Origin of the sequence: Vescimonas coprocola (assembly GCF_018408575.1) — a bacterium.
GTDB lineage: Bacteria > Bacillota > Clostridia > Oscillospirales > Oscillospiraceae > Vescimonas > Vescimonas coprocola.
Genome location: NZ_AP023418.1, coordinates 1,654,927 through 2,113,531, shown reverse-complemented (window position 1 = coordinate 2,113,531; position 458,605 = coordinate 1,654,927). Strand labels below are relative to the sequence as shown.

At 57.5% G+C, this 458,605-nt stretch carries 439 protein-coding genes, 7 tRNA genes, 5 pseudogenes and 1 riboswitch (1 of these 452 cut by a window edge); of the genes and pseudogenes, 255 read left to right on the top strand and 196 right to left on the bottom strand.

The window, feature by feature from the left end:
• Together KJS28_RS10435 and KJS28_RS10430 are read left to right on the top strand one after the other, a co-directional pair.
• Window positions 1-180, top strand: partial view of a gluzincin family metallopeptidase gene (locus KJS28_RS10435; RefSeq protein ID WP_213540825.1) — the 3' portion only. The gene continues 1,320 nt to the left of window position 1, outside the view; 180 of the gene's 1,500 nt are visible here — the last part of the coding sequence; the start codon falls outside the window, past its left edge; its stop codon occupies window positions 178-180.
• 372 nt (window positions 181-552) lie between these two features.
• Window positions 553-2,382, top strand: a complete 1,830-nt coding sequence (locus KJS28_RS10430; protein WP_213540823.1) for a right-handed parallel beta-helix repeat-containing protein — start codon at window positions 553-555, stop codon at window positions 2,380-2,382.
• Window positions 2,383-2,490: 108 nt separating this feature from the next.
• Here the strand turns inward: KJS28_RS10430 and KJS28_RS10425 are convergent, their stop codons facing one another.
• Complete coding sequence (locus tag KJS28_RS10425) at window positions 2,491-2,796, bottom strand: helix-turn-helix domain-containing protein (RefSeq protein WP_213540821.1); 306 nt, start codon at window positions 2,794-2,796, stop codon at window positions 2,491-2,493.
• 140 nt (window positions 2,797-2,936) lie between these two features.
• On the opposite strand from KJS28_RS10425, the gene KJS28_RS10420 reads away from it, so the two are divergent.
• Window positions 2,937-3,470: a hypothetical protein gene (locus KJS28_RS10420; RefSeq protein WP_213540819.1), complete on the top strand. Its 534-nt coding sequence runs from the start codon at window positions 2,937-2,939 to the stop codon at window positions 3,468-3,470.
• A 22-nt stretch (window positions 3,471-3,492) separates the two neighbouring features.
• Window positions 3,493-3,678, top strand: coding sequence for a hypothetical protein (locus tag KJS28_RS10415; protein ID WP_213540817.1), 186 nt, complete (start codon window positions 3,493-3,495; stop codon window positions 3,676-3,678).
• Between the two features lie 51 nt (window positions 3,679-3,729).
• On the opposite strand, the gene KJS28_RS10410 is transcribed toward KJS28_RS10415, so the two are convergent.
• A complete protein-coding gene (locus tag KJS28_RS10410) occupies window positions 3,730-5,388 on the bottom strand; it encodes a ribonuclease J (protein ID WP_213540815.1) in 1,659 nt (552 codons plus the stop codon).
• A gap of 491 nt (window positions 5,389-5,879) precedes the next feature.
• Here KJS28_RS10410 and KJS28_RS10405 point away from each other — a divergent pair, with 491 nt between their 5' ends.
• The 8 genes from KJS28_RS10405 (at window position 5,880) to KJS28_RS10370 (ending at window position 15,741) form a co-directional block, all read left to right on the top strand.
• Window positions 5,880-7,859 carry a DHH family phosphoesterase gene (locus KJS28_RS10405; RefSeq protein WP_213540813.1) on the top strand — a complete coding sequence of 660 codons (1,980 nt, stop codon included), beginning with the start codon at window positions 5,880-5,882 and terminating at the stop codon, window positions 7,857-7,859.
• Between the two features lie 14 nt (window positions 7,860-7,873).
• Window positions 7,874-8,323 (top strand): 50S ribosomal protein L9, encoded by a 450-nt coding sequence (gene rplI / locus KJS28_RS10400; RefSeq protein WP_021857851.1) that lies wholly within the window; start codon window positions 7,874-7,876, stop codon window positions 8,321-8,323.
• 591 nt (window positions 8,324-8,914) lie between these two features.
• Window positions 8,915-10,258, top strand: a complete 1,344-nt coding sequence (gene dnaB / locus KJS28_RS10395) for a replicative DNA helicase (RefSeq protein ID WP_213540811.1) — start codon at window positions 8,915-8,917, stop codon at window positions 10,256-10,258.
• Window positions 10,259-10,264: 6 nt separating this feature from the next.
• The gene (gene tilS / locus KJS28_RS10390; protein WP_213540810.1) at window positions 10,265-11,818 is read left to right on the top strand and encodes a tRNA lysidine(34) synthetase TilS; all 1,554 of its coding nucleotides are present in this window, start codon (window positions 10,265-10,267) and stop codon (window positions 11,816-11,818) included.
• Window positions 11,811-12,365 carry a hypoxanthine phosphoribosyltransferase gene (gene hpt, locus KJS28_RS10385; protein WP_228298382.1) on the top strand — a complete coding sequence of 185 codons (555 nt, stop codon included), beginning with the start codon at window positions 11,811-11,813 and terminating at the stop codon, window positions 12,363-12,365. The genes tilS and hpt overlap by 8 nt, the downstream gene beginning before the upstream one ends.
• A gap of 62 nt (window positions 12,366-12,427) precedes the next feature.
• Entirely contained in the window at window positions 12,428-13,477 is a 1,050-nt protein-coding gene (lepB, locus tag KJS28_RS10380; RefSeq protein ID WP_213540808.1) for a signal peptidase I, read from the top strand.
• Window positions 13,478-13,530: 53 nt separating this feature from the next.
• Window positions 13,531-15,309: an ATP-dependent zinc metalloprotease FtsH gene (gene ftsH / locus KJS28_RS10375; RefSeq protein WP_213542254.1), complete on the top strand. Its 1,779-nt coding sequence runs from the start codon at window positions 13,531-13,533 to the stop codon at window positions 15,307-15,309.
• A gap of 355 nt (window positions 15,310-15,664) precedes the next feature.
• Window positions 15,665-15,741, top strand: a tRNA-Arg gene (locus KJS28_RS10370).
• 186 nt (window positions 15,742-15,927) lie between these two features.
• Here the strand turns inward: KJS28_RS10370 and KJS28_RS10365 are convergent.
• The 4 genes from KJS28_RS10365 to KJS28_RS10350 all read right to left on the bottom strand — a co-directional run bounded on the left by KJS28_RS10365 (window position 15,928) and on the right by KJS28_RS10350 (window position 18,721).
• Window positions 15,928-17,322 (bottom strand): site-specific integrase, encoded by a 1,395-nt coding sequence (locus KJS28_RS10365; RefSeq protein WP_212818655.1) that lies wholly within the window; start codon window positions 17,320-17,322, stop codon window positions 15,928-15,930.
• A gap of 20 nt (window positions 17,323-17,342) precedes the next feature.
• Window positions 17,343-17,549 (bottom strand): helix-turn-helix domain-containing protein, encoded by a 207-nt coding sequence (locus KJS28_RS10360; protein ID WP_005541444.1) that lies wholly within the window; start codon window positions 17,547-17,549, stop codon window positions 17,343-17,345.
• Window positions 17,550-18,060: 511 nt separating this feature from the next.
• Entirely contained in the window at window positions 18,061-18,303 is a 243-nt protein-coding gene (locus KJS28_RS10355; RefSeq protein ID WP_008817058.1) for a helix-turn-helix domain-containing protein, read from the bottom strand.
• Complete coding sequence (locus KJS28_RS10350) at window positions 18,296-18,721, bottom strand: sigma-70 family RNA polymerase sigma factor (protein WP_228298381.1); 426 nt, start codon at window positions 18,719-18,721, stop codon at window positions 18,296-18,298. Before KJS28_RS10350 ends, KJS28_RS10355 begins: the two co-directional genes overlap by 8 nt.
• A gap of 489 nt (window positions 18,722-19,210) precedes the next feature.
• Between KJS28_RS10350 and KJS28_RS10345 the strand changes: the two genes are divergently transcribed.
• The gene (locus KJS28_RS10345; RefSeq protein ID WP_021661500.1) at window positions 19,211-19,540 is read left to right on the top strand and encodes a helix-turn-helix domain-containing protein; all 330 of its coding nucleotides are present in this window, start codon (window positions 19,211-19,213) and stop codon (window positions 19,538-19,540) included.
• Window positions 19,541-19,601: 61 nt separating this feature from the next.
• On the opposite strand, the gene KJS28_RS10340 is transcribed toward KJS28_RS10345, so the two are convergent.
• From KJS28_RS10340 to KJS28_RS10315, 6 genes are read right to left on the bottom strand one after another with little or no spacing between them, the layout of a single operon-like run.
• A complete protein-coding gene (locus KJS28_RS10340; protein ID WP_173827649.1) occupies window positions 19,602-19,973 on the bottom strand; it encodes a metal-dependent transcriptional regulator in 372 nt (123 codons plus the stop codon).
• An 11-nt stretch (window positions 19,974-19,984) separates the two neighbouring features.
• The gene (locus KJS28_RS10335; protein ID WP_212818651.1) at window positions 19,985-21,721 is read right to left on the bottom strand and encodes an ABC transporter ATP-binding protein; all 1,737 of its coding nucleotides are present in this window, start codon (window positions 21,719-21,721) and stop codon (window positions 19,985-19,987) included.
• A 14-nt stretch (window positions 21,722-21,735) separates the two neighbouring features.
• The gene (locus tag KJS28_RS10330; protein ID WP_212818649.1) at window positions 21,736-23,481 is read right to left on the bottom strand and encodes an ABC transporter ATP-binding protein; all 1,746 of its coding nucleotides are present in this window, start codon (window positions 23,479-23,481) and stop codon (window positions 21,736-21,738) included.
• Window positions 23,478-24,992 (bottom strand): ABC transporter ATP-binding protein, encoded by a 1,515-nt coding sequence (locus KJS28_RS10325; RefSeq protein ID WP_212818647.1) that lies wholly within the window; start codon window positions 24,990-24,992, stop codon window positions 23,478-23,480. Before KJS28_RS10325 ends, KJS28_RS10330 begins: the two co-directional genes overlap by 4 nt.
• 5 nt (window positions 24,993-24,997) lie before the next feature.
• Window positions 24,998-25,735, bottom strand: coding sequence for an energy-coupling factor transporter transmembrane component T (locus KJS28_RS10320; protein WP_212818645.1), 738 nt, complete (start codon window positions 25,733-25,735; stop codon window positions 24,998-25,000).
• Entirely contained in the window at window positions 25,735-26,316 is a 582-nt protein-coding gene (locus KJS28_RS10315; RefSeq protein WP_148430715.1) for an MptD family putative ECF transporter S component, read from the bottom strand. The genes KJS28_RS10320 and KJS28_RS10315 overlap by 1 nt, the downstream gene beginning before the upstream one ends.
• Before the next feature lie 225 nt (window positions 26,317-26,541).
• Here KJS28_RS10315 and KJS28_RS10310 point away from each other — a divergent pair, with 225 nt between their 5' ends.
• The 5 genes from KJS28_RS10310 (at window position 26,542) to KJS28_RS10290 (ending at window position 30,919) form a co-directional block, all read left to right on the top strand.
• A complete protein-coding gene (locus KJS28_RS10310; RefSeq protein ID WP_213540806.1) occupies window positions 26,542-27,507 on the top strand; it encodes a helix-turn-helix domain-containing protein in 966 nt (321 codons plus the stop codon).
• Window positions 27,508-27,759: 252 nt separating this feature from the next.
• Window positions 27,760-28,089: a plasmid mobilization protein gene (locus tag KJS28_RS10305; protein WP_118601453.1), complete on the top strand. Its 330-nt coding sequence runs from the start codon at window positions 27,760-27,762 to the stop codon at window positions 28,087-28,089.
• On the top strand, window positions 28,050-29,393 hold the full coding sequence (locus tag KJS28_RS10300) for a relaxase/mobilization nuclease domain-containing protein (RefSeq protein ID WP_118601452.1): 1,344 nt from the start codon (window positions 28,050-28,052) through the stop codon (window positions 29,391-29,393). The genes KJS28_RS10305 and KJS28_RS10300 overlap by 40 nt, the downstream gene beginning before the upstream one ends.
• 71 nt (window positions 29,394-29,464) lie before the next feature.
• Window positions 29,465-29,797, top strand: a complete 333-nt coding sequence (locus tag KJS28_RS10295) for a DUF6050 family protein (RefSeq protein ID WP_212818642.1) — start codon at window positions 29,465-29,467, stop codon at window positions 29,795-29,797.
• 234 nt (window positions 29,798-30,031) lie between these two features.
• Window positions 30,032-30,919, top strand: a complete 888-nt coding sequence (locus tag KJS28_RS10290; RefSeq protein ID WP_456243469.1) for a BRO-N domain-containing protein — start codon at window positions 30,032-30,034, stop codon at window positions 30,917-30,919.
• 160 nt (window positions 30,920-31,079) lie between these two features.
• On the opposite strand, the gene KJS28_RS10285 is transcribed toward KJS28_RS10290, so the two are convergent.
• The 18 genes from KJS28_RS10285 to KJS28_RS10200 all read right to left on the bottom strand — a co-directional run bounded on the left by KJS28_RS10285 (window position 31,080) and on the right by KJS28_RS10200 (window position 48,249).
• Window positions 31,080-31,277, bottom strand: coding sequence for a hypothetical protein (locus KJS28_RS10285; protein ID WP_117513596.1), 198 nt, complete (start codon window positions 31,275-31,277; stop codon window positions 31,080-31,082).
• Window positions 31,274-33,100: an antirestriction protein ArdA gene (locus KJS28_RS10280; protein WP_212818638.1), complete on the bottom strand. Its 1,827-nt coding sequence runs from the start codon at window positions 33,098-33,100 to the stop codon at window positions 31,274-31,276. The genes KJS28_RS10285 and KJS28_RS10280 overlap by 4 nt, the downstream gene beginning before the upstream one ends.
• 12 nt (window positions 33,101-33,112) lie before the next feature.
• Window positions 33,113-33,592, bottom strand: coding sequence for a hypothetical protein (locus tag KJS28_RS10275; protein WP_212818636.1), 480 nt, complete (start codon window positions 33,590-33,592; stop codon window positions 33,113-33,115).
• Window positions 33,579-35,678 (bottom strand): type IA DNA topoisomerase, encoded by a 2,100-nt coding sequence (locus KJS28_RS10270; RefSeq protein WP_213540804.1) that lies wholly within the window; start codon window positions 35,676-35,678, stop codon window positions 33,579-33,581. Before KJS28_RS10270 ends, KJS28_RS10275 begins: the two co-directional genes overlap by 14 nt.
• Window positions 35,671-36,747, bottom strand: coding sequence for a CD1107 family mobile element protein (locus KJS28_RS12935; protein WP_213540802.1), 1,077 nt, complete (start codon window positions 36,745-36,747; stop codon window positions 35,671-35,673). Before KJS28_RS12935 ends, KJS28_RS10270 begins: the two co-directional genes overlap by 8 nt.
• The gene (locus tag KJS28_RS10260) at window positions 36,737-37,009 is read right to left on the bottom strand and encodes a DUF4315 family protein (RefSeq protein WP_005541834.1); all 273 of its coding nucleotides are present in this window, start codon (window positions 37,007-37,009) and stop codon (window positions 36,737-36,739) included. The genes KJS28_RS12935 and KJS28_RS10260 overlap by 11 nt, the downstream gene beginning before the upstream one ends.
• 26 nt (window positions 37,010-37,035) lie before the next feature.
• Window positions 37,036-39,015: a C40 family peptidase gene (locus KJS28_RS10255; RefSeq protein ID WP_213540801.1), complete on the bottom strand. Its 1,980-nt coding sequence runs from the start codon at window positions 39,013-39,015 to the stop codon at window positions 37,036-37,038.
• On the bottom strand, window positions 39,012-40,034 hold the full coding sequence (locus tag KJS28_RS10250; RefSeq protein ID WP_213540800.1) for a DNA cytosine methyltransferase: 1,023 nt from the start codon (window positions 40,032-40,034) through the stop codon (window positions 39,012-39,014). The genes KJS28_RS10255 and KJS28_RS10250 overlap by 4 nt, the downstream gene beginning before the upstream one ends.
• Window positions 40,027-40,200 (bottom strand): hypothetical protein, encoded by a 174-nt coding sequence (locus KJS28_RS10245; RefSeq protein ID WP_213540799.1) that lies wholly within the window; start codon window positions 40,198-40,200, stop codon window positions 40,027-40,029. The genes KJS28_RS10250 and KJS28_RS10245 overlap by 8 nt, the downstream gene beginning before the upstream one ends.
• Window positions 40,193-42,622, bottom strand: coding sequence for a VirB4-like conjugal transfer ATPase, CD1110 family (locus KJS28_RS10240; RefSeq protein WP_213540798.1), 2,430 nt, complete (start codon window positions 42,620-42,622; stop codon window positions 40,193-40,195). Before KJS28_RS10240 ends, KJS28_RS10245 begins: the two co-directional genes overlap by 8 nt.
• Window positions 42,540-42,974 carry a PrgI family protein gene (locus KJS28_RS10235; RefSeq protein ID WP_213540797.1) on the bottom strand — a complete coding sequence of 145 codons (435 nt, stop codon included), beginning with the start codon at window positions 42,972-42,974 and terminating at the stop codon, window positions 42,540-42,542. The genes KJS28_RS10240 and KJS28_RS10235 overlap by 83 nt, the downstream gene beginning before the upstream one ends.
• Window positions 42,975-42,988: 14 nt before the next feature.
• Window positions 42,989-43,858 (bottom strand): VirB6/TrbL-like conjugal transfer protein, CD1112 family, encoded by an 870-nt coding sequence (locus KJS28_RS10230; protein WP_213540789.1) that lies wholly within the window; start codon window positions 43,856-43,858, stop codon window positions 42,989-42,991.
• A gap of 20 nt (window positions 43,859-43,878) precedes the next feature.
• Window positions 43,879-44,094 (bottom strand): Maff2 family mobile element protein, encoded by a 216-nt coding sequence (locus KJS28_RS10225; RefSeq protein ID WP_005541840.1) that lies wholly within the window; start codon window positions 44,092-44,094, stop codon window positions 43,879-43,881.
• 36 nt (window positions 44,095-44,130) lie between these two features.
• Window positions 44,131-45,888, bottom strand: coding sequence for a VirD4-like conjugal transfer protein, CD1115 family (locus tag KJS28_RS10220; protein WP_213540787.1), 1,758 nt, complete (start codon window positions 45,886-45,888; stop codon window positions 44,131-44,133).
• Window positions 45,885-46,376: a PcfB family protein gene (locus tag KJS28_RS10215; RefSeq protein WP_213540785.1), complete on the bottom strand. Its 492-nt coding sequence runs from the start codon at window positions 46,374-46,376 to the stop codon at window positions 45,885-45,887. Before KJS28_RS10215 ends, KJS28_RS10220 begins: the two co-directional genes overlap by 4 nt.
• On the bottom strand, window positions 46,377-47,288 hold the full coding sequence (locus KJS28_RS10210) for a DUF6017 domain-containing protein (protein ID WP_213540783.1): 912 nt from the start codon (window positions 47,286-47,288) through the stop codon (window positions 46,377-46,379).
• Between the two features lie 169 nt (window positions 47,289-47,457).
• Window positions 47,458-47,772: a DUF5720 family protein gene (locus KJS28_RS12930; RefSeq protein WP_456341204.1), complete on the bottom strand. Its 315-nt coding sequence runs from the start codon at window positions 47,770-47,772 to the stop codon at window positions 47,458-47,460.
• Window positions 47,773-48,051: 279 nt separating this feature from the next.
• A complete protein-coding gene (locus tag KJS28_RS10200) occupies window positions 48,052-48,249 on the bottom strand; it encodes a helix-turn-helix domain-containing protein (RefSeq protein ID WP_114000934.1) in 198 nt (65 codons plus the stop codon).
• A gap of 852 nt (window positions 48,250-49,101) precedes the next feature.
• Between KJS28_RS10200 and KJS28_RS10195 the strand changes: the two genes are divergently transcribed.
• From KJS28_RS10195 to KJS28_RS10145, 12 genes and pseudogenes are all read left to right on the top strand, one after another.
• On the top strand, window positions 49,102-49,305 hold the full coding sequence (locus KJS28_RS10195) for a hypothetical protein (RefSeq protein WP_223385014.1): 204 nt from the start codon (window positions 49,102-49,104) through the stop codon (window positions 49,303-49,305).
• On the top strand, window positions 49,302-50,231 hold the full coding sequence (locus KJS28_RS10190; RefSeq protein WP_002304312.1) for a DUF6017 domain-containing protein: 930 nt from the start codon (window positions 49,302-49,304) through the stop codon (window positions 50,229-50,231). The genes KJS28_RS10195 and KJS28_RS10190 overlap by 4 nt, the downstream gene beginning before the upstream one ends.
• Before the next feature lie 6 nt (window positions 50,232-50,237).
• Window positions 50,238-51,065 carry a ParA family protein gene (locus KJS28_RS10185; RefSeq protein ID WP_002304313.1) on the top strand — a complete coding sequence of 276 codons (828 nt, stop codon included), beginning with the start codon at window positions 50,238-50,240 and terminating at the stop codon, window positions 51,063-51,065.
• Entirely contained in the window at window positions 51,022-51,948 is a 927-nt protein-coding gene (locus tag KJS28_RS10180; RefSeq protein WP_002304314.1) for a ParB/RepB/Spo0J family partition protein, read from the top strand. The genes KJS28_RS10185 and KJS28_RS10180 overlap by 44 nt, the downstream gene beginning before the upstream one ends.
• Window positions 51,949-51,956: 8 nt before the next feature.
• Window positions 51,957-52,484 carry a hypothetical protein gene (locus KJS28_RS10175; protein ID WP_002304315.1) on the top strand — a complete coding sequence of 176 codons (528 nt, stop codon included), beginning with the start codon at window positions 51,957-51,959 and terminating at the stop codon, window positions 52,482-52,484.
• A 54-nt stretch (window positions 52,485-52,538) separates the two neighbouring features.
• Window positions 52,539-53,180 carry a DUF3846 domain-containing protein gene (locus KJS28_RS10170; protein ID WP_002588969.1) on the top strand — a complete coding sequence of 214 codons (642 nt, stop codon included), beginning with the start codon at window positions 52,539-52,541 and terminating at the stop codon, window positions 53,178-53,180.
• A 10-nt stretch (window positions 53,181-53,190) separates the two neighbouring features.
• Entirely contained in the window at window positions 53,191-53,502 is a 312-nt protein-coding gene (locus KJS28_RS10165; RefSeq protein ID WP_002304317.1) for a DUF5720 family protein, read from the top strand.
• A gap of 36 nt (window positions 53,503-53,538) precedes the next feature.
• Window positions 53,539-54,021, top strand: coding sequence for a PcfB family protein (locus tag KJS28_RS10160; protein ID WP_002304320.1), 483 nt, complete (start codon window positions 53,539-53,541; stop codon window positions 54,019-54,021).
• Window positions 54,021-55,001, top strand: a pseudogene (locus KJS28_RS12845) (type IV secretory system conjugative DNA transfer family protein); the annotation flags it as partial. The gene KJS28_RS10160 and the pseudogene KJS28_RS12845, both read left to right, overlap by 1 nt.
• Window positions 55,002-55,061: 60 nt before the next feature.
• Window positions 55,062-56,939 carry a DUF4368 domain-containing protein gene (locus KJS28_RS12840; protein ID WP_407701763.1) on the top strand — a complete coding sequence of 626 codons (1,878 nt, stop codon included), beginning with the start codon at window positions 55,062-55,064 and terminating at the stop codon, window positions 56,937-56,939.
• 4 nt (window positions 56,940-56,943) lie between these two features.
• On the top strand, window positions 56,944-57,321 hold the full coding sequence (locus KJS28_RS10150) for a TnpV protein (protein ID WP_021630767.1): 378 nt from the start codon (window positions 56,944-56,946) through the stop codon (window positions 57,319-57,321).
• Window positions 57,322-57,334: 13 nt separating this feature from the next.
• On the top strand, window positions 57,335-57,616 hold the full coding sequence (locus KJS28_RS10145; protein WP_213540778.1) for a DUF6809 family protein: 282 nt from the start codon (window positions 57,335-57,337) through the stop codon (window positions 57,614-57,616).
• A gap of 66 nt (window positions 57,617-57,682) precedes the next feature.
• Here KJS28_RS10145 and KJS28_RS12545 read toward each other — a convergent pair whose 3' ends face one another.
• The gene (locus KJS28_RS12545; RefSeq protein WP_228298380.1) at window positions 57,683-57,952 is read right to left on the bottom strand and encodes a hypothetical protein; all 270 of its coding nucleotides are present in this window, start codon (window positions 57,950-57,952) and stop codon (window positions 57,683-57,685) included.
• Between KJS28_RS12545 and KJS28_RS12540 the strand changes: the two genes are divergently transcribed.
• The 41 genes and pseudogenes from KJS28_RS12540 to KJS28_RS09950 all read left to right on the top strand — a co-directional run bounded on the left by KJS28_RS12540 (window position 57,930) and on the right by KJS28_RS09950 (window position 99,125).
• Complete coding sequence (locus tag KJS28_RS12540) at window positions 57,930-58,589, top strand: hypothetical protein (RefSeq protein WP_228298379.1); 660 nt, start codon at window positions 57,930-57,932, stop codon at window positions 58,587-58,589. The genes KJS28_RS12545 and KJS28_RS12540 overlap by 23 nt on opposite strands.
• The gene (locus tag KJS28_RS12535; RefSeq protein ID WP_228298378.1) at window positions 58,538-59,008 is read left to right on the top strand and encodes a hypothetical protein; all 471 of its coding nucleotides are present in this window, start codon (window positions 58,538-58,540) and stop codon (window positions 59,006-59,008) included. The genes KJS28_RS12540 and KJS28_RS12535 overlap by 52 nt, the downstream gene beginning before the upstream one ends.
• A gap of 4 nt (window positions 59,009-59,012) precedes the next feature.
• Window positions 59,013-59,294: a sodium ion-translocating decarboxylase subunit beta gene (locus KJS28_RS12530; protein ID WP_228298377.1), complete on the top strand. Its 282-nt coding sequence runs from the start codon at window positions 59,013-59,015 to the stop codon at window positions 59,292-59,294.
• A gap of 266 nt (window positions 59,295-59,560) precedes the next feature.
• Window positions 59,561-60,085 carry a hypothetical protein gene (locus KJS28_RS10135; protein ID WP_213540777.1) on the top strand — a complete coding sequence of 175 codons (525 nt, stop codon included), beginning with the start codon at window positions 59,561-59,563 and terminating at the stop codon, window positions 60,083-60,085.
• A 127-nt stretch (window positions 60,086-60,212) separates the two neighbouring features.
• Window positions 60,213-60,572, top strand: a complete 360-nt coding sequence (locus KJS28_RS10130; RefSeq protein ID WP_213540775.1) for a DUF3847 domain-containing protein — start codon at window positions 60,213-60,215, stop codon at window positions 60,570-60,572.
• Window positions 60,538-62,034, top strand: a complete 1,497-nt coding sequence (gene mobQ, locus KJS28_RS10125) for a MobQ family relaxase (RefSeq protein WP_213540773.1) — start codon at window positions 60,538-60,540, stop codon at window positions 62,032-62,034. Before KJS28_RS10130 ends, mobQ begins: the two co-directional genes overlap by 35 nt.
• Complete coding sequence (locus KJS28_RS10120; RefSeq protein ID WP_213540771.1) at window positions 62,031-62,333, top strand: hypothetical protein; 303 nt, start codon at window positions 62,031-62,033, stop codon at window positions 62,331-62,333. Before mobQ ends, KJS28_RS10120 begins: the two co-directional genes overlap by 4 nt.
• A gap of 11 nt (window positions 62,334-62,344) precedes the next feature.
• Complete coding sequence (locus KJS28_RS10115; protein WP_213540770.1) at window positions 62,345-64,216, top strand: AAA family ATPase; 1,872 nt, start codon at window positions 62,345-62,347, stop codon at window positions 64,214-64,216.
• Between the two features lie 142 nt (window positions 64,217-64,358).
• Complete coding sequence (locus tag KJS28_RS10110) at window positions 64,359-64,517, top strand: transposon-encoded TnpW family protein (protein ID WP_006428300.1); 159 nt, start codon at window positions 64,359-64,361, stop codon at window positions 64,515-64,517.
• 41 nt (window positions 64,518-64,558) lie between these two features.
• Window positions 64,559-65,362 (top strand): annotated as a pseudogene (locus KJS28_RS10105) (VirD4-like conjugal transfer protein, CD1115 family); the annotation flags it as partial.
• 12 nt (window positions 65,363-65,374) lie between these two features.
• On the top strand, window positions 65,375-65,695 hold the full coding sequence (locus KJS28_RS10100) for a hypothetical protein (RefSeq protein ID WP_002304332.1): 321 nt from the start codon (window positions 65,375-65,377) through the stop codon (window positions 65,693-65,695).
• Window positions 65,696-65,700: 5 nt separating this feature from the next.
• Entirely contained in the window at window positions 65,701-66,093 is a 393-nt protein-coding gene (locus KJS28_RS10095) for a helix-turn-helix domain-containing protein (RefSeq protein ID WP_002304334.1), read from the top strand.
• Between the two features lie 83 nt (window positions 66,094-66,176).
• Window positions 66,177-66,392 carry a Maff2 family mobile element protein gene (locus tag KJS28_RS10090; protein ID WP_002576404.1) on the top strand — a complete coding sequence of 72 codons (216 nt, stop codon included), beginning with the start codon at window positions 66,177-66,179 and terminating at the stop codon, window positions 66,390-66,392.
• 25 nt (window positions 66,393-66,417) lie between these two features.
• A complete protein-coding gene (locus KJS28_RS10085; RefSeq protein WP_002304374.1) occupies window positions 66,418-67,284 on the top strand; it encodes a VirB6/TrbL-like conjugal transfer protein, CD1112 family in 867 nt (288 codons plus the stop codon).
• A 17-nt stretch (window positions 67,285-67,301) separates the two neighbouring features.
• Window positions 67,302-67,736, top strand: coding sequence for a PrgI family protein (locus KJS28_RS10080; RefSeq protein ID WP_002304375.1), 435 nt, complete (start codon window positions 67,302-67,304; stop codon window positions 67,734-67,736).
• On the top strand, window positions 67,696-70,083 hold the full coding sequence (locus KJS28_RS10075) for a VirB4-like conjugal transfer ATPase, CD1110 family (RefSeq protein ID WP_002588967.1): 2,388 nt from the start codon (window positions 67,696-67,698) through the stop codon (window positions 70,081-70,083). Before KJS28_RS10080 ends, KJS28_RS10075 begins: the two co-directional genes overlap by 41 nt.
• A gap of 3 nt (window positions 70,084-70,086) precedes the next feature.
• Complete coding sequence (locus KJS28_RS10070) at window positions 70,087-71,823, top strand: C40 family peptidase (RefSeq protein ID WP_002304377.1); 1,737 nt, start codon at window positions 70,087-70,089, stop codon at window positions 71,821-71,823.
• A 14-nt stretch (window positions 71,824-71,837) separates the two neighbouring features.
• The gene (locus KJS28_RS10065) at window positions 71,838-72,095 is read left to right on the top strand and encodes a DUF4315 family protein (protein WP_002304378.1); all 258 of its coding nucleotides are present in this window, start codon (window positions 71,838-71,840) and stop codon (window positions 72,093-72,095) included.
• Window positions 72,085-72,768 carry a DUF4366 domain-containing protein gene (locus KJS28_RS10060; protein ID WP_002578950.1) on the top strand — a complete coding sequence of 228 codons (684 nt, stop codon included), beginning with the start codon at window positions 72,085-72,087 and terminating at the stop codon, window positions 72,766-72,768. Before KJS28_RS10065 ends, KJS28_RS10060 begins: the two co-directional genes overlap by 11 nt.
• A gap of 151 nt (window positions 72,769-72,919) precedes the next feature.
• Window positions 72,920-74,152, top strand: a complete 1,233-nt coding sequence (locus KJS28_RS10055) for an ATP-binding protein (RefSeq protein ID WP_002304383.1) — start codon at window positions 72,920-72,922, stop codon at window positions 74,150-74,152.
• A gap of 177 nt (window positions 74,153-74,329) precedes the next feature.
• Complete coding sequence (locus tag KJS28_RS10050) at window positions 74,330-75,781, top strand: DNA topoisomerase (RefSeq protein ID WP_107000944.1); 1,452 nt, start codon at window positions 74,330-74,332, stop codon at window positions 75,779-75,781.
• Entirely contained in the window at window positions 75,778-77,700 is a 1,923-nt protein-coding gene (locus tag KJS28_RS10045) for a recombinase family protein (protein ID WP_173738886.1), read from the top strand. The genes KJS28_RS10050 and KJS28_RS10045 overlap by 4 nt, the downstream gene beginning before the upstream one ends.
• Window positions 77,697-78,080, top strand: a complete 384-nt coding sequence (locus KJS28_RS10040) for a TnpV protein (RefSeq protein ID WP_008371551.1) — start codon at window positions 77,697-77,699, stop codon at window positions 78,078-78,080. Before KJS28_RS10045 ends, KJS28_RS10040 begins: the two co-directional genes overlap by 4 nt.
• Before the next feature lie 109 nt (window positions 78,081-78,189).
• Window positions 78,190-78,438, top strand: a complete 249-nt coding sequence (locus KJS28_RS10035; protein WP_005930789.1) for a hypothetical protein — start codon at window positions 78,190-78,192, stop codon at window positions 78,436-78,438.
• Window positions 78,416-78,724: a molecular chaperone gene (locus KJS28_RS10030; RefSeq protein ID WP_117992063.1), complete on the top strand. Its 309-nt coding sequence runs from the start codon at window positions 78,416-78,418 to the stop codon at window positions 78,722-78,724. Before KJS28_RS10035 ends, KJS28_RS10030 begins: the two co-directional genes overlap by 23 nt.
• A 166-nt stretch (window positions 78,725-78,890) precedes the next feature.
• Window positions 78,891-79,540 (top strand): annotated as a pseudogene (locus KJS28_RS12835) (DUF6560 family protein).
• Window positions 79,541-79,827: 287 nt separating this feature from the next.
• Window positions 79,828-80,577, top strand: coding sequence for a hypothetical protein (locus KJS28_RS10020; protein WP_213540769.1), 750 nt, complete (start codon window positions 79,828-79,830; stop codon window positions 80,575-80,577).
• Window positions 80,578-80,962: 385 nt separating this feature from the next.
• Window positions 80,963-82,195, top strand: coding sequence for a plasmid recombination protein (locus KJS28_RS10015; RefSeq protein ID WP_009255108.1), 1,233 nt, complete (start codon window positions 80,963-80,965; stop codon window positions 82,193-82,195).
• A gap of 167 nt (window positions 82,196-82,362) precedes the next feature.
• The gene (locus tag KJS28_RS10010) at window positions 82,363-82,872 is read left to right on the top strand and encodes a DUF5104 domain-containing protein (protein WP_213540768.1); all 510 of its coding nucleotides are present in this window, start codon (window positions 82,363-82,365) and stop codon (window positions 82,870-82,872) included.
• Between the two features lie 273 nt (window positions 82,873-83,145).
• On the top strand, window positions 83,146-83,616 hold the full coding sequence (locus KJS28_RS10005; protein ID WP_003864560.1) for a hypothetical protein: 471 nt from the start codon (window positions 83,146-83,148) through the stop codon (window positions 83,614-83,616).
• A 197-nt stretch (window positions 83,617-83,813) separates the two neighbouring features.
• Window positions 83,814-84,452 (top strand): CHC2 zinc finger domain-containing protein, encoded by a 639-nt coding sequence (locus KJS28_RS10000; RefSeq protein ID WP_008371567.1) that lies wholly within the window; start codon window positions 83,814-83,816, stop codon window positions 84,450-84,452.
• Window positions 84,376-85,740, top strand: coding sequence for a virulence-associated E family protein (locus tag KJS28_RS09995; RefSeq protein WP_456341203.1), 1,365 nt, complete (start codon window positions 84,376-84,378; stop codon window positions 85,738-85,740). The genes KJS28_RS10000 and KJS28_RS09995 overlap by 77 nt, the downstream gene beginning before the upstream one ends.
• 247 nt (window positions 85,741-85,987) lie before the next feature.
• Window positions 85,988-86,185, top strand: coding sequence for a TnpW family protein (locus KJS28_RS09990; protein ID WP_005335835.1), 198 nt, complete (start codon window positions 85,988-85,990; stop codon window positions 86,183-86,185).
• A gap of 47 nt (window positions 86,186-86,232) precedes the next feature.
• A pseudogene (locus KJS28_RS09985) lies at window positions 86,233-86,913 on the top strand (DNA topoisomerase); the annotation flags it as partial.
• Entirely contained in the window at window positions 86,910-87,755 is an 846-nt protein-coding gene (locus KJS28_RS09980; RefSeq protein ID WP_002304387.1) for an LPD16 domain-containing protein, read from the top strand. The pseudogene KJS28_RS09985 and the gene KJS28_RS09980, both read left to right, overlap by 4 nt.
• Before the next feature lie 13 nt (window positions 87,756-87,768).
• Window positions 87,769-88,365: a YodL domain-containing protein gene (locus tag KJS28_RS09975; protein ID WP_002304389.1), complete on the top strand. Its 597-nt coding sequence runs from the start codon at window positions 87,769-87,771 to the stop codon at window positions 88,363-88,365.
• Window positions 88,362-88,568, top strand: a complete 207-nt coding sequence (locus tag KJS28_RS09970; protein WP_002578948.1) for a transposon-transfer assisting family protein — start codon at window positions 88,362-88,364, stop codon at window positions 88,566-88,568. The genes KJS28_RS09975 and KJS28_RS09970 overlap by 4 nt, the downstream gene beginning before the upstream one ends.
• Before the next feature lie 18 nt (window positions 88,569-88,586).
• Window positions 88,587-96,917: a helicase-like domain-containing protein gene (locus tag KJS28_RS09965; RefSeq protein WP_002304391.1), complete on the top strand. Its 8,331-nt coding sequence runs from the start codon at window positions 88,587-88,589 to the stop codon at window positions 96,915-96,917.
• Window positions 96,917-97,249 (top strand): plasmid mobilization protein, encoded by a 333-nt coding sequence (locus KJS28_RS09960; protein ID WP_002578947.1) that lies wholly within the window; start codon window positions 96,917-96,919, stop codon window positions 97,247-97,249. The genes KJS28_RS09965 and KJS28_RS09960 overlap by 1 nt, the downstream gene beginning before the upstream one ends.
• Window positions 97,250-97,365: 116 nt before the next feature.
• Window positions 97,366-97,650 carry a hypothetical protein gene (locus KJS28_RS09955; RefSeq protein WP_002578946.1) on the top strand — a complete coding sequence of 95 codons (285 nt, stop codon included), beginning with the start codon at window positions 97,366-97,368 and terminating at the stop codon, window positions 97,648-97,650.
• Between the two features lie 62 nt (window positions 97,651-97,712).
• Window positions 97,713-99,125 carry a relaxase/mobilization nuclease domain-containing protein gene (locus KJS28_RS09950; RefSeq protein WP_002578945.1) on the top strand — a complete coding sequence of 471 codons (1,413 nt, stop codon included), beginning with the start codon at window positions 97,713-97,715 and terminating at the stop codon, window positions 99,123-99,125.
• 278 nt (window positions 99,126-99,403) lie between these two features.
• Here the strand turns inward: KJS28_RS09950 and KJS28_RS09945 are convergent, their stop codons facing one another.
• From KJS28_RS09945 to KJS28_RS09895, 12 genes are all read right to left on the bottom strand, one after another.
• On the bottom strand, window positions 99,404-100,273 hold the full coding sequence (locus tag KJS28_RS09945; protein ID WP_002588966.1) for a zinc metalloprotease HtpX: 870 nt from the start codon (window positions 100,271-100,273) through the stop codon (window positions 99,404-99,406).
• 49 nt (window positions 100,274-100,322) lie between these two features.
• On the bottom strand, window positions 100,323-100,586 hold the full coding sequence (locus tag KJS28_RS09940; protein ID WP_002304397.1) for a DUF1292 domain-containing protein: 264 nt from the start codon (window positions 100,584-100,586) through the stop codon (window positions 100,323-100,325).
• Window positions 100,587-100,602: 16 nt separating this feature from the next.
• Window positions 100,603-100,857 (bottom strand): hypothetical protein, encoded by a 255-nt coding sequence (locus KJS28_RS09935; protein ID WP_002588965.1) that lies wholly within the window; start codon window positions 100,855-100,857, stop codon window positions 100,603-100,605.
• A 9-nt stretch (window positions 100,858-100,866) separates the two neighbouring features.
• Complete coding sequence (locus KJS28_RS09930; protein ID WP_002304399.1) at window positions 100,867-101,907, bottom strand: hypothetical protein; 1,041 nt, start codon at window positions 101,905-101,907, stop codon at window positions 100,867-100,869.
• 19 nt (window positions 101,908-101,926) lie between these two features.
• Window positions 101,927-102,592 carry a hypothetical protein gene (locus KJS28_RS09925; RefSeq protein ID WP_228298376.1) on the bottom strand — a complete coding sequence of 222 codons (666 nt, stop codon included), beginning with the start codon at window positions 102,590-102,592 and terminating at the stop codon, window positions 101,927-101,929.
• A gap of 38 nt (window positions 102,593-102,630) precedes the next feature.
• The gene (locus tag KJS28_RS12515) at window positions 102,631-102,795 is read right to left on the bottom strand and encodes a hypothetical protein (protein ID WP_228298375.1); all 165 of its coding nucleotides are present in this window, start codon (window positions 102,793-102,795) and stop codon (window positions 102,631-102,633) included.
• 1,093 nt (window positions 102,796-103,888) lie between these two features.
• Window positions 103,889-104,434: a P-loop nucleotide/nucleoside kinase family protein gene (locus KJS28_RS09920; RefSeq protein WP_002304402.1), complete on the bottom strand. Its 546-nt coding sequence runs from the start codon at window positions 104,432-104,434 to the stop codon at window positions 103,889-103,891.
• 47 nt (window positions 104,435-104,481) lie between these two features.
• The gene (locus KJS28_RS12825) at window positions 104,482-104,643 is read right to left on the bottom strand and encodes a hypothetical protein (protein ID WP_002304403.1); all 162 of its coding nucleotides are present in this window, start codon (window positions 104,641-104,643) and stop codon (window positions 104,482-104,484) included.
• Between the two features lies 1 nt (window position 104,644).
• Window positions 104,645-104,830, bottom strand: a complete 186-nt coding sequence (locus KJS28_RS09910) for an epsilon antitoxin (RefSeq protein ID WP_002293774.1) — start codon at window positions 104,828-104,830, stop codon at window positions 104,645-104,647.
• Between the two features lie 12 nt (window positions 104,831-104,842).
• Window positions 104,843-105,610: a 23S rRNA (adenine(2058)-N(6))-methyltransferase Erm(B) gene (gene erm(B) / locus KJS28_RS09905; RefSeq protein ID WP_255420040.1), complete on the bottom strand. Its 768-nt coding sequence runs from the start codon at window positions 105,608-105,610 to the stop codon at window positions 104,843-104,845.
• Between the two features lie 4 nt (window positions 105,611-105,614).
• Window positions 105,615-105,959, bottom strand: a complete 345-nt coding sequence (locus tag KJS28_RS09900) for a helix-turn-helix domain-containing protein (RefSeq protein WP_228298374.1) — start codon at window positions 105,957-105,959, stop codon at window positions 105,615-105,617.
• Window positions 105,960-106,059: 100 nt separating this feature from the next.
• The gene (locus KJS28_RS09895; RefSeq protein ID WP_002304408.1) at window positions 106,060-107,196 is read right to left on the bottom strand and encodes a tyrosine-type recombinase/integrase; all 1,137 of its coding nucleotides are present in this window, start codon (window positions 107,194-107,196) and stop codon (window positions 106,060-106,062) included.
• A gap of 382 nt (window positions 107,197-107,578) precedes the next feature.
• Here KJS28_RS09895 and KJS28_RS09890 point away from each other — a divergent pair, with 382 nt between their 5' ends.
• Entirely contained in the window at window positions 107,579-107,956 is a 378-nt protein-coding gene (locus tag KJS28_RS09890; RefSeq protein WP_002578940.1) for a helix-turn-helix domain-containing protein, read from the top strand.
• Between the two features lie 162 nt (window positions 107,957-108,118).
• Here KJS28_RS09890 and KJS28_RS09885 read toward each other — a convergent pair whose 3' ends face one another.
• Both KJS28_RS09885 and KJS28_RS09880 read right to left on the bottom strand, forming a co-directional pair.
• Window positions 108,119-108,673 carry an ImmA/IrrE family metallo-endopeptidase gene (locus tag KJS28_RS09885; protein WP_002304410.1) on the bottom strand — a complete coding sequence of 185 codons (555 nt, stop codon included), beginning with the start codon at window positions 108,671-108,673 and terminating at the stop codon, window positions 108,119-108,121.
• 51 nt (window positions 108,674-108,724) lie between these two features.
• Window positions 108,725-109,174: a helix-turn-helix domain-containing protein gene (locus KJS28_RS09880; protein WP_002304411.1), complete on the bottom strand. Its 450-nt coding sequence runs from the start codon at window positions 109,172-109,174 to the stop codon at window positions 108,725-108,727.
• A 286-nt stretch (window positions 109,175-109,460) separates the two neighbouring features.
• Here KJS28_RS09880 and KJS28_RS09875 point away from each other — a divergent pair, with 286 nt between their 5' ends.
• The 9 genes from KJS28_RS09875 (at window position 109,461) to KJS28_RS09835 (ending at window position 122,737) form a co-directional block, all read left to right on the top strand.
• Complete coding sequence (locus tag KJS28_RS09875; protein ID WP_002304412.1) at window positions 109,461-110,024, top strand: hypothetical protein; 564 nt, start codon at window positions 109,461-109,463, stop codon at window positions 110,022-110,024.
• Between the two features lie 262 nt (window positions 110,025-110,286).
• Window positions 110,287-110,592: a helix-turn-helix transcriptional regulator gene (locus KJS28_RS09870; protein WP_002304413.1), complete on the top strand. Its 306-nt coding sequence runs from the start codon at window positions 110,287-110,289 to the stop codon at window positions 110,590-110,592.
• Window positions 110,593-111,109: 517 nt separating this feature from the next.
• Window positions 111,110-111,514 (top strand): type II toxin-antitoxin system PemK/MazF family toxin, encoded by a 405-nt coding sequence (locus tag KJS28_RS09865; RefSeq protein ID WP_002304415.1) that lies wholly within the window; start codon window positions 111,110-111,112, stop codon window positions 111,512-111,514.
• Window positions 111,515-111,520: 6 nt separating this feature from the next.
• On the top strand, window positions 111,521-111,757 hold the full coding sequence (locus tag KJS28_RS09860) for a helix-turn-helix domain-containing protein (RefSeq protein ID WP_002304418.1): 237 nt from the start codon (window positions 111,521-111,523) through the stop codon (window positions 111,755-111,757).
• 117 nt (window positions 111,758-111,874) lie between these two features.
• A complete protein-coding gene (locus KJS28_RS09855; RefSeq protein ID WP_002304420.1) occupies window positions 111,875-112,498 on the top strand; it encodes a helix-turn-helix domain-containing protein in 624 nt (207 codons plus the stop codon).
• A gap of 4 nt (window positions 112,499-112,502) precedes the next feature.
• Window positions 112,503-113,876, top strand: a complete 1,374-nt coding sequence (locus KJS28_RS09850) for a site-specific integrase (protein WP_002304423.1) — start codon at window positions 112,503-112,505, stop codon at window positions 113,874-113,876.
• 85 nt (window positions 113,877-113,961) lie between these two features.
• Window positions 113,962-114,267 (top strand): hypothetical protein, encoded by a 306-nt coding sequence (locus KJS28_RS09845; protein ID WP_002304425.1) that lies wholly within the window; start codon window positions 113,962-113,964, stop codon window positions 114,265-114,267.
• A 692-nt stretch (window positions 114,268-114,959) separates the two neighbouring features.
• Window positions 114,960-116,897 (top strand): TasA family protein, encoded by a 1,938-nt coding sequence (locus tag KJS28_RS09840; protein ID WP_213540765.1) that lies wholly within the window; start codon window positions 114,960-114,962, stop codon window positions 116,895-116,897.
• Window positions 116,898-117,394: 497 nt separating this feature from the next.
• A complete protein-coding gene (locus KJS28_RS09835; RefSeq protein WP_213540764.1) occupies window positions 117,395-122,737 on the top strand; it encodes an InlB B-repeat-containing protein in 5,343 nt (1,780 codons plus the stop codon).
• A 311-nt stretch (window positions 122,738-123,048) separates the two neighbouring features.
• Here KJS28_RS09835 and KJS28_RS09830 read toward each other — a convergent pair whose 3' ends face one another.
• On the bottom strand, window positions 123,049-123,429 hold the full coding sequence (locus tag KJS28_RS09830) for a RidA family protein (RefSeq protein WP_213540763.1): 381 nt from the start codon (window positions 123,427-123,429) through the stop codon (window positions 123,049-123,051).
• A gap of 145 nt (window positions 123,430-123,574) precedes the next feature.
• Here KJS28_RS09830 and KJS28_RS09825 point away from each other — a divergent pair, with 145 nt between their 5' ends.
• Both KJS28_RS09825 and KJS28_RS09820 read left to right on the top strand, forming a co-directional pair.
• Entirely contained in the window at window positions 123,575-125,110 is a 1,536-nt protein-coding gene (locus KJS28_RS09825; RefSeq protein ID WP_213540762.1) for a histidine kinase, read from the top strand.
• 230 nt (window positions 125,111-125,340) lie between these two features.
• On the top strand, window positions 125,341-125,604 hold the full coding sequence (locus KJS28_RS09820) for a helix-turn-helix domain-containing protein (protein WP_213540761.1): 264 nt from the start codon (window positions 125,341-125,343) through the stop codon (window positions 125,602-125,604).
• Window positions 125,605-125,815: 211 nt separating this feature from the next.
• Here the strand turns inward: KJS28_RS09820 and KJS28_RS09815 are convergent, their stop codons facing one another.
• From KJS28_RS09815 to KJS28_RS09795, 5 genes are all read right to left on the bottom strand, one after another.
• The gene (locus KJS28_RS09815) at window positions 125,816-127,501 is read right to left on the bottom strand and encodes a Na+/H+ antiporter NhaC family protein (protein WP_213540760.1); all 1,686 of its coding nucleotides are present in this window, start codon (window positions 127,499-127,501) and stop codon (window positions 125,816-125,818) included.
• 538 nt (window positions 127,502-128,039) lie between these two features.
• Window positions 128,040-129,725 (bottom strand): Na+/H+ antiporter NhaC family protein, encoded by a 1,686-nt coding sequence (locus KJS28_RS09810; protein WP_213540759.1) that lies wholly within the window; start codon window positions 129,723-129,725, stop codon window positions 128,040-128,042.
• A gap of 376 nt (window positions 129,726-130,101) precedes the next feature.
• A complete protein-coding gene (locus KJS28_RS09805; RefSeq protein WP_213540758.1) occupies window positions 130,102-130,428 on the bottom strand; it encodes a hypothetical protein in 327 nt (108 codons plus the stop codon).
• 114 nt (window positions 130,429-130,542) lie between these two features.
• Window positions 130,543-131,250 carry a response regulator transcription factor gene (locus KJS28_RS09800; RefSeq protein WP_021858294.1) on the bottom strand — a complete coding sequence of 236 codons (708 nt, stop codon included), beginning with the start codon at window positions 131,248-131,250 and terminating at the stop codon, window positions 130,543-130,545.
• On the bottom strand, window positions 131,234-132,379 hold the full coding sequence (locus KJS28_RS09795; RefSeq protein WP_228298373.1) for a sensor histidine kinase: 1,146 nt from the start codon (window positions 132,377-132,379) through the stop codon (window positions 131,234-131,236). Before KJS28_RS09795 ends, KJS28_RS09800 begins: the two co-directional genes overlap by 17 nt.
• A 268-nt stretch (window positions 132,380-132,647) precedes the next feature.
• Between KJS28_RS09795 and KJS28_RS09790 the strand changes: the two genes are divergently transcribed.
• From KJS28_RS09790 to KJS28_RS09720, 15 genes are all read left to right on the top strand, one after another.
• A complete protein-coding gene (locus KJS28_RS09790) occupies window positions 132,648-134,087 on the top strand; it encodes an NAD(P)/FAD-dependent oxidoreductase (RefSeq protein WP_213540757.1) in 1,440 nt (479 codons plus the stop codon).
• The gene (locus KJS28_RS09785; RefSeq protein WP_213540756.1) at window positions 134,084-135,346 is read left to right on the top strand and encodes an NAD(P)/FAD-dependent oxidoreductase; all 1,263 of its coding nucleotides are present in this window, start codon (window positions 134,084-134,086) and stop codon (window positions 135,344-135,346) included. Before KJS28_RS09790 ends, KJS28_RS09785 begins: the two co-directional genes overlap by 4 nt.
• Complete coding sequence (locus tag KJS28_RS09780) at window positions 135,343-135,702, top strand: DUF1667 domain-containing protein (RefSeq protein ID WP_021858298.1); 360 nt, start codon at window positions 135,343-135,345, stop codon at window positions 135,700-135,702. The genes KJS28_RS09785 and KJS28_RS09780 overlap by 4 nt, the downstream gene beginning before the upstream one ends.
• A 125-nt stretch (window positions 135,703-135,827) precedes the next feature.
• Window positions 135,828-136,391, top strand: a complete 564-nt coding sequence (locus KJS28_RS09775) for a glycerol-3-phosphate responsive antiterminator (RefSeq protein ID WP_228298372.1) — start codon at window positions 135,828-135,830, stop codon at window positions 136,389-136,391.
• Window positions 136,388-136,576 carry a hypothetical protein gene (locus KJS28_RS09770; RefSeq protein ID WP_213540755.1) on the top strand — a complete coding sequence of 63 codons (189 nt, stop codon included), beginning with the start codon at window positions 136,388-136,390 and terminating at the stop codon, window positions 136,574-136,576. The genes KJS28_RS09775 and KJS28_RS09770 overlap by 4 nt, the downstream gene beginning before the upstream one ends.
• Complete coding sequence (locus KJS28_RS09765; RefSeq protein WP_213540754.1) at window positions 136,573-137,247, top strand: lysoplasmalogenase family protein; 675 nt, start codon at window positions 136,573-136,575, stop codon at window positions 137,245-137,247. Before KJS28_RS09770 ends, KJS28_RS09765 begins: the two co-directional genes overlap by 4 nt.
• A complete protein-coding gene (locus tag KJS28_RS09760; protein ID WP_213540753.1) occupies window positions 137,244-137,933 on the top strand; it encodes a TIGR01906 family membrane protein in 690 nt (229 codons plus the stop codon). Before KJS28_RS09765 ends, KJS28_RS09760 begins: the two co-directional genes overlap by 4 nt.
• A gap of 845 nt (window positions 137,934-138,778) precedes the next feature.
• Window positions 138,779-139,621: a metallophosphoesterase gene (locus KJS28_RS09755; protein ID WP_213540752.1), complete on the top strand. Its 843-nt coding sequence runs from the start codon at window positions 138,779-138,781 to the stop codon at window positions 139,619-139,621.
• Window positions 139,622-139,630: 9 nt separating this feature from the next.
• Window positions 139,631-141,520, top strand: a complete 1,890-nt coding sequence (mnmG, locus tag KJS28_RS09750) for a tRNA uridine-5-carboxymethylaminomethyl(34) synthesis enzyme MnmG (protein ID WP_213540751.1) — start codon at window positions 139,631-139,633, stop codon at window positions 141,518-141,520.
• Complete coding sequence (locus tag KJS28_RS09745) at window positions 141,517-142,164, top strand: cyclase family protein (protein WP_213540750.1); 648 nt, start codon at window positions 141,517-141,519, stop codon at window positions 142,162-142,164. The genes mnmG and KJS28_RS09745 overlap by 4 nt, the downstream gene beginning before the upstream one ends.
• Window positions 142,164-143,567, top strand: a complete 1,404-nt coding sequence (locus KJS28_RS09740) for a Mur ligase family protein (RefSeq protein WP_213540749.1) — start codon at window positions 142,164-142,166, stop codon at window positions 143,565-143,567. Before KJS28_RS09745 ends, KJS28_RS09740 begins: the two co-directional genes overlap by 1 nt.
• A complete protein-coding gene (locus KJS28_RS09735) occupies window positions 143,564-144,280 on the top strand; it encodes a hypothetical protein (protein WP_213540748.1) in 717 nt (238 codons plus the stop codon). The genes KJS28_RS09740 and KJS28_RS09735 overlap by 4 nt, the downstream gene beginning before the upstream one ends.
• Window positions 144,281-144,367: 87 nt before the next feature.
• The gene (locus tag KJS28_RS09730) at window positions 144,368-145,375 is read left to right on the top strand and encodes a sugar-transfer associated ATP-grasp domain-containing protein (protein WP_213540747.1); all 1,008 of its coding nucleotides are present in this window, start codon (window positions 144,368-144,370) and stop codon (window positions 145,373-145,375) included.
• Between the two features lie 759 nt (window positions 145,376-146,134).
• The gene (locus tag KJS28_RS09725; protein ID WP_213540746.1) at window positions 146,135-146,632 is read left to right on the top strand and encodes a protease inhibitor I9 family protein; all 498 of its coding nucleotides are present in this window, start codon (window positions 146,135-146,137) and stop codon (window positions 146,630-146,632) included.
• Between the two features lie 19 nt (window positions 146,633-146,651).
• The gene (locus tag KJS28_RS09720) at window positions 146,652-153,125 is read left to right on the top strand and encodes a S8 family serine peptidase (RefSeq protein WP_213540745.1); all 6,474 of its coding nucleotides are present in this window, start codon (window positions 146,652-146,654) and stop codon (window positions 153,123-153,125) included.
• A 148-nt stretch (window positions 153,126-153,273) separates the two neighbouring features.
• Here KJS28_RS09720 and KJS28_RS09715 read toward each other — a convergent pair whose 3' ends face one another.
• The 4 genes from KJS28_RS09715 to KJS28_RS09700 form a co-directional block, all read right to left on the bottom strand.
• On the bottom strand, window positions 153,274-153,696 hold the full coding sequence (locus KJS28_RS09715; protein WP_213540744.1) for a PaaI family thioesterase: 423 nt from the start codon (window positions 153,694-153,696) through the stop codon (window positions 153,274-153,276).
• Window positions 153,697-153,769: 73 nt separating this feature from the next.
• Window positions 153,770-154,180: an ATP-binding protein gene (locus tag KJS28_RS09710; protein ID WP_021858788.1), complete on the bottom strand. Its 411-nt coding sequence runs from the start codon at window positions 154,178-154,180 to the stop codon at window positions 153,770-153,772.
• Between the two features lie 125 nt (window positions 154,181-154,305).
• Complete coding sequence (locus KJS28_RS09705) at window positions 154,306-155,646, bottom strand: glucose-6-phosphate isomerase (RefSeq protein WP_213540743.1); 1,341 nt, start codon at window positions 155,644-155,646, stop codon at window positions 154,306-154,308.
• A gap of 84 nt (window positions 155,647-155,730) precedes the next feature.
• Window positions 155,731-156,876 carry a D-alanyl-D-alanine carboxypeptidase family protein gene (locus tag KJS28_RS09700; RefSeq protein WP_213540742.1) on the bottom strand — a complete coding sequence of 382 codons (1,146 nt, stop codon included), beginning with the start codon at window positions 156,874-156,876 and terminating at the stop codon, window positions 155,731-155,733.
• Window positions 156,877-156,999: 123 nt separating this feature from the next.
• Here KJS28_RS09700 and KJS28_RS09695 point away from each other — a divergent pair.
• The 4 genes from KJS28_RS09695 to KJS28_RS09680 all read left to right on the top strand — a co-directional run bounded on the left by KJS28_RS09695 (window position 157,000) and on the right by KJS28_RS09680 (window position 158,126).
• Window positions 157,000-157,073 (top strand) — tRNA-Gly (locus KJS28_RS09695).
• Window positions 157,074-157,294: 221 nt separating this feature from the next.
• Window positions 157,295-157,510 (top strand): phage minor head protein, encoded by a 216-nt coding sequence (locus KJS28_RS12820; RefSeq protein ID WP_213540741.1) that lies wholly within the window; start codon window positions 157,295-157,297, stop codon window positions 157,508-157,510.
• Window positions 157,426-157,800 carry a ribonuclease domain-containing protein gene (locus KJS28_RS12815; protein ID WP_213540740.1) on the top strand — a complete coding sequence of 125 codons (375 nt, stop codon included), beginning with the start codon at window positions 157,426-157,428 and terminating at the stop codon, window positions 157,798-157,800. The genes KJS28_RS12820 and KJS28_RS12815 overlap by 85 nt, the downstream gene beginning before the upstream one ends.
• Before the next feature lie 17 nt (window positions 157,801-157,817).
• Entirely contained in the window at window positions 157,818-158,126 is a 309-nt protein-coding gene (locus tag KJS28_RS09680; RefSeq protein WP_021858782.1) for a barstar family protein, read from the top strand.
• Window positions 158,127-158,242: 116 nt separating this feature from the next.
• Here KJS28_RS09680 and KJS28_RS09675 read toward each other — a convergent pair whose 3' ends face one another.
• Window positions 158,243-159,616 (bottom strand): sigma-54 interaction domain-containing protein, encoded by a 1,374-nt coding sequence (locus KJS28_RS09675; RefSeq protein WP_213540739.1) that lies wholly within the window; start codon window positions 159,614-159,616, stop codon window positions 158,243-158,245.
• A 258-nt stretch (window positions 159,617-159,874) separates the two neighbouring features.
• On the opposite strand from KJS28_RS09675, the gene KJS28_RS09670 reads away from it, so the two are divergent.
• From KJS28_RS09670 to rpoN, 3 genes are all read left to right on the top strand, one after another.
• Window positions 159,875-161,275: a glycerate kinase gene (locus KJS28_RS09670; protein ID WP_213540738.1), complete on the top strand. Its 1,401-nt coding sequence runs from the start codon at window positions 159,875-159,877 to the stop codon at window positions 161,273-161,275.
• Window positions 161,276-161,287: 12 nt separating this feature from the next.
• Window positions 161,288-162,559 carry a phosphopyruvate hydratase gene (eno, locus tag KJS28_RS09665; protein ID WP_213540737.1) on the top strand — a complete coding sequence of 424 codons (1,272 nt, stop codon included), beginning with the start codon at window positions 161,288-161,290 and terminating at the stop codon, window positions 162,557-162,559.
• Window positions 162,560-162,829: 270 nt separating this feature from the next.
• Window positions 162,830-164,182, top strand: coding sequence for an RNA polymerase factor sigma-54 (gene rpoN, locus KJS28_RS09660; RefSeq protein ID WP_213540736.1), 1,353 nt, complete (start codon window positions 162,830-162,832; stop codon window positions 164,180-164,182).
• Window positions 164,183-164,265: 83 nt separating this feature from the next.
• Here rpoN and KJS28_RS09655 read toward each other — a convergent pair whose 3' ends face one another.
• Both KJS28_RS09655 and KJS28_RS09650 read right to left on the bottom strand, forming a co-directional pair.
• Window positions 164,266-165,405, bottom strand: a complete 1,140-nt coding sequence (locus tag KJS28_RS09655) for a mandelate racemase/muconate lactonizing enzyme family protein (protein WP_213540735.1) — start codon at window positions 165,403-165,405, stop codon at window positions 164,266-164,268.
• A 39-nt stretch (window positions 165,406-165,444) separates the two neighbouring features.
• Window positions 165,445-167,007 (bottom strand): Na+/H+ antiporter NhaC family protein, encoded by a 1,563-nt coding sequence (locus tag KJS28_RS09650; protein ID WP_213540734.1) that lies wholly within the window; start codon window positions 167,005-167,007, stop codon window positions 165,445-165,447.
• A 798-nt stretch (window positions 167,008-167,805) separates the two neighbouring features.
• Here KJS28_RS09650 and KJS28_RS09645 point away from each other — a divergent pair.
• From KJS28_RS09645 to KJS28_RS09635, 3 genes are all read left to right on the top strand, one after another.
• Window positions 167,806-168,678: a DUF2156 domain-containing protein gene (locus KJS28_RS09645; protein ID WP_213540733.1), complete on the top strand. Its 873-nt coding sequence runs from the start codon at window positions 167,806-167,808 to the stop codon at window positions 168,676-168,678.
• Window positions 168,679-168,773: 95 nt separating this feature from the next.
• Window positions 168,774-169,550 carry a uridine phosphorylase gene (gene udp / locus KJS28_RS09640; RefSeq protein ID WP_213540732.1) on the top strand — a complete coding sequence of 259 codons (777 nt, stop codon included), beginning with the start codon at window positions 168,774-168,776 and terminating at the stop codon, window positions 169,548-169,550.
• A 55-nt stretch (window positions 169,551-169,605) separates the two neighbouring features.
• Window positions 169,606-170,625, top strand: coding sequence for a DUF3592 domain-containing protein (locus KJS28_RS09635; RefSeq protein WP_213540731.1), 1,020 nt, complete (start codon window positions 169,606-169,608; stop codon window positions 170,623-170,625).
• A 161-nt stretch (window positions 170,626-170,786) separates the two neighbouring features.
• Here KJS28_RS09635 and KJS28_RS09630 read toward each other — a convergent pair whose 3' ends face one another.
• The 12 genes from KJS28_RS09630 to KJS28_RS09580 all read right to left on the bottom strand — a co-directional run bounded on the left by KJS28_RS09630 (window position 170,787) and on the right by KJS28_RS09580 (window position 183,396).
• Window positions 170,787-171,671: an HAD family hydrolase gene (locus KJS28_RS09630; protein ID WP_213540730.1), complete on the bottom strand. Its 885-nt coding sequence runs from the start codon at window positions 171,669-171,671 to the stop codon at window positions 170,787-170,789.
• 72 nt (window positions 171,672-171,743) lie between these two features.
• Window positions 171,744-172,445, bottom strand: coding sequence for a DivIVA domain-containing protein (locus tag KJS28_RS09625; protein WP_213540729.1), 702 nt, complete (start codon window positions 172,443-172,445; stop codon window positions 171,744-171,746).
• Window positions 172,446-172,480: 35 nt separating this feature from the next.
• Window positions 172,481-172,945 carry a cell division protein SepF gene (locus KJS28_RS09620; protein ID WP_213540728.1) on the bottom strand — a complete coding sequence of 155 codons (465 nt, stop codon included), beginning with the start codon at window positions 172,943-172,945 and terminating at the stop codon, window positions 172,481-172,483.
• A 20-nt stretch (window positions 172,946-172,965) separates the two neighbouring features.
• Entirely contained in the window at window positions 172,966-173,661 is a 696-nt protein-coding gene (locus KJS28_RS09615; protein WP_213540727.1) for a YggS family pyridoxal phosphate-dependent enzyme, read from the bottom strand.
• A 75-nt stretch (window positions 173,662-173,736) separates the two neighbouring features.
• Complete coding sequence (locus tag KJS28_RS09610; RefSeq protein ID WP_213540726.1) at window positions 173,737-174,948, bottom strand: biotin/lipoyl attachment domain-containing protein; 1,212 nt, start codon at window positions 174,946-174,948, stop codon at window positions 173,737-173,739.
• A 30-nt stretch (window positions 174,949-174,978) separates the two neighbouring features.
• The gene (hfq, locus tag KJS28_RS09605) at window positions 174,979-175,224 is read right to left on the bottom strand and encodes an RNA chaperone Hfq (RefSeq protein ID WP_213540725.1); all 246 of its coding nucleotides are present in this window, start codon (window positions 175,222-175,224) and stop codon (window positions 174,979-174,981) included.
• 52 nt (window positions 175,225-175,276) lie between these two features.
• The gene (gene miaA / locus KJS28_RS09600; RefSeq protein ID WP_213540724.1) at window positions 175,277-176,221 is read right to left on the bottom strand and encodes a tRNA (adenosine(37)-N6)-dimethylallyltransferase MiaA; all 945 of its coding nucleotides are present in this window, start codon (window positions 176,219-176,221) and stop codon (window positions 175,277-175,279) included.
• Window positions 176,222-176,317: 96 nt separating this feature from the next.
• The gene (gene mutL / locus KJS28_RS09595) at window positions 176,318-177,733 is read right to left on the bottom strand and encodes a DNA mismatch repair endonuclease MutL (RefSeq protein ID WP_267873540.1); all 1,416 of its coding nucleotides are present in this window, start codon (window positions 177,731-177,733) and stop codon (window positions 176,318-176,320) included.
• A complete protein-coding gene (mutL, locus tag KJS28_RS12660) occupies window positions 177,715-178,254 on the bottom strand; it encodes a DNA mismatch repair endonuclease MutL (RefSeq protein WP_267873539.1) in 540 nt (179 codons plus the stop codon). Before mutL (KJS28_RS12660) ends, mutL (KJS28_RS09595) begins: the two co-directional genes overlap by 19 nt.
• A 44-nt stretch (window positions 178,255-178,298) precedes the next feature.
• Window positions 178,299-180,902: a DNA mismatch repair protein MutS gene (gene mutS / locus KJS28_RS09590; RefSeq protein ID WP_213540723.1), complete on the bottom strand. Its 2,604-nt coding sequence runs from the start codon at window positions 180,900-180,902 to the stop codon at window positions 178,299-178,301.
• Between the two features lie 129 nt (window positions 180,903-181,031).
• Window positions 181,032-182,444, bottom strand: coding sequence for a tRNA (N6-isopentenyl adenosine(37)-C2)-methylthiotransferase MiaB (gene miaB, locus KJS28_RS09585; RefSeq protein WP_213540722.1), 1,413 nt, complete (start codon window positions 182,442-182,444; stop codon window positions 181,032-181,034).
• Between the two features lie 277 nt (window positions 182,445-182,721).
• Window positions 182,722-183,396 (bottom strand): hypothetical protein, encoded by a 675-nt coding sequence (locus tag KJS28_RS09580; RefSeq protein ID WP_213540721.1) that lies wholly within the window; start codon window positions 183,394-183,396, stop codon window positions 182,722-182,724.
• Window positions 183,397-183,608: 212 nt separating this feature from the next.
• Here KJS28_RS09580 and lspA point away from each other — a divergent pair, with 212 nt between their 5' ends.
• Both lspA and KJS28_RS09570 read left to right on the top strand, forming a co-directional pair.
• A complete protein-coding gene (lspA, locus tag KJS28_RS09575; RefSeq protein ID WP_267873538.1) occupies window positions 183,609-184,124 on the top strand; it encodes a signal peptidase II in 516 nt (171 codons plus the stop codon).
• Complete coding sequence (locus KJS28_RS09570) at window positions 184,096-185,013, top strand: RluA family pseudouridine synthase (RefSeq protein ID WP_213540719.1); 918 nt, start codon at window positions 184,096-184,098, stop codon at window positions 185,011-185,013. Before lspA ends, KJS28_RS09570 begins: the two co-directional genes overlap by 29 nt.
• Window positions 185,014-185,210: 197 nt before the next feature.
• On the opposite strand, the gene KJS28_RS09565 is transcribed toward KJS28_RS09570, so the two are convergent.
• Genes KJS28_RS09565 through KJS28_RS09555 form a run of 3 tightly spaced genes read right to left on the bottom strand, consistent with a single transcriptional unit; the run spans window position 185,211 to window position 187,949 of the window.
• Complete coding sequence (locus KJS28_RS09565) at window positions 185,211-186,005, bottom strand: ABC transporter ATP-binding protein (protein WP_213540718.1); 795 nt, start codon at window positions 186,003-186,005, stop codon at window positions 185,211-185,213.
• A complete protein-coding gene (locus KJS28_RS09560) occupies window positions 185,998-186,900 on the bottom strand; it encodes an ABC transporter permease (protein WP_407701748.1) in 903 nt (300 codons plus the stop codon). The genes KJS28_RS09565 and KJS28_RS09560 overlap by 8 nt, the downstream gene beginning before the upstream one ends.
• Before the next feature lie 47 nt (window positions 186,901-186,947).
• Window positions 186,948-187,949 carry an ABC transporter substrate-binding protein gene (locus KJS28_RS09555; RefSeq protein WP_213540717.1) on the bottom strand — a complete coding sequence of 334 codons (1,002 nt, stop codon included), beginning with the start codon at window positions 187,947-187,949 and terminating at the stop codon, window positions 186,948-186,950.
• A gap of 485 nt (window positions 187,950-188,434) precedes the next feature.
• Between KJS28_RS09555 and pyk the strand changes: the two genes are divergently transcribed.
• Window positions 188,435-190,174, top strand: coding sequence for a pyruvate kinase (gene pyk / locus KJS28_RS09550; protein ID WP_213540716.1), 1,740 nt, complete (start codon window positions 188,435-188,437; stop codon window positions 190,172-190,174).
• A gap of 168 nt (window positions 190,175-190,342) precedes the next feature.
• Here pyk and KJS28_RS09545 read toward each other — a convergent pair whose 3' ends face one another.
• The 3 genes from KJS28_RS09545 to KJS28_RS09535 are packed head-to-tail and all read right to left on the bottom strand — an operon-like array spanning window position 190,343 to window position 193,793.
• On the bottom strand, window positions 190,343-192,799 hold the full coding sequence (locus KJS28_RS09545; RefSeq protein ID WP_213540715.1) for an ATP-dependent Clp protease ATP-binding subunit: 2,457 nt from the start codon (window positions 192,797-192,799) through the stop codon (window positions 190,343-190,345).
• Between the two features lie 56 nt (window positions 192,800-192,855).
• Entirely contained in the window at window positions 192,856-193,290 is a 435-nt protein-coding gene (locus KJS28_RS09540) for a UvrB/UvrC motif-containing protein (protein WP_021858938.1), read from the bottom strand.
• Window positions 193,291-193,343: 53 nt separating this feature from the next.
• Window positions 193,344-193,793, bottom strand: a complete 450-nt coding sequence (locus tag KJS28_RS09535) for a CtsR family transcriptional regulator (RefSeq protein WP_213540714.1) — start codon at window positions 193,791-193,793, stop codon at window positions 193,344-193,346.
• 246 nt (window positions 193,794-194,039) lie between these two features.
• On the opposite strand from KJS28_RS09535, the gene KJS28_RS09530 reads away from it, so the two are divergent.
• Together KJS28_RS09530 and lepA are read left to right on the top strand one after the other, a co-directional pair.
• A complete protein-coding gene (locus KJS28_RS09530; RefSeq protein ID WP_213540713.1) occupies window positions 194,040-194,699 on the top strand; it encodes a helix-turn-helix domain-containing protein in 660 nt (219 codons plus the stop codon).
• 31 nt (window positions 194,700-194,730) lie between these two features.
• On the top strand, window positions 194,731-196,539 hold the full coding sequence (gene lepA, locus KJS28_RS09525; protein WP_213540712.1) for a translation elongation factor 4: 1,809 nt from the start codon (window positions 194,731-194,733) through the stop codon (window positions 196,537-196,539).
• Here the strand turns inward: lepA and KJS28_RS09520 are convergent.
• Together KJS28_RS09520 and KJS28_RS09515 are read right to left on the bottom strand one after the other, a co-directional pair.
• Window positions 196,520-196,948, bottom strand: a complete 429-nt coding sequence (locus KJS28_RS09520; protein WP_213540711.1) for a hypothetical protein — start codon at window positions 196,946-196,948, stop codon at window positions 196,520-196,522. The two genes, lepA and KJS28_RS09520, sit on opposite strands and share 20 nt — an antisense overlap.
• Window positions 196,949-196,956: 8 nt before the next feature.
• Entirely contained in the window at window positions 196,957-197,385 is a 429-nt protein-coding gene (locus KJS28_RS09515; RefSeq protein ID WP_213540711.1) for a hypothetical protein, read from the bottom strand.
• 99 nt (window positions 197,386-197,484) lie between these two features.
• Between KJS28_RS09515 and KJS28_RS09510 the strand changes: the two genes are divergently transcribed.
• Window positions 197,485-198,315 carry a magnesium transporter CorA family protein gene (locus KJS28_RS09510; RefSeq protein WP_213540710.1) on the top strand — a complete coding sequence of 277 codons (831 nt, stop codon included), beginning with the start codon at window positions 197,485-197,487 and terminating at the stop codon, window positions 198,313-198,315.
• Window positions 198,316-198,327: 12 nt separating this feature from the next.
• A complete protein-coding gene (gene recG / locus KJS28_RS09505) occupies window positions 198,328-200,379 on the top strand; it encodes an ATP-dependent DNA helicase RecG (RefSeq protein ID WP_213540709.1) in 2,052 nt (683 codons plus the stop codon).
• Window positions 200,380-200,554: 175 nt separating this feature from the next.
• On the opposite strand, the gene KJS28_RS09500 is transcribed toward recG, so the two are convergent.
• From KJS28_RS09500 to KJS28_RS09480, 5 genes are all read right to left on the bottom strand, one after another.
• Window positions 200,555-200,812 carry a cytoplasmic protein gene (locus tag KJS28_RS09500; protein ID WP_213540708.1) on the bottom strand — a complete coding sequence of 86 codons (258 nt, stop codon included), beginning with the start codon at window positions 200,810-200,812 and terminating at the stop codon, window positions 200,555-200,557.
• Between the two features lie 33 nt (window positions 200,813-200,845).
• Window positions 200,846-201,676 carry a 16S rRNA (cytidine(1402)-2'-O)-methyltransferase gene (gene rsmI / locus KJS28_RS09495; protein WP_213540707.1) on the bottom strand — a complete coding sequence of 277 codons (831 nt, stop codon included), beginning with the start codon at window positions 201,674-201,676 and terminating at the stop codon, window positions 200,846-200,848.
• The gene (locus KJS28_RS09490; protein ID WP_213540706.1) at window positions 201,673-202,404 is read right to left on the bottom strand and encodes a tRNA1(Val) (adenine(37)-N6)-methyltransferase; all 732 of its coding nucleotides are present in this window, start codon (window positions 202,402-202,404) and stop codon (window positions 201,673-201,675) included. The genes rsmI and KJS28_RS09490 overlap by 4 nt, the downstream gene beginning before the upstream one ends.
• A 179-nt stretch (window positions 202,405-202,583) precedes the next feature.
• On the bottom strand, window positions 202,584-202,757 hold the full coding sequence (locus KJS28_RS09485) for a 4Fe-4S ferredoxin (RefSeq protein ID WP_021858743.1): 174 nt from the start codon (window positions 202,755-202,757) through the stop codon (window positions 202,584-202,586).
• Between the two features lie 447 nt (window positions 202,758-203,204).
• Window positions 203,205-203,459, bottom strand: a complete 255-nt coding sequence (locus tag KJS28_RS09480; protein ID WP_213540705.1) for a hypothetical protein — start codon at window positions 203,457-203,459, stop codon at window positions 203,205-203,207.
• 1,306 nt (window positions 203,460-204,765) lie between these two features.
• Between KJS28_RS09480 and KJS28_RS09475 the strand changes: the two genes are divergently transcribed.
• The 37 genes from KJS28_RS09475 (at window position 204,766) to KJS28_RS09295 (ending at window position 227,283) form a co-directional block, all read left to right on the top strand.
• Complete coding sequence (locus KJS28_RS09475) at window positions 204,766-205,650, top strand: LysR family transcriptional regulator (protein WP_213540704.1); 885 nt, start codon at window positions 204,766-204,768, stop codon at window positions 205,648-205,650.
• A gap of 133 nt (window positions 205,651-205,783) precedes the next feature.
• Entirely contained in the window at window positions 205,784-207,361 is a 1,578-nt protein-coding gene (locus tag KJS28_RS09470) for an ATP-binding cassette domain-containing protein (protein ID WP_213540703.1), read from the top strand.
• Window positions 207,362-207,512: 151 nt separating this feature from the next.
• The gene (gene proS, locus KJS28_RS09465) at window positions 207,513-208,952 is read left to right on the top strand and encodes a proline--tRNA ligase (protein WP_213540702.1); all 1,440 of its coding nucleotides are present in this window, start codon (window positions 207,513-207,515) and stop codon (window positions 208,950-208,952) included.
• Between the two features lie 428 nt (window positions 208,953-209,380).
• The gene (gene rpsJ, locus KJS28_RS09460; protein ID WP_213540701.1) at window positions 209,381-209,689 is read left to right on the top strand and encodes a 30S ribosomal protein S10; all 309 of its coding nucleotides are present in this window, start codon (window positions 209,381-209,383) and stop codon (window positions 209,687-209,689) included.
• Between the two features lie 197 nt (window positions 209,690-209,886).
• Window positions 209,887-210,606, top strand: a complete 720-nt coding sequence (gene rplC, locus KJS28_RS09455; protein WP_021858733.1) for a 50S ribosomal protein L3 — start codon at window positions 209,887-209,889, stop codon at window positions 210,604-210,606.
• A 17-nt stretch (window positions 210,607-210,623) separates the two neighbouring features.
• Window positions 210,624-211,247 (top strand): 50S ribosomal protein L4, encoded by a 624-nt coding sequence (rplD, locus tag KJS28_RS09450; protein ID WP_213540700.1) that lies wholly within the window; start codon window positions 210,624-210,626, stop codon window positions 211,245-211,247.
• Window positions 211,247-211,543, top strand: coding sequence for a 50S ribosomal protein L23 (gene rplW / locus KJS28_RS09445; RefSeq protein WP_213540699.1), 297 nt, complete (start codon window positions 211,247-211,249; stop codon window positions 211,541-211,543). The genes rplD and rplW overlap by 1 nt, the downstream gene beginning before the upstream one ends.
• A gap of 20 nt (window positions 211,544-211,563) precedes the next feature.
• Complete coding sequence (gene rplB, locus KJS28_RS09440) at window positions 211,564-212,400, top strand: 50S ribosomal protein L2 (RefSeq protein WP_213540698.1); 837 nt, start codon at window positions 211,564-211,566, stop codon at window positions 212,398-212,400.
• Between the two features lie 16 nt (window positions 212,401-212,416).
• On the top strand, window positions 212,417-212,680 hold the full coding sequence (gene rpsS, locus KJS28_RS09435) for a 30S ribosomal protein S19 (RefSeq protein ID WP_021858729.1): 264 nt from the start codon (window positions 212,417-212,419) through the stop codon (window positions 212,678-212,680).
• 17 nt (window positions 212,681-212,697) lie between these two features.
• On the top strand, window positions 212,698-213,033 hold the full coding sequence (gene rplV / locus KJS28_RS09430) for a 50S ribosomal protein L22 (RefSeq protein ID WP_021858728.1): 336 nt from the start codon (window positions 212,698-212,700) through the stop codon (window positions 213,031-213,033).
• Window positions 213,034-213,050: 17 nt separating this feature from the next.
• Window positions 213,051-213,896, top strand: coding sequence for a 30S ribosomal protein S3 (gene rpsC / locus KJS28_RS09425; protein ID WP_021858727.1), 846 nt, complete (start codon window positions 213,051-213,053; stop codon window positions 213,894-213,896).
• Window positions 213,896-214,330 carry a 50S ribosomal protein L16 gene (gene rplP / locus KJS28_RS09420; protein ID WP_213540697.1) on the top strand — a complete coding sequence of 145 codons (435 nt, stop codon included), beginning with the start codon at window positions 213,896-213,898 and terminating at the stop codon, window positions 214,328-214,330. The genes rpsC and rplP overlap by 1 nt, the downstream gene beginning before the upstream one ends.
• A 1-nt stretch (window position 214,331) precedes the next feature.
• Window positions 214,332-214,523, top strand: a complete 192-nt coding sequence (rpmC, locus tag KJS28_RS09415) for a 50S ribosomal protein L29 (protein WP_021858725.1) — start codon at window positions 214,332-214,334, stop codon at window positions 214,521-214,523.
• A 1-nt stretch (window position 214,524) separates the two neighbouring features.
• On the top strand, window positions 214,525-214,788 hold the full coding sequence (rpsQ, locus tag KJS28_RS09410) for a 30S ribosomal protein S17 (RefSeq protein WP_021858724.1): 264 nt from the start codon (window positions 214,525-214,527) through the stop codon (window positions 214,786-214,788).
• Window positions 214,789-214,802: 14 nt separating this feature from the next.
• Window positions 214,803-215,171, top strand: a complete 369-nt coding sequence (rplN, locus tag KJS28_RS09405) for a 50S ribosomal protein L14 (protein WP_021858723.1) — start codon at window positions 214,803-214,805, stop codon at window positions 215,169-215,171.
• 15 nt (window positions 215,172-215,186) lie between these two features.
• Complete coding sequence (gene rplX / locus KJS28_RS09400; RefSeq protein WP_021858722.1) at window positions 215,187-215,501, top strand: 50S ribosomal protein L24; 315 nt, start codon at window positions 215,187-215,189, stop codon at window positions 215,499-215,501.
• Between the two features lie 18 nt (window positions 215,502-215,519).
• The gene (rplE, locus tag KJS28_RS09395) at window positions 215,520-216,059 is read left to right on the top strand and encodes a 50S ribosomal protein L5 (protein ID WP_021858721.1); all 540 of its coding nucleotides are present in this window, start codon (window positions 215,520-215,522) and stop codon (window positions 216,057-216,059) included.
• A gap of 17 nt (window positions 216,060-216,076) precedes the next feature.
• Complete coding sequence (locus KJS28_RS09390) at window positions 216,077-216,262, top strand: type Z 30S ribosomal protein S14 (RefSeq protein WP_021858720.1); 186 nt, start codon at window positions 216,077-216,079, stop codon at window positions 216,260-216,262.
• 421 nt (window positions 216,263-216,683) lie between these two features.
• The gene (rpsH, locus tag KJS28_RS09385; protein ID WP_021858719.1) at window positions 216,684-217,082 is read left to right on the top strand and encodes a 30S ribosomal protein S8; all 399 of its coding nucleotides are present in this window, start codon (window positions 216,684-216,686) and stop codon (window positions 217,080-217,082) included.
• 15 nt (window positions 217,083-217,097) lie between these two features.
• A complete protein-coding gene (rplF, locus tag KJS28_RS09380; RefSeq protein ID WP_021858718.1) occupies window positions 217,098-217,643 on the top strand; it encodes a 50S ribosomal protein L6 in 546 nt (181 codons plus the stop codon).
• Between the two features lie 14 nt (window positions 217,644-217,657).
• Window positions 217,658-218,017, top strand: a complete 360-nt coding sequence (gene rplR / locus KJS28_RS09375; protein ID WP_021858717.1) for a 50S ribosomal protein L18 — start codon at window positions 217,658-217,660, stop codon at window positions 218,015-218,017.
• Window positions 218,018-218,036: 19 nt separating this feature from the next.
• Window positions 218,037-218,537: a 30S ribosomal protein S5 gene (gene rpsE / locus KJS28_RS09370; protein WP_213540696.1), complete on the top strand. Its 501-nt coding sequence runs from the start codon at window positions 218,037-218,039 to the stop codon at window positions 218,535-218,537.
• 13 nt (window positions 218,538-218,550) lie between these two features.
• On the top strand, window positions 218,551-218,733 hold the full coding sequence (gene rpmD, locus KJS28_RS09365; protein WP_021858715.1) for a 50S ribosomal protein L30: 183 nt from the start codon (window positions 218,551-218,553) through the stop codon (window positions 218,731-218,733).
• 14 nt (window positions 218,734-218,747) lie between these two features.
• Entirely contained in the window at window positions 218,748-219,188 is a 441-nt protein-coding gene (gene rplO, locus KJS28_RS09360; protein WP_213540695.1) for a 50S ribosomal protein L15, read from the top strand.
• Window positions 219,189-220,472 (top strand): preprotein translocase subunit SecY, encoded by a 1,284-nt coding sequence (gene secY / locus KJS28_RS09355; protein ID WP_213540694.1) that lies wholly within the window; start codon window positions 219,189-219,191, stop codon window positions 220,470-220,472.
• A 12-nt stretch (window positions 220,473-220,484) separates the two neighbouring features.
• Window positions 220,485-221,123 (top strand): adenylate kinase, encoded by a 639-nt coding sequence (locus KJS28_RS09350; protein ID WP_021858712.1) that lies wholly within the window; start codon window positions 220,485-220,487, stop codon window positions 221,121-221,123.
• Complete coding sequence (gene map / locus KJS28_RS09345; protein WP_021858711.1) at window positions 221,120-221,881, top strand: type I methionyl aminopeptidase; 762 nt, start codon at window positions 221,120-221,122, stop codon at window positions 221,879-221,881. Before KJS28_RS09350 ends, map begins: the two co-directional genes overlap by 4 nt.
• Window positions 221,882-221,886: 5 nt before the next feature.
• Window positions 221,887-222,168, top strand: coding sequence for a KOW domain-containing RNA-binding protein (locus KJS28_RS09340; protein WP_213540693.1), 282 nt, complete (start codon window positions 221,887-221,889; stop codon window positions 222,166-222,168).
• Window positions 222,169-222,172: 4 nt separating this feature from the next.
• A complete protein-coding gene (gene infA, locus KJS28_RS09335) occupies window positions 222,173-222,391 on the top strand; it encodes a translation initiation factor IF-1 (protein ID WP_021858709.1) in 219 nt (72 codons plus the stop codon).
• 14 nt (window positions 222,392-222,405) lie between these two features.
• The gene (gene rpmJ, locus KJS28_RS09330; RefSeq protein WP_021858708.1) at window positions 222,406-222,519 is read left to right on the top strand and encodes a 50S ribosomal protein L36; all 114 of its coding nucleotides are present in this window, start codon (window positions 222,406-222,408) and stop codon (window positions 222,517-222,519) included.
• 26 nt (window positions 222,520-222,545) lie between these two features.
• The gene (rpsM, locus tag KJS28_RS09325) at window positions 222,546-222,914 is read left to right on the top strand and encodes a 30S ribosomal protein S13 (protein ID WP_213540692.1); all 369 of its coding nucleotides are present in this window, start codon (window positions 222,546-222,548) and stop codon (window positions 222,912-222,914) included.
• A 16-nt stretch (window positions 222,915-222,930) separates the two neighbouring features.
• Complete coding sequence (gene rpsK, locus KJS28_RS09320; protein ID WP_212821492.1) at window positions 222,931-223,332, top strand: 30S ribosomal protein S11; 402 nt, start codon at window positions 222,931-222,933, stop codon at window positions 223,330-223,332.
• 25 nt (window positions 223,333-223,357) lie between these two features.
• A complete protein-coding gene (gene rpsD, locus KJS28_RS09315; protein ID WP_213540691.1) occupies window positions 223,358-223,960 on the top strand; it encodes a 30S ribosomal protein S4 in 603 nt (200 codons plus the stop codon).
• An 84-nt stretch (window positions 223,961-224,044) separates the two neighbouring features.
• Window positions 224,045-224,998, top strand: a complete 954-nt coding sequence (locus KJS28_RS09310; RefSeq protein ID WP_213540690.1) for a DNA-directed RNA polymerase subunit alpha — start codon at window positions 224,045-224,047, stop codon at window positions 224,996-224,998.
• A gap of 41 nt (window positions 224,999-225,039) precedes the next feature.
• Window positions 225,040-225,384, top strand: a complete 345-nt coding sequence (gene rplQ / locus KJS28_RS09305; RefSeq protein WP_021858391.1) for a 50S ribosomal protein L17 — start codon at window positions 225,040-225,042, stop codon at window positions 225,382-225,384.
• Window positions 225,385-225,559: 175 nt separating this feature from the next.
• Complete coding sequence (locus tag KJS28_RS09300) at window positions 225,560-226,354, top strand: hypothetical protein (RefSeq protein ID WP_213540689.1); 795 nt, start codon at window positions 225,560-225,562, stop codon at window positions 226,352-226,354.
• A 251-nt stretch (window positions 226,355-226,605) separates the two neighbouring features.
• Window positions 226,606-227,283 carry a polysaccharide deacetylase family protein gene (locus KJS28_RS09295; protein WP_213540688.1) on the top strand — a complete coding sequence of 226 codons (678 nt, stop codon included), beginning with the start codon at window positions 226,606-226,608 and terminating at the stop codon, window positions 227,281-227,283.
• 64 nt (window positions 227,284-227,347) lie between these two features.
• Here KJS28_RS09295 and secG read toward each other — a convergent pair whose 3' ends face one another.
• Window positions 227,348-227,590, bottom strand: a complete 243-nt coding sequence (gene secG / locus KJS28_RS09290; protein WP_021858563.1) for a preprotein translocase subunit SecG — start codon at window positions 227,588-227,590, stop codon at window positions 227,348-227,350.
• Window positions 227,591-227,793: 203 nt separating this feature from the next.
• Between secG and lexA the strand changes: the two genes are divergently transcribed.
• Window positions 227,794-228,384: a transcriptional repressor LexA gene (gene lexA / locus KJS28_RS09285; protein ID WP_213540687.1), complete on the top strand. Its 591-nt coding sequence runs from the start codon at window positions 227,794-227,796 to the stop codon at window positions 228,382-228,384.
• Between the two features lie 100 nt (window positions 228,385-228,484).
• Here lexA and KJS28_RS09280 read toward each other — a convergent pair whose 3' ends face one another.
• The 4 genes from KJS28_RS09280 to KJS28_RS09265 all read right to left on the bottom strand — a co-directional run bounded on the left by KJS28_RS09280 (window position 228,485) and on the right by KJS28_RS09265 (window position 234,198).
• Window positions 228,485-230,035, bottom strand: a complete 1,551-nt coding sequence (locus tag KJS28_RS09280; RefSeq protein WP_213540686.1) for an ABC transporter substrate-binding protein — start codon at window positions 230,033-230,035, stop codon at window positions 228,485-228,487.
• Between the two features lie 13 nt (window positions 230,036-230,048).
• Window positions 230,049-230,849 (bottom strand): peptidoglycan editing factor PgeF, encoded by an 801-nt coding sequence (gene pgeF / locus KJS28_RS09275; RefSeq protein ID WP_213540685.1) that lies wholly within the window; start codon window positions 230,847-230,849, stop codon window positions 230,049-230,051.
• 24 nt (window positions 230,850-230,873) lie between these two features.
• Entirely contained in the window at window positions 230,874-233,612 is a 2,739-nt protein-coding gene (secA, locus tag KJS28_RS09270) for a preprotein translocase subunit SecA (RefSeq protein ID WP_213540684.1), read from the bottom strand.
• 139 nt (window positions 233,613-233,751) lie between these two features.
• Complete coding sequence (locus tag KJS28_RS09265; RefSeq protein WP_213540683.1) at window positions 233,752-234,198, bottom strand: hypothetical protein; 447 nt, start codon at window positions 234,196-234,198, stop codon at window positions 233,752-233,754.
• 216 nt (window positions 234,199-234,414) lie between these two features.
• Here KJS28_RS09265 and KJS28_RS09260 point away from each other — a divergent pair, with 216 nt between their 5' ends.
• From KJS28_RS09260 to KJS28_RS09245, 4 genes are all read left to right on the top strand, one after another.
• Complete coding sequence (locus KJS28_RS09260; protein ID WP_213540682.1) at window positions 234,415-234,675, top strand: hypothetical protein; 261 nt, start codon at window positions 234,415-234,417, stop codon at window positions 234,673-234,675.
• A 256-nt stretch (window positions 234,676-234,931) separates the two neighbouring features.
• Complete coding sequence (locus KJS28_RS09255; RefSeq protein WP_213540681.1) at window positions 234,932-235,543, top strand: TetR/AcrR family transcriptional regulator; 612 nt, start codon at window positions 234,932-234,934, stop codon at window positions 235,541-235,543.
• Window positions 235,544-235,687: 144 nt separating this feature from the next.
• Window positions 235,688-235,975: an imidazolonepropionase gene (locus tag KJS28_RS09250; RefSeq protein ID WP_213540339.1), complete on the top strand. Its 288-nt coding sequence runs from the start codon at window positions 235,688-235,690 to the stop codon at window positions 235,973-235,975.
• Window positions 235,976-236,062: 87 nt separating this feature from the next.
• A complete protein-coding gene (locus tag KJS28_RS09245) occupies window positions 236,063-236,824 on the top strand; it encodes an IS3 family transposase (protein ID WP_213540680.1) in 762 nt (253 codons plus the stop codon).
• Between the two features lie 124 nt (window positions 236,825-236,948).
• Here KJS28_RS09245 and KJS28_RS09240 read toward each other — a convergent pair whose 3' ends face one another.
• The 12 genes from KJS28_RS09240 to KJS28_RS09185 all read right to left on the bottom strand — a co-directional run bounded on the left by KJS28_RS09240 (window position 236,949) and on the right by KJS28_RS09185 (window position 253,176).
• Entirely contained in the window at window positions 236,949-237,449 is a 501-nt protein-coding gene (locus KJS28_RS09240; RefSeq protein ID WP_213540679.1) for a hypothetical protein, read from the bottom strand.
• Window positions 237,446-237,730, bottom strand: a complete 285-nt coding sequence (locus KJS28_RS09235) for a type II secretion system protein (RefSeq protein WP_213540678.1) — start codon at window positions 237,728-237,730, stop codon at window positions 237,446-237,448. The genes KJS28_RS09240 and KJS28_RS09235 overlap by 4 nt, the downstream gene beginning before the upstream one ends.
• The gene (locus KJS28_RS09230; RefSeq protein WP_213540677.1) at window positions 237,727-238,341 is read right to left on the bottom strand and encodes a hypothetical protein; all 615 of its coding nucleotides are present in this window, start codon (window positions 238,339-238,341) and stop codon (window positions 237,727-237,729) included. Before KJS28_RS09230 ends, KJS28_RS09235 begins: the two co-directional genes overlap by 4 nt.
• A 27-nt stretch (window positions 238,342-238,368) precedes the next feature.
• On the bottom strand, window positions 238,369-245,295 hold the full coding sequence (locus tag KJS28_RS09225) for a prepilin-type N-terminal cleavage/methylation domain-containing protein (RefSeq protein ID WP_213540676.1): 6,927 nt from the start codon (window positions 245,293-245,295) through the stop codon (window positions 238,369-238,371).
• A 28-nt stretch (window positions 245,296-245,323) separates the two neighbouring features.
• Window positions 245,324-245,866, bottom strand: coding sequence for a hypothetical protein (locus KJS28_RS09220; protein WP_213540675.1), 543 nt, complete (start codon window positions 245,864-245,866; stop codon window positions 245,324-245,326).
• Complete coding sequence (locus KJS28_RS09215; RefSeq protein ID WP_213540674.1) at window positions 245,863-246,480, bottom strand: PilN family protein; 618 nt, start codon at window positions 246,478-246,480, stop codon at window positions 245,863-245,865. Before KJS28_RS09215 ends, KJS28_RS09220 begins: the two co-directional genes overlap by 4 nt.
• Window positions 246,480-247,493 (bottom strand): pilus assembly protein PilM, encoded by a 1,014-nt coding sequence (gene pilM, locus KJS28_RS09210; protein ID WP_213540673.1) that lies wholly within the window; start codon window positions 247,491-247,493, stop codon window positions 246,480-246,482. Before pilM ends, KJS28_RS09215 begins: the two co-directional genes overlap by 1 nt.
• A gap of 24 nt (window positions 247,494-247,517) precedes the next feature.
• Window positions 247,518-248,303 (bottom strand): prepilin peptidase, encoded by a 786-nt coding sequence (locus KJS28_RS09205; protein ID WP_213540672.1) that lies wholly within the window; start codon window positions 248,301-248,303, stop codon window positions 247,518-247,520.
• A 151-nt stretch (window positions 248,304-248,454) separates the two neighbouring features.
• Window positions 248,455-248,844, bottom strand: a complete 390-nt coding sequence (locus KJS28_RS09200; RefSeq protein ID WP_213540671.1) for a type II secretion system protein — start codon at window positions 248,842-248,844, stop codon at window positions 248,455-248,457.
• Window positions 248,845-248,937: 93 nt separating this feature from the next.
• Window positions 248,938-250,146 carry a type II secretion system F family protein gene (locus KJS28_RS09195; protein WP_213540670.1) on the bottom strand — a complete coding sequence of 403 codons (1,209 nt, stop codon included), beginning with the start codon at window positions 250,144-250,146 and terminating at the stop codon, window positions 248,938-248,940.
• Window positions 250,147-250,184: 38 nt separating this feature from the next.
• Window positions 250,185-251,879: a GspE/PulE family protein gene (locus KJS28_RS09190; RefSeq protein ID WP_213540669.1), complete on the bottom strand. Its 1,695-nt coding sequence runs from the start codon at window positions 251,877-251,879 to the stop codon at window positions 250,185-250,187.
• 355 nt (window positions 251,880-252,234) lie between these two features.
• Complete coding sequence (locus KJS28_RS09185) at window positions 252,235-253,176, bottom strand: alpha/beta hydrolase (RefSeq protein WP_213540668.1); 942 nt, start codon at window positions 253,174-253,176, stop codon at window positions 252,235-252,237.
• 87 nt (window positions 253,177-253,263) lie between these two features.
• On the opposite strand from KJS28_RS09185, the gene glpK reads away from it, so the two are divergent.
• Entirely contained in the window at window positions 253,264-254,754 is a 1,491-nt protein-coding gene (gene glpK / locus KJS28_RS09180) for a glycerol kinase GlpK (RefSeq protein ID WP_213540667.1), read from the top strand.
• Between the two features lie 109 nt (window positions 254,755-254,863).
• Here glpK and KJS28_RS09175 read toward each other — a convergent pair whose 3' ends face one another.
• From KJS28_RS09175 to KJS28_RS09160, 4 genes are all read right to left on the bottom strand, one after another.
• Complete coding sequence (locus tag KJS28_RS09175) at window positions 254,864-256,762, bottom strand: ABC transporter ATP-binding protein (RefSeq protein WP_213540666.1); 1,899 nt, start codon at window positions 256,760-256,762, stop codon at window positions 254,864-254,866.
• Entirely contained in the window at window positions 256,755-258,530 is a 1,776-nt protein-coding gene (locus tag KJS28_RS09170; RefSeq protein ID WP_213540665.1) for an ABC transporter ATP-binding protein, read from the bottom strand. Before KJS28_RS09170 ends, KJS28_RS09175 begins: the two co-directional genes overlap by 8 nt.
• Window positions 258,527-258,982: a MarR family winged helix-turn-helix transcriptional regulator gene (locus KJS28_RS09165; protein ID WP_213540664.1), complete on the bottom strand. Its 456-nt coding sequence runs from the start codon at window positions 258,980-258,982 to the stop codon at window positions 258,527-258,529. The genes KJS28_RS09170 and KJS28_RS09165 overlap by 4 nt, the downstream gene beginning before the upstream one ends.
• A 125-nt stretch (window positions 258,983-259,107) precedes the next feature.
• Window positions 259,108-259,647, bottom strand: coding sequence for a putative ABC transporter permease (locus tag KJS28_RS09160; protein WP_213540663.1), 540 nt, complete (start codon window positions 259,645-259,647; stop codon window positions 259,108-259,110).
• Window positions 259,648-259,806: 159 nt separating this feature from the next.
• Between KJS28_RS09160 and KJS28_RS09155 the strand changes: the two genes are divergently transcribed.
• From KJS28_RS09155 to KJS28_RS09145, 3 genes are all read left to right on the top strand, one after another.
• On the top strand, window positions 259,807-260,385 hold the full coding sequence (locus tag KJS28_RS09155) for a uracil-DNA glycosylase (RefSeq protein ID WP_213540662.1): 579 nt from the start codon (window positions 259,807-259,809) through the stop codon (window positions 260,383-260,385).
• Between the two features lie 53 nt (window positions 260,386-260,438).
• On the top strand, window positions 260,439-260,762 hold the full coding sequence (locus KJS28_RS09150) for a cupin domain-containing protein (RefSeq protein ID WP_213540661.1): 324 nt from the start codon (window positions 260,439-260,441) through the stop codon (window positions 260,760-260,762).
• Window positions 260,763-261,137: 375 nt separating this feature from the next.
• Complete coding sequence (locus KJS28_RS09145) at window positions 261,138-262,541, top strand: MATE family efflux transporter (protein WP_213540660.1); 1,404 nt, start codon at window positions 261,138-261,140, stop codon at window positions 262,539-262,541.
• Between the two features lie 73 nt (window positions 262,542-262,614).
• Here KJS28_RS09145 and KJS28_RS09140 read toward each other — a convergent pair whose 3' ends face one another.
• Together KJS28_RS09140 and KJS28_RS09135 are read right to left on the bottom strand one after the other, a co-directional pair.
• Window positions 262,615-263,997, bottom strand: coding sequence for a uracil-xanthine permease family protein (locus KJS28_RS09140; protein ID WP_213540659.1), 1,383 nt, complete (start codon window positions 263,995-263,997; stop codon window positions 262,615-262,617).
• 257 nt (window positions 263,998-264,254) lie between these two features.
• Window positions 264,255-264,794: a biotin transporter BioY gene (locus KJS28_RS09135; RefSeq protein ID WP_213540658.1), complete on the bottom strand. Its 540-nt coding sequence runs from the start codon at window positions 264,792-264,794 to the stop codon at window positions 264,255-264,257.
• Between the two features lie 125 nt (window positions 264,795-264,919).
• Between KJS28_RS09135 and KJS28_RS09130 the strand changes: the two genes are divergently transcribed.
• From KJS28_RS09130 to KJS28_RS09120, 3 genes are read left to right on the top strand one after another with little or no spacing between them, the layout of a single operon-like run.
• On the top strand, window positions 264,920-265,675 hold the full coding sequence (locus KJS28_RS09130) for a biotin--[acetyl-CoA-carboxylase] ligase (protein ID WP_213540657.1): 756 nt from the start codon (window positions 264,920-264,922) through the stop codon (window positions 265,673-265,675).
• Window positions 265,676-265,679: 4 nt separating this feature from the next.
• The gene (locus KJS28_RS09125; RefSeq protein WP_213540656.1) at window positions 265,680-266,222 is read left to right on the top strand and encodes a chromate transporter; all 543 of its coding nucleotides are present in this window, start codon (window positions 265,680-265,682) and stop codon (window positions 266,220-266,222) included.
• Window positions 266,219-266,782 (top strand): chromate transporter, encoded by a 564-nt coding sequence (locus tag KJS28_RS09120; protein ID WP_213540655.1) that lies wholly within the window; start codon window positions 266,219-266,221, stop codon window positions 266,780-266,782. Before KJS28_RS09125 ends, KJS28_RS09120 begins: the two co-directional genes overlap by 4 nt.
• Before the next feature lie 373 nt (window positions 266,783-267,155).
• On the opposite strand, the gene KJS28_RS09115 is transcribed toward KJS28_RS09120, so the two are convergent.
• Window positions 267,156-267,911, bottom strand: coding sequence for a YdcF family protein (locus KJS28_RS09115; RefSeq protein ID WP_213540654.1), 756 nt, complete (start codon window positions 267,909-267,911; stop codon window positions 267,156-267,158).
• A 1-nt stretch (window position 267,912) separates the two neighbouring features.
• Window positions 267,913-268,527 carry a uridine kinase gene (gene udk, locus KJS28_RS09110; RefSeq protein WP_213540653.1) on the bottom strand — a complete coding sequence of 205 codons (615 nt, stop codon included), beginning with the start codon at window positions 268,525-268,527 and terminating at the stop codon, window positions 267,913-267,915.
• A 204-nt stretch (window positions 268,528-268,731) separates the two neighbouring features.
• On the opposite strand from udk, the gene KJS28_RS09105 reads away from it, so the two are divergent.
• The 8 genes from KJS28_RS09105 to KJS28_RS09070 all read left to right on the top strand — a co-directional run bounded on the left by KJS28_RS09105 (window position 268,732) and on the right by KJS28_RS09070 (window position 275,165).
• Window positions 268,732-269,508, top strand: a complete 777-nt coding sequence (locus tag KJS28_RS09105) for an Ig-like domain-containing protein (protein WP_213540652.1) — start codon at window positions 268,732-268,734, stop codon at window positions 269,506-269,508.
• Window positions 269,509-269,898: 390 nt separating this feature from the next.
• Entirely contained in the window at window positions 269,899-270,930 is a 1,032-nt protein-coding gene (gene aroB / locus KJS28_RS09100; RefSeq protein WP_213540651.1) for a 3-dehydroquinate synthase, read from the top strand.
• A complete protein-coding gene (locus KJS28_RS09095; protein WP_213540650.1) occupies window positions 270,921-272,039 on the top strand; it encodes a 3-phosphoshikimate 1-carboxyvinyltransferase in 1,119 nt (372 codons plus the stop codon). Before aroB ends, KJS28_RS09095 begins: the two co-directional genes overlap by 10 nt.
• The gene (locus KJS28_RS09090; RefSeq protein WP_213540649.1) at window positions 272,036-273,244 is read left to right on the top strand and encodes a chorismate synthase; all 1,209 of its coding nucleotides are present in this window, start codon (window positions 272,036-272,038) and stop codon (window positions 273,242-273,244) included. Before KJS28_RS09095 ends, KJS28_RS09090 begins: the two co-directional genes overlap by 4 nt.
• On the top strand, window positions 273,241-273,732 hold the full coding sequence (locus KJS28_RS09085; RefSeq protein ID WP_213540648.1) for a shikimate kinase: 492 nt from the start codon (window positions 273,241-273,243) through the stop codon (window positions 273,730-273,732). The genes KJS28_RS09090 and KJS28_RS09085 overlap by 4 nt, the downstream gene beginning before the upstream one ends.
• On the top strand, window positions 273,729-274,157 hold the full coding sequence (gene aroQ / locus KJS28_RS09080; RefSeq protein ID WP_213540647.1) for a type II 3-dehydroquinate dehydratase: 429 nt from the start codon (window positions 273,729-273,731) through the stop codon (window positions 274,155-274,157). Before KJS28_RS09085 ends, aroQ begins: the two co-directional genes overlap by 4 nt.
• Window positions 274,157-274,972 carry a shikimate dehydrogenase gene (aroE, locus tag KJS28_RS09075; protein ID WP_213540646.1) on the top strand — a complete coding sequence of 272 codons (816 nt, stop codon included), beginning with the start codon at window positions 274,157-274,159 and terminating at the stop codon, window positions 274,970-274,972. Before aroQ ends, aroE begins: the two co-directional genes overlap by 1 nt.
• Window positions 274,973-275,088: 116 nt before the next feature.
• Window positions 275,089-275,165 (top strand) — tRNA-Pro (locus KJS28_RS09070).
• Between the two features lie 521 nt (window positions 275,166-275,686).
• On the opposite strand, the gene KJS28_RS09065 is transcribed toward KJS28_RS09070, so the two are convergent.
• From KJS28_RS09065 to KJS28_RS09045, 5 genes are all read right to left on the bottom strand, one after another.
• Window positions 275,687-276,199 carry a flavodoxin gene (locus tag KJS28_RS09065; RefSeq protein ID WP_213540645.1) on the bottom strand — a complete coding sequence of 171 codons (513 nt, stop codon included), beginning with the start codon at window positions 276,197-276,199 and terminating at the stop codon, window positions 275,687-275,689.
• A 33-nt stretch (window positions 276,200-276,232) separates the two neighbouring features.
• Window positions 276,233-276,622 carry a hypothetical protein gene (locus tag KJS28_RS09060; protein ID WP_213540644.1) on the bottom strand — a complete coding sequence of 130 codons (390 nt, stop codon included), beginning with the start codon at window positions 276,620-276,622 and terminating at the stop codon, window positions 276,233-276,235.
• 61 nt (window positions 276,623-276,683) lie between these two features.
• A complete protein-coding gene (locus KJS28_RS09055; protein WP_213540643.1) occupies window positions 276,684-278,042 on the bottom strand; it encodes a S1C family serine protease in 1,359 nt (452 codons plus the stop codon).
• Window positions 278,043-278,055: 13 nt separating this feature from the next.
• Complete coding sequence (locus KJS28_RS09050) at window positions 278,056-279,504, bottom strand: sensor histidine kinase (RefSeq protein WP_213540642.1); 1,449 nt, start codon at window positions 279,502-279,504, stop codon at window positions 278,056-278,058.
• Window positions 279,504-280,184: a response regulator transcription factor gene (locus tag KJS28_RS09045; RefSeq protein WP_021858757.1), complete on the bottom strand. Its 681-nt coding sequence runs from the start codon at window positions 280,182-280,184 to the stop codon at window positions 279,504-279,506. The genes KJS28_RS09050 and KJS28_RS09045 overlap by 1 nt, the downstream gene beginning before the upstream one ends.
• Window positions 280,185-280,558: 374 nt before the next feature.
• On the opposite strand from KJS28_RS09045, the gene KJS28_RS09040 reads away from it, so the two are divergent.
• Window positions 280,559-281,002: an Hsp20/alpha crystallin family protein gene (locus tag KJS28_RS09040; RefSeq protein ID WP_213540641.1), complete on the top strand. Its 444-nt coding sequence runs from the start codon at window positions 280,559-280,561 to the stop codon at window positions 281,000-281,002.
• Window positions 281,003-281,078: 76 nt separating this feature from the next.
• On the opposite strand, the gene KJS28_RS09035 is transcribed toward KJS28_RS09040, so the two are convergent.
• From KJS28_RS09035 to KJS28_RS09025, 3 genes are all read right to left on the bottom strand, one after another.
• On the bottom strand, window positions 281,079-281,297 hold the full coding sequence (locus KJS28_RS09035) for a PF20097 family protein (protein WP_213540640.1): 219 nt from the start codon (window positions 281,295-281,297) through the stop codon (window positions 281,079-281,081).
• A gap of 183 nt (window positions 281,298-281,480) precedes the next feature.
• Window positions 281,481-281,572: transfer RNA gene (locus KJS28_RS09030), tRNA-Ser, on the bottom strand.
• 127 nt (window positions 281,573-281,699) lie between these two features.
• Entirely contained in the window at window positions 281,700-281,879 is a 180-nt protein-coding gene (locus tag KJS28_RS09025; RefSeq protein ID WP_021858577.1) for a hypothetical protein, read from the bottom strand.
• Between the two features lie 147 nt (window positions 281,880-282,026).
• On the opposite strand from KJS28_RS09025, the gene KJS28_RS09020 reads away from it, so the two are divergent.
• Genes KJS28_RS09020 through KJS28_RS09010 form a run of 3 tightly spaced genes read left to right on the top strand, consistent with a single transcriptional unit; the run spans window position 282,027 to window position 285,915 of the window.
• Complete coding sequence (locus KJS28_RS09020) at window positions 282,027-282,788, top strand: beta/alpha barrel domain-containing protein (protein ID WP_213540639.1); 762 nt, start codon at window positions 282,027-282,029, stop codon at window positions 282,786-282,788.
• A gap of 25 nt (window positions 282,789-282,813) precedes the next feature.
• Entirely contained in the window at window positions 282,814-283,860 is a 1,047-nt protein-coding gene (locus tag KJS28_RS09015; RefSeq protein WP_213540638.1) for a bifunctional histidine phosphatase family protein/GNAT family N-acetyltransferase, read from the top strand.
• Between the two features lie 24 nt (window positions 283,861-283,884).
• Complete coding sequence (locus KJS28_RS09010; protein WP_213540637.1) at window positions 283,885-285,915, top strand: YgiQ family radical SAM protein; 2,031 nt, start codon at window positions 283,885-283,887, stop codon at window positions 285,913-285,915.
• A gap of 49 nt (window positions 285,916-285,964) precedes the next feature.
• On the opposite strand, the gene KJS28_RS09005 is transcribed toward KJS28_RS09010, so the two are convergent.
• The 4 genes from KJS28_RS09005 to KJS28_RS08990 are packed head-to-tail and all read right to left on the bottom strand — an operon-like array spanning window position 285,965 to window position 288,521.
• Complete coding sequence (locus tag KJS28_RS09005; RefSeq protein ID WP_213540636.1) at window positions 285,965-286,618, bottom strand: Pr6Pr family membrane protein; 654 nt, start codon at window positions 286,616-286,618, stop codon at window positions 285,965-285,967.
• Window positions 286,618-287,454 (bottom strand): deoxyribonuclease IV, encoded by an 837-nt coding sequence (locus tag KJS28_RS09000; RefSeq protein WP_213540635.1) that lies wholly within the window; start codon window positions 287,452-287,454, stop codon window positions 286,618-286,620. The genes KJS28_RS09005 and KJS28_RS09000 overlap by 1 nt, the downstream gene beginning before the upstream one ends.
• A gap of 5 nt (window positions 287,455-287,459) precedes the next feature.
• A complete protein-coding gene (locus tag KJS28_RS08995) occupies window positions 287,460-287,936 on the bottom strand; it encodes a YfcE family phosphodiesterase (protein WP_213540634.1) in 477 nt (158 codons plus the stop codon).
• A 15-nt stretch (window positions 287,937-287,951) separates the two neighbouring features.
• On the bottom strand, window positions 287,952-288,521 hold the full coding sequence (locus tag KJS28_RS08990) for a VanZ family protein (RefSeq protein WP_213540633.1): 570 nt from the start codon (window positions 288,519-288,521) through the stop codon (window positions 287,952-287,954).
• 151 nt (window positions 288,522-288,672) lie between these two features.
• Here KJS28_RS08990 and KJS28_RS08985 point away from each other — a divergent pair, with 151 nt between their 5' ends.
• The 10 genes from KJS28_RS08985 (at window position 288,673) to KJS28_RS12810 (ending at window position 296,663) form a co-directional block, all read left to right on the top strand.
• Window positions 288,673-288,915 (top strand): Smr/MutS family protein, encoded by a 243-nt coding sequence (locus tag KJS28_RS08985; RefSeq protein WP_021858569.1) that lies wholly within the window; start codon window positions 288,673-288,675, stop codon window positions 288,913-288,915.
• Between the two features lie 15 nt (window positions 288,916-288,930).
• Window positions 288,931-289,755, top strand: a complete 825-nt coding sequence (locus KJS28_RS08980) for a carbon-nitrogen hydrolase family protein (protein ID WP_228298371.1) — start codon at window positions 288,931-288,933, stop codon at window positions 289,753-289,755.
• Between the two features lie 31 nt (window positions 289,756-289,786).
• Entirely contained in the window at window positions 289,787-291,058 is a 1,272-nt protein-coding gene (locus KJS28_RS08975; RefSeq protein ID WP_213540632.1) for an aspartate aminotransferase type Ic, read from the top strand.
• A 312-nt stretch (window positions 291,059-291,370) separates the two neighbouring features.
• A complete protein-coding gene (locus tag KJS28_RS08970; RefSeq protein WP_213540631.1) occupies window positions 291,371-292,531 on the top strand; it encodes an ABC transporter ATP-binding protein in 1,161 nt (386 codons plus the stop codon).
• A gap of 142 nt (window positions 292,532-292,673) precedes the next feature.
• Window positions 292,674-292,761, top strand: a tRNA-Ser gene (locus KJS28_RS08965).
• 16 nt (window positions 292,762-292,777) lie between these two features.
• A tRNA-Ser gene (locus KJS28_RS08960) sits at window positions 292,778-292,869 on the top strand.
• A gap of 135 nt (window positions 292,870-293,004) precedes the next feature.
• Window positions 293,005-293,226, top strand: a complete 222-nt coding sequence (locus KJS28_RS08955) for a hypothetical protein (RefSeq protein WP_213540630.1) — start codon at window positions 293,005-293,007, stop codon at window positions 293,224-293,226.
• A 126-nt stretch (window positions 293,227-293,352) separates the two neighbouring features.
• The gene (ftsH, locus tag KJS28_RS08950) at window positions 293,353-295,167 is read left to right on the top strand and encodes an ATP-dependent zinc metalloprotease FtsH (RefSeq protein WP_213540629.1); all 1,815 of its coding nucleotides are present in this window, start codon (window positions 293,353-293,355) and stop codon (window positions 295,165-295,167) included.
• Between the two features lie 467 nt (window positions 295,168-295,634).
• A complete protein-coding gene (gene spoIID / locus KJS28_RS08945) occupies window positions 295,635-296,396 on the top strand; it encodes a stage II sporulation protein D (RefSeq protein WP_213540628.1) in 762 nt (253 codons plus the stop codon).
• A gap of 57 nt (window positions 296,397-296,453) precedes the next feature.
• Window positions 296,454-296,663: a toll/interleukin-1 receptor domain-containing protein gene (locus tag KJS28_RS12810; protein ID WP_213540627.1), complete on the top strand. Its 210-nt coding sequence runs from the start codon at window positions 296,454-296,456 to the stop codon at window positions 296,661-296,663.
• Window positions 296,664-297,165: 502 nt separating this feature from the next.
• On the opposite strand, the gene KJS28_RS08935 is transcribed toward KJS28_RS12810, so the two are convergent.
• Both KJS28_RS08935 and KJS28_RS08930 read right to left on the bottom strand, forming a co-directional pair.
• A complete protein-coding gene (locus KJS28_RS08935; RefSeq protein ID WP_213540626.1) occupies window positions 297,166-298,281 on the bottom strand; it encodes an aldo/keto reductase in 1,116 nt (371 codons plus the stop codon).
• Window positions 298,282-298,375: 94 nt separating this feature from the next.
• Window positions 298,376-299,065, bottom strand: a complete 690-nt coding sequence (locus KJS28_RS08930) for a response regulator transcription factor (protein ID WP_213540625.1) — start codon at window positions 299,063-299,065, stop codon at window positions 298,376-298,378.
• Between the two features lie 456 nt (window positions 299,066-299,521).
• Between KJS28_RS08930 and KJS28_RS08925 the strand changes: the two genes are divergently transcribed.
• Window positions 299,522-301,258 carry a Na+/H+ antiporter NhaC family protein gene (locus KJS28_RS08925; protein ID WP_213540624.1) on the top strand — a complete coding sequence of 579 codons (1,737 nt, stop codon included), beginning with the start codon at window positions 299,522-299,524 and terminating at the stop codon, window positions 301,256-301,258.
• Window positions 301,259-301,335: 77 nt separating this feature from the next.
• On the opposite strand, the gene yedF is transcribed toward KJS28_RS08925, so the two are convergent.
• The 17 genes from yedF to KJS28_RS08840 all read right to left on the bottom strand — a co-directional run bounded on the left by yedF (window position 301,336) and on the right by KJS28_RS08840 (window position 317,189).
• Window positions 301,336-301,953: a sulfurtransferase-like selenium metabolism protein YedF gene (yedF, locus tag KJS28_RS08920; RefSeq protein ID WP_213540623.1), complete on the bottom strand. Its 618-nt coding sequence runs from the start codon at window positions 301,951-301,953 to the stop codon at window positions 301,336-301,338.
• A 142-nt stretch (window positions 301,954-302,095) separates the two neighbouring features.
• Window positions 302,096-303,055 carry an ABC transporter ATP-binding protein gene (locus KJS28_RS08915; protein ID WP_213540622.1) on the bottom strand — a complete coding sequence of 320 codons (960 nt, stop codon included), beginning with the start codon at window positions 303,053-303,055 and terminating at the stop codon, window positions 302,096-302,098.
• Window positions 303,052-304,035 (bottom strand): ABC transporter ATP-binding protein, encoded by a 984-nt coding sequence (locus tag KJS28_RS08910; RefSeq protein WP_213540621.1) that lies wholly within the window; start codon window positions 304,033-304,035, stop codon window positions 303,052-303,054. Before KJS28_RS08910 ends, KJS28_RS08915 begins: the two co-directional genes overlap by 4 nt.
• Window positions 304,036-304,038: 3 nt before the next feature.
• On the bottom strand, window positions 304,039-304,857 hold the full coding sequence (locus KJS28_RS08905; RefSeq protein ID WP_213540620.1) for an ABC transporter permease: 819 nt from the start codon (window positions 304,855-304,857) through the stop codon (window positions 304,039-304,041).
• Window positions 304,854-305,816 carry an ABC transporter permease gene (locus KJS28_RS08900; RefSeq protein WP_213540619.1) on the bottom strand — a complete coding sequence of 321 codons (963 nt, stop codon included), beginning with the start codon at window positions 305,814-305,816 and terminating at the stop codon, window positions 304,854-304,856. The genes KJS28_RS08905 and KJS28_RS08900 overlap by 4 nt, the downstream gene beginning before the upstream one ends.
• 76 nt (window positions 305,817-305,892) lie before the next feature.
• Window positions 305,893-307,467, bottom strand: a complete 1,575-nt coding sequence (locus KJS28_RS08895; RefSeq protein WP_213540618.1) for an ABC transporter substrate-binding protein — start codon at window positions 307,465-307,467, stop codon at window positions 305,893-305,895.
• Window positions 307,468-307,530: 63 nt separating this feature from the next.
• Window positions 307,531-308,730, bottom strand: coding sequence for a MalY/PatB family protein (locus tag KJS28_RS08890; RefSeq protein ID WP_213540617.1), 1,200 nt, complete (start codon window positions 308,728-308,730; stop codon window positions 307,531-307,533).
• Between the two features lie 13 nt (window positions 308,731-308,743).
• Window positions 308,744-309,895 carry a double-cubane-cluster-containing anaerobic reductase gene (locus KJS28_RS08885; protein WP_213540616.1) on the bottom strand — a complete coding sequence of 384 codons (1,152 nt, stop codon included), beginning with the start codon at window positions 309,893-309,895 and terminating at the stop codon, window positions 308,744-308,746.
• 57 nt (window positions 309,896-309,952) lie between these two features.
• The gene (locus KJS28_RS08880; protein WP_407701762.1) at window positions 309,953-310,708 is read right to left on the bottom strand and encodes an acyl-CoA dehydratase activase; all 756 of its coding nucleotides are present in this window, start codon (window positions 310,706-310,708) and stop codon (window positions 309,953-309,955) included.
• A 327-nt stretch (window positions 310,709-311,035) separates the two neighbouring features.
• A complete protein-coding gene (locus KJS28_RS08875; RefSeq protein ID WP_407701761.1) occupies window positions 311,036-311,458 on the bottom strand; it encodes an aspartate carbamoyltransferase regulatory subunit in 423 nt (140 codons plus the stop codon).
• A 13-nt stretch (window positions 311,459-311,471) separates the two neighbouring features.
• On the bottom strand, window positions 311,472-312,386 hold the full coding sequence (gene pyrB, locus KJS28_RS08870) for an aspartate carbamoyltransferase (protein ID WP_213540613.1): 915 nt from the start codon (window positions 312,384-312,386) through the stop codon (window positions 311,472-311,474).
• A gap of 5 nt (window positions 312,387-312,391) precedes the next feature.
• On the bottom strand, window positions 312,392-313,039 hold the full coding sequence (gene pyrE / locus KJS28_RS08865; protein ID WP_021858822.1) for an orotate phosphoribosyltransferase: 648 nt from the start codon (window positions 313,037-313,039) through the stop codon (window positions 312,392-312,394).
• 9 nt (window positions 313,040-313,048) lie between these two features.
• Window positions 313,049-313,696, bottom strand: a complete 648-nt coding sequence (locus KJS28_RS08860) for an HAD hydrolase-like protein (RefSeq protein WP_228298369.1) — start codon at window positions 313,694-313,696, stop codon at window positions 313,049-313,051.
• On the bottom strand, window positions 313,696-314,394 hold the full coding sequence (pyrF, locus tag KJS28_RS08855; RefSeq protein WP_213540612.1) for an orotidine-5'-phosphate decarboxylase: 699 nt from the start codon (window positions 314,392-314,394) through the stop codon (window positions 313,696-313,698). The genes KJS28_RS08860 and pyrF overlap by 1 nt, the downstream gene beginning before the upstream one ends.
• Window positions 314,387-315,304 (bottom strand): dihydroorotate dehydrogenase, encoded by a 918-nt coding sequence (locus KJS28_RS08850; protein WP_213540611.1) that lies wholly within the window; start codon window positions 315,302-315,304, stop codon window positions 314,387-314,389. Before KJS28_RS08850 ends, pyrF begins: the two co-directional genes overlap by 8 nt.
• A complete protein-coding gene (locus KJS28_RS08845; RefSeq protein WP_213540610.1) occupies window positions 315,298-316,029 on the bottom strand; it encodes a dihydroorotate dehydrogenase electron transfer subunit in 732 nt (243 codons plus the stop codon). Before KJS28_RS08845 ends, KJS28_RS08850 begins: the two co-directional genes overlap by 7 nt.
• Window positions 316,026-317,189 (bottom strand): dihydroorotase, encoded by a 1,164-nt coding sequence (locus KJS28_RS08840; protein ID WP_267873560.1) that lies wholly within the window; start codon window positions 317,187-317,189, stop codon window positions 316,026-316,028. Before KJS28_RS08840 ends, KJS28_RS08845 begins: the two co-directional genes overlap by 4 nt.
• Between KJS28_RS08840 and KJS28_RS12925 the strand changes: the two genes are divergently transcribed.
• Together KJS28_RS12925 and KJS28_RS08835 are read left to right on the top strand one after the other, a co-directional pair.
• Window positions 317,190-317,333 carry a hypothetical protein gene (locus KJS28_RS12925; RefSeq protein WP_228298492.1) on the top strand — a complete coding sequence of 48 codons (144 nt, stop codon included), beginning with the start codon at window positions 317,190-317,192 and terminating at the stop codon, window positions 317,331-317,333.
• 136 nt (window positions 317,334-317,469) lie between these two features.
• Entirely contained in the window at window positions 317,470-318,327 is an 858-nt protein-coding gene (locus tag KJS28_RS08835; protein WP_213540608.1) for a DUF2238 domain-containing protein, read from the top strand.
• Window positions 318,328-318,375: 48 nt separating this feature from the next.
• On the opposite strand, the gene KJS28_RS08830 is transcribed toward KJS28_RS08835, so the two are convergent.
• From KJS28_RS08830 to KJS28_RS08820, 3 genes are all read right to left on the bottom strand, one after another.
• Window positions 318,376-319,608, bottom strand: coding sequence for a PepSY domain-containing protein (locus KJS28_RS08830; protein WP_213540607.1), 1,233 nt, complete (start codon window positions 319,606-319,608; stop codon window positions 318,376-318,378).
• Window positions 319,598-320,173, bottom strand: a complete 576-nt coding sequence (locus KJS28_RS08825) for an RNA polymerase sigma factor (RefSeq protein ID WP_021858813.1) — start codon at window positions 320,171-320,173, stop codon at window positions 319,598-319,600. Before KJS28_RS08825 ends, KJS28_RS08830 begins: the two co-directional genes overlap by 11 nt.
• A gap of 113 nt (window positions 320,174-320,286) precedes the next feature.
• Window positions 320,287-320,964: a TIGR00266 family protein gene (locus KJS28_RS08820; protein ID WP_021858812.1), complete on the bottom strand. Its 678-nt coding sequence runs from the start codon at window positions 320,962-320,964 to the stop codon at window positions 320,287-320,289.
• 312 nt (window positions 320,965-321,276) lie between these two features.
• Between KJS28_RS08820 and KJS28_RS12715 the strand changes: the two genes are divergently transcribed.
• The 7 genes from KJS28_RS12715 to KJS28_RS08785 all read left to right on the top strand — a co-directional run bounded on the left by KJS28_RS12715 (window position 321,277) and on the right by KJS28_RS08785 (window position 328,737).
• A complete protein-coding gene (locus KJS28_RS12715; protein ID WP_324614714.1) occupies window positions 321,277-321,741 on the top strand; it encodes an ATP-binding cassette domain-containing protein in 465 nt (154 codons plus the stop codon).
• Window positions 321,742-322,096: 355 nt separating this feature from the next.
• Window positions 322,097-323,485, top strand: coding sequence for a magnesium transporter (mgtE, locus tag KJS28_RS08810; protein ID WP_213540606.1), 1,389 nt, complete (start codon window positions 322,097-322,099; stop codon window positions 323,483-323,485).
• 1,246 nt (window positions 323,486-324,731) lie between these two features.
• The gene (locus tag KJS28_RS08805; RefSeq protein ID WP_228298368.1) at window positions 324,732-325,271 is read left to right on the top strand and encodes a nitroreductase; all 540 of its coding nucleotides are present in this window, start codon (window positions 324,732-324,734) and stop codon (window positions 325,269-325,271) included.
• Between the two features lie 59 nt (window positions 325,272-325,330).
• Complete coding sequence (locus tag KJS28_RS08800; RefSeq protein ID WP_213540605.1) at window positions 325,331-326,692, top strand: MATE family efflux transporter; 1,362 nt, start codon at window positions 325,331-325,333, stop codon at window positions 326,690-326,692.
• 22 nt (window positions 326,693-326,714) lie between these two features.
• Entirely contained in the window at window positions 326,715-327,134 is a 420-nt protein-coding gene (locus tag KJS28_RS08795) for a GNAT family N-acetyltransferase (protein ID WP_117496007.1), read from the top strand.
• Complete coding sequence (locus tag KJS28_RS08790) at window positions 327,127-328,482, top strand: MATE family efflux transporter (RefSeq protein ID WP_213540604.1); 1,356 nt, start codon at window positions 327,127-327,129, stop codon at window positions 328,480-328,482. The genes KJS28_RS08795 and KJS28_RS08790 overlap by 8 nt, the downstream gene beginning before the upstream one ends.
• 114 nt (window positions 328,483-328,596) lie before the next feature.
• Window positions 328,597-328,737 (top strand): hypothetical protein, encoded by a 141-nt coding sequence (locus KJS28_RS08785; protein WP_228298367.1) that lies wholly within the window; start codon window positions 328,597-328,599, stop codon window positions 328,735-328,737.
• Here KJS28_RS08785 and KJS28_RS08780 read toward each other — a convergent pair.
• The 5 genes and pseudogenes from KJS28_RS08780 to KJS28_RS08760 all read right to left on the bottom strand — a co-directional run bounded on the left by KJS28_RS08780 (window position 328,734) and on the right by KJS28_RS08760 (window position 332,765).
• Window positions 328,734-329,732, bottom strand: coding sequence for a uroporphyrinogen decarboxylase/cobalamine-independent methonine synthase family protein (locus KJS28_RS08780; RefSeq protein ID WP_228298366.1), 999 nt, complete (start codon window positions 329,730-329,732; stop codon window positions 328,734-328,736). The genes KJS28_RS08785 and KJS28_RS08780 overlap by 4 nt on opposite strands.
• A 377-nt stretch (window positions 329,733-330,109) precedes the next feature.
• Window positions 330,110-330,259, bottom strand: a pseudogene (locus KJS28_RS08775) (helix-turn-helix domain-containing protein); the annotation flags it as partial.
• Window positions 330,260-330,272: 13 nt separating this feature from the next.
• The gene (locus tag KJS28_RS08770; RefSeq protein WP_228298365.1) at window positions 330,273-330,569 is read right to left on the bottom strand and encodes a hypothetical protein; all 297 of its coding nucleotides are present in this window, start codon (window positions 330,567-330,569) and stop codon (window positions 330,273-330,275) included.
• 110 nt (window positions 330,570-330,679) lie between these two features.
• Window positions 330,680-331,639, bottom strand: a complete 960-nt coding sequence (locus KJS28_RS08765) for a sigma factor (RefSeq protein ID WP_213540603.1) — start codon at window positions 331,637-331,639, stop codon at window positions 330,680-330,682.
• A gap of 16 nt (window positions 331,640-331,655) precedes the next feature.
• Complete coding sequence (locus tag KJS28_RS08760) at window positions 331,656-332,765, bottom strand: DUF6076 domain-containing protein (protein WP_213540602.1); 1,110 nt, start codon at window positions 332,763-332,765, stop codon at window positions 331,656-331,658.
• A gap of 146 nt (window positions 332,766-332,911) precedes the next feature.
• Here KJS28_RS08760 and KJS28_RS08755 point away from each other — a divergent pair, with 146 nt between their 5' ends.
• The 5 genes from KJS28_RS08755 (at window position 332,912) to KJS28_RS08735 (ending at window position 338,434) form a co-directional block, all read left to right on the top strand.
• On the top strand, window positions 332,912-333,967 hold the full coding sequence (locus tag KJS28_RS08755) for an AAA family ATPase (RefSeq protein WP_213540601.1): 1,056 nt from the start codon (window positions 332,912-332,914) through the stop codon (window positions 333,965-333,967).
• Window positions 333,968-334,198: 231 nt separating this feature from the next.
• Window positions 334,199-334,504 carry a MobC family plasmid mobilization relaxosome protein gene (locus KJS28_RS08750; protein ID WP_213540600.1) on the top strand — a complete coding sequence of 102 codons (306 nt, stop codon included), beginning with the start codon at window positions 334,199-334,201 and terminating at the stop codon, window positions 334,502-334,504.
• Window positions 334,505-334,509: 5 nt separating this feature from the next.
• Window positions 334,510-335,922, top strand: a complete 1,413-nt coding sequence (locus KJS28_RS08745; protein ID WP_228298364.1) for a relaxase/mobilization nuclease domain-containing protein — start codon at window positions 334,510-334,512, stop codon at window positions 335,920-335,922.
• A 2-nt stretch (window positions 335,923-335,924) separates the two neighbouring features.
• Window positions 335,925-337,133: a tyrosine-type recombinase/integrase gene (locus KJS28_RS08740; RefSeq protein ID WP_213540598.1), complete on the top strand. Its 1,209-nt coding sequence runs from the start codon at window positions 335,925-335,927 to the stop codon at window positions 337,131-337,133.
• A gap of 128 nt (window positions 337,134-337,261) precedes the next feature.
• A complete protein-coding gene (locus tag KJS28_RS08735) occupies window positions 337,262-338,434 on the top strand; it encodes a tyrosine-type recombinase/integrase (protein WP_213540597.1) in 1,173 nt (390 codons plus the stop codon).
• A gap of 25 nt (window positions 338,435-338,459) precedes the next feature.
• Here the strand turns inward: KJS28_RS08735 and KJS28_RS08730 are convergent, their stop codons facing one another.
• The 4 genes from KJS28_RS08730 to KJS28_RS08715 form a co-directional block, all read right to left on the bottom strand.
• Window positions 338,460-341,090 carry a TnsA endonuclease N-terminal domain-containing protein gene (locus KJS28_RS08730; protein WP_213540596.1) on the bottom strand — a complete coding sequence of 877 codons (2,631 nt, stop codon included), beginning with the start codon at window positions 341,088-341,090 and terminating at the stop codon, window positions 338,460-338,462.
• Window positions 341,091-342,830, bottom strand: coding sequence for a site-specific DNA-methyltransferase (locus tag KJS28_RS08725; RefSeq protein WP_213540595.1), 1,740 nt, complete (start codon window positions 342,828-342,830; stop codon window positions 341,091-341,093). It lies immediately after the preceding gene.
• A gap of 21 nt (window positions 342,831-342,851) precedes the next feature.
• Window positions 342,852-345,737, bottom strand: a complete 2,886-nt coding sequence (locus KJS28_RS08720) for an ATP-dependent helicase (RefSeq protein ID WP_213540594.1) — start codon at window positions 345,735-345,737, stop codon at window positions 342,852-342,854.
• Between the two features lie 227 nt (window positions 345,738-345,964).
• A tRNA-Arg gene (locus KJS28_RS08715) sits at window positions 345,965-346,041 on the bottom strand.
• A 555-nt stretch (window positions 346,042-346,596) separates the two neighbouring features.
• Here KJS28_RS08715 and KJS28_RS08710 point away from each other — a divergent pair.
• Both KJS28_RS08710 and KJS28_RS08705 read left to right on the top strand, forming a co-directional pair.
• Entirely contained in the window at window positions 346,597-347,238 is a 642-nt protein-coding gene (locus KJS28_RS08710; protein WP_021858566.1) for a redox-sensing transcriptional repressor Rex, read from the top strand.
• A 62-nt stretch (window positions 347,239-347,300) separates the two neighbouring features.
• Window positions 347,301-347,441 (top strand): hypothetical protein, encoded by a 141-nt coding sequence (locus tag KJS28_RS08705; protein ID WP_213540593.1) that lies wholly within the window; start codon window positions 347,301-347,303, stop codon window positions 347,439-347,441.
• Between the two features lie 221 nt (window positions 347,442-347,662).
• On the opposite strand, the gene KJS28_RS08700 is transcribed toward KJS28_RS08705, so the two are convergent.
• The 9 genes from KJS28_RS08700 to KJS28_RS08660 form a co-directional block, all read right to left on the bottom strand.
• Window positions 347,663-347,926: an HPr family phosphocarrier protein gene (locus tag KJS28_RS08700; RefSeq protein ID WP_213540592.1), complete on the bottom strand. Its 264-nt coding sequence runs from the start codon at window positions 347,924-347,926 to the stop codon at window positions 347,663-347,665.
• Between the two features lie 153 nt (window positions 347,927-348,079).
• The gene (locus KJS28_RS08695) at window positions 348,080-350,461 is read right to left on the bottom strand and encodes an endonuclease MutS2 (protein WP_213540591.1); all 2,382 of its coding nucleotides are present in this window, start codon (window positions 350,459-350,461) and stop codon (window positions 348,080-348,082) included.
• Entirely contained in the window at window positions 350,454-351,224 is a 771-nt protein-coding gene (gene recO / locus KJS28_RS08690; RefSeq protein WP_213540590.1) for a DNA repair protein RecO, read from the bottom strand. The genes KJS28_RS08695 and recO overlap by 8 nt, the downstream gene beginning before the upstream one ends.
• 163 nt (window positions 351,225-351,387) lie before the next feature.
• The gene (gene era, locus KJS28_RS08685; protein WP_213540589.1) at window positions 351,388-352,302 is read right to left on the bottom strand and encodes a GTPase Era; all 915 of its coding nucleotides are present in this window, start codon (window positions 352,300-352,302) and stop codon (window positions 351,388-351,390) included.
• A gap of 33 nt (window positions 352,303-352,335) precedes the next feature.
• Window positions 352,336-352,728: a GNAT family N-acetyltransferase gene (locus tag KJS28_RS08680; protein ID WP_267873536.1), complete on the bottom strand. Its 393-nt coding sequence runs from the start codon at window positions 352,726-352,728 to the stop codon at window positions 352,336-352,338.
• Window positions 352,729-353,133: 405 nt separating this feature from the next.
• Entirely contained in the window at window positions 353,134-353,628 is a 495-nt protein-coding gene (ybeY, locus tag KJS28_RS08675) for an rRNA maturation RNase YbeY (protein WP_021858701.1), read from the bottom strand.
• A complete protein-coding gene (locus tag KJS28_RS08670) occupies window positions 353,625-354,581 on the bottom strand; it encodes a PhoH family protein (RefSeq protein WP_021858702.1) in 957 nt (318 codons plus the stop codon). Before KJS28_RS08670 ends, ybeY begins: the two co-directional genes overlap by 4 nt.
• 15 nt (window positions 354,582-354,596) lie before the next feature.
• Window positions 354,597-355,799 carry a sporulation protein YqfD gene (locus KJS28_RS08665; RefSeq protein WP_213540587.1) on the bottom strand — a complete coding sequence of 401 codons (1,203 nt, stop codon included), beginning with the start codon at window positions 355,797-355,799 and terminating at the stop codon, window positions 354,597-354,599.
• 8 nt (window positions 355,800-355,807) lie between these two features.
• Complete coding sequence (locus tag KJS28_RS08660) at window positions 355,808-356,092, bottom strand: YabP/YqfC family sporulation protein (RefSeq protein WP_228298363.1); 285 nt, start codon at window positions 356,090-356,092, stop codon at window positions 355,808-355,810.
• A gap of 114 nt (window positions 356,093-356,206) precedes the next feature.
• On the opposite strand from KJS28_RS08660, the gene KJS28_RS08655 reads away from it, so the two are divergent.
• The gene (locus tag KJS28_RS08655) at window positions 356,207-357,091 is read left to right on the top strand and encodes a nucleoside recognition domain-containing protein (RefSeq protein ID WP_213540586.1); all 885 of its coding nucleotides are present in this window, start codon (window positions 356,207-356,209) and stop codon (window positions 357,089-357,091) included.
• A gap of 122 nt (window positions 357,092-357,213) precedes the next feature.
• Here KJS28_RS08655 and KJS28_RS08650 read toward each other — a convergent pair whose 3' ends face one another.
• On the bottom strand, window positions 357,214-357,549 hold the full coding sequence (locus KJS28_RS08650) for a DUF4368 domain-containing protein (RefSeq protein ID WP_213540585.1): 336 nt from the start codon (window positions 357,547-357,549) through the stop codon (window positions 357,214-357,216).
• 130 nt (window positions 357,550-357,679) lie between these two features.
• Between KJS28_RS08650 and KJS28_RS08645 the strand changes: the two genes are divergently transcribed.
• The 3 genes from KJS28_RS08645 (at window position 357,680) to KJS28_RS08635 (ending at window position 364,766) form a co-directional block, all read left to right on the top strand.
• Window positions 357,680-358,405 carry a TetR/AcrR family transcriptional regulator gene (locus KJS28_RS08645; protein WP_213540584.1) on the top strand — a complete coding sequence of 242 codons (726 nt, stop codon included), beginning with the start codon at window positions 357,680-357,682 and terminating at the stop codon, window positions 358,403-358,405.
• Window positions 358,402-362,940: a hypothetical protein gene (locus KJS28_RS12495; protein ID WP_228298362.1), complete on the top strand. Its 4,539-nt coding sequence runs from the start codon at window positions 358,402-358,404 to the stop codon at window positions 362,938-362,940. Before KJS28_RS08645 ends, KJS28_RS12495 begins: the two co-directional genes overlap by 4 nt.
• A gap of 485 nt (window positions 362,941-363,425) precedes the next feature.
• The gene (locus KJS28_RS08635; protein ID WP_213540583.1) at window positions 363,426-364,766 is read left to right on the top strand and encodes a hypothetical protein; all 1,341 of its coding nucleotides are present in this window, start codon (window positions 363,426-363,428) and stop codon (window positions 364,764-364,766) included.
• 9 nt (window positions 364,767-364,775) lie between these two features.
• Here the strand turns inward: KJS28_RS08635 and KJS28_RS08630 are convergent, their stop codons facing one another.
• From KJS28_RS08630 to KJS28_RS08615, 4 genes are all read right to left on the bottom strand, one after another.
• The gene (locus tag KJS28_RS08630) at window positions 364,776-364,943 is read right to left on the bottom strand and encodes a hypothetical protein (RefSeq protein WP_213540582.1); all 168 of its coding nucleotides are present in this window, start codon (window positions 364,941-364,943) and stop codon (window positions 364,776-364,778) included.
• A 238-nt stretch (window positions 364,944-365,181) separates the two neighbouring features.
• Window positions 365,182-366,213: an ABC transporter permease gene (locus KJS28_RS08625; RefSeq protein ID WP_213540581.1), complete on the bottom strand. Its 1,032-nt coding sequence runs from the start codon at window positions 366,211-366,213 to the stop codon at window positions 365,182-365,184.
• On the bottom strand, window positions 366,210-367,514 hold the full coding sequence (locus tag KJS28_RS08620; protein WP_213540580.1) for an ABC transporter permease: 1,305 nt from the start codon (window positions 367,512-367,514) through the stop codon (window positions 366,210-366,212). The genes KJS28_RS08625 and KJS28_RS08620 overlap by 4 nt, the downstream gene beginning before the upstream one ends.
• The gene (locus KJS28_RS08615) at window positions 367,511-369,058 is read right to left on the bottom strand and encodes an ABC transporter ATP-binding protein (RefSeq protein ID WP_213540579.1); all 1,548 of its coding nucleotides are present in this window, start codon (window positions 369,056-369,058) and stop codon (window positions 367,511-367,513) included. Before KJS28_RS08615 ends, KJS28_RS08620 begins: the two co-directional genes overlap by 4 nt.
• 184 nt (window positions 369,059-369,242) lie before the next feature.
• Window positions 369,243-369,404: riboswitch (M-box (ykoK) riboswitch) on the top strand.
• Window positions 369,405-369,488: 84 nt separating this feature from the next.
• Here KJS28_RS08615 and mgtE (KJS28_RS08610) point away from each other — a divergent pair.
• The 4 genes from mgtE (KJS28_RS08610) to KJS28_RS08595 all read left to right on the top strand — a co-directional run bounded on the left by mgtE (KJS28_RS08610) (window position 369,489) and on the right by KJS28_RS08595 (window position 371,911).
• The gene (gene mgtE, locus KJS28_RS08610; protein ID WP_021858135.1) at window positions 369,489-370,874 is read left to right on the top strand and encodes a magnesium transporter; all 1,386 of its coding nucleotides are present in this window, start codon (window positions 369,489-369,491) and stop codon (window positions 370,872-370,874) included.
• Between the two features lie 76 nt (window positions 370,875-370,950).
• Complete coding sequence (locus KJS28_RS08605; protein WP_213540578.1) at window positions 370,951-371,142, top strand: DUF1540 domain-containing protein; 192 nt, start codon at window positions 370,951-370,953, stop codon at window positions 371,140-371,142.
• Between the two features lie 50 nt (window positions 371,143-371,192).
• Window positions 371,193-371,546 (top strand): sulfite exporter TauE/SafE family protein, encoded by a 354-nt coding sequence (locus KJS28_RS08600; RefSeq protein ID WP_213540577.1) that lies wholly within the window; start codon window positions 371,193-371,195, stop codon window positions 371,544-371,546.
• Window positions 371,543-371,911, top strand: coding sequence for a TSUP family transporter (locus KJS28_RS08595; protein WP_213540576.1), 369 nt, complete (start codon window positions 371,543-371,545; stop codon window positions 371,909-371,911). Before KJS28_RS08600 ends, KJS28_RS08595 begins: the two co-directional genes overlap by 4 nt.
• Before the next feature lie 79 nt (window positions 371,912-371,990).
• Here the strand turns inward: KJS28_RS08595 and KJS28_RS08590 are convergent, their stop codons facing one another.
• On the bottom strand, window positions 371,991-373,085 hold the full coding sequence (locus tag KJS28_RS08590; protein ID WP_213540575.1) for a PucR family transcriptional regulator: 1,095 nt from the start codon (window positions 373,083-373,085) through the stop codon (window positions 371,991-371,993).
• 138 nt (window positions 373,086-373,223) lie between these two features.
• The gene (locus KJS28_RS08585) at window positions 373,224-373,949 is read right to left on the bottom strand and encodes a pseudouridine synthase (RefSeq protein ID WP_213540574.1); all 726 of its coding nucleotides are present in this window, start codon (window positions 373,947-373,949) and stop codon (window positions 373,224-373,226) included.
• 104 nt (window positions 373,950-374,053) lie between these two features.
• On the opposite strand from KJS28_RS08585, the gene KJS28_RS08580 reads away from it, so the two are divergent.
• Window positions 374,054-374,467, top strand: coding sequence for a DUF4830 domain-containing protein (locus KJS28_RS08580; protein ID WP_213540573.1), 414 nt, complete (start codon window positions 374,054-374,056; stop codon window positions 374,465-374,467).
• Window positions 374,468-374,507: 40 nt separating this feature from the next.
• On the opposite strand, the gene KJS28_RS08575 is transcribed toward KJS28_RS08580, so the two are convergent.
• From KJS28_RS08575 to KJS28_RS08560, 4 genes are all read right to left on the bottom strand, one after another.
• Window positions 374,508-375,851: a peptidoglycan-binding protein gene (locus KJS28_RS08575; protein ID WP_213540572.1), complete on the bottom strand. Its 1,344-nt coding sequence runs from the start codon at window positions 375,849-375,851 to the stop codon at window positions 374,508-374,510.
• Window positions 375,852-375,867: 16 nt separating this feature from the next.
• Window positions 375,868-376,245, bottom strand: coding sequence for a hypothetical protein (locus KJS28_RS08570; RefSeq protein WP_021858127.1), 378 nt, complete (start codon window positions 376,243-376,245; stop codon window positions 375,868-375,870).
• A gap of 101 nt (window positions 376,246-376,346) precedes the next feature.
• Entirely contained in the window at window positions 376,347-377,813 is a 1,467-nt protein-coding gene (locus KJS28_RS08565) for an O-antigen ligase family protein (protein ID WP_213540571.1), read from the bottom strand.
• A gap of 413 nt (window positions 377,814-378,226) precedes the next feature.
• Window positions 378,227-379,105, bottom strand: a complete 879-nt coding sequence (locus KJS28_RS08560; protein WP_213540570.1) for a LysR family transcriptional regulator — start codon at window positions 379,103-379,105, stop codon at window positions 378,227-378,229.
• Window positions 379,106-379,254: 149 nt separating this feature from the next.
• Here KJS28_RS08560 and KJS28_RS08555 point away from each other — a divergent pair, with 149 nt between their 5' ends.
• The 9 genes from KJS28_RS08555 (at window position 379,255) to KJS28_RS08515 (ending at window position 387,433) form a co-directional block, all read left to right on the top strand.
• On the top strand, window positions 379,255-380,160 hold the full coding sequence (locus KJS28_RS08555) for a DMT family transporter (protein WP_213540569.1): 906 nt from the start codon (window positions 379,255-379,257) through the stop codon (window positions 380,158-380,160).
• Window positions 380,161-380,384: 224 nt separating this feature from the next.
• Entirely contained in the window at window positions 380,385-381,254 is an 870-nt protein-coding gene (locus KJS28_RS08550; RefSeq protein WP_213540568.1) for a phosphate ABC transporter substrate-binding protein, read from the top strand.
• A gap of 72 nt (window positions 381,255-381,326) precedes the next feature.
• Window positions 381,327-382,229 carry a phosphate ABC transporter permease subunit PstC gene (gene pstC, locus KJS28_RS08545; RefSeq protein ID WP_213540567.1) on the top strand — a complete coding sequence of 301 codons (903 nt, stop codon included), beginning with the start codon at window positions 381,327-381,329 and terminating at the stop codon, window positions 382,227-382,229.
• Window positions 382,230-382,232: 3 nt separating this feature from the next.
• A complete protein-coding gene (pstA, locus tag KJS28_RS08540) occupies window positions 382,233-383,084 on the top strand; it encodes a phosphate ABC transporter permease PstA (RefSeq protein WP_213540566.1) in 852 nt (283 codons plus the stop codon).
• 6 nt (window positions 383,085-383,090) lie between these two features.
• Window positions 383,091-383,846 (top strand): phosphate ABC transporter ATP-binding protein PstB, encoded by a 756-nt coding sequence (gene pstB, locus KJS28_RS08535; protein ID WP_213540565.1) that lies wholly within the window; start codon window positions 383,091-383,093, stop codon window positions 383,844-383,846.
• A complete protein-coding gene (gene phoU, locus KJS28_RS08530; protein ID WP_213540564.1) occupies window positions 383,846-384,478 on the top strand; it encodes a phosphate signaling complex protein PhoU in 633 nt (210 codons plus the stop codon). Before pstB ends, phoU begins: the two co-directional genes overlap by 1 nt.
• Window position 384,479: 1 nt before the next feature.
• Window positions 384,480-385,154, top strand: coding sequence for a response regulator transcription factor (locus tag KJS28_RS08525; protein WP_213540563.1), 675 nt, complete (start codon window positions 384,480-384,482; stop codon window positions 385,152-385,154).
• Window positions 385,151-386,815 (top strand): PAS domain-containing sensor histidine kinase, encoded by a 1,665-nt coding sequence (locus tag KJS28_RS08520; protein ID WP_213540562.1) that lies wholly within the window; start codon window positions 385,151-385,153, stop codon window positions 386,813-386,815. The genes KJS28_RS08525 and KJS28_RS08520 overlap by 4 nt, the downstream gene beginning before the upstream one ends.
• Window positions 386,816-386,893: 78 nt before the next feature.
• Window positions 386,894-387,433 carry an ECF transporter S component gene (locus KJS28_RS08515; RefSeq protein WP_213540561.1) on the top strand — a complete coding sequence of 180 codons (540 nt, stop codon included), beginning with the start codon at window positions 386,894-386,896 and terminating at the stop codon, window positions 387,431-387,433.
• 83 nt (window positions 387,434-387,516) lie between these two features.
• On the opposite strand, the gene KJS28_RS08510 is transcribed toward KJS28_RS08515, so the two are convergent.
• Both KJS28_RS08510 and KJS28_RS08505 read right to left on the bottom strand, forming a co-directional pair.
• Window positions 387,517-388,029, bottom strand: coding sequence for a spore maturation protein (locus KJS28_RS08510; protein ID WP_213540560.1), 513 nt, complete (start codon window positions 388,027-388,029; stop codon window positions 387,517-387,519).
• Entirely contained in the window at window positions 388,026-388,610 is a 585-nt protein-coding gene (locus KJS28_RS08505; RefSeq protein ID WP_213540559.1) for a spore maturation protein A, read from the bottom strand. Before KJS28_RS08505 ends, KJS28_RS08510 begins: the two co-directional genes overlap by 4 nt.
• Before the next feature lie 159 nt (window positions 388,611-388,769).
• On the opposite strand from KJS28_RS08505, the gene KJS28_RS08500 reads away from it, so the two are divergent.
• The 3 genes from KJS28_RS08500 to KJS28_RS08490 all read left to right on the top strand — a co-directional run bounded on the left by KJS28_RS08500 (window position 388,770) and on the right by KJS28_RS08490 (window position 392,622).
• Window positions 388,770-389,018 (top strand): AbrB/MazE/SpoVT family DNA-binding domain-containing protein, encoded by a 249-nt coding sequence (locus tag KJS28_RS08500; RefSeq protein WP_021858113.1) that lies wholly within the window; start codon window positions 388,770-388,772, stop codon window positions 389,016-389,018.
• A gap of 201 nt (window positions 389,019-389,219) precedes the next feature.
• Window positions 389,220-390,047 (top strand): undecaprenyl-diphosphate phosphatase, encoded by an 828-nt coding sequence (locus KJS28_RS08495; protein ID WP_213540558.1) that lies wholly within the window; start codon window positions 389,220-389,222, stop codon window positions 390,045-390,047.
• A gap of 31 nt (window positions 390,048-390,078) precedes the next feature.
• Entirely contained in the window at window positions 390,079-392,622 is a 2,544-nt protein-coding gene (locus KJS28_RS08490; RefSeq protein WP_213540557.1) for a DNA translocase FtsK, read from the top strand.
• A gap of 68 nt (window positions 392,623-392,690) precedes the next feature.
• Here KJS28_RS08490 and KJS28_RS08485 read toward each other — a convergent pair whose 3' ends face one another.
• Window positions 392,691-392,855, bottom strand: coding sequence for a hypothetical protein (locus KJS28_RS08485; RefSeq protein WP_213540556.1), 165 nt, complete (start codon window positions 392,853-392,855; stop codon window positions 392,691-392,693).
• Between the two features lie 102 nt (window positions 392,856-392,957).
• Here KJS28_RS08485 and KJS28_RS08480 point away from each other — a divergent pair, with 102 nt between their 5' ends.
• Together KJS28_RS08480 and obgE are read left to right on the top strand one after the other, a co-directional pair.
• On the top strand, window positions 392,958-393,161 hold the full coding sequence (locus KJS28_RS08480; RefSeq protein ID WP_021858110.1) for a helix-turn-helix domain-containing protein: 204 nt from the start codon (window positions 392,958-392,960) through the stop codon (window positions 393,159-393,161).
• Between the two features lie 180 nt (window positions 393,162-393,341).
• Window positions 393,342-394,622: a GTPase ObgE gene (gene obgE / locus KJS28_RS08475; RefSeq protein ID WP_213540555.1), complete on the top strand. Its 1,281-nt coding sequence runs from the start codon at window positions 393,342-393,344 to the stop codon at window positions 394,620-394,622.
• Window positions 394,623-395,001: 379 nt separating this feature from the next.
• On the opposite strand, the gene KJS28_RS08470 is transcribed toward obgE, so the two are convergent.
• The gene (locus tag KJS28_RS08470) at window positions 395,002-396,225 is read right to left on the bottom strand and encodes an aminopeptidase (RefSeq protein ID WP_213540554.1); all 1,224 of its coding nucleotides are present in this window, start codon (window positions 396,223-396,225) and stop codon (window positions 395,002-395,004) included.
• 138 nt (window positions 396,226-396,363) lie between these two features.
• On the opposite strand from KJS28_RS08470, the gene KJS28_RS08465 reads away from it, so the two are divergent.
• Window positions 396,364-397,005: an RluA family pseudouridine synthase gene (locus KJS28_RS08465; RefSeq protein ID WP_213540553.1), complete on the top strand. Its 642-nt coding sequence runs from the start codon at window positions 396,364-396,366 to the stop codon at window positions 397,003-397,005.
• A 280-nt stretch (window positions 397,006-397,285) separates the two neighbouring features.
• On the opposite strand, the gene KJS28_RS08460 is transcribed toward KJS28_RS08465, so the two are convergent.
• From KJS28_RS08460 to KJS28_RS08425, 8 genes are all read right to left on the bottom strand, one after another.
• Window positions 397,286-397,912 carry a hypothetical protein gene (locus tag KJS28_RS08460; protein ID WP_213540552.1) on the bottom strand — a complete coding sequence of 209 codons (627 nt, stop codon included), beginning with the start codon at window positions 397,910-397,912 and terminating at the stop codon, window positions 397,286-397,288.
• Between the two features lie 12 nt (window positions 397,913-397,924).
• Window positions 397,925-398,479 carry a hypothetical protein gene (locus KJS28_RS08455; RefSeq protein WP_213540551.1) on the bottom strand — a complete coding sequence of 185 codons (555 nt, stop codon included), beginning with the start codon at window positions 398,477-398,479 and terminating at the stop codon, window positions 397,925-397,927.
• 17 nt (window positions 398,480-398,496) lie between these two features.
• Window positions 398,497-401,682 (bottom strand): VWA domain-containing protein, encoded by a 3,186-nt coding sequence (locus KJS28_RS08450; RefSeq protein ID WP_213540550.1) that lies wholly within the window; start codon window positions 401,680-401,682, stop codon window positions 398,497-398,499.
• 13 nt (window positions 401,683-401,695) lie between these two features.
• Entirely contained in the window at window positions 401,696-402,253 is a 558-nt protein-coding gene (locus KJS28_RS08445) for a TasA family protein (RefSeq protein ID WP_213540549.1), read from the bottom strand.
• A gap of 324 nt (window positions 402,254-402,577) precedes the next feature.
• The gene (locus tag KJS28_RS08440; protein WP_213540548.1) at window positions 402,578-403,375 is read right to left on the bottom strand and encodes a SipW-dependent-type signal peptide-containing protein; all 798 of its coding nucleotides are present in this window, start codon (window positions 403,373-403,375) and stop codon (window positions 402,578-402,580) included.
• 60 nt (window positions 403,376-403,435) lie between these two features.
• Window positions 403,436-403,963, bottom strand: a complete 528-nt coding sequence (locus KJS28_RS08435) for a SipW-dependent-type signal peptide-containing protein (protein ID WP_213540547.1) — start codon at window positions 403,961-403,963, stop codon at window positions 403,436-403,438.
• Between the two features lie 87 nt (window positions 403,964-404,050).
• Complete coding sequence (locus KJS28_RS08430) at window positions 404,051-404,791, bottom strand: SipW-dependent-type signal peptide-containing protein (RefSeq protein WP_213540546.1); 741 nt, start codon at window positions 404,789-404,791, stop codon at window positions 404,051-404,053.
• 67 nt (window positions 404,792-404,858) lie between these two features.
• Window positions 404,859-405,404, bottom strand: a complete 546-nt coding sequence (locus KJS28_RS08425; RefSeq protein ID WP_213540545.1) for a signal peptidase I — start codon at window positions 405,402-405,404, stop codon at window positions 404,859-404,861.
• A 309-nt stretch (window positions 405,405-405,713) separates the two neighbouring features.
• On the opposite strand from KJS28_RS08425, the gene KJS28_RS08420 reads away from it, so the two are divergent.
• The 11 genes from KJS28_RS08420 to KJS28_RS08370 all read left to right on the top strand — a co-directional run bounded on the left by KJS28_RS08420 (window position 405,714) and on the right by KJS28_RS08370 (window position 419,588).
• Window positions 405,714-405,935: a helix-turn-helix domain-containing protein gene (locus tag KJS28_RS08420; RefSeq protein WP_021858098.1), complete on the top strand. Its 222-nt coding sequence runs from the start codon at window positions 405,714-405,716 to the stop codon at window positions 405,933-405,935.
• Window positions 405,936-406,118: 183 nt separating this feature from the next.
• Window positions 406,119-406,607 (top strand): sensor histidine kinase, encoded by a 489-nt coding sequence (locus tag KJS28_RS08415; protein ID WP_213540544.1) that lies wholly within the window; start codon window positions 406,119-406,121, stop codon window positions 406,605-406,607.
• 337 nt (window positions 406,608-406,944) lie between these two features.
• Window positions 406,945-408,699: a TasA family protein gene (locus KJS28_RS08410; protein WP_213540543.1), complete on the top strand. Its 1,755-nt coding sequence runs from the start codon at window positions 406,945-406,947 to the stop codon at window positions 408,697-408,699.
• A 370-nt stretch (window positions 408,700-409,069) separates the two neighbouring features.
• A complete protein-coding gene (locus tag KJS28_RS08405; protein WP_213540542.1) occupies window positions 409,070-410,275 on the top strand; it encodes a TasA family protein in 1,206 nt (401 codons plus the stop codon).
• A gap of 297 nt (window positions 410,276-410,572) precedes the next feature.
• On the top strand, window positions 410,573-410,824 hold the full coding sequence (locus tag KJS28_RS08400) for a hypothetical protein (protein ID WP_213540541.1): 252 nt from the start codon (window positions 410,573-410,575) through the stop codon (window positions 410,822-410,824).
• Window positions 410,825-410,948: 124 nt separating this feature from the next.
• A complete protein-coding gene (locus KJS28_RS08395; protein WP_213540540.1) occupies window positions 410,949-412,109 on the top strand; it encodes an ABC transporter substrate-binding protein in 1,161 nt (386 codons plus the stop codon).
• Between the two features lie 157 nt (window positions 412,110-412,266).
• Window positions 412,267-413,145, top strand: coding sequence for a branched-chain amino acid ABC transporter permease (locus KJS28_RS08390; RefSeq protein WP_213540539.1), 879 nt, complete (start codon window positions 412,267-412,269; stop codon window positions 413,143-413,145).
• 3 nt (window positions 413,146-413,148) lie between these two features.
• A complete protein-coding gene (locus KJS28_RS08385; RefSeq protein WP_228298360.1) occupies window positions 413,149-414,177 on the top strand; it encodes a branched-chain amino acid ABC transporter permease in 1,029 nt (342 codons plus the stop codon).
• Between the two features lie 68 nt (window positions 414,178-414,245).
• Window positions 414,246-415,055, top strand: a complete 810-nt coding sequence (locus KJS28_RS08380) for an ABC transporter ATP-binding protein (RefSeq protein WP_407701760.1) — start codon at window positions 414,246-414,248, stop codon at window positions 415,053-415,055.
• The gene (locus tag KJS28_RS08375; RefSeq protein WP_213540537.1) at window positions 415,042-415,740 is read left to right on the top strand and encodes an ABC transporter ATP-binding protein; all 699 of its coding nucleotides are present in this window, start codon (window positions 415,042-415,044) and stop codon (window positions 415,738-415,740) included. The genes KJS28_RS08380 and KJS28_RS08375 overlap by 14 nt, the downstream gene beginning before the upstream one ends.
• 425 nt (window positions 415,741-416,165) lie before the next feature.
• On the top strand, window positions 416,166-419,588 hold the full coding sequence (locus KJS28_RS08370; RefSeq protein ID WP_213540536.1) for a pyruvate carboxylase: 3,423 nt from the start codon (window positions 416,166-416,168) through the stop codon (window positions 419,586-419,588).
• 48 nt (window positions 419,589-419,636) lie between these two features.
• Here KJS28_RS08370 and KJS28_RS12490 read toward each other — a convergent pair whose 3' ends face one another.
• The gene (locus KJS28_RS12490) at window positions 419,637-420,929 is read right to left on the bottom strand and encodes a threonine/serine exporter family protein (protein WP_228298359.1); all 1,293 of its coding nucleotides are present in this window, start codon (window positions 420,927-420,929) and stop codon (window positions 419,637-419,639) included.
• Window positions 420,930-420,964: 35 nt separating this feature from the next.
• A complete protein-coding gene (locus KJS28_RS08360) occupies window positions 420,965-422,395 on the bottom strand; it encodes an NCS2 family permease (protein ID WP_213540535.1) in 1,431 nt (476 codons plus the stop codon).
• A 309-nt stretch (window positions 422,396-422,704) separates the two neighbouring features.
• Between KJS28_RS08360 and KJS28_RS08355 the strand changes: the two genes are divergently transcribed.
• On the top strand, window positions 422,705-424,450 hold the full coding sequence (locus tag KJS28_RS08355) for a Na/Pi cotransporter family protein (RefSeq protein WP_213540534.1): 1,746 nt from the start codon (window positions 422,705-422,707) through the stop codon (window positions 424,448-424,450).
• A gap of 267 nt (window positions 424,451-424,717) precedes the next feature.
• Here the strand turns inward: KJS28_RS08355 and KJS28_RS08350 are convergent, their stop codons facing one another.
• Entirely contained in the window at window positions 424,718-425,938 is a 1,221-nt protein-coding gene (locus KJS28_RS08350; RefSeq protein WP_213540533.1) for an NADP-dependent isocitrate dehydrogenase, read from the bottom strand.
• A gap of 5 nt (window positions 425,939-425,943) precedes the next feature.
• Window positions 425,944-428,190, bottom strand: coding sequence for a hydratase (locus KJS28_RS08345; protein WP_213540532.1), 2,247 nt, complete (start codon window positions 428,188-428,190; stop codon window positions 425,944-425,946).
• 262 nt (window positions 428,191-428,452) lie between these two features.
• On the opposite strand from KJS28_RS08345, the gene KJS28_RS08340 reads away from it, so the two are divergent.
• Window positions 428,453-429,832 carry a citrate synthase gene (locus KJS28_RS08340; protein WP_213540531.1) on the top strand — a complete coding sequence of 460 codons (1,380 nt, stop codon included), beginning with the start codon at window positions 428,453-428,455 and terminating at the stop codon, window positions 429,830-429,832.
• 93 nt (window positions 429,833-429,925) lie between these two features.
• On the opposite strand, the gene KJS28_RS08335 is transcribed toward KJS28_RS08340, so the two are convergent.
• Complete coding sequence (locus KJS28_RS08335; RefSeq protein WP_407701759.1) at window positions 429,926-430,852, bottom strand: SufB/SufD family protein; 927 nt, start codon at window positions 430,850-430,852, stop codon at window positions 429,926-429,928.
• Entirely contained in the window at window positions 430,852-431,592 is a 741-nt protein-coding gene (locus tag KJS28_RS08330) for an ABC transporter ATP-binding protein (protein WP_213540529.1), read from the bottom strand. The genes KJS28_RS08335 and KJS28_RS08330 overlap by 1 nt, the downstream gene beginning before the upstream one ends.
• Before the next feature lie 169 nt (window positions 431,593-431,761).
• Here KJS28_RS08330 and KJS28_RS08325 point away from each other — a divergent pair, with 169 nt between their 5' ends.
• A complete protein-coding gene (locus KJS28_RS08325) occupies window positions 431,762-432,394 on the top strand; it encodes a ferritin-like domain-containing protein (RefSeq protein ID WP_213540528.1) in 633 nt (210 codons plus the stop codon).
• 54 nt (window positions 432,395-432,448) lie between these two features.
• Entirely contained in the window at window positions 432,449-433,033 is a 585-nt protein-coding gene (locus KJS28_RS08320; protein WP_213540527.1) for a hydrolase, read from the top strand.
• A gap of 45 nt (window positions 433,034-433,078) precedes the next feature.
• On the opposite strand, the gene trxA is transcribed toward KJS28_RS08320, so the two are convergent.
• The 5 genes from trxA to asnS form a co-directional block, all read right to left on the bottom strand.
• Complete coding sequence (trxA, locus tag KJS28_RS08315) at window positions 433,079-433,387, bottom strand: thioredoxin (protein WP_213540526.1); 309 nt, start codon at window positions 433,385-433,387, stop codon at window positions 433,079-433,081.
• Between the two features lie 170 nt (window positions 433,388-433,557).
• Window positions 433,558-434,229 (bottom strand): helix-turn-helix transcriptional regulator, encoded by a 672-nt coding sequence (locus KJS28_RS08310; RefSeq protein ID WP_021858403.1) that lies wholly within the window; start codon window positions 434,227-434,229, stop codon window positions 433,558-433,560.
• 33 nt (window positions 434,230-434,262) lie between these two features.
• The gene (locus KJS28_RS08305) at window positions 434,263-436,188 is read right to left on the bottom strand and encodes an AMP-binding protein (protein ID WP_213540525.1); all 1,926 of its coding nucleotides are present in this window, start codon (window positions 436,186-436,188) and stop codon (window positions 434,263-434,265) included.
• Window positions 436,181-437,056 carry a 2-oxo acid dehydrogenase subunit E2 gene (locus KJS28_RS08300; protein ID WP_213540524.1) on the bottom strand — a complete coding sequence of 292 codons (876 nt, stop codon included), beginning with the start codon at window positions 437,054-437,056 and terminating at the stop codon, window positions 436,181-436,183. The genes KJS28_RS08305 and KJS28_RS08300 overlap by 8 nt, the downstream gene beginning before the upstream one ends.
• 977 nt (window positions 437,057-438,033) lie before the next feature.
• Entirely contained in the window at window positions 438,034-439,428 is a 1,395-nt protein-coding gene (asnS, locus tag KJS28_RS08295; protein ID WP_213540523.1) for an asparagine--tRNA ligase, read from the bottom strand.
• A gap of 190 nt (window positions 439,429-439,618) precedes the next feature.
• Here asnS and KJS28_RS08290 point away from each other — a divergent pair, with 190 nt between their 5' ends.
• The 3 genes from KJS28_RS08290 (at window position 439,619) to KJS28_RS08280 (ending at window position 441,979) form a co-directional block, all read left to right on the top strand.
• Window positions 439,619-440,698, top strand: a complete 1,080-nt coding sequence (locus KJS28_RS08290; RefSeq protein ID WP_213540522.1) for a PfkB family carbohydrate kinase — start codon at window positions 439,619-439,621, stop codon at window positions 440,696-440,698.
• Window positions 440,699-440,768: 70 nt separating this feature from the next.
• Complete coding sequence (locus KJS28_RS08285) at window positions 440,769-441,692, top strand: pseudouridine-5'-phosphate glycosidase (protein WP_213540521.1); 924 nt, start codon at window positions 440,769-440,771, stop codon at window positions 441,690-441,692.
• The gene (locus tag KJS28_RS08280) at window positions 441,692-441,979 is read left to right on the top strand and encodes a DUF1294 domain-containing protein (protein ID WP_213540520.1); all 288 of its coding nucleotides are present in this window, start codon (window positions 441,692-441,694) and stop codon (window positions 441,977-441,979) included. Before KJS28_RS08285 ends, KJS28_RS08280 begins: the two co-directional genes overlap by 1 nt.
• Before the next feature lie 103 nt (window positions 441,980-442,082).
• Here KJS28_RS08280 and KJS28_RS08275 read toward each other — a convergent pair whose 3' ends face one another.
• A complete protein-coding gene (locus tag KJS28_RS08275; protein ID WP_213540519.1) occupies window positions 442,083-443,234 on the bottom strand; it encodes an amidohydrolase in 1,152 nt (383 codons plus the stop codon).
• A gap of 277 nt (window positions 443,235-443,511) precedes the next feature.
• Between KJS28_RS08275 and KJS28_RS08270 the strand changes: the two genes are divergently transcribed.
• The 8 genes from KJS28_RS08270 (at window position 443,512) to KJS28_RS08235 (ending at window position 452,083) form a co-directional block, all read left to right on the top strand.
• The gene (locus KJS28_RS08270) at window positions 443,512-443,757 is read left to right on the top strand and encodes a ribosomal L7Ae/L30e/S12e/Gadd45 family protein (protein ID WP_021858395.1); all 246 of its coding nucleotides are present in this window, start codon (window positions 443,512-443,514) and stop codon (window positions 443,755-443,757) included.
• 84 nt (window positions 443,758-443,841) lie between these two features.
• Window positions 443,842-444,258: a 30S ribosomal protein S12 gene (gene rpsL, locus KJS28_RS08265; RefSeq protein WP_213540518.1), complete on the top strand. Its 417-nt coding sequence runs from the start codon at window positions 443,842-443,844 to the stop codon at window positions 444,256-444,258.
• Window positions 444,259-444,382: 124 nt separating this feature from the next.
• Window positions 444,383-444,853 (top strand): 30S ribosomal protein S7, encoded by a 471-nt coding sequence (gene rpsG / locus KJS28_RS08260; RefSeq protein WP_213540517.1) that lies wholly within the window; start codon window positions 444,383-444,385, stop codon window positions 444,851-444,853.
• A 30-nt stretch (window positions 444,854-444,883) separates the two neighbouring features.
• On the top strand, window positions 444,884-446,989 hold the full coding sequence (fusA, locus tag KJS28_RS08255) for an elongation factor G (protein ID WP_213540516.1): 2,106 nt from the start codon (window positions 444,884-444,886) through the stop codon (window positions 446,987-446,989).
• A 108-nt stretch (window positions 446,990-447,097) separates the two neighbouring features.
• Entirely contained in the window at window positions 447,098-448,303 is a 1,206-nt protein-coding gene (gene tuf, locus KJS28_RS08250; protein WP_213540515.1) for an elongation factor Tu, read from the top strand.
• Between the two features lie 677 nt (window positions 448,304-448,980).
• Complete coding sequence (locus tag KJS28_RS08245; RefSeq protein WP_213540514.1) at window positions 448,981-450,399, top strand: GntP family permease; 1,419 nt, start codon at window positions 448,981-448,983, stop codon at window positions 450,397-450,399.
• Between the two features lie 113 nt (window positions 450,400-450,512).
• On the top strand, window positions 450,513-451,307 hold the full coding sequence (locus KJS28_RS08240; RefSeq protein WP_213540513.1) for an SDR family NAD(P)-dependent oxidoreductase: 795 nt from the start codon (window positions 450,513-450,515) through the stop codon (window positions 451,305-451,307).
• 23 nt (window positions 451,308-451,330) lie between these two features.
• Window positions 451,331-452,083 carry an SDR family NAD(P)-dependent oxidoreductase gene (locus KJS28_RS08235; protein ID WP_213540512.1) on the top strand — a complete coding sequence of 251 codons (753 nt, stop codon included), beginning with the start codon at window positions 451,331-451,333 and terminating at the stop codon, window positions 452,081-452,083.
• Window positions 452,084-452,228: 145 nt separating this feature from the next.
• Here the strand turns inward: KJS28_RS08235 and KJS28_RS08230 are convergent, their stop codons facing one another.
• The gene (locus KJS28_RS08230; RefSeq protein WP_213540511.1) at window positions 452,229-453,014 is read right to left on the bottom strand and encodes an IclR family transcriptional regulator; all 786 of its coding nucleotides are present in this window, start codon (window positions 453,012-453,014) and stop codon (window positions 452,229-452,231) included.
• Between the two features lie 276 nt (window positions 453,015-453,290).
• Here KJS28_RS08230 and ilvD point away from each other — a divergent pair, with 276 nt between their 5' ends.
• Together ilvD and nifJ are read left to right on the top strand one after the other, a co-directional pair.
• Window positions 453,291-454,973: a dihydroxy-acid dehydratase gene (gene ilvD, locus KJS28_RS08225; RefSeq protein ID WP_021859042.1), complete on the top strand. Its 1,683-nt coding sequence runs from the start codon at window positions 453,291-453,293 to the stop codon at window positions 454,971-454,973.
• Between the two features lie 72 nt (window positions 454,974-455,045).
• Entirely contained in the window at window positions 455,046-458,570 is a 3,525-nt protein-coding gene (gene nifJ / locus KJS28_RS08220; RefSeq protein ID WP_213540510.1) for a pyruvate:ferredoxin (flavodoxin) oxidoreductase, read from the top strand.
• Window positions 458,571-458,605 lie beyond the last annotated feature (35 nt).

Genomic DNA, 458,605 nt, shown 5'->3' with positions numbered 1-458,605 from the left:
GAGGCCGCCGTCCGCTCCGGCAAGCTCACCGCCATCAACCGCTGGCTGGAGGAGAAGATCTGGAAGTACGGCTGCATGAAGGACCCTGTGGCCCTCTTCGAGTCCGTCTGCGGCCCCTTCCGTCCGGAGGAGTACGTGGCGTATCTGGAAAAGAAGTTCACGGAGATATACGAATTGTAATTTCTCGTAACGATAATACAAGATATTATCGCCCCGGAGTGTTCCACGGAACCCTTCGGGGCGATTTCTGTCCGTCCACCCGCCGAAGAATAGAAACCCTCTCCTGTCTATTCTCCACGGACAACGGGTGAAAGGTCTGTAAAAAATGACGAAATAGGACAAATACCCCTTGCACTCTGTCGATCATGGTGCTATGATACAACTATCAAGTGTGCGGCGAAAAGCCCATGGGCTTTTATCGTTTCTTAGAAACGATAAGGAGAGGTCAAAGAGGTTGCCATTCTGAGGAGGGGCGCAGCCCCGACGTGAGAGTCCGCATTCTCCTTGCAGCGCCCCATCGCCCCACACACAAAAAAATAGGAGGAAGATACTATGACAAACCGCAAGAGTACCAAACGGGCCTTGCTGGGCAGCGTTATGGCCATGGTCCTGTGCCTGGCTATGCTGGTAGGCGCTACCTTCGCATGGTTCACCGACACCGCATCCACCGGCGTCAACAAGATCCAGGCCGGCAAACTGGATGTTGCTCTGGAGATGAAGGATGCCAGCGGCAACTGGGTCTCCGCCGAGGGCAAGACGCTGGACTTCGTCAAGGCTGCTGATGCCAAGGGCGAAGCCATCCTGTGGGAGCCGGGCTGCACCTATACCCTGCCGGAGCTGCGTGTCGTCAACAACGGCAATCTGGCTCTGAAGTACATGATCAAGATCACCGGCATCAAGGGGGATGCCAAGCTGAACGAGGCTATCGAGTGGACCATCGGGGATGTGGCGATGGGTGCCGAACAGCACCTGAAGGCCGGTGAGAGCAACGAGTTCACCATCAAGGGCCACATGAAGGAGTCTGCCGGCAACGATTACATGGATCTGACCATCAGCGGCATTTCCATCACCGTCTACGCCACGCAGGACACCGTGGAGAGCGACAGCTTCAACAACCAGTATGACAAGAACGCTGCCTATAAGGGTACGCAGGAATTCACCGAAGGTACCCACACCCTCAGCAACGGTGTCGTGGCTCTGAACCCCAATGACATCGCCGTAAAGGCCAGCGGGCAGGACACCAGTGTCACCATCACCGGCGGCTATTATGACGGCGGCAATGGCGGCAATAACATCTGCGTCTATGCCATGAACGGTGCCACCGTGACCATTCAGGGCGGCACCTTCACCGTGGGCAGCGATGCCAACGGCGAGGGCAACTCCGTCGTGGAGAGCAACGGCGGCAACATCGTCATCGAGGGCGGCTTCTTCTATACCAACTACAACTGGAGCGGCTTCTACTATGTGCTGAACCAGAAGAACAACAACCCCGGCACCATCACCGTCAAGGGCGGCACCTTTGTGAACTACGATCCCTCCAAGGGTGACGACAATCTGGGCGGCAGCTTCGTAGCTGACGGCTATTCCGTGGTCTCCGAGAAGCACGGCGATGACACCTGGTACACCGTGGTCAAGGGTACCGGCGTGATCCCCGGCACGCAGGAAGACCTGAACAACGCCATCACCGATTCTACAAACAAGGACATCACGGTCGTCATGCCCGCCGACCAGACCCTGACGCTGGACAACGGCATCGCCAACGAGGGTGCCAAGGCCCGCAACATCACCTTCGTGGGTGACGGCACTCAGACCGTGGACGTCATCACGAATGCCACCGGTGCCGAGGGCGGTCAGCTGAACTATCAGCGCGGCTCCACCTTCACCTTTGAGAATGTGACCGTTCAGGCCGGTGAGGGCAGCTTCGACGGCATCGTCTGCGACGAGCTGGTCTATCGCAACTGCACCATCAAGGGCAAGCTGACTCTGTACGGCAAGGCCACCTTCATCAACTGCACCTTCGATAACACGATGGCCAACCAGTACTCCATCTGGACCTGGGGCGGCACGGACGTGACCTTCGAGGGCTGCACTTTCAACACCAACGGCAAGGCCATCCTCCTCTACGGTCAGGCCACCGCCGAGAAGCCCACCGATCTGGTGGTGAACAACTGCACCTTCAACGACCGCAAGAGCGGCGCTGCCGGTAAGGCTGCCATCGAGGTGGGCAACGACTACAATGCCACCTACACCCTGACCGTCAACAACGCCACGGTCAACGGCTTCGCAGCCGGCAAGAATACGGGCTCCACCCTGTGGGCCAACAAGAACAGCATGGACGCCGCTCACCTCACCGTCACCATCGACGGCACCAAGGTGCAGTAAGCGCAGAGAGCTGATAACGAGCAAGGCCACCCTGCTAAAGGGTGGCCTTGTCCGCTTACAGCAATATCCGAGACAGAATAAATCGCCCTCCCCCTTGAGGAGAGCGATTTATTTCATTTCCTGTACCAGCTGCTCCAACAATTCCAACTGGCGGCTGCTGAGCCGCCGCAGGGATTTGCTCAGCGACAACAGACGTACCGGGTCTGCGAGTTCTGCTGCAAAAAATTCCTCCGGCGTCACGCCCAGATACTCACAGATGTAGAAGAACGTGGACATGGACGGCAGATTCACGCCGTTTTCGATGTTGTTGATGTACCCGGCGCTCTGTCCCAGCGAAAGACTCATATCACGAGCCGATACGCCCTTGGCCTGCCGCAGCTGTGACATCCGTCGGGCAAACTGCTTCTTCTCCATGACCCACCTCCACGCTTTTTGATAATTGTACTATATAGTCTGCTGAATCTTATCCGGTTATTTAGGATATTTTCTTGACATAACTATTTTAAATAGATATAATGAGAAAAAATACTGTGGAAAGTAGATGGTGATGAAGAGTGGAAGCGCTGATTGGAATCGTTGGTGTGGCAGTGCTGTGTTTCCTACTTTCGGCTCTGTGGGATTTTACAAAAAAGACGGAAAAGGAACAACAGTGGCAGGCCGTGCAAATGCAGGATCGCAAGCGAAAACAGCAGGCGGAAGAAGAAGCGGAGCGATACCGAACGTCTCTGGTAAAGCGGTATAAAAATAGCCCGTTGACAAGGGAAATCCTAAAGACCATTTGCGACGGGACGGAGCGCAATCCGGAGGAGATCGTCATCGACAAAAGCGGTGCCTCCGGACGTACAGACGGGATGGTGCGCAGCTATGATTTTTTAGCGCATCGTGTCCCTGAACTCACCGATAGTAAAGCGTTTTCCTATGAATATCATCCGATTCAGAATCTTGGCGTTACCGATTGTGTGTTTGTTCGTCAACAAGCCGCACTGGCGGAAGCCATTAGGGAAATTCTGGGAGAGGATTATTCTGTTGAATATAAGGATGACGGTCGAATCGTCGTCATGCGGCTGAAGCCAACCAAACACTTTTAATTTTAACAAGGAGGAACACATCATGGCTCGCTGTTATTATCTGGACTACATCAGCAAGGGCTGCCTCAGTAGCTACGACAATGACGAGTATGTCTGCAAGCTCTGCGGCAAGCGCTTTGCCACCAATGACCCGCAGGTGAAGTACACCGGCAACCCCGATTACGGCGAAGAGTATCAGAGATGTCCGGTTTATCGGGACCGCCGCTGACATTAAAAAACCGCTGGCCGTAACGGCCAGCGGTTTTCCTATATTCCCTTCTTACAGCTTTGTGACCATGGGGATGATCATGGGGCTGCGCTTGGTGTGCTTATAGAGGTAGCTGCTCACCGCCGAGCGCACGGCACGGCACACCTCGTTGTCGTCCTTGCGCCGCCGGGCGGCCATTCCGTCCACTGTGGACATGGCCAGCTCCCGCAGCTCCTGCAAAAGCTCCTCGGATTCCTTCACATACACGAAGCCGCGGGTGACGATCTCCGGCTCACACAGCAGCCGGTGGTCGTGGGAGGACATACTCAGTACCACCACCACCATGCCGTCCTCGGCCAGCAGCTTCCGGTCATTGAGTACCACAGCACCCACTTCACCCACGCCGGAGCCGTCCACAAAGACCTCCCCGGCGGGTACGGAGGCCTCGCACTTCATGTGCTTGGTGGTCAGCTCGATGACGGAGCCGTTTTCGGCCACGCAGATGTTCCGGGGGTCCATGCCCATGGCTTCCGCCACCCGCTTGTGGATCTGCAGCATCCGCTGCTCACCATGCAGGGGAATGAAGAACTTGGGCTTGGTCAAAGCGTGGATGATCTTCAGCTCCTCCTGACAGGCGTGGCCCGACACGTGCAGCATATCCGCCTTGTCGTACACCACGTCGGCGCCCTTGCGGAACAGCTCATTGATGACCCGGCCCACCGTTACCTCGTTGCCGGGGATGGCGGAGGCGGAGATAATGACCTTGTCCTGCGGCCCGATGTCGATCTGCTTGTGGGTGGAAAACGCCATCCGGTACAGGGCGCTCATCTCCTCGCCCTGGGAGCCGGTGGTGATGATGACCTGCTGCTGGGGCGGCAGGCCCTTGATGCGGTTGATGTCCATCAGCACCCCCTTGGGGATCTTCATATACCCCAGCTCCGTGGAGACCTTCATGATGTTCTCCATGCTGCGGCCGGTAACGGCCACCTTCCGCCCGCAGGCGGCGGCAGCGTCAATGATCTGCTGGATGCGGTGGACGTTGCTGGCGAAGGTGGTAACGATGATGCGCTGCTTGCAGCCGGTGAACTGCCGCTGGAAGGTCTTGCCCACCATCCGCTCGCTCATGGTGTAGCCGGGGCGCTCCACGTTGGTGGAGTCCGCCAGCAGCGCCAGCACCCCCTCCTTGCCCAGAGCCCCGAACCGGGCCAGATCGATGACCTCCCCGTCAATGGGGGTGGAGTCGATCTTGAAGTCGCCGGTGTGGACCACCACGCCCATGCGGGTGTGGATGGCGAAGGCCACGGAGTCGGCAATGGAGTGGTTCACATGGATGAATTCCACCTGAAACTTCCCCGCCTTCACCGTCTGCCCGGCCTCCACCGTCACCAGCTTGGTGCTGTCCAGCAGCCGGTGCTCCTGCAGCTTCAGCTTGATGAGTCCGGCGGTAAAGCGGGTGCAGTAGATGGGCATATTTACCTGCTTGAGGACGTAGGGGATGGCCCCGATATGGTCCTCATGGCCATGGGTGATGAACAGGCCCCGCAGCCGGGATCTGTTCTTGATGAGATAGGTGACGTCGGGGATGACGCAGTCGATGCCGTACATATCATCGCCGGGGAATGCCATGCCGCAGTCCACCACAATGATCTCCCCGCCGTACTCATAGGCGGTCATGTTCTTGCCGATCTCGTTGAGACCGCCCAGAGGAATGATCTTCAATTTTTCTGCCATATGTGTTGAATATTCTCCTTTACAAGATAAGTAGCGCACAGACAGACTGCCCGTCGGCGGACGCAGCTGCTCCGCAAACGGACACGGCAAAATAGAGGCGGCTCCCGACGTTTCTCTGCGGCGCTGTATCGCCGGAGAAGTCCGGCGGCCCGCCCGACTGTCCTGTGCAAAAGTGGTGAGGGGAATCCCCTCGTTTATTTGATCACGAAGGCCCGCCGCCTCCGCAAAAAATACAAAAAAGGCCATCGCTTTTCAACGATTTACACAAAGTATATCATATTTCTCCGCATTTGTACAGCCTTTCTTTCCCCCTTTTTTCGCCGCCCCTCGCAAAACCCGCATTTCTCCGATCCCTCCGCCGAAAAAGTACCCCGGAAAAGACTTTTTCAAACCGATAAGAAAGACGTTGTAGCAGAGGAAAAACTATGCTATAATAATGTAATTCAAAATGGCGGAACAGCGCAGTCCGCCAAAACAGGGAGGGATGCGCCTTGAATAAACGGATCGCCCGACTCCTCCGGACGAATATCACGATCTTCTCGCTGTGCCTGGTGCTGTTTGCCCTGGCAGCGATCCCCTTTGACGTGCGCCTCGCCATTGGCGAGGGCGTGGCCGCCGTGGCCTTCTTCCTGCTGGGCCGCCGCCGCAGCAAGGCTACCCAGCAGAGTCTGCGCCAGTATATCCAGCGGTTTTACGGCGGCATGGACTCCGCCCGCTCCAGCAATATGCTCTTCACCCCCCTGCCCATGATGGTCTTTGATCTGGCCACGGAGGATATCCTCTGGAGCAGCGAGAGCTTCCTCCAGCTGACGGAGCAGCGGGAGGGCATCTTCGATGCCCATCTGGAGACGGTGTTCCCCAATATCTCCTTCCACTGGCTGCTGGAGGGCAAGACCGAGGCCCCGGAGACCGTGGTGTGGAACCACCGCACCTATCGGGTGTTCGGCGGCGTCAGCCACCCGGAGGGCGGCCAGAGCGCACTGGCCACCACCTACTGGATGGACGTTACCGACACCGAGGAGATGCGCCGGACGCTGGAGCTGACCCGGCCGGTGGTGGCCATCCTCATGGTGGATAACTACGAGGACCTGATGAAGGCCACCCCGGAGGGCAAGCGCTCTGCGGTGCGGGCCATGCTGGAGGAAAAGCTGAGCCAGTGGTCTGCCGGCGCCGAGGGGATGATGCTGAAATATGACCGGGACCGCTACCTCTTTGTGTTCGAGGAGAAGAGCTTCTCCGACTTTGCCGCCAAGCGCTTCGACGTGCTGGATGCCGTCCGTGAGGTGGTGGCCGGAGAGGGCGTGGCAGCCACCCTGTCCATCGGCGTGGGCCGGGATGCCGACAGCTTCGAGGCCCTGTTCAAAAATGCCTCCGTGGCGCTGGAAATGGCCCTGAGCCGTGGCGGCGATCAGGCAGTGGTGAAGGACAAGCTGAATTTCGAGTTCTACGGCGGCCGCTCCAAGGCTACGGAGAAGCGCACCAAGGTGAAGTCACGGGTCATGGCCAATGCGCTGGCGGAGCTCATCGACGAGGCCAAGCAGGTCTACGTCATGGGCCACAGCTATGCGGATATGGACGCACTGGGCGCCGCCGCAGGCGTGTGCGCCATCGTCCGCAAGCGTGGCAAGAAGTGCCGCATCGTCATCGATACGGAGAATAACGCCGCCCATCCGGTGCTGCGCCGCCTGCAGGCCCTGCCGGAGTATCAGGGGGCCTTCCTCAGCGGCGATGATGCCTTCCTGCGGGTCCAGCCGGAGACGCTGCTGGTGGTGGTGGATACCAACCGCCCCGGCAGCGTGGAGTCCGAACCTCTGCTGGATGCCTGCAACCGGGTGGCGGTCATCGACCACCACCGCCGGGGCAGCGGCTACATCGACAAGATGGCCCTGAACTACCACGAACCCTACGCCTCCTCAGCGTCGGAGCTGGTGACGGAGCTGCTCCAGTACCTCATCGAGCCGGGCGACCTGTTGAAGGCGGAGTCCGAGGCGCTGCTGGCCGGCATCGTGCTGGACACCAAGAATTTCACCAACCGCACCGGCGGCCGCACCTTCGAGGCGGCAGCGTACCTGCGCCGGGCCGGGGCGGATACGGCGGACGTACAGCGGATGTTCCAGAGCGACCTCCAGTCCATGATCTCCCGCTACGATATCATCCGCCGGGCAGAGCTGTACCACGGCGACATCGCCATTGCGGCGCTGGATCAGGAGTGCGACCGGGTCATTGCCGCCAAGGCCGCCGATGAGATGCTGACCCTGCAGGGGGTCCGTGCTTCCTTCGTGCTGTACCGCAAGGACGACGGCATTTACATCTCCGCCCGCTCTCTGGGCGAGATCAACGTACAGGTGCTGGTAGAGACGCTGGGGGGCGGAGGCAACTCCACCACCGCCGGCGGCCAGTGCTCCGGCATGACGGTGGCGGAGGCGAAGGCCACGCTGCTGCGTGCCATTGATAAGTATTTTGAAGAATAAGGAGGAATAATTCCATGAAAGTGATTTTGCAGCAGGATGTCCGGGGTAAGGGCAAGAAGGGCCAGATGATCGAGGTGGCCGAGGGCTACGCCCGCAACTTCCTGCTTCCTAAAAATCTGGCGGTGCTGGCTACCGCCGATGCCATGAACACCATGAAGCTGCAGGCCAAGGCCAAGGCAAAGGCCGACGCGGAGGCCAAGGCCGCCGCACAGGAGCTTGCCGGGAAGCTGAAGGGCTGTCAGGTGAAGATCGCCGCCAAGGGCGGCGCCGGCGGCAAGCTCTTCGGTGCCGTCACCGCCAAGGAGATCTCCGAGCAGCTGAAGGCCCAGCACGATATGGAGCTGGACAGCAAGAAGCTGGTGCTGGCGGAGCCCATCAAGACCTTCGGCAGCTTTGAGGTCAAGGCCAAGCTGGGCTTCGAGATCACCGGAACCGTCTATGTGCTGGTCTGCGAGGAGAAGTAGGGCTTCTTGGAGCCTTGCGAGTACGAAGCAGAGACTAAGACGAGTTTCCTTTTGCCCCGGCAGGTAACTTTTCCCGGCAGTAGCTCTTCCATGCCTCTGACGGCCCACTGTTCCCAGTAGTAACTCCTTTTTTATGCCTCCGGCGGGTAACTTTCTGCCAATAGCAGCAGAAAGTTACCAAAGAATGCCACTTGAAACCTAAGGTTTCAAGACTTCCTCTTTTGGCGTGCAAGAGTTGCGGCATAGACCCCGCCGAAGCAGGGAATTGACTTTCGTCTACTATCGCTGCCGCTGCATTGGACAGTTGAAGGGGATTGCTGTTCTACCGTGGAGAACGGATTGCAAGAACATTTATCAATAGTAAGACCTGTCATTCCGGAAAAACCGCCGAAGTGCCGCCGGTGGCGGATGCAGCGAGGCGGTTTCGAGGAAGTGCCCCGGTTTCCACGCCACAATGTGGCTGGAAACCGGCTGACACGACGGTGTGTGCTTTTGCCCACTTTTCCAGCTGCTGGGAAAAGTGAACCGCCGGAGGCAAAAAGAAAAGCACACCCCACCCCCTTCAGAAAAATCCCCGAAAGGAGTTCCCCCATGGATGAATTGCTTCTGCGGCAAATGCCGCACTCCACAGAGGCAGAGCAGGCCGTGCTGGGTTCCATGCTCATTGACGCCGCCTGCGTCAAGGACGTGATGGACCAGCTTCAGCCGGACGATTTCTACCTCCGCCAGAACCGGGAAATTTTCGAAACCATCTACACCATGTTCGTCTACTCCCGCCCCATCGACGGCCTCACCGTGGCCGGGGAGCTGGAGAAGGCGGGCCTCGCCAACGATGGCACACGGGCGTATCTGGCCCAGCTGATGGAGGTGACGCCCACCTCTGCCAACGTGCTGGAGTATGTACGTCTGGTGCGGGAGAAGGCCCTGCTGCGGTCGGTGGCCGCAGCGGCGGCGGAGATCACCGCCATGGTGCAGGAGGGGACCGGCGCCCCCGGCGACGTGCTGGAGGCGGCGGAGCAGAAGATCTACGCCATCCGCCGGGGCCGCAGCGCCCAGAGCATGGCCACCATTCAGGTGGTGCTGCAGGAGGTCATGGAGCATCTGGCGGAGCTCAGCGCTCAGGGGGGCAAGACCCTGCCGGGTCTGTCCACCGGCTTTTCGGCGGTGGACGGTAAGATCAACGGCTTGAACAAGTCGGATCTTCTGTTGCTGGCCGCCCGTCCCGGCATGGGCAAGACCAGTATGGCTCTGAACGTGGCCCTGAACGCCGCCAAGGAGTCCGGCCAGACGGTGGCCGTCTTCTCGCTGGAGATGTCCCGTGACCAGCTGGTGACCCGCCTGCTGGCCAGCGAGGGCCTCATCGAAAATACCCGCCTCATCAGCGGCGACCTCCGGGAGAGCGACTGGGTGAAGATCGCCGAGGGCGCCTCCTCCCTGAGCCGTCTGGATATCCGCATCGACGATAATCCCCTGCTGACGGTGGCGGACATGAACGCCAAGTGCCGCCGCATCGAGAATCTGGGTCTGGTGGTCATTGACTACCTCCAGCTGATGACCTCCGCCGGCGGAAAGGGGTATAGCGGCGAGAACCGCCAACAGGCGGTGTCGGATATCAGCCGTATGCTGAAGATCATGGCCAAGGAGCTGCAGGTGCCGGTGCTGTGCCTGTCCCAGCTGTCCCGTGCCAACGAAAAGCGTGAGGACAAGCGCCCCATGCTGTCGGACCTGCGTGAGTCCGGCGCCATTGAGCAGGATGCCGATATCGTCATGTTCCTGTATCGTGACGATTACTATAAAGAGGATTCGGAAAAGCGCAACATCGCCGAGTGCATCGTGGCCAAGAACCGCCACGGCGAGACCGGCAAGGTGGAGCTGCGCTGGATGCCGGAGTATACCATCTTCGGCACCTTGGAAAACCGCTACGACGAGGAGTAACGAGTCATGGATCTGATGCCGTGGATGCAGCAGCAGGGGATGCTGCCCGCCGCCGGGGAGACGGTGCTGTGCGCCGTGTCCGGGGGCCGGGACTCCGTGTGCCTGCTGCACTATCTGGCGTCGCTGGGCCGCCGCCGGGGCTTTGCCGTGGCCGCCGCCCACTATAACCATCTGATGCGCCCCACGGCGGGACGGGACGAGGCTTTCGTGGCCGGGCTCTGCCGGGAGCTGAGCGTGCCGCTCTATGTGGAGCGGGGCGACGTCCGGGCCATCGCCCGGCAGGAGGGCTGGGGCGTGGAGGAGGCAGGCCGCCGCCTGCGCTACGACTTTCTGGAGCGCACGGCCGACGCCATCGGAGCCTCCCGCATCGCCACCGCCCACCACCTGTCGGATCAGGCGGAGACGGTGGTGCTGAACCTGCTGCGCGGCACCGGCCCGGAGGGGCTGGCGGGCATTCCCCCGGTGCGGGGACGGCTGATCCGCCCTCTGCTCCAGACCCCTCGGCAGGAGATCGAGGCATATCTCACGGCCCACGGCCTGGGCCATGTGGAGGACGAGACTAACGACAGCATGGATTTCACCCGCAACCGCTTGCGGCAGGAGGCGTGGCCCCTGCTGGCACAGCTCCACCCCGCTCCGGAACGGAGCATAGCACGGGCCGCCGCTATCCTACGGCGGGAAAACGATTTCATGGATCGGCTGGCCCGCTCCTATCTGGAGACAGCCGTATCCGATTGCCCGTCAGCCGGTGAGCCCAATGCCCCGGAGATCTTTGGCCGCCGGGCCCCCGCTGCACCCAGCCCTGCACCGCTTCCCGGCACGTTGCCGGAGGAGTCGTCAAAGTCGGATAAGCCCTCAGAATGTACACGCACGGGCGATATTTCGCCTGATTTCACATCGGCACCCACCGCCGTATCGGTGTCCGAAGCCGTGCTGCGATCGGCACCGGAGGAGCTGCGGCCCCGGATGCTCCGGCTGCTGCTGGAGCGGCTCCCCGTCGGGAAGAAGGATGTATCCGCCGCCCACATAGAGGCCCTGCTGTCCCTTCGGGAGGGCGGGATGCTGGATCTGCCGGAGGGTGTCACGGCATGGCGGGAGAAGGATGTGCTGCATCTGGAGATGACGCCGCCCCTGCCCCTACCCCTGACTCTGTCAGAGGGGGAGCAGGTCTGGGGAGACTATCTCGTCCGGGTGTGGAGAAGCGAAAAAAATACCCCGCCCCCTGACGGAGAAGGGCTGTCCAAAACGGGCCGGTTTTCGGACCATATCCTGACGCTTTCGGACGGTGGGAAAATGTCCGAATGGACACTCCGCTGTCCGCAAAGGGGAGACGGTCTGACCCTGCCGGGGGCCAGAGGCCGCCGCAGCATCAAACGACTGCTGACGGAGCGGGGGATGCCGCCCCGGCGACGGCGAACCACCCCGGTGGTGTGTATAAACGGAGAACCCGCCGCCGTATACGGCGTGGGAACGGATCAGAGATTTTTGCCGGGAAAAGACGGCAGCAATATAAATATTTTAATGATTGAGAAAGATCAGGAGGAAGAAAGTAATGGCTAAGAGCAATATGGATCAGGACATCCTGAAGGTCCTGTTCAGTGAGCAGGAGATCCATGACCGCATTCAGGAGATGGGCAATCAGCTCTACGATGAGTTCCACGACAGGAACCCGCTGTTTGTGGGCGTTTTGAATGGGTGCTTCCTGTTTATGGCGGATCTGGTGCGGGCCACCCAGTGCAAGAGCGAGGTGGAGTTCATCGGCCTGTCCTCCTATCAGAACGCCACCAAGTCCTCCGGCGTGGTGCAGATCACCCGTGATCTGCAGCGGGATATCTCCGGCCGGGATATCATTGTGGTGGAGGATATTCTGGACTCCGGCAATACCCTGTACTTTTTGAAGGACTATATGCTGGCCAAGGGAGCCAATAGCATCACCATCGTCACCCTGCTGGACAAGCCCTCCCGCCGGGAAAAGCCCATTTACCCCGATCTGGCGGGCTTTGAGGTGCCGGACGAGTTCGTGGTGGGCTTCGGGCTGGACTACTGCCAGCAGTATCGCAATATGCCCTACATCGGCGTGCTGAAGCCGGAGGTATACAGTAAGTAAGCGGCGTATCGGGTGCCGCATCGGCGGACAGCGCCCGCCGACAGTGGGAAGGAGGAAAACCTGTGGAGGAACGTAAGCGGGGTTATCAGGGCCGGAGGTTGGCCGGTGCGACCCCTAAGCAGGAGCGGGAGCGCAAACCCCAGCGGACGGAGAACGGTTCCCGGCGGGCGGTGGATAAGGCCCGCCGGGAGCGGGACCCGTGGGAGATGACCCCGGAGGAGAAGGTATCTCCGGTAGAGGCCACGTCGGTAGAGGAGGCTCAGGCAGAGCCGCAGGAGCAGTCTGTCCGGCAGGCGGAGGATAAGGCCTGCCGGGAGCGGGACCCGTGGGAGATGACCTCGGAGGAGACTGCTCCGGTAACGCCGGGAGACGGCGAGTCCGTCTCGGCCGGCCGGAGAGCCGCTTCGGTGGCCGGAGGTAAAGCGGCACCGGCGGCGGACTTTGACAGCATGAGCGGTTCTGCCGATGGGACGAGCGCCGACTATGCAGCCGGTGCGGCGGGTCCCGATGATGCAGCCGGGCCCGGTGAGGGAAGCGGCTCCGGCGGGACGGCGGTCAAGAAGAAAAAGAGCGGCTTTGCCGCCTTCTGGTCGGATTTCGGCTATCTCATCGTCACGGCGGTGGTGGTGGTGCTGGTGTTCCGGGTACTTTTACAGCTGAGTTGGGTACCCTCCGGCTCCATGGAGACCACCATCCCCAAAAAGACGCTGCTGATCTCGTGGCAGCTGCCCTATGTGATGGGCGACCCGGTGCCGGAGCGGGGGAACATCGTCACTTTCTGGAGCGACGAGCTGGATAAGCTGCTGGTGAAGCGGGTCATCGGCCTGCCGGGAGACACGGTGTCCTTCTCCGGCGGCTATGTCTACATCAACGGCCAGCGGCTGGAGGAGGACTACCTGGACCAGCAGGGCGGGACGATCAGCCCCAACCAGACCTCCTTTACCGTGCCGGAGGGGTGCCTGTTTTTCTTAGGTGATAATCGCTCCGGCTCGAATGATGCCCGGTACTGGGAGGAAAGCTATATCCCGGTGGGCAATGTGAAGGCCCGTGTGCTGCTGGCTATTTCCCTGACCGGGGGCAGCAGCTGGCAGGGCGTGCGGGCCATCGGCTGAGAGGAGGAAAGCATTTGGCAGAACGAAGAAAGATCGGTTTCGGCACCATTTTGATGGTGATTTTGGCGGTATGCGTGGTGGCCTATGTGGTGTCCACCATGCGGACCGCCGGGGACATCCCCTACTCTGAGCTGCGGCAATACTTTTTAGAGGAGAAGGTGCAGGAGTTCTCCATCAGCGACACCCGGATCACGGCCAAGCTGAAGGGGGGCAGCACCGTTACCTCCGACCTGTACGACTTCGACCTGTTCTATCAGGATCTCAATGATCTGGTGCAGAAGCAGTATGACAGTGGCATTATCACCGCCTATAACTATCACGCAGACCACTCCACCAACTGGCTGCAGCTGCTGCTGCCGTATGTGCTGGCGTTTTTGGGCTTCATTTTGCTGATGAATCTCATGAACCGCATGGCCGGCGGCGGAGCCGGGGCGCAGGACAAGCTGTCCCGGTTTGGAGAGGCCAAGGTCAGTACGCCGGGAGAGAAAAAGGTCACGTTTCAGGATGTGGCCGGGGCCGACGAGGAGAAGGAGGAGCTGCGGGAGATCGTGGAGTTTCTCCGGGAGCCCCAGAAGTATCTGGATCTGGGGGCGCATATCCCCAAGGGCGTGCTGCTGGTAGGCCCTCCGGGTACCGGTAAGACACTGCTGGCCAAGGCGGTGGCCGGAGAGGCGGGAGTACAGTTTCTGTCCATCTCCGGCTCGGACTTTGTGGAGATGTATGTGGGCGTAGGCGCCTCCCGTGTGCGGGATCTGTTCCAGCAGGCCAAGAAGAGCGCCCCGGCCATCATCTTCATCGACGAGATCGACGCCGTGGGCCGCCAGCGCGGCAGCGGTCTGGGCGGCGGACACGACGAGCGGGAGCAGACCCTGAACCAGCTGCTGGTGGAGATGGACGGCTTCGGCTCCAACGAGGGCGTGGTGGTGCTGGCCGCCACCAACCGTGTGGATATTCTGGATCCGGCGCTGCTGCGTCCGGGACGGTTCGACCGGCAGGTCTATGTGGGGCTGCCGGACATCAAGGGCCGGGAGGAGATCTTGCAGGTACACGCCAAGAACAAGCCGCTGGCGGAGGACGTGGATCTGAGACAGATCGCCCGTGGTACCGCAGGCTTTACCGGCGCCGATCTGGAGAACCTCCTCAATGAGGCGGCCCTGCTGGCGGGACGGCGCAGCGAGTCCTTCATCACCATGAAGGATCTGCAGGAGTCCATCATCAAGGTCATCGCCGGGCCGGAGAAGCACAGCCGGGTCATCCCGGAGAAGGAGCGGCGGCTGACGGCCTATCACGAGGCGGGACACGCCGTGGTGATGCACGCACTGCCGGATCTGGACCCGGTGCATCAGATCACCATCGTTCCCAGAGGCGAGGCGGGCGGCATGACCATCTATCTGCCGGACGAGGACCGGTCGTACCTCTCCCGCAGCTATATGCTGGACCGCATCGCCGGGCTGCTGGGCGGCCGGGCGGCGGAGCAGCTGGTGCTGGGGGATATCTCCACCGGGGCCTCCAACGACATCAGCCGTGCCACGCAGCTGGCCCGGAAGATGGTGGGCACCTACGGAATGTCGGAGCAGCTGGGCAACGTGGCCTTCGACGCCGGACACGACGAGGTGTTCATCGGCAAGTCCATGGCCCAGACCCGGCCCTACTCCGAGAAAACGGCGGCGGAGATGGACGGCGAGATCCGCCGCATCATGGACGACGCCTACGCCCGCTGCACCGCCATTCTGGAGCAGTACCGGCCCCAGCTGGTGGAGGTGGCGGAGTATCTGCTGGCCAACGAGACTATGACGGCAGAGGAGTTCGAGAAGGTATTCCGGACGGAGTGAGGCATTGACAGCGCCTTGCTTATGGGGTAAAATAACGGGGTATCCGCCTCCGTAGCTCAGCTGTATAGAGCGACCGCCTCCTAAGGTTGCGTTACAACGGCCACCTCAAAAAAACTAAATAAGGGATTGCAGTTCGACTTTGATCGGGCTATAATCATATATCAGACACGTCCATATAGCTCAGCTGGATAGAGCACACGCCTCCTAAGCGGCAGATTGTTCGATTCCTTCGAGCCTTGAAAATTGCATAAAACTTATAAATGTCTCAGTAGCTCAGTTGGATAGAGCACACGCCTCCTAAGCGGCAGATGGTTCGATTCCTTCGAGCCTTGAAAATTGCATAAAACTTATAAATGTCTCAGTAGCTCAGTTGGATAGAGCACACGCCTCCTAAGCGTGAGGTCGGAGGTTCAAATCCTCTCTGGGACGCCAGAAAGCACCGCTGCAAGCCTTTTTCGGGGTTTGCAGCGTTTTTTTCTTCCTCCTTCTCCCGGTAATTTCACTTCCGTTACCGGGAGATTTTTATGCGCCGCATGATGTATATTTGCTAATTGGACTCGAACGCTTTTCAGAAATTTGCTAAGAAAATTCTGCATTTTGCTAATTCGATTTTTCGGATCACTTTGCCGGGGCTTGCGCCGCTATCAGGGCTGCGAGCGCACTTGCCAGTTCCGGCGACTTCTGAAGCTGCTCCACAAGGCTTTCAAGGTCCAGGGTCGCAGGCTCCGATTTTGCCGGTTCCTCCGGCGGACGGACATTGCGAAGATCAGGCTTGGCATAGAAGGCTGTCTCGAATTTCTGAGCATTGACCTTTCTATCCTCGTCCAGAATGTGAGCATAGATACTGGTTATCATGTCGATCTCGGCATGGCCCGTATCGCCCTGGGTGGCTTTCAGATCGCCGTGGTTCAGTTTCAGTTTGTAGGTGGTACTGGAATGACGGAGAGAATGAAAGACCACCTTCGGTAGCCCTGCGTCCTCACGGAGCTTTGCAAATTCTTTGAGGATGATACGATCCTCGCAGGGCCGTCCATTGGGAAGTGCCACCACCAGATCGAAGTCCTGATACTCGTCGCCCAGGAAACCTTTCAGCTCGTCCTGGGACTTCTTCCATTCCCGCAGAATGTAGGCCAGCGTTTTCGGTAGCCACACCTTACGGATGCTGGAATCGGTTTTCGGCTTTTTTAGAACAATTCTTGTGCTGGTGTTCGGCATGAGCGGAGTGAAGATGTAATAGATATCCTTCTCACCCAGCGTTTCAATCGCCCGTTTGGATGCCCTCGTCAGCTCCTTGTCGATGTAGACATAGGCATTATCCGCCGCAATATCTTCATCGGAAATATGGACGTTCTCCCAGGTCAGCCCCAGGATTTCACCCATACGCAGAGAGCAGGCAAAGGAAAGGTTCATTGCCACATAGAGCTTGCTGTCCGTGCATTTGTCCAGAGCAAGACGGATCATATCCGCTGTCCAGATATCCCGTTTCGCATACTCCGTTTTCGGGAGGATCACATTGTCAAAGGGATTTCTTGCAATGATTTCCCATCGTACCGCCTGCTTAAACGCACACCGCAGGAGCTTGATGATCTTTTCAATGGTCTTGTCGCTGACATAGGTGGTAACGGCCTTTCGGGTCTTGGTAGACACCGACTTGGTTTTCTGCAAGGTCTGGATATAACCGTCAACCGCACGGGGAGTAACCGCCTGTACCTCCATATCACCGATGATTGGATTGATATAGTTCGCAATCAGTGCCGTTTGGCCGTCATACATAGACACGCCCCATTTCTTTTCCCCGTAAAGAGATACGAAGTCATAAAGGAACTCGGTGATCGTCTGATTGCTTGGCGGGAGAAAAGTTCCCGTGTGCTGCTGATTTTCGATTTCCGCCTTGCGCTTTAAGGCCTCTTTGTGGGTATGCCAGGTTTCCCACTTCTGTTTGGTTTCTCCGTTTTCGTCCACATAGTTGTAAACAACGGAATAGTTTTTCTTTCGCTTGATTATAGATGCCATATCGTTCTTCCTTTCTTGGATCACAGGTCGAGGGAGTCAAGCCACTCGTCAAATGACCGCTTGGAAATGCGTATGGCGTTACCAATTCGCACGATTTTGAAGTGTCCTTCTTTTACAAGGATATATGCGGAAGTTCTTCCGATGCCCAGAATTTGAGCAATATCGTCAACCGTATATGTCCTTCTTTCAGGGGTTTCTTTCTTCGTGCCGTTCCATGTTTGAGACATGAGAACCCCCTTTCAGTTATGAAAAGGAACAGCACGAATATGTGTGGGTAATATAACTTCCACCATCATTTTACCGTGCTGCTCCGTGTTTGTCTGCTGCTAATTGAAAAGTTTACGATCTATCCATAAACTTTCAAAAAAGAAAAGTAGGCTTACGGACGGCTGTTGGCACAGCTCCACGGGAGTTTCACCCCGGCCCATGCTGATGGGTGCGGCGCACAATGCTTTGTGGGCGTTCAATGCGCGAGTATCTTTAACCCTGCCCGTGTGTCATCGCCCACAAGCTGCCACGCTTGCTTTGCGGTCTGGCGTTGTTCGCTCGCCCGTTACAGTGGTCCCGTCCTGCGGACTTGAAACGAGGTCATGGCGCACCGGCCGTATGGCTCGGCACAAACAGGAATGTATCCGTTTGCCTTATACTGCGGCGTTGGCCTCCCAACGGGCTTTCTTTGTCAAGGAGCTATAACGGGACGCCGCGTGGAAAGGGGAACACGCAGCGCCCGGTCCTGGATCAGCTCAGGTCAAAATCCAGAATGGAAATAATCAGCTTTGCTTCCAGCCGACCGCGCAGATCTTCGTCCACCTGGGGACGGGGATAGCCGTCAGGGCCATAGCTCGTCCGTGTAGACAGCGCGGCAATGTAGCCGGAGTAATGCCGGACTACCCGGTTCACCGCTTCGGGGTCGCCTCCGACAGCGGCGGCAATCACCGGGTAAGGGATCAGCGATGCCCGCGTGCACGCAGATTTAGTCATCCGCTTCACCTCCCATCAGCTCTGTCAGCAGCCGATAGGCTTTATGCCTGCGGGTATTGACCGTCCGGCGGGGCATGTTTATGTACCTGGCGATCTGTGCGTCGGTCATCCGCAGGAACCAGTGCATCATAAAGATTTCCCGGTCCTCCTGGGACAGCCCCAGAAGCGCCTCGGCCAGCCCGTCATCCTCGATCAGAATCACGCCCCCTCCCACAGGGAAGGTCGTGTATTCCCACGGGTAGCGGTCATATACCGCAAGCTGGGCCATTTCTGCCTCGGACAGTTCTTCCAAAGATGTGAAACGCTTCTGGTGCCGGCTGATCTGGCGATAGCCGTTGCACGCCTCGCATTTCAGCACCTTCTTGCAGTAGCTATCAAAGGCGTACTGCTTGTGCTCGTAGTGGCGGTCAGGTTTCAAGTTCTCACCTCCCTTCGTGCCGGGAGGCAGTTCTTTTCTTCCCCTTTCGCTCACTACTCGTTCACGAGTGGTCTGGTTTGGCCGGTTTTCGGGATCTATCTGAAAAAATTTTTTGCCGCTCATAATTGGCTCCTTTCGTTTCGTTCGGGTTGACAGGCCGGAACGAAACGGGGCGGGGAGCGGCAGCCCACGCCCAGGCGCTCAAAGAAACGGGTTTTGTGAGATATGAGCCACAGTATATAAAAAGCGAGCCATAACTCACTTTCATGAGCATGGCTCGCGGCTGCGTTATTGGAATATTTTTCGTAGTGGCATGGGCATCCGCCGTACAAACGGTAAACCCCGCCTTATTTTGACCTCCTTTGTGTTGGCGCTCTCATCCATATCCCCCTTTACTCCGAAATATGAGTTATAACTCACTTTGCATGAGCTGTATGGTTATTTATATGAGCGGAAGCACACCCTACAATGATGTAGAGGTGATGTGTAGTGAACAATCCGCTGGATCTATTTGCATGGAAGGTGCGGTCAGAACGGAAGCGCCAGCATCTGACGCAGAAGCAGTTAGCTGAACGCCTCGGTATGAACCCCCGCACGATCATAGATTTGGAGACCTGCCAGAGTAATCCGAAATTTGAAACGGTGGTCCTTGTCGCCAAAGAACTGAATATCAGCGTAGACGCCGCCATTTTCCCGGAAATGGTAAATCAGACAGTCTCGAAAACAGTCGTGGACTTCTTTGCCGGGAAAAGCGAAGCAGAGATCGAAAAATTTATCGCGCTCTGCAAACAGGCGGAAGCCTTCCAGAAAGACGAGTAACGCGGTCGGGTTCGATGTGCCCGGCCGCGTTACTGTTTCACCCGTTTGCTATGCGGGCAGTTTATTCTTTTTTTGTTTTGTAAGCATTTTTCAGATGCTCGAAGGACTCCTGGCTGATGATATGCTCCATCCGGCAGGCGTCCTTTTCCGCCGTTACCGGGTCTACGCCAGCCTCGATCAGCCGGTCGGTAAAGAAGCGGTGCTTTTCGTAGATCTGCTCCGCCACTTCACGGCCCACATCGGTCAGGTGAAGGAAATAGCCGCTGTCCATTGTCAGGAAGCCACCTTCACGCAGGGTCGCCACCGCATGGCACACGCTGGGCTTTGTGACCTCCAAGTGCCGGGCGACATCCACGGAGCGCACCATACCGAGTTTCTTTTGGAGAACAAGGATGGTTTCCAGGTAGTCCTCCCCGGACGCATGAAGTTTCATCTGAACCTCCTTTACTGAGCCAACTTCCAGCCGATGGCCTCCTGTCTGGCCGATACAAAGTCGGCATACAGGCCCTTCTGCTGGATCAGCTCCGCATGAGTGCCGCGCTGGACGATATGAGCGTTGTCCAGTACAAGGATCTGATCGGCGTTGCGGACGGTTTTCAGCCGGTGGGCAATCATGATGATAGTCTTGTCATGGGTCAGCGCCTCAATAGCCCGCTGCAATTCATCCTCATTTTCCGGGTCAACACTGCTTGTCGCCTCGTCCAAAATGATGATGGGTGCGTCCTTCAGTATGGCGCGGGCGATGGAAATCCGCTGTTTCTCGCCGCCAGACAGAGTGCCGCCGCCCTCGCCAATCACAGTGTCATAGCCATCCGGCAGGGCAGAAATAAAGTCATGGCAGCAAGCCTTCTTCGCCGCCTCAACCACCTGCTCATGGGTGGCGTCCGGGCAGCCAAACTTGATATTGTTCTCAATCGTATCTGCAAAGAGGTATACGCTCTGGAACACCATCGAGATATTCTTCATCAGGCTGTCCAGCTTAAAATCCCGTACATCCGTACCGCCTATGGTAATCTTCCCGGCATTCACATCCCAAAAACGGGCAATCAGGTTGCACATCGTTGTCTTTCCTGCCCCGGAAGGGCCGACAATGGCCGTAGTCGTTTTTTCGGGAATGGTAAAGCTGACCTGATCTAATATCTTGCGGTCTGCGTAGGAAAAATCCACCTTGTCAAACACGATCTCGCTGGACTTCGGCGTAATGTCAGCGCCTTTCTCGTCCATCACCGGCGTGTCATCAATGGAGTTTGCCGTATCCATCGAGGCCGCCAGCATTTGTAGCAGAGAGGCCATATTCCCGGCGTTCTCCAAATCGTTGAACACCATGAAAGAAGCAATCACCAAAATCAAGCCGTAGGCCAGCGACAGGGAGCCGTCCAGCCAGAACCAGACCGAGGCCAAAAGCAACAGGACGCTAAACACCCGGACAACGGCCTGTTTGATGGCGTCATAGGGAACGCTGGCCTTTGTCAATTTCAGGTTATCTCGGCAGCTCGCCTTAATTGCACTGCCGATAGACTGCGTGCTGTCCCGTTCCAGTCCAAATGCTTTGACAATCCCCATCCCCTGAATGTACTCCAACACAGACTCCACAAGGGACTCCTGTGTGTGCTGGCGTACCCCGCTGAGCGCGGCAGATTTGCGAAGCGCCAGTTCCGCCGCCGCAAGGTAAATCAGGACACCAGCAACGGCCACAAGACCGATCCGCCAGTCAAATACCAACAGGACGATGACAAGGGCAACCGAGTTGAAAAAACCGCCCAGCACTGACACCAGGACACGGGCTGCTGAGTTCTCTACATCGCCCAAAGTTGTTGTGACAATGGCGGTAATGTTCCCGATACTATTCTTGTTGAAGTAGCCCATCGGGATGTAGCGCAGCCGATCTCCGATGTGGATACGCTTTTCCGCCACCATGCAATAGCCGGTTTCCGTTTGCTCCATCGTGGAGAAATAGGTCGTAATAATACGCCCAATGAGGGAAACGGCCATAATCCCCAGCGAAAGCCAGATAAACTTTCCGTCCCGGTTGTCAGATACCAGCGCGCCGATCACTACAAAGAGGGCGGCAAACTGCATGGCTGAAAACAGCCCGGACAGGAATGAGAATAACAGGGATTTTTTTAGAAGCCCCTTTTTGCTGCCTGCAAAAGCAAAGATTTTTTTCAATGTTCCATACATCCGACAACACCCCCTTACATCTGGTCTTTCGCGCCGATGTGCGCCTGCCACATATCCCGGTAGAGGGGGCAGGTTTCCAGCAGCTTCTCATGCGTACCCTGTGCGTGGATGTTTCCATCCTTCACCACAACGATGTTATCTGCGCCAACAATGGTAGACAGCCGGTGTGCGATCACAATCAGGGTCTTGCCGACAGTCAAAGTGGAAATGGCTTTCTGCACCAGCGCCTCATTCTCTGGGTCGATATAGGCAGTTGCCTCGTCCAAAATGACAACCGGCGCATTTTTCAGCATGGCGCGGGCGATGGCAATCCGCTGGCGTTCACCGCCGGAAAGATGGGAACCGGCGCTGCCGACAACCGTATCATAGCCATTATCCAGCTTGCGGATAAAGGCGTCGCAGCCGCTTTGTTTGGCTGCCTGCTCCACCTCTGCGTCCGTGGCACTGGGTCTTCCCATGCGGATATTCTCCCGGATACTGCGGTTAAACAGGTAGTTGTCCTGAGATACATAGGAAATCTGGTCTGCAATTTCAGACAGCGGCATATCCTTCAGCTCATGGCCGCCGAGGGTAATGCTGCCGGATGTAACATCCCAATACCCGGCAATCAGCTTCGCCACCGTAGACTTGCCGGAGCCGGACGGCCCTACAAGAGCGGTCATGGTTCCGGGGTGGATGGCGAGATTCACATCATGCAAAACCTCTGTTGTCCCGTCATAGGAAAACGACACAGACCTAAGAGAAATGCCGGTATTTTCCAGCTTGATCGGCGTTTCTTTATGGTTTAGTTCTTCGGCGTTCAGAAGCTGGCTGATTTCTTCCACATTTGTCCCCAGTACAGCCAAATCGTCCGTAAAGGTAAAGGCCGCAATAATCGGCCCAATCAGCCCCAGCGAGAAAATCACAATGGACAGGAAGGTGGAAAGCTCCAGACTGCCGGAGAGCCAGAATGCAAAACCGCAGGGCAGCACGCAAATCAGCACTGAGGGCAGGATGGCGTTGTAGGCGCTCATGGTTTTCTGGTTTTCCCGCATCCAGTCCACATAGTAGTTGGCGTTATAATTCACCGCGTCAGAATATTTTTTGTAGGAACCGGCGGATTGGCTGAACGCCTTTACCACCTCAATCCCGCCGATGTATTCTACAATGGCGTTTGCCATCTGCTTTCCCGCTTTAACCGCGCCCTCCCATTTGACGGGATAATTCTTCATACCGGCGGACATGACAGCAAGGCCCACCACCAGCGTAACAAGGGACAGGAGCGCCATGCGCCAGTCCATAACGAACAGATATACGACAATCACCAAAGGCACCAGCACATTTGCGGTCATTTCCGGGAGCAGGTGTGCGAAGGTCGATTCCATGCCTTCAACCCGGTCAACAATCGTCGTTTTATACTGGCCGGACGGAGTATCTAAAATCGTCCCCATCGGGACGCGAGCCAGCTTTGCGGTGATATTCTCCCGCAGATCACGCAGCGTGTAATAGGTCGCTGTGTGGGAAATCGTTGTAGAAAGACAGGAAAACAGCACCTTCCCAAAGTAGCCGCACAGTGCAATAATACCAGCGGTCACATAGCGGGAAAAATTCTGTTCCCCAGACAACATCATTGTGACAATATGCGCCACGCAGAAATAGGGCACCATCTGGCAGGCCACGCCTAATACTGCAAGGATAATACTGCCGATGAATTTCCCGTGATAGGGTTTGCCCCATCCCCATAAAGTTCCTATGGGTGAGTCTTTCTTTTCCTCCTTCATTCTGTGGACACCTCCTTCTTCATATCACTCAGAAAAAACTTTAGCAGGCGTTTTCGGCCATCGCTGTCCTCTATGGAATAACTTTCCTGAATTTGCCCGTTTTCTAAGTGAAGGACATAATTGCAGCAGCGTAGAATAAATTCCGGGTCATGCGTTACCACAAGCGCAGTTCTTCCAGTATTCGCCACCTGATTAACAACATTGGCAACCTGCCTCATGTGAAACAGGTCAAGACCGCTGGTCGGTTCATCGAATAAAATCAGAGGGCGCTCCGAAGCAATCGCAGAGGCAACCGCCACGCGCTGCTTTTGGCCGCCGGACAGTCCCATCGGGTGGCAGTCCTCATAAGGCAGCAGATCCATCTCCTGCAAGATTTCTCTTGCCCTCTGCTTATCCTCAGTTCTCATACTGAGCAGAATTTCATCCAGAACACTTTCAGTAAAGAGCTGGTGGTTTACATCCTGCATGACCATATAGCAGAGTTTCAATCGTTCTTTTCTGGAATAGTTCTTGCTCTGATCCTGCACCGTTCCTTTGAAGTGCTTTTCCAATCCGCATAGACACCGGGCAAATGTGGATTTTCCAGCACCATTATGTCCGATGATGGCCGTGGCGCTGCCGGATGGGAAAGAGGTTTCCGTTATATGCAAGGTTTCCGGCTCATGCTTATAGGCGAAAGATACATTCTTTATCGTCCAAACCGCCTCATTCGTTCTCTGCGGCGGGCCTTCAACTTCTGAAAGCCCCGCAAGGTCAAGAGGACGCAATCCCATATCGTCGCGCTGTTTTGCCGACAGGCCGCAAAATTCCTCTGCTGTATAATCACCGTCAATTTCTCCATCTTTCAGGTACAGGACACGGTCAAAGAGGCCGGACAGATAATACAGCCGGTGTTCAGAGATGATGATGGTCTTTCCCTGCGATTTCAAAGTAAAGAGAAGCTGCCGGAAATCAGCGATAGCGTATGCGTCAAGGTTGGATGATGGCTCATCAAGCACATAAATATCCGGGTCAATCGCCGCTGCCGATCCGCAGGCGATTTTTTGCTTTTCACCGCCGGACAAAGAAAAAATACTTCTATCAAGCAGCGGCTCCAACTTTAGCTGTGCAGCTACACGCTTTACACGGTCACGCACAAGATCTTCCGCTATGCCGTGATTCTCTGGGCCGAAAGCCAGTTCGCTGGTCGTGTCCACATTGAAAAACTGAGAACGCGGATTTTGAAATACAGAACCGACTTTCAGAGAAATATCAAACAGTGACAGGTCACGGGTATCCTTTCCATCCAGATAGACGGAGCCGGTATAAGTCCCCTCATGATAATGGGGGATCAAGCCGTTAAACAACCGGGTCATGGTTGTTTTCCCACAGCCGGAAGTCCCGCAGAGCAGGACAAAAGAACCGTCCTCAATAGTGCAGGAAATATGTTTCAAAGCGCCACCGGCCTGCCTCTCACTGTCGGGAAGGGTACTGGCAGGATAAGAAAAGGACACATCTTGACATTCAATCATTTCCTTCACCCCCTTGCGGCAAGCACATAGATTTGCGCTGCAAATGCTCCCAGACAGATCAGCAGGAAAATAACATCCTGCACATGAAAACCCAGCTTACAGATATTCGTCCGTTTTACCGGGCCTCCCAATCCCCGCGTAAGGGCTGCCTGGGACAGTTCCTCCCCGATTTTGACGGAGCAGATCATCATGGGAACAATCCGATACTCTAAAATCGTACCAGCTTTACCACCGCCAAAGCGGACGCCACGCATCCGCATGGCGTCCCCAATGGCGCTCCATTCTTCCGCAACCGTGGGAAAGAAGCGAAACATCACAGACATAGGAATGGTGATCTGCTGCGGCAGGTGGAGCCGTTCCATCGCCGCAACAAATTCGCTGACCGTGGTTGTAGTTACCACGAAATATCCCATGACCACGCTGGGGGTGAACCGCAGAAGAATACCAACGACGGCTACCGCGATGTAGTTTGCTACGCCGGTCAGTCGGGACAGGCCGAACATTTCCAGGCACAGACTGCCTCCAAAAATCAGGATATAGAGAACAGCGCCTTTCCATTTTCTGGCCGCTGACAAAAGTAACAGCGGGATCGCTGCCAACACGATGATGTAATACTGCATGATACCTTCATACGAACCGCCTAAAATAAAGACAGCTATGGTAATCAGTACCGCCAGTTTTGTCCGGGGGTCTAATAAAATTCCGCTATTGTTTTTTTGACTTGCAAGAAGTTCGCGGCTCATTACACAATTCCCGCCCGCTCAAAGTGCTTTTTGAAAATCTTCCGTCCGATCAGGCCGCCGACAAGACCACTGACGAAAGCAGCAATAAGCAGTACAGGCAAAATCCAGTCGGGCATATAAGCCATGAGCGTGTCGGCATATTCCTGACCGTAGCCGGGGAGCAGGCTCTGGTAGTAAGCGTCACGCGTCACAACGATGGGAATAAACGCCCCGATTACCCACATGGAAAAAACGCCGTGGATCAGCACTTCACGCTTGGCGTTCTTGTAGTCACAGGCTTTCATCATAAAATCGGAAATCAGCCCGAAAATCAGCCCGGTAGGGATGCACCACCAGCCCATGCCGGTCAGCAACATAATGATACCGAGCAGCACCCCGCAGATGGTAAGCATACCGAATTTTTTGATTTTGGAGAAGAACAACATCATCGGAATACCGCCCACAAGCGGCACGATCACGCTGATAAGCGGAATGAAAATCGGGATAAAACCGATGGACGCCGCAGCGAAAATGACGATAAAATAAATCGCCGTGAAAATACCGATATTGATGAGATCCTTTCCTTGCAATTTGTTGTTCATTGCGAAACCTCCTAACATGATTACTTTCGTCTTGATTAGTTCTTGCTAACCGACCCTAATGATAGCATAAATTCAGCTGTGCTTCTATGCACATATCGGTATTTTAAGCCCGTATAGCAAGGAGCTTTTTCGCTCTACCAGAATATCCATTGACCAGGAGTTTTCTCGCAGGTATAATACTATCAGCGATTTTGCGTGATGAAAGGGGCGAAGCAGTTGCGTAACATGATATACAACATTTTAGAAAACAGCGATGCTGTTTCTGGTGTGACCTTGAAAAACAGTCCAAATAGCAGCACATTGCTTTTGGATCGGGCAGATGGCAAGGGACGCATGACATTCCATACGCTCTTTCCGGGGCTGACTTTGGCTTTTATTTTTGTAAACGCTCCCGTATGGCCGGAGCCGGATGAAAATTCAGATCTAAAGCCTTTGCTGATTAACTATTGCGTTTCGGGCAGAAGTGAATTGCTTCTGGATGACGGCTCCTACATTTACCTGAAGGAAAATGATTTTTGTGTCAGTGAACAGACCGCACAGAAAGAATATATCTTTCCCACACGGCAATATCAGGGCATAAAAATATACTTTGACCTGCCACTTCTTTTACAGTCCTGCGGTGAACTTTTGAAATCTTTTTCACTTGACCTCCCTACGCTGGAAGAAAATTATTGTGGCAATCATAAGACATATATCAACGAAGCGGATAGTGAACTGGAAAATATATTTCAAAACCTCTGGCGGCTATCCGAAAGACCCTCTGCCTTCCATTTGCAAATCTATACTCTTGAACTTCTCCACCGGCTTCTTAACATGGAAATCCGGCCTCCGAAAACTTGCGGCTTCTACACGGAAACACAGGTTGAAATTGCAAAAAGGGCGGCACAAATCCTTTCTGATGACCTTCGCCAGCACATCCCTGTAAGACAGATTGCAGAACGATTTTCGGTCAGTGAAACCAGCCTGAAAAATTATTTTAGAGGCGTATATGGACAGAATATATCCACCTGGCTGCGGGAACTCCGTATGAACGAAGCCGCAAGGCTTCTTTCGGACACAAAGCGTCTGATTGCCGAAATATCCGAACAGGTCGGCTACTCTAATCAAGGAAAATTTGCAGCCGTGTTCAAAAAGCAGTTTGGTCTTTCTCCGCTGGAATACCGGCGGTCAAAGAATTTGGGAAATATATAAATGTAGAGGCGGTATTATCACCTGTTAAAGGCAACAATACCGTCTTTCTTTAGATTTTTTCAGTAAGTCAGCCAAAATCTCCGTTTCAAATTGTAGTATTAGTAGGGAGAGAATACGAGGGTAGGGTTACGGTAGCAAGCACAGCAAGCGAGTACCCGCTTGCGAATTTTGAGATTTTCAGGCCCTCTACCCGAAAATTCAAAATTGCTTGTTGGGATAGTCCCAAACCCTTATAAAGAACGGAGGCGACGCATGGCAAACCGAAAGCGGAATATCCAAATGAAATTCTATGTCACGGAGGATGAAAAACGGCTCATAGACGAAAAAATGAGCCAGCTACCCACACGCAGATATGGCGCCTACCTCCGCAAGATGGCGATTGACGGGTATATCATCTATACTGACACCGCAGATATCAAGGCATTTACCAAAGAGCTTTCCGCCATCGGTCGGAACATCAACCAGATCGCCAAGCGGATCAACGCCGGAGGTCCTGCGTATCAGGCCGACATGGACGAGATACGGGAAAGGCTGGATCAGATATGGCAGTTACAAAGACACATCCTATCAAGTCAACGCTGAAAGCAGCCATTGACTATATCTGCAACCCGGAGAAAACAGACGGGAAGCTCCTGGTATCCGCCTATGGCTGCGCCGCCGAAACTGCGGATATCGAATTTTCCTGGACCCGCCGCCACGCCATCGACAAGGGAACAAACCTGGGCCGCCACCTGATCCAAGCCTTTCAGCCTGGGGAGGTCACGCCGGAACAGGCCCATGAGATCGGCATGGAACTCGCAAAAGAAATCCTGGGCGGCAAGTATGAGTTTGTCCTTACCACCCACATAGACAAAGATCATGTTCATAACCACCTGATTTTCAATGCGGTCAGCTTTGCGGATCACAAGCATTATCATTCCAACAAGCGGAGTTATCACTATATCCGCCGCACCTCCGACCGGCTTTGCAAGGAACATGGTCTGTCTGTCATTATTCCTGGACAGGACAAGGGCAAGAGCTATATTGAACATCAGGCCACGCAGAACGGCACTAGCTATAAGGCAAAGCTGAAAGCGGCCATCGACCGGCTCCTGCCAGCCTGTTCCAATCTGGAAGAACTGCTTCGCCGCCTGCAGAGAGAAGGTTATGAGATCAAGCGCGGCAAGTATATCTCTGCCAGAGCACCGGATCAGGAACGGTTCACCCGTCTGAAAACGCTGGGGGTTGACTACACCGAAGAAGCCCTTACCGCCCGGATCGCCGGACGATCCAGACCTTCCCGCCAACCGAAACGGCAGGACGGAAAGATCAGCCTGCTCATTGATATCCAGAATAACATCAAAGCACAGCAGAGTGCAGGCTTCACCCATTGGGCGAAGCTGAACAATCTGAAACAGGCCGCCAAGACCATGAATTTCCTGACCGAACACGGAATCGGCAGCTATGGAGAACTGGAAAGCAAATTGACCGCATTATCCGCACGGAGAGATACCGCTCATGCAGAAATCAAGCGGATAGAAAGTAGAAGTGCCGAACTTGCCCTTGTGATGAAGCACGCCGGAACTTACCGTCAGCTAAAGCCGCTTTATGACCGATACCGCAGATCGAATGATAAAGAAAAGTTCCTGCGGGGGCATGAGGGCGAGATCATCCTTTTTGAAGCGGCCACCAGAGAATTGAAACGGATGGGGGCTGTGCCGCTGCCAACAACGGAAAGCATGAAAACGGAGCTTGCCAATCTCAACGCAGAAAAGGAACGGCTCCTTGCTGAATATAAAGCCACAAGAGCCGAAGCCCAGGAATACGAGACCGTCAAGCAAAATGTGGATGCGCTGCTGACCGTTGCAAAGGAACAGGAACAACAGCGGCGGCATGAGCTTGAATAATTTTCTTTAAAAGACGCTGGGCGCAGCTCCCGGCATCCTGTATAATGGAACTGCGGAAGGAGGTTTTACCGATGACAAGAAGCGAAGCGATCAAAGCATTTTTCTTCAAAAGTGTACTGCCCGTGACCGTGGCACTGATCCTATATTGTATCTTCAAATCCGTCTGCATGAAGAACGGAGAGATTGACTATGTATGGATCTGGATACTCTGCGGGTTGCCGTTTGGCCTCCATCGGATGTGCCTCTGGATCGTGCCGAGCGGCGGCTCCCTTGGTGGAGGGATCGCCTTGTTTGCATTGAACTTTATTATCGGCGGTGTAATCGGCGGTTTCGTTCTGGCCTGGCGGCTTATTGTGGCGGTGTGGTATGTGCCGCTGACGGTGTACCGGCTGATCGTTGGATGATTTTCTTGCGTCATGGAAATATGGAAAACTGCCGCTCGTGCCGATGGAAAAGCCATTCACAACCTGATGGAAAAAGACAAGCCTTTTCCCACAAGTCTGCAAACAGCTTTCCCACAGCCTCACAATCCTGGCAGTTTACGCACATTCCCACAACACCTACTACGGCGAAATTTGCTTCTCTTATAGAAATAGAAAACCTTTCATGTTAAAATTAAAATACATACTCTAAGGAGGTTGAAGCGCATGGACGAAAATAATTCCATCCAGCTTTTTGAAGATAGAAAAATACGCACCGCATGGGACGAAGAACAGGAAGAATGGTATTTCTCCGTTGTGGATGTTATCGCTGTTCTGACAGATAGCTCCAATCCAACAGACTACCTCAAAAAAATGCGTAAGCGTGATGAACAGCTTGCAAGCTACCTGGGGACAAATTGTCCCCAGGTAACAATGATGGGCGCAACAGGCAAAAAGCGCAAAGTGCTGGCGGCAACGGCTGAACAGATTTTACGCATTATTCAGTCCATCCCATCACCTAAGGCTGAACCATTCAAACTCTGGCTTGCTCAGGTCGGCCGTGAACGCATCGAAGAAACGATTGACCCGGAGCAGGCAATCGACCGTGCGTTAGAGACTTATCAGAAAAAAGGCTATGATACAGACTGGATTCATCAGCGGCTTCTTTCTATCCGTGTCCGTAATGAGCTTACCGCGGAATGGCAGGAGCGCGGCGTACAGCAGGGCAAAGAATATGCCATTCTCACCGATGAGATCACGAAAGCATGGTCCGGCATGACTACTCGGCAATATAAGAAGCTGAAAGGTCTGAAAAAAGAAAACCTTCGTGATAACATGAGCACGATGGAAATTGTTCTGAATATGCTGGCAGAGGCAACAACCACAGAACTGTCAAAAGCACATCAGCCGGAAGGATTTTCTGAAAGTCAGAAAATTGCCCGTCGTGGCGGCAGCTATGCCGGTCAGGTTCGACAGGATATTGAAAAAGATACCGGGCGACCGGTCATTACATCGCAGAACGCCGCACAGCTTAATGCCGTAGTCGTTGACATGATAGAAAGCGTAGCGGAAACGGAAAAGCCTGATAATGACGAAAATAAATAAAAAAAGCGGGAGTACAGCAGATCGGACGAACCGAAAAGCTGTACTCCCGTTTTGCGTGACAGAAAGTGTCTGAAATCAAGCCTTTTTCTTCATGTGTCAGCAAGCAGACCGACACATGAGAAATCATAAAGGCTCCCTTTGAAAATACGGATACAGGGAATTATTCTGCGGTTTTTCCACCCTTATCTTCACAGATTTTAGATCGTTTGGAATTGTAATACGGACAAGCGACCAGACACGCCCGGAAACTCTGCTTGCAGCCATGAACACATTTTTTACAGATATGGTTATACTGCCGCCTGCCGTTCTCGCCCAGGAAGAACGCCCATTCCAGCCGCCACTTCTTGCTTCGGCTCATAGGCAATCATGCTCCGGCACATCACGGACGGGCTTCTTTCCTTCTGGGGACTTGTGCTCGGCACACTCCCGTTTGGCATCCTCCAACCGCTCACGGATGGAAGGCTTCTCCGGCGTTGTCCGCTCTGCGTACTCCTGGGCTTTTCCCAATTCTTCGCCGCGTCTGCCGTTGTTGATAACGCCGTCGATCATGCCGTAGTCATCCTCCAGCGTCATTTCCGCTGTGCGGAGAGGATTGTCCTTTTCCGGCTGCTCCGCTGCCACGGCAAAGGCCCGTGTGCCATTCCCCATGATAAGATACTTTCCATCATCGGAAATATGGTGGACACCGTAACCGGCTACCTCCATCTGCTCCCGGCTCATAGCCGTCACCTGAAAGCTGCCCCTCGGTGTCTGCACACGCTCGCCGGTCTCAAAACGGTCTGGAAGAAAAGCGAGGTCTTGTTTCTCTGCCGGGACAGGGAGAACGACGATATTGCCATTGATCTGCATAAATCGTTCCGGCGTTTTGAACTGTTCCGTGTATTTCTGGATCAGTTCCGGGGACAGGGACGCAAAATCTTCCTCACCAAGTCCAACCACCAGGAAAGTTCCTGCTACGATATCATAAATTTCTCCATTTTCATCCCGCAGCCCACGGTTCAGGTCAAGCCCAATGAGTTTGCCTTCATCATTACAGACCAGCGCTACCGGGTCAGAATAGGGATAAGTCGCTCCAATATCACCGCCAACCTCTGCCTGCAGGGAATGAAGGTCGGGGGCGATTTCCTTCACATAGGGTTCCTTCATAGGCTCCACTACAAGCACAGTCATCTTTTCCGAGGCAGGCCTCTCCGCGGCGTCCAGCATTTCATCTGCATGGGACTTCTCCGGGTCATCCAAAGCGGCTTTGACCTCCGCCGGGTCAAAATCCAGAAATTCCTCATAGCCCGTGGCGTCCTTGAATTTTTCAATCTCCGAAGGGAGATAGTCCTCCTGCGTTTGCCCCAACGCCGCCAGCTTTTCATCCAAAGCGGAAATGCGTCCGGCCATCAGGTTTTCGTAAAGTTCTTCCTTTGCGGCGTGCGCCTCCGGGTGCTCTGCCGCATACTGCGGATCGTTCTGACGGAAAAACTCGTCCATGTCAAAGGCGATATCCATAGCCCATTCAGATTTTTCTTCTTCGGGAAGATCGTCCTGAAAAGTCATCACCCGGTACTCGTCGGGGATACTGCCGCGCTCGCCGTCATGATACTCATGGAAGGCTTCTCTGGTATCCCACACATAGCCCTGATCGGTGAAAGTGCCGTTTTCCTCCAACGCCACATCCCGGCCATAGGCTTCATAGTCGATATAGTTCTGCAGGTGGGCGGGAACTTTTGAAACCTCCAGTTCTTCGAGATAATAACGCCCCAGATCGTCATAATCCTCGATATTGGGGTAAATCTCATAACAATCCAGATTCTCCGTGAGGTTGATGATTTCCTGCAGGCTGCTGGTATAGTCACCGATCTCCATAGCGGCCTGGAATTTCGCATAGTTGCTCTGGTCCATTTCATCCAGCTTCGATGCCAGATAATTCAGCTCGTCCAGATTTTCGTATTCGCCCAGCTTGTCATAGAGGCCGTCCACATAACAGTCATAGTCCGTGATGAACCATTCCTCATAGGGATTGCCGAAGTTATCCTTCTGGCCGATCCCGATCCGCTTAAACACTTCCTTCAATTCCTCGGCGGTGGTGGGAAACTTCACCCACTCGCCCACAAGCTCGCCCTCATTGTACTTCCCAAGATTGGTGATAAAGGCGGCAAAGGGATAATCCTTGTCGTGATCGTAATATGGCATATCAGCACCTCCTTACAGTTCCGGCGCAGATTTTTCCTTATGGGGCTGCGCCTTGTTTTTCTCCGCACATTCCTTCTTGCCCTGTTCCAGCCGTTCCCGGATGGAGGGCTTTTTCTCCGGCTCCGCAGGGCGTTCATGGTTCCACTCGTCGCCGGAGAGAGAAATATATCCGTGTTTCGTAAAATGGCCCTGTTCCTCCTGCATGGCGTACTTGCCAAACGGAACAGGGTCGATCGCTTTCAGAAGTTCCGGGGGCAGCAGCATATCCATGTGCTGTGCCAGATACCGCCACCCCAGATCATTCAGATCGTGGATATTGGGCTCAAATACGAAATAGTCGATGTTGGCCGCAAACTCCTTGAACTGCTCCGGCGCTGTCAGCTTGAAGGGCGAGGTCCGCACCGCCGCCAGCACCTCCCGGTCCTCCGGGGAGAGGGCAGCCACCGCCGCCCTCACTTCGGGTAAATGTTCCAAAGTCTTATTTTCTGCCATCAGCACCAACCTTTCTTTTTGGAAATTCCAGCTTGAAATTGATGTACTTGCCGCCCGTGTCGTTCAGGATCACCGCAGCGTCATAAGTGGTCTGTTTCTTTTCAGACCACATTCCCTTGACATTGGTACGTCCCTTTTTCAGAAGGTCCGCTGCCATTTTCTTTGTCAGCTCCTTCTTGCGGCTCGTCCAGAAGCGATCATTTTTCCAGAGGACGAAACCGCAGGACCGATCCGAACACGCAAAGTTCTTCTTGCCCTCATAGACCGGCTGACCGCAGCGGGGGCAGGTACCGATCACTTCCTTCTCCGGGACAAACAGCTTTTTGCCATCCTCGGAAATGCAGGAATAGGTGGACACGATCTCCTGGACCATCGTGCGGATACCGTCCATGAAGGTATCCGGGTCAGCGCCGCCCTTTGCGATCTCCGTCAATTTCTGTTCCCATTCCGCTGTCAGCATGGGAGAGGTCAGCGGCTCCGGCAGGACCGTAACAAGGTTGATACCTGCTTTCGTGGGGATCAGGCTCTTGCCCTTGCGCTCCACAAATCCGGCTGCCACCAGCTTTTCGATGATAGCCGCCCTGGTCGCAGGCGTGCCAAGACCTTTTCGCTCCGCCTCATCGGGGATATCATCCTTTCCTGCGTTCTCCATAGCGGACAGGAGGGTATCTTCGGTGTAGGGCTTCGGCGGCTGGGTGAAATGCTCGGTAACAGCAACCTCCGCACCATCAAAAATCTGCCCTTCGGTGAAGTCTGGGAGCGTATCGCCGTCCCCATCCGCAGGCTTTTCTTTCAGAAAGACACGGAAAATGCGGTCGATCTCCCGCCAGCCTTCGGCAAGGACGCGCTTGCCCTTTGCGGTGAAGGAATGGCCGCAGCAGTTGAAAGTTGCCGTGACCGCCTCATACATATACGGCTCCGCCGACGCACACAGCAGCTTGCAGCAGACCAGCAGGAACAAATTGCGCTCGCCCAGGGGCAGAGCCTTGATATCCGCTTTTTCAATCTCCATCGTGGGAATAATGGCGTGATGGTCGGATACGTCCTTGTCGGAAATCATGGCCTCCACCAGCGGGAAGAAGTTGGAGCAGCCATCAAAGGGCGGCAGCTTCGCCGCCAGGTGGATCACACAGGAGGCTGTTTCCGCCATGTCGGAGGTCAGATACCGGCTGTCCGTGCGGGGATAGGTCAGCAGCTTCTTTTCGTAGAGGCTCTGGGCGTAGTCAAGGGTCTGCTTCGCCGTGTATCCGAACAGGCGGTTTGCTTCACGCTGCAAGGTGGTAAGATCATAGAGCTTCGGCGGCTGCTCCTTTTTCTGCTCCTTCGTGACGGAAGTACAGGTGACGGTCACACCCTTGCACATAGCCGCTGCCTGTTCCGCCTCCGCCGGATCGGTGAATTTCTCCGACACTGCCTCGGCTCCGTCCAGCATCAGGCGCAGCAGATGATATTTTTCCTTGTGGAACAGCGTGATCTTCGCGTCACGCTCCGCCAGCATTGCCAGTGTGGGGGTCTGAACACGGCCCACATTCAGGGTACGGTGATAGAGAACGGAGAAAAGGCGCGTGGCGTTGATTCCCACCAGCCAATCCGCTTTCTGGCGGCAGAGGGCAGATTGATACAGGGCTTCATAATCGGCGCCGGGGCGCAGATCAGAAAATCCCTCCCGAATGGCGCTGTCCTCCATCGAGGAAATCCAAAGGCGAAGGATCGGTTTGTGGCAATCCGCCATTTGATACACCAGACGGAAGATCAGTTCCCCTTCACGCCCGGCATCACAGGCATTGACGATGGTATCCACATCGGGGCGGTCCATCAGGGCACGGAGATTTTCAAAAGCATCCTCCTTGCCCGGTGCCAGCACATAGCGGAACGACTCCGGCAGAATGGGAAGATCATCATAGCGCCATTTCTTGAAACGTTCGTCATAGCCGCCCGCATCCATCGGGGATACCAAGTGCCCCACACACCAGGATACGAGAAGGCCGTTGCCCTCATAAAAGCCATCGGCCCTGGATGAAGCACCCAGGGCCGATGCGATAGATTTTGCCACACTCGGTTTTTCCGCAATAATCAGTTTACTCATTCTTTTCCTCCGTTTCCTCGTCCTCGGTCAGGTATTCTTCTTCATCCTCCAGGTCGAAATCATCCAGATCAGCGGGAACTTTCTTGCCCTGCTTCGGTTTCAGCACCAGGAAATAGACCGCCGCGCCGCCTCCGGCTGCAAGGATCAGCAGCACCGCCAGGATCGCCCCGGTATTGCTTTTCTTTTCGGGTTCCGGATTCTGCGGTTCGGTGGGCTCCGCAGCTTTCTGTTCTGTGCCAACACATTCACTAAGGTTTTTTACGCAGACCGGGCAAGCGGTATTGACCGCTCCGGCCTGGCACTTCTCCGTACAGGTGCAGACAATAGGTGTTTCCGCCTTTTCTCCATCCTCCGTAAGCGCCATGAGGTCGGCTTCATCCACCTGGTTCAGAAAATGCACGGTTTCCTCGCCCTCATCGTCACGGTCGATAATGAGATAGAACGCATTGCCGTTCTTCGTTTCCACTGTAATAAACTGCTTGCCGCTGGCGGTCGGGCTGCCAATATCGTCAATCAGCGAAAGGTTCCCGTCCGGAGTCAAGGCGGCACCGCCATTCAAGCCGCCGCCCAGCATCCCCAGCAGATTTTCCAGCGTTTCCGCATCCAGAGAGAAAGAACCTTCCCCGGAGCCTGCCTCGCCGTCACTTACCGTCATATAGCCGGAATAGACATAGCCGACTTTCTCCGGCAGGATGACCTTCAGCCAGTCGCCGTCCGTGCCGATCACCTTCACGGTCGTTCCGTTGGGAAGCTGAGTGAAGGCGGTGTAGTCCATTCCCGCACCTGTGCGGACATTCAGATTGCCGCCGCCCGTGGTGACAGTACCGGTCTGCCCGGAGCCATTTTCGCCGGAACTGAACTGGATACCATCCTCGGTGACGGATACCGTGACCTGGCTGCCTGCCAGAGCGGAAAGCAGATCAGAGACATCCCCAGCCGTTTCCTGTTCAGCCACGGACTCCGTGCTTTCCTCGCCGCCGCTGGCAAAGGCGGTGACAGAAAAAGCGGCAGTGCTGAGCACCACCGCCAAAAGAGCCGATACCATTTTTGTCATAAAGTTATGCTTCATCCTCGTATCCCTCCGTTTCCTCATTCTCGGTGTTGCCCTCCTGCAGCATACCTTCCGGCAGGGAAATCATGCCGCTGGCATAGGCTTTCAGGAAAGCGGTCAGCTCCTTGTTGTCCATCTTCACGGCTTTCACCATGCGGACGATTTCCAGATTTTCTTCCTCCGCAAGCTGCGCCTCCAGCGCACGAAGGCGTTTCTGCTGCTCTGCAATCTTTTCTTTGGTTTTCGCAATGTCATTGCGGATCTTCTGTGTCGTTGCCATAAATCAAATTACCTCCATATCGTTTTTTAGTTGTAGGGTGGTCGCCCGAAAGCGTAAAAGTGGGATTGCCAGTAGCTTGTGTTGATATCTGCATACTGGATGGGGTCGCCGCAGTGCAGCATTTTTCCACCGCCCACATAGATACCCACATGGGAAACACCCGGCGTATCGTAAGTGCCGACGAAAAAGATCAAGTCGCCGGGCCTTGCGTTGGCAGAGGATACCGGGGTGGAAATGTTGTAGAGCCCCTGGGCTCCCAGCCTGCCCGTATTGCAGACACCGCTTTGCGTCAGCACCCAGGATACGAAGCCGGAGCAATCAAAAGAAGTGTTCGGATTGCTGCCGCCCCATACATAGGGATAGCCGATGTACTTCTCCGCCTCGGTAATGAGCGCCGCAAAGGTTTCATCTTCCAGTGCGGAAGGCGGAATATCATAGGTGGTGGGTGGTTTGGTGTACTTGTCTACATAGCCGGAGCCGGGGAACAAATCTTCCCGGTTCCCCAGCGTTGCCATATAGACCGCATACAGGGAAAGCGTTTCTTCGTCCATGATGTAGACCGGCACATGGGAAAGATCGAAGTTTTCCAGCTTCACATTGCAGATATAGTAGTTATACGGTACTTCCACGTCATAGTCATTTCCCTCGCTGTCTGTCCGTGTTTCCGTCCGATAGCGCACTTCCACTTCCACGGTCTGCGTCAGGATGTACTGTTTTTCAAAGAGCATTTGCAGCTCCGCCTGAACCTCGTCGATGGTGAACACCCCTTCATGGAACGCCGTGAGAATGGAGATCAGCACATAAGGGTCATGCTCGATCTCGTCCAGATCAAAACGGTATTCGTCATATCCGGGGTGCAGAGCCTCATAGTGGTCCAGCTCATATTGAAGCTCCTGCTCCAATTCGCAGTAGGCCGCCTCCGCAGCCAGCATATCCGTGTCTTCGGAGAGATAAGAGGAAGTGAATACACCGCCCACGCCGGAGCCCGCCATCATGGAACAGGAAGATATCCCGCCAAACAGCAGGGCAACACAGGCACCAATGCCGATCACCAGCAGAACCGCCCGGCTATGGTGTTTGATGTAGAGGAATGTTTCCTTGAAGGCGTCCTTTGCTTTCTGCGCCGCACTTTTCGCCGTAGCTGCGGTGTTCTTTGCGGTTTTCTCCGCCTGCCGCAGCTCCTTTGCATAGTTCCGCTTGATCCGCTGTTTCTGCAGAAAGCGGGATACCGGGTTAGAAGCTGCCAATGCAGGATCATCATGCAGTGCCTTTTGGTAAAGGTAGTCGGCGTTTGCCTTAAAAGAAGCCTGCTCTGCCTTCGCCGCGTCACGCCAGGGCTTTGTGCGGTGATGGTGGACGGCGGCACGGACTTTGCCCTTTCCATAGGCAAACCCGCGTTCCGTCAACACCTCGCCTTTGTGTCCGGCCTCTACACCCACATTTTCCTGCTCTACCTCATGCACCTTCGCGTGGGCAGCGTGGACAATCTCATGGACCGGCCGAGAAAGCGGATTGTGCCGCAGGCGTCCGTTGGGGCGTTTCTCCACTTCTTCAAAGTGAAGCTGCGTTTTGCCTTTTCCGGCTGTCTCGTCAAAAACACGCTCGGTACGGAGAGCTTTCTTTGTGGGGATAGCGGCCTTTGCCGCGTCCAGCCTGTCCGCCGCACGGTCGGAATGGTCGATGTACTTTCCAAGTGCGGGATCGGCACGTTCTTCCTCGGTGAATTGCAGACGGGAGGACGGGCGCCGCCTTGCGGCAGAGCCGTCCCGCACCGCCTGGGCGTCAGCCTTTTCCGCCTTTCGTGCGGTTTTCTTCTCATGGTGCTCCGCTGCACGCAGGGCAAGGTCAGCAGCCGCGCCAGCAGATTCTTCCGAAGAAGCGGACAACTCCGTTTCCGGCTCCCGGCTGCTGATATGTTCCACCTCTCCCGTGGCAAGATTTTCGGATACCGCACCGTCACGGGTCATTTTCTGCGTGATCTTATCGGTTGCTTTCAGTTCCCTCATAGGCAGTCACCTTCCTTTCCATAGGGGCAGAAGTCGCCGCAGGTTCCATTCTCGATCATGGCGATATAGCGAAAAATGGGATAGGCCTGGGGCGGGCAGACCGCATTTCCCAAAGTTTTCAGCCGCAGTGCCCGGTCATCCATGCGCTCAGTCATGCGGGGGATTCCTTCCGGTTCAGCGGCCCAGAGTTTACGTCCGTCCATCCTTTCGGGAAGCCCATGAGCCATTCCACCCAATCCGGGTTCAGCGCCGATGTTTCGGACACCGGCCGTTCCTGGGAGATGATCTGCGCTGAAAGGTTCCCGTCCTTCTTCGCCGGATCGAAGGCCGACGGCTTCAAGGTCGAGCGGAAACCGTCCGACGCCACCGGGGTCAGATAGAACACCGCCGCCGACAGACTGAGGCTCCAAATCGCCCCGTTTCGGTTCCGCTTGCGGAATATCCCATTGTCCGACAGGAACACATCCAGGCTTGCCGCATCCCTGGCGGTGTTGTTGTCGGAGGCAAGGGGTGTGGGAAACATCAGCCGCGACGATAAAAGTTCGCTGGCGCTCATGCCATGCGCCGACGCCGCAAGCCGGAAATACGAATGGGAGAACAGCGTATCCCGCTTTTGCCAGGTCAAAGATCGTTTTGTCGAGCCCCATATTGATGAAGCCAGCAACATTTTCCCCAAGCACCCAACGGGGCCGCAGCTCGGTAATAACGCGGCACATTTCCGGCCACAGGTAGCGTTCATCCGCAAAGCCCTTCCGTTTTCCGGCGGTGGAGAAGGGCTGACAGGGAAAGCCGCCTGAGATAACGGTAACTGTTTCAAGTCCTGTTTTTTCAAAAAACGCCTCCTTCGTGAAAGTAGTAATATCCCGGAACCTGGGAACATCCGGCCATCGTGCGGAGAGGACGGCGTGCGGAAAATCCGCCCACTCACACTGGCAGACGGTTTCAAACCCGGCAGCCTCCGCCGCCAGGTCCAGACCGCCAATGCCGGAAAACAGGCTCACATGGGTCAGTTTATTCATGGTCCTTCGGCGCACGGAACGGTTCGATCTCACTTTCCAGCTCCGCAAGGACCGCCTCAATATCCGCCGTGACCGCCTTGCTTCTGGCAATCAGCCGGTTCATCACATCAAAGAAGGTTTCACCTTCCTGTTTTTCTTCTGTATGCAAATAGCGGGGATCATTCATATTCGTTTTCTCCTTTCCCGGTTTCACCAAGTTTTGTTGTCATAATGCTGTAAAGCTCGTTGTCCTTCGGGAAGTCATCCACAAAAGGCAGGATCACATTGCCGAAGAAGATCAGCCCCTCGCCGGGGCCTGCGTTGCTGATATGCGCCGCCTGCTGGTTGGAGATATTCAGGCGCTCGCAGAGGATTTTCCTGTCTCCGCTGGCCTGGTTCAGAAGGTACACAAAATCGCTGTTTTCAAAGATGTTCTCGATCTCCGGGGAGGAAAGCAGGTCCTTAATGTTCTGCGTGATCCCCGTGGGGATACCGCCCCATTTGCGAAAGCGTTTCCAAATCTCCACGCTCCAGGTACCGACCTCGCCGCGCAGCAGAAGGTGGAACTCGTCCACGAAGTACCAGGTGGATTTACCCTGATCCCGGTTTTGGGAAACACGGTTCCATACCTGGTCCTGGATCGCCAGCATACCCAGGCTTTTGAGCTGCTTTCCCAGCTCCTTGATATCGAAGCAGACAATGCGGTTGTTGATATCCACGTTGGTACGGTGGTTAAAAACATTCAGGCTGCCATGCACATACAGTTCCAGTGCCGCCGCGATCCGCTGTGCCTCCGGCTCCGGCTGCCGTTTGATCTCGTCATACAAATCTTCCAGCAGCGGCATATTCTCCGGGCGGGGGTCTGCAATATAGGGGCGGTACACGATCCGCACAGCACGGTCAATGACCGTTTTCTCCACCGGCTCCAGACCGTTCCGTCCGCCTGCCGCCAGTTCGCAGAATGACAGGATAAAGTCGGATTTCAGCGCCAGCGGGTTATCGTCCTCGCTATAATTGAGGTTGATATCCATAGGATTCACATACTGCGTGCTGGTAGGTGAGATTTTGATGACCTGTCCTTCCAGACGGTTCACCAACGGAAAATATTCAGCCTCCGGGTCGCAGATCAAGATATCGTCCTTTGTATTCAGGAACACACCCACGATGGAACGCTTTGCGGAAAAACTCTTGCCGCTGCCGGGCGTGCCTAAGATCATGCCGTTGGGCGTTTTCAGCTTTTTGCGGTCAGCAAGGATCATGTTGCCGGAAGTGGCATTGAGTCCATAGTAGAGGGCCTCGCCGCCGTGGAAAATCTCCTGTGTGGTGAAGGGAACGAACACCGCCACTGCCGAAGTGGTAAGCCCGCGCTGTATCTTAATACGGTTGACACCCAGGGGCAGAGCCGACACGAAGCCGTCCTCCTGCTGGAAGTCCAGCCGCACCAGGGAGCAGTTATATTTCTGTGCCACGCTTGCCGCACGGAGAAGATCATTCTCCAGCTTTTGCTTGCTGTCCGCAAAGTTCACCACCAGGAAGGTCATCAGGAACATTCGCTCATTTCTGCTTTGCAGGTCACGGAGGATGTTCTTTGCCTCGCCTGCGTAGGTGGCAAGATCGGTGGGGATGATATCCATATCGAAACCTTCCCGCACTGCCTTTTTCTGTGCGTCGATCTTCATACTGTCAATGTCAGTGATTTTCCGCTTGACCGTTTTGATTGCCTCGTTCTGGTCCATGCTGCGGATATGGAGGCTGACAAGCAGCCCGCTGTCCGTATCCAGCAGCTCGGTGAGCATACGGTCATCCATTTCCGGTGCGCTGATCTGCAGAAAGGACACGGCACAGAATTTATCCGCCATCGTGAACTTCCGTGCTTCACCGAAGCGGAAGGAAGATGGTGCGATAAAATCCTGAACCGACAGGCCGGAAGGGGCAAGCCAGCTCCATTCAAAGGCAAACCGTTCCCCGTCCGGGTGCAGGATGCCGTGGAGCGTTTCCAGCCACTCCTTGCCGCCAAGCTCCTTTGCCAGAGCACCCATGACCTTGAAATGGTTGAGGGCATCCATGACGATTCGGGAAAATCGTGCCCGTGCGGTTTTGCTGTCCCGTGCCTCGATGGTGAGGGTCAGATACTTTGTTTTGATAAGACCGTTGTTGCCCCGTTCAAGCTGCTTGCGGAGCATTTGCGTGTAAAGCTCACGGATATGGTCGAAGTGATCTCCCTGCGCTGCGATCTCGATACGCTTCACAAAATCCTCCCGGTTCATGCGGCGGCTCACAAGGGAGAGCTGCATTCCGATAGAAGCGTCATGGGCGTTATACATATCGCAGAGAGCTTCAAAGATCGCCGTCTGGTCGTCAGGCTTTGCAAGCTGATAATTCACATCCTCGAACTCGATACACTTCGACCAGGTGTGGTCGTCCAGCTTGCACAGGCCGTCCGGGTACATCTGGCGGAACGGTAAGGTATCCTGTGCGGAATGTACCTTGCCGTCGCCTCTGGCAGTTTCCAAGATACGGCTGATCTCACGCTTTTCTGCGGCGGTCAGCTTTACCGCTGGTTTTGCCGCCTGTCGTGCCTGCGGCTCTGGCTTTTGCTTTCTGAACAATGGCTTTCACCTCCTTTTCCGCCTGGGCCTGCCGCTCCAAGGCTGCGTAGAAATTGTTTGTCTGGTAAGGCCGCTCTTTCGTCCGCAGGAACATACAGCGGATGACCTGTCCGGTCACCACTTCCAGGGATTGGCCGTGCCGCTCATACATGGCGAGTAGAAAGAACGGGAGCATGACGATAATCATGCAGAACGCGGCGGCGCTGTTGCTGGCCGTGCGTCTGAGCAAAAAGAAAAGCGGTACTCCGATGAGTGCCGCCGCTCCGAAACATATAAGCTGCCGTTTGGTAAGCCCAAACAGCACTTTGGATTTTACTTTCGTCAAATCCTTTGGAATGGTTACATACGCCAATTTATCAAGCCTCCTTAATGCGCTCCGAACAGGCTCTTAGAGAGGCTGCCGGTCTTGAACAGGGCGAAGCACAGCAGGACCGTGTAGCCCATGCAGGCCCATATCGCGCCTGAAATATTTCCGTCCGTGGCGATACTCTGTACCAAAACAGAGTAGATTCCCACGCACACCATGATTAGAAATGCCTGGAACGCCAATGCAAACAGGGATTTCAAGTAGTTTTGCCCCGTATGGCTCCAATCCCGGTTCGTCATAGCGGCAAGCGGGATTGGTCCAACGGAAGTTGTCAAATACACCTCGATCATGCGGCCGTAAATGACAAGCATGATACAGATGGAAAGGGCGTTCATGGTAAGCCCCACGAAAAGGGACTGGAACCACAGCCCGAACAATTCTCCCGTGCCCAGGGCTTCAAGCTGCGCCTCCATATCCGTGATAACGCTGCTGATATCAATGGAGGTATTCCCGATGATGACGCCTGCGCTGCTGTTCACAACGCTTTGCCCGACATCGAAGATACCCATGACGATATTCCATGTGTTCGTCACAATGAGAACGGCACAGAAGGTCTTGAAAATCCACTTGAAGAACATCCAGGTATCTACATCGTGCAGATTGTTTTTCTCTGTCACAAGCTGGATCAGCTCATAACACATTACGAATGTCAGGATAACCCCGGCGATTGGAACGATCACCGTTTCAGAGAGGTTTCGGATCATAGAAAAGACGCCGCTGTTCCATGCCAGCGGCGTCTGTCCCACTTCACCGGCGATCTCGCCTACTTTGGTATTGACCGTATCGAACATGCCCGACAGGTTTCCCGTGATTCCCTCGATGAGCAGCCCTCGGAGCCATTCATCGAGTTTGTCGAGTATGCCGCCCATAAGCGATCACCGCCGGACGATCAACCGAACAGGCCGGAGAGCAGAGGTACAAGGGTGATGCCGATGAGGGCGACACCGCCGCCGGCCATCAACTGTTTCATACCCTGGCTTTTGGAAGCAGGGTTGTCCTGACCGTAACCTTCCAGAAGGTTGATAACGCCCCAGATACCAAGACCTGCGCCCAGGGCCACTACGAGAGTCTGCAAAACACCAACTGCGCTGTTGAAAAATTCCATAAAATAATCCTCCTAAAAAATGTTTTTGATTTTGGGTTAAGTTGTTGCGTCAATCTCGTACACATCGAAGGTGTCCGTGGGTTTTACCACGGCACGCTGCTTCTTCATGTACCGTTCCATGTCAAAGACATTTTTAGGGTCGGCGTCGGCCGTGTATCTGTAATTCGGGTGCCGGGTGAGGTCGTACTTGTCCGAAAGGAACGGGCGCACGCCCCGCAGCATGAAGATACACTTGCCGCCGTCCATCACTGCTAATTCGTCCTGGGTCATCAACTCCTTTCCTAATTTCTGATAACTGAGGCCATGGGAAACCTGACTGCCCCGGTTTTCGGACTGGTTATAGAGATCAATGGTCTCTTTCCCCAGCAGCTCCGAAATTTCCTTGAGCGTGGATTTCTCTTTGCCTCCCAAAAACAAGGTGCTGTCACAGTTACCGACGATGGTATCTGCCGCGTCCTTGTAGATGGTCTTTAACTGACTCTGCGACTGCAAAATAATAGAAGCCGATATTTCACGGCTTCGGATGGTGGCGATCAGCTTATCAAAGTTCGGTATCTGGCCGATGTTGGCAAACTCGTCCAGGATCAGACGAACATGGACGGGCAGACGACCGCCGTAGAAGTCATCCGCCTTGTCGCAGAGCAGATTGAAAAGCTGACTATACATGAGGGCGGCCACGAAATTGAAAGTGCTGTCCGTATCCGACAGGATCACAAACAGCACCGTCTTTTGGTCGCCCAGGGTATCCAGTTCCAGTTCGTCATACTCCATCAGGTCCCGCAGCTCCTTGATGTCAAAGGGAGCAAGCCGGGCACCGCAGGAAATGAGAATGGATTTTAAGGTTTTGCCCGCCGCCATTTTGAATTTGCGGTACTGCTTCACGGCGAAGTGGTCCGGCTCCCGTCCCTCCAACTGAGAAAAGAGCAAGTCCACCGGGCTTTGATAGGTTTCGTCGTCCTCTCTGGCTTCACTGGCATTGATAAGGTCCAGAAGTGTGATGAAGTTCTTTTCTTCCTCCGTGGCCTCGTACCAGATGTAGCCAATCAGCGCGGAATAATAGAGGCGTTCCGCTTTGACCCAGAAATCTTCCGAAGATTTTTCGCCTTCGCCCTTCGTGTTCATAATCAGGGCGTTCACCAGCTTTAAGATATCCTTCTCTGACCGAATGTAGGCCAGTGGGTTGTATCTCATAGATTTTCGGAAGTTTATCAGGTTGAGGCACTTGATACGGTATTTCTTCCGTTCCAGGAAAGTGCCGATCTCCGGCAGCAAGGTTCCTTTCGGATCGGTGCAGACATAGGACGAATGGGCTTGCAGCAGCGACGGCTTACAGAAGAACCGTGTCTTGCCGCTGCCGGAACCGCCGATCACCAGAATGTTTTTGTTTCTGGCATACTTCGGCTGCTTTGGACGGCTCGCCATTGTGATTCGCTCCGTCTGCGTCATAGGGATGTTCTGGAAAAAGTCCTTGTCCATGTAGGGAGCGATATCTGCCGCCGTACCCCAGCGGGCAGAACCATACTCGATTCCGTGGCGGTATTTCTTGGCGTTTTTGCCTTTCAGGTAGACCGCCATGCGAAGGACCACCGCACCAGCTATACCGATCAGAAGGTCCGTGGGATGGAAACTGAGCCACGGGGAGGAAAGGGCTGCCGTGAAGCCGTCCCCAATGGAGAGCAGCTTGCCGGAAAGGTCAGCACCGGGCGCAAGCCGGAAAGCCTGTGCCAGCTTATCGAAGGGATACACGAACAGAAGATACGGAAGGTTCAGCAAAAACATTTTTTTCATATTCATCTCTGCACGCTCCGATCTTTGACCTTTACTTTCTCCCGGTCAATGGTGCGGTGTTCCACTTTCTCCGCCGCCTGTTCCTTCGCCTGGGTCAGCCGTTCCCGGATGGAGGGCTTTTTCTCACGGCTCATTTTGCGGCTGGCAAACTCCTGAAATGCCGCTGTGATGGCATCCGTGTCCCGGCTTTTGAAAAAGACCAGGTAACGGGGCTGCTCTGCGGCGGTGTCCTTCTTCAATGCAAAATCCACATGGTATTTCTTCGCCACACGGGAGAAAGCCTTGATATTCTTGTCGCTGATCTCGATATTGGCAAGACCGGCGTTCTGGCTGGCAAGCTGTTTAAGGCTCTGCCTGCCGCGGTAGATTTTGGGCTTCTGGCTTTTCTGGATTTCCTCCAGGAACTTTTTGACGGCCTTTTCAAAGACCCGCTCACTTAGCTTGGCTCCGTCAACAATGAGCGTCACGGCGCCCCGCGTTACTTCCTCCTGCATTTAGCCTCGCCCCCTTTGCCCGTCCCCGTACATATCGTGCTGCACCAGGGAAGAATAGTAGCTGTTGATGGTGGTCGGGGCGTTATACAGCGCCGCCAGCAGATATTTCTTGATGTTGCGAACATAGGAGGTATTGTCCTTCATGCAGTCCATGACATACTGAACATGGGAACTGTCCAGCTTCATAAACCGGGACTTTACTACCTCCGCCGGATAATCATCTCCGGCAATGCGGATGACTTTGCGGGCAGAACATACGGTATCCACAATCAAGTCAACAATCTCGTCAAGCTGCTCACGGTCGATATGGCTGTCCTGCACCAGATAGCTGTACTCGATGTTATCCAAAATCACTTCACGATAACATTCTCTGGCTCCCATCCGATCCGTTCCCATCCTTGCCCCTGCGGGGGTAGGGGGATTTGATTGGATAGGATTTGATAGTTCTGTACTTGATAAATCAGTCTTTGATGTTTCTTTACTTGATTTCTTAGTATTTAATTGTGCGGGGTTTTCCGTACACGGTTCCGCCGTATCCGGGATACCCATATCCGGGTTTTCCGTATATGGCTTTGCCGTACCCGGTAAAGGCGTATCTGGGCTTGACGGCGGCTCGCACTGAGGCATTTCGTAAATGACATACTCAGTATCCGTAATCTTGCCTTTTTCGTCCCGAAGCTGGGTGCGCCGGATATACCCGTGGTTTTCCAGCTCCTTCAATGCCGCACCGATACTGTCCACACCTTCCCGACAGATCGCCGCAAGACCTCTGGTGGTGTAATTCCACTCGTCAGGGAGCGACAACATCATGGACAGCAGCCCTTTGGATTTCAGGGTCAGCGTTCGATCTTTCAAGTGATGGTTCGACATGACCGTATAATCACGGGTCTTTTCAATACGAAAAACAGCCATCTTCGCACCTCCTTCCTGTGAAAATAAAAAGTGTTGATTTTGAGTGGTTTACCCGTCCGTATGCCTCCATAGCCTCCCACATGGGAAAACATCCACGCCCTGTTCAGAACGCAAGCTACAGAGGAAGAAACAGAAGATATCCCACTGATTTTGATACATTTTGGGGGCGCTACCTCTCACGGCCTTTATGGTCATAGTGGAGGTCGCCGGAAAGCACCTTCGCATGGTTGCGGATTTTGATATGCCCGTTTTCCTGATTCTCCAAAGCCTTGCTGTATCCGGCGTCGGTCAGGAACAGGCGCATTTTCTCACCCTTCCAGCCAACAGGCGAGTCATGGGTAAGAACATCAAAGACGATCATGTGTCTGGTTGCCGGGTCGAAACGCTCCAAAGCCATAATGTCATGGCCGGATAACTTCTGCGCCCCGGATCGTTGCCTGGCTTCTGCCAGCATTTCCCCGATGGTGCGGGCCTTCTCCGGCAGACGATATTCGGTCTGCACCTTGCGGATCAAATCCATACACTCCTGATCCGACAGAGGGCGGAGCTTGTCCAGAAGGCCTTCCGCCGTTTCTTTCGTTACCGGGTTCGGCGCATAGCGCCATGTCATGTAAATCTCATTCAGGGCAGCGTTCTGATTGGTACTTTCAATCTGAAACACCATCCTCATTTCTGCTTCTGTCAATTTCATTGCCAGCCTCCTTCAAAATGGGTATAAAAAAACGCCATAGGTTTTTTGAGCCTACGGCGTTTCTTGCGATATTCACAATTCCAAACTTTCCAGCCACTCGTCAAAAGATTTCTTGGAGACGCGGATCGCATTTCCTATGCGGACGATTCTGAACTCCTCCTGCTTGACGAGCTGATATGCGGTTGTGCGACCGATGTTGAGCATGGCCGCAATCTGTTCCACGGTATATGTGCGCGGTTCCGGCAGTGACTTTTTCTCTTTCTTGTCCATAGTAACCTCCATGTATTTGCCTTGTCATTTTGACTAAGGGAGTGGAGAATGGCAGTAGCAATCGGCTTTGGCTGGGTGTCCTCTTGCTAAGAATTTGCTAATAGGACCACCCAACGGACACATAAAACTGCGTCAGAATAGGTGTTTTGCACCATAAAGTTCGTTTACTACAAGTCATTCTGCGTAAGGGATGATATTGGAAGTTACATCCGAACCGTGTATCACATGGTAAGCCATACTCCTAAGCGTGGGGTCGGAGGTTCAAATCCTCTTATGGACGCCAGTGAACAACGCCGAAAGCCTTTGTTTTCAAGGGTTTTCGGCTTTTCTTATATAAAAAGCTACGAAAAAGCTCTTTCACTGTATGAGATAAAATTCTACTCCAAAATTTGATTTTTGACAACCCCTCCAGAATCGAACGGTTGTTATAAGACAAAATCGCCAGCTAATTTTTAGCAGAAAACGGGCTGTTCTTGCTAATGAAAATGCCCTTCCTGCTAATCAGCCCCAAAATCGTGCCAAAAATCCAGCTAATCAAAAAAGGCGGATGTTTTGAATACCATGCAGTTATAGCAGATAAAATTAAATATCGTTATGTACATAGAGCGTCTATTTGCCCCGCATTGGGGATGGATAGGCGCTCTTTTTTTATGCCCAAACCCATGGGCAAATACAAGAGATTGGAGGTGTTTTATTTGAGCAAGCCTGTTTATACCGCAGACAAGCCGAGCGACTGTCATTACTGCTACTTCTGGACGAATGGCAGAAAGGGCTGCCGTCTGGGTAGAAATAATTGCTACTACTTAATCTCTTTGCCGCCGAAACCCAAGTCGGAATGTGATGGCTGTCCCTATGGGCGAGATCACCCGTGCATTGGTTGGTGTACGAAGAAGGTTATGCGTGAAGTGGGGCTTCGTTGATATGGATGTGTATGAACAGGAATACCGCTTCTACTATTTTGCCCGATGTCCTTACGAAAAGACGGATACGACTTTCCGCAGCATTCCGCTGACAACAGAAAGTTTTCCGCAGAAAGAAGGTGGTGAAGCCGTGTGAGTTTTGATTATTTTTACGGTCAGCAATCCGATCTATTCACATTCTATCGAGTTCCGAAGGTGTTGTTCACGAACGAGAGGTTCTGGAATATTTCTGCCGATGCCAAGATGCTGTATGGCATTTTGCTTGACCGCATGAGCCTGTCTGCCAAGAATGGTTGGATAGATAAAAACGGTAGAGTGTATATCATTTTTACAATCGACGAAGCGAAGATGGCTCTGAACTGTGCTGAACAAAAGGCTATCAAGCTGCTCAGTGAACTTGAGAAGAAAGCAGGATTGATTGAACGTAAGCGCCAGGGTTTGGGAAAGCCCAACCTGATCTATGTGAAGAACTTTATCTCTGCTGTGGATTCACAACTCTTGAATTGTGAAAATCACAATTCTGGAACAATGGAAATCACAACTCAAGAACTTCCGAAATCACAATGTAATAATACTGATATTAAAAATACTGAATTTAGTGATACTGATTCTATCTTTCCTTCCGGAAATGGTGGAATGATGGACGAGAATGACCGGTATCAAGAATACTTTGATTATTTCTCGGATCAGCTCAGTATGGATTTGTTGAAGAAGGATTACCCTTACGATTCCGAAATGCTGGATAACATTCTGGAGTTGATCGTTGAAACAGTTTGCACGAAGCGACCGTTGATTCGCATTGGTGCAGAGGAGCGTCCGGCAGAAATTGTCCGCAGTCGGTTTATGAAACTGAATGCCGAACACATTCGATATGTTATGGACTGCTTCAAGGAGAACACCACAAAGATTAGAAATATCCGTCAGTATATGCTGACTACGATATACAATGCGCCGACGACAATAGACACCTACTACGATGCTCTTGTTCGGCACGATATGTCACACGGATATTTGGAAGGAGGATTTAAGAAATTGAAAATGAAGCGAGAGGAAGGAGAGTGACGATAAATGTCGAAAAAAGCAACCATCATTGCGGTGGTCAATCAGAAAGGAGGCACTGGAAAGACCACCACCACCGAGAATCTGGGCGTTGGCTTGGCTCTTGAAGGAAAAAAGGTGCTTCTGGTAGACACCGATCCCCAGGCTTCCCTGACGGTCAGTTTGGGCAATCCCTGCCCGGATGATCTGTCTCCGACACTTTCCGATCTGATGGGAAAGATTATGATGGAAAACCCTATTACTCCCGATGAAGGGATTCTTCATCATCCGGAGGGCGTTGATTTGGTGCCGTCCAACATCGAACTCTCAGGTATGGAGGTAGCACTGGTCAATGCCATGAGCCGGGAAACCATTCTCCGGCAATACCTGGATACAGTCAAACAGAATTATGATTACATTCTTCTTGACTGTATGCCGTCTTTGGGTATGCTGACCGTCAATGCGTTGGCAGCTGCCGACAATGTGCTGATACCGGTTCAGGCAGCATACCTTCCTGCAAAGGGTCTGGAACAGCTGCTTGGAACCATCAACAAGGTCAAGAGGCAAATCAACCCGAAACTGAGGATTGAAGGGATTCTTCTGACGATGGTGGACAGCCGCACCAACTACTCCAAAGACATCAGCAATCTGATTCGGGAGAGCTACGGCGGAAAGCTGAAGGTTTACAAGACCGACATTCCCCGCTCTGTCCGTGCAGAGGAAATCAGCGCAGAGGGAACCAGTATCTTCAAGCATGATCCCAAAGGCAAAGTTGCCGAAGCCTATAAAATTCTGACGAAGGAGGTGTTAAACAATGCAGAAAAAAGGCGCAAACATCAGCTTGAAGGGGTACGATGATATTTTCTCCACCGATCAATCCAGAGCTGAAGCCCAGCAGGAGCGTGTGCAGGAAATTCCGCTTTCTGAGCTACACCCCTTTGAGGGACACCCCTTCCGTGTGGTTGATGATGAAGAAATGATGAAAACGGCAGAGAGCGTCCGAGATTTCGGAGTTCTCACTCCTGCGATTGTCCGTCCTGACCCCGACGGTGGTTATGAAATCGTTTCTGGTCACAGGCGGCACCGGGCATCGGAGCTTGCGGGTAAGGAAACCATGCCTGCGATTGTTCGTGACCTGGACGATGATGCAGCCATTATTTTGATGGTTGATGCGAATTTGCAGAGGGAGAGTATCCTGCCGAGTGAAAGAGCATTTGCTTATAAGATGAAGCTGGATGCGATTAAACATCAAGGTCAACGCACCGATTTAACTTCATCCCAAGTTGGGATGAAGTTGCAGGCAATGGATATAGTCGGTCAGGAGGCAGGAGAAAGCAGAAATCAGGTACACCGTTATATCCGTCTGACCGAACTGATTCCGGAACTGCTGGATATGGTAGATACGGGTCAGATCAAATTCAATCCTGCGGTGGAGCTTTCCTATCTGGCAAGTGAAGAACAGAAGGATTTTCTTTCTGCAATGGATTATGCTCAAGCAGCTCCTTCCCTTTCGCAAGCACAGCGAATTAAAAAGCTCGCACAGGAGGGCGAGTGTACGCTGGATGCGATGTGCGAGATTATGAATGAAATCAAGAAGGGAGAGCTGGACAGAGTAACCTTCAAAACGGATTCGTTGCGAAAATACTTCCCGAAGTCCTATACCAACAAGCAGATGGAGGATAAAATCATTCAGCTTTTGGAGCAATGGCAGAAAAAAAGAGAAAAATCAATGGAAAGGTAAGGTAAAAAATGTTTACACCCAAAAACATTCAGGGCGCTTTGGAAGAACTCTACGACCTTTGCGATCCTGATTATATGGTAGATATGCTCGTAAACTACAGTGAGGAGTTCGATGATATTTCTCCTGCGCTTCTGGCAAAGTCGTTTCAGAAAAATGCCGAGATGATTAGCGAGTATCGAGTATTGTCCTCTGCTGGTGAGGGTATCGACTATCAGGGAAAGGTACTTCTGAACAGCAGAGCCGTGCGGCTTCTGTCCTATGTAGAAGATATGAGCGGCGATGAAAAAGTTCGCACGATTCAGAGCAAGGAGCTGTGGTTAGCAGAAGATATGACATTCTATGTGGTGTCCTGTATGTCTACGATCACGATGGACAAGGAAGAAGCCATTTGTCTTAACGAACACCGCAGCGTGGTTACTACGGTGGAATGCGAGGACGATATTTTCTTCGACATGGGTTCCCTGATTTGCGAACTGGACGATATTTGCTTGTTCGAGCTTTTAGCCGATGTGGATGCGACTATTTATGAACTGTAACAGGTTCATGGATGGTCGCTTTTCTTATTTCCAAAGAAACGGAGGTATCGAAACTTGAAAGAATACGATGTGAAGATCACCGAAACCTTGGAGAAAACGGTTACGGTGCAAGCAGAATCTCACGATGCGGCAGAGGAACAGGTTAGAGCCGCTTATTACAATTCGGAGTACATTCTGGACTCCGAAAACTTTACCGGTGTTGCGTTCGGCACGACCGAGGAACGGGAGGTTCAGAAAGAACAGGCAGATACCATGAATGTGTTGCTGGTAAAGCCGTTCATGTATCCGCAGGCTGTGCAGATCGGCTGTGAGCTGGAGGATTTGCAGAAAGCCGTAGGTGGCGATATTGAGGCAACTTATCCGTTCAATGAGCCGGTTGCACTGGTGATGCACGACGAAGGTAAACTCGTAGGCAAAGAACTGAACCGTGCGCTGCGTGATGATGACGGCGATATTTATGACATTATCGCCGGTGATTTTCTGGTTGTGGGATTGGGCGAGGATGATTTTTGTTCTCTGTCCCCGGAACTGATGAAGCAGTTTGAGGAACACTTTCATCAGCCTGAGACTTTTGTACGCATGGGGCGCAGCATTATGGCGCTTCCCCTGCCGGATGACATGGTGAAGAAAGAAGATGCACCTGTCAAAGCTGATTCGGTTCCCCACAAAAGTAACCCTGACCGAGATGTTCTGTAAGGAGGTTCTTATGCAAAGAAATTCGACGATTGGAGAGCTGATGGAGCGAAAGCGGATTCAGGATGGTGCCAAGGAGTACCAGGGACATACCTATATGGACTTGGCACGATTTGATGACGCCACCAAGCACATGATTATTTTCGATGTGCTGACCGATGAATCGCCTGTCGGTTGGAAAGGCGAAAGAAATCGCCTGTATTTGAGCGATGTGGGTTATCAGAAGGCTCTGGATAACCAGAAAGCTGGCAATATCAAGATTATCAGCCATGCCGCAGTTGCCAAGGGCAATCTGTATTACGACCACAGAGATATGGCACGATAATCTGTTCACTCTACTGCTTGCAGGAGGTGATGAATCATGCAGGAAGAAGTTGAAAACAGAACAGTAAACCTGGCGATCAGCACAACCAAGCTGACGGGGCGCACTATCATTGCCGGTATCCGCAAGTATTTGCAGCACCGGGAAAAAGTGAAGATGAAAAAGGCACGAGACCCTGCCGTTCATGGAAAGCAATCCGTGAAACAGCTTTTGGGACAGAATCAGGGTGCTACGAATGTTGAGATCGACAAAGAGAGTATCCGTGATTTTGAAAAGCTCGCCAAGAAGTATGGCGTGGACTTTGCCGTAAGAAAAGATAAGTCCGTTGATCCTCCCCGGTTTCTTGTTTTTGTCCGTTCTAAAGATGCAGATGCTTTGGATGCAATCTGCAAGGAACATCAGGCAAGGGCATTAACCAAGAATGAAAAGCCGAGCGTTCTGGCGCAGCTGAAGAAGTTCAAGGAAATTGTCGCAGCGATTCCGAAGAAGGTTCGAGAGAAGAAACAGGAGCGTGATCTGTGATGGATAAGAGAAAAATGAAAAAGCTCCTGATTCTGAATTTACCGTATTTTCTGGTAGGGTTGTTCGCTACGAATTTAGGAGAAGCATGGAGATTGGCTGAGGGGGCAGATTCATCTGCGAAAATCCTCAGCTTTTTTCATGCCCTTCCGATAGCCCTGAACAATCCGTTTCCCAGCTTTCACCCGTTGGATTTGCTGATTGGTATTCTCTGCGGCGCAGGACTTCGGCTGGCTGTCTATCTAAAAGGCAAAAACGCAAAGAAGTACCGACACAATGTTGAGTACGGTTCTGCTCGTTGGGGAACGGCAAAAGATATTGAGCCGTTTATTGCACCAAAGTTCGAGGACAATGTGATCCTGACGAAAACGGAGCGGCTGATGATGAGCAATCGCCCGAAGAATCCTGCCAATGCCCGAAATAAGAATGTTCTGATTATCGGCGGTTCGGGTTCCGGTAAAACTCGCTTTTGGTTGAAGCCAAACCTTCTCCAGATGCACAGTTCCTATGTGGTCACTGACCCGAAAGGCAGCATCGTGATTGAGTGCGGCAACGCCCTTTTGAAGCATGGCTACACCATCGAGATTTTCAACACCATCAACTTTCAGAAGTCGATGCACTATAACCCATTTGCCTATATCCATTCAGAAAAAGACATTCTGAAACTGGTGACAACGCTGATTGCCAACACAAAGGGTGATGGAAAAGCCGGTGATGAGTTCTGGACGAAGGCGGAAACGCTGCTCTACTGTGCCTTGATCGGATATATCCACTATGAAGCTCCGGTTGAGGAACAGAATTTCTCCACCCTGATTGAGTTCCTGAACGCAATGGAGGTGCGGGAAGATGATGAGGAGTTCCAGAACCCGGTGGATCTGATGTTTGAAGCCCTGGAAAAGAAAAAGCCGAATCACTTTGCAGTCCGTCAGTATAAAAAATACAAGCTGGCTGCCGGTGTTGTATGCTCTAAAAGACTTCTTAATCAAGCGGTTGGGAAGTCTCTTAGAACACACAACCTAAAACCGAAGAAAGGAGCGCAAGTTATGAGAAAAAATGAGAAAATCACAGCTCTGTACGAACGACTGAGCCGTGATGACTTTGGCAAAGATGATGACCAACAGCGTGAGAGCAATTCAATTTCCAATCAAAAGGCTATGTTGGAGGAGTTCGCCGCCCGGCAGGGCTTTACAAACATTGTCCATTTCACGGACGATGGCATTAGCGGCACCTGCTTTGACCGTCCCGGATTTTTAGCAATGATGAAAGAGGTTGAAGCCGGGAATGTGGAGTATCTGTGTATCAAGGACATGAGCCGCATGGGTCGTGACTATCTGAAAGTCGGTCAGATTATGGAAATTCTGCGTCAGCGTGGCGTTCGCCTTATCGCCATCAATGACGGCGTGGACAGTGCCAGAGGGGACGATGATTTTACCCCTTTCCGCAACATTATGAACGAGTATTACGCCAGAGACACCAGCCGTAAAATCCGTTCCACTTTCCAGTCCAAAGGCAAGTCCGGCAAGCACCTCACAGGCACGGTCATTTACGGCTATCTCTGGAACGAAGCCAGAGACCAATGGTTGGTTGACCCCGAAGCCGCTGATGTGGTCAAGCGCATCTTTGCCATGACGATTGACGGCTACGGTCCGTATCAGATCGCCAGCAAGCTGAAAGAAGAAAAAGTCCTCATTCCGTCCGCTTACCTTGCCCAGCACGGCGAGGGCGTGAACAAGAATAAGACTTTCAAAGATGTGTACGGCTGGGGTTCTTCCACCATCTGCAACCTTCTTGAAAAGCGTGAATATCTGGGACATACCATCAATTTCAAGACCCGAAAGCACTTCAAGGACAAGAAAAGCCATTATGTCCCGGAGGACGAATGGACGATTTTTGAGAATACGCACGAAGCCATTATTGACCAGCAGACCTTTGACCTTGTGCAGAAAATCCGTGGGAATGTCAGACGCTACCCGGACGGCTGGGGCGAAGCAGCTCCCCTCACGGGTTTGCTCTATTGCGCCGATTGCGGCGGCAAGATGTATGTCCACCGTACCAACAACGGCAAGCGTATTTCTCAATATACCTGTTCCCAATACAGCAAAGTCCCAGTTGGAAAGCTCTGCACGACACAGCACCGTATCAATGAAGATGTGGTACTGTCCCTTGTCTCTGAAATGCTGAAAGCCATTGCCGAGTATGCGAAGCATGACCGAGCCGAGTTTGTCCGTGTGGTGCAGGAAGCGCAGTCCAGCCAGCAGACGGCAGAGGTCAAGAAACAGCGGACACGCCTTGCCACCGCAAAGCAGAGAGTTTCCGAGCTGGAAGTCCTGCTCTGCAAAATCTATGAGGACAACATTTTAGGAAAGCTGTCCGACAGCAGATACGCCACTCTGGACGCTCAATACGAAAAGGAACAGTCCGAGCTTACCGTTGAAATCTCCGATCTGGAAAAGGCTATCAAGAGCTACGAGAAGCACGAAAAGGACGCTGACCGTTTTATCGCTCTGATTGACAAGTATGAGAACTTCGACAAGCTGACGATTGCCATGCTCAATGAGTTTATTGAGAAAATCCTTGTGCATGAGCGTGACCGCAAGGGCAGTATTCAGACCACACAGGAGGTCGAGATTTACTTCAATTTCGTGGGTCGTTTCGTTCCCCCTGCGTTTGGCGAAGTGGAGCTTACCCCGGAGGAATTAGAGGAAATCCGCAAGCGTGAGGAACGCGAGGACAGGCTCCACCAGAACTACTTGAAGCGGAAAGCCAATGGTAAACAGAAAGAGTATGAGGAGCGCACGAAAGCCAAGAAAAAAGCGGAGATTGAAGCCAGAAAACAGGCAATCCGCACCGAGGATATTGCCAGAGGGGTATTTATCCCGGTGAGCAGTTTGCCGCAGCTGGGACCGAGAAAGGGAGCGTGATTTTATGAAAGAGTTGAAACCGAGAATCCATGAGAACGGTATGGACTATGTGTTGGTGGGCGACTACTATGTGCCGGACTTGAAGCTGCCGGAGGAACGCCGACCTATTGGGCATTGGGGACGCTTGCACCAGTCCTATCTGAAATTGCACCGTCCCATGCTTTACAACGAGCTAATTTTGTCCGGCAGCCTCCACACCGTCGTTGCCGATCTGAACGAGCAGGCGGCAGACAGGCTGGACTTGATTATCCGGCAGATGATGAAAGCCGAGGGCGTGACCGAAGCCATGAAAGCGGAAAATCAGATGTTATGGGTGCAGTCAATGAACTCCATCCGCTGCCGGGCAGAGGAAATCATCAAGACGGAACTAATCTACTGTTGAGAGAGGTAAAGCTATGATTTTGGAAGCCATGTATAATGGGGAGTTTTATCCCTGCGAGACAGTTGTACCTACATCACCGGAATACCGAAAGGCAGTCATAGCCTGTGAAAAGCTCATGGAGCAGTTGTCCCAGCGGCTCAGCAAAGAGGACTATGAGCTGGTGCAGGAACTCCGGGCGCAGACAGCAATCGCCCAATGTGAAGAAAGTGAAAGTCACTTCAAGTATGGCTTTTCCGCTGGGCTGATGTTCAGCAGGAAGCCCATGAACAAGTGCAGCAGAAGAAAGAAAAAATAGATGAAGAAAGCCGCCTGAGCAGAAAGAAACTGTTCGGGCGGTTTCAGCATTCGCCAGTAGATTTATTCACACTCTTGTGATAAAATTTACTACAATAAAGAGCGTGATAGCACTAATTTTATGGGGGGGGGGATGCTTAATGAATAGAATTTTGAAAAAAATTTTTACAGCGGGGTGTCGATTTAAGTCCTGTGGGAGTTGAACTCCGTGAGGATAATACAAATTATTTTTTGTACCCCAAAAGGGGGCATCGGTTTTTGGATGGGCAGGGATAGATGGTATCCACTTCTGTTTCATTCGTGGATTTGGAGAGATGGTTTTCTCTGTCAGCCCCATGAATACTTCTCCTGATTATGTTCATCCAGTAGCTGAAAATTTTACCGACTTTCTGCGGCTTATACTGGCTTGTGGTGATGTGGCGGCAGTGGAACAAGCGTGGATGTGGAACGAAGCACAGTTTGAAGCCTTTCTCAATGAAAACCCTACAACCCAGGAACAACAGCAAACTTTATCGGAAATTTCAGAGAAGATGAATTTGTTGCCTATGGAACAACCGTGGACATATATCAAAAACCTGCAATCTTCCTTTGATTACAGTCAGATTAAATACACAGAAGATTATTACGATAATGATATGACTTCAGAAGCAGAATTGGTTGCCCCTGAATGGAAGGTCTATTTTGATGGAGATTTCTGGGGACATCGAGGTAAAGACCGTGCCGGAAAAGAGATCAAGCTGGATAAACAATTCGATTGGGCTGGATATCATTGGGTAATTCCGGCAGCTTATTCATGTAGCAAAGGACTTGTCGTTGATTTTTGTATGCGAGTTGATTCAGAAAGCATCCGTGACTTCATGAAAAAAATGGAATCTGGACTGGGAAAAATGACTCATGTGAAAATTTTACCCGTGAGCAACAGATGCAGATGGAATGGGAAAACCCACTTTGTTTTAACTTCAAACCTTGCTTGAAGTTAAACGAGAAAATATTACAGACAACCCATGGCTGCGCTGTGAGCTTTAATCCTTGTCTGCCAGATGGCGTTATCAATGAGTTGGAAGCAAAATGGGCAATCGACCATTATGGGCTGGATAGTACTTATGGCTGGGTCATATGCAGAGACGTATTTCCTTGGGGAACCAAGCATCACCCTGAAATCAATAAACTTTTTCTTACAATGGAGCAGCAACCAGGACAAGTTCCAGGCTCACATTTCAAAGTTCACGCACCCGGAGATTCATTTATGTTTTCCCATCCTGTTAGCGGAATAACCCATACACTGACCGTGCAGGAAATAGAACAGCAGACAGTTCCTCAAAATAGTTTTGGTTCTGATCGCTGGATTTATCCGACACATTATATTGCCATGAGTTATACACTTACCCCCTGAACCGATGGAGAACATTTCGGTTTTTGACTGTGATGAAGGCGATAGACCGATAGAAGTTACACCAGACGATCATTCGTTCCGTCCAGTTGGCAGTAGTTCCTGTTTTGTTGTTGGTGTTATTGGTGGTGCAGATGGTCCGACAGCAGTTATATATGGAACAAATTCACAAGAAAAACTTCATGCTGCTTGTTCTGCTCTGCACTTTGAACCGGTTGGTGATGATGTCGAGTGGCGTATCTTGTTCAATGTTACGCAGTTTGACAAAGAAACATTCCCAATTATCTAAAAATACCCTTAGAACTCTAAGGGCGCACTTCTATACTCTCTATCGAGAGTAGTGCGTCCTGCGGAGCTTCATTCTCTGTCAGCAGAAGAAAACTGCTTGCCTGCGAATGTTGCGTCACTTCGTTCCGTCAAGGTGGCTACACCCCCTTGCACCGCTAAAGCGGCTATCCCCTGTGGACTTGCCGTCCGCAAACGGTTTTGACAAACCGTTCGCCGCCAGCAAGTTTGAAAATCAAGAATCTTAATTTGATAAAGGAGTGTGATTCTATGAAAAAGAAATTACCCATAATCCTCTTGGGTGTTATTTTGGCTTGTGTGTTGGTTTTCGGTTTCCTTTATGCAAACAATGACATTGGTAAAACCGCAAACAGTTTAGAAGCAGACATTCGCCAATCTCAAAAAATTTTGGATGATTGGATTGTTGATGGAAGCATTTCCGACAGAATGGCTGCATTTATTTCTTACCCACAGGACAAGACAGACCACACTTTTTCTGTCTATGTAAATCGCCCTGGCTTGTCTTTTGGATATTTCTTCCGTGGTGGTGGAGATATAGTTGAGGTTGATGATTACATTGCAGAGTTTGTTGTTGAGGGAAATAACGAAAGGGCATTTATCTCAATGAATACCCAAAATATTGTTCGACTTGAAGTAGATGATGGCAACGGCATTCAGGTGATTGATATTGATAGTGGCAAGCCTTTCGCCATTGTCCTGCCCCTCAATGTAGGAAACATCTGTTTCTATGATACGAATGGAAATGTTGTGGAATATCTTCGCCAACAACTTTGACCAACTTCAATTTACCGAACTGAACACAACAACTGAATACCGAAAAACTGACCGTTGACTGGTCGCAATCTGCGAAAAGTTGACGGTCTTTTTTTATCCCCATTTTCAAAAAAGGAGGTCACGAAAAATGGCAAAACCGAAAAACCTTGAACAGCTCCGAGCCGAAAAGGAACAGGTCGAGACACAGCTTGCACAGGAACAGCACAAGCTGGAGCGTCTGGAGAACAGAAAGAAGTATCTGGAGAAAGGCGAGAGACAAAAGCGCACCCACCGTCTTTGCAATCTGGGCGGCACGATTGAGAGCCTTGCCCCGGAGTTCAAAGATCTCACACGCACCGAAATGACGGAGCTGATGGAACACATCTTTTCTCTGCCCGAAGTCCAGCGAGCCGTCCGTCACATGGCGATTACCCACATCAACCAAGCGAGCAGAGGAAAGGAGCAGAAAGCCGATGGCACTATTTCATCTGAGCGTCACGCAGACTAAGCGAAGCGCAGGACAGTCCGCTATTGCTTCTGCCGCCTACCGTTCCGGCGAAAAGCTGTATAGCGAGTATTACGGCGAATACAGCGACTACACCAGAAAGGGCGGCGTGATCTGCTCTGACATTCTCCTGCCGTCCCATGCACCGCCAGAATACGCAGACCGCCAGACCCTATGGAACGCCGTGGAAAAAGCCGAGCGTGGAAAGAACGCCCAGCTTGCATACAGCTTTGACATTGCCTTGCAGAATGAATTTTCCCTTGAGGAAAACATCGCTCTTGCAAGGCAATTTTTGCTGGAGAACTTTGTGAGCCGTGGCATGGTGGTTGACTTCGCCGTACACCAGCCAGACCGGGAGGACGGCGGCATACCAAACCCGCATTTTCATGTGCTTTGCCCCATCCGCCCCATCGAGCAGAACGGCAAATGGGGACTAAAGCAACGCCGGGTGTATGAGCTGGACGAGGACGGCAACCGTATCCGGGACGCAGACGGAAAGTTTGTGTTCAACGCCGTTCCCACTACCGACTGGGGCAGTCCCGAAACGCTGGAATACTGGCGGCAGACATGGGCGGAGCTATGCAACGCCAAGTTTGCGGAAAAGGGGCTTGACGTTCGTATCGACCACCGAAGCTATGAGCGTCAGGGCGTGGAGCTTCTTCCCACCGTCCACGAGGGCGCAACCGTCCGGGCAATGGAGAAGAAAGGCATACGCACCGAGAAGGGCGAGTTCAACCGCTGGATCAAGGCAACCAATGCCGTTATCCGGGACATCAAGAAGAAAATCGCTCTCCTGTTCGATTGGATTGCCGAAGCAAAAGCAGAGCTTGCCAAGCCGCAGGCACCCGACCTTGTTTCTCTGCTGAACGCCTATTACACCCAGCGCAGAGCCGGGGCGTATTCGCAGAAAGGCAAGGTCAGCAATCTAAAGGAGATGAATGAGACTTTCAATTATCTCCGGGCAAACGGCATTTACTCCCTTGAGGATTTGGAACACCGTGTCAGCGAACACAGTGCTACCACAGAGAGCTTGAAGAAAACGCTGGACGAACAGAACGCCCGAATGAAAGCAATCAAGCAGCTCTATGACAGCTCCGCCGCTTTCCAGAGCTTGAAGCCTATCTATGACGGCTTGCAGAAAATCAAGTTTGAGAAGCCCAGAGCCAAGTACAAGGCAGAGCATGAAGCGGAACTGATACAGTTCTACGCCGCCAGACGAAAGCTGACCGAGGAGTTCCCGGACGGCAAGGTGGATATGAAAAAGCTGTCCGACAAGTATGACGAGCTGGAACAGGCGCACGAAACCACCTATGGCGAGTTTAAGGCTGTCAGAGACGATTTGCACCGCCTTTGGAAGGTCAGGTCATGCGTAGATACTGCCGCCCGATTTAACGAGCGTACAGAGGAACAAAAGCTCCAAAATCGACCCCAAACACGACACAAAAAGGAGGATATGACACGATGAAAAAATACGACTGGAAGAACGAGTACAATCCCATCCGCAGAACGGCAAAACGCCTTTTGAGCGGAGAAGCTTTGACCGATGGCAGACCGCTTTCCGACCTGATTGAGTTGGACGAGCGTACCCGGAAATGCCTTGCCTTTGAAGCCACCCTCACCGACCGCCAGATTGATATGTTGCAGGAGCTGGGCTATCTGCCTGTTACCACAAGACAGTACGGCGAGGAATGTGCAAACTGCCCCTACACGTTGGACGAGCGTGAGCATGGCGTTTGCAGACGATGCGATGTTTTCAAGAAGTAAGGAGGACGCTCATGCAGTACACCCAAGCGCAGATTGACCGGGCAAATGCCGTCAGTCTGGAAGATTTTCTCCGTACACAGGGAGAGACACTAATCAAAAGCGGACGGGAATACCGCTGGAAAGAACATGACAGCTTGACCGTCCGGGGAAACAAGTGGTTTCGCCATAGCCAGAGCAAGGGCGGCTATCCCATTGATTTTGTCATGGAGTTTTACGGCAAGTCCTTTCCCGAAGCCGTCCAGATGTTGACAGGCGAAAACGGCGAGGGGCAGACCGAAGCCACCACAGCACCGCACACAGCGTTCCACTTGCCCTTGCACAACAGAACAGCCGACAGAGCAATTCAATATCTTTGCGAAAGCCGAGGTCTCAACCCGAAACTGGTTGAGGCTTTTCTTCTTTCCGGGGATATTTACGAGGACGCAAAGCGGCACAATGTTGTCTTTGTTGGCAGAGACCGAAGCGGTACGCCGAGATACGCCCATGTGCGAGGAACGGCAGACCCATTCAGACAGGACATTGCCGGGTCTGACAAGTCCTATCCGTTCCGCTATGGGGGAAACGGCAATCAGCTCTTTGTCTTTGAAGCACCGATAGACCTTTTGTCCTTTATCTGCCTTTACCCGCAGGACTGGAAAAATCGAAGCTATCTTGCCCTGGGCGGCGTTTCGGGCAAGGCTCTTGACCGTTTTCTTTCTGAACGCAAGGACACCCAAAAAGTGTTCCTCTGCCTTGACAGCGACACCGCAGGAAGCGAAGCCTGTACCCGACTGGCACAATCCATTCCCAGCGAGATCGCCGTCATTCGCCTTGTCCCGGCAAGGAAAGACTGGAACGATGTTCTCCGTCAGCAAGGGGACATTCCGAGCCGCAAATTCATAGCCGAGACAATCACGCTGCGAGAGCTGCCAACCGCCCAGCCTGTCCCCATGCTCCGTATGGCTGATGTGGAGCTGACGAGCGTGGAATGGCTATGGTTTCCCTATATCCCCTTTGGAAAGCTGACAATTATCCAGGGCAATCCCGGCGAGGGCAAGACCTACTTTGCCATGCGCCTTGCGGCGGCTTGCACCAATCGAAAGCCTTTGCCCGGTATGGAGACACTTGAACCTTTCAATATCATCTATCAGACCGCCGAGGACGGTCTGGGTGATACCGTCAAGCCCCGACTGATAGAAGCAGACGCAGACCTTGAACGAGTGCTTGTCATTGACGATAGAGACACGCCGCTGACCCTTGCCGATGAACGCATAGCAAGGGCAATCCGGGAAAACAGCGCAAGGCTGGTTATCATTGACCCGGTACAGGCTTTTCTGGGTGCAGATGTGGACATGAACAGAGCAAACGAGGTGCGCCCGATATTCCGCAGTCTGGGAGACATTGCACAGGCTACCGGGTGCGCTATCGTGCTGATCGGACACCTCAACAAAGCCGCAGGAACGCAAAGCACCTACCGGGGATTAGGGTCTATCGACATTACGGCGGCAGTCCGCAGTCTGCTCTTTATCGGCAAGCTGAAGGACAGCCCCACAACGAGGGTGCTGATCCATGAGAAAAGCTCCCTTGCGCCGCCCGGACAGTCCCTTGCCTTTTCTCTGGGAGATGAGAAAGGTTTTGAGTGGATAGGGGCTTATGACATTACCGCTGACGAGCTTCTTGCCGGGACAGACACCGCCAAGACCGAAAGCAAGACCGCACAGGCAGAAATGCTGATACTGGAATTGCTGGCAGACGGAAAGAAAATGCCGAGTGCAGAGCTGGAAAAAGCGGTCAATGACAGGGGCATATCCTCACGCACGATGAGGACAGCTAAAAGCCGTATTGGAGACAGGCTTGTGACCGAGAAAGACGGCACAGTATGGGTCTGCTATCTCCGAGACTGACAACAGGAACACGGCAAGCGTGGCAAAGACGGCAAGGTTTTTATAGATACCTTAATGTTGCCGCCTTGCCTTGTTCCCTCATACCGACACCGCCCGATGATGAACAGTCACCGGGCATTTTTCATTTACAGGAGGATTTTGAATGAACAATACCGCAACCAACACCGCCACTTGCCCGACTGTCAGAAAGCAGATCGGCAAAACAACCTATATCGTCCGTGTGCATTTCAGCCAGACCGCAAAAGAGACAATGGAGGACAAAATCAAGCGTCTGCTCCGTGAGGAAGTCCGCAAAATGTGACTTCTTTGTGAATTTGATGAAAAAGTCCTTGACTTTTCGTCTCTGGCAAGACCGCTAAGTCGATTTTGATTTCCTGCGGCGCTCGTCTGGCTCCTTTTGATATTCAGGAGGTCAGAGATGTGACTGCCTATGACGAGTTGCAGTTGGATACTCTCGGAGATAAGAAAACGGCGCTCTTTCTGATTATGTCAGATACGGATGCGACGTTTAATTTTTTGATCTCCATGATTTACACACAGCTGTTCAACTTGTTGTGCGAGAAAGCAGATGATGTGTACGGCGGCAGACTGCCGGTTCATGTGCGCTGCTTGATTGATGAGATGGCAAACATCGGTCAGATTCCCAATCTGGAAAAACTGGTAGCGACAATCCGAAGCCGTGAAATATCGGCTTGCCTTGTTCTCCAGGCACAATCACAGCTGAAAGCCATTTATAAAGACAATGCCGATACCATCATCGGCAACATGGATTCCCGAATTTTCCTGGGTGGTTCTGAGCCAACCACGCTCAAAGAACTGAATCAGGCATTGGGAAAAGAAACTATCGACACCTACAACACCTCCAACACCAGAGGTAACAGCCCGTCTTACGGCTTGAATTATCAGAAGTTAGGCAAAGACCTTGCGAGCGTAGATGAGCTTGCGGTTCTGGATGGCAGCAAGTGTATTTTGCAGTTGCGTGGTGTCAGACCGTTTCTTTCTGACAAGTACGATCTGACGCAGCACCCCAATTATAAGTACACATCAGACTTTGATAAGAGAAATGAGTTCAACATTGAGCAGTTTCTGAGTCGAAGGTTGAAGCTCAAGGCAGGTGATGAGTTTGTGGTAGTCGATGCGGATTAAGGAGGTTTCTGTTTGGAAAATCTGAAAACGGTATCTGCCCTGGTTAAGAACATCTTGGAACACGACCACAAGGCAAGAAATACCGACAATCATTTGTACCTGATGGTACTGGAACACTATTCCGGTCTGCGTGGCATCGACATTCATGCCATGACGGTTCCTGTGTTTTTGAAGGAACTGGATAGACGCAGCTTTCCGGGGTTTGAAACTGTCCGCAGAAGCAGACAGAAAGTGCAGGCAACCTACCCTGACCTTGCTCCCAGTGAAGCCGTAGGCAAGCGCAGAGCAAAAAATGAGGTTGTATATCGAGAATTTGCAGAAAGCGAGGTGTAAAAAAAATGACTTGGTGGATCACGGATACCTCTATTGGGCAGCGATTGAAGTTCGTTAGACGATTTCGCCGCCTTACCCAGAAAGAGCTTGGACTCCTGATGGGGTATTCCGAGAAAACAGCGGATGTCCGTATTGCTCAGTATGAGAAAAACGCTCGAACCCCTAATGCAGAAACCACAGCGAAACTCGCAGAGGTTCTGAAGGTTTCACCTGTCGTTTTTTCACCGACAATCTGTGCTTCTCGTGAAGATTTGTTGCAGTCAATGTATTGGCTGTTTCTTATGAAAGGTGGTGGTGATATATATGATTGTGAAACTGAATATGCAAGAAGCAGAATGGAACAGAAACTTGGCGTGATAACCGTCGAGGAGTTCCTTGAAAAGATTCTCGTAAACTAAGCCTTCCGTCCGGTTTTGATGCCGGTAGTACGGAGGGCTTTTTCTATTCTCAAAACAATTTCAAATTTTAGGAGGAAAATATTATGGCATTTTTCAATAGCGCAGTAACCGTTCTTCAGACTCTCGTTATCGCTCTGGGCGCAGGTCTTGGCATCTGGGGTGCAATCAATCTGCTTGAGGGCTACGGCAACGATAACCCCGGCGCAAAGTCCCAGGGCATGAAGCAGCTCATGGCTGGCGGCGGTGTTGCCCTCATCGGCACCACCCTTGTACCTCTGCTCTCCGGACTGTTCGGTTAATCACAAAACAAGGAGGTAATCGCCTTTGGACAGCATACTCCAACAGATCACAGACTGGCTGAAAGAAATGCTCGTTTCAGCTATTATGGGAAATCTGTCGGGGATGTTTGAGTCCGTCAACAACCAGGTTGGCGAGATAGCAACCTCCGTTGGCATGACCCCGGCGAATTTTTCGCCGGGTGTCTTTGCCATGGTACGAAACATCTCCGAGTCAGTGATTATCCCAATCGCAGGCTTGATTCTGACCTTCATTGCCTGTTATGAGCTAATTCAGATGATTATTGACCACAACAATCTGGCAAATTTTGAAACCTGGATCTTCTTCAAATGGGTGTTCAAGACTTTTGTTGCGGTCATGTTAATCACAAACACATTCAATATCACGATGGCTGTGTTTGATGTGACACAGCACGTTATAAACGCAAGCGCCGGTATCATATCCGGAAATACTGCCATAGATGCTTCGGCATTGGAAACAATGGAAGAAACGCTGATGGCAATGGATTTGGGTCCTTTGCTCGGCTTGTTCCTGCAATCCTTTATCGTGCAGGTCACGATGTCCGCTTTGGCAATCATCATCTTTGTGATCGTCTACGGTCGAATGATTGAAATTTATCTGATGGTCAGCCTTGCCCCGATTCCGCTTTCCACTTTTGGAAACAGAGAACAGAGCAATATCGGACAGAATTATCTGCGTTCGCTGTTTGCAATCGGATTCCAGGGATTCCTGATTATGATCTGCGTGGGCATTTATGCGGTGCTGATTCAGTCTATCGCATTCAGTGATGACATCATCGGTTCTATCTGGGGTGTTATGGGCTACACCGTCCTTTTGTGCTTCACCCTGTTTAAGACTGGTTCGCTTGCGAAGGGTGTATTCAGCGCTCACTAAGGGAAGGAGGAAATTGTTTGGCAGCGTATATTCCCGTACCTCGTGACCTGACGAGGGTAAAAACAAAAGTGTTCTTCAATCTGACGAAACGGCAGTTACTTTGCTTTGGTGCGGCGGCGCTCATCGGAGTGCCGATTTTCTTTCTGGTCAAAGCAACCGGAAATGTGAGCCTTGCAGCACTGTCCATGATGATCGTCATGTTACCGTTGTTCTTTCTGGCAATGTATGAAAAGGATAGTCAGCCGTTGGAAGTGGTTGTAGAACACTTCATTCAGACCAAATTCGTTCGTCCCAAGGTTCGCCCTTATCAGACGGACAACTATTATGACGCTTTGATGCGTCAGTACAAACTGGAAAAGGAGGTTGAACGAATTGTTTTTCAAAAAGAAGCCACAGGCAAGAAACATCAAAATGCCTGCAAATCTGAATCGGAAGCAGCAGCGAGAAATTAAAGCTGTTGTGGAACGGGCAAAGAAGGACAACGGTATTCCGCAGACTGCACAGCAGTCCATTCCCTTTCAGAGAATGTTCCCGGATGGCATCTGCCGTGTCACTGACAGTTATTACACCAAGACCATTCAGTTTCAGGACATCAACTATCAGCTGGCACAGCAGGAAGATAAGACTGCCATCTTCGATGAGTGGTGCAGTTTCCTGAATTTCTTTGACAGCTCCATTCACTTTGAGCTTTCCTTTATGAACCTGAGTACCGATGCTGAAAGCTTTGAAAAGAGTATCCGTATCCCGTTCAAGAAGGACAGCTTCAATCCCGTCCGTGCCGAGTATAGCCAGATGCTGAAAAAGCAGTTGGCGCAGGGCAACAACGGCTTGACCAAAACCAAGTACCTGACATTCGGCATTGAAGCCGAATCCATGCGGCAGGCAAAGCCGAGACTCAACCATATCGAAAACGATCTGCTCAATAACTTTCGGCGTTTGGGTGTCATTGCCACTACCATGAACGGCAAAGAGCGGCTGCATCTGATGCACTCTATGTTCCACATGGGTGATAATGATAAGTTCTTCTTCGATTGGAAGTATCTTGTGGAATCCGGGCTGTCCGTAAAGGACTTCATTGCTCCGACGGCGTTTGCCTTTAAGACCAACCGCACCTTCCAGATGGGCAGTATCTTCGGTTCGATGTCTTATCTGGCAATTACGGCATCAGACCTGTCTGATCGTATGCTGGCGGATTTTCTGGATATGGAATCCACGCAGATCGTGACCATGCACATCCAGTCGGTTGACCAGACTGCGGCGATTAAGACCATCAAGAGAATCATCACCGAGCTTGACCGTTCCAAAATCGAGGAACAGAAAAAGGCTGTGCGTTCTGGCTATGACATGGACATTATCCCATCTGACCTTGCTACCTATGGTAAAGATGCGAAGTCACTTCTGAAAGAATTGCAGAGCCAGAATGAGCGAATGTTCATGGTGACATTTCTGGTGCTGAACACCGGGCGCACCGAGCAGGAACTGGAGAACAATGTGTTCCAGGCACAGAGCATCGCCCAGAAGCATAACTGCAATCTGCGTCGTTTGGATTTTCAGCAGGAATCCGGACTGATGAGCAGCCTGCCTTTGGCACAAAACCTGATTGAGATTCGTCGTGGCCTGACTACCAGTTCCACGGCTATTTTTGTGCCTTTCACCACGCAGGAGCTGTTCCAGAATGGTGGAGAAACGCTCTATTACGGGCTGAATGCTCTGTCGAACAACCTTATCATGGTGGACAGAAAGAAGCTCAAGAACCCCAACGGACTGATTCTGGGTACTCCCGGTTCCGGTAAATCCTTTTCCGCAAAGCGTGAAATCACCAATGCGTTCCTGGTTACGGATGACGATATTATCATCTGCGACCCCGAAGCGGAATATGCGGCTCTGGTTCACAAGTTCAATGGTCAGGTGGTAAAAATCAGCTCCTCCAGTACCAACTATATCAACCCTATGGACATCAACCTGAACTACTCTGAGGATGACAACCCGGTAGCACTGAAAGCTGATTTTATCCTGTCCCTCTGTGAGTTGATTATGGGCAGTAAGGATGGCTTGCAGCCTATCGAAAAGACGGTTATCGACCGTTGTGTGCATCAGATTTACCAGAGATATTTCGACAATCCTGCCCCTGAGAATATGCCGATCCTTGAGGATTTGTATGATGCCCTTCTGAAACAGGACGAAAAGGAAGCCCACCATGTAGCGACCGCCTTGGAAATCTATGTTAAGGGTTCTCTGAAACTGTTTAACAACAGAACCAATGTGGATATTCAGAATCGTCTGGTGTGCTTCGACATTAAGGAGCTGGGCAATCAGCTGAAAAAAATCGGTATGCTGATCGTTCAGGATCAGGTCTGGGGGCGTGTAACTGCCAACCGTTCTGCCGGTAAATCGACCAGATATTATATTGACGAGTTCCATCTGCTTCTGAAGGAAGAACAGACGGCAACCTATTCCGTAGAAATCTGGAAGCGATTCCGTAAATGGGGCGGCTTGCCGACCGGTATTACTCAGAATGTCAAAGACCTGCTTCGTTCCCCGGAGATTGCCAACATCCTCGAAAACTCTGATTTCATCTATATGCTGAATCAGGCAAGCGATGACCGAAGTATTCTGGCACAGCGGTTGAACATTTCGCCGCATCAGCTGTCCTATGTAACCAACTCCGGTGAGGGCGAAGGACTTCTGTTCTATGGCAATGTGATTCTGCCGTTCATTGACCGATTCCCGACAGATCTGGAACTGTATCGCATTATGACCACGAAGTTAAACGAGGTGGCACAGGAAAAGGAGGCGTAATGTATGGCGAAAAGACCTACACGACTCCGTTTTACCGAAGATGACCTTGCAGATTCTCATGTGAAGAAAGCTGCCGACCGTGCAGATAAGGCGGTTGATAGGGCTGAAAAAGCGGCAGACAAATTGGCTTCTAAAAAGGCAAAGCCGAAGCTAAAGCTGGAAACAGATGCAGCCGGTTCCCGTAAAGCAAAGCTCCGTTTTGAAAAAGCGGAGTTTACGGAAATCGAGCGCCCATCTGTGGCAAAGCACATGGCAAGCCGTGGTGCCGCAGTCACGCTCACATCCAAAGCACATCGGGCGGTGTCAGAATATGAGGATGATAATATCGGCGTTCAGGCTGTGCAGGAAACGACCAAGGCTGTTGAATCCACTGTCTATACCGTCGATCATGCCGTTTACAGTCACAAGCTGAAAGCCTACGACAAGGCGGAAAAGCTGGTTGAGAAGTCAGATAAAGCAAATGTAAATGCCCTGTATGAGAAGTTCAAAAAGGACAACCCCGATGCCGGTTCCAATCCCTTTTCCCGTTGGCAACAGAAAAGGGCAATCAAGAAAGAATATGCTGCCGCCAAAGCCGGTAAGAATACCGCTTCGACAACGGCTTCTGCATCTAAGGGTGCAGGCAAGGCAACGGGCAAAGCAGCTCAGGGAGCCAAGAACATCACAGAAAGAGTAACGGAGTTCTGCACCACACACTCTAAAACGATTCTGTTTGTTTTGATTGCCGGACTGCTTTTTATGATACTCTCAGGGATGTTCTCGTCTTGTTCGGCTATGTTCCAAGGCGGCACACAGATCATTCTGGGAACTTCTTTTACTGCAAAAGAGGAAGATATTATTGGTGCGGACAATGATTACAAGGCTTTGGAAGCTGCGCTCCGCAATAAAATCAATAATATCGAGCGTACTCATAGCGGATATGACGAGTACCGGTATGACCTTGATGAAATCAACCACAATCCTTATGAGCTGGCGGCGTATTTGACGGTGAAGTTTGAGGATTACACCAGAGATGAGGTGCAGGCTACCCTGCAATGGCTATTTGAGCAACAATATGAGCTGACCCTGACGGAAGTAGTAGAGATTCGTACACGAACAACATCTTCTACTGATCCCGAAACGGGAGAGACAACAACAGAGGAAGAAGATTACGAATATTATATTCTGAATGTGAAGCTCAGAAATAAGGGCTTGAACAGTGTGATTTCAAATTCCGGCTTGTCGGAAGATGATATGGAGCGATATAGAATTTTGCTTCAGACAAGGGGCAACAGACCGGATATTTTCGGAAATGACATTTACGCCACCCCTGGCGGCGAGTACACCGATTATGATATTCCGGGCGAAGCGCTGACAGACACAAGATTTGCCAATATGATTCGGGAAGCTGAAAAATATCTGGGATACCCGTATGTGTGGGGCGGCAGCAGCCCGTCTACCTCCTTTGACTGCTCCGGATTTGTTTCCTATGTAATCAATCACTGCGGAAACGGTTGGAGTGTTGGTCGTTTGACCGCAAACGGTTTGATGGGCGTATGCGACATTATCCCGAAAAGCTCTGCCAAACCGGGAGATTTGATTTTCTTCCAAGGCACTTATGATACCTCCGGTGCATCACACGTTGGTATCTATGTTGGCAATGGTATGATGATCCACTGCGGAAACCCCATTTCCTACGCTTCTATCGAATCGAATTACTGGCAACAGCATTTTTACTGCTTCGGCAGAATCAGAAACTAAAGGAGGGATGGCGATTGAGTGCCAAGTTAGACAGAATAGGTGCAGACCTTGAAAAAGCCCGTAAGAAACGGGCAGAATGGGATGCTAAGGTGAAAGACCTGGAACGCAGATACCGTGAGGAGGAAAATTCCGAAATCCATGAGATGGTTCATGCTGCGAACCTGAATCCCGAACAGCTTTCCGAGCTGCTCCGTATGTTTGCTGCGGATATGGCTCCGAAGCCTGATACGATCAATACTATGAATGAGGAGGAAACGCAGAATGAGATTTAAGAAAATTGGAGCCGCATTGCTGGCGTGTGCAATGTGTTTTGGCGTGTTTTCTACAACGGCATTTGCCTATGTAGATGAAAGCGTAGCGACTGAAGAACCTGCGGTCGAAGAAAAAGTTCCCGAAACAGAGCCGGAGGAGCCGATGCTACCGCTTACTCCCGACGGCAATCTGACTTTGGTTGATGACGCTGGCTCGCCTACGAAAAGCGGAAAGCAGTTCATTACCGCTGTAACCAAAAACGGAAACTACTTCTATATCATCATTGACCGTGATGATAAGGGCGAGGAAACCGTGCATTTTCTGAATCAGGTGGATGAAGCCGACCTGCTCAAGCTGATGGACGAGGAAGAAGTTGCAGAGTTCACCAAGCCGGTTGAGGAAACAAAGCCGGAAGTAGTTGAAACAGTTCCTGAAATTACAGAACCGACACCGGAGGAAAAGCCGAAATCCACAAATATGCTCCCGGCGATTCTTACTCTGATTGTGCTTGCCTGTGGTGGTGGATTCTTCGTATTTAAGAAAGTCCAGGAAAAGAAGAAGGCACAGGAAGCGGCAAAGCCTGACCCAGATGCTGATTATGTGGACGATGACGAGGACTATGGGTACGATCCGGAGTTTGAGGACGACGATGAAGATAGCTCCGTCGATGAAGATGATAATGAACCTGTGTAAACAGGATAGGCTTGATGCCTGGGGCAGCCTTCGGGTTGCCTTTACATAGTTTCCGCTTTCAAAAAATAAAAAAATTTGCGTTTTTGAAAGTGACATCTTGCATATACTATTAGCAGACAGTATAATAAGTACAGCGAAGCGGTTTCGAGAAATGAAAAAACTTCAATTTTTGAAAGCGGGTGACTATATGAAAACAATCACGAGAGCAAAATATCTCGATAGAATCATTGAACTGAATGGTACTCCTGACATCAAGATCATCACGGGCATTCGTCGATCTGGTAAGTCCAAATTGATGCAGGCGTATATTGCGTATCTGAAAAGCAATTTTGAAAACATCAATATTATCTTCATCGACTTCATGGATTTGGCGTATGAAGAAATCAAGGAATACCATGCCTTACACGCCTATGTGGAAGAACATTATCAGGAAGGAAAAACGAACTACCTGTTTGTAGACGAGGTTCAGATGTGTCCCAAGTTTGAGTTGGCAATCAATAGCCTGTACTCTAAGGGAAAATACGACATCTATGTAACAGGCTCTAATGCTTTCCTGTTGAGTGCAGATCTGGCAACTCTGTTTACCGGACGCTATATTGAAATTCATGTGTTTCCTTTCAGCTTCCAGGAATATTGCCAGTATTATGATGATATTAGTGACAAAGATAAGCTCTTTGATGAGTACGCTATCAAGGGCGGTTTAGCAGGTTCCTATGCTTATAGAACCGAAAAAGACAGAACAAACTATATCAAAGAGGTCTACGAAACGATTGTTACAAGGGATTTGGTACAGAAATATACTCTCCCGGACACTTTGGTTTTACAACGTCTGAGCGAGTTCCTTATGGATAATATCAGCAACCTGACTTCTCCGAATAAGGTCAGTCAGCTACTGACAGCAAATGAGACTCCAACCAATCATGTAACCGTCGGCAAGTACATTAAGTATTTGTGCAATGCTTTTGTATTTTATGATATTAAGAGATATGACATCCGAGGTAAGAAATACCTTGAAAGCTCTGAAAAGTTCTATTTGTGTGACAGCGGTATTCGATATGCAATACTGGGAAGCAGAAATATAGACTATGGCAGAGTATATGAAAACGTTGTTTGTATCGAGCTTCTTCGCCGTGGATATGATGTCTATGTCGGCAAGCTCTATCAAAAGGAAATCGACTTTGTTGCTCAGAGAGGTAGCGAAAAGATTTATATTCAGGTCAGCGACAACATTTCCGGGCAGGAAACATTTGAGAGAGAATGCTCTCCTCTGCTTCAGATTCGAGACGCTTATCCGAAAATGATTATTGCCAGAACCAAACATCCCCAATATAGCTATGAAGGAATCGAAATTCACGATATAGCCGATTGGTTGCTACAAGAATAAGCAAGGTGAAATATCTCCGTCATTCTCTTTTGAAATGATGGAGATATTTTTATTATGACGGAGATTGTAGAACAGAAAATTGTATCAGGTTGCAAAAATCCTTTCCGAACTTTTTACATAGCAGTCATGCACTACGGTGTGTGGCTGCTTATTTTTTTGTGAAAGGAGCAGATGCAAATGAAATTAGTTTTGGCTGAAAAGCCTTCGGTTGCACAGAGTATTGCCAAAGTGTTAGGTGCTGCCAAGCGTGAGGATGGCTACTTAGAGGGAAACGGATATGTGGTCAGCTGGTGTGTAGGGCATTTGGTGGAGCTGGCACAGCCGGAAGTCTATGATGCGAAGTACAGCAAATGGGCTTATGCAGACCTTCCTATCTTCCCGATGGACTGGCAGTATGAGGTTTCTGCCGGTACGAAAAAACAGTTTGGGATTCTGAAAAAGCTCATGGCCAGAGAAGATGTTGCGAGTCTTGTGTGTGCAACAGATGCCGGTCGTGAGGGCGAGCTGATCTTTCGGTTGGTGTACCACAAAGCCGGGTGCAGAAAGCCGTTTGAGCGGCTTTGGATTTCCTCGATGGAAGATGTAGCAATCAAGGAGGGCTTTGAAAATCTCAGGTCTGGAACGGAATATGATGCTTTGTATGAAGCAGCACTGTGTCGAGAACGAGCCGACTGGATTGTTGGTATTAACGCTACTCGACTTTTTTCGACCCTTTACGGGCAGACCCTGAATGTTGGTCGTGTTATGACCCCTACCCTTGCTATGGCTGTTATGCGAGAAGCTGCCATTTCCGCATTCAAGCCTGAACTGTTCTACACAGTTCAGATTGGATTGGATGGTTTTACGGCTGCAAGCGAACGCTTCAAAACCAAGGCAGCAGCCGAAGCTGTCAAACAAAGCTGTTCGGTGGCAATCGTTCAGAAAGCTGAATGTAAGGAGAAAACAGAAAAGCCGCCTGCGCTCTATGACCTGACCAGTTTACAGAGAGAAGCCAACCGTGTGCTTGGCTACACGGCACAGCAGACCTTGGACTACACGCAGAACCTCTATGAAAAGAAACTGGTCACTTATCCCCGTACCGACAGCAGGTTTCTGACGGAAGATATGGCACATAGCCTGACCGACCTCGTAAAGCTGGCTTTCCACACATTCCCCGTGGAGGATGTGGATAACATACCAGTTCATGCAGAGCAGGTTGTGAATAACAAAAAGGTCACAGATCACCATGCCATCATTCCGACCAGAGAATTGCAGAAATGCAATCTGAGCGAACTTCCCAAGGGTGAACTTGCAATTTTGCAACTGATCTCGAATCGGTTGTGCGTAGCTGTTGGCGATCCGCACCGATACGCAGAGACAGTTATTGAGCTGGACTGTGGCGGTACCGTGTTTTCCACCAAAGGCAAAACTGTTGTGCAGGATGGATGGAAAGCTCTGGTTCAGAAAAATGATTCGACAAAATCCGACGAAAACGTGCAGACACTCCCTTCTGTTTCCGTTGGTGACGAAATGACCGTCAGCGGCACGGAAATCAAGGAAGGGAAAACATCTCCCCCTAAACACTTTACCGATGTGATATTTTGTGAGCGTAAGGAGTGGATAGGAATTGAAGAAAGGAGTTCAGCATGAGAAGAAAAAAAGATAGAAGCAATGGCATTACTGCTTTGTATGAAAGACTGTCTCGTGATGATGATAATGCTGGAGAGAGTAACAGTATAGTTCATCAAAAGCAAATGCTTGAAGATTATGCTATGAAACATGGTTTTACGAATCTTGTTCATTTTACCGATGATGGTTGGAGTGGAGCGACTTTTGACAGACCTTCATGGAACAGACTTGTTGAAGGTGTTAAAAACGGAGAAATCACTGCCTGTATCTGCAAAGATATGTCCAGAATCGGCAGAGATCATCTGCAAGTAGGTTTTTTCACTGACATTCTGTTTAGAGAAAAGGAAGTTCGATTTATAGCAATCAATAATGGTATTGACAGTGACCGTCAAGAAACCAGTGAGTTTGCCCCTTTTCTGAATATCATGAATGAGTGGTTTGTCAGGGACACAAGTAAGAAAATTAAAGCTGTACTGAAATCCAGAGGTTCTTCCGGCAACGCTCATACAAGTAATATCCCACCATACGGCTATTTGAAAGACCCCGAAAACCCCGACCATTGGATTATTGATGAAGAAGCTGCTGAAGTAGTCCGCAGAATTTATCGCATGACTATTGAGGGAAAAGGACCTTATCAGATAGCAAGAGAACTTTCAGAAGAAAAAATTGAAAGACCATCTTATTATCTTGGCAAAAAGGGACTTGGAAATCATGCAAGCAACTATGACAAAGAAAATCCGTATATGTGGCGAGGAAATCAGGTTACTACTCTGATTGCCCGACCAGAGTATATCGGAAAGACTGTCAATTTCAGGACATTCAAAAATTCCTATAAGGACAAAAAGACGAAAAGGGCAGATAAGGAAGATTGGGTGGTTTTTGATGATACACAAGAGCCTATTGTCGATGAAGAAACATGGCTGCTTGCTCAAAAGTTAAGACAGAATGTAAGAAAAGCAGATCCTATGGGCGAGCCTAATGTTCTGACCGGAAAGATTTACTGTGCTGATTGTGGTGCGCCGATGTATAATCACAGGCAGCGGAAAGGGCGAGAAAGAATATACTATACTGCCAAAGGCGAAAAAAGGACAAGTTATTCCAATCCGGCAGATTGTTATGAATGTTCCACATATAATCTTGCTTATCAGAAGTATGACCGACATTGTACTTGCCACCATATTTCAACAAAAGCACTTAAAAGCATCATTCTGAAAACCATACAGGAGACTTGCCATTATGTTTCTTTGAATGAGCGGGAGTTTGTTTATTCTCTGCAAGAAGAATCGGCGATGAAAGATATTGCTGTTTCTGAAACTGTAAAAAACCGCATTGAAAGAAATCAGAAGCGAGTTCACGAACTGGATATGCTTATCAGGAAAATCTATGAAGATAATGTGATTGGAAGATTGCCGGACAGACTTTTTCAGAGTATGCTTACTGATTATGAAAATGAGCAGAACGAGCTGAACAAGATTATTGAGACTGACACCGCTGATATGCAACGGATTATAGGCGGTCAAAATAATGTGGAGCGTTTTCTAAAGCTGGTTAAAAAGTATGAGAACATTACAGAACTTACTCCTGCCATGATAAATGAATTTATCGACAAAATACTGGTTCACGAGCCACAAGGAAAAGGTGCAGACCGCACCACAGAGGTGGAGATATATCTTAACTATGTCGGGCAATTTCAAGTACCTGTGGAGCAGCATGAACCAACCGAGGAAGAAAGGATTGCTGCTGAAAAAGAGGCGGAACGACTTCGCAGAAAACGAGAATCCAATCGTAAGTATATGAAAAAGATTCGTGAGAAATCAAAAGAATTTGCGGAGCATGAGCGTATAGCAGAAGAAAAAAGCTCTGATAGCAATGTGTGTGTTGAACAGAACGCCACAAGCAAATCAAATCGGCAAAAAGTGAAAGGAGAAAAAATAGCATGACAGAATTGAAACTACGAATCCATGACGAAAGCAACGGTCTGGACTATGTTCTTGTGGGTGATTACTATGTGCCGGACTTGAAGCTACCGGAGGAACACCGCCCTATCGGTATGTGGGGCAGACTGCACAGGACATATTTGGAGCAGTACCGCCCTGCAAGGTTCTCTGCCCTCTGTTTATCCGGCGAACTGCATACTTACCTTGCTGATCTGAACGAACAGGCAACGGAAAGGTGCAGCCTTATCATTGAGCAGATGAAACAAGCCGAGGGCGTGACCGAAACCATGAAAGCAGACAATCAGATGTTGTGGGTACAGTCCATGAACTCTATCCGTAACCGAGCCGAAGAAATCATCAGACAGGAAATGATTTACTGCTGATTTTATCAAGTCCAAAACCAACAAATTTGTATCGTAAACGAAGCGACAGGTATTTCCTTATGAAGTGTCTGTCGCTTTTCATTTATCAAACTTTAAGGAGGAAAACACAATGAAGATGAACCGGAATGAAATGGAAGCCCTTTATGCCTTTGGCTGTCCGAACCTGAAAGCAACTGTCGAGCGTTTGCGTATGGTAGCTGCCCTTGCACCCGATCCAGTGGCGAAGAAGCTGTTTTATATGCTTTCCGTCAAGCTGAGTGCTGAGGGTGTTGAAAGGTGGTATCGCTGCTTTTACTGCAAGCTGCGTGTGTTGAAAAACCATAGGGAGGGCTGCTATGACGAGACTGACGAAGATTGAGAAAGAAACAATCGTTCTCTTTAATGAGGGCGAGGACAAGGCAAATATCTACACCCACAACGCCGGATTGAAAAAGAGGTTGGCTGCTTTTGCTAAGAAGTACCCTGACCTTTGCCGACTGGAAAAATCCAATGTTCAAGGCGGTGTTTCTTATGAGCTGGCAAAGTCCCGTCTGTCTATCCGTTTCCTGCCGCCTTACAGTGAGGAACGCAGACAGAAAGCCAGTGAATATGCGAAAAAGCATGGGCTGAACAGCCAGCAGGGATACTGTGATAATCAGGGCTGATATGCGGTTAAAATGTCAGGTGCAAACCTGATGTTTTGACCGTTGCCTATCGCCTGTGAGGAAAGTATCGGAGACTATAAATTTTACGGAAATGTGCGTTACAAGGTTTGAACAGGAACTCTGTACACAAAATTTTTTCTTCCATTCTTTAAGTTGATGAAGTATAATGAGATATGAAAAATTGAGGTTTTTAATACTCGATTTCAAACAATCATTTTTATATAGCTGGAACTATGGAGGGCAAAAAATGAATGATTTTTTACGAATGTGTTTGAATATAATTACACAAATAGGCCCCTATTTAGTTGTACTTCTTCTTTTGAAATATCTTGTAAATCTTCAACAAAAGAGAGCTAAAGAACGAGAGGAAGAACAGAAAAAGGGAATAATTAGAACGCATTATACAATAAAAACAGAGAAATTCCTTGTCGTGGCATTTATCGTAGGTACAATTTTTTTTGCTTGTTGTACGGCTATGAGTCTTAGGGAAAAAGAAGATATGTTTGTCATTTGTATATTTGGAATATTTTTTTAGTAGGCATAAGCGGAATAGTCAATATGGTAATGTGGAAACTGGAAGTGAACGGAGATGAAATCACATGGCGGTCAACTTTTGGAAAAAAGAGAACTTTTCGTTTTGGGGATATTACCTACTGCGAGAGAAAAAAAGGTTCTGTGCGTGTATATGTAAATGGGGAAAAGCTATTTACCATTGATAGTAATATCGATAAAGAAGAATTTATGGAAGATATAGAGAGAAGAAGAATCCCTGTAAAATCTTACTGGACAAATCAGCATAAGAAGAATCGTAAATGACATAGATTTTATAACAGTACGATGTTAGACAACTGAATATGACCGTCAAAGTCGGATGAAGAAACCGATGTATTGAGCGTAAAGCGATCATGCGTCGGTTTTTCTTATTTCATGAGCTGACAGAATTCCGACTGTATATCGCCTGTGAGGAAAGTATCGGGGACTATGGATTTTGCAGAAATGTGCGTTACAGGTAAGTAAAAAAACTACTTGATAGAGTGTAAATTGAATTGTTCATATCGGTATGATATAATTTACTGAAATGAAGCAAGAAGGTGGACTTTTGTATGAAAAAATTTTTGAAAATATTGCTAATCATTATAGGAATAGTCTTTTTGATTTTTGCAGCACTGATATGTATTGGACTGTTTGTTGATTATGATGACCATATTGAAAATGGTCGCTATACTTATGTTCCGGAAGATGACAATAAAGACAATGCATATGTCGAATTCAATTTGAGCGATTACGATAAAAAGGATTCTGAACTCATATATTATAGTTCTGTCGAAGAAGCTATTTTGAATTCTCCTTTGAATACTGAAAATGAAGAATTTTCTGTTCCAGAAGATTTTCTTAATCATGTTGATGAAATATTGCATATATGGAATGGCAAACAGTATGATACGATTTTCTATCGGGCAGGAAGCGATAATGATCCCGTTCAAGGTTTTGTGATGGCACGCTGCAAAAAACAGGTGGAGGAAACAACTGTACAATATGCGTTTATGAATGCTACACCGGTTACAACTAAAGCGGATAGCATTCTTATATCTGATATTACAGAACTAATTCATTCATCTTTAAAATTAAGTGATTTTCAACAGGACTTGAATCCAAATTATCCAGATACCAGATTTGTTTTTGGCTATGCACATGATAAGGAAATTTACTCATTAGAAGTAGAAGGTCAAAAGCCAGATGGTGTTATTGAAATCAATGTATATGACAGAACGATGTATCTATGGTATTATGATGATTTAAAGAGCGACAAGAGAGGAAACAATCTAAGTTATTCAGTAGATATGCCAGAGTAATTTTTCAAATTGTCTAATCTGCCACAACTGAATATGACCGTCAAGGTCAGATGAAGAAACCGATGTATTGAGCGTAAAGCAATCATGCGTCGGTTTTTCTTTTTGCAAAATAGTCCGGTGGACTGTTTTGTAAAACCGAAGGAACTGACAGAGCTTGAGACGGGGCGAAGTCAGTTTGTTCGGGCGGGAGTACAGAGGGTGCAACCCTTTGTGCATGGGTACAGGGAATGCAATACCCCTGTGCAGGTCAAGGGCGGCAGCCTTGCCCAGTTAAGTGGCGTTTCGCCACTTAGTACTGGGTATTACTTGACGCAGAAAGCCGCAAGGAATCAGCTTCGCTGCCCTTCTCCCCTGTCGGGGAAATCAAAAAGAAGGAGGAACTCATGTGAAATTAACAAGGCACAATGGACGAGCCGGAAAGAATGGCGTTTATAATCCGAAGCACAATGACCGCAGTTTTGACATTGCCAACAGCGAACACATTGACGAAGAACGAGCCAAACAAAATCTCTATTGGGACTGTTACAATGGCTTCCGCAATTTCAAAAATCCCGAAAAGGAAAATGAGCTGTCTGCCACTTTTGAAGATGTGGAACAGCTTTTTTATCGTCAGCGGTATCGTGATTTTGTGACCGGACAGAACGAAAGAAATGTGAAGAACCGACACCCTGAAAGAAATAAGGAAACCGGAGATTTGCTCAAAAGCAAAAAGACCTGCCCAGAGGAAACGGTCTATCAGATTGGAACGCTTGATAATCATGTTCCACCAGAACTGCTCATTGAGATCGTCACAGAATTTATGGAAATCGTAAATGAGCGTTTCGGCTCTCATGTCCATATCCTGAATTGGGCACTGCACTTGGATGAAAGCACCCCTCATATTCACGAGCGTCATGTGTTCGACTGTGAAAATCAATATGGGGAGATTGCCCCACAACAGGAAAAGGCTTTGGAAGCACTGGGGTTTGAACTGCCAGAACCGGAGAAGCCTGTCGGAAGAAAAAATAACCGCAAGATGACTTTCGATTCAGCCTGCCGAGTGCTGTTGTTTGATGTGGCGAAAAAGCATGGCTTACAACTGGAAGAAGAACCGGAATATGGTGGTCGTGCTTATCTGGAAAAACAGGACTATATTCTTTTCAAGCAAAAGGAGCAACTGGCAGCACAGGAGCAAAAGTTGGAAGAACTCACGATGAAGATTGAAGATGTGGAAGCTCTGGTGGACGAGGTTGCCGATATTGCCTATGACAAGGCGGTTGAGGTCGTTGCTGATACTGTAAAACTGGAAACGCACAAGGAGGATATTAAGCTGGTGGAGCAGTCTAAAGCGTGGGTTCTCTCCCCTGAGCGTAAGGCTTCAAAGAAAGAAGTTGAGTATGCAGTGAAACGATTGGATGGCGTGATTGCCAGAATCACAAACGCTATGAAATCAACCATTCAGAAAATCCAAACCACGCTGATGAAACCGGAGGTCAAAAAAGCCGGAACGGAGCAAATCAAGAAGAAAGCCAAAAATTCTATTATAGAGCAGTTGAGCCGCAAAAAGAAAGAAATTGCAGAGCGTGAAGTCAGCCGGACGGATCAGGCAAAAAGCAAAAAACAGGATATGGAACTCTAAAGCACTTGCTGTTTTCACTTTGAAAATGACAGGTGCTTTTGCTTTAGGGAGTAAGAAAATATCTTCCATTCTTTAGGTTGATGAAGTATAATGATAGTAAGAAATTTTTTGTAATGACCTTAATCCAATAAGTGATTTTGCAATTATTCAGTAAAGGATGTAATTATATGAAAAAAGTATTGTTGCTTTCCAGTGTGATTATTATACTCGGTTTAACAGGCTGCTCTAACAAATATTTCAATGACTGGTTTAGCTCTGAACAAAATGAAACGGATAAGATGTGTCAACAAATTATCGAGGCATGTAAGCAACAGGATTCAGAGAAACTCAAATCTCTATTTTCCGAAGAAAGCAAAAAGAGCATTGAGAATTTAGACACTGAAATCTCTGATTTTTTCGATTATATTGAGGGCAGTATCCAAAGTTTTGAGGGCGATTGTGCATCATCAAGTGAAAGCAACTATGGTAAAAGGAAAACGGAATTGGATGGTATGTATCTCATATTGACAGAGAAGGAACGGTATTGTATGAATTTTTATATGTATAGTGAGGATGATGAAAATGCTCAAAATGTGGGGATATATAAAATTGAAATTGCATTGGAGAGCGAAGTGGCTGAGGATAATTTTATATGGGATAATCCCCCAAACGGTATTTTTGTTGGAGGACAAAATTGATTTTTGTTATGAGAGAACATTAAAGTATAAATTTCGGATGGTATAAGAAAAACTGACTACAATTAAATCTTCACAGCTTTACTAAGCAGGAAATCTGAAAAGTTCTCCTGCTTTTTTGCACTCAAAATAGAATGTGGAACTCTAAGACACTTGCTGTCTTCGTTTTGAAAATGACAGGTGCTTTTGCTTTGGGAGGCAAGAAAAAATCTTCCATTCTTTAGGTTGATGAAGTATAATGTAAGCAACAAACTTGAAGTTTAAGGGGATGATATTATGGATTTTGCTATATTTAGATTGTTTATAAGAGTTTCATTATTTGTTATAGCGTTAATTGCTTGCATTATCTATCTAATTAAAAAAAGAAAACTTATCTATTCGATATTTTTTGATAAAGAAGCGATAAAAAAAGAATATACTGGAAAAAATGATATAATATTTCTTCGATTGGCTAATACCATTCTTGTTATAGTAGCTATTCTTTTAATCTTATATTTGAAAGATTTTGTTTTAGATATGCCTTACATCATAAACAAACAGTATAGTTATGCAGAAGGATATGTAACTGAACAATCTCATGGTGGTGCAGATATATCTTCTGAAAGAAGAAGTATTTTTCTATATGATAAAGTTAAAGATGATGAAATCGAAATCACAGTATTTTCAAGGTATATTGATAAAAATACTTATTTAAAGGTACAATATCTTCCGCATACGAAATATGGTGCTATTGTAGAAATTAAATAATTCATTCTAAAAAGAAAATTTCCAGTTTGTATAACTGGCAACCCAACCACAATTAAATCTTCAAAGCTTTACTAAGCAGGAAATCTGAAAAGGTCTCCTGCTTTTTTGCACCTAAAATTAAATATGGAACTTTAAGGCACTTGCTATTTTCGTTTTGAAAATGACAGGTGCTTTTTTCGTTTCTGGAAAGGAGTCACATGAATGTATTTGAAGTTGTAAAAGAAAATGTTACTGCCCGACAAGCCGCAGAAGCCTATGGCTTGAAAGTGGGTCGCACTGGTATGGCGTGCTGTCCGTTTCACTCGGATAAGTCCCCCAGTATGAAGCTGGATGAACGCTATTACTGTTTTGGCTGCGGGGCAACCGGAGACGCTGTTGATCTGACAGCGAAGCTATTCGGTATCGGGCTGAGGGAAGCTGCTGTCAAACTTGCTGAAGATTTTGGTCTTAACTATGACAGCCGACAAAAGCCCAGTATTCGCCCTCGTATTCGTGAGCCGACACCGGAACAGAAGTATCAAAAAGAAGAAAATCATTGCTACAAGGTGCTGACGGATTATTTTCATCTTCTTAGAGAATGGGAAAAGAAATACGCTCCTAAACAGCCGGATGAGGAATGGAATCCCCTGTTTGCAGAAGCACTGTATAAGAAGAACTATATCGAATATCTACTTGATATTCTTCTGTATGGTTCATTGGAGGAACGAAAAGCACTTGTGGCAGAACAGAGAAAGGAGGTGTTAAAACTTGAACAGCGAATTGCAGAACTGTCAGCAGACAGAACCATGCACAGTAGAAGAAATCCGAAACAGCTTAGAGCAGAGCGAGAAAGGTAAGGTTTATAATACTGCCGCAAATTATAAGCGTGTTCTGCAATATGACCCACTTTTGAAAGGGGCTATCCGAAAAAATCTTCTGACCGAAAGAATCGACATTGTGAAGCCCCTCGGTTGGTATCGTGACAGCCCGACATTGACGGATGTGGATGTGAAATATCTGCTCCTATATTTTGAAGAAAACTATGGATTGACCGTAGAGAAGAAAATCATAGACGCAGTTGCGGTTATTGCCAATGAAAATCGTTACCACCCTGTCTGTGATTTTCTCAATGCCTTGCAATGGGACGGAACAGAACGCATACGCTTCTGTCTGCACCGCTTTCTCGGTTCTGATACAGATGATTACACCTATGAAGCATTGAAGTTGTTTCTGCTGGGTGCTATCTCACGAGCCTTTAAGCCGGGGTGTAAATTTGAGGTAATGCTCTGTCTTGTAGGCGGTCAGGGAGCCGGAAAGTCCTCTTTCTTCCGTTTGCTTGCGGTCAATGATGATTGGTTCTCTGATGACTTGAAAAAGCTGGATGATGAAAATGTGTACCGCAAAATGCAGGGGCATTGGATTATTGAAATGTCGGAAATGATTGCAACCGCTAACGCTAAGAGCGTTGAAGAAATCAAGTCCTTTCTGAGCCGCCAAAAGGAAACCTATAAGATACCGTATGAAACACATCCGGCAGACAGAAAACGACAATGTGTGTTTGGAGGTTCTTCTAATACCCTTGACTTTCTTCCCCTTGACCGAACAGGCAACCGCCGCTTCGTTCCGGTTATGGTCTATCCTGAAAGGGCTGAGGTTCATATTTTGGCGGATGAACAGGCTTCCGGAGAGTATATCAATCAGATGTGGGCAGAAGCTATGGAGATTTACAGAAGCGGCAATTTCCGTCTGAGATTCAGTCCGGCTATGAACGATTATCTGAAAGCCCACCAAAAGGATTTTATGCCGGAGGACACAAAGGCAGGACAGATTTTAGACTATCTGGAACGCTATTCCGGCAGCATGGTCTGTTCCAAACAGCTTTATAAGGAAGCACTGGGGCATGATTATGACGAACCGAAACAATGGGAACTGCGAGAGATCAATGACATTATGAATAACGCTGTCACAGGCTGGATGGCGTTCAGCAATCCGAGGTATTTTCCAGAGCCTTACCGCCGACAAAAAGGCTGGGAGCGTATTAGGAACGACAACGAGCCTGACAACAGCATGGATGGTTTTCAAGAAATCCCGACAGAGGAAATGGAACAGTTAGGACTTCCAGAAGAATGGTTGAAGCAAAAATAAAAGCCCGTTGTCGCTTCGGTTGTCGAGCCGGTTGTCGGTCTGGTTGTCGGGCAAAAATCCCGAAAGCCTTGATATTGCGGCACTTTTCCCTCTCTGACAACCATGACAACCAATATTATAAAGAAAAAGGAAATAGTAAAAAGATAGTATCGCCCGATAAAGAAAAAAGGTTTTCTGATGTCCGTTGTCGGAACTTCGTTGTCAGACCTTTCCTTGTCGGGCTTTTTCATTCAAGGAGGAATATCGTATGACAAATATTGTGAACAGTACACTACCCACCCCAAATAACCATTCGGAGAAAAACAAACCGGATGGAGTTTTTGTGATTAAGCAAGGCAAAACAAATTATAAAGTCAAAGTGTTTTTTGACCATAGTAGCGGTTTGACTGCGGAGGACAGGTTGAAACGTATTATTCAGGCAGAAGCAGAGAGAGAATCTGCGTAAGTAATATGAAAAATATCCACGCACCCCCTTGACAAAAGCTTTCAGAGGATACTCTGCTTTCTGCTATGGAAACTGCCGGTGCGGACGAAATGCCTGATGAGGTGGAGCGCAAAGGTTTGGGAACGCCTGCGACCCGTGCCGGTATCATTGAGAAGCTGGTTCGCATCGGTTTTCTGGAGCGTAAGGGTGATAAGAAAACCAAACACCTGATTCCGACCCACAAGGGTACGGCTCTGGTAACAGTCATGCCGGAACAGATTCAGTCCCCATCCATGACGGCGGATTGGGAAGAAAAATTGTTGCTCATTGAGAAAGGCGAATATGCCAGCGAGGACTTTATGGACGAGATCAAAGATGTGATTGCCGGTCTGATTCAGAACTATGAAGTAATCCGTGATTCCGAGGTTATGATGTCGAAAGAAGCCAATTCTATCGGCAAATGCCCGCTCTGCGGCAGTGCTGTAGAGGACAAAGCCAAGGCATTTTTCTGTTCCAACAGAGCTTGCAAATTTGCCCTCTGGAAAAACAATCGCTACTTTGCGAGCATCGGCAAGAGCATGACTTCTGCCACGGCGCAGAAATTGCTTGGTTCCGGCAAGGTAAAGCTCAAGAATTGCAAGTCCGAAAGAACGGGCAACACCTTTGATGCCACCGTCTTTATGGAGGTATCAGATGATGGCAAAACGAAGTTCAGTATGGAATTTGAAAATGGAGGAAAGCGCAAATGACAAATGAGTACAACCCGGATGGTAAGGAAATCCGATTTATCGACAGCCATTATAAGGATTTGTTTCATATCCCCGATGGCAGCTGTGTGCAGATTCACTACCCGGATGAAATGGTTGTGAAGCCCTGCACCTTCATTGACGAGTATCATACGCAGATCGGATACAATGTGTTTCATATCTGCCAGTTTGCAGAAATTATGGAGCGCAACGGCGCAAGCTATATGCCGGAGCCTGAGATTATGGGCGATGAAGCCGCATGGAAGGTCGGAAAGGATAGAATCCTTGCGGTGCAGACCTGCGAAGATGGTTACGACTACACCCTGTTGGATGAAAACTACAACGAGATTGATGGCGGTCAGGTTGATAACCCTGAACTGTCCATGCTCGAAGTCCGCCGGGATATTCTGGAATCCTTCGGGCTGGAGCGCCGGGAACTGCGGGCAATGTTCTATGAGGATGTCATGGAGCAGGCTTTTGAAGTCGGCAGACAGGCGGTGGTGGTCAATGACCCTATCGCTGAGCTTGCTTTTAAGCTCGACCGTTTTGCAGAGAACTTCGACCCCTATGAATATATGGATCAGGTCGATGATGTGCAGGCGCATATCCAAGAAATCAAGGCAGATCTTGCCGCTGGTAATACGGCTCCGTATCGTGAGTTCCTGAATACAGCCATTGAAGAAGCCCGTGAGGAAACTGCGGTTGAGGTTGCCAAAGTGCTGAAAAGTCAGCTGGATAAGCTCGACTCTCCGAAGCGTGAGTCGGTCATGGAAAAACTGGCACAGGCCGCAGAAAAAGCTGCGCCTGCCAGTCCCTCTCCCAAACGCAAAGAGCCTGAACGATAAGGAGGACACGGATATGAAAAACGAAAAATGGGATGATGTTCACGGAAATACCACCCCGGATGACAGAATGGTTGCTTTTCTGGAAAGCCCCACGGATTCCTATGCGATTCTTCAGCTGCGGGAAGATGTAGACGATAATATCCCGCTCATGTTTGCAAATTACAGCTACCTTCAGAAGAAAGAAATGGAGCCTGAGATTGACCGTTACGAGGTGGTCTATCATGGCTCCATTTCTATGTCCGAGGATGTGAATCGGCAGCTGGAAGATTTGTATGTAAAGTTCAATATTGACCACCCGGATGATTTCCGTGGTCACAGTATGTCGGTCAGCGACATCGTAGCCTTAAAGGTAGTCGGTGAGGTATCCTTTCACTATGTAGATTCTGTTGGGTTTCAGAAGCTGGAAAACTTTATGAAGTCCGAAAACTACCTGAAAAACGCAGAGATGGCAATGGAAGATGATTATGGGATGATTGACGGTATCATCAATAACGGAAAAGCGTCCGGATTAGAGGAACGTCCTTCGGTGTTGGAGCAGTTAAAGGAAAAGCCCGTGCCGGATGTTTCCCATAAGCCGCCCAAGAGCCACCCGGAAAGGGAGATTGAATGATGGATTTCACACAGGATGAGCGGAACATGATGATGCTTTACAGCCCTGGCACAAGGTCAGGGCTGTGTGAAGCACTGACACTGATGAAGGAACAGCTTTCGGAGGACGAGTCAGAGCTTTTTGCTTTGGCAGACTCGGTTCTCCGTAAAGTTTCAGCCATGGACGATGCCGCCTTTGAGAAGCTGAACCTTTATCCGGATTGATAGGATTGGAGGGATACAATGAACGCAAAAGAGCGATTTTATTCCGGATTAGCAAAAGAAACGATTGGGAAAATCACCTCGAACACAGATAACTGGACTTCGTTTTTGAGAACGATGTCCCGCAACTATGAGTTCACCTATCCGGAACAGGTGATGATTTATGCTCAGCGCCCCAATGCGACCTTTTGCAAGCCCTATGAGGACTGGAACGCTGAAAATTACCGCAGATATGTAAAGCGTGGCTCTACCGGCATTGCTCTGTTTGTGATGAACAGGGATAAACCGTATCTGCGCTATGTGTTTGATGTGGCGGATACCGGCGTTCGCCGTTCTTCCCCGGAACTGAAACCGTGGGAGGTGACGCCTGAAAACCGCTCCTATGTCATGGAAGCGATGGAGCGTACCTTCGGTGTTGCCGCTGACGGGGTACTGGAAGCACAGCTTGAAGATATTGCATCCGCACTGGCGGCTGAGTATTGGGACGATTACAAAAAGCAGTTCCTCGACATCGTTGCCAACAGCTTCCTTGAGGAGTATGATGAACTCAACATCGAAGTAGCTTTCAAAAATGCGGTGGCAAACAGCGTATCCTATACGATGTATTGCCGGTTCGTGGAAAGTCCCGACAACTACTTCGAGCATGAGGATTTCCAGAAGGTGTTTGATTTTAACACCAGACAGACGGTAAATGCCCTTGGTACTGCGGTGAATGCCATCAGCACAAGGATGTTTCAGGAAATCGAAAAAGCGATTGGAGAACATGAGCAGATTAAAGCTACCGAAAGGAGTACAGATTATGAGCGAGATGACTTACAGACAGGCCGGAGATTATCAGATTCCGAACCTTCAGTTGGAGAACGAGGGAGAGAAACCTCTGGGCAAGTACGGCAGGATGCGTCGAGCATTTTTGGAACAGAACAATCCGATGCTCCTGAACGACATGATTCTGACGGAGAGCCTGTTCCCGCACCTGTGGGAGATCGAGGAAACAGCGAAAGCCAGAGTGGAGTTTCTGATGGAGCAGTACCTGAAGGACAGCCCCGCACCGGACAAGGAAACGCAGCAGATGGCGTGGGTGCAGCACATGAACAGCCTGAAAGCACAGGCGGAGGAAGTCGTGATGACGGAGCTTATCAACAGCTGAGTCTGAACCTTTTCCTCTCCGAAAATGAACAAATCAGTTTTATCGACCGAGCAGAGAGCTTTACGCCCTCTGCTTTTTCTTTTGCCCAGGAAGAAATCGACCACTTCCTTCTGCTTGGTAGCAATACCGATGAAGCCCGAAAAGTCGTAGCGCTGGAATATATGAAGCAGAAGCCGTTGGAAGAAATCGTTCAGACCTTAAAGCAGGTCTATCACGGCGGCTATGGTCTGAAAGAAGATAGCGGGAATATCTGTGCGTGGTATGCCGAGGACGGTATCCACCTTGCCAAAGGTTCCTCTGCCATTGACAGCCCCAGAGCGCAGATCGTTTCTTGGGAAACGGTTGCCGAGCGCATTGGAGAACTGCTTGAAAATGGTCGGTTCGCAACTAATGTGGAACTGGTAGAAGCATCCGGATATGAGCGTCAGAAGTTGGCAGAATCCCTGTGGCATCTTTATCACGATTTGAGTGAAGAAGCCCGTTCCAGCAACTATCTGGCAATTCTTCATCAGGAACCGTTTCGTGGTTTCCCTGACGAAACCGCAGACTTGGCTGAAAAGTTGGATGACCCTCGTTTCCACGCAACCTTGGTACAGCAGTATTCGGAATTTAGAAAAACCCTTGCGGAAAATCCCGATCTGCTTCGTTTTCACTATCACAAGCTGAATCTCATTCAGAAACAGCTGTATGAGTTGAATATGCCTTTGCGTGAGTATCAGACCGATATGATGCAGATGCCCCTTGTCCGCCAGTTCATTACGGATGATGAAGTCAATGCAGACTTGACCCGTGGAAGCGGCTTTTCCGGTGGTAAAGCCCGTATTTATAACTACTGGCAGGAGAATCATTCTGCCAAGGAAAAGATGGACTTCCTGAAGCATGAATACGGAACCGGTGGTCATTCCCATGCCTGCTCTGGTGCAACGCACAGCGGTCAGGATCACGATGCCAAGGGTGTTGCTTACACCAAGAGCGGTTGCGATAAATTGCAGATGTCCTGGGCGCAGGTGGTGCAGAGAATCGACGGTCTGATACGAAAGGGACGCTACCTCAGCCCGGAGGAAGAAGCGGAACGACAGGCTATCGAAGAAGCTAAAACTGATCCGTTGGAAGATGTTTATGACCGTTTCGCAGTGATTGATACCGAGGATGGCGAGTATGCGATCTGGGATAATCAGACCGATGACTACTATGTAGACCCGGAAGGCGTTACGGAATACTTCACGGACGAATGGCTTGCCAATGACTATTTGGAGGAAGTTCGTCAGTCCGTAGCTGCGATGGAGTCGGTTCAGCCAGAAGCGCCTGTGGCAGAGCCTGCCGAAGTTGTGGAAGCATCTGCTTCCGAGGAACCGAAATGGAATTATCAGGTCGGTGACACGGTATATCTGGACGATACAGCTTTCCGTGTGGAGCAGATCACGGACAGAGAAGTTCAGCTGCGTGACCCTACGCTTGCTTATCCCATCTTCCGTGCCGAGAATCGTGAGAATTTCGAGCGTATGCTCTCTCAGGACGAAAGAAACCATGCGGTAAGGGTTGATGCCCAAACCGAAGAAAAGCCCGTTACAGAGGATTTTCTGGGCAAAACCGAACCGAGGGACTACACCCCTGAGTATCAGCTGTTAGACCGTCTGCGTATGGACTGCGAATACTTCCTTGGTGCAGGACAGCACAGCGAAAAGCATCTGTGGGCAGGCAACCGCCATGCACAGATTGCCAAGATGCGTGAGCTGTATGAAATGATTCCCGACAAACCAGAATGGCTGACACCTGAGATGATTAACAGCTACGAGGAGCGCATGGCTCCCCGCTATCTGGTTGCCGCCTACCATCACTTTGAAAACGGCTTCGATGATAAACTGGACTACTACACTCTGGAAGAAGCGGAAAAAGCTGCCCAGGGCTATGTGGACGGAACCATGGAGGATGACGGATTCAAGTACGATGGTGCTGCCGTTTACGATCAGCAGGAGCATAAGTGCATCCGTATCTATGGGGACTACCCTGACGAAAAGGCACACGCACAGGTCAGAGCCAGTGCGGAACCCGAACAGCAGGAACCGGAACACTTCATCGATCATTTTTATGTTGCCGAGGACATTCAGAAGCGGGGTGCGCTGGACATCAAGGAATACAGTTCCTTTGATGATGCCCTGCGAGCCTACTATGCACTTCCTGACACGCAGAGAAAAGCCCTGGGTGCAATGAATACCAGAGATCTGCCGGGTAGTCTGGACTTCGTACAGTGCGTAGATGGAAAGGACACCATCATTCAGGATTATGCCCAGGTGGACGGATGGCAGAATGCCGAAGTCATGGACATTATCGCTCAGCTTGAGCAGTCCATCACCACCAGAGAAATCCCACCTGTTCCTGCGGTGAACTTCCACATCACGGATGACAACATCGGTGAAGGTGGACCGAAGCAGAAATTCGCAAGAAACATCGCAGCCATTGAAACTCTGTTCAAACTGGAAAGCGAGAACAGGAACGCCACTACCGAAGAACAGGAGATTTTGTCGAATTATGTCGGTTGGGGCGGTCTGGCAGATGCCTTTGACCCGGACAAGGGAAATTGGGCGAAGGAGTATCAGACACTGAAAAACCTGCTTTCCGAAGATGAATATGCTGCGGCAAGAGCTTCCACCCTGAATGCACATTACACCAGCCCTACGGTCATTCGCTCCATCTACGATGCGGTCGGACAGATGGGCTTTGAAACAGGAAATATTCTGGAGCCTGCTATGGGTATCGGCAACTTCTTTGGTATGCTCCCTCCTGAAATGCAGAGCAGCCGTTTGTATGGTGTGGAACTGGATTCCATCACCGGCAGAATTGCTCAGAAGCTCTATCCCAACGCAGAAATCAAAGTAGCCGGTTTTGAAACGACAGACCGCCGAGACTTTTACGATCTGGCTGTGGGTAATGTCCCTTTCGGCAACTACAAAGTGTCCGACAAGCCGTATGACAAGCTGGGATTCTCCATTCACAACTATTTCTTTGCCAAGGCTTTGGATCAGGTTCGTCCCGGTGGTGTGGTCGCTTTTGTGACAAGCCGTTACACCATGGATTCCAAGAACTCTGACGCAAGGCGATATATGGCGCAGAGGGCGGAACTGCTTGGTGCAATCCGTCTGCCAAACGATGCCTTTAAGAAAAACGCAGGCACGGAAGTCGTGTCCGACATCCTGTTCCTGCAAAAGCGTGACCATCCGATTGACATTGTACCGGAATGGGTAAACCTTGACCGCACCGAAGAAGGACACACCATGAACAGCTACTTTGTCGCTCATCCTGAAATGGTTCTGGGCGATACGGTGGAAGAAAGTACCGCCTACGGCATGGACATTACAGTGCGTCCCATTGAGGGCATGGAACTGTCCGAACTTCTGAAAGAAGCAGTTTCCCACATCCAAGGAACCTATCAGGCTGTGGAGCTTCCCGAAGCTGACAAGGGTAAGGAAATCGAAACCATTCCTGCAACCCCGGATGTAAAGAATTTCTCTTATACCGTGGTGGATGGCAATGTGTACTTCCGTGAAAACTCCCTGATGCGCCGTGTAGACCTGAATGAGAAAGCAAAAGACCGTGTGATGGGCATGGTGGAACTTCGTGGTATCGTCAACGAGCTGATCGAATATCAGCTTGAGGATTACCCGGATGAAATGATTACTCAGAAACAGGCAGAACTGAATGATGCCTACGATGCGTTTGCCGCAAAGAACGGGCTTATCAATAATCGAGCCAATGGTCAGGCATTTGCTGACGATTCCTCCTACTATCTCCTGTGTTCTCTGGAAAATGTGGATGAGGACGGCAATCTGAAAAGCAAGGCGGATATGTTCACCAAGCGAACCATCAAGCCGGAACGCAGAGTGACGAGCGTGGATACGCCGTCCGAAGCTCTGGCAATCTCTATCGGTGAGCGTGGCAAGGTGGATTTGCCGTTTATGGCACAGCTGCTTGGAACACCTGGAGAATACGATGCGATTCAGGCAGAGCTTCGAGGGGTGATCTTCAAAGACCCGATGGCTCCCGATGCTGTGGAAGTTGGATGGCAGACTGCCGATGATTACCTTTCCGGCGATGTAAGAAGCAAGCTGCGTGTCGCACAGATGGCGGCAGACAGGGATTCTTCCTTCCACATCAATGTGGAAGCCTTGCAGAAAGCACAGCCGAAGGACTTGGATGCGTCCGAGATTGATGTGCGTTTGGGTGCAACATGGATTGATGCCGATTATATTCAGCAGTTCATGGAGGAAACCTTTGAAACGCCGTATTACTTGCGCCGTTCCATTGAGGTCAAGTTCTCCGAGCTGACCGCAGAGTGGCGCATCAACGGTAAGAGTTCTCCCAACTACAACGATGTGGCGGCGTATGTCACCTACGGTACAGAGCGAGCCAACGCATATCGGATTCTGGAGGAAACGCTGAATCTGAAGGATATTCGTATCTATGATACGATTGAAGATGCAGATGGTAAGCAGAAGCGTGTCCTCAATAAAAAAGAAACTACCCTGGCACAGCAGAAACAGCAGGCAATCAAGGATGCGTTCCGAGATTGGATTTGGAGAGATCCGCACAGACGAGAAACCCTTTCCACCAAGTACAACGAACTTTTTAACTCCACCAGACCTCGTGAGTATGATGGCTCTCATATCCGTTTCGGCGGCATGAACCCGGATATTACCCTCCGTGAACACCAGAGAAATGCTATCGCTCATGTGCTATATGGTGGAAATACGCTGCTTGCACACGAAGTTGGTGCGGGCAAGACCTTCGAGATGGCTGCATCGGCTATGGAGAGTAAACGGCTTGGATTGAGCCAGAAATCCCTGTTCGTTGTGCCGAATCACTTGACCTTACAGTGGGCAAACGAGTTCCTGCACCTCTATCCGAGTGCCAAGCTCCTTGTTGCCACCAAGAAGGATTTTGAAACAGCAAACCGTAAGAAGTTCTGCGCTCGTATCGCAACGGGTGACTATGATGCAGTCATCATCGGTCACAGCCAGTTTGAAAAAATCCCGCTTTCTGCCGAACGACAGGAACGGCAGCTGCGGGAGCAGATTGATGAGATCGAGGGTGCGATTGCGGAGCTGAAATGGCAGCGTGGCGAAAACTTCACGATCAAGCAGATGGAGAAAACACGAAAATCATTGGAAGCCAGACTGGACAAGCTCCTTGCCGCTGACAAGAAAGATGATGTCATTACCTTTGAGCAGTTGGGTGTAGACCGGCTGTTTGTGGACGAAAGCCATGCGTTCAAGAATTTGTTCCTCTACACAAAAATGCGAAATGTGGCAGGTCTGTCCACCTCCGAAGCCCAGAAATCTTCGGATATGTTTATGAAGTGCCGCTATATGGATGAGCTGACCGGCGGGCGTGGTGTGATCTTTGCAACCGGTACTCCAGTAAGTAACTCGATGACCGAGCTTTATACGGTCATGCGCTATCTCCAGTACAGTACGCTCCAGCAAAAGAACCTGACCCATTTTGATTCCTGGGCATCGACCTTCGGAGAAACAACAACTGCGATTGAGCTTGCACCGGAGGGAACCGGCTATCGTGCCAGAACCCGATTTGCGAAGTTCTTCAACCTGCCTGAACTGATGAATATGTTCAAGGAGGTTGCCGACATCAAGACCTCTGACCAGTTGCATCTCCCTGTTCCCGAAGCAAAGTTTGAAACGGTTGTGGTTCAGCCCTCTGAGTACCAGAAGGATATGGTGGCTTCCCTTTCAGAGAGAGCAGCAGATGTTCATGCCGGTATTGTAGACCCGTCCGTCGATAATATGCTCAAGATTACCAGCGACGGACGAAAATTGGGACTGGATCAGCGGCTAATGAACACCCTGTTACCCGATGACCCTGACAGCAAGCTCAATGCCTGCGTGGGAAATATCCTGCGTATCTGGCAGGACGGTCAGGCTGACAAATTGACCCAGTTGGTGTTCTGCGACCTTAGCACACCGAAAAATGATGGAACCTTCAATGTCTATGATGATGTCAAAACCAAGCTGATTGCAAACGGTGTGCCTGCGGAAGAAGTTGCCTTTATCCATGATGCAGATACCGAGGCAAAGAAAAAAGACCTCTTTGCCAAGGTTCGTACCGGGCAGGTGCGAGTGCTTCTTGGCAGTACGCAAAAGATGGGTGCAGGAACCAACGTCCAGGACAAATTGGTGGCAGTTCACCACTTGGATGTGGGTTGGCGTCCGTCTGATATGACCCAGAGAAACGGTCGTATCATCCGTCAGGGCAACCGGAACAAAGAGGTTCAGGTGTATCAGTATGTGACCGAGGGAACCTTCGATGCCTACCTGTATCAGACCTTGGAAAACAAGCAGAAGTTTATTTCTCAGATTATGACCTCCAAATCACCGGTTCGCTCCTGTGACGATGTGGATGAGCAGGCGCTGTCCTATGCGGAGATCAAGGCGCTGTGTGCCGGCAATCCGCTTATCAAGGAAAAGATGGACTTGGACATTGATGTGGCAAGGCTGAAGGTGCTGAAAGCTGACCACCAGAGCCAGCAGTACCGTATGGAAGATAAGCTTCTGAAATACTTCCCGGCTGAGATTGAAAAGCAGACAGGCTATATTCATGGCTTTGAAGCTGATATTAAAACCGTGGAAGCACACCCGCAGATTGCCGATGGCTTTTGCGGCATGGAAATCATGGGCAAAGCCTACACCGAAAAGGCAGATGCCGGTGAAATCCTCCTTGCGGCTTGTAAGGACACGAAAAGTGCCGATCCGGTTCCTCTTGGCAGTTACCGTGGCTTTCAGATGGAGCTTTCGTTTGACAGTTTCCGGAACGAGTTCGATGTGACCCTGAAGGGCGCTGTGAGCCACAGAGTAGCCCTTGGAACGGACGCACGAGGAAATATCACCCGACTGGACAATGCCCTTGCAGGCATCCTTGAGCGCTTAGAACGAGCCAATGAGCAGTTGAATAATCTCTACAATCAGCAGGAAGCAGCCAAGGCGGAGGTTGGAAAACCGTTCCCGCAGGAAGCAGAGCTGACAGCCAAAAGTCAGCGACTGGCAGAACTGGATGCAGCCCTGAATATGGAGGACTCTGTGGAAAATCGTGACGAAAGAAGCGAGTCAGAGCGTCCTTCTGTGTTGGCTGATCTGAAATCCAAAGCGGAGCATATCCCGCCTGCAAAATACTCTGAAACCCGTGAGGAGGTGTTGTAATGGCAAAGCGAGATCAGGATGTTCATTTCCTTGCATCCAAGGAGGAGGTCGAGCGAATCCATGAGAAGATGGACGAGCTTGGCATCCGCAGCATGGGAGCCTATCTGCGGAAAATGGCTCTGGATGGTTACTGTATCAGACTGGATTTGCAGGATGTGAAAGCCCTGGTTTCGCTCCTGCGAATCTGCTCCAACAACCTGAACCAGTACGCAAAGCGAGCGAACGAAACAGGCAGCATCTATCGTGCTGACATTGAGGATTTGCAAAAACGGCTGGAGGAGATCTGGACGGACATGAGAGAAGTTCTTGTTCGCCTGTCCTCAATCCAGTAATCCGACAACTTGTTGGGAAGTCGCAGTTTCGGCTGCGGCTTTTACATAAGGGTTGACATCATTGCGTTATGGCAGATACCCTTGTACAATATAATTAAAAGAAAGGGGTTGAGCCTATGAAGCTGGTATTGAAGATATTGGCACTGCCGGTGCTGTTCGTTGTAAAAGTGATTTGCATTCTTGGAAATCTGCTTACAAATGTTGTGTCCTATGTAATTGGTTTATTGCTCTTGGTCATTGGCGGATCTGCGATTTACTGCATTGTAAAGGCTTTGTGGCAGTCCCTGCTTATTCTTGTGGTTCTTGGAATTGCGACAATAGCAGCGGTGTTCTTGCTCGTCTGGGCTGTTATGAAAGTCGAGAATATTGGAGAAAGTCTGGGAGCATTTATCAGGTCATAAGATAATATCAGAGAAAAGTCACCGACCGGTGGCTTTTTCTTTTTGGGAAGGAAGTGATGGGAATGGCAGCGACAAGATTGATTGCACTCCATGTGAATAAGGGAAAGACGGTCGCTCAATGTTTGGCAGACAGAACCGACTACTCACAAAATGCCGCAAAAACCAATGATGGCGAATTTATCAGTTCCTATGAGTGTGATCCAAAGACAGCAGATGAGGAATTTCTGCTTTCCAAACGGCAGTATCAGCATATTACCGGCAGACAGCAGAAGAACAATATCATCGCATACCAGATACGCCAGTCCTTTAAGCCGGGAGAAATCACCCCGGAAGAAGCGAACCAAGTCGGCTATGAAACAGCGATGCGATGGACAAAGGGAAAACACGCTTTCATCGTTGCGACCCACATCGACAAATCCCACATTCACAATCATATCATTTATAATTCGACCTCGCTGGATGCCACACGGAAATTCAAAAACTTCTTTCTTTCCGGTCTGGCGGTGCAAAGACTCAGTGATATGGTTTGCCTGGAACACGGGCTGTCCATTATTACACCGAAGCCGTATCGGGAGCGCCAGAAAAGAACTGTTTATCCCAAGAAGCGTACCCAGCGTGACGAATTATGTGATGCGATTGATGCGGTGCTGAAGCAGAAACCAAAGAGCTTTGATGGCTTTGTTCAGGCTCTGGCTGACATGGGATTTGAGTTCAAGGATGGAAAGCAGCCTGCGTTCAAGGGCGAGAATCAGAAGCGTTTCATTCGGCTGCGTTCCCTGGGCGAAGGATATAGCAAAGAGGAAATTCAAGCGGTTATCTCCGGCAAGAACCTGCACAAATCAAAAGGCGGCTCTGCCAAGGCTCCTGCCCCGAAGCAGTTCCAGATGCTGATTGATATTCAGGCAAAGATGGCCGAGGGCAAGACGGTCGGTTATGAAAAGTGGGCGAAGAAGTTCAACCGAAAAGAAGCTGCCCGAACGGTAATCCTACTGAAAGAAAAAGGCTTGGGCAACTACGACGATCTGACTGCTCATATTGAAAATCTGTCTGCCCGGTTCGATGCGCTTTCTGATTCTATCAAGGTCGCAGAGAAACGTATGGTTGAGGTTCAGGCGTTGCAGCAGCACATCAAAAATTATCGCAACACAAGGCAAATTTATATCGAGTACCGCAAGTCTGGATATAGCAAAAAATTCTTTGAAGAACACCGTCAGGAAATCACAATTCATAAAGCGGCGAAGCAAGCCTTTGATGAATTGCAGATTACAAAGCTCCCGTCCATGCAATCATTGTATGAGGAGTTTCATCAGCTGGCAGTCCAGAAAAAGCAGGACTACGCTGAGTACCGTCAGATCAGAAAAGAGAAAGAAGAACTGCTGATTGCCAAACGGACGGTTGAAACGATTTTGAATATCGACAGGCAGAAAGAGCAGGAAAAAGAGAAAGAGAAAGAGGAAAAGAAGAACTTCCGTTAAAGCAAAAAGCCACGGTCTGCACTCCCCAAAGGGTGCGGATCGTGGCTGCTTTTTTGCTTTTCGATTTCGGTGCTTTCAACCATGGGCAAATTTTTATTCTACTGTTCTTTGAGAAACGATTGAAAATCGTGTAGCCATCATCGGCAGATGATGTTCAAAGGGGATTGGGGATGCTTCCCCAACAAGCAAATTTGCGAAGATTGCACCGAAGGGAAAATCGAGAAAATGAGTGAACCTGTACAGGTTTACACTGCTTGCCAATTTGTGAGATTATGAATTTAGTATCGAGAATAGGGTACACCTAAATTTTGCAATGCTGCAACCCTATCATCGTTGCATGGATGAGTTGAGTATATTGCACTGAGAAAACCATCATGCGGAACATCTGAGATATGTTGGTCTAATACCGTCGCTAATTCAAGACCAAAACCAATTTTATAAGCAAATTCATCAGCCAGATACTCATTTTGTCTCATAGACCACATCAGAAAAAGCATACAGAACTTTACCCATAACCAAGAAAGTGCTGTTGATATTCCTGCGAAAACTGCGGTAATTATACCCATTACACCACTACGAGAGCATATTGCGAACAGCCCCATGATTGCAGAAAAAATCCAGTAGGATATTTTGATTAACAGGAGGCACCCGGATATAAATATATTGCCCCCGCCAATCAATAATTGGATAACAGTATGTCCGTATGAGAGATGTCCGATCTCATGGGCGAGAATTCCAAGTATCATATCATCGGAGAGTAAAAGCAATCCGTCAGTTATGCATAGTGTTTGCCTACCTAGAGCAAATGCATTTGGAGCAGGATCATGGATAATCTTCACTTTCACTTTTTTAGGACAGTATGATGTGTTCTCTTTTGCTTTATCTAAAACATATTGAACCAGCGGGACAACTCGAAGTTTTATATCTACTCTTTTTATATCGCTTGCTCCTGCGAAGGCAGCCAGGCACATTTCGCCTAATGGGGATAAGCTGATAGCTACTGTGAAAAAGTAAATACAAATCAGTTCAACAATGCTTCCTGACGAACCGAACACAGCAACAATCAGCAGAATATTAAGAGTAAAGAACAGAAGAGTTCCTAAGTTTGAGAAGCGAACAATTCTGCCTACACGATGCCAAATATCCATAATGCACCCCCCTTTTATCGTGTTGTTGGTTTGAGCTTGCATTGTTTAATTACTCAAATGTAAAGAAATCTTTGTTTCGCTCTTTGAACAGAGCAAAGACAGTCTCTAACACAAATTCGTTTTCAACACCAACATATTCTTCTGTTTCATCGTCAATTTCTTTCAGCTGCAAAATAACAACTTGCCCATCCGAATCTCCAATAGGAAGCAGGACAACATATTCGTTCTGGCGATACGGTATTAAGTCAAGAAATTCAAATTCAACTTCGTTCCCATTCTCATCATTCAAAGTTATAATGTTGTCTTCATCCATGTCGTCGTTCCTTTTCTTAATATAAATAATTATCGTTGATAATGATGCCTAATAGTTCAAAGAGATTATCCTTTTTGGAAAGAATGCATTTTTTCATGGCTTGTTTAATTTGTTCCGTTGAAATGCTATCAGGCAACATTTCCCTTGGGACACCATGACCGAATTGCCGAAAATACTGTTCTTCGATTTCATAATACTCATTATCAATTTTCGGTTCAGGTGTATTAAGGAAGCTATTCATAAAATCTGCAACGCTCTTGTTTTTGTCCATTGTATGCACCTACCTTTCTCTGCTCAAGACCCTAACATGATTATCTGGTCTAATAGAATCAATCATTGAAGAAAAAATACCAAACGCTGTAGGAAAGAAATTTGCTAATAGCTCTAATTTGCCTTGGTCTCCCATAGACGCTTCGAAAAAGTGGGCAAAGGCTTCTGCTTGTAGATTGCCCGGTCTCGTCCAATAGTTCCTTGAGTGACCATAATTTCCGTGCAATTGACCATTTGTTGTCGCATCAATTAAGTCCGAGAAGGAGTGAGCTGAATCCTGCCTAATACGGGTCAGAAAAGCAGTTTGCTTTTCCACTGGAAGATTGTTATATAAGCTCAGGATTCTTTGTCCGTCCTCAACCAGTGCCTCAGCAAATTCTGGAGTATTGGATAGATTGCTCCGATAGTTGCACGAAGCATGGTCGATCATGTGAGCAAGCTCGTGGAAATAAGTTGTTCCTGCACCTCTTGGATTTGTCATATCAGAAGCTGCATTGTAGTAGACTCCTCGTGAATGCCCTATATAATTTCCCGGTGAGTAATGTGCTGTCTGATCCGGTGGATATTCAGAATCTTGTATCATCAGTTTACCAGCGAAATGGTCAAACACTTCTCTGACATTCTGCTCTGCATTTTCATGGCGTTGTGATATAACAGCGATATATCCGTCTGGTGTGCTACCTTGGGTTAGCACGCCAAGGCAATACTGATAAGACGAATTACCAACATTAGGTGTTTGCAGACCCTGGAGGAAAGAATTTCGTGCAGAAGGAGTGTCCAAATTAACATTATCATATTCTTGTACACTTTTGGCAAGTGAAGCAACGTATTTTTCGGCCTGAAGCATAATCTGTAAAATATCATTCAGGGCTTTGTTGCAATCTTTTACGATAGTTCCCAGCTCATCGTACTTCTTGTCATTCCATCCAATTCCCAATTGCTGATATTTCATCTTCACAGAACTTCTTGTAGTTTCGATAGAAGAAATGGAGGTCCGCATATTTTTCAGTATTGTCAGTAATTGAGTTGCATCAGCATTTACGTTGCTCAAACACTCACCTCCTCATTTGTTAATCATTTCGAGTGTAGCTACCTGTTACTAAAACCGGGATATATGTATCAAGCGATTGAGCTGCAAGTGTTCGATGTCGCCCATCACTCTGAAATACATAATAAGAACCTACCTGCGCAACCTGGACAGGATTATTGTAATAGCTACGAATGGTATCATCTAACACTGGGTTTTGTGAAAGCTCATCCAAAGACATTCCTGACTCAGTATTTTGACGAACATCTTGGATGTGCGAAGCTCGCCTTAGAATGTTTTCTCTCGACCATCCCTCTCGACCATTCCGTGTCCAAAATCCTTCCGGGTTCCCAAGTTCTCGGTCACTGAGATAAACTCCTTCAATATCCCTTGCTCTAACGTATACGAGTTCTGGATTTTCATTTCGAGAAAAGGTATAGTTCCCGTTCTCCCAATAATCTCGATATTCTTCATAGTGATTTCCACGGGAAAAATATCGTTCAGCTGATAGTCTGTCTTGAACAAATGCAAGATTAGAACCAAAGGTATTTGACTCAAAGGTGGTTGTATCTGCACTTGATGGTGTAACAGCAAAACTACTGGTCTGAGGTGTGCTTGCAGATATTCCATTTGTAGATCCTAGTTGAACACTTTCGTATTCACTAAGGCTCTTGGCGAGTAAAGCCACATATTTTTCTGCTTGAAGCATAATTACCAATATGTCATTGAGAGCCTTGTTGCAGTCTCTTACACCACGCCCAACTCGTTGTATTTTTTATCTTGCCATCCAGCACCTAACTGTTCATATTTCATCTTTACAGATTTTTTGGTAGTTTCGATGGAGGAAATGGAATCCTGCATTTTTTTCAGCATTGCGAATAGCTGAACGGAGTCAGCATTTACCATACTCATTTCATCACCTCCTGGCAGCGGATTTTGTGAAGTGCAAAGCGGCGATGTGTCAGGAAAGTCTGACACATCACTGCTTCGGCAAGATTTAATTTAGAGAGGAAAGAAATTGTTCCAACTCAGCAGCGGTCGGTGCAATGTACGGTTTCATCTGGTAAGTATCCTTAACACCGTCTGTGAAGTATACGCTCCTTTCTTTTTTCGTTTTGTTGGTTCATTTTCGCCAGTGTGTTCGTGTCGTTTGCTGTGACGAGAACGCAACATAGACACAAAGAAAACACAAGGGCGAGCTTGCTCGTTTATATACCCTTGTGTTTTCGACTGGATATGTTAAGGTAACAAACAGTAAATGACACGTTACAGACTGCAAAATGTACCAACTGAAAAAAGAAAGAATACCGTTGTGTGCTTTATTTCTCGATCAGCTTTTCAAACATGAGGAAAGGTTTTTATAAAAAAAGAGTAGTTACCGTTTTTTGGTAACTACTCTTTTCCTTTTTTAAGGTTTAAAGTCCTGGAAGTTTAGGTGTTTTGGGTATTGGTGGTGTAGGTAGCTGCAAGCTTTCCAATTTTTGTTGAATTGCTTTAAATTCAGGGGTTTCTTGGTGTTGATTTTGAACCATTTTTTGCTCTATTCTCTCCAAAGTCGGTTGAATTTCTTTCCCTGATACTTTACGATTTAATTCTCTTTCTAAGGTCTCTTTCGGACTAATGGAAGGCGTTTCTAAACTTGAATAGAAGTTTCACTCCTTCTCTATTATAAAGCCTTATATCGCTAAATAAGCCCGTTTTATGAAGGGTTTCTAAGCTGAAATGAACGGGTTTACACCCGGCCTTGACCTCCGCCCGCTGTCCCGCTGAATGGGTGGACAAGGCGGCCAATCCCTCAAAGTGCTTGGACGCTCTCTTTCTGATTTTGGAGCGTTTCTTTTCTAAAAATTGAAATGGGCGGGAAGCCATTTTAGGGCTTTCCCGCCTTGATTACTTTTTAGCAAAGACGGGCGTGACTGTCAACGGCGGCGCATGAAATGCGCCGTTCATCTTGACCGTTGACTGGCTCGGCTGGCTTTGCTATCTTCCTGACAAATGGGAATGTCTAAGATAGTAAAGACGTCCCACATGCAACTCTTTCTTTTATTGCGGAAACCGTATCTTTAATTGTGAATGTAGTTGTGTCTATGACATTTGATTCATATATCCCCAAACCGGAAAATTGCTCCCACATTGTTTCCACTAATTCAATATTTGTTTTTCTATCTAATTTTGAGCGTTCCACAGCTCGCTTCATAGTTTCTTTTTTACTCGCTCTTAATACAATATAGTGTACCTCGTAATCTTCTTGGGCAAGAGCTTTCCATGGCTCCAAAAACCATGGCCCGACAATCCCATCTACAATTACATCATATCCGCCACGAGCATATCGCTTTGCAGCTTCTAAAAAGGCTTCAATGACAACCAGATTTTGCTTGTTGGATTCTGGCAAATGTGGTGGTATTGCGCCTTTGCTTAAGTAATGAAAAAAGTCATCGGTGTGCATATGCACTGATTTATCCATATCTGATTCCTTTGCGACAATTGACGCAGTTGTTGTTTTTCCTGTCCCCGGTGAGCCTGTAATCACAATAATTCTTCCTTGATTCATCTGTATTTTCCCTCACAATTTGAATTTATCACTTTGTTCCTGCCTGCTCAATCATCTTCTTCGCAAACTGGTTTTCCCTGACCCTGATTGCCCACCAAGTAAAAAAGCGGTTGGCGATTCAACCGCTTTTTTACTTGAACCAATTCTTCTAAATTATCATTTAAGCGATTCTCAAACTGTTTGTCAGTAAAATTGACTATATTTGCCATATTAAGCCACTTTCTCTTTATTCAAAACTTGTTTTGAGTAACGATTCATTGACCGCCAATACTCATGAACGGCTTGTAATTCTTCTAAAGAATAATCAAAAAGATTTACACGTTTTGCAAGCTTTAATTGGTTTAATAAATTGACTTCCAATAATTGAGAGTCATTTTTATTTAATTCATGGTTCAAAACATAGTTTAATTATTTCCTCCCGTTAAATAATAGATAACTATTAAAAATAGACAATACTTGCTCATAAGTAACGGTACTTAAATTGTTTACTTTGGCGTGTTTCATTGCTTGATGAAACTGATTTTTAGTAAACAGTTGACGATATTCTCGATTGACCCATTTTGAAACAAAGTACGTATATAGCTTCCAATATTTATCTGGAACATCTGTGGTATGGCGGGTAAGTTTTATTAAGACACTGTTTACTTTTGGTTTAGGATGAAAGCATTCCGCTGGCAGCTTAAGCAATTGCTGAATCGAGACTTGAGTGTGCAAGAGCAACCCTAGTGTTCGGTGAATATCCAAGGTACGCTTGTAGAATCCTTCTTCAACAATCAGATAGATGTCAGACGCATGGCTTTCAAAAACCACTTTTTTAATAATTTGTGTGCTTAAATGGTAAGGAATACTCCCAACAATTTTATACCTCTGTTTGTTAGGGAATTGAAACTGTAGAATATCTTGGTGAATTAAAGTGACACGAGTATTCAGTTTTAATTTTTCTGACGATAAGTTGAATAGATGACTGTCTAATTCAATAGACGTTACCTGTTTACTTATTTTAGCCAGTTTCGTCGTTAAATGCCCTTTACCTGTTCCAATTTCGTAAACGGTATCGGTTTCTTTTAAATTCAATTGTTTTATTATTTGGTTGAGTACTTTTTCACTCGTTAAAAAGTTTTGAGAATATTTTATATTTTTGTTCATGTAATATCCCTTTTTATTTGCTGTGAATATTCGCTCATTTTTCTTCCTCAATAAAAACTCTACCAGCTAACCAACATTCGTCTAATTCATTTGGGAATAATTCAAGCTGGCGAATCATATAATGTGTACTTGGAATGTAATCACAATAAAACAATAGTGCTAGATATAAACTCCATGGAATTGGGCGTGTCCGATTTTCGTAGGCACTATAAGTTTGTCGTGAAATACCAACAGCCGAAGCAATTTCTTCTTGTGATGCACCAACTTTTCCTCTGAGTGCGGGTAACTCAATCGCCAATTGAGTGGCCAAGTTCTCTTTCTCATCTTTACTAAAATTCCAAAACTGCTTATAAGCATCTCGCCCTACAAATTGAATCAATAAATCTCCTCCTGGGTATACTCTTTCGTAGAGTACATTACTCCACGAAAAAACACCGCCAAACACTGAAAACTCAGCATTATTTGACGGTGTTGACAATTTATTTGACGGCTAATAAATCAGAAAGCCGTTGCATATTTTCTCTTTTTAAATCCATGGATGGGTGTACATAGCGATTCATTGTAATATTCACGCTGGCATGACCCAATATTTCGCTGAGACTTTTTACATCGAATCCAAGCTCTATGCACCTTGTAGCAAATGTATGACGTAACGAGTGATAATTTGCGGAGGTGATTCCGCTGTTTTTCAATACCTTCTTAAAATGATTTTGCATGGTTCTTGGTTCTAATGGATTCTGATCGCTATTGGTTAGGATGTAGCCAGTAGAAGAAGCTTTGTGTGCTGTAAGAATAGTCATTAAGCCATGGGGTACTGGAATAGTACGGATGGAGCAAGCACTTTTTGGTGTGGTAACAACAATCCTTGTCTTGTATTCACTGTTGGTTCTATCTTGGATTCTCTGGAGCGTTTGATGCACGTGGATTGTGTAATCTGAGAATGAAACATCTTCCCATCGTAACGCACAAATTTCACCTACTCTGAGACCAGTGAATAAACATACTAATATACCAATATTGCAGGAATCAAGATTAGAATACAAGTATTGGCATAATTTTTCCTGTTCAGCACGACTCAAAACTCTCATTTCCTTCGTTTGACGTTTTATCTGTATAGATCGTGCGTCACAAGAAATGGCTTTCCCGTTTCGGGTGGCAAATTGTAAGACATTTCGAATTAGAGATAAAATATCTGAAACAGTTTTAGAGGAAAGTCCATTCTCCTTTAATCCACCAGAAACAAGGAAAAAATTACACTGCGTTTCAATAAACTCGTGTGTTATATCACGCAATTGTTTGCTTCCGAACACAGGAAGTATATACGAGCTGAGAAGATTCCTATATTTGTTGCTTGTAGATTCCTTCACTTTAGGACATATAGCTTGAAACCATTCCATAGCAACCTGTTCAAATTGATCTGAGCTAATTTCTGGATCGACAGTGACAGAATTACTCGTGCACGAACTTTGACTGATAAGTTTTGCCTTGACTTCTCGATATGACTTTGCATAAACATAACCGTAATTGGCTTTGCCTGTAGAAGATCGGGACTTAATGTATCTTCCTTCCCATCTGCCGTCTTTCCTTTTGTAAATATTTTCTCCTTTTCGTGCCATAAGGTACACCTCCTTCAATATGACTATAATTCTGACGGCAAATTGTGACTTTGGAACTTTCTAAGATGGATTTTTGTGCAAAACCTCGTGTTTTATGTCCCTAACATATTGACAAACAGTGCGACAATTTGTAAAATAAAGATATAAACTAAAAAAAACAGAGAAGAATGCGATTCGTGGAGTAATGTACTCTACGAATTTTTTATTTTAAAGAACCTCAAGATAGCTCATATTGTCGTCTTGGGGTTCTTTTCATTCTATCATTTAATGCAATCTGCCTATAAAATTTTATCATATTGCATTTATAAATGCAACTTGCACCCGATGTTGGTTGTTGAGATTTTTGGTACATTTTATAATGTATAGCAGAATCATACACAGCATGGAGGTGATTGAAACGCAACCGGAAATTGATTACGTTAAGATTGGTCAGCGCATTAGAGCTGCCCGACTGGAAAAGGGTTATAGTCAGGCTGATTTGGGTGCGTTGGTTGGTTGCTCGAACAATCATATGAGCCATGTTGAAGTTGGACAGACGAAAGTTTCTTTGGCAATGCTTCTAAAACTGGCATTCGTCTTGGAAAAGAACTTTGACTATTTTTTACTGGATACCCCATATGCAAAATGCGACAGCATCATTGATAATGAGATTGCTGCAAAACTGAAAAAGTGTAATGTAACAACATTGATAACCGTAGGAAAGTTGATTGATGTCTTGATTGACCAGCAAGAGATGATAAAAAAAGCGGAGCTTGATTGATATAATGAAAAAGAAGCCCATTGACGGTACAGAGTGAACTGCTATGGGGTTCTTTTTTGCAGCACAATATACTGATTCTTTAAGAAGCAAAAAGTCCACCAGTCATGATGCACTACGCATCGTACTGGTGGACTTTTTCTGTAAAGATATAAAAATAGATATTCATATATCGCCATAACCAATGTCGTTATCGTAGGCATGAAGATCTTCTTTCAGGAAATCTGCTTTACGAATATACATCGAATTTACCAGCTCTCCTTTTTCGTGGAGCAGGCTGAATTTGTAGTCTAATAATGCTGCCGGTACATAGAGCATTTTAGCCGTTTCAAAAAATGTGTGTTCCGAAAGGCATTCCAGGACTTTCCCATCTTCTAACAGAAGCTCCGCCGCAAAGAAGTTTGCTTCATTTTCTTCGATTGATCTATCATCAAAAACTTCCATTTCTTGAAAGCCGTGCATCATAGCGATTTTTGTATGCAGGACAGCGTGTCCTAATTCATGTGCGACTAATATACGCTCCAGGATACCGTTCACATTGTGATCTATCACGATATTCTTTTGTCTGGACTGGTAATAGAAGAAGCCCTTCAATTTCTTCTGTAAATCGTAATAGTGGATTTTGATACCTAACAGCTGACATAGCTCGTAAGGGTCTCTGGTGTGATATTTTCGCACAAGCTTATCGACAGTTTCAATGATATGCTCTGCCGTTTTCATTTGCTTCACCTCCGAATCGCACACAGAAAACATATTCTGTGCTTGAGGATTTTACTCTTTATCTTTATGCTTTCTGTATTTCTTCGGAGTGTACTTTTCCCGTGCTGTTTTCTTAGAGTCCATATAAACTGACATAATCGCCTGGAAGAATACATCTTTTGCGTCCTCGTCCAATTCTCCACCGGCAAACAGAGAATTTACACGACCCAACACTTCCTGAGCTTCTTTTGCTCCTTTTGAACCGAAGTTTTCCTTTGCCTCTAAAATAAACATATCCTGATCTATATGGCTCTGGCTATCCGTTTCAGATTCGTCCAAAAGATAGGACACAGAGATATGCAGTGCTTCAGCAAGTTTTCTGATGTTGCTTTTTCTGGGGAGTGTTCCGAGCTGCTCATAGGTGTAAAGGGATCTTTCGGAAATGCCGGTCATCTGGGCAAGCTCCGTTTGAGATAGGTTCATAGCCAAACGAGCTTCTTTAATTTTTTCTCCAAATGTCATGGTAGTATCCTTCCTTTCAAAAAATATTTATTCGTAACTTCCGATTATTTGTTGACAAACTTCTGGAAAATGCTATAATAAGAATCATAACAGAAGTTTTAATTCCACTTAATTATATATCGGAACTTTTATAAAGTCAAGAACTTCCGATTTCACTTCTGTTATTTTAATCAAATATCGGAAGTTATAGTCATTCTTGTCCCATGGTATTTGTTTCCCTTTAGCCAAGTGACAGGAGTTAGAAAGGAATTCTTATTTTATGGATTAGGCTGAAAGGAGATTCTGAATGAGCAGATATAATACACAGGTATTAAGCAGTATTCGAATGCTTTGCCGGATGCAGAACATTGACGAGAAGGTTCTGTATGAAAGAGCAAAGCTGATTTTATCCATATATCGAGAGGTGTGCTGGTCTACCATTGATCGTGCGAATGATGTATGTGATACCCTTATTTGTACTTACGGTGACAGCTTAGATGGTGCATTGATTTATCTGGAGAACTTTGCTCCGGATGAAGCGAGAGAACGATTTGAAGAACGCATTCGCAGCTTATTTGAGACAAAGTGGATCATTGAACTGGTAGATATGGCTATGTTGAAAATCAGAGAATATCCAGATAAAGGCGCTCTGTACTGTGAGATTATCTCAAAGGCATATCTCAACCGCTTCAAGTACAGGGAATCAGAAATGCTGGAGGTTTTGAATATGGAACGCAGCACCTACTATGACCGAAAGAAAGAAGCGATACTGTTATTTGGTCTGTCACTTTGGGGAACAGCCATTCCTAAATTGAAAGATTTCCTGGAAAGTGCCCGGGAGGAAGAAGCATTGTGTTATTGTGAATGCTAAGACAGGATTTTAGTCCGACTAAAATCCGATGAAAATACGACGGTTCCCCTACTGAAAGTCCGACTTGTCCAGTGTTAAAATGGCTATGCTGGGAGATAGCGGCATAAAATTGAATAGAGAGAGTTACGCCTCGTGCCTGTAATGGGTACGGGGCTTTTTTTATACCTGCCTATTTTCCCCCATAATTAACACAAAGGCATGAACGAGAGCTTGGAGTAATTTACTCCGGCTCTTTTTTTATGCCTGCAAGGAGGACAGGCAGATGGCAAAGGGTATTGAGAATCGGGCACGATCTCCTCCCGCTGTTTTTGATTTTGCAACTTCACAAATTCAAAAACACGGAGGAACGAAAATGTATTACGACTTGGTTGAAAGCGGAAAAAGAATTAAAGCCTTGAGAAAGGAACATGGGCTTACACAGGAACAGCTTGCGGAGCAGTTAGGTGTTGCCGCAAACACCATTGCACGAATTGAAACCGGCAACAGAGGTATCTCTATTGATTTGGCAATCGAACTGGTTGTGCGCTTTGAGACAACCCTTGATTACATATTTTTAGGTCGTGAATAACCTCAAAACTATACCTACGAGGCAATAAAAACTTGCATGAGGAACAGGTACAATTTAGATACAGCCAAAGAAAATCGGCTGCTTGATCCTTGAAAACTGAATACACAGTCATCGAATACGTTCCTGTTGCCGGTGCGAGAGCATCAGCCACATCAGCGGTACGCCGAGACGTATCGGATAGAGAAACAGAACGACTTTCTTCTATAAATTAAGCGCTTGTCTCTCTCCCGATGCCAGCGATCAATACTGGCTTGTAAATATTGGGTTGCTCCCAATACGGCCATGAAAGCAACAGGATTAAAGATACTTCTCTACGGAGCTGGCGGAGAACCCGGCAGAGGTTAGATTCCTATGGAACTGATTCGCAATCAGTCGTTCGGTGATTCCCTGAGGGCGTAAGCCCTCTTTCCCAGGGGTGCGTGGCAAATATGGGACACATAGACTTTTGGACTGACTGCCTGATTCCTTTCTGGCAGTCAGTTATTACATAGCCAACGAAAGGAGGTCATGGCACATGATGAAAGAAAATTGGGTATATTGCCGTGGTGATATTTATTGCGCCAAGCTGGACCCGGTAGTTGGGTCGGAACAAGGCGGCATCCGTCCGGTTATCGTCATTCAGAACGATACCGGTAATAAACACGCTCCCACATTGATTGTGGCAACGGTCACCACCAGAATCCATAAGAAAGCGAATATGCCGACGCACTTTGTTATTTACGACAATCCTGCATTCAAAGAAGCGTCCGTTGTTCAGCTGGAACAGATTCGTACCATTGATAAAAGCAGGATTGATAATTACTTAGGTAAGGTAACGCCCCGTGAAATGGTAGCGATTGAGAAAGCCTTATCTGTCAGCCTGGCAATGGAACAGCTGAAAAAGCGTTCCCCAAAACATAAAGCAAAGAGAGCGAAGGAGTGAACATAAATGTTTGAAGAAAGAATCGCTGCCATGAATCAGCGCACCGAAGAAGCGATGGCTGCTAACGCAGTTCAGTTTGATAAGAGAACCTATACGGTTGATGAGATTCAGGATATTCTGGGCATCAGCAGAACCAGCGCATACAACCTTGTGAAAAAGAAAGTTTTCCATAGCGTCCGCATCGGTGGCAGTATCAGAATCTCCAAAAAGAGTTTTGATGAGTGGTTGGATCATCAAATGTAAGATTTGTCAAGGGCGTCGTACAACCCGGCGACAAACTTCAAAACATATTGAGAGTTCGATAAAATGTAGCCATGACAAGAAACACATGGCTACATTTTTTACATAGGAGGTTGTACGATGGCGGAAATGAGAAAACGCACGAGTATGTCTGTTCTGGAAATGGGCAGGATGCTCGGTCTTGGTAAAACGGAGTCATACTGGCTCATTAAGAAGAATTACTTCAAAACCATTCTTGTCGGCAACACCATGAGGGTGATGATCGACAGCTTTGAAGAATGGTATGCCAATCAGTTCAAATACCAGAAGGTCGATGGAACCCCTCCCGGCGAGGAATTGAAGAAAACTACATATTCAATGGAGGAGCTTGGACAGCGCCTTGGGCTGAAAGAAGCGACTGCTTACGAACTGGTTGCCAAAGGGCATTTTGATGTGGTCGATGTCCTGGGCAAGCGCAGAGTGACAAAGGAGAGCTTTGAAAGATGGTATGCTTCTCAAACCGATTACCGCACGGTAGAGGATCAGGAACTGGATGCAGATATTATGGCATCCACCTACGGTCTGCCGGAAATGGCAAGAATGCTTGGGGTACATCGTCAGACCATTTACTATATCGTTGCCAATGAAGATTTTGAGCTTATCAAGGTTGGCAGGTATAAGCGAGCTACCAAAGAGAGCTTTGAAAAATGGTATCACAATCAGACCCGCTACCAGTTAGCGGAAGATAGACAGGAAAGGAGCTGATTACATGGCATCTATCGTTAAGAGAAAAAAGAAGTATTCTGTGGTTTATACATACACCGATGAGAACGGCAACAAGCGTCAGAAGTGGGAAACCTTTGAAACGAATGCCGAAGCAAAGAAAAGGAAGTTGCAGGTTGAATATGAGCAGGAGTCCGGAACCTTTATTCCCCCTTCTGCTAAAACCGTCAATGATCTTTTGGATGAGTATATGTCAATCTATGGTGTGAACACCTGGGCGATGTCTACCTATGAAAGCAGAAAGAGCCTGATTGCAAACTATATTCGTCCCCTCATCGGTGATATGAAGCTGGAGGATGTCACGCCGAGAATCATGGACAAGTATTACCGAGATTTGCTTTCTGTCAAAGCGGTTTCTTCTAAGTATGTAAAAGCCCGTACAGAATATCTGACTCCGCATACTGTCCGAGAGGTTCACAAGACATTGCGAAATGCTTTCAATCAAGCGGTCAAGTGGGAATTGATGACCAGAAACCCTGTGGAGCACGCTACGCTGCCGAAAGAAGAACACAAGACCAGGGATATCTGGACAGCAGAAGTGCTCCAGAAGGCTCTGGAAGCCTGTGACGATGATATTCTTCGTCTGGCTATTAACCTTGCCTTCTCCTGTTCCCTGCGAATGGGCGAGCTTCTGGGGCTTACCTGGGACTGTATTGACATTTCCCCCACCAGTATTGAACTTGGTCAGGCAAGCATCTTCGTTGAAAAGGAGTTGCAGAGAGTAAATCGTGAAGCGATGGCAGATCTGGACGGTAAGGACATCATGTTCAAGTTCCCACCGACCTTCGCCAGTACGCATACCGCATTGGTTCTCAAAACTCCTAAGACCAAAACAAGTGTCCGCAAGGTGTTCTTACCGAAAACCGTAGCGGAAATGTTGGTACAGCGAAAGGCTGACATCGAAGAACTGAAAGACCTTTTCGGTGACGAGTTCGTAGACTTCAATCTGGTTTTCTGTTCTTCCAATGGCAAGCCGATTGAGGGGCAGGTTATCAACCGTGCTTTCAATAAGCTGATTGAGGAGAAGGGACTGCCGAAAGTGGTTTTCCATAGTCTCCGACATTCCAGTATCACTTACAAGCTGAAGCTGAACGGCGGCGATATGAAATCCGTTCAAGGCGATTCCGGTCATGCACAGGTCAAGATGGTAGCGGATGTTTACTCCCATATCATCGACGATGACCGCAGACTGAACGCTGAAAGAATGGAAGCTGCGTTCTACTCAGGCAGACAGGCAACGCCTGAGCCGGTTCAACCAGCCGCAACGGAAAGCTCCGCTGATGATAAAGAACTTCTTCTGAAGCTTCTGCAAAATCCGGAAATGGCAGCACTCCTGAAGTCGCTGGCAAAAACATTATAGTAACTGCAAGGGCAGATCCTTTTACATAGCTACAATAGCTGTAAAAGGGTCTGCCCTTATTTTTTTGTTATGGAGGTCAACGAGTATGGATAGAATCTTTATGGACGAGTATTACGAGCATCTGAGAGCTGACAATATCGAGGCATTTTCCAAGGAAAGGAACGACGAATATGTTGGCAGAGCTGAGGAATACAAAGCAGCAAAGTCGGCATTGCTTGAAGGATTGGGACTTGAGCATTTGTTTGACCATAGCCATGAACTGACTCCGAAAGAGAAAGAAATATGGATGCTGTTCGATAGGGTTGATGTAGCAGAGCTTCTTGCAAGGGATGCTTTTGCCAAGGGTGCTTATATGCTCGGCGCTGAGGATAGAGAGATTATGCTGAAATAAAAAAAGACCTGCTTCGGCGGGTCTAAATTACATAGAATCATTGAGTCTGAAAAACCTTTGAAATTCTTAATAATTCTGGTTGAAAAATTCATTTTGAAATGATATATAAAACAGACTGAAATCTGTGTCTAAGGACACCCGCACCCTCACACGAGAATGAATAGGATTTCCTATCATTTCGCATCACGAGAAGTTACATAGTGACATTTACTTGCACTTGCAACGTCCACCAAAAATCGAAAGACTTGCTAATTTCGAGCCAATCGGACGGTGTAAAATCCCTCTGAATTAGCTATCACAGCGTAGTATCAGATGGGATTTGAAATGCTGAAAAACCTTGTATTTCCAAGCATTTTTAAGCATTAGATGCCACTTCCCGATGTCGTATCGGGTCTACTCCTAAGCGGTAGGCCGCCAGTTAGAATCTGGCCGGGGGTGCCATATAAAACACCGCAGGACGGGGAATTTCCCCACCCTGCGGTGTTTTTTGCTGCCTGAGGCGTTTTTTGAAGAAAATGACGAAAATTTGTGAAAAAAGGCCTTGTGCTTTTTCGGCTGCGGTGCTATGATACGCACATCCATGTGTACGCCGAACCGCCCATGGGCGGTTATCGTTTCGCTTGAAACGATAAGGAGTTATTCCCCGTGCGAGCGCTCCATCGGTCACACGCAAAAAATAGGAGGAGATACTTATGACAAACCGCAAGAGTACCAAACGGGCCTTGCTGGGCAGCGTCATGGCCATGGTTCTGTGCCTGGCTATGCTGGTAGGCGCTACCTTCGCATGGTTCACCGACACCGCAAGCACCAACGTCAACAAAATTCAGGCCGGTAACCTGGATGTGGTGCTGGAGATGCAGAACGCTGACGGCAAGTGGGTCAGCGCCGAGGGCAAGACGCTGGACTTCGTCAAGGCCGCTGATGCTAAGGGCGAAGCCATCCTGTGGGAGCCGGGCTGTACCTATGAACTGCCCGCCCTGCGGATCCGCAACAACGGCAATCTGGCGCTGAAGTACAAGGTGATCATCACCGGTATCAACGGCAGCGCCAAGCTGAACACTGTCATCGACTGGACCATCGGCGATGTGGCGATGGGCGCTGAGCAGCATCTGGCGGCCGGCGAGAGCAATGCCTTCACCATCAAGGGCCATATGTGGGAGTCCGCCGGCAATGAGTACATGAACGAGTCCATCGACGGCATCGCCATCACCGTGGTGGCCACCCAGGACACCGTGGAGAGCGACAGCTTCAACAACACCTACGATGCCAACGCCACCTATCCCGTGGTGGCTGTGGGCGATGTGAATACCGACGGCGACACCGTGCTGAAGGACAAGGAAGAGAATCACACCATTCAGGTAACGGTGCCTGCGGGCGCTCTGGATGAGGGCGTGCAGTCCCTGAAGCTGGAGGTGGTGAAGAGCGCCACGCCCGCTGGGGTGAAGGTTGCAAGCACCGAGAGCAGCCAGAGCTATGAGGTCACGATGAAGGACCAGAGCGGCAACGCTGTCAGCACGAATGGTACGCTGATGACGGTGGAGATGAACGTCGGCAAGAACCGTACCGCTCTGAAGCTCTATCATAATGGCGAGAAAATGACAAAAGACAATGGGGCCCTAACGGATGCGGCGGATCACTATGTGTACGACGCCGCCACCGGCTATGTCACCATGAAGGTCAGCCACTTCTCTCCCTTCACCGCTGTGTTTGCCAGAGATTACTGGACTGACCATGCGGCGGACGGCTATGCCACGCCGGTGGATACCGCCAACAAGGTGGTGACGGTGGCCTCCGCTGAGGAGTTGGCCCTGTTTGCCAAGGAAGTCACGGACGACGGTAAGAATTACAGCGGTTATACCCTGAATCTCGCCAATGATGTAGATCTGGGTGAGTACCTGTGGAAGCCCATTAACGGCTATAACCGGCTTTCCGGTATTGTCGTGAACGGTAACGGCCATACCATCCGGAACATGAAGGTACGTGGCTGCACGAATAGCAGTGATAGAAGCGTTTACGGCGCAGGCTTCATCGGTGATATCAACGGTGCAGTCACTGTTAAGGATATCGCCTTTGATGGAGCGGATGTGTACTTTGTGAATGATGCAAAACCGCAGTTTGCGGGCAATGTGGGCGGTGTTGTGCTGGGTTATACCTATGGCACGACTCTGTTCGAGAATGTCAGCGTCACCAACAGCTCCATCTGGGGCTACGGCAAGATCGGCATCCTGCTGGGCATGGGCGCCGATCCCGGCGTGAAGGTCACCTTCAAGGGCTGCGTTTCCAAGAACAACACCATCCACGCCGCCTATGACATGGGCGGTCTGGCCGGCATGATCCAGCGTGGCAACGGCGTGGACAACGCCAGCGTGGAGAACTGCACGGTGGAGAACATCACGGTGGATTATTATGAAGAGTGCGTGGACGTTCAGGGCAAGGCCACTTTGAAGGAAAATGATAAGAATGGTGCTGATGTAATCAAGGAAGTCAGCGGCAAATACTGGGTCAATGGTGGTTACTATTGGGGCGGTTATGCGGATTATTATGTCTCCTATGGCGATTCCAGCTATGATGCGCCGGTGGAGGGGTACAGAATGCGCCTTGCTAACAGCGAGTACTGCGTGAACAAGTAAGCCGGGAAGTATCCTGGCAAAAGTGAAGAAGGCTCCCTGCGCTGGGGGGGAAGGCTCCGGCGCAGGGAGCTTTTGCGTGGGGCGGGGTAAAATACACGCTGGCGGGGGAGGCAAAGTCTCCCTTGCAATGGGGGAAGGCTTGTGGTATACTGATAAACGTCGAAACATCCTGAACGGGGACGAGCCCCGCCGAAAAGAGAATAGAAGATCGAGCGGCCTGCCCCATGCTGCGGGGCAGGCGGAATAGGGCGCAAAGCCCTGCGAGTGGGTCACTGTGAAGCCGGCCGAGCCGGATAAGTCAGATACGCCGGCCGCTGGATCGGATGCCTGCCGACACTGGGACATCCGCCGGGCCGCTTGGAAACAAAGCGGGTCCGCATCGGTATGCCGGTGCGGACCCGCTTTTTTGCATCCGTTCCTTCCGATTTTCTCCTCCGGCGGCGGAAATGTCTCCCCGCAGGAGACAACGAAAGTATCAGAGAAAGGAAGAAAGCAACATGAAAAAGAGACTGCTCTCCATGGTGCTGACGGTGATCATGCTGGTGAGCCTGATCCCCACGTCGGTCTTTGCGGCCAAGAAGTCCGTTGACGACTATTTCGACGGGCTCCCCATCGCCGCTGATCCCGGCGCCGGCACCACCGCATGGAAGGTCAGTACCAAGGACGGCGAGGAGGTCCTCATGTCCGGCAATGCCGGAAAGAACTACTCCTCCAGCACCCTGACCCTGACCTTTACAGAAGATACCCACCTGTCCTTCGAGTATAAGGTCTCCTCCGAGGCCAGATACGACAAGTGCACCATCACACTGGGCAGCACCACCCTCGTCGACGGCGAGAGCGGCGACAAGAACTGGAAGGGTCTGGAGTTGGACGCCAAGCGGGGCGACAAGCTGACCGTGCGGTATGAGAAGGACATCAGCGGCGACAAGTTCGACGACTGCGTCTATCTGCGGAACTTCTCCGCCGGTGAGGCGCTGGTGGTGACCTTCCACGCCAACAACGGCACGGAGGACACCGCCACGCAGAAGATCTTCGGCGGCAAGGGCACCCTGAAGGCCAATACCTTCACCTGCGAGGGCAAGATCTTCGCCGGTTGGGCCACCTCCGCCGACGGGGCTGTGGCCTATGAGGACGGCGCCGCCATCACCACGGAGACGGATCTGGATCTGTACGCCGTGTGGTCGGACGCTTACACCGTTACGCTCCGCAACGGCGACACCGACACCACCGTTCTGGTCCCCCAGAACAGCGCCATCGGCAGCCGTATTCCCGCAGACCCCACCAAGAAGGGCTATACCTTCGAGGGCTGGTTCAACGGCGAGGAGAAGCTGACGGCGGAGACGGTGATCTCCGGCGACGTCATCTACACCGCTCAGTGGAGCCCCATTACCTACACCATCGCCTTCAGCGGCGGTGAGGGCGGCCAGGGAGCCATGGACTCCATCCCCGCTACCTATGATCAGGAGGTCACGCTGCCCAAGAACACCTTTACCCGCCCCGGCTACTACTTCAACGGCTGGAGCGCATCCTCCGGCGCCTCCAGCGGCAGCTATGCCGACGAGAAGCCGGTGAAGAACCTGACCACCAAGCAGGGGGAGACGGTCACCCTCTACGCCGCTTGGTACGGCCTGCCGGTGAATGTGACGCTGCACCCGAACTATGACGGTGCAGAGAACGGCACCCGCACCTGCATCGTGGGCAGCAACTACAACTACATCCTTAAGGAGGGCGGCGGCACCAAGTTTGACGCCATTGAGGACCCCGTCCGCACCGGCTATATCTTTGACGGCTGGTTCGATGCGGCGGAGGGCGGCAATGCGGTGGGCCCGTCCTATAAGTTCACCGCCGAGGACGCCGAAAATGGCTTCCATCTGTACGCCCACTGGACCAAGGGCATCACTGTCCACTTCGACGGCAACGGCTATAAGAACACGCTGAGGGACAAGACCGTGACGCCGGACAAGGTATTCTCCAGCATGCCCTCTCTGAGTAGCTACTACTACCCCGCCAACAAGGCGCTGGACGGCTGGTACATCAAGAATGCCGACGGCTCCTTCGGTGAGGCCGTCACCAAGGACACCGTGTTCAGCGGCGACGAGGTGACTCTCATCGCCAAGTGGCGTGACTATCAGTACATCATCAAGTATAACGTCAAGTACAGCGACAAGAACACCACCACCGGCACCATGGCCGACCAGACGGCACCCTTCGGTCAGGATGTGCAGCTGACGCCCTGCGGCTTCAGCCGGGAGGGCTATACCTTCGCCGGTTGGGCGGAGAGCAGCTACGGCAGCACCGTCAAGTATGCCGACGGCGCCACCATCAACCGCCCCTTCGAGGAGGGTGACGGTTGGGACGAAGGCAGCGAGGACGGCGAGACATACAACCTCTATGCCGTCTGGACGGAGAGCAAGTCTCCGGAGCAGCTGGAGGCCGAGGCCAAGCTGGAGGCCGCCGAGAAGGCCATTGGCGGCACCTACAACGTCACCTACGGCAAGGACACCAATGCACTGACCATGCTCCGGGCCAAGCTGGAGGCTGCCGGGATCACGGACGTCACCGTCAGCATGAAGGAGGCGTCTTACAGCAGCTATAACCACGTGGGCATCACGGCCGACGGCACCATCCAGTATAAGTGGAACGAAAACGGCAGCACCACGGCGGCTTCCGGCACCGTGCGGCCTACGCTGGTGCTGACCTGCAATACCTACACCAAGGAGTCCACCGGGTGCCTGTTCAGCATTCCTCTGGACGAGGAAAAGGCCATGGAGGCTCTGCGTACCGTGGCGGCCCGCATCCGTGTGCCTGAGACGGTGGAGAGTGCCTCCGATCTCACCAGCCTGCCCAAGTATCCCCTGAAGGCCGGCGTGGACGAGAGCAAGGTGGACTACAGCAGCGGTACGGATCAGGAACTGTGGACCACCGCCACGTGGACCTCCAGCAACACCGGCGTGATCTCCTTCAAGGAGGTCTCTTACCCCTACTTTGCCCCTTATACGGTCACGGTGGCCCAGCCCAAGAAGGACACCAGCGTGACCCTGACCCTGAAGCTGGTCTATAACGGCCGGGAGGATCTGAACCTGAACATGGTCTATACCGTGGTGGTCAAGGGTGACAATACGCCTCCCGCCATGGACTATCAGGCACTGCTGGAGACGGCGGTGCGTGAGATCGGCCTAAAGGATCCCCGTGACAATTCCAAGATCGACACCACAAACGTGGTCTCCGACATCCAGCTGCCCACCACCAAGCAGCTCAGCGCCATTTCCTACCGGGATTATGAGCAGGGCTTCGACGGCAAGTACACCCCCATCATGCTGTATACCAGCGACGCCGATGTGGTGGTGTCCGCCGGTCCCACCACGGCCAATGTGGCCCGGATGCTGACCTATCGCCCCCTGCCCGGTCAGGAGGCCAAGACCGTCACCATCACCATGAAGATCCTCTCCCGCCCCAGCGGCGAGGGTACGGATTACGCCTCCATGCCGGTGCTGGCCAGCAAGGATATCACCCTCACCGTTCAGCCTCTGACCCAGGAGGAACTGGACACTGCCGCCGCCTTCATGAGGCTGGTATGCACCGAGGATGTGTACTGGGAGGGCATCCGCAAGGCCAACGCCGACCGTGACCACGTCACCGGCGATATGCGCTCCTTCATCGAGATCGTCCCCGCCACCACCGGCTATAAGTTCATCCGCAACATGGACAGCTACAATGCCGTGGGCGTCAAGGCGGACGATATTCCCGGCTGGTACGATGCTCAGCAGTACCGCTGCTTCCGCTCCAGCAACAACGCTGTGGTGGCCCACGAGACGCTGCGGGTGACCCAGCCCAAGTACAACACCCGCATCACCGTGGACAGTGTTCTGACCTACACCCAGTACGCCAAATACTACGAGAAGTTCCAGGGCAATGCCGACTATGAGCAGTTTGCCCAGTTCTACAAGCAGCCCATTTCCACCACCGTCACCGTCATCGGCACCGAGGGCATCGAGGATCCCAATTTGCAGCCCCTGACCGTTACCGTGAATGTGGAGGGCAGCACCTTCAAGGAGGACTTCACCGATCTGGAGGGCGCCACCTACACCTGCTCCACCGGAGATCACCGCACGGCAGCGGATGCCGTGATGGCGGCTCTGACGGAGAACCAGTATACCTACACCGGCAGCAGCACCTATCTCTCCGGTATCACCGATCCCAACAGCGTGAGCCTTACCGGCGGCGACAGCGCCTTCGGCAGTTGGTCCGGCTGGATGTTCACCGTCAATGGGGAGATGCCCATTGAGCGCTACGACAACGGCCAGCCCATCTATGCCACACTGGGGACTTACCAGCTGAAGGACGGCGATGTAGTGCGGATGTACTACGTGGCCTGCCCCACGGAGAGCGGCCAGCACACGTGGAATGACGGTCAGGTCACCACGGCGGCTACCTGCACCGAGAATGGCGTCATGACCTACACCTGCACCATGTGCAGCGACACCAAGACCGAGGTCATCCCCGCCACCGGCCACGCCTATGGTGAGCCGGTGTGGAAGTGGACGGATGATTTCAAGGCCACTGCCACCTTCACCTGCACCAACGACGCCACCCATGTGGAAAACGTCACGGCCGAGGTGACCAGCGCTGTCACCACGCCCGCCGCTTGCGAGACCACCGGCGTCCGCACCTATACCGCTAAGGTCACCTTCGAGGATAAGGAGTATACCTCCAGCAAGACCGAGGTCATTCCCGCCGCCGGTCACACCCTGACCGCTGTGGCAGAGGTGCCTGCCACCTGCGAGACCGCCGGCACCTCCGCTTACTGGAAGTGCGACGTCTGCGGCAAGCTGTTCAGCGATGCCGAGGGCAAGACCGAGACAACGCTGGAGAAGCTGACCATCCCCGCCACCGGCCACGCCTATGGCGAGCCTGTGTGGAAGTGGAACGATGATTTCACCGCTTCTGCCACCTTCACCTGCGCCAATGATACTTCCCATGTGGAGAAGGTCGATGCCACTGTGACCAGCGAGGTTACGGAGGGCAGCTGCGAGGTTGGCGGCACCCGCACCTACACCGCCAAGGTCACCTTTGAGGGCAAGGAGTACACCGATACCAAGACGGAGCCTGTCCCCGCCAAGGGTCACCAGCTGACCGCCGTGGAGGCAGTGCCTGCCACCTGCGAGACCGCCGGCACCTCCGCTCACTGGAAGTGTGAGGTCTGCGGCAAGCTGTTCAGCGATGCCGATGGCAAGACCGAGACAACGCTGGAGAAGCTGGCTATCCCCGCCACGGGTCATACCTATGGCGCCCCGGTGTGGAAGTGGAACGATGATTTCACCGCTTCTGCCACCTTTACTTGCGGCAATGATGATTCCCATGTGGAGACGGTGAACGCTGCTGTTACCAACGAGGTGACCACTGCGACCACCTGCGAGGCCGACGGCGTGCGGACCTACACCGCCAAGGTCACCTTCGAGGGCAAGGAGCATACCGACACCAAGACGGAGGTCATCCCCGCCACCAGTCACGACACGGAGTTGGTGGGCACCAAGGATGCCACCTGCACCGAGGACGGCTACACCGGCGACGAGGTCTGCAAGGTCTGTGGCGTCACGGTGAAGCAGGGCGAGGTGATTCCCGCTCTGGGCCACGACTACAAGGATGGCAAGTGCAGCCGCTGCGGCGCTGAGGAGCCTACCACTCCCGTGGAGCCCGGCAAGCCCCAGCAGCCGGAGAAGCCCACCACACCCGATACCCCCGCCACCGGTGATGAGAGTCAGCTGATGCTGTGGGTGAGCGGTATGCTGGTGTGCGCTCTGGGTGCCGGTCTGATGCTGCGGCGCAAGAAGGAAAACTGATATCCCGCTTTTCCCGATATCTCTCGATATCTTTCCTGTAAGCAAGAGGGACGGTCCGTAAGGACCGTCCCTCTTGTGCGTGGCTGTGTAGATAAGAAAAGGCCCCCGGCATGACCGGGGGCCAAATACATCCGGAAAAGCTCGGAAAATTCCCGGAACGATGCAGCCGATTTATCCAATGTTTTCCAGAGGCCAGCAGGGCGGACACGGCTTTGCACGCAGGGCGGCAGCCGGGTCAGATGAGCGGCCCGACCGGAGTTTTCGTTGACAGAAAAGCCGGAATGAGGGTATAATGCAGGCAAGTGCTGCGATCACTTCTGGCAGATGGTCTCGATTTCCACCAGCCCCCCGGCGGGCAGTGCGCTCACCTGATAGGCGCAGCGTGCGGGGTAGGTAGTTCCCTCAAAGAAGGAGGCGTAGACCTCGTTAACGGCGGCGAAATCAGCGATATTCGTGAGGAGAACGGTAGTTTTGACCACGTTATCCAGAGTCAGTCCGGCTGCGGTCAGAACCGCCTGGATGTTTTTCATAGCCTGCGTGGCCTGAGCCTGTACGCCGCCGTCTGCAAGTTTACCGGTGGCGGGGTCCAGACCGAGCTGGCCACTGGTGAATACAAATTCACCGCAGTCGATGGCCTGAGAATAGGGGCCGATGGCGGCAGGAGCGCCGTTGGTGGAAATAGCTTTTTTCATGGGAGGATCTCCTTTCTGGTGTACAGCAGTGATGACTGCCAAATGTCGGGGACGATTATAGCATAGGCCATTTGTTTTGGCAAGTCCCCTTTTGGAAAGCGCTTCCGGGTAGGGTCTGGGAGCCGATGATGGAGGAGGGAGCAAAATGGCGGTAACAGGCCATGCGCTGAATCAGTTATTACAGCAGATGGACCGCACATTTTCCAATGTGACGGGGCAGAGCGTGTCCTTTATCGATCAGGAGGGACACTATCAGGGGCCGCTGCGGCTGGACGTGTTTACCGGCTTCTGCCGCAGGGTCATCAGCAGCGAAAAGGGCGCTCAGCACTGTCTGGCCTGCAACCACAGCTTCGGGCTGGACGCCGAGCAGCGGTGTACGGTGTCCCAGTGTCACATGGGCATCAGCGTGATCTCCGTGCCGGTGCCGCTGCCGGAGGCCAGAGGGCTCAGCCTGACATACGGGCAGTTCCTCACACGGGATACCGAGGGGGCGTTTTACAGCACACTGCGCCGGCACTGTCAGGAGCTGGAGCTGGATTACGACGAAATGGTGGCGCTGGCGGGGACGCTGCGGGTGCTCTCTGCGGAAGAGCTGGATGCCAGGATGCAGATGCTGCAGGTCTTTGCCGGGTATGTGGCCACCTCCGAGGTGGAGCTGGAGACCCGGCGGGAATACGCCCGTCAGGTGGAGAAGAAGCTGGCACTGGAGCGGACGCTGCACGCCAGTGAATTTAAGTTTTTGCAGTCCCAGATCAGTCCGCACTTTCTGTTTAACACCCTGAATCTGCTGATGAGGACGGCCTATCGGGAGGGAGCGCCCCAGACGGCGGATCTCATCTGCGATCTGGCGGATCTGCTGCGGCGGGCGTACTACTACAAGGACTCCATCTGCACGCTGGCGGAGGAGATGCAGTGCGCCCGGCAGTATCTGACCCTGCAGAGCCAGCGGTTGGGGCCCGGCTTTTCCTTCGAGGTGGGGGACGTTTCCGCCTGCGGGCAGCTGATGATCCCGGTGCTGACCATCCAGCCGCTGGTGGAAAATGCCATCCTGCACGGGGCCGGGGAGGATGAATACCCGCTGCACGTGAAGGTGTCGGCCACCGCAGAGGACGGAAAGCTGGTGATCTCCGTCAGCGATAACGGCGCCGGTATCCCGGAGGAGGTGCTGAAAAAGCTCCGGGATCATCTGTCCGGCGGCGGATTGGGCGGAGGATTCACCCTGCTGGGGGACGGTGCGGTGCTGCTGGCGGCGCTGGCCAACGGCTTCTCCATCTCGCTTTTCAAGCGGTATGCCGAGGGAGAGGACACCCTGACCCTGTGCGGATATCAGTTCATCGTGGGCGGGGGGCTTTTGCTGCTGACGGGACTGTGCTTCGGCGGTACGCTGCCGCATTTCACCGGGCAGTCCCTTCTGCTGTTGGGATACATGGTGCTGCTGTCCGCCGTGGCCCAGACCATCTGGAGCGCCCTGACCCGGTACAATCCGGTGGGGCGGGTGGCGGTATACGGCTTTTTGAATCCCGTGTTCGGCGTGCTTCTGTCGGCGCTGCTCCTGCGGGAGGGACAGCAGGCCTTTACCCCGTACAGTTTAGCGGCATTGGTACTGGTATGCGTGGGAATTTTTGTAGTCAACCGCAGCGATGCCCCCGGCAGGGGAGCGCAGGCCGATCAGCAACCATAACAGGAAAAGGGACGGTCCCTACGGACCGTCTCTTTTGCTGTGGGAGAGACTGCTATATTCGTTTACACATATTTGGATATTCAGCTTCCGGAACAGCTGGTGCTCCTCCTCGCCGCTGCCAAAGATATCCTCCGACACCTCTCGGGGACGGTGAGGGATTTCAGATCCCGGCAGCTGACCAGTGCAGACCAGCCGAAGAGGGCCTTTGAAGCACTGATGATGTGCTCCACATGGCGAAAGTCCTGCATCTCTCCCGCAATACCGCTGCCAAGCATATGCGCCTGCTGGAGGAACACGGGCTCATCATCACGGAATGGACGCAGATACAGATGAAAAACGGTATTAGGAAAAACGGAAACTTGCGCTGCACCATCGTTCCCATGCACGAGGTCTTGGAGCAGTGTTGCCAGCGGCAAATGACCGAACTGGAGCGTCAGCGAGTGCAGCAAAAGCTGTCGGTACAGAGCGCAGAGACCACATATCCGCCCCTGTGAGCCGCTGTGTGGTCTCTTTCGGAGTGGGGCAGCATTCCTGCCCCGGAGAGAGGTGTCAAACCACTTTTGGGCGGCTTCCTCGGCTCTGGGGAGGACGAAAGAAGAAGCAGGGAAAAAATTTCAAAACCGGGGCGAGAGCTCAGGTTTTCGGAATACAAAAATATGCCCCCGGCTGAGCCGGGGGCATACCCTGTATGGGAAAGACGATCGCTTACTTGTTGTAGAGCACCTTGTCGGCCTCGGCCATTTCGGCAAAGACGCCGGCGTGCTTCTTGGCGGTGACGGCCTTGATGACCAGCAGGGTGGCGACCATCAGCACGATGGCGATGATCATGCAGACCACAGCGCTCTGGACCAGACCGGCAATGATGAAGCTGACGAAGGAAACGGCGGCCACGGTGATACCATAGGGCAGCTGGGTCGCCACATGGTTCAGGTGGAAGCAGTGGGCACCGGCAGAAGCCATGATGGTGGTATCGGAGATGGGGGACAGGTGGTCGCCGCACACGCCGCCGGCGCAGGAAGCAGCCAGACCCACGGACAGCAGAGTCATCTGGGTATCCCAGTCAAACACGGCGCAGACCAGCGGGACCATGATGCCGATGGTACCCCAAGAGGTACCGGTGGCGAAGCCGATGAAGCAGGCCACGATGAAGATCACGGCGGGCAGGAACTTAGCAAGGCTGCCGGTGTTGGCCATAACGCCCTCTACGAAGGTACCCACCTGCAGACCATTGTCACGGCACAGGCCGCACAGGGTCCAGGCGAAGCAGAGGATCAGGATGGGGGAGATCATCTGGATGAAGCCATTGGGGATCGCCTCCATGGACTTCTCGAAGGTGATGAGGCCGCGCAGCCAGTAGTACATGAACGTAAAGACCAGTGCAATGATGGAACCCAAGCACAGGCCGGTACCGGCGCTGGCGTCGGAGAAGGACATGACGAAGTTGCCGTAGTTGTCGCTCTCGGCGTCCCACATACCACCGGTCCAGACCAGACCAACGATGCACAGGGCGATCAGAACGATAACGGGCAGCAGCAGATCCAGCACGGAGGAGTGCTTGGCACCCTCTTCGTAGTCGTCGGCGCCCTCAAAGGGACGCTCGGGGGTGGTGAACAGATCGTCCTTGACCTGAGCATTGTACTCATGGGTCAGCATGGGACCGTAGTCAATGTTCAGCAGGGAGGTGACGATGACCATCACCAGCGTCAGGATGCAGTAGTAGTTGAAGGGGATCTGGCTCAGGAACATGCTGATACGGGAGCCGGGGAAGCCATCGGGCACGTAGGATGCAACGGCGGCGGCCCAAGAGGACACGGGAGCCAGCATACAAACGGGAGCGGCGGTGGCATCGATAATGTAAGCCAGCTTGGCGCGGGAGATCTTGTGGCTCTCCGTCACGGGACGCATCACGGCGCCCACGGTCAGGCAGTTGAAATAGTCGTCGATGAAGATCAGCACGCCCAGCAGCATGGTCAGCAGCTGCGCACCGGAGCGGGTCTTCACGGCCTTCTTGGCCCAGCGGCCGAAGGCAGCGGAACCGCCGGCCTTGTTCATCAGATCCACCATGATGCCCAAGATGACCAGGAAGATCAGGATGGAGATGTCGATGGCGTTGATCATGCCGACGCCCTCACCGGCGCCGATGAAATTCACGACCATCTGCCAGGGCTGGAAGTTGGCCAGCAGCAGGGCACCTACCACGCAGCCCAGAAACAGGGAAGAGTACACTTCCTTACTGATGAGGGCCAGCGCAATAGCCACGATGGGGGGGAACAACGCCCAACCGGTGGCTACGAAGCCGGAACCGTCATTGGCCACCTTGGCGATGACCAGTGCGATCACAACGATCGCCAGCGCAATAAAATACGCTATACGAGTGCCTTTCTTTTCCATTAGGTGATTTACCTCCTCAAATTTGGTGACTTTATGGTAGCGGTTTTTGAAGGTATTGTCAAGATTCCGGAAACCGCTTCCGGCCTGAATTTTGAACAAATTATGAATCAATCTTTTGGACGTTCCTCTGAAAATTGCGCCGATTCTCACTTTCTTAATAGGATTTTGCGGTCTATTTACGGAAAACATATAAAAATCGTGCTAATATTTAAAAATCTCTTAACGCAAAATTAACGCACTTTTTGCGCCTTTTTCCTTTTCTAGCAGCTGACCTGACAAAAATGGAAACCGAAATATCGAATATTTGCGTTGCGGACCCATTCTGTCCGCCTTGCGGCGGACAGCTCCCTGCACGCTGCCCTCTCGAAGCGTGTAGGTGGCTGCAAGCCCCTCAAAAAAGGGAGTGGCGTAACTCCCGCTGCGCCACTCCCTTAGAGAATGCCCTGTCCTATATTCGATAGAAAAAGTGAGGGCGCAGCTTTCGCTGCGCCCTCACGATGTAGGATCGGTTCAGACCAACCTCAAAGGCACGTTTCTCTTACTTGTTGTAGAGCGCCTTGTCGGCCTCGGCCATCTCCTGGAAGATACCGGCGTGCTTCTTGGCGGTGATAGCCTTGATGACCAGCAGGGTGGCGATCATCAGAACGATGGCGATGATCATGCAGACCACAGCGCTCTGGACGATACCGGCAATGATGAAGCTGACGAAGGAAACGGCAGCCACGGTGATACCGTAGGGGATCTGGGTGGCCACGTGGTTCAGGTGGAAGCAGTGGGCACCGGCAGAAGCCATGATGGTGGTATCGGAGATGGGGGACAGGTGGTCGCCGCACACGCCGCCGGCGCAGGAAGCGGCCAGACCCACGGACAGCAGAGTCATCTGGGTATCCCAGTTGAACACAGCGCAGACCAGCGGGACCATGATGCCGATGGTACCCCAAGAGGTACCGGTGGCGAAGCCGATGAAGCAGGCCACGATGAAGATCACGGCGGGCAGGAACTTAGCAAGGCTGCCGGTGTTGGCCATGACGCCCTCCACGAAGGAACCCACCTGCAGACCATTGTCACGGCACAGGCCGCACAGGGTCCAAGCGAAGCAGAGGATCAGGATGGGGGAGATCATCTGGATGAAGCCGTTGGGAATGGCTTCCATGGACTTGTTGAAGCCGATCAGACCACGGCACCAGTAGTACACGAAGGTGAACACAATGGCGATGATGGAGCCCAGGCACAGGCCGGTACCGGCGCTGGCGTCGGAGAAGGACATGATGAAGTTGCCGTAGTTGTCGCTCTCGGCATCCCACATACCGCCGGTCCAAATCAGACCAACGATGCACAGGGCGATCAGAACGATCACGGGAACCAGCAGATCCAGCACGGAGGAGTGCTTCTCGCCTTCCTCGTAATCATCAGCACCGGCGAAGGGACGCTCGGGGGTGGTGAACAGATCGTCCTTGACCTGAGCATTGTACTCATGGGTCAGCATGGGACCGTAGTCAATGTTCAGCACGGAGGTGACGATGACCATCACCAGCGTCAGGATGCAGTAGTAGTTGAAGGGGATCTGGCTCAGGAACATGCTGATACGGGAGCCGGGGAAGCCATCGGGCACGTAGGATGCAACGGCAGCGGCCCAAGAGGACACGGGAGCCAGCATACAGACGGGAGCGGCGGTGGCATCAATGACGTAGGCCAGCTTGGCACGGGAGATCTTGTGGCTCTCCGTCACGGGACGCATCACGGCGCCCACGGTCAGGCAGTTGAAATAGTCGTCGATGAAGATCAGCACGCCCAGCAGCATGGTCAGCAGCTGTGCGCCGGAGCGGGTCTTCACGGCCTTCTTGGCCCAGCGGCCGAAGGCAGCGGAACCGCCGGCCTTGTTCATCAGGTCCACCATGATGCCCAGGATGACCAGGAAGATCAGGATGGAGATGTCGATGGCGTTGATCATGCCGACGCCCTCACCGGCGCCGATGAAGTTCACGACCATCTGCCAGGGCTGGAAGTTGGCCAGCAGCAGGGCGGCTGCCACGCAGCCCAGAAACAGGGAAGAATACACTTCCTTGCTGATGAGGGCCAGTGCGATTGCGACAACAGGGGGGAACAGGGCCCAGCCGGTAGCTACAAAGCCAGAGCCATCATTGGTGACCTTGGCAATGACCAGAGCGACTACGACCACCGCCAGCGCAACAAAATACGCTATCTTGGTGCCTTTCTTTTCCATTAGGTGATTTACCTCCTCAAATTTGGTATCCCTATCTTACTCGTCCTAACGGACTATTGTCAAGTTCTTAGCGTGCTTTTCCCTCTTTTTAACAAATTGTGAACTGGCCTTTTGGTTTTTTTCACAAGAAATATTCACGATATGGTGGATACTTTACACGCTGACTGGTAAAAAATGCAATGATTGTATACAATGGAAAGAAAATTAAGGCCCTTAACCGGCAAAATGCTGAAATACCATGCGTGGTTCTATAATGCAGAATAAACGAAACGGCGATAACAGCATGGGAGAAGGACTGTCCCAAGCCTGGCGGAGCAGCCATGATACCCCGCAGGAACAGGGAGCTACCGTTTGGTCGAAACAGCTTTTTGTTCTCCTATAAAAGACGATATAACGGAAATCTGTGCGCCCGCAGTGTGCAGCAGGCAAAGGCCGCATCTTCCATGATGGCCTGCACGCTTTTAGCTCCGGCGGCATACTTTTTGTCAACAACGGTGCTTTGCGCAAGGAACGTGTCTCCGACGGCATACTTTTTGCCAACAGCAGCAAAAAGTATGAAAAAATGCCGCCAGAAACCATCGGTTTCTGCTGGCGTTCTTTGGTGACTTTCTTTCGCTATTGAAAGAAAGTTACCCGTCGGAGACAAAATAAGATTACTTCCCCAAAGGTATGCCGCCGGAGGCAATAAAATAAGCAACTGCAAAAACATCCCCCCGCCGCAGGCCAAAGCAGCACAAAAACACACCGCCCCGGCGCATGACGCAGCCGGGGCGGCAAAGAGAGGGAAAGAGAGCACATTTCAAGCGGCGCCGGGTACTCAGTCGCCCTCACGCATCCGGTAGCCCACACCCACCTCCGTGAAGATGTACTTGGGCTGGCCGGGATTTTCCTCGATCTTGCGGCGGATATTGGCCATATTCACCCGCAGGATCTGGTTGTCGTTTTTGGCCTTGGGACCCCACAGCTCCTTGATGATGAAGTCGTAGGTCAGCACCTTGCCGGCGTATTTGCCCAGCAGGGACACGATCCGATACTCGTTGGCGGTGAGCCGGGCGTTTTCCCCGTGGATCAGCACCTGATGCTTGTCATAGTCGATGACCAGATCGCCGGTGGTAAAGCGCCCGGACTGGGCGATCTCCGGGTTAGAGAGGGAGGTGCGGGTGTGGCGGATGGCGGTGCGGATGCGGGCCAGCAGCTCGGAGGTGCCGAAGGGCTTGACCAGATAGTCGTCGGCGCCGTAGTCCAGCGCCTCCACCTTGTCTCGCTCGTGGTTCCGGGCGGAGACCACCACAATGGGCAGACTGGACCACTTCCGCACGGAGCGCAGCACCTCCAGGCCGTCCATATCCGGCAGCCCCAGATCCAGCACGATGAGGTCCGGACAGTGGGAGGAGATCATGGTCAGCGCCTCTTCGCCGGTGTTGACGATGATGGTGTCGTAGCCGTTGGCCGTGAGGATCATAGAGATGAAGCTGCTGATGCTCTGCTCATCCTCCACGATCAAAACCTTATCCTTGATCTTCATAGCTGTCTACCTCCTGTTGAATTTCTTTATCCAAAGGCAGCTCCACGGTGAACCGTGCGCCGCCCTCCGTCCTGTTTTCGCCTCTGATGTGGCCGCCATGGGCCCGCACCACTGTCCGGCAAACGGACAGGCCGATGCCCATGCTGCGGCCCCGATCTCCCTGCTGACCCTGCAGGGTGCCGTCAAAGAGATGCTCCAACCGGTCCGGGGCGATGCCCTGTCCGTCGTCCTCCACGATGAACCGGGCCCAGTCTCCGCTGCGGCACAGGGTCACGGTGATGTGCCGGGTGGTCTTACCGTGGAGCACGGCGTTTTCCATGAGATTGGTCAGCACCTGCTCCATCAGCAGCGGGTCCATGGGTACCAGCAGAAACTCCTCCGGCAGACGTACCTCCACCGGGATGTCCGTTCCCCACCGGCGGGTAAACTTGCCCACCGCCCCCTCGATGATCTCCTCGGCGGCCTCCGGCGTCTTGTTGACCTTGGCCTCGTCACCGCCCATGCGGGTGATGCTCAGCAGATTCTCCACGATGCGGATCAGCCACTGGGCCTCCTCGTTGGCGTTGCGGATCAGCTCATGGCGCTGCTCCGGCGTCAGGGTATTCTCCTGCTCCAGCAGCACATTAGTGGCCCCCACGATGCCCGTCAACGGCGTGCGGATGTCGTGGGACACCGCCCGCAGGAGGTTGCCGTGCATCCGCTCCAGCTCCGCCTCCCGCCGCACCTCATCCATCTGCTTGGCCCGGCTGGTAACGATGCCGGTCACAACGGAAATGGTCATGGTCACCAGAAAGGTCAACGGGAATCCCGACAGAGTGAAGCTGACGTTCCAGTAGGGCGGGGTGAAGATGTAGTCCACGCTGAGCACGGCGAAGATGGAGATGATGAGGCTGAAGAAGAAGCCCTCCGTCAGCAGCGCCGTCAAAAACACGTCCAGCAGAAAAATCATGTACACATACCCGGTGTCGCCGTCCTGGCTGGCTCCCCGCAGGATCAGGCACAGCACCACCGACAGGGTGTACAGGCTCATGGAGATGATAAAGTCCTTGCCGGAGTAGGAAAAGCCAATGGAGGGGATACGCTTTCGGCGCAGCCACTGCTCCGGCCATTGGATGTGCGGTTTCTTCAAATCCCTGCTACCTCCCGACCCTCAGGTTTTTCTGACCTGATTATACCATACTTCACGTTAAGATTTCGCTAAAAACCTGTTAAGAACAGAGAAAACGCCGGAAAAGACTTTTTTCGGGACCGGTTGACAGAGCAGGAGACGGTCTGTTATAATATAATGTAATTGAAGAACCAGTCATGCAGTGAGATGCTGAGCCATGCAGAATTGCCCGGAGGAGACGCCGGGTGTTTTTGCGTGGCTTTTTTGTTTTAGAAAGGAGAGATGGATCATGTATGATGTACTGGTCATCGGCGGCGGCGTCATCGGCTGCGCCATCGCACGGGAGTTGAGCCGCCGCAGCGGCCGCGTCTGTGTGGTGGAGCGCAATGAGGACGTCTGCACCGGCACCAGCAAGGCCAATTCCGCCATTGTCCACGCCGGATTCGATGCCGAGCCCGGCACCCGGAAGGCCCGCTTCAACGTGGAGGGCAGCCGCATGATGGAGGCCCTGTCCCGTCAGCTGGACTTCCCCTATCGCCGGTGCGGAGCGCTGGTGCTGTGTCTGGATCCGGCGGACCGTGAGAAGCTGCAGGCCCTCTATCAGCGGGGTCTTGCCAACGGCGTGGAGGGGCTGGAGATCGTGGAGGGAGAGGCCCTGCACCGGATGGAGCCTGCCCTGTCCCAACAGGCGGTGGCGGCGCTGTACGCCCCCACCAGCGCCATTCTCTGCCCCTTCGGCCTGACCATTGCTCTGGCGGAGAACGCTGCCGCCAACGGCACGGAGTTCCGCTTCGATACGCAGGTGCAGCATATCCGCCGGGAGGGGGACCACTTCGTGGTGGACACCGGCCGTGGCCCGTTGGAGAGCCGTGCCGTGGTCAACGCCGCCGGTGTGTGGGGCGACGTGCTCCATAACCAGCTGTGCAGCGATCCCCTCCGAATCACCCCCCGCCGGGGCGAATACTGCCTGCTGGATCGGAAGGACGGCGGTCTGGTGAGCCATACCGTCTTTCAGCTGCCCGGTGCCATGGGTAAGGGTGTGCTGGTGACCCCCACTGTCCACGGAAACCTCCTCCTCGGCCCCACTGCCACGGATCAGCAGGACCGGGACGACACTGCTACCACCCAGACGGGGCTGGATTACGCCATCGCCACGGCGGGCCGCAGTGTGCCGAACCTGCCCATGCGGGACGTCATTACCAGCTTCGCCGGCCTGCGGGCCCATCTGGAGGGCGGCAGCGACGACTTCTACATCCGGGAGAGCAGCGAGAACTTCTTCGAGGCCATCGGCATCGAGTCCCCCGGTCTGTCCTCCGCCCCGGCCATCGGCGTGTACGTGGCGGGACTGGTGGCGGAAAAGCTGGGCCTTGCGGAAAAGCCCGATTTCATCGCTCAGCGCCGGGATATCGTCCACGTGCGGGAACTGCCGCTGTCGGAGCGTCAGGCGTTGGTGGAGCGGGACTCCGCCTACGGCAATATCCTCTGCCGCTGTGAGCAGATCAGCGAGGGGGAGATCCGGGACGCCATCCGCCGCAGTCCCGGCGCCCGTTCTCTGGACGGCGTCAAGCGCCGGGTCCGGGCCGGTATGGGCCGGTGTCAGGGAGGCTTCTGCGCCCCCCGTGTCATGGAGCTGCTGTCCGAGGAACTGGGAGTTCCCCAGACACAGCTGACCAAATCCGGCGGCGGGAGCCTTCTGCTGACCGGCGAGACGAAGGAGGTGCAGGCATGAAGCAGGTGCAGCTTGCCATCATCGGCGGAGGCCCGGCGGGCCTGTCCGCCGCCATTGCCGCCCGGAAAGCCGGGGTGGAGGATATCCTCCTCATCGAGCGGGATCGGGAACTGGGCGGTATTCTGAATCAATGTATCCATGCAGGCTTTGGCCTGCATACCTTCGGCCGGGAGCTCACCGGTCCGGAGTACGCCGGAGAGTATGTGCGGCAGTTCCGGGAGCTGAACATCCCCTGTCTGTCTGGCACCATGGTGCTGAACCTGTCCCCGGACCGGGTGCTGACCGTCACCGGTCGGGAGACGGGCCTCGTGCAGATTCAAGCGCAGGCCGTCATTCTGGCCATGGGCTGCAGGGAGCGCCCCCGTGGTGCGCTGAACATCCCCGGCACCCGCCCTGCGGGCATTTATTCCGCCGGTGCGGCCCAGCGTCTGGTGAACGTGGAAGGTCTTATGCCCGGCCGGGATGTGGTGATCCTGGGCAGCGGCGACATCGGCCTCATCATGGCCCGCCGCATGACGCTGGAGGGCGCCCGTGTCCATGCCGTGGCGGAGGTCATGCCCTATTCCGGCGGCCTGAAGCGGAACATCGTCCAGTGTCTGGAGGACTTCGATATTCCCCTGTACCTCTCCACCACCGTGGTGGATGTCCACGGGCGGGAGCGGCTGGAGGCGGTGACACTGGCACAGGTGGACGGCAGCCGCCGCCCCATCCCTGGCACGGAGCGGCGCATCCCCTGCGACACGCTGCTGCTGTCGGTGGGTCTGCTGCCGGAAAACGAGCTGAGCCGGGAGGCCGGGGTGCAGATGGACCCCGTCACCGGCGGCCCGGTGGTGTCCGACGACCTGTCCACCTCTCTGCCCGGTGTGTTCGCCTGCGGCAACGTACTCCACGTCCACGACCTGGTGGACTTCGTGTCTCAGGAGGCGGCCAAGGCCGGTGAAAACGCCGCCCGCTATATCCTCAGCGGGCAGGGCGAGACGGCCACCGTCCGGTTGGAGGGGAAAAACGGTGTCCGCTATACCGTTCCCCAGCAGCTGGACCCCCACCATATGGCGGACAGCGTCACCGTGCGCTTCCGGGTGGGGCAACCCTATCAGAAGGCGGCCCTGTGCGTCTATACCGACGGTAAGCTCCTGCGCCGGGTACCTAAGCGCATCCTGACCCCCGGCGAGATGGAGCAGTTCACTCTGCGGCGGGAGGAGCTGCCGGAGGGTGCCCGGACCGTCACATTCCAGATCGAGGAGGGGGAAGCGAAATGAACATCCGTGAGCTGACGTGTATCGGCTGCCCCATGGGCTGCCAGCTGCGGGCCACGCTGGAGGATGGTGTCGTCACCGCCGTTACCGGCAACACCTGCCCCCGTGGCGATGCCTACGCCCGGAAGGAGTGCGTTCACCCGGAGCGCACCGTCACCGGCACCGTCCGGGTGCTGGGCGGCCCGCTGCCGGTGGTGCCGGTGCGGACGCAGGGGGAGGTGCCCAAGGAGAAGGTGCTGGAGGTGGCCCGTGCGCTGCACCACGCCGCCGTCCCCGCACCGGTGCAGGCCGGTCAGGTGGTCCTTGCCGACGTGTGCGGCACCGGCGTGGCTGTGGTGGCCACAAAAAACATCGGCTAAGCGTTGAAAAAGTCCTCTGTCCCGTGGTAACATAGGGACAGAGGATTTTTTTGCATCTTGCGGGCGGCCATGGGCCGCTGCGGGTCATGGGCCTGCCCTGTGGGCGGCGGAAAGGAGGGACGGCCATGCGCCATCCCATGATGAGCGTGCTGGAGCAGAACCCGGTGCTTCCGGCGGTGAAGGATGCCGGACGGCTGGAGGCGTGTCTGGCCCAACCGGCGGGGGTGGTGTTCCTGCTGTGCGGGGACATTCTGAACATCGACCGGCTCATTGACCGGGTGCATCAGGCGGGGAAATACGCCGTGGTCCACGCCGATCTGGTGGCGGGGCTGGCCCCCCGTGAAATTGCCGTGGACTTCCTGCACCGCTGCGGGGCCGACGGCATCATCTCCACCCGGCCCATGCTGCTGCGCCGTGGTCGGGAGCTGGGGATGCTGACGGTGCTGCGGGTGTTTGCCATCGACTCCAAGGCCGTCAGCAATCTGGGCCGGGAGACGGAGGGCGGGATGCCCGACGTCATCGAGATTTTGCCGGGGACCCTGTGCAAGGTGCTGCACCGGCTGAGCCGGGAGCTGCCGGTGCCGCTGATCGCCGGGGGTCTGCTGTCGGACAAGGCGGACGTGCTGGCGGCGCTGGGGGCTGGCGCCCTGTGCGTCTCCGCCAGCGACGAGAGCCTGTGGGCTCTGTGAGCCGTGCCGAAATGAGCTGCCGTGCCGAAATGAGCTGCCGTGCCGAAGGGGACTGCCGGGTACAGGCTGTCGCCTGCGAAGCCGCCGCCCTGCGGCGCTGCGGCGCTGAGACGATGGAGGACCGCCATTCTGCCACGGCATGGGAAGAAAACGTGAAACGGATGGGTCGTAGGATGGGTACATGAAACGGATAGGCAAAAACGAAACAACGGAAATGGCCCCGGTGAAAAAATGCTTCGTGGCGCTGGAGACGGCGCTGTACCTGCTGTTTCTGGCGCTGGATGCCTTTTCCACCGGCGGCGGCGACGGGGTAAAATACCTCACCATCGTGGTGTGCCTGCTGGCGGCGGTGTGGTCGGCCCAGCACGGCGGCAGCCACCTGATGGCGTGGGCCATGGCCTTTACTCTGGCGGCGGATACCTTCCTTCTGCTGCTGGACCGGTGGTACGGGGCGGGCATCGCCCTGTTCTGTGTGGTGCAGGGCCTGTATCTGACCCGCATCCGGCGGGCCTGCGGACACACCCTGTGGGTACTGCGGGCGGGGCTGGCGGCGGCGGCTTGGCCGCTGCTGAGCGCTCTGGGGATGGGAACGGTCCTGAACCTGCTGGCGGCGCTGTATTTCGTGAATTTTCTGGTGAATGCCTTCCAGTCCCTGACTCTGCGCTCCGAGAGACTGTTTGCGGCGGGGCTGTGGCTGTTTCTGCTGTGCGACGTATGCGTGGGGCTGCGGAACCAGCCGTCGCTGCTGCCGGGTCTTGCCGGGGCGGCGCAGGCGGGGATGTGGCTGTTCTATCTGCCGGGACAGGTGCTGCTGGTGCTGTCCGGCTTTCCGAAGCGAAGGGAGAATACGACATGAAGGAAGCGAAAAAGCTGTGGTCATGGCTGGCCGTCCCCTGTATCGCTCTGGCGGTGCTCACCGGCTCCATCCTGCCGGTGCTGCTGGTGCGGGGCTTTTATACGGTGCAGATCGGCCCCTTGGGGATCTGCGAGGCCAGCGGCCTCACTGGCCAACAGGCGGCGGAGGCCTACGGCGACGTCATGGACTACTGCATGGGGCGCCGGCCGGATTTTGCCGCCGGGGTGCTGCCCTTTTCGGCGGAGGGCGCCGGCCACTTTGCCGACGTGCGGGTGCTGTTCCTGCTGGTGGTGTGGGTGTTCGTGGCGGCGGCGGGACTGCTGCTGACAGGGGCTGTTGTGTGCCGCCTGCGGCGGCAGCGGCTGCCCCGGTTAGGGGGCCGGACACCGGGCTTCTGGGCGGCCTGCGGGCTGGGTGGCCTGTTTCTGCTGATCGCCCTGTTGGCGGCGCTGGATTTTGATGGGGCCTTCACGGTGTTCCACAGCATTTTCTTCCCCGGCAAGGATAACTGGCTCTTTGATCCCGTCACCGATCCGGTGATCCTGATCCTGCCGGAGGCATTTTTCCGGAACTGCGCCATCGCCATCGTGACGGTGCTGCTGACAGTGTGCATCGTGCTGGTGGTGACGGGCAGAAAAAGACCCTCCTGCCGGAATGCTCCGGGGGAGGGTGCGGCATCCCGATAAAACCTTGTCCGCTGGACAATACCGGACAAGAGACAGGCCCGGCTGGACGTCCGCTTTCCGTCCGCCGAACGTCCCATTTTGTCCCGTGCCGCCCCTGCCCGTCCCCACTGAGGGGACTTGACAGAAAGCGACGGAAAACCTACGAGTCTTTGCTAAGTGTCAGGGATTTAACAAATCATTGGGCCGACCGGCGGAAAAATTCATCGGCTGTATCCGGTTGGAGTGATCGCCGTCATATAGATGCCGTATAGGCGCTGCATAGGGAGTGCCGAGCCGGCAGAAGGGTCGGCGGCTGCACCTATGCGATCCACCCACCGCATCGAAAAAGATAAACCACCCGCACCGGGAGAGGTAAACCGCTGGCAGGGAGCCTATCGCATCGAAAAAATGAACCGACGATAGGGCTATCTACCGTACCGGGAAAATGAACCGGCAGCGGGACGGTAAAAAAATAAAGCGCCCGACGGCGCTTCTGCAAAAAAATATCCACGCTCAGGCGTGGTGCTTTGTTCGGGGATCCGTCTTACCGCTCGCTGGGCTGCCAATCGCAGTCGGCGAAGATCATATCGTCCAGATCGCCCTTGATCCACTTGTTGGTCATTGTGCTATCACGCTCCTTTCTTCTCTTTTCTATGATACAGTATACCCCGGCAGTGAGAAAAATACAAGAACCAAATTCTACATTTATACCAAAAACTAACAAGCAAATTTTGCTATTCTGCACAAAGAAAGGGCTTGCCTTTGGGGCGGGTACATTATATAATAGGTTGATATTTTAATGGATCGATATTTTATCGGGCCTGCCGACGGCGGGCTGCTCCCCACGGAGAAAGGCGGTGGCGCAGGTGGCGGAGAGAAAGCACAGACACGGAAAGCTCTATCTGCTGCTGATGGCGCTGGCGGCGGCGGGAGCTGCCATCTGGGTGGGCAGCAGCGTGCTGTCGGTGGAGGAGTTCGCCTTCACCGGCGCAAGACTGCCCGCCGGTTGGGACGGCGGACGGCTGGTGGTGCTGTCGGACCTCCACGGGAAGCGGTTCGGGCGGCAGAACAGCCGCCTGTTGGAGGCTGTGCGGAAAGCCGGGCCAGACGTCATCTGCCTGTGCGGCGACATGATGGACGAGTGGAGCGGCACGGAATACCTCCGGCCGCTGCTGGAGGGACTGGTGGAGATCGCCCCGGTCTATTACGTCACCGGCAACCACGAGTGGGCCTCCGGGCGGATGCCGGAGATGCGGCAGCTGCTGGAGGAGACGGGGGTGACGTACCTCTCCAACACCTTTGTGCCGCTGGAGCGGAACGGGGACACCATTACGTTGGCGGGCATCGACGATCCCAACGGCTACGCCGGCCAGAAGTCCCCGGAGGAGGTGGCCGGTGAGGTGAAGGAGGCGGCAAGCGACGGCTTCTGGCTGCTGATGGCCCACCGGAACAACCTCTTTGACGGGGAATACTGCCGGTTGGGGGCGGATCTGGTGCTGTCGGGCCACGGCCACGGCGGCATCTGGCGGCTGCCCTTTACCGACGGCCTGCTGGGGGCGGGCGGACAACTGCTGCCCAGCTTTACCAACGGCTTTTACTGCTGCACCGACGGCCACGAGGCGCAGGTCTTTGTGACCCGTGGGCTGGGGGGGATCCCCCGGCTCTTCAACCACCCGCAGGTGGCGGTGCTGACCTTACACTGTGAATGAGGCGCTGGGATGAAGGAGTTTTTTGCCGGACAATTTGATATCGCCGTCATCGGCGCCGGACACGCCGGCATCGAGGCGGCGCTGGCGGCGGCCCGGATGGGGCTGGAGACGGTGTGCCTCACCATGAATCTGGACGCCGTGGGCAATATGCCCTGCAACCCTGCCATCGGCGGCACCGGGAAGGGACATCTGGTGCGGGAGCTGGATGCTCTGGGTGGCGAGATGGCCCGTGGGGCGGACGCCGCCTGCATCCAGTACCGGATGCTCAACCGGGGAAAGGGGCCTGCCGTCCACTCCCTGCGGGCCCAGGCGGATCGCCGGAAGTACCAGCAGGTGATGAAGCATACGCTGGAGCGGCAGGAGCATCTGACCCTGCGGCAGGGGGAGGTGGTGGCCCTGCGGACGGAGGACGGCTCCGTTCGACAGGTGGTGCTGCGGACGGGGGCTGTGTACGGCGTAAGGGCCGTGATCCTGTGCTCCGGGACGTATCTTCACGGCCGGACCATCGTGGGCGAATGTGTGGAGTCCTCCGGGCCGGATGGCCTGCACCCCTCCGGAGAGCTGGCGGACTGTCTGGCGGCTATGGGACTGCCCCTGCGGCGCTTCAAGACCGGGACGCCCCCGCGGATCAACGCCCGAACGGTGGACTTTGACCGCATGGAGGTGCAGACCGGTGACGACGTGCCGGTACCCTTCAGCTTTTCCACCACCCGGCCGCCGGAGAACCGGGCGGTGTGCTGGCTCACCTATACCAATGAGGAGACCCACCGCATCATCCGGGAGAATCTGGATCGCAGCCCCATTTACACCGGGGTCATCGAGGGGGTGGGGCCGAGGTACTGCCCCTCCATCGAGACGAAGATCGTCCGCTTCCCGGACAAGCCCCGGCACCAGCTGTTTGTGGAGCCTATGGGGCTGGATACGGAGGAGCTGTACTTGCAGGGCTTTTCCTCCTCCCTGCCGGAGGAGGTGCAGGTGGAGATGCTGCACACCGTGCCGGGACTGGAGCACGCCGTGATGACCCGGCCCGCCTACGCCATCGAATACGACTGCATCGACCCGCTGGCCCTGCGGCCCACGCTGGAGGTGAAGACCGTCCGGGGGCTGTACGGCGCCGGGCAGTTCAACGGCTCCTCCGGCTATGAGGAGGCGGCGGTACAGGGCTTCGTGGCAGGGGTCAATGCGGCGCTGGCGCTGCTGGGGCGGGAGCCTATGATCCTGCGGCGCAGCGAGAGCTACATCGGCACCCTCATCGACGATCTGGTGACCAAGGGTACGCAGGAGCCGTACCGCATCATGACCAGCCGGTCGGAGTACCGGCTGCTGCTGCGGCAGGACAACGCCGACCGGCGGCTGACCCCCATCGGCTACCGGCTGGGGCTGGTGCCGGAGGAGCGGATGCAGGCGGTGCGGGAGAAGTACGAGGCCGTAGACCGGGAGATCCGGCGGCTGGAGCACACGGGCATCCCCGGCAGCGAGGGGCTGAACCGGCTGCTGGCGGAGCGGGGGTCGGCCCCCGTCACCGACGGCGCACGGCTCATTGATCTGCTGCGGCGGCCCCAGATGACGTATCGGGAGCTGATGACCTTCGACCCCGGCGCCCCGGCGCTGCCGGTGGAGGTGGCGGAGCAGGTGGAGATCTCTGTGAAGTATGAGGGCTACATCCGCCGGCAGGAAAAGCAGGTGGAGGAGCTGCGGCAGCTGGAAAAGCACCGGCTGCCGCCGGATATGGAGTACAGCCACATTCAGGGACTGCGGCTGGAGGCACGGGAGAAGCTGGCGGCGGTGCGGCCTCTGGATCTGGGGCAGGCCAGCCGCATCTCCGGGGTGTCCCCGGCGGACATCGCCGCCCTGATGATCTGGCTGCACACCCGGACGGAGAGGGGGGACGCCACATGAAAATGCTGGATCTGACCCACTGCATCACACCGGAGATGCCGGTGTATCCCGGTACGGAGCCGCCCCGGCTGACGGCGGCCTGTACCATGGAGAAGGACGGCTTCCGGGAGACGCTGCTGCAGATGTACTCCCACACCGGCACCCATATGGACGCTCCGGCCCATATGCTGCCAAGCGGACGGACGCTGGACGACTTCCCGGCGGAGACCTTCGCCGGGCGGGGCTTCGTGCTGGATTGCCGGGGAGCGGCGGAGATCACGCTGCCTATGCTGCGGCGGCAGGAGGAGGCCCTGGGGGAGGCGGAGTTTCTGCTGTTTTGCACCGGGTGGGATCGATACTGGGGCCAGCCCCGGTACTATGAGGGCTTCCCGTGCCTGACGGCGGAGGCGGCGGAATATGTGGCGTCGCTGGGCCTGAAGGGCGTAGGGGAGGACAGCATCTCGCTGGACCCCTGCGACACGGAGGACTATCCCAATCACATGATCCTGCTGGGTGCGGGACTGGTCAATACGGAAAATCTGACAGGGCTGGAGGCGCTGGTGGGCAAGACCTTCACCTTCCTGACCCTGCCGCTGAAATGGGAGCACGCCGACGGCAGCAGCTGCCGGGCCATGGCCATGCTCCGGGAGGAGGAAACAAGATAATGGGCAAACTGCGATTTTTACTGGCACTGTGGCTGGCGAAGCTGTCGGTTCCGGCGCTGAAGATCACCCGGCACAACGGTACGGACTTTCCTGGCTCGCTGGCGCTGAAGCTGTGCCCGGACTTCCTGCGGTATGTGGGAAAGCCCGGTACCATCATCGCCGTCACCGGCACCAACGGCAAGACCACCGTCAGCAATCTGCTGACGGATATTCTGGAGGCGGACGGGAAGAAGGTTCTCAGCAACCGCTCCGGCTCCAACATCACCTCCGGCATCTCCACGGCGCTGCTGCGGGGCTGCGACCTGCTGGGGCGGGCCAAGTCCTATGACATGGCGGTGCTGGAGGTGGACGAGCGGGCCAGCGTCCGCATCTTCCCCTATGTGAAGCCGGACTATGCGGTGGTCACCAATCTGACACGGGACTCCATCATGCGAAACGCACACCCCGGCTACATTGCGGATATCCTGACCCGGAGTATCCCGCAGACGGCGACCATGATCCTTAATGCCGACGATCTGATCACCTGCGGGGTGGCCCCGGAGAACCGGCGGGTCTACTTCGGAGTGGACCGGCTGCCGGGAGACACTACCCGGTGCGAGAACCTCATCGATGATCTGCGGATCTGCCCCAAGTGCAGCGGTAAGCTCAGCTACGTCTATCGCCGGTATCACCACATCGGCAAGTGCGTCTGCCCGGACTGCGGGTTCCGCTCCCCGGAGAGCGACTATCTGGCCACGGATGTGGACATGGAGAAGGGGACCATGGCCCTGCGGGAGGGCGGGGAGGAGCATCCCTATCGACTGATCTCCGACAGTGTGCCGAACCTGTACAACATGGTGACGGTCATTGCCGTGCTGCGGCAGCTGGGATACAGCCACGAGACCATTAGCGGCTACATGAGCCGTGCGGCGGTGGTGGCCACCCGGCACATGGAGGAGCAGGTGGGGGACGTGAAGCTGGTGCGGCAGATGTCCAAGGAGAAGAACGCACTGGCCGGGTCCCGGACTTTCCAGTATATCGCCCAGCGGCCCGGCACCAAGGAGCTGCTGCTGATGATGAACTGTCTGGGAGATGCCCACCACTGGTCGGAGAACACCTGCTGGATCTTCGATGCGGACTTCGAGTATCTCTGCAATGACAGCGTGGTGCAGCTGGTGTGTACCGGCGCACGATGCCGGGACTACAAGCTGCGGCTGCTGATGGCGGGGGTGCCGGAGGAGCGCATCGTCTGTGAGCCGGACGAGTTCCGGGCGGCGGAGCTGCTGCGCTATACCCCCGGCGATGACGTGTACATTCTCTATGGCACGGACTCTCTGGCCCTGTCGTATAAAGTGTATGACCACATGAAGGAGGAAGCCGCCCGCCATGCACAGGACGGTGCGGAGAAGGAGGCGCAGGCATGAAGGTAGAGATCCTGTTCCCGGAGGTGGGGAACCTCTGCGGCGATCTGATGAACATCCGGTATCTGCGCCAGTGCTGCCCGGAGCTGGAGGTGGTCGAGACGGATCTGAAGTCCCGCCCGGCGTTTTTGGAGGGCGGCGTGGATCTTGTATACATGGGTTCCGCCACGGAGAAGGGACTGGAGCTGATGGTGAAGGCCCTGACGCCCTATCGGGAGGAGCTGGCGGCCCGTGTGGACGGCGGTCAGCGGATGCTGGTGACGGGCAACGCCCTGGATGCGCTGGGGGAATACGTCCAGTCGGATCAGGGGCTGCGGTTCGACGGACTGGGCCTGCTGCCCACCCATGCCGAGTATCAGATGATGAACCGGCACAACAGCTTCTTTCTGGGGACCTATGGTACCGGGATGGAGATCGTGGGCTTCAAGAGTCTGTTCGGCCACACCTACGGTGCCGACGATCCCGGTACGGGACTTTTCAAGGTGGTCCGGGGCGTGGGGCGGCGGCCCGGCTCTCTGGTGGAGGGCTTCCGCCGGGGCGGCCTGATGGCCACCTATCTCACGGGGCCGCTGCTGGTGCTGAATCCCCCCTTTACCAAGCAGCTGCTGCGGGAGCTGGGGGCCGAGGACACGCTGGCCTTCGAGGAGGCCGCCATGGAGGCCTATGAGGCCCGGCTGGCGGAGTTCCGGGACGAGAAGCGCAGCTATCTCTATTAAGACTGATGACAGGTATCACCAGAAACGGCTGGTCAAGCTCCGCCGGATGGGGTATACTGAAGAACACATGAATACGGGAGGCAATGTATGTCTAAGCTCTCTTATCTCGCACGGGTCATGTCCGGCGTGCGGCTGAAGAAAATGAACCAGATGATCGACATCGTCCACGACAAGTGCGGCCAGAACAAGGTCAAGACCTTCTTCGATATGTGCTGGTGCGGCGCACGCTATGGGGCGGGTTACTACGACTACGTGATGTTCGGGTTTTACAACATGAACGGCCGCCAGCGGGACACCTATCTCACCCGTGTCCGCAACAAGAAGGTCATCGACCACATGAACGACCTCAGCTACTCCGACGAGTTCGACGACAAGCTGCGGTTCAACCAGCGGTTTGCCAAGTATCTGGGCCGCAAGACCCTCAACGGCGAGACGGCCACGCTGACGGAGTTTACGGATTTTATCGCCGGACAGGAGGCCATCTTCGCCAAGATCAACCACGGCGACTGCGGCCGGGGCGTGAACAAGCTGTATGTGAAGGACTACGAGTCCCCGGCGGTGATGCTGGACTACATCCGGCGCAACCAGCTGGTGGTGCTGGAGCAGGTGCTGCCCCAGCATCCCGACATGGCACGGCTCCACCCCTCGTCGGTAAACACCATGCGTATCCTGACGGATCTGGTGGACGGGGAGGTCCATGTGGCCTACATCAGCGTAAAGATGGGCCGGGGCGACGGGTACTGCGACAACTCCGGGCAGGGGGGTGTCCTGTGCCGGGTGGACCCGGAGACGGGGAAGATCATCTCTCCCGCCACCGACGACTATTTCAACGTCTATGACCGCCATCCCGACACCGGGGTGGAGTTCGTGGGCTATCAGCTGCCCATGGTGCCGGAGGCCATTGCTCTGGCTAAGGAGGCGGCCCATGAGATCCCGCAGGTGGCCCATGTGGGCTGGGATATGGCCATCACGCCTACCGGTCCCGCTATCATCGAGGGCAACGACTTCCCCGGAACGGATCTGTGCCAGCTGGCGCCCTTCTATCCGGAGAAGGAGGGGCTGTGGCCGTACTATAAGAAGCTGCTGCACTGGTAAGAGTGGTATGCAAGGAAAAAGGGAGTCCTGAGACCGGAGGTCTCAGGACTCCCTTTTTGGTTGTGAGGGGACAGCAGCTTTTTCCGATTGTCTCCGACGAGTGACTTTTCCGATTGCCTCCGGCGGCCTACTTTTTGTCAGCAGCGACAAAAAGTATGCAAAAAAACGCCGCTTGAAACCTAAGGTTTCAAGACTTCCTCTTTTGCGGACAAGAGCTTCCGTCTAAATCCCGCCAAGGCGGGGAATTGGCGTATTTCTATTATCGCTGCCGCTGCATTGGGTGATGGAAGGGACTTGCTGTTCTACCGGAGGGACGTGCCTCCGGCGGGTAACTTTCTGCCAATAGCGGCAGAAAGTCACCCGGCGGAGACATAAAAAAGAACTACTACTGGGAACAGTGGGCCGGCGGAGACACGTTCCTTATAGAAAAAGAGCGATCGGCGGGAAATTGTCCGCCGGGGACAAAAGCGGGCCGGGAAGGTATGCCGCCGGAAGAGGGAACGGCAGGGAGACAATTTGTAAGAAGATGGCAAAAATGTCCCGGTCACAAGAACAGATGGTGGCAGAAAGTACATATCTGGAAAACAGGCGATATTCAGGGGAAAAACTTCGCCACGCGAAACTTGCTTTTGAAAAAATTTCCCAAATCGAGAAGAATTATCTTGCCATACTGGGACGGTAGGTGTTATAATTCAACCTATATACTGGGAGGAGCTAACACTTTTTCCGACAAAATCCATTACAGGAGGATCATGAGAGATGACAGTCTGCAAACGGATCGGTGCATGGCTGCTGACACTGGTGCTGCTGGTGTCTGCCCTGCCTTACACCGCCTTTGCGGCCTCGGAGGACTCCCACGTGGTGAACGCCACCATGGAGGAGACCTCGGTGGAGGACATTGCCAGCAATGTCACCACCCAGCTGCTGCGGGGCGCAAAGACCAAAAACGAAACCCTGAGCATGGAGGCTAAGCCCACCCATGAGGACAGTGACTCTGTGGAGATCATTGTGGTGGTGGATGACTCCGTGGCCAAGCCTGCGGCTCAGGCCCAGGTGCAGTCCCTGCTGCAGAAGCAGGAGAAGGCTGCGGCCACCATGTCCCGTGCCATCGGGGAGACGGTGGAGCCGCAGCGTCAGTACACGACGCTGCTCAATGGCTTCTCCGCCACTGTGACCTACGGCCAGTATAAGGCTCTGAAGGAGCTGGACTGCGTAGAGTCCGTGTTCCTGTCCCCCCACCTTCAGCCTGCTGCCTGACACCGCCAACAGCACCCGGATGATCGGCGGCGGTCTGGCCAACGAGACGGGCTTCACCGGCGAGGGGATGCTGATCGCCATTCTGGATACCGGCGTGGACATGGACCACCAGATCTTCAGCAAGGCCCCCGCCAACCCTGCCCTGACGCAGGACGACGTGAAGGGTCTGCTGTCTAAGTACGACTTCCAGGCCGAGGGCATTGTGAAGGGCCTCAGCGTTTCTTCCGTCTATAAGAGCGCCAAGTTCCCCTTCCAGTTCGACTACGGCGATAAGGACACCGACGGCGCCCCCGGCACCGAGGGCAGCCATGGTACCCACGTGGCCTCCACCGCTGCCGGCTGCACCGGCATCAATGCGGACGTGCAGGGTGTGGCCCCGGACGCCCAGATCGCCAACATGAACGTCTTTAAGTCCAGCGGCAGCGCTTCCTACGCCGACATCCTGTCCGCTCTGGAGGATTGTATGCTGCTGGGCGTGGATGTGGCCAACCTGAGCCTCGGCTCCGACGCCGGCTACATCGACTATGAGAATCCCGACGAGTTCACCGAGAGCCTGCTGAACGTCTTTAAGCGGGCCGGCGAGAGCGGTATGTCTCTGGCTGTGGCTGCCGGTAACGCTTACAGCGCTGCTTACGGCGATGCCTTCGGCAACAAGGCGCTGGCCAGCAACCCCGACTACGGCCTGATCAGCGAGCCCTCCACCTACGGCGAGTCCATGTCTGTGGCCGCCGTGTCCAACAGCAAGGTCAAGAGCCCCTACATCACCGTGGGCGGCCGTGACTTCGCCTATCAGGACAGCGGCACCATCAGCACCGACGAGAACGCCAAGATCTTCCGGGAGCTGGCCAAGAAGGGCGAGCTGAAGTATGCCGTGGTGCCCGGCTACGGCACGGAGGACGACTATGAGGGCGTCGACGTCTCCGGCAAGGTGGCGCTGGTGCAGCGCGGCGGCGGTATGTACTACGAGCAGAAGGAGCGCAACGCCTATGCACAGGGCGCCATCGCCATGCTGGTGTACAACAATGTTCCCGGTATGCTGTATATGTCCATCACCGACTGGAAGATGCCCTGTGCGTTTATCTCTCAGGAGGCCGGTGAGTATCTGAAGGCGCAGGAGAACAAGGTCCTGACCGTGGGCGCCGCCGACAAGCTGGTGGCTTCCCCCACCTATGGTATGGCGGACTTCTCCTCCTGGGGCGCCACCACGGAGCTGACCCTGAAGCCGGAGATCACTGCGCCCGGCGCAGGCATCTATGCCGCCGTACCCGGCAACGCCTATGAGAGCATGGACGGTACGTCCATGGCTTCCCCCCATGCGGCAGGCGCTATGGCCATCGTGCAGCAGGCCCTGAAGGCCCGTGGCATGACCGACGCCACCCAGCGCAAGCACATGGTCGATACCCTGCTGATGAGCACCGCCAGCATCATTTACGATTCCAACGGCCAGCCCTATTCTCCCCGCAAGCAGGGCGCAGGTCTCATCAACATCAATGACGCCGTCAAGACCGAGGGCTACCTCACTGTGGACGGTATGATCCGGCCCAAGCTGGAGCTGGGCGACGATCCCGCAGAGAAGGGCGTCTACACCATGACCTTCAAGGTCCACAACACTGGTAAGGACACCCTGTACTACGATATCCAGCCCATCGTCCTCACCGACGGGACCACGACCTATACCAACAGCGACAACGAGGCCTTCCTCACCAGCAGTGAGACGGCTGTGGCGCTGAGCCACACCTTCACCACCAACTGCAAGGATGACCGTGTGGCGGTCCCCGCAGGCGGAGAGCAGGAGGTCACTGTCACCGTTACCCTCACCAACGCCAAGGAGGAGCTGAAGAACTTCGAGAACGGCGCCTATGTGGAGGGCTTCGTGACCCTGAAGCAGGTGGCCGCTGACGGCGGCAAGCTGGAGAGCACCATTGATCTGGGTATCCCCTATCTGGCCTTCTACGGCGACTGGACCAAGGCTCCCATCATCGATTCCACCGACTACTGGGAGACGCTGGACGGCACCGAGAGCAAGGCACAGGCCTACATGAACACCGCCTTCACCACCTCTGCCGAGGGCCAGATCGACACCTATCTGGGCGACAACAACTACGCCAATGTGCCCTATTTTGCCGATCACAACGCCATTTCCCCCGACAACAGCAATGACATGATGGACAGCCTCACCGGCATCTACACCGGCCTGCTGCGCAATACCAAGACGCTGAAGTACACCATCACCGATCAGAAAACCGACGAGGTGTATCTGGAAAAAACCTGCGACTACGTCAATAAGTCCATCTACAGCTACGACTACTACCGCATCGTGCCCGCCGGTGTGAATGCCGATTATACCGGTATCGACGCATGGTACGGCACCGCCAAGAACAACTCCAAGCTGCCCAACAACACCAAGGCTACCGTGACCATTGAGGCTACCCTGCCCTATGGCGACGGCGGCACCAAGAACCTGAAGAACAGCTGGTCCTTCCCCATCACCATCGATAATGAGGATCCCCATGCCAGCAACCTGAAGGTCACCGAGGCCGAGGGCCGCTACTATCTGAGTCTGGATGTCAGCGATAACCAGTATGTCTCGGCCATCGTGTTCTATAATCTCCGCAACAGCGATCTGCTGTACGGGATCAAGGGCTTCTCCGAGACCACGCCGGGCCTCACCACCCACGTCAAGGAGTATGACGTCACCGGTATGGGTGAGACCTTCGGCATGATCGTTCACGACTACGCCGGCAACTCCAAGACCTACACCGTGAAGGTGCCCGGCAACAGCGACGATTATGGCATCGTGAAGCCCACCAACGTGCTGTGGACCGAGACCTTCGACAACGATTGGCTGCCTGCCGATTGGAGCATGGAGTCCAAGGGCGCTTCCGTCAACACGTGGTATCGTGACGTGGACTACACCGCCACCGTGGATGCCGACAATGACTTCCAGCAGAACGAGTGGCTGTATTCCCGTGCCACCGACATCAGTGGTGTGGAGACGGATGTCCACATGATCTTCAACTTCTACACCACCCCTGTCTATACCGTGGACTACAAGCGCTGCAACCTGCAGGTCATGGCTTCTGCCGACGGTCAGAACTGGGAGGAGGTCTGGAACCTGCAGAAGGATGCCGGGGTCTTTACCGCTTGGGCTGCCACGCAGGCCAAGGTCACCATCCCCGAAAAGTTCCAGAATTGCGACGACCTGCGCTTCGCCTTTGTCTACACCGGTAAGGGCGGCGCCCAGATCTCCGTGGATAATGTCCAGCTGTACGCCGATGTCCGTGAGGACTATATCGCCGTGACGGCTACCTCCGGTGAGGGCGGCGCCATCGACCCCGCCGGTACCACTCTGGTGAAGAAGGGGACCAGCAAGACCTTTAACGTGGTGCCTGCCACGGGCTACGAGGTGGCCAATGTGGTGGTGGACGGCACCGATCTGGGTCCCATCTCCTACTACACCTTCGAGCGTGTGGGTACGGATCACACCATCTCCGCCACCTTCCAGAAGGCACAGGCCGGTGGGGAGATCGCTATCTTCAACAACGACTTCGACGACGCGGCCTTCCCCGGCCAGGGCTGGACGGTGAAGAACACCAACGGCACCGGTAAGTATTACAACTGGCATCAGGCCCGCAACACCCTCGTATCTACGGGTACCGATGATAAGCAGGCCATTGTGGATGCCGACGACTATTACGACACCGAAGTGGGCGACAAGCAGGACGAGCTGCTGATCTCCCCGGTGGTGGATCTCACCGGCAAGGCCGCTACCCTGTCCTTCAACTACGGCTTCGAGCGTACGGCACTGTATGGCGGCAAGATGACCTTCACCGTGGAGGCCTCTACCGACGGCGGCAAAACTTGGACGGCCATTTGGAACGCCAAGGATGACGTGACTCAGGGCTCCGACGCTATCCAGACGGGTCTGGCGGAGATCACCGTGCCGGAGGCCTATCAGACGGCCAACGTGCAGTTTGCCTTCCGCTACTACAAGACGGCTCCCACCGGCGCCGGTTCGGTTGCCGTGGACAATGTGAAGCTGGCGGCTCCCGCCGGGGCTTCCGAGATCAGCGTGCTGACCACCGTGGCCGGCGAGGGCGGTGCGGTCCAGCCTGCGGGTCAGACTAAGGTCGCCACCGGCGAGACCGTGAACGTGACCTTCGTGCCGGATGAGGGCTATCAGCTGGCTTCCGTCAAGGTCAATGGCCGCAAGGTGGGGGTCACCGACAACGCCTACGCCCTGACCATGGATCAGAACTACGCCGTGACGGCGGACTTCGAGGTCATCCCCGATGTGCCGCAGGTGATGTTCGAGAACGATTTCGAGAGCGTCAGCGGCGACAAGTTCCCCTTCCACGGCTGGACGCTGAAGGTGCAGGATACCAACAGCACATGGAAGCAGTATACCTACTACAACTGGAAGTACGAGGGCAATGATTCCAAGCACGCTTACATCACCAACGACTGGACGGGTGCACAGGATGAGTACCTGATCTCCCCTGTTGTGGACCTCTCCGCCACCCGTGACGGCGTTCTGACCTTCGACTTCGCCTACGGCGAGCACGGCATCAAGAACAAGACCTTCACTGCTACGGTGGAAGTTTCTACCGACGGCGGAAAGACGTGGAACGCGATCTGGAACTTCCAAGACAGCTATACCGGCCAGCAGGCCAGCAACTACATCATTTCCGGCAGCGCAGAGGTTCCCGTGCCCGCCGAGTACAATGTGGCCGGTGTCCAGTTTGCCTTCCGCTATGTCCATCCCAATGAGGACACTACCGGCCAGCTGGCCATCGACAATGTAAAGCTGATGGCTGTGGAGACCGGCGAGGCTGCCCAGAAGTACACCATCACCGCAACTGCCGGTGAGGGCGGCTCTATCACCCCCAATGGTGACGTCTCCGTGAAGGAGGGTGCCTCCCAGACCTTCGCCGTCGCCGCCGGCAACGGCTATGAGATCGCCGACGTGCTGGTGGACGGCAGCAGCGTAGGCGCTGTGGAGAGCTACACCTTCTCCGACGTCAAGGCCAACCACACCATCTCCGCTTCCTTCAGCAAAACGACCTCTGCCGCAGAGTTTGACAACGACTTTGAGCAGGACGAGTTCCCCGGACACGGCTGGACGGTGCAGGCGGAGAACACCGGCTGCACATGGTATGTCGGTACCAACCGGAATCTGAACACCACCCGTCAGGCCCGTATCGACTTCGACTACTACGAGTATGAGGGTTACGGCATCGGCGAGGTGCAGCCCATGGCTGCCGGCAGCGGCAAGAAGCAGAATGAGTATCTGATCTCCCCGGTGGTGGATCTCACCGGCAAGACGCCTACTCTGTCCTTCGATTATCTGCTGTTCAAGTACATGATTCAGAACGACATTGCCAAGTTCACGGTGGAGGCCACCATCAACGGCGGCCAGACTTGGACCACCATCTGGGATGCTGCCGATCTGGATGCTACCGGCGGCTACTGGTTTAAGGGTACGGCGGAAATCGAAGTACCCGCCGCCTATCTCACCAGCAACGTACAGTTTGCCTTCCATTTCTACAAGACCTATGCCCAGTACACCGAGAGCGACGGTATGTTCGCCGTGGATAACGTGAAGCTGGTCACCGGTGATGAGGACCCCTGTGCCAACGGTCACGCCTACGGTGAGCCGGTGTGGAAGTGGAACGATGATTTCACCGCTTCTGCCACCTTCACCTGCGCCAACAACGACGCTCATGTGGAGAATGTGACGGCCACCGTCACCAACGCCGTGACCACCGAGGCCACCTGCGAGACGGACGGCGTTCGCACCTACACCGCCAAGGTCACCTTCGGGGGTAAGGAGTACACCGACACCAAGACGGAGACCCTGCCTGCCACGGGTCACGCCTACGGCGAGCCGGTGTGGAAGTGGAACGATGATTTCACCGCTTCTGCCACCTTCACTTGCGCCAATGATGATTCCCACGTGGAGACGGTGAACGCTGCTGTCACCAATGAGGTGACCACCGAGGCCACCTGCGAGGCCGACGGCGTTCGCACCTACACCGCCAAGGTCGCCTTCGAGGGCAAGGAGTATACCGACACCAAGACGGAGACCCTGCCTGCTACCGGCCACGACACGGAGTTGGTGGGCACCAAGGATGCTACCTGCACCGAGGACGGCTACACCGGCGACGAGGTCTGCAAGGTCTGCGGCGTCACGGTGAAGCAGGGCGAGGTGCTGCCTGCTCTGGGTCACGACTACAAGGATGGCAAGTGCAGCCGCTGCGGCGCTGAGGAGCCTACCACGCCTGTGGAACCCGGCAAGCCCGGCGATTCCGGCAAGCCTACCACGCCGGAGAAGCCCGCTGAGCCGTCTCAGCCCACCACGCCGGATACCCCCGCCACCGGCGACAGCAGCAACATGACCGCCCTGTGGGTGGTGCTGACTGTGGCTGGTCTGGGCATCATCGCTCTGGTGGTGCTGCTTGTCACCAAGCGCAGCAAGAAGCAGAACGGCTAAGCGCTGACAGGACTCCTTAATAGTTGAAGAGGTCCCTCCGGCCATGTGACCGGAGGGACCTCTTCTTTCCCTGATTTACCTGAAAGTCTCAGCACAAAGGCCACCCTGCGCCATCGGCGCAGGGTGGCCTTTATCTGTCGGGGAGGGATCAGCCCTTGTGCCCGGCGGGCTTGCAGCGGAAGGTGTAGCAGCCCTCGGCGCAGCGGACGCCCTGAGCGTCTTCCACCCAGACCTGCATCACCACGATCTGCCGCCCCATGCGGACGCTCTCCGCCCGGCAGCGCAGCAGTCCCGGCTGGGCCGGGGCCAGATAATGCAGGTCGTAGTTCACCGTCCGGCAGGTGCTGCCACGGCTGCAGGCCGCCGTTCCCGCCACATGATCCATCATGGCAGCGTAGACCCCGCCGTGGACGATGCCCAGCGGGTTCAGCATCCCGTCGCCTGCCGTCAGTTCCCCCTCGGCCCAGCCGTCGCCGATGCCGGTGACGTGGAGCCCCAGCCCGTGGGTGAAGGTGCCGGGGCGGTTGGCAAGTTCCATGACGTCCTGCCAGATCTGTTCCTGTTGTGTCATATGATGCTCCTTTTCCGGGAAAGAAACCGACTCCCTGCCCACAGGCAGGGAGCCGATGCTCTTACGAAAATGCTTACAGATAGTTCCGCATACCCTCGGTGGCCAGAGATTCGTCCGCCGTGATGGTCACGGTGAACTTGACGCTGTTCTTCTCACTGAAGCGCTCCAGCCAGTTCAGGAACTTCTCCACCGCCATCAGGTCGCTGGTGCCGGCGATCTTGCACAGGTTGTCCACGAAAACGTGGGAAATATCGTAATTGCCCGCATACAGACCGCTGATAAAGCCACGCAGGCACTCAAAAGAATCCACGGAATATTCGCTGGCGTTCACCAGACGAACGTTATAGCTGATGTTATAGGTCATGTCGGCGCTGGGTTCCATGCAGACGACGCTGCCGTTCTCCGCCTCCACAGCGTTGTGGATCAGGTCGATGAGCTGCTTGGTCTTACCGGCCCCGTTTGCGCCCATGATCAATCTAACCATAAGTATCACTCCTCTTGATAAGATCGGGATGGTTATTCCCTGTCATTAAGATACCATATTGCCGACCAAATGGCAATGGGAAAAACGCTATTTTACAGATTTGTAGAAATGGTGTAAAGAGGCGGTCAAGCTCTGTGCAGTTTTTCCGCCAGTTCCTGCCGCAGGGCCTCGTAGCCGGGCTTTCCCAGCAGGGCGAACATATTCTTCTTATACGCCTCCACCCCCGGCTGGTCGAAGGGATTCACGTCCAGCAAGTAGCCGGACAGGCCGCAGGCGTACTCGAAGAAGTAGATGAGCTCACCCAGCGTGAAGGCATTGATCTGGCCGGTGCGGAGGATGATGTTGGGGACGCCGCCCTCCACATGGGCCAGCAGTGTGCCGTCCATGGCCTGCGTGCGGATGAAATCCACGTCCTTCCCGGCCAGAAAGTTCAGGCCGTCGCCGTCGGTCTCATCCAGCGGCACCACCTGCGGCCGGTGGGAAGCGCCGAAGCGCACCACCGTCTCGAACAGGGAACGCTCCCCCTGCTGGATATACTGACCCATGGAGTGCAGGTCCGCCGTGAACTCCACGCTGGCGGGGAAGAGCCCCTTGTGTTCCTTGCCCTCGGACTCGCCGTACAGCTGCTTCCACCACTCCGCCATGAACCGGAAGCTGGGCTCATAGGCCGCCAGCACCTCGATCTTCTTGCCGGTGCGGTACAGCTCATACCGGGCGGCGGCATACTGCCAGGCGGGGTTTTCCGCCATGTCCGTCTTGGCGCAGACCTCCATCATAGTCTCGGCACCCTCCATCAGCTGGCAGATATCCACCCCCGCCACGGCGATGGGCAGCAGGCCCACAGCGGTGAGGACACTGTACCGGCCGCCGATGTCGTCAGGCACCACGAAGGTCTCGTAGCCCGCTTGATCCGCCAGAGCCTTCAGCGCCCCCTTGCGGCGGTCGGTGGTGGCGTAGATGCGCCGGGCCGCCTCCTCTGGGCCGTACCGCTCCTCCAGCAGCTTCCGGAAGAAACGGAAGGCCACCGCAGGCTCCGTGGTGGTGCCGGACTTGGAGATGACGTTGACGGAGAAGTCCACCCCCTCCAGCAGGTCCATAAGCTCCGCCATCTGGTCGGAGGACAGGCCGTTGCCGGTGAAGTAGATGTTGGGGGTGTCCTTCTTTTTCAGGTTATAGTTGGGGGAGCACAGGCACTCGATGACGCCCCGTGCGCCCAGATAGGAGCCGCCGATGCCGATGACCACCAGCGCCTGAGAGTCCTGCTGAATTTTTCGGGCCGCCGCCTGAATGCGGGCGAACTCCTCCCGGTCATACTGCCGGGGCAGCTGCACCCAGCCGGTGAACTCGCCGCCTGCGCCGTCACCGTGCTGCAAATGGCTGTGGGCCAGCCGCAGCTGGGCGGCACGGGCCTCCTCGTAGGGCAGCGGGATAAACTGCCGGATATGGGACAGATCCATCTGTATCATATCAGATGCCTCCTCTGTACAATTTGGTTTATCATACAACGTTTTCCCGTGGAATACAAGAGGAAACCTACCCAAAAGCGGCTTTCAGCCGGCAAAAAATGCCGCCGACAGCATCCGGCGCAGCATGGTACCGAAGGTGAGACGCTCCACGCTCTGCGCCGCCCGGATGGGGATGGACTGCACCGTCTCGCCGGCGGCATCCGTCACTGTCAGAGTCCCCAGTTCCTGTCCGGTGGACACCGGGGCCTCCACCTGTTCCGCCAGTGTGACGGACTGGGACAGACCCCCGGCCTGACTTTTCTGCACCAGCGCCACCGCCTCCTGCGGGTCGATGCAGGGCTGCACCGTCTCCGTCTCCCCCAGCACCACCGGGATGGCGGGGAAAGGTTCCTCCGGCGCCGTGTGCAGCAGGGCGTAGGTGGAGAAGCCGTAGTTCAGCAGGGCCTTGGCATCCTCGAACCGCTGCTGGCCGGTGGGGGACTTCAGCACCACGGCGATGAGCTCCATGCCTTCCCGCTCCGCCGTGGCGGACAGGCAGTATTTGGCGCTGTCGGTGGAGCCGGTTTTCAGACCCGTGGCCCCGTCGTAGAACCGGATCAGCTTATTGGTGTTGGCCAGCTGGAAGGTGCCGTCCCGCAGGGTATCCATCCAGATGGTGGTGTAGCGGCGGATGTCCGGGTGCTTTTCTATGAGCTCCCGGCTCATGAGGGCGATGTCCCATGCACTGGTGACGTGGCCCTCCGCCGGAAGGCCGGTGCAGTTGACGAAGTGGGTGTCCGTCATGCCCAGCTCCTTGGCCCGTGTGTTCATCTGCTCCACAAACAGCTCCGTCACCCCGGCCACGCACTCCGCCAGCGCCACGGCGGCGTCGTTGCCGCTGGCCACGCACACCGCCTTCAAAAGATCGTCTACGGTGATCTGCTCACCCTCCGACAGGTAGACGTGGCTGCCGCCCATAGAGGCGGCGTAGGCGCTGACCGTCACCACGTCGTCGTAGTGGAGGCTGCCCTTTTCGATGGCCTCCATGGTCAAAAGCAGCGTCATCACCTTGGTGACGCTGGCCGGCTCCAGCGCCTCGTGCTCATTTTGGGCGTACAGCACCTGTCCCGTCTCTTTCTCCATCAGCAGCGCCGCCTCCGCCCGTATCGGCAGCTCCACCGCTCCGGCCTGTGTCGGCGTCAGCGCCAGCACCAGCAGGAGCGCCGCCCATAAGCCCGCCATCCGTCTCATATGCAGCCCTCCGTTCCGTTTTGTTTCCAGCATATGCGGCGGTGAAATTTTCATGCCGCCGTCGACAAAATTTCCGGTTGCAAAGCCGGGGGATATCTGCTATAATGAGCAGGTATTCAAAATGCAGGGTTAGTACATCGGTAGTACATCGGCTTCCCAAGCCGAGGAGGCGGGTTCGATTCCCGTACCCTGCTCCAAAAAAGGACTTCAAGAGAAATCTTGAAGTCCTTTTCCTTTTGGATGCAAACCGTTGTGCCACAAGGCTTTGCGGGATTTGCACTATGGGAATTGCTGCGACATTTTCATAAAAATTTTATAAGGGTTGCATACACAAGGGCAACAAACTACTGCCTGACACAGTAATATAAGAGGCTTTTCATGGATGGCCTAATCTGTTATAGTAGAAAGGAAGAAGTTTGTGCGTAGCTTGAAGTATAAATATTGGAAATCCGTCATCGATCTCCGAAGATGTATGGAATGCAAAAAGCATCAAGGGAAAATTTACTTGCTCTATGATATTATTCCAGAAGAACCACCGCTCCATCCTAATTGTCGCTGCTCTGTTCAACGCTTAGTGGCAAAACGGCTGGCACAGCGACAAAGATTGGCCTGCGGGGGGCCGATTGGTGGCTAAAAACTTTTCGTCAGCTACCTGGATACTATATAACTGAGGACGAAGCTAGCAAGTTAGGATGGATTCCGATTTTAGCAAATCTTGTCAGTGTTGCACCTGGTAAGATGCTGACAAAGGGCGTTTACAAAAACAGAGACAAGCGGCTCCCCGATGCACTTGGACGAATATGGTACGAGGCTGACATCCATTACTCTTTTGGTTACCGAGGCGGTGAACGAATTCTCTACTCCAACGATGGATTGATTTTTGTTACTTACGACCATTACGCCACATTTGTCGAGATTGTTTGACAGAAAGGAGCTTTGTTATGAATCGCAACGCATATACGCCCATTACAGCCGACCCCGTTTTACTGCGCCTGAACAGCTGCAGGGACTGGGGCACATTACATCAGCGTATCCGCAAGGCATTTGGATTTCCCGACTATTACGGGGAAAACTGGGATGCCATGTGGGATTGCCTGACGGATGTGTTTTTGCAGCCGGTGCAAAGGCACATTGTGGTGGAGGGCTTTGACGCCATGCCGCAGGGGCTGCGGGCGTACGCCGCTCCGATGCAGGAGATTTTCAGTGACCTTCAGGAGAAATACCCTTGGGTCTCGGTCACATACCGCTGATCGCAGGGATCGCAAAAAGCTATGGGCAGCCAGAGGGAGGAAGGACACCCCGCAAGGGTGTCCTTCCTGCTGTTATGCCCTGATAGCGTGCGCTGTCGAAGGACAGCACACGTTTTTCACCGGATATCGTACTTTTTCATTTTATAGGCGAGGTTCTGCTTGCTGACCTGCAGCTCCGCCGCCGTTTTGGTGAGGCTGCCGCCGTTGCGGCGGTAGGCGTCCTCGATGAGGAGGACCTCGTACCGAGCCAGCATCTCGTGGAGGGGCAGGCCTCGGACGTCCTCGGCGTGCATGGTGTCCACCGCCAGCCGGGAGAGGATGTAGTTGGGGATATCGTTGCGGGTGAGGATGGCGGTGTGATTGTTGTGGAAGGCGGATTCGATGACGTTTTTCAGCTCCCGGACGTTGCCGGGCCAGTTATAGGCCAGAAAGATATCCTGTACCTCGCTGCTGTATGCCATGATCTGCTTGTGGAATTTCTTGTTGTAGTGCTTGCGGAAATATTCCATCAGCAGGGGGATATCCCCCTTCCGCCGGTACAACTCCGGGATATCGTACCGCAGCACACACAGGCGGTAGAAGATATCCTCCCGGATCTTATTCCGCTCTACGCAGCCCTCCGGGTCCTCGTTGACGGCGGCGATGATCCGCACGTTCACCTGCTTTTCCTCCTTGGCACCGATGCGGCGGATGCAGTTGTCCTCCAGCACCCGCAGCAGCTTGGCCTGCGCCGTCAGCTCCATGGAGTTGATCTCGTCGAGGAACAGCGTGCCGCCGTCGGCCAGCTCGAACAGACCCGGCGTATCCTTAGCCCCGGTGTAGCTGCCCTTGGTGGTGCCGAAGAGGATGCTCTCCAGCAGAGTACTGGGGATGGAGGCGCAGTTCTGCTTGATGAAGGGGGCATCCTTGCGGCGGCTGGTTTTCTGGATGGCGTTGACAATGAGCTCCTTTCCGGTGCCGGTCTTGCCATAGACCAGCACATGGGCATCGCTGTCGGCGGTCTGCAAGATCTTCTCCTTGATGCGGATCATCTCGCCATCCTGCGTGACGATGTCCTCCAGCGACTGGTCGGAGGTGTTGTAGCTTTTGGTGAGGGCGCTGATGAGGCTGATGTCGAAGCTTAGCCGCCGCTCGGTGACGTGGGCATCCTTGTAGATGACCATATCGATGACGCCCACCACTTCGCCGTGCTCCTTAATGGGGACGGCGCTGCAGTTGGCCTCCATGGCGTCCCCCTTGTAGTTGATATAGGTCTGCTCGTAGTTGATGAAGCTCTCTCCTGTTTTCAGCGCCCGGCAGATGTAGCTGTCCTCCCGCTTCAGGGTGGGATAAATTTCAAAGAGACTGCGGTTCAGAGGCTCGTCCTGCCGCAGGTTTACCAGATCGGGATAGGCGGTGTAGTAGTGGCGGATGATGCAGTTTTTGTCCACCACCATCAGGCCGTCCACATAGTCCACCAGACGGAGCATTTGTTCAAAGTTCTTGTTCATAGTTCATACCTCCTGAGAAAAAGAATGGGGAAGGGGCGAGACAAAAAATCTTGACACGGCGCAGAGCAAGGGCGGAAGTGAAAGGCGGCTGCACTGCCGGATCGGGTGACTGTTTGGCGAAAACGCCGAGTTTTCCGGGAAAATCTTGTGAAAACCGCTGGACGAGGAGCGAAACTTGCGGAATAACCGTGGAAGCTGTCATGCTGGCACGGGAGTTGCTATTTATCTTGGCATCAACTAAATATGCGAGGAGATACCATGAGCGATCATAAAATCAAGAATAAAGAGAGCCTGCTGTCCCACGGCGACGCCGGGGCCAAGGCGCAGGTGCTGGAGCTGACGGAGCGGGTGCTGCAACGGCTGGATGCCCGGAAGCGACTCCACGAGATGATGCATCGGGAGGGCAGCGAGCTGGTCATCGGAAGCCGCCGCCACGATCTGAGCCGGTACCGTCATGTGTACGCCTTTTCCTCCGGCAAGGCGGGCAATCACATGGCACGGGCCTTCGAGGATCTGCTGGGGGAGTATCTGACGCTGGGCGTCACCATCATCAAGCTTCGGGATGAGGAGGACGTCTATCGAAAGACGGAGGTCTATGTGGGCGGGCATCCCCTGCCCAATGAGGAGGGCATCCGGGGCTGCCAGCGGATGATCGACATCGCAGAGCAGATGGGGCCGGACGACCTGTTGCTGCTGGGCCTTACCGGCGGGTGCTCAGCGCTGATGGGCTACCCGGTGGAGGGAACCACACTGGAGGATCTGCAGGAGGCCACGGATGTGATGCTGAAAGCCGGGATGTGGGTCATGGACATCAACGACATCCGGGGGCATCTGTCCCGCATGAGCCGGGGACGGCTGGGGCAGCACATCCACGGGGCCAAGATCCTCTGCTTTGAGATCTGGGACGCCGTGGGGCTGGATGATATCACCGATTACACGGAGCCGGTACCCATTATGGGGACCCCTGTGGGCTACGACACCGTGACCTTCCAGGACATCGGTGCCATCCTCCGCAAGTACCATATCGAGGACAAGCTGCCCCGCAATGTGGCCCGGTATCTGCTGGACTATGACCCGGCGCAGGAAACGCCCCAGACCATGACCAACGATGTGGATTACTATATCGTCAACACCCTGCCGGACTCCTGCCAGGCGGCGCTGGAGGCGGCGGAGGAGATGGGAATCCCCGCCCATGTGCTGACTACCTACGCCGAGGGGGAGAGCCGGGACTACGGCACCTTTATGGCCTCGCTGGCCCATGAGGTGGTGAAGAACGAACGGCCCTTCCGGGCGCCCTGCTTCCTGTTCTCCGCCGGGGAGACTACCACCGCCATTCCTGACAGCAGCCTTATCCGGGGCCATGGCGGCCCGTCACAGGAAATGACGGCGGCCTTTGCCGTGGCAGCGGAGGGGTTGAAGAATGTGTGCCTGCTGTCCATGGACAGCGAGGGTACCGACGGCACCACCCCGGTGGCAGGCGGCCTGACCGACGGCACCACCGGGACTGCTGCCGCAGAGCGGGGCATCGACCTGCGGAAGGCGCTGCGGGAGCACGCCGCCTATGAGGCGCTGGAGCCGCTGGGGGATACGGTGCTCACCGGGAACACGGGAACCAATTTGTGCGATTTTAATGTGCTGTACATCGGTACACAGGAGTAAGGAGGAACTATTATGAAAATTCAGGATTTGCGGGCCAGAGAGATCATCGACTGCAAGGGAAAGCCCCTGCTGGAGGTGGATATCATCACCGAGGATGGCACCATGGGCCGGGCAGCGTCCCCCTCCGGTATCTCCGCCGGGGAACACGAGGCTATGGTGCTGCGGGACGGTGACCGGAGCCGTTATGACGGCAACGGCGTCCGCAAGGCCGTGGAGATGGCGGAGAAGGTGGTCCTGCCTGCCATCCGGGGCATGGACGTGCTGGACCAGCAGGCGCTGGACCGCCGTCTCATGGAGCTGGACGGCACCCCCAACAAGTCCCGTCTGGGGGGCAATGTCACGTACAGCACGTCGCTGGCGGTCATGCGGGCCGGATGCCAGCTGCGCCATGTGTCCCAGTACCGCTATCTGAACCCCGGTGACATTCGCACCATCCCCCTGCCCACCTCGGATATGTTCGCCGGAGGCAGCTATGAGGACGACACCATGCCGGTGCAGGAGACCACCATTGTTCCCTATAAGGCATCCTCCATCGCTGAGGCTACGGAGATCCTCTGCAAGGTCTATAAGAAGCTGCCGGAGGTCATCCGGGAGTTTCAGGGGGGCCGCCGTCCGGAGATCGGCGCCATGTCGGAGTATATGGCCCCCAGCACCGATTTCATGGACTGTCTGGATATCCTCTATGAGACGGCCAAGCGCTGCCACTGCGAGGAGAAGATCGCCTTCCATATGGACTGCGCTTTCAGCGAGATCTACGACGCCAAGCGGGGTACCTATCACTACTGCGGCCGGGAGGTGGATCTGGACGAGATCATCGGCATCCTGAAGCAGGCCACGGAGAAGTACAACTTCCTCTACATCGAGGATCCGGTGGACGAGAACGACTGGGAGGGCTGGGTGAAGGCCGCCAAGGCGCTGGATCGTACCACCCTCTGCGGCGACGACCTCACCGTCACCAACATCGACTATCTTCGCAAGGCACTGGACATGGGGGCCTGCGGGGCCTTCGTCTTTAAGCCCAATCAGGTGGGGACCGTTACGGAGGCTATGGAAGCCCAGCGCTATGCCGTGGAGCACGGAATGTTCTCCATCCCCTCCATCCGGGCGGGCGGCGTCAGCGACGACCCTGTGGCGGACATGGGCATCGCCGGCGGAGCGGCGGCGGTGAAGCTGGGCCCGCCCAAATTCGGTCACGCCATTCACATCGTCAACTCTCTGCTGCGGGCGGAGACGGAGCTGCCGGCAGCCAAGCCCTTCGACTTCTCGCCCTTCGTGAAGTTCTGAGGTACTTGCCCCTATTGTAAGAGATACTAAGGGAAAATACAAGATTTTTTACAAAATAGTTAATGAAATCGGATACGACGTAAAAATATTTTTACCAATTTGATCTCTACACCCCCTCAAGTAGGAGACCGCAGCGGACGCAGAACACGGCGGCGCTGCGGTCTCCCTGCGAAAAAACGGCTTGCGCCGGGGCGGTGGATGCACTATAATAAACTATGATAATATGATAACAAAAAAATCCCGTGCAGGGAGATCCGGGAGGGAAGCACAGTGGAACTGGAGCTGAGGCAGGAACAACAGCTGTCCATGCGGCAGCTGCATAGTCTGCGGCTGCTGCAAATGGGGCGGCTGGAGATACGGGAGTATCTGGAGAGCGTGGCGCAGGAAAACCCCACGGTGGAGCTGGAGCTGCCCCACGAGGAGGAGCCTCTGACCCGGCGGGCCGAGCGCTGGCTGGACCGCTGGCGCTGGCTGGAGGAAAACGACCGCCAGAACAGCTACTATGAGCGGCCCAATCAGGAGGAAGAGGACTCCCCCATGAACCGTATCGGCACCGATGGCGGTCTGGCGGAGACGTTGGAGAGCTTTCTGTGCCGCCAGATCGCCGGACTGGAGGTGCCGGAGAGGCAGCGGCAGCTGCTTTACTATCTGGTGGGCTGTCTGGAGGACAGCGGGTACCTCACCGTGCCGACGGAGGAGCTGGCCGCCGGGGCTGGTGTGCCGGAGGAGGAGTTGCGCCGCGGCATCGCACGGCTGCAGACGCTGGAGCCGGCGGGAGTGGGGGCTGCGGATCTGAGCCAGTGCCTGTACCTGCAGCTGCAGCGCATCGGAGACGACGGCCCCGCCACCCAGATCGTGCTGCATCATCTGGAGGCGCTGGCCAGGAACCGCTATCACCAGATCGCACAGACCCTGCATATCTCGCAGGAGGAGGTGCGCCGGGCCCAGCAGCGCATCCGGCAGCTGGATCCCCGGCCGGGGCGACAGTTCAGCCCGCCGGAGCCGGCCCCCATGGTGTACCCGGATGTGTTTGTGGTGGAGCAGGAGGGGGAGTTCGTCTGCGATGACCACCGGCGTCCGGCCCCCATGCTGCACCTGAACCGGTATTATCAGGATCTGTACCGCCAGACGGATGATCCGGAGGTCAAAAAGTATCTGGCGGAGAAGCTGGTGCAGGCGGAGAACGTGTTGTTTGCCCTGCGGCAGCGGGAGAGCACCATGCTGCGCTGCGCCCGGTTCGTGGCGGCGGGGCAGCAGGCATTCTTCCGGGATGGACCCCGTGCCTTGCGGCCCATGTACATGACGGAGGCGGCACAGGCGCTGGACGTGCATCTGTCCACCGTCAGCCGTGCGGTGAAGGACAAGTACCTCCAGTGCCGGCAGGGGGTGTTCCCCCTGAGCTACTTTTTCTCCGCTCCAGCCCCGGACGGCAGCGATGTCAGCCGCCGGGCGGTGCTGCTGCGGCTGCGGGAGCTGATCGACGGGGAGGACAAGGCTCATCCCCTGTCGGATGAAAAGCTGCGGTGCCTGCTGGAGCAGAAGGGCTGTGTTTTGTCCCGGCGCACCGTGGCCAAGTACCGGGAGGAGCTGGGCATCCCCGGCACGGCGGGCCGCCGGGAGTAACAGCATAAGCTTATTTTTTCAAGCAGCAGCGGGGAGCCGAATGGCTCCCCGCTGCTGCTTTCACCTGTGGGAGTGGGATTGGATCACTTCCGCAGCACGGTGTACTTGTCCATAAGCTCGTGGTTGATCTCCACGCCAAGGCCCGGCTTCTGGGGCACGGCAATATAGCCGTCCTTATCCACCACCAGAGGCTCCGTGAGCATCATGTCACGCACCTCGTAGGGCCAGTAGGGAGGATCGTAGCAGTACTCGATGAAGGGGCAGTTGCTGACGGCACCCGCCATATGCAGGGCGGCGGCCATACCCATGCCGTGAGTCCAGGTGTGGGGGGTGTAGATCTTGTTCTCCGCTTCCGCCATGGCCGCCACCTTCCGGTTCTGCACGAAGCCGCCGGAGAGCACCACGTCCATCTGATAGATGTCGAAGCAGTTGTGCTTGATGAGGTCACGGTACTCGTGGACCTGAGCGTTCAGCTCGCCGCCGGCCACATGGAGGGTGGTGCGCTTGCGCAGCTCTGCCAGACCCTCGAAGTCGTAGCCGTACAGGGGCTCCTCGATCCACTCGATGCCGATCTCCTCGAAGGCACGGCACACGTTCAGAGCCTTCTTCAGATCCCACTTGGCCACGGACCGCTTGCCGGTGAAGAACCAGCCCTGATTGGCGTCCACGGCGATCTTCAGCTTGTCGCCTACCCGCTTTTTGATCTCGGCGATGATACGGACGTCCTCGAAGGGATCGTCGTGGTGAGCACGGAGCTTCATCATCTTGAAGCCCTCGGCAATATACCGCTCAGCGTCCTCCACACGCTCCTCCACGGACTTCAGGGAGCCGGTGCTGGCGTAGGCCAGAACCTTATCCTGCACGCCGCCCAGCATCTTGTAGATGGGGAGGTTGGCGTATTTGCCCAGTGCATCCCACACGGCTACCTCCACGCACCAGGGGCGGTAGGCGTACAGGGAGGCGTTGACGAGGCCGGTGTTGATGGCCTCCACCTGCGTGATCTCCTTGCCGATGACCAGCGGGCGGATGTGGGTGTCCCAGATACCCGCCAGCAGCTGGGAGGAGTCGCAGGCGGCACCGTAGCCGTGGATACCGTCATCGGTGATGATCTCAGCGATGGTAACGAACAGCTTGGTCTCCGGATTGCCGGGGTTCCAGGTGGAGGGGAAGGGATGGGGCAGGGGGACTTCCACCACCTGCAGCTTCGCGTCGATAATTTTCACGGTTATATCCTCCTATTCGTGTCCAAAATTTGGATGGGATCAGGCGGCATCCTGAGAGGCCTTGGCATCCTTGCCACGGCCCACGTGCTTGTTCAGCAGGAAGGACACCAGGCAGATGAGCACCAGCGTGATGGCAAGCCCCACGAAGGCACCGCCTTTCATCAGGCCGCTGACGATATAGCCTACCAGAGACGAGCCGGCTACCGTCAGGGCGTAGGGCAGCTGCGTGCGCACGTGGTCGATGTGGTCGCAGGAGGAGCCCATGGAGGACATGACGGTGGTGTCGGAGATGGGGGAGCAGTGGTCGCCGAAGATACCGCCGGACAGCACCACGCCGATGGCCATGCCTACGGGGGCGCCGATGGAGATGGCCAGGGACACGGCGATGGGGATGAAGATGGCGAATACGCTCCAGGAACTGCCGGTGGAGAAGGAGGTCAGGCAGGCAGCGATGAAGATGATAGCGCACATAGAGGTGGGGGTCAGGAAGCTCTCGCAGGTGCTGACGATCCAAGTGGAAGTGCCGCAGGCGGAGCAGATGCTGCCGATGCCCCAGGCCAGCATGAGGATCATCAGGACCTCCATCATGCCCGTGCAGCCCTCGATGAAGGTGCTCAGGGCCTTCTTGAAGTTCCAGACCTTGGTGATCATGCCCATGATGATGGCGGAGATGGAGGCCAGAATGAAGGCGGTATCCAGCGCCCGCAGGGAGCTGCCGTTGGCCAGCGCACCAAAGATGCCATTGGTCTTGATGTCACCGGTGTAGAACAGGCCCACGAAGATGAACACCAGCAGCACGATGACGGGAACCAGCATATTCCAGATGGAGGGCTTGGCACCTTCCGGAAGCTCCTCCTGCTCGACCTCACGGCGGATCTCGGCGCCGTCACGGAACAGCTTGCCGGTGAGCAGCGCACGGTCCTCGGCCTTCTTCATGGGGCCGTAGTCCCAGCCGGTGACGGCGATGATGAGCACCATGAGGATGGAGCCGATGGTGTAGTACTGATAGGGGATACCGGCCACGAAGTCTGTCTGAGGATTGCCGGTATAGCCGGTGGAGGTGTAGAAGGTGGCGATGAGGCCGATGATGTAAGCGCCCCAGGCGGAGATGGGGAACAGAGTGGGGACGGCCGCCGTGGTGGAGTCCACGATGTAGGCCAGCTTCTCACGGGAGACCTTTACCTTATCGGTAAAGCTGCGGCAGATGGGGCCTACCAGCACGGGGTTGGTGGAATCGGAGAACCAGACGAACACGCCGCCCAGCCAAGTCAGCACCTGAGCGCCCCGGCGGGTCTTGCCTGCGCCGCGGCTGACGGCATTGGCGAAGGCTTGGGCGCCTCCGTTCTTTTCCAGCAGCAGCGACAAACCGCCGCAGAAGGTGGTCAGCGCCAGGATGCGCTGGTGGTCGGTATCCTCGAAGCCGGGGAGGATGTAATCGAAGAAGGTGCTGTAAAAGCCCTCCCACAGATTACCGCCGCACAGCATCACGGCACCGACGAACACGGCAATGAACAGGGACAGCACGACCTGGCGTGTGATGACCGCCAGGACAATGGCCAGCAGAGGGGGAACGATGGCCAATAGGGTAGGTGAAAACTCCATATGTCGTCCTTTCCTCACTCGAAGAGTGAAACATAAATTCTGCGGTCCGTGGACCGTCTGCCCATAGTAATAGCAAGTGACGTGCCAGTCTGAGAAACGGCGATTTTTCGGGGATTTTGGGGGACGGTAAAAGCAATGAGTTCCATTTTGTCAAAAATATTTGATTTTGCATCCGGATACTGGTGTTTTCTGTCAAGAGAATTTGACAAATCCGGAGAAATATGAAGAAATTGTAAAAAATTGACGTATGGGGGAGTACTTGTGGGGGCTACTCCGAAGGCAGATGCTTTGCCAGAAGTGGTTGGTTACCTCCGGCGGGTATAGCTTTCCCCTGATCGCAGCAGAAAGCCTGCACCGTCGTGTCATCCGGTTTCTTGTTGCGTCATTGCCAAGCCAGTGCGCACACTGGCTGTGGCGATCCGTCCCCCACGGTAGAGCAGCAAGCTTCTTCAACCACCCAATAAAGCGGCAGCGTGAGTAGGAGAAAGGCGATTCCCTGTTTTGGCGGGATTTAGGAAGTAACTCTTGCACAGAAAAGAGGAAGTCTTGAAACCTAAGGTTTCAAGCGGCATTCTTTGGTAACTTTCTGCTGCTATTGGCAGAAAGTTACCCGCCGGAGGCAAAAAGAAAAAGCCACCCGCCGGAGGCAAAATACGACACATTTGCAAAGCGGCCTTGTAATGACGGAAGAATGAGCCGCAGCCACGGCAGGGGCTTCCCCTTGATTCCGGCGGCGGGGTCTGATATAATATTTGGGATTTTTCCCCGGCGGAGAGGTCAGAAAGCGAGTGATACCATATGCCTTTTCAGAAAATGACCATCGATGATATCCCGGTGATCGCCCCATATTTCCGCTTCGTCACCACCAACACCTGCGATTTCACCGTGGGCGGGATGTTCATGTGGCGGGACTACTTCCACATGGCGTGGCAGGTGAAGGACGGCGTGCTGTACTCCACCCTCACCGGTGAGGACGGAAATCTCTACTACAACCTGCCATTGGGGGAGGACATCCCCGCCGGACTGCGGCAGTGTCTGGCCCGCCACCCGGAGCGGCCGGTGCGGTTCTGCACCATCCCGGAGGCGGATCTGCCCCTGTTCCGGGAGCTGCCGGGCCGGGTGGAGATCACGGAGGAGGAGAATTTTGCCGACTATCTGTACTCCGCTGAGGAGATGATCCAGCTGTCCGGCAAGAAGTTCAGCGGCCAGCGCAACCACATCAGCCGTTTCCTCCGTACCTGCCAGAGCTGGAGCTTCGAGCCGCTGGACAGCACCGACGCAGCGGAGGTGGAGGCCTTTTTTCACACCCTGAACAAGAAGCTCAACTACGCCCCCGGAGAGGCGGCGGAGGAAAACCACAAGGTGCAGGAGGTGCTGGAGCATCTGGATCAGTACGGTCTGGTGGGCGGCGTTCTCCGGGCCGACGGGGCCATCGTGGGCTTCACACTGGGGGAGGTGCTGCGGGACACCCTGTACATCCACATTGAGAAGGCGGACCGGGACTACCCCGGCGCCTATCAGATGCTGTGCCGCCAGTTCTGCACCGCCTATGCCGACGGTCTTGCGTATGTGAACCGGGAGGAGGACATGGGGGATCTGGGCCTGCGGAAGGCCAAGCGGGATCTGCACCCGGTGACGCAGCTGAAGAAGTACACCGTGGAGGTGTGGTGACTGTTCCCCTCCTACGGACAAAACGGTTGCGCCGTGCCGCAGAATGAAGTATAATCAAAGAGCATTCCATGAAAAAATGACAGGAGGCATTTCTCATGCAAAAACTGGAGAAACAATTTCACATCCACTGTGTGGAGGGCGACGTGGGCCGGTATGTGATCCTGCCCGGCGACCCCGGCCGCTGCGAAAAAATCGCCGCCCTGTTTGACAACGCACACTTCGTGGCCCAGAATCGGGAGTACACCATTTACACCGGCACCCTGCTGGGGGAGAAGGTCTCCGTCTGCTCCACCGGCATCGGCGGCCCTTCGGCCGCCATCGCCATGGAGGAGCTGCACAATATCGGCGCCGACACCTTTATCCGGGTGGGTACCTGCGGCGGCATCGATCTGGATGTCCGCTCCGGCGACGTGGTGGTGGCCACCGGCGCCATCCGCTTCGAGCATACCAGCCGGGAGTATGCGCCCATCGAGTACCCCGCCGTGGCCAACTTCGAGGTGACCACAGCGCTGGTGGAGGCGTCTCGTGCGCTGGGCAAGCGGACGCAGGTGGGCGTGGTGCAGTGCAAGGACGCCTTCTACGGTCAGCACAGCCCCGCCAGGATGCCGGTGTCCTATGAGCTGCTGAACAAGTGGGAGGCGTGGAAGCGTCTGGGCGTCAAGGCCAGCGAGATGGAGTCCGCTGCCCTGTTCGTGGTGGCGGATGCGCTGGGCTGCCGCTGCGGCTCCTGCTTCCATGTGATCTGGAATCAGGAGCGGGAGGCCGCCGGTCTGGATCAGGACATGAGCGAGGACACCACCTCCGCCGTGCAGGTGGGCGTGGAGGCCCTGAAGCGCCTTATCGCCGCCGATCGGTTCCAGAAGGAGCAGTAAGGGGACAAGGGCATAAAACTCCCTGTGGGGCTGGCGGAGCAAGGAGGGCATCGAGATGTGGAAGCAGAATCGATCATTATTCGCCTACTTCCGATTCATGGGCTATGTGATGATGATTGTGGGCATCTACCTGATCGTAAACGGGATCAAGGACTATGCAGAGCAATCCCGCCAGAAGGACTGGCTCACCACGCAGGCAACGGTCACGGATGTCTCCAGCGAGGTAGTCAGCTCTTCGCCCGGAAGGCATGGTAGCAACAGCAGTACCTACTACATTATGGCATATGAGTATGCCGTGGACGGTGAAACCTATACGGGCCGCACAGGGCGTATGTCATCGCCCCGTCTGATTGGTACTGTCATTACCGTGAAATATGACCCGGAAATGCCGGAAGAGAATACGGCGATTCTCTCTCCCAATACCCACAATCTGCTGGTCCTTTTGATTTTGGGAACGGCCATCGCAGTGGTGGGCTTTTCCCTCTCTGGGGTGCTGGAGCTACTTCGCAGCCTTCTGCGAAGGACGCACACAGAGGAGCTGAAGAAATCGGTTCCGGAGACAGACACGGGATTTGATTCAACGGCCATTGCAAAAATCCCGGCGAAGCAGTGGGTCCCCCGACTTGCGGCTTGGCTTCTTGCGTTCGTCGCCCTCGTCCTTTTCGTGAAATTCTTCCTCACGTCGGGAACTTCGGACTTGGATAAGTTCCGCAAGGCCGCAGCGGCAGCCGGCTATACTGCCGTGGACTCTACGGAGGATATCCGCCAGAGCTGGGGCGTCGGTTCCATGCTGATCCGCTCTGTTTCCGTGCATGAGGACTCTCTGCGGTTGGACTACTGCAGGCTGGATTCCGCAGATGCCTGCTACCGTTTCTATGCCGCTGCGACCCTCCCCATCACCGGTGAGGTGACGGAGAGCAATACCTTTACTGGTCAGGTCTATGCCGTGGACAGCCCCACGAATTTCGCAGCAAAGATCCGCAGTGGACAGATAATGCTCTATGTGTATACCACGCAGGAGGGCAAGGCCGATGTGCTTGCGTTTCTGGAAGCTGCGGGCTGGTGGAGCGAATAAGAGGACGAAAATCCCATATACGGGATGCCAAGGGAATAAAGAACAAGGCTGGCAGGTCAATGACCTGCCAGCCTTGTTCTTTCGGCGTTGATGGATACTTGCAGCGCCCGATGGCACCTCGTTATACACGCAGAGAATTTTCCGCATTGGAAAGGGGCCTCTTACGTCTCCTCGAAGAGACTGGCCTGATAGGGCAGGGGGGAGCGCCCGATCTGACGGAACTGGGCGGCGTTTTCCTCCGCCAGAGTATCGCAGATGGCCATTTTCCGGATGATATTTTTCACGGTGCTGTCCAGCGTCGTCCCCTCCCGATAGTCGGCGGGGAAGATGAAGTCCACCCGGCCCTTGCTCAGCAGATCCTCCACCCCCTGACGGTTCTCCTCCTGATACACGGCGATGGCCTGCCCGCCGTAGGCCCGCATCATCTTCATGCACGGCACGTCCGACAGGCCGTCCCCCACATAGATCATGTTGGTGAAGGGGATGCGCTTGCTGTCGTCGGGCATGGAGTCGTTGAGGGTCTTGTCGTCGGACACATCCAGCACACCCTTATTGATACGGTAGACGAACTGGGTCTTGTTGGTGAAATTCACGTCCAGCTTGGGCCAGCAGGCCAGCCCCTCCTCGTTGTAGAAGAACTCGCAGGCGTAGATCTCCCGGAACTCATGGGCGATGCCGCTGCCCTCGATGATCTCCCGCAGACCGGAGGAGATGACGTAGTGCTCGATCTCCACCCCCAGCTGCTGGCCGAAGGCGTTGATGCGGCGGAACCACTCCCGCACGCCGGGAAAGAGTACCATGTCCCGGCCGCAGCGCACCAGAAAGTCCCGCTCCAGCCGCCGGTTCTGCTCCCGGCACTCATGGATCATGGTGTACATATAGGCCAGCAGGCCATCCATGTGGTTATCCCGGCCAAAGCCGTTGGCCTTCTGCCAGAACTGGGCCGGGGTATACCCCAGCTCCGGGATGAAGGTGTAATTCTCCATGTCCGTGGTACACAGGGTCTTGTCAAAATCGTACAACAGGGCGATGATGGGGCGGGCCATAGTGTCACTCCTTTGATGGGTTGGATAGCAGATAGCAAGCAGGGGCGGCTCACAGGAGCCGCCCCACGGTATTTAGTGTTCGCTGTTATAGTTGCGCCCGAACTTCAGGTCGTCTAAATTGAAGTCCGCCGAGAAGGGGGACTCCGTCTTGGCGGGCTCCTCCGCCGGGGCCTCCTGCGGGGTGGGTTCTTCTGCCGGAGCCTCGGCTTCCTCTGCGGGAGCCTCCTCCACCGGTGCGGCGGGCTCCTCCGCAGCGTCTGCCACGGGGACACGGCCCTCCTCCGGGGCGGGCAGGGTCACAGGCTGGCCCTCCTCCACCTCTGCCTCCGGCAGAGAGCGCAGGAAGCTCACCTGCTGGGCGCAGAGGTCTGCGCTGCGGCGCAGGAAATCGGACAGGCTGGCCTGGGCCATGGTCAGCTTGTGCTGGGCCTGCGCCACCTGCTGCTCCAGCTGGGCCACCTGCCGGTTGGCCTCCTCCTGAGCGTCCGAGAGCATCTTGTCCCGCTGGGCCTGTGCGTCGGAGACCATCTGGGCCGCCATCCGCTGGGCCGACAGCAGGGTGGAGCGCATGGCGTCCTCGGTGGCCCGATACTCCTCCACCTTCTCCGCCAGCACCTTCAGCTTGGCCTTCAGGGCGGCGTTGTCCTTATACAGGGCGGTATAATCCTCCGTCAGCGCATCCAGAAACTCGTCCACGGCGGCCATGCCGTAGCCATTGTTGAAGCCGGATGCCTTGGGGAACGTCTTTTCGGAAACTTCCTGCGGTGTAAACATGATCTATCCCTCCGATTTACATCTCTATCCGGCCCTTACAGGTACAGGCCGTTGTTCTCCAGCTCGTCGATCAGGTCGCCCATGAGATCCACGGAATAGGGCGTGATGATATAGGTATTGGTGGAGACCTTCTTGATCTTCCCGTCACCGGCGTAGGCCACGCCGGAGAGGAAATCCACCAGCCGCCGGGCCACATCCTTGTTGGTACCCTCCAGATTCAGCACCACCGTGCGCTTTTCCCGCAGATGGTCAGCGATCTCCGAGGCGTTTTCAAAGCGCTCCGGCTTTACCAGCACCACCTTCAGCTGGGTGGTGGCGTGGATGTTCACCACCTTGTTGCGCCGCTCCTCCGCAGGGACCTCCTTGCGGCGGGAGGACTCACGGGGTTCACGGGGCTCGAAGTAGGTCGGCTCGCTGTCACGGCCCACATCCTCCTCGTAATCGTCATCCTCATCGTCATAGGGATGAATGATCTTCTTAAATTCGTCCATCAGGCTCATGGAAAGACCCTCCTGTTTCTTTATTTGGTATAATCCCTGGCACCGAAAATAGCAGTCCCCACCCGGACCATATTGCTGCCGGCCCGGATGGCATCGGCAAAGTCGCCGCTCATGCCCATGGAGATGTATTCTAATTTATTATCGTATATTTTCCCGTTTATGTCAACATAAAGACGGTGCATTTTCTCGAAATATACCAGATTGCCGTGGGGGACCGTCTCCACCGGCGGGATGGTCATCAGTCCCCGGACCCGGACATGGGGCAGCTCACGGGCCAGAACGGCCGCCGCCTCCGTCTCCTCCGGGGCAAAGCCGCTCTTGGCCTCCTCGCCGCCGATGTTCACCTCCAGCAGGATATCCTGCACCAGCTGCTGCCGGGCAGCCTCCTTCTCCACCTCCCGCAGCAGGGCCTCGGAGCCGATGGATTGGATGAGAGCGGCCTTGCCCACCACCTGCCGCACCTTGTTGCGCTGCAGATGGCCGATGAAGTGCAGGGGCGCTCCGTCATAGGCGTTCTGAGCCAGCTTGGCGGTCATCTCCTGCACCCGGTTCTCCCCCAGAGCGTTCACTCCGGCGGCGATGGCCTCCTGACAGGCGGCGGCGTCGTTCATCTTGCTGGCGCCCACCAGAAAAATGTCCCGCTCGCTGCGGCCGCTTTCTCGGGCGGCCTCCGCCATCTCCCGCCGCACGGCGGCAATGTGTTCCGTAATGGTCATACAGATCTTTCCTTTCCCGATGGAATCTATTTATGTGGCTGCACTTATTGGCCGATGGCATCTGCTGGGCGGCTGCTACTGCACGATCTGTCCGCCGGAGAGCTTACTGGAGGTGACGATGACCTCGTCCCCCGGCCGCAGGACGGAAACGTCCTGACTCGGGCTGGCGGCCTGCACCAGACTGTATCCGTCGCCCCGATAGACCATGGACACCGGCTTGAAGCTGGCCACCTTGCCCACCACGCAGTAGACCCCCAGATGGTTGTCCTCGCTCATCCGCAGGGCGTTGGTGGGGATCCGCAGTCCCTCATAGGACCGCAGCACCAGCTGAGCCGCCTGATGGCGCAGCTGGGTGGTCTGGGCCAGATACTCCCGGCAGGTCAGCACCACCGCCTGCTTGCCGTCCTCGGCGGCACTGAGATAGGTGACCTGGGCGTCGATATCCTGCTGAGCACCCTTGGAAAACCGCAGGGTCAGCCAGTCACCCTTCTCCAGCTGCTGGGCCTGCTCCGCAGTGATCACGGCGGTGTAGTACCACTTCTCCCCGATGATGAGCTTTCCCAGAGAGCTGCCGCCGGTCTGGCCGGAGGGCAGTCCCTCCAGCTGGGAGGGGGTCACGGACTGCAAAAAATCCGGCGTCAGCAGGGATTCATAGCCGTCGCAGGCGGCGGAATAGGTGCCGGAGTGCTCTGCCGTCACCGTCCGGGCCCCGGAGAGGGAGCTTCGCAGAGCGGACAGCTCTCCTTGCACCGTGGCGATGTCCGCCTCGATCTCCTCGCCGGAGGAGTAGGTGTGGCTGCGCTTGAGGATGGCGGCCTTCAGCTGGGCCGTCTGGTCCGCCGCATCGCCGTAGTCACCGCCGGAGAGGGAACGGCGGATGTTCAGCAGGTTCTCGGTGATGGAGCCGTCCAGCTTCAGGGTGGCGTCGGGGTTCAGATAGGAGGACAGGGCGAATTGCAGCTGCTGCAGCTGCAGTTCCTTGGCCTCGATCTGCTGCACGGTGTCCAGCGCATCGCTGCCGCTGTATACCGTGGCCACCGTCTGGCCCTTGCCCACCCGTTCGCCCTCGCTGACCTCATGGCGCACGGTGCCGCTTTCACCGGAGAGGACCTCCTCGTCCCGGACCAGCCAGCCGCTGACGTCGATGGTGTCCTCGGCGGAGCTCTGATAGACCAGCGTGGTGGTGAAGGGGTCCGTCAGGGCAAAATAGCCCTGTGCGGCGAAGTACAGCGCAATGGCCGCCAGCAGGGCGATGCTGAGAAAGCGGAAAACACGGGTGTTGTTCATGGCTCCTCCTTGGTGGAATGTTGGGACGCCTCACTCGTTCGACGGCAAGCAGGGCTCCTCCTGCAGCGAGACGGGGTGAATGGGAACGATGGTGGAAATAGCGTGCTTATAGATGATCTGCTGCTTGCCGTCGGTGTCCAGCACCACGGTGAAGCAGTCAAAGCCCGTCACCACGCCCCGCAGTTGAAAGCCGTTCATCAGAAAGATGGTCAGGGGAATACTCTGCTTGCGGGCCTTAGTGAGGAAAATTTCCTGAAGGTTGTTGCTCTTTTGCATATCGTCTGCTCCTTTTCTCTGTTGGCGGACGATGTGCCGTCCGCTCTTGGGCTTATCGTAAGCCAAGAGCGGTGAGATATTCTGTCGCATTTTGCAGGCCCTGGGGAAAATTCGGCTCCTCTCCCCACAGGATCCAGTGAATGTCCGGGTTGCGCCGCAGCCATGTCAGCTGCCGCTTGGCGTACTGCCGGGAGCGGAGTTTGACCTCCTCGATGGCCTCGGTTACGGTGCAGCGGCCGTCTGCCGCCGCCAGAAACTGCTTGTAGCCGATGGCCTGCCACGCCGTAGCGGTGGGAGGCAGCCCCGCTGCCAGCAGGGCCTGCACCTCCTCCAGCAGCCCCTGCCGCACCATCTCATCCACCCGCAGGTCGATGCGGCGGCGCAGCTGCGCCCGATCCTGAAAGCTCAGGCCGATGTAAGCGGCCTGATAGCGGGGCGGCTGCTGCCGGGTGCGACGGTCGTGCTGGGTGATGGTCTCGCCGGTCTCATACCACACCTCCAGCGCCCGGAGGATGCGTTTTTCGTCGCTGGGATGGAGCCTTGCGGCGCTGCCCGGGTCGATGGCCCGCAATTCCGCCAGCAGCGGGCCGACGCCCTCCTGCTCCAGCCGCTGCTGCAAACGCTGCCGGGTCTCGCCGTCGGCGCTTCCGGCGGCAAAGTCCGTGCCACGGATCAGGGACTCCAGATACAGTCCCGTGCCGCCCACCAGAATAGGGCGGCGGCCCCGGCGGAGGATATCCTGCACACAGATATCGGCCTCCGATACGAACCGGGCCACGGACCAGCTCTCGGCGGGATCGGCCACGCCCACCATGTGGTGGGGGATGCCCTCCATCTCCTCCGGAGTGGGGGCGGCGGTGCCGATGGCCATGCCCCGATAGATCTGCATGGAGTCCACGGACACCACCTCGCCGCCGAAGCGGTGGGCCAGCGCCACGCCCATTTTCGTTTTTCCCGTGGCGGTGGGACCCACCACGCAGATGATCTGTGGGATCATAGGGAGACTCCTTTCCCGATGGTTCTTTCTTTTTTGCCGCCGGCGGGCGCTTTCCCGGCTGCTGAGGAAAGTGGGTCGCCGGAGGCAAAGAAGCACTTACGCCCTTTTGAACATCTTCTCCATTTCGTACTTACTGAGCTTTACCGCCACCGGGCGGCCATGGGGGCAGTAGCGGATCTCACCGCTCTGCACCTTATCCGCCAGCGCCTGAAGCTCCGAGGGATCGGACCACATCCCCGCCTTGATGGCGGATTTGCAGGCCATGGTCTGGAGCAGACTGTCCCGTGCGGCGGTGGGATCGGCCCGGTTCAGCCGCAGATCCTCTGCCAGCTCCTCCAGAGCGGCGGGGACATCCCCCACCTCCAGATCCGACGGCACCTGCCGCACCAGCACCGTGCCGTCTCCGAAGTCCTCGCACACAAAGCCGAATTCCTCCAGCAGCGGCAGCTGCTCCAGCAGGGAGGCGGCATCCTCCGCCGACAGCTCCACCGCCAGCGGCGACAGAAGCTGCTGGGACATCACCGGCTGGGTATGATTTTTCAGGGCATCGAACCGCACCCGCTCATGGGCGGCGTGCTTGTCGATGAGCCATACATTCTCCTGGTCGTCCTCGCAGATGATGTACGTCCGCAGTACCTCGCCGACCACCCGCCATGGGGTCTGGCACACCGGCTCCACCGTCTGCTGTGCTGCACTTTGCGGGACGGCTTTCTCCTCTGCGGGGGACGGAACGCTCGTCTCCTGCACCGGCTCCGCCGGGACGGGAACGGTCTCCTCCGGCACGGATGCCGCCGGGGCCGATGGTTCCTTCTGCACGGCGGGGGGCGTGATGCGATAGCTGACGCCGGAGGAGGTGACGGTGAAGCTCTCCCCCCTTCGGGGGGCCACGTCGTGGACCTCCAGCGGCTGGGAGGCCGGTGCGGCGGGCCGGACGGTGTAGGAGCCCAGAGGCTTCTTCTCCTCCGGCTGCGGCGCCCGCTCCCGGTACTGCTGCACCGTCATGGTCTGGTAAAAGGACTCCTGCCGGGGCTTTTGGGGCTGCGGAGTCGGTGTATTCAGGGCGTCCAGCACCGTGTAATACACGGCGTTGAAGGCCTCCTTGTCGTTGACGAATTTCACCACCGTCTTGGCGGGGTGGACATTGACATCCAACCGGTCGGCGGGCATGGTGAGCCGCAGCACGCAGCCGGGGAACTTTCCCTTCAGCAGTTGGTTGCGGTAGGCCTCCTCCAGCGCCGCTGTCAGCAGTTGGCTCTTGATGAACCGGCCGTTGACGAAGAACAGCTGGCGGCCACGGGTGCCGTGGCCGTTGAGGGGCTTGGTGACAAATCCCTCCACGGAGATATCGCCGCTGCATCCGCTGATGGGCAGCAGTCCCATGGCGAAATCCCGCCCCATGGCGGCGTATACCGCCGACTGCAGATCTCCGTCGCCGGGGGTGTGCAGCAGTTCCATACCATCCCGGATGAGCTTGAAGGAGATCTCCGGGTGGCTCAGGGCCAGATGCTGCACGATACCGCTGACGGCGGCCCCTCGGCAGAATCCTTCTTCATAAATTTCATTCGGGCGGGGGTGTTGTAAAACAGGTCCCGGACGCAGATGGTGGTACCATCCGGGCAGCCCACCTCCTCCACCTGACCGGGGACGCCCCCCTCCAGATGCAGGGAGGCCCCCGTCTCCGCCCCCGTCCGCCGGGAGAAGATATCCACCCGTGACACGGCGGAGATGGCGGCCAGCGCCTCGCCCCGGAAGCCCAGCGTACCGATGGCGGCCAGATCTGCCGCCGTCCGCAGCTTGCTGGTGGCATGGCGCAGGAAGGCCGTGGGCAGCTGCTCGGCGTCGATGCCGCAGCCGTTGTCAGCGATCCGCAGATAGGTCAGTCCGCCGTGCTGGATCTCCACCACAATGGCAGAGGCCCCAGCGTCGATGGCGTTCTCCAGCAGCTCCTTGGCCACGCTGGCGGGCCGCTCCACCACCTCGCCGGCGGCGATGAGGTCCGCCACGTGGCTGGGCAGGCATTGAATATCAGGCATAGAGCGCTCCTTTCACAGAGGTTCGTGGACGGGATAAACTCCCGTCAGTTCAGCTTCTTTTTCAGCTCGTACAGCAGATTCAGAGCCTCCAGCGGGCTGAGGGTATCCACCTGCGCCCGGCGCAGCTGGTCGATGACCTCCCCCTCCGACAGGGCCGTCAGGGATACCTGATCCTCCTGTGCCTGCACCGCCGGGGCGGGTCGTCCGGCTTCTTCCTCCAGTTGGCGGAGGATCTTCTTGGCTCGATTGACTACCGTGGACGGCAGGCCCGCCAGACGAGCCACCTCGATGCCGTAGCTGCGGTCTGCGCCGCCGGGGATGATCTTCCGTAGGAAGATGATATCCTCCCCACGGGTCTTGACGGCGATGTTATAGTTCTTCACGCCGGGGAGGGTCCCCTCCATGGCGGTCAGCTCGTGATAGTGGGTGGCGAACAGGGTCTTGGCCCCCAGCTTTTTGGGGTCGGCGCAGTATTCCAGCACCGCCCGTGCGATGCTCATGCCGTCAAAGGTAGAGGTGCCCCGCCCAATTTCATCTAAGATCAAAAGACTTCGGGAGGTGGCGCAGCGGAGGATATCGCTGACCTCCGTCATCTCCACCATAAAGGTGGACTGCCCCGCCGACAGGTCGTCGGAGGCGCCGATGCGGGTGAAAATGCGGTCCACGATGCCGATGCGGGCGGCCTTGGCCGGCACGAAGGAGCCGATCTGAGCCATGAGCACCATCAGGGCCGCCTGCCGCATATAGGTGGACTTACCCGCCATGTTGGGGCCGGTGATGATGGCGGCCCGGTTCTCTTTCTCCCCCATGTAGGTGTCGTTGGGGACGAACATGGCGTCGGGGCGCATACACTCCACTACCGGGTGGCGGCCGTCGTGAATTTCAATGACCCCGGACTCATCTACCACCGGGCAGCAGTAGTTGTTCTTCACCGCCACCGCCGCCAGCGAGCACAGGCAGTCCAGCTCCGCCACTACGGCGGCGGCCCCCTGTACCCGGGTCACGGCGTCGCACAGGGTCTGGCGCAGCCGGGTGAACAGCTCATATTCCAGCGCCGCATCCCGGTCGGAGGCAGAGAGAATATCGTGCTCCAGATCCTTCAGCTCCTGTGTGATGTAGCGCTCGCCGTTGACCAGCGTCTGCTTGCGGATGTATGTCTCCGGCACCAGCTCCTTAAAGGAGTTGGAGACCTCGATGTAGTAGCCGAATACCTTGTTATAGCCGATCTTCAGGGTGCGGATGCCGGTCTTTTCCTTCTCGGCAGCCTCCATGGAGGCGATGATGCCCTTGCCGCCGTGGAGGATGCCCCGCAGCCGGTCCACTTCCGGGTCAAAGCCGTCCCGGATGAACTCACCCTCCCGCACGGAGAAGGGGGGATCGTCCTGCAAAGTCCTGCCGATGACCTCCGCCAGATCCTCCAGCGGGTCCAGCCGTGCGCCCAGCTCCCGCAGGTGTCCGCCCTCGAAGGCGGCCAGCTGCTGCCGGATGGCAGGCAGATGATCCATGGCGTTTTTCAGGGACACCATGTCCCGGCCTCCGGCACTGCCGTAGACGATGCGGCCCATGAGCCGCTCCATGTCCCCGATGCCGGTGAGGGCCAGGATCAGCTCCTCCCGCTGCACGGTGTGCTTCACCAGCGCCGCCACGGCGTCGTTGCGCCGTGCGATGGCGGAGACGGACAGCAGGGGCCGCTCCAGCCAGCTTCGCAGCAGCCGTGCGCCCATGGCGGTCTTGGTCTTGTCCAGCACCCACAGAAGGCTGCCCTTTTTCTCCTTGCCCCGCAGAGTTTCCGTCAGCTCCAGATTCCGCCGGGCCGTCAGATCCAGCTCCATGAACTGTCCCTGCCGGTAGTAGTCCAGCCGGTCTACATGGTTCAGGTCCGTTTTCTGGGTATCGTGCAGATAGTCCAGCAGAGCACCCAGCGCCAGCATAGCCGCCGGATTGTCACGGGGCAGCCGCTGGGCGGCATCGTCCCCGAACTGCTGGCGGATGCGCTTTTCGGCGGCGGGCAGCTGGAATCGCCCGGCGGGCAGGCGCTCCACGTGGCACCGGAGCTTGTCCTCCAGCAGCGCCCGCAGGGCCGTATCCTCGGCGGCGCCGGGATTCAGCACCGCCTCCGCCGGGGCGAAGCGCCCCAGCTCATTTTGCAGGTGGGCCTCCCGATCCGGCCCGGAGAAGGCCGTCACATGGGTCTGCCCCGTGGAGATATCGCACACGCTGAACCCGGCGTAGTCGCCGTCCAGATAGATTCCGGCGCAGAAGTTGCTGCGCCCCTCCTCCAGACAGGCGGAGTCGATGACGGTACCCGGCGTCACAATGCGGACGATGTCCCGCTCCACCAGCCCCTTGGCGGCGGCAGGATCCTCCGTCTGCTCGCAGATGGCCACCTTGTAGCCCTTGGCGATGAGCCGGGCGATGTAGGCGTCGGAGGCGTGGTACGGGATGCCGCACATGGGGATCTTCTCCTCGAAGGACTTGTTCTTGTCCTTATCCCGTGTGGTAAGGGTCAGATCCAGCTCACGGGACGCCTTCCGGGCGTCGTCCCCGAACATCTCGTAAAAATCCCCCAGCCGAAAGAACAGGATGGAGTCCTTGTTTTGCTCCTTGATTTCCATATATTGGCGCATCATGGGCGTCATTTCTGCCATACCCTCATACCTCTTTCTGCCAGAAATAAGTGAAAGCGATCGAATTTGGTGGAAAAACCTGTTGAAAAGTGCAAAACACCGGGCTGACAGGTGGAAAACTCTTCCACCAGCCCATTTACTGAGGGAGGGTCATACCATCTCCCCGAACAGCGCCCAGGTGTTGCTGTCGGTGATGCGTACCTGCCGGTACTGGCCCAGAGCGTCCTCGTCGCCCACCAGATGTACCAGCCGTCCTCCCGCCGTCCGGGCGGATAGGGGCCAGCGCGCGTCGTCGGTGCGGCCGTCCACCAGCACACGCAGGGTCTGGCCCACATATCGGGCGTGGAGCCGGGCGGAGATATCGTTCTGCACGGCGCAGAGAGTGTCGAACCACTTCTGCTTCTCGCTGCGGGGGACGGGATCGTCCATTTTGGCCGCCGGCGTACCGGGCCGGGGAGAGAAGATGAAGGTGAACAGGGCGTCGAATTCCACCTGCCGCACCAGCTCCACCGTCTCCATAGCCTCCGCCTCCGTCTCGCCGGGGAAGCCGATGATGACATCCGAGGTCAGCACCAGATCGGGCATGACCTTCCGGGCATAGGTGATGAGCTCCAGATACTTGGCCCGGTCATAGGGCCGGTTCATGGCCCGCAGCACCCGGTCGCAGCCGGACTGCACCGGCAGGTGCAGCTGGTGGGCCACGTGCCTGCTCCGGGCCATGGTGTCAAACAGCTTGGGGGTGGCGTCCTTGGGCTGGGAGGACATGAACCGGATCAGATAGTCCCCCTCGATTTTGTCCAGCTCCCGCAGGAGGTCGGCAAAGTCCCACGGCGTCTCCAGATCCTTGCCGTAGGAGTTGACGTTCTGCCCCAGCAGAGTGATTTCCTTATACCCCTCGGCGGCCAGCTGCCGCACGTCATCGATGATGCACTGGGGCTCACGGCTGCGCTCCCGGCCCCGGACGTAGGGGACGATGCAGTATGAGCAGAAGTTGTTGCACCCGTACATGATGGACACCCAAGCCCGGACATTGCCTTCCCGCACCACGGGCATCCCCTCGGCGATGGTGCCGTGTTCATCCTCCACGGAGAACACACGCCCCCGCCGGGTATAGACCCGGTACAGAAGCTCCGGGAACTTCCACAGCGCCTGCGGCCCGAACACCAGATCCACGTGGCGATAGCTCTGGCGCACCTTCTCCGCCACCTCCGGCCGCTGGGCCATGCATCCGCACAGGCAGATGACCTGCTCCGGGTTCTGCTTTTTCGTGTGGGTCAACGCCCCCAGATTGCCGTAGACCCGCTTTTCGGCGTGATCCCGGATGGCGCAGGTATTCAGCACCACGATATCCGCCTGAGCGGCGTCGTCGGTGAACTGGCAGCCCATGTCCCGCAGCATACCCAGAATGTGCTGGCTGTCGGCCACATTCTGCTGGCAGCCGAAGGTGTCCACCAGCGCATAGACGGGCTTGCCCCGCTGCTGATGGAGGGCCGCCAGCTGGCGGGTATACTCCCGCTGCCGCTCCAGCTGCGCTTCGTCCAGAAGAACTGTTTTTCTATCCAATGGGTACCTCCCCGCCCCGGTGGGATATCGGGGCGCTATCTTCCATATTTATCACGTTAGTATACCATATTTCTCCCCCCGGCACAAGAAATCCCGACGAAAAAATCCAAAAAACTGCCGCTCCTTGCAGAGGGCGGAGATCCTGTTTTACTGCGAGGCCGGGGAGCAGAAAAAATAAACGGAGCCGGGGAATAGCAAAAATAACGGAAGCAGCCGGACGGGAACCCGTCCAGCTGCTTCCGCCTATGAGAGAATGAGAGGGAAGAGTAAGACCTTTTTATGCGCTGCGGCCCGGCACGTTGGATACGAACACCCACCGGCCATCCAGCTGCCGCAGGGTCACGGTGCCGCCGTCATACTGCAATACCGTCAGCCCGTCCGCCGTGTGCCATCCGGAGAGGATGCGGCAGTAGGCAGCCTCCGCCTCGCTGCCCACCCGGTAGTAGGCATTGTATTCCGAGAGGTAGCGCAGGCTGTCCAGCCCCACGCCCTGGGTGTCGGACAGGGCCAGCCCCGTGTAGCGCAGCATCAGCTCCTGCGCCTGCTCCAGCGGGATGCGGACCACGCTGTCCGTCCCCCCGGCGGCGATCATGTCCCGCTCCTGAGAGGTGACGTTCCAGCCGCCCTCCGGCCCGCAGGCCAGCACCGCCGCCAGATCCATATCCTCCGGCCGGGCATAGGCGCAGCTCAGAAACCGGTTGGGGCCCCAGCCGGGGACCACGTTGAAGAAGCACCGGCCGAACCAGTTCAGCTCCTCCGCCGTCAGCGGTGTGGTGCCATCGGGGGAGGAAACGGGAACCACCTCCGCCTCCGAAGGGGTGGGCTGCGCCGGAGTGATGACCGTGACAGGCTCCGGCGTTTTGGGAGCAGGTGCGGGAGAGGTTCTCCGTCCGCAGGCACACAGGCCCGCCAGCATCATCAGTCCCAGCAGGATCGCACAAAGCCTTTTCATGGCAGCTCCTTTCTTCCGGATGCACATTGGTTTGCTTTACGATTTTATCATACCGAATTTTCTGGACAGATTCATCACGAAATGATGAAAAACATTTACAAACCGGTGACAGTGCGGTTAAAAATCAGTGGCATCTCCTGCATAGTGTTTACAAGTCGGCGGTTGCAAACCCGCCGCCGATAGGGTACAATAAACCCATAGCCAAAATCCATGTGCAGAAGGAGTACATTATGTGGTATGCGATCCTTGGCGCCGTGCTGCTGGCCGGCGACCAGATACTGAAATATTGGGTGGTGACCCACTTGGCCGTGGGGGAGTCGGCGCCGTTCCTGCCGGGCTTCATGCAGCTGACCCGGCTGCATAACTACGGGGCGGCATGGTCCAGCTTCTCCGGCCGGACGGTGCTGCTGGTGGTGTTCACGGCGGTGCTGCTGGCGGTGGTGGCGCTGCTGCTCATCAAAAAGGTGGTGCGTCACTGGACGGGCGTCACCGCCTGCACCCTGATCCTGTCAGGGGGCATCGGCAACATCATCGACCGCATCGTCCACGGCTACGTGGTGGATATGTTCGACTTGCAGCTGTTCAGCTACCCGGTGTTCAATCTGGCGGACTGCTGCGTGGTGGTGGGAGCCATTCTGGGCGGGATATACTACCTGTTCCTCTACGAAAAATACGACAAGAAAAAGAAGGAGTCTGACCATGCACACGATCCGTCTGACCCCTCTTGAGGAGGATACCGGCACCCGACTGGACAGCTTCCTGTCCCGGCGGGTGGAGGGCCTGACCCGCTCCGCCGCCGCAAGGCTGCTGGCGGAGGGCTGCGTCACCTGTGATGGCGCCGTCCCCGGCAAAAGCTACCGCATCGCCGGTGGGGAGGAGCTGTGCGTGACGCTGCCGGAGGCAGAGGAGCCGGAGGCCGTCCCGCAGGATATCCCGCTGGACGTGGTCTACGAGGACGAGGACGTCATCGTGGTGAATAAGCCCGTAGGCATGGTGGTGCATCCGGCGCCGGGCCATCCGGACGGCACGCTGGTCAACGCCCTGCTGCACCACTGCGGGGACTCCCTCTCCGGTATCGGCGGCGAGAAGCGTCCCGGCATCGTCCACCGCATCGACCGGGACACCAGCGGCCTGATCATCGCCGCCAAAAACGACGCCGCCCATCTGGCACTGGCGGCCCAGCTGGCGGATCATACGCTGGCCCGTACCTATGAGTGTTTGGCGGTGGGGAACTTCCGGCAGGACAGCGGCACCGTAAACGCCCCTATCGGCCGCAGCCGCAGCGACCGCAAGAAGATGGCGGTGGTGGCCGGCGGACGTCCCGCCGTCACCCATTGGGAGGTGCTGGCCCGGTATCCCGGTGTCACCCACCTGCGCTGCCGGCTGGAGACGGGCCGTACCCACCAGATCCGGGTCCATTTGGCTTATATCGGCCATCCCATTCTGGGGGACACCGTGTACGGCAATAAGAAGCCCGTGCCGGGTCTGACGGGCCAGTGTCTCCACGCCACGGGCCTGCGCTTTCTCCATCCCCATACCGGCTGCCCAGTGGAGCTCACCTGCCCCCGGCCGGAGGAGTTTGAGCGGATGCTGGTAAAGCTGCAAAAGCGCACCTGAGAGCAAGCACGCCGGGCGAGGATGTGGCCTGACCACGCCCTCGCCCTTTCTATATTCTACACATACATTCCATATACATATACGAATATACGAAAATACCCAGCAAGGCCCCGCCTTTTCGGCGGGGCCTTGCTGGGTAATAAAGGAAGGAAGTCTCCCGGCAGTGCCGGAAGAAGTAGAGGGTGAGGAAAGCGGCTTTACGCCAGAATGGCCCGGTCGCCGGAGAACTCGTTGCCGCTGGCACGGGCGAACATCTCCAGCAGCTCCGGCACGGTGAGATCCTTCTTCTCCTGACCGGAGATATCCAGAATGATGCGCCCGGCGTGGAGCATGATAAGGCGGTTTCCGTAGCGGATGGCGTCCCGCATATTGTGGGTGATCATCAGGGTGGAGAGCTTCTCCTCCGTCACCATCCGCTCCGTCAGCTCCATGACCTTGGCGGCGGTCTTGGGGTCCAGCGCCGCCGTATGCTCGTCCAGCAGCAGCAGTTTCGGCTTACGGAGGGTGGCCATCAGCAGCGTCAGCGCCTGCCGCTGGCCGCCGGAGAGGGTGCCTACCTTGGCCGAAAGACGGGTGTCCAGCCCCAGCCCCAGCTCCTGAAGCCGCTGCCGGTACTCCTCCCGTTCCGCTTTGCGGATGCCGGGCCGCAGGGTGCGCCGCAGGCCGCGGCGGGCCGCCAAAGCCAGATTCTCCTCGATCTGCATCCCGGCGGCGGTGCCGGTCATGGGGTCCTGATACACCCGGCCTAGATACTTGGCCCGCTGATGCTCCGACAGGGAGGAGAGGTCGATCCCATCCAGAAGGATCTCCCCCGCATCCGGCAGCCACGTGCCGCAGATGGCGTTCTGCATGGTGCTCTTCCCGGCGCCGTTGCCGCCGATGACGGTGACGAAGTCCCCGTCGTTGAGGGTGAAGGACAGGTCATTAAGAGCAATTTTTTCGTCCACGGTACCGGGATTGAAGATCTTGGTCACATGGCGCATTTCAAGCATGACGGATCCCTCCTTTGACATGGTGTTTCCGGGCCAGCTGCTTCTTCACATACGGCACGCCCAAAAAGGCGGCCACCACCAGCGCCGAGAACATTTTCAGCAGATCGGTGTCGAAGCCCACGAAGATGATGACCTGATACACCAGATAGTAGATAACGGCGCCCACCAGTACGCCGGTGAGCCGGACAGCGAAGTTGGGGGAAATGTGCTTGACCACCGCCTCCCCGATGACCACTGCCGCCAGACCGATGACCACGGCGCCCCGGCCCATATTGATATCGGCATAGCCCTGATACTGGCACAGCAGCGCCCCGGACAGGGCCACCAGCCCGTTGGAGAGGGACAGCCCGATGACCTTGCTGAGATCGGTGTTGATGCCCTGCGCCCGGCTCATGACGGGGTTGCAGCCGGTGGCCCGGATGCCGCAGCCCAGCTCCGTGCCGAAGAACAGGTACAGCACCGCCACCACCAGCACGGCGGCAATGGCCAGCACCACCAGCGCACCGGGGACGTCCATCTGGCTGAGAAGGACGTGGTTGTCCCGGACGGACAGGCCCTGATTGGCCTTGCCCATGATCTTCAGGTTCACGGACCACAGGGTCATCTGGGTCAGGATGCCTGCCAGAATGGGGGGGATGCCCAGCCAGATATGCAGCAGGCCTGTCACGACCCCGGCCAGCAGGCCCGCCGCCACGGCGCACAGCACCGCCAGCCACAGGCTCCGGCCGCTCAGCAGCATCATGGTGCAGACCGCCGCACCGGTACAGATGGAGCCGTCCACCGTCAGATCGGCGATGTCCAGCAGCTTGTAGGTGATGTAAACGCCCACCGCCATTATGCCCCAGATGAGGCCTTGGGCTACGGCACCCGGCAGGGAACTCAGCAGATCGATCATATTTATATTTCCTTCCTTTTCCGATTCCTGTTTTCTCAGGGAGTGCTTCAGCCCTCCAGAGCGGTGTAGCCCTCCGGCACGGTGATGCCCAGCTCCTGGCACATAGTGGGGTTGTAGAGCTTGGAGGCATTGGCGTATTCAATGGGCATCTGGGAGATATCCGCCTCGCCCTTGAGGATCTGAGCGGCCATTTCGCCGGTCTTGTAGCCCAGATCGTAGTAGCTGATGGAGAGGGTGGCAATGCCGCAGCCGGCGCAGATACCCTGCTCGCCGGCCACAACGGGGGTCTTGGCGGAGCGGACGATGCTGCCGATGGTCTCAGTGCAGGAGGCGGCGGTGTTGTCGGTGGGGATGTAGATGACGTCGCTGTCTGCGGCGGCCTTGGTGGTGACGGCGGCCACGTCATTGCTGTCGCTGAAGGAGTAGCGGGTGCAGGCGAGGCCCTTATTGGAGAGGTAGTCCTCCACCACCTTCACCTGATATTCGGAGTTGGGCTCGGCGGAGCAGTATAGCAGTCCCACAGTCTTGGCCTGCGGCACCAGCTCCAGGATCATGTCCGCCTGCTCCGTCAGGGGCGCCAGATCGGAGGTGCCGCTGATGTTGCCGCCCACGGTGCCGCTGAAGTCGGAGAGCCCCAGTGCCACGCCGTACTCCGTAACGGAGGTGCCGAGAATGGGAATGGAGGTGGTGGCGTTATAGGCTGCCTGCAGGGCCGGGGTGGCGTTGGCCATGATGAGGTCTACCTTCTTGTTGACGAAGGAGTTGACGATGGGGGTGCAGGTGGTGCTGTCGCCGGAGGCCACCTGCACGTCGATGTTGACGTGCTCACTTCCGAGAATGGTATTCAGGGCATCCACGAAGCCCTGTGTAGCGGCGTCCAGCGCATCGTGCTGGGTCAGCTGGCACACGCCCACCTGATAGACCTTGTCGGGATCGCTGCTGCCTCCGCCGGCGTTGTCGTCGGCTTTTTTACCGCAGCCGGTGAGGCATACCGCCGTCACCATCAGTCCCGCCAGCAGGGCGGCGCAAAGAGAACGTTTCTTTTTCATGACAAATTCCTCCTGAATCTGGATGTGGGAGATTCCTCCGGCCCGGACGGAAAATAAAATCGCCGCCCGGATATGTGATCCGAACGGCGTCTCTCGATACGGTTTGTTTTCAAAAGTAGAAAATCGGTATCAAGCACTTTTTCGCTGCTGGGCATCACAAATCGCTTTTACTTTTGCAAAATAAAAGTAAAAGTAGGAATATCCAAAATACAGATTTGCAGATGCGGCGAACTTCATACCCGATTTTGCTCCTTTCAAAAATCTTGTCTGTACTTTAGCACAGCAGACGACCATATGTCAATGCTTTTATTCACAAAATGCGGAATAAATTTTCATGTAGATATCGTCAAGAGAGCTAAAAATGCCGAAAAGTTTCCTTAAAGTATGCGCTGTCCCAACCCGGCAGCCTTGTTCCCGGCGGAAAAGTTTGGTAGAATAGGCCCGAAGAGAAACCGGAGCCACGGCCCCGGAGAGGAGGATATATCATGAGAAAGACAAAAATCGTCTGCACACTGGGCCCCGCCACCGACGGCGAGGGCGTGCTGCGGGAGATGATGCTGGCGGGCATGAACGTGGCCCGCTTCAACTTCTCCCACGGCACCCACCCGGAGCACAAGGCCCGGCTGGAGCAGGTGAAGGCCCTGCGGAAGGAGTTAGGCCTGCCGGTGGCGGCTATGCTGGATACCAAAGGCCCGGAGGTGCGGCTGAAGAACTTTGCCGGCGGCTCCGTGACCCTGCAGGAGGGGCAGGAGTTCACCCTGACGGTGGAGGACGTGGAGGGTGACGCCACCCGCTGCGCTGTTACCTACGCCGAGCTGCCGCAGGACGTCAAGGCCGGGGACACCATCCTGTTAGATGACGGTCTGGTTCGGCTGACGGTGCTCTCCACCACCGCCTCCGCCATCCGCTGCCGGGTGGAAAACGGCGGCGTCATGAAGGATCACAAGGGGGTCAACGTCCCCGGCGTGTCCCTGTCCATGCCCTATATGAGCCAGCAGGATCGTGAGGATATCCTCTTCGGCATGGAGGAGGGCTTTGACTTCATCGCTGCCAGCTTTGTCCGCTCCGCCGCCGACGTGCGGGAGCTCCGCAAGCTGCTGGAGAGCCGCAAGTCCCGCATCCGCATCATCGCCAAGATCGAGAATCAGGAGGGCATCAATAACCTGACGGAGATCCTGGCGGCGGCGGACGGCATCATGGTGGCACGGGGCGACATGGGCGTGGAGATCGACTTCACGGAGATCCCCGCCATCCAGAAGAATATGATCGCCCAGTGCGTGGCCGCCGGGAAGCCGGTAATTACTGCCACCCAGATGCTGGACTCCATGATCGAGAACCCCCGGCCCACCCGTGCCGAGATCACCGACGTGGCCAACGCCATCTACGACGGCACCAGCGCCATCATGCTCTCCGGCGAGACGGCGGCGGGCCGGTATCCGGTGGAGGCGGTGCGGACCATGGATGCCATCGCCCGGAAAACCGAATCCCACATCGACGATGCCAAGCTGCTGGGGCTGCGGTGCCGCAACCGCATGAACATCACCGCCGCCACGGCTCATGCCGCCTGCACCACCGCCAAGGACATTGGCGCCGATGCCATCCTGACGGTGAGTCAGGCGGGTATCACCGCCCAGATGGTCAGCTCCTTCCGTCCGGAGACCACGGTGGTGGCCCTGCTGCTGGAGGAGCAGGTGCAGCGCCAGATGGCCCTGTATTGGGGCGTGGAGCCCATCACCATGCCCCGTGCCGAGAACACCGACGAGCTGGTGGAACTGGCGGTGCAGTCGGCAGAGAAGGCGGGCCTCATCCGCCACGGCGATCTGGTGGTCATCACCGCCGGTGTGCCGGTGGGCATCTCCGGCACCACCAACATGATCCGTATCCAGCAGGTGGGCGGGTCGCTGCTGAATGCAGTGGGCATAGGCAGCCGGACGGCCTCCGGCCCGCTGTGCGTGTGCCGCAGCGTGGAGGAGGTGGCGGAGAAGTTCCACGCCGGCGACGTGCTGGTGGTGCCATATACCACCAATGAACTGCTGCCGTATCTGCGGGATGCCGCCGCCATCATCTGCGAGGAGGGCAGCACGGAGTGCCACGCCGCCACGGTGGGCCTGCTGCTGAGCAAGCCCGTGCTGGTGGGAGCGGGCGATGCCACCCGCCGTCTGGAGGACGGCGTCCGGGTGTCGGTGGATTGCGCCCGTGGCGTGGTGCAGACCATGCCCCAGTAAGAGAGAAAAATCAAGAGGGGAGCAAGCCTTCGCTTGCTCCCCTCTTTGCATCTCACCTGTCTCCGCCGCCACAGCCGGTAAGTGCCGGTGCCTGTATGAAAAAAGGGGCCGCAGGCAAATGCCTGCGGCCCCTTGGCCTGACTGCAAGACCTCCGGGCCTTGCGGTTTTTACTTCTCGATGACCACCTTGCCGTCCTTCAGGCACACATGAGCGGTGTCGCCGGACTGGAGCTTGCCCTCCAGCATCTGCTCGGCCACTGCATCCTCCACCTCCGTCTGGAGGGTGCGGCGCAGGGGACGGGCGCCGTAGCGGGCGTCAAAGCCGTCCTTGGCCAGTGCGGCCACGGCGTCGTCGTCGGCCTGCAGGGTGATGCCCTGCTGGGCCATGCGGCCGCCGATGATGTCCAGCATCCGGCGGGCGATGCTGCGGATGTTCTCCTCCGTCAGCTGGCGGAACACGATGATCTCGTCGATACGGTTCAGGAACTCCGGCCGGAAGGTCTGGCGCAGCTCCGTCATAACGGCCTCCCGGATACGGGCGAAGCGCTGGGCCTCGTCCTTCTGGGCGTCGGGATCGCTGCCGTCAAAGCCCAGCGGCTTCTCGGCGGCGGTGATGTTCTTGGCGCCCACGTTGGAGGTCATGACGATGATGGTGTTCTTGAAGTCCACCCGGCGGCCCTGAGAGTCGGTGACGATACCGTCCTCCAGGATCTGCAGCAGAATGTTCCACACATCGGGGTGGGCCTTCTCGATCTCATCGAACAGCACCACGGAGTAGGGGTGACGGCGCACCTTTTCGGTGAGCTGACCGCCCTCCTCGTGACCCACATAGCCGGGAGGCGAGCCCACCAGCCGGGACACCGTGTGCTTCTCCATGTATTCGGACATATCGATCCGGATCATGGCGTTCTCATCCCCGAACATGGACTCGGCCAGCGTCTTGCACAGCTCCGTCTTGCCCACGCCGGTGGGGCCGAGGAACAGGAAGGAGCCGATGGGCCGCTTGGGGTCCTTCAGACCTACACGGCTGCGGCGGATGGCCTTGGCCACGGCGGCCACAGCCTCGTCCTGACCCACCACCCGCTGATGCAGAGTCTCCTCCAGCTTCAGCAGGCGCTGGCTCTCGTCCTCGGTGAGACGGGTGACGGGGATACCGGTCCAACCGGCTACCACCTTGGCGATGTCGTCCTCGGTGACGGTGCCGCGGCTCACGGACATCTGCTTATGCCACTTATCCCGCTCGATCTCCACCTGCTCCTGATAATTCTTCTCGATATCCCGCAGCTGAGCGGCCTTCTCGAAGTCCTGAGCGGCGACAGCCTCCTCCTTCTCCCGGTGCAGGGCGGCGATCTTCTCCTCCAGATCCTTCAGATCGGGGGAGGCGGATTCGGCGGCCATACGCACCTGACTGGCGGCCTCGTCCATCAGATCGATGGCCTTATCCGGCAGGAACCGGTCGTTGATGTACCGGCGGGACAGCGCCACGGCGGCCTCCAGCGCCCCATCGGTGATGGTCAGACGGTGGTGAGCCTCGTACTTATCCCGCAGTCCCTTCAGGATCTCCAGCGTAGCCTCCGGGGAGGGTTCTCCCACGGTGACGGGCTGGAACCGGCGCTCCAGAGCGGCGTCCTTCTCGATGTACTTGCGGTACTCGTTGAGGGTGGTGGCGCCCACCACACGGATCTCGCCGCGGGACAGAGCGGGCTTGAGAATGTTGGCGGCGTCCACGGCACCCTCGGCGGAGCCGGCGCCCACGATGGTGTGCAGCTCGTCGATGAAGAGGATGACATTGCCGGCCTTCTTCACCTCATCGATGGCGTTCTTGATGCGCTCTTCAAACTCGCCCCGGTACTTGGTGCCAGCCACCATGCCGGACAGATCCAGCGACAGGACCCGCTTGTCCAGCAGTTCCTCCGGCACGTCGGCGGCGGCGATGCGCTGGGCCAGACCCTCTGCGATGGCGGTCTTGCCTACGCCGGGCTCACCGATGAGCACGGGGTTATTCTTGGTGCGGCGGGACAGGATCTGGATGACCCGCTGGATCTCCTTTTCACGGCCAATGACGGGGTCCAGCTTGCCGCTGCGGGCCGCCTCCGTCAGGTCACGGGTATACTCCTCCAGAGCGCCCTTCTTGCCGCCCTCCTGTGCGGGGGCGGAAGCGCTGCCGGACACGGCGGCGGTGCGGGGCGCCTCATTGAGCTTCTTCACCACGGCGCTGTACAGCTTCTTGGGGTCGATGCCCACGGTGCGGAGGATGCGCAGGGCCATGTTGTTGCCCTCCCGCAGCAGCCCCATCAGCAGATGCTCGGTGCCGATGTAGCCGGCGCCGGTGCGGGCGGCCTCGGAAACGGCCAACTCCACGGCGCTCTTGGCACGGGGCGTCAGCCCCTGAGAGGGTGCGGCGCCGGAGACGCCGGTGCCTACGCTGCGGTGCAGGATGTCGCAGACCATCTCGTCGGTGAGTCCGTTCTCCTCCAGCACACGGTGGGCAATGCCCTCCTCCTCCCGCAGCAGGCCCAGCAGCAGGTGCTCGGAGCCCACATAGCCATGTCCCATATCCTCAGCGGCCTCCTGGGCCAGACGCAGAGCCTCCTCTGCACGAGGGGTGAATTTATTTTCCATCATAAAGAAACACTTCCTTTCAAAAGGTGTGGTGATCTACCAAAATTATTGCCGGGGCATTATTGCTGAGGCAGTGCCTTCAGCTGATCCCGCAGTCTGGCGGCGGACTCGAAGTCCTCGGCCTCTACGGCGTGACGCAGCTGCGTCTGCAGGGCGTTGCGCTGGCGCTGCAGGGAGAAGCGCTCCTGCTCCGCCTTGTCCACCAGCGCATCCTCCGGGGCTTCCGCCACGGCCTGTTGGGCCTGCCGGGTCACATCCACCGGCTCCGGGAACTCCGTCAGCAGGCGATTGCCAAACCCGCCCAGCAGCGGCTCGAAGAGCCGGAAGGGATGGGAAAAGAAGTCGTCGCCGAAGAAGCTGTCCGGCTGCATCCGCTGCACATAGCCCAGCTTCCGGGCGCAGTCGGCGCACAGGTGCGTCTCCGTGACCCGTCCGTTGATACTGCTCTTATAGTAGTAAGTCGCTTCATTTCTTCCGCAATTCTGACATTTCATAATGATTTCCTCCTTATCGAAAAATCAAACCGGTCAACTGTACCGATCCGACGCTATACCAGATGGATGAGGGCCTGCTTCAGCAGGTCGGCCCGCAGGACGCTGCGCTGATCCTTGGGAACGGATCGCAGAGCGGTGTCCGACAAAAGGCTCACCAGCAGCTTTCCCGTCTGGGCGGGGATGGCCTCCGACTGCACCAGATTGGAGAGGATGGCTCTGGCGCTGGCCGGATCGATCTCCGACCCGATGGAGTTGATGACGTGCATCATCAGCGTTTGCCGGTCCACATGGACACGGGTGATGCGGATGTAGCCGCCGCCGCCCCGCCGGGATTCCACGATGTAGCCGTGCTCCGGAGAGAACCGGGTGGACATGACATAGTTGATTTGGCTGGGTACGCACCCAAATCGCTGGGCCAGATCCCCCCGCTGCATCTCCAAAACACCGCCTGCATCGTCCAGCGCCTCCTGAATGAACCCGGCGATCATATCTGTGATTCCCATATCGTTCCCCTCCTGATTTTGATATTGCCTTTCCTTGACCTTTGCCCATAGTATACCACGCCGGTAGGAAATGTCAATAGGCTATTTGACCTTTTTTGATATTTATTCTGTAAACAATTTGTGAATGGGATGGGGCGGTAAACTCCACAAAAGTTTGCCGCCCCGGCGAGATTTTTATTTACATCGGGTAATAAAGAAGATATAATTTACTGAACGTATAAACAGAAAGAGAACGGGTGAGAGAGAATGGCGACTGATTTTTCCCGCACATTGAGCCTGCTGCGGCAGGAGAAGGGCGTCTCCCAGCGGAAGGCGGCCGGGGAGCTGGGCATCAGCCAGGCCCTGCTAAGCCACTATGAAAACGGCATCCGGGAGCCGGGCCTTGCCTTTGTGGTGAAGGCCTGCACCTACTACCACGTGTCGGCGGATTTCCTGCTGGGCCGCACTCTGAACCGGGACGGCTCCATCATCGAGGCGGAGGACGTGTACGACTCCAGCGGCGAGAAGGGCAGCCTCCGGGGCAGTATTCTGGCGACTCTGCAAAAAAAGCTGGTGGTGAACACCACCGGGGTCCTCTTTGAACTGCTGGGCAAGACCGGGGACCGGGAGGCCATCACCGCCGCCGGGGACTATCTGGGCGACGCCCTGTATCAGCTGCTGCGGCAGCTGTACCGGCAGGGCGGCGGCAACGAGGATCTGTTCGCCGTGGCCCCCTCGGTCTTTGACGGCGGACTGGTGGCGGCGGATATGCAGCTATGCGCCCTGCGCTACCGGCAAGCGCTGGCCGCTCAGGAGGGGATGCCGGAGCTGACGCCGGAGAGCCTGACGGGCCAGCCCGGCGTGGGCCAGAGCGCAGCGCAGGTGTTCCACAGCGTGGACGAGCGCTGCAAGTCCTACCAGCATTAAGAAACCAACGACCTAAGGAGGCCTTTTCCATATGTTTGACCAATCCCATATCAGAAACTTTTCCATCATTGCCCACATCGACCACGGCAAATCCACGCTGGCAGACCGCCTGCTGGAGCTGTGCAACGCCGTACCGGCACGGGAGATGGAGAACCAGATCCTCGACAACATGGACTTGGAGCGGGAGCGTGGCATCACCATCAAGTCCCGTGCCGTCCACCTGTTTTACACGGCGCAGGACGGGGAGACCTACGCCCTGAACCTCATCGACACGCCGGGCCATGTGGACTTCAACTACGAGGTGTCCCGGTCTCTGGCGGCCTGCGAGGGCGCCGTGCTGGTGGTGGACGCCACGCAGGGCGTGGAGGCACAGACGCTGGCCAATACCTATCTGGCCATGGAGCACGATCTGGAGATCCTGCCGGTGTTCAACAAGATCGACCTGCCCGCCGCCGACCCCATGAAGGCCAAGCAGGAGGTGGAGGACATCATCGGCCTGCCGGCCATGGACGCCCCGGAGATCTCCGCCAAGCAGGGGATCAACATTCAGGCGGTGCTGGAGGATATCGTGCAAAATATCCCGGCCCCCAGCGGCGACCCCAAGGCCCCCCTGCAGGCGCTGGTATTCGACAGCCAGTATGACCCCTATGTGGGCGTGGTGGTGTACTTCCGGGTGAAGCAGGGGACCCTCCGCAAGGGCCAGACCATCCGCATGATGGCTACCGGCGCCGAGTATACCATTCTGGAGTGCGGCTACCTGAAGCCGCTGGGCAATGAGCCTACCGATGCCCTGCAGGCCGGTGAGGTGGGCTACTTCACCGCCAGCATCAAAAACGTCAAGGATACGCAGGTGGGCGACACCATCACCGGGGTGGAGGACCCCGCCGGTCAGCCCCTGCCGGGCTACCGCCCCGCCCAATCCATGGTCTACTGCGGCATCTACACCGAGGATGGCAGCAAGTACCCGGATCTGCGGGATGCGCTGGAGAAGCTTCAGCTCAACGACGCCTCCCTGACCTTCGAGCCGGAGAGCTCCGTGGCGCTGGGCTTCGGCTTCCGCTGCGGCTTTTTGGGGATGCTCCACATGGAGATCATTCAGGAACGGCTGGAGCGGGAGTTCAATCTGGACCTTGTGACCACCCTCCCCAGCGTCATCTACCACGTCTATAAGTCCGACGGCACCATGGTGAAGGTGGATAACCCCCACAACTACCCGGACCCCGGCACCATCGAGCACGCCGAGGAGCCCTATGTGAAGGTCTCCATCATTGCCCCCAATGAGTTCGTGGGCAACATCATGCCCATGTGTCAGGAGCGCCGGGGCGAGTTCAAGGATATGCAGTATCTGGATACCCATCTGGTGGAGCTGCACTACCAGATGCCCCTCAACGAGATCATCTACGACTTTTTCGATACCCTGAAGGCCAACACCAAGGGCTACGCCTCGCTGGACTATGAGCTCTCCGGCTACCGCACCAGCGATCTGGTGAAGGTAGACCTGCTCCTGAATGGCGACGGCGTGGACGCCCTCAGCTTCATCGCCCACCGGGATAAGGCCTATCCCCGCGCCCGGCGGCTGTGCGAAAAGCTGAAGGAGAATATCCCCCGCCAGCTGTTTGAGGTGCCTATTCAGGCGGCCATCGGCGGGCGCATCATCGCCCGTGAAACGGTGAAGGCCATGCGTAAGGACGTGCTGGCCAAGTGCTACGGCGGCGATATCACTCGTAAAAAGAAGCTGCTGGAAAAGCAGAAGGAAGGCAAGAAGAAGATGCGGAATCTGGGAACCGTACAGGTTCCCACCGAGGCCTTCATGGCCGTCCTCAAGCTGGACAGCGATTGATTCTTTTTGCCTTCCCGCCGCAAGTGCGGCGTCCAAGCGTTTTGCCGCAGGCAAAACCTTGAAATGGGCGGAATTCATTTCCAGCCATTTGAATCTGATCCGGGGACCCCACAAAAGCTTGCTTTTGTGGGGAGCAGGCAAGAAGATGCGGAACCTGGGAACCGTACAGGTTCCCACCGAGGCCTTCATGGCCGTCCTCAAGCTGGACAGCGATTGATTCTTTTTGCCTTCCCGCCGCAAGTGCGGCGTCCAAGCGTTTTGCCGCAGGCAAAACCTTGAAATGGGCGGAATTCATTTCCGGCCATTTGAATCTGATCCGGGGACCCCACAAAAGCTTGCTTTTGTGGGGAGCAGGCAAGAAGAAGATGCGGAATCTGGGAACCGTACAGGTTCCCACCGAGGCCTTCATGGCCGTCCTCAAGCTGGACAGCGATTGATTCTTTTTGCCTTCCCGCCGCAAGTGCGGCGTCCAAGCGTTTTGCCGCAGGCAAAACCTTGAAATGGGCGGAATTCATTTCCAGCCATTTGAATCTGATCCGGGGACCCCACAAAAGCTTGCTTTTGTGGGGAGCAGGCAAGAAGATGCGGAACCTGGGAACCGTACAGGTTCCCACCGAGGCCTTCATGGCCGTCCTCAAGCTGGACAGCGATTGATTCTTTTTGCCTTCCCGCCGCAAGTGCGGCGTCCAAGCGTTTTGCCGCAGGCAAAACCTTGAAATGGGCGGAATTCATTTCCGGCCATTTGAATCTGATCCGGGGACCCCACAAAAGCTTGCTTTTGTGGGGAGCAGGCAAGAAGAAGATGCGGAATCTGGGAACCGTACAGGTTCCCACCGAGGCCTTCATGGCCGTCCTCAAGCTGGACAGCGATTGATACACCCTCATCGCCCAAATGGCTCTGCGCCATTTGGGCGAACCCATCTCACATTCGGGAAGGTACATGATATGAGCGAATTATATGAGCTGCTGACCTTTGAAGCCTTTGGCCAGCGCTATCCGGAGCTGACCTCCCGGCACCAGATCCTGCCGGGACGGGGCATATTCTGCAAGGCGGAGCGGCTCCAGAGCGGCGTCATCGGGACCTACGCCATGCCTCAGCGCATGGCCCCCACCGGCGAAAAGCACTTCTTCGGCTACTATCTGACGGAGAAAAAACTGCTGCTGGTGGAAAAGGGCGGTTTTTTGCAGGGCCTGCTGCCGGGCCTTCCGGGGGAGACCCCGGCTCAGCTGCTGTCGGAGCTGCTGGCCCGGCTGACGGCGGAGGACATGGAAAGCCTCCAGCACTACGAGGAGCGCCTGACGGCATTGGAGGAAGTTCTGCTGGCGCAACAGGCGGAGGATTTCGACAAGAAGCTGTTCCGCATCCGCCGGGAGCTGTCGGTGCTGGCGGGCTACTATGCCCAGCTGGACGACCTCTATGCCGTGCTGGCCGATGCCATCCCGGACGCAGAGGAGCACGTCCAGCGGCTGCTGGAGCATCTCTCCGGCAAGGCCCAGCGGCTGCTGACCATGACGGAGCAGGAGAAGGAGTATTCCCTCCAGCTGCGGGAGATGCACCAGACGCAGGTGGATATGCGGCAGAACCAGATCATGAAGATCCTCACCATTGTCACCACAGTGTTTCTGCCGCTGTCCCTCATTGCCGGATGGTACGGCATGAACTTCCAAAATATGCCGGAGCTGACGGCGGAGCACGGCTATCTGGTGATCTGCATCGTCAGCGTGGTATGCGTGCTGGTGGAGCTGTGGATCTTCAAACGGAAAAAATGGTTTTAAGGAGGCGGCCCTATGGCGGAGCTATCCACCAACGTGCGGTATATCAAGGGCATCGGAGAGACACGGGCCAAGGCTCTGGAGAAGCTGGGCATCACCACCCTGCGTGACCTCATCAGCTATTTCCCCCGCACCTACGAGGATCGGACACTGACCCGCCCCATCCGTGACCTGACGGAGGGGGAGAATGTCTGCGTCCGGGCCATGATCGCCGCCGACCCCACCGCCCACCGCATCCCCGGCGGCCGCCCCATCGTCCGCACCCGTGCCGTGGACGAGACGGGAACGCTGGATGTGGTATTTTTCAATCAGGAGTACCGGAAAAACAGCCTCCACCGGGGGGAGATCTACATCTTCTACGGCAAGGTGGAGGGCCAGCGCCGTCATCAGATGGTGAACCCTCTGCTGGAGCCGGAGGGCCGCCAGCACCTGACAGGGCGCATCATGCCCATCTACTCCCTGACGGCAGGCATCAGCCAGCTGATGCTGACTCAGGCGGTGCGGCAGGGACTGGACGCCTGCCGGGAGCTGCTGCCGGACGTACTGCCGGATGAGGTGCGGCGGGAGCACCGCCTGTGCTACATCAACTATGCTTACGAAAACGTCCACTTCCCCGACTCGCCGGAGGCGCTGACCCAAGCCCGGCGCCGTCTGGCTTTCGAGGAGCTGTTCCTGCTGACCTGTGGCCTCCGGCTGCTGCGGAGCCGCCGGGAGGACGTGTTCGGCCCGGTGTGCCGCAAGGTCTCCATGGATCTCTTTTATAACGCCCTGCCCTTCACTCTGACGGACGCCCAGCGCCGTGCCGTGGAGGATACCATAGGTGACATGACCGCCGGTCGCCCCATGAACCGCCTGTGTCAGGGGGATGTGGGCAGCGGCAAGACCATGGTGGCGGCGGCCTGCATCTGGTTCGCCGCCCAGAGCGGGTGGCAGTCGGCCCTGATGGCCCCTACGGAGATCCTGGCCCGGCAGCATTTTGAAACGCTGTCGCCCCTGATGGCCCGGCTGGGCCTGACCTGCGCCCTGCTCACAGGCTCTACCCGTTCCAAGGAGCGGCGGGAAACACTGGCGGGACTGGCCGGAGGCACCATCGACCTGTGCATTGGCACCCACGCCTTACTGACGGGGGACGTGCAGTACGGACGGCTGGGGCTGGTGGTGACGGACGAGCAGCACCGCTTCGGCGTCAACCAGCGGGCGGCCCTGAGCCAGAAGGCGGAGGCTCCCCATATGCTGGTGCTGTCGGCCACACCCATTCCCCGGACGCTGGCGTTGGTGATCTACGGTGATCTGGATGTGTCGGTCATCGACCAGCTGCCGCCGGGACGGCAGAAGGTGGATACCTTCGCCTTGGGGGAGAGCTACCGCCCACGGGTCAACGCCTTCCTGCGCAAGCAGGTGCAGGAGGGGCATCAGGTGTTCATCGTCTGCCCGCTGGTGGGGGACGGTGATACCCTCCCCGACGAGCGGAAGGCCGTCACGGCCTACGCCAAAAAGCTGCAGGAGGAGACCTTCCCGGACCTGCGGGTATCGGTGCTCCACGGCAAGATGAAGCCTAAGGAAAAGGAGAAGGTCATGGAGACCTTTGCCGCCGGGGAGAGCGATATTCTGGTGTCCACCACCGTGGTGGAGGTGGGCGTGGACGTCCCCAACGCCACCTGTATGGTGGTGGAGAACGCCGAGCGCTTCGGCCTGTCCCAGCTGCACCAGCTGCGTGGCCGGGTGGGCCGTGGTCAGGCCAAGAGCTACTGCATCCTGCTGTCGGAGCATCCCAGTGAGGAGACCCGGCGGCGGCTGAAGGTCATGACCCGCACCAACAACGGCTTTGAAATTTCTCAGGAGGACCTGCACCTGCGTGGCCCCGGCGACTTCTTCGGCCAGCGCCAGCACGGCCTGCCTACCCTGAAAATTGCGGATCTGGCCTGCGATATGCAGCTGCTGGAGGAGGCCCAGTCCGCCGCCAGAGCGCTGCTGTGCCGGGACGAGGATCTCTCCCGGCCGGAGCACCGCCCCCTGCTGGAGCGTGTCCGGGAGCTGTTCCACGATACCGCCGACTCCATGAACTGATGAGAATAAATGAGGAAGAGGGAGGAGCTAAAAAGGCTCTTCCCTCTTCCTGCCATTTGCTGCACCCAAATGCTGCACGAAAACCACCGCCCTGAAAATAGCTGTCTCCCACGGACAGCTTTTCAGGACAGGATGACCGCATAGAAAATTTTCCATATGTTGGTATTGCGATCTCTCAAAACCAATATTGGCGCATCTGCTCCAGAAATTCTCTGGTGATGGGATACCCGCTATGCTCCCCGATGACGGAATCTATGCCGCAATACGGGCAGATCGCCGTACCGCCCACGTCCTCGATCCAATTTCTGATCTCCTTGGGGGCGAAAATTTTCAGACAATAAAAGCAGCCGCATTTCCTGTCCTGTAACAGCCGCTTCCGGTGGCCGGTGGAAAAATCGTGCGCCTTTATATAGTCGATGGTATAGTCGATCATATGTACCTCCGGCATCCGCTGAAAGGCCCTGCCTCACTCCTCCTGCAGTGCCGCCTGATACAGCTCGTTGCGGGAGAGACCTGTGTCCTCCGCCACCCGGCGGACGGCGTCCTTCATCCGCTGGCCCTGCTGCCGCAGGCTCTGCACCATGGCCACGCCCTCCGCCAGCGTCAGGGCCGGGGCCTCCTGCCGGGGGGCTCCCGCCACCACCAGCACGTATTCCCCCCGTGGCTCCTTCTCCCGGTACAGCGCCACAGCGCCGGACAGGGTGGTGCGGATGGTCTCCTCGTGGAGTTTGGTCAGCTCTCGACACAGAGCCACCGGCCGATCTCCCAGCAGCTCCAGCATATCCGCCAGCGTGGGCCGCAGCTTGTGGGGAGCCTCGTGGAACACCATGGTGCGCTGCTCCGCCGCCAGCCGGGTCAGGGCCTCCCGCCGCTCCTTTTTGTTGGCAGAGAGGAATCCCTCAAAGGTGAAACGCCCGGTAGGCAGCCCCGACACCGCCAGAGCGCACACGGCGGCGCAGCAGCCGGGGATGGCCTGCACCGTGACGCCGTTTTCCCCGCACAGCCGCACCAGATCCTCGCCGGGATCGCTGATGGCAGGGGTCCCGGCGTCCGTCACCAGCGCACACGTCTCTCCGGCCAGCAGCCGGGCCAGAATGGCCTGCCCGGCGGCGGCCCGGTTGTGCTCGTGGTAGCTGACCAGCGGCTTTTTGATGTCGAAATGGTTCAGCAGCTTCATGGACACACGGGTGTCCTCGGTGGCGATGAAGTCTGCCTCCTGCAAGGTCTGCACCCCACGGGGGGACAGATCCCCCAGATTGCCGATGGGGGTGGCCACCAGATATAATGTTCCGCTCATAGCGCTTGCTCCTCCTCACGAAAATAGGCACGGCGATGCTCCGCCGTCTCCCGGCCGTCGGGGCCGTAGAGCAGCAGTGTTGGCTCTGCCCGCAGCCCCGGCTTCCCGCCCCGACGACATTCCAGCAGCACCAGACCGGGAGCCCCGACGGCATCGTGCTGCACCAGCCGCAGCCGCTTAGGCTCCAGCCCGAAGCGGCGGGCCGTCTCCATCAGCTCCGCCAGCCGCTCTGTGGGGAACACCACGCAGAAGCGCCCGCCCCACCGCAGCAGCCAACCGGCGGCCCGGCACACATCCTCCAATGTACACGTTATCTCCGACCGGGCGGTGCCACGTGTCTCCTGCGGGGAGACACGCCCCGTCTCCGGCGGGAAGTAGGGGGGATTGGATACCACCAGATCGAACCCGCCCGCCGGGGGCAGGTCCTCCCGCCGCCGCAGGTCTCCCTGTTGGCACAGCAGCCGCTCCTGCCAGCTGCTGCGCTGGGCGGTGCGCCGGGCCAGACGGCAGGCGTCCTCCCGCAGCTCCAGCCCGGTGACGGTGAGGGACGGCTCCCGTGTCAGCAGCAGCGCCCCCAGCAGACCCGTCCCGGCCCCCAGATCACAGACCTGCTCCCCACGCCGCAGGACGGGGAAGCTCCCCAACAGAAAGGTATCCGTGGAGGGGCGGAACAGACCGTCATCCCAGTAAAAGCCCTGATCGCCCCGCAGCCGGTCCCAGTGCTCCATGTGTACCCCTCCTTTTCTCTGGGCAGAGATACTTATGATATTCTCCACCATCCGCAAAATGGCAGCCGGTATCCTGCCGGAATCATTGATAGTATTGTACCACGGGGAGCGCCTCCGGCGCAAGACGGCAAAAAAACACCGGAGCAGATGCTCCGGTGTTTTTCGTCCTTGCTATGTAATTATTCAGCAGGGCTGATAGCGCCATTGGGGCAGGTATCGCTGCAAGTACCGCAGTCCAGGCAGGAGTTAGCGTCGATCACGTAATGATCGTCACCCTGAGAAATGGCACCAACAGGACATACGTCTGCGCAAGCACCGCAGCTGACGCAGCCGGAACCGATCTGATAAGCCATGGGAAGCACCTCCATTAAGATTTGTACTGTTATTGTATCATGAAAATGAAAAAAAGCAACCCCTTCCCCTATGGAAAATTTTGTTTTGCCGATTTTTGCGACGATCAGGCGAAATTGGACAAAAAACGGACAGAAACAGGACAGCATCTGGACAGAAAAAATGCCCGAAAACGGGGCAGCCGGACAAGGCTTTTGTCCAGGAGAGACTGCAAAAAATGCCGGGAGACATTTTCTCCGACCCCGGTACATAGAATGGAGGGTATGGAAACAGAGAGGAGTGGAGCCCATGGAGCGAAAGCCCGATATCGACGATCTGATCTTCGGGGACGAGCGCCCGATAAGTCAGCGCTGAAAATGGAAAAACAGGACGCCCTGTATCGGCGTCCTGTTTTTATCATTTAGCGGTGAGGAGGTAACTCATGCCGCTCCAGAGGGTGAAATAAAGGGTTACAGCTGTACCCGATTCTCCTTGGTCCAGGTGGTGAGACCCAGACGGGGATACCGATGACGCAGGGCCTTGATCTCCTCCGTGCTGCCGCCCATGAGGGAGATGCGATCGACCTTGGCCAGATCGGCGGCGGGCATCGTGTGGTTGGAGGTGGCCCCGCAGGCCTCGCAGTGGTAGTACTTACCATCCGCCATCAGAGAGATCTGGCTGCTGCCGCAGACGGCGCAGCGATTCATTTTCGTAACCAGTGCCATATTCAAACAACTCCTTTCTCTTACTGTCTATACTTTACCACAGGAAATGCAATTTGTAAAACGCATCATTTTCATCTGAAACATGAGAGTTTTTCATACATTAAACATTGTATACAATCTGAATCCACGGGCAGAGGCAGACCGTTGGCGAAACAATACAAAAGGCGAAAAGAGCGCTCAAAAGGGAGGTTTTCGGAAACTGCATACCTACCTGAGAGGGGACGGGGAGGGGGCAACTGCAAGTATAGCGGGACGAGGGCAACTGCAAGTATAGCGGGACGAGGGCAGCTGTAAGTATAGCGGGACGAGGGCAACTGTAAGTATAGCGGGGCGAGGGACGGAACATAGCTGGCGAAAGAAGAGCGGGGCCGTTGGGAGTATGGAGGGGGGAGAGCCGGGGGGATCGGCGGACCTGCGCAGGAAGAAACGATGGAAGCAGCGGTGCTGGGGCAGGAAATATGTGGAAAAAATAACTGGATGTGGTGAGGGAGCGGTATACAGGCAAAGGGTGAATATAAGAGGATGATATGCGGTAAAAATGTATATCACCGGCAGATAGACAGGAGAATATACAAAAGAGTGCATACAAAAAGTGCGTCGCTGCGTGACCATTCGCAGCGACGCACTTTTTGACCCGGACGGCATGAAGAAGGAAAAGAAAGAATCTGCCGTCCTCGACCCACTCAACGGCTGGGGAACATGGTCCGCCGCAACCACATGGCAGACAGGATCATCCAACCGGAGGACTTCCGATCCGGTGTTGTATGATCGTCCTCTTTACGGTACACGCAGAGATATGTACCGAAAGCCCTCTGAGATGGTCTTAGTATACCACAGGAGACGGCGGACGTAAAACGAATGATTCTCATAAAAAGCATGAGAGAATTTCATAGATGAGGGAAAATACCGCCTGCCCTTCATGGGCAGGCGGCAGAGGTGATAAAGGTTCAGCCGTGGGGGGTAAATCAGCAGGGGAGACAGAATGATACATCGCAGGCAGAGCGGGCCCGGTAACTGCGTTGTCAGTGGGATCAGCGGATCGCTGCACGCACAGCCAGCGCCACAACGATTTCAAGAACGAATAATCCAGCCAACATCCAGTCCAAAAGCATAACCAGATCCTCCTTCAAAAAGTTTTAGAGCCGAGGTTCCTTGGAAACGGTTGGCCAACCTGCTTTCTTAAGGTAACTATAGAATATCATGATCTGGAAAATAAGTAAAGCGAATGAATTTTATCATTCTTATGAAGAAAAGTTTGCATACGGGGGGCGGGATGTGGTATGCTGGGGAGCAAGGAGGCGAGGAAATGGACTTGACCAAATATCAGGTATTTCTGAAAACCGTGGAGTGCGGCAGCTTTACGGCGGCCGCCCAGCAGCTGAGCTTCACCCAATCCGGCGTCAGTCACGCCATCAGTGGGCTGGAGGAGGAACTGGGGGTAACGCTGCTGAGCCGCAGCCGGGGGGGCGTGACCCTGACGGCGGACGGTTGGGCGCTGATGCCTTATATTCAGGAGATCTGCCGCCAGCAACGGAGCATCGAGGAACGGGCCAAGGATCTGCAGGGACTGGAGACCGGCGTGGTGCGGGTGGCGGTGTTCACCAGCGTGTCGGTGCAGTGGATGCCCTACATCCTGAAAAGCTTTCGGAAGCAGTATCCCAACATTGAATTTGAGCTGCTGCCCTCCAACTACAACACGGAGATCGCCCGGTGGATCCAGGACGGCACGGCGGACTGCGGCTTTCTGGTGCTGCCCACGGAGGCGAATCTGGACTGCTGGCTATTGCAGCGGGACCAGTGGAAGGCCATTGTGCCGTGGGATCATCCGCTGGCGGGGCGGGAGCCGTTTCCGCCGGAGGCACTGACCCAGTATCCCTTCATTCTGCTGGAGGAGGGAGACGACTACGAAATTCAGGAGGTGCTGGACACGCTGGGAGTGCAGCCCAATGTGCAGTACCGGGTGCAGCAGGATCAGGTGATTTTGGCCATGGTGTCCTGCGGGCTGGGCATCAGCATCATGGAGGAGCTGATGCTGGACCGGAACGAATACCCGGTGGTGGCCTGCTCCTTCGCCAAGCCCTTTTACCGGAACATCGGCATCTGCGTCAAGGACAAGCGGGCCATCTCCCGCTCCACCTACCGTTTTGTGGAGCACGTGCGGCGGTGGGTGCTGGAGAAGTACAGCGGATGAGCCATACGGCAGCCGGCGACAGGGCGGGGATACACCATATATATAATAGATGCCCGGATTTTTTGACAGGGCGGGGAGGCGAGGCTTGCTGCCGGAGCCAGAACCGTAACTCATCAGAATAGGAGGCGAAACCATGGTTTTTATTGTCGTGATCTCATCGGTACTTTTGGCCGTTTGCACCTCATTGAAGCCGATCTATCTCCAAAATGCCATTGATGCGGTGGATGTGGGGGCAGGCGGCGCACTTACCATGTTTCTGTGCTATGTGGCCAGCATCCTGGGCATCCTGCTGTTTGAGACGGCCCGGCAGCTCAGCACGGGGAAATATCGGAACAGCAGACTGTTCAGCCTCAAGCGGAAGGTCATGGCGCATATTGTCTATATGCCGCCCCGGAAGTTCCGGGAGGAGCAGGGGCAGAACTATGTCACCACACTGAACAATGAGATCGAGATGCTGGTGGACAGCTATTATGTCACCCGCTTGGAATTGGCCTACAGCATCCTGGTGCTGATCACCTGTGTGATCGCATTGCTGTACATCAACGGCTATCTGGCCATCATTATCATCGTTTCCACCGTGTGTCCCATTGTGGCCTCCGCCGTGCAGGGGAAGGCGCTGGAAAAACGGACCAATTTCTATACGATGGCCCTGGAAAAGCTCAATGTCATGATCGGCAATCTGATCCACGGGTACCCCATCATCAAGGTAAACCACATAGAGAGGGAATACCTGCAAACGCTGGAACAGGATAACGAGAAAGCCGCCCACGCAGAGTTTGCCAAGGCGAAAACAAAAATCCGGGTGAATATGATCATCGGCCTGCTGTCCTATATCGGCGAGGTCGTGATGGTGGGATTCAGCATTTACGAGATCTCCAAGGGACGGCTGTCCGTGGGCGCTTTGGTGGGTGCGCTGCAATTATCGGAAATGCTGGTGATCCCCACCAACAGCATTTCCTATCAGATATCGGAAATGCGGAGCGTCACCGGTATTCGCCAGAAGATCCGGCAGCTGCTGTCTGTTCCTGACAGCGCTGCGGCGTTGACAGCAGCTCCCACGATCGAGTACATGGAACTTGACAATGTGTCCTTCCGACATGAGGAAAAGGTCATTCTTTCCCATGCGAATTATCGGTTCGAGGCGGGGAAGAAATACCTGATTTTAGGCGAAAACGGAAGCGGCAAGAGCACGCTGTTCAAGCTGCTGACCGGGCTGGAAACAGAGTATGAGGGGTGTATCTCGGTGAACGGAACGGATATCCGCCGGCTGTGGCCCGCTCTTTATGACCAGATCGGCGTCGTGCTTCAGGACGCGTTTATCTTTGACGATACGTTTCTCCAGAATGTCACGCTTTATCGCCCTGCATTGCGGGAACGGGCCGTATCGGCGATGCATTCTCTGGGAATGGACGCCTTTCTTGCGTCCCATGATCTGGACCAGGTATTCCAGAACACGAAGGGCAATCTATCCGGTGGGGAGCGGCAAAAGCTGGCGCTGGCCCGGGTGCTGGCCGAGAATAAGCGTGTCATCTTCCTGGACGAAGCCACTGCCAATATGGACAAGGGCAGCAGCCAGAAAATTTTGTCCCAGCTGCTCCGGACGGACGGCTTGACCGTCATCAGCATCGAACACAAGGTGAGCCCGGAGATCCTGCCGCTGTATGATACGATCCTTGAATTGAGGGATACTCACTTGGAAGAAAGGGCATAGGGCGATCCGGCTGCCGGGAGATGAAGGCGGAGATGCGCTTTTACCGGCGGGGTGGAGAGGCAGGCCTTGACAAGCGGGCGTCCGGCAGATACAATAAAAGTTCAGGAGCGATCCGTGAAAAACGATAACAATATAAAGGATTGAGAGAATTATGGCAAAAGATCAGAGAAACGTGGAAGCCATCACCCCCATGGAGGTGGACTTCGCCAAGTGGTACACCGACATCTGCCTGAAGGCGGAGCTGGTGGACTACGCCTCCGTGAAGGGCTTCATGATCCTGCGGCCCTACGGCTACGCCATCTGGGAGAACATCCAGCGCATCATGGACGGGATGTTCAAAAAGACCGGACACGTCAACGTGGCGATGCCGGTGCTGATCCCGGAGAGCCTGCTGAAGAAGGAGGGCGAGCTGGTGGAGGGCTTCGCCCCGGAGGTGGCGTGGGTCACCATGGGCGGCAGTGAGAAGCTGGAGGAACGGCTGGCCTTCCGACCCACCTCAGAGACCATGTTCTGCGACCACTGGCACAATGTATTGCAGAGCTACCGGGAGCTGCCCATGCTCTACAACCAGTGGTGCTCCGTCATCCGCTGGGAAAAGACCACCCGGCCCTTCCTGCGCTCCAGGGAGTTCTGGTGGCAGGAGGGCCACACCATCCATGAGACGGCGGAGGAGGCCATTGCCGAGACGGAGCAGCAGCTGAACTGCTACGCCGACTTCTGCCGGGATGCGCTGGCCATGCCGGTGGTGAAGGGTCGCAAGACCGACAAGGAGAAGTTTGCCGGGGCTGAGGCCACCTACACCATCGAGGCCATGATGAAGGACCACAAGGCCCTGCAGTCCGGCACCAGCCACTATTTCGGGGACAAGTTCTCCCGTGCCTACGACGTGACCTTCACCGGCCGGGACAACAAGCTGCAGTATCCCTTCCAGACCAGTTGGGGCAGCACCACCCGCCTCATCGGCGCCTGCATCATGACCCACTCCGACAACAACGGTCTGGTGCTGCCGCCGGCCATTGCCCCCATTCAGGTGGTGGTGGTGCCGGTGGCCCAGCACAAGCCCGGCGTGCTGGACGCTGCGGCGGCTCTGCGGGACCGTCTGACGGCGCTGGAGCTGCGGGTGAAGATGGATGACAGCGAGCAGTCCCCCGGCTGGAAGTACGCCCAGTATGAGATGAAGGGCGTGCCGCTGCGGGTGGAGATCGGCCCCAAGGACATGGAGAAGCAGCAGTGCTGCATCGCCCGGCGTGACACCGGCGAAAAGGTGTTCGTGCCGCTGACGGAGCTGGAGGCTACCGTGCAGGCCCTGCTGAAGGAGGTACATGACAACCTCTACGCCATGGCGGAGAAGAATCTGGAGGACAACACCTTCGACTTCACCACATGGGAGGAAGTGAAGGAGATGGCCCAGGGCAAGGGCGGCTTTGCCCGCACCAAGTGGTGCGGCAGCCTGGAGTGCGAGCTGGCCATGAAGGAGAAGGCCGGCGTGTCCAGCCGCTGTATGCCCCTGAAGCAGTCCGGCACCGTGGGCAAATGCCCGGTGTGCGGCAAGGAATGCACCACCGATATCTACTGGGGCGTGGCGTATTGATGCCGGGAAATGCCTTGTCTTGCCCCGGTTTTATGGACGGGGGCGAGGTTTGGCGGGCTCCACAAAAAATATTGAAAAATTTCATGAAAAAAGCGGAAAATCCCCTTGACAAAAGGGGATTTTTCCTTTAATATAGCAAGGTACGTGCGCTGAGGGTGCTGCACACCCGGAGGCGTGTACAAATGCGATGAACCGGGAGATTGCTCCGAGAGGAGGTAACTTCCGGGGAGTATGTCCGATCATCGGGCGGCTGAGAAGTTTCTGCACGTCAGCGTAGATCGCTGCGCCAGAAGGACACCGGCCGGATTTTGCGCCGGTGTTTCTTATGAGCCGGAATGATACGCACGGAACGGCGTATAAGAACTCTCACCGTACGGCAGTTGGTCACGCAATCAAAAACCGTACGAAATAATGGAGGAACGAACCAAATGGCAAAAGAAATGATCCGCATTCGTCTGAAGGCCTATGACCATCAGGTCATCGACCAGAGCGCAGAGAAGATCGTCGAGACCGCCAAGCGCACCGGCGCTGCTGTCTCCGGCCCCATCCCTCTGCCCACCAAGAAAGAGATCGTCACCATCCTGCGCGCTACCCACAAGTATAAGGATAGCCGTGAGCAGTTTGAGCGCCGCACCCACAAGCGCCTGATCGACATCACCAACTCCACCCCCAAGACCGTGGAGGCTCTGATGGCTCTGGATCTGCCCGCCGGTGTGGAGATCGAGATCAAGCTGTAAGTACCTTTATATATAGGTACACGCTGTGGAAAACCACGGCACCCGGTGCAATGGGCACCGGAACAAATGAATTTGCTTGCTACCCGACCGTCGGCTGACTTGCGTGAGGCCGGCGGGGGTTACGTCGGCAGAGCAAGCGATCTGTACCCAATGCAGATTGAACTATGCCGACCAATAACCTTTAAGGAGGATCATACATGAAAGCAATCATCGGCAAGAAGGTTGGCATGTCTCAGATCTTCGACGAAAACGGCAAGGTCATCCCCGTCACCGTCATCGAGGCGGGTCCCTGCACCGTCGTCCAGAAGAAAACTTCCGATAAGGAAGGCTATGAGGCTGTTCAGCTGGGCTATGAGGACATTCCTGAGCGGAAGCTGTCTAAGCCCGAAATGGGCCACCTGAACAAGGCTGGCGTGGCCCCCAAGAAGTACCTGCGTGAGTTCAACCTGGATAACGCCGCCGAACTGAACGTCGGCGACATCGTCAAGGCTGACACCTTCAAAGAGGGCGACTTTGTGGACGTGACCGGCACCAGCAAGGGCCACGGCTATCAGGGCGTCATCAAGCGCTGGGGCGCACAGCGCACTCCCACCAGCCACGGCGGCGGCCCTGTCCATCGTCACGCTGGTTCCATGGGCTCCACCACCGATCCCTCCCGTATCTTCAAGGGCAAGATCGGCGCAGGTCAGATGGGTGTTGACCAGGTCACCATCCAGAATCTGGACATCGTCAAGGTGGACGCAGATCTGAACCTCATCGCCGTCCGGGGCGCCGTTCCCGGTCCTAAGGGCGGTCTGGTCCTCATCAAGAGCACCGTTAAGACCCATCGTGTCAAGCACGCTGACAGCGGCATCAGCAACAACCCGCAGAAGGCTTCCGGTCGTAATCCCCAGAAGGCTTCCGCCCGTAATAAGTAAGGAAAGGAGTGCTTGTAATGTCTACCATCAACGTTTTGAACATGGCCGGCGAGACCGTCGGTACCGTGGAGCTGTGCGACGGCATTTTTGGCATCGAGCCCAATCAGGCTGTTGTGCATGAAGTGGTCAAGAACCACCTGGCGAATTGCCGTCAGGGCACGCAGAGCGCTCTGACCCGTGCCGAGGTCTCCGGCGGCGGCAAGAAGCCCTGGCGTCAGAAGGGTACCGGCCACGCCCGTCAGGGCAGCACCCGTGCTCCCCAGTGGACCCACGGCGGCATCGTGTTTGCTCCCAAGCCCCGCAGCTACTCTTACGTTCTGAATAAGAAGGTCAAGAGACTGGCTATGAAGTCCGCTCTGTCCGCCAAGGCGGCCGCAGGCGAGATCATCGTTGTCGATTCCATCAAGCTCGACAGCATCAAGACCAAGGACTTCCGTGCGTTCCTGAACGCCGTCAAGGCCGACGGCAAGTCCCTGGTGGTCACTCCCGCCAAGGACGAGATCGTCGTCAAGAGCGCCCGCAATATCCCCGGCGTCGAGACCACCATGGCCAACCTGATGAACGTCTACGACATTCTCAAGGCCAAGTATCTGGTCCTCGATAAGGAAGCCCTCGCAGTAATCGAGGAGGTGTTTGCGTAATGGCTAACGTTTACGACATCATTATTCGTCCCATCATCACCGAGCGCTCCATGGAGGCCACCGGCACCAAGAAGTACGTCTTTGAAGTGGCTCCCACCGCCGGTAAGATCGAGATCAAGAACGCCGTGGAGCAGATCTTCGGCGTGAAGGTGGCCAAGGTCAACACCATCAACTATGATGGCAAAGCCAAGCGCCTGGGCGCTGCCCGTCCCGGCCGCCGCAAGAGCTGGAAGAAAGCTTACGTCCAGCTGACCCAGGACTCCAAGACCATCGAGTTCTTCGAGGGTATGGTGTAAGAAAGGAAGGAGTGTAAGAAATGTCTATCAAAACTTTTAAGCCGACCACCCCTTCCCGCCGGCATATGACTGTCTCCGGCTTCGACGGCATTGATAAGCACGCCAAGCCTGAGTCCGGCCTGACCGAGGTCCTGAAGAAGAGCGCTGGTCGCAACAGCTATGGCCGCATCACCGTCCGCCATCGCGGCGGCGGCGAGAAGCGCAAGTATCGTGTCATCGACTTCAAGCGTGACAAGACGGATATGCCCGCCACTGTCCTGCGTCTGGAGTACGATCCCAACCGCAGCGCCAACATCGCTCTGGTGCAGTATGAGGACGGCGAGAAGCGTTACATCATCGCTCCCGTGGGTCTGACCGCCGGTGACAAGGTGGTCTCCTCCGCCGCTGCAGATATCAAGCCCGGCAACTGCCTGCCCATCGCCAACATCCCTGTGGGTACCGTGATCCACAATGTGGAGATGCACCCCGGCAAGGGCGCTCAGCTGGTTCGTTCCGCCGGCGCCTATGCACAGCTGATGGCAAAGGAGGGCGAGAACGCCCAGATCCGTATGCCCTCCGGCGAGGTCCGCATCATCCGCACCAACTGCACCGCCTGCATCGGTCAGGTGGGCAATCTGGAGCACGAGAACGTTCAGATCGGTAAGGCCGGCCGGAAGCGCCACATGGGTTGGCGTCCCACCGTCCGTGGTTCCGTCATGAACCCCTGCGACCACCCCCACGGCGGTGGTGAGGGCAAGGCTCCTGTGGGCCGTCCCGGTCCTGTTACCCCCTGGGGTAAGCCGGCTCTGGGCTACAAGACCCGCAAGACCAAGAATCCTACTGACAAGTTTATTGTCAAGCGCCGCAATGTGAAGTAAGGGAGGCAAGTAGAATATGAGCAGATCTGTCAAAAAAGGCCCGTATGTTGCCCCTGAGCTGCTGAAGCGGGTCGAGGAAATGAACAAGAAGGGCGAGAAGAACGTGCTGAAGACCTGGAGCCGCAGCTCCACCATCTTCCCCGCATTCGTAGGTCACACCATCGCCGTTCACGATGGCCGCCGTCATGTGCCTGTCTATGTCCAGGAGGACATGGTGGGTCACAAGCTGGGTGAGTTCGCTCCCACCCGGACCTTCCGTGGTCACGCCAAGTCTAAGTAAGGAGGATGCACAGTACAATGGAAGCTAAAGCTTATTTGAGATACGTCCGCATCTCTCCCCGTAAGATCCAGATCGTGTGCGATCTGATCCGTGGAAAAGATGCTCAGACTGCCATGGCGATCCTGATGCAGACCCCCAAGGCTGCCTCCGAGCCCCTGATGAAGCTCCTGAAGAGCGCTTGCGCCAATGCGGAGAACAACTTCAGCATGGACCCCGAGAAGCTGGTGGTCACCCAGGTGTTCGCTACCCCCGGCCCCATTCTGAAGAGAATGATGCCCCGTGCTCAGGGCCGTGCCTATCGCATCAACAAGAGAACCTCTCACGTGACGCTGGCCGTCGCTGAGAAAGAGTAAGGGAGGGAGACAGTTTTATGGGACAGAAAGTTAATCCCCACGGCTTCAGAGTGGGCGTCATCAAAGACTGGGATTCCCGTTGGTATGCCAGCAATGAGAAGGTCGGCGATCTTCTGGTCGAGGATCACAAGATCCGTGTGTACCTGAAGAAGCTGCTGTTCGCTGCCGGTGTCTCCAAGATCGAGATCGAGCGCAGCAACGAGGTCGTCACCGTTTATCTGCACGTGGCCCGCCCCGGCGTGGTCATCGGCAAGGGCGGCGTGCAGATCGAGGAGTACCGCAAGAGCGTGGAGAAGCTTATCGGCAAGACCGTGAAGCTGAACATCGTCGAGGTTCGCAACCCCGATATGGACGCTCAGCTGGTGGCCGAGAACATCGCCGCTCAGCTGGAGAAGCGTATCTCCCACCGCCGTGCCATGAAGAATGCCATGGGCCGTGCCATGCGTGCCGGCGCCAAGGGCATCAAGGTCAACTGCTCCGGTCGTCTGGGCGGTCGTGAGATCGCCGGCTCCGAGCACTATCACGAGGGTACCATCCCCCTGCAGACTCTGCGTGCCGACATCGACTACGGCTTCGCTGAGGCCGCCACCACCTTCGGCCGCATCGGCGTGAAGGTGTGGATCTACAAGGGCGAGATCCTGTCTCAGGCTCTGCGGACCACCCCCCGCACCCTGGATACCAGCAAGCCTTATCAGGAGCGCCGTGAGCGCCGTGGCCGCCGTGATGGCGATCGCCGTGGCGGCTTCCGCCGTGATGGTCAGGGCTTCAACCGTGACCGCCAGAACGGCGGCTATAACCGTGGTCCCCGCCCTGAGGGCGGCTTCCGCAAGCCCGCAGAAAAGAAAGAAGGAGGCGCTCAGTAATGCTTCTGCCCAAGAGAGTTAGGTACCGCAGAGTACACCGTGGCCGCCTCACCGGCAAGGCCACCAGAGGCAACAAGGTCACCTACGGTGAGTTTGGCCTCGTTGCGCTGGAACCCGCATGGATCACCAGCAATCAGATCGAAGCAGCCCGTATCGCCATGACCCGTTACACCAAGCGTGGCGGTCAGGTCTGGATCAAGATCTTCCCCGATAAGCCCATCACCGAGAAGCCGGCCGAGACCCGCATGGGTTCCGGTAAGGGCTCTCCCGAGTATTGGGTCGCCGTTGTTAAGCCCGGCCGTGTCATGTTCGAGATCGCCGGTGTCTCCGAAGAGGTCGCACGTGAGGCTCTGCGTCTGGCCAGCCACAAGCTGCCCATCAAGACCAAGATCGTCAAGCGTGAGGATCTGGAAGCTCAGGAAGTAGGTGAATGAGATGAAGGCAACTGAAGTACGTGCAATGAGCGTGGAGCAGCTGAATGAGAAGCTGACTTCCCTGAAGAAGGATCTGTTCTTCCTGCGTATGCAGCACGCCACCAATCAGCTGGACAATCCTCTCAAGATCGCTGAAACCAAGCGTGATATTGCCCGCATCAAGACCGTGATCCGTGAAAAGGAGGAGAACTGAAATGGAAGAGAAGAGAATTTCCTCCCGCAAGACCCGTGTGGGTAAGGTCGTGTCCGACAAGATGGATAAGACCGTGGTGGTCGCCATCGAGGACCGTGTTGCCCATCCTCTGTATAAGAAGATCGTCGGCCGCACCTATAAGCTGAAGGCCCACGATGAGGAGAACACCTGCGGCGTAGGCGATATCGTGAAGGTGATGGAGACCCGCCCCCTGTCCAAGGACAAGCGTTGGCGTGTGGTCGAGATCGTTGAAAAGGCGAAGTAAGGAGGTAACCGAGAATGATTCAGCAAGAGTCCTATCTGAAGGTTGCCGATAATACCGGCGCCAAGGAGATCAAGTGCATTCGCGTCCTGGGCGGCTCCAAGCGCAAGTACGGCAACATCGGTGATGTGATCGTTGCCTCTGTGCGTAAGTCTGCTCCCGGCGGTCAGGTGAAGAAGGGCGAGGTGGTCAAGGCCGTTATCGTCCGCAGCGCCAAGGGCGTCCGTCGTGCCGACGGCACCTATGTCCGCTTTGACGACAATGCCGCCGTCCTCATCAAGGACGACAAAAACCCCAGAGGTACCCGTATCTTTGGGCCCGTTGCTCGTGAGCTGCGTGACAAGGATTACATGAAGATCCTGTCCCTCGCTCCCGAAGTTATTTGATGGAGGGGCCAGAGAATGAATAGTCTGAAAATCAAGAAGAACGACACCGTCGTTGTTCTGTCCGGCAAGGACAAGGGCAAGCAGGGTAAGGTGCTGGGCACCATCCCCAGCGAAGCCAAGGTCGTGGTGGAGGGCATCAACAAGGTCACCTGCCACATCAAGCCCCGCAAGCAGGGCGAGGAGGGCGGCATCACCCAGCGTGAGGCTGCTATCTACGCCAGCAAGGTGCAGGTCGTTTGCCCCAAGTGCGGCAAGGGCACCCGTGTGGCTTACGTCATCAAGGACGGCAAGAAGGCCCGCACCTGCAAGAAGTGCGGCGCTGAGCTGTGAGAAAGGAGAGAGTAAGAAATGGCACGTCTGAAAGTCAAGTATACTGAAGAAGTGGCTCCCGCTCTCTTCAAGAAGTTCGGTTACAAGAGCACCATGCAGATCCCCAAGATCGAGAAGATCGTTGTCAATGTGGGCTGCGGCGAGGCTCGTGAGAACCCCAAGGTCCTGGACGCCGTGGTGAAGGATCTGTCCGCCATCACCGGCCAGAAGGCCATCATCACCATCGCCAAGAAGTCCGTTGCAAACTTCAAGCTGCGTGAGGGTATGCCCGTGGGCGCCAAGGTCACGCTGCGCGGCGACAAGATGTGGGAGTTCCTGGATCGTCTGTTCAACGTGGCTCTGCCCCGTGTGCGTGACTTCCGTGGTATCAGCGCCAACGCCTTCGACGGCCGTGGCAACTATGCCCTGGGCGTCAAGGAGCAGCTGATCTTCCCTGAGATCGAGTACGATAAGATCGACAAGATCCGTGGTATGGACATCGTCATCTGCACCACCGCTCAGACCGATGAAGAAGCCCGTGAGCTGCTGACCCTGGTCGGCGCTCCCTTTGAACGCTGATTAGGAGGAGAAACACCATGGCAAAGAAGTCTATGATCCTGAAGCAGCAGGCTCCCGCTAAGTTCTCCACCCGTAAGTACAACCGCTGCAAGCTGTGCGGCCGCCCTCACGCCTATCTGCGTGACTACGGCGTTTGCCGTATCTGCTTCCGCACGCTGGCTTATAAGGGCGAGATCCCCGGTGTCCGCAAGGCTTCCTGGTAATCTTTTTCCGCCATACTTCGTTGGTGCGGCTCGACGTACACAAAGTACGCCGCCGCCTCGCCGCCTCGTCTGGCGAAAAAATCCTGGATCTATCTCATGCGGAGCTGGCATGGCTTGCTGTGCGCAAAGCACAGCGGTACCCTGCTGCCTCGTATGACGAAAGAGTCCATTCCGTTATATACTGCCGGTGGGCGGGCCGCACAGGTGCGGCGGCGCTGCCGGTAGGACGGGAACCGTGTGGGAGGAGTTATCTCCCTGCAAAGCAAGTGCCTAAGAGCGCTGTGCGCTCCGGCGATAAAGGATGGCGAAAGGTCACTGGTAATTAAACATCGCTGGTCATCGGACGATGCCTAAATTATCAGTGATACCTCGCTACCTCAACAGGGCTTTCCCTGTAACTCTAAATTAGGAGGAAACAAGTATGCACATCACTGATCCTGTTGCCGATATGCTGACCCGTATCCGCAACGCCAACAATGCCAAGCATGAGACCGTTGACGTCCCTGCCTCCAACATGAAGAAGAGCATCGCTCAGATCCTGCTGGATGAGGGCTACATCAAGGCCTATCAGGTCGTGGACGACGGTACCCAGGGGACCATTCACATCACCCTGAAGTACAACGCCGGCAAGGAGAAGGTCATCTCCGGTCTGCGCCGTGTGTCCAAGCCCGGTCTGCGTGTGTACGTGGGTGCCGATGAGCTGCCCCGTGTGCTGCGTGGTCTTGGTATTGCGATCGTATCCACCTCTAAGGGCGTCATGACCGACAAGGCTGCTCGTGCAGCACACGTCGGCGGTGAAGTCCTTGCGTTTGTTTGGTAAGGAGGGTATTGAACAATGTCGAGAATTGGCAGAATGCCCATTACCGTCCCCGCTGGTGTGGAAGTCACCATTGCGGAGAACAACGTTGTCACCGTCAAGGGCCCCAAGGGTACTCTGACGCAGGCTCTGCGTCCGGAGATGATCCTGGAGCAGGAGGGCAACGTCATCCATGTCAAGCGCCCCTCCGACGACAAGCTGCACTGCGCTCTGCACGGCATGACCCGTGCGCTGCTGCACAACATGGTCGTCGGCGTCAGCGAAGGCTTCAAGAAGGAGTTGGAGGTCAACGGTATCGGTTACCGTGCCGCCAAGGAGGGCAAGAACCTGGTCATGAACCTGGGCTACTCTCATCAGGTCATCGTTCCTGAGATCGACGGCATCACCATTGATGTCCCCGCTCAGAACAAGATCGTCATCTCCGGTCCCGATAAGCAGAAGGTGGGCCAGTTTGCGGCGGAAGTCCGTGAAAAGCGTCCTCCCGAGCCTTATAAGGGCAAGGGCATCAAGTATGTCGATGAAGTCATCCGCCGCAAGGTCGGTAAGACCGGCGCCAAGAAGTAAGGAGGTGTGCCGTAATGATTAAAAGACCCAATACCAACGCTCAGCGTCTGAAGCGTCATAAGAGAGTCCGTGCCAAGGTGTTCGGCACTACCGAGCGTCCCCGTCTGAACGTGTTCCGCAGCGAGAAGAACATCTACGCTCAGGTCATCGACGACGTGGCCGGCAACACCCTAGTCTCCGCCTCCTCCCTGGATAAGGAGATCGAGGGCAACGGCGGCAACAAGACCGCCGCCCGTGCCGTGGGCAAGCTGGTGGCCGAGCGCTGCAAGGCCAAGGGCATCGACACCGTCGTGTTCGACCGTGGCGGTTACCTGTATCACGGCCGTGTGGCCGAGCTGGCCGAAGGCGCCCGTGAGGGCGGCCTGGAATTCTAAGAGAGGAGGATAACTGACAATGGCAAGATTTGAAAGAGAACCCAGCGAGTATATCGAAAAAGTAGTTGCTACCAACCGTGTATCCAAGACGGTCAAGGGCGGTCGTGTCATGAAGTTCTCCGCTCTGATGGTGGTGGGCGACGGCAAGGGCAAGGTCGGTTTCGGCCTTGGTAAGGCCGCCGAGGTCCCTGAGGCCATCCGCAAGGGCATCGAGGATGCCAAGAAGAACATGATCACCGTGTCCCTGTCCGGCAGCACCATCCCCCGCGAGATCATCGGTGAGGCCGGTGCAGGCCGTGTGCTGATGAAGCCCGCTGCCCCCGGTACCGGCGTGATCGCCGGCGGCCCCGTGCGTATCATCATGGAAGCTGCCGGTATCAAGGATATCCGTACGAAGTGCCTGCGCTCCAATACCGCAGTCAATGTGGTAGCCGCCACCTTTGAGGGCCTGAAGGCTCTGCGTACCCCGGAAGAGGTCGCCCGCACCCGTGGCAAGAGCGTGGACGAGATCGTGGGCTAAGGAGGCGTGAACAATGGCTAATCTGAACATCAAGCTCGTCAAGAGCCTTAACGGCAGACTGGAAAAGCACATTGCCACTGCCAACTCCATGGGCCTGCGGAAGATCGGTGACACCACCGTTCAGCCCGACAACGCCCAGACCAAGGGCAAGATCGCCAAGATCGGCTATCTGCTGCAGGTCACCGAAGTAGAATAAGGAGGTGCGAGAGCATGAAACTGAATGAACTGTCTCCCGCAGCCGGCTCCACCAAGGAAGCTTACCGCAAGGGTCGGGGCAGCGGCTCCGGCAACGGCAAGACTGCCGGCCGTGGTCACAAGGGCCAGAAGGCCCGCTCCGGCGGCGGCACCCGCATTGGCTTTGAGGGCGGCCAGATGCCTCTGGCCCGCCGCATCCCCAAGCGTGGCTTCAACAACATTTTTGCAAAGCCCCTGGAAATCATCAACCTGACCAGCCTCGACAAGTTCGAGGATGGCGATATCGTCACCGCAGAGGCCCTGCTTGCCAAGGGAATTTTGAGCAAGTGTGAATACGGCTACAAGGTTCTGGGTAACGGCAAAGTTACCAAGAAGGTGACCGTACAGGCCGCTGCTTTCTCTCAGGCTGCTAAGGAAGCGATCGAAGCAGCCGGAGGAAAGGCAGAGGTGATCTAAGTGATTCAGACGATCAAAAAGGCGTGGGGTATTCCTGAGCTTCGCAAAAAGATCATTTTCACCGCACTGATCCTGCTGATCTTCCGCATCGGCAATGCCATCCCCGTTCCCTATGTGAACACGGATCTGCTGAGCAGCTATCTGGAGGGCATGAGCACCACCGTTCTGGGCCTGTACAATGTCATGTCCGGCGGCGCCTTCGCTCAGGCCACCGTCTTTGCACTGGGCGTGCAGCCCTACATCAACAGCTCCATCATCATCCAGCTGCTGACCATCGCCATTCCCGCTCTGGAGCGGCTGGCTCGTGACGGCGGCGAGGAGGGCAAGAAGAAGATCCAGTCCATCACCCGTTACGCTACGGTGGCCATCGCCATCCTGCAGGGCTGGGGCTACTATATGCTGATGAAGAACTACGGCATCCTGACCGAGAAATCCTTCTGGGTGGCTCTGGTCATTATCGCCTCCTTCATCGCCGGTTCTTCCTTCGTCATGTGGATGGGCGAGCAGATCACAGAGTTCGGTATCGGCAACGGTATCTCCATCATCCTGTTTGCCGGCATCCTGTCCCGTGTCCCCAGCATGGTCTCCTCCATGATCAGCGGACTGCGGGCCGGTACGCTGGCCTGGTGGGCAGCGGTGCTGGTGGTGCTGGGCATCCTGGCTCTGATCGTCCTGATCACTTGGGTCAACGGCGCTGAGCGCCGTATCCCGGTGCAGTATGCCAAACGTCAGGTGGGCCGCAAGATGTACGGCGGTCAGGCATCCACCCTCCCCATGAAGGTGAATATGTCCGGCGTTCTGCCCATCATCTTCGCTCAGTCCATCGCCATGATCCCCTCTACCATCGCCGCTTTCTGCAAGCAGCCGGCGGAGGGTACCTTCTGGTATGGCTTCCTGAACGCTATTGACACCAAGTCCGTGCTGTACATGATCTTCTACTTCCTGATGATCATTGCTTTCAGCTATTTCTATGCCACCATTCAGTTCAACCCCGTGGAGATCTCCAACAACCTGAAGAAGAATGGCGGCTTCATTCCCGGCTTCCGTCCCGGCAAGCCGACCACCGACTTCATTAAGAAGGTCCTGAACAAGGTCACCCTGTTCGGCGCTATCTATCTGGGCGTCGTGGCGATCCTGCCCCTGCTGATCGGCAAGATCGTGGGGAACTCCTCCCTGTCCATCGGCGGTACGTCCGTCATCATCGTGGTGGGCGTTGCGCTGGAGACCGTACAGGCGCTGGAGTCCCAGATGCTGATGCGTCAGTATAAGGGCTTCCTGGAATAATTGAGGTGCAACATGAAACTGATCCTTTTGGGCGCTCCGGGTGCCGGTAAGGGTACTCAGGCAGAGATTCTGAAGAAGAAGCTGGAGATCCCCACGATCTCCACAGGCAACATTCTGCGTGCCGCCGTGAAAAACGGCACGCCCACAGGTTTGAAGGCCAAGGAGTATATGGACGCAGGCAAGCTGGTGCCGGATGAGGTCATCATCGGCATCATCAACGACCGCCTGCAGGAGCCCGACTGCGCCAACGGCTACATTCTGGACGGGGTGCCCCGCACCATCGCCCAGGCGGAGGCCATGGAGCAGGCCGGTATCAGCTTCGATGCAGTGGTGGCCATCGAGATCCCTGACGAGAAGATCGTTGCTCGGATGGGCGGCCGGCGTGTGTGCGAGCACTGCGGCGCCAGCTACCACATCGTGAACATCCCCCCGAAAACGGAGGGCGTGTGCGATGTGTGCGGCGGCAAGCTCGTGCAGCGCAAGGATGATGACCCCGAGACGGTCCGTGACCGGCTGGAGGTTTATCATAGAGAGACAGAACCTCTGAAGGGCTTTTACGAGGCCCGTGGGATTCTGAAAACTGTGGAGGACCAGTCCACTGTGGACGGGACCACGCAGGCGATCCTGCGTGCGCTGGGAGTTGACGCATGATCACTCTGAAATCCGCACACGAGATCGAACTGATGCGCCGGGCGGGAAAAATTACCGCGGCTGCCCGTGCTCTGGCACGGGAAATGGTAAAACCCGGCGTAACAACCCACCAAATCGATAAGGCAGTGTTTGACTTTATCCGCTCCCATGGAGCGACCCCCTCGTTCCTGCACTACAATGGCTATCCCGCCAGCGTATGCGTCTCCGTCAACGACGAGATCATCCACGGCATTCCCGGTCCACGGGTATTGCAGGAGGGCGATGTCGTCAGCGTGGACGTGGGCGCCTACATCGGCGGCGTCCATGGCGACTGCGCCGGCACTTACCCCTGCGGGAAGGTGTCCGACGAGGACATGGACCTGATCCGTGTGACACAGGAGAGCTTCTTCCAGGGGCTGAAATACGCCAGGGAGGGCTATCGCCTGTCCGACATCTCTGCCGCTGTGCAGCAGTATGCCGAGTCGCATGGCTATTCCATCGTGCGGGAGTATGTGGGTCACGGCATCGGTCACCATATGCACGAGCCGCCGGAGGTACCCAACTTTGGCAAGCCCGGACATGGCCCCCGCCTGCTGCGGGGCATGACCATCGCCGTGGAGCCTATGGTCAACGCAGGCTCCGCAGCCATCCGGCAGATGCCGGACGGCTGGACGGTAAAAACTGCGGACGGCAAGAAGGCGGCCCACTACGAGAATACCATCCTGATCACCGCCGGCGACCCGGAGCTTCTGACGGACGCCAGCGAGTCTCTGGTATAAAGTCTATGGACATTGCCATATCCAACATCGTAAGATCCACGGCCGGCAGAGACAAGGGAGATCTCTTCTTCGTGCTTGCGACGGAGGGAGACTTCCTCCTGCTGGCTGACGGAAAACGGCGCCGGGTGGAGGACCCCAAGCGAAAGCGACGGAAGCATACGGAGCTTTACGGGGAGAGCCACAGCCCGGTGGCCGAGAAGATCAGAAGCGGCGAAAAAATCACCAATAGTGAGCTTCGTAAAGCCTTAGCCGCATTCAGCGGCGGTAATCAAGACCAGGAGGGATAACGACTTGGCAAAATCCGATATGATCGAAGTGGAGGGTGTGGTAGTCGAATCACTGCCTAACACCACATTCCAGGTAGACATTGGAAATGGACACACGATTTTGGCGCATATTTCCGGAAAGCTCAGAATGAATTTCATCAGGATTCTGCCCGGCGACAAGGTGACAGTGGAAATGTCACCCTACGACCTGACCCGTGGCCGGATTACCTGGCGTAGTAAGTAGGAGGTTTATGAACAATGAAAGTAAGACCGTCCGTGAAGCCCATGTGCGAGAAGTGCAAGATCATTCGCAGAAAGGGCCGTGTAATGGTGATCTGCGAAAATCCGAAGCATAAGCAGAGACAGGGCTAAGTAGAAAGTGGAGGTGCTTTAAGAGTATGGCACGTATTGCCGGTATTGACCTGCCCAAGGATAAGCGAATCGAGATCGGTTTGACCTATATCTATGGTATTGGCAGAAAGAGCGCTCAGGACATCCTGGCGCAGACAGGCATCAACCCCGACACCCGGGTGAAGGATCTGACCGAGGCCGAGGAAGCCAAGCTTCGTGAGGCCATTGACCAGAGCTATACCGTGGAAGGCGACCTGCGCCGTCAGGTGGCTCTGGACATCAAGCGTCTGACGGAGATCGGCTGCTACCGTGGTACCCGTCATCGCCGTGGGCTGCCCGTTCGTGGTCAGCGCAGCAAGACCAACGCCCGCACCCGCAAGGGTCCCAAGAAGACCATTGCCAACAAGAAGAAGTAAGGAGGGAAGATAGAATATGGCTAACGCTAAGACCGGTAAGAAGGTTATTCGCCGCCGTCGTGAAAAGAAGAACGTCGAGAAGGGCCAGGTCCATATCCGCTCTTCCTTCAACAACACCATGGTCACCGTCACCGACGCACAGGGCAACGCTCTGTCCTGGGCCTCCTCCGGTGGTCTGGGCTTCCGTGGCAGCAAGAAGTCTACCCCCTTCGCTGCCCAGAGTGCCGCTGAGACGGCTGCCAAGGCCGCTATGGAGCATGGCCTGAAGACCGTGGAGGTCTTTGTCAAGGGCCCCGGCCAGGGCCGTGAGGCTGCCATCCGTGCGCTGCAGGCCGTGGGCCTGGAGGTGACGATGATCAAGGACGTCACCCCCATCCCCCACAACGGATGCCGCCCCCCCAAGCGTCGTCGTGTGTAATCGGAACAAGGAGGATAAGTAGAATATGGCTAAGAATATGCAGCCTATCGCTAAGCGCTGCAAGGCGCTGGGCATTTCTCCTACCGTCATGGGTTACTCCAAGAAGGAGACCAAGCGCAACCCCGGCGGCCAGATGAGAAAGAAGAAGAGCGAGTACGCCATCCAGCTCAACGAGAAGCAGAAGGTCAAGTTCGTCTACGGTATTCTGGAGAAGCAGTTCCATATGTACTATGAGAAGGCTTCCCGTATGCCCGGCAAGACCGGCGAGAACCTGCTGACCCTGGTGGAGCGCCGTCTGGACAATGTGGTGTATCGTCTGGGCTTCGCCACGACCCGCCGTGAGGCCCGTCAGCTGGTGAGCCACGCTCACTTCACCGTAAACGGTCAGAAGGTGAACATCCCCTCCTACCTGGTGCGTGTGGGCGATGTCATTGAGGTCAAGGAGAGCAGCCGCTCTTCCGCCGCCTTCAAGCGCCTGACCGCCGAGGATGCCCCGCTGGTGACCGTTCCCACTTGGCTGGAGCGTGACAAGAACGCCCTGAAGGGTACCGTGTCTCGTATGCCCGCCCGTGAGGACATTGATATGCCCATCGAGGAGCATCTCATCGTCGAGCTGTACTCCAAGTAATAGGGTCGAGACCCTCACCAAACGCATGAACCAAATCAGGTGCAGACTCGTCTGCGCCGCATAGAGAATGAAGGAGGGTACTGCATGATCGAAATTGAGAAGCCCCAGATCGAGTGTGTTGAAACGCCCGGCGATGCTTCCTATGGAAAATATGTGATCGAACCCCTGGAGCGTGGCTATGGAACGACTCTGGGCAATGCGCTGCGGCGCATCCTGCTCTCCTCCCTGCCTGGCACGGCGGCGACCAGCATCAAGATCGCCGGTGTGCAGCATGAGTTTTCCACCATTCCCGGTGTGAAAGAGGACGTGACGGAGATCGTTCTGAACGTCAAGAACCTGCTGACCAAGCTGCATTGCGAGGGCACCAAGACCGTCTTTATCGAGGCGGCTGGCCCCTGCGAGGTGACGGCCGGCGACATCAAGCCCGATGGCGAGGTGGAGGTGCTGAATCCGGAGCTGCACATTGCAACGCTGGATGTGGGCGCCACCCTGAGCATGGAGATCACCCTGAGCCACGGCCGTGGCTACGTCTCCGCTGACCGCAACAAGGCTCTGCGGGCTGGCGTGATCGGTGTGATCCCCATCGACTCCATCTACACCCCCGTGTACAAGGTCAACTACACGGTGGAGAACACCCGTGTCGGCAACCTCAGCGACTTCGACAAGCTGACGCTGGAGGTCTGGACGGATTCCACTATCACCGCCCGTGATGCCGTGTCTCTGGGCGCCAAGATCCTCTGCGATCACTTCGCACTGTTCACCGACCTGTCCGACACCATGGGCGATAAGTCCACGGTGGTGGAGAAGGCTCCGGACGATAAGGACAAGATGCTGGAGATGACCATTGAGGAGCTGGATTTGTCCGTCCGCAGCTTTAACTGCCTGAAGCGTGCCAACATCAACACCGTGGAGGATCTGATCTCCAAGACGGAGGACGAGATGATGAAGGTGCGTAATCTGGGACGCAAGTCGCTGGAGGAAGTCATCAACAAGCTGGCCATGATGGGTCTGTCCCTGGCCGACGAAGAGAACAACTAACTCGCACTCTGTGCGAATATCCTTACAAGGAGGAAACAGAAATGCCCGGAACTCGTAAGCTCGGTAAGACTACCGATCAGCGTATGGCGATGCTCCGTCAGCAGGTCACCGATTTCCTGGATAACGGTCGGATGGAGACCACCATCACCCGTGCCAAGGAGATCCAGCCCATGGCTGAGAAAATGATCACCTTGGGCAAGAAGGGTGATCTGGCAGCGTATCGTCAGGCTTTGAGCTTCATTACCAGAGAGGATGTTGCCCACAAGCTGTTCAAGGAGATCGCTCCTGAGTATGCTGAGCGCAACGGTGGCTATACCCGCATCATCCGCACCGGCATCCGCCGTGGCGATGCAGCGGAGACCGCTCTCATCGAACTGGTGAAGTAAACTGCCCCAACTAAAAAAGCCCTTTTGTATGGCACTGCCGCCATACAAAAGGGCTTTTTTGCGCCCTCGAGGGATGAGATATCTCCCGAAGGAGGCTTGGCAGCCGTGTTTCCCTTGTGTTTCCCGGCAAAGCATGGTATACTGTCACGGAAGAAACAGCGACGGGAGGTGCGCTATGGCTAACGTACACTGTCAGTCCTGCGGCAGGACCTATGACTATGAGAAATACGGCTGCTGCCCCAACTGCGGCGCTTACAACCGCCGGCCCCGGCGGGAGTGGGTGGATGTGGACGGCACCGTTCACCACGGTGCCAGCAAGCAGGAGAAGGTCTGCTATGAAAAAAAGACCTGTTACGAGAAGAAGGTCTGCTTCGAGGAGCAGGCCCGTCCCGCCAAGAAAAAGAACCCGCTGCGCCAGCTGGAGCAGGAGCTCCACAAGGCGGAGCGTACCGTCCGGCAGGCGGCTCCCCGGAAGAGCCATGCATCCGGGAAGGAGAAAGCGTCCGGCGGCATATTTATGGCGGTGTTCATCATCTCTATGCTGTCTGTAATGCTGCCGTCCATGATCCGCAGTTGTCAGGCGAAAATCGATGAGGGAGGTCATGGGGTGACGGTGACGCCCGCTCAGGAGGAGATACCGGCCGAGCCTGCGGAGGTGTACCTGAGTCAGGGAGAGTCCTTCCAGTGGTACGGCGAGGAGGCATGGGTGTCGGGCTATAACACCACCGAGCTGGAGGATGGGTACATGGAGGTATCGGTGCTGCTGTACTATCCGGAGGAGCGAGAGGAGCTGCCGGAGATGCCGGAGCTGTACCACAGCGATGGCATCAGCCCGCCGTTGACGCTGGATCCTCCCGACGGCGGCGATCTGTGGCGGCTGAACTACCATATCTCTACGCAGGATACCAGCTGGCTCATGGTGGAGTTCACAGACTTGGACGACACGGAGTATGACATCATTCTGGAATAATGCAAGCGCCCGGCGGAATGGTCTTTCCGCCGGGCGCAGAGTCTGTCAAAAAAGGAGAGCCTTTCATCAACGGGGAGGAAGGGTGTGTGCGGGAAACCCGGGAAGGGTGTCCTGCACGATGATGATCCCCATTTTTCAGAGCTTTTGAAGTTCTGAAAAATGCCGCAGCGTGGCGAAAAAACTTTTTCGACACGCTGAGCGCCCGGCGGAATTGTTTTCCGCCGGGCGCATATATTTGTTTCGGTGATGCTATGAAACGAATCCTGCCCCTGCTGGTACTGTGCCTGCTTCTGACGGGCTGCATGGCGCTGCCGGCTACGGCTCCGGCGGAGCCTATGTATCTGGCACTGACCTTTGATGACGGGCCATCGCCCCAGTATACGCCCCGATTGCTGGATGGCCTGAAGCAGCGGGGCGTCCACGCCACCTTTTTCCTCATCGGTCAGCAGGTGCAGGACTATCCGGAACTGGTGCAGCGCATCCGGGCAGAGGGACATCAGATCGGCAACCACACCTATGACCATGCGCCGCTGGACCGCCTGTCCTGCGGTGAGGCCATGGCGGACCTGAGCCGCTGCGACGGCGTTTTGCAGAAGCTGGCAGGGGAGGGGACCTACTGGGTCCGGCCACCCTACGGCTTCATCACCGAGGAGGAGCTGGCAGCATGGAGTACGCCCATGCTGTACTGGTCTGTGGATACCTGCGACTGGGAGTGTCGGGATGTACAGAAGGTGTTTTCCGCCATCTGTCAGGCGAGGGACGGGGATGTGATCCTGCTGCACGACTGCTACGGAACCAGCGTAGAGGCGGCCTTGCAGGCCATCGACTGTTTGTCGGAGCAGGGGGTGGAATTCGTCACCGTGGAGGAGCTGTTTGCTCTCCGGGGGCAGACTGCCGAGGCCGGGCATCTGTACCGACGACCCGAGTGAGAAAAATGGGCAAAAGAAGGTCCCCGAAGCAATGCTTCGGGGACCTTCTTTCAACCGATAGATCTTACAGACCGGCGGCGACCATGCAGTTCAGCACCAGCGTCAGGATAACGAAGATGGCACCCACCCACTTGGTGGCCTTAGCCAGCTTGGCATCCACGGAGCGGGCCTTGCTGCGGCTCATGTAGGAATCAGCGATGCCGCCGATGGCACCGGACAGACCCTGGCTCTTACCGGACTGGAACAGAACAATGAGGATCAGCACCAAAGCAGACAGCAGCTGCAGAATCGTAACAGCAATTTTCATAATCTTTCCCTCCAACAAAATAAAGCCCAAAGAGGCTATTCTTCAAAGTACAACCCATCATACCATATCGTCCACGGAATTTCAAGGGGAAACTCCCTTTTTGCCCGAAAAAATTCGGAAAAATCCATCGAACATCTGTTGCAAACGGAGAGAATATATGGTATACTATGAAAAACCTTATGTAAACGAAGGAGACGGCGCACATGGTACAGCTCACGAAGATGCAGCAGCGGATCTATGACTATATCGCCCAGACCATCCGGACGCAGGGCTATCCCCCCTCCGTGCGGGAAATTGGGGACGCCGTGGGGCTGAAATCCCCCTCCACCGTCCATTTTCACCTGAAACACATGGAGGAGCTGGGGGTCATCGGCAAGGGGGCCGGCAAGGGCCGGGCGCTGACCCTGACGGAGCCGCTGCCGGAGGAGAACCAGATCCCCATTGTGGGGACGGTGGCCGCAGGTACCCCCATTCTGGCGGAGGAGTGCATCGAGGACTACCTGACCTTCGACGCCGGCGGCGACAGCAGCCAGTATTTTGCCCTCCGGGTTCGGGGGGAGTCCATGCTCAACGCAGGCATTCTGCCGGACGATCTGGTGGTGGTGCGCCAGCAGCAGACCGCTAACAACGGCGAGATCGTGGTGGCCCTGCTGGGGGACGAGGCCACGGTCAAGCGCTATTCCCGCCGCAACGGGCAGGTGTGGCTCCTGCCGGAGAATGAGGCGTACAGCCCCATTGACGGCCACGACGCACAAATTTTGGGGAAGGTGGCCGCCGTCATCCGGCGCTATTAAGGGGCTGGTGTGTCCCACAGATTTCGGATAAGCAAGAACCGGCCGCAGGGAGATTCTCCCTGCGGCCGGTTCTTGCTAAAAAGTTCATTTTCCGGAGGGCTTAGCTTTTCATATTCAGCTGCCAATCCTGAAAATCGGCAAAGGGGTCAGAGACGGTGGGGTGGATGTCGTTTTTCACCGCTCCGTCCGGCAGCAGCACGGAGTTGGACTTGAAGCACACTGCCACCAACGGCGCCTGCTCCTTCAGATAGCTGCACAGCTCCCGAGCCGCCGTCTGGCGTCCCTCGCCCTCCGATGCCGTTCGGAAGGCCGTCAGCAGGGTCTCCAGCTGTGTGTCCCGCACGCCGCCGTAGTTCAGGGCCCCGCCCGGAGACAGCAGCGGCGATAGATCCCAATCCGCCGTCAGCTTGCACTCCCCGTAGTAGAGGTCGAAATCCCCGCTCTTCAGCGCCGCCAGATAGTCCTCATAGGGCAGGGTCTTTACGTCGATCTTCACGTCGTATTGGGAGAGGTCCGAGGCCAGCTTCCGGGCCATGGACACCTTGAAGCTATTCTCCTCGTTCACCAGCATGGTGACGGAGACGGACTTTTCGCCGGAGGTATAGCCCGCCGTCTCCATAGCGGAGCGGTAGCTGTCCGGGGAATAGGTCTCCTCCAGATCCTTGGGGTAGACCACCGCCGAGGGGGACAGGGGGAACTGTGCCGTCTGCCCATGCCCCAGCAGGAAGGCACTGACGCCGCCGGCCCGGTCCATGCCAAGACTCAGGGCCGCCCGCAGCTTGGGGTCGTTGAAGGGCGCACGGGTGACATTGAAGCCGATATACTGCATCGTCGAGGTGGGGATGTCCGTATAGCTGCCGCTGCCGTAGACGTTGGAGGTGTTGGTGCCGGTCAGGTCGCATACCAGCATCTGGATGTCGTGGGTATAGAAGGCGTAGGCCATGGAGTCGGTGTTCTTGCAGGCGGTCAGCTCGATGCGCTCCAGCGGCATGGTCTTATCCTGCCACCAGTCCGTTCGCCGGGCCAGATACACCCCGCTCTCGTCCTTGGCATAGCGGTAGGGGCCGCTGCCCACCGGTACCGTGTCCTCCTGGGTGCCGCCCTTGATGATGGGAATGTCCAGCCGGGCGGCGAATTGCGGGTCGTTGCGGGTGAGGTAGATGCGGAGGGTACTCTCTCCCAGATAGGACACGGAGTCCATCTCCGCCAGCCGCTGGCCGTACCGCACGGACTCCTTGGCCCACCGCAGGGCAGCCACCACGTCCCACGCCGTCAGGGCCGAGCCGTCGGAGAAGGTGACGCCGGAGCGCACGGTGACGGTCAGAGCGTAGCTTTCGGCGTCGTAGGAGGCGCTCTCCGCCAGACAAGGCCGGGGCAAAAAGTCGGTACCCAGCGTGTACAGACTCTCATACAGCAGCGCACCCAGTGTCTGCTGGGCGCCGTCGGCGCAGGTGATGGGGTCCCATGTCTCCCCCTGCAGATAGGGCAGGCCGAAGGTGGTGAGACGGGTATCCTGCTTAGTGCTGTCGCTCTGCTGATAGTATTGGGAGAGGGTGTCGTAGGTCTCCTCCGGCTCCTCGCCCCAGTCGCAGCCAGACAGCGGCACAAGACACGCCGCCGCCAGCAAAAGGGATAGTAAACGCTTTTTCATGGCAGTCTCCTGTTCAGATCAGGGCGATGAGTGCCGCCTGCGCTCCCCGGCGGTCCCCCATCTTCCGATGGGACCACCAGCGCTCCGGGTGGCAGCCGGTGCAGTCGGGGCATACGTCGATGCGCTGTACCCCGGCCTGCCGCAGCCACAGGGCATTGATGCCCTTCAGGTCTATGTGCCACTTTTCGCCCCAGCGCACCATGTACGGCTCCGCTGCCGCACCCAGCGCCCGGCGCATGGCCTCCGGCACGTCATCGTCCGTCTCGAAGCAGCAGGCACCGATGGACGGCCCCGTGGCAGCCAGCAGATCCCCCGGCTCCGTGCCGAAGGCCTCCTGCATCCGCCGCACCGTCTTGGCAGCCAGACCGCTGGCCACCCCACGCCACCCGGCATGGACGGCTCCGATGGCCTCCTGCACCGGGTCGTACAGCAGAATAGTGCCGCAGTCGGCGGAGAACACCACCAGCGGGATGTGCTTCTCCCGGCAGATCATGGCGTCTACGCTGGCGTAGTCCCGCTGCCGGAACAGTCCCTTGCCGCAGTCCGACTCCGTCACCAGACGGATGTTGTCCTCGTGGACCTGCTTACTGAGCACCGCCCGCTGATGGGACAGACCCAGCACGCCGCACAGCCGGCGGAAGTTCTCCTGCACATTGGCCAGATCGTCGCCCCGGCCCACGCCCAGATTCAGGCTGTTCCACGGGGCGGGGCTGACGCCGCCGGTGCGGGTGGAAAAGCCGTGGCGGATGCTGCCGCACAGCAGATCGCTCTGCAGCACGGTGATGCCGTTTTCCGTATGGTCATGAAATGCCATGGCAGTCCTCCTGTCCGGGGATTTTTACGCATCCCGGCCGCAGCAGTTCTTGTACTTCTTACCGCTGCCGCAGGGGCAGGGTTCGTTGCGGCCAATCTTCTTCACCTTGCGGGGCTGCTTCTTCACGGTGCCGTCGCCGCCCACGCTCTCCGACGTGGTCTTGGCTACACGCTCCCGCTTGACCTCCTCGTTCTTCCGCAGCCGTACGGAGTACAGCCGCCGGACGGTTTCCTCCTGAATGGCGGAGATCATCTCCTCAAACATCTCCAGAGATTCCTTCTTATAGGCGATGATGGGATCCGTCTGAGCATAGGCCCGCAGACCGATGCCCTGCCGCAGATCGGTCATGGCATCGATGTGGTCCATCCAGTACTCGTCTACCACCCGCAGCAGCACCACACGCTCCACCTCACGCATGACAGGGGAGGTGAACTCCTGCTCCTTCTTTTCGTAGAAGTCGGCAGCGGCGGCGGTAAAGGCATCGATGACCTCCTCGGCCGTCAACTGGGGGATGCGCTCCGGCTCGAAGCGCACGGTGTACCTGGGGAAGTACAGGCCCTCCACCTGACGCAGCAGCTCCCGCATCCCGGCCTCGTCCATGTGGCTCTCGCCGCCGAAGGCGCTGCTGACCTGATGGCCGATGGCGGTGGACATCATGTTCATGATGATGCCCTTGACGTCCATACCCTCCAGCACCTGCTTGCGCTGATCGTAGATGATCTCACGCTGCTTGTTCATCACGTCGTCGTACTCCAGCACCGACTTACGGGACTGGAAGTTCCGGGACTCCACCGTGGTCTGGGCCTGCTCAATGGCACGGGTCAGCATCTTGTTCTCGATGGGGGTGTCCTCGTCGAGGTTCATCCGCTCCATGATGGCGTTGATGCGCTCACCACCGAACAGACGCATGAGGTCATCCTCCAGCGAGATATAGAACCGGGTCTCGCCGGGGTCGCCCTGACGGCCGGCACGGCCACGCAGCTGGTTGTCGATCCGGCGGGAGTCGTGGCGCTCGGTACCCACGATGAACAGGCCGCCGGCCTGACGCACCTGCTCCGCCTCTCCGGCGATCTCCTCCTTGTGCTGCTGCAGCTTCTGGGCAAACAGGCGGCGGGCATCCAGAATCTCCTGGTTGTCCGTCTCGGCGTAGCCGGTGGCCTCAGCAATGAGCTCGTCCGACAGCCCCGCCTTCCGCAGGTCGCTGGTGGCCATGTACTCGGCATTGCCGCCCAGCATGATATCCGTACCACGGCCGGCCATGTTGGTGGCCACGGTGACGGCGCCCAGCTTACCGGCCTGCGCCACGATCTCCGCCTCACGCTCGTGGTTCTTGGCGTTCAATACGTTGTGCTTGATGCCTGCCTTGGTGAGCATCCGGCTTAAAAGCTCGTTCTTCTCGATGGATACCGTACCCACCAGCACCGGCTGGCCCTTGGCGTGGCACTCCTCCACCTGACGGATGACCGCCCGGAACTTGCCCTGCTCCGTTTTATACACGGAGTCCTGATCGTCGATACGGGCGATGGGACGGTTGGTGGGGATCTCCACAATGTCCAGCTTGTAGATGGTGGCAAATTCCTCCTCCTCCGTCAGGGCCGTACCGGTCATACCGGACAGCTTCTGATACAGGCGGAAGTAGTTCTGGAAGGTGATGGTGGCCAGCGTCTTGCTCTCCCGCTGCACGGAGACGTGCTCCTTGGCCTCAATGGCCTGATGCAGGCCCTCGGAGTACCGACGGCCGAACATCAGACGGCCGGTGAACTCGTCCACAATGATGATCTCGCCGTCCTTGATGACGTAGTCCACGTCCCGCTTCATGACGCCGTGGGCCTTGATGGCCTGATTGATATGGTGGGCAATGGTACTGTTCTCCGGGTCGGAGAGGTTCTCCAGATTGAAAAACTCCTCGGCCTTGGCGATACCACGGGCGGTGAGGGTGGCCGTCTTGGCCTTCTCGTCCACCACATAGTCGGCGTCGATATCCTCGGCTTCCTCCTCCTTGGAGTCCACCTCCGCCACCACGTATTTCTTCATCCGGGCCACCAGCGACTCTGCCATGTCATACAGCTGCGTGGACTTGTCGCCCATGCCGGAGATGATGAGGGGCGTCCGGGCCTCATCGATGAGGATGGAGTCCACCTCGTCCACGATGGCGAAGTTATGGCCCCGCTGCACCTGCTCGTTCTTATAGATGGCCATGTTGTCCCGCAGGTAGTCAAAGCCCATCTCGTTGTTGGTGCCGTAGGTGATGTCGGCGTTGTAGGCGGCCTGCCGCTCCTCCTTGCTGAGGTCGTGGACGATCAGACCCACCGACAGGCCCAGAAAGCGGTGGACCTTGCCCATCCACTCGCTGTCTCGCTTGGCCAGATAGTCGTTGACGGTGACGATGTGAACGCCACGGCCCGTCAGTGCATTGAGGTAGGAGGGCAGCGTGGCCACCAGCGTCTTACCTTCACCGGTCTTCATCTCAGCGATACGGCCCTGATGCAGCACGATGCCGCCGATGAGCTGCACCCGATAGGGGCGCAGACCCAGCACACGGTCCGCCGCCTCCCGCACGGTGGCAAAGGCCTCCGGCAGCAGGTCATCCAGCGTCTCACCGTTGGCCAGACGCTCCTTGAACTCCGGGGTCTTGGCCTGAAGCTGGGCATCGGTGAGGGCCTTGTACTCGTCGGCCAGCGCCTCGATCTTGTCAGCGATGGGGTAGATGCTTTTCAGCTCCCGCTGACTGTACGTTCCGAAAATTTTCGTAATGAGTCCCATATGTATCGTGTCCTTTCTGTTTCCAAAAGGAAAGTATGCGTATTGCTCCCGTTTCCCTGCCGCCGGGCGGGAGAGCCTTCCGGCATCGCTGCGGCGAATAGAAACAAGAATACATCCTGTATCATACCACAAATTCCTGTCAGATGCAAAGGAAAAACGGCAACAAGAGCAATTTCACTAAAATAAAATGGCGACAATCGGCACTCTTTACGAAGAAACACACTGGGCGGCGAATTTGCTTGCAAAAAGCGGAAATTGTGATACGATGAAGCTGAAAGGGGAGGAGTCCGATGCATAGGTAGAAATATAATGGAAGAAATATCCAGCGACCCGGCTGCAGGACGTGCTTGCCATCGGAACCAATGCTTCCTTTGATGACAGCTTTGCAGAAAAGGGTTACGTGCATCAGACGTTTAAGTGCGGAATTTGCGGCAATGAAACAAAGAGGAACCGTGATGTAACGGAAAGCAGTCCAAAAGATGGGAATCTTAAGATCGAATACAAAAATCTTCTGCCGCTCTTGCGCTTTAATCCCACTATCCCCCAGTGTGATGCCTGTGAGGCGGGAAATGTAGCGGATAGCCATTTTGCTACCTACCTATGCTATGGCGTTGTAACATCAACGGATGCGGTTATACAACCAAGCTATGCCCATAAGACCTTTGGACCCAGTAGTATTTCTGTATCAATGGATCCCAAGGGAGGAGTAAATTTTTCCATTTCTTTGGATAGCAAAATTACCAAGTATTTAGCACGTCCGGTGACACTTGCGTAAAGAGAACATCAGTAGAAGGGTAGAATTATGAAGACAAAATATCCATTGGATTGGCATATTGTGATTGTTACCGTAGTGGTGGGCGTTCTTGGGACAGTTATCTTTGGCTGGTATTTCCGGATACTATCTGCCGGGGCCATTGTGGCCATCGCCTATGTGGGCGGGCGCATCCTCTGGTATCTGAAACGGCTGGAGGCCCGTCAGGAGCCGAAGGACACCGTTGCGGATGCTCCCGCCGATACCGCAGCTGCCGATACGACGCCGGAGGGCAGTGGCACCGAAGGATAACGGATATCCCTTGGACGGCGGCGGGGCGAGGGAGCGTATCCCGGCGGACATAGGCAGCAGCCCATGCCCGCTATTGCACATCGCAAAAAAAGTCATCGCCTGAATGTCCGATTCAGGCGATGATTTTGCCATTTTTTGGGAACTGCGGAAAAAAGCCTTGCAACACGGAAACAAGTGATATAATATATTATCAGATATAGTGTATATAATATTTGCAATCTATGCAAATAATAGGGATGACAAGAGGAGAAGTACCGTGAGAACCAGAGATCAAGAGGAATTTCAGCGCAAAAAAATCATGCTGATGGAGAAGTGCTACGACTGCTACGCCGAAAACGGTCTGGCCTCCGTGGGCATCCGGAAGCTGGCGGAGTCCTGTGGGTGCAGCTCCGCCGTGCTGTATATCTATTTTAGAGATTTGGACGATCTCATTGTCCAGTCCACCGCCTACTGCATGAAGAAGGTAGAGGACGACTTCATGGCCAAGGCCCCCACCGATCCGCAGGATCTGATGCGCTTCATCGACGAGATCCCCTACTGGACGGCCCGGCAGCACGGCAAGAAGTACCGCCTGATGTATCAGGTCTACACCCACCCCAAGTATATCCGCTACGGCAAGCAGTTCTTCGAGGGGGTCAACCGCCGCTACACCGAATACGCCAAATCGCTGGAGCCCAAGCTGGGCATCCCCTATACCACCATCACCCCGCTGATCTTCATCCTGATCCAGACCTGCGTCCACTACGCCATGTTCGAGGATGAATGCTATCTGCAGTCCCAGCTGGAGGCGCTGAAGCAGGCCATTCGGCTGCTTATGACCCAGTACCGCACGGAGGACGCAAGGCCCGACGTCAAGGCAGAAAGCTGACGGTTCCACCGCAGCGGCCGCAGAAAAAACCAAATAAGACAGAAACGACCCCCCCTCGGCAATGGTGAACAGAACCAGTAAAACAGGACAATAGACAAAATCCCCCCTGATGTAGGATAATAAGTACATCAGGGGGGATTCATTATGAGCAAACGAAGATACACCAATATGCAGGTTCTACTACCGACCATAGAAAAGATGTTAGAATCAGGGAAGAGCCACAGGGAAATCGAAGCGGAACTTGGCTTGGAGGGAGACCGTCCGGTTCACAATCTGCTGAAGCGGCAACGCAAAAAAGCCGCCAAGGGTGCGCCGAAGTTTCGTGGCAGGAAGCCTGCAAAGACGCTGCAGGAATATAAGTATGAGAATAAGCGGCTCAAGATGGAAGTGAAATTACTGCAGGATTTTCTGCAGTCCACAGAAAGGAAGTGAGGCCAAAGGCAAAGTACGCCGTCATTCACCGTCACCGGGGAGAATACCCAATATCTGTTATGTGCAAATTCTTCGGGGTATCCAGAAGTGGTTACTACTGCTTTAAAAAAGCGTCTGGGAGAGACGGATCGCGATGCTGTTGTGGCAAAGGAAATCGAGGAATGTCAGCGCAGGACAGATAAGACCTATGGCTATCGACGTGTATGGAAGTGGTTAAAAGGCAGAAATATTCAAAGAGATCCGAAGACTGTGCTCAGAATCATGAAAAAATATGGATTATTGTCTGAGGTTCGCCGACGCCGCCAATGGGTAAATCTTGGTCAGCAGGTACACAAATATGAAAATCTGTTGAACAGACAGTTCCGGGCGGTCAGGCCAAACGAGAAATGGGTCACGGACATTTCTTACATCCACACAAAAGAAGGCATTTTATATCTGTCCATGATCCGAGATCTGTATGACAACAGTATTGTGGCCTACAAGACTGCAAGTCGGCAGACTGTGAATCTTGTTCTGGACACGATTCGTCTGGCAATGAAGAAAGAGAAAGTCGCTGCGGAGTTGCAGCTCCACAGCGACCAAGGCTTTCAATACACATCACAAGCATACTTCAAGCTAACACAATCTTACGGCATAACGCCGTCCATGTCAAGGAAAGGAAATCCTTATGACAATGCCATGGCAGAAAATTTCTTCTCCATTCTGAAAACAGAGTGCATCTACCGCCACAAGCCAAAGACGCTCCAAGAAGCAAACGAACTGATCGACAGGTATATTTACTTCTATAACCACGAACGCATCCAAACAAAAACGGGAGTGGCACCGCTGTCGCTGCGCCACTCCGCTTAAAACTCAATATCCTACATGGGGGCTTTTAGTGCTGTCCGCATAATCTGGTGCGGTTCAATGGCCGAGGGGGGTTCGTTTGTTATCTCTGCATTTGGCCGCTTACCGCTTGCGGGCCGTGGGCGCATCAGGTCACGGTGCGATTGATGCGCTTGACCTCGAAGGAGGTCTGGGACAGGGTTTGCCGGGAGCGGTCCCCGATCTCCAGGGTGACGGAGAAAATGTCGGTGGAGGCATCGTAGCGTAGGGTAAAGGACTTCACCTTCAGCCCCTTGGGGTAGGAGGCCGAGCCCAGCAGGTGGCTGTCACCCAACGCCAGCTGGCCGTCCTCACCGATCTGAAAGGCATCGCCCTTACCCTCCACGCTGCCCACGTTTTGGATGAAGATCTGCGTCAGGCCGCCGTTTTCATCCTGCGTCACGGTGCCGCAGAAGCGCAGCTTGTCGCTGATGACGCTGGTGAGGGTGGAGCAAAGCTCCTGGGCCTCCGACAGCCGCATGGACTCCGTATAGGTCTTGCCGGCAAAGCGGATGCCCACTACCAGCAGCGCCGTCAGCAGCAGCACGATCAGCACCGTACACAGCATCTCGGTCAGGGTGATGCCCCGCCGGTCACGGAGTTTTCTCATGGCGTATCCTCCGACACATAGTAGCGGTAGCCGTTCTCCTGATAGACCTCCACCGAGGTGCTGCCGGTCTGGCCGCTGCGGCCGGAGAGGCGCAGCTGGGCGCTGCCCTCGGACTGGGCATCGCTGTACCGGAAGGAGACGTCGGTGTCCCGGATCTTGGCGTTGATCTTGGCGGCTGCCACGGCGGAGCCCGTCAGAAAGACGAACACCAGCACGATGATCAGCAGGGACACCAGAGTCTCCACCAGAGTTTCGCCCTTCTGGTTTTTCAGCTTTTTCATCCGGTGACCCCCTTTTCAATGAGCGGTGTGTCCCAAGAGATGGTGGTGGTGGTAACGGTGGCCTGTCCCGTCTCGGTGTTGCCGCCGGTGACGATGGTGACCTGCTGCTTCCGCTCGCCGCTGAGGGTGAGGGTCATAAGGCAGTTGCCCTGACTGCTGTCCGCCAGAGAAAGGGTCACGGTGATGTCGTAGGCAGGGGTCATGGTGAACTCCGCCTGTACGGCGTCCAGACCGCTGGCAGCATCCGGGGTGAGGGTGATGACGTCGGTATAGGCGATGCCACGGTCCACGGCCTCAATGCCCCGCTCCAGCCAGACCTTCATGGCCCCCTGGGGGGTCTGAGTTACCTCCGTCCGCTCGATATAGCTGCCGGTGGTAGTGGGGCGGCGGGTGACCTTCTGCTCATAGCTGGAGGAGAGGATATCGTCCCGCAACAGCTCCGCAGCGGAGCTGACGGTGAGATAGGTCTGCTGGCTCTGGCGGTCATTGGAGATGTGCCGGGCGGCGGTAGTGGCCGCCGTAAGGATCACTACGCTGACCATGCTGGCTACCAGCAGCAGGAGGAGGGCCATCAGAATGGTGACGCCCTTCCGGTCTGTACACTTTTTCATTCCAATGGCCTCCTTTCTGCAAAACGGTTATCGGGTCCAGCGCCAGCGGAGCAGACCTGGCTCCTCCGTATCCTGATAGATGGGTTCAAAGGTGGTATCCTGGAACAGGGGCAGGTCGGGACTGGGGGTCCAGCCCACAACGGGCCGGAGCGCCGAGACAAGCTCCTCCTCCGTGGGGAGGAAGCCGGCGGCGGGCTGGCCGAAGGGAACGGCCTTCTCCAGCCGCAGGCGGCCCACCACGAAGGTGGCGGTGATCTGCGTATCCTCCGCCGTCAGGGTATAGGGGATATCCAGCGGATAGAGCCGGCCGGTGCGGCTGTCGGTGAGGGTCACCTGCAGGGTGACGGTCTCCTGCTGCCGTCCGTGGATGGTAATGGGGCGATAGCTGAAGTCGCCGTCCTGCTGGGCGGCCACCACGTCGCCTACGCTGACCCGGTAGTCCTCATCGGCGTTGGAGAGCATATCGTGGGAAGTGCCGGTGCTATCCAGAACGGTAAGGGCCGTTACGGTGAAGTACCGGAAGTCCGCCGCCTTGCCACGGCTGTACAGGTACAGACCCTCGTGATCGGGGACATCGCCCTCGGCGGGGCCGAGAGGGGTATCCCAGTCGCTGGCGTCCCGATTCAGGATGCCCTGACGATACACGGCGTCTCCATCGCCCACATGGGCGATGCCCAGCACGCCCTGCATATGGATGGTGGCGGTGAGGCGCAGCTCACTGGTGAAGGTGCGCTGGCCCACGGTGACACCGGCCTGCACCAGCAGAGTCTCCTCGCCCTCGCCCTTACCGGTGACGGTGACCTGCTGATCCCGACTCACCGGGGACAGCGTGACCACCCGGTCAGAGCCGCTGACCACGTCCCATTTGACGCCGGTGAGCACTTGGCCGGTGCCGTCCCGTGCGGTGAGGGTGAGGGTAGTGCTCTCGCCTACATACTGCTCTACGGAGAGTTGATCCACGGAGATGGAGAGCTTGGCGGTGACGTCCACTGCCAGACGGGCGGTGTAATCCCCCAGTGTGGCGATGATCTCGGTGGAGCCGATGGCCTGTCCCACGATGCGGACCTTGTAGTGGCCCGTGCCGTCCGGCTGAAGCTCGGCAGTGACGATGCCGTCCTTGGTATAGGACAGGGTGGGGAGCTCCGTGCCGGGATCCGTGCCCTCGAACCGCAGATCCAGCGTCACGGCGGATTCACCGCCGGCGGCATCGTAGTCGGTGATCATGTCCAGCGTCAGCAAGCCCTTGCTCCAGTAGAGGCCAGATGACGGCCACCAGCCGTAGTGCAGACGGGCCCGGCCAAAGACGTTATCCTGCACCAGTACGGTGGGGAAGGGGAAGTCCTGACCCTGCAGGGCCTCGTCGCTGCCGGGGAAGCTGTATTTGCCGTGGACCTCGGCGCCGTTTTCCTCGGTAGTGACCCACGCAAAGCTGCTGCCCAGAGCGGCGGCGAAGCTATCGTAGCGCTGTGCAGTGCCGGTGCCGTTGTTCTGGGTGACGATGCTGGCACCGGTGCGCTGGGACATCTGCTCATAGGTCAGGCCCGTCAGGCCCTTGATGCTATACGTGTTGGAACCACCGTTCCAGCCGTAATTACGGAGGTAGCTGAGATCGCCGTTGAGCATTTTTTCCCGTGCCGCTTCTGTACGCAGCAGCCCGCTAAGGGAGTTGTTTCTGGAATTACCCTTGCCGTAGTATTTGGGCAGATTGTCGAAAGAAATGCTGTTCTTGCTGCTGTTGAGGTAGTAGCAGTTATTGATATAGAGCTTTGCATTGGTGCTGGCACCGGCTCGGTCGGCAATACTGCCCATAAGGGAGATGCCGGTGATGGTACCCGCCATGTCCGGGAACTCCATGTAGGTGTAGCAGTTATTGAAAGTGGGCTGACCATCCGAACTGTCGGAGCGATTGACAAAGTTGGTGAAGCTGGCGGAGAAGCCGCTGCCGCCCATACCGCCGATATAGACATAGGTATCGGGGCCGGAGACACCGCCGAAATTCATCTTGACCTGGACGGCAGAGCTGCCGTCGGCAAAGACATTGTTGCTGCTGCCCACGGGGACACGCTCCTTCAGGGTCTCCTCCCCAACGGTGATGGTACCGCCGGTGTAGCAGTCCGTTACCGCAAAGCGCACACCGCCGGCCAGACCGCCTACACGCACATAGTTGCCGTAGCGGGCGGCGTTCATGTAGCCGTTGGTATCGACGTGGGTGCAGTTGATCTGCAGATCCACCACGGCGGAACACTTGTTGAGGTTGACGCTGGAGACACCCACCAGCCCGCCGATGGCGGCCTCACCCAGATGCTGCTTGTTACGGCTGTTGTCGGCCACAGTGTAGCCGGCGATGGCGCAGTTGGTGATGCTGCCGTTGCCCATGCTGCTGTTGTAGTCATAGGCGATGCCCACCAGACCTCCCAAGGCGTAGGAGGTGGAATACTGGCGCACCGTCCGGGTGCCGCTGGAGGGCGTGGGATCGGTATTGCGCTGGATGACGGCGCCGTTGTCACTATAAAGGACGATGTTCGCGATCTCTGCGCCGGCGGTGGTGCCGAAGAGGCCCACGTTGTAGCAGTAGGAGTCGATGTTCACGTTCTTGATGTAGTAGCTCTGGCCGTCGTACTTGCTGCCGAACCAGTTGTACAGCACCATACGGTAGTCGGTGCTGCTGCCGCTGTCGTAGACAGAGCCGGCGATGGGATGGAAGCTGTAATTCAGGGAGGCATCCGTGGGATCCGCCAGGCTCTGGCCGTTGAGGTCATGGCTCTGTTTCCACGTGCGGATGGGCCGGGTGCCGCCGGTGGAGTCGCCGGCGATGGCGTCCTCCTTGCTCTGGTAGCCCCAGGTGACACGGCTATATTGCAGATAGGGGTAGTACTTGTACATACTCCCGCTGTCCGTCACGTCACGGGTGGAGCTGCCCTGATTGCCGTAGTAGCTCCAGTTGATGTATTGCAGCTGCTCCACAGACCGCACCTGATAGGGCAGGGCATCCGTGCCGGGCTCCACGCCGGTGGTGCCGCCGGTAATGCCGGTGCTGACGGCGGTGACGGCGTAGGAATCTGCGAAGAAGGGACTGACGGTGTAGGTGAACCACACATCCCCCTGAGACAGGAACCAGTGGCCGTTGCCGGTGGTGCCGCTGAGGAGCCGCAGGCCGGTGTCGGAGGTCTGATAGGTGACGAAGCTGAACAGAGGCATCTGCTTCTCCAGCTCCGCCGCCGCCTCGGTGTTGCGGCCGTCCAGAGCGATGCGCTGGGTCTCCAGCAGGGGCTCCGTCTCGCCCTTGGACCAGTAGTAGCCGTAGCCGTAGGCGGTGATCTTGCCGCCATCGTCGTGGGCGGTGCAGAGGCTGCTGCCGTCCTTGCGGACGCCGTTTTCAAAGCCGATGTATGAGAAGTGATAGCCGGGGTTACTGCCGCCCTCCTCGTGCTCCCAGTACACCATGCCCAGCGTACCCAGATCGGCGGGGGTCACCCAGTCGCCGTAGTGGACGGGGCTGCCGTGGCCGGTGAGACCGGTGGGATAGGGATAGGCCTGCCCGTCGGTGTTCAGGGTTTTGCTGTGGTGATAGGTGTGGCTGGCATCGGCGGAAGAGAAGCCGGTGAGGGTCAGGGCCTTCAGTCCCTGCTCATTGACGGCCCGTGCGCCGGACTGGTCGCTGTAATCATACAGATGGACCTGTCCCACGAAGCGATAGGTACCGCCGCTGAGATAGCAGCAGCCGGAGGTGCTGCCGGTGGCCGGGGCGAAGCCGTAGGTATCGGCACCGGGGGAGGTAAGGGCCGTGGCGCAGTAGCTGCTGCGGATCGAGCCGATGTTCTCCCCGGCGAAGCCGCTGAGGGCCACGCCGCCGCCACGGATCTGGAGTACCTCCACGTTGGCCATGGCGTAGCTCTGGCTCACCAGACCGCTGTTGCCGCCGGTGAAGCCGCCCATCAGCAGACGGGCATAGTTGCTGCTGGCGGTGAGGGAGGGGGTGCTGACGCTGCCGGAGCGGATGGTCCCGGCGTTATAGCCCACGAAGCCGCCCATATACAGGACGCTGCCCTGATAGGCGTGGGCTGTGACGGAGTAGCCCGCCGCAGCGCAGTTGTAGATGGTGCCGTCGTTGCGGCCTGCCAGTGCGCCGACATAGGCGGTACGCAGGTGCAGGATGCCCCGAAGCGTCACGGAGTAGTCCTGCTCTCCGGTGGTGAGCACCACATTCCGCAGACTACCCTGATTCAGGCCGAAGAGTCCGGCGTAGTCGCCGCCGTTGGGACTCTGGAGCGGCACAGCGGCGATGGGATAGGTGCCGCCGTCATAGATGTGGGTAAAGGGGACGACGGCACTGCTGCCGATGGGCTGCTGGCTGGTGACGGCGGCGCCGCTGCGGCCGTAGTTCGCCCAGTCGTAGCCGGAGTAGTCGATGCTGCGCTCCTGCTGGAGGGTGGTGTCCTTGGCCAGCAGGGGGCTGTACTGCTCATAGTACAGACTCAGGTTATTCAGCTGCCGGGCCGTGCGGATGCCGATCTCGCTGGGGGCCTCCGGGGCCTCGGAGCCCTCCGATACCCAGCAGGTGAAATGGGGATTGAAGTAGTAGGTGGTGTCCTCCACCTGCACCCGGCGGTAGAAGTCCGTGGCTACCTCGGTGGTGTTCACCAGTGTCCGGGGCAGGGGCAGCAGGTAGTAGCCCCCGCCCATGTCGATGGCGTTGGCACGGTACAAGGTAGAGGTGACCTCCCGCCCCCCCAGCGAATAGCGCGCCGTCAGATCCTGCTCCGGCAGCGTGCTGTACACCATGCCGTATCCGTCGCCCACCACCGTGCCGGTGGTTTTGACGGTGGATTTGTTGGCACCACGGAAGCCGTAGCTGCCGTCGGAATAGACCTCGTAGTACACCAGTGTACCGGCCTCGAACTGAGCCTGCCAGTCGCCGTAGTGGGTCAGCCCCGTCAGGCGGGGATAGGAGTAAGCGCCCAGACCCATGCCGTCCACCAGGTTATAGGCCACGGTGTCGCTGCCACCGGTCTCAGCGGTGAAGGCGTCGTTGAGGTACTTCTCGATGGCGTCGGCCCGGCTGCGGCCGCTCCACTGCTCATAGTCGGCAAAGACCGTGCCGTCCATGTCGTGGTCGCCGTGGGACATATAGTAGGTGCTGGTGATATCGGGCTTGCCGGTGGTGACATCCGCAGGCTTGGCGGTGGAGTAGGTGAGCTTTTCACTGCCGTTCAGCCGGGCGCTGGCGCTGTAACAGGTGTCGACGACGTCGCCGTAGGACAACTCACCGCCCACCAGACCCGCCATGACGTCCGCTTCCTGAAAACCGGCGGTGTAGCAGTCCCGCAGGGTGATATCCGCCGTGCCGGTACAGCTGCCGATGAGGCCGCCGGTGGTGCCGGAGGCGTAGAGGTAGCAGTCGGCGTAGGAGTGCTCCACATAGACGGTGCGAGTGCCGCTGATATAGCCCACCAGACCGCCGGCGTAGCGTCCGCCCTCCAGCACGGAGGAGGCGAAGCTGTTGCGGACGGTGAGGTCATAACCACAGCGGCCCACCAGACCACCGGCGGTGGCGCCGCTGATCCAGATATCCTGCTCACTTTTGCTGCTGAGCTTGTCACGGGTGGGGCTCAGGTAGACCTGACAGCCCTCAATGGTGGTGCCGCCCCGGAGGGAGCCAGCCAGACCGCCGGCATTGCCGCCGGCGCTGATCTGGGCGCCGCACAGACGGATGTTTCGCAAGGTACCCCGGAAGCTCTCAAACAGGCCGCCGTCGCCGTCGGTATCCACCGGCAGCTCATAGATCACAGGGTGATAGGACTGGGTGCCTACGGCGACGGTGCTGTCGTAATAGGCGAGGTTCTCGTTATAGATGGGGGTGAAGCTCCGACCCGGATAGCAGCTGTCCCAGCCGTCGTCCATGCCGGTGTTGACGAACTGGATATCCTGCTCCTGCAGCGCCCGTGTGATGGCGGTGGGCAAACCGGAGCCCTCGTCCAGATTTTGCAGATGCCGGGCATAGGTGACCACGGCGGTGGTGCCGCCGTCCCGCACCTCGGCAAAGAGACTGTTGGTGGTGAGCTTGCCGGTGACGGAGTCCACCAGACGGCTGTCGCTCTCCACCTCCACCTTCAATGTCAGGTCGGAGCCGGGGGTCAGCTGCCGGAAGCGGCGCTGCTGGGAGAAGCGTTTGCCCTCCGTCAGGTCGTCCAGCACCATGGTGACGGTATAGGTGCGGTAAGAGACGTTGACTTCGGAGCCGGTGAGCTCCATCCGCCCGGTGGAGTGGCCCTGTGCGTCCGTCACCGTCACATAGAAGTGCAGGGGGTCACGGGGCGTGTCACAGGTGACCTTCAGCAGCAGACGCTCCTTGTTGATGATCTCCATCTTGGGGGTCAGCTTGCCGGTGTCCTCGCTCTGGACGCTGTCGCCGCCGTAGTAGCCCACGGTAGCCCCCTCCTGCACCCGGCGATCCCGTGAGCGCAGGGGGTTGAAGGCGTCGAAGCTGTACTGCATGGGCTTTTCGCTGTAAAACACGGCGTAAACGCTGCCGCTGCCGGGGTCATACTCGATGACCCAGTTGGCGTCCCACAGCTCCGCCTCCACCTGCTCACGGGGCAGGATGCTCCCGGCGGCAGAGGTGTCGGTGCTTTTGGCGGCGGAGGTGACGTAGTACAGAGTACTGGTGGTGTACTTATCCTGCTCGGCGTCCCAGGGGATGTTGTTCAGGGCCGTGGCCCGGTCCTTGCCGTACTCGTCGCTGCGGCCGCTGGCCTGCAGCTGGGAGAGCCGGTTCTGGGCCGCCAGATAGATGGTCTCCGCCTTGGAATCCAGCTCCGTCTGGCGGATATTGCGCTGGTGGCGGCTGATGGGGATCATGGCCAGCGCCAGCAGGATGATGAGGATGGCCAGCGCCAGCAGCACCTCCGTCAGCGTGAAGCCCCGTCTATTCCGTTGTAGTTTTCTCTCAGTCATAGAAAAAGCTCCCCGCCCCACGGCATCCTCAGGGCATGATCTCGAAGTAGGTGATGACCAGCGTGGTCTCCACAGTGCCGCTGTTGCGGCCCTCGGTATAGGTGTTCATATTCATGTCGGAGATCTGGCTGATGTTCTCGCTGGAGCACAGCCGATCCACGATCTGCCGGGCCTGTGCATAGGTGGAGGTCCGGAAGGTCATGACGATGGGCCGCAGCATGATATAGTCCTGCTGCACGGTGCCCGCAGAGCAGTCCAGCGAATAGTCCAGCGTGTCGCTCATGATCTCGTGGAGCTCGATCATCAGCTTGCCGCTGTTGTCGTACTGGGGGATGGTGCGCTTCTCGCCCGCCGCCTTGATCTCTTCGATGGCCTTCTGCATCTTCTGCATCTGGGCCATTTTCCCCTGATTGGCGTCCAGCTCCGTCTGCTCGGCCTCCATGTTCAGCCGATAGCTGGAGATCTGATCGTTGATGGGGATGAGGATCAGCTTACAGTAGCCCGCCACCAGCACCACCACGATCAGCACCAGCAGCAGGATCTTTTCCCGTCTTGTCAATTCCCGGTTCATTTGTCTGCCTCCTCTGCGCTGCGTAGGGTGATGCGGACGGTGAAGTCCAGAATGGTGGAGACGTTGCCGTCCTCCGTGGAGGCCAGATTCAGCTCCACATTGCTGACGATGGGGGACTGCTGGATCACGTCAAACATCCGGGAGATCTGATCCAGACTCATGCCGGACATGGCCACCACCATCTTGTTGCCGGACACTTGTAGGGAGACCAGCCGTCCGCGGGACAGCATCTCCTGCTCCAGCAGATCCAGCGCCTTCTGGCGGTCCACCAGAGTGCCGTTGTCCTCGCTGCCGTCGGTGGCCCACTCCATGGAGTAGGTGCGGTATTCCATCAGCAGACGGTCGTAGCCCTTCAGCAGCTCCTGCATCTGGGTATACTCCGTGTGAACGGAGGCGTAGGCGGCCTGCGCCGCATCCAGCCGGCGGTACTGGTCGATGACGCCGAACTTGGCCACGCAGCCCGCCAGAATGACGATGGCCAGACAGCCCACCAGCAGGGTCAGACGGGGATTGCCCTTCTGTTCCCGCATATTCAGATTGATGCCCTGCTTATGGGGGCATTTGAGGGTCTTGCGACCGGCCTCCGAAGGCCCCTTTTTCATCTTTTCTGCCATTATCGCAGGCCCCCCTTGATGCCAAGATCCACGCCGCCGATGGCCCGCAGGTACATCCACGGCTCCTCGGTAGTCATCCGCTGGCCCAGCAGCTCGGCGGAGGTGTGCAGCGTCATGCCGGTGGTATCGGCGATGGTGTCGTACAGCGGCTGAATGGCGCTGCCGCCGCCGCACAGGCACAGCTGCGTCAGCTCCCGCTCCCGGTTGTTGTAGTTGAAGAAGTTCACGGCCTTCACCACCTCCACGGCGATGCGGCCATACAGCTCACGGGCCTGCTCCGACTCCAGCACATGGTTGTAGTTCTGGCGCACGTACTCGTGGGCCACGTGGATGTCCACGCTGCACTGATCGGCCACCAGATGCTCCAGATCGGACATCCCCACCTCGATCTCCCGGCGGCTGGCGAAGTGGCCGCCCCGGTAGATATACAGGAAGGTGGCGCTGTGGCCCAGATTTACCACGCACAGGTCACGGCCCTCCTGCCGGGTGCGGCGGTAGTAGGCCTGCAGCACGGCGCTGTACGCACACTCGCTGGGGGTCAGCACCCGCAGGCGGAAGCCCGCCCGGCGCAGCATGGCCCGATAGCTCTCCACGGTGCTTTTCAGGGTGGCGCAGGCCAGCAGATTCATCTCCGTGGGCTGGCCGGACTCGTCCCGCAGCACCTCCCGCATGGAATAGTCGAAGAAGTACTTGTTCTTCTCCTCCGTCAGATAGTCCCGGAACTCATAGGGCAGGTTATACAGCAGCTGCTGCTCCGTCATGGCGGGCATCACCAGCTCACGGGTGAACACCTCCGTGGAGGGCAGCACCAGCGCCGCATGGGTCAGGGGGATGCCGTTACTTTTGGCCGTCTGGCGCAGGAAATCCGCCATGGCGTCCATGGACAAAATCCTCGAACCGGAGACCATGTTGTCCGGCAGCTCCGCCGTGACGGCCTTTTTCAGGTCCGCACCGGCGAAATATACCAGCTTGACGCTGCTCTCACCGATGTCAAAGCCAACGATCTTTTCCAAAATGCTCGTCCTCACTTTCAAGAATTACAGCAGCCCCAGATACCAATCGATGATCTGTTGACCGCACAGCGCCGTCAGCCAAGCGCCAAGGGCGATGCTGGGGCCCCACGGGATGGCCTCGCCGCCGTCCCGTTTTTTTTGCAGGAGTCCCCACACGATGCCGATGACGCAGGCCGCCACCAGACACAGAAGGTTCCGCTTCCAGCCCAGAAACAGCCCCGTCAGGAACAGGAGCTTGATGTCGCCGCCGCCCATGGCCTCACGGCCCAGCAGCTTCTCCATCCCCAGCACCAGAAGCAGTACGCCCCCCGCCACCGCCAGACCGCCGATGGCGCCGTCCAGCGCCCGCCGGAGCGGCTGGGGGTCGAAGAAAAGAGTGGTGATAAATAGCACAACGCCGACCGCTATGAAACGGTCGGGGATGATGTACCCCTCCAAATCCGCAAAGGAGCAGGCCAGCAGGATGCCGGCCACACACCAGCCTTCAAGAGCTTGGAGCGAAATATCATAATGCAGCAGCAGCGTCACGAACACCAGCGCCGAGATCACCTCGGCCATAACGTGACGCCGGGAGAGCTTGGCCCCACAATAGCGGCAGCGCCCGTGGGCAGCCAGATAGCTGACCACCGGGATCAGGTCCCGCACCGCCAGCACGTGACCGCAGGCGTCGCAATGGGACCGGCCACGCAGCACGCTCTCCCCATGGACGATGCGCCAGGCTGCACAGTTCAGAAAGCTGCCCATGCACGCACCCAGCAGGGCGGCCAGCAGGCAGCAGTAAACAGTTAGGAAGGGATCGGCATACAGCATGGGAAGGCTCTCCTTTAGATGGGACTGTCCTCACGGAGCGGGGAGGGACGCCAACCCACGGCCATCCCCGCCCGATGAGAGACGGGTCGCCCCGCACCGGCCCGGTCGGGCCGGTGCGGGAGCTGTTGCGTGTGAATGTGACAAATGGATGTCACTGGATGTCGGGCGTACCCAGCTTCCAGGTGAAGGTCTTTGCACCATTCTCGTCGGTCAGCTTCTTAGCACTGTAGGTGATGATGCCGGTACCAGCATCGTAAGTCAGCTTGTCGTCACCATAGTTCAGGACGATAGCAGTGCCATTATCAGGTCCCTTCAGGAAGGCGTCCTTGTCGGCGGGAGCCTTGGTGTTCTCAGTGAGCATAGCGGTCTGCCACTCGGCATAGGTAGCACGGACATTGGCCACATCAGCGGCCTCCTTGGACTTGGTCAGGGCACCGTTGAACACGGGGATGGCGATGGCCACCAGCACAGCGATGATGGCGACGACGATCAGCATCTCCATCAGAGTGAAGCCCTTCTTGTTCTGCAGTTTCTTCAACATAGTTCTACATCTCCTATTATTTTTTTGCGGTTTTTATCTTGATCCGTACAGGGTTGTTATACGGATAGGATACAAATTTTTGAGACGGCGGCCTTACATTCCGCCGTAGAGGGTGAACAGCGGCAGATACACCGCCAGCAGCAGCACCACCACGATCACCGCCAGAGCGATGGTGATGATGGGCTCCAGCACCGACAGCAGGCGGGCGGTGGTGACCTCCACCTCGTTGTCGAAGTATTCACCGATGACGTCCAGCGTCTCCTCCAGCGAACCGGACTGCTCGCCTACGCCCACCATCTCCGTCAGCATTTTGGGGAAGTACTCGATCTGACTCATGCTCTCGGAAATGGTGCGGCCACGCTCCACCTTCTGCTTCACCTCCTGCACGGCCAGTGCGAAGGTGTAGTTGCTGATCACGTTACCGGTCACATCCAAGGCCTTGGGGACCGGCAGGCCGGCCGTCAGCATGGTGGCCATGCTGTGGGCGAACTGTGCGGCGGCATTGAGGCTGTGGAGCCGGTGGAGGGGGGCCTTGGTGAGGCTCCATGCGGCGATGGCCTTCCGGCCCCGGATGGAGCGGCGGGCCACCATATAGGCGATGCCCAGCCCGGCGGCGATCAGCAGAAGCAGCCACCACCAGCCCACGAAGAAGTCACTGATGGCCAGCAGCACACGGGTGATGCCCGGCAGCTGGGTGTCCATCTCGGCAAAGACATCGTTGAAGGCCGGGACGGCCACGGCGATGATGATAATAAACACGACGATGGCCACCACAATGACCATGGCGGGGTAGGTCAGGGTGCTGACCACCTTGGCCTTGGTCTTGGCGGATTTATCATAGTACCGGTGCAGCCGCTGGAAGCACTCCTCCAGCGTGCCGGACTGTTCTCCGGCCCGGACCGTCTCGACGAAGGTCTTGGGGAGGTACGGGGCGTTGTTTTCAAAGCTCTGGGCCATGGAGTAGCCTGCGCCCACCTCCTCGGCCACCTTCTCCAGCATCTGGCGAATGTGGCGGTTCCTGGTCTGGGCCGCCACCATCTCCACACAGTGCTGAATGGACATCCCTGCGGAGAGGATGATGGCGAACTGGGAGCAGATCAGGGCCAGATCCTTTTCCTTGATCTTCAGGCCGATGGGGCGGTTGAAGATGCTTTCCTTCTTCTCCTGTACCTCCTCCAGCCGGGTGATAATGGCTACGGTCTCCCGCAGGCGGCTGGCGGCCTCGAACTCGTCATAGGCCCGGATGACGCCGGATACAGCCGTTCCGTCCTTGGTCTGGCCCTTGTAACGGTATGTGGTCATGGCGTGTCTCCGCTCCTTCCGTGCCGGGTTTTACGCAATTACTCGTCTACTGTGGTGTTGATGATGCGGGCGGCCTCCTCGGCGGAGGTGACACCCTCCAGCACCAGCCGGCGGCAGCTCTCCCTCATGGAGCGGAAGCCGTTTTTGCGGGCCTCCTCCGTCAGCCGCTCCTCGTTGGCGCCCTCACTGATGAGCCGCCGCAGGCGGCCGTTGAGCATCAGGATCTCGAAAGCGGCCCGGCGGCCGGTATAGCCGGAGTGATGGCACTCCGGGCAGCCCTCGCCCTTATAGAAGGTGACATGGCTGTCCTCCGGCATCCCCAGCAGGGCCAGCTCCTCGGCAGAGGGCTGATAGCCCTTCTTGCAGTGGGGGCAGACCTTCCGCAGCAGACGCTGGCTCACCACGCCCCGCAGGGCGCTGGCCACCAGCCACGGCTCCACGCCCACGTCCTTGAGCCGGTATACGGCGGACACGGCGTCGTTGGTGTGCAGAGTGGAGAACACCAGATGGCCGGTGATGGCGGCCCGCATGGCGATGGAGGCCGTCTCGCCGTCCCGGATCTCACCCACGGAGATGATGTCCGGGTCCTGACGCAGGATGGCTCGCAGGCCGCTGGCGAAGGTCATGCCGGTCTTTTCGTTGATCTGGCACTGGCTGACGCCGGGGATGTGGTACTCCACCGGGTCCTCCAGCGTGACGATGTTGATCTCCTCACGGGACAGATCCCGGATCATGTTGCACATGGTGGTGGACTTACCGGAGCCCGTGGGACCCACCAGAAGAATGACGCCGCTGGTGTTTCGCAGCAGAGCGTTGTAGTTGTCAAGATCCTGCCCCTCCAGTCCCAGCTGGGATTTGCTGAGGGCCTGAGCGGACTTGTCCAGCAGACGCAGCACCATCTTCTCGCCATACACCGTGGGCATGGAGGAGATACGCAGGTCCAGACTGTGGCCCCGCACCGACTGGATGGCGTGGCCGTCCTGCGGGATCTTATGCTCGGCAATATTCATACCGCCCATGATTTTCAGGCGGGAGATCACGGTATTCTGCAGGTCGGCAGGCACTGTCAGGATGCGGCGGAGCAGACCGTCGATACGCATCCGCACCACCATCTCGCCCTCCTGCGGCTCCAGATGGATGTCACTGGCCCGCTCGGTATAGGCCCGCTCGATGAGGGCGTTAACGAAGCGGATGGTGGGGGCGGACTCCCGAGGGTCCGCCGTGTCCTGCGCCATCTGGGCGGGGATGACATCGCTGCTGCTGCCGGCCTCTCGCTTCATCTCCTCGATGACCCGTGCCGTACCCTCGTTGCCGTACAGGCGGCTGATGGCCTGCTCCACGGCCTTGCGGGTGGCGATCATGGGGATGATGCGCTTACGGGAGGCGGTTTTGACCTCATCCTGAGCCACGAAGTCCAGAGGATCGCTCATGGCCAGATACAGGCTGTTGCGTACCAGCTTCACCGGCACCACGCAGTATTTCTTGGCGATGTTCCGGGGGACATACTGGGCCAGCTCCACGGGAATGGAAATGGCCGTCAGGTCCACAAAGTCCACGCCCAGCTGCACTCGCAGAGCGTCGATGAGCTGCGCCTCCGTGATGAAGCCGTTCTGGATCAATGCGTCGCCCAGCCGCTGCTTGGTCTCCTTCTGGAGCGCCAGAGCACGCTCCAGCTGCTGCTCTGTGATGGTCCCGGACGCCACCAGCAGATCGCCCAAGCGCATATAGGCCATTTCACTCACCTCCCAGTCGAAAGCCCGTCATGTACGGACAGGAATAAAACGCACAGCCTGCGTCGACGCATTCGACAATGTCGGATCCTGTACGTTTGAGGGCTATAATATACCCCAATTCCACGGCAAAGTCAAGCGATTTTTCGTAATTTATTCAAAAAATTCTCACAAATTCTCTATGAAACGACGTATTAGTCCGATATGAGAAAAGTATGAGAAAAATGTTGAAAACTGGTATTTTTTGACTGACCGAATGATAGAAATGACAAAATGGTGCCAGTATTTTCCCAAAGGAAAAGAGGGCGGCCCACAGGCCGTCCTCTTGGAGGTGAACAGTATTTCAATTAGCGAGATTTTAACGGGTCGGCAGATGCGGCTCCAGCCAGTGCCAGATGTCCTCATAGACCGTCTGGCGCATGGGGCCTTCATTGAGGATCTCGTGTCTCAGACCGGGATACAGCTTCACAGTCACATCCGACAGGCCCGCCTTGCGGAAGGCGGCGGCGGTGCGGCGGACGCCCTTACCCATATCGCCCACCGGGTCCCGGTCGCCGGAGATCAGCAGCACCGGCAGGCTGCTGTCCATGCGGGTCAGATTCTTGGGGTTCTGGTTGAAGGCGATGCCGTGGAGCATCTGGCGGAACAGCCCCACCGTGGCATCGGCGCCGCAGAGGGGGTCGGCAATGTAGCGATCCACGTTCTCAGAGTCCGCCGACAGCCAGTCATAGCCGGTGCGGTTGGGAGCAAAGGCCTTGTTGTAGCCGCCGAAGGCCAGATCGTTCACCAGCTTGCTGGCAGAGGAGGGTCCCTGTGCGGCGCAGACCACCTCCGCCACGGCACGGCCTCCGGTCAGCTTGGCCTGTGGCTGCCAGCCGGTGCCCATGAGGATGGCGGCCTGCAGGGTACCGGGGTAGCGGATCAGATAGCTGCGGGCCAGAAAGGAGCCCATGCTGTGGCCCATGAGGCACAGCGGCACACCGGGAAACTCCCGCCGCAACTGCTCGTGCAGCAGCTGGATATCCGCCACCACTGTCTCCCAAGGGGTGCCGTCGCCAAAGTAGACGGGGGTGCCGCCCTCCGGCAGAGAGCCGCCGTGGCCCAGATGGTCGTGGCCCACCACGGCGATCCCCTGCTCATTGAGGTAGCGGGCAAAGCCGTCGTAGCGGCCGATATGCTCGGCTACACCGTGGGAAATTTGCAGCACGGCACGAGGCGTTCCCTCTGGTAGCCACTGCATGGCGTGGAGCCGGGTCTTGCCGTCGCTGGAGAGAAAGGTGAACTCGGTGAGATTTGTCATGGAAATTTCATCCTTCCTATGGTAAAATAAGAATCATTCTATGGACAGTATATCACAAACTCACCAAAAAGAAAAGAGGAGACGGCTATGGCATCGTATATTCTGGCACTGGATCAGGGGACTACCAGCTCCCGTGCCATCGTATTTGACCGGGCGGGGCAGATCGCCGCCAAGGCCCAGCATCCCTTTCCCCAGATCTATCCGCAGGCAGGCTGGGTGGAGCACGACCCCATGACCATCTGGGACACGGAGCGTTTGGCGGCGGCGGAGGCCATCCGGGAGCTGCCGGAGGGCAGCATCGCCGGCATCGGCGTCACCAACCAGCGGGAGACCACCATCGTTTGGGACAAGGCCACCGGCCAGCCGGTGTATAACGCCATCGTCTGGCAGTGCCGCCGGACGGCGGAGCTGTGCGAGGAACTGAAACGGCAGGGACTGGAGGAGCGCATCGTCTCCACCACGGGACTGCTCATCGACGCCTATTTCTCCGGTACCAAGATTCGCTGGATCCTGGATAACGTTCCCGGCGCCCGGCAGCGGGCGGAACGGGGGGAGCTGCTGTTCGGCACGGTGGAGACGTGGCTCATCTGGAAGCTGACGGGGCAGCACGTCACCGACTATTCCAACGCCTCCCGCACCATGCTCTTTGATATCCACCGGCTGTGCTGGGATGAGGAGCTGTGTCGCCTGCTGCAGATCCCCGCCTGTATGCTGCCCCGGCCGGTGGAGAACAGCGCTGTTTACGGCACGGTGCAGCCGGGGATTCCCGGCTTGGAGACGCTGGCAGGTGTGCCGGTGTGCGCTGCCGCCGGCGACCAGCAGGCGGCCCTCTTCGGGCAGGCCTGCTTCCATCCCGGTGAGGCCAAGAATACCTACGGCACCGGCTGCTTTACCCTGATGAACGTGGGGGCGGAGCCGGTCCGCAGCCGGGCGGGACTGGTAAGCTCTGTGGCGTGGAGCGTAGGGGGCAGGACCACCTATGCACTGGAGGGCAGCGTCTTTAACGGCGGCAGCACCATCCAGTGGCTGCGGGACGAGCTGCGGCTGGTGGACTCCGCCCCGGAGTGCGACCGGCTGGCGGAATCCGTGGAAAGCTCCGGCGGCGTGGTGGTGGTTCCGGCCTTCACCGGGATGGGGGCGCCCTATTGGGATATGTACGCCCGTGGGGCCATTCTGGGCATCACCCGTGGCACGGGCCGGGCCCATATCGCCCGTGCGGTGCTGGAGTGCATCGCCTATCAGGTGACGGATCTGATGCTGGCCATGCGGCAGGATGCCGGGTGCGACATCACGGCCCTGCGGGCCGACGGCGGCGCCAGCGTGTCGGACATCCTCATGCAGATGCAGGCAGACCTGCTGCGGATCCCGGTGGACCGCCCCGCCATGGTGGAGACCACTGCCTTCGGCGCAGCATCGCTGGCGGGATTGGCCTGCGGCCTGTGGCGGGATACGGAGGAGCTGGCGGCCCTGCGGCGCAGCCAGCGGGTGTTCCTGCCCCAGCGGCCCCAGGCAGACTGCGACGATGAGTACCGTCTGTGGAAAAAGGCCGTCAGCCGGGCCTGTCATTGGGCGGAGTGACAGAGGGGCATGGACGAATACACATATATGGATACATAAGCCCATAACAAAGGAGGCCGGACAGAGTCCGGCCTCCTTTGTTATGAGAATCTGTAGGTTCACTGCCCCATCAACTGAGCTCGGACTGGCCGGTATACAGCTGATAGTACTTGCCCTTCTGGGCCAGCAGTGTCTCGTGGTTGCCCCGCTCGATGATCTGCCCCTGCTCCAGCACCAGAATGGCCTGTGCGTTGCGAACGGTGGAGAGCCGGTGGGCAATGACGAACACCGTGCGGCCCTCCATCAGGGAATCCATGCCCTGCTCAATGAGCTTCTCCGTGCGGGTATCGATGGAGGAGGTGGCCTCGTCCAGAATCAGCACCGGAGGATCGGACACGGCGGCCCGTGCAATGGCCAGCAGCTGGCGCTCCCCCTGACTGAGACTGCCGCCGTCACCGGTGATGACGGTGTCGTAACCCTGAGGCAGGTGGCGGATGAAGGTGTCGGCGTTAGCCAGCTTGGCGGCGGCCCGGACCTGCTCATCCGTGGCGTCCAGCTTGCCGTAGCGGATGTTGTCGGCAATGGTGCCGGTGAAGAGGTGGGTGTCCTGCAGGACGATGCCCAGCGACTTCCGCAGAGAGTTCTTGCGGATCTCCCGGACGTCGATGCCGTCGTAGGTGATGGTTCCCTGCTGGATGTCGTAGAAGCGGTTGATGAGGTTGGTGATGGTGGTCTTTCCGGCGCCGGTGGAGCCCACGAAGGCGATCTTTTGACCGGGCTCGGCAAAGAGGGAGATATCGTGGAGCACCGCCTTATCCGGATCGTAGCCGAAGGTGACGTGGTCGAAGCGCACGTCGCCCCGTAGCTCCGTCAGGGAGCTGTCGGGCTTCTTCCATGCCCAGTGTCCGGTGCGCTGGGGTACCTCGGTGAGGGTGTCGCCGTTTTTCTCCACCCGGACGATGGTGGTCTGGCCCTCGTCCTCCTCCGGCTGTACCTCCATGACGGCGAAGATGCGCTCGGCACCGGCCATGGCGGCCAGAATGGTGTTCACCTGCTGGCTGATCTGGCTCACCGGCTGGGACACCTGCTTGACGTACAGAAGATAGGCACCCAGAGAGCCGATATCGAACACACCGCCCATGGCCAGCAGTCCGCCTACGCAGCAGGTGACGGCGTAGTTGATGCGGGAGAGATTGGCGGTGGCGGGCATCATGGATCCGGCATAGGTCTGGGCCATGGTGGCCGCCGTCTGATAGGTATCGTTGCGGACGGAGAACTGGTCGATGGCCTGCTGCTCGTGGTGGAACACCTTGATAACCTTCTGGCCCTCGATCATCTCCTCAATGTAGCCGTTGAGGTCGCCCAGAGCGGCCTGCTGCCGCTGGAAGCTGACCCGGCTGCGGCTGCCGATGGTCTTTACCACCAGAAGCATCAGACCTAGGAAGGCGAAGGTGATAAGGGTCAGCGCCCAGTTCAGGTACAGCAGCATCCCGATGGTGCATAGGAACGTCAGGGAGTTGGACAGCACATTGGCGAAGCTGTTGTTGATCATTTCGGACACCGTGTCGATGTCGTTGGTGAAGCGGCTCATGAGGTCGCCGGACTGGTGGGTGTCGAAGTAGCGCAGGGGGAGCCCCTGCAGCTTATCGAACAGATCCTGACGCAGGGCGGCCACCGTGCGCTGGGACACCCGCACCATGATGCGGGAGTACACATAGGAGCACAGAGCCGACAGCACGAACACCAGCCCCATCAGCACCAGCAGCTTCAGCAGACCGGCGAAGTCGCCGGGGAGGATGTAGTTGTTGATGGCGGGCTTGAGGAAGTAGCTGCTGGCCACGGAACCCACGGAGCTGAGCAGCAGGCAGATGGCCACCAGTACCAGCAGGCCCTTATAGCGGCCCACATAGTGCAGCAGCTTCTTCACCGTACCCCGCAGGTCCTGGGGCCGCTGATAGCCGTGGCTGCGGGGGCCGTGGCCGGGTCCGCCGGGACGGCGGGGCGGCATGGAATTTTTCTGTTCAGCCATCGATGCTCACCCCTTCCTGCTGAGACTGATAGACTTCCCGATAGATCTGATTGGACGCCATCAGCTGTTCATGGGTACCTATGCCGGAAATTTTGCCGTCGTCCAGCACAAGGATCATATCGGCGTCCATAACGGAGGAGATGCGCTGGGCGATGATAAGCTTGGTGGAGCCGGGCAGCGCCTCCTTCAGCGCCGCACGGATCTTGGCGTCGGTAGCGGTGTCCACGGCGGAGGTGGAGTCGTCCAGGATCAGCACCTTGGGCTTGCGGAGAATGGCCCGTGCGATGCACAGGCGCTGCTTCTGCCCGCCGGAGACATTGGTGCCGCCCTGCTCGATGCGGGTGTCGTAGCCGTCGGGCATCCGGGAGATGAACTCGTCGGCGCAGGCCATGCGGCAGGCGGCCTCCATCTCCTGGTCGGTGGCATTCTCGTCGCCCCAGCGGAGGTTATCCCGGATGGTGCCGGAGAACAGAGTGTTCTTCTGCAGCACCATGGCGCAGCCCTCCCGCAGCGTCTCCATGGTGTAGTCCTTGACGTTGTGACCGCCTACATAGACGGCCCCCTCCGTGGCCTCATACAGCCGGGGGATCAGGCTCACCAGTGTGCTCTTGGCGCTGCCGGTGCCGCCCAGAATACCCACGGTCATACCGCTGGCAATGGAGAAGTCGATATCCGTCAGGTTCCACTCGGCGCTGTCGGGATGGTATTTGAAGTAAACGTGGTCAAAGCGGATGGAACCGTCGGAGAGGGAAAGCTCCCTCTTGGTGCCGTCGTCGGCGATCTCCTTCACGGCATCGTCGTCGGTGATCTCCGGCTGCTCCTCCAGCACCTCCACAATGCGCTTGCCGCAGGCGATGGAGCGGGTCAGCACCATCATCACCATGGCCACCATCATCAGGGCCATGAGAATTTCGGAGGCGTAGGTGAAGAAGGCCAGCAGGTCGCCGGAGAGCATCTGGCCGCCGGCCACATAGTGACCGCCCAGCCACATGATGGATACGATGGTGCCGCCCATAATGAGGTTCACCATGGGGATGAAGGTCACCACGAAGCCGAAGGCCCGCTCCGCCGTCTGGCGGAGCGTCTCGCTGCGCTGGAAGAATTTCTCCTTCTCCCGGTCCTCCCGGACGAAAGACTTCACCACACGGATGGCATTCAGATCCTCCTGCACCACCAGATTCAGTCCGTCGGTGGCCTTTTGCAGGGAGGTGAAAAAGGGCCCCACATACCGCAGTATGATGAACACCATCAGTGCCAGCAGCGGCAGGATCACCAGAAAGATCTGGCTCAGCTGCAGACTGATGCGAAGGGCCATCACCAGAGCGGTGATGAGCATCACCGGAGCCCTTACCAGCATCCGCATCCCCATCATCAGGGTCATCTGCACCGACGAGACGTCGTTGGTGAGCCGGGTGATGAGGGAGGCAGTGGAAAAGTGCTCGATGTTGGAAAAGGAGAAGCGCTGTACCTGCCGGTACTCTGCGTCACGGACGTTGGCGCCGAAGCCCATGCCGGCCTTGGCGGCCAGCGCTGCTGCGCCCACGCCCAGCGCCAGACAGATCAGGGCCATCAGCACCATCTTCAGGCCCATGGTAAGGATGTAGCTGCGGTCTCCGGCGCCGCCGTTGCCGCCGATGCCGTAGTCCACGATGTTGCTCATGGCCTTGGGCAGCATCAGCTCCAGCACCGCTTCGCCTGCCGAGCAGAGGATGCCCAGCAGGATGTAGACCCGATACCCCTTGGTATACGGGGCAAGCTTGCGTATCATAGTTCGGTTTCCTCCATTTGCGCTGCGAGATTTTGCGCCACCCGTTCCAGATAGCGGTGCAGGGTGGCCAGTTCCTCTGGGGAGAAGCCCTGTTCCATCTGCCGGTTGGTCTTCTGTGCGATGCGGATAAAGTCGCTGCGGAAGCGGCGGCCCTCCTCCGTCAGCCGGAGAACACGGCACCGGGCGTCCTGCTGGCAGGCATCTCTGGTGAGAAGGCCCTTCTCCTCCAGACGGCCCACGATGCCGTTGATGGTGGAAGGCTTCACGGCCATATACTGCTCCAGCTGCCGCTGGGTCACCGGCTCCGGCTGGCGGTGCAGGTACATCAGCGCCCGGCACTGGACCGGAGTGACGCCGTACTGCCGCAGCGAGCGATCCATGACCATCCGCATCCGGTGCTCGCACTGACCTAGCAGCCGCCCCAGATGATCGCTCTGACAGGTACTACTCAAGGTAAATCGCTCCTCTCTGAATCGTTAGCTGGCTAAATGTTAGCGTGCTAAATATTACCACGGAATGGAAGCATCGTCAAGAACAAATGGAGCGGCACCGTGTAAACGATTTGTGAACGGAGAGGTCAGGCGGCGGAGCGGCGGCGCAGGAGGTTTTTCCAGCCCAGCAGATCGATGTCGTGATATTGAAGCAGCAGACGGACGGTGAAAAAGCTGTCGACGGTCAGCAGCAGCCACACTGCCAGCGTCAGCCACGGCGGCACGGCGGTAAGCCATGGCCGCAGCAGGGGGTGGATATAGCGGGCGGTCACGGCCGCCAGCGGCCCCCAGATCAGGGCAAAGGGCAGGCACACCCGGCGGTTCAGGTCCATTTTGGTGGAGGAGTAGTCCCAGAACATGACCCCCAGCAGTCTATCGCAGCAGAAATGGACAGCGTATTCCACCGCCGTGGCGGTGAGTCCGCCATAGAGGGCCAAGTGCCAGAAGGTGTCCGTCATATCCGGCGGCAGAGCCAGCACCGCCAGCATGGCAAGGCCGTACACCGGACACACCGGCAGCAGCAGATACCCCTTGCGGATGGTGTGGCGGGAACGGGTGACAAGGGCATAGACCTTCTCCAGCAGATAGCCCAGAAAGCCGTAGGTCAGAAAGCTCCAGAGGTACATGGGCAGCGTCTCCTTTCTGGAGACAGTGTGTCCCGGAGGAGAGTGGGTATCCCCACTTGCCAAAGCCATTTTTTTCTGCTATGCTGATACCGTCGATAAGCAAGGGTCAATGCGCCTGATATCGATGGTACTATCGAATGTGAGAGAGGAGGAGCGGCCATGGATCAGCAGTGGGAACAGCTGCGGCAGCGGTGTCTGGTCTGCCGGGCGTGCAGTCTGGCCCAGGAGCGGACCCAGGTGGTGTTCGGCGTGGGCGATCCGGCGGCGGAGGTGCTGCTGGTGGGGGAGGCCCCCGGCGCCAACGAGGACAAGCAGGGGGAGCCCTTTGTGGGCCGGGCCGGGAAGCTGCTGGACGATATGCTGCAAATGATCGGCCTGTCCCGTGAGCGCATCTATATCACCAACAGTGTCAAGTGCCGCCCGCCCCAAAACCGGGACCCGCTGAACACCGAGAAGGAGGCGTGCAGCGGCTATCTGCGGCGGCAAATGGAGCTGATGCAGCCGAAAATCCTGGTGTGTCTGGGGCGCATCAGCGCCATGGAGCTTATCAAGCCTGATTTCCGCATCACGCAGGAGCACGGCCTGTTTTTCCGGCAGGACGGCATAGAAAAGATGGCCATGTACCACCCGGCGGCCCTGCTGCGGGACCCCGGCAAGAAGCCGGAGACTTTCGAGGATCTCAAGCGCTTACAGGCCAAAATTCGTGAGATCTGCGTCCGGACAAAGCTGGATTTTTAACGACGCACCGGGCCATACTACTTTCATTATTATTTTGTGGGAGGAACACCATTATGTATAAGAATATTGAAAAGCAGAAGGTTCTGCACATGGCGGAGCAGGTGGACTATCAGGACGGCCAGATCGTCAGCCGCACACTGGTGCAGAACAGCAAGCTCAGCATGACCCTCTTTGCCTTTGAAAAGGACGAGGAAATCAGCACCCATGCTGCCGGCGGCGACGCCATGGTGACGGTGTTGGAGGGTACCGGCCGCTTCACCGTGGGCGGCGAGGTCTTTCTGGTGTCTCAGGGCGAGACGCTGATCATGCCCAAGGATATCCCCCATGCGGTGTACGGGCAGGAGCGGTTCAAGATGCTGTTGACGGTGTCGTTCTAAAAATCTGGTGCAAGATCCATTGGATCTTGCACCAAAGGCCCCAGCCCGCTGCGTGCATCATTTCTGCGTCAGACCGCAGAAATTCCACACTTGCGGTCTGAGCGGTATTTTGACTGACGCACCGGTCGTCAGCCAAAATGGAGCAGAGCTTTTCGCCGCCTGCGGGCGGCGAACTCTGCGAGGCTTTTGACGGGCCCAACGGTCTGCATGGCCTTTCCGGAGCGGTCAGAAGCTTTTTGCTGACTTTCCATCCCGTGTGCTGCGGCACACGGGATGCTTTTTCGCAAAAAAGCAGGAAAAACCGCAAAATAGGGGGTTGCAACTGCCGCATCCCTGCGTTAGAATGGAGCTTACAACCATGAAGGAGGGTGCAGAATGCAGGGTGAAGGATTGAAAAAATTACAGAGCGGACAGCCCATCTCTACACGGGAGCTGCTGCTGCTGATCGCTCAGCTGAGTTGGCCGGCCATTCTGGCCCAGATCTCCTCCGTGGTGATGCAGTATATTGACACGGCCATGGTGGGCCAGCTGGGCTCCAATGCCTCCGCCGCTATCGGTGTGGTGGCGACCACCTCGTGGCTCTTCGGCGATCTGTGCATTGCGCTGACCATCGGCTTTAACGTGGCGGTGGCGCAGGCGCTGGGAGCCAGACAGTCGGAGAAAGCCCGCGGCATCATGAAGCTGGCCTTTCTGGTGTGCATGGCCTTCAGCCTTGTGATGATGGCCATAGCGCTGGGCATCACCGGGAATCTGCCTCGCTGGCTGCGGGCAGACCCCGCCATCTGGCAGGATGCCAGCGCCTACTTTCTGGTATATGTTCTGTCGCTGCCCTTCATGCAGATGAATAACCTCTGCGGCGGACTGCTGCGTTCGGCGGGCAATATGAAAACCCCCGGCATCTGCATGGTGGTGATGTGCCTGCTGGACGTGGTGTTCAACGCCTTCCTCATCTTCCCCAGCGGAACGCTGCGGGTGCTGGGGGTGACGCTGCCGGGCTTCGGTCTGGGGGTTCTGGGTGCCTCCATGGGAACGGCACTGTCGCAGGTGGTCATTGCGGTGGTGCTGGTCTATATCCTGCTGGTGCGGTCGCCGGAGCTGCACCTGCGGCGGGGCGAAAAGGCACGGTTTACGGCGGCACAGCTGAAGCGCTGCCTGTCTATCTCGGCTCCCGTCATGGGCGAGCGCACCATTCTTTCCACCGCCCGGATGGTGACTACCGCCATCGTGGCCCCGCTGGGCATCATCGCCACGGCGGCCAACTCCTTCGCCATAACGGCGGAGAGTCTCTGCTATATGTCCGCCTTTGGCGTGCAGGCGGCGGCCTCCACGCTGGTGGGCCAGAGCGTAGGCGCCGGGCGGAAGGATCTGACCTATCGGCTGGGCTGGCTGACGGTGGCGCTGGGCATGGGCCTGATGGTGATCACGGGGACGCTGCTGTATGTGCTGGCCCCGGCCATGATCGGCATGATGGCGGTGGACGAGGCCGTCATTGAGCTGGGCGTGCGGGTGCTGCGGATCGAGGCATTCGCGGAGCCGCTGTTCGGTGCCTCCATCGTGGCCAGCGGCGTGTTTCAGGGAACCGGCAGCACGTTGGTGCCTATGCTGCTGAATTTCGGCACCATGTGGGGCATCCGTGTGCCGCTATCGGCCATTCTGGCGGCCAAGTGGGGTCTTGTGGGTGTCTGGGTGGCCATGGCCCTGCAGCTGGGTGTGTGCGGCATCTGCTTCCTGATCCGTCTGGCCGGCAAGCGCTGGCTTCCCAAGGAAACGTTGCAATAAGAAAAAATACACGGCACAGGGCCGGAGCGGTATCCCGCTCCGGCCCTGTGCCGTGTATGGAAAAAGATGGGGATCAATAGGAGCCCAGGTCGGCGGACTTATCGCCCACGGGATCGGTACCGAACCGATAGTCGTTGCCGGGCAGAACGGCGTTGAGGATCACACCCGCCAGGGCGGCGATGGCCAGACCCGTCAGGGTGATGCTGGCGCTGCCCACGGTGAAGGTGATGCCGCCGGTAGCGCTGAAGCCCAGTCCGCAGACGAAGATGACGGCGGCGATGATGAGGTTGCGGGACTTGGTGAGGTCCACCCGGTTCTCCACCACATTCCGCACGCCCACGGCGGAGATCATGCCGTACAGGATGAAGCTGACGCCGCCCACGATGGCGGTGGGGATGGAGTTGACCAGCGCATCGAACTTGGGGGAGAAGGAGAGAATGATGGCGTAGACGGCTGCCAGACGCACGACACGGGGATCGTAGACCTTGGACAGAGCCAGCACGCCGGTGTTCTCACCGTAGGTGGTGTTGGCGGGGCCGCCGAAGGCGCCGGCCAGAGCGGTGGCCAGACCGTCGCCCAGCAGGGTCCGGTGCAGGCCGGGGTCGGCGATGAAGTTCTTGCCGGTGGTGGAGGAGATGGCAGAGATATCACCGATGTGCTCCATCATGGCGGCAATGGCGATGGGGGCCATCACCAGAATGGCGGTGAGGTCGAACTTTGCCAGCACAAACTGCTGTAGGCCGACGAAGCTGGCACTCTTCACAGCGGAGAAGTTGATGAGGGGCTGCATGACGCCGTTGGCATCCGGCAGCTGAGCACCGCAGAGGGTAGCCACCAGCGCCACCAGATAACTGCCTACCACACCCAGCAGGATGGGGATGATCTTCACCATACCCTTGCCCCAGATGTTGGCCACGATGATGATGCCGATGGCCACCAGCGCCAGCCACCAGCAGGTGCTAGCATTGCTGACGGCAGTCCCCGCCAGATTCAGACCGATGAGGATGATCATGGGGCCGGTGACGATGGGGGGGAAGAACCGCATGACCTTCTGTGCGCCCACCAGCTTGAACAGCAGCGCCAGCACCAGATACAGCAGGCCCGCCACCACGATGCCGCCCATGGCATAGGCCAGCTTGTCACTGTCGGACATGGTGGCGTACCTTCCGGCGTTGAGGGTCGCCATGGCCTGGAAGCCGCCCAGATACGCAAAGGACGAGCCCAGGAAGGCAGGGACCTTCAGCTTGGTGCAGACGTGGAACAGCAGCGTGCCGAGACCGGCAAACAGCAGCGTGGTCTGGATGGACAGGGGCAGACCGTAGCCCTGCACCAGAATGGGGACCAGCACCGTAGCGCCGAACATGGCAAACAGGTGCTGCAGGCCCAGCAGGAGCATCCGGGGGACGCCCAGCTCACGGGCGTCGTAGATGGCGTCGTGTCCGAGTTTTTTGTTCATGTGATAGTTCCTCTCTTTCGTTTGTGGATTCTATGAAAATAATTGCTGACTGGCTCAGGCGCATAAAGCGCAAAAAAATGACCGGTAAAAATACCGGTCAAAAAGAAGAAACAGAAACAGAGGGAGCGGAAAATTTGGTGAGCAGCGTGCGGACCTTCATTTTCATCACTCCCTTCGAATTGTCCTGCTTATTATACGGGCCTCCGGCGGGAATTGCAATGCACTGTTGTTCCAAGAAATGCCGACCCGCCCGCCTTCTATTTGGCGGAGTTATCCAAAGCTCGACGGATAGGTGGCGTCAGCATCGCCGTTACCAGAATTTTCAAGGCGTCACCGGGGAGGAAGGGCAGCATCCCTGCCCACAAAATGGCAGAGAGGTCCATACCCTTGCCCATATAGCAGTTGAGGATCATCGCCATGTACGGCAGTCCCACGGCATACAGCACCGCCAGTCCTGCCAGAGCCGCCAGCGCAATGCGCCAGAAGGAGCAGGTGCTGCGGGCCAGACGACCGATGACCCATGCGGCGGGGATCAATCCCAGCAGAAAGCCGAAGGTGGGGTGCAGCACATAGGAAAAGCCGCCGCCAGCGGTGAAAATAGGCAGCCCCAGCAGTCCCAGCAGTACATAGATCAGCTGTGAAAGCGCCCCGCAGCCGCTGCCCAGCAGACAGCCCGCCATGGCGGTGAAGAAGAATTGCAGGGTGATGGCAGAGGGACCCAAGGGGATTTTCAGAAACGCTCCCACTGCCGTCAGGGCGGCAAATAGAGCGGTGCGGACAAGCTTTCGAGTGGTCATGGCGGTACTCCCGGTATTCAAATAAAGATAACGGCATTATACAGGAATCCGGCGGCGGATGCAAGGGGGGAGGTTTACAAATCCCCACGGGCGTGGTAAAGTATTGCGGAAAGTGAGGTGCGGCCATGGAGCGGCGTGTGTATCGCTATGAGACAGTGGGTTCCACCAATACGGAGCTGATGGCGCTGGCCCGGCAGGGAGCGGCGGAGGGTACCGTGGTGCTGGCCAGGCAGCAGACGGCGGGTCGGGGCCGTAGGGGCCGCAGCTTCCAGTCCCCGGCGGGGCTGGGGCTGTACGGATCGGTGCTGCTGCGGAGCAGCCCGGAAGACGCCCCTCGCATCCCGGCGCTGGCGGCCACGGCGGTGCGCCGTGCCATCCGCCGCAGCTGCGGCCTGTCCTGCGGCATCAAGTGGCCTAACGATCTGGTGCTGTCGGGCCGGAAGGTCTGCGGGATTCTGGCGGAGGCTCTGCCGGGGCCGGAGGGCAGCCTGTGGGTCGTCGTGGGCATCGGCATCAACGTCTGCCAGCGGCGGGAGGATTTCCTGCCGGAGCTGCGGGAGACGGCGGCATCGCTGTCCATGATCGCCGGGGCGGAGATGGACCGGACAGCACTGGAGACGGCCTTTCTGGAGGAACTGGAGTCTCTGCGCCGGGAACTGCCTCAGGAGACGGCGGAGCGGCGGCAGGAGTACAGCGCCGCCTGCCTGAATCTGGGCCGCCGGGTCCGGGTGCTGCGCCCCGACGGAGAGCGGTCAGCATTGGCGGTGTCCCTGACGCCGGACTACGGCCTTGCGGTGCGCTATGACGACGGCACGGAGGAGGTCCTCCGCAGCGGCGAGGTATCGGTGCGGAGCCTGTACGGATATACGGATAAGGAGTGAGTGTATGAAGACGCTTTGGAACCTGTTTCTGACCTTCGCCAAGGTGGGGGTCATGACCTTCGGCGGCGGCTATGCCATGCTGCCCATTTTGCAGCGTGAGGTGGTGGAGAACAAGGGCTGGGCCACCGATGAGGAGCTGACGGATTATTTTGCCATCGGCCAGTGTACCCCCGGCGTCATCGCCGTGAACACCGCCACCTTCATCGGCCAGAAGAAAGGCGGCATCGCCGGCGGCATCGTGGCCACGCTGGGGGTGGTGTTCCCGTCCCTGCTCATCATCGTGGCACTGGCGGGGGTCATCACCAGCTTTTCCCACCTGACATGGGTGCAGCACGCCTTCGCCGGGATCCGGGTGTGCGTGTGCGTGCTGATCTTCAATGCGGTGCTGAAGCTGTGGAAAAGCGCCGTGAAGGATGTATGGGGTCTGCTGATCTTTCTGGCAGTACTGGCTGCGTCCCTGCTGACCAGCCTCTCCCCGGTGTGGTATGTGCTGGCCGCCGGTGTGGCCGGCGTGCTGATCCAGAATCTGAAGGGGGCGAAGAAATGACTTGTCTGCTGCTGTTTTACGAGTTCTTCAAGACGGGCCTGTTCGCCGTGGGCGGCGGTCTTGCCACCTTGCCCTTCCTCTATGACATGGCCGCTCGCCACCCGGAGTGGTTCACCGTGTCCCAGCTGGCGGATATGCTGGCGGTGTCGGAATCCACACCGGGGCCATTGGGCGTCAACATGGCCACCTATGTGGGCTACCTCACCGCCGGGATCCCCGGTGCCGTGGCGGCTACCATCGGACTGGTAGCGCCCTCGGTGATCGTGATCCTCATTGTGGCGGCCTTCCTCAAGCGCTTCCGGGAGAGCCGTCTGGTGAACAACGTGTTCTACGGTCTGCGCCCGGCCTCCGCCGCCATGGTGGCGGCGGCGGGCCTGTCCGTGGTGGGACTGGCCCTGCTTTACAGCGGCCAGACGGGCCTTGCGGCGGTGAACTGGAAGGCTGTGGCGCTGGCGGCGGTGCTGCTGGTGCTGACCCGCTGGTGCAAGCCCACTAAGGGCCTGCATCCCATCGTGTTCATTCTGGCCTCCGCCATCATAGGCGTGGTGTTCTCCTTCTGAAAAACGAATACAAATCGCAATATTCGCATCGAAGATTACGATACGTTGTCACATTCTGCGTAAAAATCGCCCCTCCGGCGGAACGGACCGGAGAAACGATGAAGAAAAGGATATCCCGGCGACTTTTGCCGTCGGGATACCCTGAGTCTGCCCCCAAAGAGGAAACCTTTCGTCAACGGGGCGGAAGGGTGTGTGCGGGAAACCCGGAAGGGTGTCCTGCCCGATGATGATCCCCATTTTTCAGAGCTTCTTGAAGCTCTGAAAAATGCCTCTGCGTGGCGAAAAGACTTTTCGCCACGCAAAAAGGGTATCCCGGCGGCTTTTGCCGCCGGGATACCCTTTTTCGATGAAAATCCTGTAAAGCATAATCCGTTTACAGTGATCCTGTTACAGCCATATACAGAAGAGCGGCGGCCTCCCTGGCCCAGTAGCCGGGGCCCAGCATCCAGATGCTGGCGCAGCCTAGGGAGTAGGGGGTAAGTCCGTCCTTCTCCGCCCATACACCGGCCCGCAGCTGGTGAAAATTGTCGGAGGCAATAGCCACCTCCGTAGGCAGCCCCTCCCGCCGGATGACCTCAGCGGAAAAGGCCAAATTCTCCTCCGTGGAGATGGAGGCGTCCTCCAGATAGATGCGGCCGGGGTCGATGCCCATGGACACCAGTGTGTCCCGGATACACCGGGCCTCGGTGGTGGGCTCCTGATTGTTCTGTCCGCCGGAGGCCACGCACACCGCCTCCTCATGGGTGGAGAGGTAGTCGTATGCACTTTGGATGCGATCTCTCAGCATCCGACTGGGGGTGCCGTCGGACCGCACCTGACAGCCCAGCACAATGACAGTGACCGGCCGTGTGCCATCGGGATGGTGGGCCGCCCGGATGCCCATCAGGGTCAGGATAGTCCCCAGCGCCAGCAGCCCGGCCAGCAGCACCACGCACACCGTGCGCCGCAGCCACCGGGGTAGCCGCCGGAAAAGACCGGGGAACACCAGCCACACCGCCGCCAGCAGCAGCCCCGCCGCCGGGTACAGCATCCCGATGTGAAGCACCCCTATGGACAGGGGCAGCAGAAAATACACCGCCCCCAGCACGCACAGGGCTGCCGCCCCATAGCGAAGAACCGTATGCCTCACGTCAGTTCTCTGCGATGTGGTTGGCGATGCGCTGCATGATGAGATCCAGCGCCACCAGATTGTGTCCGCCCTCCAGCACCACAATGTCGGCGTACTTTCGGGTGGGCTCCACAAACTGCTCGTGCATGGGCTTCACCGTGGCCAGATACTGCTCCACCACCGACTGCATGGAGCGTCCCCGCTCCTCCACATCCCGCAGCGCCCGTCGCAGGATACGCACGTCGGCGTCGGTCTCCACGAAAATTTTGATGTCCAGCAGATCCCGCAGCGCCTTGTTCTGGAAGATGAGGATGCCCTCCACGATGACCACCTTGGTGGGCTTTATTTCGATGGTCCTGTCGGTGCGGTTGTGGATGGTGTAGTCGTAGACGGGGCAGTGGATGGTCTCCCCGGCCTTCAGCCGCTTCAGATCCTCCACCATCAGCTCCGTGTCGAAAGCGTCGGGGTGGTCGTAGTTCTGCTTGCACCGCTCCTCGAAGGGACAGTCCTGCCGCTTGTAGTAGTTGTCGTGATGCACCACGCTGATGTCCGGCCCGAACCGCTGGGCCAGATGCTCGGTAAGGGTGGTCTTGCCGGAGCCGGTGCCTCCGGCGATGCCGATGAAAATGGTGTTCATACTCGTCGTCCCCCTGCTGGTTTTATCCTTTCCATTATAGGAAACCTGCGCCGGAAAAGCAAGCACTCCCCGGCGAAAGTTGTAAAAAAAGCTTGAACTTCCAGCAATTACAGTTGACGGAGGGCGGCAAAACGGGTATTATAACAGATATAAGTTTACTACTGTGTTATCGCCCCTGCGGCGTTTTTAATTGGAGGAGATTCCATGAGCCTGTTGAAATGCCCTAAGTGCGGAGAAATGTTCTCCGATAGCTATAAGACCTGTCCCTTCTGCGAGGAGGACGAAGCCTTTGCCAACGGCGGCAAAAAGCCGGTGAATCCCGGCCGCCGGGTCCACCGCCAGAAGAGCCCCAGCATCCTCGGCCCCACGCTGGTGCTGGTGCTGGTGCTGGTGGCGGGGGTGCTGCTCTATACCCTCATCGGCAGCGGAAAGCCCGGCGACGACCAGCCCGATCCCCCCAAGAACCCCACAGAGGACGTGGATCCCAACACCCCCGCCGTCACTCTGTCTCTGGACCAGACGGCTCTGGAGCTGACCGTCGGCGGCACCGGGAAGCTGACAGCCACCGGCGCTGAGGGCATCACGTGGACCTCCAGCAATGCCGGCGTCGCCGCCGTGGGCGAGGACGGCACCGTCACCGCTGTCGCCGCTGGTACGGCCACCATCTCCGCCTCCGCCGAGGGTGCCGACCCCGTCACCTGCACCGTTACCGTGAAGGAGGCCCCCAAGAAGGATCTGGTGCTGCGCTCCATCTATAGTAGCGAGGGAGTTGCCCAGACGGAGTTTGCAATGAGCGTGGGCGAACCAGCTGTTCCTTTGACTGTGGACGGCACAGATTCCACCGTGAAGTGGAGTACCGAAAACAGCGGTGTTGTCACCGTTAACAGCGCCGGTGAAGTGACAGCTGTGGCATCTGGTAAGACTACGGTGACTGCCGAAGTGGATGGTCAGACGCTGACGATAACTGTCATTGTGTGGTAACTAAATCCCCAAGAGCCGCCTCCCACAGGAGGCGGCTCTTTTTTGCGCCCCCGCAGGTCTCAAAAAGTTTGTCTCCCACAGGCGGCAAAGAAGCAGGATGATTTTCGCTGGCGGCGTGTACGTCAGCGAAAATACCTCTCAGGCTGCCAGTGTGGAATTTGCGGGCCATCGGCACACAAATTATGCACGCAGCAGACTGCAAGCCCTTTGCCTGAAAATCCCGTGGATTTTCAGGCATCGAAAGAGCCGCCTCCCACAGGAGGCGGCTCTTTTCGCATCTTCCACAGCCCCGTCTCCCGCCCGCAGTGAAAAATCCCTTGGATTTTTCACTGCGGCTTTACTTCCCCGGCAAAACCCGCTACAATAGGAAAAACGAGAGGAGGTGGGCCTATGGAGACCTTACAGGTGGCGCTGGGACGGCGCAGCTACCCCATCCACATCGGCGGCGGCCTGCTGGAGCAGGCGGAGGAGCTGCTGCGCCCGCTGGGTGTGGGCCGCTGGGTCATCGTCTGCGACGACACGGTGGCAGCCCTGTACGGCGCTCCGCTGGCCCGCCGCACCGGCTGGCCGCTGGTGACCTTCCCGGCAGGGGAAGGCTCCAAGTCGCTGGAGGAGTACGACCGGCTGTGCCGCCGGCTGGTGCAGCTGGGCCTGACCCGCAGCGATGGCATCGTGGCCCTGGGCGGCGGGGTTACCGGCGATCTGGCGGGCTTTGCGGCGGCCACGCTGCTGCGTGGCGTGGCGCTGGTGCAGGCCCCCACCACCCTGCTGGCGCAGGTGGATAGCGCCGTAGGCGGCAAAACGGGGCTGGATCTGCCGGAGGGGAAAAACCTGCTGGGCTGCTTCTACCAGCCCCGCATGGTGCTGGCGGATACCGTCTGCCTTGCCACTCTGCCCCGGCGTCAGCTGGCCTGCGGCATGGCCGAGGTCATCAAATACGGCTGCATCGCTGACGAGGAGCTGCTGACCCGGCTGGAGCAGCAGGAGCCGGACTGGCCCCGGATCATCCGCCGGTGCCTTGCCTGCAAGGCGGCGCTGGTGGCGCAGGATGAGCGGGACGAAGGCCCCCGTCGGCTGCTGAACTTCGGCCATACCTTCGGCCACGCCATGGAGGCGCTGGGCGGCGGCCGCTATACCCACGGCGAGTGCGTGGCGGCTGGTATGATGGAGATGCTCCGCTGGCAGACGGCCCACGGCAGCGACCAGACCGCCATGCTGGCCCGGCTGGGAGCGCTGCTGGAGCGCTATGACCTGCCTCGGAAGCTGGATGATCTGCCGGAGGCGGCATGGCGGCAGTACCTGCTGCGGGACAAAAAACGCAGCGGCGGCGAGATGACCATTGCGGTGCTGGAGCGCCCCGGCCACGGCGTGCTGTGGTCGGTGACGCCGGAGGAGCTGCTGGAGGAAACCCGATGGATGTGAAGCTGTATCCCGCCCCGCTGGCGGGGACAGTGGCGGCCCCACCTTCCAAGAGCCGCTGGCACCGGGAGCTGATCTGTCAGGCGGCGTCTGGCCGTTTTCCACCGCTGCCTCCCGACGCCCCGGAGGATATCCGGGCCACGGCGGCGGGCTTGCGGGTCTTATACGGCGGCGGGGAGGAGGTTCCCTGCGGAGCCAGCGGCAGTACCCTGCGTTTCCTGCTGCCGCTGGCCATGGTGCTTGGCCGTGAGGTGACGTTCACCGGTACGCCCCGGCTGCTGGAGCGGGTGATGCCGGGACTGTGGGGCGTGACGCCCTGTCCCGGCGGACTGCGGGTCACGGGCCGCCTTACCGGCGGCGTGTACCGTCTGCCGGGGGGCGATACCTCCCAGCTCATCAGCGGGATGCTCATGGCCCTGCCCCTGTGCCGGGAGGACTCCCGGCTGGAGGCGCCGGGGCCGGTGTCCCGGCCCTATGTGGACTTAACGGCGTGGGTGCTGGAGCGCTACGGTGTCGTGCTGCACCGGGCGCGGGGCGGCTGGCGCATTCCCGGCGGCCAGCGCTTTGCGCCTCTGCCCATGGAGCAGGAGGGGGACTGGTCGGCGGCGGCCTATTGGCTGGTGCTGGCGGCGCTGGGCCAAGGCATCACGGTAACGGGTCTGCGGCAGGACTCCCGGCAGGGGGACCGCAGGGCGTTGACCCTGTGCCGGGAGCTTCCCCAACAGGTGTCCCTCCGGGAGAACCCGGATCTGCTGCCGCCGCTGGCTCTGCTGGCGGCGCTGCGGCCTGACAAGGAGATACGCTTCACAGATGCTGCCCGCCTGCGGCGTAAGGAGAGCGACCGCTTGGCGGCCACGGCGGCCCTGCTGACGGCATTGGGCGGCCGGGCGCAGGAGACGGCGGACGGTCTTGCCGTCCGTGGTGTGGCGTGTCTTCAGGGCGGCGAGGTGCAGAGCGCCGGAGATCATCGGCTGGCTATGCTGGCGGCCTGCGCCGCCCCCTTCTGCCGGGAGCCGGTGGTGCTGCGGGGAGCGGACTGCACCGCCAAATCCTATCCGGCCTTCTGGCGGGACTATGCCCAACTGGGTGGAAAGGTGGAACACTTGACATGATGGATTATACCATATTCGGGGAGTCCCACGGCCCCGCCGTGGGAGTGCTGCTGCGGGATGTGCCGCCGGGTCTGCCGGTGGATGAGGAGTTCATCTGCCGTCAGCTGCTGCGCCGTGCGCCCCAAGATCCTCTCTCCACCGCCCGGCATGAGCCGGATCAGGTGGAGGTGCTCAGCGGGGTCTATCAGGGCGTGACCACCGGAATGCCGGTGTGCCTGCTGCTGCGGAACCGGGACGTTCGCTCGGCGGATTACGATGCCCTGCGCCACACGCCCCGGCCCAGCCACGCCGACTACACCGCTTGGGTGCAGAGCGGTGGGCGCAACGATCCCCGTGGCGGCGGGGCCTTTTCCGGACGGCTGACGGCCCCTCTGGTGGCGGCAGGCGCCTTGGCAAAAAACTGGCTGAGTCTACAAGATATTGAAGTAAATGCACAAGTTATTGACGAAAATGCCCTGCGCCAGCGGGCGGAGGCGGCCCGCCAGACTGGGGACTCCGTGGGTGGTCAGGTGCGCTGCATCGTCACGGGCCTGCCCGCCGGCTGGGGCGGCCCGGACTGGCGGGAGACGGTGGAGTCGGAGATCGCCCGCCACGTGTTCGCCATCCCCGGCGTGAAGGCGGTGGCCTTCGGGGCCGGGGAGGAGCTTGCCGCCCTCCGGGGCAGTCAGGCCAACGACCCTTGGCGTACCGACGGCCGGAGGGTCTGGTCTGTCACCAATCACAGCGGCGGCATCAACGGCGGCATCACCAACGGGATGCCGGTGGAGTTCACCGTGACCTTCCGCCCCACCCCCTCCATCGCCCAGCCGCAGGAGACCATCGACCTTGAAACTATGACCAACACAAAAATCACCATCGGTGGCCGTCACGATGCCTGCATCGCCCTGCGGGCGCCGGTGGTGGTGGAGAGTGCGGCGGCCTTGGCCCTGTGGAGACTGAAGGGCGCCGACGGCGGCGGAGAATTGGACGATTTGCGTGGCCAGCTGGACATTCTGGACACAGAGTTGACGACGCTTTTTGTCCAAAGACAGTCCATTTCCCGCCGGATCGGCGCCTATAAACGGGAGCATCACCTGCCGGTGCAGGATGCCGGTCGGGAGGAGCAGGTGCTGCACACACGGGGCGATCTGGTCCCGGAGAGGCGGCAGCAGGTGGAGCGGCTGTTCCGCCTGCTGATGGAGCTGAGCCGGGAGGAGCAGGCATGAAAAAGCTGATCCTCATCGGGCTTCCCGGCAGCGGAAAAACCACCGTAGGCGGGCTGCTGGCCCGGCAGTTGGGCCTGCCCTTCCGGGACTGCGACCCGCAGGTGGAGCGGCTGGCGGAAAGAACGGTGGCGCAGCTGTTTTCCAGCGGAGAGGAGTGCTTCCGCCGCTGGGAGACGGCGGCATTGCAGGCACTCTGCGCCGGAGAGGACTGCGTGCTGGTCACCGGCGGCGGGGCCGTGCTGCGGCCGGAGAACCGGGCGCTGCTGCGGCGCAGCGGCGTGGTATTCTGGCTGGATCGCCCGGTGGCAGATATTGAGCGCACATTAGAAAGAGCGAACCGCCCGCTGCTGGCCGGGGGCGGTTCGCTGGAGACGCTGCGGCGGCAGCGGGAGGCGCTGTATCGCATCTGTGCCGACTACGCCATCCGGGAGGATACGGCGCAGGCGGCGGCAGAGGTCATTGCCGCCATATGGAGGGAACGGGTATGAAATTTCTCATCATCAACGGGCCGAATCTGAATCTGCTGGGCAGCCGGGAGCCGGATATCTACGGCACCGGAACCTATGAGACCCTGTGCCGCCGGGTGCAGGACTATGCCGCCGCCCACGGCTGGGAGGCGGACTGCTTCCAGAGCAATCACGAAGGGGTTATCATCGACACCATTCAGCAGGCGGCGGGGGTCTATGACGGCATCGTCATCAACCCGGCGGCCTATACCCATTACAGCTATGCCATTTACGATGCTCTGCGGGCGGTAGATGTCCCGGCGGTGGAGGTACACCTGTCGAATATCCGTCAGCGGGAGCCCTTCCGGCAGATATCGGTGACGGCCCCGGCCTGCCGGGGGCAGATCGTAGGCCACGGCTTTGACGGCTATCTGGAGGCGCTGGTACTGCTGGCGGAGGGCCTGTGATGCGGCTGTGCGTCATCGGGGATCCGGTGGGTCACAGCCTGTCGCCCCGCATCCACCGGCGATTTATGGAGAGGTGCGGTGCTGCCGGAAGCTATGAAGCAATGACGGTGACGGCGGAGACACTGGAGGACTTTGTGGCGCAGGGCCGCCGGGGAGCGTGGGACGGGTGCAACGTCACCATGCCCCTGAAGGAGCGCATCCTGCCGCTGCTGGATGCGGTGGAGCCGTGGACGGCCTCCTGCGGAGCCGTGAACACCGTATGCTTCCGGGATGGCCGGGCCGTGGGGTATAACACCGACGGGCCGGGGGTGGTAGAGAGCCTGCGGCTGCGGGGCTTTGCGCCGTCGGGGCAGGCGGCGCTGGTGCTGGGGGCCGGGGGAGCCGCCAAGGCGGCGGCGCTGGCGCTGGCGCAGGCGGGCTGCCGGGTGACGGTGTGCGCCCGGACACCGGAAAAGGCAGCGGCGCTGGCTGCCCGGTGCGGCGGTGTAACTGTCTCATGGGAGGACCTGCCCCGTGCCGCCGCAGAGCATGGGCTGCTGTTGAACGCCACACCGCTGGGTATGGAGGGTTCGCCGGAGTTCGAGTCTTTGGATTTCGTACAGGCGCTGCCGACGAAGGCGGTGGTATACGATTTGGTGTACCATCCCACGGACACAGCTCTGATGCGAGCGGCGGAGCACCGGGGCCTGACGGCAGTGGGAGGGCTTGCCCTGCTGGTGCAGCAGGCGGCGCTGGCCTTCGCCTACTTCACCGGCATAGTACCGGATGCGGCCCTGTGCCGGGATATCCTGCAGGAGTTGGAGGCGGCGCAGTAGGGGAGCGGCTGCCGCTTCCGTAAAAAATGCAAAAAAATCTGAAATAGGGCTTGCAAAATAAAAAGGAGTGTGGTATAGTAATCAAGCTGACGTGATGCAGCAAGTGAATATGGTATCCGGGTGTGGCGAAGTTTGGTATCGCGCTTGAATGGGGTTCAAGAGGCCTCGAGTTCGAATCTCGACACTCGGACCAAAAAAAGTTCCGAAATCTGTGGATTTCGGAACTTTTTTGCGCTTTTACGGGACTCTTGAATCAGAGGAAGAAGTCGTGCATAACGCCACCATAACGGCGGTGAAAAAAGTGCGAAAGCTTGGTTTTGAAAAAGTCACTTTTTGCAACTTTTTTGGAGAGCGTTTTTGTACGCACGCAGAATTTCTTTGGCCTGTGGCGCCATGACAGAGGTGAGATGATGGGCGGCGCACTCGAACGCATCCCCCAGGTCGGTGTCAAACAGGGATTGCTTCCGTGGCAGCGCCGCCTTTCCAAACAGTATGCCTAGAAAAGCCTGAGTTGCTCCGCAGCGGTAACAGAAATGCCATCTGCTTTTATAAACTTTTGGATATCCCGCTTGGTGAACCTCGCCATACATTTACGGATAAGCTCTGCGGTGATCTTACATCCGTTGCTGTAGGCAGCGGTGCCGACTGCTGCCGCTGGGCGCTGTAGGATGCAGCGGTGGCCCGTAGGTCCCCCGGATTTCCTGACAGTCCATGTTACTGCACTTCATTGACCCACTGGGTCAGGGCCGGTGCGGCCTCGTCCACGTGGCTGCCGTGGATGGCAAGGCCGCGGGTGACGGTGGCCCCCGGTGCGGCTTTGCGGATGTCCCGCTCCGTCTGGGAGAGGCCGCTGCCCTCGTGGGTGCAGAAGGGGCAGATGACCTTGCCGGTAAGGTCATAGTGCTCCAAGAAGGTATAGACCGCCATGGGCATGGTGCCGCAGTAGTTGGGATAGCCCAGATAGATGCGGTCGTAGCCCGCCAGATCTTCCGGCAGGTCCAGCACCTCCGGGCGGGCGCTCTGCTGCCAGTCGGCTCTGGCCTGTGCCACGCAGGTGCGGTAGTCGTCGGAATAGGGGTGGGCCTGACGGAGCTCCAGCAGGTCGCCGCCGGTGAGGGATGCCAGCTGCTCCGCCACCCGCCGGGTGTTGCCCACGGGGATGCGGCGGTAGGAGCCGCCGAAGTAGTTCTCTCCCGCACGGGAGTAGTAAGCGATCAGAATAGCCATATCAAAGACTCCTTTCTATACTGCCGGGGGTTCTTAATACCGGGACAGGCGCTCCGGGGGGAGGGCAGGGTTCGCTACCGCCCAGGAGAGGTCGGCCCAAAAGGCGGGGACCTCCGCCCACAGGAGCCAAGTGGCCATGTCCTGCGTGACGCACTGGTTCCGGGCCGGCAGGGGGCGCTGCAGCCGCACCGTGCCGTGGCCGTCTGCTATGTCGGCGGTGTGGAGGGTGGGACGCAGGGAGCCGGAGGCGGTGGTATCCGACACCAGCAGCAGGGCGTGGCCGGCGAAAAAATCGGGGCCGTAGGCCTTTAGCTCCGGTACGTCCGGCAGCTGGGACAGCGAGGTGACGCACCGGGCATCACTTCGCCGCCGGGTATAGGGCAGGCGCACCCGGCCCGCCGTCTGCAAAGGATGCTGCTTCATAAGTTCCTCCTTGAAAGCGGTGCGCCGCACCGGGCCTCTCCGGCCCCGTGCGGCGCAGGGGTTATTTGCTGGCGTACAGAACCACGTCCACCGTCAGGGACTGGCCGTCCCGCTGGATGGTCAGGCGGATGGTGTCGCCCACGGAGTGGCTGCGCCGCACCGTCAGCAGATCGCTGGTGACGGAGACAGGCTGACCGTCCGCCTCCAGAATGATATCGCCGGGCTGCACACCGGCCTCCGCAGCGCCCAGGGTGTCGTCCACGGTGTAGACCTCCACCTGCGTGCCGCCGCCGGACTTTTCGATGGTGCGGACGGTGATACCGATGGTGGGGGTACCCAGAAACTCCCCGTGGGCGATGAGGTCATTGACCACGAAGGACACGGAGCTGATGGGCAGGGCGAAGCCCAGTCCCTCCACGGTGGCCTCGTCCTCGGAGAGGCTGGAGTTGCTCATTTTCATGGTGTTGATGCCGATGACCTGCCCGTAGCTGTTGATGAGGGGGCCGCCGGAGTTGCCGTTATTCAGGGCGGCGTTGGTCTGGATCATGGTCATGGTGCGGCCCTGCATCTCCACCTCACGGTTGATGGCGGAGACAATGCCGTTGGTAAGGGTCCCCCGCAGCTCTACGCCCAAAGGGTTGCCGATGGCGTACACCGGGTCGCCCACCGTCAGCAGGTCGGAGTTGCCGAACTCCGCCGCCGGCAGGGGATTGTCCGCAATGGCCCGCAGTACCGCCAGATCCTCGTCCTCGTCATAGCCCACCAGACGGGCGTCGTAGGTGACGCCGGTGTCCAGCGCCACCCAGCAGCTCTTGCCGCCGGAGATGACGTGGGCGTTGGTGATGATATAGCCGCTCTCGGTCATGATGACGCCGGTACCCACGGCGGCAGAGCCGTCGGACTGCTCCGCCACCACCGCCACCACCGACGGGTTCACCTTAGCGTACACCTGCTGAATGGTAAGCTCCTCACCGGAGGGGTCCTGACAGCTGAGCTTCACGCCCTCCTCCCCGGAGATGCGGGGGATGGTGGTCTCCTTCTTGCGGAAGATATCCACCATGCTGCTGGCGGAGTCGCCGTCGTCGCTGCCCGGCAGGCTGGGGGCGCTGGAGGCGGTGGAGGACAGGATGGCCGCTACCACGATGACCACGACCACCAGCGCTATGCCGCCTATGCCCAGCCACGTCCACAGACGGCGGCGCTTACGCTGGGTCTTGGCGGCCTGCTTCCAGACGTTCTGAGGTATGGGGCGCTGCTGGACGAAGTAGTTGACGACCTCCTCCGGCTCCTCCTGCCGGGGGGTGTACCAGCTGACGATCTCGTCCGGCTCCTCCTCCGGCAGGTCCGTCCGGTCCTGCTGCGGCTGGGGCGGCAGATCGCCGCCTACCGGGTCAAATTCTCTGTTTTCGTCATTATACATAGGATACTTCCTCTCACGGTTCGTTCCGCATGGGGTGAGCCATCTGAACGGTAAAGCTGAAGGCGGTGACGCCGTTTTCGCTGGTGACGGTGATCTGCTCCTTGTGCTGAGACAGGATGGTCTTTACCACGTACAGGCCCAGCCCGTAGCCGTCCTTATCCTCGCTGCGGGATTTGTCAGACTTGTGGAAGCGCTCAAACAGCAGGGGGATCTCCTCGGCGGGGATGGTCTGACCGACGTTGCGTACCGTGACCACGGCCTTCTCCCCATGGACGGCCAGCCCCAGATACAGGGATGAGTGGGGAGCGGCGAACTTGGTGGCGTTTTCCAGCAGGTTGTAGATGACCTGGGTGATAAGGTCGTTGACGCCCTCCACCATCACAGGCTCCTCCGGGATGTCCGCCTCTACGTCCAACTCCCGGTCGGTGATCTTCTGCTCCATGGACAGCAGCGCCAGACGCATACTCTCGCACAGGTCGAAGTCCTCTTTTTTCATCTCCTGCGACTGGATCTGAGAGATATCCAGCATCCGGCGCACCAGACGGCTGAGCCGACGGCTCTCGTCGGAGATAATTTGCAGGTACTTGCGTTCTTTTTCCGGCGGGATGGTGCCGTCCAGAATACCGTCGGTGTAGCCGGCGATGGAGGTCATGGGGGTCTTTAATTCATGGGAGATGTTGGCGATGAAGTCCCGGCGCTGGCGCTCCGTCTCCGCCAGAGAGTCCGCCATGTTGTTAAAGCCCGCCGCCAGCTCGCCGATCTCATCGCCCCGGTCGGCGTCCTGCATCCGCACGTCGAAGTTCCCGGCGGCGTAGGCCCGCGTGGCCTGCACCATCTCCCGGATGGGCTGGATCTGCCGCATGGAGGTCAGGGAGGTGACGATGAACACCAGCAGCAGGATAATGGCGGAGGTCATGAGGAACAGGCTGATGAAGGACCGCCACATCCCCATGACGGAGCGGGCGTTCATCACCGCCAGCACCATGCCGATGGTCTGGTCGCCGTCCTGAACGGGGACGCCCACCACGAACTGTTTGGAGGTGTAGGCACCGCCCAGACTGCTGCGGCCCTGATACAGGCCGCTGCCCGTCAGGACCTCCTGCGTGATCTCCTGCGGGATGGCCACCACCTTGCCCCCCAGCCGCTGGTCCGCCGTCAGCAGGGCATAGCCGCTGTCGTTGCACACCAGAAATTCGGCGTTGGTCATGGCGCTACCCAGACTGATGAAGCGCTTGAGGTTTTCATCCTCCGTCTGGCCGCCGGACTTCAGGTAGTCCACGGACACCTGAGCAATGAGACTGGCCCGCTCCTGCAGCTCGTCCCGCCGCTCGGTGAAGTTATAGTTATAGCTCAGGGCGAAAAAGGACACGCCCAGCAGCAGCAGCGTCAGCATCACCATGCCGGCGGTCAGGGCGAACTGCTGCCAGTAGAGCCCGCTGAACCGTTTCTTGCGCTCTGCCATCACTTCACTTCAAACTTATAGCCCACGCCCCACACGGTTTTCAGCTCCCACTGGTCGGAGACATTCTCGATCTTCTCCCGCAGGCGCTTGATATGGACGTCCACTGTCCGGGAGTCACCGAAGTAGTCGAAGCCCCACACCTCGTCCAGCAGCTGGTTGCGGGTGTAGACCCGGTTGGGCGTGGAGGCCAGATGGTACAGCAGCTCCAGCTCTTTTGGGGGCGTATCCACCTTCTTGCCGTCCACCAGCAGCTCGTAGCTGTCCAGATTGATCTCCAGCTTGTCGAACACCAGACGCTTGCGGGTGTCGTCGGGGATCTCGCTGCGGCGCAGCACGGCGTTGATGCGGGCCATCAGCTCCTTCATCTCGAAGGGCTTGACCAGATAGTCGTCGGCGCCCATCTCCAGACCGGTGATGCGGTCGTTGACTTCGCTTTTAGCCGTCAGCATGATGATGGGTGTCTTGGCCTTTTCCCGGATGTGGGCGCAGACGGACCAGCCGTCCATCACCGGCAGCATGATATCCAGCAGCACCATGTCCGGCGCCTGCCGGTCGTACTCCTCCACGGCCTTGCCGCCGTCATAGGCGATGCGGACGTCGAAGCCCTCCTTCTCCAGATACATCCGGATCAGGTCGGAAATATTGCGGTCATCCTCGACCACCAGAATATTGCGTGCCATAGGAAACCTCCCATTTATATACTATATTACCATTATACCCGGCAGTTTTCGGGCTTCCTGAACATTTTGTAAATTGGTTCATGAAAGTATACCACACTTTCGGCCGTTTGTATATGCCCCGGACAATATTTTTCGGTGGGCTGGGGGGCAAGGGGGGACTTTTCGGATATTTTATGAACAAACATAGGTACTTCTGTGAACATTAGCACTCGACACTTGACAGTGCTAAAAACGGTGCTATGATGAAGCTGTTCCAAGGGAGAGAGCCAAAGAACTCCACCGGGGAACGGAAAACGCATACAATGTGTAAGCGGTGACAAAAGTTGGCGCCGGTGAGACACCGGCACCCGGAATTTTGAATGGAGGTATGACTTATGTTGCCCAGCATTTTTGGTGAGAATTTGTTTGATGATTTCTTCTCTGATCCTTTCGGGATGATGGTACCTCAGGGCCGTGACCCGCTGTATGGCAAGCACGGCAAGAACCTGATGAAGACAGACGTGCGGGAGACAGAGAACTCCTATGAGCTGGATATCGACCTGCCGGGCTTCAAGAAGGACGAGGTCAATGTGGAGCTGAAGAACGGTTATCTGACCATTCAGGCCGCTAAGGGTCTGGACAAGGAGGAGCAGGACAAGAAGGGCAAGTACATCCGTCAGGAGCGCTATGCCGGGGCCTGCAGCCGCAGCTTCTACGTAGGCGAGGATGTGGAGCCGGAGGAGGTGTCCGCCAAGTTCGAGGACGGCATCCTGACCATCTCCGTGCCGAAGGCGGCCAAGAAGCAGCTGCCCAAGCAGACGTCCATCAACATTCTGTAAGCGCTCTGTGAGCGTCCGTAAGAGACGGGAAAGGGTCCCCGGCGAGAGCCGGGGACCCTTTTTGCGTGCCGGGATGTCAGCGGATCAGGGGCAGGAGCAGCTGGCAGGACTCACAGAAGTAGGTCTCTATGTCGTCGCCCTGCAGGAGGACCTTGGAGACAACATTGTGCCGGAAGAAGCCCTTTTGCTTGACCTCGCTGTCGGTGAACACGCAGGCCATAGGGGTCAGGCCGGTGGAGCCCATGAAGGTGGAGGCACCGGTTTTCATCTCCTTACCGCATACGGGACATTGCATGGTACATTCTCCTTGCTGTGATAGTCTCCGGCGGCCAAAGCCCTCCGGGAGGTCTATTCTATCACAGCGGCGGAGGATTTTCCAGAGGGGGGAGAAAAACTCCGGCAGCGGTCGCCTTTCTGCGGGGAAGGCGCCGGGGGAAAATCAAAAGGTCTTTGTCCCATGGGACAAAGACCTTTTTTCTGGCGCAGTGGGAGGGATTTGAACCCTCGTGCCGCTTTTGACGGCAACACGATTTCCAGTCGTGCTCGTTATGACCACTTCGATACCACTGCATATAAAATGCTGCCGCAACAGCACGGTCTATTATACCAAAAATCTGCGCCTTGTCAAGCGAAAAGCACAAAAAAGCCAATAATTTTTGGAAGGGGGCCGCTTGCGGCCCCCTTCCATGCGATACCCTCAGTTCATCTTCTCGGCAACGGTCTCCAGCGCCGAATCCACTGCGTTACCCATCCGCTGCATGGCTTTGCCCACAGCGGTTTTTCTCGTCTTCGGCCGGGGAATGACCATCACCTCTACCAATGCGCCGGCCACCATGCCGACGCATACGCCAGTGACGAACGTACTGACCTTACACATTCCTGCATCACTCCTTTTTCGGTACGGTCATAGTATATCCATTCCGGCGGGAAATAACCGTCTATGCCTTGCCAAAAGTCGCCGCAGCGCATATAATGAATAAAATATCTGATCATGCCGCCGCTCTGCGGCGAGAAGGAGCGTTTCATGTCCATTACGGCTTTGCAGGAACATATCCGCAAAAAAAAGACACCGCTGGCGCTGGGCCTTGGCCCGGAGGCGAACCGGCTTCCCGCCCCGGTGGTGAAGAGGTTTACCGATCTCTACGGCGAGAGCGTCATGGCCCGGTCGGAGGCCCTGCGCTACCACGGCACCCAGCTGATGGCTCAGGCGGCTCAGCGGCTGCCGGCAGTGGTGCTGCGTGCTGACCGCTATCTCCTGTGCGGGGCTATGGGGCTGGACGTGCTGTCGAATCTGGTGCATATGGCCCGCAGTCAGGGCCTTTACGCCATTGTGGACGCACGCTGCGCCGATCCCGCCGTGTGGCTGGGCGGTGAGGTGAATGCCGACGCCGTGACGATCTCGCCCTACTATGGCACTGCGGCGGCGGGGGAAGACAAGGCTCTGTTTGCGCTGATCCGCACGGCAGAGCCGGGTGCAGCGGAGGTGCAGAACCTCATGGCCGGGGATCGTCGCCTGTTTTTGGCGGCGGGAGAGCAGATGGCTCGGCGGGGGGCTGGGATCATGGCCCAGACGGATTACAGTCTGGATGTGCGGGAGCTGCGGCGGCGGCTGAAGGATGCCTTCCTTCTGCTGGATGGCTGCGGCGGCGAAGCTGCCAGCTATGCCTTCGACGATTTCGGCCGAGGGGCTATGGTCATCGACGATGCCCTGCAATACGCAGAAGACGTGCCGGCGGCCATGGATGATGCCATCCGGGAGATGAAGCACTGGGTCACGGTGGTGTGACCCGGATACCCACAAAGGAGAAGCTATGACGACCATTTATCTTGTCCGCCACGCCGAGGCGGAGGGCAATCTCTATCGCATTGCCCACGGACACTATAACAGCTGCATCACCGATGACCGGGGGTGCCGCCAGATCCGGGCGCTGGCGGAGCGCTTCCGGGATGTGCCGGTGGATGCCGTGTACGCCAGCGACCTGATCCGCACCCGCACCACAGCCCAGTCCATCTATCTGCCCAAGGGACTGGAGCTGCATCCGGATCCCGCCTTCCGGGAGATCTGCATGGGGGAGTGGGAGGAGCACTGTTGGTATGAGCTGCTGCGGAAGTACCCCCAGTCCCACCATGATTTCAACCACCGGCTGGATCGCTGGCAGGTCCCCGGCAGCGAGACGGCCCGGCAGGTGCTGGATCGCTACCTCCCGGCCCTGCGGCGGGTGGCCCGGCAGCATGACGGCCAGACGGTGGCCATTTTCTCCCACGGCGCCGCCATGCGGATCGTGCTGGGAACCCTGCAGGGCCTGAGCCTGCTGGAGATCGGGGACACGCCCTTCGGAGACAACACCTCCGTGGCCCGGCTGGAGGTGGAGGGCGATGACATCCGGGTGCTGTACCGGGATGACAACAGCCATCTGGTACAGGCGGGGCTCTCCACGCTGGCCAAGCAGAAGTGGTGGCGGCAGAAGGGGGTTCAGGAGATGGGCCAACTGTATGCCCCGCTGACGGAGGAGGAGCGGCAGCAGTTGGGCGTTCCCACCGGCGGCGAAGGCGTGGCCGTCCGCTTTGTTGACGAGCTGATTGGTGCGTACCAGCTGCTGCCCCGCCCGGAGGAGGGCGTGGGGGAGATCGGCTGGTACGGCCTGCTGCCCCAGTGGCAGGGCCGGGATCAGGGCATCCAGCCCCTGGGACAGATCATCCAGCGCTGCCGCCACATGGGCCTGCTGCGTCTGCGCCTGAGGTGCGGAGACGCCCGGCAGCGGAGCTTCTGGGCAAAGCTGGGCTTTTACCCGGTGGAGGGCGACGTTATGGAGAAGAACATCACGCCACGGGTGCTGGACGCCCACATCCCCCTGTGAGGGGCGGAAAGGAGAAGGTGACCCATGCGTGGCACGGAATTTTTGCCAGTGAGCCGGGAGGAGATGCTCCGGCGGGACTGGTATTACTATGATTTTCTGGTGGTGACGGCGGACGCCTACATCGACCATCCCAGCTTCGGCACCACCCTCATTGCACGGATGCTGGAGGGGGAGGGCTATCGGGTGGCCATTCTGGCCCAGCCGGACTGGCACGACGCCGAGGCTTTCCGAGCCATGGGAAAGCCCCGCTATGGGGTGCTCATCGGCGGAGGCAATCTGGACTCCATGGTGGCCCACTACACCGTGGCCAAGCGGCGGCGGGACAGAGATCTGTACTCCCCCGGCGGGAAAATGGGGTATCGGCCGGATCGGCCCACCATCGTCTATGCCAACCGGGCCAGAGAGGCCTTTCCCGATACCCCCATCGTCATCGGGGGACTGGAGGCGTCCCTGCGGCGCTTTGCCCACTATGACTACTGGGACGACAAGGTGCGCCGCAGCATCCTCTTTGATGCCCCGGCGGACCTGCTGGTCTACGGTATGGGGGAGGCGGCCACCCGTGAGATCGCCCGGAGGCTATCCAGAAAGGTGCCGCCCCGTGAGATCACCGACATCCCCGGCACCGCCTACATTGCACCCACCGGAGAGGGCAGCGGCTTCCATCCGGTGGCCTGTCCCTCCTATGAGGAGGTGTGCGCCGACAAGACGGCCTACGCCAGAGCCACCAAGATCCAGTACGACGAGCACGATCCCATCCGGGGGTGCGCCGTGCTGCAGCCCTGTCAGGGCCGGGTGCTGGTGGTGAATCCGCCGGCCCGTCCACTGAGCCGGGAGGCACTGGATGCCCTGTACGACTTGCCCTATGTCCGGGAGGTTCACCCCATGTATCGGGAGGAGGTTCCCGCCATCGAGGAGGTGCGCTTCTCCATCACCCACAACCGGGGCTGCTTCGGCGGCTGCAACTTCTGCGCACTGGCCTTTCATCAGGGGCGCATGGTCACCTCCCGCTCCATCGAGTCCGTGGTGCGGGAGGCGGAGCTGCTGACGCAGGACCCGAAGTTCAAGGGCTATATCCACGATGTGGGAGGCCCCTCCGCCAACTTCCGCCACACCTCCTGCGCCCAGCAGAAGCGGCGGGGGATGTGCAAGGGCCGCAGCTGTCTGGCCCCGGAGCCGTGCAGGAACCTGGACGCCGACCACTCGGAGTATACGGCGCTTTTGCAGCGCCTGCGGCGGGTGGATGGCGTGAAGAAGGTGTTCGTCCGCAGTGGCATTCGCTACGATTATCTTTTGCAGGACAAAAATCAGGATTTTTTCCGGGAACTGGTGGACTACCACATCAGCGGACAGCTGAAGGTGGCCCCGGAGCACTGCGTGGCCTCGGTGCTGGACTATATGGGAAAGCCCCACTTCGACGTGTTTGAGCGATTCTGGCGGCAGTATCAGAAGCTCAACGAGAAGGAGGGCAAGCAGCAGTATCTGGTGCCGTACCTCATGTCCTCTCACCCCGGCTGCACGCTGGAGGATTCCGTCCGGCTGGCAGAGTTTCTGCACCGCACCGGCCACCAGCCTCAGCAGGTACAGGACTTCTATCCCACCCCCGGTACCCTCTCTACCTGTATGTACTATACCGGCATCGATCCACGGGATATGACGCCGGTGTATGTGGCCCGTGACCCCCATGAAAAGGCCCTTCAGCGGGCGTTGCTCCAGTGGAAGCGGCCAGAGCTGCGGGGGCTGGTCATAGAGGCGCTGGAGAAGGCAGGCCGCACCGATCTCATCGGCTATACGCCGGAGTGCCTCATTCGACCCCAGAAGGGGGAGAAGTACTTCGGCAAGCAGCCGGAGCAGCAGCCCTCCGGGGAAAAGCGGCGCCCCGGACAGCACGGCGGAGAGGGAAATCTCCGCCGGGAGGTGCATCACGGAGGACGTTCGGAGCATAGAGGCGGTAAGCGGCCTGATGCGTCCCGCCGCAATGGCGGAGCGGCTTCCGGCCAGAAGGGGAAGATGTCCCCGGCCAAGAAAGCTGCTTTTGCCAAGAAGCGGAAGAAGTGACATAGAAAAGGACAGGGACAAGCGAAACGGCTTGTCCCTGTCCTCTTTTTCATGCCAGAGGCGTTCCTACCAGCCGGCCCAGCCACATCATGCCATAGCCCAGCAGAAAGAAGCTCAGCAGCATCCCCATCACATATCCGGTGAATTTCCGCCAGCCCAGCCGGGGCAGGTCCAGAAACGGGTAGGGATACACCAGATGGGTGTGGCCGATGGGTTTGCCGCTGCGGCCTCGGAGCATGGCAAAGGCGAAGTAGGCCAGCGGCAGCGTCAACCACCATAGGGCGCTGCGCCAGCCGAGGGAGGATTTATCTGCCAGCAGCAGCCACTGGGCTACCACCAGCAGGGGCGTCAGATAATGGACGCAGAGGTTGCCGAAGCTGGCACCGAAGTCGGCAAAGCGCTTGCCATTTCGCTTGGCGTCCGGCACCAGAACGAACTGATATACCAGATGGGTCACGAGGATGCACAGCGCCATGGAGAAGCTGAGGGTACTGCCCGTCAGCAGACGCAGAGCGGCGCTGTGGGGGAGGCCGGCGGCAATGGCCAGCGCCAGCTCATACACCAGCACCAGAAGGTTGCTGAGATTGGTGTAAAAGCAGAACATCCCGGCACGGATGTGTCCCGTTTGCAGCAGGGTGGAGTAGATCAGCAGGCCCACCGCACCCAGCAGGAAAATACCCCACGCAGACAGTCGCAGTACCATTACTCCGCCTCCTCGAAGCCCCGCAGCAGGGCGATCTCGGCGGCGTAGCCCGGCAGCTCGTTGGGTGTCTCCAGCAGCATGGGGAGCCGCCGGAGGGCCGGGTGGTTCACGATGCGGCGGAAGGTCTCCGCTCCCAGAGTCCCCTCTCCGATGCGGGCGTGGCGGTCCTTGTGGGCGCCCACGGGGTTCAGGCTGTCGTTCAGGTGGAGGGCCTTCAGACGGTGCAGGCCGATGACCCGGTCAAACTCCGTCAGGACGCCATCCAAGTCCCCGGCCACGTCGTATCCGGCGTCGGAGACGTGGCAGGTATCCAGACAGACCCCCATCTGCTCCGTCAGTGTCACCCGGTCCAGAATCTCCCGCAGCTCCTCGAAGCGGCTACCTACCTCTGTTCCCTTGCCGGACATGGTCTCCAGCAGGACGGTGGTGTGCATCGCCGGGGTGAGGATGGCGTTGAGGGTGTCTGCGATCTGGGTGATGCCGGTTTCCAGCCCCTGACCGGTGTGGCTGCCGGGGTGGAAGTTATAGAGATTCCCCGGCAGATATTCCATCCGCCGCAGGTCATCGGCCAGCGTCAGCCGGGCGAACTCTCTGGTGCGCTCATCCTTGGAGCAGGGGTTGATGGTATAGGGGGCGTGGGCCAGAATGGTCCCCAGCCCCGCCTTCGCCGCCAGCGCCAGATAGGCGGCTACGTCCGCCGGATCCACGGGCTTGGCCCGGCTGCCCCGTGGATTGCGGGTGAAGAACTGAAAGGTGTTGGCGCCGATGGACAGCGCCGTCCGTCCCATGGCGGCAAAGCCCACCGAGGAGGAGAGATGACAGCCGATATAGCGCATGATGCTTACCTCCCCAGAGAAATATTCTGCACGGAGCAGATGACGGCCCCCTTCCGGATGGTGAGAAGACCACAGGTGGGACGGGTGTAGTCCCCGGCGGCGCCGGGATTCATCACCCACAGGGTGCCGTCGTAGTCCACCAGAGGGACGTGGGTGTGGCCGAACAGCAGCACGTCGGCCCCGTACTCCCTGGCGGCGTAGACGGCGGCCATGGGGGAGGACTTGACGTGGCGGGTGTGTCCGTGCATCATGAGGATGCGGACACCCTCTATCTCCAGCAGGCGCTCCGGCTCTCCGGTCTGGCCCCAGTCGCAGTTGCCGGGAACCATGGTCACCGGCAGCTGGGGGAATTGCCGCTCCAGCGCCTGAGCGTCCCGGACGCAGTCCCCCAGATGCAGTACCTGCCGGGGGTGGAACTGCTCCACGGCACGGACCATGTGATCCACCCTGCCGTGGGAATCGGAAAGAACCAGAATCTCCATGAAATGCTCCTTTGGTTACTCGATTTTCAGGCGCAGCAGCCGGAACAGCAGCGCTCCCAGACTGATGCCCAGAATGTACAGAAGGATATCCAGCGTGTCGAACATCCCCCGCATGGTGAGGTACTGCATCCCCTCGATGAAGAGCGAGATGCCCAATGCCCCCAGCAGCACCTGCCATGGCTTCCGGTTCCGGAAGAAAAAGCCCATGGGCAGGAACATCAGGAGGTTCAGCAGGCTCTGCATCAGCATCTCCCAGTCTCCCAGCTGCGAGAGCCCCACCAACGGATCCAGAATGGCGATGCGCCCCACCCGGTGGCGGCAGAACAGGATGATGAACAGCGCTATGAAGTAGGTGACGCTCAGCAGCACCAGCATCCACCTACTGACCCGTTTTTCCAGAAGCAGATAGATGATGGCGGCACAGCCAACGATGGACAGGAGCAGGAACAGGGCGGAAGAGACGATACTCAGCAGCCCGGTCGTGAAGAACAACGATAGTGTGTTTATCAGAAAAAAGTAATATACCAGATATCCCAGAACGGCTCCGGCTAACAGGGAGAGCAGCTGCTTCTGATATTTTTTCATAGACATTCCTTTCGTATCACAGCGGCGGCAAAAGCGCCGCAGCGTCGAGAGTGGCGAAAACACGCTTTCTTTCCTTATCATAGCAGAAAGCGGTTGAAAGTTCAACGGCTTTGCCGTACAATAGCAGCATACTGAAGCAGGAGGCCACGGGATGTACGCAGGGATCTGGGAGATCGATCTCCACGGGAAAAACGAATATCAGGCACGGGTGACGCTGGACGCCGCCCTGCGCCGGGTACGGCCCGGTACCTATCGCATCCGTGTCATCCACGGACACCACGGCGGCACGGCCCTGCGGGAGCTGGTGCGCCGGGAATACGGCAGACACCCGCAGGTGCTGCGGCTGGAGGCGGCAGGCCCCGGCGTGACGGAGCTGGTACTGCGGGAGTTTTAAGGAAGGGGGTCACATATGGACAGTATGACGCTGAAGCTGGGGCAGGTTCAGCTGATGGTGGGCCGGGACAAGGCGGAGAACCTCCGCCGGGCCTGTGTACTCATCCGCCGGGCGGCGGAGCAGGGGGCGCAGCTGGTGATGCTGCCGGAGATGTTCTGCTGCCCCTATGAAAACGAGATGTTCCGTCCCAACAGCGAGGAGCAGGGCGGCCCGGCCCAGCAGGCCCTGTCGGCTCTGAGCCGGGAGCTGGGTATCTGGATCGTAGGCGGCACCATCCCGGAGCGGGAGGGGGAGAGGCTTTACAACACCTGCTACGTCTACGACGATCAGGGGCGGCAGGCGGCCCGGCACCGGAAGATACACCTCTTCGATGTCAACGTGGAGGGGGGACAGTACTTCATGGAGTCCGACACCTTCGCCCCCGGAAACGACATCACCCTGCTGGATACCCCGTGGGGCAGGCTGGGGCTGTGCGTGTGCTTTGACCTGCGGTTCGAGGAACTTTGCCGGGTGATGACCCTGCGGGGCGCCCGGATGATCCTGGCCCCGGCGGCCTTCAACATGACCACCGGCCCCGCCCACTGGGAGCTGCTGCTGCGGCAGCGGGCGGTGGATAACCAGCTGTTCACCGTGGGTACCGCCCCGGCCCGTGACGAGAGCGGCAGCTATGTGGCGTGGGGCCACTCCATGGTCTGCGAACCGTGGGGCGGCATCGTTCACCAGTGCGGCACGGGGGAGGAGGTCGCCGTGACGGAGCTGGAGCTTTCCCGCATCGACGCCATCCGCCGTCAGCTGCCCATTCTGTCGGCCCGGAGAACGGATCTGTACGAGGTACGGTAAGAGAATAGACTTTCCTGAGAGGAGCGAGAATATGAAACGATATGAGGATATGACCGCCGACCAGCGGCGGGAGGAATACGCCGCCGTGCGAAAGGCCTATGAGGCACAGAAGGCACTGGGCCTGAAGCTGAACATGGCCCGTGGTAAGCCCGGCACGGAGCAGCTGGACATGGTGGCACGGGAGATGGCGCAGCTGACCCGACCGGAGGACTATCTGGCGGGTGGGCTGGATACCCGGAACTATGGCGAGCTGGCGGGCATCCCGGAGGCACGGGCGCTGTTTGCCGAGATACTGGGCTGCCGGGCGGAGCAGGTGTTCGTCGGCGGCAACGCCAGCTTGCAGCTGATGTACGACGCCATCTCCAAGGCGTATACCCATGGGATGCTCCACAGCGAGAAGCCGTGGGGCAAGCTGGAGACGGTGAAGTGGCTCTGCCCTGCACCGGGCTATGACCGCCACTTCCGTATCTGCCAGTCCTTCGGTATGGAGCTGATCACCGTACCCATGACGGAGGAGGGGCCGGACATGGACATGGTGGAGCGGCTGGTGCAGGACCCGGCGGTGAAGGGAATGTGGAACGTTCCCAAGTGCTCCAATCCCCAGGGCATCATTTATTCGGCGGAGACGGTGCAGCGTCTGGCGGCTATGAGGCCCGCCGCCCCGGACTTCATGCTGATGTGGGACAATGCCTACTGTATCCATGAGCTGGAGGGGGAGTTCGTCCCCTTCCCGGATATTCTGAGCCTGTGCCGGCAGGCCGGAAACGGCGACATGGTCTATGAGTTCGCATCCACCAGCAAGATCACCTTCCCCGGCGCAGGGGTGGCGGTGATGGCGTGCAGCGAGGCCAATATGGCCCATATGCTGTCCCTCATCGGCGTGCAGACCATCGGCTATGATAAGATCAACCAGCTGCGACATGTGCGCTATCTGAAGGATCGCAGCCATACGCTGGCGCTGATGCAGCGCCACGCCGCCGTGCTGGCCCCCAAGTTCCGGGCGGTGCTGACGGCGCTGGAGCAGCTGGCCCCGCTGGACATCGCTCAATGGACGAGGCCCACCGGCGGCTACTTCATCTCGCTGGACGCCATGCCCGGCACCGCACGGCGGGCGCTGGAGCTGTGCCGGGAGGCGGGAGTCACTATGACCGGCGCCGGGGCTACCTACCCCTACGGCGTGGACCCGGCGGACAGCAATATCCGCATCGCCCCGTCCCTGCCGCCGGTGGCGGAGCTGGAGCAGGCGGCGCAGGTGCTGTGTACATGCCTGCGTCTGGCGGCGCTGGAGAAGCTGGGCGTGTGATGCGTTGGGCTGCGTAAGAAGGAAGGCTGTGTGCCGCAGATCTGCGGCACACAGCCTTTTTGTAGATTTTTCCTATAAAGGACGCTGCGGATGGTTGATTTTTCTGCAAAAATGCGGTAAGATAAAGTATCTTATTCCCACCGGCGGTATTCACTCCACTTCTCACTATGGTGCCGCACGGCTTAAAAAAGGAGGAACAAGGTCCGCTGTGACTGGCGGTGCGGCAGTGTGGAGACCTGTCGCAAGGCGTGCCGGCTGAGCCGGGCGTGAGGCCGCTCCATGCGGAGGCAGGGCGGTCACAGTCAGATGCATATGGCAGAGGTCGTACTGAAAAACCTCAAGAAAATCTATCCCAACACCGAGAAGAAAAAGAAAAAGGGCGAGCCGGAGAAGAAAAACGATCTTCAGATCACCGACGAGGGCGTGGTGGCGGTGCAGGACTTCAACCTGCACATTGCCGACAAGGAGTTCATCGTGCTGGTGGGTCCCTCCGGCTGCGGCAAGTCCACCACCCTGCGGATGATCGCCGGGCTGGAGGATATCTCCGGCGGCGAGCTGTACATCGACGGCAAGCTGATGAACGACGTGGAGCCCAAGGACCGGGACATCGCCATGGTGTTCCAGAGCTACGCCCTGTATCCCCATATGACGGTATACGGGAACATGGCCTTCTCCCTGAAGCTGAAGAAGGTACCCAAGGATGAGATCGACCGGCGGGTGCGTCAGGCGGCGGAGATTTTGGACATCACCCAGTATCTGGACCGTAAGCCCAAGGCTTTGTCCGGCGGTCAGCGCCAGCGTGTGGCCATCGGTCGTGCCATTGTCCGTGACCCCGCCGTGTTCCTGATGGATGAGCCTCTGTCCAATCTGGACGCCAAGCTCCGCAATCAGATGCGGGCCGAGCTTATCAAGCTGCGGGAGCGCATCGACACCACGTTTATCTACGTCACCCACGATCAGACCGAGGCCATGACCCTGGGCGACCGCATCGTCATCATGAAGGACGGATTCATCCAGCAGATCGGCACGCCGCAGGAGGTGTTCGACCACCCGGCCAACCTGTTCGTGGCGGGCTTCATCGGCACGCCCCAGATGAACCTCTTTGACGCACATCTGGCCCGTAAGGACGGCAAGTACACCGTCACCGTGGGCAGCGTCACCGTGGAGCTGTCGGAGGAGAAGCAGCAGCGTCTGGCCGCCAAGGACGTGGCGGAGCAGGACGTGGTGCTGGGCGTGCGTCCGGATCACATCATGCTGTGCGCCGACGGCGTGAAGGGCAAGGTGGATGTGTCCGAGATGATGGGCTCGTCGGTCCACCTCCATGTTACGGCGGAGGGCAAGGACGTCATCGTCATCGTCCCCACCAACGGCGCAGCGGCCCATTTCCCCGCCGGCAGCGAGGTCAATATGATCTTCGGCGGCAATGTGGCCCATGTGTTCAGCAAGGAGACGGAGAAGAATCTGGAGTGGTAACACCGCTTTGTCTATGACGGGAGGGGGCCGCAGCGTGGCTGCGCCCCCTCTTTTTCACAGGGAGCGTGTATTTTGTGTTGACAAATGGCTCCGGGGATGGTAGAATCATATCTGCTTCTGGCAGAGGTTTGCTTTTACGCACGGAGAGATGGCTGAGTGGTCGAAAGCACCGGTCTTGAAAACCGGCGATGTGAAAGCATCCGTGGGTTCGAATCCCACTCTCTCCGCCAGCTTTATCACCGGCCTGCGGAAGTACCCAAGTGGCCGAAGGGGCTCCCCTGCTAAGGGAGTAGACGCCTAAACCGCGTGCGAGGGTTCAAATCCCTCCTTCCGCGCCAAAAAAAACGGCAAGCATCGCAGGATGCCTGCCGTTTTTTCTTTTGCCCCGAAGGGCGGACCTGATCCACGTCTGCCCCATATCGGCTCTTTACAAGGGCGGGGCTCTTGGCATATAATCGGGACAAACAGACGATATGGAGCAGATACAGTGTCTATCACAGATCCTGACCGGAGAAATACTGCGGCATGGAACAGAAAACGGACAGACAGAGCAGGGAACGGTCATGCCCGACCAGAGCGATCTGGAGCGGAAGCGGCAGATGTACAACACCCTGTGCATGAACGATACGGCGGCCTATTGCTGCGACCTGAAAAACGCAAAAAGTGCCGTTTGCGGTGGGAAATTTACAATTTAGCCGTTTACTATTTACGAGAGCTTGTGCTACACTATGTAACAACTATTTTTCAATACCATCGATGGTATCAAAATTTGCGGGCCGCCGGAGGCCTTCAGTGGTCCGGACGAAACGGAGGAAACGCCTATGAATGAGGTCAAATCACCGAAAAAGCCCCTGCTGTACTACTACCTGCTGGTGATGCTGGTGCTGCTGCTGTTCAATCTGTTGGCCATGCCGTGGATCTCCGAGCACCAGATCAAGGAGGTGGACTACAACACCTTCGTCAGCATGGTGGAGAAGAAGGAAATCGGCAAGGTGGACATTCAGGAGCAGGATAACCGCATCCTGTTCACCGACACCGAAGAAAAGAGCATCTACAAGACCGCCATGGTGCCGGACGACGATCTGGTGTCCCGGCTGCTGGAGGCGGGCATCTCCACCAGCGGCACGGAGATCCAGCAGACCTCGCTGCTGGTGAGTATTCTGGGTTGGGTGCTGCCGCTGATCATCTTCATTGGACTGGGGCAGATGCTGTCCCGCAGTCTCATGAAGAAAATGGGCGGCGGAAACTCCATGATGTTCAATATGGGCAAGTCCAACGCCAAGGTCTACGTCAAGTCCGCCGAGGGCATCAAGTTTGACGATGTGGCCGGAGAGGATGAGGCCAAGGAGAATTTGCAGGAGGTGGTCAACTACCTCCATGACCCCAGCAAGTATCAGGACATCGGTGCCTCCATGCCCAAGGGCATCCTGCTGGTGGGCCCTCCGGGCACCGGTAAGACCATGCTGGCCAAGGCTGTGGCCGGTGAGGCCAACGTGCCGTTTTTCTCCATGTCCGGCTCCGAATTTGTGGAGATGTTCGTGGGCATGGGTGCCAGCAAGGTCCGTGACCTGTTCCGTCAGGCCAAGGAGAAGGCCCCTTGCATCGTGTTCATCGGCGAGATCGACGCCATCGGCAAGAAACGTGACGGACAGCTGGGAGGCAACGACGAGCGGGAGCAGACCCTGAATCAGCTGCTAACGGAGATGGACGGCTTCGAGGGCAACACCGGCGTCATCATCCTGGCGGCTACCAACCGTCCGGAGTCGCTGGATCCGGCACTGACCCGTCCCGGCCGTTTTGACCGCCGGGTGCCGGTGGAGCTGCCGGATCTGAAGGGTCGTGAGGAAATTCTAAAGGTCCATGCCAAGAAGATCAAGATCGCCGAGGATGTGGATTTCAACAAGGTGGCCCGCATGGCCTCCGGCGCTTCCGGCGCAGAGCTGGCCAACATCGTCAACGAGGCGGCCCTGCGGGCCGTCCGGGACGGTCGCCGCTTCGCCACGCAGGCGGATCTGGAGGAGAGCATCGAGGTGGTCATCGCCGGGTATCAGAAGAAGAACGCCATCATGACTGACCACGAGAAGAAGATCGTCTCCTACCATGAGATCGGCCATGCGCTGGTGGCGGCCATGCAGACCCACTCCGCCCCGGTGCAGAAGATCACCATCGTACCCCGTACCTCCGGGGCCTTGGGCTACACGATGCAGGTGGAGGAGGGCAACCACTACCTCATGACCAAGGAGGAGATGGAGAACAAGATCGCTACCCTTACCGGCGGCCGGGCTGCCGAGGAGGTGGTGTTCGGCTCCGTTACCACCGGGGCCTCCAACGACATCGAGCAGGCCACCGAGCTGGCCCGTGCCATGATTACCCGCTATGGCATGAGCGACGACTTCGGTATGGTGGCACTGGAGACCGTCACCAACCAGTATCTGGGGGGTGACGCCTCGTTGGCCTGCTCCGCCGATACCCAGACCAAGATCGACCAACAGGTGGTGGAGCTGGTGAAGCGGGAGCATGACAAGGCGGTGGACATCCTTACGGCGAACCGGGAGAAGTTGGACCGTCTGGCAGCCTTCCTCTATGAGAAGGAGACCATCACCGGCGAGGAATTCATGCACATTCTGGGGGAGTGAGCAGCTGATTTTCCGCCGAAAAACATTTAAGACTTTTGTAATAATTACCCCCGAATTTTTGTAACATCCCTTGGGTATCCTATACTTGCAAGAGACAAATAACTTTTTTCATCAATCTTCCCACCATGAAGGCGGAGAACCGAGAGGTTCTCCGCCTTGTGGTTTTAGCAGGTCTATTTCCCACCGCCGGTGCATACCATGAAGGGACAAATTCCCATGGACGGTACAGAGGAGAAGGAGGTATGTCCCATGCGTTCCTGTGCGGCGGTGACACTTGTGCTGATGCTTTTGCTGTTTGGCATCCCGTGGCTGGCGGAGGCTCCGGAGGGGGGACAGGCCCAGCCGGAGCCGCTCGCCGCTGAGGAGCAGCGGGCGGATGCGGACATTGCCCTCACCGTGTGGGACGGGCAGGAGCTGCGGCAGATGACCATGGCGGAGTATCTGCCGGGGGTGGTGCGGGGGGGGAGATGCCCGCCGCCTTCTCCCAGCAGGCGCTGGACGCTCAGGCTGTGGCGGAGCGCACCTTCATCTGCTACCACATGGCGGGCGGACGTAAGGATGCCCACCCGGAGGCGGATGTCTGTACCTCCCCGGCCTGCTGCAGCGCCTATGTGGCGCAGGAGGACGCAGCGGCCCGGTGGGGGGACAAGGCGGAGGAGTACGAGACCAAGGTGCAGCAGGCAGTGCGGGATACCGACGGGCAGATCATCCTCTATGACGGCTCGCCCATTCTGGCGGCCTTCCACTCCTCCTCCGCCGGGGTCACAGCAGATTCCGGGGATGTGTGGTCCTCCTCGCTGCCGTATCTGCACAGCGTGGAGACCCCGGAGGGGGAGGACAGCGTCCCCAACTATTACAGCGTCAGCACCTTCTCCCCGGAGGAGTTCCGGGAGATCTTTCTGGCGGCCCATGGGGATGCCGATCTCTCCGGCGACCCGGCGGAGTGGTTCCGGGATCGGACGGTCAACGACTCCGGCCGGGTGGAGCGTGTGACCATCGGCGGTGTCAGCGTGGAGGGGACGGAGGTGCGGCGGCTGTTCTCCCTGCGCTCAGCGTGCTTCACCGTGGATACGGGTGAGGAGGGCGTTGCCTTTCGGGTCACGGGCTTCGGTCACGGCGTGGGCATGAGCCAGTACGGAGCTGAGCTGCTGGCCCGTCAGGGCAAGACGTGGCAGGAGATCATACACTGGTACTATGCCGACGTTACCATTGGGGCGTATAAGGAGTAGGGAAATTTCCGGGGCTTGACCCGTTGAAATAGCGGCGTCTGCATGGTATAATCGCCCATGACAAGACATAAAACGGAGGCGACCGCTATGGGACAGGACGTGTTCATCAGCTATAAATCCGAGGAATTTCAAGAGGCGGATTGGGTCCGGCAGCAGCTGGAGAGCGGCGGTATCAGCTGCTGGATGGCACCGAACAGCATCACCGGCGGTGCCAGCTATGCCACGGAGATCCCACAGGCCATCCGGAGCTGCCGGGCTGCACTCTGACGGAGGCACAGGCGGAGAGCCTTGACCTGACAGGCTTCCCCAAGCTGCGGTCGCTGGATATCAGCGGCATCGCCGCATGGCAGCAGCTGCCGGAGCGCATCCGCCTACTGGATATCAGCCATACGGCGGTGACGGATATCCGCACCCTGACAGAGGCAAGCTATCACGATCTCATCCTGAGCTATCAGGCGACCATGGATTGGGAGACGCTGGGGGCCTGCAATACCTATCAATTCACGGTGCTGGACTGCCCGCTGGATCGGCAGGTAGCCGTGCGCACGGCACTTGAGAATCGGGTGGAGTACGCCACGGAGCTGCCGGTGCAGAGCGATGAGCTGCTGTCAAAGACTATGCGGGGAGAGATCAGCTTTAGCTGATACCTACGTCAACAAAAAGGGATGCTGATACAGAGTATCAGCATCCCTTTTTGTTGTCGGAAGAAAAAGCCCCCTGCGGCCCCAAGGGGGAGCAGGGGGCTTCATGATACGCTTTTTCGATGCCCTCACGCCTGAGGCTTTTCAAACTCCTTGGCCACGTCCACCAACAGCTGCCGGATGGGCAGGTGCTGGGGACAGATGCGCTCACACTGGCCGCAGCGGATGCAGTCCGATGCCTTGCGGCCCGGCCCGGTGTGGACGTCCTCATAGTAAAAGTCGGCGTTCCAGTCGTGGTAGAGTTGCTTGGTGTTCATCAGGGCGAACAGATTGGGGATGGCGATGTGCTGGGGACATCCATCCACGCAGTAGCGGCAGGAGGTGCAGGGGATCAGGTGCATCCCATGGAAGATCGCCTGTACCCGATCCACGGCGGCCCGCTCCTGCGGATCCAGCGGCCGGAAGTCCTTCATAAAGGCGATGTTGTCCTTCATCTGCTCCAACGTGCTCATGCCGGAGAGCACCATCAGGATGCCCTCGAAGCCGGCGGCGAAGCGGATGGCATAGCTGGCGGGGCTGCCGCCGTGGAGCTCATCCAGCACAGCCTTGGCCTGGGGCGGCAGGTTGGACAGATGCCCGCCCTTCACCGGCTCCATCACCAGCACGGGCTTGTTGTGGCGGCGGCACACCTCGTAGCACAGGCGGCTCTGGACACCGGGGTCGTCATAGTCGGCGTAGTTGAACTGGATCTGCACCACCTCGATTTGGGGATAGGTGGTGAGGATCTCCTCCAACACCTCCGCCCGGTCATGGAAGGAGATGCCCACATGGCGGACCTTGCCCTCGGCCTTCAGGGCGAAGGCCGTCTCATAGGCCCGGCAATCCCGGAAGTGGCCGAAGTTCCCGGCGTGCTGAGAGTGCATCAGGTAGAAATCGAAGTACTCCACGCCGCAGGCCTCCAGCTGGCGCTGAAAGAAGAGGCGGATGTCTGCCTCGGTCTTGAAGTAGCTGCCGGTGAGCTTATCCGTCAGCACATAGCGGTCTCTGGGGTAGCGGCTGGTGAGACAGTCCCGCAGGGCCGTCTCGCTCTTGCCCTGCAGATAGCCGTGGGCGGTGTCGAAGTAGTTAAAGCCCGCCTCCAGAAATGCGTCCACCATCTGACACATCTGGACCTTGTCTACCTCGTCGCCTGACATGGGCAGGCGCATACAGCCGAAACCGAAATTTTTCTTGATACGGTCCATAAATATCCCTCCTCAACGGCGTTTTGCGGTATTTTCCGCCTTTATTTTACGCAAAAGCGGAGGGACTGTCAAGCGGCCGGTGGACAGGGGGATGTCAGGGCTTGGACGGACCCATGCGATATCCCTTACCCCACACGGTGCAGATGGCACCGCTGCCTACTTTCTGGCGGATGTTGCGGATGTGGACCATGACGGTGTTCTTACAGCTGTAAAAGTACGGCTCCTCCCAGATGCTCTCGTAGAGGTTCTCCGCCGAGAAGATTTTGTTGGGATAGGAGGCCAGCAGCAGGACGATGCGATACTCCAGCTCCGTCAGCGGTACCTCCTGTCCCGCCTGCCACACGGTGCCGGCGGCGGTATCTACCTCCAGCCCGCCGCACCGCAGCCGCCGCTCCAGACCGGTGGGCCGGGCGCCGTAGACGCAATAGCGCCGCAGGAGTGCCTTCACCCGCACCGCCAGCTCATGGCAGGAGACGGGCTTTTCCAGGCAGTCATCCCCTCCCACGGAGAAGGACAGGGTCCTGGCGCTCTCGTCCGCCTTCTCCAGCAAGAACAGCACCGGCGCAGCGGACTGCCGCCGCAGAGCGGTGCAGGCGCCGAAGCCGCTCATATCCGGCAGCTGCTGGGGCAGGATGACAAGGTCTGTATTCCGCCGCAGCTGGGTCAGCAGGGTGGCTCCACCGGCGGTCTCCTCCAGCACGCAGTTCTCCCCTGCCAGCAGGAACCCCAGATTGGAGCGCAGCTCCGGATCCGGATCGGCACACAGAATACATCGCTGCTGCATGATATCTCCTCCTTGACAAATAGTGCAGAAAATTCGACAAAACTTGATAAAAACTATATATACAAAAGAATATAGTGCTGAAAATAATCTGTGACCTTATGATAGCGATTCTGCCGCCGCCGTCAATCCCCTGAGGGCTTTTTTAGCAGAGCCTTAAGAAACCTTCATACTTTTTGCTACGAAATATTAAGGAGGCACCGGTAGAATGGGATCATCCTCCCGGAAGGGGTGACGGGGATAGACCCCTCAAATTTGGTGAACGCAGCCGCCGGACAACATCCGGCGGCTGCGCTTTATCCGGTGAAGAACGGCACACGGCGGGAGGTGCTGACGGGAGAGAGGGTTTTCCGTCTTCAGAAAACTTAAGAAACACCCTGTCGGTTTATTAAGCTTCCGGGCCCATAATCGGTGCCGTTAGGAGCCACGGAATATCCTATAAGGAGGTCGAATCACGCAATGGAAAAGAAACGCACAAAAATCGCATACTTTACAGCCGTCGGTGTATTCCTCGTTTTGCTGGTGGTGCTGGGCCTTACATACCGGGAGACGCCCCTGCCCACGCTGGAGGTAGAGGGGGAGCCGGTGCTGGCCGACACGCCCTTTGCCGGTACCTTCTGGTCCCTGCTGCCGCCCATCGTGGCCATCGTGCTGGCCCTGATCAGTAAGGAGGTCTACTCGTCCCTGTTTCTGGGGTGTTTGGTGGGCGCTCTGCTGTACGCCCAGTTTGCCCCATGGGACACCATTGTGGCGCTGGTAGGCGCAGACTACGGCATCGTCTCCGTACTGGCCGACAGCGGCAACATGGGCATCATCGTCTTTCTGGTGACGCTGGGCATCATGGTGGATCTGATGAACAAGGGCGGCGGATCGGAGGCCTTCGGACGCTGGGCCTCCAAGACCGTAAAGACCCGGTGCGCCGCACAGCTGCTGACCATGCTGCTGGGTGTGCTGATCTTCATCGACGACTACTTCAACTGCCTGACGGTGGGCGCTGTGATGCGGCCCGTCACCGAGAGCCACAAGATTTCCCGTGCCAAGCTGGCCTACCTCATCGACGCCACGGCGGCCCCGGTGTGCATGATCGCCCCAGTGTCCTCGTGGGCGGCGGCGGTATCCGGCTATGTACAGTCCGACGCCGTCAACGGCATCGAGATGTTCATCAAGCAGATCCCGTGGAACTACTACTGTCTACTGACGTTGGTGATGATCGTGGTGCTGTCGGTGATGAACATCGACTACGGCTCCATGCTGACCCATGAGTATAACGCTCAGGTGAAGGACGATCTCTTTACCACGCCGGAGCGCCCCTTTGAGGGGGCCGACGACTATGAAAAGCCCGCCCGTGGCCGCTCCTCTGTGCTGGATCTGCTGCTGCCGGTGGTGGCGCTGATCGTGGTGTGCATCGTGTCCCTGATCTGGTCCGGCGGCTACTATGACGGCGAGAGCGAGTACTTCCACGACTTCGTGGGGGCCTTCTCCAACTCCTCCTCCGGCATGGCGCTGGCCTTGGGTGGCCTTATGGGGATGCTGTTCACGGTGGTGTACTTCTGGCTGCGGGGGGCCATCTCCTTTGAAAAGTCTATGGAGTCTGTGCCGCAGGGCTTTATCCAGATGATCGCTCCCATCCTCATTCTGACCTTTGCATGGACCCTGTGCTCTTTCACCCGCTTCGGGATGTACTCCGCCGTGTTCGTGAAGAACGCCATGGCAGGGGCCGGGGATCTGAAGGTGTTCCTGCCGGCGGTGATCTTCCTCATCGGCTGCGCCATCGGCTTTGCCACCGGCACCTCCTGGGGGACCATCGGCATCATGGCCCCTATCGTGGTGTCCGTGTTCAACTACGACGTGGAGCCGGTGCTGTGTACCATCGGTTTGGCGGCAGCCTGCTCCGGCGGCGTTATGGGCGACCACTGCTCGCCCATTTCCGACACCACCATCATGGCCTCGGCGGGCGCTCACTGCTTCCACCTGAACCATGTGTTCACCCAGTTGCCCTATGCCCTCACCGCCTCCGGTGTGGCCTTCGTCAGCTTCATCATCGCAGGACTCGTGCAGTCGGTGTGGCTGTGTCTGGCCATTGCCGTGGCGCTGATGATCGGCACACTGCTGGTGATCCGGGCCATTGTGTCCCGCCGTCACGCAGGTATCTTCCAGGAGATGGCACAGGCCAGTCAGCAGCTGCTGCACCGCTGACACCGTCTCGTCCGTGGCCGACAAAAAACAGGGAAGCGCACAGCGCTTCCCTGTTTGATTATGCTGTTGGGGAAAAATTACGGGCGGATGACCTTACCGGCGGAGGTCATGGTCTCCACGATGTCATACATATTGGTGACGGAGCCAACGGCCAGCTTGTCGGTGAGACCGTAGTAGTTCAGGCAGGTGCCGCAGGTGCGGATCTCCACACCCTGTGCCTCCATGTTCTTCAGGTCCTCGATGGAGACGGAACCCTCGGTGGTGATCTTGGCGCCTCCATTATAGAACAGGATGGTGCGGGGCAAGTGTTCCTGCTGGCTCAGGGCGTAGAGAAAGCCCTTCATCAGCGTGGCACCCAGCGTATCGTCACCGGAGCCGAGGCAGCTGGTACCGATGACCACCACGGTGTTGTCCCGGTTATCCGGGGTGCAGGCTGCCTCCTCCGGGGCGGTGCCGGACACGGCGGCGGGGTCGTCCACCGTCAGGGTCACCACGAATAGCTTCTCCTCCCGCTTCTCGGCGCTGAACTTCAGGCCCTTGCCGGTGGCCAGACGGTTCAGATTCTGCACGGCGGTCTCGTTGTCCACATGGACCTCCACCGTACCGGCCTCGGTCATGCCGGACAGGGCGTGGATGGTTTTCGTGACGGGAATGGGGCAGGCGTCGCCCACGGCGTTGACTAAAATTTTGCTCATGTGATGTTACCTCCTATCAGGCTGCCCGCTGGGGGCAGGATCCTTTGTTCTGGGATCATTATACCGCCCCGATAGGGGCAGGTAAAACGGCAAAAAACGATGATGGCCGGCATTTCATAGGGAAATGCGATGCATCAGTCCGTTACCGGCACAGATGGCAGGCTACCCGGTGGCCGCCGCCCATGTCGCAGAGCGCCGGCTTCTCCATCCGGCATCGGTCCGTGGCGTAGGGGCAGCGCCCGGCGAACCGGCAGCCGGAAGGCGGGTCCACGGGACTGGGGACCTGTCCTTGCAGCACGCTGCGGGGGCGGGCCCGTTCCACCTTGGGATCGGGAATGGGGATGGCGGCGATGAGGGCCTTGGTGTAGGGGTGCAGGGGGTGGGTGTACAGCTCCTGCGCCGTACTCTCCTCCACCACCTCCCCCAGATACATCACCAGAATACGGTCCGACAGGTGCCGCACCATGGACAGATCATGGGAGATCAGCAGATAGGTCAGGGACTTCTGTTCCCGCAGGTCCAGCAGCAGATTGACGATCTGGGCCTGAATGGACACATCCAGCGCCGAAATGGGCTCGTCGCACAGCAGCAGCCGGGGCTCCACCGCCAGCGCACGGGCGATGCCGATGCGCTGGCGCATACCGCCGGAGAACTCGTAGGGATAGCGGTCGATGCCGGAGGGATTCAGACCCACCTGCTCCATCAGGGCCTGCACCTTCTCCCGGCGCTCCGCCTGACTGGTGTACAGGTGGTGGATGTCCATGCCCTCGGCAATGAGGTCAATGACCTTGTTTTTGGGGTCCAGTGAGGCGTAGGGGTCCTGAAAGACCGTCTGCACCTGACAGCAGAAGGCACGGCGCTTGGCACCACGCATCCGGTGGATGTCCTCCCCACGGTACAGGGAGACGCCGTCGGTTTTGCTGTACAGGCCGATGGCGGTACGGCCGCAGGTGGTCTTGCCGCAGCCGGACTCGCCCACGATGCCGAGAATTTCTCCCTCCTGCACGGAGAAGCTCACGTCATCTACCGCCCGCAGCACCTTGCGGCCCCCGGCGGGAAAGTATTTTTTCAGGTGCTCCACCTGAAGGATGGGCTGACTCATGCCGTCACCTCCTGTTCTGCGTGGTGGCAGGCCACCAGATGGCCACCGCCCAGATCCCGCAGATCCGGCATCTCCCGGCGGCACTGCTCCGTGGCGTGGGGGCAGCGGGGGGCGAAGGGGCAGCCCGGCTCCGGTGCGATCAGCTCCGGGGGCGTCCCCTCGATGGTGTAGAGCCGTCCGCCGCCCATTTCGTCCAGACGGGGAGAGGCCTTTTGCAGACCCTTGGTGTAGGGATGGGCGGGCTGATAGAAAATTTCATCGGTGGTGCCGGTCTCCATGACGCATCCGGCGTAGAGGATGACGATGCGCTGGGCCAGTCCCGCCACCACACCCATGTCGTGGGTGATGAGCAGCACCGTGGTGCCGCTGCGCTCCTTCATTTGGCGGATCAGGTCCAGGATCTGGGCCTGAATGGTCACGTCCAGCGCCGTGGTGGGCTCGTCGGCAATCAGCAGTTCCGGCTGGCAGGCCAGAGCAGAGGCAATCATCACCCGCTGGCGCATACCGCCGGAGAACTCGTGGGGATACCGGCGCAAGGCCGTCTCTGGGTCGGAGATGCCTACCAGTGTCAGCATCTCCGCCGCCTTCTCCAGCGCCTCCTTGCGGCCGATCTTCTGGTGAAAACGGTAGCACTCAGCGATCTGATGGCCGATCTGCATGGTGGGATTCAGGGAGGTCATGGCGTCCTGAAAGATCATGGCGGCCTCCCGGCCCCGATAGCTTTGCCACTGTTTTTTGCCGTAATCGAGGATGTTCTCCCCGTGGCAGAGGATTTGGCTGCCGGGCTGACAGCGCCCGCCGGTGACCTCCGTCAGGCCCATGAGGGAGCGGGCTGTCACGGATTTGCCGCAGCCGGATTCCCCCACCAGCGCCACGCACTCGCCCTGATCCATGTAGAAGCTGACGCCCCGCACTGCTTCCACCACGCCACGGCGGGTGGGAAAGTGGATACGGAGGTCACGGATATCATATTGATGCATGGCTTACCTCCCAGAATTGGGGCTGAAGCGGCGGCGGAAGCCGTTGCCCAGCACATTGAAGCACAGAACGGTCAGCAGGATGCACACGCCCGGATAGACCGCCAGTGAGGGGTGGGTGAGAATGTAGGTCTGGGCCCCCTCCAGCATACCGCCCCAGGAAGGGTTGGGGATGGAGATGCCGAAGCCCAGATAGCTCAGGGACGACTCCGTCAGGATGGCGGAGGCGATGCTGTTGGTGGAGGCCACCAGCACCGGGGAAAAGACGTTGCGGGCGAAGTGCCGGGTGATGACCCAGCTCTTCCGGGCGCCCAGCCCCTCGGAGGCCAGAATGAAGTCCCGCTCCCGCAGACTCAGTACCTCCGCCCGGACGATGCGGGCCACGCCCATCCACGAGAACAGACCGATGGTCACCACCAGCGTCCGGATGCCGGCGTTCATGTAGATGTTCAGAGTGATGATAATGAGGAAGCTGGGCACCGACATGAGGATGTCCACGATACGCATCATGAAGCCGTCCACCAGCTTGCCGGAGGAGCCGCTGACGATGCCGTACACCGTGCCGAACACAATGGAGATGAGCATGGACAGAAAGCCCACCAGCAGGGAGACCCGTCCGCCGTAGAGCAGGCGGGTGAAGGTGTCCCGGCCGAAGTTATCCGTTCCCAGCAGGTGCTGGGCGGAGGGGGGCAGGAACTTCTGCCCGGTCTCCACGGCGATGGGGTCGTAGGGGGACAGGGGCGCCAGCAGGGCGGCCAGAAGAATCAGCAGCAGCACACCGCCGCTGAGAACCATGGAGAGGGGCAGCTTATGATTCTTTTTCATCGCTTGTCACCTCGCATGGCCTTGATGCGGGGATCGGCCAGACAGTAGCACAGATCCGCCAGCAGATTTCCGCCCACCAGCAGCAGGCACGAGAGCATGGTGGTTCCCATAATCATGTTGTAATCACGGGAGTAGATGGCGCTCATGCCAGTGGTACCCAGTCCCGGCCAGCCGAAGATGGTCTCCACGATGTAGGCACCGGACACCAGACTGCCCAGATTCATGCCCACCAGTGTGATGACCGGCAGCAGGCAGTTCTTCAGCACGTGGCGCAGCAGGATATAGACCCGGCTGGCCCCCTTGGAGATGGCGAAGAGCACGTAGTCCTCCGACAGCTGCTGGATGGTGGCGGCCCGGACGTACCGGGCGTAGATGGAGATCTTCCCGATGCTCAGCACCAGCACCGGCATGATGGCGTGGCGGGACAGATCCCAAAAGGTGTGTACGCCGGTGGTCCGCATCCCGGAGCTGGGCAGCCAGCCCAGATTCAGGGAGAACAGGATGATGAGCATGATGGCAAACCAGAAGGAGGGAATGGAGATGGCCACATAGTGCAGGCCGTTGGTGATGCGGTCGAACCATGAGTTTTCAAAGTAGCCCGCCAGCATTCCCAGTGGGATAGATACCAGCAGGGAAAAGACGATGGAGGCGGCCATGAGCCCCACGGTAGCCGGGAGCTTGGCCTTGATGAGGGGCCACACGCCGGTGTGGCTGCTGGTGGAGACGCCGAAGTCCCCTTGGAGGACCTTCCCCAGCCACCGGCCATACTGCACGATGACCGGATCGTTGTAGCCCAGTTCCGTTTTCAACTGCTCGTACTCCTCGTCGGTCATCTCCAGCGTCCGGTACTGGGCGGCGGGGTCGCCGGGAGCCAGAAACACCAGCGCAAAGGAAAAGACGGATACCAGCAGGATCACCGGCAGGGCCAGCGCCAGTCTGGTCAGAAAGTATTTTTTCATGTGTTCTCCTCATACCGCCGTGAGAGTGCAATTGCGTGGAGACTTGCTCCACGCAATTGCACTCTCAGCGGCGGAGTTAGCCGATGAAGTAGATCTGGGTCAGGTCAGTGAGACGGTCGCTGGCCTCGAAGCCGCCGATGTTCTTCTGGGCGGCGCAGACATAGTTGGTATCCAGCACGGGCACGCAGGACCAGCAGTCCTTCAGGGCCTGCAGAGCCTGATTCATGATGTCCTGACGGACAGCGGGATCCATCTCACGGTCCAGCTGCTTCCACATGTTATCCACCTCGTCGGTGGTGTACATATTGGCACCGGAGCGGGTGTGGGCGAACAGACCCACGAAGCCGCTGGGGTCGTCCAGCATACCATTGCCCATGAGAGCAATGTCATAGGAATCGGTGGCATAGAAGTAGGACTTGAAGTAGGCGGCGGTCTCCATGGAATCGATCTGGGCGTTAAGACCCGCAGCGTCCAGCTGGCTCTTGATCATGGTGGCCAGCTCCTCCTGACCCACACGGGCGGAGTTGTAGATGATCTTGATGGTCTTGTCCTTCAGACCGGTCTGCTCGATGAGCTGGGCGGCCTTGTCCAGGTCCTGCTTGTAGTTGGTGATCTCAGGGTTATAGAACATGGAAACGGTGGACAGGATGCTGGTGGCGGTACGGCACAGGGCCTCGTCGCCGTAGGTACCGTACACCAGAGCGTCCAGATCCAGCGCATAGATCACGGCCTGACGGGCCTCCATGGTGGACATGGCCTCACTGTTGGGGTTGATCTCCATGAAGGTGATGCGGCCGTCGGGGTAGGACACCACCTGATACTCGTCGTTATCCTTATAGTTGGCCAGCGTCTCGGCATTGCTGATGGTGAAGATGGAGAGCTCCTTATTGCGGAAGGCAATCTCCTGGGTGCTGGCGTCGGAGACGCAACGAACCTCGAAGCCATCGATATGGGCAGCCGTGCGGTAGTAGTTGGGATTCTTCAGGCACACCAGCTTCTCGCCCACGTTGAAGCTATCTACCACGAAAGCGCCGCTGGTGGCAATGTTGGCGTTCTGCTCACAGGTCAGTACCTCAGTGGCGGGTACCCCCTCGAAGCAGTGGGCAGGCAGGATATACAGGGCGCCCAGAGCCTTCTTGAACAGGTTGGAGGCCCGGCCGACCTTGAACACGATGACGGTGTCGCTCTGCTTTTCATAGGTGCAGAACTCGCCGTCCACCTTGTAGGCGGCAGCGGTGCTGGGAGCCACCTCGGGAACAGTCAGCGTATCCAGAGTGAACACGATGTCATCGGTGGTGATCTTCTCACCGTCGCTCCAGAAGATATCGTCCCGCAGGGTCAGGGTGTAGGTGGTACCGTCCTCGCTGATGTCCACACTCTTCGCCAGACGATAGTCCAGAGAGCCATCGGTGTTGGACTTCCACATGGGATCGTACAGATTCTGGAATACCTGCTTGCCCAGGTCTGTGGAGCTGTTGTTGTACCAGTTCAGGGAGGTGATGGGCTCCTCGATGGCGTAGACGAAGGTGCCGCCCTCGATGGGCTTACCCTGAGCATCGTCCGCCCCGTCACCCTGCTTGCCGCAGGCCGCAAGGCTCAGCAGCATCAGTGCGGAGAGAACGAGGCAAATGACTTTGGAAAGCTTCTTCATGTCTTTTCTCCTTTTGTGATTTTAATGATTGTTATGTATAGAAGCCCGTTGCCGGGAGATCTATCAGATGAACACGTATTCCTTCAGCCGATCCATGGCGATGACGACCTTCTCCATGGGCAGGGCCAGATTCATGCGGATGTGGTGCGCCCCGTGGAAGGGACGGCCGTCCTGCCACACAACACCCACCTCGTACCCGGCCTTTTTTACCTCATCCAGCGTGCGGCCGCTGCGGCGGCAGTACTCCTCGCAGTCCAGAAACAGCATATAGGTGCCCTCCGGCTGCTGCACGCTGACCCCCGGCAGATTCTTGCGGATAAACTTGCAGGCGTACTTGACGTTCTCCGTCAGTACCTCCCGCAGCTCATCCACCCACTGGCTGCCCTCGTCGCTGTAAGCGCCGATGAGGGCGTGCATGGACAGCACGTTCATACTGTTGTAGTGGCTGAGGCTGCTCTCCTTCTTCATCCGTTTGTGGAGAGCTTCGTTATACACGATGTGATAGCTGCCGATGAGCCCCGCCAAATTGAAGGTCTTGGAGGGGGCGTACAGGGCCACGGTGCGCTGTCGGGCGTCGTCGGACACGGATTGCAGGGGGATATGCTGATGGCCACGAAGGGTCAGGTCCGACCAGATCTCGTCGGAGATCACCGTTACGTTCAGTCGTCGGGCCATGTCCATGAAGTGCTCCAGCTCTTCCTGCTCCCACACACGTCCCGTGGGATTGTGGGGGGAGCAGAATACCACCGCACGGATGTCATTGCGCTTGATCTTAGTCTCCATGTCGAAGAAGTCCATGCGCTGCACGCCGTAGCGGTCCGGCTTCAGGGGGCTGGTGATGACGTGATAGCCGCCGTTTTCAATGGAACGGGTGAAGCCGATGTAGGTGGGGGAGTGGACCAGCACATTGTCGCCTCTGGCGCATACGGCGGCCAAGGCACTCATGAGCCCGCCCAGTACGCCGTTTTCGTAGCCGATGTGGTCCTTCTCCAGCCCGGTGACGCCATTGCGGCGCTGCTGCCAGCGGATGATGGAGTCAAAGTACTCGTCGCTGGGCATAAAGTAGCCGAACAGGGGATGCTCCAGCCGTTTCCGGATGGTCTCCGTCACGGCGGGGGCCGTGGCGAAGTTCATATCCGCCACCCACATGGGGATGGCGTCGAAGCCCTCGTTGGGCTGGAACACCGGAATTTTTTCCACGGCGTCCACCGCCATGGCATCCTTCCCCCGGCGGTCATAGATGGTGGTAAAGTCGAATTTCATATGCCGCTCCGCCTCATAGCATTTCTACGAAGGCGGCCATGCGGGTCTGGATCTGGCCTACGTCAGACTGAGAGTAGTCAGTCTCCACCACGGTGTAGGGGATGCCCTTCTTCTCCTTCACCAGCTTGCCCACCAGCGCCGTCTCCACGTTGTAGGTGTGGCAGGCCTGCAGGATGATATCCACCACGCCGTCCACATGGAACTCGTCAATGAGCTTATCCAGCATGGCCAACCGGTTGGGGTTGGGGGACATGCAGGAGCAGCCGATGCCCAGATACCGCCGGGCCAGAGCGTCGTAGACGTCGGGATTCTCCTCGTCGGTGAGGAGCATGGATTTCAGGCCGCTGCAATTCTCAAAGGCCACCACCACAGCGCCGGCGTCCTCAATGGCCCGGATGACCTTCAGGGCTGCGCCGCCGGAGGGGGAGCCCGTCACCAGGATACGGGGCTTCTTGCCCTCGTTTTTGCCGGCGGCGTACTCCGCCTCGATCTGGTCCGCCAGATCGTTGATGCGGGCAGGCAGGGACTCCACGTCCATGTTGAAGCCGCTGCCGTAGGCGGTATTGACGATGTTCAGACCGCTGACGGGGGCGGGATCGTTGGCCATGAGGTACTGCAGCCGCAGCAGGGACTTGGTGATCTCGTTGTTCAGGTGGATCTCGTGGCGGATGGCCTCCTCGGTGATGGTGGTCTCGAAGCGCCGCTCCAGCTCCTCCTTGAACCGAATGATCTCCCGGCGGTACATGGCGATGCCCTCCTCGGACTGCCGGTTGGGCAGCTCGATGACGTAGACGGGCTTGAAATCCGCCAGCATCTCATACATCTTCTTCTTGCCGTCGCAGGTGGTCTCGCCCACCACCAGATCGGAGAAGTAGAAGAAGGGACACTTGTCCGTCTTGGCGAAGCCGTAGCTGGACTTGATGAGGGGACACAGGTTCCGGGGCAGATCCTTCTCGGCGTCGGGGATGGTCTCATCCGACACGGAGCACAGGCCCACCACCGCGGCGCCCATGGCACGGGGCAGTTCCTTGGGGAGGTAGGTGCAGAAGGCACCCACCACAGGCACGCCCTGCTCCTTCAGCTTCTTGATGGCCAGAAAGGAGTTTCTCCGCTGATCGGCAAACTCTTCAAAAATTTCCGGCAGATCCTTTTTCAGTTCAACCATATGCTTGATCCTTTCTTTTCACATATATCCTGACCGGTTGGAGCCGGTCCTGTTCATTTACCGATTGATCCGCTTCCAGCCCAGCACTGCAGCGCCGATGGCGCCGTTATACTGGCACAGGGGATGGGCAGTGACGCTCTCTACCCCCAGATACCGGGCCAGCACCTCCCGCACCACCTGCGACTGAGCCAGTCCGCCGGAGAAGAACACCTTGGGGTGCTCCGGGGCCAGCTTCTGGGCAAAAATAGCGGTGCGGCGGCAGATGGAGTAGATGCACCCCAGAGCGATGCTGCCGGGAGGCGTCTCCTGTGCCAGCAGACCGATGATCTCGCTCTCGGCAAACACGGCGCACATACTGTTGATGGTCACCGGCTCCGCCCCCTCCACAAAGGTGTCGATGGAGGCGATGTCGCTGCCCACCCGGCTCATAGTCATTTCCAGAAACCGGCCCGTTCCAGCGGCGCACTTGTCATTCATCAGGAAGTCCTTCACCTGTCCGCCGGCGGGATCCAGCAGGATCACCTTGCTGTCCTGCCCGCCGATGTCGATGACCGTGTCGCAGCCGGGGCAGAGAAAAGCGGCCCCGGCTCCGTGGCAGGTGATCTCCGTGATGGACTTGTCCGCCTCCGGCAGCAGCGCCCGGCCATAGCCGGTGGCCACCACAAAGGCGGTGTCGGGGGTCCTCAGTTCCTCATAGAGCCGATGGATGACCCGGCCGGGGGTGGAGCCGCTGGGCTCCATCCGAAAGTCCACGATCTCCTGTCCGTCAAACAGCACCGCCTTGGTCATGGCGGAGCCGGAATCGATTCCCATAGTGAGCAATTTTGCCTGCCTCCTGTTGTGCCTTGACGGCACGATATCTTCAAAGCTTCGGAATAACCGTCCTGATCGCATGGTTCACCCACTGGCAGCGATCTGCCGAAGCACTTTGCAACAGAGATTCTACCATCAGCCTCCACCAGTGGCAAATAGCGATTTCAGGAGATAAGGCCGTGCTATCGGTGTTTTCGATTCAAATTATGTATACAAAATTGTATTACGATATGCCGGAGGCACACGGCGATAAAAGGGGGAGTGAGACCCCCATGGCGGGCCGCCGCAAAAAAAGAGCGCCCCATCGGGGCGCTCCTCTGTGCAACCTTATTTTTCCGCCTGCGTCTCACAGTAGATGCAGCGGTAGACCCGCTTTTCCTGGTCGGTGAGCACGAACTCCTGGGGCAGCTCCTGCTCCACGGAGGTGATGCACCGGGGATTCTTGCAGCGCAGCACGCCCCGGATGCGCTCCGGCAGCTTCAGGGTGCGCTTTTCCACCAGCTGGCCGTCCCGGATACTGTTGACGGTGATGCTGGGGTCCACGTAGCCGATGAGATCCCAGTCCAGCTCCATCTCACGGTCGATCTTGATGATGTCCTTGCGGCCCAGCTTGCCGCTGGTGACGTTTTTCAGGATGGCCACGGTGCAGTCCAGCTTGTCCAGCCCCAGAATGCGATACAGCTCCATGGCCTTTCCGGCGGAGATATGGTCGATGACGATGCCGTTCTGAATGGAATCAATAATCATGATGATGCCCTCCCTTTCAAGCGATGTTCAGCAGCTTCAGGATCAGCGCCATGCGGATGTACTTGCCGTACTGCACCTGCTTGAAGTAGCAGGCACGGGGGTCCTCATCCACCGCCACAGAGATCTCATTGACACGGGGCAGGGGATGCAGGATCCGCAGGTCCGGCTTGGCGTTTTTCAGCTTCTCCGGGGTGAGGATGTAGCTGTCCTTCAGGCGCAGGTAGTCCTCCTCGTTGAAAAACCGCTCCCGCTGGACACGGGTCATGTAGAGGATATCCAGCTCCGGCATCACCTCATCCAGAGAGGTGGACTGGATGTAGGGGATGTTCCTGCTCTTGATGTACTGCTCCTTGACGTAGCGGGGCAGCTTCAGCTCCTCCGGGGAGATCAGCACGAAGCGGATGCCGGTATAGCGGCTCATGGCGGCCACCAGAGAGTGGACGGTGCGGCCGAATTTCAGGTCACCGCACAGGCCGATGGTCAGATCGTCGAAGCGGCCCTTCTCCCGGTGGATGGTCAGCAGATCCGTCAAGGTCTGGGTGGGGTGGTTGTGTCCACCGTCTCCGGCGTTGATGATGGGTACCAGCGAGTGGCGGGAGGCCACCAGCGGAGCGCCCTCCTTGGGGTGGCGCATAGCGATGATATCGCTGTAACAGCTGACGGTGCGGATGGTGTCGGACACGCTCTCGCCCTTGGCGGCGGAGGAGCTGCTGGCGGAGGAGAAGCCCAGCACCTGCCCGCCCAGACTCAGCATGGCGCTCTCGAAGCTGAGACGGGTGCGGGTGGAGGGCTCAAAGAACAGAGTGGCCAGAATTTTGCCGTCACACTTGTGGGCATAGGCGGCAGGATGGTCGATGATGTCGCAGGCGGTGTTCACCAGCTCCATGATCTCCTCCGGGGACAGCTGCAAAATGTCAATGAGATGGTTCATACGGTTCATTCTCCTTTTCTGATCCAGTTTTCGTCGGAGGGGTCATCCCGGAAGGCCAGCAGCCGGGCCACGTCTCCCTGCGTGATGTATCCCTGCTGGACGCCCACCTGAGCGATGGTGTCCAGATCGGTGAGGCTGACGCACTTGACACCGGCCTCTGCCAGCCGCTGGCGGCCCTTGGCCATGCCGTAGGTGAAGATGCTGATGACGCCCAGCACCTCCGCTCCGGCGGCCCGCAGGGCGGCCACAGTGTCCAGCACGCTGCCGCCGGTGGAGATCAGGTCCTCGATGACCACCACCCTCTCGCCGGGGGTCAGCTTGCCCTCGATCTGGTTCCTGCGGCCGTGATCCTTGCTGCCGGAGCGGACGTAGCCCATGGGCAGGCCCAGCAGATGGGCGGCGATGGCGGCATGGGCGATACCGGCGGTGGCGGTCCCCATAAGCACCTGCGCCTCCGGGTACTCCCGGCGGACGGTGTCGGCAATGGCCTGCTCCACCTCATTCCGGGCCTCCGGAGCGGTGAGGATCAGGCGGTTGTCGCAGTAGATGGGGCTTTTGATGCCGCTGGCCCAGACAAAAGGCTCGTCGGGTCGCAGAAACACCGCTCCGATGGAGAGCAGGTGCCGGGCAATGTGGGTGCGGATGTTGTCCATAAGTTCCTCCTATTCCTGCAGCAGAAGCTGCTTGAGCTCGTGAAGATCGGCGGCCAGATAGTCGACTCCGGCGTTTTCCAGTTCCTCCCGGCCGCCGTAGCCGTAGAGAACGCCGATGGCGGGCAGACCGTTTTCATGGGCGCCGGCGACGTCGAAGCGGCGGTCGCCCACCATGACGGCGGGGCCGTCCGTGCCGCTGCGGCGCAGGGCATCGGCCACCACGCTGCCCTTCCGGGCGCTGGCCCGGTCCTCCCTCTGTGCGCCGCAGATGCGGTGGAAGTAAGCGGCCAGACCGAAGTGCTCCATGATGCGCAGGGCGAATTCCTCCGGCTTGGAGGTGGCGATGACCAGCTTCTGCCCGGCCTTTTGCAGGCTTTCCAGAAATTCTGCCATGCCCTGGTAGGGGATGTTCTCCGCCCAGCCCTGCCGGGAGAAGTACACTCGGAAATCCCGGATGGCCCGATCCGTCTGCTCCTCCGTCAGGCCGAACAGCTCCGGGAAACTCTCGTGGAGGGGCGGGCCGATGAAAGGGGTGAGGGTATCTGGGTCAGCGATGATGCCCTGCTGCCGCAGGGCGTAGGCCACGGCGCAGGTGATGCCCTCCTTGGGGTCCGTCACCGTGCCGTCTAAGTCGAAAAGTACCGTGTTCCAGCGCATCAGTCCACAAACTCCCTCACGCAGCGGCGATAGGCAGCCACGGGGTTCTCCGCCTGCGTGATGGGGCGGCCCACCACGATGTAGTCAGAGCCCAGTTCACGGGCCTTGGCGGGGGTAGTGACCCGCTTCTGATCTCCGGCATCCCCTCCGGCGAACCGTACACCGGGGGTCACCGTCAGAAAGCTGGCCCCGCAGCGCCGATGGATGGCTCCGGCCTCCAGCGGGGAACAGACCACACCGTCCAGCCCTGCCGCAGCGGCGTTGGAGGCATAGCTAAGCACCACCTCCTCCAGCGGGGCGTGGATCAGAAGCTCCCGCTCCATGCGTTCCTGATCGGTGGAGGTCAACTGGGTGACGGCGATGAGCAGAGGGCGGGTGCCGTCGGGGCGGGTGAGGCCCTCCAGAGCGGCGGTCATCATGGCGGCGGTACCGGCGGCGTGGAGGTTGATGATGTCCACGTCCAGCGCCGACAGGGCGGCCATGGCCTTTTTTACCGTGTTGGGGATGTCGTGGAGCTTCAGATCCAGAAAGATGCGGTGGCCCCGGCGGCGGATCTCCCGGACGATGGCGGGACCCTCGGCGTAAAACAGCTCCATGCCCACCTTGACGAAGGGCTTCTCCTCTGTGAAGCGGTCCAGAAAAGCCAGTGTTTTCTCCCGGCTGTCGAAGTCCAGTGCAATGATAACGTCTTTACCCATGATGTGCTCCTCCTATGATATCCGTAAGCTGCTGAATGCCGTACCGCTCCATGGCGGCAGGCAGGTCCTGTATGATTTTCCGGCAGGCGCAGGGTTCCACCAGATTGGCGGCTCCCACGCCCACGGCGGTGGCCCCGGCCAGCATCAGTTCCAGCACGTCTTCGGCGGTGCTGACGCCGCCCATGCCCACGATGGGAATGTCCACGGCCTCGTAGACCTGATACACCATCCGCACCGCCAGCGGAAAGATGCCGGGGCCGGACATTCCGCCGGTACCGTTGGCCAGCAGGGGGCGGCGATGTTTCAGGTCGATCCGCATCCCCGGCAGGGTGTTGATGAGGCTGACGCCGTCGGCCCCGGCCTCCTGACAGGCCCGTGCCACGGCAGCGATATCCGCCGCGGCCGGGGAGAGCTTCATGATGACCGGCTTTTTCGTCACGTCACGGACGGCCCGTGTGACGGCAGCTGCCGTCTGGGGCTCGGCTCCGAAGGCGGCTCCGCCGCCGTGGACGTTGGGGCAGGAGATGTTCACCTCCAGCCAGCCCACCTGATCCTCACCGTCCAGCTGTCGGCAGACCTGAGCGTATTCCTCTACGGAAAAGCCGCTGACGTTGGCCATCACCGGCTTGTGAAAGACCTCCCGCAGACGGGGCAGCTCCTCCCGGATGACGGCCTCTACGCCGGGATTTTGCAGTCCTACGGCGTTCAGCAGCCCTCCGGCGTACTCAGCGATGCGGGGGGTGGGGTTTCCGTACCGGGGGGCGAGCGTCGTCCCCTTGAAGGAGAAGGTCCCCAGACAGTTGATGTCGTAGATCTGTGCAAATTCATACCCATAGCCGAAGGTGCCGCTGGCGGGGATGACGGGATTCTCCAGCGGCAGGCCGCAGAGGGTGACGGCGGTATTTACCATACGATCTCCTCCCTTCGCAGGACGGGGCCGTCCTTGCAGATGCGCTTGTGGCCGTACTTGGTGCGGCAGGTGCAGCCCATGCAGGCCCCGAAGCCGCAGCCCATGCGCTCTTCAAAGCTGAACTGCCCATCGGTGCGGCAGCGCTGCCACACGGCGTGGAGCATGGCCTCCGGCCCGCAGGTATAGAGGTGGGTGTAATTCACGCCCTCCATACCGTCGGTGACAAGACCGCAGATCCCGGCGCTGCCGTCGGCGGTGAGGAGGCGGACGGTGACGCCCAGCGCATGGAGCTCCTCCACCAGAAAAATATCTGACGCCCGGTTGTAGCCCAGCACCGCCGTGACCTGACGATGCTCCGCCGTCAGGCGGCGGGCCAGTCCGTACAGGGGCGGGATGCCGACGCCGCCGCCCACCAGCAGGGGGCGCTCCCCGGCGAGAGACGTGTCGTAGCCGTTGCCCAGCCCTGTCAGCACATCCAACTCCGTTCCGGCGGGGAGATGGGTCATGGCCGCCGTGCCGTGGCCCAGCACCTTATAGATAAGGGTGGCGGCACCGGGCTCCCAGTCGCAGACGGAGATGGGGCGGCGCAGGTAGAAGCCGGAGAGCCTCAGGTTTACGAACTGACCGGGGGCCGTGATGGCCTCCGTGTCGCCGGTGAGACGTAGGCGGTAGGTGTCCGGCGTCAGGGGCGTATTTTCCGTAATGGTCCATGTGACCTGCTTCATGTGTGGTCCTCCTTGGAAAAGAGATCACCGTCCTGCCAGACGAGGCGGCCGTTGCAGACCGTCAGCAGGCAGCGGGCCTGTACCGGCCAGCCGGTGAAGGGGGTGGCCTTCCCCTGAGAGAGGAAGTCCGCCGGGTCGATGGGATACGAGGCCGACAGGTCAAAGACCGTGAAATCGGCGTGGGGGCCATCCATCTCCCCCTGCGGGAGGCCGAAGCGGCGGCAGGGAGCATCGTGGAGCAGCTCCATCAGACGGGGGAAGGAGAGCAGGCCCGGCTTTACCAGATAGGTATACAGCAGGGGGAAGGCGGTCTCCAGCCCCACGATGCCCATGGCGCTCTTCTCCAGCCCACGGGACTTCTCCTCGGTGCTGTGGGGGGCGTGATCGGTGGCGATCATGTCGATGGTGCCGTCGGCCAGCCCCTCCAGCAGGGCCTCCCGGTCGGCGGGACTGCGGAGAGGGGGATTCATCTTGAAGCGGCCGTCCTCCTGCAGCATGGTTTCGTCCATCAGCAGATAGTGGGGGGCCGTCTCACAGGTGACGTCCAGCCCCTCGGCCTTGGCCCGGCGGATCAGGGCCACGCTCTCCTTGGTGGAGATGTGGCAGACGTGGTAGCCGCAGCCGGTCTGGCGCACCAGCTCTAAATCCCGCCGGATCTGCCCCCACTCGCTTTCGGAGCAGATGCCCCGGTGGCCGTGGGTGCGGGCGTAAGCCCCGTCGTGGATGTAGCCCCCGTGGAGGAGGGAATTGTCCTCGCAGTGGGCCACGATGAGCTTATGAAGCCCCTTGGCGGTCTCCATGGCAAGGCGCATCTGCGCCTCGCTCTGCACACCTCGCCCGTCGTCGGAGAAGGCCGCCACATAGGGGGCCATGGCCGCCATGTCCGACAGCTCCTCCCCCAGCTGGCCACGGGTGATGGAGCCATAGGGCAGCACCCGGATGGCGGCATCCCGGCGGATCAGGGCCAGCTGCTGCTCCAGATGGGGCAGGCTGTCCGGCACCGGGTCCAGATTGGGCATGGCACACACCGTGGTGTATCCGCCGTGAGCGGCGGCTTGGGTGCCGCTGGACATGGTCTCCTTATAAGAAAAGCCCGGCTCACGAAGATGTACGTGTACATCAACGAAACCGGGACATATCACAAAAGAAGAGGCGGGAATATGAACGGGAGAAACACTGGTGCCGTGTTGGATCTCAAAAGAAAAAACAGCATCCCCACGGGTGAGAACACCTCGGCGGAATATCTGGGCATCCTGAAAAACGACGGTCACGGTCATCACCTCCGCATGGCAAATTTTTCTTAGATTATCACACAGCGGGCCGCTTGTCAAGACGGGCCGCCACGATTTTTGTCACATTTTTCGTTGCGTTTTGACCGGGGATATGATACCATGCAGAAAAAACCACAGCGGCGCAGTGCTGTGCCGGGAAGGAGCCTTTATGAAAAAAACGCCCAAACCCAGAGATACGGTCCAGCGGCTGAAGGAGACCATTCATAAGCAGCCAGCGGTGTTCGCCGTATATGTGGCCCTGCGGTTGATCGTGCTGGCGGAGCTGGTAATGTCCATCATCCGGGGCGAATATGAAAGCGCTTTCATCTGCCTGCTGGTGCTGGCGCTGTTCATCCTGCCGTTTTTCATTCAGCAGAACTTCGGTATCCAACTGCCGTCGGTGCTGGAGATCATTATCCTGCTGTTCATCTTCGCAGCGGAGATACTGGGGGAGCTGGAGTGTTACTTCATCACCTACCCCAACTGGGACTCCATGCTCCACACCACCACGGGCTTCCTCTGTGCCGCCACGGGCTTTGCCCTTATCGACATCCTGAACCGCAACAGCCGCATCAAGTTCCAGCTGTCGCCGGTATATGTGGCGCTGGCGGCCTTCTGCTTCTCCATGACCGTGGGGGTGCTGTGGGAGTTTTTCGAGTTCGGCATGGACCGGGTGTTCCATCTGGATATGCAGAAGGACACCGTGGTGCAGAGCATTACCTCCGTGATGCTGGACCCCACCAACAGCAACACCCCCATCACCATCGACGGCATCCACTCGGTGGCCGTCAACGGCACGGATCTGGGCTTTGACGGGTATCTGGATATCGGGCTGTACGATACCATGGAGGATCTGTTCGTCAACTTCATCGGTGCCGTGATCTTCAGCGTCATCGGCTACTTCTACATCAAGCACCGGGGCAAGGGAAAGCTGGCGCAGGCATTTATCCCCACCCTGTCGGAGGACGAGGACAAGGAGACATCGCTGCCGGAGGGAGACCCCGGAGCGCCGCCGGAATCGGAATAACGACAAAGAGGCAGGCACTTTTGTGCCTGCCTCTTTTGCTATAAGGGGTCAATCGTCCTGCTCCATATCGTATTCCAGTACAGCGCTGGTATAGGCATCGATGACATATTCGTACTCCATGCCATCCGCCTTGAATTCCACCTCGTATACCCAGCGGCCATCCTCGTCATCCAGCTCCACATCCATGTCGTAGGCCCGACTCTCTGACACACCGGCGTGGGTCAGGGCAGCGGCCTTGGCTGCGGCGTGGCCGATCTGCCCGGTGGGCTGGGCATCATCGTCGTCATCGTCGTAGTCATCATCATGGTCATCGTGGTCATCCGCATCGTCGTGACCGTCCGGCTCCACATAGGAGGTGAGCACAGCGCCGGTATAGGCATCGATGCGATACTCGTACTCCGTACCGCTGCGGTCCTCCAGCTCCACCTCGTAGTGGGCGGGAACCTCGTCCAGCTCAGCGTCCACCTCCTGCTTGGTCAGCTGGTCGGCGGACTGCCCGCAGGTGAGCAGGGCGATCTCCAGTGCTCGCTCCATGCCGATGGGCATGGCAGGAGCGCCGGTCTCGGCCAGATCCTTCAGCTCACCGATGGAGAGCCTGGACAGCTCCTCAAAGGACAGACTGTTGTTCAGGGCGAGGATACGGTTCACCAGCGCCGCCTTGCCGGTGGAGATGTGGTGGTCCTTGGCCTGCTTCTCCAGAGACGTGTCCTGCGTGACCGTCTGGGTCAATACGGAGGCCTGAGAGGCGCTGTCCCGCAGGATGCCGTCCACGGCGGCGGAGAGGTCCTGCTGCAGTCGGTGAGCCCGGCTCTGATCCCGATCCTCTACGGAGATCATGATGGCGGAGGAGATGCTCTCCAGATAGCCGTTGCGGACCAGACTGCCGACGATGGCGTTTACTGCCACATCCAGCTTGGCCCCCTTCAGATCCTCGCCGTCGCCCATATCCGCCAGAATGGCATGGGCGTCGTCGTTCATAGGCACGCAGGCCAGAACCTTTTCATTTTGGTTGACCCGCAGCTCGATGCTGGGGTTGACGTCGATGGAGACCACGGAGGCCACAGCATTGGCCTGCCGCAGAAACAGTCCGCCGCCGCACAGCAGCAGAAGGGCCAGACAGGCCGCCATCGCCATCCATTTTTTCAGGGAGTGAGGTTTTGTTTTCATGGGGATTTCCGTTCCTTTCCGCTTCTCACAGCGGGAGAGAACGCCGTCCACGTCATGGGGGGCTGTTTTTTCCAGCGCTTGTGCAAGGCACTGTTCCAGCTTTTCATTTGTCATGGGCGTTATCTCCTTCCAGATCAGCACGCATTTTTCGGATTGCTCGGTGATACTTCGACAGGACGGTGGGGAGGGGCAGCTCCAGCAGAGCGGCGATCTCCCGGTGTTTTAGCCCGGTGACGGCATGGAGCAGTACGATGCGCCGCTCCTCCTCCCCCAGACGGGACAGAACGTGCTGCAGCAGCGTTCGCTCCTCTGTGGTCAGACCGGTCTCCTGCTGGGGAATGGCGTCCCATTCTGCCTCGCTGAGAACGGCGTGGCGCTCCGTGCGCCGCAGACGCATCAGGCACAGATTCCGGCAGACCGTCAGCAACCAGCCCATGGGAGAGCCGGTGGGGCGATACTGCGGGGCGTGATCCCACACATGAACGAATACATCCTGCGTGATATCCTGTGCGTCGTGGGTGTTTTTCAGGTACGACAGCGACAGACCATACACCGCCGTTCGGGTGAGATGGTAGAGCTGCGCCAGCGCATCCTGCTGCCCGGCGGCGATGGCGGCCAGCAGCTCCGTCAGATGAGCACTGCTGCCGGCATATTCGGTTGTGGCGGGCCATGCAGTCATAGGCTTTTATCTCCTGTCATCCCTGTAATGCGTGGAGATGCGGTTTTATTGCGTGAAAAATAAAAAAATTTGCCAAGCCCGCAAAGAGGGACTCTGCGGGCCTGACAGACAGCTTAATTGTTGCCGGTGGGGATATAGGGCAGCAGGGCGGCGGCCACGCCGGAGATGGGCATGGTCTGCAGCCAGATGCGGCCGGGGCCGGTGAGAACGGTGTTGAACAGGCCCTCGCCGCCCAGCAGCTTGTTCTTCATGCCGGGAACCTGCCGGATCTCCATCTGCACCCCGGCGGTGAAGCCCGCCACGTTGCCGGTGTCCACCACGATCTGCTGACCCGGCTGGAGGTCGTACTCCACCAGCGTGCCGTCGATCTCGGCAAAAGCCATGCCGCTGCCGCTGAGGCGCTGCATGATGAAGCCCTCGCCGCCGAAGAGGCCTGCGCCCAGCCGCTGGTTGAAGTGGATGGACAGCTCTACTCCCGGCACGGCGGCCAGAAAGGCACTCTTCTGGAGGATCATATCGTGGCCGGGAGTGATGGCGATCTCCTTGATCTGGCCGGGGAAGCTGGAGCCGAAGGCGATCATCCCGGCGCCGTGAGCGGTGTAGATGTTCTGGAACATACTCTCGCCGGAGAACATTTTAGAGAACATCCGCCCCAGTCCACCGCCATGGGTCTGCATCTCCATATTAGGGCTCATCCAGACCATGGAGCCACGCTCCGTGACCATCTGCTCGCCGTCTTCCAGCTGACAGATTACCACGGGGAAGGGAGTGCCTTTGATTTCATAACGCATGGTGGTATCCTCCTTACGATTTTCCGGCAGAGAAGGGGAGAACCTCCGCCGTGTGTTTCTTGGTATGGCTCCAGTATAGCAGAGAAACGGAACGAAAGGAAGAAGAAAATATACCCGAAGCCTTACATTTTGCAAGAAGCGGCTCAGGACTCCGTCGTCTCCGGCTCCTTGCGGAGGGTCTTGCCGATGCAGAGAAAGTACACCAGATGCTCTGTCTGCCGCGCCGACAGCGTGCTCCATTTTGCGGGCATCCTTGGCAGCGGTGCAACAAAATTCTCTCCGCTCAGATGAGAGCTGGCGGATGCGGCCAAGGTGGTGACGAAGCTGGAGCGCATCGAGTATGTGGAGGATCCGCATCTGGGCAAGGACTCCTACTGCGTGGTGGAGAGGCACGCAGACGGCGGGGCGTGCAGTGTGCCGGACTACGCCGCCATCAAGCTCTTCCGCCACATCGTGCAGGGAGAGGGGCCGGACACCATCGTCCGGGAGATCGACGAGGCCATCCAGGCGCTGCCGGAGGGGTATGACACGGTGTGTACGGACGGGATATTCTCTCAGGGGGAGTGGCAGCTGCTGTCCATTGCACGGGCCGCAGCGGCAGACCCCGCTGTGCTGCTGCTGGATGAGATCACTGCCAATCTGGATGCCGAGACGGAGGCCCGTGTACGGGAGGCCCTGCGTCAGGCATCCCGTGGGCGCACCGCCCTCTCCGTTTCCCACCGCATCTATGAGAGTCTTGGCGGCAGGACTGTGGAGATTCTGCCTCAGGGACAGTAAATATTGGGAGCGCAGCCCCGGAGGTCGTAAGACCTCCGGGGCTGCAAAATGCTGGGGAAAGAAACGGTTGACAGTGCCGATGGGTTCTGCTATGATGGGCTGTGGTCAAAAAAGACCTATTTCAGCCATCAACGGAGGTGAATGTTCATGGATAGCTGCGGAAGTACAGGACGAAGCCGGGTATGCGGCCCGCAGAGACACAGGGTGTGGTCATCCATGGACAGGAGCTGACCACATTCTGTTTTGTTGTGTCCTTCTGCACCGCACCGGAGACGTCTTGCTGTGGCAACTATCTCTGAGGCGGTGTATTTTTGCGCCCATTTTGCCCAAAGTAGCGTCAAAGGAGGACAAGAATATGATGAACAGAATGGTAAACAAGGAGTTCGCACAGGAGATCGCAGCGGTCATCCGCACGGCCCAAAACGGGGACCGTCTGCCGGAGCTGCTGAAGCACTATCACCAGCGAGATGTGGCCAAGGCCGTCACCCTGCTGACGGATGCGGAGCGGGAGCGGTTGTTCCGGCAGTTGGACGACCGGACGCTGGCAGAGATATTCCCCTATCTGGACGATGCCTCCCGCTATCTGGCGGAGCTTCCGGCGGCGCTGGCGGCAGAAATGATAGCCGACATGGACACGGCGGATGCGCTGGATATGCTGCGGGAGCTTCCGGAGGAGAAGAAACAGACCCTGGCCGCACATCTGGACGACGATACCCGGAAGGATGTCCGGCGGCTGCTGGCCTTTCATCAGGAGGAGATCGGCAGCCGCATGAGCGGCAATTTCGTCTGCATCCCGGATACGCTGACCGTCTGCGGCGCCATGAACGAGCTGGTGCGGCAGGCCGGTGAGCACGACAATATCTCCACGCTGTATGTGGTGGACGGCAGCGGCGTCTTTGCCGGGGCCATCGACCTGAAGGATCTGATCATCGCCCGTGAAAACGATCCGCTGAGCGGGATCATCCGCCGCAGCTATCCCTATGTGCTGGCCCACGAGCGGGTGGAGGACTGCATCGACCGGATCGCAGAGTATGAGGAGGATTCCCTGCCGGTGCTGACGGAGGACGGAAGGATCGCCGGTATCCTCACCGCTCAGGATCTGGTGGAGCTGGTGGATGACGCCATGGGCGACGACTACGCCAAGCTGGGCGGCCTGACCTCGGAGGAGGACCTCCGGGAGCCTGCCGCCGTCAGTATGAAAAAGCGTCTGCCGTGGCTCATCGTGCTGCTGTTTCTGGGCATGGGCGTTTCATCGGTGGTGGGCATCTTCGAGTCCGTGGTGGCGGTGCTGCCCATCGTCATCTGCTTCCAGTCGCTGGTGCTGGATATGGCGGGCAACGTCGGCACCCAGTCGCTGGCCGTCACCATCCGGGTCCTCATGGACGAGAACCTTACCCTGAAGGAGGAACTGGCCCTGCTGGGCAAGGAGATGCGGGTGGGTCTTCTCAACGGCGGGTGCCTGGGACTCATGGCGCTGGCGGTGCTGGGGGTTTACATCCATGCGTGCAAGGGCTATGCGTGGGGGCCGGCTTTTCTGATCTCCGGCTGCGTTGGGGTGTCGCTGGTGGTGGCCATGGTGATCTCCAGCCTTGTGGGGACGATGGTTCCCATGCTGTTTCATAAGATCCACATCGATCCGGCGGTGGCCTCCGGCCCGCTGATCACAACGGTCAACGATCTGGTGGCCGTGGTGACCTACTATGGACTGGCCCTGCTGTTTCTGGTGAATATGTTCCATCTGTGAAAAAAGAAGTACCCCTGTAACCTGACGGTTACGGGGGTACTTGTCATAACGCAACACGATCCGCATGGAGGTATACGCTTTTTTTCGCAACTGCCCGCAGGGACAGATACTGCCAGTCGTTCTGACTGCTGCAATCCGGATTGACGTTGGCGATCTCCTCGTCCTCCGTACCATCCGAATACTAAAAACGCAGCACGATCCCGAATCTGCGGCTTGTGCCGGAGGTCAGCGGCACGGAATCACCTTTGGCCCAGCATCCTGATGCATGGACATCTCCAGCGCTGCCGGAAATAAGAATGTTTTGATAAGCCTGTTTGATAGAACGACACCCAGTGCTCTCCGTTTTTCCCGGATTCTACCCGATCCTGCATTCTGAACATGATGCCCTTGTTCTTATTGGCCTCATACCATGTCTGGGCAATGTGGGCGATATATCGTTTTCCGCCCTGATTCACAGACTGATGAACTTCTACATCGGCACCACACAGGCTGGGGGCAACAAATTTGTCTCCCTGATGCTGGCCTGTGCCCGCCACATGGCGAAGCCCAGTGAGGCTGCAAGAAATACATGAACAGGAAGCATTTGGAGGCGGCTCTGGATGACGTCTCTATTGCCGGCTGACTTCACTCAGCCGGAGCCTGCAAACAGTTTTGCGCATAAATCTTGACGGGACCCCCGCCCTTGTAAAGAGCCGATGTGGAGCAGACGCGGATAAGATCCGCCCGTCGGGGCAAAAGGAAAAACGGCAGGCATCCTGCGATGCTTGCCGCTTTTCTGGTACGCCCGACTGGATTCGAACCAGCGGCCTACAGAGCCGGAGTTATCAGACCGTCAAGCCGGAAAGCCCTGCGGCGCAAGGGCTTGGTTGAGATTGCACAAATTTCCGCCATTTTGAAGAAAAAACCTCGGAAGCCTTGCCTTGCAAGGCTTCCGAGGTTTTTTGCGATAGTAGTCAAATAGTAGTCTGAGCAGGTCACACGTCACGCAGCTCGATTCAACTGAGTGGCCCTATCGATAAACTCCTTCATGTCTTCAATGTAGGTGTATAAAGTAACACAAAAAACAACAGATAGACGCCACAATTCCGTAATGATTGATGCTTGACAGTCTCCTGAAAGAATGCTATAATAATATGCGTAAAATTTGAGTGGACTTTTTCCGGATTCGGTCATCTTTTTGCCACACAGCTATCTTGTGATAGCCGTGTGGCTTTTTTGTTGCCTGTATCTCGGAAGTATTAGCAGAATGGAGGACTATATCTGTATGGAAAAAAATTTTTTGTCTCTTATCAAGACGCGCCGTAGTGTACGGGCTTATAAATCGGAACCTGTCCCTTCCAAGGCTTTGGACGCTGTACTGGAAGCAGGGACTTACGCTCCTACCGGCGGAGGACATCAATCTCCAACCATCATTGCAATTACAGACCCCAAATATAGGCGGGAGATTGCAAAACTAAACGCAGAAGTGATGGGGAGCAACACAGACCCTTATTATGGCGCACCTGTCGTGATCCTGGTTTTGGCAGATGGCTCCGCAAGTACCTTTGTGGAGGACGGAAGCTGCGTCCTCGAAAACATGATGCTCGCCGCCCATGCCCTTGGACTGGGAACTGTATGGGTACATCGGGAACGTGAGATTTTTGACAGTGAAAGTGGCAAGGCTCTCCTGCGGGAGTGGAAGCTGCCGGAAACCTTGCGCGGTGTCGGGGCGGTTGCATTGGGGTATCCAGCCCGGGAAGCCAGTCAACCCGCAGCACGCAAACAAAACTATATCGTTCGGATTTAATGATCCTGCTGTCCGGCGCAATTTTTTGCGCCGGACGCTTTGTGGAGAGGAGGGAAAGTATGCAGACCAATAATAAAATGGCGGTCGCTCCTGTTGGAAAGCTCATCTGGCAAATGTCGATACCGCCGCTGATTTCCGTGTTCCTGCAATATTCCTATAATCTGATAGACAGCGCGTTTGTAGCGCGGCTGAGTGAAAATGCTTTGACGGCGGTTTCCCTGTCGTTTCCCATTACAACACTGATGAATGCAGCGTCTATCTGGATCGGTGTCGGCGTGAATGTGCTGATAGCAGGGTATCTTGGACAGAAAAAGCAGGATGAGGCAAATGCAACTGTCACACATGGATTGTTACTGGCCTTTGGAATTGGTGCTTTGCTCAATCTTCTGGCATTACTGATTATGAAACCCTATTTTCGGGCATTCACCAATAATGAAGAAATTTATCAGCTGAGCATCGCCTATATGAGTGTGTGCTCCTTCATGCAAATTCCCAATATGGTGCATATCGCCATCCAGAAGATGATACAGGCCACCGGGAACATGGTCGCTCCCATGTGGTTCCAGATCGCGGGCGTGGTCGTCAACTTCGTGTTTGACCCCATTCTGATTTTTGGGATTGGTATTTTCCCGGCTATGGGAATCCGCGGCGCTGCGGTAGCTACCGTTGCAGGCTATCTGCTGTCCATGATTTTGGCATTTGCTTTACTGCTGGGCAAAAAGCAGAAAGTGCAGGTAAAAATCAAAGGCTTTCATTTGCAAAAGTGGCTGATTGGCCGTATTTTCACCCTTGGACTGCCGTCTTTTATTATGAATGCCCTTAGTTCTTTTATGGTGACTTTTGTAAACTTTTTTCTGGTCGCCTATTCCGATACGGCAATCGCTTTCTTCGGTGCGTATTTTAAGGTGCAGCAGTTGATTGTCATGACGGTCAACGGGCTGATCCAGGGCTGTCTTCCTATTATGCGGTTCAACTACGGTGCGGGAAACAGAGATAGGCTGCACTCTGCTTTCCGCTACGGAACCGCTTTGGTCTCCGGTATGATGATACTGGGAACATTGACCGTCATCCTCTTTCCGGCGCAGCTTTTGGGATTATTTACGGCGTCGGAAGCCATGCGCTCCTTTGGAATATCCGCTATGCGGATTATGGCGGTCAGCTACCTGTTCTGCGGATGGTCTACCATGATCTCCACCTATCTTCAGGCAACAGAACAGGTCTTTCCAAGTATACTGATTCAGCTACTGCGTCAGTTTCTGCTGCTCATTTCATTCATGTGGGGTCTGGAAAAACTCCTGAAGATTACAGGGATCTGGCTGTCCTTCCCTGTCACAGAAACGGCAACATTCGTTCTGGCGCTTCTGATCTTCCGAGCAGGCAGAAAAAAAGAAACGCTTTGCAGCGGTACAAAAACACAGTAAGAACAGGAAAAGGAGAGACGATATGGAAATACATATTAAAAAAGGGCTGGATGCTCTGCAAACAGAAACCGTACTTCGCCTTCTATCACAGACCGTATGGGCATGCAACAGAAAGAAAGAAGCAATTATGGAGTCATGGAAACACTCTATCTGCTATGGAGCCTATACCGCCGACGGAAAACAAATCGGATTTGCAAGAGTGATAACAGACTATGCCACCCAGTATTATATTTGTGATGTTGTTGTGGATGCAGATTTCCGGCACAGGGGTGTGGGCGCCTCTCTCCTAAAGGCGATTACGGCAGAAGACACATACCGTTCCCTGCTGGGAATGCTGATCACGGAAGAGGCTGAACAGTTTTATGAACCCTTTGGCTTCCGAAAAGATCCGATCTGTTTTATGACAAGAAAAGAAACACCGGAGGCAATCACGAATGAATGAAACTTTTATGAAAGAAAAACCGGTATTACCGCTGATTTTATCCATGACCCTGCCTATGGTGTTATCCATGCTGGTCAATTCCCTCTACAACATTGTGGACAGTTTTTTCGTCGCGCAGATCAGCGAGGAGGCTATGACGGCATTATCGTTGGTTTACCCGGTTCAAAATTTTATCAATGCTGTTGGAATTGGATTTGGCGTTGGAATCAACGCCGTAATCGCCATTCATTTGGGCGCTGGGGATCATGAAAAAGCGGATCAGGCAGCCACGCAGGGACTTGTGCTTGCCGTGATTCATGGCGTTGTTATGACAGTCTGCTGTATTACGATCATGCCGGTTTTCCTGCGGATGTTTACTTCATCCGAAGCGGTCATTGAACTTGGCGTCCGCTATTCTGTCGTTGCGTTCGCCTTTACACTCATTGTTACCGTCAGCATGGCGTTTGAGAAATTGTTCCAGGCAGTAGGAAACATGAAAACAACCATGATAAGCCTGATGTGCGGGTGCATCACAAACATTGTCTTAGACCCCGTTCTGATTTTTGGCTATGGCCCATTCCCGGAAATGGGAATCGAAGGCGCTGCGCTGGCGACCGGCATCGGACAGGCTCTGACGCTGACGATTTACCTTGTAGTCTATCTTGCGCGGCCAATTCGCGTGCATATCCGCAGGCAGTACATTCTCCCCAGCAAAAAGATGGTAATAAAGCTGTACTCCATTGGCATTCCCGCAACCCTGAATCTCGCGCTTCCGTCTCTTTTGATTTCGGCGCTCAATGCGATTTTGGCGGCATATTCCGAAGTGTATATTCTGGTTTTGGGAATCTATTACAAATTGCAGACATTTGTCTATCTTCCAGCGAATGGCATTGTGCAGGGGATGCGCCCCCTGATCGGCTATAACTACGGCGCGGGGGAACACCAACGGGTCAGCCAGATCTTTAAGATCGTTTTGTGCATGAGTGGTATCATTATGGTGCTTGGGACAGTGATATGTCTGCTGATCCCCGGCCAGCTTATGGGGCTGTTTACCCACACAGAAGCGACGATTCAGGCCGGGGAAACAGCCCTGCGTATCATCGGCGCCGGTTTTATCGTCTCGGCGGTTTCCGTTACATCTTCCGGCGCACTGGAGGGACTTGGAAAAGGCGCTCCTTCATTACTGATTTCCCTTTGCCGGTATGTAGTGGTTATCATTCCGGCTGCGTTTTTACTCAGCAGGTTTTTCGGAGCGGTTGGCGTCTGGAATGCGTTTTGGATCACAGAAGCGATTACAGCAATCATTTCTATTTGTGTTTACTACAAGGCAATAGCACAAAGCCAGCTGAGCCCGTCAACAGTAAAATGAACGTTGCTTTGTGCCGCCGTTGACAGCCCCGTCTGCCTTTGCAGATAGGCAATCAAGGGGCGACAGCACGGAGTGCTGCCGCCCCGCACTATCATTCAGAGAGGGGGAATTTCCATGACCGAGATTGACGCCTATCAAGAGTATATCCGGTGCAAGCACAACGCCTTTTGTAAAGCTGTCATTCGCTATGCCGCCATCGGAAAATCATACGGCTGCGGCAGAAATGGGAACGGGAAATTCCCCTTGATTATCTAACAAATGAGAAGTTTATCCAATTTGCCGAACCGGAGCCGGACGAAGAACACCCCCTTATCCTCCAACTCAGGACGCTTGGTGGTGACGAGGCCCAGCACCACCTTCTTCTCACCGCTGACAGTGGCCAAAGGCTCGAAGCCGCCGCTGCGGGCATCGTCAAATTCCAGATAGTAGGCAGTCACGTTCTCACGGGCCAGCAGGGTCTTGGCCACGCTGTCATAAGCGCCGGAGCTGGCGTAGGTAGAGTGGAAGTTGCCCCGGCAGACATGGGTGTTGATGACCAGATCCTCCGGCTTGCCTTCAATGGCCAGATTGTTGGCGGCGAGCATCTGCTCCTTGATGGCCTCCAGCCCCTTCTCGTCGGTATCAAAGATCAGACAGGCACGGGGGTCTACCAGCATACCCCAGCTGCAATCGTCAAATTGCAGGTTGCGGCACCCAGCGGCATATACGTCATCAATGACCTTGCGGTAGCCCGCTGCCAGATCCTCCACCAGCTTTTCAATGTTGGGGTAGTATTTGCTGGTATTTTCCATTGCAAAGGGCATGACCATCTGCTCCAGAAACTGAGCGGGTGCGGGAATCGTCAGCTTGGCTACGGTGTTCTCGTCTTCCAGCGCCTTGACAAACCGGAAATGCTCCACAAAGGGATGGCTGTCCACTCCCACCTCTCCGGTGAGGTAGGTATCATCAAGCATTGCGTTCTCTCCATGGAACGGCAGCCCCTTCTCCGTGCGGCTGTGGCCCACACCGTGAAAGCCCCACATGAAGTCGAGGTGCCAGGTGGCACGGCGGAATTCGCCGTCGGTAATTACGTGGTATCCAGCGCTCTGCTGCTTGGCAACCAGCTCACGGATCGCCTGATCCTCCGCTGCTTTCAGCTCATCGGCTCCGATCTTGCCGTTTTGAAAGTCTGCCCGCGCCTGCTTCAGTCCGGCAGGGCGAAGAAAGCTGCCAACGTAGTCATAGCGAAAAGGGGCATTTGCTTTGTTCATGGGGAAACGCTCCTTCCATACCAAAAAAATAGGCTGATTATAGGACTCGAACTGCAACAAGTCCAGATTTTTTTCCGTGTCTGCCGCAAGACTTGAGCTGTCAGATCAATAACTGTGCAAAATCACCAAGCTGTTGTATCACAACGGCTTGGTGATTTGCGTTCAGTTGGCTTTTTTCAGGCTTTGGCGTTGCCGCTATCCTTCTGCGGCATCTCGCCCGTCGGCTTTGACCGTGGGGTATCATCGTCCGGCTTTGGGCCGCCGCCGGAGGGCAGCGCTCCGTCCGGCTTCTGCCCGCCGGGGCCGCCCATATTACCCATGCCCGTACTTACTGTGCCGGTCTGGGCGGCGCTCTCCGTCTGGATCTCGCCGGAGGAAAGCGTATAGTGGCTGATGTCCTTGAAGTCCTCCGCTTCATAGCTGCCCAGCGCAGACTTGGAGGGGTGCGTCTGCTCCGCAAGTTGTTCCAGCGTCAAGCCACACTCCACACGCAGGTCTTTCAATCGCTCTTGTATGGTTAAAGCCATATTTTGTTCCTCATTATATTGCCGTTATCATATTTTCTAACTTAAATCTTTCGAGCTGCGGAATGTTCTTGGCGGAAATATTTAGGACATATTCTGGTTTCGACTTTTTACCCTTGTATGAATGGTAAACAAAAATATTACTACTGTCATTATCCCATGTGGTCGCAGGAATTAAATATTCTATGGGGTGTTCGCCATCATTTAGCAAAAGCAAGAACAAGTAAAGTGATTGGTCTGAAATATCAAAATATTCCTCCCGCATAAAAACATAGCCTGTTCCTTTGCGAATGGTTTTAACTTGAAACTTCAAAAATCCTCTCTTGCTTTCTGCAATAAAATCTATTCCATGGTCATCAACAAGGAAGATTCAGAATAAGCAAATAGCAGTACGGTATCAGGCTGACACCCGGTACCGTACTGCTAATTTTCTTCATTTTCTAATGTCTCACCGAATATCTCGTGAACACGGATCAACGCAGCGACCTCACAGAAAAACCGCTCCGCTAACTCCTCTTCATCCAGCCATGTGATCTGGGGTGTTGTATAATGTCCAAGATCTGCCTCCGCCTCCGCTTTGGCGGCGCGGATGGCCTTCTGCGCGGCGAGCCACCGGCCGTAAGCCCCGCCATACAAGTCCTTTTTCAACTTCCGCAGCGCGGCCTTGTATGCCTTCTCCGCTCCGCTGGGGCCATTGTAGTTGAGCCGGATCGCCAGCTCCTGAAAGGTCATGCCAACCTCGTCCGGCTGACCGATGCCCAGATAACTCCGCACCAGATTCAACTCCCTGGGCGTCAACACTTGCTCCATCCGCTGCATCAGCAGCGTCCGGCGCATCAGGCGGTCATAGGCCACGGCGGGATCGCCGCCGCAGCTGACGGAGAACACATCGTCACCTAACTGCCGGACGCAAAACAGCGTCCGGTATTCTTTTATCAACGCCCCAGCTACCTTGGCAGATACATTCAGTTCTCCGTACACCACCTTGACCAACTCAGCATCAGATGAGTCCCATCCCTCGGCACAGAGGTATGCCACCCTGCGCAGTTGATTGTACCGGCTGATGGGAATGGACAGAGAGGAAGAATACCGCGCGGCATAGTCGGGCAGCGCCGCTTCTATCGCGGGTGTCGCATAGGTCAGCAGCTTTGTTCCGTAGGCGGGATCAAAGCGCCCTGCCGCGTCCAGCAGCGCCAGCGCCGCCTCCTGCTTCAAATCCTCCATCTCACACCACGGCGTGTACGCCCGCGCCAGGTCGGTGAGGTAACCCTCGTTCTGTGCGATGAGGCGTTCCGCGGCGTTTTTGTCTCCGGCTTGCATCCGCAAAGCAAGCTCTTCATTGCAGGGGCCGTCCCCGGCAACGGTGTACATATTTTTCGTCACAGGAGCGCCCCCTTCCTCATTTCAGCCGCTTTTCTGCCTCCGCGTAAATGTGCTCCAATTCCATGTCCCGCGCATATCCGTCAGCGGCATAGTCGTTGTCCATCAGCGCCTTGTCCCGGTAGCTCCCCGCCAGATACAGTGCCTCCCGCCGCAGGTCATCGGAGATTTTTCCTCTCTGGTGATGCTTGCGGATCGTCCCGGTTCGGGTATTGAACAGGCGGTAGACCGGGTGCTGTTTGTTCTGCTCCTTCTGGTGTATCATCGCACCGTACTGCCGGCAGGTATAACGATTGTCCTGCGGGGCGATGCCGTCGCAGTATTTTGGGATGTGGCCGTTGGTGGTCAGAAAATATTTCCCGCAGCCTTGGCACTGGCTGGGCGCGTGGCCGTGGTGCAACCCGTTCAAAAGGTCGTAGGTGTAAAAATCTGTGAGCCGCAGGAAAGATACCCGTTCCACAAACACCATTTCTTTTTCGTTTTTAGGACTGCGGGCAAACACATAGGTGGAGGACAGCTCCGGGTAAACCGTGAACGGCTCCATATTCAAGCTCTGTAAACTCCGCATCTCATCCCAAAACTGCTCGCTGTTGAAGCAGTCATGCGCGGCCACGGCGAAATGTGTTTCGTTCCGTTTTTTCAGACGCCGCAGATAATCCAGCTCAAAGAACCGCCCCGCTGCATAGAAGTGGTACATGGCGATAGGGATGCGTATAATCCCGACGCAGAATCTCAGAAACTCTGTCTGGAGCTCTGAATTGGGCGTCCGTATTTGCAGGAGGTTTCTTTCGTCAAACAGGATATTGATCCGGCTCATTTCCTTCTCATAGTCATTGTAGCAAAAGGGCGGATACTTCCAAAGCAGTTCAGTCAGATACAGTATCCGTTCCCGCAGCTGCGGGAATACCGCCGCAGCGTCCTCATCGCTGCCCTGTACCACCACAGGGAACAGGAAGGTTGGTGCGCCGCCGGCCTGTATCAGCTCCGGCAGTTCTTCTTCGGGAATGTTCAGAATGGACATCGCCATGAATCCCGCCGGAAACTCCTGCTCCTGATAAAAGATCTTGTCATTCCAGACATCCATTGTGAACTGCGTAAAATCGTTGTTCTGCTGTATTCCCAGCGGCATAGCATCGCCCTCCTGTCCCATATCCGTTTTGCAGCCGTCCCGCGATATTCTCATTCTATCAAAAAATACAGAATAATCAAGTGAAAGGGTTAGAGCCTCGACTGCAGCGAGGTCTCTGCCCTTATCCTTTTATCTGGAGGTTTTTTATGTCTCAAATCAAACGACTGCAAACCATCGACGCGGACACGCTGCAAAGCACCGCTTACGAACCGGTCTCCTTCGTGGTCGACGATCTGCTCCCGCAAGGGCTGCACCTGCTGGCAGGCGCGCCGAAGATCGGCAAATCGTGGCTGGCGCTGTGGCTGTGTCTCTGCGCCGCACAGGGCAAACCGCTCTGGACATTCGCCACACGCCCATGCGAGGTGCTGTATCTCTGCCTGGAGGACAGCTTTCAGCGCATCCAAAGCCGCCTCTTCGATCTCACGGAGGACGCACCGCCCACGCTGCACTTCGCCGTCATGTCCCAGCAGCTCCACAATGGACTGGTGGAACAGATCGAGCAATTTTTGAAGGAGCATCCGCAGACCAGGCTCATCGTCATCGACACGCTCCAGCGCATCCGCACCGCGGGCAACGACGCGAATCCATACGCCAACGACTACCGGGACATCGGTGTTCTGAAAGCGCTGGCGGACAAGCACCGCATCGCCATTCTGCTGGTGCATCACCTGCGGAAGATGAGTGACGATGATCCCATAAACATGATTTCCGGCACCACCGGACTCAGCGGCGCTACCGACAGCAACTTCGTCCTCCGCAAGAGCAAGCGCAGAGAGAACACCGCCACGCTCTACTGCACCGGGCGGGACATCCCCTACCGGGAACTGGCACTGGAGTTCGATGGCGAGGATCATGTCTGGAAACTGCTGTCAGATAACTGTGAACAGGCGGAGCAACCCAACGAGGGAATTCTTTTTCTTCTCTCTGAACTGCTGCGCCGACAGCCGGAGATCAGCGCCTCTGCCAAGGTGCTGTTGGAAAAGATCGACCCTGCCGGTACAGAGGGACTGACCCCCAACAGCTTTTCCCACCGAATCCGTAAAAGCGTTGACGCTCTAAGGAGAAACGGCATTACGGTGTCCTTCCGCAAGAGCAACGGCGACCGGCTGATCTGCCTGAAAAGGGTCGATGGTGTCGATGATCCCGCTGCCGAGAACATCGTCACCATCGACCCTGAGAACCCGCCGTGTTTCGGCGTGTGAGCCGCTGTGTGCGCGGTTTGGGGACGGGGTGGTGGTGTACCCGCCGAGAGCTGGTTATCGCACACGGCGCGGGACGAGGGATTCGTCGTCCGCTCGGACGACGGCCAGCATCGCATTTGTCTGGTCTGCGGCGAAGCCGCTGCCCTGCCAAACGCACTGGGCGGGCAAAGCCCTGCACCCAAATTCCGGGCAGAAGCCCGGACCCACTTTTAGCTACGATTGGAGAAAAACATGAAAAAAGATATCAAATTCAGCACGCGCATGGCGTCCGCTGACCGCGAGAAGATCAGGGCGCTGGCGGCGAAGGCCCACATGTCCATGAGCGACTACGTCACCGCCTGCTGTCTCGGCAAGCGAATCGTGGTCATCGGCGAGCAGAAGGATCTGCTCCGCCAGCTCAAGGGCATCGGCAGCAACATCAACCGGCTCACCGTCCTCGCCAACATAGGCAAGGTGCAGGTCATCGGTCTGGAAAAAGCTGCCGGTGAGCTGTCCGAAGTCAGCGCCGCGCTGCGGGCAGTCATGGAAGGTCGGTGAGCCGTATGGCCATCGTACATTTCGTGAACTACAAGCGGGGCACACAGTCCCGCGCCGCCATGCGCGGCGTGATGCTCTACGTCATGCAGGAAAAGAAAACCGCATGGGAGGGCGGGCCGCTCGTCAGCGGCATCAACTGCCAGCCGCAGAGCGTCTACGACGATTTCCTGAACACGAAACTCCTCTACCACAAGGACGGCGGCGTGATGTTCTACCACATGGTGCAGAGCTTTCCGAAGGGCGCGGCAGTCGATCCCCGACAGGCCCACGAAGCCGCGCGGCGGCTGGCGGAATACTTCGACGGCTGTGAGGTGCTTGTCTGCACCCATGTCGACCGCGGGCACATCCACTCCCACTGCGTCATCAACTCCCTCAACTTCGAGACCGGCAAAAAGCTGCACATGGCGAAGGAGCAGATCCAGGAGCTGATGCGGCGCAATGACATGATCTGTCAGGAGATGGGCCTGCCGGTCTTTGACGTGCCAACGCAGCAGGCCCGCGGCATGGGCGGCGCGGAGTACCACACGGCTCTGAAGGGCCAAAGCTGGAAGCTGCGGCTCATGAACACCATCGACGAGTGCATGAAATACGCCGCCGACAAGGACGCTTTCGTTTCCCTGATGGCGTCCGAGGGCTATCAGGTGAGGTGGGAGAGCACCCGCAAGTACATCACCTACGCCACGCCGGACGGACTAAAGTGCCGCGACAACAAATTACACGAGGAAAAGTATTGCAAGGAGGCCATGGAGCATGAATTCAGAATACGGGCGGAACTCATCAAGAGGAAATTGCGAACAGAGGAAACCGATGGAGGAATTGAAACGGTTGAACCAGTCGAACAGCGCACCGCCGAGTACACCGGCACAGCCGATCCAGCCCATCGTGATCCGGTGCGATCTGCCGCAGGCGATGAACAAGCTGACGGAGCAGGCAGACGGAATAAACTGGGAGCTGGAGGAAATTCGGAAGGCCCTGCCGGAGCTGAAAACACGCATCGACCTGACGCCGGTGCAGCAGTCTCTGACAGATATCCAGAAATCACTGACGGAGATGAACAAACTGCTGGAACGGGTTGGGAACCTGAGCGAGAAATATTCCTCCAAGTGGATCGACTGGCTGCCGGACTTCAGCCTGCTGGTGGCCCTCAAGTGGATCGCACTGCTTTTGGTGATCGGCGCAGCGGCGATCCGCGGCCTGTTCCTCTAAAGCCCGCTGTGGCCGGACTGGCTGCCGCGGGAGCGCTATTGGACGAGGATGAGGACGCCGAGGAAAAGCGGCGGCGCATGGAGGCGAAGATCGCCGCTGAGAACTTCGGTGCGGTGATCGGCTTCGCCGCAGGCGCAGCTCTGGCGGTGAAAGAAAAATTGGATGAGCAGGCTGTGCAAGAAAAACAGCAGCAAACCATGGGAGGGTTCTAAAAATGGCAAGCATCAAGCAACTGGACGAGCGGCGATATAAGATCACCGTCAGCAACGGCTACCGACCCAACGGCAAAAAAATCAGCAAGGCAAAGACCATCCAAGTCCCGCCCAATGTTCCCAAACGCGGCATTGGGCAGTATGTCGCCCACGCCGCCGAAGAACTGGAGCGCAGCTTCAAGACCGGCTACGCCGAGGACGGCGAGATGACCTTTGAGGAATTCGCCTCCCGCTGGCTGAAGCGGCAGACGAAATACGCCCCCAGCACCATCGCTGCATACCGGCGGATGCTGGAGGTGGTGTATCCCATGATCGGCGGCATCCGCCTCAATAAGCTCCGACCGATGGCACTGGAAAATATGCTCTCCGAGCTGCGCAAGCGCAAGCACCACGGAAAGCACATCAACGAATCCACCGCGCAGCGATACCTCTCTGTGGTCTCCGCCGTACTCAGCGACGCTAAGCGCAATGAGATCATCGAAAAGAATCCCGCGCGGATGTTAGACCTGCCCACACCGCAGCGCACGGTGCAGCGCATTCCCACGCGAGGCGAGGTGGAAAAGCTGCTGGATGCGCTGGCAAAGGAGCCGCGGCACTACCGCCTGTTCTATCTGCTCTCCATGTACACCGGTTGCCGCCGGGGCGAGCTGTGCGCTCTGCAATGGTCGGACTTCGCCGGCACGCAAAACGGTCTGCTGCTCACCGTCAGCCGCTCCCGCAGCAGCGTTCCCGGCAAGGGCATCGTGGAGGGCTCTACCAAAAACGGCAAGAGCCGTGAAGTCTATCTCTCCTCTGACCTGCGGGGTATCCTCCTCGCCTACAAGCGCCGCAAGCAGATGGAGGCGGACAAGCAGCGCCGCAGGCTCAGTCCCTACCTCTTCACCGATGAGCAGGGGCAGCTCATCCACCCGGACACCTTCACCAAGCGGCTGCGGAAAATCTATGAAGCCATCGGCTTTCCGCGGGAATACCACCTTCACACCCTGCGGCACTACTTCGTGACCTCGCTGCTGCACTGCGGCGTGGACAAGCAGACGGTGGCAGACCTCGTGGGGCACGCTGACACCGGCTTCTTAGAGCGCACCTACTGCCACCCCCAGCAGGCACAGAAGGAGCAGGCGGCTGACTCCATGCGCACCATGCTCCGCCCGGACGGCGAGCAGATTTTCAATCTCGCCGCCGCCTGTTCTCCGAAACGGCACAGTGCATGATTGTTGCTTTCGTAGAAATTCATTTTTCCAAGGAAATCGTGATAGCTTTACCGCCGTGCTTGCGGTATGTTGTGCTTGCAAAATAAGCCTCAACTGTACCGAGGTCAAATGAAAGAGAGGTCATTTTTATGGCAAGCATCCGCAAGCGCGGCAGCAGCTATCTCATCGTGGTCTCCATGGGCTATGACTACAACGGCAAACGCATCAGACCGCAGCAGAAAACCGTCCATCCTCCCGCAGAGCTGACACCCAGGCAGGTGGAAAAGTGGCTCAACGAACAGGCGGTCCTCTTTGAACGGGAATGCCGCCACACGCCGCAGCCCGTCCAACAGCTCACGCTGGCAAAATACATCGACCTGTGGCTGACGGACATCGCGCCCGGCAAGCTGGCGAAGTCCACCATCCGCCGCGACCGGCAGGACATCGAGCGTATCCTCCCGGCGCTGGGTCACTACAAGCTCACCGAGCTGCGGCCGGAGCACTTCCGGAATTTCTACGCCGAACTGCGAAAAGTCATCCGTCCCGACACAAAAAAGCCACTCTCCGAGTACACCATTGAGGGCGTGCACGCTACGCTGTGCAGCATTCTCTCTGATGCCGTGGAGGGTGGCTTTCTTTCGCATAATCCGGCGTGGCGCACCTACCGCTACGCCGGTCGAAAGTGTGAAAAGAAGATCGCGGACGAGGAAACGGCGCAGAAGATCATCGCCGCGCTGGAGGGCGAGAGCATCAAGTACGAAACCTACTTCAAGCTCATCATTGCCACGGGGATGCGGCGGGGCGAGTGCTGCGGATTGAAGTGGTGCGACATTGATTGGGAGCAGCGTTCCATCCACATCTGCCGCAACGCGGTCAAGGTGACGGACGAGGAGATCTTCGTCAAAGAACCCAAGACCCGCGCAGGTGACCGCTATGTGTACTTCTCAGCCGAGATGGAAAGTCTCCTGCGGGAGTACCAAAAAAAATGCCGGTATATCACCGAGACCTATGACCAGCGGCAGCTGACCGCTGATGACTTCCTGTTCCGCCGTCAAGGAGCGCAGCTCCCCATGACGCCCACCACCTTCACCTACCGCTTCAAGCTGATCCTCAAGAAGAACGGCCTGCCGCAAGAGCTGAACGTCCATTCTCTCCGGCACACCGCCGCCAGTCTGATGATCGCGGGCGGTACGGATGTGGCCACGGTGGCGGGCATCCTCGGCCACAGCCAGCCCTCCACCACGCTGGATATTTATACCCACGCTTTCGACAAGAATAAGCAAACCGCAAGTGCAAAACTACAAAAAGGGCTTGAGATATAATAATTTGACATCTTTGCGTGGCACTTCATGATTGCTGGCAACTTATAGTACGGGGATAAACGGATTCCGAATCGTCCAAAATGTGAGAACTCATGATTTGACTTCCAGCATACATGAGATACTTTATACCACTTGCCACAGCCATCTCTTCAGCAGCTGTCTGCTTTGCCTTAACCACAGTATCATCAATCTTGTTGTCACCCTTGACCTCGATAAGCTGATAGGAGCCGTCTGTCATCTTCGCAAGGAAGTCAGGATAATACTGGCGGATTCTGCCGGATTCCGGGTCATAGTAATGGACAGAGAGATCGCCCTGATTGGAGGTGAACATACCTGTGAAGTACACCTCCGCAACTTTGCCGCTTGTAATATACTGCATGAAGCATTCCTTCTCCGGCTTTGAGTCAAAACAATAGGTGTCGGCGTGGAAGCTCTTTGCGATTTCTTCAGGTTTAAAACCGGGATAACGATTTGTAAGCACGAGGTCATCCTTTGCGGAGAACTCATAGTATCCGGCATCCTTCGGCTCGTGCAGCAGCACCAGTTCTTTGTCCTCAGTTTTCAATTCCGAAGTGACATCAAACAGCGCATGAAATACGGCAGGGATAATATAGTCATCCAAAACAGCGTTATAGCGGTTGACCGCCTCGAGAACCGTATCGATCCCGTCAACGGATTCTCGAAGAATTCTGGCGGCGAGGATGCAGGAAATATTAAGATAACGGGCCACTTCTCCGGCGAGAGAAAATTCGCTATAACGCATATTCTCCTTGAAATGGTCGATATTCTTCTCTTTAACAGAGGTGTCAAGGGCGAGGCTGTCTCTCTCGTACATGATGCTGGCATACTTGGAGAAGTCCGCATCTGCCAGCTTGAAATCTACCGGCTCGGAGTATTCCTTTTCGTGGAGCGTATACTCGTGCCATACCCGCTTGAGCGTGATTGTTCTCGGAGGAGGAAGCACCCGTACCTGGTATTTGTGTCGGTCATCCTTGGATGGATTCTTGATGTCTTTGATCTCCATATTAAAGTTCTTGTGGAGCTCATCATCCAGAGTGTCGTAGTTTTCCTTGGAGAGAAATACAGCGGCAGTCAAGCGCTCGTCTGTGATTGCACGGAGACAGCGCATCGTAGCCTGGAGAACAAATATTTTCGACTTTGGACTACGGAAAAGAGCCACGCCAAAGAGAGAACGGCAGTTCCAACCTTCCTTGCCTTTTTCAACAAGAATAATGAACTGCTTTTCATTTCCTTCCGAGCTGGGAACATCGAGATTGTTGAAATCTCTGATGTCATCGTTTTTCGTGTACTTCGCATCGCCGACATTCAGCAGAATCCTTGAGGCAGGAATGCCGAGGTCAGCCAGGATTTTCTCCAGAACCGGCTTGACTTCCGTTGCCGCCTCTTCTACGCCGGAAGCATAGATAGCGAGTTTCGGATTCAGTCCTTCGTAGGTCTTTCCGCCATACCGTTCCCAGAAGGTTCTCACTACTGCGGTCAGAAACTCCTCATTCTTGACATTTTCAAAACCGATGGGATCAGCGTCTTTCAGGAAGCCGTTCCAGATAGATTCACGCAGACCGTATGCGTAGACGACTTCCGGTAGAAGCTGGTTCTTGACATACGGTGTACCGGTGTAGTTATAGCAGGCCACAATAGATGTGTTTTCCGCAAGCAGATTGATGGTGTCGCGCAGGCTGGTCTTATTGGCTCCGCTCGACCTAATCTGCTTTTCCAAATCTGCACCGAAAAGGTGATGCGCCTCATCGACATAGACGCCGAGCTGCGGCAGGCGGCAGAGCTTCTTGAAACGCTGGTTGTCCATCAGCGTGGTGTCATCCCACGCATCGTCATCATCGTTGTCTGCACCGTATACGGCAGAAAGCAGCGATCCGGTTCCGGCAAAGAGTGTCTCCGTAGGCGTGGATTCCTTGCGCTTTTTCTTCACGATGATCTTCTGCGTATTGGAGATGATAATATTGAAATCCGAATCGTCGATAGTGTGCAGAATCGTTCCGGCCTCGTCAAGAAAGTGAAATTTGATGTTGGAATCGAGCACACGGGCATACTCCGGCGGCACGACCTTCGTTTTGTCAAAGGTCATGATCTCACGGAGCGACTGGAGGACGGTCTTATCCGGTGCGAAGACCAGCGCATTGTGGCAGAAACGCTTGTCCCTCGGATACTTTTTCGCAAGCAGGAATTCATAGAAGATGCAGGTGGCCATGAGGATGGTTTTTCCAAGTCCCATCGTAAGTGCGTAGATATAGTTTGGATAGCTCTCACGGTACTTCTTCATCTGCTTGAAGAGCGTGTCGGTCTGCTTTTCAGTCGGGGCGTCAAAGAGTCGAATCTGACCGCCCTTACCAATGGAATAATAGGACGCATCGGAGAAGTGATCCCGTCTGTGACGCCAGTCGTCAAACATCTCATAGACCTGCTTGTTATTCATGAATTCCTTCACAAAAACATACATCTCCAACGCCTCAAACTGCGGCTTCCGCAGGAAGGCGTGGGGATTCTCCTCGCCGTCGTTGTAGGCGAGGAATTTTCTCGTGAGGTCATTATAACGGGAGCGAATTTTTCCTCGGTTCGTAGAGTAGTAATACCACAGCTGCTCGTTGAAGGAAAAATTCGGATCAAATCCTGCGGGCATTTAACGCACCTCCAATTCCAGCGACTCGGAGAGTAGGTCGGTGATTTTGACTTTGATGGTGCCGGAACCTTCCGGAATGTCGTAGATACCCTTTACCAGTTCACTCTTGCCGGGGACATCGGTCACGGCAGGCTGCATCACCACGCCGTCGTAGTTCCAGTCGATCATAACGGAATCGACCATCTGACGCCAGTCCTCCACGTACTCTTTCTGGAGGGAGAGCTTCTGCATCAGGTTCATCGGATAGAACGCACGGATGACCAGCTTGCCGCCTTCCCGGACGATCTCCGCCTCGGAGTCGCGCTTCAGCTGAAGGTCTGCCTTATCGCGGAGGATGTCCATGATCTGGATGTCTACCTTATAATCGGTCAGTTCCTGCTCCATTGCCCCCTTCAGGTCAGGCTCGTGTCCCATGCAGACGATGGTGATGCGCTCCACGGGCTGATTCGGATTTTCTTCCTTGCGCTTCTCGTAGGTCTTGTAGGGCAGATTGGCGAGGAGTTCCTTCAAGTCTGCCTTGGTAGCGATACGGTTGACCGGCATGATCTTCACCATCCTGCCGTCAAGTTCACCGTCCCAGACATCGCTCTGCGGGAACGGCTGGATCTCCAGCGCTGCAATCAGCAGGTCACGGGCTTCCACGGGGTTGCGGAAGAAGTCGTAGTTGTTGACGTTGTAGACCTCGAAACCGGTGTATTTCGTGTCAGCAGCCGATCCCATGCTGGTCTGGTTGTCTTCCAGCTCTTTTCCCACTGAGAGCAGACGTTTAGTAGTGGTCTGGACTGCACCGAGGTTGATGTCTGCGCCGATAAAACGTCTGCCCAGCTTCATGGCAACTGCCTGCGTTGTGCCGCTGCCCATGAAACAGTCAAAAACAAGGTCGCCGGGATTTGAGGATGCCATAATAATCTTCTCAAGTAATTTCTCTGGCTTTTGAGTGGGATAATTAGCCTTTTCTTTTGCCATTGCGTTGATGGTTGCAATATACCATGTATCTGATGGAAGTACTTTATCTTCCGGTATTTCTGATGACTCACTTTTAGTGGTAACCATAGCACCGGCATAGTTAAGCCTGTTCTTTGATCCCTCGGTCATTAGAGTGTGATCATCTAAAACATCCATATAATTGAATGTCCATTTTCCCGATTTGGAATAAAATAAAAGGTTATCATGTTTGCTATTCCATTGGGCCTTTCCACGACCTCCCCACAAGTACCACCAAATAATCTCGTTTCGAAAATTATCTTGTCCAAATACTTCATCCATAATTAATCTAAGATGATGAACCTTGTGCCAATCGCAATGAACATATATGCATCCCGTTTCAGATAGCAAATCGCGCATAATCGTAAATCTTTCGTACATAAACTGGAGATATTCGTCATTTGTCCATATATCCCCATACTGCTTTTCTTCAAACGAGGAGCTATCAGATGTAGTTTTACCAACATTTTTCACCTCGATTTTCCGCTTATAATCCGCCTTGCTGTCGAACGGAGGATCAATATAGATGAGGTCGATTTTTCCACGATACTCCTTCAGCAGATGGCTCATAACCTGGAGATTATCTCCCCAGAAAATCTTGTTGATCCAGCCGTTCTGCTCCTCACCGTAGGACTCCCGCAGCTGTGCAGGATAATACTGCGTGGAGCGGTAGGGGCGCTTGCCCGTCCAGCGAAGTTCAGGGAACCCCTTTATCGTCGGTCTCTGTTCAAATTCAAAAGTAAGCTGCTCATCCATTGTTATCAAACCCTCCATCGGTTATTTGTTTCTGCAATAGAAACGGAAGTCACAGCCAGCGCAGACCTTCGGGTCATCGGCACAGTGCCGGAAATCCTTCTTCATGATCTTATGTACCGTATCATCGAATGACGCCAGCGTTCCTTCCACGGCAGACTTTGTATACGGATATGTGATCGTCGGGACGCCGCCGTCCTCTCCGGTATAGTAGAGGTGCATCTTACTGACCTTCCGCCCGGTACGCTCCTCCACGAGATGGGCATAGATATGAAGCTGCCGACGGTACCGCTCAAGCCGATCCCGCATTTTCTCCATATCCGGTTTCCGTTCGGCTTTGAAATCCACAATCTCGACCGTGTCGCCCTCACCCCGGATCAGGTCGACCTTGCCTTCAATGATATAATCCGGCTTCACCAGAGAAACATCCACCTCTGCTTGCTGGATGGCAGACCAGTCGCCGTGCTGCCGCTCTACATAGCGGAGCACTTGCTTCAATGCCGCCTCGCGCTGAGGACCGGCGAGGTAGGTGTGCTCGGTTTTCGTCAATGACACATAGTTGGAGGCAAACCAACGGTTCACGTTTTCCTCGGTGATCGTCTGCTCCTCGTGCCTGAGTGCAGCACGGTGAACATCCTCTATCGTCTCATGGACAAGCGTACCGAAGAGCATAGCGTTGGCACGGACGGGCATGAACTCCAGTTCGCGGTAGAACTTGTACTGCAGGGCGCAGGTCTCATACACTGTGATGTGCGATGTGAACGAGTAGGTGCTCTTGACGTTCACGGCCTTCACGGACTTGAAGTTGAACTCCCGGATATCAAATGCTTCGCTGTCCACGGACTGAAGCTCGTCATAAACCTCTTTGAAGTAAGCGCTGGGTGTCCGCTTGTCCTCATTGCAGGTCAGTATCAACAGATCCTGCGCACGGGAGAAAGCCGTGTAGTACAGACGCCAGAAATCAAAGAATTTTGTGACCTCATACGGTTCAAATGCCGGGCGCTTGAAGTAGCGATCCTCTATCGTCATCATAAGGTCGTTTGTGGTTTTTCTCGGCACATTTGTCAGAGAATCCACAAAAACAATCGGGAACTCCATCCCTTTGGACTGGTGGATCGTAAGGAATGAGACGCAGCCGCTCGGCGCATACTCGGAATCATCCTCATACTCCGTGATACCGCCGTCATAGAGCAGGCGGAGATACAGATTAAAGAGCAGTTCCGTATTGGCATCAATGCCGCGTTTCCCGCGATACTTGTCGGCCGATAAGACATCCACCCGGTGGAGGTATTCAAATTTTCCGATGATCTGCGTCAGCTTTGCCAGATTTCGAGCTGGTCGGATATCGACAACGCCGACATCCATATCTGTATCCAGAATACCGGCAAAAGGCTGAAACTCAAACATCTGATACATGAGCCCACAGTAGGCGTAGTCCGTTGCGTCGGTCAGGCTTACATGGTCTTTTCCTCGGCGGCGTATCCATTTCAGCAGGTCGGTGTGCTCCGGCTGCATCAGATACTCATTCGCCAGCATGATACAGTTCCGATAATAAGTCAGGTGCTCAGGCTGTAAAAAGGTATACTCCCCGTTTTCCAACCCCTGCACATAAAACGGGAACATCAGCATAAGGCAGCCGAGCGCCAGTCGTATTTCGTCACGCTGGAAAAACATATCCGAACGCGGTGAGTAAACATTGATATGGTTCTCCTCAAGAAAACGAGCAAGAGCAGTCACCCTCGGATGTTTGACTGAGTTGAAGAGAAACGCTATCTGATTATAGTCCATCAGCTTGCCGGATGTTTTCAGGTTGTTGATAAACTGCAGGATCTTCTCATGCCATTCATCCTCGTCATTCACACCGGCTAATTTCACGACCGCAGGGCTGTGAAGTGCGGATTTTTCATGAGGTTCAATGCGTTTTTCATATCTGAAATTTTCCCAGCGAAACTTGAACTTTGCACCATCCGTGGTATCCATCCATCGGTTATAAAAATCAACGATGTCGCTGTTGGAACGATAGTTGATGACCAGCGGGATAATACGGCATTCGCCATTGGCAAACTTCTGCGGAAATTCCAGGATGTTTCGGATGGTTGCACCGCGGAAACGGTACAGGCCCTGGTCATCGTCTCCGACCACGCAGATATTCTTTCTTTCCCCGGCGAGGAGAAACACGAGTTGCTCCTGAATATAGTTCGTGTCCTGGTATTCATCGACCATGATATGCGTGATCGCAGAGCGAAGCTCATTCAGAATGCCCTCGTTATCGCAGAGAAGCCGATATGCCTCTATCTGGATGGAGGAGAAATCCATCAGATTCGCTTCCGTAAGAATTGTGCGATATTCCTGAAGCATCCGACCGAGTGATGCAATCGATGGGTCATGGTCAGACATCAGCTCCTCCGGCGAAACCAATTCTTCGGAAAGGTTGTTTACAAAGTTACAGATCGTTTCGGCTTGCTTCCATGCGCCACCGTTCGGAAGGACGATTTCAATCTCCGGAATACTTCTGAAACGATGGATATTCTGAAATACCATATACTGCTGGTCAAACGAATCCATCAAGCGGTAGTTTCGGCGAAGCCGTGTATATTCCAAATGCTCTTTCAGCATACGAAGGCAGAGCGAGTGGAACGTACCGATATACATTTCGTTGATGTTTGCCGTGATGTTTCGATTTGCAAGCTCGTTTGTAATACGTGTTACCAGTTCCTTCGCAGCCTTTTCCGTAAATGTGGCAATGAAGATGCTCTCCGGCCTTACATTGCATTCCTCTATGAGGTAGATTGCACGCTGCACGAGCGTATATGTTTTGCCGGTTCCGGGACCTGCCGTTATGAGGACAGGACCGTCTGCAGCCGCTATTGCTTTTCGCTGCCCGTCATTTGCGTTTCCAAAATCAAACATAGCTGATCACCACAATTCTTCATTGAATGATTCGTAAGCGCTTAGCTATACTACATAATTGTTAAAGTATACCATTATTTTAATCTATCAGCAACCATTATTCGTTTCTCTTGATGAACAGGCAAAGCGCATAATACCGCTATTCAATCACTTAAACGCGCAAGTCAGGTACCGCCTCCATCTGTTGCTAATAAAAATCCCCAAAAGCTATACAGCTTTTAGGGATTTGGTACGCCCGACTGGATTCGAACCAGCGGCCTACAGAGTCGGAGTCTGTCACTCTATCCAACTGAGCTACGGGCGCATATTTGGTTGTGGGTTTCTGCGATAGTCGTCAAATAGTAGTCAACGACCACGCATTTTTCCTCTGCCGTTCCCGCGAACGCAGGTGCGGCAAGGCTTTGCGCCATATCTCAACTGGAGATGCCTGAAATGTCGGAGTCTGACGCTCTATCCAACTGAGCTACGGGCACATATTTGGTTGTGGGTTTCTGCGATAGTAGTCAAATAGTAGTCAACAACTAACTATTTTTTCTCTGCCGTTCCCGCAAACGCAGGTGTGGCAATGCTTTGCGCCATATCTCAACTGGAAACGCCTGAAACGTCGGAGTCTGTCACTCTATCCAGCTGAGCTACGGGCGCATATGGAGCAGAGGGAGACTTTCCCCCCTTGCGACTAATTTATTATACCATCTTTTTCGGGAATGTAAAGAAGAAAACTGCACAAAAGTCAAAAAAGATTGTTAAAAAAGTTGACAACTTGCGATATTTGGAGTACAATTCAGAAAGACGAAAACAAGCGGTAGGGGAAAGCAGGCTGCAGCCCGGCTCCTGCCGCCGGCAAAGAAGAAGGACGCATATGAAAAAACAAAAGGTCTCGGATGCGGTGATCCATCGTCTGCCCCGCTATTACCGCTATCTGGACGAGCTGCATAACAAGGGCGTGGTACGCATTTCCTCCAATTCGCTGGGGCAGAAAATGGACATCACCGCCTCTCAGATCCGGCAGGATCTCAGCTGCTTCGGTGAATTCGGCCAGCAAGGCTACGGCTATAACGTGGCGGAGCTGCGCTCGGAGATCGGCCACATTCTGGGCATCGACTCCGGCTACCGGCTCATTGTGGTGGGAGCGGGCCATCTGGGCCATGCGCTGCTGCAGAACTTCGACTTTCAGAAGGTGGGCTTTCAGGTGGATACCGCCTTCGACGTGTCCCCGGCGCTGATCGGTACCAAGATCCACGACGTGACCATCCGGCCCATGGAGGAGCTGGAACACTATGTGGAGGAGTACCACCCCAACGTGGCGGTGCTGACCGTGCCTCAGAGCGTGGCCCAGCCGCTGGCGGACCGGCTCATTGCCCTGGGAGTGAAGGGCTTCTGGAACTTTACCAATGTGGAGCTCTCCACCCAGACCAAGGGGGTATTCTTCGAGGACATCCACTTTGTGGATACCCTCCTGACCCTCAGCTACCGTATCTCCCGGCCGGAGGAACTCTATTAAGGGGCAGATCATACTATGGAATGAGACCTGCGGGTCCAATTTTCATAGGAGGTCACGTTCTTATGTGCAATCAGAACTCCTGCTTCGGCGGCTGCGGCTGCTGGATCATCATCGCCATCATCATCCTGTGCCTGTTCTGGGGCGGCAACGGCTGCGGCTGCGGCAACACCCAGAATAACAACGGCTGCGGTTGCGGCTGCTGACCGGGCGGCCCCATAGGGGGCAGCGGAACACATGAAAGGGACGCCTCCGGCCACGCCGGGGGCGTCCTTTTGTGCAGAGATCGTACCATCGATGAGCAAGGAAAAAAGTGCCGGAAGGACACGCTGTCAGGCGTGCTTGCGCTTGCCCGCCGAGAGGATAAAAGCAGAACAACGCCGGTGCTTGCTGACAGCAGACACCGGCGTCATTTCATGTTCGGTCGTTACTCACCGAAGTTGTTCTGGATCAGAGATACCAGAGCATCCACGGCTTCCTTTTCATCAGAGCCGTCAGCGATGAGGGTGATGTTGGTTCCCTTCACAATACCCAGGGACAGCACGCCCAGCAGACTCTTGGCGTTGACCCGGCGCTCTTCCTTCTCTACCCAAATGCCGCTCTTGAACTCGTTGGCCTTCTGAATGAAATACGTAGCGGGACGTGCGTGCAGCCCCACCTCATTCTGAACGGTAATTTCCTGCGTATACATCAAACCAGCACTCCTTTATTCGCAGTCTTCAAGCCGACTGCTACACATACTATTATAACGGATAACGGGGAGAAAGCAATATTCAATCCCACAAAAATTTGTGGCGATTGCAGAGAATCAAAGAAAAAATTCGTCGTTCTACACGAAAGCGGCTTATTTCAGCTCCACCACGGTGACGCCGGCCTCACCCTCGCCGTAGCGGCCAAGCCGGAAGCTTTTGACGGCCTTGTTACGCTTGAGGATCTCGTGGACGGCCTTTCGCAGAGCGCCGGTACCCTTTCCGTGGATGATGGTGACGGTGCCCAGCTTGGCCATGACGGCACTGTCCAGATAGTTTTCCACCACGCTCTCGGCCTCCAGCGTCTCATAGCCCCGGATATCCAGCTCCGAGGAGGCACGGGACACGGTGTTCAGGGTGGCGGCGGAGGGACTGGGTGCGGGCTTGGACTTCTTGGGAGCGCCCTCCAGCAGGCGCACCTGCTGGGCCTTGACGGTCATCTTCATGCGGCCCGCCTGCAGCAGCAGGGTGCCGTCGCCGTTGACGGCCAGCACCGTGGCGGCCATCTTCACGCCGGGCAGCTCCACCTGATCGTCCACGGCGATGGGACGGGGCGGCGTATAGGCAGGCTCCTGCTCCTCGTCCCGCAGGTGCAGCTGCTCCTCCGCCGTTTTCAGATGGTGGCGCACGGCGGCCTTGGCGTCGTTGAGGGCCTGCACGTTGGCCTGCTTCTGCTGCTCCTTCCGCAGCTGATCCAGCTGGGCGAAGATCTCCTCCGCCTGCTGCTGGGCCTGCCGGACGATGCGCTTGGCCTCAGCCTCTCCCTTGGCCCGTGCGCTTTCCTTGCCCTTTTCCATCTGCTCCCGGAAGGTCCGGGCCTTCCGGGCGTCCTCCTCCCGCTGCCGCCACAGTCGGTCGGCCTCGTTCTGGGCCTTCTCCAGCCGCTGGCGCTTCTCCTCCAGCTGGGTCAGCACATCCTCGAAGCGAACGGAGTCGCTGTCCATCTGGGCCTGTGCCGCCTGAATGACGGACTCATCCAGCCCCAGCCGCCGGGAGATGGCGAAGGCGTTGGACTTTCCGGGGATGCCGATGAGGAGCCGGTAGGTGGGCCGCAGGGTCTGTACGTCGAACTCGCAGCTGGCGTTCTCCACCCCCGCCGTGGTCATGGCGAAGGTTTTCAGCTCGGCATAGTGGGTGGTGGCGGCGATGAGAGCCCCCTGATTCCGGGCCTCCTGAATGATGGCGATGGCCAGAGCCGCACCCTCCACCGGGTCTGTGCCGGCGCCCAACTCGTCGAACAGCAGCAGACTGTGGTCGTCCACTTCCTTCAGGATCTGGACAATGTTGGACATATGGGCCGAGAAAGTGGACAGGCTCTGCTCGATGCTCTGCTCATCTCCTACGTCCGCCAGCACCCGACGGAACACCCGCACGGCGCTGCCGCCGTCGGCGGGGATGTGCAGGCCGCACTGAGCCATCAGGCTCAGCAGGCCGATGGTTTTCAGGGTCACGGTCTTGCCGCCGGTGTTGGGGCCGGTGATGACCAGGGTGTCGAACTGCTCACCCAGCTCCACGGTGATCGGCACCGCCTTGGCCTGATCCAGCAGAGGATGCCGGGCCCGGCGCAGGGTGATGCCGCCCCGGCGGCGCACCTCCGGGCGGCTGGCGTTGAGCTGATAGCTCAGCTGCGCCCGTGCAAAGATCACATCCAGCTGCACCAGAATATCGTAGTCCCAGAGGATGTTCTCCATCTGGCCGGCGCACTCGGCGGAGAGCTGGCGCAGGATGCGGTCGATCTCCTTCTGCTCACGGGCCTCCAGCTCCTTGAGCTCGTTGTTGGCCTGCACTACGCCCATAGGCTCCACGAACAGCGTGGCACCGGAGGAGGAGATGTCGTGGACCAGACCCGGCAGACTGCCCTTGCACTCGGCCTTCACCGGCACCACGAAGCGGCCGTCCCGCTGGGTGATGAGGGCCTCCTGCAGGACCTTGGCATAGGAGGGGGAGGAGATGATGCGCTGCAGGATCTGCCGGCCCTTGGTGGCCGCCAGCCGCATTTTCCGGCGGATATCCGCCAGCTCGCTGCTGGCGGTGTCGGCAATGGTCTCCTCGTCCAGAATGGCGGAGCGTATCTTATCCTCCAGATAGCGGTTGGTGTGCAGAGAGGAGAACAGCCGGTCCAGCACCGTAGCCTCTCCCTGCCGCTGGGCGTCGTATTCGCTGACCCGGCGGCTGGCGGTCAGTACGCCTGCCACATCCAGCAGTTCACGGGTGTTCAGCATACCGCCGTGGTCGGCGCGGGTCAGGGCGGCGGATACATCCTTGACCCCGGAGAAGGAGGGGCTGCCGTGGAGGCCCAGCCGCTCCTTGGCGGCGTCGGTCTCGTCCAGCAGGTGCAGCACCTCCTGCGTGTCCGTGGCGGGAGTCAGGCGCAGGCACCGCTCCTTGGCGGCGTCGCTGACCGCCTTGGCCGCCAGCTTTTCCAGCACCGCCGGAAGCTCCAGCGTGCGGATGGATTTTTCAAACAAATCAGTCATATGTAGGTTCCTCTTGCGGCAAAATGGATTTATAGTAGTCCAGCGTCCGGAAGCTGCGCTCCAGCTGGGCGGCGACATAGACCTCCGCCGCCTGCCCCAGCTGGCGCAGGGCAGGGGTATCCAGCGTGAAGCTGTAAAGCTTCTTATCCGGGCAGTACAGCACGTGGCGCAGGGCCGCCAGAGCGGCGGGGGATAGGGGCATGGCCAGCCCGCCCTTTTCCCGGCAGGCGGCGCAGCACACCACCCCGTGGACGGCGTCCAGCACCGGCTTCTCCGGCTCCGGCCGCCCGCACACGGCGCAGCCGTCAGCCAGAGGCTCAAAGCCCGACAGCGCCATGAGCCGCAGCTCGAAGGCGGGCTTTACCAGCTGGGGCGGCTTATGCAGGGCGCTGAGGGCGTACAGGGCGTTCAGCAGCAGCCGCAGCAGCTGCGACGTGTCCTCCCCCTGTGCCGTGGCGTCCGTCAGATCGGCCAGATAGGAGGCAAGGCTCAGAGCCACGAAGTCCGTCCGCAGGCCGGTGAACAGCTCCAGCGTCTCCGCCTCGTCCAGCATGAACCACTGACCCTTTTCGTAGATGGTCAGCTCCGAATAGGCCAGCAACTGACACGCCGCCGCCAGACGGCTGTTTTTCCGCCGGGCGCCCCGTGCAATGAGGGAGATCTTCCCCCGATCCGGGGTCAGCACCGTCAGAATTTTGTCCGTCTCCCTGGTCACGGTCTCCCGCAGCACCAGTCCGGCGGTGACGATGGGTTGGTTTGGCATGATTCCTCCTCCCACCGGTGCAGCAGATACAGCTCCGGCGCTCCGGTCTCCAGAAAAAGATTCCAGTAATCGCACATGATCTCCACCCCCGGCATTAGCTTGCCGCCGCCGGGGCGAAACATGAGTGGTAAGTTTTAGGGTCGGCTCATGTTTCTAACGGGAATTACTGTTCGTTGTAGCCCTGTGAACGAATGAAATTCACATTGTCCCGCCAGTTTTCCTTGACCTTCACCCATGTTTCCAGATAGACCTTGGTACCCATGAACTTTTCGATATCCTGCCGGGCCAGCGTGCTGATGCGCTTGAGCATATCCCCGTGCTTGCCGATGATGATGCCCTTGTGGCTGGCCTTTTCGCAGTAGATGGTCACGTCCAGGTCGATGATGCCGGAGTCCTCCCGCTCGGTGAAGCGGGTCACCTCCACCGCCGTGCCGTGGGGGATCTCCTTATCCAGACACAGCAGCATTTTCTCCCGGATGATCTCGGCGCAGACCTGCTGATCCGGCTGGTCGGTGGTCATGCCGTCGGGGAACAGCTGCGGCCCCTCCACGGCGTACCGCTGCATCTGGGCCAGCAGCTCCTCCAGACCGTCGCCGGTGCGGGCGGAGATGGGAATGATGGCGTCGAAATCCGGGTAGACCTCGCTGTATGCGGCGATGACCGCCAGCAGATCGTCCTTGCGCTCCACGGTGTCGATCTTGTTGATGCACAGTACGCAGGGCAGCTTCTCCTCCCGGATGCGCTGGAGAAGGATCTTCTCCGGCTCTCCCACGTGGGGGATGGGCTCCACCAGCAGCAGGGCGGCCTCCACACTGGCCAGACTCTCCCGCACCACCTTCACCATGTAGTCCCCCAGCCGGGAGCGGGCCTTGTGCAGGCCCGGCGTATCCAGCAGGATGAACTGGGTGTCGCCCCGGTTCACCACGCCGTAGATGCGGTTTCTGGTGGTCTGGGGCTTGTTGGAGACGATGGCGATCTTCTCACCCACCAGGGCGTTGGTGAGACTGGACTTGCCCACGTTGGGCCGTCCGCACACGGTGAGCATAGCGGTTTTGGTGATGTTGTTTTTCTCGTTCATAAGGTGATCCTCAGCTTTCTGTGAGCAATTTTGTTATGTTACTTTTGATGGTAGTGTAAACTGGTAAGTGACAGAGTTCTGCCAGCGTTCCTCGTTTGTCAGGTCCTCCCCGATCACCTCGCCGCCCATGCGCTCATAGAAGCTTCGGGCATTGAAATTTTCCGGAACACAGTGGCAGATGAAGGCGGTGGCATGGTGCTCCCGGCAATATGCACTCATGAAATCGAAGGCTTGCCGACCGATTCCCTGTCGCTGGTATTCAGAGACAATATAAAGGGATTGCAGGGTGATCACGTCGGCTTTATTTATCGTCAGATAACCGATATTTTGCCGACCCTTTCGGATAAGGTACACCGAATATGCCGGGTGATGGACCCTCAGCAGTTCCATTTCCCTGTGCCGGTCCCAGTCAAATTCATCTATCATGGAATCGGGTAGATGCCTCGGTATGTGGTGCTCCAGATCCTTTGCCGCAGGCCGATGATAGACGGTACGTCCTCTTCGGTTGCCTCGACAAACAGCTTATCCTCGGCCATAATGCAGCTCCTTCCGCAATTTCCGGTGATCCTCAGCTTTCTGTGAGCAATTTTGAATAGGGACAGGGAGAAATTACCTTCTCGCTTCATTCATCCAGCAGCTGCATGGTGTCATACCGCACGCCGCAGGCCGTGCAGGCCCAGTTGCAGCTGCTTTTCTTGGTTTTCTTGTGGAAATAGTCCAGCGGCCCGCCGCACGGGGGACAGGGCTGCGCCTTCTCCTGTCAGAGACTTTTCGAAAAGGACACAGCGTCCGCCCGGCACTCCGGCCGGAGCTTGGCCAGAGCGGCCTTTCTCACCGCTCCAGCCCCAGCAGGGCCATGATGGCCTCCTCTCTGGCTCGCATCTGGGCCTTCATAGGCCCTTCGTCCAGATGGTCGTAGCCCAGCAGATGCAGCACCGAGTGGGTTACCAGATAGGAGAGTTCCCGCCGCTTGGAGTGACCGTACTCCCTGGCCTGCGCCGCCACCCGCTCCATGGAGAGCACCATGTCCCCCAGCGGGATAAGGCCCGTGCCGGGGTCGGCGTCCTCCGGGCCGGGCAGCTGGCCGGGGGTCAGTTCAAACTCCGGGAAGCTGAGGACGTCCGTGGGCCGGTCCACCTGCCGCATCTCCCGGTTGATCTCGTGGATGCCGTCGTCATCCGTCAGGAGCACGTCCACCTCGCAGGGGGCCGTGAGTCCCTCCGCCGCCAGCGCTGTGCGGATGGTCCGGCGGATCAGGGCGCAGTTGGCGTCGTTGGCGGCGCCGGGTACGTCGGCGGTGATGGGGATATAGTGTGTCTTTCTCATTTGCGCTTCTCCTCGAATCGGGCGTAGGCCTCGATGATCCGCTGCACCATCACATGGCGCACCACGTCCTGCTGGGTCAGCTGGCAGATGCTGACGCCCTCCACGCCCTTCAGGATCTTCATGGCGTCCTTCAGGCCGCTGGGCTTGTCCCCCGGCAGGTCGATCTGGGTGATGTCGCCGGTGATGACCATTTTGGAGCCGAAGCCCATGCGGGTCAGGAACATCTTCATCTGCTCCCGGCTGGTGTTCTGGGCCTCGTCCAGAATGATGAAGCTGTCATCCAGCGTCCGGCCACGCATATAGGCCAGCGGGGCCACCTCGATGTTGCCACGCTCCAGATATTTCTGGTACGTCTCTGCCCCCAGCATATCGAACAGGGCGTCATATAGAGGCCGGAGGTAGGGGTCCACCTTGCTCTGGAGGTCGCCGGGCAGGAAGCCCAGCCGCTCTCCGGCCTCCACGGCGGGGCGGGTCAGGATGATGCGGTTGACCTGCTTGGCCCGGAAGGCCGCCACGGCCGCCGCCACCGCTAGATACGTCTTGCCGGTGCCGGCGGGCCCCACCCCGATGGTGACGGGGCTGTGGAGCACCGCCTGCACATACTGCTTCTGGCCGATGGTCTTGGGCTTGACGGGCCGGCCTTTGGAGGTGATGCAGATCACGTCCTGCGTCAGCTCCCCGATGCGCTCGGACTGGCCGCTGCGGCACAGACCGATGACGTAGCGGACGTGCTGCTCGGTAATGGACTCCCCTTTGCCGGAGAGGGTCAGCAGCGCCTCCACTGCCTTGGCAGCCATCATCACCTCCTCTGGCTCCCCGGAGATCCGCAGCTCCCCGTCACGGTTCACCACCGTCACATGGAATTCCGCCTCCAGAAGCCGGATATTTTCATCAAACGAGCCGAACAGATTGATGGCCTCTTCCATTCGCTCGATGCTCACACGCTGTTCCATACGGGACAAGCCCCCTTATCTCTGTGTAGTCTCCGTTTCCGGCAGTGTCACGGTCTGGCCGATCTGCTCCAGACACTCCGCCTTCAGCACCACCGTCAGCCGGTCCCCCTGCCGCACAGCGGCGAAGCGGGTGTCGGTGACGGTGCTGCCCTCCGGCAGCCGGGCCGACAGCAGGGCCAGCAGCTGCTGCTCTCCCTCCTGACGGGCGCTCTGCTCCGTGCGCTCTGCGGCGGCGCCCTCCCATGCGGTGATGCGCTCCCGCACCAGCGTCAGAGGCAGGCGAAGCCCTCCGGGCAGGGTGAACGGTTTATAATATGTTATTTTATCACAATCCACCCCGGTGATGCTACCCTTTCCGTAGAATTTTATCCGGTGTTTTCCGATATCCAGCGCCCAGCGGCTGTGGCTGCGGCTTCCGGCGGCGGGCTGCGTGATCTGCAGCGGTACGCTGACCGACAGCTCATACCACGTTCTGGCCCACACGGCCCCCATGCTGTGGACAAACCGTGCGCCGATATGTTCTGTTTCTGACACTCCGGAGATCAGCAGTTGTCCCTCCGTGACGGTGGTCCCCGGCAGTACCATGGCCTGCCCCTCCAGCGCCTCCACCTTGGTGATAAGGCCCGCCCTCCGGGCCACGATGTTGGTGACGGCGCTCCGATCTGCCGCCTCCGGCGGACGGTGCCGCTCCACCACCTGCACATGGGCCACGCAGCCCCGGACGTTCACCGCCAGCCACGATACCTCCGGCAGGGCCAGCAGCACATGGTTGCGCATGGTCTCCTGATCGATGTGCAGACCCGGCGACCCCACGGTGATGCCGTAGTCCTCCAGCGCCCGGAGAATGGTTTCCGTGGGGACGGTGTCGTTGCCGCTGACCTGAAAGTCCCAGATGACGAGGTTGCCGCCGAACATCAGCACCAGCGCCAGCACCGCTCCGGCCAGCAGCACGTACCGCCGGCGCAGACGCCGCCAGAACACCGGTACGCCGCCGCTGCGGCACAGGTGCAGGCTGCCGCCGGCGTCCTCCGCCGCCTGCCGCAGACGGGGCAGATCTCGCCCCACGGCCCGCAGGGTCAGGCACACCGGCGACTCCCATGTCAGCTCCCAGAAGGGGATGCCCCGTGCGCCGCAGAGGTTCAGCACCCGCTCCGGGCAGCCGCACTCGATCCGCACCAGCACCTGCCCCTGTAAAAAATGGACGATCTGACGATACATGGCCCCTCCTATGTCAGCAGCTCAATGGCGGTGATGGTGCCGCTGATCCGCAGCTCCCGGTCCGTCATGGCCAGCAGCTGCAGCTCCCGGCCTGTGATCCGCACCGTCATGTTTGCGGCGGCGATGTCGATGACCTCCGTGCTGTACCGCAGTACGCCCCGGTGCTGCTCCATATAGAACTGGCGGTCCCCCACCAGCTCCATGCGGCCCACCCCCGCCGCCAGCTCCCCTGGCAGATCCAGCCGGTCCATGACCTCCAGACCGGCACGAGCCAGCCGCTTTTTGTCTCCCATGAGGCATCCCTCCCACGGTGGACTGTATGCGTACCGCCGGAAAAACTTGCCTGTCCGTGGCATGGACCTCTGCCCGCCGTCATAAGCTGGCAGGGTAAAGGGAGGTGAGGGAGCATGGGCTTGGCACTGGGACTGCTGGCGGTCATGGCGGGGCTGCTGGCAGCATCGGATGTGGCGGCGCAGGCGGTGCGGGAGGGACTGGCCCTCTGCGGCGGATCGGTGATCCCGGCACTGTTTCCCTTCCTCGTGGTGTCCCGGCTGTTTGTGGCCACCGGTAGTGCAGCGGCGCTGGGGCGGCTGCTGGCCCCCTTGACCCGCCGGATGCTGGGGATCTCCGGCCCCGGCGGTACGGCAGTGCTGCTGGGCTTGCTGGGAGGCTATCCGGTGGGCGCCCAGACGGCGGGAGAGCTGGTCCGCACCGGAGCCATCTCCCGGCAGGAGGGGCAGCGGCTGCTGCTGTTCTGTAACAACTGCGGCCCGGCCTTTGCCTTGGGTGTGGCGGGAGTGGGCTGCTTCGGCAGTCTCCGGGCCGGGGTATGGCTTTGGCTGATCCATGTGTCGGCCGCCGTGCTGACGGCTCTGCTGACCCGTCACACCTCGTCCCCGGAGGGACGGACTTCGCCGTCTGCGCCGCAGGCTCTGGGTTCCGCTTTTCCGGGGGCCGTCCGGGGAGCGGGGGAGGGGATGCTCCACGTCTGCGGCTTCGTGGTGTTCTTTCTGGTGCTGACCCGGCTGCTGACGGCCCTGACGGGGCTGGAGCACCCCTTTCCGCTGGGACTACTGGAGCTTACCGGCGGCATCCTGCGGCTCTCCGGCACACGGGGGGATTTCGTGCTGGCGGCGGCACTGATGGGCTGGGGCGGCGTGTGCGTCCACTGTCAGACGGCGGCGGTGCTGGAGGGGAGTGGACTCCACATGAGGGGCTATCTGCCGGCAAAGGCAGCGCAGGCGGTTCTATCAGCGGCATTGGCTGTTCCCATAAGCCGCTGGGTGCGGTAAAGGGTTGCTGCTTTCCCCTATGGCGGACAAAAAATGGCACCCGCATTAGACATGAGCGGTTAACGAAGTTTTTATGCAGAATACGGTGCAGTCTCTGAAAAGGGGCTGCACCGTGTTCTGCTTTATGCAGAAAATTTGAACTGCTGCGGGTTTTGGCGGATCTCCCCCATTGCTGACAGCATCTCTTTTCCCGTAGGGACAGAGAATAGCCCAATGGCTGTGAAGTAAATGTCCCCCTTAACCTTCTTGGTTTCCTTATCCTTGCTGTGAACCTCGATGCGCCGAATCAGCGCATTAGCAATCTCCGGCGTAAGCTGTCGAATGTCCGTATAATCCCGCAGCGCTTTCATCAGCAGCCTCAAATCCACCTTGGTTTGCTCCGCATCCAACAGATTTTTCTTGCCGTCAGCTACGAGCTTCAGCAGATCCTTCTGCTCCTTTTCGTAGTTGGCGGTCATTGAGTAATGGAAGAAGCCAGCGTTTGCGGAAAAGTCACAATTTACGGAGGCAAAGCTTCAAATCCCACTTGCCTTTTTGTTCTTGTTATGATATTATTGGTATACATACTAAAACGTTTGAGGGGAGGTGATGGATTTGCGGAGAGACAGCAGCGAGACGAAGCGGAAAATACTGACCGTGTGCGTCCGTCTCTTTTTGGAACAGGGGTATAAAAACACCTCTGTCAGTCAGATCGTGGACGAAGCGGGCGTAGCAAGGGGAAGCTATTTGAATCTGTTTCCCACCAAGGATAAAATTTTGCTGGACTTGACCGAAACGATGTTCGGCGGACAGTTCGGCATGGCAAGAAGCATTACAGACACCAAGCTGCCGCCGGTTTACGCTTATGCGTTGGAAACGGCGATCCAGCTGACCCTGACCGAACTGAACGAGAACCTGCGGGAAATTTACATTGAAGCCTACTCCCTGCCTGAAACATCGGAGTATATCTACCTGCATACCACGGCAGAGCTGAAGCAGATCTTCAGCGCAAATTTCCCGGATTACAGCGACAGCGACTTTTACGAGATGGAAATCGGCACGGCAGGACTGATGCGCAATTATATGGCACGAAAATGCGACATCCATTTCCCGTTGGAACGCAAGCTCAGCCGCTTTTTGACGGCGGCGATGCGGGTGTACCGGGTGCCGGAGGACGAGCTGGAGCAGACAGTTCGCTTCGTCGAGCGTCTGGACATCCGCTCGATTGCCGAGCGCGTGATGCATGCCTTGTTCCAAACGCTGGCGATGCACTACGATTTTTCACTGCAGGAAATGGAAGCCCCCTTGATTTCAGAAACGGAGGAAACCACATGAAAAAGCGACTGTTCGCCATTTTGCTGACGCTCTGCCTGCTCGCACAGCTCTTCCCGCTCACGGCAAGCGCGGTTCGCCTTGATTGGCCGCATCCGTCTGCGCATTGCGTCTGCGGAGGAGGAATCAGCAATCATCAGGCCATGAACGGACACACGGCCTATGAAGGGGTCTACTTCACCAAGGACGGGAAGGAAAATACCTCCGGCGATATTTCAAAAATGAACGTGATCCGATCGGAAGCAGACCTTCTGGAGATCAACCATAAAGCAGCGAACAACAAGGGAAAAACGTTCTACTATTACCTTGCCAATGATGTCACCCTCACGAAACGAATCCATGCTTGGGAGGGCTGCACGTTTGTGATCTGTTTGCATGGCCATACCCTTACCTGCAATGTACCGGGTGCACAAAGCGCCTTCCTTGTGATGAATAATGCGCGTCTGGTATTTACGGATTGCCAGCTCTCCGGCGACCGCGGCCTCATCACCGGCGACAGCTGCGCCGCTGTTTCTGCTGACGAAACTGCCACCTTTGAGCTTTACGGCGTGAGCATCTGCATGACCAGCTCGGAAACGGACGGCATCCGCGATATTTACAACGACCCGGTTTGCGGCATTTATAACTGCGGTACGTTCAATATGTACGGCGGCTGCTACTATCAAAAAAGCTCCGACTATCCCACGGATCGCCCGGTCATCAGCAACATCCGCAACACCAAGTACGGCCCCGGTGTAATTAACAGAGGAACCTTCAATATGTATGACGGCATCATCTCCGGCAATGAGCGGAACGGTGTGATGTCCACCATCACCCGGTCAGATGATACCATCAACCTCTACGGCGGCACCATCACCGGCAATACCGGTGCGGGGATTTCGGCCACCCACTGGCCCATGCCCTCCATTGCGACAAGCGACTATTATACCAATGTCAACCTCTACGGCGGTACGATCTCGGAAAATACCGGTGCGGGCATCGACGCAGCCTACGGCAGAGTGACAATGGCGCAGCAGAGCAGCGCCATTCCCGTCGAAATCAAGAACAACAAGGGCGGCGCGATCTCGCTGACGCGGGACGGCTCGACCGCCAACCTCGGCACCGGCCTGATTACCGGCAACTCCGGCGGCAAGGGCGCGGTCGCACTGAGTGCAGGCTCCCTGACCCTTACCGGCGACGTGAAGATCACCGGAAACTCCGGCGCAAATCTCTATCTTGCCAGTGGAAAAACCGTCACGCTCGACAAGCTCGGCAGCGGTGCGCAGATCGGCGTTACTACCGAGAGCACGGCAGTCCCCGTGGTGTTCGCCGAGGCCAACGGCACGGATTACGCCAGCCGCTTTACCCCGGACAGCGCGGGCTACAGCATCGGCTATAACGCCGCGCAGCAGCTCCAGCTGCAAACCATGACCTATCCCGTGACCTACGCCCCCGGCGCAAACGGCACGGGCGACAGCAAGACGGTGAACAAGGAGCACGACAGCGCTCTGGAGCTGGAGGGTGCGCTCTTTACCCGCCTCGGCTACACGCAGGTCGGCTGGTCGAAGGCCGACGGCGGCGAGAAGGACTATTCCCTGAATGCGATTTATGAGCAAAACGAGGCGCTTACGCTCTACCCCGTCTGGGAGGAGCGCAGCGACTATACCGTCCGTATCGTCAACCAGGACGGCTCGACGGTCACGGACTTTGAGAACGTCAAATGGACGGATGAAATTTGGAAGCTCCTGACGCCAAGGCCGACAAGAGAAAATGATGAAAGGCTGCAAGCACTGCTGATCGGCAATAGGAGAGTCATGGGCGGAGAAACCTACGGCGACTTTGCTACGGGCGGCGAGGACAGCCTTACCTTCATTGCTTTTTGGAGCGGCGTTTTCATTGATTACAGCACCATTTCCGTGGGCGATTCCCAGTGGACCGGCTTCCGCTCCGAAGGTACGGAACACTTCTTCAACGAAGATCAGACCGTACAGATCAATACCGCCCATCCGGAGGAACTGTCGTATTTTGAGTACGCCGTCGGCGATCAGTTCTACTCGAATGGCCTAGCTGCGGACGTCCTTTTCAGCAGCGGGCACGATCACTATCCTTATACCGGCGCCTTCAATACGGCATCTCTGAATCTGGAGGAGGGAAAGCCCTATGTGATCTATGCACAGTTGGGGACGAAGCTCCTTGCTCGCTACGGCGTTGTATGCACGGAGAAAATCATCATCGACAAGACCGCCCCGGCGATCACCGGTGCGAAAAACGGCGATGTTTTCTGTGGCGAGGGCAACAAGACCCTCACCGTGACCGACCTGTATCTGGACACCGTGACCGTCAACGGTAAGCCCGTGACCCCCAACGAACAGGGTCAGATCACCCTCACCGATGCGAGAACCCCGCAGACCGTCGTCGCCACAGACAAGGCAGGCAATTCCACGACGCTCACCGTGACCGTCCATTCGTCCCATTCCTACAAATGGCAGACGGAGAACGGCCAGTATTGGGGCGACTGCGAATTCTGCGGCGACAAGGTCGAAAAGACGAACGTTCCCTCCCTGACCATCACCGCACCGGATGCCGTCTGCCGCACGCAGGACTTCAAATTCTCTTTCAACCTGCCGGAGGGCTGCACGAATCCCGCCTACAGCTATGAGTTCACCTTCTCGGGCGACGGCGGACCCATCACCCCGGTCGACGGCCTCTGCACGGGGACGATCCCTGCCGCTTCCTACATAGCGGGAGAAACCGGCTTCCGCTTTATCGCCTCTGTCACGACGGCGGAGGGCTACCGCTTCAGCGTTTCCAAGGATATCACCATCCGTGAGCACTCCGGCGGCACGGCGACCTGCACGGAGCAGGCCATCTGCGACCACTGCGGTCAGTCCTACGGCGCACTGGCGGCGCACAGCTTCACGGCAGAAACCGCCGAGGAGCAGTATCTGAAATCCGCTGCGACCTGCACCGAAAAGGCGGTGTATTACAAGTCCTGCGCCGTCTGCGGTACCAGCTCCAAGGGAACCGCCGACGAGGCGACCTTCACGTCCGGAAAGCCGCTCGGCCATGACTGGGGTGCGTGGATGCCCGACGGGGAGGGTACACACAAGTGCGTCTGCACCCACGATGCCCGCCATGTCGAAATGGCCGGCTGCACCTACGGCGACTGGAACACAAACCAGGACAGTCACTGGAAGACCTGCACCGTCTGCGGCGGAGAGACTGAGCGGCTCAACCACGCCGACCCGGACTGCAACCATTTCTGCGACACCTGCGGCATCAAAATGACCGAGCACGACTTCACGGGAGAACTTGCGATCACGGCGCTTCTGTACAAGGAAGCAAACTGCCTCTCTCCCGCACTCTATTACAAATCCTGCAAGATCTGTATGCTGTCCTCCAAGGGGACAGCCGACGAGGCGACCTTTGCAAGCGGGGACAAGAATCCGAACCGTCACGCCGAATATCCGGGCGCTTGGCAGACCGATGCCGACAGCCACTGGAGATTCTACACCTGCTGCCAGTTGGAGGTGGATCGCGGCGCACATCAGGGCGGCACGGCCGACTGCCTTGCCCCGGCGCTCTGCGAGGTCTGCCAGCACTCCTACGGCGAGCTTGGCCCGCACCATTTCGTCGATCAGGTGAACGAATACCGGCTGAAGTCCGCCGCCACCTGCACAAGCCCGGCGGTATATTATCAGTCCTGCTCCACCTGCGGCGCACAGGGCACGGAAACCTTTACCAATGGCAAGCCGCTCGGCCATGACTATGGCGCTTGGACATCCAACGAAGACGGCACCCATACCCGCATCTGCAAGCACGATGCCTCGCACACCGAGACTAATAACTGCCACGGCGGCACGGCAGACTGCACGCACAAGGCTGTCTGTACGGTCTGCGGCGGCGAATACGGCGAGATGGCGGCACATAGCTTCACTGCCGAAAAAGCAGAGGCGCAGTATTTGAAGTCTGCTGCAACCTGTACCGAAAAGGCGATCTACTACAAGTCCTGCGCAGCCTGCGGCCTGAGCTCCAAGGGCACGGCGGATGAGGCGACTTTCTTCTCCGGCAATGCGCTCGGCCACGACTGGGGCGCTTGGACGCAGAACAGCGATGAAAAGACCCACACCCGAATCTGTAAGCGTGACACCAGCCATACGGAAACCGAGAATTGCACCGGCGGCACGGCGACCTGCACGCACAAGGCTGTCTGTACGGTCTGCGGCGGCGAATACGGCGAGCTTGATCCGAAGAACCACACCAACTTAAAGCACTTCCCGGCAAAGGCGGCGACCAAGACTGCCGAGGGCAATATCGAATACTGGTATTGCTCCGGTTGCAAGAAGTATTACAAGGACGCTACGGCAACACAGGAAATCAAGCAGGCCGATACCGTAACGGCAAAGCTGTCCGGCGGCACCGTCAAACCCGGCGCCGACAAGTCTCCGCAGACGGGAGATAACTCCAATCTTTTGTTGTGGATTGCCCTGCTGTTTGTCAGCGGCGGTGCAGCCATTGGCACAACGGTTGTCAGCAGGAAGAAAAAGTACAACAGATAATTGAATAGCGTTCCCTTGCTCCATCTTCCGAGCAAGACAAAAGCGTCGTAGTAATACGGCGCTTTTTTGTTACCCGGAAGCGACAAACAGCGGCGCTTGAATGACGGACGATAAGGATACCGCCGTCAAAACAAAGCCGCTCATATCGAAAGAAAACGCCCAGAATCGCCCCGAAACCATACAGCGGGGTCAGGTTTTGGGCGTTTCTGCGTTTCGGGAGCAAATCGGCAATTAGGCAAGGATTGCACTTCACCTTACTCCTACACATTTTCGTATTATTCCAATAATGTACCATGTAAAAATCGCTATTTTTGTATGCTCTATTGACAAAAGCGAAGATTAAGAATATATTATATTTTAGTAACATGGGTGGTGAATTGAGGAAAGGTCACTGCGGCGGGAATTATGTGTGAATACTTTTCAATTTTCTGTCACAGTATGATGCCGCCTCCTGTCCACTGTCCAAATTTGAAAGGGGTATAGATATGAAAGCACGTATGTCACGCAAATTTTTCTGTCTTCTGCTGACAGTAGTGATGGTATGCACACTACTGCCAATCATTGCGCTGGCGGCTGAACCAAGCGGTAGCATTGAGAGTGCTGGTATTACCCATGCTGGCGGCTACTTGAAAAATGCTGTTTCCGTTGAACTGAAAGACGTTACCTTCGCTGAGAGCGTTGCGGTTAAACTATACAGCGGCGATACTCTGCTGACCACGGCTACCTTGCAGGGAGTAAATCCCGGCAGCCATGGTTTCCTGACCTGCTGCATCGCAACCGAGACTGCTGACGAGTACTGGTCACTGACCCCCTGGACTCCCAAGGACGATGTTGTCCCCGACAAGGCTGTCCTGGTTGTCGATGGCCGCGAGCTGGCTGAAAAGACCTTCACGCTTGATGCCGATGAGTGGGCAGCCCTGCCCGGCACGGTGCTCCCCTGCAGCATCGAGCGCGCCGCCATCACTCATGATAACGGAATCCTGAAAAACGCTGTGTCTGTTGATCTGAAGAATGTTAACTTTGAGTCCAGCGTACAGGTGCAGCTGTACAGTGATGAGACCCTGCTGACCACTGCCACCTTGCAGGGAGTAACTCCCGGCAGCTATGATTTCCTGACCTGCTGCATCGCTACCGAGACTGCTGACGAGTACTGGTCACTGACCCCCTGGACTCCCAAAGATAATATTGTTCCCAACAAAGCTGTCCTGTTTGTCGATGGACACGAGGAGGATACGAAGACCTTCACGCTTGATGCCGATGAATGGGCAGCCCTGCCCGGCACTGTGTTCCCCTATAGCGGCAGCATCGAGCGCGCCGGCATGACTCATGATAACGGAGTCCTGAAAAACGCTGTGTCTGTTGATCTGAAGAATGTTAACTTTGAGTCCAGCGTAAGGGTGCAGCTGTACAGTGGTGAGACCCTGCTGACCACGGCTACGTTGAATACTGATAAGCTGGGAGCTGGTTCGTATTCTTACCTGACCTGCTGCATCGCAACCGAGACTGCTGACGAGTACTGGTCACTGACCCCCTGGACTCCCAAAGATGATGTTGTCCCCAATAAAGTCGTGCTGTTTGTGGATGACAACGAAATGGACACTATGGAATTCACTCTGGATGCTGCAGAGTGGAAAGCCCTGCCCGGCACGGTGCTCCCCTCCAGCAACGTGACCAACGGCACCACCAGCAATAATGACAAGCTGGACAATGTCCCCCAGACCGGTGACACAAGCAACTTTGCTTTGTGGATTGCCCTGTTGTTCGTCAGCGGCGGTGCAGCCATTGGTACAACGGTTGTCAGCAAAAAGAAAACGTATAACAAGTAAGAGAACAGCTTAACCTATGCGGCGGCTACCGGAAACAGTAGCCGCCGCAATCTTTAGCTCATTCACGGCATCTGTATACCGTCCGGCTGCAATCAGCTTGTTGCGAAAACGGTTCAACCCGTTGAGAGCGAGTCGCCGCTCTTGCCGATTTAGCTCAACATAGTGTTTTCGTTTCATTACGATCCCGCCTTAATGTTCTGTAATTATTGCAGCAAAAGGCACGGCTGGAATCGAATATGCGGAAAAAGAAATCACCGAGAAAAGCCCGTACGAGGCTTTCTCGGTGATTTTCCTTGCCATTGCTACGCCGCCTGATAACTACGCTCTTTTAATACTTCGTTATCAGCCCGTAGCTTTGGTCGGGTGCCATTTTTTACAGGTTGTCGCCGCCTGAAAATACAGGCAGCTGCCGCTCTTATCTGCGAGCCTTGTCGTAGGGGATGCCCTCCGCCTTGGGGGCACGGGACTTCTTGGAGGTGAAGGCCAGCACCAGCAGGGTGATGATGTACGGAAGCATCCGGTACAGGTGGGAGCTGATGCCGATCTCTGCCAGCCAGTACACACCGTCGCCGTTGATATCGATGCTGGAGTAGGCGGCGGCGATGCATTTGAACAGGCCAAACAGGAGGGAGGCCCCGGCGATGTTCAGAGGCCGCCAGTTACCGAAAATCATCACGGCCAGCGCCAGAAAGCCGAAGCCCGCCACGTCGCCGTTGGAGGAGCAGTTGGCGGTGGTCAGGGCGTACACAAAGCCGCCCATGCCCGCCAGCGCACCGGAGATGGTGGTGCCGATATAGCGCATCTTGTAGACATTGGTGCCCAGAGAGTCCGCCGCCTGAGGATTCTCACCGCAGGCCCGCAGCCGCAGGCCGAAGCGGGTCTTATAGAGAATGATGGACAGGATGACGAACAGGATGATGCAGACGTAGGTAGCCAGATAGACTTTCACCAGAAACGTCTCGCCGAAGAAGCCAAGATCGGTGTTTTTGTCGATGCCGAAGGTGGACTTTCGGATCATGAACCACGTAGCGGAGTCGCCGGTAGCAAGCTGCAGGGTGTTCTGGTTGGCGATGATACGCACCAGAAACAGCACCAGAGCCGGAGCCATCAGGTTCAGGGCCGTACCGCCGATGGTCTGGTCGGCCCGCAGGCTGATGGAGGCGAAGCTCAGCAGCAGGGAGAACACGGCACCCATGGCTGCCGCCACCAGCATAGCCAGAAGCTCCAGCCCCTGCATAGCCACCCAGTTCCCGGTCTGTTGAGCGGCCAGCACGGCGGCGCTGCCCTGCATCAGGCGCACGAACAGCACGCCGATGAAAGCACCGAAGATCATGATACCTTCCAGCGCCAGGTTGATGATACCGCTGCGCTCGGCGAACACACCGGCCAGCGCCACGATCATCAGGGGCACTGCATAGATCAGGGTCTGCTGTACCAGAAATGTCATGCCTGATCGCCTCCTTCTGCGTTATCGCTGTCTGTGACAGCGGCCTCTACGGGTGCTTTCTCCTCCTCCGGCAGCAGGGAGGTCTGATCCTCCACAGCGGCGCTCTGAGGGATGGGAGCCGTGTCGGCTGCCACGACCTTTTTCTTCTTCCGGCCGCTGAGCATCATGCGGATCACCAGAGAGAAAGCGCTTAGATACACGATGACGGCGATGATGACGTCGGTGATGTACTCGTTGTAGGCGGTGAGGTTGGTCAGCTGCTGGCCAACGATCTTCAGCATGGCCATGAAGATGCCGGCGAAGATGACGGCGATGGGGTTATTCAGCGCCAGCAGCGCCACGGGGATGCCGTTAAAGCCCACGGCGGGCAGAGACTGATAGGTGGACCAGTAGAACTCCGTGTTGCCGGACAGGTAGTACAGCGCTGCACCGGCTCCGGCCAGCGCACCGGCGATGGCCATGGACAGCACGATGTTGCGCTTATCCTTGATGCCGGCGTAGCGGGCGGCATGGCGGTTGGCGCCGCAGGCCTGCAGCTCGTAGCCCAGCGTGGTCTTGGTCATGAGGATGTACATGGCGATGGCCAGCAGAATGGCCACCAGAATACCGGCGTTGACCTGAGAGCCGGGGAACAGCTTATCCAGCCCCAGCTTGGGGGTGGCCACGCCGTTGAAGCTGGTCTTATAGATGTAGCCGGACTTGGTGTTCTCCACGGTGTTCTTGAAGTTGCTGATGTCGAACATCCACGTCACAAGGTTGGCGGCCACCCAGTTGGTCATGATGCAGGCCAGCACCTCATTGATGTTGAGACACGCCTTGGCCAGACCCGGCAGAGCGCCCCACAGAGCGCCCGCCAGACAGCCGCCCAGAAAGGCCAGGATCCAGATGATCCAGGTGGGGACGGAGGAAGAGGGGATGCTCAGGGCGATCATCAGCGTCGCCATGGTGGAGATCAGGTACTGACCGGGAGCGCCGATGTTGAACAGGCCCGTCTTGAAGGCCACGGCCACGGAGAGACCCGTCATGATCAGGGGCGTGGCCCGGAACAGCATATCGCCGGTGTTGACGGCGTTGAAGCCCCAGGTCAGCTCACCGGCGGCATTGCGGCCGGTGCTGAAGATGCCGGCGAAGATGATGCGGAAGCCGTCCCATGCGCCGGAGAGGGAGATCTTTTCATTGAAGCAGCCCACCAGAATGACGGCGATGCCGCCTACCAGCAGACCCGCAAGAATGGAGATCAGGGACGCCAGCACCTTTTTGGTGCCTTCCTTTTGGTACAGAGTGGCTGCGGAATGCTTCACGCTTCATCGCCTCCTTTGTTGTCACGCTTTGCGCCGGACATATACAGGCCCAGCTCGGATACGGTGGTCTTTTTGGGGTCCAACTGGCCCACGATCTCCCCCTCGTACATGACGAGGATGCGGTCGGAGAGGCTCATGACCTCATCCAGCTCCAGAGACACCAGCAGCACCGCCTTGCCACGGTCCCGCTCGGCCACCAACTGGCTGTGGATATACTCGATGGCGCCCACGTCCAGACCACGGGTGGGCTGAACGGCCACGATCAGAGGCTTATCCCGGTCCAGCTCACGGGCGATGATGGCCTTCTGCTGGTTGCCGCCGGACATACTGCGGACCACGGTGATGGGGCCCTGACCGCTGCGGACGTCGAATTTCTCGATCAGCTGCTGAGCATAGCTGCGGACGGCGTCCCGCTTGATGAAGCCCCCCTTCTCGAACTGTGGCTCCTTGTACCGCTGGAGCACCAGATTCTGCTCCAGCGTGAAATCCAGCACCAGACCGTGCTTGTGGCGGTCCTCCGGGATGTGGCTGATGTACTCGCCCCGGTGGTGGATGGAATAGTGGGAGATGTCGTGGCCGCAGACGGTGATGCTGCCGCCGGAGCTCTTGTCAAGGCCCGTCAGACCGTGGATGAACTCCGTCTGGCCGTTGCCGTCGATACCGGCGATGCAGACGATCTCGCCGGCCCGCACGTCAAAGCTGACATTATGTACGGCATCCTTCTTGTGCAGGTGGGAGGGGACGGTGAAGTTCTTCACACTGAGCACCACATCGCCGGGATGGGCCTCGTCCTTGTTGACCTGCAGCTGTACGGGGCGGCCCACCATCATGTTGGACAGCTCCTGCTTGTTGGTGTCCTTGGTGTTGACAGTGCCGATGTACTTGCCCTTGCGCAGCACCGTGACCCGGTCGGCCACCGACATGATCTCGTTGAGCTTGTGGGAGATGAAGAGGATGGACTTGCCCTCCCTGGTGAGATTCTTCATGATGAGCAGCAGTTCATCGATTTCCTGAGGCGTCAGCACGGCGGTGGGCTCGTCGAAGATGAGGATCTCGTTGTCCCGGTAGAGCATCTTCAGGATCTCCACACGCTGCTGCATACCGACAGTGATGTCCTCCACCTTGGCGTCCAGATCTACCGCCAGACCGTACCGCTCCGACAGCTCCTGTACCTTTTTCCGGGCCTCCTTCTTCTGCAGAAAGCCCATCTTCGTGGTCTCGGCACCCAGAATGATATTGTCCAGCACCGTGAACACGTCCACCAGCTGGAAGTGCTGATGCACCATGCCGATCCCCAGCGCTGTTGCGTCGTTGGGGTCATTGATCTTTACTGTCTGTCCATTTTTTCGAATCTCGCCTTCTTCCGGCTGGTACAGCCCGAACAGGACGGACATCAGCGTGGATTTACCGGCGCCATTTTCCCCCAGAAGGGCGTGGATCTCGCCCTTCCGCAGCTGAAGGGTGATGTCGTCATTGGCCTTGATGCCGGGAAACTCCTTGGTGATGTGAAGCATTTCGATCACATACTGAGGAGAATTTTCCATGCCGCCACCTACTTTCTCAGGATTTACAGACCCATACAGGTTGTATATACAAGCTATTATAACGGCTCACGCCGAGAATTGCAAGGTTAACCGAAGGATTTGATGGAACAAATGCACGGAATGTTCTGTATCTTAGGGTTGACATCTGGTGATTTTTGCTTTACGATACATTTATATTGCATGATATATTTCCCGGTAGGTAAGGCTACCGTAGGGATATGGGCTGCTGCCGCGGAGTGGTGGAGACACCATGAGAGGGTTTGAACAGGCGATATCGAAACCAAGGTATCATCTAATGCAGCTTCACCGCCCCACGATGCTAAAGCTTGTTACGGTGCTCAGGTCACGGCGGTGACCCGATCGCAATGCGACCGCAGCAGGCAAACGCCGGCTGCGGGATTTTTTATGATGCGGGGAAGGAGGAGCCGATATGGTAGACTACGAGGAAGAGCTGGACCGATATCTGGATGAGATCAAGGAGCTGGCCCGAAGTAAACAGTATGCCCGCCTGCGGGACCTCTTTCTCCCCATGGAGCCTGCCGACATCGCTCTGCTGCTGGAGGAGTCCGGCGGGGAGCTGATGCCCCTGCTGTACCGGCTGCTGCCCAAGGAGCTGGCGGCGGAGGTGTTCGTGGAGCTGGAGTCCGACTCCCAGGAGATGCTCATCAACGGCTTTTCCAACACCGAGCTGAAGGAGGTGCTGGACGAGCTGTATCTGGACGATGCCGTGGACATCGTGGAGGAGATGCCCGCCAGCGTGGTGATCCGAATCCTGGATAAGGCGACGCCGGAAATGCGAAAATCCATTAACGAGATTTTGAAGTACCCGGAGGACTCCACCGGCTCCATCATGAACATGGAGTTCCTGTCCCTGAAAAAGGACATGACGGTGGAGGACGCCTTCAAGCGCATCCGCCGTATTGGCGGCGAGCTGGAGACCATCAACATCCTGTACGTCACCGACCCCACCCGCCGCCTGCTGGGGGTGCTGTCGGTGCGTGACCTGCTGCTGGCGGAGGAGGATGACCTCATCGAGGACATCATGGATCCCAACGTGGTCTGGGTCAGCACCATGGACGACAAGGAGGACGCCGCACAGGCCCTGAGCAAATACGGCTTTCTGGCCATGCCCGTGGTGGATCTGGAGAACCGTCTGGTGGGCATCGTCACCGTGGACGACGCTATGGACGTTATCGAGGAGGAGACCACCGAGGACTTCGAGAAGATGGCCGCTATGCTGCCCTCCGACAAGCCCTATCTGAAGGCCGGTATCTTCGCCACGTGGCGGGCCCGCCTACCGTGGCTGATGATCCTCATGCTGTCGGCCACCTTCACCGGCATGATCCTCAACCACTATGAGAGCGCTCTGGCGGCGTGTCTGGTGCTGAACTCCTATATCCCCATGCTCTCCGGCACCGGCGGTAACTCCGGCACGCAGGCCAGCGTGGCGGTCATCCGTGCCTTAAGTCTGGACGAGGTGGATTTCTCTGACATCCTGAAGGTCCTGTGGAAGGAGCTGCGGGTGTCGCTGCTGTGCGGTTCGTGTCTGGCGGCGGCCAATTTCGTGAAAATGCAGCTGGTGGACCGTCTGCTGTTGGGCAATGCCGCCGTGACCCCCGTGGTGTGTCTGGTGGTGTGCCTGACCATCATGTTCGTAGTGGTATTCGCCAAGTGTGTGGGCTGCTCGCTGCCGCTGCTGGCGGAGAAGATCGGCTTGGACCCGGCGGTGATGGCCAGTCCCTTCATCACCACCATCGTGGATGCCACCAGTCTGCTGATCTATTTCCGCTTCGCTTCGTGGCTGCTGGGCATATAGACGCATAAAAAATCCGTTTCAAGACAAAATAGAGTCAGGCTTTGCGCCTGACTCTATTTTTCTGGAGGAACGTATCATGAGCAAGAACTGTACCAACGACGGCTGCAACTGCACCCCCAACTCCGCCATCAAATGCAGTGTCACCAACTGCGCCCACCACTGTCAGGATGTGGATCACTGCGGCCTGACCAGTATTCAGGTAGGCACCCACGAGGCCAACCCCTCCATGGACCAGTGTACCGACTGCCAGAGCTACCGCAAGCTGTAACGGCACACCGCCCGGTGCGCCGGGCGGCTACATAGGAAGGAGGGAGGGCCATGACAAACCGTCTGAAATATATCCTGTCCGGCGCTGCCGCCGGGGCGGTGAACGGCCTGTTCGGCGGGGGCGGCGGTATGGTGCTGGCCCCGGCCCTGACAGGCTGGTGCCATATGGAGCAGAAACGGGCGCTGGCCACCTGCGTGGCAGCCATCCTGCCCTTGTGCCTGCTGTCGGCGGTCATCAGCCTGTGGCGGCAGCCACTGGACTGGATGCAGGCCCTGCCCTATCTGTTGGGGGGACTGGGCGGCGGCTTCTTGGGAGGCCGCCTGTTTCAGAAGGTATCCAACCTGTGGCTGCGGCGCATCTTCGCCTGCTTTCTGCTGTACGGCGGTGTGAGGTATCTCCTGTGACGGCGTGGCTGCTGCCGCTGGCGGTGGGCTTCGCCACCGGTATCCTCTCGGCGTGGGGCGTCGGCGGCGGGACCCTTCTGCTGCTGTGCATGACGCTGCTGCTGGGGGTGGATCAGCGCACCGCCCAGACCATCAACCTGCTGTACTTCCTGCCCACCGCCGGTATGGGGCTGCTGTCCCACGGGAAAAGTGGCCTGCTGGAAAAGTCGGTGCTTCGCAGCGCCATCCCCGCCGGACTGATAGCGGCAGCGCTGGCGGCATGGCTGTCCTTCTCTGTGGATACAGAGCTGCTGCGCCGCCCCTTCGGCGTCTATCTGCTGGCGGCGGGTATCTGTATCCTTTTGCAAAAGCCCACCAAGCCGTGACCGGCGATCTCCTTCCACGACAAAAGACAGGCAGTGCCGGAGGCACTGCCTGTCTTTTCTTTGGTTTTCTATGCAGCCGTCAGGCGTCGATGCCCCGGCTGGTGAGGTACTTCTTCACCATCAGCGCTACCTTGAAGGTGATGGCGTCGTCAAACTCCCGCAGATCCAGACCCGTCAGCTTCTTGATCTTCTCCAGCCGGTACACCAGCGTGTTCCGGTGGACGAACAGCTTCCGAGCGGTCTCGGAGACGTTCAGGTTGTTCTCAAAGAACTTGTAGATGGTGAACAGCGTCTCCTGATCCAGCGCATCGATGGGGTTCTTCTTGAACACCTCCTGCAAAAACATCTCGCACAGGGTGGTGGGCAGCTGATAGATCAGGCGGCCGATGCCCAGATTCTCGTAGTTGATGACATAGCGCTCGGTGTCGAACACCTTGCCCACCTCGATGGCGATCTGGGCCTCCTTATAGGACTTGGCCAGATCCCGTAGATGCAGGGCCAGCGTACCGATGCCCACGAACACACGGCTCTCGCCGTCCTCCCGCAGGGCCTCCTCGATGGTGGTGGCCACCTTCTCCAGATCCTTGTTGGTGGTGCTCTCCGGCATCTGGTGGATCAGCGCCACGTCCGTCTCACCCACGCTGATGACGAAGTCATTCTGCCGGTCGGGGAAGAGATTCTGCACCACCTCCAGAGAGATGCCCTCGCTGCGGCCCTCTACAGGCCGAATCACGAATACGCCGCGGGGTACCTCGGCGGCCACGTGCAGCTCCTTGGCCCGCATATAGATGTCGCTGATAAGGATGTTGTCGGAGATGATGTTCTTGATGAAGGAGCCCTTGTCGTGCTTCTCCTCATAGTACGTCTTGGCGGAGTTCAGGGCCACGCAGGCCATGGCGCACACGGTGCGGCCTACGCTGTCATCGCCGGTGGCGAACACGGCATAGTCAAAATGTCCGCCCCAGCCGGGCAGCGCCTTGAAGGTCTTGCCCTCCAGCGCAATGCAGCCGCCCTCGGCGGAGTCGATGGCCTCCACATACTTGGCCCACTTCTTGCCGATACCCGTCAACTCGCTGCAAGCGATGACGGTACCCTCGGCGTCAATGACGCCCACGGTGCGATCGGTGGTATCCTTGAACTGTAAAACGACGTTCTGAAAAATTCTCCCGGACATAGTCAGTCCCTCCTGATATAGAGCTGATGGATATTTTGTGCAAACTACTTAGCTTCGTGCTCTATTATATCGTCAGAATCACGATTTTGCAAGTATTTTCTTGTATTTTTCACAAAAATTTTGGGGCATTTTTTGGCGTTATGTCGAGGCATTCAGCCCACATATGTCAAGAAGGGTGTGTATCTCCCTCTCGGCCAGGGGCCGGAAGGCCCCTGGCGCCAGCGCTTCATCCAGCCGCAGCGGCCCCATGGAAAGCCGCTTCAGGTACGTCACCGGTTTTCCGCAAGCGGCCAGCATCCGCTTCACCTGATGGAATTTCCCCTCCCGCAGCGTCACCAGCGCCTCCTGCGGCGAGAGGAGTTCCAGCCCCGCCGGCAGGCACTCCAGCCCGTCGGCCAGCACCATCCCGCCGGCGAAGGCCGCCGTGTCCGCCGCCGTCAGCACGCCCTCCACACGGGCGCAGTACACCTTGTCCACGTGATAGCGGGGGCTCAGCAGCCGATGGGTCAGCTCCCCGTGGTTGGTCAGCAGCAGCAGTCCCTCCGTGTCCTTATCCAGCCGCCCCACTGGGGACAGATCCCGTTTGCGCAGCTCCGGCGGCAGCAGGTCCAGCACCGTCTGCTGCCGTCCGTCCACTCGTGCCGACAGGACCCCGGCGGGCTTGTGGAGCATGAGATAGGTGTACCGGCGGCAGTCCAGTGACTGACCGTCCACCAGCAGGCAGGCGGCGTCGGCGTCCACCTTTTCCTCTGGGGAGGAGGCCAACCGTCCGTCCACTATCACCCGGCCCTGCCGCACCAGCTCCTTTACCTCCCGCCGGGAGTATTTGCCCGTCCCGGCGATGATCTTGTCCAAGCGCTCCATAACCAGCCCTCCTGCCGCAGTTTTTCTCATTATAGCATATCCCACCGGGAAACGGAATAAGCTGAGGACAAAGCGATGGAAAAAACGAAAGGAGCTGCGTGCCTGTGAAGCGCTGTCTTGCGGGGCTGTGCCTGCTGCTGATGCTGCTGACCGCCTGTACCGCCCGTCCCTCCCAGACCCCGGTGACCGCCAAGGACGATGCCGCCCGCCGGGCATGGCTGGAGCAGCAGGGCTGGCAGACGGAGGAGCAGCCGGTGCGCACCCTGACGGTGCAGCTGTCGCTGGCGGGGCAGGAGGACTATCTGGCCCTCCAGCAGGAGGCGGGCCTGCCCTTGGCGGACTACGACGGTCAGACCGTCACCCGCTGCACCTACACCGTCACCAATTACCCCGGCCGCACCGGAGATGTGCAGGTGAACCTCTATCTCTGCGGCGACGTCATCGTGGGTGGGGACATCATGGCCTTGGGGGAAAACGGCTTTCAGGCATCCCTCCTCTATCCGGCGGAGAACACATAGAAAAACGGGAGGAAGGGTCTTTGCCCCTTCCTCCCATTTTTCAGTACTCCTCGCCCAGCGTAATGATCTGCGACCACAGCACTGGCCCCACGGCCCCGGTGGGGTCGAAGCCCAGCTGCCGCTGGAGGGTCAGCACCGCCTGCTGAGTGGCGGGGCCGAAGATACCGTCCACCACCAGACTGGGCAGAGTCTCGTCCTCCCGACTGATCTGGTTGAGCCGCTCCTGCATCAGGGCCACCTGTTCGCCCCGGTCGCCCCGCACCAGAAACCGTCCCGGATAGACCTCCCCGGCGAATTGCCGGTAATCCTCCGGCAGCTCCGCCAGCACCTTCCGATAGGCCGTCTGCAGAGCGTTCCACGTCTCCCGGCCCACCACGCCGTCCACTGGCAGACCGTAGACCCGCTGGAAGGTGTACACCGCATCCAGCAGCTCCTGATCGAAGTCGTCGGACAGAGAGATCATGGGCAGTTCCGGCAGAAAGTACCCCAGAAACGCCAGATAGAACCGCACCGTCCGCACGTCGATGCCGCTGTCTCCCAGCCGCAGATCCTCGGCGTACCGCCGCTGCACCTCGGGGATGGTGAGTCCCTCGCTGCTGAGCTCCGACAGCTGCTTGACGCCGTTGTAGATCTGCTTGATCTTGTACCATGTGGCCTTGCCCACGATGCCGTCCTGCGCCAGATTGAAGATCTGCTGAAAGACCCGCACCGCCTCCTCCATGTCCTCGTCAAAGACGAAGCTGTCGTCCAGCGCCGGGATGGCGGGGTAGTTCTTCCCGATGCGGTTGAGCTGCCGCTTCAGGGTCTGCACGTCGTTGCCGGCGTCGCCCCGCCGCAGGGGCCGCCCCGGATAGGAGGCCACGTTCCCGCCTACCGGCGCATTCATCACCAGATTGATGTCGCCACCGTAGTAGTACTGCAAAATTTCGTAGGGTGTCATGCCCTCCTCCGCCAGATCCACGCTGCCCCATTGGGACAGGCCACCGCACCGGGTCCGCACCCCGTCGCAGAACTGGGCGAACAGCGGCTCTACACTGCCCTGCCGCACGATGTAGTTGTTGAAAATATCGTCCACGATGCGGCTGATGTTCTCGAATATGTCGCCGTCCTCCACATAGGCCTGATCGTACCGGGTGGTGGAGGTGATGTCGAAGTCGTACCCTCTGGCCCGGTAATACTCCGTGTACACCCGGTTCAGGGCGTAGGAGATCTGGGCCAGAATGTTGGCTCGGATGGCACTCTCCGGCCAGGTGGGATAAATTTCGTGGGAGGCCACGTTCTTGATGTACTGGGCGAAGGGTACCACCACGTTCCGGGCGGACTCCCCCGGCGCCCCCAGATGCACCGTGATGGTCTCCGGCACCACGGGATAGGGATAGGGCATCATGCACGCTCCTTTCTCACACCACTGGCTCCAGCATCACCGGCAGGATGGTCTCCACTCCGTCGAATACCGTCGCCGTCCGGCCAGCCACCGGCTGGAACATGGGATGCTGTACCGACACCTGATAGTCCAGCCCGCTGAGGGCGGCGGTGTCCGAGGCTTGAGACCAGGCAAAGGGCGGGGCGGGCAGGCGGATGCCGGATAGGATACCGGAGCCGTCGGTGACGCCCCGGTAAAATATGTGTTCCTCCGTGCCGAAGGCCCGGCTGATGACTACCTGCGCCCCGGCCACGGGGAAGCGCCCGCCGCCGCAGGTGACCTGCACGCGCAGGCCGCCCCGGTCCGGGTGGGTCCTGAGGAAAACGTCCACAGGTGTTGGTTGTGCTGACTGCATAGGCAAAGACCTCCTTTTTTCCTATCCTATGCAGCTTGCTTCGTCCCGTGCCAAAAAAATTCCCGGAACCGGGGGAAGTCCGGTTCCGGGAAAGAAAAGCGTTATTTCTGGGGCAGATATATCCGCCGTGCAGGCCGAAACCCCAGCATCTCTCCTACGGGGACGGCCACGTCGCCGGTGGCCTCCTCTGCCAGAGTAAAGACCATCACCATCAGCGCCGCATTGGGGAAGGGGCAGAACTCGCCGGGGTTGGTCAGGGAGATCAGCAGCATCCCCAGATAGCTCAGAGCCAGCGCCCGGACAAAGGGCGTTTTTCCGGCCCGCAGCAGGGCGATACGATCCCGCATCAGCACGCCGTAGGCGGCAATGCCCACCAGACCCATGCTGCCCATGATCTGGGCGATGCTGTTGTGGTAGAACACCATGCTCCCCTCCACGCCGGTGAAGAGGTCGCTGTTGCGCTGGCTGATGAGGCCGATACCAAACACGGGGTTGTGCAGGAAGTCCGTGATGCCCCGCAGGAACAGCTGCACCCGGACGGAGTCCCCCTGATGGAACAGATGACCGTCCTCCATGCGGCTGTCCATCATCAGCGACAGCAGCTCCGGGCCCACCAGCACCGCCAGCACCGCACCGGCCACGCACAGAGGCAGCACGGCCTTCCGGGGAATGAGACCCCACCGCACCAGATATACGAAGCCCAGTCCCAGCAGCGCCACACCGAACAGCAGAGCGCTGCGGCTGCCGGTAAGGGCCAGCCCTGCCGCCTGCACCGCCACCCCCAGCAGATGGGCGGGCTTTTTCAGCGACAGATAAAAGGACATGGGCAGGGTAGTCAGCAGCAGCGCCGTGGCAAAGTTGCGGTACTTGAGATAGAGGGTAGTATGTACCTGCAGAAATTCCTGCCACCGCACGGCGTAATCCAGCATCACCAGACACGCCATGCACACACCCAGCACGCAGAAGATGGCGGCGAACCGCCGGTGCAGGTCGTAGCCCTTGGAATAAGTCAGGCAGGACCGCAGCAGCACATAGAAAACCAGCATCCCGCCGCCGAGACACCCGACGTAGTACAAGCTCAGCGGCTGAAGCAGCTGATGCATGGACAGGATCCCGCAGCCCCCCAACAGGGTGGCCGCCGACACCAGCAGCAGCCCCGTGGCGCTGCGTCCCACCCGGAAGGTGACGGGCCAGACCATCAGGTGCCAGATCAGCGCCGCAAAGAACGGCGCCGCCAGCACGGCGCAGGGGAGGAAATCCCCCAGACTTTCATATCGCTGGGTCGACAGCAGAAATACCAGCAGGAACGGCGTCACCGACGCCAGCAGATCCCGGCAGAACACCAGCAACCAAATACAGATCCCCAGCAGGGCCATGGCCCCATAGACCGGCTGACGCAGAGCGGCAAAGCCCAGCGCCACCCACAGCAAAAACGGAAAATAGGCACGGCTGAGCCAAAACCGCTGGCTTAGGCCGGACAGACGGCGGAAGCCCCCATAGCAGCGGCGCTGCAGACGGGGCCAAAAGCCGCTGTCCTGATTCAGTGCGCTGAAAGACAGATCCCACATAGAATTGTTTTACTCCTTTTTTCATCCAGACAGGTACATGGACGGCTTCCCTTCCCTCCATGCACATACCAAAACAAATGATCCCTGAAAAATGTGAAATTTTTGTGAATAATAGGTTTTTTAGGGAACCTTTTTACCGAGGTATATACCGCCCTTCTCTGGGCGTAAGCGGTACTATACCACGTTCCGGCGGGAATGTCAACGGGAGAAGCAGTCGGTTTATGAGGAATGTCCGTCCGGCTGTACTAAGAAAAATCAACGTCTGCCGCAGACCGGCGGCAAAAGAGCCTGAAAATTCCCTGAAAGAAGGGAATTTTCAGGCTTTTCACAGAAAATCCACACAAAAATGGATGGTTTGTATAACTGACTAACATTTTTGTCACTTTTGGACGCCCTGTCTGGTATCGAAGTACCTATAGGACATCCAGCTCCGGCAGCCGGTCCAGAGCATAGGTGATGAACCGCTTGGCGGCGGGGGAGACGTGCTCCTCCTCCGGCAGGGCGATGCCCAGATGCACCGACTGGGGCGGGTCCAGCGGCAGCACCGCCACCCCGTCCGCCAGATCGGCGGTGAGAATATCGTTTAATAAGGTGATGCCCAGCCCCGCCCGCACCATGGCAATGGCGGCCCGGCTGTCGCTGGTTGCGAAGCGGACCTTAGGCCGGATCTGCAGCTGCTGGAGCATCCGGGAGTTATCTGTCTCCTGCCCCGGCAGAAACTCGATGAAGGGCTCCTGCCGCAGCCGCTCCACGGGGAAGCGGTCCGCCTCCACCAGCGGGTGGGTAGGGGGGAGAATGGCCATCAGCTGGTCGTCCTTCAGCGGCACCCATTCGTGCCGCCCCGGCCGCTGGCTGATAAGGCAGAAGTCCGCCCGCCGGTGATCCACCAGCTCCCCCAGCTGAGTAGAGCTGCCCTCCCGCAGTTCCACCCGGATGCCGGGATAAGCGTGATGGAACCCGGCAATGACCTCCGACAGCCACGGGTAGAAGGCGGCGTAATTGGTGCCGGCCACCACCCGGCCCACATCCAGCCCCTGGATCCGGTGGGCCAGCTGCTGGTACTGCTCGTCCAGCTCCGCCATCCGCCGCATCAGCGGCAGCAGCTCCTGACAGGCCCGTGTGGCGGATACCCCGCCCCGCCCCCGGTGCAGCAGGGGAAAGCCCGTCTCCCGCTCCAGACTGTCCACCAACCGGCTGACACCGGAGGGGGTGTAGCCCAGCGCCTCGGCGGCAGCGGACAGACTTCTCTCGTGGAGTACAGTGAGCAAAACCCGGCATTTTTCGGTGTCCATGAAATTTCGCTCCTTCTTTGACATTTTGTCAAACAAAATTTGAAATAGTATCGCTTTACGCAAGGATACACCAAGTGCTATACTCTGTCAAGGGTAGGAGAGAAACCCCCGATTAAGAACGGACAGAAACCTTCGGAGGAACAGGCATCATGACTCAGAAAAAAGCGGAGATCCTTTTGGCGGCAGTTATCGCAGCACGGGCTACGTCCCTTCTGTTCAGCAAGATCGCCATGAACGGCATGGGGATCTTCAACCTGCTGGCGGCCCGGTTTTTGATGGCCTTTGTGCTGCTGGCGGTGGTGTTTTTCAAGCGCCTGCGCCACATCAAGCGCCATACGCTGGTGCGTGGCGCCACCATGGGCGCTCTGTTCTTCCTGATGCTCTCCACGGAGCTGACGGGGCTCAAGAGCACCCCCTCCTCCACCGTCTCCCTGCTGGAGAATACCGCCATCATTCTTGTGCCCATGGCGGAGGCCGTGCTGCGGCATAAGCTGCCCAAGGCCGTCACCGCCGTCAGCGCACTGGTGGCCATCGGCGGCGTGGCACTGCTGACCGGCCAGTCCGGCGGCTTCACCCCCGGTATGGTGCTGGCGGTCATGGCCGCCGTGCTGTACGCCGCAGCCATCATCACCACCGACCGCTTCTCCCACGAGGACGATCCCCTGACCCTGGGCATCGTTCAGGTGGGTACGCTGGGCCTGCTGGCGCTGGTGTCCTCCTTCGTGTTCGAGGCACCCCACCTGCCCCAGTCCGGTACCCAGTGGCTGATGATCGCCGGCCTTGCCGTCATCTGCACCGGCTTCGGCTTCACCCTCCAGCCTGTGGCCCAGAGCCACACCACCGCCCAGCGTGCAGGCTTGTTCTGCGCTCTGAGCCCCGCCTGCGCCACCCTGCTGGGTGCCGCCGTGCTGCGGGAGCACATCAGCGTCATGGGAATGTGCGGCATCGCCCTGATCCTGCTGAGCCTGCTGGTACCGCAGCTGTGGCAGCTGGCGGAGAAGAAGGGCATCACCCTGCTGCCCCGTCATGCCGTCCCCGCCGTGCGCCGGGCCTGAGATATCATAAACTATATACCATTAGGTGTCCTTTCGTTGGGAGGAGCGCCGGAAAAGCCTTTGCCTTTTCCGGCGCTCCTTCTTTTTGCCGGGAAGATCCCCCTCGGCCGCTTTTTTACACGGACTTTACACGAGGAGACTTTTGCCCTTTACACCGCCCTTTTATCATGGGGACTGTAGCAAGAAAGCAAGTCCAAACATGAAAAACGAAAGGAGATCTTCATATGAAAAAGATCATCAGTATCCTGCTGGCCGCCGTTATGGTCATGGCCCTTCTGGCCGGCTGCGGCAGCAAAAACAGCGGCAGCACCAACGACAACAACACCCCTAACAATAATCAGACCACCGAGCTCAGCGGTTCCGTGGCCACCAACGGCTCCACCTCCATGGACAAGGTCATCGGCGCTTTGCGGGAGCAGTTCATGACGGACCACAAGAACGTCACCGTCACCTATGATCCCACCGGCTCCGGCTCCGGCATCGAGGCCGTGAAGAACGGCACGGCGGACATCGGTCTGGCCTCCCGCAGCCTGAAGGACGAGGAGAAGGCCGACGGCCTGACCGAGACGGTCATCGCCCTGGACGGCATCGCCGTCATTGTCAATGCCCAGAGCAAGGTCACGGACCTGACCGTGGAGCAGATCGCCAAGATCTTCACCGGTGAGATCACCGACTGGAGTCAGGTGGGCGGCGACCCCGGCGCCATCTCCTGCATCGGCCGTGAGTCCGGCAGCGGTACCCGTGACGGCTTTGAGTCCATCACCGGGACCAAGGACTCCTGCAAGCTGGATCAGGAGCTGACCTCTACCGGCGGCGTCATCGAGGCCGTGGCCGGCAACCCCAACGCCATCGGCTATGCCTCCCTCTCCGCTGTGGAGGGCAAGGACACCGTGAAGGCCGTCACCGTAGGCGGTGTGGCCTGCACCGAGGCCGCTGTGCTGGACGGCAGCTACGCCATTCAGCGGCCCTTCGTGCTGGTGACCAAGGACGGCACGGCCCTGTCCCCGGCGGCGCAGGCCTTCTTCGACTTCGCCACCTCCAAGGACGCTGCCTCCCTCATTCAGAATGCGGGTGCCGTGCCTACCGCCAAGTAAAAACGAATCGGGAGGCCCTCATCTGCTGCGGCGGGTGAGGGGGCTTCCCCGTCATCGAGAAAGGAGAACTCTATGAAGCGGACAGCAGGCAAAAGCCTCCGCACCCGCAGGGCCATGGAGCAGGCCATCCACCTGATCTTCCTGCTGTGCGGCATCGTGGCGGTGGGCTTCGTGCTGTGCATCAGCGTGTATCTGGTGATCTCCGGTCTGCCGGCTATCCGGGAGATCGGACTGACCAAATTCCTCTTCGGCAAGGTGTGGGCGCCTACCAACGCCACCACCGGCCCGCAATTCGGCATTCTGCCCTTCCTCCTCACCTCTGTCTACGGCACGGCGGGAGCGCTGCTGCTGGGGGTGCCGGTGGGTCTGATGACCGCCATCTTTCTGGCCAAAGCGGCCCCGCCCCGTCTGGCGGCGGTGATCCGCACGGCGGTGCAGCTGCTGGCGGGCATCCCGTCGGTGGTGTACGGTCTGGTGGGCATGATCGTACTGGTCCCCGCCATCCGCCGTGCCTTCGGTCTTGGCTCCGGGGCCTGCCTGCTGGCGGCCATTCTGGTGCTGACGGTCATGGTGCTGCCCTCCATCATCAACGTGGCGGAGACGGCCCTTCAGGCCGTGCCGAGGGAGTATGAGGAGGCCAGTCTGGCACTGGGCGCCACGGAGACGGAGACCTATTTCCGGGTGAGCCTGCCCGCTGCCCGCAGCGGCGTAGCGGCGGCGGTGGTGCTGGGCGTAGGCCGTGCCATCGGAGAGGCCATGGCCATCATCATGGTGGCCGGAAACGTGGCCAATATGCCGGGGCTTTTCACCTCGGTGCGCTTCCTCACCACCGGCATCATCTCCGGAATGTCCGATGCCGCCGTGGGGAGCCTGTATCAGCAGGCGCTGTTTTCCATCGGGCTGGTGCTGTTTCTGTTCATCATGCTCATTAACGTCCTGCTGAATGTCTGCATCAAACGCAGGAAGGAGGACTGAACCATGAAGCAGCAATGGACGCTTCGCCGGAGACTGTATAACGGCGGGATGCGGGGGCTGGTGTGGCTGTGCGCCGGACTGACCTGCGCCCTGCTGATCTTTCTCATCGGCTATATCTTTTATCGTGGCGTGCCGGGCCTCAGCTGGCAGCTGATCTCCGGCCAGACCAGTTATATCCGCAATACCGTGGGCATCCTGCCCAACCTATTGAATACGCTGTATATCATTCTTGTGGCCATGGTGGTGGTGCTGCCGCTGGGCGTGGGTGCCGCCATCTACCTGACGGAGTATGCCGCCAGCGGGTGGCTGGTCCGCATCATCGAGTTCGCCGCCGAGACCCTGACGGGTATTCCCTCCATCATCTTCGGACTGGTGGGCATGATGCTGTTCGTGCAGAAGCTGGGCCTTCAGGCGGGAATTCTGGCCGGCGGCCTGACGCTGGTGATGATGATCCTGCCCACCATCATCCGCACCACGCAGGAGAGCCTGAAGACCGTCCCCCAGTCCTACCGGGAGGGGGCGCTGGCGCTGGGTGCCGGCAAATGGCACATGGTCCGCACGGTGGTGCTGCCGGGAGCGGTGGACGGCATCGTCACCGGCTGTATTCTGGCCATCGGCCGCATCGTGGGGGAGAGCGCCGCCCTGCTGTATACGGCAGGCTTCGGCATGGCGCTGGTGAGTCTCTTCGACTCCCTGCACACCTCCTCCGCCACCCTGACGGTGGCTCTGTACGTCTACGCCACCGAGGGAGGGGAGACGGCGCTGGCCTTCTCCATTGCCACCATCCTCATGGTGCTGACCCTGCTCATTAACCTCACCGCCGGGATCATCGGGCGGAAGCTGAAAAGGAAGTGAACGACAATGGACCCTATTCTGCAAGTGAAGGATCTGGACCTGTGGTACGGCGCTCATCAGGCGCTGCACAGCGTCTCCATGGACATCCCGGAGAAAAGCATCACCGCCTTTATCGGTCCCTCCGGCTGCGGCAAGTCCACATTTCTGAAAACCATGAACCGCATGAACGATCTGGTGCCGGGGGTGAAGATCACCGGCGAGGTCCGCTATCGGGGCGAGGATATCTATGCGCCGGGGACGGACGTGTGCCGCCTGCGCCGTGAGATCGGTATGGTGTTTCAAAAACCCAATCCCTTCCCCATGAGCATCTATGACAACATCGCCTACGGCCCCCGGACCCACGGCATCCGCAGCAAGGCCAGGCTGGACGAGCTGGTGGAGCGCTCCCTGCGGGGCGCCGCCATCTGGGACGAGGTAAAGGACCGGCTGAAGAAGAATGCGCTGGGCCTTTCCGGCGGCCAGCAGCAGCGCCTGTGTATCGCACGGGCGCTGGCGGTGGAGCCGGCGGTGCTGCTGATGGACGAACCCACCAGCGCACTGGACCCCATCTCCACCTCCCGCATCGAGGAGCTGACCATGGAACTGAAGGAGCGCTATACCATCGTCATCGTCACCCACAATATGCAGCAGGCGGTGCGTATCTCCGACCGCACGGCCTTCTTCCTGCTGGGTGAGCTGGTGGAGTACGGCGCTACGGAGCAGGTGTTCTCCGCCCCGGCGGAGAAGCGGACAGAGGACTACATCACGGGGAGGTTCGGATAATGAGAAGCCGGTTTGATGAACAGCTGGCCCAGCTGGAGCGGGAGCTCATTGAAATGGGCGCACTGTGCGAGGAGAGCATCGCTCTGGCGGCTAAATCGCTGGGAGACGGCAGACTGGCCCGTCAGGTGGCCCCGCTGGATACGGAGATCGACCGCAAGGAGCGGGACATCGAGTCCCTGTGCCTGAAGCTGCTTTTGCAGCAGCAGCCGGTGGCACGGGATCTGCGGCAGATCTCGGCGGCCCTGAAAATGATCACGGATCTGGAGCGCATCGGGGATCAGGCGGAGGACATTGCCGAGATCGTCATCAGTGGTCAGGTCAACGAGGGGGAGGAGCTGCTGCGGGATATGGCCGCTTCCACCATAAAAATGGTGACGGAAAGTGTTGACGCCTACGTGAAACATGATACAATGTTGGCGGAAAAAGTCATCGCAGAGGACGATATTGTGGATGACTGGTTCGACAGGGTGAAGCATACGCTGATCCGCCGCATGACCACAGACCCCGGTGAGGGGGAGCGGGCGGTGGACCTGCTGATGATTGCCAAATATTTTGAGCGCATCGGGGACCATGCGGTGAACGTCGCCCAGTGGGTGATTTTCTCCGTCACCGGTACGCACAAGGAGGGATAGCATGATCTGGTGCGTAGAGGACGATGCCAGTATCCGGGATATCGAAGTATACGCCCTGCGTTCCACCGGCTTCGAGGCCTGTGGCTTTGCCGACGGTGCCGCCTTCTGGCAGGCCCTCCAGACGGAGGAGCAGCCGGAGCTGGTGGTGCTGGATGTGATGCTGCCCGGCGTGGACGGCATGGAGCTGCTGCGCCGGATGCGGGCCTCGGCGGCCCTGCGCCGCATCCCGGTAGTGATGGCTACCGCCAAGGGCGCAGAGTATGACAAGATACAGGGTCTGGATCTGGGGGCGGACTATTATCTGGCCAAGCCCTTCGGGGTCATGGAGCTGGTGTCCTGCGTCAAGGCGGTGCTGCGGCGCTGCCGGACGGAGCAGGAGCCGGTGCTGCGGGCCGGGGGCATCGTACTGCACCCGGAGGAGCGCATCGTCACGGTGGAGGGTCAGCGAGTGACACTGACCTATAAGGAGTTTGAGCTGCTGCGGCTGTTTCTGTCCCATCCGGGCATGGCCTTCACACGGGACCAGCTGTTCAACGAGATCTGGGGCATGGATTACTGCGGCGAGACCCGGACGGTGGATATGCACATCCGCACCCTGCGCCAGAAGCTGGGCAGCTGCGGCAGCATGATCCAGACCGTGCGGAATGTGGGATACCGGCTGGAGGTAGGCGCATGACAAGAAAAATTTTCCGTTCCATTCTGCTGGTGGCGGGCGTAGTGCTGGCGGCGGGCATGGTCATCATGACCGGCTGCCTGTACAGCTACTTCGGCGGTGTGCAGGAGCAGCAATTACAGGATGAATTGAGCCTCGCCGTCAGCGGCGTGGAAAACGGCGGTACGGCCTATCTGGAGCGCCTTCCGGCGGAGCGGTTCCGCTTGACGTGGATCGCCTCCGACGGCCGGGTGCTGTATGATACGCAGGTGACGGACGTGGCCTCCATGGAGAACCACGCCGGCCGTCAGGAGGTGCAGGAGGCGCTGGAAAACGGCAGCGGCGAAAGTAGCCGCTACTCTGATACCCTTCTGCAGCAGACCCTGTATGTGGCCCGCCGCCTGACGGACGGCACGGTGCTGCGTATCTCCGTCAGCCGTGCCACCGCCGGGATGCTGGCGCTGGGAATGATCCAGCCCATGCTGGTGGTGCTGGTGGCGGCGTTGATCTTCGCCGGGCTCATGGCCGGGCGCCTGTCCCGCCGCATCGTGGATCCCTTGAACCGGCTGGACTTGGAGCATCCGCTGGAAAACGACGCCTACGAGGAGCTGGCTCCTCTTCTGAGCCGCATCAACTACCAGCACAAGGAGATCGACGCCCAACTGCGGACCCTGCGGCAAAAGACCGACGAGTTCACCCAGATCACCGGCAGTATGCAGGAGGGTCTGGTGCTGCTGGACGAGAAGGGGACGGTGCTCAGCATCAACCACGCCGCCTGCAGGCTCTTTCAGGCGGACGAGGGTTGTGTGGGCCGTGACTTCCTGACGGTGGACCGCAGCCATGAGCTGTGCCTTGCGATGGAGACAGCCCGTGAGAAGGGCCACAGCCAGCTGCGCTGCCAGCGTAATGGCCGGGAGTATCAGCTGGATATGAGCCGCATCCAGTCCGGCGGCGAGACGGTGGGTACAGTGCTGCTGGCCTTCGACGTGACAGAGCAGGAGTACGCCGAGCGCAACCGCCGGGAGTTCACCGCCAATGTCTCCCACGAACTGAAGACCCCCCTGCAGGGCATCGTGGGCAGTGCCGAGCTGATCCAGAGCGGCATGGTGAAGCCGGAGGATATGCCCCGCTTCGTGGGCCATATCCACGACGAAGCCTCCCGGATGGTGACGCTGGTGGAGGATATCATCCGCCTGTCCCAGCTGGACGAGGGGGATGCCATGCCCACGGAGACGGTGGACCTGCTGGCGCTGAGCCAAGAAGCCGTGGCCAATCTACAGGATGCCGCCGCCAAGCGGCGGGTGTCCCTGTCGGTGGACGGGGATCACGCTCCGGTCACCGGCGTGCGGCGGCTGCTGTATGAGGTGATCTTCAACCTCTGCGACAACGCCATCAAGTATAATGTCCCGGATGGCACCGTGAAGGTGCAGGTGTCCTCGGAGAACGGGATCTCCTCCGTCACGGTGTCGGATACCGGCATCGGCATCGCCCCGGAGCACCAGAGCCGGGTGTTCGAGCGGTTCTACCGGGTGGATAAGAGCCACTCCAAGGCCTCCGGCGGCACGGGGCTGGGCCTCTCCATCGTGAAGCACGCCGTGCAGTATCACCACGGCGACATCCGCCTCACCAGTAAGCCCGGCGAGGGGACTGTCATCCGCATCACCTTCCCCGCAGCGGCCCGGTGACCCGCTGACCCAACCTATAAAAATCAAAAAGAAATGCGCTGCATCCGCTCCGGCGGAGCGGCAGCAGAGGAAAGTCCTATGGAAAAAACCACACAGTATCTCGCAGGAGGCGGACACCTTGCCGCCATCGCTGCGGTGCTCCAGTTTGTGGGCAGCGCCATCCGTTTCGGCCCCTTTTCCGTCTCACTGGTTCTGATTCCCATCGTGCTGGGCGCCGCCCTGTACGGCTGGGGCATGGGCTGCTGGCTGGGGCTGGTATTCGGGGCCGTGGTGCTTCTGTCGGGGGATGCCGGTCTCTTTCTGGCGGCAGATCCGGGAGGGGCCATTGTGACGGTGCCGAGCAAGGGCATTGCCTGCGGCGCAGCGGCGGGCCTGTGCTGCCGGTGGCTGCACCCACGGTATCCGAGACTTTCCATTCTGCTGTCGGCACTGGCCGCCCCACTGACTAATACAGGGGTGTTCCTGCTGGGCTGTCCCTGCACACTGGTGTTCACCGGTGGCTTGGGCCGCTTCGTGGCGCCCCTGTGCCGCCGGGAGGCCGTCTGCGACGAGGATCTGCTGCTGCGTGGCCTGTGGAAGCGCTGCACCGCTAACTGCCCATCGGCAGATAAGCCCTGAAAAACGATCGAGATACAAAAGGAGACTGGGGACTACGAGTCCCCAGCCTCCTTTTTTCTGCCCCACCACCGGGAGAGCCGGCCTTACGGAAAGAACACCCGCACCGCCCATGCGGCGGCAATGAAGGCCGCCGCATCCGCCGCCAGCGCCGCCGGAATGGTGTGGCGGGTGCGGCGGATGCCCGCAGCGCCGTAGTAGACCGCCACGGTATAAAACGTCGTCTCCGAGCATCCCAGCATCACCGCCGTCACCCGCCCGATGTAGGAGTCCGGCCCGTACTGCTCCATCAGCTGGCTGCCCACCGCCAGCGCCCCGGAGCCGCTGACGGGCCGCACCAACAGCAGCACCGCCGTCTCCGGCGGGATGCCCAGCCCTTCCAGCACCGGTGACAGCAGCCCCGTCAGCAGCTCCATGGCTCCGGAGGCCCGGAACATCTGCACCGCCGACAGCAGTACCACCAGCGCCGGCAGGATGCGCCCCAGCACCCGCAGCCCCTCCGCCGCCCCGTCGGTGAGGGCGCCGTAGACATCGGTCCTCCGCCCCATGGCTGCCGCCGCCACCCCCGCCAGCAGACAGGGGATCACCCAGTCCGTCATGTCCGCCGCCTTCCCAGCCGCTCCAGCAGCTTCGCCGCCGCCAGCCCCGCCGCTACCGACAGCAGAGAGCTGACCCACACCGCCGGCAGGATATCCAGCGGCGCGGCGCTGCCGCAGACGGCCCGGATGCTGGCCACCGTGGTGGGCAGCAGCTGGATGGAGGCGGTGTTCAGCACCACCAGCCGGCACAGCTCGTCACTGGCCACGCCCTCCGTCCCCCGTGCCATACGGCAGGCCGCCCGGATACCCATGGGAGTGGCGGCGTTGCCCAGCCCCAGCAGATTGGCCGACACATTGGCCGTCACCGCTGCCAGCGTCTCCGGATCCCGGCTGGCCTGGGGCAGCAGCCGCCGCAGCACCGGACGGAACAGCCGTCCCAGCCGCCGGGACAGCCCGCACCGATCCATGACCTCCATAAGCCCCGTCCACAGGCACAGCATCCCCGCCATGGAGAGACACAGCCGAACCGCCTGCCCGGCCCCCTCCAGCGCCGCCGCACTGACGGCCTCCATGCGCCCGTATACGGCGCCGCACACCACGCTGACCACAGCCATTCCCGTCCAGATCCACGCCATCGCCATCCTTGTCACCTCATGGATGTATACGCCGCACCGACATATTTTATTACATCTATCCAGACAGATTTTATCATTTGGTTGACAAATATGTAAATTTACGGCATAATATAAACGAATCCCACGTAGACGCTAAAATCGAGGGGCAAAGAAGGGGAGATCACTGTGAAAGCAACCGGTATCGTCAGAAGAGTGGATGAGTTGGGACGCATCGTCCTGCCCGTAGAGCTGCGGCGCACGCTGGATATTTCCGAGCGTGATCCGCTGGAGATCTATGTGGACGGCGCATCCATTGTCCTGCGAAAATTCCGGCCCAACTGCATTTTCTGCAACAGCAGCCGGGGCGTATCGGAGTTTCGGGGGAAGAACGTGTGTCAGAAGTGCCTGAAAGAGCTTCAGTCCGTCACATTCTGACCCCGTGTACCGCACACGGTGAAGAAGGCCCGCCATCCGGTGGGCCTTCTTTCCTTTGATAAGAATGGCTCCGCGGCCATCCCGCAGATTGTCGAGGAAAAGGGGTGGTATTTTTTGTCCGCCTGTGGTATGATAAAACGTACCCCTTCCAACAATACGGGGCCATACCCCCTGATAGAACTTCAAATAAGGAGAAAACCTATGACCTTTCTGCAATCTATTCTTCTGGGCTTGATCCAGGGCGTGGCGGAATTTCTGCCCATCTCCAGCTCTGGCCATCTGGCCATCGCCCAGAATCTGCTGAACATCAACGCCGAGGTCCCCGCCTTCTACGACGTACTGCTGCATCTGGGTACGCTGGTGGCGGTGTTCGTGGCCTATTGGCAGGACATCTGCGATATGGTGCGGGAATTTTTCTGCGGCATCGGTGATCTGGTCCACCACAGCACCCCTACGCCGGTACCCCCGGCCCGCCGCCTGATCCTGCTGATCATTCTGGGTACGCTGCCTCTGTTTGCCATCCTGCCCATCAAGGACACGGTGGAGGGCCTGAAGAGCAGTATGGTATTCATCGGCGCCGCCCTGATCGTCACCGGCTTCCTGCTGTTTTTCAGCGACCGGGCCCGCAAGGGCCGCAAGGATGCCCGCAGCGCCACGGTGCTGGATGTGTTGGTGGTGGGCGTCAGTCAGGCTATTGCCACGGTCCCCGGCATCTCCCGCTCCGGCATGACCATCACCACCGGCTGCTTCGTGGGCTTCGAGCGGAGGTTTGCCGTGCGCTTCTCCTTCCTGCTGTCCATCCCCGCCGTGCTGGGTGCCAACATCCTCAGTCTGAAGGATGCCCTCACCGGCGGCGTGGACTGGAGCCAACTGCCGGTGTATCTGGCGGGCGTGGTGGTGGCTGCCGTCTCCGGCTACCTGTGCATCCGCCTGCTGAAGATGATCGCTGACAAGGGCCGCTTCGGTGCCTTCGCCTACTATTGCTGGGCCGCTGGTGCGCTGACCCTCATTCTGAACGCCGTCAAGTAACACCCGTTCTCTTGCACGAAAGGAAGTCCGCATGGCTGCTGCACCCAAAAAGAAGAAAACCTCGCAACCCGCAAAAAAGAATACCCGCACGCCGCCCCCTCCTGCCCCTACCTACGGCCGGGAGATCGCCGGCGGTGTCTGCCTGCTGCTGGCCCTGTGCGCCGTCGTGTCCTATTTTCAGGAGGAGGCCCTGTTCATCACCTTCTTCGGCGGCCTGCTGAAGGGGCTGCTGGGTTACGGCTACTGGCTGTCGGCCCCGGCCCTGCTGCTGACGGGCCTCCTGCTGCTGACCCACCGGGACCGCCCCGCCACCCTGCGCTCCGTATGTACGCTGCTGGTGCCGGTGCTCACCGGCTGCGGCCTGCATCTGCTGCTGTGCGCCCGCTCCTATGAGCCGGGCCTCACCGGCCTGCGGGAACTGTGGCTCTCCGGCCGGTCCCTGCAAAGCGGCGGCGCCCTGTCCGGCGGTTTGGCCGTGGGCTTCTCCGCCGTATTCGGCAAGGTGCTGTCCCTGATCCTGTTCCTCCTCATGCTGCTGGCGGCCCTGTGTCTGGCGCTGCACTTCTCCCCCAAGGACGCCGTCCGCCGGGCGCAGGAGCGCCGGGAGGCGGAGCGGGAGGACATCCCGGAGGAAGCACCCCCCGCCCGTGAAAAGGAGAAACCGGCGGAGAAGCGGCCCCGCCGCCGTGCCGCCATCGATATCCCCCTGGACGACGAGCCACCCGCCAAGCAGCCGCAGCCCCAGCCGGAGGAACCCACCTTTACCCCTAAGGAGAAGAAACCCTTCTTCTCCCGTAAGAGCAGCACCGTCCGCACCCCGGATCAGGTGCTGCGGGGGGAGCCTGCGGAGGAAGCCACCCCCGTGGCCCCCGCCGCTCCCGTTACCTCCCCACCGGCAGCGTCTGCTGCCCCCGCCCCTGTGGCTAAGCCCCGTGAAGCGGCCAAGCCTTCCGTCACGGCGCAGGAGGTGCAGGACGCCACCGAGGAGGTGACCGCTGCGGTGGAGCAGGAGCTGGCCCAGCCGGAGGAGGCGTACCAGTATCCCCCCATCACGCTTCTGGATGAGAATACCGCCGACAACTATACGGAGGTGGGGGCTGAGCTGCGGAGCAACTCCCAGCGCTTGGCCCAGACCCTTCAGAGCTTCGGTGTGGACGCCCGCCCCGGCGCTGTGGTCCACGGCCCCAGCGTCACCCGCTATGAATTTACGCTGGAGCAGGGGGTGAAGCTGTCCAAGATCACCAACCTCGCCGATGACATTGCGCTGGCACTGGGGGCCAGCGGCGTCCGCATCGCCCCCATCCCCAATAAAATTTCCGTGGTGGGCATCGAGGTCCCTAACCGGGCCGTCACCCCGGTTCGCATCCGGGACGTGGTGGAGTCCCGTACCTTCACGGAGCATAAGTCCCCGGTGGCCTTCGCCGTGGGCAAGGACATCGGCGGCAGCTGCATCGTGGGGGATATCGGCAAGCTTCCTCATGTGCTCATCGCCGGTACCACCGGCTCCGGTAAGTCCGTGTGTACCAACTCCCTCATCGTCAGCATCCTCTATAAGTCCACCCCGGAGGAGGTCCGCTTTATCATGGTGGACCCCAAAATGGTGGAGCTGGCCCCCTATAACGGCATCCCCCACCTGCTGATCCCCGTGGTGACGGACCCCAAAAAGGCCGCCGGAGCCCTGCAATGGGCGGTGTTCGAGATGATGAAGCGCTATAAGCTGTTCTCCGAGCACGGGGTCAAGGATCTGGCGGGTTATAATGCGCTGGCCCGGCAGGATGAGGAGCTCAAGACCATGCCCACGGTGGTGGTGGTCATCGACGAGCTGGCAGACCTGATGCTGGTGGCCGCTAAGGAGGTGGAGGAGTCCATCTGCCGGGTGGCCCAGATGGGCCGTGCCGCCGGGATGCATCTGGTCATTGCCACCCAGCGACCCTCCTCCGACGTCATCACCGGCCTGATGAAGGCCAATATCCCCAGCCGCATCGCCTTCGCTGTGGCCTCCTCACTGGAGTCCCGCATCATTCTGGATACCACCGGCGCCGAAAAGCTGGTGGGCAAGGGCGATATGCTCTATGCCCCGCTGGGGGCCGGAAAGCCCACCCGTGTGCAGGGCTGCTTCATCACTCCGGAGGAGATCGAGCGGGTAGTGGGCTTCGTCAAGACCACCGGCGAGGCGGAGTACTCCCGTGAAGTCATGGACAAGATCGAGCAGGCGGTGAAGGAGAAGGAAAAGGGCAGCGGAGGAAAGACCTCTGCCGAACCCGCCGAGGCACAGGAGGATGGCGACGAGCTGCTGCCCGCCGCCGTGGAGGTGGTTCTGGAAACGGGACAGGCATCCGTCTCCATGCTCCAGCGCCGCCTGAAGCTGGGCTATTCCCGTGCCGCCCGTCTGGTGGATCAGATGGAGGAACGGGGCATTGTCGGCCCCTTCGAGGGTTCCAAGCCCCGTCAGCTGCTCATCGACAAGGCCAAGTGGCAGGAGCTGCAAATGAGCAAGCAGCCCCAGCCTGAGCCGGAGATCGACCGCAGCGGCTCTATCCGTGATGTGTTCGAGAGCCGTGACGCACTGGAGTAACGCCCTTGGCATGAAAACCGTATATCCTTTACCCAACAGGAATGAGGACAGGCAAACGCCTGTCCTCCTTATTCCTGTTTTGCGTTATCGGATTCACTTTCCAAGATAAATATATGGGGAGCATCTTCCTGCAAATAGGCTTCTTCACACGCCTGCTGTGCGGCGATCAGAATATTGATCGCTTGTTCAGCTGCCCGCATCATGGTCAAATACATCTCTTTATAATCAGCCAAAATAATCACCCTTTTCTATTATACCATATTGTGGATATATCCACAATATGGTTTTTCTGCTTTTCTTTCTATAATGATTTGAGAAGAAAGGTGGTGACCGTGATGTTTGATTACAGCCCCCTGTGGGAAACTATGCAGCGCCGTGGCGTCTCCCAGTACCAGCTGCTGAAGAGCGGCGTGGATAACAAGACGCTGGACGCTTTGAAAAAGGGCCGCAATATCACCATGGTCACGCTGGAAAAGCTCTGCCGCATCATCGGCTGCACCCCCAATGACGTCATCCGCTTCTCCGATGAGCCCCGCTGACGGCGTTACCTTCTGACTTCAAAAGGAGGGCAGGCAAACGCCTGTCCTCCTTTTCTGTGTCCTGCCAGTGCAGCAGTGACCGTTTTCTCCTGCGCCCCGCCCTTGACGGTGGGGCGTTTTTCCGTTAAAATAGGACATACTGGAGTAGAATACACATTTTCAGATAAACGAGGTAGCATTATGGCAAATGGATTCATCGATAAAGCCCGCATCACCGTCCGGGCCGGCAACGGCGGCAACGGAGCCGTGGCCTTCCACCGGGAGAAATACGTGGCCGCCGGTGGCCCCGACGGCGGCGACGGCGGCGACGGCGGCAGCATCATCGTGCAGGTGGATGACAATATGTCCACGCTGATGGACTTCCGCTACAAGCGCAAATATGTGGCTTCTCCCGGCGTAGATGGGCAGGGCGGCCGCAAAAGCGGCAAGGACGGAGAGAGTCTCACCATCCGGGTCCCCAGAGGGACTCTCATCCGGGACGCCGAGACCGGCGAGATCATCAAGGATATGTCCGACAGCGAGCCCTTCGTCCTCTGTAAAGGCGGCCGGGGCGGCTGGGGCAACCAGCACTTCGCCACCCCCACCCGGCAGGTACCCCGCTTCGCCAAGGCGGGCCTTCCCGGTGAGAGCCACGACGTGGTGCTGGAGCTGAAGCTGTTGGCGGACGTGGGTCTGGTGGGCTTTCCCAACGTGGGCAAGAGCACCCTTCTGAGCGTGGTCAGCAAGGCCCATCCCAAGATCGCCAACTACCATTTCACCACCCTCTATCCCAATCTGGGCGTGGTGTATGTGGATGAGGGCGTGTCCTTCGTTATGGCGGATATCCCCGGCATCATTGAGGGGGCCAGCGAGGGAGCCGGGCTGGGCCATGACTTCCTGCGGCACATTGACCGCTGCCGCCTGCTGGTGCATCTGGTGGATGTCTCCGGCAGCGAGGGCCGGGACCCCATAGCGGACTTTGACGCCATCAATGCCGAGCTGAAGCAGTACAGCCCGGAACTGGCTCAGCGGCCCCAGATCGTGGTGGCCAACAAGACGGATCTGCTGGCGGACCCTGAGCAGCTGGAAGCCTTCCGCTGCCATGTGCAGGAGGCGGGCTATGAGTTCATGGCCATGTCCGCCGCCACCCATCAGGGGACCCGTGAGTTGGTGCAGGCTATCGCCCGCCGCTTGGCGGAGCTGCCGCCGGTGACGGTCTATGAGCCGGAGTATGTACCCCGCCCGCCGGAGGTGGATACCACCGCCCCGCTGGATATCCACCGGGACGACCACACCTGGCTGGTGGAGGGGCCGTGGCTCCAGCGGCTCATGGGCAACATCAATTTTTCCGACTATGAGAGCCGGATGTACTTCGATAAGGTTCTGCGCCAGTCGGGTCTGTTCGATCAGCTGGAGCAGATGGGGATCCAGGACGGGGATATCGTCTCCATGTACGATCTGGAATTTGAGTATCAGCGCTGAGAGATTGGACATTTTTTGGACGTCCACTCGCCCCATATCGGACCGGGACCTGACGTCCGAAGGAATACCGTTTTTGTCCCATGGGACACGCCGCCGTCTCCCAAACCGGGACTTGTTCCACATAGAAAGATTTGCCCCGCCGGTGAGCCATTTTCCCACGGAGGATTTTTTTCTGCGGTGGAAGATCCTCCGTTCGGAGAAAAAATTTCGTGGAAGAGAAAAAGCAGCATAAAAAACGAAAAGCAAACCCAAGGGAGGGAGGAGCAGCGCTCCTCCCTCCCTTGGGTTATCTGCAATGATTGGATGAACGCATCATCCATTTTCTTTCTCCTGATCCTTCTTTGCAAAAACAGGGTACAGTCTCTGAAAAAGGCGACGGTCAAAAAGCCCATGTACCATTGCGGAAGATGGGGACCACCTTGCCGCCGTCGCACACGGCGTCGATGGAGAGGTCCGCCGAGCCGATCATGAAGTCCTCGTGGATCATGGAGTCGTTGACGCCCAGCGCCCGGCACTCCTCCAGCGTCTTGCTCTGGAAGTCCCGGATGGTATCGGCAAAGCCCATGCCCAGCGCCAGATGGCAGCAGGCGTTTTCATCAAAGAGGGTGTTATAAAACAGCAGGCCCGTTTGATTGATGGGGGAGTCGAAGGGGACCAGAGCGCACTCGCCCAGATAGCAGCTGCCCTCGTCCATGGTGATGAGCTTGGTCAGCAGGTCGTTGTTGACCTCGGCGTGCCACTCCACCGCCTTGCCCTCGTGGAAGCGGATCCAGAAGCCGTCGATGAGCTGACCCTGATAGCTCAGGGGCTTGGTGGCGTAGACAATGCCCTCGGCCACACCCTTCATGGGGGAGATGAAGCACTCCTCCGTGGGGATATTGGGATTGAAGAAGATGCCTTGCAGGCTGGTCTCGCCGCCGCCGCAGAACTGCGCCTCCGGGATCATGCCCACGGTGAAGTCCGTGCCGTTGGCGCTCTTGTAGCGCAGCTCCCGGATGCCCAGACCGCTGAGGTACTGGCACCGGTCGTGGAGGTCCTTGTTATGGGCCTCCCACGCCGCCACGGGGTCCTCGTCCACCCGGCTGGTGGAGAGAATGGCCTCCCACAGCTTCTCAATGGCCTGACTGGTCCGCAGCTCCGGGAACAGCTTCTTGGCCCATGCGGCGCCTGGGACGGCGGCGATGCACCACTGGTACTTATTCTCGATCTGATCCCGGTATTTCTTGATGACGGGGTATAGCCGCTGCTGACTCTTGGCCATCTTCTCCTGATTGATGCCCTTCAGACCGTCGGGGTCCTCGCTGAGCAGGTAGATGCGGCAGGGAATGGTATCCACATAGTGCTGCCAGCGGGCCTCCTCGTAGTTATCAAGCTTGGAGAGAGTGGTCAGGGTACGATAGCGGTAGTGGAGCTTTTGCAGGGGCTGATAGCTCCAGTCCACCACCACCTTCTTGGCCTTGCGCTTATAGCATTCCTCCACCAGCAGCTTCACAAACTCCGGCTGATCCAGATCGGCGGCGATGAATACCTCCTGACCCGGCTGCACATTGACGCCGGAGGCGGCGATCAGCTGGGCATATTTCCTCAAAACGGTCTTTTTCACGGCAATCCCCTCCTGTATTCTGATGGTTTGGTGCCATTATAGCACGCCTGACGGCAGATGGAAAGGGCTTTCTTGCAAGCGGAGACGGGATGTGGTAGGATAGAGGATAGAAGATGAATGGTAAGGGAGAGATGCCCCATGGAGATCGTTTACGCAGACCCACGCATCGTGGTGGCGGTGAAGCCTGCCGGGGTGCTGAGCACCGACGAGCCCGGCGGGATGCCCCAGCTGCTGCGGCAGGAGCTGGGGACTCCCTGCATCCGCACGGTACACCGGCTGGACGCCGCCGTCAGCGGGCTGATGGTCTACGCCCGGTCGGCCAAGGCGGCGTCCCTGCTGTCGGAGCAGATTCGCAGCCGCACCTTCGGCAAGGAGTATCTGGCGGTGGTCCACGGCGTGCCGGAGGGGGGCGTGATGACGGACCTGCTGGGGCGGGATCCCGTCCGGCGGCGCACCTATGTGGCGGCGGAGCCGGGGAAGGATGTGCGCCCGGCGGAGCTGTCCTATGAGGTGCTGGGGAGCCGGGAGGGGCTGTCACTGGTGCGTATCCGGCTGCACACCGGGCGGACCCATCAAATTCGGGTGCAGTTTGCCTCCCGTGGGTTTCCACTGGTGGGGGACCGGAAATACGGCGGGGGAGAGGAAGGGGAAAGCATCGCCCTGTGGTCGTGGCGGCTGGAGTTCGCCCATCCCCAGACCGGGGCGGCCATGCGGTTTTCCAAACTGCCGCCCAGGGAGACCCCGTGGCTGGGCTTTCCCATGCCCCTGACAGGGAGATAGACAGAAAAAGAGACTGCCGAAGGGGTTCGGCAGTCTGAGACTGTCGGAAAAACCCTCCGGGTTTTCCGACAGAAAGCTTGCAGTCTGCTGCGTGCATAATTTGTGCGCCTATGGCACACAAATTCCACACTTGCAGCCTGAGAAGTATTTTCTCTCACGCACATGTCGTGAGAGAAAATGATTTTACTTCTTTGCCGCCTGCGGGCGGCAAACTCTGCGAGGCTTTTTTGACACGCTGAGACTGCCGAAGGGGTTCGGCAGTCTCTTTTCATGTGGAAAATTACGGCTCCTCCCGGTGCTTTCTGCGGCTCAGGAGGAAGGCGATGGCGCCCATGGAGAGCGTGGCCATCAGCGGCCACAGGGTGGGGGCGTAGGTGTCGCCGGTGGGGGGTGTGGGGTCCTCCAGCTCCTGGGCCTTGAACTGCCAGTCCAGATAGCCAATGCCGGACTGGAAGTCATTGCCCATGGTCAGGGGGACGTTCAGGGTCACGGTGAGCTCCAGATCGCCGCCGGGGGCGATGGTCCCCAGCTCCGTCCAATCCGTCAGCTGTGCCGTCTCGTGGGCGGGCGCATCGAAGAGAGAGGAGGTGGGAGTCTGCACCGTCAGGGTCATCTGGGAGAGAAATTCCTCGGAACCGGACTCGGACCCCAGAGAGCGCAGGTACAGCCGCACCCGATGGTCGCTGTCGTTTCGCAGACGCAGGGTCTGGGTCAGCCGGTCGCCGGGCATGACGCCCTTAAAGTCCGGGAACAGGTCGGAGGGGGAGTAGTCACTGCCGGGGAGGAACACGAAGCTCTGAGCGTCGCCGTCATAGGTGACGGAGCCGGTGTCCGCATAGGCGGCGCAGAGGCATGACAGGAGCATCAGCAGCGTCAACGCCAGAGAACAGATGGTTTTTCGTTTCATGCCGTCCCCTCCTTACTGATACTGGGCCACTCGGCCCGGCGTGATGGTGACGCCCCAAGCCTGACCCAAGGCGTCTGTCGGGGCGCTCTGGATAGCCTCCGCCATGATCTCCAGCGCCTGCTTGCCGCCGTCGGCATCGCTGTAGCTGCCGGTGAGGGTCAGGCTGTCAATGAGCGGGGTTTCGGGCTGTTGACCGGGGGCCACGGGGTAGGTGTAGTAGTAATAGTCGCCATACTTTACCCAGCCGTCGCCGGGGGTGAAGGCGGGGATGGCTGCCGTGCCGCCGATGTGTTGGCCGTCGTCATTGACCCGGTAGGTCACCAGCTTCACCCGGAGGTAGGCGTCAATGTCACCGGTGTTGGTGACGTTGACGTTCTTCTTGGTCGTGCCGTCAAAGTCCTCCGTGACGTTGCAGGACACATGGGCGGGAGTGAACCGGTTGGGGACGGGGTCCGTATGGGTGATGAGATACGCCAGCGTGGCGCCGGTGAGGGCCAGCGCCAGCAGAACCAGCGTCAGAAGCAGTGCTCCCGGTTTCCGGGGCGAAGGATCTTTTCTGCGTGCCACAAACAGTTCCTCCTTTCTCAGTGTCGGATTCCGAAGATGTTGGCGATGACATCACTGAAGCCGTTGAGCCAGCGGTCATTCTTCAGGGTGTTGGTGCAGGTGATGCTGCCGCTATTGTGGTCGGCGGTGAGGGTGCAGCCGTCCGGCTTATCGGGGTCGTAGGCGGCGTCATAGCGCCAGCTCCAGCCGGTGTCCTCCGCAATGGTGTATTTGCCCACCGGAAGCTCATAGAGGGAGACACTGCTGCTGCCCACCACCGTGACTTGGGTGTAGAGATCGCCGTTGCGGTAGACGTTGAACACATAGGGCTCACCGTCAGCGCCGCCGGTCTTGGTGACGGTCAGGGCGCAGGTCCTGACGTGGAGCAGGAAGGCGGGGTCGCCGCTGGTGTGGCTCCAGGTCTCTCCGGCGCAGTCCGTGTGCAGGAAGGTGGTGTCGCCGGTGATGTTGGTGTCACCGATGGAGATGGTGGCCTTCACGGGGATGTCCTGCTTGGTGTTCACGATGTCCGTCAGAAGGGTGGTGTCGTAGGTGTAGCCGTAGGTCAGCGCCGGAGCAGTGCCGGTCATGGTTACGGTGGTATCCTCGGTGGTGCCGTGGAACCAGCTGGTGGAGGTGCGGTAACCGGGCAGCGTGGCCCTATCGAAGGTGTCGCCGTAGTAGACGGTGCCGTCCTCGTAGGTGAGCGTCGGTTTAAAGACGTTGACCTTGCCGGTGGCGCTGCCCGTTTGCTCGCTGGCCGGTGTGCCGCTGACGTCTGCCTGCGGCTCCGTTTTGGGGGATACCGTGACGGAGACGGTGTAGGAGGTGTCCTCCCGCAGCTGAGTCAGGTCAGTGACGGGGCTGCCGTCCGGGCCTGTGAGGGAGACGGTGATATCCACGTAGGCGGTCTGCCACGGCTCCAAGCCGTAGGGGTGATCGGAGTCGGTGGCCTTGGTCAGATCCAGCTTAACGCTGCCTACCTGCACAGTGGAGTCGCTTTGCAGCTGGCTGGCAGTGAGACCGCCCAGCAGATAGACGTTATAGTCCTGCGCTGCAACGGTGACGGGCCGGATGGGGACGTTTACCGTGGGCTGGGGGAACTCCCGGACAGGGGTCTCGGAGTCTTTGTTTTCATAGACGCCGGCCCCGGCGTTGGTGGGGACATTGTTGCCGCCCAGAAAGTCGGGCTGGGGCTTGACGCTGAAGCGGATGACCAGTTTATGGCCCCGGTAGGTGACGATGCCGTTATTCGTAACGGTGCCCACGTAGTTATCGGAGAAGTCAAAGCCTGTGACGCTGACGTTATTGCCGTCTATCGTGGCAGTGGCGCCCATGGCGGTGTCGTTTTGGCGCCATGTGTAGGTGTCGCCGTCCTTGCCGGTGCAGGCGTAGGTCTCCAGCGTGATATCAGAGGCGGTGCTTCCGGCCGGAAGGGTGAACTGGGGGGAGATGATATCCCGGACTACGGATTCCTCCGTCAGGGTGGAGGAGGAGCCGCCGGTCTCGATGTTGTCGGAGATCTGCTGGAAGATGTTGCTGAGGGAACCGGCGTCCGCCGCAGACAAGTAGTAGCTGGGGGTGCAGGGCGTGCCGTTGTTGGAGGACACCTGCTGCATGAACCAGTTGCAGGCGCTGTTCAGGGAGCTGCTGTTCTGACCAAGGTCGCCGCTTGGCTCGGTGCCGGCACTAGTGGCGTCGGCTCCAGCGAAGATGCCGATGGTGTAGACGGTGGCTCCGGCGGTCTTGATGGCGCCGGCATGGGTGATGGCGTCGTTGGCGACATCCTTCTCAAAGCCGTTGAAGCTGGTGGGGGCGCCGTCCGTAAAGACGATGACCACACGGTTGTGCGTTTCGTTAGGCTGCACGGGGTTGGCGGAGAGGATGCGCTGGGCCATGTCCAGACCCAGATCCGTTTGGGTGGCGCCGCTGGCGGCCAGAGCATCAATGGCGGTGGAGACCATAGTCTGACCGGCGGAGGTGTCCACTTCCTGAAGAACGTCCTTGAGGTTCTGGTCGGTGATGTTGTGATAGGCCACACCCACGCTGCCGCTGTTGCTTCCGGCGATGGACAGCAGCTCCGTGTTGTCGCCGTAGCCGGACTTGCTGGCGAAGCCCACCACGGCGATGCGGTGGGAGATGTCGTCCTCGGTGCCGAGGGTACCGTCAGCGCCCTTGGCCTTCTCCTCCACGGCATTTGCAAAGGTGGCGGCGGCATTTTTCAGGGCTTCCAGACGGGTGATGCCGCTATCTGTGGTGCTGCGGCTGTAAAGCGTGGCAGCCGTGAAGTTGGTGCTGTCGCCTGTGGAGGTGCCGATGGTCTGCACCGTGCCGTTGGCATCGGTATAGGTGTAGGTATAGACGGTCTGAGTGGTATCGATGGATGCGAGATAGAGATAGCCATCGTCTGTGCTGCTGATGGTAGGTGCTGCATCATCGCCTCGACTGGATGCGATCTGCGTGCCATCCGGGAGGGTATAGGTGTAGGTGCGGTTGTTTCCGTAACCGGAACGACTCACGGTGACCTTCTGGTATTCGCCATTGATCTTGGCGTAAAGGTTGTCTTTGTTATCCCAGAGATTTGTGTACGTTGAGTCGGACCACCAATCATAATCCTCGTTATTTCTTCCGTTGGTGATGGGGGTGTATTGGATGCTGTCGTTCCGGGAGGTGACGGTAACGGCGACATAGCTGCCATCGGAGAGCTTATACCAGAGGTTATCCTGCTTCTCATAGAGATCACTGTTCTGACGGGTATTGCCGGAGTAGGCCGTGTAGACCAGTTGCCCCATATCATCCCCCATAGAGCCGGACTGATCCAGAACCAGAATGACGTCCGTGGGAACATCGCTGGTGACGGTGCTGATGACCTTGCTGCCGGTGGCGTAGGCCTCCAGCGTAATGTCATAGGCGCCGGTCTCCTCGTTATAAACGGAGGTCTTGTTGACCACCATGCCGTTATTGCCGTTATCGCTGCCGGTATTGGCATCACCGGCGTCACGGGCCGGGGAGCGCCGGAGGGCAGTGCCGCTGACCGGGGGCAGGAAGGGGGCCACGTCGGTGAAATTCACGGTGGGGTAGTCGATGGAGGAGCTGACGGTGTCCGGGTCACCCTGATCGTCGGAGACACCAAAGACCAGACCGGGCATCAGGGTCAGCAGCATGGTGACAGACAGCACCAGCGCCACAAGGGCTTTTCTCTTCATATGCCGCATTTTTTTCATGTGCCGCACCTCCTTAACCCTGCGTTGGCCAGCCCAGCGCCTCCAGAGCGGTGACGCCGTTGTTGGCAGTCTGGACAGCCTCGGCGGCCACATGGACTGTGGCGGTGGCATCCTGATACTCGTTGCCCATACCGGCGTCAAAGGTGACGCAGGTGAACAGAGGGGCGGTGGTCTCGCCGGGGCGGATGGCCTTGTTGCAGTAGAGGTAGCCGTCGGGACCCAGCGTCCAGTCGGTGGTGTTGAGGTCGGGCTTTACCAGCGAGGGGTCCGGCGTGCCGTCGCCGGTGAGGCGGATGTCGCTGGTGAGGCGGACACGGATCCATGCGTCGGCTTCGCCGGTGTTGCGGACCTCGGCAATTTTGGTGACGGTGGTGCCGGGCATGATGCCGGTAAGATCCTCGAAGGGCTGGGTCTTATCCGCATCCGCCCACTCCTCCACAGCAATGGAGACATTGCCGGTGGTGATGACATTGCGTGCCGTTCCGTCGGCGCTGAAATACGCCAGCGTTCCGGCTGCCAGCGTGGCCACGCAGATGGCCAGCACCGACAGTAATAACAGCTTTCGTTTCATGTGGTTGCTCCTTTCCTGTCTATGGTCAGCCTCCATAGGGAGGACAGAGAAGGTGGTTGACCGCAGCGGTCAAACCGGTGCAGCTGCGGTAACAGCTGCACTGGTTTGGCCGGGCCTCTAAGAGGCCACGGCCGCCGGTGTTTCCGCTGGTAACAGGTTCACCGGGGCGGCAGGGAGCCTATAGGGGGGCTTTCTGCCACCCGACACGACCCGCTGGTAACAGGCGTGTCGGGGTTGGTCGGGTCACAGGACCCGTGCCGCAAAAAAATAGGGAGGAGATAGTAGAGTCAGGGAAGCCGATCTGCTTCCTGTTGGGGGGGAAAATTACTGCCAGTTGGTGGCGGTACCGCCCCAAGGATTGTAGTTGGCGCCGAAGGCGGCATCCATAGCCTCGGCAGCGCTGTCAAAGCCCTCTGCCTGACAGGCTACGGCGAACACGGGGCAGGAGACGCTGCTCCAATCCCAGCCCTCGTCCAGAGTGACTTCCTTGCCAAAGGCGTAGCACTTGCCATCCTTGCCGAAATCGACGGACTTGTCGAGATACACGCCCTGAACGAGCTGCTCGGTGGTGGCACCGGCCTCAACGGCCTGATAGTAGTCGGCGAAGTAGACATTGTACTTGATGCCGTCCATGGTGGTCTCGAAGTAGTTCCACTTGCCGTCATGCATCCAGTTCCACTCAACGCCCTCCGTGGAGGTGATATTGCCGTCAACGACCTTGTTGCCGAAGTTGAAGTGCAGGACGTTCATGCCGGCGTTGAAGGTCTCATAGCCGTCGTCCAGAGCGGCGGGGATGGCGAAGTAGGCACGGATATAGGCCTTCTCGGAGCCGGTGTTCTGGACGGTGACCATCTTGTCCACGTAGTTCTTGGCGGTGGGCATACCCAGCTCATCCTTCTCGCCCTGTGCAGAGCCGACGATGGGGGACAGCTTCTTGTTCTGCGTGAAGGGCTGAAGGCCATTCTCGCCACGCTCCTGCTCGATCAGGTCGATCTTGACGTTGCCCACGGCAAAGGTATTGGTTTCGTTGTCGGTGTCGGTGAAGTAGGCCAGAGAGGCACCGACGATGGCGATGGCGGCCAGCGCCACGCACAGGAACAGGGCAGTGATCTTCTTTTTCATGTAATTGCTCTCCTTTTTGTTTGATTTTTTGGGTATCAGAATGTGCAAGGGATCACTTGGTTAGGGGTTGACCTTGGCCCAAGCATCGGAGGCAGAGGCAACATTGTCCTTCTGCACGGCGTAGGCCTTAAAGGTCAGGGTGGGGGCATCCGTCTTGGCGGTTTCGAGCATAGTCTTGGTAACAGTGTTGTTCACAGTGACGGTGTTACCTGCCAGCACAGAGAAGGTCTGGTCGGCGGCGGAGGCGGGAACCTCACGGTAGTAAACGCCGTCTTGCAGCTCCGTCCAACCCTCTGCGATGGCATAGGTGATGAAAGTGTCCAGATTCTCGGACTTCGTGACCTGCACGAACAGCCAGCAGGCCTCAGAGTTGGCCTGAACGGTGACGGTGGGGTCCTTGGCGATGGTGTTGCCGGGAACCATCTTGTAGTCTGCGGTGGTCTCGGTGAGGCCGATGTTGATATCGCCCACGGTGAAGGTGTTCTTCACCTCGGCGGTCTGATCGGTCAGCCAAGCCAGCGTGCCGCCGACGACACCGGCCACCAACAGGGTCAGAGCCAGAACCAGCGCCAGAGTTTTCTTTTTCATACTCGCTTCTTCCTTTCTTACAAACTATGATTTATTTCCACGGCGTGGGGCGCAGCCCATGTGCCGTCGAAACCGGGGGGGGAAAAATCAGCCGTTGAAGGCGGCCCAAGCGGCGCCGGCATTGGCGAAGCCGTCGGCCTGAATGGCCTCGGCCACCACGGTGATCTGGAAATTCTCCAGAGTGGCCAGCTGGTCGTTGGTGACCCACTCGGGCAGGGTCACTTTGTCAAACAGGACAGGCAGGACCACATCACCGTCGGGGGCGGCAACGGTCTCGTTGTAATAGAAATAGTAGGTCAGAGTGTCAGTGGGCTTGTCGTAGACGAAGTACTTGGCATTGGCCAGCATTTCCTCTGTCTCCACCATGTTATCGGGGATGATGCCGTCCCACTTGGGGGCATTGGCTTCCACAAACTTCACCATGCGGATCAGGGGATAGGCGTTCTCCACGCCGGTGGGGCCGTCCTCGGCAAACTCGGGGTCAGTACACAGGGCGATGATGGCCTTGGCGTTGTTGAAGGTGACCTTCATGCGGACGTAGCTCAGGTCGCTGCCCTCCTCAACGGTGACGGTGGGGTCCTTGGTGTAGGTGTGGCCGGGGAGCAGATGGTACTCGTTGGCCTTCACACGGTCAGCGCCCTCCACAGGCGTGCCGTCGGTGGTCACCTTGGCCTCGTCCAGCGTGATCTTCACGTTGCCGACGGTGAAGGTGTTGTTGACCGTGTCTGTGCCGGTGAGGTAGGCCAGCGTGCCGAACACACCGGCGGCTACCAGCAGCAGGGCGCAGCACAGGGTCAACAGGGGTTTGATGCGGTTCCTTGCTTTCATGGTTTTTCCTCCTGCATAAAAAATGATAACAAATGATATGGTGAGCCTTGCGGCAGGATCGACGGATCTATGCCTTTTGACTGTCCTGACGGATGCGCTTGCCCTGCCCCTTGTCGGAGCCGCCGGAGAGCAGGTCCGGCAGGAAGGTCAGCAGCAGCAGGACGGCCCCGGCGGAGATGGCCACGTACAGGCCGGGGGGATGCTGGATGTAATTGGCTGCGTAGCCCAGCTTGGGAATGGCAAACACCGGGGTGCCGATGACGTTTTTGTAGTGGACGAGGCTGCCGTCCTCGGCGTCGTTGGCGTCGCCCTTGGTGCGGAAGCGCAGAGTGGAGGGATCGTCCTCGTCGGGGACCACCTCCACCACCCGGTGGGTGGCCACGGTGTTCTCATCCAGCATGAAGGTGATGACCTGTCCCGGCTGGATGGTGGTGGGGTCCACTTTTTTCACGTAGATGAGGGAGCCTACGTGGTAAGTGGGTTCCATGGACCCGGACAGAACGGTGAAGGTGCGGATGCCGGCCAGTCGGACGCCGACCAGCGCCACGGCCAGAAGTACTACCAGCGCCACCAGAATGGTGCTGATGATCTGTAAGAGCTTTTTTGCGGTCATAGGGGGTTCCTCCCGGAGATAGCTTGGAGCACTTGGCGGGTGCAGAACTATTAAAGCATCTTTTGCTCATGAAGAACGTCGAAACAGAGCAACTGTCCTGAAATTTCCAGTCATATTGCGTGGAGAATGTCAAACAATGACGGTGATGAGGGCAGAACGAACAAACAAATGTGGGACATATATGTCTTTACATATTATAAATGACATATATGTCCAAAGTCAAGACTTATATGTCGTTGTAAGTGTAAAATTTTCGACATAATTCGACAAAAGGTCGATGAGACACAATGGGCCGTAAGGAGGTCGCACATGAAGCAATATCCAAACATTGATGCCATTATCGAGGACAGCGACACCAAGGTGCAGGATCTGGCGAAGGTCATCGGCGTCAGCACCAAGCAGATCCGGCGCTGGCGGGACGGTACCAGCGAAATGGGCATCGAAAAGCTGGAGAAGCTGTGCCGGTATTATCACGTCAGCGCCGACTACATTCTGGGGCTGCCCAGAGATCTGGACTGGCCCAGAGGCTGACGAGGATCCGGGACAGCTCTCCATCCTGTGAGGATGGGGGGTTCTCCCGCAGCCTTGGCGAGTAGATGAGGCGTCAAAAAAACAGGACAGGGTCCGGTTCCCTTGGGAACCGGACCCTGTCCTGTTTATAAAAGAGGGAAGAGAGAAGAGGTCAGGCTTTTTTTCTGCTTCCGCAGGACCACGGTGACGCTCTCCCGCATGGACGAGGAGGAGTCGCCGCTGAAGCTGTCGGACTTCGCCGTCAGCGAGGCGGTGGAGGAGACGGCGGAGTCCTTCCGGGATTTTGCCCGGTCTCAGGGCCATCCGCTGGAGCTTGCTATCGTGCCGGGGCTTACCTACTGCGGCGATGAGTACGCCGTGCGGCAGCTGGTGTCTATCCTGCTGGATAACGCCGTGAAGTATGCCCTGCCGGAGACACCCATCCGGTTTGTGCTGGAGAAGGGAAAACGGGGCGTCGTCCTGCGGTGCAGCAATGCCTGTACACCGCTGGCCGAGGGGGAGACAGAGAAGCTCTTTGACCGGTTCTATCGGTCGGATCAGGCCCGCTCCGCCGACGGCAGCTTCGGTGTGGGGCTGTCCATCGCCCGGAGCATTGCCGAGGGACACCACGGCTTCATCCGGGCCCAATGCCCTCAGCCGGGTGAGATCGTGTTCACGGCGCAGCTGCGGTAATGGCAGCGAAGTTTCCAGAAAAATAAGGGCCTTGCGGCGAGGAGCAAGGCCCTTTTGTCGTGCCGGGGAATGGGATGCAGAAAATTCCAGAAAAAATGACAGTTTTTGGCAAAAAGGGACTTGCATTGTGTCCATATAAGTGGTAATATGCCTGCGTAAAAGTGCGCGCCGGGACGCCCATGGGCGTCTATCGTTTCAGAGAAACGATAGGGAGGGGTCAAAGAAGGCGTCATTCTGAGGAGGGGCGCAGCCCCGACGTGGCGATCCGTATTCCCCGCATCCCCCACAAAGCCCAACGGCCAAGACCCGCACACGCAAAAAATAGGAGGCAGATATTATGACAAACCGCAAGAGCACCAAACGGGCCTTGCTGGGCAGCGTCGTGGCCATGGTCCTGTGCCTGGCCATGCTGGTAGGCGCTACCTTTGCATGGTTCACCGACACCGCAAGCACCGGTGTCAACAAGATCCAGGCCGGCAATCTGGATGTTCAGCTCCAGTACGCCACTGCATGGGACGAGAAAGGCAATGTCACCACCTGGGCCGATGCACAGGGCAAGCAGCTGGAATTCAAGAAGGCCGCTGGCGCTGAAAACGAGGCCGTTCTGTGGGAGCCGGGCTGCACCTATGAGCTGCCGGAGCTGCGTGTGGTGAACAAGGGCAATCTGGCCCTGAAGTACAAGGTGGCCATCACCGGCATCAACGGCAGCGCCAAGCTGAATGATGTCATCGACTGGACCATCAATGATGCGGATATCAACCTGACCGAGATGCAGCTGAAGGCCGGGGAAGAGGGCGCCGCCTTCACCATCAAGGGTCATATGCAGGAGTCCGCCGGCAACGACTACATGAACGAGTCTATCGACGGCATTGCCATCACCGTGGTGGCCACCCAGAACACCGTGGAGAGCGACAGCTTCAACAACACCTACGATGCCAACGCCACCTATCCCGTGGTGGCTGTGGGCGATGTGAATACCGACGGCGACACGGTGATCCAGGACCGTGAGAAGGACCCCACTGTGATCGCTACCATTCCCGCAGGCAGCACCGATGCCGGAAAGCTGACGCTGGTCAAGACAGAAGGGCAGACTCCGGCCAACATTGAGATCGTCACCGGCACCGACGCCGTTACCACCGAGGTCCGTCTGGAGGATCAGAACGGCAACAAGGTCACGGCAGCGGGCGGCAAGTTCTTTACCATCGCCCTGCAGCTGGAGAAGAAGCTGAACGTGATCGGGTTCTATCACTCCGAGACACCGCTGACCAAGGCGGAGAGCGCCGAGGCGGTCAAGGCGGCCAACGACACCTACTATTATGATGCTGCCACCGGCCTGCTGACCTTCAGCACCGATGATTTCTCTCCCTTCACTGTGGTGACCTCCAGCAGTGTTTTCAACGGCGGCAATGGCACCAAGGCGAACCCCTATCTGGTGGCTACCGGTGAGCAGGCGTTGAAGATGGAAGATGCCAAGGGCTACTTCAAGCTGGTGGACGATATCGTGGTCACCGACGAGATCTATCTGTCCGGCAAGACAGTGACCGTGGATCTGAACGGCCACTCCATCCGGCTGGAGTATGCAGCGGGCGCAAAGCCTAATAACGGCAGCGTGTTTTATATCGGCGGCAAGAAGGGCAACCTGACTATCAATGACAGCAGCGAGGGCCAGACCGGCGCGGTATACGGCTCGGATAAGACCTACACCAACAAGGTGACCTCTGCGGTTCGTGCGGGCAACTATGGCAGGCTGACCATCAACGGCGGCCATTTCTATGGTACCAGCGAGGGGACCTCCTGTATCTTCGTCTACACCAGCATGAGCAGTGGAAGCAAGGCTACGGTGACCATCAACGGCGGTAAGTTCGAGACGGCCACCCCCAGCAATGGGACGTATTATGTGCTGAACCACCAGGATAATGCTACCGCCGGCTGCACCATTACGGTAAACGGCGGCAGCTTCAAAAATTATAATCCCGGCGTGACAACGGTAGACCCGGTCAATGCCAAAACCGGCAAGATCACTCTGGGTGCCGGCTGCACCACGACCTCCACTGTTGAAGGCAGCGACACTTGGTACACGGTGAGCAAGTAAGCGCTCTCCCGAAAGTATCTGAGAAGAACAAGGGCCTCCGGCATTGCCGGAGGCCCTTGTTTGCGGTACTGGAAAGGCCCCTGTGTGGGTACCCGCAGACAGCGGTAAATGACCTGTAAAAACCGACAGATTTTGCAGAAACCTCTTGCGTTCTGCCGATCACGGTGCTATGATACAACTATCAAGCGTGCGGCCAAAAGCCCGTGGGCTTTTTATCGTTTCAATGAAACGATAAAGGGTGTTCAAAGGGAGTGTCATCCTGAGGAGAGGCGCAGCCCCGACGTGAGGATCCGTATTCCCCTTTGCAGCGTCCCGCTACAAAAGCCTGCCAGCCAAGAGCCCCACACGCAAAAAATAGGAGGAGATACTTATGACAAACCGCAAGAGCACCAAACGGGCCTTGCTGGGCAGCGTCGTGGCCATGGTCCTGTGTCTGGCTATGCTGGTAGGCGCTACCTTCGCATGGTTCACCGACACCGCAAGTACCGGCGTCAACAAGATTCAGGCCGGTAATCTGGATGTGGCGTTGGAGTACAGCACAGATTTTAAGACCTGGAACAAGGTAACCGACACGACCAAGCTGTTTGAGGAAAGCACTGTATGGGAACCCGGTCGTACAGAGGTTGTGTATCTACGTGTCAAAAACGCAGGAACACTTGCTCTGAAGTATACCGTTGGTATGTATAACATCAATGAAGGCAGAGGAAAAAATGTCGCAGGCGAGTTTTATTACCTCAGCAACTATGTGAAATTGGGCGCAGTGGAAACCACTGCTGCATATGCAGATCGTGAAGCGGCAATCAATGCTGTGAATGCAGAAGCTAGGACGCTTAAGTCCATCGGTTCCAGTGCTATTATTGGTGAAGATCAGATGGTAATGCTTGCGCCTGAGGCTGATGCTAAGACGTATGCACTGGTGCTGTATATGCCCACGGAAGTCGGCAACGAGGCAAATCCGAAAAACAACGATCCGTATTGGGCATCAAAGTTTTCTTTCGGTATTAGCGTGAATGCGACGCAGGCAGAGTATGAAAACGATTCGTATGACAATACATACGACCATGCTGCACCGGAGCTGTTTTATGCCGAGAGCTTTTCTCATGGCACGCATGAAATCACCAAGAATATTCAGGCCAACGGCAGATATGGTGCAGTGCAGGCTGAAAAGACAGCGCAGATTACGATCGACGCCGATGTGTACGCCGTGTATACCAAGGGTGCGGACGGACAGAATGCAGCCATGGCCGTTGAAGCCGGTGGCACCAGTAAGGTTATCATCAAAGGCGGTGACTTCCGTCAGGTTGGCGTTCCGGCAGACGATCCCGTTTGCGATCTGATCTATGCAACCGATAAGGCTACGATTGAGATTCAAGGCGGTACCTTCAAGGCGGTTACCCCGGCGAATACGCTGAATGTGATCGATTCTGCAAGAGGCGTTGCCAAGATCATCGTCAGTGGTGGTTCTTTCTACAAGTATGACCCGTCTCATCCCGCTATGGGCGAAAACGAAGTTTTCGTTGCTGACGGCTACCATGTTGAACAGAACGGCGATTGGTACACCGTAGTCAAGAACTAAACGCTGATGCTTTCGTATAAAAGGGGATGCTCTGAGGGATGCTCTTCCAGGGAGGAGCATCCCCTTTTTTCGACCTTCCGGGCGACATGGAAAGAGAGCGTCCACAAAACATTTCGCCTAAGGAAACTTACTTTCCGTAAAGTTTCCTGCAAGTTTGTGAAAACTGTATAAAATGCGGGGCTGCGGGGCAGTAAATTCGACATACCCCCCATTGACTTTTGCATATAAAACCGGTAAACTATGCAACATCAAGCGGCCCGCCCGTGTGGGCCAGCCTTTGGAAAGGAGACAGACGTCATGAGGTACACTTCCACCTGCAACCGTACTCATGCTGCCGATGCGTGCTGCGCACCGGCCACTCAGTCTGCCTCCTGCACCGCTTCCTATCTGTTTGCTCTGGACACTGCCATTCTGGCGGTGTCCATTTTGCTGTCCATTCTGCTGGGGGTACTGGTGGCTCTGGCGGTTCTGCTGGTTCTGATCGTACTGGTACGAATTATCCCGCATCCCGCAGTAAGGCGCAGCGTCGAGTGGTTTCCGGCAGAATAGTCCGGGACAGAAACTTGGCTGACGGCTTTGCTGCAAGAGCAAGGCCGTTTTTCTTTTGTATTTTTAAGCCCACCGGCTGAAAATAAAACCCACAAGAATCGAGGAAAGAAACATGAAAAAGGGAATGAAACTTGTATGTATGGTATTGACGCTGGCCATGCTGCTGGGCCTGCTGGCCGGATGCGGCGGCAAGGGCGGCGATGACAGCAACGGCGGCGGAAGCGACCAGACTCTGCTGCTGGGCCTCATCGGCCCCATGACCGGTGACTACGCCCACTATGGTACCTCCACCCGTGACGGCGCTCAGGTGGCTGTGGAGGAGATCAACGCCGCCGGCGGCGTCAACGGCTGGCAGCTCAAGCTGCAGACCGAGGACTCTCAGGGCGATCCCGACTCCGCCATCTCTGCCTTTGGCAAGCTGATGGACGATAAGATGGACGTCTCTCTGGGCTGCGTGCTGTCCGGCGAGGCCCAGTCCGTCATCACCGCCGCCAAGAACGACAACGTACTCGTCGTCACCTGTACCTCCTCTGCCGAGAAGTGCATTCAGGGCAACGACAAGGCCTTCCGTGTCTGCTTCAACGACCCGGCACAGGGTACTGCCTCCGCCAACTATATCGCTGACAACAAGCTGGGCAGCAAGATCGCCGTGTTCTATCAGTCCGATATCGACTACTCTGCCGGTCTGGTGGAGACCTTCACTGCTCAGGCGGCCCAGCGGGGTCTGACCATCGTCACCCAGCAGGCCTTCACTGAGGGTACCAAGACGGATTTCTCCACCCAGATCAACGCCATCCGTGATTCCGGCTGCGATTTGGTGCTCCTGCCCATCTATGCCGCTGAGGCCTCCGTGTTCCTGACTCAGGCTCAGGGTAAGCTGGACGGCATCAAGGTCTTTGGCTGCGACGGTCTGGACGGCCTGCAGACCAAGGTCTCCGACATGACTATGCTGGAGGGTGTTATGATGCTGACCCCCTTTGCCGTGGACGCTCCCGACACCAAGACCCAGACCTTCGTGGACAAGTTCACCAAGCTCCACGGCTCCGCTCCTGACCAGTTCGCCGCCGACGCCTACGACGCCGTGTATGCCGTGAAGGCGGCCATGGAGGCCTGCGGCAAGACCCCTGCTGATGCCGACTTTACCTCCGCCATGGTGGACGCCATGTACACCATCACCGTGGACGGCCTCACCGGCACCATGCAGTGGGACACCAGCCGTGAACCCGCCAAGAACGCCAAGGCCATGGTGTTCGCCGCCGACGGCACCACCAGCCTGCTTGGCTAAAGAAACCCGGTGCTCTCCGGGGCTTCGGCCCCGGAGGGCGCTGTCCGCCGAACGGCAGAACAGTGCCTGCCGGTGTCTCCGGCACGGCAGTATTGTGCCGCCCGGCCCGCCCTCCGGACAGGGAGGGATATCCGGAAGAAAGAGAGGAAACTGATTTATGACCCGATTGATCGAGACCCTTATCAGCGGCCTGAGCCTGGGCAGCATCTATGCGCTGATGGCTCTGGGCTATACCATGGTCTACGGCATCGCCAAGATGCTGAACTTCGCCCACGGCGATATCATCATGGTGGGAGCCTATGCCGTTGTCACCTCCGTGCTGACGCTGGGGATGCCGCCGCTGGTGGCTATCCTCATCAGCATCGCCGTCTGCGCCCTGCTGGGTATCACCGTTGAATTTCTGGCCTACCGGCCCCTGCGGCAGGCCCCGCCGTTGGCGGTCCTGATCACCGCCATCGGTGTCAGCTATCTGCTGCAGAATCTGGCGCTGCTGATCTACGGCTCAGAGCAGAAGGCCTTTCCGGTGCTGTTCACCATCCCCAGCGTGGAGCTGGGCGGCGTGTACATCGACGGCATCACCATCGCCACCATGGCGGTGACGGCCGTTATCATGGTGGGGTTGTCCCTGTTTATCAACCGTACCCGGATGGGCAAGGCCATGCGGGCGGTGTCGGAGGATAAGGAGGCGGCAGAGTTGATGGGCATCAGCGTCAACCGCACCATCACCGTCACCTTTGCCATCGGCTCGGCGCTGGCGGGCGTGGCCGCCATCTTCTACGGAGCGGCCTACACCTACATCCGGCCCACCACCGGCGCCATGCCCGGCATCAAGGCCTTTACCGCAGCCGTGTTTGGCGGCATCGGGTCTATTCCCGGCGCTATGCTGGGCGGTGTGCTGCTGGGCGTTATCGAGCAGCTCTCCAAGACGTATATTTCCACCCTGTGGGCCGACGCCATCGTGTTCGGCGTGCTGGTGGCGGTGCTGGTGGTGAAGCCCACCGGCCTGCTGGGCAAGCGTATCAGTGAGAAGGTGTAAGCTATGGGAAAGAATATGACCTCCGGCGCACGGCGCCTCAGCGGCAACGCCGTGACACTGCTCATTACCGCCCTGCTCTGCGGCGGCTCCGCTGCCCTCATTTACTCCGGAGCTGCCAGTCGGCAGATTTCCAATATGCTCATCTCCATGGCCTGCTACATCGTCATGGCGGTGTCCCTGAATCTGGTGGTGGGCCTACTGGGTGAGCTGTCGCTGGGCCATGCGGGCTTCATGTCCGTGGGCCTGTTCACCGGCTGCCTGCTCTCCATTCAGCTGGCGCAGAGCGTCCCTATCGGAGTGCGGATGCCTCTGTCCATGCTGCTGGGCGGCGTGGCGGCGGCGGTGGTGGGCCTGCTGGTGGGCTTGCCGGCCCTGCGGCTCAAGGGCGACTATCTGGCCATCGTAACGCTGGCCTGCGGCGAGATCATCAAGACCATCATCAACAATCTCTCCGTCACCGGCGGCGCCAAGGGGTTGGATACCAGCGAGATCTACGCCGATACCCGGACACTGCTGCCCTTTGCCATCGTGCTGATTTTTCTGGTGGTGCTGGTGATGATGAATCTGAAAAACTCCCGCCATGGCCGGGCCATCATGGCCATCCGGGATAACCGCATCGCCGCCGAGTCCAACGGCGTCAACGTGACGTATTACAAGCTGATGGTGTTCGTGCTGGCGGCTTTCTTCGCCGGAATGGCCGGTGTGCTGTACGGTCATACGCTGGCCAACATCAAGCCCGCCATGTTTGACTACAATATGTCCATTGAGATCCTGGTCATCGTGGTGCTGGGCGGCATGGGCTCCATCCGGGGCTCCATCATCGCCACCATCATCCTGCGGGCTCTGCCGGAGGTACTGCGTCAGGTGGCAGACTACCGGATGCTGGCCTACTCCGTACTGCTGATCGTCATTATGCTGCTGAACTCCTCCCCGCAGTTTGCGGAGTGGAAGGGTCGGTGGTCCCTGAAAGCCCTGCTGAGCCTTGGGAAGGCCCGGAAGGAGAAAACGAAAAAGGAGGCGGCGAAGAAATGAAAGAGTTGAAAACTGCCGGTGTTCGGCTGCCGGATTCGCCGCTGGTTCCGTACCCCAGCCGCTCGCTGGTGCCGGAGCGTGACGTCCGCTATGCCCCTGTGTTGGAGGCCGGCCGACTGGGCATCGATTTCGGCGGTCTGACCGCCGTGGATGACTTCACTCTCACCATCGGCCGCACGGAGATCGCCGGGCTGATCGGCCCCAACGGAGCCGGAAAGACCACGGTCTTTAACCTCCTCACCAGCGTCTATCAGCCCACCCGGGGCAGCATCCTCATCAATGGGATGCCAACGGCGGGCAAGTCCACCCATCAGGTCAGCCGCATGGGCATCGCCCGTACCTTCCAGAATATCCGGCTGTACAACGATATGAGCGTCATCGACAATGTGAAGGTGGGGATGCACAATAGCGTCCGGGAGAACCTGCTGGCCGCCGTGACCCACGGCTTCGGCTACCGCAAGGCGGAGCGTCAGGCGGAGGCCACGGCGCTGGAGATGTTGGACTTCTTCGGCATGGCGGATCTGGCTCATGCACAGGCGGGGAGCCTGCCCTACGGCGCACAGCGCCGTCTGGAGATCGTCCGGGCGCTGGCCTCCGGGCCATTGCTGCTGCTGTTGGACGAGCCGGCGGCGGGCATGAACCCTTCCGAGACGGCGGAGCTGATGGAGAACATCCGCCGCATCCGGGATACCTTCCAGATCGCCATTCTGCTCATCGAGCACGACATGAATCTGGTCATGGGTATCTGCGAGGGCATCTGCGTGCTGAACTACGGCAAGGTCATCGCCAAGGGCAGCCCTGCCGACATCAAAGCCAATCCCACCGTCATCGAGGCGTATCTGGGGAAGAAAGGAGCCAAGGACGATGCTGAAGGTTAAGGATATCAACGTCTACTACGGCAAGATCCATGCACTGAAGAACGTCTCCTTCGAGGTGCGCCCCGGCGAGGTGGTGGCCCTGATCGGCGCCAACGGCGCCGGAAAATCCACCACCCTGAAAACCGTCTCCGGCATGATGCACTCCCGTACCGGCAGCATCGAGTTTCTGGGGGAGGACATTACCCACACCCCCAGCCACAATCTGGTATATAAGGGGCTGGCCCACGTGCCGGAGGGCCGCCGTATCTTCCAGCAGATGACGGTGCTGGAGAACCTGGAGATGGGGGCCTACCTCCACAAAAAGCCCACCCGTGAGGAGCTGAAGGATATCTTCACCCGCTTCCCCCGCCTGCAAGAGCGGCGGGATCAGGTGGCGGGGACGCTCTCCGGCGGCGAGCAGCAGATGCTGGCTATGGGCCGGGCGCTGATCAGCCACCCCAAGCTGCTGATGCTGGACGAGCCCTCCATGGGCCTTGCCCCCATTCTGGTGGGACAGATCTTCGCTATCATCCGGGAGCTGCACCAGTCCGGCACCACCATCCTGCTGGTGGAACAGAACGCCGAAATGGCCTTGCAGGTGGCGGACCGGGCCTATGTGCTGGAATCCGGAAAGATCGCACTCTCCGGCACCGGCCATGAGCTGGCGGAGTCCGACTCCATCAAGAAGGCATATCTGGGCGGCTGAGCCGCCGCCCCCGCCGATGGGGCGCTGAATTTGCTACTCTTTCCTTCTTCCTTTATTTACCATCAACGCCGCACCCCGGTTCGGGATGCGGCGTTGATGGCGTTTGAGGGCCTTGGGGAGATGCGGTGAAGGAGAGCGTTTGTGCAAAAAGCCGACCCGGCGGTACGATTCATTCCGAACGTTCCGCCGGAAAAACGGGGCTGGGAGATACCGTGAAAGCGCCGGAGGGAGCTTTTGATACGGCTTCTTGATGCCGACCGCAGGCGGAAGGGGAAAAGCTTCCAAATTTGCGGAGAAAATCCCCGGCGGCCTTGTGAGAGTGAACAAAAAGGCGATTTGTGCTGTTTGCCCTCTGCAAGGCGGGGAAGGTCTATGATATAATATGTACAAACAAATGTCCACGAGACAGAAAGGGGCGATGGGTCATGCAGACCAAAGAAATCCAAAAGGTGCTGGTGGCCAACCGTGGCGAAATTGCCATCCGCATTTTCCGTGCCTGCCACGATCTGGGCATCCACACGGTGGCCATCTACTCCAATGAGGACACCTATTCGCTGTTCCGCACCAAGGCGGACGAGGCGTATCTGGTGGGGGAGAAGAAATCCCCGCTGGGGGCGTATCTGGATATTCCCGGCATTATTGGTTTAGCCAAGCGCCGTGGTGTTACCGCCATCCATCCCGGATACGGCTTCCTGTCGGAGAATGCCGACTTTGCCAGAGCCTGTGAGGAAAACGGCATCCTGTTCATCGGGCCATCCTCCAAGGTGCTGGGGCAGATGGGCGATAAGCTTAGCGCCAAGGAGATCGCTATCTCCTGTGGTGTTCCCATCATCCCCGGCTGTACGGAGCCTCTGCGGGACGCAGAGGACGCCGTGGAGAAGGCGGTATCCTTCGGCTTTCCGGTGATTTTGAAGGCTGCTGCCGGCGGTGGCGGTCGTGGGATGCGCCGCTGCGACAGCCCGGAGGAGGTCCGCACCGCCTATGAGCTGGTCCACAGCGAGGCGGAGAAGGCCTTCGGCTGCGGCGATATTTTCATGGAGAAGTATCTGGTGGAGCCCAAGCACATTGAGGTGCAGATCCTGGCGGACCAGCACGGCAACGTCTATCATCTGGGCGAGCGGGACTGCTCTCTCCAGCGGCGGTATCAGAAGGTGGTGGAGTTCGCCCCGGCATGGTCCGTCCCGCAGGAGACGGTGGAGGCGCTGCGCCGGGATGCCGTGAAAATTGCCCGCTCGGTGGGGTACGTCAGCGCCGGTACGGTGGAGTTTCTGGTGGATAAGAACGGCGGCTACTACTTCATCGAGATGAACCCCCGGATTCAGGTGGAGCATACGGTGACGGAGATGGTCACCGGCGTGGATATCGTCCGAAGTCAGATCCTCATTGCCGCCGGGTATCCCCTGAGTCACCCGGAGATCGGCCTGAGCCGGCAGGAGGATGTCCACATCGACGGCTACGCCATCCAGTGCCGTGTGACCACCGAGGACCCCGCCAACAACTTTGCCCCGGACAACGGCAAGATCACGGCCTACGCCTCCTCCGGCGGATTCGGTGTCCGTCTGGACGGCGGCAATGCCGACGTGGGTACCGTTATCTCCCCCTACTACGACTCGCTGCTGGTGAAGGTCACCAGTTGGGATCATAATTTTCCCGCCGCCTGCCGCAAGGCGGCCCGTGCCATCAACGAGGTACGGGTGCGGGGCGTCAAGACCAACATCCCCTTCGTCACCAACATTCTGGCCCATCCGGATTTCGTGGCGGGCCGCTGCCATACCAAGTTCATCGACGAGACGCCGGAGCTGTTTGATATCGTGGACTCCCGTGACCGGGCCACCCGTGTCCTGCGGTACATCGCCGAGATCCAGGTGGCCAATCCCAACGCCGAGCGCCATCAGTATGACACCCCCCGCTTCCCCCAGCCTCAGGCCCCGCTGGGCCCCGGCCTGAAGCAGCTGCTGGATGAAAAGGGCCCCAAGGCCGTGAGCCAGTGGGTGCTGGAGCAGAAGAAGCTGCTGCTCACCGACACCACCATGCGGGACGCCCACCAGAGCCTGCTGGCCACCCGGATGCGTACCCGTGACATGGTGAAGGGCGCCGACGGTGTGGCGGATATCCTGCGGGACTGCTTCTCACTGGAGATGTGGGGCGGCGCCACCTTCGACGTGGCCTACCGCTTCCTCCACGAGTCCCCATGGGAGCGGCTGCGGCTGCTGCGGGAGAAGATCCCCAACATCCCCTTCCAGATGCTGCTGCGTGGCTCCAATCTGGTGGGCTATGCCAACTATCCCGACAATCTGGTCCGCAGCTTTATCAAGGAGGCGGCGGAGCGGGGCATCGACGTGTTCCGTGTGTTCGACTCTCTGAACTGGATCCCCAGCATGGAGGTGGCCATGGACGAGGTGCTGAACCAGAATAAGCTGCTGGAGGCCACCATGTGCTATACCGGCGACATTCTGGACCCCACCAAGGATAAGTACACCCTGAAATACTATGTGGACCTTGCCAAGGAGCTGGAACGCCGTGGCGCCCATATGCTGGCCATTAAGGATATGTCCGGCCTGCTGAAGCCCTACGCCGCCAAGAAGCTGGTGTCCACCCTGAAGCAGGAGATCGGCATCCCCATCCACCTGCATACCCACGACACCACCGGCAATCAGGTGGCGGCCCTGCTGATGGCCGCCGAGGCCGGTGTGGATGTGGTGGATGCCGCCTGCGCCCCGCTGGCGGGTCTCACCAGCCAGCCCTCGTTGGATGCGCTGGTGGCCGCCCTGCAGGGAACGGAGCGGGACACCGGGCTGGACCTGCGGCGGGTGCAGGAGCTGTCCAACTACTGGGCAGATGTGCGCCTGCGGTATGAGAGCTTCGACCACGGCCTGAAAACCTCTACCACCGACATCTACCGCTACGAGATCCCCGGCGGTCAGTACACCAACCTGCGGCCCCAGGTGGAGTCGCTGGGTCTGGGCGACCGCTTTGAGGAGGTCAAGGAGATGTACAAGACCGTCAACGATATGCTGGGCGACCCGGTGAAGGTGACGCCCTCCTCCAAGGTGGTGGGCGATCTGGCCATCTTCATGGTGCAGAACGACCTGACCCCGGAGAATATCGTGGAGCGGGGCAAGGCACTGGCTTTCCCGGATTCCGTGGTGTCCTACTTCAAGGGCATGATGGGCCAGCCCGCATGGGGCTTCCCGGAGGATCTGCAGAAGGTGGTCCTGAAGGGCGAGGAGCCCATCACCTGCCGTCCCGGCAAGCTGCTGCCGCCGGTGGACTTTGACCGGCTGGAGCAGGAGGTACGGAAGTTCCGGAACGACCCGGAGCGCAAGGACCTGATCTCCTACGCCATGTACCCCAAGGTATATGAGGACTTCTGCCGCCACCGCAAGGAGTACGGCTATATCACCCGTATGGGCAGCCATGTGTTCTTCAACGGCATGGCGCTGGGCGAGACCAACAAGATCAACATCGAGGACGGCAAGACACTGGTCATCAAGTATCTGGGGCTGGGCGATCACAACGACGATGGCACCATCAACGTTCAGTTCGAGTTGAACGGGATGCGCCGTGAGGTGGCGGTCCGTGACCCCAACGCTTCGGAAAAGACCCGTCAGGTGGTGCAGGCCGACGAGAGCGACCCCCGTCAGGTGGGGGCCTCCATCCCCGGCATGGTGTCCAAGCTCCACGTGCAGCCCGGCGACACCGTGGAGGAGAATCAGGTACTCATGACCATCGAGGCTATGAAGATGGAGACGGCCGTTACCGCCCGCACCGCCGGCAAGGTCCGGGAGATCCGGGTGAAGGAGGGGCAGGCCGTCAAGGCCAAGGAGCTGTTGATGCTGCTGGACTGATGCCCTCACCCTGCAAATCATACGCCTAACAGAAAACCATCCCCTCAATCAAACAAGGACTGCGGACAATGTCCGCAGTCCTTGTTTCTTGGTATATGGGGGCTTGGCACTTAATTCTTGCCGTGCCGACGTTTCCACTCCGCCGGCAGGCGGAATAGGGTGGACACCAGCAGGATCCCCACCGCCAGACACCCGGCGATGCCCGCTGTCTCCAATCCCTTGGCCAGCGCCGCATGGAAGTCTCCCGCCAGCCCCAGGCTCATGGTATAGTAAATGCCCGCCCCCCGGCAGCAGCGGGAAGGTGGACACCACCAGATACGACGTCACCGGATACTTCCGGATACGGGCCATAGTCTCAGCATAGAGGGCCGCTACCAGTGTGGCGAAGAAGTTCATGCTGTAAACACCATAGCCCAGCTGCTGCGCCAGCAGGTATACCATCCACGTGGCCACGCCGCCCAGCGTACACAGCCACATTCCGCCGCCGTGTACGTTGAAGAGGATGGCGAAGCCCACGCAGCCCACCAGCACCGCCAGACCCTGTACCCAGAAGGGATGCACCACACCGGTGCTTACCGGCAGGCCGTACAGCCCGGAGGTGATGCGCCACGCCGCCGCCGTACCCAGTGCAATGGCGAAGGCCGACAGCAGCACCTGCACGATGCGGTTGATACCGGAGTTGGTATCGCCGTAGATGATATCCCGCATGGAGTTGGTGATGAGCAGCCCCGGCACCAGGATCATCAGTGCGCCGATGATAGAAGAGTCCACGGAATCCATCCACCCCAGACTGGCCACCAGATATGCCGGAGCCGCCATGAAGAAGGAGGCGGCGATGGTGCGAAAGAAGGGGTTCACCTCCAGTCGGTTCAAAAACCCGTTGACAAGGCCGATGATCAGCCCCAACAGACCCGCCCACAGGCTGTCCCGCAGGGTGCCGCCAAAGACAAAGCAATAGCCAAAGGCCCCCAGATAGTGGCCCAGATAGTATGCCGGCAGCGAATATTTCCGACAGGCGGCCTGCGTCTCCTCCAGCCACTGCACCGCTACCTCCACCTCCGGGGTCTCCCGGCAGATGCGGCGGCTCAGGGCATTGAACTGCTCCACCGCATCCAGATCGTTGCCGTGGAAGCCGATGCGCTTCATGATGGTCAGGGGCTTGCCGTTGGCGGCCTCAAAGCTGATGGTCAGGCAGTTGGGGATGGCGAATACCTCACACTCGATGCCGTAGGCAAGAAGAATACGCCGTATGGTATCCTCCACCCGAAAGGTCTCTGCGCCGCTGATGGCGAGACCGTGTCCCACCTGTGCAGCCAGATCCGTCAGAAGATAATAATCCATACGGCGTATTTCCTCCTAATTGGGGATAGCTCGCCTTACACCACTGCGAAGAACTTCACAATGAACAGGGCGGCGATGACATAGGTCAGGACGGACACGTCCTTGGCCTTGCCGGAGAACACCTTGATGATGGTGTAGGAGATCATGGCCAGACCGATGCCGTGGCCGATAGAGCCGGAGATAGGCATGGCGATGAGCATGATGAACACGGGGACGATCTGATCCAGATCGTTGAAGTCCACGTTCTTCAGGCCCTGCAGCATCAGGATGCCCACATAGATCAGAGCGGAGGAGGTGGCCGCAGCGGGGATGATGGCGGCGATGGGGGCGATGAAGATGCAGGCCAGGAACATCACGGCGGTGGTGAGAGCCGTCAGACCGGTGCGGCCGCCGGCCTCCACGCCGGAGGCGGACTCCACGAAGGTGGTGACGGTGGAGGTACCGCAGCAGGCGCCGGCCACGGTGCCGATGGCGTCAGAGGTCAGGGCCTCCTTCATGTTGGGCATATTGCCGTCCTTGTCGGTCATACCGGCACGGGAGGCGGTACCCACCAGCGTGCCGATGGTGTCGAACATATCGATCATGCAGAAGGTGATGACCAGAGTGATGGCGGTGAACCAGCCGATGCGGAAGAAGTCGCTGAAGTCGAACTTAAACAGGGTGGTGGCAGCCATGTCGTGGAAGGGAGGCACAAAGGAGGCACCCTGCAGGGAGGCGAAGGGGTTCACGTGCAGGAAGATGGCCTCACCGGCCCAGTAGATCACGGAGGAAGCCAGCATACCCACCAGCACGGCGGCCTTGATGCCCTTCTTGGCCAGCAGGATGATGACGAACAGACCCACGAACATGGTGATGACGGTCAGGACCATGGTGCTGTACTCGGCGCCCATGTGATCCTTGATGACGCTGGGGGTCATGGCGCCGAAGAAGTCACGCATGACATAGAAGGGATCGGTGTAGCCGTTGCCCTCGGCATAAACGCCCACGTTGGAGCCAACGCCGATGTTCATCAGCATCAGGCCGATGGCGGGGCCGATACCCAGCCGCACGCCCAGAGGGATGGCGTGGACGATCTTATCACGGATGTTGAACACGCTCAGCAGCAGGAACACGATGCCCTCCACCAGGATGATGCACAGTACCGCCTGGAAGGCGCTGGTGTAGTCGGTGTTCAGCAGGGCGGCCACGTTGCCCGCCACCACGGCGAAGAAGCTGTTCAGGCCCATGCCGGGAGCCATGACAAAGGGCTTGTTGGCCAGAAAGGCCATGCACACCGTGCCGATGGCGGAGGCGATGCAGGTGGCGAGAAATACGCCGTTCCACAGGGGCGTCCCGGTCTGGAAGCCGGTGAGCAGATTGGGGTTCAGGGCGATGATGTAGGCCATCGTCATGAACGTGGTGAGACCGGCCAGGATCTCTGTTTTCACAGTCGTGCCGTTCTCCTTCAGGTGGAAGATACGTTCCATTGTTTTCTCTCCTCTTTTATTATTTTGTCCGGCCGATTCCCGGACATTCTACATGATACAGCATCCGCAAAAAGTACGCAAGGGGGTAGACGTGATTTTTTCCACATATGAGACATAAATCCTGCTTTTTCGTCGAGCTTCCCCGCCTGCTGTCCCGACGCCCTCCACCGGGTAAGATTTTACATGGATTTTACAAAACTCCGCTTTTGGATTTTATCTGCCGCCGGTAAAGTACTGATTAGATAGAGTATTTGGGAAAAACTGTGTAAAAAAAGGTGCCGCCCGGTGGCGGCGGAGAGGAAAACGCTTATGAGTATTTTTGATGTATTGACCATGCTGGGAGGGCTGTGTCTGTTCCTGTTCGGCATGACGCTGATGGGACAGGCGCTGGAGCGCCGGGCCGGGGGCCGCCTGCGTTCCCTGCTGGGCAAGATGACCACCGGCCGTCTGGCGGGCTTTTTCACGGGCCTTGGCGTCACGGCGGTGATCCAGAGCTCCTCGGCCACCACGGTGATGGTGGTGGGCTTCGTCAACTCCGGTCTCATGACCCTGCGGCAGGCCATCAACGTCATCATGGGGGCCAACGTCGGCACCACGGTGACGGCATGGCTGCTGAGTCTGGGCGGCATCAGCGGCGACAGTATATGGGTGCGGCTCCTGAAGCCCACCTCCTTTACGCCGGTGCTGGCGCTGGTGGGTATCATCTTCTTCACGTTCTGCAAGGACAATAAGAAAAAAGACACCGGCACGGTGCTGCTGGGCTTTGCCACGCTGATGTTCGGCATGGAGACCATGTCCTCCGCCGTGGGAGGTTTGGCGGATGTGCCGGCCTTCCGGCAGCTGTTCATCACCTTCCAAAATCCGGCGCTGGGCCTGCTGGCCGGTGCGGTGCTGACGGCCATCATCCAGTCCAGCTCCGCCTCCGTGGGGATTCTGCAGGCGCTGGCCGTCACCGGTCAGGTGAGTTATGGCGCCGCCATTCCCATCATCATGGGCCAGAACATCGGCACCTGCGTTACGGCGCTGCTGTCCTCTGTGGGGGCCAATAAGAACGCCAAGCGTGCTGCCTTTGTCCACCTGTCCTTCAATGTGATCGGCTCTGTGGTGCTGCTGACGGCCTATTCCATCGTTCGGGCCATCTTTGCCCCGGCCATTCTGGGAGAGGCGGCCACCCTGCCGGGCATCGCCGTGATCCACACCGCCTTCAACCTGCTGTGCGTGGCCATCCTCATGCCCATGGCCCCGCTGCTGGAGAAGCTGGCTCTGCGGGTCATCCACGACGCCCCGGCTCCGGAGCACGAGACGGAGCTGGATGAGCGTCTGCTGGCCTCCCCGGCTCTGGCGCTGGGCCAGTGCCGTGAGGTGGCCATGAAGATGGCGGACCGCGCCGTGCAGGCCCTGCGCGGCAGTCTGCTGGCGGTGACGGACTATACCCCGGCACTGGCGGAGCAGGTGCGGGCCGACGAGGAGGCCACGGATCACTATGAGGACATTCTGGGGACCTATCTGGTGAAGCTCAGCAGCCAGACCCTGACGGCGGCGGACAGTGAGAACGCCACGGAGCTGCTGAAGGTCATTGGGGACTTCGAGCGCATTGCCGACCACGCTGTGAACATCGTGGAATCTGCCGAGGAGCTGCAAAGCAAGGGGCTGACTCTCAGCGAGGCCGCTCAGGCGGACCTGAAGGTGCTGGACGCCGCCGTGGCGGAGATCCTGGACCGTTCGGCGGATGCCTTCCGCCGGGGGGATGCACAGGCGGCGGCCGCTGTGGAGCCGCTGGAGCAGGTGGTGGATCTGCTGAAGGAGCAGCTGCGTACCCGTCACATCCTGCGGATGCGGGAGGGCAAGTGCAGCATTGAGGCGGGCTTCGTGTGGGCAGACCTGCTGACAGATCTGGAGCGCACCTCCGACCACTGCTCCAACATCGCCGGCAGCGTTATCGATATGTCCCAGCACAATCTGAACATCCATGAGACGCTGCGCAGCGGCAAGCTGAACAACGAGGAATATGACCGCCGCTTCCGGGAATACGCCAGAAAATACGCCGTGAAATAGGTGGGCGGTAAAACAAAACAGGCCATGTGTCCATAGGACACATGGCCTGTTTTGTTTTATATCTTGAGGGAAAAGCGCAATATAATGGATAAAACGCTGTGCAAAGCAGCATGACGCACCACCATCAGAAGGAACGGAGATGCCAGGTGGCCGCTGAGCGGGAGCCGAATGGCGATGCACCGACCGGATGGGGATGCACCGCCGTGCCATCCGGCGGAAGGAAAGTAAGCGGCTAACGGAATTGCGAGAGCGAAAATGACTGACCGGTCACTGGGCCAGCAGAACCTCCAGCCGCTGACGGATGAGGGAGAGCAGACGGTCATTATCCGGCATCTCCTTCAGGTCGGCAGGGTCACAGAGGGCAGCCAGATCCTCAGACAGATACCCCTCCTCAAACACGTCCAGTCCAGCCTGATTCAGACAGTCAGAATAGTCCACTAAGCGCTGGTTTTTGTCCCATTCGCCCCGTTTGCGGAGGGCGCCGGCCCAAGCCACCATGGTAGCCAGCGGATTGGTGGAGACCTTCTCCCCACGACGCCAGCGATAGAAATGATCGGTGACGGTGCCGTGGGCGGCCTCATATTCAAAGTTGCCGTCCGGGGAGACCAGCACACTGGTCATCATGGGCAGAGAGCCGGAGGCGGCGGCGATGAGGTCGCTCATGACGTCGCCGTCGTAGTTTTTACAGGCCCAGATGATGCCGCCGGGGGAGCGGATGACCTTGGCCGCCACGTCGTCGATGAGGGCGTAGCGATAGGTGAGACCCGCCTTCTCAAAGGCCGTCCGGTACTCCTCGTCGTACACCTTCTGAAACAGCAGCTTGAAGGTCTGGTCGTAGTCCTTGGAGATGGTATCCTTGCTGGAAAACCACACGTCCTGTCCCACGGAGAGCCCGTAGGAGAAGCAGCACCGGGCAAAGGAGAGAATGGAATCGTCCCGGTTGTGCATGGCCTGCACCACGCCGGGGCCGCTGAACTGATACACCGTCTGGCGGGAGGTCTCCACGCCGTTTTCATCGGTGAAGACCAGCTCCGCCTTTCCCTTGCCGGGGACCCGGTATTCCACGGCCTTATACAGATCACCGTAGGCGTGGCGGGCGATGGTGACGGGCTTTTTCCAGCTGGTCACCACGGGCTTGACCCGTGAAATGAGGATGGGAGCCCGGAACACCGTGCCGTCCAGCGCCGCCCGGATGGTGGCGTTGGGGGACTTCCACAGTTGGCTCAGGCCGTACTCCTCCTGTCGCTGGAGGTTGGGGGTGATGGTGGCGCACTTGACGCCGATGTGCAGGCGGCGGATGGCCTCCGCCGCATCCCGTGTCACCTGATCCGCTGTCCGCTCCCGGTTGGGCAGGCCCAGATCGTAGTACTCCGTGTTCAGCTCCACAAAGGGCAGGATCAGCTGCTCTTTGATCTTCCCCCAAAGCACATGGGTCATTTCGTCGCCGTCCAGCTCCGCAATGGGGTGGGGCATTTTGATTTTTTCCATGGGGTTCACCTCCGGTTTTCGGCGGCATTTTGGGCCGCATAGTGGTTCATGAGACAGCCGGTGAGCAGCAGCTCCCGCTCCTCGGCGGTGGTATTTTTCAGATAAAGTGTCAGGGCGTGGATGCCGCTGTCCGTCAGCAGCAGGGCGGGGAACTCCTCATCGCCACGGGTCACCTTTTCCCGCACCTGCGGCACATAGAGGAAGTCACCGGGGCAGCCGGGGAAATCCGTTCCTTCCGCCAGCGTGAAGGGCAGCATTCCCCAGTTGACGCAGTTGGAGCGATAGCGCTTGGTGGCAAACTCGTAGCAGAGGTTGGCGCAGCCCCCCAGCACCCGCTGGCAGGAGGCGGCCTGCTCCCGTGCCGAGCCGTCACCGGGCTTGTTGGCAAACAGCACCGAGCCGATCTGCACCCGGCCCATGTCGGGAATGGAGAGGGCCTTCTGCACGCTTTGCAGCTCCGGGGGTATGGCGCCGCTGCGGCGGGCCTCCTCCAGTGCCTGAGTGGCTCTGGCACGGGGAACGTAGTCCGGGTCCCGGCGGGACAGGGCGAAGGACGCCAGCTTCAGGGGATTGGAGCGGTAGGAGGAGGTCTCGCCGGAGGGGATCAGCTCATCGGTGGTGGTGACGGGATCCCGCAGTACGGAGGCCACCTGCAGCAGCAGCTCCTCCCCCAGCGGCGGGATGGCGGGCCACTCGGCAATGTTGGGACCGTAGTGGAGGGGGGCCTCCGGTCGGGCCTTGCCATAGCCGAAGTACACCCGGCGGCCATAGACCCCGCCGTCGAAGGTGCGGCGCACCGGGGCCGGGGCGGGATAGTCCACCTCGGCGGCGGAGGTGACCACGCCGTGGTTCCGGGCCGTGGCGGCGATGGAGCGGGCGTCCATCAGCAGCACCCCGGACAACTGGCCGTCGCCGGGCTTAGAGCCCTCCCGGCTGGGGAAGTTGCGGGTGGTGTGACGCACGGACAGGGCGTTGTTGGCAGGGACATCCCCGGCTCCGAAGCAGGGGCCACAGAAGCAGGGCTTGAAGAGGACTCCGGCCTCCAGCAGCGCCTGCTGCACGCCGTTTTGCATCAGCTCCAGATTTACCGGGATGGAGGGGGGATACACCGACAGAGAGAAGGGGCCGCAGCCCACGTCACCGCCGGAGAGAATGGCGGCGGCCTCGGCAATGTTGTCATACATTCCGCCGGCGCACCCGGCGATGATCCCCTGCTGCACCACCAGCTTGCCGTCCACCACTTGGTCGGTGAGGGAGAGGGTGGCCTTGCCGCCGAACTGCTCCGCCGCCCGCTGCTCCACCTGACGCAGATAATCGCCGGGATCGTGGAGCAGCTCCCGCAGCGTCACCGCCTCGGAGGGGTGGAAGGGGAGGGCGGCCATGGGCTCCAGCCGGGAGAGGTCTATGGAGATCATGGCGTCGTAGCAGGCACCCTCCTCCGGGGCCAGCCGGGTATAGGCCTCCGGCCGTCCGTGGATGGTCAGGTACTCCGCCACGGCATCGTCCGTCTGCCAGATGGAGGACAGGCACGCCGTCTCCGTGGTCATTACGTCGATGCCGATGCGGTAATCCATAGGCAGATGAGCCACGCCGGGACCGGCAAACTCCAGAATTTTGTTTTTGGCGAAGCCGTTTCCATACACGGCCCCGCACAGGGCGATGGCCACGTCGTGGGGACCCACGCCGTGGGGCGGTGTGCCGGTGAGCCACACCAGCACCACCTGCGGGGCGGCGATGTCATAGGTGTTGCGTAGCAGCTGCTTCACGATCTCCGGGCCGCCCTCGCCCACGCCCATGGTACCCAGAGCGCCGTAACGGGTGTGGCTGTCGGAGCCGAGGATCATGCGGCCGCAGCCGGCCATCATCTCCCGCGCATACTGGTGGATCACCGCCTGATTGGCGGGGACGTAGTTTCCGCCGTACTTCACGGCGGCAGACAGGCCGAAGGCGTGGTCGTCCTCGTTGATGGTGCCGCCCACGGCGCAGAGACTGTTGTGGCAGTTGGTGAGAACGTAAGGCACCGGGAACTCCCGCAGGCCGCTGGCCTTGGCGGTCTGAATGATACCCACATAGGTGATGTCGTGGGAGATGAGACTATCGAAGGTCAGGTGAAGCTGGCCCTCCCACGGCCCCCGGTGGTGACGGCGGAGGATCTGATAGGCCATGGTCTTATCCCGGCCGCTGCCGGCGGCGGGGATCGGTGCGGGTACGCCGCCCTGCAGCATGACGCTGCCGCTGTGCAGTTGGATCATCGGTAAGCACCCCTTTTCGGATGATGGTTTTGTTGGATACAGTATAACACAAAAAAGCCAGGATGCAAGAGAAAATGAATGAATAAAATGAAATTCTTGCAATTTTTCCGTGAGCAGACCGGAGATAATCTAATATAAATAGGTTGTGCATAGATATTTTGAAAGTTACAAAAGTTTTTCTTGCAAAATGGAGGAAAATGAGATACAATACGGGAAAATCACAGTCACCGGGGCAGCAGGCCGACGGGGAAAGGAGCAGGGGATGAAGGAAAACGGCGTCATTCAGGAGTACACCGGGTCACTGAGCCGTCAGATCCGGGAGGAGTATCATATCGGGGAGGAGTATTACCACGGCGAGATCAAGCGGGGCCTGCGCAATAGCGACGGCACCGGTGTGATGGTGGGCGTCACCAAGGTGGGCAGCGTGCAGGGCTATCTGTTGCAGGACGGCCAGCGCATCCCCATTCCCGGAAGACTCTACTACCGGGGCATCGAGCTTAACGACATTGTGGAGGCCCACCGGGCGGAGGGAACCTTCGGGTTCGAGGAGGTAGCGTATCTGCTGCTGATGGGATATCTGCCCTCGCAGGGGGAGCTGCGGCACTTCAATGAGATCATGAACCGGGCCAGAAAGCTGCCGGAGGGCTTCACCGAGGGGATGATCATGCGGCGCACCAGCGGCAACATCATGAATGAACTGGGCCGCAGCATCCTGTCGCTGTACTCCTACGACCCGGATCCGGACGATCTGTCGGTGGACAATCTGCTGCGCCAGTCGGTGGAGCTTATCGGGTATTTTCCCTCCATCGTGGCCAATGCCTACGCCGTCAAGCGCCACCATTTCGGCGGCGAGTCCCTGCATATCCACTACCCGGAGGAGGGACTCAGCACGGCGGAGAACTTCCTGCGGATGATCCGTCCGGACAAAAGCTATACCGAGGAGGAGGCCCATCTGCTGGATATGATGCTGATGCTCCATGCCGAGCATGGCGGCGGCAACAACTCCACCTTCGTGTGCCGGGCGCTGTCCTCCAGCGGTACGGATACTTACAGCGCCATCGCCGGAGCGGTGGGCTCCCTGAAGGGGCCGCTCCACGGCGGCGCCAACGCCAAGGTCATGGAGATGTTCCACTACATTCAGGAGAATGTGGATCCCCACGACGACGGATCCATCCGGGACTATCTGGTGCGTCTGCTGGACGGGGAGGCCGGGGATCGCTCCGGCAAGCTCTATGGATTGGGCCACGCTGTGTACACCATGTCGGATCCCCGTGCGGTGCTGCTGAAGAAGTACGCCCGGCATATGGCCCAGATCAAGGGCTACGAGGCGGAGTTCGACCTACTGCAGAAGGTGGAGGAGCTGGGCATCCCGCTGGTGCAGGAGCGGCGTCACAGCGATACGCCCATGTGCGCCAACGTGGATATGTACTCCGGGCTGGTGTATACCATGCTGGACATCCCGGAGGATGTGTTCACGCCGCTGTTCGCCTCCGCCCGTATTGCAGGCTGGTGTGCCAACCGCATGGAGGAGGTCATCACCGGCCACCGCATCATGCGGCCGGCCTACCGGGCCGTCACCATCCGGGGCCACTACGTCCCCATGGAGGAGCGTACCTCCCGCATCAAGGAATTTGACCTGTAAGTGAAAGCTCCCCCTCCTGCCGATGCAGGAGGGGGAGCTTTATGAGAAAAATGATAACAAATGGTAGAATTGCGGCAAAAATATACGATTCGTTTATGCCAGAAAGCCCTTGAGGATGGTCTCCTCCGCTTCCTCCGGGGAAAGACCCAGTGTCTCCAGCTTCAGCAGCTGGTCCCCGGCGATCTTGCCGATGGCGGCCTCATGGATCAGCTGGGCGTCCGGACAGTTGGCGGTGATGGCGGGGATGGACTCGATGTGGGCCTGCCCCATGATGATGGAGTCGCACTGCACATGGCCGAAGCACTGGCTGTTGCCCACCATCACCGGGTGGAACACCTGACGGGAGGTATCCTGCGCTACAGAGCGGGAGATGACACGGCCCTTGGCCCCCTCGCCGTTGAGCTGGATGGTCATGTCACTTTCGGCGGTCTGGGCCCCGTGGGTCAGCAGGCGCTCCGTCACCACCACCTCACTGCCGGCCTCACAGTAGAATTGGGTGTCCCGCAGGGTGGAGTCGATGCCCCGGATCTGGATGGTGTCCATCTGCATGGTGGAGTTCTCCCCCAGATAGACAATGGTCTGGGGGTTCATGATGTTCTTGCCGGTCTCGCCCTTGGCGTCCTCGCCGTAGTGCTTCTCCGTGTAGCGCACGCGGCAGTTCTTGCCGATGTGGAAGGTGTGGATGCCGTCGTGGCGGCTCTCGTCGCAGCCGGAGTTGTGGATGCCGCAGCCCGCCACGATGGTGACGTCGCAGTCGTCGGCTACATAAAAGTCGTTATACACCATGTCGCTCATGCCCGTCTGGCTGATGATGACGGGGATGTGGCAGGTCTCTCCCTTGGTACCCTCCTTGAAGTGGATGTCGATACCGGGCTTGCCGTCGGCACGGGGGTCGATGGCGATATGCTCCGTGGACTGACGGGCCTCGCAGCCCATGTCCTTGCGGATGTTGAAGGCCCCCACGGGCTTGCCGGTGAGGTCTGCGATCTTTTCCAGCAGGCTGGCGTCGATCTCGGTGATCATAGCTGCACCTCCTTGTGCTCCAGTACGGGACAGCCGCCCAGGGTGTCCGCCAAAATCAGGGGGAAGATCTCCTCCGTATTGCCCCGGTGGGCGATCTGCCCGCCGGAGATGACCACGATCTCGTCCGCCAGACGGATGATGCGCTCCTGATGGGAGATGATGATCATGGTGGCCCGGTGCTGCCGGTGGATCTGCTCGAAGGTCTCCGTCAGGCGGGCGAAGCTCCACAGGTCGATGCCGGCCTCCGGCTCGTCGAAGATCATGAGGCTGCCCTGCCGGGCCAGAATGGTGGCGATCTCGATGCGCTTGACCTCGCCGCCGGAGAGGGACACATCCACCTCACGCTCCAGATAGTCGTTGGCGCACAGGCCCACACGGGTCAGGTACTGGCAGCACTGGTCCTTGGTGAGCGTTTCCTTGCCTGCCGCCAGAAGCAGCAGGTCATGGACGGTGATGCCCTTGAAGCGGGGGGGCTGCTGGAAGCCGTAGCTGATGCCCAGTCTGGCCCGCTCCGTGATGGAGAGGTGGGTGATATCCTGCCCATTATACAGGATCTGGCCCGATGTGGGCTCCGCCAGCCCCATGATGACCTTGGCCATGGTGGTCTTGCCGCCGCCGTTGGGGCCGGTAAAGACCACCAGCTTCTCATCGGGAATGGTGATGCTGATGTCCTTGAGGATGTCCTGCTCCCCGTCGGGGGTGGACACCCGGTAACTGATGTGTTTCAGTTCCAGCATGGAACGATTCCTCCTTTGGAGTATATTGGACCCCGTCGAAAGGGACGGGATAGGACACAAAAAGCCTTACAAAATATACATTTTAGCAGAGTTTTCGGGAAAAAGCAATGGACAGGGACGTTTTTTCCCGCCGGAGCATAGAATAATGCGAGAAAAAGGGGGGCTGCATATGGAGAAGATGGAGCACATGGACCCGCAGCGCTGCGACCGCATCTGGCAGCGGGTATCGCCGGAGCTGGACCCGTACCCGGAGGTGCGGGCCGCCTGTCGGGAGCCATCGAGGGAACCGGGGGCAGGGGATATTCCGGAGAGGACGGGGGCTGCGGCGGTGCCTGCTGCACCGGAGATACCGGCGGCACCGGCGGAGAGCGGGTGCTGCCTTGCAGGCAGGGCCATGGGCAGCATCCGGCTCATTCAGGACTTCATCGAGGATGAGCTGGCGGACCGGAGGGCCTATCTGGCCTATGCCGCCTGCGCCCCTAATGTGGCTGCCCGCCGCCTGCTGCGGCAGCTGGCAGGGGAGGAGGGAAGCCACGCCCGCCGTCTCATGGGGGTGTACTATCTGGTGACGGGCTGCTGCTATCAGCCCCGCTTGCAGGGGGGACGGGTGGAGCGTCTGCCGTGGCGGGAGGTGCTGCGGACCCGGTATCACGCCGAGACCTGCGGCGGGCTGCGCTATGCACAGGCGGCAGAGGTCACGGAGGACGTGTGTCTGCGGGAGATATGGGAGGAGCTGTCGGCGGCGGAATATCGCCATGCCCGGCAGCTGCTGAGCCTGTTGGAGCAGATGGTGCTTGCATAGTCCGGCGGATGGTGCTATCCTATGGAAAACATCAGCAACAAAGGAGGATTTCCCATGAGAGAGCACATCAGCCGGGAGGCGGCGTGGGCCGCCCTGCGGAGGTATAATCAGGAGCCGTTCCACCTGCAGCACGCCCTGACGGTGGAGGGGGTCATGCAGTGGTATGCCAAGGAGTTGGGCTACGGCGACGATGCCGAATTCTGGGGCATTGTGGGCTTGCTCCACGACATCGACTTTGAACGCTGGCCGGAGGAGCACTGCCAAAAGGCACCGGAGCTGCTGCGGGAGGCAGGCTGCGGCGAGGACATCATCCACGCCGTGTGCAGCCACGGCTGCGGCCTGTGCTGCGACGTGGCTCCGGAGCATGAGATGGAGAAGGTGCTGTTTGCAGCAGATGAGCTGACGGGCCTGATCGGGGCAGCGGCGTTGATGCGGCCCAGCCGCAGCTGTCAGGATATGGAGCTGAAGAGCCTGAAAAAGAAGTACAAGGACAAGAAGTTCGCCGCCGGGTGCTCCCGTGACGTCATCGCCCAAGGGGCGGAGCGTCTGGGCTGGGAACTGGATATGCTGCTGGAGCGGACGCTGGAGGCCATGCGCTCCTGTGAGGAGCAGGTGGCCCATGAGATGGAGAAGCTGTGAGAAAATGTGCGGGGCAAAAGCCCCGCACATTTTTCGTTAAAAAGCTTACGCCTGCACCAGCTTCAGCACGTCCTCCCTGGAGATAAGACCCACGGAGCGGTTCACCAGCTGACCATTGCGGAACACCAGCAGCGTGGGGATGCTGGCCACGGCGTACTGAAGGGCCAGTGAGCGGTTTTCATCCACATCTACCTTCACGATCTTGCAGGGAGCCACGCCGTCCAGCTCCTCCAGAATGGGGGCCAGCATCTTGCAGGGACCGCACCAGGCGGCCCAAAAATCCACCAGCACCGTTTCGTTGGACTGAAGCACTTCCTGCGGGAAGGTCTGTGCGTTTGCGTGTACGATGGCCATAGTTAAGATCTCCTTTTCTATTTCTATTTGCCGGTAGTATACCACACCTGCTGCCAAATAACCGTGATATTTGCAACAGTGACGGAAGAATTTCCCGGAAATAGGGGGAAATGCGGCGAAGGGGAAATTTTCGGGAGGGACGGCGCAGCCGTCCCTCCCGATTTTTACGGTTAGTCCTTGTTGTTGAGCTTGCCCAGATAGCGGTAGATGCTGGCCTCGGAGCTGTGGAGCTCCCGTGCCACATGGCTCACGGAGCCCTTCAGCAGGAACACGCCCTTGCGGTTCAGCGCATCCATGATCTCCATCTTCTCGTCCTGCGTCAGACGGTCCACCGGCACGGGATAGTCCGCAATGACGGAGGAGACGATGCTGGCAGTGGCGCCGGCGATGGAGGAGGGATAGGTGTGCTCGTCGTTTTCCACGATGAGGTGGGTGCCGCTGGGGGCGCCGGGGGTCAGCAGGCTGCCGCACAGGTCCATGACACGGGCGGACAGCTCCCGGTAGCGGCTGCTGTCAAAGTTGATGCACAGCAGGCCCACCAGACGGCCGTGGGGATCCTTGATGAACAGGGAGTTGGAGCACAGCTTCTTTCCGGTGACGGAGGTGCTTTCAAACCGCAGCACGTAGTCCTGCGTCTCATAGAGGCGGCTGGTCAGGAATTCCAGCATCTTGTTGCTGAGGGGGGAGCCTAAATGCCGTCCCGTCAGTTCGCCGTTGGCGATGGCAATGATCTCATTGGAGTCATCCAGCAGCTCATGCAGGGCCACCTCGTAGTCCGGCCCCAAAATTTTACCCAAAAAGTCTACCAGTAGGGTGTAGTGGCGTTTCATCTCTCTGTCCATAGGAACCTCCTGCGCTCCCCGCCATGGGAGCGACTATTCTTTGATGTCGTTGTTCTGGCCGTCATGAGGGGTGTCGGCCTTCTGAGCCTGCTTGGCGGGCTCGGGCTTGGCCGTGGGGTGAGCGGGCTTCTTAGGGGCGGGCTTTTTGGCCGCAGGCTTCTTGGCGGCACTGAGCTTCTCAGCCTTCGCCGCCTCGGCCCGCTTGGCATCCTCCTCGGCACGCTTAGCGTCCTCTACGGCCTTCTGAGCCTGCTTGGCGTTCTCTTCCTCCTCCAGCACACGGTAGGCCACCTTGCCCACCAGTGTCTTGGGCAGCTCCTCACGGAACTCGATGTCGGAGGGCATGGCGTACTTGGCGATGTGCTTGCGGCAGTAGTCCAGCAGCTCCTTCTTGCAGGCCTCCGTGGGCTGATAGCCGGGCTTGAGCACCACGAATGCCTTGACCCGCTGCATCTTGATGGGGTCCTTGACGCCGATGACGCAGCTGAGGTGGACGTAGTCGTGGCCATCCAGAATATTCTCCAACTGGGAGGGATAGACGTTGTAGCCGTTGGTGACGATCATGCGCTTGATGCGCTGACGGAAGTAGATAAAGCCCTCCTCGTCCATCATGCCCAGGTCGCCGGTGTGGATCCAGGTAAGGCCGTCGGCGTGGGTCTGCTTGGTCTGGGCCGTCTCCTCCGGATGGTTGACGTACTCCAGCATCACGGTGGGGCCGGACAGGCAGATCTCGCCCTCCTCACCGTAGGGGACCTCCTCCTGAGTGCCGGGCTTGACGATCTTGTAATAGGTGTCCGGGAAGGGGATGCCGATGGAGCCCTCCTTCTGCTTGTGGATGGGGGTCAGGCAGCTGGCGGTGACGCACTCGGTGGTGCCGTAGCCCTCCCGGACGCTGACGGTGGCGCCGTGGTCGTGGAGGAACTTGTCAAAGCGCTTCTTCAGCTCAATGGACAGACTGTCACCGCCGGAGAACACACCCTTCAGGCAGCTGAGGTCGGCGCCTTCGATCTCCTTGACCCGCAGCAGCGCCTCGAACAGGGAGGGGACGCCGGCGATGAGATTGGGCTTGTGCTTTTTGATGAGCTCGGCGTAGCTCTGAGGGGTGAAGCGGGGGATCAGGATGCAGTGACCGCCGTTGGCCACCATGGAGTGGATGGACACGCCCAGTCCGAAGCCGTGGAACATGGGCATGATGGCCAGCATCTTGTGACCCGGATGGAAGAAGGGGTTGGTGGCCACGATCTGGGCGGCCAGAGCGTTAAAGTTGCGGTTGGAGAGCAGGATGCCCTTGGTGACGCCGGTGGTGCCGCCGGAGTAGAGGATGGCAGCGGGATCGGTGTCCTTGCGCTTGATGCGGTAGATCTCCACGTGCTCGCCACGCTTAAGGAAATCCTTCCACAGCACCACGCCGGGGCCACGGGGGACCTTGGGGTTCTTGCGGCCCTCGGTGAGCTGATAGCCCACCCGCAGCAGGGGCTTGAGCTCATCGGCCACGGAGGTGACGATGAGGCAGGGCAGATCTACCGTCTTGCGGACGCTTTCAAACTTGGGGTAGAACTGATCCAGCGTGATGGCCGCCACGGAGTTGGAGTCCCGCAGATAGAAGGAGATCTCGCTCTCGGCGGACAGAGGGTGGACCATGTTGGCGATGGCGCCCACCATGTTCACGGCGTAGAACATACACAGGGTCTGAGGGGCGTTGGGCATACAGATGGTGACCTTGTCGCCTTCCCGGATGCCGATGGCCTTCAGGCTCTTGGCACAGGCGTTGATCTTCTGCCACATCTCGGCGTAGGTGGTGGTTTTGCCCATGAACTCATAGGCGATGTAATTGGGGTACTGACGTACCATCTCCTCGACCCGGCCGCACATGGACAGGGTGGAGTAGTTCAGGGTAGAGGGCACCTCGGGATCCTTGGATGCCAGCCACGGGGTCTTGATCTGTACCGTCTCACTCATAGATAACTTCCTCCTTCATAGGTTTCTCCAGCTCCTCCGGGTGCTCCAGCAGATGCTTCAGCAGCCGGACGGACTTGGAATAGTAATAGCCGTCCGCCAAACGCTCGTCAATGGTGAGACCCAGATCCAGCGTCTCCTTCATGGTCATGGTGCCGTCCGGGGCGTAGATGGGCCGCACGGCCTTCTCCCCGATGATGCAGAACAGGGAGCAGGTACCCCAGTTGGTCAGGTGGTGATAGCCGCACTTGAGCTTGATGGAGCCCAGATTGGAGATGACCACGGAGCTGTAATAGGGGTCCGTGGCAATGATGTCCGCCGGCACCCAGCCGTGCTTATCCAGCCACATGAGGAGGTGGATGGCGGCCTTGCTGACGAAGCGGGGGATCCTGTTGAGGATATCCATGGCTCCAGTGGAGGGGTCTACCTTGTCCGACCGGCACTCCGTCACCTGACGGCGGATGTAGTCGTGGATGTCGGAGAGCGTGTACTCGTCCTTGCAGTGCAGGAAGGCCAGCGCCTCGGCGCCCTTATCGGAGAACTGCTTCTTCACCACGAAGGAGGCGGATACCTCGTTGCGCTGATAGAAGTTGCTGTTGACGATGAAGCGGTTCAGCTTGGGGCGCAGGGTGATGGTTTTCATCAGGGCTGCCAGCACCAAGTGGAACATGGTATAGGGAAACTCCGTCTCCGTCTCATTCTTCTTGGCGATATAGGCGTTCATGTTGGTCAGGTCGATGCGCTGGGAGATGTAGGCCTCGTTGTCGCATCGGTTGGGGTAGAGGATGCCGGTGACGTAGTGCAGGGAGTCCAGCTCCCGCATCAGGCGGCCGTCCTTGCGGTCGCCCCGGCGCTTTTTCTGTGTTTCCATTGGCTTCTCCTATTATGAAATATCTGTTTTTACAAGTTTATGTTGTGCTGCATATTAGATGCGGCCAGTAACAATTTAACTCCATAATAAGCTATTATAACAGACTGCCCAGAGAAATGCCACTTTTTTTTGCATTTTTCGCAGACGGGGGAGAGGGGGGCCGCCGAGAAGAGAGAAATGTGTACAATTTTGCAATACAAAGTGTCTTCCTACTGAAATATCAGCTGCCATATGCCGGAAGGGCCAAATAGCGCCTATGATGTGGGAAGGGGACTTTCACAGGCTTTTACCTCCGGCGGCCCACTGTTCCCAGTAGCTTTTTCTTTTATTGCCTCCGGCGGCATACTTTTTGTCAACAGCGACAAAAAGTATGCAAAAAGCGCCGCCAGAGACCAATGGTCTCTGGACTCCCTTTACCTTCAAGAACTACCGTTCGTTATGGGCCGTAGCGGGAACTGACTCAGCAACAGACCCGCTGCCGCTCCCACTCAGGCGAAGGAGCGTGTGGGTCTATGGTTTTGAGTACGGATTCCCACGCCGGGTCTACGCCCCGGCTCGGAATGACAGAATTATCTTATGAGAGAACTTCCAGCGGCCCCAATTACCTTCTACTTTCTTGATGTGGCAATCCGTGCCCCACGATAGAATAGCAAGCTTCTTCAACCTCCCAATGCAGCGGCAGCGTGAGTAGAAGCAGACCAATTCCCTGCTTCGGCAAATTTTAGGTAGCAACTCTTGCAAATGACGAAGGAAGTGCAGAAACCATGGGTTTCTGCTGGCGTTCTTTGGTGACTTTCTGCTGCTATTGGCAGAAAGTCACCCGTCGGAGACAAGACAAAAAAAGAAAAACTGCTGGGAAGAGTGATCCATTGGAGTCAAAAGAAAAAAGGGGCGCCGGCTTGCGCCAGCGCCCTCGATGCAGCTCTTTTATTGGAACGGCAAAAGCTTTGTATTGCCGTCAAAAGCCCGGAAGTGCATCAGAACTCCGCATTGCCCACGGTGCGGGGATGCAGCTCCACGTCCCGGATGTTGCTGACACCTGTCAGGTACATCACCATCCGCTCGAAGCCCAGACCGAAGCCTGCGTGCTTGCAGGAGCCGTAGCGCCGCAGATCGCAGTACCACCAGTAGTCCTCCGGGTTCATGCCCAGCTGGCGGATGCGCTCCTCCAGCACCTCCAGTCGCTCCTCGCGCTGGCTGCCGCCGATGATCTCACCAATGCCGGGGACCAGACAGTCCGCCGCCGCCACCGTCTTGCCGTCATCATTCATCCGCATATAAAAGGCCTTGATCTCGGCGGGATAGTCGGTGACGAACACCGGGCGCTTGAACACCTGCTCCGTCAGGAACCGCTCGTGCTCCGTCTGGAGGTCGGTACCCCAGTCTACCTTGAAGTCGAACTGGTCATTGTGCTGCTTCAGGATCTCCACCGCCTCGGTATAGCTGACCCGGCCGAAGTCGGAGGTCATCACGTGGGTCAGACGCTCCTTGAGCCCCTTATCCACGAAGCTGTTGAAGAAGTTGATCTCGTCGGGGCAGCGCTCCAGCACCCGGCGGATGATGTGCTTGATCATGGCCTCGGCCACATCCATATCCCCCGCCAGATCGGTAAAGGCCATCTCCGGCTCGATCATCCAGAACTCGGCGGCGTGGCGCTGGGTGTTGGAATTCTCCGCCCGGAAGGTGGGACCGAAGGTATACACGTCACCAAAGGCCATGGCGAAGTTCTCGGCATTCAGCTGGCCGGACACGGTGAGGCTGGTCTTTTTGCCGAAGAAGTCCTTGCTGTAATCCACCTGCCCGTCTTCGGTCCGGGGAACGTCGTTGAGATCCAGCGTCGTCACCTGAAACATCTCGCCGGCGCCTTCGCAGTCGGAGCCGGTGATGATGGGAGTGTGGACATATACGAAGCCACGGCTCTGGAAGAACTCGTGGATGGCGTAGGCTGCTACGCTGCGGACCCGGAAGGTAGCGGAGAACAGGTTGGTGCGGGGCCGCAGATGCTGGATGGTCCGCAGGAACTCCACGCTGTGGCGCTTTTTTTGCAGAGGATAGTCCGGGGTGGACTTGCCCTCCACCTCGATGGAGGAGGCCTTTACCTCCAGAGGCTGCTTGGCCTCCGGCGTCAGCACCACGGCGCCACGGACGATGAGAGCGGCGCCCACGTTCTGCCCGGCGATCTCCTTATAATTATTCAGCTCATCAGCGGACATGACCACCTGCAAATTCTTGAAGCAGGAGCCGTCATTGAGCTCGATGAACCCAAAGGTTTTCATATCCCGGATGGTGCGGGCCCAGCCGCACACGGTGACTTCCTTGCCGTCCAGCTGTTCCTGGTCGGCAAAAAGGGCAGCGATCTTCATTCGCTCCATCGTGCGTTCCTCCTTGCACTAAAATCGGTATAACGTAGATTATAACCGCCCGTCGCCACTTTTGCAAGAGCCCGCCCCATCGGGAGCAAAAAAAGTTTTTCCGCCTATGGAAAAGGACTTGACACGGCGGGAACACATGGTATAATAAGCATATGATTAGAAAGTAAAGTTTTGCTTATGGAGGTGCGGCATGACCCAACGGGAACGGCAGATACTCAACTGGATCGAAGCGGATCCCATGATCTCCCAGCAGGAGCTGGCGGAGCGGGCGGGCATCACACGGTCCAGCGTGGCGGTGCATATTTCCAACCTGATGAAAAAGGGCTGCATCGCCGGAAAGGGCTACATCGTGACCCGCAGCCCCTATGTCACGGTGGTGGGCGGCATGAACATGGACATCGGCGGCTGGCCCAGTGAGGAACTGGTGGCACAGGATTCCAACCCCGGCCGGGTGCGGATGAGCCCCGGCGGCGTAGGCCGGAACATCGCCCACAACATGAGCCTGATGGGGCTGGATGTGCGGCTGCTGACAGCCTTCGGCGACGATGTGTACGCCCAGAAGCTGGCGGCGGTGTGCGGCGAGCTGGGCATCGATATCTCCCAGTCCCCGGTGATCCCCGGCGGTCACACCTCCACCTATCTTTTCATCAACGACCAGCAGGGGGATATGCAGCTGGCGGTGTCGGATATGGACATCTATCGGAATCTGACGCCCCGTGTGCTGGCGGGGCGCAAGCAGCTGCTGGAGGGCAGTCAGGTGGTGGTCATCGACACCAACCTCCCGGCGGAGAGCATCGCATGGCTGGCGGATAACTGCCACGCCCCTATTTTTGCCGACCCCGTGTCCACGGTGAAGGCCGAGAAGCTGCGGCCGGTGCTGGGAAAGCTCCACACCCTGAAGCCAAACCGGCTGGAGGCGGAGCTGCTGTCCGGCGTGCCTATCACCGGCACCGACAGCCTCCACCGTGCGGCGCAGACCCTGCTGGAGACGGGGCTGCACCGGGTGTTCATTTCGCTGGGGGCCGACGGCGTCTATGCTGCCGATCAGAGCGGCAGTGTGACCCTGCCCGCCCCCAAGGCGGAGATGGTCAGCACCACCGGCTGCGGCGATTCCTTTATGGCCGCTCTGACGTGGGCCTACCTGCAGGGCAGCGATCTGGAGAGGTCGGCCCGTGCGGGTCTGGCGGCCTCCTCCCTGACCATGGAGAGCGCCGAGACCATCCACCCCTCCATGAGCGAGGCGGAGCTGCTGCGGCGTATGGCCCTGTAAGTCATTCCTTACTAACTACATATATTTTCAATCGAAACAAATCGAATTTATCAACAGGAGGAACTGAATCATGCTGAATCGTTATCTGGACATTTCCACTGAGGTCAAAGAGGCTCTGGAGCAGGGCAAGCCCGTGGTGGCGCTGGAGAGCACCATCATCTCCCACGGTATGCCCTATCCCCAGAATGTGGAGACCGCTATGAACGTGGAGAAGCTCATCCGTGAAAACGGCGCTGTGCCTGCCACCATCGCCATCATCAAGGGCCGCCTGAAGGCCGGTCTGACCGCCGAGGAGATCGACTATCTGGGCCGTGCCGGCCACGCTGTGCCTAAGGCCAGCCGCCGTGATCTGCCGGTGCTGGTGGCCAAGGGCAGCGACGGCGCCTGCACCGTTACCACCACCATGATGATCGCCCACATGGCCGGGATTCAGGTCTTTGCCACCGGCGGCATCGGCGGCGTACACCGTGGCGCCGAGACCACCATGGACATCTCCGCTGATCTGGAGGAGCTGGGCCAGACCCCTGTGATGGTGGTGTGCGCCGGTGCCAAGTCCATTCTGGATCTGGGTCTGACGCTGGAGTATCTGGAGACCAAGGGCGTGCCTGTCATCGGCTACGGCACCAACGAACTGCCCGCCTTCTACACCCGCAAGTCCGGCTTCGGCGTGGATTATGAACTGGATACCCCGGAGGAGTTGGCCGCTGCTTTCCACGCCGAGCGTGAGTTGGGCATGAAGAACGGTATGCTGGTCACCAACCCCATCCCGGAGAAGTACTCCATGGATCACAAGGTCATCGACAAGGCCATCGAGCAGGCGCTGGCCGAGGCTAAGGCACAGGGCATCCACGGCAAGGAGACCACGCCCTTCCTGCTGGCCAAGGTGAAGGATCTCACCGGCGGTGACAGTCTGGAGAGCAACATCCAGCTGGTGTACAATAACGCCGTTCTGGGCGCTAAGACTGCCTGCGCTCTGGCCGCTCTGAAGGGCTGATGCAGGAGCTGCTGGCGGTCCTGCCGGACTGGCTGGGCGTCTATCTGCTGATCGTCAATGTGGCTGCCTTTGCCGTGTACGGAGCCGATAAGCTGCGGGCCAGACAGGGACGCTGGCGTGTGCCGGAAAAGACATTGTTTCTGCTGGCCATCGTGGGCGGCGGCGTGGGGGCGCTGCTGGGGATGTGGTGCTTTCATCACAAGACCCGGCACTGGTACTTCCGCTATGGCATCCCGGCTATTCTGGTGGTGCAGCTGGCGCTGGCGGGCTGGCTGTGGCTGCGCTGAACGAGCATCCGAAGAACCATAAAAGAACCGCACTGTGATACTTCACAGTGCGGTTCTTCTGCATTATCTTGATGGTTTTCGACAAGATATTGACGTTTTTAGCTTACTCCGCCTGATAGACCACCTTACCGTCCACGATGGTGCAGTAGGCCTCAGCCCCGATGGTGGTCAGGGGGTCTGCCGTCCACAGCACCAGATCGGCGTCCTTGCCGGGTTCCAGACTGCCCACACGGCTGTCGATGCCAAGACTGCGGGCGGGGTTGATGGTGATGGCCCGCCACGCCTCTTCCATGGGGAGACCTGCGTTTGCGGCGAGACCGGCGCACATAGGCAGCTTCTCCAGCGGAATCACCGGGGCGTCGGTGATGATGCTGACGGTGAGTCCGGCGTGGTACAGGGTACCGGGGGTGGTGAAGCTCTTGTGGCGCAGCTCGGCCTTGCTTTTGCTGCCCAGCGTGGGGCCTACGAACACCGGCAGGCCCTCCTTGGCCAGCTCGTCGGAGATAAGCTCGCCGTCGGTACAGTGGTCCAGCGTGGCCTTGACGCCGAACTCCTTAGCGATACGGACGGCGGTGAGGATGTCGTCGGCCCGGTGGGCGTGGCACTTCAGGGGGATCTCGCCGTTGATGACCGGCAGCATGGCTTCCAGCTTCATGTCGAAGGCGGGATTCTTCCCAGCCAGCTTATCATCCCGGTAACGGCGAGTCTTGAACAGCAGCTCCCGCAGCAGTGCTGCCACCGCCATCCGGGTCATGGGACTCTTCTTCAGGCCCTGTCCGTAGCAGCCCTTGGGGTTTTCGCCGAAGGCGCATTTCATGGCGGCGGGCTCCTTCAGCAGCATATTGTCTACCCGTTTACCGGCCAGCTTCAGCACCGTGAAGGTGCCGCCCACCACGTTGGCGCTGCCGGGGCCGGTGCAGGCGGTGGTGACACCACCCCGCAGGGCGTTGGGGAAGGCACCGTCCTGAGGATTGATGGAGTCGATGGCCCGCAGCTGCGGCGTCAGGGGTTCCACGATCTCATTGTAGTCCATGCCCTCCCAGCGCAGACACTCATTGTCCAGACCGATGTGACAGTGGGCCTCCACGCAGCCGGGGGTCAGCAGACGGCCGCCTGCGTCGATGACGGTGCAGCCCTCTGGGGCGTCGATGTGGGGAGCGATGGCGGTGATGCGGCCATCCTCCGCCAGCAGGCAGCCGTTGGGCAGCTCCGGCCCGACGATGGGCATGATGTGGGCGTTCTGAATGAGGATCATGGCGATCCCTCCTGTTTTCATAGGCTCGGATGATATCCGGCGATCCTTAATATATATTAGAATACCACGTCGAGGCGGGAAAGTACAGGGGAAAATCCGCTCCGGCGGGCTTTGTGTATTTCCCAGAAAAACACGGCAGAAATTCAGCCAAACGCACAAATTTTTGCCGGAAATCTACTTGACGCTGGGACGGGTTTATGCTATAATCCTGAATTGCGTGGGTTTGGAGCCTGCGAATTTTGCCATGCAGGGCGATATTTCAACGAGGAGGCTCTCCATGCTGGAAGAATTGTCTTGCGAAAACCGGGTGGTGGGCCTGAAGCAGACACGCCGCCTGTTGGCTGCCGGTCATGCCGGACGGGTCTTTCTGGCAAAGGATGCCGACCCGGCACTGGTGGAGCCGCTGCTGGCGGCCTGCCGTGCAGTGGGAGTGCCTGCCGTGACGGAGTTTACCATGTCACAGCTGGGCCGGGCCGCCGGCATCGCCGTGGGGACCGCCGCAGCTGCTGTCCCCAGCCGCTAAAACGGTTTTTCCGGAATAAAATTTCTTATTCCGTGGAAAATAAAGGGAGTCATCCCAACAAATCTTTAGAAAGGAGTTCATTGCATGCCTACTTTTAATCAGCTGGTCAAGCAGGGCCGGAAACAGGCTACCTACAAGTCCAATTCCCCTGCTATGCAGAAGGGCCTGAATACGCTGAAGAACAAGGAGACCAATCTCTCCTCCCCTCAGAAGCGTGGCGTCTGCACCGCCGTGAGAACTGCGACCCCCAAGAAGCCTAACTCCGCACTGCGCAAGATCGCCCGTGTCCGTCTGACCAACGGCTATGAGGTCACCGCCTACATTCCCGGTGTTGGTCACTCTCTGCAGGAGCACTCTGTGGTCATGATCCGTGGCGGCCGTGTCAAGGACCTGCCCGGCGTCCGTTACCACATCATCCGTGGTACGCTGGATACCCAGGGCGTCAACGGTCGTATGCAGGGCCGTTCCAAGTACGGTGCCAAGCGGCCCAAGAGCAAGTAATTCCCGCATGAAATGAGCTTTGCCGAAAAGGTTTTTATATAACTACCTCTTTGGCAGGCCGAACAACAGCCGCCGGGCTGTTGAGTACCTATGAAATCATATTTTTATGAAGGAGGGAAGCATAGTGCCCAGAAGAGGTAATGTTCCCAAGAGAGAGATCTTGCCCGATCCTATGTACAACTCCGTGCTGGTGACGAAGCTCGTCAACAGCATCATGTTGGACGGTAAAAAGGGCGTTGCCCAGAAGGTTGTCTACGGCGCCTTTGATATCATCAAGGAAAAGACCGAGAAGGAGCCTCTGGAAGTGTTCACCCAGGCTATGGAGAATATCATGCCCAGCCTGGAAGTCAAGGCCCGCCGTGTCGGCGGCGCCACCTATCAGGTCCCCATGGAGGTGCGTCCTGCCCGTCGTCAGACCCTGGGTCTGCGCTGGCTGACCGCTTACTCCCGTGCTCGCAGCGAGCGCACCATGGCGGAGCGCCTGGCAAGCGAGATCATGGATGCTGCCAACAACACCGGCAGCGCTGTGAAGAAGCGTGAGGATACCCACAAGATGGCCGAATCCAACAAGGCATTCGCCCACTTCCGTTGGTAATCCCCGCAAAGAGAGAAAAAGGAGAACGGTATGCCGAGAAAGGTTACACTGGAAAATACAAGAAATATCGGCATCATGGCCCACATTGATGCAGGAAAGACCACCACGACTGAGCGTATTCTGTACTACACCGGCGTCAACTATAAGATCGGTGAAACGCACGAGGGTACGGCTACCATGGACTGGATGGAGCAGGAGCAGGAGCGTGGTATCACCATCACCTCCGCCGCTACCACCTGCTACTGGAAGGGTTCCAAGAACCAGTTTCCTCAGACCCGTATCAACATCATCGACACCCCCGGTCACGTGGACTTCACTGTGGAAGTGGAGCGTTCTCTGCGTGTGCTGGACGGCTCTGTCACCGTGATGTGTGCCAAGGGCGGTGTGGAACCTCAGTCCGAGACGGTGTGGCGTCAGGCCGACCACTATCATGTTCCCCGGATGGTGTACGTCAATAAGATGGACATCACCGGCGCTGATTTCTATCACGTGCTGGACATGATCCATGATCGTCTGAAGTGCAACGCCGTACCCATCCAGCTGCCCATCGGGAAGGAGGATACCTTCAAGGGTATCATCGATCTGGTGGAGATGGATGCTGATATCTACTACGATCAGCTGGGCAAGGATATGCGTGTGGAGCCCATCCCTGAGGACATGGTGGACTTGGCCAACGAGTATCGTGAGAAGCTGCTGGACGCCGTTTCCATGTTCGATGATGAGATCATGGAGATGTATCTGGAGGGTCAGGAGATCCCCGCTTCCAAGATCCGTGCCGCCATCCGTAAGGCCACGCTGGCTGTGGAAATGGTGCCTGTCACCTGCGGTTCTTCCTACCGCAACAAGGGCGTCCAGAAGCTGCTGGATGCCGTGGTGGACTATATGCCCGCTCCCACCGATATCGAGGCCATCAAGGGTGTCAACCCCAAGACCGAGGAGGAGGAGGACCGTCACGCTTCCGACGACGAGCCCTTCGCCGCACTGGCCTTCAAGATCATGACCGACCCCTATGTGGGCCGTCTGAGCTTCTTCCGTGTGTACTCCGGTACGCTGAACACAGGTTCGGCGGTGCTAAATGCCACCAAGAACAAGCGTGAGCGTGTGGGTCGTCTGCTGCAGATGCACGCCAATCACCGTGAGGATCTGGAGACCGTCTATGCCGGCGACATCGCCGCCATGGTGGGCCTGAAGAACACCACCACGGGTGATACCCTGTGCGACGAGAAGAACCCCATCATTCTGGAGTCCATGGAATTCCCCGAGCCTGTGATCCGTGTGGCCATCGAGCCCAAGACCAAGGCCGGTCAGGAGAAGATGGGCATCGCTCTGGCCAAGCTGGCCGAGGAGGATCCCACCTTCCGGGCCTACACCGACGAGGAGACGGGTCAGACCATCATCGCCGGTATGGGTGAGCTGCATCTGGAGATCATCGTGGACCGTCTGCTGCGTGAGTTCAAGGTGGAGGCCAACGTGGGCGCTCCTCAGGTGGCTTACAAGGAGACCGTCCGCAAGAAGGTCAACCACGAGACCAAGTACAAGCGCCAGAGCGGTGGCTCCGGTCAGTACGGTCACGTGAAGATCACGCTGGAGCCCAACGAGTCTGGCAAGGGCTACGAGTTTGTCAATGCCGTCGTGGGCGGCGCCATTCCCAAGGAGTATATCCCCGCCATCGACGCCGGTATTCAGGGCGCCATGCAGGCGGGCGTGCTGGCCGGCTATCCCGTGGTGGATGTGAAGGTCACGCTGTACGATGGTTCTTACCACGAGGTGGACTCCTCCGAAATGGCCTTTAAGATCGCCGGCTCCATGGCCTTCAAAGAGGCTATGCGTGAGGCGGATCCCGTCCTGCTGGAGCCCATCATGAAGGTGTGCGTTATCGTACCCGACGAGTATATGGGCGACGTCATCGGTGATCTGAATGCCCGCCGTGGCCAGATTCAGGGCTACGAGATGCGCTCCGGCGCCCAGCAGATCGATGCCTTTGTCCCCCTGTCCGAGATGTTCGGCTATGCTACCAACCTGCGCTCCCGCACCCAGGGCCGTGGTCAGTACACCATGGAACCCAGCCACTATGTGGAGCTGCCCAAGAGTCTGCAGGAGAAGCTGGTCAGCAAGCGCAGCGGCCATGAGGCGTAAATCCTAAATTTTAGGTTGCTTTTCTGCCGCAGATACTGTAAAATAGCAATGTCGAGCAAAACATTGCACTTTAAGAATTTGCAAAACTGTTAAGGAGGATCATTTCAAATGGCCAAGCAGAAATTTGAGAGAAACAAGCCCCATGTTAACATCGGCACCATCGGTCACATCGACCATGGTAAGACCACTCTGACCGCTGCCATCACCAAGTACCTGGCGCTGCAGGGCGGTGCTGAGTACACCGACTACTCTTCCATCGATAAGGCTCCCGAGGAGCGTGAGCGTGGTATCACCATCAACACCGCCCACGTCGAGTATGAGACGGCCAACCGTCACTATGCTCACGTGGACTGCCCGGGTCACGCCGACTATATCAAGAACATGATCACCGGTGCTGCCCAGATGGACGGCGCTATCCTGGTCATCGCTGCCACCGACGGCCCCATGGCTCAGACTCGTGAGCACCTGCTGCTGGCCCGTCAGGTGAACGTGCCCTCCGTGCTGGTGTTCCTGAACAAGTGCGACCAGGTGGACGACGAGGAGCTGCTGGAGCTGGTGGAGATGGAGGTCCGTGAGCTGCTGGACTTCTACGGCTTCCCCGGCGATGATACCCCCATCATCCGTGGTTCCGCTCTGAACGCCCTGATCTCCGAGTCCACCGATCCCAACGCTCCTGAGTATGCCTGCATCAAGGAGCTGATGGACGCTGTTGACACTTGGATCCCCACCCCCGACCGCAAGGAGGATATGCCCTTCCTGATGCCCGTCGAGGACGTGTTCACCATCTCCGGCCGTGGTACCGTTGCTACCGGTCGTGTGGAGCGTGGCGTGCTGAACCTGAACGAGAAGGTCGAGATCGTTGGTCTGTCCGACGAGAAGCGTGAGACCACCGTTACCGGTATCGAGATGTTCCACAAGCTGCTGGACTACGCTGAGGCTGGCGACAACATCGGCGCTCTGCTGCGTGGCGTGGCTAAGACCGAGATCGAGCGTGGTCAGGTTCTGTCCAAGCCCGGTTCCATTCATCCCCACACCAAGTTCGTTGGTCAGGTGTACGTTCTGACCAAGGACGAGGGTGGCCGTCACACCCCCTTCTTCAACAACTATCGTCCCCAGTTCTACTTCCGTACCACCGACGTGACCGGCATCATCTCCCTGCCCGAGGGCACTGAGATGTGCATGCCCGGCGATAACGTCGACATGAACGTGGAGCTGATCACCCCCATCGCTATCGAGACCGGTCTGCGTTTCGCTATCCGTGAGGGCGGCCGTACCGTCGGTTCCGGTGTTGTCATCGCCATCAACCAGGACTAATTGAACGAAGAACTGTGACCCCAACGGCACACCATCGGTGTAGCCAAGGGTGAAATAGTATGAGATAAGGCGCAAGCGGAAACCGCTTGCGCCTTATTTTTATGCCGTTTAGGGAGATGCATTCCAATCGGAGGCGACATCTTCTTACAAAGCGAAGAACTGAGCAATGCGACGTGGGGGAGAGCGGGGGAGAAGAAAGTGCAGCAAGGCGTTCTAATAGGGGCGAGATCCTATGGAGCGTGAAGGAGAGGAGTGTATTCTTTTAGGCCAGTGAGAAAAGGGCGGGCCGGTTGGGGGAAAGCATAAAGCGCAGAGGGCAGAGTTCGGTGTGTGATGTTTAGTATAAGATGCGTTTCTCATTCTGCATAATAGAACGAGAAACGAAATATGACGAGAGGAATGACGCCACTTTTGTATGCAAAATAGTATGCCACAGGAACTTTCTCTGAAATGTACAAAACAAGAAAAGAAATATGTAAATAACGACAAAATGCGGCAGAGGATATTGACAAATGACACATTTGGGAATAAAATACGGGCATCGACATTGTAGAACGGCGAACGGAAATATCCGCTTACCGATGCGGCGCAAGGGAGAAGGTGTCGCATGAGTAAGCGGGCAGAGAGCCGAGAGCCTGCTGCAAGTCAGAGAGAAAATCTGAAAAGGAGAAAACACTATGTCTGCTGGAGTATTCATTCTGATTCTGGTAGTGGCGATCGCAGCCTTGGTGCTGATGATCGTCAAAGCAAAGATGCATCCCGTGCTGGCGCTGTTTATTGCTGCGCTGGGTACCGGTATCGCCCTGGGTTACGGCGTCACCGGTTCCGTGGATTACATCAGCAACGGTTTTGGCGGCACGCTGGGCAGCGTGGGCATCACCATCATCCTTGGCGCCATCATTTCCATGGCCATCGAGGATACTGGCGCCGCCAAGGTCATTGCAAACTTCTTTATCAAGCTGTTCCGTGGTAAGCGCATGGAGCTGGCTCCGTCCCTGACGGCCTTCATCATGTCTATCCCTGTTTTCGGGGATATCACCATGGTGCTGACAGCGCCCATTGCCTCTATGCTCTCCAAGCGTAAGCACATCTCCATGTCCACCATGGCTTCCTTCACCGGTCTGGGCCTGTTCCTGACCCACGGTCTGGTGCCTCCCACCCCCGGCATCCTGGCCATTGCGCTGATGTTCGGCAGCGATCTGGGTATGACCATCGTCTGGGGTCTGGTCATCAGCTTCGTGGGCTTCTTCGGCACCTACTTCCTGCTGCGGAAGTGGACGGAGAAGGAGTGGATCGAGCCCAATCCTGAGTTCGTCCGTGGCATGGAGGAGACCGGTTCCGACAGCGTGGATGACATCCTCATCAAGGATCCCGGCCTGCCCCACACCGGTGAGGGCTTCCTGCCCCTGCTGCTGCCTGTGCTGCTGATCTCCGTGTCCTCCTTCGCTCAGATGTATGCCGCCGAGGGCAGCGCTATCTACACCATCTGCACCACCATCGGCAACAAGGTCATCGCTCTGTCCATCGGCCTGCTGTACTCCTTCTATCTGGGCTACAAGCAGCGCAAGATGGTGCTGGGCGTGTACGCCGACACCTACAATGAGCCTAAGGCCAAGCTGGGCGAGGTCATGCTCAACAAGTGGGTGGCCCGTGGCTTGGTGGTTTGCCTGTCTCCCCTGCTGATCACCGCTATGGGCGGCGCCTTCGGCAACGTGCTGAAGAATTCCCCCGCTCTGGAGCCCCTGTCCAAGCTCATCGCTGACAGCCCCATCCCCGCCATTCTGGTGCCTTGGGCCATCGCCGCTATCATGATGACCTCCGTGGGCTCCATGACCACCGCCGGTATGACCGCAGCCGCCATCGTGCTGCCCATGATGCCCGACCTGGGCCTGTCTTCTCTGGCCGCCGTGCTGGCCATCGGCAGTGGTACCCTGATGGGCAACCACTACAACAACTCCGGCTTCTGGGTCATGGGTCAGTTCTTCCACCTGAATACCAAGCAGTCCGTGAAGTACGTCACGGTACCCTGCGCCGTGGCTTCCGTGATCTGCCTGATCGCCGTGGTCATCCTTAACGCCGTAGGCGTCTTTGGCTGATCTCTGCGTAACTGAATCAAACGTGCATTCCCAGCCGGGGACGCTCCGTTCACCGGGGCGTCCCCGGCCGCTTTTTTCCGGGGGACCGGAACCATAGAAAGGAGAATCCTGTCATGAGCATGAACATCCGTTTTGACAACAAGGTGGCCGTCGTCACCGGCGGTACCGCCGGCATCGGCTTGGCCTGCGCCCAGCTGTTCGCCCAGCTGGGGGCCAAGGTGGCCATCTGCGGCACCAATCCCACGAAGCTGGCTGCAGCGCTGGAGGAACTGAAGGCGCAGGGCATCACCGCCTTCGGCGAGACCTGCGACGTGTCCGACGGAGAGTCCCTGAAGGGCTTTGCCCGCCACGCCGAGGAAGCACTGGGCGGGCTGGACATCTGGGTCAGCAACGCCGGTGTCTATCCCCAGTACAGCATCATCGACACCCCGGAGAACGTCTGGGACAAGACGGTGGACACCAACATGAAGTCGGTGTATCTGGGCGCACGCATTGCGTATGAGGCCATGAAGGATAAGGGCGGCGTCATGCTGCTGGCCTCCTCCTTTGCGGCGGTGTTCCCCTCCGTGGGCAGCGGCGTGTATGCCGCCACCAAGTCCGCCGTAAAGTCCATGGTGAACACGCTGGCAGCGGAGCTGGCCCCCTACGGCATCCGGGTCAACGGGTATATCCCCGGCGTCATCGATACGGACATGACCCACGCACTTACCGTCAGCAACGGCGAGGCCATGAAGAGCGCCATCGCCATGCAGACCTTCGGTGAGCCCATGGATGTGGCGTGGGCGCTGGCGTTTCTGGCATCGGACTATGCCCGCTATATCACCGGCACCACGCTGGAGATCAGCGGCGGCAAGATGGGCGTGCAGAACCCCGCCAAGGCGTGGAAGGATAAGGAAACCAGAGCGTAACGCATGAAAGGGAGGGATTTAACATGAACGTACAGAATAAGGTCATCGTTATCACCGGCGGTGCAGGCGGCATCGGCTCGGCACAGGCGAAGCTGCTGGCCCGGAATGGGGCCGAGGTCTGGATCCTGGATCTGGTGCAGGAGAAGATCGACCAGCTGGTGGAGGAGCTGAAGCGTCAGGGCGGCAAGGCCCACGGCGCCGTGGCGGATGTCACCAGCGAGGAGGAGTGGAAGACCATCGTAGAGCGCATCGTCTCCGAGAGCGGGAGGCTGGATGTGGTGGTGAACAACGCCGGCATCAACATCCGCAAGCCCATCGAGGAAATGGTGAAGGACGAGTGGATGAGGATGATGGAGGTCAATACCGCCAGCGTCTTTCTGGCCACCAAGTATGTTCTGCCGGTGATGCGGAAGCAGGGGGGTGGCGCTATCATCAATACCTCCTCCATCTGCGGCCTCATCGGCCACATGAACACTCCGGAGGCCTACACGGCCACCAAGGGCGCTATCACCCTGCTGACCAAGTCTGTGGCAGCCCGGTATGGCAAGGACAACATCCGCTGCAACTCCATCCATCCCGCCACCGTGGACACGCCCTTTGTGGCGGCTTTGATGGCGGACCCGGTGAAGAAGCAGGCCCGGCTCAACGAGATCCCGCTGGGCCGCCTGACCTCCGTGGAGGATGTGGCCAATGCGGTGCTGTATCTGGCCAGCGACGAGGCGTCCTTCCTCAACGGCGTGAACCTGCCCATCGACGGCGGCGTGACGTGCTATTAAAAAATTGCGGAAGGAGTGAATGGATCCTTCCGTGAGAGATTTGTCGTCTGCTGTGCGGCACTGAGGCAAAAGAAAGCGGAGGGGGAAACCATGTTTCCCCTCCGCTTTGTGAGACGAGCGGTATACAGTTGGATCGCAGGACCCGTTACAGGAGGTCATCGGCGGGCTGATAGCCGTAAAGACTGCGGGAGATGTCGGCGGAGGCCTGCCTCAGATCGTCCAGCAGTCCACCCCGCAGGGCGGTGCGGACACGGGGGGTCATGCCGGAGATGCTGATGGAGCAGGAGACCTGCCCCGGTGCGGAGAACACCGGCACTGCCACGCAGGACAGACCCACCTCCACCTCCTCGTTGTCCATGGCGTAGCCGTCGGCCCGGATGTGCCGCAGCTCCACCTGAAGCTGACGGGGGTCCACAATGGTGTTGAAGGTCAGTGCCTTCAGCGGTCCGGCGAGGATGTGCTGCTGCTCATCCTCCGGCATATAGGCCAGAATACACTTGCCCACGCCGGTGCAGTGGAGGTAGTTCTTGGTGCCGATCTGGGTGTTGATAGACAGCGACCGGCTGGACTCCACCTTGTCCACATAGATGACGCTGTCCCCTTGAGCCACGCCGCAGTGGGCGATCTCGCCGTATTTCAGGCTGATCTGCTCCAGATAGGGGTGGACGGTGCGGATGATGCTGTTCTGGACCTTGATGGTGTTGGAGAAGCTCAGCAGCTTCAGGCTCAGCACATACTTCTGGTTATCTGCGTTCTGCTGCAGGTAGCCCAGCGTGGTCAGGGTGTTGATGAGGCCGAAGGCGGTACTCTTGTTCAGCTCCAGTGCATCAGCGATCTCCTTGACGCTGCGCTCTCCGCCACCGCACTGTTGAAGGTATTCCAGAATGGAGAAGGCCCGCTCCACCGACTGGATGGTTTTTGTGGTTGCCATATCTTTTCCTTCCTTGTTCGTTCTGTATCATAGAACATTGCGAACCAATCTAATTCAGACCATTATAGACCTTCTCACAGATAAAGTCAACTAATACCGGAAAACAGTCAAGTTTTTTAGAAAAGCAGAAGATATCCTATTGACAAAAGGCACCATGGATTTTATAATATTTTCAGAATGGTAAACGGCATTATAGAATAACCGCCAAACCAAGCCGCAGCCTGCGGCCAGTAACATAAGAAAAAGAGATATGTCATATTTGAAGGAGGAAACACAATGGAAAACCGTAGTAAGGCGATCCTTGGCATGGAGGACAGCGCATTTGCCCGCTCCCTGTTCAAGTCCATGGGCTACACGGACAGCGAACTGAAGGAGGGCAAGCCCCTGATCGGCATTGCCAACACCTGGAACACGCTGGTTCCCGGCCACTACAATCTGGACAAGGTGGCTGAGTATGTGAAAAACGGCATCTATGCCGCCGGCGGCACCGCTGTGGAGTTCGGCACCATCGCTGCCTGCGATGGTGTGGCACAGGGCCATGAGGGTATGCACTACATTCTGCCCTCCCGTGAGATCATCTGCGACTCCGTGGAGATCATGGCACAGGCCCACCGGCTGGACGGTCTGGTGCTGCTGGCCTCCTGCGATAAGATCGTGCCTGCCATGCTGATGGCGGCGGCTCGTCTGGATATCCCCTGCATTGTCTGCGTGGGCGGTCCCATGCTGGGCGGCATCGAGTTCGACGGCCGTAAGTCCGACCTGACCTCCATCTCCGAGGCCCTGGGTATGCTGAAGGCCGGTAAGATCACCGAGTGCGAGTACAACTCTCTGGAGAACACCGCCTGTCCCGGCTGCGGCTCCTGTTCCTTCCTTGGCACCGCCAACACCATGTGCTGCGTGTCCGAGGCACTGGGCATGACCCTGCCCGGTGGCGCTCTGATCCCCGCTGCTTACGCCGGCCGTCTGCGCCACTCCTTCGAGTCCGGCCGTGCCATTGTAGAGCTGTGCAAGAAGGGCATCACCGCCCGTCAGATCCTCACCAAGGAGGCCATCCGCAACGCCATCAAGGTGACCATGGCCATCTGCGGCTCCACCAACGCCGTGCTGCACCTGCCCGCCATCGCCAACGAGGCGGAGCTGGATATGAACGTGCTGGAGGAGTTCGAGGCTCTTACCAAGACCACGCCCCAGATCGCCAAGGTCAATCCCGCTGCCAAGCCGGAGATGGAGGCCTTCTACCGGGCCGGTGGTATCCCCCGTGTCATGCAGCATCTGGGCGGCCTGCTGGATACCTCCGTCATGACCGTCAGCGGCAAGACGCTGGCCGAGAATCTGGCCGGCTACGTCTACGAGTATCCGGAGGATCCCACCATCATCAAGACGGTGGAGGAGCCTTTCTCCAAGACCGGCGGCGTGGCCGTTCTGCACGGCAACCTCTGCCCCCGTACCGCCGTTTCCAAGCCCGGCGCCATCGATCCCTCCATGCACCGCTTTGTGGGTAAGGCCAAGTGCTACAACAGCGAGGAGGAGGCCGAGGAGGCCATCCTGGGCGGCAAGATCCAGGCCGGCGACGTGGTGGTCATCCGCTACGAGGGTCCCAAGGGCGGCCCAGGTATGCGTGAGATGTTCAAGGCCATGAAGTATATGTACGGTGTGGGCCTGAGCAAGTCCGCTGCCCTGATCACCGACGGCCGGTTCTCCGGCACCAACAACGGCTGCTTCGTGGGACATATCTCTCCGGAGGCTGCCGAGGGCGGTCCTCTGGCCATCGTTCACGACGGCGACGAGATCCTCATCGACGTGGATGAGGGCGTTCTGGAGCTGCACGTCTCCGACGAGGAGATCGCTGAGCGCTACAAGACACTGGAACTGCCCAAGAAGAACATCCCCAACGGCTATCTGCGGCTGTATGCCAAGGTGGCTGCCTCTGCCGACGAGGGCGCTATCATCAAGGCGTAACTCAGCATCCGACAGATAGAAAAATGCCGCACCGGCTGCTGCCGGGCGACGGATACGTTAGGAGGCAATGTAATGTCTGATAAGAAAGTCATGAAAACCATGGACGGTAACGAGGCCTGTGCCACCGTTGCCTACCATTTCACCGATGTAGCCGGTATCTACCCCATCACTCCCTCCTCTCCCATGAGCGAGAAGGTGGACGAGTGGTCTGCCGCCGGCAAGAAGAATATGTTCGGCCAGCCGGTGCGGCTGGTAGAGATGCAGTCCGAGGCGGGCGCTGCCGGCGCCCTCCACGGCGTGGCGGAGGCCGGTGCGCTGGCCACCACCTTCACCTCCTCGCAGGGCCTGCTGCTGATGATCCCCAACCTGTACATCATGGCCGGTCACCGGATGCCCGCCGTGTTCCACGTGGCGGCCCGTTCCGTGGCCCAGCACGCCAACAACATCTTCGGTGACCATCAGGATGTCATGAGCTGCCGTACCACCGGCGTCACCATGATGTCCACCGGCAGCGTGCAGGAGGTCATGGATCTGGCTGCCGTGGCCCACCTGACCACCATCAAGACCCGTGTACCCTTCATCCACTTCCACGACGGCTTCCGCACCAGCCACGAGATCCAGAAGATCGAGGTCATCGACCTGGACAAGGTGGAGAAGCTGCTGGACCGTCAGGCGCTGGAGGACTATCATGCCATCGCCATGAACCCGGAGCATCCGGTGATGCGTACCACCGTGCAGGGTCCCGACGTCTACTACCAGTCTCAGGAGGCCAACAACGGCGCCTATGACAGCATCCCCGCTGTGGTAGAGGGGTATATGCAGGGCATCAACGAGATCACCGGTCGGGACTACCACATTTTCAATTACTACGGCGCCAAGGATGCCGACCGTGTCATGGTGATGATGGGCTCCGCCTGCGAGTGCGCCCGTGAGGTGGTGGACTATCTGTGTGCCAAGGGCGAGAAGGTGGGCCTGATGCAGATCCATCTGTTCCGCCCCTTCGACATGGAGTATTTCCTGAACGCCCTGCCCAAGACGGTGAAGAAGATCGCCGCCATGGACCGCTCCAAGGAGCCCGGCGCCATTGCCGGCGCTGTGTATCTGGATGTGTGCGCCGCCTTTGCCAACCGCAGCGACGCCCCGGAGATCTACGGCGGCCGCTATGGTCTGGCCTCCAAGGACGTGACACCCGCCCAGCTGAAGGCCGTGTTCGACAACATGAAGGATGAAAGCGGCAAGCACCTGTTCACCATCGGCGTCAACGACGATGTGACTCACCTGTCTCTGGATGTCCATGAGCCTCTCATCACCGAGTCCGCCGACACCGTGTCCTGCAAGTTCTGGGGTCTGGGCTCCGATGGTACGGTGGGTGCCAATAAGAACTCCGCCAAGATCATCGGTGACTACGCCGGTATGTATACGCAGGCCTACTTCGAGTACGACTCCAAGAAGTCCTACGGCATCACCAAGAGCCACCTGCGGTTCAGTAAGAGCCCCATCCGCTCCACCTATCTCATCAAGGCGGCGGATTTTCTGGCCTGCCACTCCCAGTCCTACATCACTCGCTACGACATGATCCACGAGATCAAGGACGGCGGCACCTTCCTGCTGAACACCTCCTGGACCGAGGAGGAGCTGACGGAGAAGCTGCCCGGCGACGTCAAGCAGTACATCGCCCGCCACAACGTGCAGTTCTATATCGTGGACGCCAACCGTCTGGCCCGTGAGCTGGGCTTGGGCAACCACGCCAACATGATCCTGCAGGCCGCCTTCTTCAAGCTCTCCGGTGTGATGCCGGTGGAGGACGCCGTGCGCCACATGAAGGAGGCTGTGCAAAAGACCTACGCCAAGAAGGGCGAAAAGGTGGTCAACATGAACATGGCCGCCGTGGACGCCGGTATCAACAGCCCTGTGAAGGTCAACGTTCCCGCTGACTGGGCGAATGCCGCCGACGACCGCACCGTGGACGAGAGCCTGCCGGATGTGGTGAAGAACATCGTGGTCCCCTGCAACCGTCAGCGTGGCGACGATCTGCCTGTGTCCGCCTTCCTGCCCTATCAGGACGGCACCTATCCGCTGGGTACCTCCAAGTACGACAAGCGTGGCATTGCCGCCTTCCTGCCCCAGTGGGACAGCAACAAGTGCCTGCAGTGCAACCAGTGTACCTTTGTCTGCCCCCATGCCGCCATCCGGGCCTATCTGGTGGACGAGGAGGAGGCCGCTGCGGCTCCCGCCGCCTTCACCACCGTTCCCGCCAAGGGAGCCAAGGGCTTGCAGTACCGCCTGCAGGTCAGCACGCTGGACTGCACCGGCTGCGGCAGCTGCGCCGCTTCCTGCCTTTCCAAGGATAAGGCCTTGACGATGCAGCCTGTGGATGATACTATGTATGATGAAACCAATTGGAACTATGCCCTGTCCCTGAAGGACAAGCCCGGTGTGTTCGACCGCAAGACCCTCAAGGGCAGCCAGTTCAGCCAGCCGCTGGTGGAGTTCTCCGGCGCCTGCGCCGGCTGCGGTGAGACCCCCTATGCCAAGCTCATCACCCAGCTGTACGGCGAAAAGACCTACTGGGTCAACGGCGTGGGCTGCTCTCTGGCTTGGGCCGGTGCATTCCCGTCCCTGCCCTATACCAAGAACAAGGAGGGCCGTGGCCCTGCCTTCTATGGCACCCTGTTCGAGGATCAGGCCGAGAACGGTCTGGGTGTGGTGCTGGCCACCAAGCAGCGCCGGGCCTACGTCAAGCAGGTGGCTCAGCAGCTGCTGCCGCTGGTCCCCGGCACGGAGCTGGAGACGGCCATCAACGCTTGGCTGTCCTCCTTCGACGATCTGGATGCCAACGATGCCGATGCCCGCAAGCTGACGGCGGCTCTGGAGTCCGCCTCCCTCACCGGTGAGGCTGCCGAGCTGGCCGAGAAGCTGCTGAAGAACAAGGATCAGCTGGGCAAGAAGGTGGTATGGCTTTTCGGCGGCGACGGCTGGGCCTACGACATCGGCTACGGTGGTCTGGATCACGTCATGGCCTCCGGCGAGGACATCAACGTCTTTGTGGTGGATACCGAGGTGTACTCCAACACCGGCGGCCAGTCCTCCAAGGCCACGCCTGTGGGCGCCTCCGCCAAGTTCGCTGACGGCGGCAAAAAGACTGCCAAGAAGGATCTGGGCCGCCTGATGATGACCTATCCCAACGTGTATGTGGCCTCCGTGGCCATGGGCGCCAATCCCGCTCAGCTGATGAAGGCCGTCACCGAGGCTGTGGCCCACAAGGGTCCCTCCATCGTCATCGCCTACGCCCCCTGCATCAACCACGGCATCAAGGCCGGCATGAACAACGTGCAGGCCGAGATGAAGAAGGCTGTGGACTGCGGCCTGTGGCCCCTGTACCGTTACGATCCCAACAAGACCGAAAAGCCCTTCTCCCTGGACTATAAGAAGCCCTCTGTGCCTGTGGAGGAGTTCTTCAACGGCGAGGTCCGCTATGCCGGCCTGAAGATCAAGTATCCGGAGACGGCGGCCAAGCTCTTTGCCGAGGCTCAGGTGGAGGCAGATGCCCGCTATGAGACCTATGTGGCGCTGGCGCACAGCTACAACAAGGACTAAAATACAGATAGAAAAAATCACAGCGTGACCCACCG

Bases quoted from the DNA above. Each gene is read 5' to 3' on its own strand.
- KJS28_RS10430 (WP_213540823.1), top strand. From the start codon at position 553: ATGACAAACCGCAAGAGTACCAAACGGGCCTTGCTGGGCAGCGTTATG.
- KJS28_RS10425 (WP_213540821.1), bottom strand. From the start codon at position 2,796: ATGGAGAAGAAGCAGTTTGCCCGACGGATGTCACAGCTGCGGCAGGCC.
- KJS28_RS10415 (WP_213540817.1), top strand. From the start codon at position 3,493: ATGGCTCGCTGTTATTATCTGGACTACATCAGCAAGGGCTGCCTCAGT.
- KJS28_RS10410 (WP_213540815.1), bottom strand. From the start codon at position 5,388: ATGGCAGAAAAATTGAAGATCATTCCTCTGGGCGGTCTCAACGAGATC.
- rplI (WP_021857851.1), top strand. From the start codon at position 7,874: ATGAAAGTGATTTTGCAGCAGGATGTCCGGGGTAAGGGCAAGAAGGGC.
- dnaB (WP_213540811.1), top strand. From the start codon at position 8,915: ATGGATGAATTGCTTCTGCGGCAAATGCCGCACTCCACAGAGGCAGAG.
- tilS (WP_213540810.1), top strand. From the start codon at position 10,265: ATGGATCTGATGCCGTGGATGCAGCAGCAGGGGATGCTGCCCGCCGCC.
- hpt (WP_228298382.1), top strand. From the start codon at position 11,811: ATGGCTAAGAGCAATATGGATCAGGACATCCTGAAGGTCCTGTTCAGT.
- ftsH (WP_213542254.1), top strand. From the start codon at position 13,531: ATGGTGATTTTGGCGGTATGCGTGGTGGCCTATGTGGTGTCCACCATG.
- KJS28_RS10365 (WP_212818655.1), bottom strand. From the start codon at position 17,322: ATGGCATCTATAATCAAGCGAAAGAAAAACTATTCCGTTGTTTACAAC.
- KJS28_RS10360 (WP_005541444.1), bottom strand. From the start codon at position 17,549: ATGTCTCAAACATGGAACGGCACGAAGAAAGAAACCCCTGAAAGAAGG.
- KJS28_RS10355 (WP_008817058.1), bottom strand. From the start codon at position 18,303: ATGACTAAATCTGCGTGCACGCGGGCATCGCTGATCCCTTACCCGGTG.
- KJS28_RS10340 (WP_173827649.1), bottom strand. From the start codon at position 19,973: ATGAAACTTCATGCGTCCGGGGAGGACTACCTGGAAACCATCCTTGTT.
- KJS28_RS10335 (WP_212818651.1), bottom strand. From the start codon at position 21,721: ATGTATGGAACATTGAAAAAAATCTTTGCTTTTGCAGGCAGCAAAAAG.
- KJS28_RS10330 (WP_212818649.1), bottom strand. From the start codon at position 23,481: ATGAAGGAGGAAAAGAAAGACTCACCCATAGGAACTTTATGGGGATGG.
- KJS28_RS10325 (WP_212818647.1), bottom strand. From the start codon at position 24,992: ATGATTGAATGTCAAGATGTGTCCTTTTCTTATCCTGCCAGTACCCTT.
- KJS28_RS10320 (WP_212818645.1), bottom strand. From the start codon at position 25,735: ATGAGCCGCGAACTTCTTGCAAGTCAAAAAAACAATAGCGGAATTTTA.
- KJS28_RS10315 (WP_148430715.1), bottom strand. From the start codon at position 26,316: ATGAACAACAAATTGCAAGGAAAGGATCTCATCAATATCGGTATTTTC.
- KJS28_RS10310 (WP_213540806.1), top strand. From the start codon at position 26,542: ATGATATACAACATTTTAGAAAACAGCGATGCTGTTTCTGGTGTGACC.
- KJS28_RS10305 (WP_118601453.1), top strand. From the start codon at position 27,760: ATGGCAAACCGAAAGCGGAATATCCAAATGAAATTCTATGTCACGGAG.
- KJS28_RS10300 (WP_118601452.1), top strand. From the start codon at position 28,050: ATGGCAGTTACAAAGACACATCCTATCAAGTCAACGCTGAAAGCAGCC.
- KJS28_RS10295 (WP_212818642.1), top strand. From the start codon at position 29,465: ATGACAAGAAGCGAAGCGATCAAAGCATTTTTCTTCAAAAGTGTACTG.
- KJS28_RS10285 (WP_117513596.1), bottom strand. From the start codon at position 31,277: ATGAGCCGAAGCAAGAAGTGGCGGCTGGAATGGGCGTTCTTCCTGGGC.
- KJS28_RS10280 (WP_212818638.1), bottom strand. From the start codon at position 33,100: ATGCCATATTACGATCACGACAAGGATTATCCCTTTGCCGCCTTTATC.
- KJS28_RS10275 (WP_212818636.1), bottom strand. From the start codon at position 33,592: ATGGCAGAAAATAAGACTTTGGAACATTTACCCGAAGTGAGGGCGGCG.
- KJS28_RS10270 (WP_213540804.1), bottom strand. From the start codon at position 35,678: ATGAGTAAACTGATTATTGCGGAAAAACCGAGTGTGGCAAAATCTATC.
- KJS28_RS12935 (WP_213540802.1), bottom strand. From the start codon at position 36,747: ATGAAGCATAACTTTATGACAAAAATGGTATCGGCTCTTTTGGCGGTG.
- KJS28_RS10260 (WP_005541834.1), bottom strand. From the start codon at position 37,009: ATGGCAACGACACAGAAGATCCGCAATGACATTGCGAAAACCAAAGAA.
- KJS28_RS10255 (WP_213540801.1), bottom strand. From the start codon at position 39,015: ATGAGGGAACTGAAAGCAACCGATAAGATCACGCAGAAAATGACCCGT.
- KJS28_RS10250 (WP_213540800.1), bottom strand. From the start codon at position 40,034: ATGAATAAACTGACCCATGTGAGCCTGTTTTCCGGCATTGGCGGTCTG.
- KJS28_RS10245 (WP_213540799.1), bottom strand. From the start codon at position 40,200: ATGAATGATCCCCGCTATTTGCATACAGAAGAAAAACAGGAAGGTGAA.
- KJS28_RS10230 (WP_213540789.1), bottom strand. From the start codon at position 43,858: ATGGGCGGCATACTCGACAAACTCGATGAATGGCTCCGAGGGCTGCTC.
- KJS28_RS10225 (WP_005541840.1), bottom strand. From the start codon at position 44,094: ATGGAATTTTTCAACAGCGCAGTTGGTGTTTTGCAGACTCTCGTAGTG.
- KJS28_RS10220 (WP_213540787.1), bottom strand. From the start codon at position 45,888: ATGAATATGAAAAAAATGTTTTTGCTGAACCTTCCGTATCTTCTGTTC.
- KJS28_RS10215 (WP_213540785.1), bottom strand. From the start codon at position 46,376: ATGCAGGAGGAAGTAACGCGGGGCGCCGTGACGCTCATTGTTGACGGA.
- KJS28_RS10210 (WP_213540783.1), bottom strand. From the start codon at position 47,288: ATGGCTGTTTTTCGTATTGAAAAGACCCGTGATTATACGGTCATGTCG.
- KJS28_RS10200 (WP_114000934.1), bottom strand. From the start codon at position 48,249: ATGGACAAGAAAGAGAAAAAGTCACTGCCGGAACCGCGCACATATACC.
- KJS28_RS10195 (WP_223385014.1), top strand. From the start codon at position 49,102: ATGGGCGAGATCACCCGTGCATTGGTTGGTGTACGAAGAAGGTTATGC.
- KJS28_RS10185 (WP_002304313.1), top strand. From the start codon at position 50,238: ATGTCGAAAAAAGCAACCATCATTGCGGTGGTCAATCAGAAAGGAGGC.
- KJS28_RS10180 (WP_002304314.1), top strand. From the start codon at position 51,022: ATGCAGAAAAAAGGCGCAAACATCAGCTTGAAGGGGTACGATGATATT.
- KJS28_RS10175 (WP_002304315.1), top strand. From the start codon at position 51,957: ATGTTTACACCCAAAAACATTCAGGGCGCTTTGGAAGAACTCTACGAC.
- KJS28_RS10165 (WP_002304317.1), top strand. From the start codon at position 53,191: ATGCAAAGAAATTCGACGATTGGAGAGCTGATGGAGCGAAAGCGGATT.
- KJS28_RS10160 (WP_002304320.1), top strand. From the start codon at position 53,539: ATGCAGGAAGAAGTTGAAAACAGAACAGTAAACCTGGCGATCAGCACA.
- KJS28_RS12840 (WP_407701763.1), top strand. From the start codon at position 55,062: ATGAGAAAAAATGAGAAAATCACAGCTCTGTACGAACGACTGAGCCGT.
- KJS28_RS10150 (WP_021630767.1), top strand. From the start codon at position 56,944: ATGAAAGAGTTGAAACCGAGAATCCATGAGAACGGTATGGACTATGTG.
- KJS28_RS10145 (WP_213540778.1), top strand. From the start codon at position 57,335: ATGATTTTGGAAGCCATGTATAATGGGGAGTTTTATCCCTGCGAGACA.
- KJS28_RS12540 (WP_228298379.1), top strand. From the start codon at position 57,930: ATGGTTTTCTCTGTCAGCCCCATGAATACTTCTCCTGATTATGTTCAT.
- KJS28_RS12545 (WP_228298380.1), bottom strand. From the start codon at position 57,952: ATGGGGCTGACAGAGAAAACCATCTCTCCAAATCCACGAATGAAACAG.
- KJS28_RS12535 (WP_228298378.1), top strand. From the start codon at position 58,538: ATGCAGATGGAATGGGAAAACCCACTTTGTTTTAACTTCAAACCTTGC.
- KJS28_RS12530 (WP_228298377.1), top strand. From the start codon at position 59,013: ATGGAGAACATTTCGGTTTTTGACTGTGATGAAGGCGATAGACCGATA.
- KJS28_RS10135 (WP_213540777.1), top strand. From the start codon at position 59,561: ATGAAAAAGAAATTACCCATAATCCTCTTGGGTGTTATTTTGGCTTGT.
- KJS28_RS10130 (WP_213540775.1), top strand. From the start codon at position 60,213: ATGGCAAAACCGAAAAACCTTGAACAGCTCCGAGCCGAAAAGGAACAG.
- mobQ (WP_213540773.1), top strand. From the start codon at position 60,538: ATGGCACTATTTCATCTGAGCGTCACGCAGACTAAGCGAAGCGCAGGA.
- KJS28_RS10120 (WP_213540771.1), top strand. From the start codon at position 62,031: ATGAAAAAATACGACTGGAAGAACGAGTACAATCCCATCCGCAGAACG.
- KJS28_RS10115 (WP_213540770.1), top strand. From the start codon at position 62,345: ATGCAGTACACCCAAGCGCAGATTGACCGGGCAAATGCCGTCAGTCTG.
- KJS28_RS10110 (WP_006428300.1), top strand. From the start codon at position 64,359: ATGAACAATACCGCAACCAACACCGCCACTTGCCCGACTGTCAGAAAG.
- KJS28_RS10095 (WP_002304334.1), top strand. From the start codon at position 65,701: ATGACTTGGTGGATCACGGATACCTCTATTGGGCAGCGATTGAAGTTC.
- KJS28_RS10090 (WP_002576404.1), top strand. From the start codon at position 66,177: ATGGCATTTTTCAATAGCGCAGTAACCGTTCTTCAGACTCTCGTTATC.
- KJS28_RS10075 (WP_002588967.1), top strand. From the start codon at position 67,696: ATGCCTGCAAATCTGAATCGGAAGCAGCAGCGAGAAATTAAAGCTGTT.
- KJS28_RS10070 (WP_002304377.1), top strand. From the start codon at position 70,087: ATGGCGAAAAGACCTACACGACTCCGTTTTACCGAAGATGACCTTGCA.
- KJS28_RS10060 (WP_002578950.1), top strand. From the start codon at position 72,085: ATGAGATTTAAGAAAATTGGAGCCGCATTGCTGGCGTGTGCAATGTGT.
- KJS28_RS10055 (WP_002304383.1), top strand. From the start codon at position 72,920: ATGAAAAAACTTCAATTTTTGAAAGCGGGTGACTATATGAAAACAATC.
- KJS28_RS10050 (WP_107000944.1), top strand. From the start codon at position 74,330: ATGAAATTAGTTTTGGCTGAAAAGCCTTCGGTTGCACAGAGTATTGCC.
- KJS28_RS10045 (WP_173738886.1), top strand. From the start codon at position 75,778: ATGAGAAGAAAAAAAGATAGAAGCAATGGCATTACTGCTTTGTATGAA.
- KJS28_RS10040 (WP_008371551.1), top strand. From the start codon at position 77,697: ATGACAGAATTGAAACTACGAATCCATGACGAAAGCAACGGTCTGGAC.
- KJS28_RS10035 (WP_005930789.1), top strand. From the start codon at position 78,190: ATGAAGATGAACCGGAATGAAATGGAAGCCCTTTATGCCTTTGGCTGT.
- KJS28_RS10030 (WP_117992063.1), top strand. From the start codon at position 78,416: ATGACGAGACTGACGAAGATTGAGAAAGAAACAATCGTTCTCTTTAAT.
- KJS28_RS10020 (WP_213540769.1), top strand. From the start codon at position 79,828: ATGAAAAAATTTTTGAAAATATTGCTAATCATTATAGGAATAGTCTTT.
- KJS28_RS10010 (WP_213540768.1), top strand. From the start codon at position 82,363: ATGAAAAAAGTATTGTTGCTTTCCAGTGTGATTATTATACTCGGTTTA.
- KJS28_RS10005 (WP_003864560.1), top strand. From the start codon at position 83,146: ATGGATTTTGCTATATTTAGATTGTTTATAAGAGTTTCATTATTTGTT.
- KJS28_RS10000 (WP_008371567.1), top strand. From the start codon at position 83,814: ATGAATGTATTTGAAGTTGTAAAAGAAAATGTTACTGCCCGACAAGCC.
- KJS28_RS09990 (WP_005335835.1), top strand. From the start codon at position 85,988: ATGACAAATATTGTGAACAGTACACTACCCACCCCAAATAACCATTCG.
- KJS28_RS09980 (WP_002304387.1), top strand. From the start codon at position 86,910: ATGACAAATGAGTACAACCCGGATGGTAAGGAAATCCGATTTATCGAC.
- KJS28_RS09975 (WP_002304389.1), top strand. From the start codon at position 87,769: ATGAAAAACGAAAAATGGGATGATGTTCACGGAAATACCACCCCGGAT.
- KJS28_RS09970 (WP_002578948.1), top strand. From the start codon at position 88,362: ATGATGGATTTCACACAGGATGAGCGGAACATGATGATGCTTTACAGC.
- KJS28_RS09965 (WP_002304391.1), top strand. From the start codon at position 88,587: ATGAACGCAAAAGAGCGATTTTATTCCGGATTAGCAAAAGAAACGATT.
- KJS28_RS09960 (WP_002578947.1), top strand. From the start codon at position 96,917: ATGGCAAAGCGAGATCAGGATGTTCATTTCCTTGCATCCAAGGAGGAG.
- KJS28_RS09955 (WP_002578946.1), top strand. From the start codon at position 97,366: ATGAAGCTGGTATTGAAGATATTGGCACTGCCGGTGCTGTTCGTTGTA.
- KJS28_RS09950 (WP_002578945.1), top strand. From the start codon at position 97,713: ATGGCAGCGACAAGATTGATTGCACTCCATGTGAATAAGGGAAAGACG.
- KJS28_RS09945 (WP_002588966.1), bottom strand. From the start codon at position 100,273: ATGGATATTTGGCATCGTGTAGGCAGAATTGTTCGCTTCTCAAACTTA.
- KJS28_RS09940 (WP_002304397.1), bottom strand. From the start codon at position 100,586: ATGGATGAAGACAACATTATAACTTTGAATGATGAGAATGGGAACGAA.
- KJS28_RS09935 (WP_002588965.1), bottom strand. From the start codon at position 100,857: ATGGACAAAAACAAGAGCGTTGCAGATTTTATGAATAGCTTCCTTAAT.
- KJS28_RS09925 (WP_228298376.1), bottom strand. From the start codon at position 102,592: ATGCTTCAAGCAGAAAAATATGTGGCTTTACTCGCCAAGAGCCTTAGT.
- KJS28_RS12515 (WP_228298375.1), bottom strand. From the start codon at position 102,795: ATGAGTATGGTAAATGCTGACTCCGTTCAGCTATTCGCAATGCTGAAA.
- KJS28_RS09920 (WP_002304402.1), bottom strand. From the start codon at position 104,434: ATGAATCAAGGAAGAATTATTGTGATTACAGGCTCACCGGGGACAGGA.
- KJS28_RS12825 (WP_002304403.1), bottom strand. From the start codon at position 104,643: ATGGCAAATATAGTCAATTTTACTGACAAACAGTTTGAGAATCGCTTA.
- KJS28_RS09895 (WP_002304408.1), bottom strand. From the start codon at position 107,196: ATGGCACGAAAAGGAGAAAATATTTACAAAAGGAAAGACGGCAGATGG.
- KJS28_RS09890 (WP_002578940.1), top strand. From the start codon at position 107,579: ATGGAGGTGATTGAAACGCAACCGGAAATTGATTACGTTAAGATTGGT.
- KJS28_RS09885 (WP_002304410.1), bottom strand. From the start codon at position 108,673: ATGAAAACGGCAGAGCATATCATTGAAACTGTCGATAAGCTTGTGCGA.
- KJS28_RS09880 (WP_002304411.1), bottom strand. From the start codon at position 109,174: ATGACATTTGGAGAAAAAATTAAAGAAGCTCGTTTGGCTATGAACCTA.
- KJS28_RS09875 (WP_002304412.1), top strand. From the start codon at position 109,461: ATGAGCAGATATAATACACAGGTATTAAGCAGTATTCGAATGCTTTGC.
- KJS28_RS09870 (WP_002304413.1), top strand. From the start codon at position 110,287: ATGGCAAAGGGTATTGAGAATCGGGCACGATCTCCTCCCGCTGTTTTT.
- KJS28_RS09865 (WP_002304415.1), top strand. From the start codon at position 111,110: ATGAAAGAAAATTGGGTATATTGCCGTGGTGATATTTATTGCGCCAAG.
- KJS28_RS09860 (WP_002304418.1), top strand. From the start codon at position 111,521: ATGTTTGAAGAAAGAATCGCTGCCATGAATCAGCGCACCGAAGAAGCG.
- KJS28_RS09855 (WP_002304420.1), top strand. From the start codon at position 111,875: ATGGCGGAAATGAGAAAACGCACGAGTATGTCTGTTCTGGAAATGGGC.
- KJS28_RS09850 (WP_002304423.1), top strand. From the start codon at position 112,503: ATGGCATCTATCGTTAAGAGAAAAAAGAAGTATTCTGTGGTTTATACA.
- KJS28_RS09845 (WP_002304425.1), top strand. From the start codon at position 113,962: ATGGATAGAATCTTTATGGACGAGTATTACGAGCATCTGAGAGCTGAC.
- KJS28_RS09840 (WP_213540765.1), top strand. From the start codon at position 114,960: ATGACAAACCGCAAGAGTACCAAACGGGCCTTGCTGGGCAGCGTCATG.
- KJS28_RS09835 (WP_213540764.1), top strand. From the start codon at position 117,395: ATGAAAAAGAGACTGCTCTCCATGGTGCTGACGGTGATCATGCTGGTG.
- KJS28_RS09830 (WP_213540763.1), bottom strand. From the start codon at position 123,429: ATGAAAAAAGCTATTTCCACCAACGGCGCTCCTGCCGCCATCGGCCCC.
- KJS28_RS09825 (WP_213540762.1), top strand. From the start codon at position 123,575: ATGGCGGTAACAGGCCATGCGCTGAATCAGTTATTACAGCAGATGGAC.
- KJS28_RS09820 (WP_213540761.1), top strand. From the start codon at position 125,341: ATGGCGAAAGTCCTGCATCTCTCCCGCAATACCGCTGCCAAGCATATG.
- KJS28_RS09815 (WP_213540760.1), bottom strand. From the start codon at position 127,501: ATGGAAAAGAAAGGCACTCGTATAGCGTATTTTATTGCGCTGGCGATC.
- KJS28_RS09810 (WP_213540759.1), bottom strand. From the start codon at position 129,725: ATGGAAAAGAAAGGCACCAAGATAGCGTATTTTGTTGCGCTGGCGGTG.
- KJS28_RS09800 (WP_021858294.1), bottom strand. From the start codon at position 131,250: ATGAAGATCAAGGATAAGGTTTTGATCGTGGAGGATGAGCAGAGCATC.
- KJS28_RS09790 (WP_213540757.1), top strand. From the start codon at position 132,648: ATGTATGATGTACTGGTCATCGGCGGCGGCGTCATCGGCTGCGCCATC.
- KJS28_RS09785 (WP_213540756.1), top strand. From the start codon at position 134,084: ATGAAGCAGGTGCAGCTTGCCATCATCGGCGGAGGCCCGGCGGGCCTG.
- KJS28_RS09780 (WP_021858298.1), top strand. From the start codon at position 135,343: ATGAACATCCGTGAGCTGACGTGTATCGGCTGCCCCATGGGCTGCCAG.
- KJS28_RS09775 (WP_228298372.1), top strand. From the start codon at position 135,828: ATGCGCCATCCCATGATGAGCGTGCTGGAGCAGAACCCGGTGCTTCCG.
- KJS28_RS09765 (WP_213540754.1), top strand. From the start codon at position 136,573: ATGAAACGGATAGGCAAAAACGAAACAACGGAAATGGCCCCGGTGAAA.
- KJS28_RS09760 (WP_213540753.1), top strand. From the start codon at position 137,244: ATGAAGGAAGCGAAAAAGCTGTGGTCATGGCTGGCCGTCCCCTGTATC.
- mnmG (WP_213540751.1), top strand. From the start codon at position 139,631: ATGAAGGAGTTTTTTGCCGGACAATTTGATATCGCCGTCATCGGCGCC.
- KJS28_RS09745 (WP_213540750.1), top strand. From the start codon at position 141,517: ATGAAAATGCTGGATCTGACCCACTGCATCACACCGGAGATGCCGGTG.
- KJS28_RS09740 (WP_213540749.1), top strand. From the start codon at position 142,164: ATGGGCAAACTGCGATTTTTACTGGCACTGTGGCTGGCGAAGCTGTCG.
- KJS28_RS09735 (WP_213540748.1), top strand. From the start codon at position 143,564: ATGAAGGTAGAGATCCTGTTCCCGGAGGTGGGGAACCTCTGCGGCGAT.
- KJS28_RS09730 (WP_213540747.1), top strand. From the start codon at position 144,368: ATGTCTAAGCTCTCTTATCTCGCACGGGTCATGTCCGGCGTGCGGCTG.
- KJS28_RS09725 (WP_213540746.1), top strand. From the start codon at position 146,135: ATGACAGTCTGCAAACGGATCGGTGCATGGCTGCTGACACTGGTGCTG.
- KJS28_RS09720 (WP_213540745.1), top strand. From the start codon at position 146,652: ATGATCGGCGGCGGTCTGGCCAACGAGACGGGCTTCACCGGCGAGGGG.
- KJS28_RS09715 (WP_213540744.1), bottom strand. From the start codon at position 153,696: ATGACACAACAGGAACAGATCTGGCAGGACGTCATGGAACTTGCCAAC.
- KJS28_RS09710 (WP_021858788.1), bottom strand. From the start codon at position 154,180: ATGGTTAGATTGATCATGGGCGCAAACGGGGCCGGTAAGACCAAGCAG.
- KJS28_RS09705 (WP_213540743.1), bottom strand. From the start codon at position 155,646: ATGATACAGATGGATCTGTCCCATATCCGGCAGTTTATCCCGCTGCCC.
- KJS28_RS09700 (WP_213540742.1), bottom strand. From the start codon at position 156,876: ATGAGACGGATGGCGGGCTTATGGGCGGCGCTCCTGCTGGTGCTGGCG.
- KJS28_RS09680 (WP_021858782.1), top strand. From the start codon at position 157,818: ATGAATCGCAACGCATATACGCCCATTACAGCCGACCCCGTTTTACTG.
- KJS28_RS09675 (WP_213540739.1), bottom strand. From the start codon at position 159,616: ATGAACAAGAACTTTGAACAAATGCTCCGTCTGGTGGACTATGTGGAC.
- KJS28_RS09670 (WP_213540738.1), top strand. From the start codon at position 159,875: ATGAGCGATCATAAAATCAAGAATAAAGAGAGCCTGCTGTCCCACGGC.
- eno (WP_213540737.1), top strand. From the start codon at position 161,288: ATGAAAATTCAGGATTTGCGGGCCAGAGAGATCATCGACTGCAAGGGA.
- KJS28_RS09650 (WP_213540734.1), bottom strand. From the start codon at position 167,007: ATGGAGTTTTCACCTACCCTATTGGCCATCGTTCCCCCTCTGCTGGCC.
- KJS28_RS09645 (WP_213540733.1), top strand. From the start codon at position 167,806: ATGCCTTTTCAGAAAATGACCATCGATGATATCCCGGTGATCGCCCCA.
- udp (WP_213540732.1), top strand. From the start codon at position 168,774: ATGCAAAAACTGGAGAAACAATTTCACATCCACTGTGTGGAGGGCGAC.
- KJS28_RS09635 (WP_213540731.1), top strand. From the start codon at position 169,606: ATGTGGAAGCAGAATCGATCATTATTCGCCTACTTCCGATTCATGGGC.
- KJS28_RS09630 (WP_213540730.1), bottom strand. From the start codon at position 171,671: ATGGCCCGCCCCATCATCGCCCTGTTGTACGATTTTGACAAGACCCTG.
- KJS28_RS09625 (WP_213540729.1), bottom strand. From the start codon at position 172,445: ATGTTTACACCGCAGGAAGTTTCCGAAAAGACGTTCCCCAAGGCATCC.
- KJS28_RS09620 (WP_213540728.1), bottom strand. From the start codon at position 172,945: ATGAGCCTGATGGACGAATTTAAGAAGATCATTCATCCCTATGACGAT.
- KJS28_RS09615 (WP_213540727.1), bottom strand. From the start codon at position 173,661: ATGACCATTACGGAACACATTGCCGCCGTGCGGCGGGAGATGGCGGAG.
- KJS28_RS09610 (WP_213540726.1), bottom strand. From the start codon at position 174,948: ATGAACAACACCCGTGTTTTCCGCTTTCTCAGCATCGCCCTGCTGGCG.
- hfq (WP_213540725.1), bottom strand. From the start codon at position 175,224: ATGCAAAAGAGCAACAACCTTCAGGAAATTTTCCTCACTAAGGCCCGC.
- miaA (WP_213540724.1), bottom strand. From the start codon at position 176,221: ATGATCCCACAGATCATCTGCGTGGTGGGTCCCACCGCCACGGGAAAA.
- mutL (WP_267873539.1), bottom strand. From the start codon at position 178,254: ATGCCTGATATTCAATGCCTGCCCAGCCACGTGGCGGACCTCATCGCC.
- mutS (WP_213540723.1), bottom strand. From the start codon at position 180,902: ATGGCAGAAATGACGCCCATGATGCGCCAATATATGGAAATCAAGGAG.
- KJS28_RS09580 (WP_213540721.1), bottom strand. From the start codon at position 183,396: ATGAAAAGGCTTTGTGCGATCCTGCTGGGACTGATGATGCTGGCGGGC.
- KJS28_RS09570 (WP_213540719.1), top strand. From the start codon at position 184,096: ATGCACACGATCCGTCTGACCCCTCTTGAGGAGGATACCGGCACCCGA.
- KJS28_RS09565 (WP_213540718.1), bottom strand. From the start codon at position 186,005: ATGCTTGAAATGCGCCATGTGACCAAGATCTTCAATCCCGGTACCGTG.
- KJS28_RS09560 (WP_407701748.1), bottom strand. From the start codon at position 186,900: ATGATCGATCTGCTGAGTTCCCTGCCGGGTGCCGTAGCCCAAGGCCTC.
- KJS28_RS09555 (WP_213540717.1), bottom strand. From the start codon at position 187,949: ATGAAAAAGAAACGTTCTCTTTGCGCCGCCCTGCTGGCGGGACTGATG.
- pyk (WP_213540716.1), top strand. From the start codon at position 188,435: ATGAGAAAGACAAAAATCGTCTGCACACTGGGCCCCGCCACCGACGGC.
- KJS28_RS09545 (WP_213540715.1), bottom strand. From the start codon at position 192,799: ATGATGGAAAATAAATTCACCCCTCGTGCAGAGGAGGCTCTGCGTCTG.
- KJS28_RS09540 (WP_021858938.1), bottom strand. From the start codon at position 193,290: ATGAAATGTCAGAATTGCGGAAGAAATGAAGCGACTTACTACTATAAG.
- KJS28_RS09535 (WP_213540714.1), bottom strand. From the start codon at position 193,793: ATGGGAATCACAGATATGATCGCCGGGTTCATTCAGGAGGCGCTGGAC.
- KJS28_RS09530 (WP_213540713.1), top strand. From the start codon at position 194,040: ATGGCGACTGATTTTTCCCGCACATTGAGCCTGCTGCGGCAGGAGAAG.
- lepA (WP_213540712.1), top strand. From the start codon at position 194,731: ATGTTTGACCAATCCCATATCAGAAACTTTTCCATCATTGCCCACATC.
- KJS28_RS09520 (WP_213540711.1), bottom strand. From the start codon at position 196,948: ATGAAGGCCTCGGTGGGAACCTGTACGGTTCCCAGATTCCGCATCTTC.
- KJS28_RS09515 (WP_213540711.1), bottom strand. From the start codon at position 197,385: ATGAAGGCCTCGGTGGGAACCTGTACGGTTCCCAGATTCCGCATCTTC.
- KJS28_RS09510 (WP_213540710.1), top strand. From the start codon at position 197,485: ATGAGCGAATTATATGAGCTGCTGACCTTTGAAGCCTTTGGCCAGCGC.
- recG (WP_213540709.1), top strand. From the start codon at position 198,328: ATGGCGGAGCTATCCACCAACGTGCGGTATATCAAGGGCATCGGAGAG.
- KJS28_RS09500 (WP_213540708.1), bottom strand. From the start codon at position 200,812: ATGATCGACTATACCATCGACTATATAAAGGCGCACGATTTTTCCACC.
- rsmI (WP_213540707.1), bottom strand. From the start codon at position 201,676: ATGAGCGGAACATTATATCTGGTGGCCACCCCCATCGGCAATCTGGGG.
- KJS28_RS09490 (WP_213540706.1), bottom strand. From the start codon at position 202,404: ATGGAGCACTGGGACCGGCTGCGGGGCGATCAGGGCTTTTACTGGGAT.
- KJS28_RS09485 (WP_021858743.1), bottom strand. From the start codon at position 202,757: ATGGCTTATCAGATCGGTTCCGGCTGCGTCAGCTGCGGTGCTTGCGCA.
- KJS28_RS09480 (WP_213540705.1), bottom strand. From the start codon at position 203,459: ATGGCACTGGTTACGAAAATGAATCGCTGCGCCGTCTGCGGCAGCAGC.
- KJS28_RS09475 (WP_213540704.1), top strand. From the start codon at position 204,766: ATGGACTTGACCAAATATCAGGTATTTCTGAAAACCGTGGAGTGCGGC.
- KJS28_RS09470 (WP_213540703.1), top strand. From the start codon at position 205,784: ATGGTTTTTATTGTCGTGATCTCATCGGTACTTTTGGCCGTTTGCACC.
- proS (WP_213540702.1), top strand. From the start codon at position 207,513: ATGGCAAAAGATCAGAGAAACGTGGAAGCCATCACCCCCATGGAGGTG.
- rpsJ (WP_213540701.1), top strand. From the start codon at position 209,381: ATGGCAAAAGAAATGATCCGCATTCGTCTGAAGGCCTATGACCATCAG.
- rplC (WP_021858733.1), top strand. From the start codon at position 209,887: ATGAAAGCAATCATCGGCAAGAAGGTTGGCATGTCTCAGATCTTCGAC.
- rplD (WP_213540700.1), top strand. From the start codon at position 210,624: ATGTCTACCATCAACGTTTTGAACATGGCCGGCGAGACCGTCGGTACC.
- rplW (WP_213540699.1), top strand. From the start codon at position 211,247: ATGGCTAACGTTTACGACATCATTATTCGTCCCATCATCACCGAGCGC.
- rplB (WP_213540698.1), top strand. From the start codon at position 211,564: ATGTCTATCAAAACTTTTAAGCCGACCACCCCTTCCCGCCGGCATATG.
- rpsS (WP_021858729.1), top strand. From the start codon at position 212,417: ATGAGCAGATCTGTCAAAAAAGGCCCGTATGTTGCCCCTGAGCTGCTG.
- rplV (WP_021858728.1), top strand. From the start codon at position 212,698: ATGGAAGCTAAAGCTTATTTGAGATACGTCCGCATCTCTCCCCGTAAG.
- rpsC (WP_021858727.1), top strand. From the start codon at position 213,051: ATGGGACAGAAAGTTAATCCCCACGGCTTCAGAGTGGGCGTCATCAAA.
- rplP (WP_213540697.1), top strand. From the start codon at position 213,896: ATGCTTCTGCCCAAGAGAGTTAGGTACCGCAGAGTACACCGTGGCCGC.
- rpmC (WP_021858725.1), top strand. From the start codon at position 214,332: ATGAAGGCAACTGAAGTACGTGCAATGAGCGTGGAGCAGCTGAATGAG.
- rpsQ (WP_021858724.1), top strand. From the start codon at position 214,525: ATGGAAGAGAAGAGAATTTCCTCCCGCAAGACCCGTGTGGGTAAGGTC.
- rplN (WP_021858723.1), top strand. From the start codon at position 214,803: ATGATTCAGCAAGAGTCCTATCTGAAGGTTGCCGATAATACCGGCGCC.
- rplX (WP_021858722.1), top strand. From the start codon at position 215,187: ATGAATAGTCTGAAAATCAAGAAGAACGACACCGTCGTTGTTCTGTCC.
- rplE (WP_021858721.1), top strand. From the start codon at position 215,520: ATGGCACGTCTGAAAGTCAAGTATACTGAAGAAGTGGCTCCCGCTCTC.
- KJS28_RS09390 (WP_021858720.1), top strand. From the start codon at position 216,077: ATGGCAAAGAAGTCTATGATCCTGAAGCAGCAGGCTCCCGCTAAGTTC.
- rpsH (WP_021858719.1), top strand. From the start codon at position 216,684: ATGCACATCACTGATCCTGTTGCCGATATGCTGACCCGTATCCGCAAC.
- rplF (WP_021858718.1), top strand. From the start codon at position 217,098: ATGTCGAGAATTGGCAGAATGCCCATTACCGTCCCCGCTGGTGTGGAA.
- rplR (WP_021858717.1), top strand. From the start codon at position 217,658: ATGATTAAAAGACCCAATACCAACGCTCAGCGTCTGAAGCGTCATAAG.
- rpsE (WP_213540696.1), top strand. From the start codon at position 218,037: ATGGCAAGATTTGAAAGAGAACCCAGCGAGTATATCGAAAAAGTAGTT.
- rpmD (WP_021858715.1), top strand. From the start codon at position 218,551: ATGGCTAATCTGAACATCAAGCTCGTCAAGAGCCTTAACGGCAGACTG.
- rplO (WP_213540695.1), top strand. From the start codon at position 218,748: ATGAAACTGAATGAACTGTCTCCCGCAGCCGGCTCCACCAAGGAAGCT.
- KJS28_RS09350 (WP_021858712.1), top strand. From the start codon at position 220,485: ATGAAACTGATCCTTTTGGGCGCTCCGGGTGCCGGTAAGGGTACTCAG.
- map (WP_021858711.1), top strand. From the start codon at position 221,120: ATGATCACTCTGAAATCCGCACACGAGATCGAACTGATGCGCCGGGCG.
- KJS28_RS09340 (WP_213540693.1), top strand. From the start codon at position 221,887: ATGGACATTGCCATATCCAACATCGTAAGATCCACGGCCGGCAGAGAC.
- rpmJ (WP_021858708.1), top strand. From the start codon at position 222,406: ATGAAAGTAAGACCGTCCGTGAAGCCCATGTGCGAGAAGTGCAAGATC.
- rpsM (WP_213540692.1), top strand. From the start codon at position 222,546: ATGGCACGTATTGCCGGTATTGACCTGCCCAAGGATAAGCGAATCGAG.
- rpsK (WP_212821492.1), top strand. From the start codon at position 222,931: ATGGCTAACGCTAAGACCGGTAAGAAGGTTATTCGCCGCCGTCGTGAA.
- rpsD (WP_213540691.1), top strand. From the start codon at position 223,358: ATGGCTAAGAATATGCAGCCTATCGCTAAGCGCTGCAAGGCGCTGGGC.
- KJS28_RS09310 (WP_213540690.1), top strand. From the start codon at position 224,045: ATGATCGAAATTGAGAAGCCCCAGATCGAGTGTGTTGAAACGCCCGGC.
- rplQ (WP_021858391.1), top strand. From the start codon at position 225,040: ATGCCCGGAACTCGTAAGCTCGGTAAGACTACCGATCAGCGTATGGCG.
- KJS28_RS09300 (WP_213540689.1), top strand. From the start codon at position 225,560: ATGGCTAACGTACACTGTCAGTCCTGCGGCAGGACCTATGACTATGAG.
- KJS28_RS09295 (WP_213540688.1), top strand. From the start codon at position 226,606: ATGAAACGAATCCTGCCCCTGCTGGTACTGTGCCTGCTTCTGACGGGC.
- secG (WP_021858563.1), bottom strand. From the start codon at position 227,590: ATGAAAATTGCTGTTACGATTCTGCAGCTGCTGTCTGCTTTGGTGCTG.
- lexA (WP_213540687.1), top strand. From the start codon at position 227,794: ATGGTACAGCTCACGAAGATGCAGCAGCGGATCTATGACTATATCGCC.
- KJS28_RS09280 (WP_213540686.1), bottom strand. From the start codon at position 230,035: ATGAAAAAGCGTTTACTATCCCTTTTGCTGGCGGCGGCGTGTCTTGTG.
- pgeF (WP_213540685.1), bottom strand. From the start codon at position 230,849: ATGGCATTTCATGACCATACGGAAAACGGCATCACCGTGCTGCAGAGC.
- secA (WP_213540684.1), bottom strand. From the start codon at position 233,612: ATGGGACTCATTACGAAAATTTTCGGAACGTACAGTCAGCGGGAGCTG.
- KJS28_RS09265 (WP_213540683.1), bottom strand. From the start codon at position 234,198: ATGGCTATCCGCTACATTTCCCGCCTCACAGGCATCACACTGGGGGAT.
- KJS28_RS09260 (WP_213540682.1), top strand. From the start codon at position 234,415: ATGAAGACAAAATATCCATTGGATTGGCATATTGTGATTGTTACCGTA.
- KJS28_RS09250 (WP_213540339.1), top strand. From the start codon at position 235,688: ATGAGCAAACGAAGATACACCAATATGCAGGTTCTACTACCGACCATA.
- KJS28_RS09240 (WP_213540679.1), bottom strand. From the start codon at position 237,449: ATGAGAAAACTCCGTGACCGGCGGGGCATCACCCTGACCGAGATGCTG.
- KJS28_RS09235 (WP_213540678.1), bottom strand. From the start codon at position 237,730: ATGAAAAAGCTGAAAAACCAGAAGGGCGAAACTCTGGTGGAGACTCTG.
- KJS28_RS09230 (WP_213540677.1), bottom strand. From the start codon at position 238,341: ATGAAAAAGTGTACAGACCGGAAGGGCGTCACCATTCTGATGGCCCTC.
- KJS28_RS09225 (WP_213540676.1), bottom strand. From the start codon at position 245,295: ATGACTGAGAGAAAACTACAACGGAATAGACGGGGCTTCACGCTGACG.
- KJS28_RS09220 (WP_213540675.1), bottom strand. From the start codon at position 245,866: ATGAACCGGGAATTGACAAGACGGGAAAAGATCCTGCTGCTGGTGCTG.
- KJS28_RS09215 (WP_213540674.1), bottom strand. From the start codon at position 246,480: ATGGCAGAAAAGATGAAAAAGGGGCCTTCGGAGGCCGGTCGCAAGACC.
- KJS28_RS09205 (WP_213540672.1), bottom strand. From the start codon at position 248,303: ATGCTGTATGCCGATCCCTTCCTAACTGTTTACTGCTGCCTGCTGGCC.
- KJS28_RS09200 (WP_213540671.1), bottom strand. From the start codon at position 248,844: ATGTTGAAGAAACTGCAGAACAAGAAGGGCTTCACTCTGATGGAGATG.
- KJS28_RS09195 (WP_213540670.1), bottom strand. From the start codon at position 250,146: ATGACCACATACCGTTACAAGGGCCAGACCAAGGACGGAACGGCTGTA.
- KJS28_RS09190 (WP_213540669.1), bottom strand. From the start codon at position 251,879: ATGGCCTATATGCGCTTGGGCGATCTGCTGGTGGCGTCCGGGACCATC.
- KJS28_RS09185 (WP_213540668.1), bottom strand. From the start codon at position 253,176: ATGACAAATCTCACCGAGTTCACCTTTCTCTCCAGCGACGGCAAGACC.
- glpK (WP_213540667.1), top strand. From the start codon at position 253,264: ATGGCATCGTATATTCTGGCACTGGATCAGGGGACTACCAGCTCCCGT.
- KJS28_RS09175 (WP_213540666.1), bottom strand. From the start codon at position 256,762: ATGGCTGAACAGAAAAATTCCATGCCGCCCCGCCGTCCCGGCGGACCC.
- KJS28_RS09170 (WP_213540665.1), bottom strand. From the start codon at position 258,530: ATGATACGCAAGCTTGCCCCGTATACCAAGGGGTATCGGGTCTACATC.
- KJS28_RS09160 (WP_213540663.1), bottom strand. From the start codon at position 259,647: ATGTACCTCTGGAGCTTTCTGACCTACGGCTTTCTGGGCTATCTGCTG.
- KJS28_RS09155 (WP_213540662.1), top strand. From the start codon at position 259,807: ATGGATCAGCAGTGGGAACAGCTGCGGCAGCGGTGTCTGGTCTGCCGG.
- KJS28_RS09150 (WP_213540661.1), top strand. From the start codon at position 260,439: ATGTATAAGAATATTGAAAAGCAGAAGGTTCTGCACATGGCGGAGCAG.
- KJS28_RS09145 (WP_213540660.1), top strand. From the start codon at position 261,138: ATGCAGGGTGAAGGATTGAAAAAATTACAGAGCGGACAGCCCATCTCT.
- KJS28_RS09140 (WP_213540659.1), bottom strand. From the start codon at position 263,997: ATGAACAAAAAACTCGGACACGACGCCATCTACGACGCCCGTGAGCTG.
- KJS28_RS09135 (WP_213540658.1), bottom strand. From the start codon at position 264,794: ATGACCACTCGAAAGCTTGTCCGCACCGCTCTATTTGCCGCCCTGACG.
- KJS28_RS09130 (WP_213540657.1), top strand. From the start codon at position 264,920: ATGGAGCGGCGTGTGTATCGCTATGAGACAGTGGGTTCCACCAATACG.
- KJS28_RS09125 (WP_213540656.1), top strand. From the start codon at position 265,680: ATGAAGACGCTTTGGAACCTGTTTCTGACCTTCGCCAAGGTGGGGGTC.
- KJS28_RS09120 (WP_213540655.1), top strand. From the start codon at position 266,219: ATGACTTGTCTGCTGCTGTTTTACGAGTTCTTCAAGACGGGCCTGTTC.
- udk (WP_213540653.1), bottom strand. From the start codon at position 268,527: ATGAACACCATTTTCATCGGCATCGCCGGAGGCACCGGCTCCGGCAAG.
- KJS28_RS09105 (WP_213540652.1), top strand. From the start codon at position 268,732: ATGAGCCTGTTGAAATGCCCTAAGTGCGGAGAAATGTTCTCCGATAGC.
- aroB (WP_213540651.1), top strand. From the start codon at position 269,899: ATGGAGACCTTACAGGTGGCGCTGGGACGGCGCAGCTACCCCATCCAC.
- KJS28_RS09095 (WP_213540650.1), top strand. From the start codon at position 270,921: ATGGATGTGAAGCTGTATCCCGCCCCGCTGGCGGGGACAGTGGCGGCC.
- KJS28_RS09090 (WP_213540649.1), top strand. From the start codon at position 272,036: ATGATGGATTATACCATATTCGGGGAGTCCCACGGCCCCGCCGTGGGA.
- KJS28_RS09085 (WP_213540648.1), top strand. From the start codon at position 273,241: ATGAAAAAGCTGATCCTCATCGGGCTTCCCGGCAGCGGAAAAACCACC.
- aroQ (WP_213540647.1), top strand. From the start codon at position 273,729: ATGAAATTTCTCATCATCAACGGGCCGAATCTGAATCTGCTGGGCAGC.
- aroE (WP_213540646.1), top strand. From the start codon at position 274,157: ATGCGGCTGTGCGTCATCGGGGATCCGGTGGGTCACAGCCTGTCGCCC.
- KJS28_RS09065 (WP_213540645.1), bottom strand. From the start codon at position 276,199: ATGGCTATTCTGATCGCTTACTACTCCCGTGCGGGAGAGAACTACTTC.
- KJS28_RS09060 (WP_213540644.1), bottom strand. From the start codon at position 276,622: ATGAAGCAGCATCCTTTGCAGACGGCGGGCCGGGTGCGCCTGCCCTAT.
- KJS28_RS09055 (WP_213540643.1), bottom strand. From the start codon at position 278,042: ATGTATAATGACGAAAACAGAGAATTTGACCCGGTAGGCGGCGATCTG.
- KJS28_RS09050 (WP_213540642.1), bottom strand. From the start codon at position 279,504: ATGGCAGAGCGCAAGAAACGGTTCAGCGGGCTCTACTGGCAGCAGTTC.
- KJS28_RS09045 (WP_021858757.1), bottom strand. From the start codon at position 280,184: ATGGCACGCAATATTCTGGTGGTCGAGGATGACCGCAATATTTCCGAC.
- KJS28_RS09040 (WP_213540641.1), top strand. From the start codon at position 280,559: ATGTTGCCCAGCATTTTTGGTGAGAATTTGTTTGATGATTTCTTCTCT.
- KJS28_RS09035 (WP_213540640.1), bottom strand. From the start codon at position 281,297: ATGCAATGTCCCGTATGCGGTAAGGAGATGAAAACCGGTGCCTCCACC.
- KJS28_RS09025 (WP_021858577.1), bottom strand. From the start codon at position 281,879: ATGTGTAAGGTCAGTACGTTCGTCACTGGCGTATGCGTCGGCATGGTG.
- KJS28_RS09020 (WP_213540639.1), top strand. From the start codon at position 282,027: ATGTCCATTACGGCTTTGCAGGAACATATCCGCAAAAAAAAGACACCG.
- KJS28_RS09015 (WP_213540638.1), top strand. From the start codon at position 282,814: ATGACGACCATTTATCTTGTCCGCCACGCCGAGGCGGAGGGCAATCTC.
- KJS28_RS09010 (WP_213540637.1), top strand. From the start codon at position 283,885: ATGCGTGGCACGGAATTTTTGCCAGTGAGCCGGGAGGAGATGCTCCGG.
- KJS28_RS09005 (WP_213540636.1), bottom strand. From the start codon at position 286,618: ATGGTACTGCGACTGTCTGCGTGGGGTATTTTCCTGCTGGGTGCGGTG.
- KJS28_RS09000 (WP_213540635.1), bottom strand. From the start codon at position 287,454: ATGCGCTATATCGGCTGTCATCTCTCCTCCTCGGTGGGCTTTGCCGCC.
- KJS28_RS08995 (WP_213540634.1), bottom strand. From the start codon at position 287,936: ATGGAGATTCTGGTTCTTTCCGATTCCCACGGCAGGGTGGATCACATG.
- KJS28_RS08990 (WP_213540633.1), bottom strand. From the start codon at position 288,521: ATGAAAAAATATCAGAAGCAGCTGCTCTCCCTGTTAGCCGGAGCCGTT.
- KJS28_RS08985 (WP_021858569.1), top strand. From the start codon at position 288,673: ATGTACGCAGGGATCTGGGAGATCGATCTCCACGGGAAAAACGAATAT.
- KJS28_RS08980 (WP_228298371.1), top strand. From the start codon at position 288,931: ATGGACAGTATGACGCTGAAGCTGGGGCAGGTTCAGCTGATGGTGGGC.
- KJS28_RS08975 (WP_213540632.1), top strand. From the start codon at position 289,787: ATGAAACGATATGAGGATATGACCGCCGACCAGCGGCGGGAGGAATAC.
- KJS28_RS08970 (WP_213540631.1), top strand. From the start codon at position 291,371: ATGGCAGAGGTCGTACTGAAAAACCTCAAGAAAATCTATCCCAACACC.
- KJS28_RS08955 (WP_213540630.1), top strand. From the start codon at position 293,005: ATGGAGCAGATACAGTGTCTATCACAGATCCTGACCGGAGAAATACTG.
- ftsH (WP_213540629.1), top strand. From the start codon at position 293,353: ATGAATGAGGTCAAATCACCGAAAAAGCCCCTGCTGTACTACTACCTG.
- spoIID (WP_213540628.1), top strand. From the start codon at position 295,635: ATGCCCGCCGCCTTCTCCCAGCAGGCGCTGGACGCTCAGGCTGTGGCG.
- KJS28_RS12810 (WP_213540627.1), top strand. From the start codon at position 296,454: ATGACAAGACATAAAACGGAGGCGACCGCTATGGGACAGGACGTGTTC.
- KJS28_RS08935 (WP_213540626.1), bottom strand. From the start codon at position 298,281: ATGGACCGTATCAAGAAAAATTTCGGTTTCGGCTGTATGCGCCTGCCC.
- KJS28_RS08930 (WP_213540625.1), bottom strand. From the start codon at position 299,065: ATGCAGCAGCGATGTATTCTGTGTGCCGATCCGGATCCGGAGCTGCGC.
- KJS28_RS08925 (WP_213540624.1), top strand. From the start codon at position 299,522: ATGGAAAAGAAACGCACAAAAATCGCATACTTTACAGCCGTCGGTGTA.
- yedF (WP_213540623.1), bottom strand. From the start codon at position 301,953: ATGAGCAAAATTTTAGTCAACGCCGTGGGCGACGCCTGCCCCATTCCC.
- KJS28_RS08915 (WP_213540622.1), bottom strand. From the start codon at position 303,055: ATGAGTCAGCCCATCCTTCAGGTGGAGCACCTGAAAAAATACTTTCCC.
- KJS28_RS08910 (WP_213540621.1), bottom strand. From the start codon at position 304,035: ATGCATCAATATGATATCCGTGACCTCCGTATCCACTTTCCCACCCGC.
- KJS28_RS08905 (WP_213540620.1), bottom strand. From the start codon at position 304,857: ATGAAAAAGAATCATAAGCTGCCCCTCTCCATGGTTCTCAGCGGCGGT.
- KJS28_RS08900 (WP_213540619.1), bottom strand. From the start codon at position 305,816: ATGAAAAAATACTTTCTGACCAGACTGGCGCTGGCCCTGCCGGTGATC.
- KJS28_RS08895 (WP_213540618.1), bottom strand. From the start codon at position 307,467: ATGAAGAAGCTTTCCAAAGTCATTTGCCTCGTTCTCTCCGCACTGATG.
- KJS28_RS08890 (WP_213540617.1), bottom strand. From the start codon at position 308,730: ATGAAATTCGACTTTACCACCATCTATGACCGCCGGGGGAAGGATGCC.
- KJS28_RS08885 (WP_213540616.1), bottom strand. From the start codon at position 309,895: ATGGTTGAACTGAAAAAGGATCTGCCGGAAATTTTTGAAGAGTTTGCC.
- KJS28_RS08880 (WP_407701762.1), bottom strand. From the start codon at position 310,708: ATGGGAATCGATTCCGGCTCCGCCATGACCAAGGCGGTGCTGTTTGAC.
- pyrB (WP_213540613.1), bottom strand. From the start codon at position 312,386: ATGAACCATCTCATTGACATTTTGCAGCTGTCCCCGGAGGAGATCATG.
- pyrE (WP_021858822.1), bottom strand. From the start codon at position 313,039: ATGGACAACATCCGCACCCACATTGCCCGGCACCTGCTCTCCATCGGA.
- KJS28_RS08860 (WP_228298369.1), bottom strand. From the start codon at position 313,696: ATGCGCTGGAACACGGTACTTTTCGACTTAGACGGCACGGTGACGGAC.
- pyrF (WP_213540612.1), bottom strand. From the start codon at position 314,394: ATGGGTAAAGACGTTATCATTGCACTGGACTTCGACAGCCGGGAGAAA.
- KJS28_RS08850 (WP_213540611.1), bottom strand. From the start codon at position 315,304: ATGGTAAATACCGCCGTCACCCTCTGCGGCCTGCCGCTGGAGAATCCC.
- KJS28_RS08845 (WP_213540610.1), bottom strand. From the start codon at position 316,029: ATGAAGCAGGTCACATGGACCATTACGGAAAATACGCCCCTGACGCCG.
- KJS28_RS12925 (WP_228298492.1), top strand. From the start codon at position 317,190: ATGAACGGGAGAAACACTGGTGCCGTGTTGGATCTCAAAAGAAAAAAC.
- KJS28_RS08835 (WP_213540608.1), top strand. From the start codon at position 317,470: ATGAAAAAAACGCCCAAACCCAGAGATACGGTCCAGCGGCTGAAGGAG.
- KJS28_RS08830 (WP_213540607.1), bottom strand. From the start codon at position 319,608: ATGACAAATGAAAAGCTGGAACAGTGCCTTGCACAAGCGCTGGAAAAA.
- KJS28_RS08825 (WP_021858813.1), bottom strand. From the start codon at position 320,173: ATGACTGCATGGCCCGCCACAACCGAATATGCCGGCAGCAGTGCTCAT.
- KJS28_RS08820 (WP_021858812.1), bottom strand. From the start codon at position 320,964: ATGCGTTATGAAATCAAAGGCACTCCCTTCCCCGTGGTAATCTGTCAG.
- mgtE (WP_213540606.1), top strand. From the start codon at position 322,097: ATGATGAACAGAATGGTAAACAAGGAGTTCGCACAGGAGATCGCAGCG.
- KJS28_RS08805 (WP_228298368.1), top strand. From the start codon at position 324,732: ATGGAGGACTATATCTGTATGGAAAAAAATTTTTTGTCTCTTATCAAG.
- KJS28_RS08800 (WP_213540605.1), top strand. From the start codon at position 325,331: ATGCAGACCAATAATAAAATGGCGGTCGCTCCTGTTGGAAAGCTCATC.
- KJS28_RS08795 (WP_117496007.1), top strand. From the start codon at position 326,715: ATGGAAATACATATTAAAAAAGGGCTGGATGCTCTGCAAACAGAAACC.
- KJS28_RS08790 (WP_213540604.1), top strand. From the start codon at position 327,127: ATGAATGAAACTTTTATGAAAGAAAAACCGGTATTACCGCTGATTTTA.
- KJS28_RS08785 (WP_228298367.1), top strand. From the start codon at position 328,597: ATGACCGAGATTGACGCCTATCAAGAGTATATCCGGTGCAAGCACAAC.
- KJS28_RS08780 (WP_228298366.1), bottom strand. From the start codon at position 329,732: ATGAACAAAGCAAATGCCCCTTTTCGCTATGACTACGTTGGCAGCTTT.
- KJS28_RS08760 (WP_213540602.1), bottom strand. From the start codon at position 332,765: ATGCCGCTGGGAATACAGCAGAACAACGATTTTACGCAGTTCACAATG.
- KJS28_RS08755 (WP_213540601.1), top strand. From the start codon at position 332,912: ATGTCTCAAATCAAACGACTGCAAACCATCGACGCGGACACGCTGCAA.
- KJS28_RS08750 (WP_213540600.1), top strand. From the start codon at position 334,199: ATGAAAAAAGATATCAAATTCAGCACGCGCATGGCGTCCGCTGACCGC.
- KJS28_RS08745 (WP_228298364.1), top strand. From the start codon at position 334,510: ATGGCCATCGTACATTTCGTGAACTACAAGCGGGGCACACAGTCCCGC.
- KJS28_RS08740 (WP_213540598.1), top strand. From the start codon at position 335,925: ATGGCAAGCATCAAGCAACTGGACGAGCGGCGATATAAGATCACCGTC.
- KJS28_RS08735 (WP_213540597.1), top strand. From the start codon at position 337,262: ATGGCAAGCATCCGCAAGCGCGGCAGCAGCTATCTCATCGTGGTCTCC.
- KJS28_RS08730 (WP_213540596.1), bottom strand. From the start codon at position 341,090: ATGCCCGCAGGATTTGATCCGAATTTTTCCTTCAACGAGCAGCTGTGG.
- KJS28_RS08725 (WP_213540595.1), bottom strand. From the start codon at position 342,830: ATGGATGAGCAGCTTACTTTTGAATTTGAACAGAGACCGACGATAAAG.
- KJS28_RS08720 (WP_213540594.1), bottom strand. From the start codon at position 345,737: ATGTTTGATTTTGGAAACGCAAATGACGGGCAGCGAAAAGCAATAGCG.
- KJS28_RS08710 (WP_021858566.1), top strand. From the start codon at position 346,597: ATGAAAAAACAAAAGGTCTCGGATGCGGTGATCCATCGTCTGCCCCGC.
- KJS28_RS08705 (WP_213540593.1), top strand. From the start codon at position 347,301: ATGTGCAATCAGAACTCCTGCTTCGGCGGCTGCGGCTGCTGGATCATC.
- KJS28_RS08700 (WP_213540592.1), bottom strand. From the start codon at position 347,926: ATGTATACGCAGGAAATTACCGTTCAGAATGAGGTGGGGCTGCACGCA.
- KJS28_RS08695 (WP_213540591.1), bottom strand. From the start codon at position 350,461: ATGACTGATTTGTTTGAAAAATCCATCCGCACGCTGGAGCTTCCGGCG.
- recO (WP_213540590.1), bottom strand. From the start codon at position 351,224: ATGCCAAACCAACCCATCGTCACCGCCGGACTGGTGCTGCGGGAGACC.
- era (WP_213540589.1), bottom strand. From the start codon at position 352,302: ATGAACGAGAAAAACAACATCACCAAAACCGCTATGCTCACCGTGTGC.
- KJS28_RS08680 (WP_267873536.1), bottom strand. From the start codon at position 352,728: ATGATAGATGAATTTGACTGGGACCGGCACAGGGAAATGGAACTGCTG.
- ybeY (WP_021858701.1), bottom strand. From the start codon at position 353,628: ATGAGAAAGACACACTATATCCCCATCACCGCCGACGTACCCGGCGCC.
- KJS28_RS08670 (WP_021858702.1), bottom strand. From the start codon at position 354,581: ATGGAACAGCGTGTGAGCATCGAGCGAATGGAAGAGGCCATCAATCTG.
- KJS28_RS08665 (WP_213540587.1), bottom strand. From the start codon at position 355,799: ATGTATCGTCAGATCGTCCATTTTTTACAGGGGCAGGTGCTGGTGCGG.
- KJS28_RS08660 (WP_228298363.1), bottom strand. From the start codon at position 356,092: ATGGGAGACAAAAAGCGGCTGGCTCGTGCCGGTCTGGAGGTCATGGAC.
- KJS28_RS08655 (WP_213540586.1), top strand. From the start codon at position 356,207: ATGGGCTTGGCACTGGGACTGCTGGCGGTCATGGCGGGGCTGCTGGCA.
- KJS28_RS08650 (WP_213540585.1), bottom strand. From the start codon at position 357,549: ATGACCGCCAACTACGAAAAGGAGCAGAAGGATCTGCTGAAGCTCGTA.
- KJS28_RS08645 (WP_213540584.1), top strand. From the start codon at position 357,680: ATGGATTTGCGGAGAGACAGCAGCGAGACGAAGCGGAAAATACTGACC.
- KJS28_RS12495 (WP_228298362.1), top strand. From the start codon at position 358,402: ATGAAAAAGCGACTGTTCGCCATTTTGCTGACGCTCTGCCTGCTCGCA.
- KJS28_RS08635 (WP_213540583.1), top strand. From the start codon at position 363,426: ATGAAAGCACGTATGTCACGCAAATTTTTCTGTCTTCTGCTGACAGTA.
- KJS28_RS08630 (WP_213540582.1), bottom strand. From the start codon at position 364,943: ATGAAACGAAAACACTATGTTGAGCTAAATCGGCAAGAGCGGCGACTC.
- KJS28_RS08625 (WP_213540581.1), bottom strand. From the start codon at position 366,213: ATGACATTTCTGGTACAGCAGACCCTGATCTATGCAGTGCCCCTGATG.
- KJS28_RS08615 (WP_213540579.1), bottom strand. From the start codon at position 369,058: ATGGAAAATTCTCCTCAGTATGTGATCGAAATGCTTCACATCACCAAG.
- mgtE (WP_021858135.1), top strand. From the start codon at position 369,489: ATGGTAGACTACGAGGAAGAGCTGGACCGATATCTGGATGAGATCAAG.
- KJS28_RS08605 (WP_213540578.1), top strand. From the start codon at position 370,951: ATGAGCAAGAACTGTACCAACGACGGCTGCAACTGCACCCCCAACTCC.
- KJS28_RS08600 (WP_213540577.1), top strand. From the start codon at position 371,193: ATGACAAACCGTCTGAAATATATCCTGTCCGGCGCTGCCGCCGGGGCG.
- KJS28_RS08590 (WP_213540575.1), bottom strand. From the start codon at position 373,085: ATGTCCGGGAGAATTTTTCAGAACGTCGTTTTACAGTTCAAGGATACC.
- KJS28_RS08585 (WP_213540574.1), bottom strand. From the start codon at position 373,949: ATGGAGCGCTTGGACAAGATCATCGCCGGGACGGGCAAATACTCCCGG.
- KJS28_RS08575 (WP_213540572.1), bottom strand. From the start codon at position 375,851: ATGCCCTATCCCTATCCCGTGGTGCCGGAGACCATCACGGTGCATCTG.
- KJS28_RS08570 (WP_021858127.1), bottom strand. From the start codon at position 376,245: ATGCAGTCAGCACAACCAACACCTGTGGACGTTTTCCTCAGGACCCAC.
- KJS28_RS08565 (WP_213540571.1), bottom strand. From the start codon at position 377,813: ATGTGGGATCTGTCTTTCAGCGCACTGAATCAGGACAGCGGCTTTTGG.
- KJS28_RS08560 (WP_213540570.1), bottom strand. From the start codon at position 379,105: ATGGACACCGAAAAATGCCGGGTTTTGCTCACTGTACTCCACGAGAGA.
- KJS28_RS08555 (WP_213540569.1), top strand. From the start codon at position 379,255: ATGACTCAGAAAAAAGCGGAGATCCTTTTGGCGGCAGTTATCGCAGCA.
- KJS28_RS08550 (WP_213540568.1), top strand. From the start codon at position 380,385: ATGAAAAAGATCATCAGTATCCTGCTGGCCGCCGTTATGGTCATGGCC.
- pstC (WP_213540567.1), top strand. From the start codon at position 381,327: ATGAAGCGGACAGCAGGCAAAAGCCTCCGCACCCGCAGGGCCATGGAG.
- pstA (WP_213540566.1), top strand. From the start codon at position 382,233: ATGAAGCAGCAATGGACGCTTCGCCGGAGACTGTATAACGGCGGGATG.
- pstB (WP_213540565.1), top strand. From the start codon at position 383,091: ATGGACCCTATTCTGCAAGTGAAGGATCTGGACCTGTGGTACGGCGCT.
- phoU (WP_213540564.1), top strand. From the start codon at position 383,846: ATGAGAAGCCGGTTTGATGAACAGCTGGCCCAGCTGGAGCGGGAGCTC.
- KJS28_RS08525 (WP_213540563.1), top strand. From the start codon at position 384,480: ATGATCTGGTGCGTAGAGGACGATGCCAGTATCCGGGATATCGAAGTA.
- KJS28_RS08520 (WP_213540562.1), top strand. From the start codon at position 385,151: ATGACAAGAAAAATTTTCCGTTCCATTCTGCTGGTGGCGGGCGTAGTG.
- KJS28_RS08515 (WP_213540561.1), top strand. From the start codon at position 386,894: ATGGAAAAAACCACACAGTATCTCGCAGGAGGCGGACACCTTGCCGCC.
- KJS28_RS08510 (WP_213540560.1), bottom strand. From the start codon at position 388,029: ATGACGGACTGGGTGATCCCCTGTCTGCTGGCGGGGGTGGCGGCGGCA.
- KJS28_RS08505 (WP_213540559.1), bottom strand. From the start codon at position 388,610: ATGGCGATGGCGTGGATCTGGACGGGAATGGCTGTGGTCAGCGTGGTG.
- KJS28_RS08495 (WP_213540558.1), top strand. From the start codon at position 389,220: ATGACCTTTCTGCAATCTATTCTTCTGGGCTTGATCCAGGGCGTGGCG.
- KJS28_RS08490 (WP_213540557.1), top strand. From the start codon at position 390,079: ATGGCTGCTGCACCCAAAAAGAAGAAAACCTCGCAACCCGCAAAAAAG.
- KJS28_RS08480 (WP_021858110.1), top strand. From the start codon at position 392,958: ATGTTTGATTACAGCCCCCTGTGGGAAACTATGCAGCGCCGTGGCGTC.
- obgE (WP_213540555.1), top strand. From the start codon at position 393,342: ATGGCAAATGGATTCATCGATAAAGCCCGCATCACCGTCCGGGCCGGC.
- KJS28_RS08465 (WP_213540553.1), top strand. From the start codon at position 396,364: ATGGAGATCGTTTACGCAGACCCACGCATCGTGGTGGCGGTGAAGCCT.
- KJS28_RS08460 (WP_213540552.1), bottom strand. From the start codon at position 397,912: ATGAAACGAAAAACCATCTGTTCTCTGGCGTTGACGCTGCTGATGCTC.
- KJS28_RS08450 (WP_213540550.1), bottom strand. From the start codon at position 401,682: ATGAAAAAAATGCGGCATATGAAGAGAAAAGCCCTTGTGGCGCTGGTG.
- KJS28_RS08445 (WP_213540549.1), bottom strand. From the start codon at position 402,253: ATGAAACGAAAGCTGTTATTACTGTCGGTGCTGGCCATCTGCGTGGCC.
- KJS28_RS08440 (WP_213540548.1), bottom strand. From the start codon at position 403,375: ATGAAAAAGAAGATCACTGCCCTGTTCCTGTGCGTGGCGCTGGCCGCC.
- KJS28_RS08435 (WP_213540547.1), bottom strand. From the start codon at position 403,963: ATGAAAAAGAAAACTCTGGCGCTGGTTCTGGCTCTGACCCTGTTGGTG.
- KJS28_RS08430 (WP_213540546.1), bottom strand. From the start codon at position 404,791: ATGAAAGCAAGGAACCGCATCAAACCCCTGTTGACCCTGTGCTGCGCC.
- KJS28_RS08425 (WP_213540545.1), bottom strand. From the start codon at position 405,404: ATGACCGCAAAAAAGCTCTTACAGATCATCAGCACCATTCTGGTGGCG.
- KJS28_RS08420 (WP_021858098.1), top strand. From the start codon at position 405,714: ATGAAGCAATATCCAAACATTGATGCCATTATCGAGGACAGCGACACC.
- KJS28_RS08410 (WP_213540543.1), top strand. From the start codon at position 406,945: ATGACAAACCGCAAGAGCACCAAACGGGCCTTGCTGGGCAGCGTCGTG.
- KJS28_RS08405 (WP_213540542.1), top strand. From the start codon at position 409,070: ATGACAAACCGCAAGAGCACCAAACGGGCCTTGCTGGGCAGCGTCGTG.
- KJS28_RS08400 (WP_213540541.1), top strand. From the start codon at position 410,573: ATGAGGTACACTTCCACCTGCAACCGTACTCATGCTGCCGATGCGTGC.
- KJS28_RS08395 (WP_213540540.1), top strand. From the start codon at position 410,949: ATGAAACTTGTATGTATGGTATTGACGCTGGCCATGCTGCTGGGCCTG.
- KJS28_RS08390 (WP_213540539.1), top strand. From the start codon at position 412,267: ATGACCCGATTGATCGAGACCCTTATCAGCGGCCTGAGCCTGGGCAGC.
- KJS28_RS08385 (WP_228298360.1), top strand. From the start codon at position 413,149: ATGGGAAAGAATATGACCTCCGGCGCACGGCGCCTCAGCGGCAACGCC.
- KJS28_RS08375 (WP_213540537.1), top strand. From the start codon at position 415,042: ATGCTGAAGGTTAAGGATATCAACGTCTACTACGGCAAGATCCATGCA.
- KJS28_RS08370 (WP_213540536.1), top strand. From the start codon at position 416,166: ATGCAGACCAAAGAAATCCAAAAGGTGCTGGTGGCCAACCGTGGCGAA.
- KJS28_RS12490 (WP_228298359.1), bottom strand. From the start codon at position 420,929: ATGGATTATTATCTTCTGACGGATCTGGCTGCACAGGTGGGACACGGT.
- KJS28_RS08360 (WP_213540535.1), bottom strand. From the start codon at position 422,395: ATGGAACGTATCTTCCACCTGAAGGAGAACGGCACGACTGTGAAAACA.
- KJS28_RS08355 (WP_213540534.1), top strand. From the start codon at position 422,705: ATGAGTATTTTTGATGTATTGACCATGCTGGGAGGGCTGTGTCTGTTC.
- KJS28_RS08350 (WP_213540533.1), bottom strand. From the start codon at position 425,938: ATGGAAAAAATCAAAATGCCCCACCCCATTGCGGAGCTGGACGGCGAC.
- KJS28_RS08345 (WP_213540532.1), bottom strand. From the start codon at position 428,190: ATGATCCAACTGCACAGCGGCAGCGTCATGCTGCAGGGCGGCGTACCC.
- KJS28_RS08340 (WP_213540531.1), top strand. From the start codon at position 428,453: ATGAAGGAAAACGGCGTCATTCAGGAGTACACCGGGTCACTGAGCCGT.
- KJS28_RS08330 (WP_213540529.1), bottom strand. From the start codon at position 431,592: ATGCTGGAACTGAAACACATCAGTTACCGGGTGTCCACCCCCGACGGG.
- KJS28_RS08325 (WP_213540528.1), top strand. From the start codon at position 431,762: ATGGAGAAGATGGAGCACATGGACCCGCAGCGCTGCGACCGCATCTGG.
- KJS28_RS08320 (WP_213540527.1), top strand. From the start codon at position 432,449: ATGAGAGAGCACATCAGCCGGGAGGCGGCGTGGGCCGCCCTGCGGAGG.
- trxA (WP_213540526.1), bottom strand. From the start codon at position 433,387: ATGGCCATCGTACACGCAAACGCACAGACCTTCCCGCAGGAAGTGCTT.
- KJS28_RS08310 (WP_021858403.1), bottom strand. From the start codon at position 434,229: ATGGACAGAGAGATGAAACGCCACTACACCCTACTGGTAGACTTTTTG.
- KJS28_RS08305 (WP_213540525.1), bottom strand. From the start codon at position 436,188: ATGAGTGAGACGGTACAGATCAAGACCCCGTGGCTGGCATCCAAGGAT.
- KJS28_RS08300 (WP_213540524.1), bottom strand. From the start codon at position 437,056: ATGGAAACACAGAAAAAGCGCCGGGGCGACCGCAAGGACGGCCGCCTG.
- asnS (WP_213540523.1), bottom strand. From the start codon at position 439,428: ATGGAGCGAATGAAGATCGCTGCCCTTTTTGCCGACCAGGAACAGCTG.
- KJS28_RS08290 (WP_213540522.1), top strand. From the start codon at position 439,619: ATGACCCAACGGGAACGGCAGATACTCAACTGGATCGAAGCGGATCCC.
- KJS28_RS08285 (WP_213540521.1), top strand. From the start codon at position 440,769: ATGCTGAATCGTTATCTGGACATTTCCACTGAGGTCAAAGAGGCTCTG.
- KJS28_RS08280 (WP_213540520.1), top strand. From the start codon at position 441,692: ATGCAGGAGCTGCTGGCGGTCCTGCCGGACTGGCTGGGCGTCTATCTG.
- KJS28_RS08275 (WP_213540519.1), bottom strand. From the start codon at position 443,234: ATGATCCTCATTCAGAACGCCCACATCATGCCCATCGTCGGGCCGGAG.
- KJS28_RS08270 (WP_021858395.1), top strand. From the start codon at position 443,512: ATGCTGGAAGAATTGTCTTGCGAAAACCGGGTGGTGGGCCTGAAGCAG.
- rpsL (WP_213540518.1), top strand. From the start codon at position 443,842: ATGCCTACTTTTAATCAGCTGGTCAAGCAGGGCCGGAAACAGGCTACC.
- fusA (WP_213540516.1), top strand. From the start codon at position 444,884: ATGCCGAGAAAGGTTACACTGGAAAATACAAGAAATATCGGCATCATG.
- tuf (WP_213540515.1), top strand. From the start codon at position 447,098: ATGGCCAAGCAGAAATTTGAGAGAAACAAGCCCCATGTTAACATCGGC.
- KJS28_RS08245 (WP_213540514.1), top strand. From the start codon at position 448,981: ATGTCTGCTGGAGTATTCATTCTGATTCTGGTAGTGGCGATCGCAGCC.
- KJS28_RS08240 (WP_213540513.1), top strand. From the start codon at position 450,513: ATGAGCATGAACATCCGTTTTGACAACAAGGTGGCCGTCGTCACCGGC.
- KJS28_RS08235 (WP_213540512.1), top strand. From the start codon at position 451,331: ATGAACGTACAGAATAAGGTCATCGTTATCACCGGCGGTGCAGGCGGC.
- KJS28_RS08230 (WP_213540511.1), bottom strand. From the start codon at position 453,014: ATGGCAACCACAAAAACCATCCAGTCGGTGGAGCGGGCCTTCTCCATT.
- ilvD (WP_021859042.1), top strand. From the start codon at position 453,291: ATGGAAAACCGTAGTAAGGCGATCCTTGGCATGGAGGACAGCGCATTT.
- nifJ (WP_213540510.1), top strand. From the start codon at position 455,046: ATGTCTGATAAGAAAGTCATGAAAACCATGGACGGTAACGAGGCCTGT.